This is a genomic window from Reichenbachiella carrageenanivorans, from assembly GCF_025639805.1.
Classification (GTDB): Bacteria; Bacteroidota; Bacteroidia; order Cytophagales; family Cyclobacteriaceae; genus Reichenbachiella; species Reichenbachiella carrageenanivorans.
The window spans coordinates 57672-519044 of sequence record NZ_CP106735.1; the positions used below are offsets into that span (position 1 = coordinate 57672).

At 42.0% G+C, this 461373-nt stretch carries 335 protein-coding genes, 3 tRNA genes and 3 pseudogenes (2 of these 341 running past the window's edge); 136 read left to right on the plus strand and 205 right to left on the minus strand.

Translation table 11 applies throughout. From position 1 onward, the window contains the following. Positions 1 to 41: the 3' portion of an ATP-binding protein gene (locus N7E81_RS00220; RefSeq protein ID WP_263051266.1), read on the plus strand. Its footprint begins 1762 nt before the window's first position; the window shows 41 of its 1803 coding nt (coding positions 1763-1803); its start codon lies beyond the left edge, outside the window; the stop codon is at positions 39 to 41. Between the two features lie 84 nt (positions 42 to 125). On the opposite strand, the gene N7E81_RS00225 is transcribed toward N7E81_RS00220, so the two are convergent. After that, positions 126 to 479, minus strand: a complete 354-nt coding sequence (locus tag N7E81_RS00225) for a T9SS type A sorting domain-containing protein (protein ID WP_263051267.1) — start codon at positions 477 to 479, stop codon at positions 126 to 128. A gap of 134 nt (positions 480 to 613) precedes the next feature. On the opposite strand from N7E81_RS00225, the gene N7E81_RS00230 reads away from it, so the two are divergent. From N7E81_RS00230 to N7E81_RS00255, 6 genes are all read left to right on the plus strand, one after another. Next, positions 614 to 1156, plus strand: a complete 543-nt coding sequence (locus N7E81_RS00230) for an RNA polymerase sigma factor (protein WP_263051268.1) — start codon at positions 614 to 616, stop codon at positions 1154 to 1156. 52 nt (positions 1157 to 1208) lie between these two features. After that, a complete protein-coding gene (locus N7E81_RS00235) occupies positions 1209 to 2129 on the plus strand; it encodes a FecR family protein (protein WP_263051269.1) in 921 nt (306 codons plus the stop codon). Between the two features lie 47 nt (positions 2130 to 2176). Then, positions 2177 to 4582, plus strand: coding sequence for a TonB-dependent receptor plug domain-containing protein (locus N7E81_RS00240; protein WP_263051270.1), 2406 nt, complete (start codon positions 2177 to 2179; stop codon positions 4580 to 4582). Between the two features lie 177 nt (positions 4583 to 4759). After that, positions 4760 to 6586: a tetratricopeptide repeat-containing sensor histidine kinase gene (locus N7E81_RS00245; RefSeq protein WP_263051271.1), complete on the plus strand. Its 1827-nt coding sequence runs from the start codon at positions 4760 to 4762 to the stop codon at positions 6584 to 6586. A gap of 15 nt (positions 6587 to 6601) precedes the next feature. Continuing rightward, positions 6602 to 7327, plus strand: a complete 726-nt coding sequence (locus N7E81_RS00250) for a LytR/AlgR family response regulator transcription factor (protein ID WP_263051272.1) — start codon at positions 6602 to 6604, stop codon at positions 7325 to 7327. A gap of 69 nt (positions 7328 to 7396) precedes the next feature. Further along, on the plus strand, positions 7397 to 9211 hold the full coding sequence (locus N7E81_RS00255) for an ATP-binding protein (protein WP_263051273.1): 1815 nt from the start codon (positions 7397 to 7399) through the stop codon (positions 9209 to 9211). A gap of 112 nt (positions 9212 to 9323) precedes the next feature. Here the strand turns inward: N7E81_RS00255 and N7E81_RS00260 are convergent, their stop codons facing one another. The 10 genes from N7E81_RS00260 to N7E81_RS00305 form a co-directional block, all read right to left on the minus strand. Next, positions 9324 to 11213, minus strand: coding sequence for an amidophosphoribosyltransferase (locus tag N7E81_RS00260; protein WP_263051274.1), 1890 nt, complete (start codon positions 11211 to 11213; stop codon positions 9324 to 9326). An 8-nt stretch (positions 11214 to 11221) separates the two neighbouring features. Then, a complete protein-coding gene (locus N7E81_RS00265; RefSeq protein WP_263051275.1) occupies positions 11222 to 12691 on the minus strand; it encodes an NADH-quinone oxidoreductase subunit N in 1470 nt (489 codons plus the stop codon). Beyond that, on the minus strand, positions 12688 to 14319 hold the full coding sequence (locus tag N7E81_RS00270; RefSeq protein WP_263051276.1) for a complex I subunit 4 family protein: 1632 nt from the start codon (positions 14317 to 14319) through the stop codon (positions 12688 to 12690). The genes N7E81_RS00265 and N7E81_RS00270 overlap by 4 nt, the downstream gene beginning before the upstream one ends. Before the next feature lie 11 nt (positions 14320 to 14330). Continuing rightward, a complete protein-coding gene (locus N7E81_RS00275; protein WP_263051277.1) occupies positions 14331 to 16274 on the minus strand; it encodes an NADH-quinone oxidoreductase subunit 5 family protein in 1944 nt (647 codons plus the stop codon). Continuing rightward, a complete protein-coding gene (gene nuoK, locus N7E81_RS00280; RefSeq protein ID WP_263051278.1) occupies positions 16274 to 16576 on the minus strand; it encodes an NADH-quinone oxidoreductase subunit NuoK in 303 nt (100 codons plus the stop codon). Before nuoK ends, N7E81_RS00275 begins: the two co-directional genes overlap by 1 nt. Next, positions 16563 to 17105, minus strand: coding sequence for an NADH-quinone oxidoreductase subunit J family protein (locus N7E81_RS00285; RefSeq protein ID WP_263051279.1), 543 nt, complete (start codon positions 17103 to 17105; stop codon positions 16563 to 16565). The genes nuoK and N7E81_RS00285 overlap by 14 nt, the downstream gene beginning before the upstream one ends. Beyond that, positions 17106 to 18323, minus strand: coding sequence for a 4Fe-4S binding protein (locus tag N7E81_RS00290; RefSeq protein WP_263051280.1), 1218 nt, complete (start codon positions 18321 to 18323; stop codon positions 17106 to 17108). 13 nt (positions 18324 to 18336) lie between these two features. Next, positions 18337 to 19377, minus strand: a complete 1041-nt coding sequence (nuoH, locus tag N7E81_RS00295; protein ID WP_263051281.1) for an NADH-quinone oxidoreductase subunit NuoH — start codon at positions 19375 to 19377, stop codon at positions 18337 to 18339. Positions 19378 to 19499: 122 nt separating this feature from the next. Further along, entirely contained in the window at positions 19500 to 20306 is an 807-nt protein-coding gene (gene murI / locus N7E81_RS00300; protein ID WP_263051282.1) for a glutamate racemase, read from the minus strand. Between the two features lie 78 nt (positions 20307 to 20384). Next, positions 20385 to 20849, minus strand: coding sequence for a hypothetical protein (locus tag N7E81_RS00305; protein WP_263051283.1), 465 nt, complete (start codon positions 20847 to 20849; stop codon positions 20385 to 20387). Between the two features lie 153 nt (positions 20850 to 21002). Between N7E81_RS00305 and N7E81_RS00310 the strand changes: the two genes are divergently transcribed. Next, positions 21003 to 21761 (plus strand): hypothetical protein, encoded by a 759-nt coding sequence (locus N7E81_RS00310; RefSeq protein WP_263051284.1) that lies wholly within the window; start codon positions 21003 to 21005, stop codon positions 21759 to 21761. On the opposite strand, the gene N7E81_RS00315 is transcribed toward N7E81_RS00310, so the two are convergent. After that, a complete protein-coding gene (locus tag N7E81_RS00315; protein WP_263051285.1) occupies positions 21725 to 22522 on the minus strand; it encodes a glycosyltransferase family A protein in 798 nt (265 codons plus the stop codon). The two genes, N7E81_RS00310 and N7E81_RS00315, sit on opposite strands and share 37 nt — an antisense overlap. 227 nt (positions 22523 to 22749) lie before the next feature. Between N7E81_RS00315 and N7E81_RS00320 the strand changes: the two genes are divergently transcribed. Continuing rightward, positions 22750 to 23247: a hypothetical protein gene (locus N7E81_RS00320; RefSeq protein ID WP_263051286.1), complete on the plus strand. Its 498-nt coding sequence runs from the start codon at positions 22750 to 22752 to the stop codon at positions 23245 to 23247. Then, positions 23234 to 24124, plus strand: coding sequence for a hypothetical protein (locus tag N7E81_RS00325; RefSeq protein ID WP_263051287.1), 891 nt, complete (start codon positions 23234 to 23236; stop codon positions 24122 to 24124). Before N7E81_RS00320 ends, N7E81_RS00325 begins: the two co-directional genes overlap by 14 nt. Here N7E81_RS00325 and N7E81_RS00330 read toward each other — a convergent pair whose 3' ends face one another. The 3 genes from N7E81_RS00330 to N7E81_RS00340 are packed head-to-tail and all read right to left on the minus strand — an operon-like array spanning position 24125 to position 27612. Next, positions 24125 to 25288, minus strand: coding sequence for a glycosyltransferase (locus N7E81_RS00330; RefSeq protein ID WP_263051288.1), 1164 nt, complete (start codon positions 25286 to 25288; stop codon positions 24125 to 24127). After that, a complete protein-coding gene (locus tag N7E81_RS00335; protein WP_263051289.1) occupies positions 25272 to 26906 on the minus strand; it encodes a cyclic peptide export ABC transporter in 1635 nt (544 codons plus the stop codon). Before N7E81_RS00335 ends, N7E81_RS00330 begins: the two co-directional genes overlap by 17 nt. 1 nt (position 26907) lies before the next feature. Beyond that, positions 26908 to 27612: a glycosyltransferase family 2 protein gene (locus tag N7E81_RS00340; RefSeq protein ID WP_263051290.1), complete on the minus strand. Its 705-nt coding sequence runs from the start codon at positions 27610 to 27612 to the stop codon at positions 26908 to 26910. 196 nt (positions 27613 to 27808) lie between these two features. Here N7E81_RS00340 and N7E81_RS00345 point away from each other — a divergent pair, with 196 nt between their 5' ends. Together N7E81_RS00345 and N7E81_RS00350 are read left to right on the plus strand one after the other, a co-directional pair. Next, on the plus strand, positions 27809 to 28786 hold the full coding sequence (locus N7E81_RS00345; RefSeq protein ID WP_263051291.1) for a glycosyltransferase family protein: 978 nt from the start codon (positions 27809 to 27811) through the stop codon (positions 28784 to 28786). Positions 28787 to 28870: 84 nt separating this feature from the next. After that, positions 28871 to 30082: a glycosyltransferase family 4 protein gene (locus N7E81_RS00350; RefSeq protein ID WP_263051292.1), complete on the plus strand. Its 1212-nt coding sequence runs from the start codon at positions 28871 to 28873 to the stop codon at positions 30080 to 30082. Between the two features lie 70 nt (positions 30083 to 30152). Here the strand turns inward: N7E81_RS00350 and tsf are convergent, their stop codons facing one another. The 11 genes from tsf to N7E81_RS00405 all read right to left on the minus strand — a co-directional run bounded on the left by tsf (position 30153) and on the right by N7E81_RS00405 (position 43015). Then, positions 30153 to 30986, minus strand: a complete 834-nt coding sequence (gene tsf / locus N7E81_RS00355) for a translation elongation factor Ts (RefSeq protein ID WP_263053107.1) — start codon at positions 30984 to 30986, stop codon at positions 30153 to 30155. A gap of 113 nt (positions 30987 to 31099) precedes the next feature. Beyond that, the gene (gene rpsB, locus N7E81_RS00360; RefSeq protein WP_263051293.1) at positions 31100 to 31867 is read right to left on the minus strand and encodes a 30S ribosomal protein S2; all 768 of its coding nucleotides are present in this window, start codon (positions 31865 to 31867) and stop codon (positions 31100 to 31102) included. A 33-nt stretch (positions 31868 to 31900) separates the two neighbouring features. Beyond that, positions 31901 to 32287, minus strand: a complete 387-nt coding sequence (gene rpsI, locus N7E81_RS00365) for a 30S ribosomal protein S9 (protein ID WP_263051294.1) — start codon at positions 32285 to 32287, stop codon at positions 31901 to 31903. Between the two features lie 6 nt (positions 32288 to 32293). Continuing rightward, complete coding sequence (rplM, locus tag N7E81_RS00370; RefSeq protein ID WP_263051295.1) at positions 32294 to 32737, minus strand: 50S ribosomal protein L13; 444 nt, start codon at positions 32735 to 32737, stop codon at positions 32294 to 32296. A gap of 213 nt (positions 32738 to 32950) precedes the next feature. Further along, positions 32951 to 34327, minus strand: a complete 1377-nt coding sequence (locus N7E81_RS00375; RefSeq protein ID WP_263051296.1) for a hypothetical protein — start codon at positions 34325 to 34327, stop codon at positions 32951 to 32953. A 36-nt stretch (positions 34328 to 34363) separates the two neighbouring features. Next, a complete protein-coding gene (locus N7E81_RS00380; protein WP_263051297.1) occupies positions 34364 to 35800 on the minus strand; it encodes a SusD/RagB family nutrient-binding outer membrane lipoprotein in 1437 nt (478 codons plus the stop codon). 12 nt (positions 35801 to 35812) lie between these two features. After that, complete coding sequence (locus N7E81_RS00385) at positions 35813 to 39073, minus strand: SusC/RagA family TonB-linked outer membrane protein (RefSeq protein ID WP_263051298.1); 3261 nt, start codon at positions 39071 to 39073, stop codon at positions 35813 to 35815. A 260-nt stretch (positions 39074 to 39333) separates the two neighbouring features. Then, on the minus strand, positions 39334 to 40059 hold the full coding sequence (locus tag N7E81_RS00390) for an RluA family pseudouridine synthase (RefSeq protein WP_263051299.1): 726 nt from the start codon (positions 40057 to 40059) through the stop codon (positions 39334 to 39336). 50 nt (positions 40060 to 40109) lie between these two features. Next, the gene (locus N7E81_RS00395; RefSeq protein ID WP_263051300.1) at positions 40110 to 41150 is read right to left on the minus strand and encodes a sensor histidine kinase; all 1041 of its coding nucleotides are present in this window, start codon (positions 41148 to 41150) and stop codon (positions 40110 to 40112) included. Between the two features lie 9 nt (positions 41151 to 41159). Continuing rightward, the gene (locus N7E81_RS00400; RefSeq protein ID WP_263051301.1) at positions 41160 to 41843 is read right to left on the minus strand and encodes a response regulator transcription factor; all 684 of its coding nucleotides are present in this window, start codon (positions 41841 to 41843) and stop codon (positions 41160 to 41162) included. A 143-nt stretch (positions 41844 to 41986) separates the two neighbouring features. Further along, the gene (locus N7E81_RS00405) at positions 41987 to 43015 is read right to left on the minus strand and encodes an aminopeptidase (protein ID WP_263051302.1); all 1029 of its coding nucleotides are present in this window, start codon (positions 43013 to 43015) and stop codon (positions 41987 to 41989) included. A gap of 244 nt (positions 43016 to 43259) precedes the next feature. Here N7E81_RS00405 and recA point away from each other — a divergent pair, with 244 nt between their 5' ends. Next, positions 43260 to 44285 (plus strand): recombinase RecA, encoded by a 1026-nt coding sequence (recA, locus tag N7E81_RS00410; RefSeq protein WP_263051303.1) that lies wholly within the window; start codon positions 43260 to 43262, stop codon positions 44283 to 44285. Between the two features lie 181 nt (positions 44286 to 44466). Beyond that, positions 44467 to 47085 (plus strand): valine--tRNA ligase, encoded by a 2619-nt coding sequence (locus N7E81_RS00415; protein ID WP_263051304.1) that lies wholly within the window; start codon positions 44467 to 44469, stop codon positions 47083 to 47085. Positions 47086 to 47110: 25 nt separating this feature from the next. Here N7E81_RS00415 and N7E81_RS00420 read toward each other — a convergent pair whose 3' ends face one another. From N7E81_RS00420 to porX, 3 genes are read right to left on the minus strand one after another with little or no spacing between them, the layout of a single operon-like run. Then, positions 47111 to 48337: an alanine dehydrogenase gene (locus N7E81_RS00420; protein WP_263051305.1), complete on the minus strand. Its 1227-nt coding sequence runs from the start codon at positions 48335 to 48337 to the stop codon at positions 47111 to 47113. Next, positions 48330 to 48752 carry a tRNA (adenosine(37)-N6)-threonylcarbamoyltransferase complex ATPase subunit type 1 TsaE gene (tsaE, locus tag N7E81_RS00425; protein WP_263051306.1) on the minus strand — a complete coding sequence of 141 codons (423 nt, stop codon included), beginning with the start codon at positions 48750 to 48752 and terminating at the stop codon, positions 48330 to 48332. The genes N7E81_RS00420 and tsaE overlap by 8 nt, the downstream gene beginning before the upstream one ends. 7 nt (positions 48753 to 48759) lie before the next feature. Continuing rightward, positions 48760 to 50319 carry a T9SS response regulator signal transducer PorX gene (gene porX, locus N7E81_RS00430; protein WP_263051307.1) on the minus strand — a complete coding sequence of 520 codons (1560 nt, stop codon included), beginning with the start codon at positions 50317 to 50319 and terminating at the stop codon, positions 48760 to 48762. 94 nt (positions 50320 to 50413) lie between these two features. Between porX and N7E81_RS00435 the strand changes: the two genes are divergently transcribed. From N7E81_RS00435 to N7E81_RS00465, 7 genes and pseudogenes are all read left to right on the plus strand, one after another. Next, positions 50414 to 51643 carry an HD domain-containing protein gene (locus tag N7E81_RS00435; RefSeq protein WP_263051308.1) on the plus strand — a complete coding sequence of 410 codons (1230 nt, stop codon included), beginning with the start codon at positions 50414 to 50416 and terminating at the stop codon, positions 51641 to 51643. 193 nt (positions 51644 to 51836) lie between these two features. Next, a pseudogene (fabZ, locus tag N7E81_RS00440) lies at positions 51837 to 52304 on the plus strand (3-hydroxyacyl-ACP dehydratase FabZ); the annotation flags it as partial. A gap of 155 nt (positions 52305 to 52459) precedes the next feature. Next, positions 52460 to 52927 (plus strand): hypothetical protein, encoded by a 468-nt coding sequence (locus N7E81_RS00445; protein WP_263051309.1) that lies wholly within the window; start codon positions 52460 to 52462, stop codon positions 52925 to 52927. A 108-nt stretch (positions 52928 to 53035) separates the two neighbouring features. After that, on the plus strand, positions 53036 to 53989 hold the full coding sequence (locus tag N7E81_RS00450) for an aldo/keto reductase (protein ID WP_263051310.1): 954 nt from the start codon (positions 53036 to 53038) through the stop codon (positions 53987 to 53989). A 178-nt stretch (positions 53990 to 54167) separates the two neighbouring features. Then, positions 54168 to 55289: a glycoside hydrolase family 18 protein gene (locus N7E81_RS00455; RefSeq protein WP_263051311.1), complete on the plus strand. Its 1122-nt coding sequence runs from the start codon at positions 54168 to 54170 to the stop codon at positions 55287 to 55289. Between the two features lie 235 nt (positions 55290 to 55524). Further along, entirely contained in the window at positions 55525 to 56337 is an 813-nt protein-coding gene (locus N7E81_RS00460; protein WP_263051312.1) for a hypothetical protein, read from the plus strand. 104 nt (positions 56338 to 56441) lie between these two features. Continuing rightward, positions 56442 to 59528, plus strand: a complete 3087-nt coding sequence (locus N7E81_RS00465; protein WP_263051313.1) for an ATP-binding cassette domain-containing protein — start codon at positions 56442 to 56444, stop codon at positions 59526 to 59528. Positions 59529 to 59532: 4 nt separating this feature from the next. Here N7E81_RS00465 and N7E81_RS00470 read toward each other — a convergent pair whose 3' ends face one another. After that, positions 59533 to 60075 carry a hypothetical protein gene (locus N7E81_RS00470; protein WP_263051314.1) on the minus strand — a complete coding sequence of 181 codons (543 nt, stop codon included), beginning with the start codon at positions 60073 to 60075 and terminating at the stop codon, positions 59533 to 59535. A 184-nt stretch (positions 60076 to 60259) separates the two neighbouring features. Between N7E81_RS00470 and N7E81_RS00475 the strand changes: the two genes are divergently transcribed. After that, positions 60260 to 60673 (plus strand): Dabb family protein, encoded by a 414-nt coding sequence (locus tag N7E81_RS00475; protein ID WP_263051315.1) that lies wholly within the window; start codon positions 60260 to 60262, stop codon positions 60671 to 60673. A gap of 1 nt (position 60674) precedes the next feature. Here the strand turns inward: N7E81_RS00475 and N7E81_RS00480 are convergent, their stop codons facing one another. From N7E81_RS00480 to N7E81_RS00500, 5 genes are all read right to left on the minus strand, one after another. Continuing rightward, complete coding sequence (locus tag N7E81_RS00480) at positions 60675 to 61730, minus strand: DUF4421 domain-containing protein (RefSeq protein WP_263051316.1); 1056 nt, start codon at positions 61728 to 61730, stop codon at positions 60675 to 60677. 65 nt (positions 61731 to 61795) lie between these two features. After that, complete coding sequence (locus N7E81_RS00485) at positions 61796 to 62173, minus strand: CoA-binding protein (protein ID WP_263051317.1); 378 nt, start codon at positions 62171 to 62173, stop codon at positions 61796 to 61798. Continuing rightward, positions 62166 to 63728 carry an NAD(P)/FAD-dependent oxidoreductase gene (locus N7E81_RS00490; protein WP_263051318.1) on the minus strand — a complete coding sequence of 521 codons (1563 nt, stop codon included), beginning with the start codon at positions 63726 to 63728 and terminating at the stop codon, positions 62166 to 62168. The genes N7E81_RS00485 and N7E81_RS00490 overlap by 8 nt, the downstream gene beginning before the upstream one ends. Before the next feature lie 9 nt (positions 63729 to 63737). Continuing rightward, the gene (locus N7E81_RS00495; protein ID WP_263051319.1) at positions 63738 to 65579 is read right to left on the minus strand and encodes a toxin-antitoxin system YwqK family antitoxin; all 1842 of its coding nucleotides are present in this window, start codon (positions 65577 to 65579) and stop codon (positions 63738 to 63740) included. Positions 65580 to 65589: 10 nt separating this feature from the next. Beyond that, positions 65590 to 66552, minus strand: coding sequence for a tryptophan 2,3-dioxygenase family protein (locus N7E81_RS00500; RefSeq protein ID WP_263051320.1), 963 nt, complete (start codon positions 66550 to 66552; stop codon positions 65590 to 65592). A 270-nt stretch (positions 66553 to 66822) separates the two neighbouring features. On the opposite strand from N7E81_RS00500, the gene N7E81_RS00505 reads away from it, so the two are divergent. Further along, the gene (locus N7E81_RS00505; protein ID WP_263051321.1) at positions 66823 to 68010 is read left to right on the plus strand and encodes an acyl-CoA dehydrogenase family protein; all 1188 of its coding nucleotides are present in this window, start codon (positions 66823 to 66825) and stop codon (positions 68008 to 68010) included. Here N7E81_RS00505 and N7E81_RS00510 read toward each other — a convergent pair whose 3' ends face one another. Then, positions 68011 to 68865 carry a DUF1571 domain-containing protein gene (locus N7E81_RS00510; protein ID WP_263051322.1) on the minus strand — a complete coding sequence of 285 codons (855 nt, stop codon included), beginning with the start codon at positions 68863 to 68865 and terminating at the stop codon, positions 68011 to 68013. It lies immediately after the preceding gene. 293 nt (positions 68866 to 69158) lie between these two features. After that, positions 69159 to 69695, minus strand: a complete 537-nt coding sequence (locus N7E81_RS00515; RefSeq protein WP_263051323.1) for a DUF2911 domain-containing protein — start codon at positions 69693 to 69695, stop codon at positions 69159 to 69161. Between the two features lie 186 nt (positions 69696 to 69881). Between N7E81_RS00515 and N7E81_RS00520 the strand changes: the two genes are divergently transcribed. From N7E81_RS00520 to N7E81_RS00530, 3 genes are read left to right on the plus strand one after another with little or no spacing between them, the layout of a single operon-like run. Then, complete coding sequence (locus tag N7E81_RS00520; protein ID WP_263051324.1) at positions 69882 to 70553, plus strand: DUF4290 domain-containing protein; 672 nt, start codon at positions 69882 to 69884, stop codon at positions 70551 to 70553. Further along, positions 70554 to 71858 carry a UDP-N-acetylglucosamine 1-carboxyvinyltransferase gene (gene murA / locus N7E81_RS00525; protein WP_263051325.1) on the plus strand — a complete coding sequence of 435 codons (1305 nt, stop codon included), beginning with the start codon at positions 70554 to 70556 and terminating at the stop codon, positions 71856 to 71858. A 26-nt stretch (positions 71859 to 71884) separates the two neighbouring features. After that, on the plus strand, positions 71885 to 72778 hold the full coding sequence (locus N7E81_RS00530) for an SdiA-regulated domain-containing protein (RefSeq protein WP_263051326.1): 894 nt from the start codon (positions 71885 to 71887) through the stop codon (positions 72776 to 72778). On the opposite strand, the gene N7E81_RS00535 is transcribed toward N7E81_RS00530, so the two are convergent. Beyond that, positions 72775 to 73626 carry a glycosyltransferase family 2 protein gene (locus N7E81_RS00535; protein ID WP_263051327.1) on the minus strand — a complete coding sequence of 284 codons (852 nt, stop codon included), beginning with the start codon at positions 73624 to 73626 and terminating at the stop codon, positions 72775 to 72777. The genes N7E81_RS00530 and N7E81_RS00535 overlap by 4 nt on opposite strands. Before the next feature lie 59 nt (positions 73627 to 73685). Between N7E81_RS00535 and N7E81_RS00540 the strand changes: the two genes are divergently transcribed. From N7E81_RS00540 to N7E81_RS00555, 4 genes are all read left to right on the plus strand, one after another. Continuing rightward, positions 73686 to 74834 carry a class I SAM-dependent methyltransferase gene (locus N7E81_RS00540; protein ID WP_263051328.1) on the plus strand — a complete coding sequence of 383 codons (1149 nt, stop codon included), beginning with the start codon at positions 73686 to 73688 and terminating at the stop codon, positions 74832 to 74834. Positions 74835 to 75010: 176 nt separating this feature from the next. Beyond that, a complete protein-coding gene (locus tag N7E81_RS00545) occupies positions 75011 to 76756 on the plus strand; it encodes a tetratricopeptide repeat-containing sensor histidine kinase (protein ID WP_263051329.1) in 1746 nt (581 codons plus the stop codon). Continuing rightward, on the plus strand, positions 76753 to 78672 hold the full coding sequence (locus tag N7E81_RS00550; RefSeq protein WP_263051330.1) for an ATP-binding protein: 1920 nt from the start codon (positions 76753 to 76755) through the stop codon (positions 78670 to 78672). Before N7E81_RS00545 ends, N7E81_RS00550 begins: the two co-directional genes overlap by 4 nt. Beyond that, a complete protein-coding gene (locus N7E81_RS00555) occupies positions 78672 to 79325 on the plus strand; it encodes a response regulator (protein ID WP_263051331.1) in 654 nt (217 codons plus the stop codon). Before N7E81_RS00550 ends, N7E81_RS00555 begins: the two co-directional genes overlap by 1 nt. Here the strand turns inward: N7E81_RS00555 and N7E81_RS00560 are convergent. Continuing rightward, a complete protein-coding gene (locus N7E81_RS00560; protein ID WP_263051332.1) occupies positions 79322 to 79882 on the minus strand; it encodes a DinB family protein in 561 nt (186 codons plus the stop codon). The genes N7E81_RS00555 and N7E81_RS00560 overlap by 4 nt on opposite strands. Before the next feature lie 82 nt (positions 79883 to 79964). Next, positions 79965 to 80549: a Crp/Fnr family transcriptional regulator gene (locus tag N7E81_RS00565; protein ID WP_263051333.1), complete on the minus strand. Its 585-nt coding sequence runs from the start codon at positions 80547 to 80549 to the stop codon at positions 79965 to 79967. A 124-nt stretch (positions 80550 to 80673) separates the two neighbouring features. Here N7E81_RS00565 and N7E81_RS00570 point away from each other — a divergent pair, with 124 nt between their 5' ends. The 3 genes from N7E81_RS00570 (at position 80674) to N7E81_RS00580 (ending at position 83900) form a co-directional block, all read left to right on the plus strand. Then, on the plus strand, positions 80674 to 80898 hold the full coding sequence (locus tag N7E81_RS00570; protein WP_263051334.1) for a response regulator transcription factor: 225 nt from the start codon (positions 80674 to 80676) through the stop codon (positions 80896 to 80898). Between the two features lie 335 nt (positions 80899 to 81233). Further along, on the plus strand, positions 81234 to 82910 hold the full coding sequence (locus tag N7E81_RS00575; RefSeq protein ID WP_263051335.1) for an alanine/glycine:cation symporter family protein: 1677 nt from the start codon (positions 81234 to 81236) through the stop codon (positions 82908 to 82910). Between the two features lie 63 nt (positions 82911 to 82973). Beyond that, positions 82974 to 83900, plus strand: coding sequence for an alpha/beta hydrolase (locus N7E81_RS00580; protein ID WP_263051336.1), 927 nt, complete (start codon positions 82974 to 82976; stop codon positions 83898 to 83900). 116 nt (positions 83901 to 84016) lie between these two features. On the opposite strand, the gene N7E81_RS00585 is transcribed toward N7E81_RS00580, so the two are convergent. The 4 genes from N7E81_RS00585 to N7E81_RS00600 form a co-directional block, all read right to left on the minus strand. Then, positions 84017 to 84478, minus strand: coding sequence for a hypothetical protein (locus tag N7E81_RS00585; RefSeq protein WP_263051337.1), 462 nt, complete (start codon positions 84476 to 84478; stop codon positions 84017 to 84019). 223 nt (positions 84479 to 84701) lie between these two features. After that, on the minus strand, positions 84702 to 85229 hold the full coding sequence (locus N7E81_RS00590; RefSeq protein WP_263051338.1) for a DUF4251 domain-containing protein: 528 nt from the start codon (positions 85227 to 85229) through the stop codon (positions 84702 to 84704). Between the two features lie 67 nt (positions 85230 to 85296). Further along, complete coding sequence (locus N7E81_RS00595) at positions 85297 to 86997, minus strand: SulP family inorganic anion transporter (RefSeq protein ID WP_263051339.1); 1701 nt, start codon at positions 86995 to 86997, stop codon at positions 85297 to 85299. A 69-nt stretch (positions 86998 to 87066) separates the two neighbouring features. Then, positions 87067 to 87699, minus strand: coding sequence for a Crp/Fnr family transcriptional regulator (locus N7E81_RS00600; RefSeq protein ID WP_263051340.1), 633 nt, complete (start codon positions 87697 to 87699; stop codon positions 87067 to 87069). Between the two features lie 99 nt (positions 87700 to 87798). Here N7E81_RS00600 and N7E81_RS00605 point away from each other — a divergent pair, with 99 nt between their 5' ends. The 9 genes from N7E81_RS00605 (at position 87799) to N7E81_RS00645 (ending at position 94790) form a co-directional block, all read left to right on the plus strand. Continuing rightward, on the plus strand, positions 87799 to 88344 hold the full coding sequence (locus tag N7E81_RS00605; protein WP_263051341.1) for a YceD family protein: 546 nt from the start codon (positions 87799 to 87801) through the stop codon (positions 88342 to 88344). Between the two features lie 12 nt (positions 88345 to 88356). Further along, entirely contained in the window at positions 88357 to 88548 is a 192-nt protein-coding gene (gene rpmF / locus N7E81_RS00610) for a 50S ribosomal protein L32 (RefSeq protein ID WP_263051342.1), read from the plus strand. Between the two features lie 194 nt (positions 88549 to 88742). Continuing rightward, positions 88743 to 89741 carry a beta-ketoacyl-ACP synthase III gene (locus N7E81_RS00615; protein WP_263051343.1) on the plus strand — a complete coding sequence of 333 codons (999 nt, stop codon included), beginning with the start codon at positions 88743 to 88745 and terminating at the stop codon, positions 89739 to 89741. A gap of 23 nt (positions 89742 to 89764) precedes the next feature. Beyond that, a complete protein-coding gene (efp, locus tag N7E81_RS00620) occupies positions 89765 to 90331 on the plus strand; it encodes an elongation factor P (protein WP_263051344.1) in 567 nt (188 codons plus the stop codon). Between the two features lie 180 nt (positions 90332 to 90511). Continuing rightward, positions 90512 to 91000 (plus strand): acetyl-CoA carboxylase biotin carboxyl carrier protein, encoded by a 489-nt coding sequence (gene accB / locus N7E81_RS00625; RefSeq protein WP_263051345.1) that lies wholly within the window; start codon positions 90512 to 90514, stop codon positions 90998 to 91000. Positions 91001 to 91028: 28 nt separating this feature from the next. Then, on the plus strand, positions 91029 to 92378 hold the full coding sequence (accC, locus tag N7E81_RS00630; RefSeq protein WP_263051346.1) for an acetyl-CoA carboxylase biotin carboxylase subunit: 1350 nt from the start codon (positions 91029 to 91031) through the stop codon (positions 92376 to 92378). 71 nt (positions 92379 to 92449) lie between these two features. Further along, the gene (locus N7E81_RS00635) at positions 92450 to 93130 is read left to right on the plus strand and encodes a DUF6089 family protein (RefSeq protein WP_263051347.1); all 681 of its coding nucleotides are present in this window, start codon (positions 92450 to 92452) and stop codon (positions 93128 to 93130) included. A 65-nt stretch (positions 93131 to 93195) separates the two neighbouring features. Then, positions 93196 to 93855 carry a PorT family protein gene (locus tag N7E81_RS00640; RefSeq protein ID WP_263051348.1) on the plus strand — a complete coding sequence of 220 codons (660 nt, stop codon included), beginning with the start codon at positions 93196 to 93198 and terminating at the stop codon, positions 93853 to 93855. Next, the gene (locus tag N7E81_RS00645) at positions 93852 to 94790 is read left to right on the plus strand and encodes a hypothetical protein (protein WP_263051349.1); all 939 of its coding nucleotides are present in this window, start codon (positions 93852 to 93854) and stop codon (positions 94788 to 94790) included. Before N7E81_RS00640 ends, N7E81_RS00645 begins: the two co-directional genes overlap by 4 nt. A 66-nt stretch (positions 94791 to 94856) precedes the next feature. Here N7E81_RS00645 and N7E81_RS00650 read toward each other — a convergent pair whose 3' ends face one another. The 8 genes from N7E81_RS00650 to N7E81_RS00685 form a co-directional block, all read right to left on the minus strand. Next, positions 94857 to 95669, minus strand: coding sequence for a DUF4412 domain-containing protein (locus N7E81_RS00650; protein ID WP_263051350.1), 813 nt, complete (start codon positions 95667 to 95669; stop codon positions 94857 to 94859). 13 nt (positions 95670 to 95682) lie between these two features. Then, on the minus strand, positions 95683 to 96483 hold the full coding sequence (locus tag N7E81_RS00655) for a hypothetical protein (protein ID WP_263051351.1): 801 nt from the start codon (positions 96481 to 96483) through the stop codon (positions 95683 to 95685). 7 nt (positions 96484 to 96490) lie between these two features. Further along, a complete protein-coding gene (locus N7E81_RS00660) occupies positions 96491 to 97531 on the minus strand; it encodes a hypothetical protein (RefSeq protein WP_263051352.1) in 1041 nt (346 codons plus the stop codon). 69 nt (positions 97532 to 97600) lie between these two features. Further along, positions 97601 to 98980, minus strand: a complete 1380-nt coding sequence (locus tag N7E81_RS00665) for a sensor histidine kinase (RefSeq protein ID WP_263051353.1) — start codon at positions 98978 to 98980, stop codon at positions 97601 to 97603. Beyond that, positions 98970 to 100349 (minus strand): sigma-54-dependent transcriptional regulator, encoded by a 1380-nt coding sequence (locus tag N7E81_RS00670; protein WP_263051354.1) that lies wholly within the window; start codon positions 100347 to 100349, stop codon positions 98970 to 98972. The genes N7E81_RS00665 and N7E81_RS00670 overlap by 11 nt, the downstream gene beginning before the upstream one ends. 210 nt (positions 100350 to 100559) lie before the next feature. Beyond that, positions 100560 to 100961 (minus strand): T9SS type A sorting domain-containing protein, encoded by a 402-nt coding sequence (locus N7E81_RS00675; protein ID WP_263051355.1) that lies wholly within the window; start codon positions 100959 to 100961, stop codon positions 100560 to 100562. A gap of 96 nt (positions 100962 to 101057) precedes the next feature. After that, the gene (gcvP, locus tag N7E81_RS00680) at positions 101058 to 103958 is read right to left on the minus strand and encodes an aminomethyl-transferring glycine dehydrogenase (protein ID WP_263051356.1); all 2901 of its coding nucleotides are present in this window, start codon (positions 103956 to 103958) and stop codon (positions 101058 to 101060) included. Positions 103959 to 104319: 361 nt separating this feature from the next. Then, positions 104320 to 105600, minus strand: coding sequence for a DEAD/DEAH box helicase (locus N7E81_RS00685; RefSeq protein WP_263051357.1), 1281 nt, complete (start codon positions 105598 to 105600; stop codon positions 104320 to 104322). A 112-nt stretch (positions 105601 to 105712) separates the two neighbouring features. On the opposite strand from N7E81_RS00685, the gene N7E81_RS00690 reads away from it, so the two are divergent. Together N7E81_RS00690 and N7E81_RS00695 are read left to right on the plus strand one after the other, a co-directional pair. Further along, positions 105713 to 107053 carry a dihydroorotase gene (locus N7E81_RS00690; protein WP_263051358.1) on the plus strand — a complete coding sequence of 447 codons (1341 nt, stop codon included), beginning with the start codon at positions 105713 to 105715 and terminating at the stop codon, positions 107051 to 107053. An 87-nt stretch (positions 107054 to 107140) separates the two neighbouring features. Further along, positions 107141 to 107216: transfer RNA gene (locus tag N7E81_RS00695), tRNA-His, on the plus strand. A 90-nt stretch (positions 107217 to 107306) separates the two neighbouring features. Here the strand turns inward: N7E81_RS00695 and cdd are convergent. Continuing rightward, positions 107307 to 107792, minus strand: a complete 486-nt coding sequence (cdd, locus tag N7E81_RS00700) for a cytidine deaminase (RefSeq protein ID WP_263051359.1) — start codon at positions 107790 to 107792, stop codon at positions 107307 to 107309. 170 nt (positions 107793 to 107962) lie between these two features. On the opposite strand from cdd, the gene N7E81_RS00705 reads away from it, so the two are divergent. Then, positions 107963 to 109291, plus strand: a complete 1329-nt coding sequence (locus N7E81_RS00705) for a saccharopine dehydrogenase family protein (RefSeq protein WP_263051360.1) — start codon at positions 107963 to 107965, stop codon at positions 109289 to 109291. A gap of 84 nt (positions 109292 to 109375) precedes the next feature. Further along, positions 109376 to 110089 carry a YebC/PmpR family DNA-binding transcriptional regulator gene (locus N7E81_RS00710; protein WP_263051361.1) on the plus strand — a complete coding sequence of 238 codons (714 nt, stop codon included), beginning with the start codon at positions 109376 to 109378 and terminating at the stop codon, positions 110087 to 110089. Positions 110090 to 110093: 4 nt separating this feature from the next. Here N7E81_RS00710 and N7E81_RS00715 read toward each other — a convergent pair whose 3' ends face one another. From N7E81_RS00715 to N7E81_RS00745, 7 genes are all read right to left on the minus strand, one after another. Further along, on the minus strand, positions 110094 to 111527 hold the full coding sequence (locus N7E81_RS00715) for a sensor histidine kinase (protein ID WP_263051362.1): 1434 nt from the start codon (positions 111525 to 111527) through the stop codon (positions 110094 to 110096). A gap of 119 nt (positions 111528 to 111646) precedes the next feature. Further along, the gene (locus tag N7E81_RS00720) at positions 111647 to 111967 is read right to left on the minus strand and encodes a DUF721 domain-containing protein (protein ID WP_263051363.1); all 321 of its coding nucleotides are present in this window, start codon (positions 111965 to 111967) and stop codon (positions 111647 to 111649) included. A gap of 2 nt (positions 111968 to 111969) precedes the next feature. Continuing rightward, positions 111970 to 112806 carry a zinc-dependent peptidase gene (locus N7E81_RS00725; protein WP_263051364.1) on the minus strand — a complete coding sequence of 279 codons (837 nt, stop codon included), beginning with the start codon at positions 112804 to 112806 and terminating at the stop codon, positions 111970 to 111972. Between the two features lie 18 nt (positions 112807 to 112824). After that, positions 112825 to 113466 (minus strand): alpha/beta hydrolase, encoded by a 642-nt coding sequence (locus N7E81_RS00730; RefSeq protein ID WP_263051365.1) that lies wholly within the window; start codon positions 113464 to 113466, stop codon positions 112825 to 112827. After that, positions 113463 to 114131 (minus strand): hypothetical protein, encoded by a 669-nt coding sequence (locus N7E81_RS00735; RefSeq protein WP_263051366.1) that lies wholly within the window; start codon positions 114129 to 114131, stop codon positions 113463 to 113465. The genes N7E81_RS00730 and N7E81_RS00735 overlap by 4 nt, the downstream gene beginning before the upstream one ends. A gap of 160 nt (positions 114132 to 114291) precedes the next feature. Then, positions 114292 to 115839 carry a glycine--tRNA ligase gene (locus N7E81_RS00740; RefSeq protein WP_263051367.1) on the minus strand — a complete coding sequence of 516 codons (1548 nt, stop codon included), beginning with the start codon at positions 115837 to 115839 and terminating at the stop codon, positions 114292 to 114294. 141 nt (positions 115840 to 115980) lie between these two features. Beyond that, positions 115981 to 116733 carry a pirin family protein gene (locus tag N7E81_RS00745; protein ID WP_263051368.1) on the minus strand — a complete coding sequence of 251 codons (753 nt, stop codon included), beginning with the start codon at positions 116731 to 116733 and terminating at the stop codon, positions 115981 to 115983. A gap of 142 nt (positions 116734 to 116875) precedes the next feature. On the opposite strand from N7E81_RS00745, the gene N7E81_RS00750 reads away from it, so the two are divergent. From N7E81_RS00750 to N7E81_RS00770, 5 genes are all read left to right on the plus strand, one after another. Further along, entirely contained in the window at positions 116876 to 117748 is an 873-nt protein-coding gene (locus N7E81_RS00750; RefSeq protein WP_263051369.1) for a diacylglycerol/lipid kinase family protein, read from the plus strand. Between the two features lie 62 nt (positions 117749 to 117810). Continuing rightward, on the plus strand, positions 117811 to 118593 hold the full coding sequence (locus N7E81_RS00755; protein ID WP_263051370.1) for a hypothetical protein: 783 nt from the start codon (positions 117811 to 117813) through the stop codon (positions 118591 to 118593). Positions 118594 to 118679: 86 nt separating this feature from the next. Beyond that, positions 118680 to 120458: a translational GTPase TypA gene (typA, locus tag N7E81_RS00760; RefSeq protein ID WP_263051371.1), complete on the plus strand. Its 1779-nt coding sequence runs from the start codon at positions 118680 to 118682 to the stop codon at positions 120456 to 120458. Positions 120459 to 120601: 143 nt separating this feature from the next. Beyond that, positions 120602 to 121267 (plus strand): hypothetical protein, encoded by a 666-nt coding sequence (locus N7E81_RS00765; RefSeq protein WP_263051372.1) that lies wholly within the window; start codon positions 120602 to 120604, stop codon positions 121265 to 121267. Positions 121268 to 121275: 8 nt separating this feature from the next. Continuing rightward, a complete protein-coding gene (locus tag N7E81_RS00770; protein ID WP_263051373.1) occupies positions 121276 to 122064 on the plus strand; it encodes a transporter substrate-binding domain-containing protein in 789 nt (262 codons plus the stop codon). A 58-nt stretch (positions 122065 to 122122) separates the two neighbouring features. Here N7E81_RS00770 and bshC read toward each other — a convergent pair whose 3' ends face one another. The 5 genes from bshC to N7E81_RS00795 all read right to left on the minus strand — a co-directional run bounded on the left by bshC (position 122123) and on the right by N7E81_RS00795 (position 128748). Further along, complete coding sequence (gene bshC, locus N7E81_RS00775; protein ID WP_263051374.1) at positions 122123 to 123676, minus strand: bacillithiol biosynthesis cysteine-adding enzyme BshC; 1554 nt, start codon at positions 123674 to 123676, stop codon at positions 122123 to 122125. A gap of 94 nt (positions 123677 to 123770) precedes the next feature. Then, the gene (gene rimO, locus N7E81_RS00780) at positions 123771 to 125084 is read right to left on the minus strand and encodes a 30S ribosomal protein S12 methylthiotransferase RimO (protein ID WP_263051375.1); all 1314 of its coding nucleotides are present in this window, start codon (positions 125082 to 125084) and stop codon (positions 123771 to 123773) included. A 146-nt stretch (positions 125085 to 125230) separates the two neighbouring features. Continuing rightward, a complete protein-coding gene (locus N7E81_RS00785) occupies positions 125231 to 126601 on the minus strand; it encodes a TolC family protein (protein WP_263051376.1) in 1371 nt (456 codons plus the stop codon). A 140-nt stretch (positions 126602 to 126741) separates the two neighbouring features. Next, on the minus strand, positions 126742 to 127455 hold the full coding sequence (locus tag N7E81_RS00790; RefSeq protein ID WP_263051377.1) for an ABC transporter ATP-binding protein: 714 nt from the start codon (positions 127453 to 127455) through the stop codon (positions 126742 to 126744). 42 nt (positions 127456 to 127497) lie between these two features. Beyond that, positions 127498 to 128748: an efflux RND transporter periplasmic adaptor subunit gene (locus tag N7E81_RS00795; RefSeq protein WP_263051378.1), complete on the minus strand. Its 1251-nt coding sequence runs from the start codon at positions 128746 to 128748 to the stop codon at positions 127498 to 127500. A gap of 618 nt (positions 128749 to 129366) precedes the next feature. On the opposite strand from N7E81_RS00795, the gene N7E81_RS00800 reads away from it, so the two are divergent. Genes N7E81_RS00800 through N7E81_RS00825 form a run of 6 tightly spaced genes read left to right on the plus strand, consistent with a single transcriptional unit; the run spans position 129367 to position 135599 of the window. Next, positions 129367 to 131349, plus strand: coding sequence for a BatA domain-containing protein (locus N7E81_RS00800; RefSeq protein ID WP_263051379.1), 1983 nt, complete (start codon positions 129367 to 129369; stop codon positions 131347 to 131349). Then, a complete protein-coding gene (locus N7E81_RS00805) occupies positions 131349 to 132611 on the plus strand; it encodes a dihydroorotase (protein WP_263051380.1) in 1263 nt (420 codons plus the stop codon). The genes N7E81_RS00800 and N7E81_RS00805 overlap by 1 nt, the downstream gene beginning before the upstream one ends. A 6-nt stretch (positions 132612 to 132617) precedes the next feature. Beyond that, positions 132618 to 133139 carry a DUF4199 domain-containing protein gene (locus tag N7E81_RS00810; RefSeq protein WP_263051381.1) on the plus strand — a complete coding sequence of 174 codons (522 nt, stop codon included), beginning with the start codon at positions 132618 to 132620 and terminating at the stop codon, positions 133137 to 133139. A gap of 58 nt (positions 133140 to 133197) precedes the next feature. Next, positions 133198 to 133737 carry a DUF4199 domain-containing protein gene (locus N7E81_RS00815; RefSeq protein WP_263051382.1) on the plus strand — a complete coding sequence of 180 codons (540 nt, stop codon included), beginning with the start codon at positions 133198 to 133200 and terminating at the stop codon, positions 133735 to 133737. 6 nt (positions 133738 to 133743) lie between these two features. Continuing rightward, entirely contained in the window at positions 133744 to 134715 is a 972-nt protein-coding gene (locus tag N7E81_RS00820; protein WP_263051383.1) for a glycosyltransferase family 2 protein, read from the plus strand. A 20-nt stretch (positions 134716 to 134735) separates the two neighbouring features. Further along, complete coding sequence (locus tag N7E81_RS00825) at positions 134736 to 135599, plus strand: M90 family metallopeptidase (protein WP_263051384.1); 864 nt, start codon at positions 134736 to 134738, stop codon at positions 135597 to 135599. Here the strand turns inward: N7E81_RS00825 and N7E81_RS00830 are convergent. Next, a complete protein-coding gene (locus tag N7E81_RS00830) occupies positions 135596 to 136363 on the minus strand; it encodes a class I SAM-dependent methyltransferase (protein ID WP_263051385.1) in 768 nt (255 codons plus the stop codon). The two genes, N7E81_RS00825 and N7E81_RS00830, sit on opposite strands and share 4 nt — an antisense overlap. A 57-nt stretch (positions 136364 to 136420) precedes the next feature. Further along, positions 136421 to 137068, minus strand: a complete 648-nt coding sequence (locus tag N7E81_RS00835; protein ID WP_263051386.1) for a hypothetical protein — start codon at positions 137066 to 137068, stop codon at positions 136421 to 136423. A 242-nt stretch (positions 137069 to 137310) separates the two neighbouring features. Here N7E81_RS00835 and N7E81_RS00840 point away from each other — a divergent pair, with 242 nt between their 5' ends. Next, positions 137311 to 139815, plus strand: coding sequence for a sodium-translocating pyrophosphatase (locus N7E81_RS00840; RefSeq protein ID WP_263051387.1), 2505 nt, complete (start codon positions 137311 to 137313; stop codon positions 139813 to 139815). Positions 139816 to 139871: 56 nt separating this feature from the next. Here N7E81_RS00840 and N7E81_RS00845 read toward each other — a convergent pair whose 3' ends face one another. From N7E81_RS00845 to N7E81_RS00860, 4 genes are all read right to left on the minus strand, one after another. Then, entirely contained in the window at positions 139872 to 141275 is a 1404-nt protein-coding gene (locus tag N7E81_RS00845; protein WP_263051388.1) for a PepSY domain-containing protein, read from the minus strand. A gap of 57 nt (positions 141276 to 141332) precedes the next feature. Further along, positions 141333 to 143636, minus strand: a complete 2304-nt coding sequence (locus tag N7E81_RS00850; protein WP_263051389.1) for a TonB-dependent receptor — start codon at positions 143634 to 143636, stop codon at positions 141333 to 141335. Positions 143637 to 143820: 184 nt separating this feature from the next. After that, complete coding sequence (locus N7E81_RS00855) at positions 143821 to 144210, minus strand: hypothetical protein (protein WP_263051390.1); 390 nt, start codon at positions 144208 to 144210, stop codon at positions 143821 to 143823. Between the two features lie 35 nt (positions 144211 to 144245). Continuing rightward, on the minus strand, positions 144246 to 144956 hold the full coding sequence (locus tag N7E81_RS00860; RefSeq protein WP_263051391.1) for a tRNA1(Val) (adenine(37)-N6)-methyltransferase: 711 nt from the start codon (positions 144954 to 144956) through the stop codon (positions 144246 to 144248). A 130-nt stretch (positions 144957 to 145086) separates the two neighbouring features. On the opposite strand from N7E81_RS00860, the gene N7E81_RS00865 reads away from it, so the two are divergent. From N7E81_RS00865 to hutI, 6 genes are all read left to right on the plus strand, one after another. After that, positions 145087 to 145422 carry an arsenosugar biosynthesis-associated peroxidase-like protein gene (locus tag N7E81_RS00865; protein ID WP_263051392.1) on the plus strand — a complete coding sequence of 112 codons (336 nt, stop codon included), beginning with the start codon at positions 145087 to 145089 and terminating at the stop codon, positions 145420 to 145422. 85 nt (positions 145423 to 145507) lie between these two features. Continuing rightward, positions 145508 to 146566 (plus strand): arsenosugar biosynthesis radical SAM (seleno)protein ArsS, encoded by a 1059-nt coding sequence (gene arsS / locus N7E81_RS00870; protein ID WP_263051393.1) that lies wholly within the window; start codon positions 145508 to 145510, stop codon positions 146564 to 146566. Between the two features lie 52 nt (positions 146567 to 146618). Continuing rightward, on the plus strand, positions 146619 to 147587 hold the full coding sequence (arsM, locus tag N7E81_RS00875) for an arsenosugar biosynthesis arsenite methyltransferase ArsM (RefSeq protein WP_263051394.1): 969 nt from the start codon (positions 146619 to 146621) through the stop codon (positions 147585 to 147587). Between the two features lie 96 nt (positions 147588 to 147683). Then, positions 147684 to 147971, plus strand: coding sequence for an Asp-tRNA(Asn)/Glu-tRNA(Gln) amidotransferase subunit GatC (gene gatC, locus N7E81_RS00880; protein WP_263051395.1), 288 nt, complete (start codon positions 147684 to 147686; stop codon positions 147969 to 147971). Between the two features lie 4 nt (positions 147972 to 147975). Then, the gene (locus N7E81_RS00885) at positions 147976 to 150666 is read left to right on the plus strand and encodes a tetratricopeptide repeat protein (RefSeq protein WP_263051396.1); all 2691 of its coding nucleotides are present in this window, start codon (positions 147976 to 147978) and stop codon (positions 150664 to 150666) included. Positions 150667 to 150686: 20 nt separating this feature from the next. Continuing rightward, positions 150687 to 151910, plus strand: coding sequence for an imidazolonepropionase (hutI, locus tag N7E81_RS00890; RefSeq protein ID WP_263051397.1), 1224 nt, complete (start codon positions 150687 to 150689; stop codon positions 151908 to 151910). A 13-nt stretch (positions 151911 to 151923) separates the two neighbouring features. Here the strand turns inward: hutI and N7E81_RS00895 are convergent, their stop codons facing one another. The 3 genes from N7E81_RS00895 to rpsT form a co-directional block, all read right to left on the minus strand. Continuing rightward, positions 151924 to 152514 (minus strand): DUF1684 domain-containing protein, encoded by a 591-nt coding sequence (locus N7E81_RS00895; protein ID WP_263051398.1) that lies wholly within the window; start codon positions 152512 to 152514, stop codon positions 151924 to 151926. Next, positions 152511 to 153209, minus strand: coding sequence for a RadC family protein (radC, locus tag N7E81_RS00900; protein ID WP_263051399.1), 699 nt, complete (start codon positions 153207 to 153209; stop codon positions 152511 to 152513). The genes N7E81_RS00895 and radC overlap by 4 nt, the downstream gene beginning before the upstream one ends. A gap of 122 nt (positions 153210 to 153331) precedes the next feature. Next, positions 153332 to 153583 carry a 30S ribosomal protein S20 gene (gene rpsT / locus N7E81_RS00905; RefSeq protein ID WP_263051400.1) on the minus strand — a complete coding sequence of 84 codons (252 nt, stop codon included), beginning with the start codon at positions 153581 to 153583 and terminating at the stop codon, positions 153332 to 153334. A gap of 376 nt (positions 153584 to 153959) precedes the next feature. On the opposite strand from rpsT, the gene N7E81_RS00910 reads away from it, so the two are divergent. Next, positions 153960 to 155072 (plus strand): serine hydrolase domain-containing protein, encoded by a 1113-nt coding sequence (locus N7E81_RS00910; RefSeq protein ID WP_263051401.1) that lies wholly within the window; start codon positions 153960 to 153962, stop codon positions 155070 to 155072. Between the two features lie 232 nt (positions 155073 to 155304). After that, positions 155305 to 156855 carry an OmpA family protein gene (locus N7E81_RS00915; RefSeq protein WP_263051402.1) on the plus strand — a complete coding sequence of 517 codons (1551 nt, stop codon included), beginning with the start codon at positions 155305 to 155307 and terminating at the stop codon, positions 156853 to 156855. Between the two features lie 244 nt (positions 156856 to 157099). Here N7E81_RS00915 and N7E81_RS00920 read toward each other — a convergent pair whose 3' ends face one another. Both N7E81_RS00920 and N7E81_RS00925 read right to left on the minus strand, forming a co-directional pair. Beyond that, positions 157100 to 157468 carry a SpoIIAA family protein gene (locus tag N7E81_RS00920; protein WP_263051403.1) on the minus strand — a complete coding sequence of 123 codons (369 nt, stop codon included), beginning with the start codon at positions 157466 to 157468 and terminating at the stop codon, positions 157100 to 157102. Between the two features lie 77 nt (positions 157469 to 157545). Further along, on the minus strand, positions 157546 to 158007 hold the full coding sequence (locus tag N7E81_RS00925; protein ID WP_263051404.1) for a hypothetical protein: 462 nt from the start codon (positions 158005 to 158007) through the stop codon (positions 157546 to 157548). 190 nt (positions 158008 to 158197) lie between these two features. Between N7E81_RS00925 and N7E81_RS00930 the strand changes: the two genes are divergently transcribed. Next, positions 158198 to 159265 (plus strand): VOC family protein, encoded by a 1068-nt coding sequence (locus N7E81_RS00930; protein WP_263051405.1) that lies wholly within the window; start codon positions 158198 to 158200, stop codon positions 159263 to 159265. Positions 159266 to 159274: 9 nt separating this feature from the next. Further along, a complete protein-coding gene (locus tag N7E81_RS00935) occupies positions 159275 to 159850 on the plus strand; it encodes a PhnA domain-containing protein (protein ID WP_263051406.1) in 576 nt (191 codons plus the stop codon). Here N7E81_RS00935 and N7E81_RS00940 read toward each other — a convergent pair whose 3' ends face one another. The 5 genes from N7E81_RS00940 to aspS all read right to left on the minus strand — a co-directional run bounded on the left by N7E81_RS00940 (position 159851) and on the right by aspS (position 164053). Beyond that, positions 159851 to 160243, minus strand: a complete 393-nt coding sequence (locus N7E81_RS00940) for an acyl-CoA thioesterase (protein WP_263051407.1) — start codon at positions 160241 to 160243, stop codon at positions 159851 to 159853. Between the two features lie 115 nt (positions 160244 to 160358). Beyond that, the gene (locus N7E81_RS00945; protein ID WP_263051408.1) at positions 160359 to 160754 is read right to left on the minus strand and encodes a DUF2721 domain-containing protein; all 396 of its coding nucleotides are present in this window, start codon (positions 160752 to 160754) and stop codon (positions 160359 to 160361) included. Positions 160755 to 160762: 8 nt separating this feature from the next. Further along, complete coding sequence (locus N7E81_RS00950) at positions 160763 to 161122, minus strand: response regulator (RefSeq protein WP_263051409.1); 360 nt, start codon at positions 161120 to 161122, stop codon at positions 160763 to 160765. Positions 161123 to 161196: 74 nt separating this feature from the next. Next, positions 161197 to 162294: a BamA/TamA family outer membrane protein gene (locus N7E81_RS00955; protein ID WP_263051410.1), complete on the minus strand. Its 1098-nt coding sequence runs from the start codon at positions 162292 to 162294 to the stop codon at positions 161197 to 161199. Positions 162295 to 162298: 4 nt separating this feature from the next. Continuing rightward, a complete protein-coding gene (gene aspS, locus N7E81_RS00960; protein ID WP_263051411.1) occupies positions 162299 to 164053 on the minus strand; it encodes an aspartate--tRNA ligase in 1755 nt (584 codons plus the stop codon). A gap of 168 nt (positions 164054 to 164221) precedes the next feature. Between aspS and N7E81_RS00965 the strand changes: the two genes are divergently transcribed. From N7E81_RS00965 to N7E81_RS00990, 6 genes are all read left to right on the plus strand, one after another. Continuing rightward, positions 164222 to 164722: a hypothetical protein gene (locus N7E81_RS00965; protein WP_263051412.1), complete on the plus strand. Its 501-nt coding sequence runs from the start codon at positions 164222 to 164224 to the stop codon at positions 164720 to 164722. Beyond that, positions 164719 to 165174 (plus strand): nucleoside deaminase, encoded by a 456-nt coding sequence (locus N7E81_RS00970; protein ID WP_263051413.1) that lies wholly within the window; start codon positions 164719 to 164721, stop codon positions 165172 to 165174. The genes N7E81_RS00965 and N7E81_RS00970 overlap by 4 nt, the downstream gene beginning before the upstream one ends. A 69-nt stretch (positions 165175 to 165243) precedes the next feature. Then, positions 165244 to 165759 carry a DinB family protein gene (locus tag N7E81_RS00975; RefSeq protein WP_263051414.1) on the plus strand — a complete coding sequence of 172 codons (516 nt, stop codon included), beginning with the start codon at positions 165244 to 165246 and terminating at the stop codon, positions 165757 to 165759. Between the two features lie 54 nt (positions 165760 to 165813). Further along, entirely contained in the window at positions 165814 to 166410 is a 597-nt protein-coding gene (locus N7E81_RS00980; protein WP_263051415.1) for a TetR/AcrR family transcriptional regulator, read from the plus strand. Between the two features lie 56 nt (positions 166411 to 166466). Further along, positions 166467 to 167345, plus strand: coding sequence for an alpha/beta hydrolase (locus tag N7E81_RS00985; protein WP_263051416.1), 879 nt, complete (start codon positions 166467 to 166469; stop codon positions 167343 to 167345). A gap of 149 nt (positions 167346 to 167494) precedes the next feature. Next, the gene (locus tag N7E81_RS00990) at positions 167495 to 169198 is read left to right on the plus strand and encodes a hypothetical protein (protein ID WP_263051417.1); all 1704 of its coding nucleotides are present in this window, start codon (positions 167495 to 167497) and stop codon (positions 169196 to 169198) included. A 21-nt stretch (positions 169199 to 169219) separates the two neighbouring features. On the opposite strand, the gene N7E81_RS00995 is transcribed toward N7E81_RS00990, so the two are convergent. Both N7E81_RS00995 and N7E81_RS01000 read right to left on the minus strand, forming a co-directional pair. Further along, positions 169220 to 170296, minus strand: coding sequence for a hypothetical protein (locus N7E81_RS00995; protein ID WP_263051418.1), 1077 nt, complete (start codon positions 170294 to 170296; stop codon positions 169220 to 169222). Between the two features lie 43 nt (positions 170297 to 170339). Continuing rightward, positions 170340 to 171308 (minus strand): zinc dependent phospholipase C family protein, encoded by a 969-nt coding sequence (locus N7E81_RS01000; protein ID WP_263051419.1) that lies wholly within the window; start codon positions 171306 to 171308, stop codon positions 170340 to 170342. 108 nt (positions 171309 to 171416) lie between these two features. On the opposite strand from N7E81_RS01000, the gene N7E81_RS01005 reads away from it, so the two are divergent. The 6 genes from N7E81_RS01005 to N7E81_RS01030 all read left to right on the plus strand — a co-directional run bounded on the left by N7E81_RS01005 (position 171417) and on the right by N7E81_RS01030 (position 180290). Then, positions 171417 to 172742, plus strand: a complete 1326-nt coding sequence (locus N7E81_RS01005) for a D-alanyl-D-alanine carboxypeptidase/D-alanyl-D-alanine-endopeptidase (RefSeq protein WP_263051420.1) — start codon at positions 171417 to 171419, stop codon at positions 172740 to 172742. A 131-nt stretch (positions 172743 to 172873) separates the two neighbouring features. After that, positions 172874 to 173347 carry a MarR family winged helix-turn-helix transcriptional regulator gene (locus N7E81_RS01010; RefSeq protein WP_263051421.1) on the plus strand — a complete coding sequence of 158 codons (474 nt, stop codon included), beginning with the start codon at positions 172874 to 172876 and terminating at the stop codon, positions 173345 to 173347. Between the two features lie 6 nt (positions 173348 to 173353). Then, positions 173354 to 174469 (plus strand): efflux RND transporter periplasmic adaptor subunit, encoded by a 1116-nt coding sequence (locus N7E81_RS01015; protein ID WP_263051422.1) that lies wholly within the window; start codon positions 173354 to 173356, stop codon positions 174467 to 174469. Between the two features lie 6 nt (positions 174470 to 174475). After that, positions 174476 to 177619: an efflux RND transporter permease subunit gene (locus tag N7E81_RS01020; protein WP_263051423.1), complete on the plus strand. Its 3144-nt coding sequence runs from the start codon at positions 174476 to 174478 to the stop codon at positions 177617 to 177619. Then, the gene (locus N7E81_RS01025) at positions 177609 to 178931 is read left to right on the plus strand and encodes a TolC family protein (protein ID WP_263051424.1); all 1323 of its coding nucleotides are present in this window, start codon (positions 177609 to 177611) and stop codon (positions 178929 to 178931) included. The genes N7E81_RS01020 and N7E81_RS01025 overlap by 11 nt, the downstream gene beginning before the upstream one ends. A gap of 147 nt (positions 178932 to 179078) precedes the next feature. Continuing rightward, positions 179079 to 180290 carry an MFS transporter gene (locus tag N7E81_RS01030; RefSeq protein ID WP_263051425.1) on the plus strand — a complete coding sequence of 404 codons (1212 nt, stop codon included), beginning with the start codon at positions 179079 to 179081 and terminating at the stop codon, positions 180288 to 180290. Between the two features lie 64 nt (positions 180291 to 180354). Here the strand turns inward: N7E81_RS01030 and N7E81_RS01035 are convergent, their stop codons facing one another. Both N7E81_RS01035 and N7E81_RS01040 read right to left on the minus strand, forming a co-directional pair. Next, positions 180355 to 181797 carry an aldehyde dehydrogenase gene (locus tag N7E81_RS01035; RefSeq protein WP_263051426.1) on the minus strand — a complete coding sequence of 481 codons (1443 nt, stop codon included), beginning with the start codon at positions 181795 to 181797 and terminating at the stop codon, positions 180355 to 180357. A 27-nt stretch (positions 181798 to 181824) separates the two neighbouring features. Beyond that, the gene (locus tag N7E81_RS01040) at positions 181825 to 182613 is read right to left on the minus strand and encodes an SDR family oxidoreductase (protein WP_263051427.1); all 789 of its coding nucleotides are present in this window, start codon (positions 182611 to 182613) and stop codon (positions 181825 to 181827) included. A gap of 99 nt (positions 182614 to 182712) precedes the next feature. Between N7E81_RS01040 and N7E81_RS01045 the strand changes: the two genes are divergently transcribed. Together N7E81_RS01045 and N7E81_RS01050 are read left to right on the plus strand one after the other, a co-directional pair. After that, positions 182713 to 183129, plus strand: a complete 417-nt coding sequence (locus tag N7E81_RS01045) for a hypothetical protein (protein ID WP_263051428.1) — start codon at positions 182713 to 182715, stop codon at positions 183127 to 183129. A gap of 76 nt (positions 183130 to 183205) precedes the next feature. Beyond that, a complete protein-coding gene (locus N7E81_RS01050; RefSeq protein WP_263051429.1) occupies positions 183206 to 183718 on the plus strand; it encodes a hypothetical protein in 513 nt (170 codons plus the stop codon). Position 183719: 1 nt separating this feature from the next. Here N7E81_RS01050 and N7E81_RS01055 read toward each other — a convergent pair whose 3' ends face one another. From N7E81_RS01055 to aroQ, 4 genes are all read right to left on the minus strand, one after another. Then, positions 183720 to 184493 (minus strand): AraC family transcriptional regulator, encoded by a 774-nt coding sequence (locus tag N7E81_RS01055; RefSeq protein ID WP_263051430.1) that lies wholly within the window; start codon positions 184491 to 184493, stop codon positions 183720 to 183722. Between the two features lie 131 nt (positions 184494 to 184624). Then, positions 184625 to 185098 carry a ribonuclease HI gene (gene rnhA / locus N7E81_RS01060; RefSeq protein ID WP_263051431.1) on the minus strand — a complete coding sequence of 158 codons (474 nt, stop codon included), beginning with the start codon at positions 185096 to 185098 and terminating at the stop codon, positions 184625 to 184627. A gap of 94 nt (positions 185099 to 185192) precedes the next feature. Continuing rightward, entirely contained in the window at positions 185193 to 185765 is a 573-nt protein-coding gene (locus N7E81_RS01065; RefSeq protein WP_263051432.1) for a MarC family protein, read from the minus strand. After that, a complete protein-coding gene (gene aroQ / locus N7E81_RS01070; RefSeq protein WP_263051433.1) occupies positions 185762 to 186187 on the minus strand; it encodes a type II 3-dehydroquinate dehydratase in 426 nt (141 codons plus the stop codon). The genes N7E81_RS01065 and aroQ overlap by 4 nt, the downstream gene beginning before the upstream one ends. Before the next feature lie 186 nt (positions 186188 to 186373). On the opposite strand from aroQ, the gene xerD reads away from it, so the two are divergent. Continuing rightward, positions 186374 to 187273, plus strand: a complete 900-nt coding sequence (xerD, locus tag N7E81_RS01075; RefSeq protein WP_263051434.1) for a site-specific tyrosine recombinase XerD — start codon at positions 186374 to 186376, stop codon at positions 187271 to 187273. Positions 187274 to 187448: 175 nt separating this feature from the next. Continuing rightward, on the plus strand, positions 187449 to 192557 hold the full coding sequence (locus N7E81_RS01080; protein WP_263051435.1) for a T9SS type A sorting domain-containing protein: 5109 nt from the start codon (positions 187449 to 187451) through the stop codon (positions 192555 to 192557). A 219-nt stretch (positions 192558 to 192776) separates the two neighbouring features. Here N7E81_RS01080 and N7E81_RS01085 read toward each other — a convergent pair whose 3' ends face one another. The 7 genes from N7E81_RS01085 to N7E81_RS01115 all read right to left on the minus strand — a co-directional run bounded on the left by N7E81_RS01085 (position 192777) and on the right by N7E81_RS01115 (position 214509). Further along, entirely contained in the window at positions 192777 to 195224 is a 2448-nt protein-coding gene (locus N7E81_RS01085) for an OmpA family protein (RefSeq protein WP_263051436.1), read from the minus strand. 12 nt (positions 195225 to 195236) lie between these two features. After that, a complete protein-coding gene (locus N7E81_RS01090; RefSeq protein WP_263051437.1) occupies positions 195237 to 196163 on the minus strand; it encodes a PorP/SprF family type IX secretion system membrane protein in 927 nt (308 codons plus the stop codon). A 224-nt stretch (positions 196164 to 196387) separates the two neighbouring features. Further along, positions 196388 to 205870 carry a choice-of-anchor L domain-containing protein gene (locus N7E81_RS01095; protein ID WP_263051438.1) on the minus strand — a complete coding sequence of 3161 codons (9483 nt, stop codon included), beginning with the start codon at positions 205868 to 205870 and terminating at the stop codon, positions 196388 to 196390. A gap of 160 nt (positions 205871 to 206030) precedes the next feature. Then, positions 206031 to 208859, minus strand: a complete 2829-nt coding sequence (locus tag N7E81_RS01100) for a PAS domain S-box protein (RefSeq protein WP_263051439.1) — start codon at positions 208857 to 208859, stop codon at positions 206031 to 206033. Positions 208860 to 208954: 95 nt separating this feature from the next. Then, positions 208955 to 209656 carry a LytR/AlgR family response regulator transcription factor gene (locus N7E81_RS01105; protein ID WP_263051440.1) on the minus strand — a complete coding sequence of 234 codons (702 nt, stop codon included), beginning with the start codon at positions 209654 to 209656 and terminating at the stop codon, positions 208955 to 208957. A 137-nt stretch (positions 209657 to 209793) separates the two neighbouring features. Beyond that, positions 209794 to 211158, minus strand: coding sequence for an ATP-binding protein (locus N7E81_RS01110; RefSeq protein ID WP_263051441.1), 1365 nt, complete (start codon positions 211156 to 211158; stop codon positions 209794 to 209796). Positions 211159 to 211290: 132 nt separating this feature from the next. Further along, on the minus strand, positions 211291 to 214509 hold the full coding sequence (locus N7E81_RS01115; protein ID WP_263051442.1) for a PAS domain-containing protein: 3219 nt from the start codon (positions 214507 to 214509) through the stop codon (positions 211291 to 211293). 230 nt (positions 214510 to 214739) lie between these two features. On the opposite strand from N7E81_RS01115, the pseudogene N7E81_RS19370 reads away from it, so the two are divergent. The 12 genes and pseudogenes from N7E81_RS19370 to N7E81_RS01175 form a co-directional block, all read left to right on the plus strand. Beyond that, positions 214740 to 214917 (plus strand): annotated as a pseudogene (locus tag N7E81_RS19370) (tyrosine-type recombinase/integrase); the annotation flags it as partial. A 166-nt stretch (positions 214918 to 215083) separates the two neighbouring features. Beyond that, on the plus strand, positions 215084 to 216640 hold the full coding sequence (locus N7E81_RS01125; protein WP_263051443.1) for a T9SS type A sorting domain-containing protein: 1557 nt from the start codon (positions 215084 to 215086) through the stop codon (positions 216638 to 216640). Positions 216641 to 217161: 521 nt separating this feature from the next. Continuing rightward, the gene (locus N7E81_RS01130; RefSeq protein ID WP_263051444.1) at positions 217162 to 222297 is read left to right on the plus strand and encodes a T9SS type A sorting domain-containing protein; all 5136 of its coding nucleotides are present in this window, start codon (positions 217162 to 217164) and stop codon (positions 222295 to 222297) included. 208 nt (positions 222298 to 222505) lie between these two features. Beyond that, positions 222506 to 224062, plus strand: coding sequence for a T9SS type A sorting domain-containing protein (locus N7E81_RS01135; protein WP_263051445.1), 1557 nt, complete (start codon positions 222506 to 222508; stop codon positions 224060 to 224062). Positions 224063 to 224322: 260 nt separating this feature from the next. Then, positions 224323 to 225351 (plus strand): quinone-dependent dihydroorotate dehydrogenase, encoded by a 1029-nt coding sequence (locus N7E81_RS01140; RefSeq protein WP_263051446.1) that lies wholly within the window; start codon positions 224323 to 224325, stop codon positions 225349 to 225351. A 67-nt stretch (positions 225352 to 225418) separates the two neighbouring features. Beyond that, positions 225419 to 227968, plus strand: a complete 2550-nt coding sequence (locus N7E81_RS01145; RefSeq protein ID WP_263051447.1) for an FtsK/SpoIIIE family DNA translocase — start codon at positions 225419 to 225421, stop codon at positions 227966 to 227968. An 81-nt stretch (positions 227969 to 228049) separates the two neighbouring features. Continuing rightward, entirely contained in the window at positions 228050 to 228688 is a 639-nt protein-coding gene (locus tag N7E81_RS01150) for a LolA family protein (RefSeq protein WP_263051448.1), read from the plus strand. Between the two features lie 93 nt (positions 228689 to 228781). Beyond that, positions 228782 to 229534: an NRDE family protein gene (locus N7E81_RS01155; RefSeq protein WP_263051449.1), complete on the plus strand. Its 753-nt coding sequence runs from the start codon at positions 228782 to 228784 to the stop codon at positions 229532 to 229534. A gap of 101 nt (positions 229535 to 229635) precedes the next feature. Next, positions 229636 to 231546 carry an outer membrane protein assembly factor BamB family protein gene (locus N7E81_RS01160; protein ID WP_263051450.1) on the plus strand — a complete coding sequence of 637 codons (1911 nt, stop codon included), beginning with the start codon at positions 229636 to 229638 and terminating at the stop codon, positions 231544 to 231546. Between the two features lie 136 nt (positions 231547 to 231682). Then, a complete protein-coding gene (locus N7E81_RS01165) occupies positions 231683 to 234883 on the plus strand; it encodes a caspase family protein (protein WP_263051451.1) in 3201 nt (1066 codons plus the stop codon). Positions 234884 to 234892: 9 nt separating this feature from the next. Then, positions 234893 to 235675 (plus strand): hypothetical protein, encoded by a 783-nt coding sequence (locus tag N7E81_RS01170; RefSeq protein ID WP_263051452.1) that lies wholly within the window; start codon positions 234893 to 234895, stop codon positions 235673 to 235675. Continuing rightward, on the plus strand, positions 235675 to 236847 hold the full coding sequence (locus tag N7E81_RS01175) for a CHASE2 domain-containing protein (protein ID WP_263051453.1): 1173 nt from the start codon (positions 235675 to 235677) through the stop codon (positions 236845 to 236847). The genes N7E81_RS01170 and N7E81_RS01175 overlap by 1 nt, the downstream gene beginning before the upstream one ends. Here N7E81_RS01175 and N7E81_RS01180 read toward each other — a convergent pair. Both N7E81_RS01180 and gdhA read right to left on the minus strand, forming a co-directional pair. Next, positions 236844 to 238472, minus strand: a complete 1629-nt coding sequence (locus tag N7E81_RS01180; protein ID WP_263051454.1) for a S41 family peptidase — start codon at positions 238470 to 238472, stop codon at positions 236844 to 236846. The genes N7E81_RS01175 and N7E81_RS01180 overlap by 4 nt on opposite strands. A 320-nt stretch (positions 238473 to 238792) precedes the next feature. After that, positions 238793 to 240136 (minus strand): NADP-specific glutamate dehydrogenase, encoded by a 1344-nt coding sequence (gdhA, locus tag N7E81_RS01185; RefSeq protein WP_263051455.1) that lies wholly within the window; start codon positions 240134 to 240136, stop codon positions 238793 to 238795. 233 nt (positions 240137 to 240369) lie between these two features. Between gdhA and N7E81_RS01190 the strand changes: the two genes are divergently transcribed. Further along, positions 240370 to 240543, plus strand: a complete 174-nt coding sequence (locus tag N7E81_RS01190; protein WP_263051456.1) for a hypothetical protein — start codon at positions 240370 to 240372, stop codon at positions 240541 to 240543. Between the two features lie 288 nt (positions 240544 to 240831). Then, a complete protein-coding gene (locus N7E81_RS01195; protein ID WP_263051457.1) occupies positions 240832 to 241017 on the plus strand; it encodes a hypothetical protein in 186 nt (61 codons plus the stop codon). On the opposite strand, the gene N7E81_RS01200 is transcribed toward N7E81_RS01195, so the two are convergent. Further along, positions 241014 to 242918, minus strand: a complete 1905-nt coding sequence (locus N7E81_RS01200) for a CASTOR/POLLUX-related putative ion channel (protein ID WP_263051458.1) — start codon at positions 242916 to 242918, stop codon at positions 241014 to 241016. The two genes, N7E81_RS01195 and N7E81_RS01200, sit on opposite strands and share 4 nt — an antisense overlap. 266 nt (positions 242919 to 243184) lie before the next feature. Here N7E81_RS01200 and N7E81_RS01205 point away from each other — a divergent pair, with 266 nt between their 5' ends. Next, positions 243185 to 243862: a hypothetical protein gene (locus tag N7E81_RS01205; protein ID WP_263051459.1), complete on the plus strand. Its 678-nt coding sequence runs from the start codon at positions 243185 to 243187 to the stop codon at positions 243860 to 243862. A 49-nt stretch (positions 243863 to 243911) separates the two neighbouring features. Here the strand turns inward: N7E81_RS01205 and N7E81_RS01210 are convergent, their stop codons facing one another. The 5 genes from N7E81_RS01210 to N7E81_RS01230 all read right to left on the minus strand — a co-directional run bounded on the left by N7E81_RS01210 (position 243912) and on the right by N7E81_RS01230 (position 253111). Beyond that, complete coding sequence (locus N7E81_RS01210) at positions 243912 to 246776, minus strand: TonB-dependent receptor (RefSeq protein ID WP_263051460.1); 2865 nt, start codon at positions 246774 to 246776, stop codon at positions 243912 to 243914. Positions 246777 to 247089: 313 nt separating this feature from the next. Continuing rightward, the gene (locus N7E81_RS01215; RefSeq protein ID WP_263051461.1) at positions 247090 to 248385 is read right to left on the minus strand and encodes a hypothetical protein; all 1296 of its coding nucleotides are present in this window, start codon (positions 248383 to 248385) and stop codon (positions 247090 to 247092) included. A 224-nt stretch (positions 248386 to 248609) separates the two neighbouring features. Next, positions 248610 to 249572 (minus strand): AAA family ATPase, encoded by a 963-nt coding sequence (locus N7E81_RS01220; RefSeq protein WP_263053108.1) that lies wholly within the window; start codon positions 249570 to 249572, stop codon positions 248610 to 248612. 141 nt (positions 249573 to 249713) lie between these two features. Continuing rightward, a complete protein-coding gene (locus tag N7E81_RS01225) occupies positions 249714 to 251183 on the minus strand; it encodes a DUF4301 family protein (protein WP_263051462.1) in 1470 nt (489 codons plus the stop codon). 101 nt (positions 251184 to 251284) lie between these two features. Then, the gene (locus tag N7E81_RS01230) at positions 251285 to 253111 is read right to left on the minus strand and encodes a glycosyltransferase (RefSeq protein WP_263051463.1); all 1827 of its coding nucleotides are present in this window, start codon (positions 253109 to 253111) and stop codon (positions 251285 to 251287) included. Between the two features lie 321 nt (positions 253112 to 253432). Between N7E81_RS01230 and N7E81_RS01235 the strand changes: the two genes are divergently transcribed. From N7E81_RS01235 to N7E81_RS01250, 4 genes are read left to right on the plus strand one after another with little or no spacing between them, the layout of a single operon-like run. After that, positions 253433 to 255874 (plus strand): glycoside hydrolase family 31 protein, encoded by a 2442-nt coding sequence (locus N7E81_RS01235; protein WP_263051464.1) that lies wholly within the window; start codon positions 253433 to 253435, stop codon positions 255872 to 255874. A gap of 11 nt (positions 255875 to 255885) precedes the next feature. Next, a complete protein-coding gene (locus N7E81_RS01240) occupies positions 255886 to 256194 on the plus strand; it encodes an isoamylase early set domain-containing protein (RefSeq protein WP_263051465.1) in 309 nt (102 codons plus the stop codon). Positions 256195 to 256237: 43 nt separating this feature from the next. Next, positions 256238 to 257431 carry a glycosyltransferase family 4 protein gene (locus N7E81_RS01245; protein WP_263051466.1) on the plus strand — a complete coding sequence of 398 codons (1194 nt, stop codon included), beginning with the start codon at positions 256238 to 256240 and terminating at the stop codon, positions 257429 to 257431. Next, positions 257428 to 258456 (plus strand): polysaccharide deacetylase family protein, encoded by a 1029-nt coding sequence (locus N7E81_RS01250; RefSeq protein WP_263051467.1) that lies wholly within the window; start codon positions 257428 to 257430, stop codon positions 258454 to 258456. Before N7E81_RS01245 ends, N7E81_RS01250 begins: the two co-directional genes overlap by 4 nt. Here the strand turns inward: N7E81_RS01250 and N7E81_RS01255 are convergent. From N7E81_RS01255 to N7E81_RS01305, 11 genes are all read right to left on the minus strand, one after another. Then, positions 258445 to 260460 (minus strand): alpha amylase C-terminal domain-containing protein, encoded by a 2016-nt coding sequence (locus N7E81_RS01255; RefSeq protein ID WP_263051468.1) that lies wholly within the window; start codon positions 260458 to 260460, stop codon positions 258445 to 258447. The genes N7E81_RS01250 and N7E81_RS01255 overlap by 12 nt on opposite strands. A gap of 127 nt (positions 260461 to 260587) precedes the next feature. After that, positions 260588 to 261538: a signal recognition particle-docking protein FtsY gene (ftsY, locus tag N7E81_RS01260; protein ID WP_263051469.1), complete on the minus strand. Its 951-nt coding sequence runs from the start codon at positions 261536 to 261538 to the stop codon at positions 260588 to 260590. A gap of 94 nt (positions 261539 to 261632) precedes the next feature. Next, on the minus strand, positions 261633 to 261785 hold the full coding sequence (locus tag N7E81_RS01265; RefSeq protein ID WP_263051470.1) for a DUF4295 domain-containing protein: 153 nt from the start codon (positions 261783 to 261785) through the stop codon (positions 261633 to 261635). A 2-nt stretch (positions 261786 to 261787) separates the two neighbouring features. After that, positions 261788 to 261970: a 50S ribosomal protein L33 gene (gene rpmG, locus N7E81_RS01270; protein WP_263051471.1), complete on the minus strand. Its 183-nt coding sequence runs from the start codon at positions 261968 to 261970 to the stop codon at positions 261788 to 261790. A gap of 12 nt (positions 261971 to 261982) precedes the next feature. After that, a complete protein-coding gene (gene rpmB / locus N7E81_RS01275; protein ID WP_263051472.1) occupies positions 261983 to 262222 on the minus strand; it encodes a 50S ribosomal protein L28 in 240 nt (79 codons plus the stop codon). 115 nt (positions 262223 to 262337) lie between these two features. Further along, positions 262338 to 262682, minus strand: coding sequence for a translation initiation factor (locus N7E81_RS01280; protein ID WP_263051473.1), 345 nt, complete (start codon positions 262680 to 262682; stop codon positions 262338 to 262340). A 107-nt stretch (positions 262683 to 262789) separates the two neighbouring features. Beyond that, the gene (locus N7E81_RS01285; RefSeq protein ID WP_263051474.1) at positions 262790 to 263188 is read right to left on the minus strand and encodes a hypothetical protein; all 399 of its coding nucleotides are present in this window, start codon (positions 263186 to 263188) and stop codon (positions 262790 to 262792) included. A gap of 171 nt (positions 263189 to 263359) precedes the next feature. Continuing rightward, positions 263360 to 264265, minus strand: a complete 906-nt coding sequence (locus tag N7E81_RS01290; protein ID WP_263051475.1) for a 1,4-dihydroxy-2-naphthoate polyprenyltransferase — start codon at positions 264263 to 264265, stop codon at positions 263360 to 263362. Positions 264266 to 264268: 3 nt separating this feature from the next. Continuing rightward, positions 264269 to 266062 (minus strand): arginine--tRNA ligase, encoded by a 1794-nt coding sequence (gene argS / locus N7E81_RS01295; protein ID WP_263051476.1) that lies wholly within the window; start codon positions 266060 to 266062, stop codon positions 264269 to 264271. Between the two features lie 6 nt (positions 266063 to 266068). Further along, complete coding sequence (gene ctlX, locus N7E81_RS01300; protein WP_263051477.1) at positions 266069 to 267010, minus strand: citrulline utilization hydrolase CtlX; 942 nt, start codon at positions 267008 to 267010, stop codon at positions 266069 to 266071. A 1-nt stretch (position 267011) separates the two neighbouring features. Beyond that, positions 267012 to 267929: a dimethylarginine dimethylaminohydrolase family protein gene (locus tag N7E81_RS01305; protein WP_263051478.1), complete on the minus strand. Its 918-nt coding sequence runs from the start codon at positions 267927 to 267929 to the stop codon at positions 267012 to 267014. A 125-nt stretch (positions 267930 to 268054) separates the two neighbouring features. Between N7E81_RS01305 and N7E81_RS01310 the strand changes: the two genes are divergently transcribed. The 5 genes from N7E81_RS01310 to pruA all read left to right on the plus strand — a co-directional run bounded on the left by N7E81_RS01310 (position 268055) and on the right by pruA (position 273729). Beyond that, entirely contained in the window at positions 268055 to 269446 is a 1392-nt protein-coding gene (locus tag N7E81_RS01310; RefSeq protein ID WP_263051479.1) for a type III PLP-dependent enzyme domain-containing protein, read from the plus strand. Positions 269447 to 269536: 90 nt separating this feature from the next. Beyond that, positions 269537 to 270265, plus strand: a complete 729-nt coding sequence (locus N7E81_RS01315; protein WP_263051480.1) for a polyprenol monophosphomannose synthase — start codon at positions 269537 to 269539, stop codon at positions 270263 to 270265. Positions 270266 to 270378: 113 nt separating this feature from the next. Beyond that, positions 270379 to 270822, plus strand: a complete 444-nt coding sequence (locus N7E81_RS01320) for a Dps family protein (RefSeq protein ID WP_263051481.1) — start codon at positions 270379 to 270381, stop codon at positions 270820 to 270822. A gap of 265 nt (positions 270823 to 271087) precedes the next feature. Continuing rightward, positions 271088 to 271849 (plus strand): SDR family NAD(P)-dependent oxidoreductase, encoded by a 762-nt coding sequence (locus N7E81_RS01325; protein WP_263051482.1) that lies wholly within the window; start codon positions 271088 to 271090, stop codon positions 271847 to 271849. Positions 271850 to 272097: 248 nt separating this feature from the next. Beyond that, positions 272098 to 273729, plus strand: a complete 1632-nt coding sequence (pruA, locus tag N7E81_RS01330; protein ID WP_263051483.1) for an L-glutamate gamma-semialdehyde dehydrogenase — start codon at positions 272098 to 272100, stop codon at positions 273727 to 273729. Between the two features lie 54 nt (positions 273730 to 273783). On the opposite strand, the gene N7E81_RS01335 is transcribed toward pruA, so the two are convergent. Genes N7E81_RS01335 through N7E81_RS01360 form a run of 6 tightly spaced genes read right to left on the minus strand, consistent with a single transcriptional unit; the run spans position 273784 to position 278077 of the window. Further along, positions 273784 to 274359: a non-canonical purine NTP diphosphatase gene (locus N7E81_RS01335; protein WP_263051484.1), complete on the minus strand. Its 576-nt coding sequence runs from the start codon at positions 274357 to 274359 to the stop codon at positions 273784 to 273786. 11 nt (positions 274360 to 274370) lie between these two features. After that, positions 274371 to 275150, minus strand: coding sequence for an FKBP-type peptidyl-prolyl cis-trans isomerase (locus N7E81_RS01340; RefSeq protein WP_263051485.1), 780 nt, complete (start codon positions 275148 to 275150; stop codon positions 274371 to 274373). 2 nt (positions 275151 to 275152) lie between these two features. Next, positions 275153 to 275647 carry an FKBP-type peptidyl-prolyl cis-trans isomerase gene (locus N7E81_RS01345; RefSeq protein ID WP_263051486.1) on the minus strand — a complete coding sequence of 165 codons (495 nt, stop codon included), beginning with the start codon at positions 275645 to 275647 and terminating at the stop codon, positions 275153 to 275155. Positions 275648 to 275653: 6 nt separating this feature from the next. Further along, entirely contained in the window at positions 275654 to 276148 is a 495-nt protein-coding gene (locus tag N7E81_RS01350; protein WP_263051487.1) for an FKBP-type peptidyl-prolyl cis-trans isomerase, read from the minus strand. Between the two features lie 8 nt (positions 276149 to 276156). Then, positions 276157 to 277074 carry an FKBP-type peptidyl-prolyl cis-trans isomerase gene (locus N7E81_RS01355; RefSeq protein WP_263051488.1) on the minus strand — a complete coding sequence of 306 codons (918 nt, stop codon included), beginning with the start codon at positions 277072 to 277074 and terminating at the stop codon, positions 276157 to 276159. Beyond that, positions 277064 to 278077 carry a DHH family phosphoesterase gene (locus N7E81_RS01360; RefSeq protein WP_263051489.1) on the minus strand — a complete coding sequence of 338 codons (1014 nt, stop codon included), beginning with the start codon at positions 278075 to 278077 and terminating at the stop codon, positions 277064 to 277066. The genes N7E81_RS01355 and N7E81_RS01360 overlap by 11 nt, the downstream gene beginning before the upstream one ends. A gap of 153 nt (positions 278078 to 278230) precedes the next feature. On the opposite strand from N7E81_RS01360, the gene N7E81_RS01365 reads away from it, so the two are divergent. Beyond that, positions 278231 to 278653 (plus strand): nucleoside-diphosphate kinase, encoded by a 423-nt coding sequence (locus tag N7E81_RS01365; protein WP_263051490.1) that lies wholly within the window; start codon positions 278231 to 278233, stop codon positions 278651 to 278653. 72 nt (positions 278654 to 278725) lie between these two features. On the opposite strand, the gene N7E81_RS01370 is transcribed toward N7E81_RS01365, so the two are convergent. From N7E81_RS01370 to rpmH, 7 genes are all read right to left on the minus strand, one after another. After that, positions 278726 to 279808, minus strand: coding sequence for a lysylphosphatidylglycerol synthase transmembrane domain-containing protein (locus tag N7E81_RS01370; protein WP_317624058.1), 1083 nt, complete (start codon positions 279806 to 279808; stop codon positions 278726 to 278728). Next, positions 279772 to 280521 carry a segregation and condensation protein A gene (locus N7E81_RS01375; RefSeq protein ID WP_263051491.1) on the minus strand — a complete coding sequence of 250 codons (750 nt, stop codon included), beginning with the start codon at positions 280519 to 280521 and terminating at the stop codon, positions 279772 to 279774. Before N7E81_RS01375 ends, N7E81_RS01370 begins: the two co-directional genes overlap by 37 nt. 61 nt (positions 280522 to 280582) lie before the next feature. Beyond that, the gene (locus N7E81_RS01380) at positions 280583 to 281098 is read right to left on the minus strand and encodes a DUF2480 family protein (protein ID WP_263051492.1); all 516 of its coding nucleotides are present in this window, start codon (positions 281096 to 281098) and stop codon (positions 280583 to 280585) included. Next, positions 281098 to 281775, minus strand: coding sequence for a tRNA (adenosine(37)-N6)-threonylcarbamoyltransferase complex dimerization subunit type 1 TsaB (gene tsaB / locus N7E81_RS01385; RefSeq protein WP_263051493.1), 678 nt, complete (start codon positions 281773 to 281775; stop codon positions 281098 to 281100). Before tsaB ends, N7E81_RS01380 begins: the two co-directional genes overlap by 1 nt. Positions 281776 to 281786: 11 nt before the next feature. After that, positions 281787 to 283433, minus strand: coding sequence for a S41 family peptidase (locus N7E81_RS01390; protein WP_263051494.1), 1647 nt, complete (start codon positions 283431 to 283433; stop codon positions 281787 to 281789). 27 nt (positions 283434 to 283460) lie between these two features. Further along, a complete protein-coding gene (rnpA, locus tag N7E81_RS01395) occupies positions 283461 to 283862 on the minus strand; it encodes a ribonuclease P protein component (protein WP_263051495.1) in 402 nt (133 codons plus the stop codon). A 28-nt stretch (positions 283863 to 283890) separates the two neighbouring features. Next, positions 283891 to 284049 carry a 50S ribosomal protein L34 gene (rpmH, locus tag N7E81_RS01400; RefSeq protein WP_263051496.1) on the minus strand — a complete coding sequence of 53 codons (159 nt, stop codon included), beginning with the start codon at positions 284047 to 284049 and terminating at the stop codon, positions 283891 to 283893. 210 nt (positions 284050 to 284259) lie between these two features. Here rpmH and N7E81_RS01405 point away from each other — a divergent pair, with 210 nt between their 5' ends. The 4 genes from N7E81_RS01405 (at position 284260) to N7E81_RS01420 (ending at position 289253) form a co-directional block, all read left to right on the plus strand. After that, positions 284260 to 285960: a M61 family metallopeptidase gene (locus N7E81_RS01405; protein ID WP_263051497.1), complete on the plus strand. Its 1701-nt coding sequence runs from the start codon at positions 284260 to 284262 to the stop codon at positions 285958 to 285960. A 75-nt stretch (positions 285961 to 286035) separates the two neighbouring features. Next, a complete protein-coding gene (locus tag N7E81_RS01410) occupies positions 286036 to 287811 on the plus strand; it encodes a chloride channel protein (protein ID WP_263051498.1) in 1776 nt (591 codons plus the stop codon). A 297-nt stretch (positions 287812 to 288108) separates the two neighbouring features. Then, positions 288109 to 288606: a TlpA disulfide reductase family protein gene (locus N7E81_RS01415; protein WP_263051499.1), complete on the plus strand. Its 498-nt coding sequence runs from the start codon at positions 288109 to 288111 to the stop codon at positions 288604 to 288606. Between the two features lie 8 nt (positions 288607 to 288614). Continuing rightward, on the plus strand, positions 288615 to 289253 hold the full coding sequence (locus N7E81_RS01420; RefSeq protein ID WP_263051500.1) for a thioredoxin family protein: 639 nt from the start codon (positions 288615 to 288617) through the stop codon (positions 289251 to 289253). On the opposite strand, the gene N7E81_RS01425 is transcribed toward N7E81_RS01420, so the two are convergent. Next, the gene (locus N7E81_RS01425) at positions 289250 to 290488 is read right to left on the minus strand and encodes a M16 family metallopeptidase (RefSeq protein ID WP_317624059.1); all 1239 of its coding nucleotides are present in this window, start codon (positions 290486 to 290488) and stop codon (positions 289250 to 289252) included. The two genes, N7E81_RS01420 and N7E81_RS01425, sit on opposite strands and share 4 nt — an antisense overlap. Positions 290489 to 290650: 162 nt before the next feature. On the opposite strand from N7E81_RS01425, the gene N7E81_RS01430 reads away from it, so the two are divergent. The 3 genes from N7E81_RS01430 (at position 290651) to ytxJ (ending at position 294355) form a co-directional block, all read left to right on the plus strand. Further along, positions 290651 to 292627 (plus strand): alpha-ketoacid dehydrogenase subunit alpha/beta, encoded by a 1977-nt coding sequence (locus N7E81_RS01430; protein WP_263051501.1) that lies wholly within the window; start codon positions 290651 to 290653, stop codon positions 292625 to 292627. Between the two features lie 178 nt (positions 292628 to 292805). Beyond that, the gene (locus N7E81_RS01435) at positions 292806 to 293999 is read left to right on the plus strand and encodes a hypothetical protein (protein ID WP_263051502.1); all 1194 of its coding nucleotides are present in this window, start codon (positions 292806 to 292808) and stop codon (positions 293997 to 293999) included. A gap of 2 nt (positions 294000 to 294001) precedes the next feature. Beyond that, positions 294002 to 294355, plus strand: coding sequence for a bacillithiol system redox-active protein YtxJ (ytxJ, locus tag N7E81_RS01440; protein ID WP_263051503.1), 354 nt, complete (start codon positions 294002 to 294004; stop codon positions 294353 to 294355). Between the two features lies 1 nt (position 294356). Here the strand turns inward: ytxJ and N7E81_RS01445 are convergent, their stop codons facing one another. The 3 genes from N7E81_RS01445 to N7E81_RS01455 are packed head-to-tail and all read right to left on the minus strand — an operon-like array spanning position 294357 to position 296627. Beyond that, the gene (locus N7E81_RS01445; RefSeq protein WP_263051504.1) at positions 294357 to 294944 is read right to left on the minus strand and encodes a hypothetical protein; all 588 of its coding nucleotides are present in this window, start codon (positions 294942 to 294944) and stop codon (positions 294357 to 294359) included. Then, the gene (locus tag N7E81_RS01450; RefSeq protein ID WP_263051505.1) at positions 294925 to 295410 is read right to left on the minus strand and encodes an RNA polymerase sigma factor; all 486 of its coding nucleotides are present in this window, start codon (positions 295408 to 295410) and stop codon (positions 294925 to 294927) included. The genes N7E81_RS01445 and N7E81_RS01450 overlap by 20 nt, the downstream gene beginning before the upstream one ends. 53 nt (positions 295411 to 295463) lie before the next feature. Next, complete coding sequence (locus N7E81_RS01455; RefSeq protein ID WP_263051506.1) at positions 295464 to 296627, minus strand: hypothetical protein; 1164 nt, start codon at positions 296625 to 296627, stop codon at positions 295464 to 295466. Positions 296628 to 296777: 150 nt separating this feature from the next. Here N7E81_RS01455 and N7E81_RS01460 point away from each other — a divergent pair. From N7E81_RS01460 to N7E81_RS01520, 13 genes are all read left to right on the plus strand, one after another. Then, a tRNA-Glu gene (locus tag N7E81_RS01460) sits at positions 296778 to 296849 on the plus strand. A 43-nt stretch (positions 296850 to 296892) separates the two neighbouring features. Beyond that, positions 296893 to 296964: transfer RNA gene (locus N7E81_RS01465), tRNA-Glu, on the plus strand. 164 nt (positions 296965 to 297128) lie between these two features. Then, complete coding sequence (locus N7E81_RS01470; protein WP_263051507.1) at positions 297129 to 298316, plus strand: site-specific integrase; 1188 nt, start codon at positions 297129 to 297131, stop codon at positions 298314 to 298316. Continuing rightward, the gene (locus N7E81_RS01475; RefSeq protein ID WP_263051508.1) at positions 298313 to 299218 is read left to right on the plus strand and encodes a hypothetical protein; all 906 of its coding nucleotides are present in this window, start codon (positions 298313 to 298315) and stop codon (positions 299216 to 299218) included. The genes N7E81_RS01470 and N7E81_RS01475 overlap by 4 nt, the downstream gene beginning before the upstream one ends. Positions 299219 to 299319: 101 nt before the next feature. After that, on the plus strand, positions 299320 to 299604 hold the full coding sequence (locus tag N7E81_RS01480; RefSeq protein WP_263051509.1) for a helix-turn-helix domain-containing protein: 285 nt from the start codon (positions 299320 to 299322) through the stop codon (positions 299602 to 299604). A 345-nt stretch (positions 299605 to 299949) separates the two neighbouring features. Next, on the plus strand, positions 299950 to 300552 hold the full coding sequence (locus tag N7E81_RS01485; protein WP_263051510.1) for a hypothetical protein: 603 nt from the start codon (positions 299950 to 299952) through the stop codon (positions 300550 to 300552). 117 nt (positions 300553 to 300669) lie between these two features. Beyond that, on the plus strand, positions 300670 to 301497 hold the full coding sequence (locus N7E81_RS01490) for a ParA family protein (protein ID WP_263051511.1): 828 nt from the start codon (positions 300670 to 300672) through the stop codon (positions 301495 to 301497). Between the two features lie 480 nt (positions 301498 to 301977). Then, entirely contained in the window at positions 301978 to 302322 is a 345-nt protein-coding gene (locus N7E81_RS01495) for a MobC family plasmid mobilization relaxosome protein (protein ID WP_263051512.1), read from the plus strand. Between the two features lie 38 nt (positions 302323 to 302360). After that, positions 302361 to 303233, plus strand: coding sequence for a relaxase/mobilization nuclease domain-containing protein (locus N7E81_RS01500; RefSeq protein WP_263051513.1), 873 nt, complete (start codon positions 302361 to 302363; stop codon positions 303231 to 303233). A 53-nt stretch (positions 303234 to 303286) separates the two neighbouring features. Then, positions 303287 to 304051, plus strand: a complete 765-nt coding sequence (locus tag N7E81_RS01505; protein WP_263051514.1) for a metallophosphoesterase — start codon at positions 303287 to 303289, stop codon at positions 304049 to 304051. A gap of 86 nt (positions 304052 to 304137) precedes the next feature. Beyond that, the gene (locus N7E81_RS01510; protein WP_263051515.1) at positions 304138 to 304776 is read left to right on the plus strand and encodes a metallophosphoesterase; all 639 of its coding nucleotides are present in this window, start codon (positions 304138 to 304140) and stop codon (positions 304774 to 304776) included. A 268-nt stretch (positions 304777 to 305044) separates the two neighbouring features. Continuing rightward, positions 305045 to 305251: a hypothetical protein gene (locus tag N7E81_RS01515; RefSeq protein ID WP_263051516.1), complete on the plus strand. Its 207-nt coding sequence runs from the start codon at positions 305045 to 305047 to the stop codon at positions 305249 to 305251. A 140-nt stretch (positions 305252 to 305391) separates the two neighbouring features. Beyond that, positions 305392 to 305526: a hypothetical protein gene (locus N7E81_RS01520; protein WP_263051517.1), complete on the plus strand. Its 135-nt coding sequence runs from the start codon at positions 305392 to 305394 to the stop codon at positions 305524 to 305526. 231 nt (positions 305527 to 305757) lie between these two features. Here the strand turns inward: N7E81_RS01520 and N7E81_RS01525 are convergent, their stop codons facing one another. Then, complete coding sequence (locus N7E81_RS01525) at positions 305758 to 306348, minus strand: hypothetical protein (RefSeq protein WP_263051518.1); 591 nt, start codon at positions 306346 to 306348, stop codon at positions 305758 to 305760. After that, on the minus strand, positions 306348 to 306890 hold the full coding sequence (locus N7E81_RS01530) for an OmpH family outer membrane protein (protein ID WP_263051519.1): 543 nt from the start codon (positions 306888 to 306890) through the stop codon (positions 306348 to 306350). Before N7E81_RS01530 ends, N7E81_RS01525 begins: the two co-directional genes overlap by 1 nt. Before the next feature lie 127 nt (positions 306891 to 307017). On the opposite strand from N7E81_RS01530, the gene N7E81_RS01535 reads away from it, so the two are divergent. Continuing rightward, a complete protein-coding gene (locus tag N7E81_RS01535) occupies positions 307018 to 308394 on the plus strand; it encodes a hypothetical protein (protein ID WP_263051520.1) in 1377 nt (458 codons plus the stop codon). 604 nt (positions 308395 to 308998) lie between these two features. On the opposite strand, the gene N7E81_RS01540 is transcribed toward N7E81_RS01535, so the two are convergent. From N7E81_RS01540 to N7E81_RS01560, 5 genes are all read right to left on the minus strand, one after another. Then, positions 308999 to 309226, minus strand: a complete 228-nt coding sequence (locus tag N7E81_RS01540; RefSeq protein ID WP_263051521.1) for a hypothetical protein — start codon at positions 309224 to 309226, stop codon at positions 308999 to 309001. A 4-nt stretch (positions 309227 to 309230) separates the two neighbouring features. Then, positions 309231 to 310106, minus strand: coding sequence for an RHS repeat-associated core domain-containing protein (locus tag N7E81_RS01545; RefSeq protein ID WP_263053111.1), 876 nt, complete (start codon positions 310104 to 310106; stop codon positions 309231 to 309233). 1770 nt (positions 310107 to 311876) lie between these two features. Next, positions 311877 to 312794: a tyrosine-type recombinase/integrase gene (locus N7E81_RS01550; RefSeq protein ID WP_263051522.1), complete on the minus strand. Its 918-nt coding sequence runs from the start codon at positions 312792 to 312794 to the stop codon at positions 311877 to 311879. Beyond that, positions 312784 to 313848: a tyrosine-type recombinase/integrase gene (locus N7E81_RS01555; RefSeq protein ID WP_263051523.1), complete on the minus strand. Its 1065-nt coding sequence runs from the start codon at positions 313846 to 313848 to the stop codon at positions 312784 to 312786. The genes N7E81_RS01550 and N7E81_RS01555 overlap by 11 nt, the downstream gene beginning before the upstream one ends. Before the next feature lie 60 nt (positions 313849 to 313908). Then, positions 313909 to 315447, minus strand: a complete 1539-nt coding sequence (locus N7E81_RS01560) for a hypothetical protein (RefSeq protein WP_263051524.1) — start codon at positions 315445 to 315447, stop codon at positions 313909 to 313911. 131 nt (positions 315448 to 315578) lie between these two features. On the opposite strand from N7E81_RS01560, the gene N7E81_RS01565 reads away from it, so the two are divergent. Then, positions 315579 to 315941, plus strand: coding sequence for a helix-turn-helix domain-containing protein (locus tag N7E81_RS01565; protein ID WP_263051525.1), 363 nt, complete (start codon positions 315579 to 315581; stop codon positions 315939 to 315941). Between the two features lie 28 nt (positions 315942 to 315969). Here the strand turns inward: N7E81_RS01565 and N7E81_RS01570 are convergent, their stop codons facing one another. The 7 genes from N7E81_RS01570 to N7E81_RS01600 form a co-directional block, all read right to left on the minus strand. Continuing rightward, positions 315970 to 316287 carry an HNH endonuclease signature motif containing protein gene (locus N7E81_RS01570; protein WP_263051526.1) on the minus strand — a complete coding sequence of 106 codons (318 nt, stop codon included), beginning with the start codon at positions 316285 to 316287 and terminating at the stop codon, positions 315970 to 315972. A gap of 216 nt (positions 316288 to 316503) precedes the next feature. Further along, positions 316504 to 316869, minus strand: coding sequence for a hypothetical protein (locus N7E81_RS01575; RefSeq protein ID WP_263051527.1), 366 nt, complete (start codon positions 316867 to 316869; stop codon positions 316504 to 316506). Positions 316870 to 317070: 201 nt separating this feature from the next. Further along, positions 317071 to 317394 carry a MafI family immunity protein gene (locus N7E81_RS01580; RefSeq protein WP_263051528.1) on the minus strand — a complete coding sequence of 108 codons (324 nt, stop codon included), beginning with the start codon at positions 317392 to 317394 and terminating at the stop codon, positions 317071 to 317073. Positions 317395 to 317402: 8 nt separating this feature from the next. Continuing rightward, entirely contained in the window at positions 317403 to 323849 is a 6447-nt protein-coding gene (locus N7E81_RS01585; protein ID WP_263051529.1) for an RHS repeat-associated core domain-containing protein, read from the minus strand. 12 nt (positions 323850 to 323861) lie between these two features. Next, entirely contained in the window at positions 323862 to 329486 is a 5625-nt protein-coding gene (locus tag N7E81_RS01590) for a hypothetical protein (RefSeq protein WP_263051530.1), read from the minus strand. Between the two features lie 262 nt (positions 329487 to 329748). After that, positions 329749 to 332268 (minus strand): DNRLRE domain-containing protein, encoded by a 2520-nt coding sequence (locus tag N7E81_RS01595; RefSeq protein WP_317624060.1) that lies wholly within the window; start codon positions 332266 to 332268, stop codon positions 329749 to 329751. Further along, positions 332249 to 332650 carry a hypothetical protein gene (locus tag N7E81_RS01600; RefSeq protein WP_263051531.1) on the minus strand — a complete coding sequence of 134 codons (402 nt, stop codon included), beginning with the start codon at positions 332648 to 332650 and terminating at the stop codon, positions 332249 to 332251. The genes N7E81_RS01595 and N7E81_RS01600 overlap by 20 nt, the downstream gene beginning before the upstream one ends. 735 nt (positions 332651 to 333385) lie before the next feature. Between N7E81_RS01600 and N7E81_RS01605 the strand changes: the two genes are divergently transcribed. After that, complete coding sequence (locus N7E81_RS01605; protein WP_263051532.1) at positions 333386 to 333823, plus strand: hypothetical protein; 438 nt, start codon at positions 333386 to 333388, stop codon at positions 333821 to 333823. 216 nt (positions 333824 to 334039) lie between these two features. Here N7E81_RS01605 and N7E81_RS01610 read toward each other — a convergent pair whose 3' ends face one another. The 24 genes and pseudogenes from N7E81_RS01610 to N7E81_RS01720 form a co-directional block, all read right to left on the minus strand. Continuing rightward, positions 334040 to 336745, minus strand: coding sequence for a galactose-binding domain-containing protein (locus N7E81_RS01610; protein WP_263051533.1), 2706 nt, complete (start codon positions 336743 to 336745; stop codon positions 334040 to 334042). Between the two features lie 95 nt (positions 336746 to 336840). Next, on the minus strand, positions 336841 to 340149 hold the full coding sequence (locus N7E81_RS01615) for a sulfatase-like hydrolase/transferase (RefSeq protein WP_263051534.1): 3309 nt from the start codon (positions 340147 to 340149) through the stop codon (positions 336841 to 336843). Between the two features lie 64 nt (positions 340150 to 340213). Next, entirely contained in the window at positions 340214 to 341728 is a 1515-nt protein-coding gene (locus tag N7E81_RS19435) for a galactose-binding domain-containing protein (RefSeq protein WP_407692720.1), read from the minus strand. 771 nt (positions 341729 to 342499) lie between these two features. After that, positions 342500 to 343081 (minus strand): annotated as a pseudogene (locus tag N7E81_RS19440) (alpha-L-fucosidase); the annotation flags it as partial. A gap of 535 nt (positions 343082 to 343616) precedes the next feature. Next, on the minus strand, positions 343617 to 346931 hold the full coding sequence (locus tag N7E81_RS01625; RefSeq protein ID WP_263051536.1) for a VCBS repeat-containing protein: 3315 nt from the start codon (positions 346929 to 346931) through the stop codon (positions 343617 to 343619). 4 nt (positions 346932 to 346935) lie between these two features. Continuing rightward, positions 346936 to 348447: an alpha-L-fucosidase gene (locus tag N7E81_RS01630; RefSeq protein ID WP_263051537.1), complete on the minus strand. Its 1512-nt coding sequence runs from the start codon at positions 348445 to 348447 to the stop codon at positions 346936 to 346938. A gap of 120 nt (positions 348448 to 348567) precedes the next feature. Further along, entirely contained in the window at positions 348568 to 350058 is a 1491-nt protein-coding gene (locus N7E81_RS01635) for a RagB/SusD family nutrient uptake outer membrane protein (protein ID WP_263051538.1), read from the minus strand. Positions 350059 to 350093: 35 nt separating this feature from the next. Beyond that, a complete protein-coding gene (locus N7E81_RS01640; RefSeq protein WP_263051539.1) occupies positions 350094 to 353453 on the minus strand; it encodes a SusC/RagA family TonB-linked outer membrane protein in 3360 nt (1119 codons plus the stop codon). Positions 353454 to 353640: 187 nt separating this feature from the next. Then, positions 353641 to 354693: a FecR family protein gene (locus N7E81_RS01645; RefSeq protein ID WP_263051540.1), complete on the minus strand. Its 1053-nt coding sequence runs from the start codon at positions 354691 to 354693 to the stop codon at positions 353641 to 353643. 62 nt (positions 354694 to 354755) lie between these two features. After that, positions 354756 to 355373: an RNA polymerase sigma factor gene (locus tag N7E81_RS01650; RefSeq protein ID WP_317624061.1), complete on the minus strand. Its 618-nt coding sequence runs from the start codon at positions 355371 to 355373 to the stop codon at positions 354756 to 354758. Between the two features lie 299 nt (positions 355374 to 355672). Continuing rightward, the gene (locus N7E81_RS01655; RefSeq protein WP_263051541.1) at positions 355673 to 358078 is read right to left on the minus strand and encodes a glycoside hydrolase family 95 protein; all 2406 of its coding nucleotides are present in this window, start codon (positions 358076 to 358078) and stop codon (positions 355673 to 355675) included. 66 nt (positions 358079 to 358144) lie between these two features. Next, positions 358145 to 359782, minus strand: a complete 1638-nt coding sequence (locus tag N7E81_RS01660) for a family 43 glycosylhydrolase (RefSeq protein ID WP_263051542.1) — start codon at positions 359780 to 359782, stop codon at positions 358145 to 358147. A 724-nt stretch (positions 359783 to 360506) separates the two neighbouring features. Further along, on the minus strand, positions 360507 to 361832 hold the full coding sequence (locus tag N7E81_RS01665) for a sugar porter family MFS transporter (protein WP_317624062.1): 1326 nt from the start codon (positions 361830 to 361832) through the stop codon (positions 360507 to 360509). Positions 361833 to 361913: 81 nt separating this feature from the next. Next, the gene (locus tag N7E81_RS01670; protein WP_263051543.1) at positions 361914 to 365951 is read right to left on the minus strand and encodes a hybrid sensor histidine kinase/response regulator; all 4038 of its coding nucleotides are present in this window, start codon (positions 365949 to 365951) and stop codon (positions 361914 to 361916) included. Between the two features lie 111 nt (positions 365952 to 366062). Further along, on the minus strand, positions 366063 to 367382 hold the full coding sequence (locus N7E81_RS01675) for an alpha-L-fucosidase (protein ID WP_263051544.1): 1320 nt from the start codon (positions 367380 to 367382) through the stop codon (positions 366063 to 366065). A gap of 2 nt (positions 367383 to 367384) precedes the next feature. Further along, positions 367385 to 369061 (minus strand): hypothetical protein, encoded by a 1677-nt coding sequence (locus N7E81_RS01680; protein ID WP_263051545.1) that lies wholly within the window; start codon positions 369059 to 369061, stop codon positions 367385 to 367387. A gap of 35 nt (positions 369062 to 369096) precedes the next feature. Next, the gene (locus N7E81_RS01685; RefSeq protein WP_263051546.1) at positions 369097 to 371445 is read right to left on the minus strand and encodes a GH92 family glycosyl hydrolase; all 2349 of its coding nucleotides are present in this window, start codon (positions 371443 to 371445) and stop codon (positions 369097 to 369099) included. 304 nt (positions 371446 to 371749) lie between these two features. Beyond that, positions 371750 to 373591 carry a RagB/SusD family nutrient uptake outer membrane protein gene (locus N7E81_RS01690; protein WP_263051547.1) on the minus strand — a complete coding sequence of 614 codons (1842 nt, stop codon included), beginning with the start codon at positions 373589 to 373591 and terminating at the stop codon, positions 371750 to 371752. Between the two features lie 32 nt (positions 373592 to 373623). Then, on the minus strand, positions 373624 to 376617 hold the full coding sequence (locus N7E81_RS01695; RefSeq protein ID WP_263051548.1) for a SusC/RagA family TonB-linked outer membrane protein: 2994 nt from the start codon (positions 376615 to 376617) through the stop codon (positions 373624 to 373626). 589 nt (positions 376618 to 377206) lie between these two features. Then, positions 377207 to 379435 carry a family 78 glycoside hydrolase catalytic domain gene (locus N7E81_RS01700; protein ID WP_263051549.1) on the minus strand — a complete coding sequence of 743 codons (2229 nt, stop codon included), beginning with the start codon at positions 379433 to 379435 and terminating at the stop codon, positions 377207 to 377209. Positions 379436 to 379468: 33 nt separating this feature from the next. Further along, positions 379469 to 380668: a Gfo/Idh/MocA family protein gene (locus N7E81_RS01705; RefSeq protein WP_263051550.1), complete on the minus strand. Its 1200-nt coding sequence runs from the start codon at positions 380666 to 380668 to the stop codon at positions 379469 to 379471. 76 nt (positions 380669 to 380744) lie between these two features. Further along, positions 380745 to 382091: a Gfo/Idh/MocA family protein gene (locus N7E81_RS01710; protein ID WP_263051551.1), complete on the minus strand. Its 1347-nt coding sequence runs from the start codon at positions 382089 to 382091 to the stop codon at positions 380745 to 380747. Between the two features lie 2 nt (positions 382092 to 382093). Continuing rightward, positions 382094 to 383488 (minus strand): 3-keto-disaccharide hydrolase, encoded by a 1395-nt coding sequence (locus tag N7E81_RS01715; RefSeq protein ID WP_263051552.1) that lies wholly within the window; start codon positions 383486 to 383488, stop codon positions 382094 to 382096. 167 nt (positions 383489 to 383655) lie between these two features. Beyond that, complete coding sequence (locus N7E81_RS01720; RefSeq protein ID WP_263051553.1) at positions 383656 to 386496, minus strand: heparinase II/III-family protein; 2841 nt, start codon at positions 386494 to 386496, stop codon at positions 383656 to 383658. A gap of 576 nt (positions 386497 to 387072) precedes the next feature. On the opposite strand from N7E81_RS01720, the gene N7E81_RS01725 reads away from it, so the two are divergent. Both N7E81_RS01725 and N7E81_RS01730 read left to right on the plus strand, forming a co-directional pair. Then, on the plus strand, positions 387073 to 388659 hold the full coding sequence (locus tag N7E81_RS01725) for an endo-1,4-beta-xylanase (protein ID WP_263051554.1): 1587 nt from the start codon (positions 387073 to 387075) through the stop codon (positions 388657 to 388659). After that, on the plus strand, positions 388656 to 390107 hold the full coding sequence (locus tag N7E81_RS01730; protein WP_263051555.1) for a sulfatase: 1452 nt from the start codon (positions 388656 to 388658) through the stop codon (positions 390105 to 390107). The genes N7E81_RS01725 and N7E81_RS01730 overlap by 4 nt, the downstream gene beginning before the upstream one ends. A 126-nt stretch (positions 390108 to 390233) precedes the next feature. On the opposite strand, the gene N7E81_RS01735 is transcribed toward N7E81_RS01730, so the two are convergent. The 16 genes from N7E81_RS01735 to N7E81_RS01810 form a co-directional block, all read right to left on the minus strand. Next, positions 390234 to 392411 (minus strand): sulfatase-like hydrolase/transferase, encoded by a 2178-nt coding sequence (locus N7E81_RS01735; RefSeq protein ID WP_263051556.1) that lies wholly within the window; start codon positions 392409 to 392411, stop codon positions 390234 to 390236. A gap of 4 nt (positions 392412 to 392415) precedes the next feature. Beyond that, positions 392416 to 394062 carry a sulfatase family protein gene (locus tag N7E81_RS01740; RefSeq protein ID WP_263051557.1) on the minus strand — a complete coding sequence of 549 codons (1647 nt, stop codon included), beginning with the start codon at positions 394060 to 394062 and terminating at the stop codon, positions 392416 to 392418. Further along, positions 394062 to 395609: a sulfatase gene (locus N7E81_RS01745; RefSeq protein ID WP_263051558.1), complete on the minus strand. Its 1548-nt coding sequence runs from the start codon at positions 395607 to 395609 to the stop codon at positions 394062 to 394064. Before N7E81_RS01745 ends, N7E81_RS01740 begins: the two co-directional genes overlap by 1 nt. Positions 395610 to 395620: 11 nt before the next feature. After that, positions 395621 to 399103 carry an endo-1,4-beta-xylanase gene (locus N7E81_RS01750; protein ID WP_263051559.1) on the minus strand — a complete coding sequence of 1161 codons (3483 nt, stop codon included), beginning with the start codon at positions 399101 to 399103 and terminating at the stop codon, positions 395621 to 395623. Between the two features lie 20 nt (positions 399104 to 399123). Then, a complete protein-coding gene (locus tag N7E81_RS01755) occupies positions 399124 to 400722 on the minus strand; it encodes a sulfatase family protein (RefSeq protein WP_263051560.1) in 1599 nt (532 codons plus the stop codon). A gap of 16 nt (positions 400723 to 400738) precedes the next feature. Further along, entirely contained in the window at positions 400739 to 403048 is a 2310-nt protein-coding gene (locus N7E81_RS01760; protein ID WP_263051561.1) for a glycoside hydrolase family 3 N-terminal domain-containing protein, read from the minus strand. Between the two features lie 165 nt (positions 403049 to 403213). Next, on the minus strand, positions 403214 to 404821 hold the full coding sequence (locus tag N7E81_RS01765; RefSeq protein ID WP_263051562.1) for a hypothetical protein: 1608 nt from the start codon (positions 404819 to 404821) through the stop codon (positions 403214 to 403216). Positions 404822 to 404825: 4 nt separating this feature from the next. Next, entirely contained in the window at positions 404826 to 406352 is a 1527-nt protein-coding gene (locus N7E81_RS01770; protein WP_263051563.1) for a RagB/SusD family nutrient uptake outer membrane protein, read from the minus strand. A 19-nt stretch (positions 406353 to 406371) separates the two neighbouring features. Continuing rightward, a complete protein-coding gene (locus N7E81_RS01775) occupies positions 406372 to 409512 on the minus strand; it encodes a SusC/RagA family TonB-linked outer membrane protein (RefSeq protein WP_263051564.1) in 3141 nt (1046 codons plus the stop codon). A 325-nt stretch (positions 409513 to 409837) separates the two neighbouring features. Beyond that, positions 409838 to 413707, minus strand: a complete 3870-nt coding sequence (locus N7E81_RS01780; RefSeq protein WP_263051565.1) for a hybrid sensor histidine kinase/response regulator transcription factor — start codon at positions 413705 to 413707, stop codon at positions 409838 to 409840. A gap of 256 nt (positions 413708 to 413963) precedes the next feature. Further along, on the minus strand, positions 413964 to 415946 hold the full coding sequence (locus tag N7E81_RS01785) for an FGGY family carbohydrate kinase (RefSeq protein ID WP_263051566.1): 1983 nt from the start codon (positions 415944 to 415946) through the stop codon (positions 413964 to 413966). 429 nt (positions 415947 to 416375) lie between these two features. Beyond that, positions 416376 to 419021: a pyruvate, phosphate dikinase gene (ppdK, locus tag N7E81_RS01790; protein WP_263051567.1), complete on the minus strand. Its 2646-nt coding sequence runs from the start codon at positions 419019 to 419021 to the stop codon at positions 416376 to 416378. A gap of 2 nt (positions 419022 to 419023) precedes the next feature. Then, positions 419024 to 419848 carry a pyruvate, water dikinase regulatory protein gene (locus tag N7E81_RS01795; protein ID WP_263051568.1) on the minus strand — a complete coding sequence of 275 codons (825 nt, stop codon included), beginning with the start codon at positions 419846 to 419848 and terminating at the stop codon, positions 419024 to 419026. A gap of 341 nt (positions 419849 to 420189) precedes the next feature. Further along, positions 420190 to 421992 (minus strand): arylsulfatase, encoded by a 1803-nt coding sequence (locus N7E81_RS01800; protein WP_263051569.1) that lies wholly within the window; start codon positions 421990 to 421992, stop codon positions 420190 to 420192. A gap of 302 nt (positions 421993 to 422294) precedes the next feature. Then, positions 422295 to 424679 (minus strand): glycosyl hydrolase family 95 catalytic domain-containing protein, encoded by a 2385-nt coding sequence (locus N7E81_RS01805; RefSeq protein ID WP_263051570.1) that lies wholly within the window; start codon positions 424677 to 424679, stop codon positions 422295 to 422297. A 72-nt stretch (positions 424680 to 424751) separates the two neighbouring features. Continuing rightward, the gene (locus N7E81_RS01810) at positions 424752 to 426065 is read right to left on the minus strand and encodes an L-fuconate dehydratase (RefSeq protein WP_263051571.1); all 1314 of its coding nucleotides are present in this window, start codon (positions 426063 to 426065) and stop codon (positions 424752 to 424754) included. A gap of 206 nt (positions 426066 to 426271) precedes the next feature. On the opposite strand from N7E81_RS01810, the gene N7E81_RS01815 reads away from it, so the two are divergent. Then, entirely contained in the window at positions 426272 to 427126 is an 855-nt protein-coding gene (locus tag N7E81_RS01815) for an AraC family transcriptional regulator (RefSeq protein ID WP_263051572.1), read from the plus strand. A 15-nt stretch (positions 427127 to 427141) separates the two neighbouring features. Here N7E81_RS01815 and N7E81_RS01820 read toward each other — a convergent pair whose 3' ends face one another. Both N7E81_RS01820 and N7E81_RS01825 read right to left on the minus strand, forming a co-directional pair. After that, the gene (locus N7E81_RS01820; protein WP_263051573.1) at positions 427142 to 429211 is read right to left on the minus strand and encodes a methyl-accepting chemotaxis protein; all 2070 of its coding nucleotides are present in this window, start codon (positions 429209 to 429211) and stop codon (positions 427142 to 427144) included. 145 nt (positions 429212 to 429356) lie between these two features. After that, the gene (locus N7E81_RS01825; RefSeq protein WP_263051574.1) at positions 429357 to 429806 is read right to left on the minus strand and encodes a response regulator; all 450 of its coding nucleotides are present in this window, start codon (positions 429804 to 429806) and stop codon (positions 429357 to 429359) included. Between the two features lie 267 nt (positions 429807 to 430073). On the opposite strand from N7E81_RS01825, the gene N7E81_RS01830 reads away from it, so the two are divergent. Continuing rightward, positions 430074 to 430991: an SGNH/GDSL hydrolase family protein gene (locus N7E81_RS01830; RefSeq protein WP_263051575.1), complete on the plus strand. Its 918-nt coding sequence runs from the start codon at positions 430074 to 430076 to the stop codon at positions 430989 to 430991. Between the two features lie 23 nt (positions 430992 to 431014). Here N7E81_RS01830 and N7E81_RS01835 read toward each other — a convergent pair whose 3' ends face one another. From N7E81_RS01835 to N7E81_RS01915, 17 genes are all read right to left on the minus strand, one after another. Then, positions 431015 to 435127: a hybrid sensor histidine kinase/response regulator transcription factor gene (locus N7E81_RS01835; RefSeq protein WP_263051576.1), complete on the minus strand. Its 4113-nt coding sequence runs from the start codon at positions 435125 to 435127 to the stop codon at positions 431015 to 431017. A gap of 51 nt (positions 435128 to 435178) precedes the next feature. Continuing rightward, on the minus strand, positions 435179 to 436570 hold the full coding sequence (locus N7E81_RS01840) for a sulfatase family protein (protein ID WP_263051577.1): 1392 nt from the start codon (positions 436568 to 436570) through the stop codon (positions 435179 to 435181). Between the two features lie 211 nt (positions 436571 to 436781). Continuing rightward, entirely contained in the window at positions 436782 to 440798 is a 4017-nt protein-coding gene (locus tag N7E81_RS01845; RefSeq protein ID WP_263051578.1) for a hypothetical protein, read from the minus strand. A 315-nt stretch (positions 440799 to 441113) separates the two neighbouring features. Then, a complete protein-coding gene (locus tag N7E81_RS01850; RefSeq protein WP_263051579.1) occupies positions 441114 to 442370 on the minus strand; it encodes an alpha/beta hydrolase family protein in 1257 nt (418 codons plus the stop codon). 10 nt (positions 442371 to 442380) lie between these two features. Continuing rightward, positions 442381 to 443706, minus strand: a complete 1326-nt coding sequence (locus N7E81_RS01855) for a hypothetical protein (protein ID WP_263051580.1) — start codon at positions 443704 to 443706, stop codon at positions 442381 to 442383. 11 nt (positions 443707 to 443717) lie between these two features. Beyond that, positions 443718 to 444992, minus strand: a complete 1275-nt coding sequence (locus tag N7E81_RS01860) for a putative glycoside hydrolase family 15 protein (RefSeq protein ID WP_263051581.1) — start codon at positions 444990 to 444992, stop codon at positions 443718 to 443720. Then, positions 444985 to 447399 (minus strand): hypothetical protein, encoded by a 2415-nt coding sequence (locus tag N7E81_RS01865; RefSeq protein WP_263051582.1) that lies wholly within the window; start codon positions 447397 to 447399, stop codon positions 444985 to 444987. Before N7E81_RS01865 ends, N7E81_RS01860 begins: the two co-directional genes overlap by 8 nt. A 28-nt stretch (positions 447400 to 447427) precedes the next feature. Further along, the gene (locus tag N7E81_RS01870) at positions 447428 to 449056 is read right to left on the minus strand and encodes an Ig-like domain-containing protein (RefSeq protein WP_263051583.1); all 1629 of its coding nucleotides are present in this window, start codon (positions 449054 to 449056) and stop codon (positions 447428 to 447430) included. Positions 449057 to 449078: 22 nt separating this feature from the next. After that, positions 449079 to 450896 (minus strand): alpha-L-fucosidase, encoded by a 1818-nt coding sequence (locus N7E81_RS01875; protein ID WP_263051584.1) that lies wholly within the window; start codon positions 450894 to 450896, stop codon positions 449079 to 449081. Between the two features lie 17 nt (positions 450897 to 450913). Further along, positions 450914 to 452554 carry a RagB/SusD family nutrient uptake outer membrane protein gene (locus N7E81_RS01880; RefSeq protein WP_263051585.1) on the minus strand — a complete coding sequence of 547 codons (1641 nt, stop codon included), beginning with the start codon at positions 452552 to 452554 and terminating at the stop codon, positions 450914 to 450916. Between the two features lie 11 nt (positions 452555 to 452565). Next, on the minus strand, positions 452566 to 455742 hold the full coding sequence (locus N7E81_RS01885; RefSeq protein ID WP_263051586.1) for a SusC/RagA family TonB-linked outer membrane protein: 3177 nt from the start codon (positions 455740 to 455742) through the stop codon (positions 452566 to 452568). Between the two features lie 194 nt (positions 455743 to 455936). Next, positions 455937 to 457394 carry a hypothetical protein gene (locus tag N7E81_RS01890; RefSeq protein WP_263051587.1) on the minus strand — a complete coding sequence of 486 codons (1458 nt, stop codon included), beginning with the start codon at positions 457392 to 457394 and terminating at the stop codon, positions 455937 to 455939. Then, positions 457337 to 458707: a sulfatase family protein gene (locus tag N7E81_RS01895; protein WP_263051588.1), complete on the minus strand. Its 1371-nt coding sequence runs from the start codon at positions 458705 to 458707 to the stop codon at positions 457337 to 457339. Before N7E81_RS01895 ends, N7E81_RS01890 begins: the two co-directional genes overlap by 58 nt. 16 nt (positions 458708 to 458723) lie before the next feature. Continuing rightward, positions 458724 to 459071, minus strand: a complete 348-nt coding sequence (locus N7E81_RS01900) for an L-rhamnose mutarotase (RefSeq protein WP_317624063.1) — start codon at positions 459069 to 459071, stop codon at positions 458724 to 458726. After that, positions 459068 to 460393, minus strand: a complete 1326-nt coding sequence (gene fucP, locus N7E81_RS01905) for an L-fucose:H+ symporter permease (protein WP_263051589.1) — start codon at positions 460391 to 460393, stop codon at positions 459068 to 459070. The genes N7E81_RS01900 and fucP overlap by 4 nt, the downstream gene beginning before the upstream one ends. Before the next feature lie 32 nt (positions 460394 to 460425). Further along, on the minus strand, positions 460426 to 461217 hold the full coding sequence (locus tag N7E81_RS01910; protein ID WP_263051590.1) for an SDR family oxidoreductase: 792 nt from the start codon (positions 461215 to 461217) through the stop codon (positions 460426 to 460428). An 11-nt stretch (positions 461218 to 461228) separates the two neighbouring features. Next, positions 461229 to 461373, minus strand: partial view of an amidohydrolase family protein gene (locus N7E81_RS01915; RefSeq protein WP_263051591.1) — the final stretch only. Its footprint extends 689 nt past the window's final position; only the last 145 of its 834 coding nucleotides appear in the window; the start codon falls outside the window, past its right edge; its stop codon occupies positions 461229 to 461231.

The following is a 461373-nucleotide window of genomic DNA, read 5'->3' on the forward strand; positions in this document are numbered from 1 at the left end:
CAGAAAAAGGCAGTACTTTTATTGTAAGCCTAGACTCGTAATACAAATGCACTACCAACTTCTAAAAAAGCAGACATAATAAGCCAAAGACTTCTTAAACATTGATTGGATTGGTTTTTATAATTCTATTGCACCACTATTTTTTTCATCACCTCTTTATTTCCTTGACGGAAAAAAACCATATACACTCCTTTTTGCCAATTGCCTACAAAAATGGATAACTGTGTAAACTTCTCTTGAATCTGATATACCATATGCCCAGAAAGATCGGTGATTCTGAGCTGAGAAATACTTCCATCGAACTGTTGCTGTTCTATATTGAGATAGGAAGAAGTCGGATTAGGATAAATCTCCAATAACGACACGGCTTGCATCTCGCTGACCTCATCTTTTGTTGGTGCGGCCTGTGCCCTTAGTCCACTAATAGACGCGATTGTCAAACCAAGTAAAAAAAAACACCTCATCTTTTTCATCATCATACTCATTCTGTTTCTCCTATGAAACGGGCAGATAGATCCGTACCCTACTCCACAAGGGCTCTTATCCAAAATTGTTCCAAAAATTAAGCGTCTACATTCTGAGTCTATTATTAGGTGCTTATATTTGAAGATTAATGCTTGACAAAACTATGAATCATATCTCTGTTTGCGAAGAACAGTCTTTTACACGCCTGCACCAAGCGCATGCTGCATCATTAAGGAATTTTCTTTTCTATCGGTTTGGTAGTTTAGAAAAAGCCAAAGATTGCGCACAAGAAGCCTTCATTCGACTGTGGAACAACTGCAGCAAAGTTTCCTTTGAGAAAGCTAAAAGTTTTTTATTTACCACAGCCAACCGAATTTTTCTCGACGATACCGCGCACCAAAAAGTCGTTTTGAAATTTGAGAAAAGAAGCGATATGAGTGAAGCGCAGTCAGAAACCAATCCTGAATTTCTATATCAAGTCGATGAATTCAAAAATCAATTGGAAACTGTTATTTCTGCTTTGCCAGAAAAACAACGCACAGTATTCCTGATGAGTAGGATCGACAAGATGAAAAATCAGGAGATAGCAGACCTCCTTGAAATTTCCGTAAAAACGGTGGAAAAACACATTACCTCATCTCTAAAATCGATCCGATCAGAACTAGACGAACTCAATCATTTCTCTATCTAAAGTAGGGAAATCACGACACTTCTCGTCTTACCAATAGAAAAACTAAAACGCCATGGACAACAAGCACATTGATAAGGATCAGATACTCGCCCAGTGGCTAAATGGTGAGTTGACTACCAAAGAGGCTAAAACTCACCTAGCCCCAGAAGAATTTTCAAAATATCAACAAATCATAAGCGAAGTAGGTCAGTGGGTACCTGCTCATGACCAACAGGTATTTGACCCTCAAGAGATTTTGAAATCCAAGAAAGAAGCCAAAGTCGTGCGCATGAGTATCTGGCAGTATGCCTCAATAGCCGCAGCCATACTATTGGCACTGTTTGTAGGACCTATACTCTATCAATCACTCACTACGGTTTCACACGAAACGGCTTTTGGCGAAATGAAAACCATCTCCTTGCCAGATGGCAGCTCTAGTATAATGCTAAGTGCCAATTCAAAAGTAAGCTGGAAAAAGAGCCACTGGCGTAAAGGAAAAAGACTACTTACACTCTCGGGCAAGGCCTATATAGACGTCCCTCAAAAAGGTGCTTTCGACGTAATAACCGAAGCAGGAACCGTATCGGTACTGGGTACACGCTTCGTAGTACATCAGATCGACGAAGTCCTACATGCACAGTGTTATGAAGGTCGTGTGCGAGCATCTAACCCCAAAGGCAAATCAATAGAAATCAGCCAAGGCGAATCGAGCTTGTTTTTCAATGGAAAATGGAGCCCAAAAGAATTGTTTGACTTAGATTTTCCAGAGTGGATCAAGGATCACATTTCATTTACCAATACACCAATAAAACTTGTACTAGACGAATTACACGCCAACTATGGACTTACGATCAAGGTCGGACAAGTAAACCTGGCAAGACGATTCACTGGATCTATTCCTAAAGACGATCTGGATCAATCGCTCAAGATCATATTCCCAACTCTAGGCATCGACTACCGATTGGAAGACAATACTCTATATTTGTCTGAATAAGCAGAGAAGAATTGAAGGTACGATACATATATTTAGCCACACTAATCATGTGTGTAGGGAGCAGTCTGTCATTTGCACAGTCCAAGGCTCCGTTTTTAGCTGCCATCCATCACTACGAAGAAAGTTTAGGAGTCAAATTTTCGTATGACCCAGCCATCATCTCTCTTATCTCACGTCAAGTAGATATTCCTGAAGACATCAACCAATTCATTGCACAAGTAGTGGAGGGATTGCCTTTAAACATTGATAAAATAAGCGAAGATTATTATACCATTTTGGTGGTTGAAAAAACATACACGCTCCGATTAATTGACTCACTCACACGTGCGACCATTCCGTTGCCTTTATTCTTTTTGATCAATGGACACCCTAGCTCCCTTCAAGCAGAAAATAACCAAGCAACGTTCAAATACAAGCCTATGCTCAATGATACACTGATCGCCTATGCTCCTGGTTATGTCAAACGCAAAATACCCGTTAGCCAATTGATAAACGAAAGAGCCCTTGCCATAGGACTTTTGACCCAAACGTACTTGCTGGAAGACGTGCTAATCGAAGATTACATCACTAAGGGCATCAATATGGATCCTTCCGATCACAGCATCACCATCGAAGTCAAAGACCTGCCACTCCTTCCTGGAGAAACAGACGGAGACATCTTTGCCAGTCTAGCAGCATTGCCTGGCATTTCTACTCCCGATGGCAGACCAGGTAATTTATTCATCCGGGGCAATACCATCGACCAATCGCTCATCCTTTTCGACAACATTCCCATGTATCACAGAGGGCATTACTTTGGCACTATATCTCCATACAATCAAAAAGTAGTGGACAACGTCGAAGTACATAGGAGTGGCTATCATCCCAGAATGGGTGGAAGAGTAGGTGGCGCCGTTTTTATCAACTCTGAAGAAGAGGTAAACAACCAATCGCGATATGGTGTAGGCATGAATACACTATACGCCATGGTATATGGAAAAACTCCATTAGCCAATAAAAAAGTAGGTTTGATCATAGGCGCACGGCATTCGTATCCCACCTCAGTAAGATCTCCCAAACTAAATGCCATTACCAAGTCTGTATTTGCTGCCACAGGGCTCATAGATGAAAATGGCAACATTACCTCTGACGTAGATGTTGTCTTTCAGGATTATCACGCCAAGTTGATCTTTAGACCAAATGAGAAACACAAAATATCCACTTCTGGAATTTACAGCCGTTCAGACCTATCTTATACCCTAGTAAAAGGTGTGGCTCAAAATCAAGACGAACACATAGATTTTGAAAACTACGGAGCCAATGCAGAGTGGCAATACAAACTAAACAACCGTTGGAACACTTCATTGATCCAAACGTTGGGCAACTTCACCTACTCCACACTATCGACTACCCCTTCAGGCAATTTTTTCGCCATCAATAAGATCAAAGATTACAATACACGACTAGAAATAGACAAAGTGGCACAGACCAATCATACCTTGCAGATAGGTGTTGACTACAAATGGCAACAAGCAGATTTGGGCTACAAAAATTTCTTCACTACAAGTCTAATTCACCTCAATAAATCCATAAGCGCACATACCCTTTCTCCCTTTGCCAATGTAGAGTGGTATTCGGCTAGAGCAAATCTCCAAATAGGCTTGAGGGGAAATTACTATAGCCCAACACAAGCCTTCTACTTTTCTCCCAGACTGTCTGCCAACTATATGGCTACACCATGGCTAAGTCTAAAAGCCTCTGCAGGCAGGTATCATCAGTTTATGAGTCAAGTAAAAAACCTAGAACTCGGATCAGGAGGATTCGATACTGAACTATGGATGCTGGCTGACTCCAACGATGTGCAAAGCATTTCTGGCTCGCAATTCATGACAGGTTTCATGGCAAACAATAACAATTGGCTAGTAGACGTAGAGGCCTACTACAAAACAGCCAACAATGTCACTTATTATGAAGACAGGCGGTTCAACCTAGTCAGTGATTATTTCACAGCAAACGACCTCCTATATGGTGTGGACACCTATCTAAAAAAAGCATTTCACAAACATACCTCTGTATGGGTAGGTTATTCTTTTAGCGATTCGAAAATCACACTAGACACCACCAGTCAAACCACCTATAAATCCAAATACATCCAACCCCACCAAGTGTATGTGGGTACAGCCTATCACAAAGACCGTTGGAAATTATCTGCCATATGGAAATACGGTTCTGGCCTAAATGCAAAATCTCTTGAAATAGCCTATGCCCAAGTCATATACGAACAAGCGCAAGCCAACCTCCCTCCAGGAGTTCCTGTGCAGCCCGACCCTTTTGTAGATGTCCCCGAGCGCTACCCCAACGTCCACTCGCTAGACGTGTCTGCCTCATATCGGATCCCACACACGCCCGAGCGCAAGTGGTCTGCTAGCTTTGGCCTATCCATCATCAATGTATTCGACCAAAAAACCTGGTAGACAAAGCCTTTAGAGGCAACCCTCCTCCACCCGAGTTTGTAGACCGTGACGCACTGGGCTTTGCACCCAATCTCATGGTAATGATCGAATGGTAGACCCTGCCCTCATATTTTGGTTTTCATTAATTTTTCCAACAAGAACCATGTAAATTACTGTTTCTTTTAGCTAGAGCTAACAATGACCAAGTTGCAGTATATTTTCACGGTTTTACTATTTCTCCTTACCTCTACCTATAGTTTCTCTACTTCTAACCTCAATGATCTAGACAGCCTTCGTCAGCAATTGAAAACAGAACAAAATGAGGATAAAATTTACGTCATACATGAAACATTGGCCTATACCTATATGCTCATTGGCACACATGACTCTAGCCTCCTTTATTACCAGAAATCACTCGACTACCATCGCGCACAAAAAAACAAAAAAAAAGAGGCCGACATACTGGTGAGCATAGGCGAAACCTACCGAAACAATGATGTACCTGACCGTGCCATGGATTTTTTTATCCAAGGCATAAAAATATATGAAGCATTGAACTTACATGGACAGGTAGCCTCCACATACAACAGCATGGCTGACCTAGTGATGCGGCAAAATGATTATACCAAAGCCAAAGAGTATATGGCGATGGTACAACAAATCCTCCATCATACTTCCTATCCGTCGGCACTAGCTCATTCATTTATGAATCAAGGCCGAATATTCAATAGTATGCTACAATTTGATAGTGCTGTATATTATCATCAAAAAGCAATTGATCTTTTCGACTCGCTAGGCATGTATCACGACAAAGGCAGAGCCATGCATAACCAAGCCAATTCATTGCGTGAGTTAAAAAGATTCGATGAAGCATTGGACATCTGCCAACAAGTGCTCCTAATACCCGAATTAAAAGCAAACATCAAAAGTCAGATTTTCACCATTCTTTTAATTGCCAATATATACATGGATACCGATCGGCCTAGACAAGCCATCAAATATGGTATCGAAGGGCTGGAATTGGCCAAAAAGTATGGTTTCTTGGATCGGGAAAGAGTAGCCTACAAGTACTTATCTCAAACATATGACAAAATGGGAGATTACAAAGCAGCCTTCAAATACCACCAACAATTCACGACTCTTATGGAAGCCATCTTTGACAAAGACAAATATGAGCAGGTCAATCGAATGAATGCACTATACGAATCCGAAAAAAAGGAGCAAACGATTGCTATACATGAAGCCAATCTGGAGGCCAGAGAAGCTACAATTGCCCTTCAGCAGAGTCGCCAAAGTCAGCTATACTTTGGAATTGGGTTTGCAATATTTATAGGTCTGGTATTAGCGATTAGCTATGTGGGGCAAACCAAAAGCAATAAACTACTCCATCAGCAGAAGCTAGAAATAGAAAAACAAAACAGCGAAAGAGAAACACTACTCAAAGAAATCCACCACCGTGTAAAAAACAACCTACAGGTCATCTCCAGTCTACTCAGCATGCAGTCTCGACAAATGGAAGATGGCGAAGCCAAAACAGCCGTAAGGGAAGGCCAAAGCCGAATCAAATCAATGTCGCTCATTCATCAAAAGCTATACAGTGAAGATAACCTATCACGCATCAATATGAAGGAATACATAGAAGACCTGAGTAGTTTTCTTTTCAAAAGCTATAAGCCTAGCAAATCTGTATCTCAACTCATAGAAGCGGATGAAGTGATGCTAGACGTTGACACAGCCGTACCATTAGGATTAATCATCAACGAACTAATTTCCAATGCCTTGAAATATGCTTTCGAGCCTGAACAAAAAGGGGAAATCAGCATTCGTTTGAATCATGAAGACAATGGGTATGTTTTACACATTGCCGATACAGGTAAAGGACTCCCTCAAAACTTCGATCAAAAGCAGAGTATGGGTATGAAGTTGGTGACCATTCTGGTAGATCAGATCGATGGCCTTATGAAAATAGATAACTCTCTTGGTACATTTTTCACCATAAAGTTCAAGGATAAACGAGCAGCTTAATCTATTTTAGAAGACATGATTAAAATTTTAATAGTAGAAGATGAATTGATTATCGCCCATCATATCAAAGATATTTTGGAATCCAATGATTATGAAGTAGTAGGCGTAGCCAAGTCATACGATGCTGGGTTAGAAAAACTCACCGAGTGCAAGCCTGACCTTGTTCTAATAGACATTCAAATCGACGGATCCAAAGATGGCGTAACCTTGGCCTCCACCATACGAAGCGATTTTCATATCCCATTTGTATTCATTTCTTCACATACGGATCGAGCCACGATAGACCGTGCAAAAGAATGCGAACCTTATGGTTTTTTGGTTAAGCCCTTTGAAGAGGATGATATATTAGTAGCCGTAGAAATCGCTCTAAGCAATTATGCTAAAGAACAAAACAACAATACCGATTCCGAGTTTAGCAACTTCACCATCAACGACAGTCTTTTCATCAGACAAAAAAATACGGCCATAAAAGTTGCTTACAACGACATCTACTATGCCAGTGCCGATTCCAATTACTGCACGATTTTCACCAAAGAAAAAAAATTTGTGATGCGATCTACGCTCAAAGAATTAGAAACCAAACTCAATGACAAACGCTTCTTTCGCTGCCACAAATCGCACCTCGTCAACCTCAACCACCTATCTGCCGTAAATACGGAATCTATCATTATCTATCAAGCCGAATTGCCTATTGGACGTGAACAACAGGTTTGGCTCATGAATCAGATCAACAAGATATAGACTGGGTCTCGTGTCTTTTTGTTAAATTAAAGGCCGATGTTAGACTAACTACTTCGCGTTTCATCCCATATGGTTCTACATAAAAAGCTCCTTCTGACTCTTCTAGCTACACTAAGTATTTTATGGTGTCAGGCTAGTGATTTGACATGGAAGCAAGCCCAGCAGAAAAAAAAAGGAACCATTGCCATCCAATACAAAGTAAATGCCCCTTTTCTACTTTCGACCGACGGTGTACTTGAAGGGCTCGAATACGAAATGATGGTTGGTTTTCAACGCTACCTATCCAAACAATATGGCATAGAGATCAATTATCACTGGATCGAATGGTCTACCCTCTCTGAAATTTTCGAACAAATACAAATTGAAGAAAGGGCGGGCGACATAGGACTAGATATCATATCTTGGACTGCCGACCGAGAGAAAAATGTAAAATTTTCCAAACCCTATTTCCCGGATTTTCAGGTGCTCATCACCCACCGATCAAACCCCAGCATCCTACACGAAAATGAATTCATCGTGCCATACAACGACTATACTGCCATTTCTGTACTAGGCACCACCTATGATCAAAACCTTAAAAAAATCCGAGAAACTGGCGCTCATTTTAATATTCGCTACATAGAGCAGAGCACACAAGTCATCGATGAGATCATCAATTCCCCGAAGACTTTTGGGTATAGCGACTTGACACGCTACCTACTCGCACTCAACAAAGACCTGCCCATTAAGCGGCTCAATGCCTATGCCATGAAAGGACATGGACTCGGCGTGATTTTCAACAAAGATTCGGACTGGGACATCCCTTTCAACGAATACCTAACAAGCCCAGACTTTGAACGTATCAAAAAAGGCAGTGTGCAGCGATACTTTGGTTCGGAATTCAACGAATTCATACGAAATCTATCCAATCATCAAGATGAAGAAATGGTACTCTTGATGCAGGAAAAAATGTTTATGGATGAAGAAATAGAACAAAGCAGAGCCGAGTCCGAACGTCAGGAACAAATCAAAAACCTACTCATTATCGTAGTGGCTTTTGCCTTACTCACCGCTTTCTTTTTATTCAATAGAAGTAAGATCAAATCCAATGCAAACAAAGTGCTCATGGCGCACAAGGATACAATTGAGCAAAAAAATGAATTGCTTAGCCTGAGAAATAAAGAGCTGACAGATATTAACGAAGAAAAAAATAGCTACATCCATATCTTGTCTCACGACCTAAGGGCACCGATCAACAACATCAACAGCCTCTCCAAATTACTACAAGATGCCCAGCTCAACCCAGAAGAAAGCAAACTACTCAACCACATTACGAGCGAATCCCAAAGACTCAGCGATATGGTCACTAGAATATTGGACATTGAGAAAATAGAATCGCAGCGCATAGACGAGTACCGCCCTGTAGACCTGACAGAATGCCTGCAAAAAATAGTTGACAACTTTCAAACTACAGCTTCCGACAAACACATTACGATACACAGCAGCTTATCCCCAAATACCTTCTTATTAGGCTTAGATGAATTTGTCTATCATGTCTTTGAAAACTTACTTTCAAATGCTATTAAATTTACTCCTCTTCACAAAAACATCTATCTAACTTCTGAAGTGCAGCAAAACCAACTATTGATCCACTTACGTGACGAAGGACCTGGTATATCTGAAGCAGATCAAGAAAAGATGTTCAAAAAATTTCAAACCTTGTCGGCCAAAGCTACTGGAGGAGAAAAGTCCAATGGCATTGGCCTGTCTATCGTTCACAAATATGTATCGTTACTCAATGGACAACTCACCTATCAGTCTACACTAGGAGAAGGTACCACTTTTACCGTTGCATTTGAGAGTGTTTCTCCTGAAGGGAAAAATTCAGTCCCAAAAAACAAATAATTCTAGAAACACATATTGAAACGCTCAAACAAAAAGAGGCTGCATCGAATGTAGATTCTTACGAACCAGACACTTGATGCAGCCTCTAAAATACTTTTAAGCGAACCTGCTATTAATAAGCTCTCACTGTCACACCTTTCATGAAGTTAACGAAAGCTTTGTTCACCACCCGGTTGCCTCCTACTGTAGGGAAGTTGCCTGTAAAATACCAGTCACCTCTGTGTTCTGGACAGGCTTTATGTAGATTCTCCACAGACTGGAAAATCACTTCTAAATCGGCCTTCATCCCCTTAGGTCGTACAATATCCGTGATTTTAGCAGACACCTGATCTGCCGTAAATGGCTGATACAGTTCCAACACATGGTTCGGTGCCGTAGGGTTATTAAATGACTCTTCGCACTTCGCCAATACCTCTTCAAGCAGATGAGATTTATTGTTTTCTTCGAGCAATTCCAACACAGCCCTAAAGGCTACAAAATCCTTCATCTTGCTCATATCTATCCCATAGCAATCAGGAAATCTGATTTGTGGTGCAGACGATACAATCACGATTTTCTTTGGTTCTAACTTATCCAGCAAAGTCAGAATACTCTTCTCTAGCGTTGTTCCTCTGACGATAGAATCGTCGATGATCACTAGGTTATCAATGCCTTTATTTACTACTTCATAAGTGGTATCGTAGACATTGGCTACGAGCTCGTCGCGAGAAGAATCATCAGCAATAAACGTCCGTAACTTGGCGTCTTTGATTACCATTTTTTCCACTCTTGGACGGAACGACAGCACATCTTCTATATCGCCAGCATGTGGCTTGCCATCTATGATGATTTCTTTCCTTTTCTTTACCAAATATTCATCCAGCCCACTCATCAGCCCCAAAAAGGCCGTCTCGGCAGAGTTTGGTATAAATGAGAATATGGTGTTTTTCAAATCGAAATTCACCGATTTCAACACTTTAGGCACGAGCAATTCGCCCAGTTTTTTCCTTTCTCTATAGATATCTGGATCAGAGCTTCTTGAAAAATAGATTCTTTCGAAACTACAAGATTTTTTGGGTAGCATTTCGATAAACTGCTCTTCACTAAACGACCCGTCTTGATTGATGATCAAAGCATGCCCTGGGGTGATTTCCTTGATTTCCTCATAAGCACAGTTGGTTGCTGTTTTGATCGCAGGCTTTTCTGAGGCCACAATCACCACCTCTTCATCTGCATAATAATAAGCTGGACGAATGCCCGCAGGGTCACGAGCCACAAACGAAGCACCATGTCCCAACATACCTGCCATAGCATATCCTCCATCAAAATCTTTACACGATTTTTTCAAGATATTAATCACTGACAGTTCTTCTTCTATCTTTTTAGTAATCTCCTGATTAGATAGCTGAAACTTATGTTTATTAAATATTTCTTGATTTTCCTCGTCAAGAAAATGACCGATCTTTTCCATTACGGTCACTGTATCTGTTTTTTCTTTTGGGTTTTGGCCTAAGCCAATGAGTATATCAAATAACTCTTCTACGTTAGTCATGTTGAAGTTACCTGCGACTACCAGGTTTCTACTTCTCCAATTGTTTTGCCTGAGAAAGGGGTGACAGCTTTCGAGGCTATTCTTGCCGTGAGTACCATATCTAAGATGCCCCAACCACACTTCGCCTGTAAAACCATAGTTTTTTTTGAGCCAAGCTTCATTGTTGAAATTTTCTTTACCACCCTCCTTGAGTGCTTTACCAAACTTCTTCCCGACCTTATCAAAGATCTTTTGGAGGGAATTAGCATCTATAGATCTATATCTACTGATATATCGGTAGCCTGGTTCAAGCCCAAGCTTGATATTGGCGATACCTGCCCCGTCCTGCCCCCTGTTTTGCATCTTTTTCATCAAGAGCAAAAGCTTGTTGGCACCGTAGAGGGGCGTGTTGTACTTGTCAATATAATATTGAAGGGGTTTTCTCAAACGGAGGTGGGCAATGCCGCACTCGTGTTTAATTGGGTCGCTCATATCACTGATTAAAGTGCAAAGTTAAACTGATTTAATACGTTCAGCAATAGGTCGGCTTTAAAGAATGATAATAATACTAGGAACACTACGATAGCTACAATAGTGCCATCTTTTGGGGAAAATTTAAATTCTTTTTCTGCATCCGAGGGATGCACCCATAGGTAATATGGGATTTTCAAATAATAAAACAAAGCAATGGCAGTATTGAGCAACCCTAGCCCAAACAACCAAATCAAATAAGTGTGGCCTTCGGTCTGATAATATTCCCACAAGGAAGAAAACATGACCAATTTGGCTGTAAATCCGCCAGTAGGTGGTAGACCCGCCAGGGCAATCATAATCACCACAGCAAATACCCCCATCCACGGAGACTTCCTACCCACCCCTGCTAGGTCTTTGATCGTGACAAATCCTTGCCTTTCGAAGAGCTCAATCAAGTAAAAAGCGCCAATGTTCATAAAGGCATAGACGATGGCATAGAGCAGCAAGGCTTGTATCCCAAAATCATTGCCCACGATGATACCAATGATGAGCATACCCGAATGAGCGATAGATGAATAAGCCATCATTCTTTTGGCATTGGTCTGGCTGAGTGCAGACAGGTTGCCTACAAGCATACTCACGATTGCCAGCCCTGAAAAGATCATTTTCCAATCGAAATCAAGTATCTCAAGCTGAGTGGTGAGTACAAACTGTGCCAAGAAAATAAGTACGGCTACTTTAGGCACGACAGAGATATAAGCCACCACTGGTGTAGGTCCAGCTTCATAAGCATCCGGCGTCCAGATGTGCATCGGTGCCAGTGAAAGCTTAAACCAAATGCCCACAAAAAACAAAAGCAAGGCAACAGTGAGCCAAGCTCCGGCATATGCGCCGCTCTCAATAAAAGCACCCAAGCCAGCCAAATCCAATGTACCAGTAAGCCCGTAGATCAGCGAAAGCCCATAAAGCATCAGTCCACTTGCCATCGCTCCAAATAGTAAATACTTGATTCCCGCTTCAAAGCCTTTTCGATCAAAGTTGAAATTGATCAATAGATACGAAGTAATAGAAACCAGTTCGAGCGACAAGTAAAACAGCAGGAGATTATTAACCTCTATGAGCAGCATAGCACCCAACAAGATCATAAAAATCAGGAAGTGATACTCCCCTCTTTTGAGCAGGTTTTCCCCTTTCGGAAAAAGCAAAACAAAGCCTGTGATGACGATAAAGAAGAGCTTGGCTAAACCAGTGACTTGTGACTGAACAAGCAATCCATCAAAATACGAACCAGGTGCAGTAGCAGTAGATACCGTCAAGGCGATCAAGCCCAGCAAAAAGAGACTGAATACCGTTTTCACTACCGTGCCTTTGTCCTCATATATCAACTGAAGTATGATCATCACAAAGCACCCTACGATCAGCGTGGCTTCTGGCAAAAGAATACCAAAATCATTGATGATCGTTTGTATTTGGTCGTTCAGCGAACCTAACCTCATCGTACAATGGCATTTATAAGTTCAAGATTTTGACTGCCTTGGATATGTACATAATCTACAAACCCCATCACAGTCTCGTTGGCTAGGTCTAATAGCAAGCCCGGAAAGATCCCAAAAACCAGTGCCATGATCACTAGTGGCACAATCATAATCCATTCTCGCGTGGTCAGGTCTGGCAACTGCCAGCTCTCGTCTCTTACCCAAAATTTTCCAAAAAACATGCGCTGGATCGTCCAGAGGAAATAGGCAGCTCCCAACACCAGTCCTAGCAGACCCAGTATCGGCATAAAAGTAGCTACGATCGAACCATTAACAGCGCCATCGAAAGCACCAATCAGGACTAAAAACTCTGCGATAAATCCCGAGAAGCCTGGCAAGCCTAGAGCGGCAAAGAATGAAATAATAACTGCTACCGAATACCAAGGCATTTTGGACGCTAGCCCGCTATAATTAGCGATCATCCGATCGCCTGTACGGTCATACAATACACCAGCCATCAAAAACAACAAAGCAGATATGATGCCGTGGCTAAACATCTGAAACAATGCGCCAGCATTTCCCTCCACGGTCAGCGAAGCCATGCCCAGCATCACAAATCCCATGTGAGAAACAGAGGAGTAGGCAATTAATCTTTTTAAATCCGACTGAGCCATGGCTACAAAAGCCGCATATACAATGGCTACCACACCTATTAATCCAATCCACCAACCATATTCAATGGCTCCATCAGGGAAGATGGTATAACCTATTCTGTAAAAACCATAACCTCCAATTTTCAACAAGATACCAGCCAGCACAACAGAGATAGGCGTAGGTGCCTCCACATGAGCATCGGGCAACCAAGTATGCACAGGCACTGCAGGAAGCTTGATAGCAAAACCTATAATCAACAATATAAAGGCCCAAGCACGGTAAGTCAACCCCATCAACCGTCCGTCGAAATCAATCGCAAGCAATGAACCTGAAAGGAAGTTATCTGGATTCATCATTTTCATAATATCAAATACATGAACACTTGACTCTGGATTTTGTACAACAGACAGACTCAACCCAATCATCACCATCAAGATCAGTAAAGAACCCACTAATGTGTATATGAAAAACTTGATTGATGCATATGCTCTTCGCTTGCCGCCCCATATTCCAATCAGGAAGTACATGGGCAAAAGCATAAACTCGAAAAATAAGTAGAACAAGAAAAAATCTAGCGCCACAAAACAGCCTATTACACTCGTGCTCAGCACCATGTAAAGCATGAAGTAGCCCTGTAAGTTTTTGGTAATATTCCATGAAGAAATGACCCCTATGAAAAGGACAATGGCAGACAGCAACACAAGCGCCAAGCTCAATCCGTCTACACCGATGTGATATTGTATAAGCAAACTCCCAAACGAGCCCAAATTGAGCTGAATCCAGTCTAGCTGCTGTACAAACTGCATGCTTTGTGCGCCATAGCCCGTCACTTTCGAATCGAATGAACAGACCAAAACTACGGATAGTACAGTCACTACACTGAGTGCCACGAGTGCCACCCATTTGTATAAATGAGCCTTTGACTGCGGAATGGCCAGCATCACCGCCACAGCGATGAGCGGAATAAAGACCAACCAAGAAAGTAAATGATCCATTACCATATTTATCAAGTCATTAATTCAAAAAAGTAAAAAATGAGCAGCACACCAAAAACCGCCCAAGCCAAATAATTTTGCACATTGCCGCCCTGCATGTGTCGAGTACGCTCCCCTGCAAAATTGGCTAGCCACGTGGCTAATTTCACACAACCATCCACGATGCTGCGATCGAACCAAGCGAGCAGATAGGCCAGTACCACTTGCAGCTCTGCTACGAGGTTGACCACACGATCTACCACTTTCTGATCCCACCAGTAGGCGGCTTGCGCCAATGTTTTAGAGCCTTTCACAATCGCTAAATCATAAAAAGCATCAATAAAAAAGTTTTGATTAGACAACTTATATGTCAATGTTTTAGTACCAGCTACTAAGCCTCCAAACATTCTCTTTTCTATATACAAGTATGAAAATCCTAATCCCGCCAGTGCCAATCCGACAGACAGCACAGGCACCACAATCGAATGACCTGCCACCTGGCCACTACTGAAAGTAGACAAAGCCGATACGAGCCAGCTACTACTTGGGTCGAATGGATTGGCTGAAAATACAAAGCCGATAGACAACAGTGCCAATATGAGCAAAGGCACTTTGACTACTACCGCTTCTGCATACGGCTCGGAAGTCGTCGTATCGCTATTGAAGAATACTTTGAAATACAAGCGAGCCATGTAGGCCGCAGTCATAAAGACCGACGCAAATCCAAATACCATCACAAAAGCAGGTAAGTGACTCGCGGCTGTCAGACCATTTAATATCATCTCTTTGGACAGAAATCCTGAGAACATGGGCAACCCAGCCAATGACAGCAAGCAAAGTGTAAAGACCAAAAAAGTCATAGGCAACACACTTTTGAGCCCACCCATATTCCGGATGTCCTGCGGGTCAAAACCTGTCTCGTGCCTAGTCTCATGATAATAATGAATAATGCTTCCCGAACAGAGAAACAAACCCGCCTTGAAAAACGCATGTGTAGTCAGGTGAATAAAGGCCGCCACAGGAAACCCCGCACCAATAGCCATAATCATATATCCCAACTGAGAGACCGTAGAAAAGGCCAAAATTTTCTTAATATCATTTTGCGCGAAAGCGGCAAAAGCACCCATGAAAGCGGTGATTCCTCCTATAACACCAATAACTGTCAGCACCTCTGGTGCCAGCAACGGAAAAACTCGCACCATCAAATACACGCCAGCAGCCACCATAGTAGCCGCATGTATGAGTGCCGAAACTGGCGTAGGCCCAGTCATGGCATCGGGCAACCAAGTCTGAAGTGGAAACTGTGCTGACTTGCCCACCGCGGCAAGAAACAGACCAATACCCATGGCAATCAAAAAGCCAGTAGGCATCCCCGAATTTACAGGATCATAGCCGATCAGTTCTTGGATATTTAATGTTTTGAAAAAAGCATACAGCACGAATATGCCAAGCAGAAAACCCACATCTCCCACCTTATTCATCAAGAAAGCCTTGAAGGAAGAGATAGGCGGAGCGGCCTTTTCGAACCAAAAACCAATGAGCATATAGGAACTAAACCCTACCAACTCCCAGAAAATAAAAGTCAACAGCAAATTAGACGATAGTACAATGCCATACATAGAAAAGGCAAAAAGCCCTAGCAAGGCAAAATAACGAGGCTGCGCATCGTCATGCTTCATATACTCGATAGAGAACAGCGCCACGAGCAGAGCCACAATAGCCACCACGATCGCCATGACTCCCGACAGCGCATCATAATACAGCCCAACTTGCAAGGTATGAAGCCCTAGATCCATCCAGTTCCAGTCTACTCCAGCACCAGCTGGTAGTTGAAACCAAGCCACTACTGCCGCTACCAATACCAAAGCAGAAAACACCACCAGTACCTGACCTGCCCATTTTTTAAGCAAAAAATAAGACACCAAGGCACTCAATAGTGGTGCAAACAGAATGATATATAACCAACTATTTCCCATCAGCCGTTGAGTTCATTGAGTTGATCGACATCAGAAACTCCTTGATGTCTAAAAATTTGATACACGATAGCCAACGCCACAGCAGATTCTGCCACAGCCACCACAATCACAAATAGCGTCATCATCTGGCCTGTCAGATTGGGGTCGTTTTGTGAGAAAGCTACCAAGTTGATATTGGCGGCATTGAGTACGAGCTCCACACCAGCGAGAATCATGATCACGCTACGCTTGACCAAAATGATCACCACGCCAATCACCAACAGGATTGCACTAAATATGATATAATGCTCAATCGGTATCATTTGCTCTTTTCTTTTTTAGGTTTAAACCAGATATATAAGCCGCGCCTATCAAAGCCATCAACAGTAAAACTGCCGTAATCTCCAGTGCCACTAGCTCTGTGGTCATCAGGTGAATACCAATCTGCTGTGTAACTGTAAACCCAGAAGCTTCCTGCTCACCAAAATCATGTAAAGGAAATCCACCTTCCTGCATCGGGTACAGGAGTATCCCGAGCAGAGCAAGTCCCAACAAACTGGCCAACAGTACTCCCCTATTCTGGGTCTCCAATCTTTGCCCGTCGATCCGGTGGGTGAGCATGATACCAAACATCATCAGAATGAGTACGCCTCCTATATAAATCATGATCTGCGTAACACCTACAAATTCAGCATTAGATATGATAAACACCCCAGCAATTCCTAAAAACACCAGTACAAGTAAGAATACCGCATGCACAATGTTTTTCGCAAACAAGATCCCTAGCGCTGAAAACACTGAGAACCCTGCTAGAATATAAAAGGCTACAATATTTAGATCTATTCCTTCCACTTAGTCTTTCTTTTTAGGTTTGATCTTGGGTCTGAATACTGGTTTGGCAGCCTTTGGCTTCTCTGACGCCTCGGGTACTACTTCTGACGTACCTTCTTCTGGTTTCAGATCCTGCTCATCAGCTTCCTTCTTTTTAATCTTTGGCCTGAAAACTGGCTTGGCAGCTTTCGGTTTGTCTGCTGTGGCCTCCGCATCAGGCTTTGCCTCTTCATCAGATGCCTTCTTTACTTTGGGTCTGAACACCGGTTTAGCGGCCTTTGGTTTATCGGCAGCTTCCAATGCTGATTCCTCTGTTTTAGCCGCAGGTTTTACTTTCGGTCTAAAGACTGGTTTGCTAGCCTCTGGCTTCTCTGTAGCATCCGACGCTGGCAAATCCACTGGTGCTTCATTAGTCGCTGGCTTTACCTTAGGTCTAAATATAGGCTTGGCAGCCTTCGGTTTTTCATCAATGGTATCGCCTTCAGCTTTTGGCGCTGCAGGTTTCACTTTAGGCTTGAATGCTGGCTTGGCTGGTTTTGCCTCGTCCGTAGTAGCGGCACCTGTAGCTGGCTTTACCATTTTCACCTTTGGTTTGAACGCTCCCGTTTTTGGTTTGGCCGCTACTTCATCCGAAGAAGAAGGTTGGCTTGGCGCTGCTTTGGCCGCGGCAGCCGCTGCTTTTGTCTTTTCTTTTTCAGCAGCATGTGCTTCAAACTCTGCTTTTTTCTCAGCGATCAATTCTGGGCTCATTTCTCCAAATTCGAAATTATGCTCCTTTAGATCAAATACACTAAAATCGTATTCCTTGGTCATGGTGAGACACTCCGTAGGACAAACCACAGTACAAAGACCACAGAAACAACATTTTGACATGTCGATATCGAACTTGGCTGGATATATTCTTTTAGAAGTACCGTCGGATGTTTTGCCGATTTCCTCCACGGCACGTACTGGTTCAATGTCTATACAGTTGACTGGGCACACTTTAGCACATTTGTCACAGACAATGCAGTCGTCTATTTCATTGTGCAATTGATAACGACCAGTATCCGGCACTGGCAATTGTTCAAATGGATATTGTAAAGTCACAATACCATCCTTCTGATCAAAGTACGTTTTGTCTTCCACACCCACAGGCTTGCGCGACTCTCTGGCTTGCCAAATATGACGCATCGTGATCTTCAACCCATAGAGCAGGGAGGATGTCGTCTTTATAATATTTTTAAAATATTGTTTCAAATCTTTCTTTCAGTTAGCCTATCCACAATTTCCAAATGCCACAAACAAACACCATCACCAAAGCGATCGGCGTCAAGTATTTCCAACTCAAAGACATCATCTGATCTACTCTCACGCGAGGATAAGTCCATCTCACCCACATTTGTACAAATACGAGCACCATGGCTTTAGATATCAGCCAAAAGATTCCAATAAAATCTGCCCATAAAGTTCCGTGTGTACCCGATGTCCAGTCGGCTAATTTAACTGCCCCTATGTTTGGCAGTGGGGTATTCCAACTTCCAAAAAAAAGAACGGAAGCCACTAATGATACCAAGAGCATCATACCATATTCGCCTAGCATGATGATTCCCCATCGAAAACCAGAATACTCGGTATGAAAGCCACCAATAAGTTCGGATTCGGATTCTGGAAGGTCGAAAGGTGTCCGATTGGATTCAGCCAAAGAAGCAATAAAAAAGATGATAAATACGACCCACAGCATGGGGTATTTAAACACATTCCAGGCGAGAAATCCTCCATAAGTATTTTCTGGATCTAGCAGCCCTTGCTGTACGGACATTTCCTGAAGGTTCAAGGTCTGAGTAAGCATGACCACACAAAGAATGGACAACCCCAGTGGTATCTCATACGAAACGATCTGAGCTACAGCTCTGAGTGCTCCAAAAAGTGAGAATTTACTATTCGACCCCCAGCCAGCCATCAGAATGCCAATGACATCCAATGAGACGACTGCCATCAGAAAGTACACACCTGTCTCCACTCCTGACCCTTCTATATCTGAGGTGAGCGGCAGCACGGCAAATCCTGAGAAAATAGCCAAAAATATAACCAAAGGGGCTAATACGAATAGTGGCTTATCTGCAGATTTTGTAATAATATCTTCTTTCTGAAGCATCTTGAGCCCATCGGCCAAAACCTGAAGAATACCATACTTCCCTACTACCATAGGACCCAATCTGTCTTGTATAAAAGCAGATACTTTTCGCTCCGCATAGACCGCTATGAGCAAAAAAAACAGCAAGAAGGGGAGATAGAATAAAAACGCTATCATCAGTGATTAAATAAAAAAGTAAGTTAAGTATTCTCTGAGGAATTTCCAGCCCATACGGTGGGGTCTGAAGAGTAGAAAAATTCGACTCAAAAACGGAGTCAGGTTAGCAACAACAACAACAATTACTCCCAGAGAGGGTACTTCTCAAGGTGAATTTCCTTGTTGAAGAAAAGGCGGGCTGCTTTTTCAAAAGCTGGGGTGTAATCTGATACGAGAAATTGATCATTACCTTTTGTTTTGTCGCTTAGTAAATTCAGGGCCTTTAATTGCTGTTTTAAGCTTTGAGCTACAATATTAGCAGAATCGACTAATTCTACCTTGCTTTTGTAGAATTCTTTTATGTCTTCTTTGATAATGGGGTAATGCGTGCAACCCAGAATCAAAGCATCGATAGCTGCCAATTTAGGATCACTCAGATAATTGGCTATGATCTCGTGGCTGACCGAATTGTTGATAAAGCCTTCTTCGATCATCGGCACCAGCAATGGCGTGGCCAATGCATGAAATTCAACGTCAATACCTTGGCTCTGAATCTTTGATTCAAACACCTTGGAGTTGACCGTCTGTAAGGTGCCGATCAGTCCTACTTTACGATGCGTTTCGCTTGTCTTGAGATGTTCGACTACAGGATCTATTACATTGATGACGTGTGCCTTGCTGCCCACATAGGCTTTGATCAGATCGAATGCAGCAGCTGAGGCAGAATTGCAGGCTATGAGAATCACCTTGCACCCTCTTGCGAGTAATATGTCTGTGATCTTAATTGAATACGCTTGGATGGTGGCCGCAGATTTGTCTCCATACGGCAAATGCGCACTATCACCAAAATAGACCATGTCTTCTCCTGGTAGCAAACGTTTGACTGCCTGAGCAACAGTAAGTCCCCCTACTCCACTATCAAATATACCAATGGGTGCGTTTTTGTCCAATGCTTGAATTGTTGAGTTGCAAATATGAAGGATAAATTTCTAGATGCAAACAACTTGTCCCAACATTGGCAACAGGATTTAAAGCACTTCTAGCGGATGCAACAAGGTGGCTTTCAACCCCAAGTCTGCAGCCTCTCCGTTGGAATCATTAGACACATAGTCGATGCTCTCCCCGTCTTGAAATATTTCATAAATGATTTGCCACTTGTTGCTGTTGCAATCTGTGCAAGCGGCATTGTGGGCTTCTACTTTGAGTGTGCTAAGGTCTGCATGCAATAAAGGATTAAGGTCTACAAGAATGTCTTTATTGGGATTCATCCCATATACCTCAGAGGTGTCATACACTAAAGAATCGTCTATATAGATCCGTGCAAAGTCATCCAATTTATAAAAAACAATACTATAGCCTTCTCGGACTGGTTGGACAATCTCTACTTCTGTATCTACAGAAATTGCTTTCTTTTTGGTTTCAGATTGGTTAGACCCACAAGATGTCATGACACACATGATACCTATTATCATTAGCTGTATTAAATTTTTCATCTATGTTATTATCAATAAAGCAGCAAAAGTAATGGTTTGACTCATGGATATGTTTACTCCTACATTAGGCTAATAATAAGTATTTGTTACGCTTTCCTTTGTTATAGTTTTCAATCCAATAAATGATTTTGTTTTGAGGCATCAAACAAGTCCTTGAAATTCTTGAACAACAAATACAACAACAGGTGGGTGCCATACCTATGGCCATGGACTAAACCTACTGGTGGTCGATACCATTCACTCAGTCAATGGATAATAAGCAGAAAATTCAGCATCCTATATCTCTTGATCATCTGGTTCATACTAGCTACCCTTGGGTTTGCTCCCAGGCGAAATTGTAATGAGGGCACCTGGCAAATGATGCTTCAGTGTGAATGGATGATGTGGATGGGGCAATTCAAAACCGATTTCTGGCACTTTCTGGCAACGGGTCTTACCACCGCTTGGTTTCACAACGACTTCGTTCATATCCTCTTTGTGACGATCTTTGGTTTCCTATTTCCTGTTCAGTCATTCGAGGCGCAGCATGGCACAAAGGCTACAGTGTTTATCTATTTTTTTACCTACTTGCTAATCGGCCTGTTTTTTGGCTCACTATTTAATGTGTTAGATCTGTATTGGCCAGACACACATTTTGTTTCTTATGGATTTGCGCGGGCTTGGATGGGCGGCTCTGTAGGTATTTTTGCACTGATTGGGGGATTGTCTTATTTCAGTTCAAAGAAGTGGTTTCTCTTTTCCTTAGTTTTTGTATTCGAAGTATTCAATCACTTTGTGTTGGGCAACAATGTACACATTTCATTTATTCACGTAATGTCAACTGGATTCGGTTGGGCACAGTGTGCGATTTGGGAATACATAAAAAAAAGTGGGGTTCATGGTAGCAAGTTGTACCGGTCAAAAATTTCGTAAATCATACGATCGTTATTTTTTCTATTTCCTCCCGTCCTGAATAAGGTAGCATCTCTAGTTTCTTCTATTTCCGAAAAGTCTTGATGCCCTTCGATACACTTCACTTTAGTATCAGTAATCATGGTCATAGCTTTAAACCAAATGTCATCATTGGTAGGTGCCATATTCATATAAATAGACTTATTAAAAAGCTCTTCGTGCAGTCTTTGGCTCGGGTACAACACGCCGTCTTTGCCAGTAGGGAAGATCATGAGACTTGGCCCCAGCTCACGCATATCCTCTATTTCATGTGTTCTAGTCCATTTTGAGTAAGGTTTGAGTTTCCTTTTACCTATTATCTTATTAAGCAAACTCTCCTCGTGACTAATAATTCTCCCTCGATAACATATAACACAATCTTGATTTTTTTGATATTCACCTATCAAACCTTGCAGCCAATTACTTGGGTAGAGCACGTCATCATCAGCCGTCACAATTAAGCAATGGTCTCGATTCATGAGCTTAGCTGTTGGAATCAGCTTTCGGTAAGGCCCAGTGTTTTTGGTCCAGTGAATTTCCAACCCTCGGCGTTCAAGACTTTTCAAGCTCTCCGGTATTTCTCGCACACCTTCATCGAGCAAATGTGGTTCTTCAGACAACCACAATAATACACGATCAGCTTTTACATCTTGATTTAAAATAGACTCAATGGCCTTGCTCACGTAATTGAGACGAGATTGTATAGAAGTAAGGCTGACAACAATAGGTATCTGGGTATTCAATAGAAAAGACTTAAGTGCTAATAATTAATTATCGGTGATTCGTTTTTTCGAATTCAACCTAACGGCTAATCTAACCTTCTCGTATATTCTATTTTTTATGCTGTCATTACCTATATGTTATAATCCGCCTTGAAGATCAAATTTGTGTTAATTATAGCCTGTAGTTCTATTATAAACCACTATACCAGTCCGCTACTAAATATATTTGACGCTAGACTGTAGATCAGATGTATAGAAAACAAGCGGGCAAAACGCTTCTTATCCTCTTCCTTATCAATGCTCTATTGGTATCGACTCACTTGGGTGAATTCTGGCCTTTTAGCATTTATCCTATGTTTTCGAAAGCTGGAAAACCATGGACGCGCGCACTGATACGGGACGTCTCCGACGTACCTGATTCCTTGATTTGGCAAACGTATACATACCCCGACCTTCCAGGAATTCCGGCTACTACACTGGATCTAGAGATCGACAATATCGACTATTCCAATTTTGTCTGCAAGACCAAAAACTGGCAAATACAGCGGGTAAATGCCCTTCGCTATATGATAGGTGAGCCGCATCTCAAAGGTCGCAAACTACTGGCCGTAAAAGTGAGCGGCAGACTCATGAGCCATGCTGGCGTAGAAACCCTTGCTCTCCCATTCATCTTGTTTGATGAACATGGCTATTCGCTAAACCCTACCTTAGATTCTTCTCAATATTTCACACATGAGACTCCTTGACAAAGTAGTGGTCAATTTGTTTGGCACAGGAGCTAAACTCACCACAGGACAACAGTTGTACTTCAAGTTTTTCGAAGCTTATGTTTGTTTTCATACTATTGATCTGGCATGGTCATGGGCTTTTTACACATTAAAGATCAAAGACATCGTTTTACCTCTAGGTATTGCTACACATTTAGACATCAGTTTTATGCACGGCAATAATCTTCCTCTTTTCCTAGCAGCTTCCTTGTCCCTTCTCTGTGTATTGGCCTTTTTCAGAATAGGCCCACGATGGCTATACTTAGCTGGATTTGCCCTATTGCACCTGCTTTTCACTGCTCGGTTTTGTTTGGGAGAAATCCCTCACAGTGCCAATTTTATCGGATTGAGTTTGTGCGCTCTTGGGGTAAGTGTGTATTTGTACGATGAAAATCGCTACCGCGCAGGTCTTACCATGGGACTCGTCTATTTTTTCGTAGGGTTTGGCTACACCACGGCCTCTATATCCAAACTGATTGCCACTGGTTTTCACTGGGCAGATGGCAGGCACCTTTGGCTGTGGATGAGCGAAAAAAGTGTAGATCACTTATCTAAATATGGAATGGCTGATTATAATCTACTCCAAGAACTCGCCTTTATGAGCATTCCCGTCGCTACAGTCATTCTTATCATTGGGATGGTTACGGAATTTTGCGGCTTCCTACTATGGTTCAAACGTACCAGGCCCTACATCACACTAGCTATTATCGGAATGCATATTGGCATTTTCCTCACTATGAATATTTGGTTTGGCAAGTTTATGTCCGAATTGATTTTAATTGGTTTTCCTTGGGGGCTTTGGCTAAACCGACTCAACTTGAGTCGTATTTCCCATTGGCCACTGCTCAATAAGTAATCAAGACTGATACAGACGAAGCTGCGTATCAAAGCAATTGTCCCAACTCAACTGAGCGGCATATTGTCTAGCCTTAAGCTTCATTATGTCCTTATTTAGGTCTTTGGCAAACGTCACAATTTTATCACACAAGCCTTCTGGAGTCAGGTTTTCCAATATATATCCAGCCCCAGACTTTTCGATATGCTCTTTAGCCGCACCATCATTAGCCGCAATAAGCGGTAGTCCTGCGCTCAGTGCCTCCACCAGCGACAATCCAAAAGTTTCCCATGCGCTGAGTGCAAATCCCAAATCGGCACTGGCATAATAGGTAGCCATTTGCTCCACTCCATCCACAAAACCCAAGTAATGCACATGGGTATAGTCCTGAGTTGCCTGCTTTACACGCATCAAATCAGGCCCCATGCCAGCCAAAACGAGTGCAGGAGCATGTGCCAACTGCTGACAAATCATCGGGTAGGCTGCAAGCAGCAAACTCAATCCTTTTTCATGACAAAACCTGTGCGGAAAGAAAAGCACCAGTCGCTCTGATTCTCCAGCTTTCAAATCACTGACCAACTGAGGGTCTCTTCTCTCTGGATGAAAGTTTATTTGATCCACACCTAGCGGCACAAAATGTACTCGCTGCATTCCGTGACGCTGCATTCTACGAATGATCAATTGGCTCGAAGCCAGTACACCCGACATGGTGTTATAATGATTACGGGCATGTCTCCATGCGATGGACTCACCCTTACTGGCCAGTCCAAACGGCCAGCCTCCCAAAAACCGACGCACATAAGTCACCGGAAAGTCAGCATGCCAAAACCCAAATACTTTAGCTTTCAGTGTATATTTCTTCACTATGGCATTTACCACCTTAGGCATAAAATATGGTGATCCCACTTCGATCACATCAGGGTCAAGTTTGACCAGCAAAGGAGCTAAAACAGACGCTCTAATTAAATATCTGTATTCCCAGTTGCCCATTACTTTAGGTACTTTGAGGTGCTCTACAAAAGTATTTTCACCCACTTGCTCCGTATAGGTTCGCTCGTCATGCATCACAAAAACGTACCTTATTTCAGGACGTTGCTTGTAATATTTAAGTTTCTCTAAGTGATACCTACGCACACCGCCTCCACTGGGACTCCAAAAATTATTGCAATCAACTAGACAAAACATCCTGCTTTGAATTGATGACGGCAAGTTCTCCCTCTACCATTTTGAGTACTCGATCTGCGTATGGAAAATACTTTTCGTCGTGAGAAATAGCTACAATCGTTTTACCCTTTTGCTGTAGCTCTGGCAATAGTTTGGTGTAAAATATTTCTTTAAAATAAGGATCTTGATTCGCAGCCCATTCATCAAAAATGTAGATCTCCTTGTCCTCCATAACGGACACCAGCATGGCTAATCGCTTGCGCTGGCCGTATGACAATCGGGTAGTGGAAATTTTCTTATCGACAATGCTCACCTTATGAGCAATTTCCAACTGCTCCAACAAGCCCTGCGCTTGCTCTTCCAATATTTGTTCATCTATATGATGTAAGTCGTCGAACAAATAATAATCTGTAAACACCCCTGCAAAATGTTTGCGATAGTGATCTAATTGATGAGAATGTATTTCTTGATTTTTCAATGTCAGCACACCAGTGGTGGCTTTATACAAGCCTGTCAGCAACTTAATAAAAGTGGTTTTACCGCTTCCATTGCCTCCTACGACATAGATAATTTCGCCCTGCATCACAGCCAGATCTAATGGCCCGATTGCAAAATGCTCTTCGTTGCCATAGCTAAAGCGAACCCCTGAAAGAGAGAATATAGGATCAGTAGCAGCATTCCAATCTGTAGTTGTGAGCAACACCTGATCGTTCGGTTCGTCTTCAAGCGATATGCCTATTTGCTCTATTTTATTCAATGAAACCTGCGTACGTTTGATGTGTTTGAGAAAACCACTCACAGTGGCTAAAGGTGCTACTGTAAAAAGTAAGACAAGCAAGTAATCTCCAAAAGACTCTTTGGTGATCCAATCCAAACCATCTATAACATAGATAAAACACCCAATCCCTAAAAAAAGTATAACCTCCACGATACGTGAAGACACGGCATAGAGCGTCTCCTCTCTGACCCTATACTTTTGTTCGTTTACACAATTGGGTTCTATGCTCGAATGAATATAATTTTCTCGATGCTCTTTATTGAGTTTGAGCTCCTTCATCCCCAGTACGATCCCTTCAAAATTCTTATGGATTTTATCCCATTCGTTTCTTGCCTGCTCACTGTATTTTTTCAAGAAAGGCAAAGCCAAATAATTGATCAAAAAACCAACAGTAAAAATTCCCAAACAACCAAGGGTGAGTACCCAAGACAAGTAAAAAAGATACACTAAACAACCCAGTGCCGTAGCTAACCCAGTGACTACAGGCGGCAATCTATTCATACTGGCTGATACAAAGTTGATATCTGCAGTCAATACTGGCAAGACCTGATCAAGTTTGCGCTCTGTTTTCTGAAAAGAAGCATTCAGTATTTTTTTTGACAACTCGATTCTCAAGTTGAAAACCATAGATTGCGTAAGCACGGATATAAAATAAGAGGAAAGCACCCCAAACACTCCGAAGCAAATGACCGCCACGAAAAATTGCAGGAAGAAAATTTGGACATCCACCAATCCCGAATCGATATACTGGTGTATGAGTCGAATCACAAAAGTGGAGCACACTCCCGACAGCACGCTTACTAAAAGTGCCCATACAAACACTCGAGGTGATGCTTTTTTTAATAAAATCAAAAACTTCATATCAATCGATTGCCCCCTCGTATCGTTCTAATTGTCCACCTGGAGATAGCTTATATACTTCCTCCAAACCATACAGCCCAGCGTTAGCCATCAAATGACCTAGCCTTATGTTCTTTTTGGATGCAGCCTTATTGGTCATTTTCATTTTTTTATACGACATCGTCGCTGGTGTATATTTTTCATTAGGAATGGCTCTGTTGTAATCGGAGTCTCTCCGGTGTACGAGCAAGGCACCTCTGGCCTTGGCACGTTCCATCAGGTCATTATCCTGATATCCCATCGGCAAAAAGGCTTCGTTGTACCCTCCAAGTAGCTTGAATAAATCTCGGGTAATAGCTATTCGCCCAAACGACCCATCTTCTTTTATTTTAGAAAACTGCCACAACACTATATTTTGTTCGGCTTCTCTAAATTGATCCAGTACAAAAGCCCCCCCTCTTAGCCCTGTGTAATTGTCGCAATCCAAATTGACCAACACGGCACCTGCCGCTACTTTATGACTGGTATTTTTGGCCACAGAAGCATTCCATTCGCTCAGCTGGGGGCAATGGAAGTATTTGAGATAGCCATCACTCAAAAATTCACCAAACTCTTTTAGCACCCATTGCTTCACTTGGTCACCTTCATCAAAATCCATCAAAACAAACTCAATAGAGTTGCGGTCTATTAAGTTATCGTTAAGGTTTTGAAGAAGCGTCATTTTCAAGGATTCCCACCTATTTTTATGGGTCAAACAAAACGACAACTTGCAGGTTAGCGAAGGGTCATAAATCAAAGGTGATTTGGGCAATAAACTTCTAGTACTGAATGAGAACACGCTTTTTGAAAATGAATTTTAAGTTTAGTCCGATGATCAAATGGTACCTGAGCACCACTCATCTTATCGAAAATAGGAGATACATATGATAATAGCATATTTCGTCCATGGTCGAGGAAGAGGCCACTCCTCTCGAGCGCTTTCTGTTATCAAAAAGCTAATATTAAGGAAATATACACTTAAGATATTCGCGGGGCGAGACGCCTATCCTGTCCTCAAAAATGAGGGGAATGTAAGCCTGATTCAGTCCATTTTCCCAGAGACCTCTCCCTTCGGTTTTATCAAAAGATTAATCCACGACTATCGGCTGCTACGGCAAATCAATCCTTCTGTAGTAATCTCCGATGGCGATGCCCCCTGTACCTGGGCGGCTAAATTTTTAGGTATTCCCGTACTCTCTATTGGTCATGCCTTGGTTTTTCCCTATTGCAATCACGCCATTCCTTTACCTCAGTGGGGATTACTAAAAGAAAGCCTCAAAGTGCGTATGACTTCCCAATGGGCAGATTTCAAATTCATCCTACACTTTTGTCCGCTTCCACTAAAAGATAAACAGTCTGTATTGGTCAGACCAGATCTTGATCATGACACCCAAGATGGGGCTACTTTGCCTTTTTTAGTTTCATATTTCAGAGACGGAAACGGTGAAAAAGTCTTGCGCATGTTGACAGCCGCTGGTTGCAGCATCAAAAATTTCGGGCATCCAGTTAACATTAACGGAGTACAAAACTTCAAAACAGATCAAAAGCATTTTAAGAAAATGTTACGTCAAGCGCAAGGTATAGTAAGCTCAGCAGGATCCAACACCATCTTCGAAGCCATGGCACTTAAGAAGCCTATGTTGCTTACTTATCTCGCCAATGAGTTTGAACAAAGTGCCAATGCGCAATATATAACCCATTTAGGGCTTGGTCAAGGAGCTTCGTTTGATACAATCAACAGCACGCACATTCAACAATTTGTTCACAATTTGGACAAAACAAAGGCGACTACATACCCAACCCACATTATGCCTTCATTGTCCAATGAAGTATTAAAGTACCTACAGGTAAATTTCAAGTAAAAAAAACATGCTTTTTTGATAATCTGATTTAGCCCTTGTTGCATTTTAAAAGATCGACTTTTACGATTCAGTACGAACTATGCAATGAGAAAAATAGCCATTTTTGCCGATGTCTTGGAGGAAAATTTTGACGGCGTCAGTATAACACTGCACAAGATACTCGCAGCTATTCCTTCAGATCAATTCAAAATACTAGTCATTACTGCTCATCCTCCAAAAGACCTCAGCCAATTTCCTCATCAAATACACCTATGTCCATACCTTAGTCTCCCTTTCCAAAAAGGCTATCGATTAGGACTACCCGACAGAAAAAAACTCAACATAGTATTAGCAGATTTTAAACCAGACTTGATACACTTCACTTCTCCTTCTTTGTTCGGGAGGTTTGCTATTCGCTATGCAAAAAAGCATAACCTGCCTGTGATGAACATTTACCACACACATTTTCCCGTGTATTTACAGTATTACATTGGAAAATTAGGCGATCTGCTTTTTGGCGGAATTATCAAACATGCCTTGATGTGGTTTTACCGCAATTCTGATCTCACACTGGCGCCCACTCGTACAATTAAGAAAGACCTTATCAAGCTTGGCATCTCCCATGAAGGGATAAAAGTATGGGGGAGATCGCTACAAGTGGGGGATTTCAGTCCAGACTTCAAAGATCCTGCGTTATTTGATGTCGTCATACCAAGAGGACACAAAAAAGTGTTATTTGTCAGCCGCCTAATCAAAGAGAAAGAAATGGCCATGCTCTACAAGGTCTATCGAAAATTGCGCAAGGCTGACAAGAATATAACCATGATCATCACCGGAGAAGGGCCAAAAAGAGAATGGCTAGAAAACAAAATGCCTAAGGCTGTTTTTACAGGCAAGAAAGTAGGTCTTGAACTCTCGAAAATATACGCTTCGTGTGATCTCTTCTTTTTCCCATCGGTATCCGAAACCTTCGGCAATGTAGTAATAGAAGCCATGGCTTCAGGCCTGCCTGTAGTAGCCGCTGATGCTGGAGGGCCATCAGAGCTGGTACGACACAAAAAAACAGGCTACTTAGTGAAGCCTGGCAAACCAAAGAAGTTTAGCAATAGAATAATAGAGATATTAGCTAACGAGACCATGCAACAAGAGATGGGACAAGAAGCCCAGACATATATTCAATCTCGAAGCATTGAAAGCCTTCACCATCAACTTTGGGCGATCTATCATGAAAGTATCCGCAAATATCAAGACGAAAAGGAAAAAGCAACAAGTCCTGAAGTGACCCTAGATCAATCTGCTATCGCCCTGACTAAATAAAATAATCAAGGCATAAAAAAAACCCATCCCAACAAGTGTTGAAATGGGTTTTTATTTGAATCGGAGTCAATTATCCGATGGTAATTCTTTTAAATTCAGCAACAGTCATGCCTTTGCTTACACTATCAAGGTACTGTGAAATATTCACTCCATTGTCTTTTACAAATGCTTGGCTCAACAAAGTGTTTTCTTTATAGAATTTATTCAATTTACCAAGAGCAATTTTTTCAAGCATTGCTTCTGGCTTGCCTTCTTGTCTGGCTTGATCTTTTCCAATTTCGATTTCTTTCTCCACTACCGTAGCATCTACACCGTCTTTATCTACAGCCACTGGGTTCATAGCTGCAATCTGCATACCTACGTCTTTACCAGCTTCTAAGACATCCGCACCATTGGTGTTTTTCAAAGAAACCAAAACGCCCAATTTGCTACCTGCATGGATATAAGGAACAACCGCTTCGCCTTCCATTACTTCGTAAGCTACAATGTCTAATTTCTCACCAATTTTACCTATTAACTCAGTGATTTTATCATCAAATGTCAAGTCACCGTCTGCTTTCAATGCTTTCAATGCAGCAGCATCAGCAGGCTTTTGAGTGAATGCAGCAGTTGCCAATTCTTCACCAAGTGAAACGAATGCATCGTTTTTAGCCACAAAGTCAGTTTCACAAGAGAATGCCACTAATACACCAACCGTATGGTCTTCGTTAGTTTTTACAATTACAATACCCTCGTTAGTTTCTCTATCAGCTCTAGATGCAGAAACTTTCTGACCTTTTTTTCTCAGAATTTCGATGGCTTTATCGAAATCACCTTCAGCCTCAACCAAGGCCTTTTTACAATCCATCATACCAGCTCCAGTCATCTGACGCAGCTTGTTTACATCTTGTGCAGTAATTGCCATTATTAATGTATTTATGTCTTTTAAAATCGATTTAAACAAAAATTGAACACCGTCCCGATATGCTTCGGGACAATGTTCAAATATATTATTTCAAGCCTTATAATTTAAGTGAATTATTCAGCTGCTTCTGCTTTTTCATCCACAGCTGCTTTTGCTGCTGCTTCTTCCTGATCTTTCTTCTCGTCTCTATCTTTCTTTCTCTCAGCAAGTGCTTCTTCCATTTCTTTACCGATATGACCGATGATCAATTGAATTGATTTGAATGCATCATCATTCGCAGGAATTGGGAAATCTACTTGGTTTGGATCAGAGTTAGTATCAACCATAGCGAATACAGGAATGTTCAATTTCTGTGCTTCTTTGATGGCGATGTGCTCTCTTTTGATATCTACTACGAAAAGTGCTGCAGGCAATCTTGTCAAATCAGCGATTCCTCCTAGGACTCTTTCTAATTTCACTTTTTCTCTGCTAATCATCAACTTTTCTCTTTTTGCAAGATTTTTGAAAGCGTCATCTTTCAACATCTTGTCCATAGAAGACATCTTCTTAAGAGATTTTCTAATTGTTGCAAAGTTGGTAAGCATACCACCCAACCATCTATCGGTTACGTAAGGCATTCTTAATCTCTTTGCTTCTTCAGTTACGATTTCACGTGCTTGCTTTTTTGTAGCAACGAACATTACTTTTCGTCCTGATTTCACTATCTGCTTGAGTGCATTTGATGCTTCTTCGAGGCATTCAAGCGATTTATGTAGATCGATAATATGGATACCGTTCTTCTCCATGAAGATAAACGGAGCCATACGTGGATCCCACTTTCTCGTCAAGTGTCCGAAATGAACACCAGCATCAAGTAAGTCTTTATGCTCTAATTTGGCCATTAAGTTTACTTATATATAAAAATAAAATATTGATTAACGCTTGCTGAACTGGAACGCTCTTCTTGCCTTTCTTCTACCTGGCTTCTTACGTTCTACCATTCTAGGGTCTCTAGTCATGAAACCTTCTTTCTTCAATGCTGGTCTGTGCTCAGGATTAATCTCTACCAATGCTCTTGAGATTGCTAGTCTGATTGCTTCTGCCTGACCTTTGTAGCCACCGCCACCAACATTCACTTTAAAATCAAAGTTACCATCTTCTTCCACGAGCACTAATGGCTGCTTCACGATAGTTTGATAGATTTCAAATGGGAAATATTCTTTCAACTCCCTGTTGTTGATTTTAATTTCACCTTTCCCAGGTGCCATAAACAATCTGGCTACAGATGTTTTTCTTCTTCCAATGGTGTTAGTTACTTCCATTCTAGATTATAATTTTATCTCTTTAGGGGTCTGAGCCTCATGCTTGTGCTCTGATCCTTCATATACGTACAAGTTGCCAAACAAAGCTCTCCCGAGTCTATTTTTAGGCAACATACCTCTTACGGCTCTTTCAACAAGAATAGTGGATGACTTAGCCAACACTTCATTCGGTGTCTGTGTTCTTTGGCCGCCTGGATATCCAGTATGCGAAATGTACTGCTTGTCAGTCCATTTTTTACCCGTCATCTTCACCTTATCGGAATTGATAACGATCACGTTATCTCCACAGTCGGTATTAGGTGTGTAGCCCGGCTTGTGCTTTCCTCTTATCATTTTGGCTACTTCACTAGCCAATCTTCCCAATACTTTTCCTTCAGCATCTACAACTACCCAGTTTTTACTGGCTGTTGCCTTGTTGGTCATCGCTGTTTTATAACTTATTGAATCCACTGTTTTTATCGATTTTTTCTAGTCAAAATCCTATGCCCCTCAAAAAGGGACACAAAAATAGAAGTTTATATTCTGAAAAGCAAAGGCTTATCTAGAAAAAGACTGAAATACAGCCTCATAAAGATCTAAATAGGTAAAATAAAAAAACCGAAAGAGATTACTCTTTCGGTTTTCCATATTATCGGTAGAGTACTAGACTCTATTTACTCTCAATTAATAGCCTGTAAACACGCCACTTGCGTCGTATGAGAAGCTACCAGTCGAGATGTCACTCGCATAGCCATACTTATCTACGGCTATCCAGTAAACATCGTACGTTGCTTCAGTAGTACTCATAAGTACTTTTACATTGTCTCCAGCCTTGACCAATTCTCCAGTAAAGTCATCGATCGATTCTGGTGCATCTTCGTCTTCGTCTAACAACTCATAGTAGTAACCTGCAACCCCTATTCCTACATCAGCAGAATTATCAGGTGTCAAAACAACCCATCGGTCTGAATCAACAGGCGTAGCCGAAAGTTCTGCTGCTGCTGAAGTTGGCACTGAAGGGCCTACTGCATCCACTGTCAGATTAGGAGGATTCCCAAGTGGTCCATTAATGTATGCATTACCCGCTAAATCTACCCAATCACCTTCAATAGAGACGAGTATAGTAGCAGCATCTGCAATACTATCGGATACAGTATAACTAGCAGACCAAGCCATCATATCTTCAGAAGTAAATTCAACAGAATCTTCAACTACTTTGTCTACACCATTTACTTTTCTTGTGTATTCAAAGTATATAAATATAGCTGTATCCGCTTCTGTTGCCATAGTAGGTCTCATTGCCTCATTGAACGACACAGAATAAGTGATATCCAAACCAGATGCAACAACATCTGCAACAGCATCACCTGGTGTTGCGATTGGCACTGTGTTATCCACCATTTGAAGTTTCACAAATACACTATCAGCTTCTTCGCCACTATAGTCATCATTCACTACTACTCCGTCGATTCTACCCTCAGGCTGACCGTCTCCAGCACCCCCTGTATATAATGCATAGTACTTCGTAGTAGAAGCTTTGTAAGCAGCAAGATCAGTCAAATCATCACCTGTAGATATAAAAGGAGCTTTCCCCTTATAAAATCCAGAAGTATCAGATGCGACAGCTCCATTGATCACAATATCTGGTGTAGCCGTCAAAGGCGCATCGAAAGTAAAAAACACGGTATCAACTCCTCCATTATTTACTGATCCAGATCCAAAATAAGAGGTAGTTACACCTACGCCTATTTTGGCAACTGAGATATCCACCCATCCATCATAGCTACCATTGCTAGCTGAAAGTTTTACATCTCCGAAAGAAGTAAAAGTCAATTTCACTGAATTTCCAGTAGAAGAAGCCATTGTTGCTGGGCCTTCTACTGTCCATTCTATGGTGTTGTTGGTATCTCCTACCGTGTAAGTCGCTGTATCCTCAGGGCTTACGCTCTGAGCTCCTACGATAAATAATCTCTTAAAATCACTAGACTCAAGAGATTCCTCACATGCTGATATTAAGCCTAAAGCCAACAGCATTAAGGATATATTAAGTATATTCTTCATATTAATTGCGATTATTTAGTTAATCAATAGGTTAAATTAGTTTAAATCCCAAAAGATTCGAGAATCACCATTATCTCCACCTAGCGCACTACTAGCCGCTGTATAATTAGTGGTGTTAATTAATGGTTCAGCAGTAGGGTAAACTAGTCTATGAGGATTTGGTGTCCCATCAGAAGCTGCTGGCAAAAGCTCAGGAAAGTTTAATCTTCTCGCTTCAGTCCATGCCTCGTGCCCTTGATTAAAAGCCGCAATATACTTCTGTCTTCCTATTTTCTCTTTATAAGTACCACTAGCAGAAGCATATGCCACACCTGAGCTAGCCAAATAGGCTGCTGCATCAGCAGCAGTAAATCCCCAAGATTCGAAAGACGCTTTCACCCCGTTATCATAATGAGTAGCTGCAGTACCTGAAATAAAACCTCTCTCCACAGCCTCCGCTAGCATAAATGATACCGCCGCATAATCCATGATCATACCTGGATAATCTGCTTCAACCAATGCTGGGTCAATATGAGTCAATAACGCATAAGCGTTTCCTTCGGCTCCATAAATACCACCCGTATAACCTGCAGCAATATTGTCGTCTAGATACGCGTCGATTCTAGGATCTGACAAACCTTCCAGCATGTCTATGAAGAATTTAGTAACTACAAAGTCAGAAGCTCTACTATCCACTACAAAGTAATCATAGATTGGGTTAGTATATGGCTGACCTGTGCTAAATGCATAAGATGCATTATCAGCATTAGATTCAAACACACCTCCTGCTACTGCTTCAGATACGATCGTCCCAGGGTTCATTGAAGCTACGTCTGCTACTCTCATTCCGATTTTCAATTTCAAAGAGTTACCAAACTTTTTCCAAAGCTCCATATCGCCACCATAAAGAATATCACCACTTGTGCTGAAACCAGCAGCAGTAACATCAATGTCTGCGATTGCAGCATTCAAACTATCCAAAATAGCACCATAGATATAGTCACCTGTATCATAGGTAGGTACTACATTATTTACATCTAATGCATCTGTATATGGTACACTTCCAAAATTGTCCACTAAGTACTGATAAGCGAATACTTCCATAATTCTGATTTGTGCCAATTTGTTTTTCTTTTCAGGCAACAAAGCATCTGAAACTTCTTCACTTGCTACTACTTCTTTAGCATCATTCAATTCATACAAACTTTCAGTATAAATATTATCCCAGTGACTACCTCCAATATCTCTATTGGTTGAGTTATAACTGGCCTCCTGAATATATGTAGTTTGAGTCAAGAAATTAGACCACATTCTATCCACATTGTGGTTGTAATCTATATTGACGAATTGCTTTACCAAATTATACTGACCATACGTAAAAAGAACTTCTGCTCCAACCTCTGAAGGGTTCTTAGGGTCAACATTCAATTCTGAGATGTCATCACATGAAAACATCCCGATTGCTATTCCTAATATTAATAATGTCTTTTTCATTTCTATCTAATTTTAGAATTGGAAGTTTACATTGAAACCGAATTCTCTTGTACTAGGCAATGCACCATTTTGGATGCCTTGTCTGTTACCAGAACTTGTATTGTACTCAGGATCTGAGTGAGGCAAGTTCTTGTGGATAATCCAAAGATTTCTACCGAATACACCTACAGATACTTTGCTGATAAATAAGTTATCTAGCATAGATGAAGGTAGGTTATAAGTAAGAGACATCTCTCTCAACTTCACATAAGACGCATCATACAATAAACCAGCATCTGCTAAAGAACCTCCTGTATCTCTAGATCCTCCATAAAATCCTTGAGGGTTAGTGTAAGTACCTGCAGCGGCTCTTACATCATTCGGAGAACCGTCTGCTTTCACTCCAGACAGAAGCATTCCTCCAGATGTATCATCTCCTGTCACAGGATCTCTGAGTGGGTTACCCAAGTCATTTAGACCTGCAGTTTCAGCATACAATCCAGTAGCCAAACCAAAGCCCATATCATAACTGATAATGTCTCCACCTTTTTGCATGTCAATCAAGAATCCAAAGCTCAACCCTTTGTAGCTGAAAGTGTTATTGATACCACCAGTCCAATCTGGTTGAATGTTACCAAGTATTTCATTGGTAGATTCAGTCATTAGGTATTTGCCATCTGATCCTACTACTCTTTGGCCATCTTGGTAAACGAAATCAGTACCAGTGATAGAACCATAGGCTTCTCCTTTTCTAGCATTGATCGCTGTAGACCAAGCAGAGAAGATCAATAAGTTTTCACCATCTTCATACAATGAAACAACTTTATTTCTGTTAGTTGCCCAGTTTGCATTGATTCTCCAAGAGAAATCACCTGTTCTAACAGGCTCAGCAAAAATGCTCAACTCAATCCCTTTATTTTCCATCTCACCAGCATTCACGTACTTATAGTTAAATCCAGAAGCTGAAGAAATTTGTACTGGTAGAATTTGATCAACAGTGTTTTTCTTATAAAGCGAAATGTCTGCGCCTACTCTATTGTCTAAGAACTTAAGTTCCAATCCTAATTCTAATTCGTCTGTTTTTTCTGGTTTCAAATCTGGATTGTTTGACGTATCAGCAATCAAATCATTTCCACCAACATAAAACATGGGTACACCATCCAATGGAGTTGCTGCCTGATATGTGTTAGCTACACTATAAGAAGGAGCATCACCACGTACACTTGCAAATCCTAATCTTACTTTACCAAAGCTCAAAGCAGGCACATCTACTAACTCACTGAATACGAAGCTACCTGACACAGATGGGTACAAGTATGTGTTATGATCAGACGGCAACGTAGAAGACTGATCTACACGAGCGGTTGCATCTAAGTACAGCATACCTTGGTAACCCAAAGATAACTGACCATAGTAACCATATTTCTTCACATGAATGTCTTGCTCAACAGGTGGCTCTAACGCACTTGCAGAGTTACTCAACGAATAAACACCTGGAATTACCAATCCACCATTTGTTTCGGCTCTAGAAGAAATAATTTTTCTATCCTTGATACTAAAACCAACAAGACCTCTTACAGAAAGCTTGTCAAAAGTTTTGTCGAATGACAACATAAAATCATTGTTGTATTCTTCGAAAGTACGTTGATATTTTTCATACTCCGCTTGATCCAAGCTACCAACAGCCATTCTCTCTTCTTGAAGATCTGAATAAGAGTCTACTCCGAATCTAGCCATTGCTTTCAACCAATCAGTGATCTGATAGTTTGCTTGGAATTTACCAAAGAACCTATTTCTCTTATCTGTCTCATAGTTTTCATTGAAAACAAAGAAAGGATTGTCAAAATAGTGAGGTCTTGTATCTCCAGTCCCATTAGGGTTCCATGTGATGTTTTTACCAGTAGACTCATATGCCTGCTCTTGCTGACGCATGTCTACGTTAGTACCAAACCATTGTCTCACACCCTGTACTACGTTTTTACCATCGTATCCAGTACCGTATCTACCTCTACCTTCTATCCTAGAATAAGTCGCCTTACCGTCGATAGATAGTTTGTCAGACAAATTCATTGTCGCGTTAAAATCAATGATGTTTTTTGTGATTTGGCTATTTGGTAAAATACCTGTACGATCATCATGAGTATACCCCAAACGTACTGTTCCTAATTCACTACCCCCTTGTAGGTTTACACTTGTGATATTAGCTACACCAGTCTGAAAAATATAATCAGCTCCATCTTTTGGGGCAACCCAAGGACTTGGCTGCTGATAAGTATCCAATTCTGGATAGAACGAATCCCATTGGTACACCATCAAATTAGGATCGTAAGCCGCTCCAAAAGAAGCATCTTCTCCTGCTGGCACAACTAATTCGTCTTTAACACCATCTCCATCTATATCTTCATCATAAAATCCACCAGTGGATCCGTAGTATGGACCATATCCTTGTCCGTACTCTGTTTGATATTTAGGAAATGTACTTCTGTCGATAGTAGAAAAAGTAGTAGAGTGGTTTACATTGACCCCTATACCGTTTTGCTTTCTCGAACCTTTTTTGGTTGTAATCATGATTACACCATTAGCTGCATCAGAACCATATAGTGCTGCTGCAGTAGCTCCTTTCAATACAGAAATAGACTCAATTGTCTCTGGATCGATGTCTGATGCTGCATTACCATAATCATAGCCTCCACCTCCTCTAGTTTGAGTAGATGTATTAAGATTAGAGTTACTGATAGGAATACCATCTACTACAAATAGTGCTTGGTTGTTTCCTGTGAAAGAGTTTGATCCTCTAATCACGGCATTTACAGAGCCTCCAATCGAGTTCGATTTTTTAATTTGAAGACCAGATACTCTACCTGACAATGAGCTAATGAAACTACCTTCTTTGGCAGTACTCACGTCAGATCCATCCACTTCCTGAACAGAGTATCCCAAAGAAGCTTTTTCTCTAGAAATACCCAAGGCAGTTACAACTACCTCATTCAATTGCTCTGCGTCTGGCTGCATGACTAGGTCAATTACGCTTCTGGCGCCAATCTCAACCTCTTGCGTAGCAAGCCCCACAAAAGAATAAACTAGAATTCCACCTTCTGAAGGAACTGATAACTTATAGTTACCATCCAAATCGGTAGTGGTACCGGTCGTTGTACCCTTAAGTACAACTGTCACGCCTGGCAGTGTGGAATCGTCTTCCGAAGACGACACTTTACCAGAAACCGTCCTGTCCTGAGCAGAGGCCTGTGCTACCAGCCCTGACACGAACAAGAAAATCAGTAATAGTTTTCTCATAATAAAATATGGTTTAGTTAAAAAATTAAAATAAAAAATCCTCTCACATAACTATGCTCGAAGTTGGTTTAATTCTTTATTTCAAAAAAAATGAATTGCCTGCATCGAAATTGCTAAAGTCTCAATACTGACAACTATAGTAAAGGCAATATTACTATTTTGATAACATTTATGAAACTTTATTACCAATATTTGAAGTCTCAAGGTGTTTGGCGACATTTCACAAAATGCATCTTATAGTAGATTATTTTTCGTTTTTCTTAATACTTATTGAACTTATTAAGTTTTTTCATAATTACTTCCATATCCTTTGGATAATCACACGATTTCGAAATAATATTTTTATTAACGTTTGTTAGTTTTATGCTATACGAATGAAGCGCTACTCGATCAAAAAGCGGTCGTTCTTCAAATTCCTCCTTCCTTTTAAACCCTTTTTTCATGCTTGACAGAAAAATAGGCTCTCCACCGTACAAACGATCACCACATATCGGAAAATTGAGATATGATAGATGCACGCGAATTTGATGGGTGCGACCTGTCAGTAGTTTGGCCTCTATCAGGGTATAGTCCTTGAAAAACTCTTTGGCTCTGAATATTGTAACGGCCTCTTTACCGTTTCGCTTGTCGCAAATCACTCGCCCCGAACCTGATGTCCGCAATGGCACATCTACTTGAATGACTTCATTCATGAATCTGCCTTTGACTAAAGCATGATATACTTTTTCTACTGTTCTTTCTTGAAACTGCATGGCTGCTGACTTGTAAGCCTCTTCATTTTTGGAGAGAAGTAAGGCCCCACTGGTCTCTTTATCTAGCCTGTGACAAACCTGATACTCACTATTGATTGCCCGAAATAGGCTCAGCACATTATCCCCATCGTTTCGATCTTCCAATGTAGATAAAAGTGAGGGTTTATTGATGATCGTATAATTTTCGTCGTCATAGACGATCATGTCATCTGCTTTCCATGCATTCTTCTTCATAATGCAAGGTACTGATGAATTTAAAAAAAGAAGGAATGAAGGTTAGAAATCTATTGTGACTGGTATCGCTCTAGCTCAAAGCTAAAAGAAGATCCTTCTCCGATATGACTCACGACTTTGACCTCGCTCATATGTGCTTCTACAATGTGCTTGACAATGGAAAGTCCTAACCCAGTACCTCCCTGTGCTTTTGACCTACTTTTATCCACGCGATAAAACCGTTCGAAGATGCGATTTAAGTGTTCGGCTGGGATCCCTATTCCACTATCCTTTACGGTAATATCCAATTTCTTACCCGTAGGCTCTAGTGTCACTACTACTTGCCCGTTTTCATCTGAGTACTTGATCGCATTGGAAACCAAATTAACAAACACCTGATGTATGCGCTGATTGTCTGCCAAGACCAATATTTTATCTTGCCCTCCACTTTCTAGTTTTAGCGTGATTCCTTTTTTTGCTGCCCTTTCTTCTAATTGATCAAATATTTCGTCTACCACCTCACAAATATTGGTAGGCTCCATGTGCATCGTAATATCTCCTGCCTCCATGTGAGATACGGTGAGTAGGTCTTGCACCAAGGCGTCCAGTCCATCTAGGTTCTTGGCTGCCTTTTTCAAGAATTTCATTCGAATAGACTTATCATCTATTGCTCCATCTAATAGTGTATGTACAAACCCCTGTGCTGCAAATATGGGCGTTTTCAACTCATGAGAGACATCTGCAAGAAACTGACGTCGAAACTTCGCCATCTGCTTGAGCTCCTCAATTTCGGATTGCTTGACATGGGCATAAGAATAGATTTCCTGTTGAATTTGATTGAGCGAACTATGACCATAGGTTCGTTTGGGCTTGATTGTGGCCAAATCGTTATTTCTGATTTTACCAAACATGTCATAGATGTTTCTCAACTCTTTAAAAAACAAAAATTCCAATACTACATTGATTAAAATATAGCCCGTACCGAAGCAAATAATGGGCACCAGCCACAAGACAAATGAGGGTAAATCCGGCACCAACAATAAACTGCCTGTAATGATCACTGCAATACTTGCAGCTAATACAAGTGCCAGTCCTTTAGAATTTAGCAACATTCAAGAAGATTAGTCGAGCTCAAATTTGTATCCCACGCCTTTGATAGTTGAAATATAGCCATCACCTATTTTTTCACGTACCTTTCTAATATGCACATCAACCGTCCTGGCTAATACAAATACATCTGTACCCCAAATATTGATCAAGAGGTCATCTCTACTAAACACCTTACCTGGATGCTGCGCCAAAAAGAACAATAATTCGAATTCCTTTTTCGGTAAGGTCAAATCACGATCCTTTTGTGTAACGACATAGCTCTGCCTATCTATCACCAAATCTCCTGCTACAATTTTCTCATCGACATCCACATCCTTTTTAGAACGCCTAAAAATGGCATTGATGCGACTCAACAGGGCTCGTGGTTTAATCGGCTTGGTGAGGTAATCATCCGCCCCACTATCGAAAGCTGCGATTTCTGAATATTCTTCTACTCGAGCTGTCAAAAACAACACGAAGGTATTCGAAAGTGACTTTACTTCACGCAGTTGCCTACAGGTCTCTACCCCGTCCTGACCAGGCATCATAATATCCAACAGAATCAAATCAGGTATAAATGTCTGAGCGATTTCCACGCCTTTTATCCCATTATCCGCCACTTGTACTTGATATCCTTCTTTCTCTAGATTGTATTTCAAGAGATCCAAAATATCTATTTCATCATCTACTACTAGGATTTTTTTATTCCCTGACATATTATTAGAAAGTGATTAACTTATAAATGTGAAGTTTAGATTAATAATTTCTTCCTGCAAATTTCCAAATATTAATTACTTAACACGGCTATCTGGCAAGACATAACAATTATTTAATACACGGGAAATATAATCAAAGCTCCTCAATTTTGCATTTTATAATAAGTGACAAAAGCAGCCAAATCGCCTTTAAAACTAGTCTCTAACTGCTTTTTGAAATTCTCTTTCTTCGAATCGTACCGTTCAAAAGCCATAAAAAAGGCGTTATTTGGCAAGACATCCTCAAATAGACCTTGGTATCGAACATTATCAAAAAACGGAATCGTATCCAAACGTGCCACCCAATTAGACAGGTAAACTTGTTTAGCTTGAGACTTTTCTTCTATTGACATCATATCATCAAACGAGGCATACAAGTGAGTCAATTCCGACACTCCATTCAAGCAATGACCAACAAAAAGCTGTGCATCATGCGCTGCTTCCACGTAGACCTGATACGCTTCACGATCCTTTCCGTACCGATCCACCAAAAAAAGCCTTGCTCCCTCCTCACCAATGAAAGACGCTAAATTTTCATTGAAAGTCAGAGAGTCTTTCAAGAAAATATTGGCATGGGTAATTTCATGGATAAACAATTCGGCTACACTCCCCTCGCTTCTTTTCAAATTCTTTGACAAGATAGGATCTGAAAACCAACCTAAAGTAGACCAAGCATTGACTGAGCGAATTCTTGTATCTAACCCTTTTGCTTCCAGCGCTTGCTGCTCTGACTGGGCACTAGCCAAATCAAAAAAACCTTTGTAAGACACGCTTCCCACAATAGGGAAACGCCACTCCACAGACCGAAGCTCATAAGGTTCACAAGCAGACAAGTTCCACAAAATATCCTTTCCTTGCTGGTCGTATAGTTTAGTATATAGCCCTGCCGACTCCAACCCCAATCGCTGCTCGGCAAATGCCTTGACCTCATCAACCAATAGAATTTTACCTTTGATCTCAGGGTCTACAGATTCATCTTCCAAGACCTCCACAATATCTCTCGCCTGCCATAATATCTCTACCTGCCCCCTACCCTGCATTATTAGATAAGCCAACAGTTCTCTCTCTACCCAAACCCAAAACACTATCAAACCAACAATGGCAATAACCCCCTTTTTGAACGCTCGTCTCATAATTCTCTATCTATTCGATAAAATCAAAAATACGTTCCTCATTCGCATAAGGGTACAATTACTGCGTTAATTTTACTCAGAAAGTATATTACTAATTTTTTTAGCAAAAACTACTAAACATCTCAACAACTCTTCTATATTTGCTAAAATTATTATACTCAATGTAACGGCAGGATTATATCAATAATCACAATTTTAAAATAACTTGCCCATCATTTAATAGAACCTGAAAAACCATCTCCTTATGAGCGACAATGCTGAAAAACTAAAAGCACTCCAGCTAACCATAGATAAACTAGAAAAATCATATGGCAAGGGTGCTGTGATGAAATTATCAGACGAAAGTGTGATCGACATCCCATCCATCCCTACAGGATCTGTAAGTCTTGATATCGCACTCGGTGTAGGCGGTATACCAAGAGGTCGAATTGTAGAAATCTACGGACCTGAGTCTTCTGGTAAAACCACACTTACCCTACACTGTATCGCTGAAGCGCAAAAACAAGGTGGCATGGCTGCATTTATCGATGCCGAACACGCTTTCGACAAAGGATATGCCGAAAAACTTGGTATCGACACAGAAAACCTACTCATCTCACAGCCAGACAATGGGGAGCAAGCCTTAGAGATTGCTGAGCATTTGATACGCTCAGGCGCCATAGACATTATTGTGATTGACTCCGTAGCAGCACTAGTACCTAAAGCTGAGCTCGAAGGAGAAATGGGCGATAGCAAAATGGGGCTCCAAGCGAGACTCATGAGTCAGGCATTAAGAAAATTAACAGGAGCCATCAACAAGACTGGCTGTACCTGTATATTCATCAACCAGCTTCGTGAAAAAATCGGTGTCATGTTTGGCAATCCAGAGACCACTACTGGTGGTAATGCGTTGAAATTCTACGCCTCTGTAAGGCTTGACATTAGAAGAATCGGACAGATCAAAGAAAGTGCGGACAATATTCTAGGCAACAGGACTCGTGTCAAAGTAGTAAAAAACAAAGTAGCCCCTCCATTCAAAGTAGTTGAATTCGACATCATGTATGGAGAAGGTATCTCCAAAGTAGGCGAGATCATTGACCTCGGCGTGGAGCTCGGCACCATCAACAAAGCAGGCTCTTGGTTCTCATACAAGGGAAATAAATTAGGTCAAGGTCGTGATTCGGTAAAAACCCTACTCCTAGACAACCCAGAGCTAATGGACGAAATGGAGCTAGGCATTCGCAACAAGATCAATGGTGTAGAAGAAGAGGAAGTCCCAGCAAAAGCATAATACAAAATTTATAAAGCGACCGAGAGGCCGTTTCAAATGACTAGTTCAACCAAGGACTTACCATTTGAAACGGTCTCTTTTTATTTGTCCCCTAAATTAAGACCTGATATTAGCACTTAAAAAAAGTGACCATGCGACGTTTTTTTATAATTTTGCCGTTCAATTTTTTTAATGACGAGCAATGTCCATTTCTACAAAATACAACCCAGCAGAAGTTGAAGGAAAAATCTACCAAGAATGGCTAGATAAAGGCTTTTTTCACTCAGAACCCAACCCTGACAAAGAGCCTTACACCATCCTAATCCCACCACCCAACGTAACTGGCGTGTTACACATGGGTCACATGCTCAACAACACCATTCAAGATGTACTGATACGAAAAGCTAGAATGGAAGGCAAAGAAGCCTGCTGGATCCCTGGCACAGACCATGCCTCTATAGCTACAGAAGCCAAAGTAGTAGGCATGCTACGAGAACAGGGAATCAAAAAATCTGATCTGACTAGAGAAGAATTTTTATCCCACGCTTGGGAATGGAAAGAAAAATATGGCGGTATCATCCTAAATCAACTACAAAGACTGGGAGCTTCTTGTGATTGGGACCGTACATTTTTCACGATGGACGAAAAAAACTCAGATGCCGTAGAAGAAGTATTTATCAGCTACTTCAAAAAAGGATTTATCTATAGAGATTATAAAATGGTGAACTGGGACCCTACTGCCCAAACCACAATATCCAACGAAGAGGTCATCTACCGCGATGTAGACGCGGCTCTTTATCACGTACAGTATGCCATCGAAGGAACTGACGAATTTGTAACAATTGCTACTACTCGTCCAGAAACCATCCTAGGCGACACTGCAATCTGCATCAACCCCAACGACGAACGATACACACACCTCAAAGGCAAAAAAGCCATTGTACCATTAGTCAATCGTGTAATCCCGATTATCGAAGACGAATATGTAGATATTGAATTCGGGACGGGATGCTTGAAAGTAACCCCTGCACACGACACCAATGACTACGATTTAGGTCAAAAACACAGCTTGGAAACCATCGACATTCTAAATGATGACGGTACACTCAATGAAAAAGCACAATTCTACATTGGGGAAACCCGAGAAAGTGCTCGCAAACAAATCACTAAAGAACTGAAGGCCTTGGGCTGTTTGGTGAAGACCGAAAACCTAAGACACAAGATCGGATTTTCAGAAAGAAATCCCGATACCGCCATAGAGCCTAAGCTCTCTTTGCAATGGTTTGTAGACATGCAAAAACTCGTTACTCCTGCTTTGGAGAACGTAATGAACGACAACATCGAGTTTTTTCCTGAAAAATTCAAAAACACCTACAAACATTGGCTCGAAAATATCAAAGACTGGCCAATCTCTAGACAACTCTGGTGGGGACAGCAGATTCCTGCCTACTACTATGGCAAAGACGGTGTAGCAGTAGGTCGCACACCTGAGCAAGCGCTAGAAATGGCTAAAAAAGATACGGGCAATGATCAAATGACATTAGCCGACTTGAAGCGCGACGAAGATGTGGTAGATACTTGGTTTAGTAGTGCACTGCTTCCAATCTCTGTCTTTGATGGATTTAGAAATCCTGACAACGAAGAATACAAATACTACTACCCTACTCAAGTGCTCGTAACTGGCTGGGACATTATCTTTTTCTGGGTAGCACGTATGATCATCTCAGGCTATGAGTTTGGTAAAGACAAACCATTTGAAAAGGTATATTTCACAGGAATGGTTCGCGATTTGCAAAGAAGAAAAATGTCCAAATCGCTAGGCAACTCTCCTGATGCTTTGGGACTTTTGGATCAGTATGGTGCAGATGGCGTACGTGTGGGCATGCTACTCAGCTCTGCTGCTGGCAACGACCTTTTGTTTGATGAAAAGCTTTGCGAACAAGGCAGAAACTTCTCCAACAAAATCTGGAATGCCTTTAGGCTAATCAAGTCTTGGGAGGTGAAAGACATCCCACAAAGTCCTACCGCTATAGTGGCAGCCCATTGGTTCGAAAATCGATTCAACGAAGCCCTAGAAGAAATCAACGATCTTTTTTCTAAATTCAGGCTTTCAGAAGCCCTAATGGCTACCTACAAACTGGTTTGGGACGACTTCTGCTCTTGGTATTTAGAGATGATCAAACCAGACTATCAGCAGCCGATTGATCAGGCTACTGTAGATCAAGCCAATGAATTTATAGAGCAACTCATGCGCGTATTGCATCCTTTCATGCCGTTTATCACAGAAGAGATCTGGAAAAACATCAAGGACAGAAGCAAGGATGATTATCTAATCGTAGCAGAATGGCCAACAGTAAAGGCTTTTGATAAAGCAGATTTGGCACATACTGCCGAGGTATTTGAGATTATTTCCAATATCAGAAATGTAAGGAACTCGGCTGGTATCTCTCCAAAAATCGCTTTGCAGTTGTTTATCAAATCTGGCGACAAAAATCCTTACAACAATCATGCAGTAGTGATTCAGAAATTGGCCAATGTAGACACCATTGAGACAACGAACGACAAGATTGAAAATGCAACAAGCTTCATCATCAACAGAAACGAGTTTTTCGTCCCGTTAGGCGAGCATGCCAATGCAGAAGACCAGAAAGAAGAAGCTGCTCAGGAAATCAAAAGACTGAAAGGCTTCATCATGGGCATCGACAAGAAACTCAGCAATGAGAAGTTTGTAAACAATGCTCCAGCTAAAGTAATCGAGATGGAAAGGAAGAAAAAGGCTGACGCTGAAGCTAAAATAGCCATACTAGAAGCACAGCTCTAAAAAGACAAAACAATACTCATGGCGGTTAAAAACGAGCCGCCATGAGTAGATTCAAATCTTTAAATCGAAGCTTGAATTTTTGCGACAAGTGATAGTTGGTCATGTACCCCTTGTAGGTATACACTCCTTTCATAAACCATTTATTTTCAAATATCATCTGATCCACTCCTCCACTATGCGCGATATTATTTAAAATAGGCGTGAAAATATTGCTAAGCACTTTAGTGGACGTACGCGGCACTTTCGAGGCAATATTGGGCACGCAATAATGTCGCACACCAAATTTTTCAAAGACAGGATTTTTTAGATTGGTAGGTCTTGAGGTCTCAAAACAGCCGCCCTCATCTATACTCACATCCATCACCACCGCACTGCTTTTCATGGCTTTCACCATGTCCTCACTTACTATTTTCTTGAGTACGCCTTTGTCGGCACGTACAGCACCAATCACTACATCGGCTTCCATGAGTGCTTTTTTGAGTGCTACCTGATCTATAGTGGAGGTAAATACAGGAGACGAAAGGATCTGCTTCAGCCTATGCAGCTTGTACAAATGACGATCAAACACCTTTACCGTTGCCCCTAACCCGAGAGACGTTCTGGCCGCATATTCGGCGACTGTGCCTGCTCCCAAAATCACCACATTGGTAGGAGGCACCCCAGTGATACCGCCCAAAATCACACCTATACCACCTTGTGTAGCAGTCAGATACTCAGCAGCAGTAGGTATCACCACTGCTCCCACGATCTCACTCATGGCACGTACGATAGGTAGCCCTCCTATTTGATCCTCAATAAATTCATACCCTATAGCAGTCGCTTTTTTGTCGTTGAGCATGGACAGACGCTGACCCAGGTCCTTATCGGCATGGATAGTAGAAATGATAGTCTTTCCCATGCTCATCATTTCAATCTCCTCTTTGGTAGGAAATTCTACTTTCAGAATCAAATCACTTTTAAACACCTCATTGGCACTGGTAGTGATATTTGCACCAGCATCGGTATATTCTTTGTCGAAGAAATTGGCGGTATCGCCAGTACCAGCCTCCATCAATACCCGGTGTCCTTGACTGGTCAGTGCACCTACGGCTTTGGGAGTGAGAGGCACTCTATTTTCGTATTTGGAATTTTCTTTAGGAATACCAATATTCAAAGATTGATTGGTGGAGCGAATAGCCGCCAACTTCTCTTGAGGATATAACTTAGACTCTTCTACCAGCGCGGATACGCTTCCCATCAAATGCTTATTCATGCTTGCTTAGGCTCACTATTCGATTCCTTTCTGCATCTAAGTTAATACTAATTTTTAGGTTTTTACTCGGTATGAGCGTGGGGATCTTCTCCGACCATTCGATAAAACAGGGGCGACCTGAATAGAAATACTCATCCGCGCCTATATCTACCGCTTCGACTTCACTTTCTATCCGATAAAAATCAAAATGATAAAAATCTTCCCCTTGTGCATCTGCATACACATTGACCAAAGCAAAAGTGGGAGAACTGGTCTCGTCTACTATGCCTAATTGTTTGCAAATAGCTTTGATCAAAGTGGTCTTGCCAGCCCCCATTTCTCCATCGAAAAGCCAAATGGTTTCGTTGCCAGCATATCGTATTATTTCTTGAGCCACCGCATCGATGTCACCCAAGTCTGCTAATGGTATTTGCACTGTTTTGTTAACTCTTTGGTGTCAAATGTATCAAAGGCACAATCATTTCTTCCATGGAGATACCTCCGTGCTGAAAGGTGTCTTTGTAATAATTGACAAAATGATTGTAATTATTTGGATAGACAAAGAAATCATCTTTCATTCCAAAAATATAGGAGCTTGATACATTTTCTTTTGGCAAATGTAGCTCCTCTGGATTTCTGCAAATAAACACACCACTGGTATCGTCTACATTGAGGTTTTTACCCACTTTGTAGCGAAGGTTTGTGTTTGTTTTTTTATCCCCTACGATCTTATAAGGTTTCTTCACCCGAATAGTACCATGATCCGTAGTGATCACCACTTTCACATCTTTTTGCGAAAGAATCTGAAGTAATTCTAATAGGGTAGAATGCTTGAACCAAGACAAGGTAAGCGAGCGATACGCCGACTCATCTGGTGCCAACTCTCGGATCATTTTGATATCCGTTCGTGCATGTGAGAGTACATCTATAAAGTTGTAAACAATCGCATTCAAATCATTGTTGAGCATATTATTCACATTGGCTACCAACTGCCTGCCCTGCTGCTTTTGCAGAATCTTGTGGTACGAAAAGCTAATATCATGATTGTTACGCTTCAAATTCCTACTCAAAAACTCTTCTTCCTGCATATTTTTGCCCTCTTCTCCATCTTCACTTATCCAGATGTCGCTATGCTTTTTAGCCATTTCGTCTGGCAGCATGCCGCTAAAAATAGAATTCCGAGAATAAGCGGTAGTTGTAGGCAAAGTTGCATAAAAAGGCACTTCCTTTTCCACGTTATAATATTCCGAAATGATCGGCTCCAATATCTCCCATTGATCGTATCTAAGGTTGTCAATCAAAAAGAAAAATACAGGCTTCTTTTCCTCTAACAGAGGAAAAACCTGCTCTCTCATGATCCGGTGTGATAACAACGGCTTCTCTGTGTTCGGGTCATTGAGCCAGCTGGCATAGTTAGAGGTGATAAATTGACAAAATTCTGAGTTGGCCTCGTCTTTTTGCATAGTAAGCACTTCGGCCATGGCACGCTCCTCGGTATCGTCTATTTCGAGTTCCCAATACACCATCTTCTTATATACATCTATCCATTCCTGAAAATCGAGATTTTCATTCACAGCCATACTGATGTTTCGAAAGTCCTGCTGGTAATTCATATTGGTCTTTTCCGTGACCAACCTTTTATTGTCCAGTATTTTCTTGACCGAAAGCAAAATTTGATTAGGGTTCAATGGCTTGATTAAGTAATCTGCGATTTTGGCTCCGATCGCCTCCTCCATGATTTGCTCTTCTTCACTTTTGGTAATCATCACCACTGGCACATTCGGATGGCTGGTTTTGATTTCTGCCAAGGTCTCCAACCCCGTCAGGCCAGGCATGTTCTCGTCGAGAAAGATCACATCGAAGACATTGCGACTCATTTCGTCCAAAGCATCAGAGCCACTATTGACAGGTGTCACGTTATAGCCTTTGTTATTCAAAAAAAGGATATGAGGTTTTAAAAGATCAATCTCATCATCAGCCCATAATATTTCATAATTTCGCATATTGTATATTTCTTTGAATAATTCGAATGTCTATTTGAAAGAAGTTTCAAAATAAGGGAAACCCTGCGCAACTACCTACTAATCGTATCTCAATTTGACGACTAACAGAAACAAAATCATCAACGATCCGGTCTATGGATTTATCACCATACCCAACGATCTGATTTTTGAAATCATCGAGCATCCCTACTTCCAACGCCTACGGCAGATCAAACAGCTCGGACTCACGGGACTCATTTACCCTGGTGCATTGCATACACGTTTTCATCACGCTATAGGTTCAATGTATTTGATGCAGCAAGCGTTGTATAGCTTGCGATCAAAAAGAGTAGAAATTTCCGATCAAGAATTTGAAGCTTGCCTGATTGCCATATTGCTACACGATATCGGACATGGGCCATTCTCTCATACACTAGAGTTTAACCTGCTCAACAACGTCACACACGAGAAAATTTCCGTACTGTTTTTTGAAAGGCTCAACCAGGAATTTAACGGTGCGCTGGACATGGCACTGCAAATATTCACCAACCAATACCACCGCAAGTTTTTTCACCAGCTCGTCTCTAGCCAGCTGGACATCGATCGGTTGGATTATCTAAAACGCGACAGTTATTTCACTGGCGTCTCAGAGGGACACATCGGCTCTGAACGTATCATCAACATGCTCAACGTAAAAGATGACGAAATAGTAGTCGAAGAAAAAGGAATCTATAGCATCGAAAACTTCCTGAGTGCCCGAAGGCTCATGTACTGGCAAGTGTATCTGCACAAAACCGCCGTAAGTGCAGAAGAAATGCTCATCAACCTGATCAAACGCGCCAAATACCTCACACAGCAAGGTCTACATATAGAAGCCACTCCTCCGTTGAAGATATTGCTTGAACGCAACATCGGGATAAAACATTTCAAAGAAGACCCAGAAGTACTAAACACCTTTGCGCTACTAGACGATAGTGACATTTGGGGATCTATGAAATTTTGGCGAACGCATGAAGACAAAGTATTGTCTGGTCTAAGCACCAAACTCATCGAGCGTAAGATTTTTAAAATCATCCTGGCCAGCGAAAAGCCATTAGAGGAATGGGTAGATACATTGAAAGACAAAGTTCAACATAGATTTCAACTTTCAAACGAGGAACTAGCTTTTTACACCAGCGCTGGTCAGATCAGCAACTCTGCCTACATATCCAGCGGACAAAAAATCAAAATACTCACAAAAAAAGGACTCGCACTAGACATCGTAAAAGCCACGGATTTACCAAACATTAAAGCCATGAGCAAGATTGTGACCAAGCACTTTTTCTGTTGGCCAGAGATGGATTGATCCCTACTGAAAAACTAACCTTACACTAAGCAGAAGACAACCTCTCGAATAGACAATCACTATTCGGCAAGCCAGCGGACTTCGAAATTTAGCCTGCACCTTCAATTCTTGTAGAAAATTCTACTAAATTGCCGACTTCAAATCAAATCAAATAATTGTTAATAATATTAGAATGGAAAAATCCGAATCAGTAGTTCCGGCATATGATCCAACGATGCCAGCGGCTTTTGACATCAATCAAATCACTAAAATATTACCTCATCGCTACCCTTTTCTTTTGATCGACAAGATCTTCTACAAAGACGACACCACGGTAGCAGGTATCAAAAACGTAACCTTCAACGAGCCCTTCTTTCAAGGACACTTTCCTGACAATCCCGTCATGCCAGGTGTATTACAGATAGAAGCGATGGCACAGATCGGTGGTATACTGGTACTCACTTCAGTACCAGACCCTGAAAACTACTGGGCATACTTCTTAGGTGTTGAAAAATTCAAATTCAGAAAAATGGTACTACCAGGCGACACACTAGAGATTCAGTGCGAGCTTCTAGCACCAATCAGAAGAGGTATTGCCAAAATGAAAGGAACTGCTAAAGTAGCAGGCAAAGTGGTCTGCCAAGGTGAAATGACTGCCACTATAGTAAGAAAAGACGCCTAAAACATCGTAAACCTAGATTTTTATTAAAAAAAGGAACTACTCATTCCAATTTTAAATTTTAATAGAATTTATAGAACGGTTATTTAGGTATAATATCTAAAAAGATATATTTTTGACAGATTAGGATTTTATAAATTTTAAAAAACACAACAACAATGAAACATTTTTCAAACATTTTAAAGTACTCACTGTTCCTATCACTCGTAGTAGCCATAGTGAGCTGTGGAGGTAGCGATGATGATCCAGCGCCAAGCCCAGACGAGCTTATAGCAATTGCTGAAGCTTTAACAAAAGGTGAAGCATCTTTCAAATCAGTATCAGAGCCTACAGATGCAACTGAGTTAGACTGGTCTAATTTGGTAGTAAAGTTCAATGGTGGCGTTGATGGTGGTACTTATACTACTACCGGATCTGCTAATGCGAACGTATGGCCAGCTAGTGGTACATGGACTTTCAAGGATGACACTGGTAAAACGCTTGTAAGAGATGGCTCAACAGACGTGACTGTAGCGGTGTCTGCTACTGAGTTGAATACTACATTTACGGTAGTACAGCCAGAAACTGCACGTACTAAAGTAGTTGGAGGTGAGTGGTCTTTCGCATTATCATTCCCTGCGGAATAATAGATTATAAAAATTCATACAAAACCTCTTGGGCTAGCTCAAGAGGTTTTTTTGTGTCTAGCCATTTTTTGGCCTTTTAAAAACTCGTAGCTTTAAAAAAAGAAAAACATGAAAACATACTCATTAAGCAACGGCGACCAGATGCCAGCTCTAGGCCTAGGCACTTGGAAATCCGAAACAGGCGAAGTATACAAAGCCATCCGTACCGCCATCTCCGTAGGCTATCGTCACTTTGACTGTGCCTATTTTTATCAAAACGAAGTGGAAATAGGCAGTGCCTTTAACGACGCCATCACAGCTGGAGATGTAAAACGCGAAGAACTCTGGATCACATCCAAACTCTGGAACACCCACCACAAACAAACTGATGTAAAAGAATGTCTGGACATTACGCTACAATCGCTACAATTAGACTACCTAGACCTGTACCTCATCCACTGGCCAGTGGCACACAAAAAAGAGGTCGCCTTTCCCCAAGACAGCAGTGGCCTGGTTAGTCTAAAAGACATCCCGCTCAGCGAAACATGGAAAGGCATGGAAGACGTGTTGGATGCAGGCCTAACTAAACACATCGGAGTAGCTAATTTTAGCATTAAAAAAATCAGTACCCTCAACGAAACAGCGAAGCACAAGATAGAAGTGAATCAAATAGAATTGCACCCGCTTTTGCAACAACAAGCACTGTTAGACTACTGCTCCAAGGAAAATATCATTCTGACCGCCTACTCTCCACTTGGCTCTAGAGACCGTGCAGCTCAACTAAAAGCGGCCAACGAACCCGATATGTTTGAGCTCCCAATCATCAAAGCACTCGCCGATAAACATAACTGTTCGCCAGCACAAATTCTGATCGCTTGGGCCATCAATCGTGATACAGTGGTGATACCCAAGTCTACCAACGAAGCCAGAATGAAACAAAATCTAGAAGCAGCAAAGCTACAACTGCCTGCCGAAGACATGCAGCAGATCAGCACGCTAGACAAGCATTATAGATATGTGACTGGTGCCTTTTTCGCACAACCAGGTTCAGACTACACCGTAGCCAACCTCTGGGACGAATAACTAATACTCGCGAACAGGACTTGTATAGCCTTGTTCGCGAGTATTACATTCCTGTGCGCTCAGAGACCTAAACCCTCCATTCAGCGAATAGCTTTTAAGTCTCCCCATATATAATTTACCTTTCGAAGGTAAAGGCATGATAAATCCCCTATTCATCTTTTTTAAAAAAAAATTATATATGAATACCTCAAAACACTTAACAATCCTCTTAGCCCTGTTTTGGGCAGCTTGTAGTCCCAAAGAAACCACTACTCAAGAAAGCAGTACTGCTGCATCCGACGAATCGCTCGACATCATCGCATACTATAGCGGCAATGGGGCCGATATATCCAAGTACCCCATTGAAAAACTAGATCAGATCATCTACAGCTTCCTACATTTGAAAGGCAATAAGCTTGCGATCGATAACGTCGAAGATAGTGTATTTCTCCTCCAAATCACTGCACTCAAAAAGCAATACCCAGACTTGAAAGTACTAGTCTCCCTTGGTGGCTGGGGTGGCTGCGAGACCTGCTCTCCCGTCTTTGAAACCGAAGAAAACCGTCAAGCTTTTGCAGTATCAGTAGTAGATATTCTCAAGACCTATGATGCTGACGGCATAGATCTAGACTGGGAGTATCCTGGGATAGAAGGCTTTCCTGGTCATGCCTACAAGCCAGAAGACAAGCAGAACTTTACGGCACTAGTCCGAGCAATCCGTACTGCCATGGGCAACGACTACGAATTAAGTTTTGCAGCTGGAGGGTTTAAAAAATTCCTAACAGAGTCCGTAGAATGGGACAAGGTAATGCCGCTACTTGATCGCGTCAACCTGATGTCATACGACTTGATCAACGGATACAGCACAGAGACTGGCCATCATACCGCGCTGTATGCTAATCCTAATCAGGAAGTATCCACAGATTTTGCAGTGCAGTATTTAGACGCCATCGGCGTGCCGCTCAGCAAAGTGGTCATTGGTGCCGCATTTTACGCTCGCATCTGGGAAAATGTACCAGCAGAAAATAAGGGACTGTATCAATCTGGCACTTTCCTCAAGGGCATTGGCTACCTTGATCTTGACAGCACACTTTCTGCTGACAACGGATTCGAAATATACTGGGACTCTACTACCCATGCTCCGTATGCATACAGCGAAACATTAAGACAGTTTGTGACCTACGACAACTCTCAATCGCTAGCGGCCAAGGTGCAATATGCCAAGAATAAAAAACTTGGTGGAATCATGTTTTGGGAATTGATGAACGATAAAAAAGAAGATGGACTGTTGGACGCTTTATACAAAGCCACTAACAAATAAATTATCACAACAGACAACAGCTGTGTCAAAGGATCAAAAACAGCCTCTAACAGCACCTTATTAGGCTTTTGATACCACTGTTTTCTACTTTACACGATATGGTGTAAATAATAGACATCAAAGCATGCTTATGTATTTGGATCAAGTCAATCAAAATAACCAATTGGCTTTATTTTTCTGATTCATTCTTTTAAATTGCCCCCTTTGTTAAGAGATACGATCAAAAATCTATTCCATGAAAAATATTCTAAATATCCTAAGTATTGTATTGCTAGCCGCTACAATGGTTGCCTGCAGTTCTGGTAAGAAATCTGAAGAAGCTGATAAGGCCACTTTGGAAAATGTAAAAGAAAAAGTAGAAAAAGAGTTTGAATACCCTATCCCTACTTCATTTGAAGTAACTGAATTACTACAAGATGCAGGTGCAGCCTTCGTTTGGAACATCACCAATCCTGTAGAAAATGTAGACAAGTACGAAACGCAAAGAGACAAAGCCTTGAATTTAGGGATTTATGGCGCAGACTTGAGTTATGCCTGTACCTACAACAGTCAAGAAGAAACCATGGAAATGCTAAAAGCTTCAAAAACATTGATAGATGGTTTGGAGATCCCTGGAGTATTCGATGACGAAATGGTAGCCAGAGTAGAAAAAAACTTGGATAACAAAGATTCATTGATCTTGATCGTCACGAAGTCTTTCTACAATACCTATACAGAACTAAACAAATCTGGACAAGACAAGATGTCGTTTTTAGTAGTTGCTGGTAGTTGGATTGAAGGCGTATATATCACTTGTCAGCTGGCCATCTCAAGTGATTACGACCCTAGAATGTTGAACATTGTAGCTGAACAAAAAAAATCAGCCAACAAATTGGCCGAATTTGCCACCAAATATGCGGACGATCCAGATATCGAGTCCGTTAGACCTTTGTTGGAATTTATGAAAATCATCTATGAAAGCATTGACCCTGCGACTGGGATAACAGAAGGCCAACTAAACGATATTTCAACCAACGTGGAAAGCACTAGGAACGAAATCATCGGCTAAGGTAGAATTTCGTAAAAAGGAATTAATTAAAAGGCATCCCGATACATGGGGATGCCTTTTTTTATATATTTATTTTCTAAACCAAAACGAAAAGACATACCTCTATGAGTGAATCGATTATCAACGCCCTGATGCGCTTGTTTGCCATTATTGAAAGTGTGAAGGACGAGGTAGTAGATTCAGGTCATATCATCGTAGAGCCCTACCTCGAAGCCCAGCTCAACCACGACCTGGCCGAGCAATACCTCAACCTATACCAAGACTATGTAGAGTTTTATCGCAGAGAAGCCTCTTCTTCTGAAGAAGAGCTAGAAAACGAAACAAAAAACATCATACAAGTCACCAAAATCTGTCAGCAGCTCAACAAAGAACTACTGCAGCATGAGCGAGTGATTGTATTTATACAATTGGTAGAGTTGATCAATACCGACAGCAAAGTTTCCGACAAGGAAAACGATTTTATGCAATTGGTGGCGCTCAACTTCAACCTACCCAAGCAAGAAATCAACGACATCACTTCCTTTATCCTTGATCCTGAAATTAAGGATTTGTCGAAAGCCAATGGCATGCTGATCGACAACAAAGTGACCGAATGGCCTGAGGAGATTGCTTGGATGATGAAGAAAAAGAAGGAGCCTGGCATCACGGATTTTCGTCACATACATGTAGAAAACCTATTCGGTCAGATCAAAGTGCTCTTTATACAAAGCATCAGTACTTTTGTAATCCAATACGATGGCCCACTAAACCTATACCTTGAAGGAAATAAGATCACCAAAAACAAGACTTATATCCTCAAATCTGGGTCGATCATCAAGGGCAGCACCATAGAACCTATCTATGAATCAGAAATTAGTAAGCGTTTTCTACTCGATCTAAAAAAAGTAAACCTCGTGCTACATAGCGACGAGATGCAGTTCCAATTCAAAAATAGTTCAAACGGCATCCAGCCTTTTAGCTTCTACGAAGAATCTGGACAACTCATAGGCATCATGGGAGGTAGCGGTACGGGCAAGTCTACATTGATCAACTTGCTCAATGGCAAGCTAGAACCCTCTGAGGGCAAGATTAAAATCAACGGGCACAGCATCCCTCGATGTGTGCACGCTGGGGTCATCGGCTATGTGCCACAAGACGACCTTTTGTTTGAAGAACTGACCGTATACCAAAACCTGTACTTCAATGCACGGCTGTCCTTCAGCGACTTCTCTAAGAAGCGCCTCGACATGGCCATCAACAAAGTACTCGAAGACCTAGACATTGACGAAATTCGAGACCTTGAAGTGGGCAATCCTCTCAACAAATTTATCAGTGGGGGACAACGCAAGCGCCTCAACATTGCCCTTGAGCTCCTCCGTGAGCCATCGGTACTCTTCGTAGACGAACCCACCTCTGGACTATCCTCCATGGACTCTGAGGTAGTTATGAATCTACTCAAAGAGCAAAGCAGAAAAGGCAAATTGGTCATAGCCATCATTCACCAACCGTCGTCGGCTATTTTCAAACTATTCGACAAGCTCTGGCTGCTCGACAAAGGAGGATATCCTATATACAATGGCAATCCCGTAGACGCAGTGGTGTATTTCAAAACCATGAATACACAAGTGAATGCAGCTGAGAGCGAATGCCGGGTATGTGGGAATGTAATTCCCGAACAAATCCTCCACATCATAGAAGCCAAGGAGATCAACGAAGCAGGTGAAGCCACTAAAAAAAGAAAAATATCACCCGCACAGTGGTACGATAAATACAAGGAAAACATAGAGCCGAAGATCAAAAAGATCAAGTACCAAACGGCCTTACCACCATCTAACTTCTTGATTCCCAACTTGGCTGAGCAGTCCAATATCTTCTTGCAGCGAATTTTGCTATCCAAAAAAACCAACCTGCAATATATCCTTCTCAACTTCTTTGAGCCTCCTCTTCTGGCCTTGATCCTGGGAATATTATCCAAATACTCTGTAGGACAAGAATACATCTTTAGTGAAAACAAAAACATCCCGGTCTTTCTTTTTATGACCGTGGTCGTGGCCTTATTTTTGGGACTGTCCGTCAGTGCCGAAGAAATATTCAAAGACAAAAAAGTATTGGAGCGAGAGTCATTTCTAAACTTGAGTAGATTCAGTTATATCAATTCTAAAATTTTCTACCTCTTCGGTCTATCGGCTGTACAAATGTTGTTTTTCGTGTGGTTTAGCAACTCCCTATTGGAGATTCAAGGGCTCACATTCAACTTTTGGTTGATCTTATTCTCCACCGCTTGTTTTGCCAATATGGTCGGCCTCAACATCTCTTCTGGTCTCAATTCCATCGTGACCATTTACATTTTGATTCCGCTGATTCTCGTGCCTCAGCTACTACTGGGTGGAGCCATGATCAAGTTTGACGAGCTCCATCACAATGTAGGAGACAAAAAACATGTCCCCCTGATCGGAGATGCAATGGTATCGAGATGGGCCTACGAAGCACTGGCCGTAGAGCTTTTTAGCAACAACAAGTATGAGAAGCATTTTTTCGACTATGACAAGCGCATGAGCGATGCCAGCTATAACTTTGCCTACCTCATTCCTAAAATCCAAACCAAGCTAAAGGTGGTTTATCTCAACATAAAAGCGAACAACGAGTCGCTAGCTTTGCAGCATGAAATAGCCATTTGCCGCAAGGAATTAGAAAAAATGCAAGCCAAAGACGGCAATACACAGTTTTATCATCTAAATAATCTGAGCACAGATCAATACGATTCGATTTCGCACTTCCAAACCATGGCTCAACTAAACCTGCTTCGCAAAAAATATAAAAACCTAAAAGACGAAGCTGTCGCCGAACGAGAATCTCATTATTATGAACTGGTAGAAAAAATAGGGAAAGACGGCTTGCTTGCTTTGAAAAATGCAAATCATAACAAAACACTCGAACATCTGCTAACCAATAGAGACGAAATAGAAAAAATCTACGAAGCCGATGATGAATTGATTCAAAAAAAGGACCCCATTTATATGACTCCTGATTCCAATTTAGGCAATGCGCATTTTTATGCACCTGTAAAGGTGCTAGGCAATATACATGTAGACACCTTCTATTTCAATATCATCATCATATGGCTGATGACTGCTTTTTTCTACATGACATTATATTACGATATGCTGCGTAAGTTTCTTGCATTCATCACGAATAAATTCACCCAGCACTAATTCATCATTTAGATTTCTTAAAAGCCTTGATAGAGGCATTGAGTTGATAATTGTTGCAGGGGCCGTAGCAGTCCGTGGTCAATTCATAGTAAGGCCGATTTTTGCTCTCGATGATTAGAAAATCTAAAAAATCCATCTCCTTGGCTAGCTCTGGAGAAATGGTTCCACTCACCACAATAGGTTCTGCATAATCTGGCTCAGAATAGTACTCTATGGTCTCAGTCTGCACAGTATGAATGAGCTTATTATTGACATCATAAAATTCTATTTCAAATTTAAGCTCGGCGCCCATTTCCTCTCCTTTCACATACATATCTCCTGTAAGAATATAGCTTCCCGTTTGCTTTACTGCTATTTCGGCATTAGCCATTTCCCAGTCTGTACCTTCTCCTTGTGGAAAAAGTATATTATTGTTGAACTTAAAGTATTTACAATCCGAAGGGGAACAATGTTCTTTTAGATTGTATCCATTATCGATTTTCTCTGTTTGACACACACCCGCATGGAGTATGAGCAAACTTGCACATAACGCTATCCATTTTCTCATTTCACATTGCCATTTGGTTGAAATTGAAAATTAAAAAACATCCCTCCCGATAAATATGATATTAGGCAGAAGACACCCTGCTTTTCATTCCCGTCCAAAGGCCTTACCTCGATATACTATTTTCAAATCGCAATGACTATCTTACTTAGATTTCAAAAACCTAGCAAGAACAAAACACTACGCGATGAAAACTACTCCTTATGCTTTGCTCATCCTATGTATGCTATTGGGCTGTGAATCAGTCAAAACCAAAGACATGATCAGTGGTCAGTTTGCACACACCGTGCTCATTTGGATGAAAAACCCAAATAGTGAATCCGACAAAAACAAGCTAAAAACAGGGTTAAATCAGCTTATCGAAGCGTCTGAATACATTCGTTCAGCTCACTTGGGCGTGCCTGCACTTACAGCTAGAGAGGTGGTGGACAATTCCTATTCGTACTGTTTCATTGTCACATTTGGGTCCAAAGAAGAGCAAGACAAGTATCAGGTAGAACCAGCTCACAAAAAATTCATGGCAGACTGCGAAAACCTCATGTCCAAAATATTGATCTATGACTCTATGAATGTACTGGAGGCTGGAGAAAATTTGAAATAAGCTATAGCCGATCAGTCAGAACTTTAGGAGCACCAAATCGCATCCCCACAAATACCTTCGCATTGCTCACTCCTCTGTAGAGATAGTCTTCATTATCGTTTCGCTGTCCATCACCCACAGCCACTGCAGATATACCAGTGAAAAATCGATCTGAATTATAACCAATCGCTGCCCGTGTAGCTACGTGCAGTGCAAATTCAGATTGACTATCCGCAGCTTGCCCGTTCAGTTCTGGCCTTTTTTCAATCTCTGGGCCTCCTCCTACGATAACACTCAACGAGAAAAACACTCGCTTACCTATCACAAAGGTATGCCCATAGCCCATAGCGAGTCCCATTTTGATAAATGCAGTTCCTCTAAAATCTACTGAGGTATCGAAAAAAAGCTCCGCCTCATCGATAATCAAACTTGAGTCAGCATCCATTCGGTAATAGCTAAAATATGGCCCTGCCAAAAACGACCCCGCGCTTTTGATTTGTCGTTCATTGTAATTAAAGGCTGCCCGGTACGAAAAATCGTCATGATTAAAAACATACAACAAACTGACGCCATAAGTTCTGGTTTTAATATCAGGCCGAATGGGATATATTCCTATATTGTACCCCGCTATATAATCCTGCGGGTTGGACATATAATACCCCTTGTACCGCTGCCATACAAGGTCGATCGCAAATTTTCGAGTGTACATACTCGACTGTATATCGAAGCTTTTCGTTTTTCCATATTGATCATCATCATGATTGACTCCTCGAAAATTAAACGCTAAGTCTAACCCAATAAACTTATAAGCAAACCCAAAACCAATATTAAAGTTTTCATTCGGGTGATATTCTAACTCATCCTCAGTCAGGTGGTTGACATGCGAAAAATCATTTGATTTGACAATCCCATAGAGTTTCAGGACCAACTGATCTGAGTAATCTATCACATAATCCTCATTCAATGGTTTGGTCTCAAAAAGCTTGTACTTTCTTCCTTTCTCTGGTTCTTCTTGCTCTTGTGCCTGAGCTATCATCGACATCGCCAAAAAAAGAAAGAGGACAAACAATCTAGACATGATTTTAAATTTAATACAGATGACTCTCTAAAAATAAAGACGGTCGGCGAACAATCCTAGCATAATCAATACTGACCAGTACCCAGCATGACTAATGTACAACCAAAAACAATCTCTATCCCTTCAGATTCAGCGGCTTTCGCCAATGTCATATTTTCGGTACCAGGGTTGAAAATGATACGTTTAGGGTGGAGACTCAAAACATACTCTTTCCATTCATCCAAACGAGCAGCGCCTATATACAAAGTCACTGTGTGTACATCATCAATGGGAGGTTTGGATTTTAGATCCAAAAAAGGTTCGCCAAAAAGTATCCCTTTTTTGATACTCACCAGTTTGAAAGGCTGATCATGTTTTTTGAGTTTTTCGGCTGCCAAATAAGCATACCTACTTGGATCTGAGGTAGCGCCTAGTACTACGGTCAATTTACTTTCTTCAGACATTAATGTATTGTTCTATCAGTTTTTCGGCGATTTTTTCTCCATCTATAGCGGCAGACATAATGCCTCCTGCATAGCCAGCGCCTTCTCCACAAGGAAACAACCGTTTGAGCTGAATATGTTCCCAAGTATCTGATTTTCTGGGCACATGTACTGGCGATGATGTACGACTCTCTACACCTACTACCACTGCCTCTGCTGTCACGTAGCCCTTAGATTTTTTTCCAAAGTCTTTAAAACCCAATACCAATCTACGATAGATATCCTCTGGCAGCACATCCGACAGTTGGGTAGCTACCAAGCCAGGCTGATACGAGCAATCGGGTAAATTCTGCGAAAGCTGATTGCCTATAAAATCTGACAAGCGCTGAGCCGGTGCTTTTTGCTGACCGCCAGTAGCTACACAGGCTTTCTTTTCTATCTCCGACTGAAACGCCAACGCAGCAAAATTACCATGCTTATGATATCCCTTCAAATCTTGATTTTCGATGGCCACTACGATGCCTGAGTTGGCAAATTTAGAGTCTCGCCTGGACGGGCTCATACCATTGACTACTACCTCACCAGGGGCAGTCGCAGAAGGCACGATAAATCCGCCTGGGCACATACAGAAGGAAAAGACCCCTCTTTGTACATCATTTAGTCGAGTCTGGGTAGTAAGCGCATAAGGTGCCGCTGGCAAATATTCGCCACGGCTGTCGCAATGATACTGAATGCTGTCGATCAGCGTCTGCGGATGCTCTACCCGAACCCCAAGCGCAAAAGGCTTAGACTCAATCGTAATCTTTTTCTTTTCTAACAGTTCGAAAATATCTCTAGCCGAATGGCCTGTAGCCAATATCACACCGACTCCTTCGTGTGTATCTCCATTGGCCAAGACGATGCCTTTGGCTTCACCTTTTTCAATCACAATATCAGTGACTCTACTATTGAAATAGATTTCGCCTCCTCTAGACAAAATAGTTTCTCGAATGTCAGCAATTACTTTAGGCAACTTATTTGTTCCGATGTGCGGATGGGTATCTTTCAAAATATCCTCACTGGCACCATGCACCACTAGCATTTCTAATATTCGTCGAACGTCTCCTCTTTTCTTTGATCGTGTATAAAGCTTTCCATCTGAATAGGTACCTGCTCCCCCTTCCCCAAAACAGTAGTTGGAATCTGGGTTCACGATGTGCTCTTTGTTGATTTTAGCCAAGTCCCGTCGTCGCTCCTTTACGTCTTTTCCTCGCTCAAAAAGGACGGGCTTAGCACCCAATTCTAAACAGCGTAAGGCAGCAAATAACCCTGCAGGCCCTGTACCTACGATCAACACCACTGGCCGATTACTCACATTGGTTTCAGGCTTCTGGTATGATACTGCCCATGGGTCTCCCTCTCCTTCATACAGCCCTATTTCTACATCTACGGACACCTTGCGTCCACGAGCATCTATCGATCTTTTGAGGAGTTTCCACTGAGCTCCACCATGAATCTTGGGTACCATAAACGCCTCCAAGCGTTGCTCATCAAGTGCTATTTCTGGCTTCAGCCTATATTTCAGAATTTTGTTCATTGGCGTTTTTTAACGGGACGAAGGTATCGGATTCTTAGTCTTTTTGAATCCTAGATAGCCAATATTTATCCCAAAGAAAGCAGGAATATAGGTACTCGTTTGATTCACATCTGTGAAATATGGATCATAAGTAGTCCCGCTATAATTTGGTGTATAGTTGCGCACACCTATACCCACGCCGATATACACATCGATTGTAAAACCTGCGTTGGCGGGGTCTTTGAGCCACCTATCACCTATAAAAAAACCATAATAATATCTATTTTCCTGAGCGGACGCGTCTCTAGTAGCCAGTGTACCGCCCTCACTCACATGAACCGAATGCTTGAGAAAATCCGCCCCAATCAGATGACCAAAATAAAACATGCCCAAAGTCTCGTCTTTGCTATAAAACTTCTGACGCACTTTTAAGCTCGACCCTGTGGTAAACAACTCGCCTGTAGCCACTTGGTCATGCTTTTCAAAAAATGGATCTCTATGATAAGTATAGATCAGCTCATACCCTTGCCGCTCTTGGAGGTAATACTCTACAGCCAACGGCATGTAGCCAAATAGCGAATAGAGCGGATTGCTCCCAAAAATCACCCCTTTGTATTCGTTGATCCTAGAGGTAAAGTATCTCGATTTTTTGTTTTTAAATTTATAATCGGGCTTGTCATATTCCTGACTATTGGCTTGCTGTACAAAGTCTTCACTTTTCATAAACACGGGATTGCTGTCTCCATATACTGGCAAATATGTCCCTGCTACTTCTCCATTTTTTTTATAAAGTGTCCATTCTCCTACTCGCTTGCCCTGCACGAGTTCTCCCTTCATTTTGATATCACCATTGAGGTAATAGCCTTCATAGGCTCCTCTACCTTGGTCGTCAAAAAAGGCAGTACCTTCTACATTGCCTTCCTCATCATAGTAGGTCCAATTACCCGTATTGACATCTCCCTTGAACTGCCCTGTCACCTTCAGGTTTCCACTGATATAATACTCTTTATATGCACCAGTGCCTTTGTCGAACTCACCGACTCCCTTGGTCTGACCCGATTCGTAAAACATCTTCCAATACCCGTCCTTGATTCCATTTTTTTGCAGCCCTTCTGCACTTTTGGCTCCGTCGGGATAGTAATAAATCCAGTTGCCCAAGGTTTGGCCTTTTTCATAACCTCCTTCTGCGGATACCTTCCCGTTTTTATAAAAATACTTCCAAGGACCTGTTTTTAAGCCCTGTTTAAAATATCCTTCGGCTTGCTTCTCCCCAGTTTCAAAATAATACACCCATAAGCTGTCACTCTTACCAGCCTTATTGAGCCCTTTCATTTTCAATTGACCCGACACGTAAAATTCCTGATAGATCCCACTCCCGTTTTTAAAGTTGGTCTGTGCCTTCAGTCCGCCACCTTCGTAGTAGTAGCGCCAGAGGCCTGCTTTCACTTCATGGTCGTACTGTCCCTTGCTTTTGAGGCTGCCAGCTTCATAATAATACGACCACTCGCCTCCTTTTTTACCATCCGACAGTATTCCTTCAGATCGTAGGTTTCCATTTTCAAAATAATCTGACCAAATACCCTCTGTTCGTCCTTCGAGAAAAGAACCTGTTTGTCTGATTTTCCCATTTTCGAAATAATAAACCCAATCACCCGTGGCTTTATTGTCGATATAATAACCCTCCGATTTTTTGATTCCTGAGAGGTAAAAAGAAGTATATGATCCATTGAGTTGATTAGAAATGGTATCTCCCACTGTAAACACTTCCTTCACCACGGTCTTTTCCTGATCGTAATACGTACGCACTGCTACACCCTGTGCCATCGCTGAACCACTGATGATTATGAAACCTATGTATAGAAATATCTTCAATCGAATGATGCTACTTTTTAAAAATGGTTTCTTCAACCCAATGTTTTCCCCAGTCGTCTTTTTCTTGCTGACTCCATAGCTGAGGAAAAAAGATAACCCGCTGAAATCTAGGAGGTAAATACTTTTGCCAATTGGTACCACCAGAGGCAGCGATCACTTCTGGGTCTCGCTGCAAGTACCTAACGGCCGACTTGTAATGTACCAAGCGCCACTGTACATTGGCCAATAAATCAAGTTTTTTCATAGCCGCTACAATGTCTCCTGCCATTTCACCAGAAGAGTAATTGATCTCATATTTTTTCCAGACATTGGCTTGCTCATATTGTACCGCCAAATGTAAAAATTCATCCGAATATTTCTGCTCGAATTGCTTGAGCGTCAAGGTTTTTTTACCTGTGGCCAATTCCGTAGCGCCTCTTTTCCAATAGAGATTGTCATACATCTGCTGGAAATTTCGCATATCCACTTCCGCTCTTTTAGATTCCTCAACCAAGTTTAGCAAATCTGTACATGAAATTTCAAACTTTCTAATTTGTGCCGACTGAAAACCACTGGCTGGCAAGAGCGACATGCGAAAATTGAGAAATTGCTTCTGATCCATACCGTCGATCATTACATCAAACGAATCTACCAGATGCAGCAAATAGCGATTGATCCTGTTTAGCCGCAAAAGAAACCGATCTGCATCTACGGCATCATCAAAAGCCAGCTGCTCGATCTCGTTGAGAATCAGCTTGAAATACAGCTCAGTGATTTGATGGTAAATGATGAAAATTTTCTCGTCTGGAAATTGCGTCTTGGGGTTTTGCAAACTAAGCAAAGTATCCAAGTGGATATAATCCCAGTAGGTTAGATAATCAGCATGCAATAGGCCATCCAAATAGGACGAAAGATCCTGTCCCATGGCTTCATATTTTTTCTCTAGCTGCTGGAGCTGATCCAGTATTTTACTATCAAATTTCGGGTTTATCATCGGGGTAATATTGTTGTTTAATATTGTAAATTTGGGTTTAATTTTAAACAACCTACTAAGATCAAAAGTAATTTTTGGACAAAAAAAGGGGAATCTTCACAATACCAAGACCCAATTCCGACACTTTTTCTCCCTGCCGAATCCATGCTATTTCTAATTGATCTAGAAGATATCTACAGATTAGCCCTTTCAAATTTCATTATTTGCCAAATGGGTCATATTTTGACCTACGAATGATTAACAAACAACTTTTAAACAACAGCCCATCTTATGAAATCCAACTTCACAGACGAATTCGAATCTCCAGATTTTTATCAAATCGATGATTTGCTGACCGAAGAGCACCAAATGATCCGAGGCTCAATACGAGATTTTGTAAAAAAAGAAATCACTCCCTACATAGAAGACTGGGCCGAAAGAAGCCATTTCGAATATCCGATCGTGAAGAAATTTGGAGAGATCGGCGCCTTTGGGCCAACCATCCCAACCCAATATGGTGGGGGTGGGCTTGACTACATTTCCTATGGATTGATCATGCAAGAAATCGAGCGTGGAGACTCTGGCATGCGCTCGACAGCCTCTGTACAAGGCTCGCTGGTGATGTACCCCATCTACAAGTTTGGCAACGAAGCCCAACGAATGAAATATCTACCTAAACTCGCCTCTGGCGAATGGCTAGGTTGCTTCGGCCTCACCGAGCCAGACCACGGCTCCAACCCCAGTGGCATGGTCACCCACTACAAAGACATGGGCGACCACTACCTACTAAACGGTGCCAAAATGTGGATTTCCAATGCACCCAAAGCGGACGTGGCCGTCGTCTGGGCTAAAAACGAAGAAGGCAGAATACACGGTCTGATCGTAGAGCGGGGCATGGAGGGTTTTTCTACACCCGAGACCCATGGCAAATGGTCGCTACGAGCCAGCACCACAGGTGAACTGGTCTTTGATAATGTGAAAGTGCCCAAAGAGAACCTACTGCCCAACAAAAGTGGCCTTGGTGCGCCGATGAAATGTCTAGACTCTGCCAGATACGGTATCGCATGGGGCGCCATAGGCGCGGCGATGGACTGCTACGACTCTGCTCGTAGATACTCCCTCGAACGCATCCAATTCGGCAAGCCCATCGGCTCATTCCAGCTCATCCAAAAAAAGCTGTCCGAGATGCTGACCGAGATCACCAAAGCACAACTACTCAACTGGAAACTCGGTAAAATGCTAGACGAAGGCAAAGCAACCACCCCGATGATCTCTATGGCCAAGCGCAATGCCGTAGCCACCGCACTAGACATAGCTCGCGAAGCACGACAGATTCATGGAGGCATGGGGATCACGGGAGAGTTTCCGATGATGCGACACATGATGAATCTCGAATCTGTGGTAACATACGAAGGCACACACGACATTCACTTACTCATCTTGGGGCATGAGATCACAGGCATTTCAGCGTTTAAATAATCAAAATCCATAGCCTTCGTAACCTTCCGTAAACTCAGTAGGGTCAAAAGTCGGGTTAATCACTACTTTGGAATATTCATACTGTTCGTATAGTCCTTTGTCGTCGATTACCTCCATCTTCAGCGGAATGTATACCTGAGCATCTATGATTAGATTCAGTTTGGGGGAATAATCGTTGGGGATCTGAATCACCTGACCCGATTTAACGTCTTCATAATCTTTGATTTTGGGGTTAGCTTCTAGTATCATGTGCGCACTGAGTTTTTTCTGTGCTGCTACATCTTCTATAGACTCACCAGGCTGAATAATATAATCTACTAGGCCAAAGTACGGGTTGATAAAAGTGATCGCATGACAGTTTTTTCCTTCGTGTATCACTAATCCAGTATAAGTCACCATCTCGTCAATTTGATCTTGATATTTGGCACACAAAAATTCTAATATGGAAACCACATGATCAAACCCTGATTGAAATATGGTATGATGCTGATTGTTGCGCATGATACCGTCTAATGGATCTAGTTTTAGATTAATCCAGGGAAAGCCATTGGGATTGATCAGTGCTTTGTCGTTGTTGGCACCACGCACATAGAGCACTTCCATGCCGTCGTTTGGAAAGGACTGTCGCAAATAGACACTATAGGGGCTTTTTTGCATTTTAGTAAATGAAACCTGCTTGAGAATTTCGCCTTCCACTCGCTCTTGCTTGGTGATCGTATAGGTAAGTGATTGGATACGATCCGAATATTCGAACATCAGCTTGGCTATTTCATAGCCAGAAGGCGTTGGAGACTGCCCATATACAGGAGAAATGAAAAAAAAGAAAAGAAGTGCACAGCAGCCAGTCCTTGTCATAAACTATAGTTTTTAAGAAATCTGGCTTGTTCCAAATTTTAAATCAGCGCACAAGCTATTGAATTATTGGCTAATTACCTCTAGGAGATTCACCAAAAACAAAGGGCTTCACGAATCGCAAAGCCCTTTGTTTTTTTAACTAATTAAACCATTTGAGGTGTAGAAGCGGCTCTTCCTACCTCGTGTATTATGAGTACATCTATAAGATGTTCAAAACCCGAAATTAGTTGCTTTCTAGCAGAAATTTTTAGATTTTTTAACAGTTTTTCCCTCCTCAACTTCCTCTTTCGATTTTATACTCCTTTTTTTATCGGCACTATCACTTTCGTAAAATCCCAAATCAAGGCCAGGTTCGCACCGTATGGCTGATCCGTCAAGCGAATGAGAAATTGCTGCACACAAGAATCCGACTGCTGTACAGGTACTGTTACTTTAGCTACATCCAGATTATAATCAGGCTCCCAATAGCCCCATTGCTCTGTTTCAGCATTGAGTACTACTTGCCATTCGCTTTCTCCAGGAATGGTATAGAGTCGGTATTTACCAGCAGGCACTTCACTAGTACCGAAATACACATCGTCAGAAAAGGTTATAACTGTCGGCTCATTAGCTCCCGTGCGCCAATATGTATCGTATGGCAATAGCTCACCGAAAATTTTACGGCCTTTTTTAAACGGTCTACAATAATCCACAGTCACTTGAAAATGCGTCGTAGACAATATAGCTGTAGCAGGTGGGCTGTGCTGGCGAGTAGTAGCAATCTGGTAGATCACTGTGAGCGCAAACAAAATCATGCCTGCTCCAACGACCCAAAGAATTTTTTTAATCATAATTCATGTGTGTAGTCTTAAAAAATGTCTTACTCCTATCGAGGAAGGTGAGTTGCGAAAGTAGGCGGATATCTACTGTATTTGATTAGATCGGTCATTTGTTAACTTAAAAATAAAACCAATGCCTACTTTATATTAATTAAAGGGTTAATTTTGGCGCTTGCACAAAGAAGCAAATCACATCTCATGATAGAATATAATACAATTAGAGAGCAGGTCACACTAAAAGAATACGGAAGAAACGTACAAGACCTAGTCGCTACTCTAAACACTATAGAAGACAAAGAAGAAAGATCACAAAAAGCAGCCGTGCTGGTGGAGCTTATGAAGCAAATCAACCCTGCTATGCAAAACACCCCTGAGGTAGAGCAAAAGCTTTGGGATGATCTTCACATCATTTCTCATTTTTCTTTAGACATCGATGGCCCTTTTCCTACGCCAAACAAAGAAATCCTAGACAAGAAGCCTGAAAAAATGGGCTATCTGACTAACGAAATTACTTTCAAGCATTTCGGTAGAAATATCGAACTACTCGTAGACAAAGCCATTACGCTAGAAGATGCTGAAGAGCAAGAAGCTGCGATCATCCACATTGGTAAACTGATGAAAACTTTCATTTACTCTTACAACAGAGACAGCATCGAAGATGAAGTGATCTATCAAAATATCCGTAAGCTGTCTAAAAATCAATTGGACATCGACATGAAAAAGGTGACCGCAGGCAACCTATTCGAACCGATCAGAAAAGAAAGACGCAACGACCGTGACAACAATAGTGGTATGGAGCGAAATGATCGTAACGATCGAAATAGAAACAACAGAAACAAAAGAACATCCAACCACAAAAGAAGAAGATAAATGGGTTCATTCCGGGTCGTTGGAGGACACTCCCTTAATGGCGAAATCACACCTCAGGGCGCCAAAAACGAATCGCTTCAAATACTATCAGCCGTACTTCTCACCAAAGAGGTCGTTACGATTCACAAAGTGCCCAACATCAGGGATGTGAATAAATTGATCGAATTGCTCCAAGAAATGGGCGTAAAAGTCCAAAAGCTAGGAGATGAATCTTATTCCTTTCAGGCAGACGAAGTAGATATTCATTTTCTGGAGACAGAAAAATATCAACAAATGGCTAGCTCCCTTCGTGGATCCATCATGATATTGGGGCCTATGCTCGCCAGATTCAAAAAAGGAAAAATCCCTCAACCAGGGGGAGATAAAATAGGAAGAAGAAGGCTCGACACCCACTTTATCGGTTTCCAAAAACTGGGAGCCAAATTCAAATACGACAAAAAGACCAGCTATTACAACATAGACGCCTCTCACCTCGAAGGCACATATATGCTGCTCGACGAAGCTTCTGTGACTGGTACAGCCAACATTCTAATGGCTGCTTCGCTAGCCAAAGGCACTACTACGATCTACAATGCGGCTTGTGAACCTTACATCCAGCAGCTTTGCAAAATGCTCAGCCGCATGGGGTCAAAAATCACTGGGATCGGATCTAACCTCTTAGTGATAGAGGGTGTGGAAGCACTCGGTGGCACCGAGCACACCATGCTTCCAGACATGATCGAAATTGGTAGTTTCATCGGACTGGCAGCTATGACACAGTCTGACCTAACCATCAAAAATGCTGGCGTAGAGCACTTGGGTATCATCCCAGACATGTTCAGAAGACTAGGAATCAAAATAAACATCAAAGGAGATGATATTCATATTCCTGCACAAGATCATTACGAAATAGAGACTTTCATAGATGGTTCGATCATGACCATCGCCGATGCCATTTGGCCAGGCTTCACACCTGACCTGCTAAGCATCGTCCTCGTTACTGCTACACAAGCCAAAGGCACGGTACTCATACATCAGAAGATGTTCGAAAGCCGTTTGTTTTTCGTGGACAAGCTAATCGATATGGGCGCACAGATCATACTTTGTGACCCGCATAGAGCAACAGTGATTGGACTAGACAAGGCGGTGCCACTGCGTGGCATTCAGATGACTTCTCCCGACATTAGAGCGGGTGTATCTCTACTGATAGCAGCTATGTCTGCCGAAGGCGAGAGTGTAATTCACAATGTAGAGCAAATCGATAGAGGATATCAGAATATTGATCAACGCTTAAATGCTATTGGAGCTATGATTGAAAGGGTTTAATAATATTAAATCTTCAGTAGCACGACATGAGAACATTAACCTTAAGCCTAGCCATACTGCTGAGCTGTCGTTGGTTTGCCGCGTCGCAAGACACTAGCGCATACCAAGAACTCTCATTTATTTCCATCCATCAGATGGCACCTATGGATTCGCTCAACTTCGATTTCAGCGGTATCGTGAGCAAGGGCGACTCTATTTTTATAGTTGCCGACAAGCCTTGGAATACATTCCTTTACTCCATCACTTTTAGTGAAAAAAAATGGATAGCTCACCCATACAGACAAATAAGTAGCACTGAAAAGTTAGACTTGGAAGCCGTTGATCATTGTAATGGCTTTTTTTATCTAGCGAATGAATTTAGAGGATCTATTTATCGTCTGCCCACATCTACAGCAGAGGTACAAACGCTACCTATCAATTTCAAAGAAAACAATTTAGCTCCTAGCACATGGAAAAATGCAGGATGGGAAGGCCTTACTATAGATTGTGAAAATCAGGTCATGTATCTCGTTAAAGAACGCCAACCCAGAAATATAGTAGTAGTGGACATGAATCGATGGGGAATACTAGACCAATTCGACATACCACAAACCGAAAGCAACGATTTTTCTGATGCCAAATATCTAAATGGACATTTGTACCTGCTAGAACGCAACGGCAACTACATCACCAAAGTAAATACAAAGACCAAGACTGTGGTAGAAAAATACCACTATCGACATATTGCGAGCCATCCCAATGGCAAGCTCTACGCACCCGAAAAATATGGCATGGCCGAAGCTCTCCTGCTCACTGACAATGAAATATGGATAGGCCTCGACAACAATGGGCTCGAAGTAACTGACCACGCCAAAGACACCTACCAACTAACAGGTCATACACCTGTAATCATTAAATTCAAAAGGCCTGCGGGATTTTAAAAATAGTACCTGAGATGTCTGAAAAATAATTTAGGCCTAGACAAGGCTTTCAATAAATAGACGGCACAACGTATATACCCTTGACGTAAACTTAGATATGCCATTTTGATCCAAAGCAAATTATTCACCTCAGCACTTGGCTGTACATAATTTGGCAACTGCTGATAAAAAGCCATTTTCGACTGATTAGTCTCCTGCTGAGACGCACTCGAAAGATGCAAGTGATAGCGGCTACCCACAAATTCCAACTTTTCGAATCTCAGTCCATTAGCCGCTAGTTGCAACCAGAATATCATATCCTCTCCATATCGCAACTCCTCCGAAAAACGAACATCCCCAATCGCCGATCGCCTCACAAGAAAGGTATGAATCTGGGGCGTATACAAAAAAATATGTTCGGCTGGCTGCACCCCCATGGGGTACAAATCCAAAGCAGCCGTTTGCTGTCGGTTGTACCGTAAGGTTTTGCTTGTCGATAAATGTGCCGCGATCACCTCCGACCGGCAAGAGACCACATCCCTGCCTCGAATAGCCTCCAGCGACTGCACTAGCATCCCAGGCAGCAATTCGTCATCATCATCCAAAAACAGCAGATAATCATTCTTTGCCATCGCTATGCCTTGGTTGCGGCAGGCGGATACACCAATATTTTTTTCATTCCGAACAAGCCTGATTCGATCATCCTGTGAAGCCACCTGTATTATTTCAGCTATATACTGCTGTTTTGAGGCGTCGTCTATGACTACAATCTCCAATACTACAAGTGGCTGTATCAGTACAGACTGCAATGCACTTTGCAGAGACGCAGGACGATTGCGAGTAGGGATAATGACAGATACTTTGCTCATAGCGTATGATTGTATCCTCAAAAAAAGACAAAAAATGGAGAACCTGTTACTTTTGCCACATGAATAGCATCGAGGAGTTTGTAGAAAAAATAAATGAAGTAGTAAATACTGGTCAGTTTGGCAAACTCACGCTAAGCAAACCCAGATACAAATCCAACGGGCTTCAAAACATCTTCGTCCGAACAGTGGAACTCAAAGGCCAACAAAAGCTATCGTTCAACTACCGGCACAAAACCAAAGATCTCACCAAAAACTTTGATCCTCCCGAAGGCTTCACAGAGATCAGTAGTCAACTCAAAGAAAAGTTTAAGCATGCCACGTTGCTCACCGAAGAGGCCACCTATCAGCTTATGATTAATAAAAAGGGCAAAGTCACCGTGACTACCTCCAAGCCCTTAGAAACCCAAGTAGCAGCTACGCATGACAAAGAAAAAATAAAAAGAGCACCACTCGACGCCCCCTATCTTCATCAGCTAGGCATTACCTCAGCAGATGGTGAACTCATCCCTAAAATGGCCGACAAATACCGCCAAATCAACAAATATCTGGAAATCATGGATCACCAGATAGAAGCCAACGTGCAAAAAAAAGAGCTTAGCTTAGTGGATATGGGCTCAGGCAAAGGCTACCTCACTTTTGCACTATATGATTTTCTTTGGAGAATCAAAGGATTGGATGTTGGGGTGACCGGCATCGAACTTCGTCAAGAGCTAGTGGACTTTTGCAATGAAAAAGCTAAAGTATGTGGCTTCGAAAAACTGCAATTTATCAATCAACGCATCGAAGACTATACAGCCAAGAAAATCGATATTCTGATTGCACTACATGCCTGCGATACCGCTACAGACGATGCCTTGGCCAAAGCCATTGGAGCGCAAGCCGACCTAATTGTATGCGCCCCGTGCTGCCACAAACAAGTACGCCAACAGGTAAAAGGAAAAACACAGGAGCACCCACTACTCAAATATGGTATCTTCCAAGAACGGCATTTTGAAATGGTGACAGACACCATCCGTGCTTTGATCCTAGAACAGCACGGCTATCAATCCAAAGTCTTTGAATTTGTATCGAACGAGCACACCCGTAAAAACATCATGCTCATAGGAGCCAAATCCAAACAAGCCAACAGTCAAGATGCCAGTGAGAAAATTTCCGCACTCAAAAAAGAATATCATATCGATTTTCAATACTTAGAACGATTGGTTTAATTTAGTAACAAAACCACTCAACCTTCAACCAGCAAATTCCAGCTTTTTAATATCAAACTTGAAAGGTCAGTACTGCTATGTTCGCTTTATTCTTTTTCAGAATATCTGAATCTAAACTATTCTGCATATTACTATTTTTTTGTACCCTTCTATACGCAAGTACAAACACTTACGGGTTGTCTAATGATTCTCTATTCGTCAAAGCCAGAACCTTAGACACAAAGCAATTTATATCTTTCGTTATAGACAACCACTACAAAATCTACAGCCTCAGTTTTGACAGTGCCATAGCTATGACGGCCGAAGCAAAACAACTCGCCCTTACCAACGGCTGGACAAGCCAAGCAGCCTATGCAAGTCTCTATCATGGCGTGGCGACCTACTTGCGTGGCGACTACAAGCAAGCCTTGCCCAGCTATCTATATGCCCTCCATGTTTTTGATTCACTCGAAAACCATAGAGGCATAGCACGGACGTGCAATGAAATGGCCGTTTTTTATCACAAACAAAAACAACTTGACGATGCCTATAATGCCCTAGACAAAGCCGAAACAGCCGCCAAATTGGCACATGACGAAGAAGCTCTAGGAACCACATACAGTCATCATATGTCGTTTCTTGTCCGCAGAGAAAAACACAAAGAAGCTTATCCTTACATGATGAAGGTTTTTGAAATCAGAAAACGAACACAAGACAGTGTAGGGCTGGGGTATATTTACCTCGACATCGCCAATTATAAATTAATCAATGACCAATTAGACGAATCGCTCGAACTAGTAAACAAGTCTACAGAGATCCGCAAACGAATAGGTGACAACCAAGGCGTTGCCGTCAATACCGTCATCAAAGGTGAGTTTTATTTCCAGACTGGAAATTTCAAAAAAGCCATTCCGTTTTTTGAAAAAGCCATCGCACTCGCTACGCCTATTGGCTATACGGACCTCATTCGGTTTGGGTACGACATGCTACAGCAGTCTTATGTCAAATTGGGCGACTACAAAAATGCCTACGAAAACCTACAAAAAAATCAAATTTTCAATGACAGTATTTATAATGTAGAAAAAAGCAAAGCCCTACTCTCCTTACAAACACAATATGAAACGGAGAAAAAAGAAAAGGAAATAGAATTGCTCTCTATCGAAAACCAACTCAAAGTCATAGAAGTAAAAAATGCAGACAATCGATTTTATGCTTCTCTTGGTGGTGCTACTATCCTGCTACTTATTGGCGTTTTAGCATTCAATCGATACAAGCAAAAACAGCAGATACTACTGACAGAAGAAAAAGCCATTAACCAAAGACTGGGTTTCAAGTCTCTCATAGAAGGAGAGGAAAAAGAACGCAAACGAATAGCCCAAGAACTACACGACGGGCTGGGGCAGCTATTATCCACCGCCCGACTCAATGTATCAGCGATGGAAGATCGTGTGGAGCAAATCGTAACCAAGCAATGGGAAAATTCCATCAAACTCATAGACGAAGCCGTAACAGAAGTTCGTCACATCTCGCACAATATGATGCCTAATGCTCTGATCTCTATTGGCTTCGAAGCTGCTGTAAGAGAACAAGCGCACATCATCAATGATGCTGGCCAAGTAAAAATACACACCCAACTACCCGAACAAAAAATTGATCTACCAGAAAGCGAAGCCATCGCACTCTATCGAGTCATCCAAGAAGTACTAAACAACGCCATCAAATATGCTAAAGCCAAAAACATCTGGCTCACTATCACAAATGACCGTGATCTCAAAGTAGTGATCAAAGACGATGGCATAGGCTTCGATACCTCCATGATCGCCTCCTCTACAGGCATCGGTTGGCGCAACATTCAATCTAGAATAGAAATATTGAATGGAGAACTACAGATTCATTCCGAAATAGGAAAAGGTGCTGAAGTAAACTTGAAAATAGCCATATGAATCCCCTATTCTACAGCCTACTCATCCTAGGAAGCTATTCCGTCCGTGCTTCCAACATTCCTGACCTACAATCGGTCATTCAAAACCTCGACCACCTAGAGCAAACAGCACTGGTAGACTCACTCAACCGAATCGCCAATAATCTCTACACCAAAGACACACAAAAATCTCGAACATTCGCGACAGCGGCTCTCCAACGGGCTCGTCGTGCAGACTACCCACTAGGCATAGCCGACTCCTACTGCTACATCGGGATCACCTACGACATAGAAGGCCAGCGGGATAGTTCTCGGCACTATTTCAATCAATTTAATGAGTTGAGCAAATCCATTGGCAACCAAAAAAGAACATGTAAATCGCTCAACAACCTAGGTATGTGGCATTGGAATGGAGGCATCTTTGACGAAGCACTAGCCTATTTTTTTCAAGCACTCCCAATAGCCGAGCAGTTGCAAGACGAAGAACTACAAGGCAATATTCTAAACAATATTGGACTCATCTATCAAGAACTCGACGAATACCAGCGGGCCATTCCCTTCCACATGAAAGCCTATAAGCTTAGACTAAAAAACAACCTAACCAGATACATTATTCACTCGTGCAACAATCTAGGTGTGTCTTATCGGATCAAAGGAGATTTTGACTCTTCGGCCTATTATTACAAAAAAGCACTCCTCATCTCCGACTCCACAGGAAACCAGCAAACCAAAGCCGACGCCCTTAATAACCTAGGCATGCTAGCCAAATCTTCTGGCGACATGGATCTGGCAATTGACTACAGTCTAAAAGCGCTAGAAGTCGGAAGAAGTGAATTCGAAAATTTTCACATATTCAATACCCTATGTGAGACCTACATCATTCAAAAAAAACCTAAAGAAGCGCTCCTGTATGGACTGAGAAGCAAACGAATCGTAAATAACAAAACTAAGTCTGGACATAAAAAATATGTATATGAAAACCTGGCCAATGCTTACATTCTCGAAGGCAACATCGACAGTGCTGCCTATTATTTTCGCCAGCTCGTTGCACTGAAAGACACCATCTTTTCGGAAGAATCCACACAGGCCTTCAACCAACTCCAAGTAAAATACGAAACAGAAAAGAAAGAAAAAGAAATCGAATTGCTCTCTGTCGAAAACCAACTCAAAGCAGCTGAAGTCCACAACGCCAACAACCGATTTTACGCTGCATTAGGAGGAACTACTTTGATATTACTGATCATCTATTTGTTTTTCAAGAAAACCAGACAAAAACAAAGAACCCAGTTGGCCGAAGAAAAAGCCATCAACCAAAGGCTAGGGTTCAAATCCTTGATCGAAGGAGAAGAAAAAGAACGCAAACGCATAGCCCAAGAACTACACGATGGGCTCGGCCAGCTACTATCCACAGCCCGCCTCAACGTGTCTGTTCTCGAAGATCAGATAACCGAATCTGTGACCAAACAATGGCAAAACTCACTCAAGCTTATAGACGATGCCGTAACAGAGGTACGAGAAATCTCTCACAATATGATGCCCAATGCCCTAGTGTCGATCGGCTTCGAAGCAGCTATAAAAGAACAAATACACATCATCAATGATGCTGGACAAGTGAGTATACATACCAATTGGCCTGAGCAAAAAATCAACTTGCCCGAAAGCGAAGCCATTGCGCTCTATCGCATCATTCAAGAAGTGCTAAACAATGCCATCAAATATGCAGAAGCAAAAAACATCTGGCTGGCTGTCACCCACACTGATTACCTCAAAATATCGATCAAAGACGATGGAAAAGGTTTTGACACTGCGCTAATCACCTCTTCCACTGGGATTGGCTGGCGCAATATTCAATCCCGAGTAGGTTTGCTCAATGGCGAACTAGATATCACATCTACCTTGGATGAAGGCTCAGAAATCATACTTAAATTAGCTATGTAATGGACAAAGAACTGTACAATATCCTCATTGTGGATGACCACCAGATGTTTATCGATGGTATCCAATCGCTACTCATTGGGCAAGACAAATACAAAATCTCTCACGAGGCCAACGATGGACAAACCGCTCTGGATTTGCTCAAAACTACCGAGGTAGATATACTGATTTCTGATCTCAGCATGCCTGGCATGTCTGGCGCAGAACTCGTAAACACCGTCAAACAAAAATATCCTTGTATCAAAGTGCTCGTACTTTCTATGCACAACAACCGCGAAACAGTAGGCGAGATACTCATGTCTGAAGCAGAAGGTTATATTCTGAAAAACACGGGCAAAAAAGAGCTACTCAATGCACTAGATCGAATCACAGAGGGGAGCACTTTCTACAGCAAAGAGGTGATGTCTATCATGAAAGATAAAGTGCAAAAACAGAAAAAAATTGAGAAAGAAACGCAGTGTCTTACCGAAAGAGAGCTCGAAATACTACAACTGATTGTTCAAGAGTTATCGAGCGAAGAAATCGCCGACCAACTCTTTATTAGTCGAAGAACGGTAGACACCCACCGCAAAAACATCTTGAAAAAGACACAAGCTAAAACCATTGTAGGCCTGATCAAATTTGCCTTTCGCAACGAATTGGTGATGCCTATCTAAACTGTTGCAACTACCTGTTCAAGTGCACGCTTTGCCTGAATCATGTGGCGCTGGTTATGCCCAATTAAAAACCGAAAAGCATCGCCCAATTTAAAAGTAACGATAGAACCTATAGCAGAAGTGATTTTTATTTTATTCAGATCCAACTTCTTGCTTTTTTCCAAAGCCGCTATAATCTCATCCTGATCTTCAATGAATTTGGAAAGCGTATCATAATGCACATCTATTTCTGGTTGGAATTTCTTCAGGGTCTTCATCGGTGATGGGATCGTACCATCAGCTCGTGGTTTGATACTTTTCACAAAGTAATCACCCATCCACCCAGGTTTAAAGGTTGATTCTTCAGATTCAGGAGCAATTTGTAATTTGCGATCAAACTGGGAGATATAGTGTGCATCTGCAATATTGAGATGTTCGATGCATTCTAGCACCGACCACTCCTGAGGTGAAGGTTTCTGTTTTAACTCCTTCTGGGACAAAGCAGCCAACCGTTCGGCTTCAGCTTTTACTTCTTGAGTATCTCTAATGAGCGATTCGATCAGATCAATTTTATTCATGACTTTGAGTTTATTAATGATATAGTAAAAGTAATCGGGTGTTGAAAAATAAAAATTGATCTATATCAAGAAAACTCTATTTTCACGATTTTTCCATACACTGCTTACGCATCCTACTAAAGGTCTCTGGGGTCATACCCAAATAGGAGGCCAGATGCTTTTGCGACACTAATTGAAAAATATGTGGGCTTTGCTGAAACAGCCGATCAAACCGCTCCTCTGCCGAAAAACTCCTCACTTCTACCTGTCTTTTACCAATACCTATCAAGACATTGGCATTGAATATTCTACCCCACCGCTCTACGGACTTGTATCGATCAAACATATCCATCAGGTCAGCATAGCTGATCCGAAGCAATGATGCATCTGTAGTTGCCTGAATGCTCCAGTCGGTAGGTTGCTGTGCCAAAAAGGAATCATACGCACCAGAAAAATCCCCCGTGTAGGTAAAACCAATACTGATATCTACGCCTTGGTTAATCATAAATGCACGCAACACCCCCTCATGCACAAAGTAAAAATAATGTTCGACTTGCCCTATTCGAATGATGTAATCCCCCTTTTTTACCGACAAAGGTTTCCATCGACAAGCAAAATCTTCCCATTCATGTTCAGTCAATTCTGACAAGCTATTCACCCGTTGTTTCAAATGTGTAAGTGCTCCCATTCCTATTCGTAAATCTAATTTTAAAATATGGAATGATCTGCCCTCTTCAAAATATCCCTACCAATACGGATTGATTCATGAACGCCATCTCTCTTTATTTGAACCTGTATCATAACCCATTGTGATGAATCTATCCGAAAGAGAAAAACAAGTATTAGAATTAATCGTCGAGGAGCTATCGTCTCAAGACATTGCCAAAAAATTAAAAATCAGCATTCGTACTGTAGATACACATCGAAAAAACATATCTAAAAAACTCCAAACCAAATCACTCATTGGACTGACCAAACATGCCATACGTGCAGGCATGGTAGCTGGTTTCCGATATTCCAACCGAAAACAGCCTTAATATACTTACTATTAGGTATTTACAAGTGGCTCAACATGCCCTATCCTTACATTAGCAAATTTCAATGAAGCATGAAAGCTCTAAAATTGATAACAGCATTACTTTTATATCTGATCACTATTACGTTGTTCGTTTGACGGCAGTCAAACCTTGGTGATAAGATAATGGGTATAGAGGCTCGTCTTTACAGACAAAGCTTATGAGAACCTCCCGACCACCCAGTCGGGAGGTATTATTTTGCCAATCATATAATAAACGATCAGGCAGTTTTATTCCTTACCAGTTTTTATATTTTTGTTGGTTACAACTATTCAAAAAAATATTAACCCCCATATATGCAGCAGCTCAACGACTTTTTACTTCTCATTGATAGTTTTATAGGAAGTGCCTTTTGGTTTCCCTATGCCTTGCTAGGTACAGGCCTCTTTTTCACGATCTACCTCAAGTTTCCACAAATCAGATACTTTGGTTTTGCCGTCAAAGTGGTGAAAGGCAAATTCGATAAGTCTGACGACGAAGGGGATACTTCACACTTCCAAGCCTTGGCCACTGCCCTATCTGGCACAGTAGGTACGGGCAACATCGCAGGAGTAGCTCTAGCGATACACATAGGAGGACCTGCGGCACTTTTCTGGATGCTGGTCACTGCGGCACTAGGTATGTGTACCAAATTCGTAGAAGTCACGCTTTCGCATAAATACAGAGAAAAAACCGCCGATGGCACCATGGCTGGTGGTCCGATGTACTTTATGAAGAACAAAATGAACATGAAATGGCTCGCAGCTGCATTTGCCATTGCTACTGTACTTTCTTCGTTTGGCACAGGGAGTTTACCACAGATCAATAGTATCTCCAATTCCTTGAATGCGACCTTTGGCATCGACCATATGATAACTGGAGGTGTACTGGCCGTTCTCTTGGCGATAGTCATCATAGGAGGAATCAAAAGAATAGCAGCGGTGACGGAAAAGCTAGTCCCAGGAATGGCACTAATCTACTTCATCGGCGCCTTTGCTGTGATCTTCTACAATTTGGGCAATATCGGTTCCTCATTCGTTTCTATCTTTTCAGATCTGTTTTCAGGGTCAGCTGCTTCTGGTGGGTTTATAGGCGCCTCGATCGCCTTTGCTTTCAATAGAGGAGTCAACCGCGGCTTGTTTTCCAACGAAGCAGGACAAGGTAGTGCACCTATCGCTCACGCCTCAGCCAAAGGACACGAACCAGTATCAGAAGGTATGGTAGCGATACTAGAGCCATTCATCGACACTATTATCATCTGTACGGTCACGGGTCTTGTATTACTTTCTTCTGGCGTATGGAATGAAAAGCATGTCAACGATTTTCAAGTCTCAGACATGAGTGTTTTGGTAGGTTCAGACTACTCAGATCAGTCCGAAGAAGGTGTAGCCAGACTCTATGGACATATCTCAGGTGAAGCCCCTTTGCCTGAGTTTTCTGGTGATTTGACGATAGCAGATGGTACCATTCAAAACGAAGTATCGATCATTCATGCACGCTCATTGGCTGAAGAAATCAAGGTTACCAAAGACGGACAGTCATTTACAGGCACGGTACATATTGCCAATGGGAAACCTAGTGACCTCAATGTCGCCTTTATAGGCAAATCATTGGTACATAGCGCACCACTGACTACCATTGCCTTCACACGAGGCTTCTTTGGAGACTGGGGTCAATACATCGTATCTATTGGTCTACTGCTCTTTGCTTTCAGTACGGCAATATCATGGTCTTACTACGGAGATAGAGCCATGACCTTTTTACTAGGCAGTGGCTCAGTCAAATACTACCGCATGGTATATGTTGTAGCTTTTTTCTTCGCTGCCTTTACCGACACCACCATTATTTGGACCTTGTCTGCTATTACCATAGCCGTAATGACTCTGCCCAACTTATTTGGATTGCTTTACTTGAGAAAAGACATGAAAGACACCCTAGACGAATTCTGGGTGAATTTCAAAAAAGAGTACCCAGACGAAAAAACCCCAGAGTAAAAATTTTAATTCCAAACCCTTCCAGCAGTCATGCTTGAAGGGTTTGTTTTTTAAAGCACAACCATGAGGTCTGCCTTTCTTTTATTATTTACACTTAGTCAATGTGCATACACACTTGCTCAAACCAAAGAGAGATATTACCTAGACGCTACTGACCATACAGCCAATTATTATGAAGTATTCTATGAGTCTAACACGACCATAGAACAAGTACTCGTCCTAATTCCTGGATTTGGAGAAACTCCTGAACGTGTAATACTACAAACAGACCTCCCCCTACTGACTGTAAAAAATGGCATTCTAACCATCATACCTGTTTTAGCCGATGGTGTTTTGTCACTAGGCGTAGACGAGCAAAGCCAAAAATCTCTACAAAGAATCATCGAACACGCCACATTAAAATATAATATAAAATCAACTCCACTGAGCATTGGAGGGTTTTCGATAGGTGGTAGTGCAGCGATTAAGTATGCAGAACAAGCCACCCAACAGGCAACTACACCTCAGCCAATAAAAGTCTTTGCCATCGACCCACCACTAGATTTCGAACGCTTCTACCAATCAGCAAAACGAAGAATAAGATTATCAAAAGACGGTGAAGCAAATAAAGAAGACCTATACATCACCCAACGGATAGAAGTCGCTTTTGGTGGGCCTCCTGAAACTGCTCTCACAAACTATCATCGAATCTCTCCCTACTCCTACTCAGACACTAGCCAGTCCAATATCAAACCCTTGATCCATACTGCGCTAAGGATATATACTGAACCAGATGTGCATTGGTGGATTTCAGAGCGAGGCAACGACTACAGTGGTATGAATGCATTAGATGCTTCGTGCATAATCAACGAACTCAACCGACTAGGCAACTCACAGGCAACATTGATCACCACACAAAACAAGGGATTTCGAAAGCCAGACAACCGCAAGCACCCGCATGCTTGGAGTATTGTAGACAACGAGGCATTGATTACTTGGTTGAAAAATTGACTCCTTTTAAAAAAATCGACCTTGCAGTCATTCCACAAGGTCAATCAAATTTGCTTCATTGCAATTACTTGCAAGTGTGCCGTCAAACACGAAGCTCGGATTCACTAAACCAGCTATTATCTTTTTGCAGTAACCTGATCCCAGGTAAAAGTATTTACTTCTACATATTCTTGGTCACTGATATGGTTCTCCATATCTTTTTCAACTACTATAAAACTGACTTCTTGTTGTTCATTTTCATACCCAAGCAGATAAAATTCCCAAATCTCTTGACCCAATGTAACCTTCAAGTCATAGGCAGACTGGACATTCAGACTATTGTCTGCATGTCTAATCAGGCGATCAGTATCAGCGGCTTCTAGCGGCACAGCTTTGCTCTGCCACAAGTCGCCAGCTTTATCAAAAGCCTCCACACTCACCGCTCCTCCATACTTGACATGATGCGGATGCTGAACAACAATAAATTGATCAAAGTCCTGCAACTGGGGTTCGCTTCTAAACTTACCCGTATAAAACTGCGCATCAGCAGGTGGGGCTACGGTGTAGATGAGTACAATTAAGGTGATTAAGGTTTTCATCGTGTGGTTATGCTTTGAGCGGTATCCATATTCTCAAAATGTCTTGCTGGCTACCTGATACAAATCAGCATAAATTCGTGCGTTAATTCCCATCGAATCGATGAATGGTCAGATATTTTCGATGAGAATTCAAGAGATATTAGAATAATCCAAAACAGTATTGATATATGACTTATTAAAGCTATATAATCAACTTATAATACCTTATCCACGCAAATACATATTACTCTTTAGACGACTCTATTTCTGTAATGGTTCCTTCGTAGGTGATGTTGTTTCGCTGAGAGCTCATGACCATGAGTATCGCAGTTTTATTCGCCTGAATCGTCATTTTACAACTGAGAAGTTCGCCATTTGATGACTTGGTATCAAATGAATAAAGGAGTCTGAATTTCTTTTCGTTGTATTCGATTTCTTCATTAGACAATGTGGCATCTTCGATATTGATACCAACATCTCCACCCATAGGAGCCACCTGAGCCACACCGAAGTATGGCAATTGCGCAGTAGCTTGATCACCTGTTTTTATGAACGAATTAGGGTTAGATTGGAGGTTTATTCTTCGCCCCTTTTGAGTAGTCGCCCACTCAGCTACAAATTTAAAATCCCCTTGCGCAAAAAACGTCTTCAATGCTACGAAAGCTTGGGCTTTTGCTTCCTTTTTAGCCTGTCTTTTTTCTGCCTTAGACTGCGCTTGCACGGTGCCTAATGCCACGAGTATAATGATTAATAAAACACCTATATTTTTCATGAGTATGATTTTAAATGAAAGATAAATGATTCCTCATTTGAATCAAATCTCATTCCAAAAGAGCCGCTTACTTCACATTGGTTTGATAGCTCAGCTTGGTTTTAGCATCATCAATCAAAATGGCATCCGCGATACAATCATGGATATGATCCAACCCTATTTTTTCTGACAAACCTGTCTTGAAAAACTTATCCCTCACAGGGCCTATGATACTCACCATATGAAATTCGATCTGGTGATCATGGAGGTGACGAATAATATCCTCCAACCCTTCTATACCACTCGAATCAGCATCTATCATGCTTTGCGCATCAAGCACAAATTTTTTCATGGTAGGCTTTTGCTTTACCATCATTTCAACTTTGGATTTCAACGAGCCTACATTAGCAAAAAACAAACGGGCATCAAACCGAAGTATGCCTATATGAGGATCATCCACGGCAGACTCAAATCGCTTTAGATTTCTAAAGTATGTACTATCTCCTACCCGACCTAACTCCGCCATGTGCGGTTTGGAGGTTTTGTATACCAATACCAACAAGGAAATCAAAATTCCAAACCCAATACCCCACTCTATTCCAAAAACCAACGTACCAAGAAACGAAGCCATTAGCATCACAAAATCATATCGATCAGTAATCCACAGACTCTTTGCTATCTTAAAATCAATCAAGCCTAGCACAGCTAGAAAAATAATAGCCCCGAGTACGGCATGCGGTAGGTATTGAAAAACAGGCATAAAAAACAACAGCGCTAGCACCACGATCAAGGAGGCAAAAATCGACGCCAGTCCCGTTTTGGCTCCAGCGGATTCGTTGACTGCCGACCGGCTAAAACTAGCCGTAGCAGGAAAAGTTCTAAAAAAAGACCCGATGATATTGGCCATCCCCAAACCAACCAATTCTTTGTTTGCATGAATTTCGTACTCTGCCTTGTGTTTAGACTGGAGTCGCTGTCCGATAGAATAGATCTCCACAAACCCCATCAAAGACAGCGTGAGCGCAAGTGGCAAAAATCTAGCCCATGGCAATCCCTCCAATACAGGCACAGAAAAATCCGGCAAGCCTCCAGGCAACTGCCCCACCAAGCTCACACCCATCTGCTCCATACCTAGTATATAAGACAATCCCATACCCACCACCACCACAAGCAAACTACTCGGCCACTTAGGCAGGAGTTTTTTTCCTCCAATCAAGAGAACCAAACTGCCAATAGCCATCAGCATAGTGGGCATATGTGTGAAGTGTAAATGAGTAACATAGTAAACAAACTCATCAAAAAGTCCATCTACACCCACAGGGGTAATCCCCAATAAATACTTGAATTGTTTGATAGAAATAATCACTGCTGCAGCGAATGTAAACCCAAGAATAACAGGCTTAGAAAGAAAATTGGCAATGAAGCCCAATCTCAAAAAACCCATACTAAGCTGCAATAGCCCAACAATCAAAGTCATCGCTACCGTGACCACTAGGTACTCATCCGTACCAATCGCTGCAAATGCACTCGCTCCCGCAATCAGAATCAATGAGTCCATCGCCACAGGCCCTACAGACACATGACGAGAAGTACCCATAATCGCATACACGATAGTAGGCACGATCGCCGTGTACAATCCATATATAGGCGGCAGTCCCGCTATCATGGCATAGGCCATGCCTTGTGGAATCAACATCACTCCTACAACCAACCCGGCAAACAAATCTTGCTTAAGCCAAGCCTTGGAATAGGATTTGAATACATTCAGGAGAGGAAATAGGTTATTCATTTACATCATCAGATTATTAATGGCAAATGTAATCGATTCGATTTGCACCGTGCGTAACCATTGTTACACTCACAATATTTCGATCTTATTACGATGTAATTCGATCTGTCCCTCCTGCTCTAGTTTTTTCAGTAGTCGAGAGACCACTACCCGCGAAGTATTGAGATCTTGGGCAATTTGCTGATGAGTCTTTCGAACCGAAAAATCTCCAGCACTTTGTTTACAATCCAACAGATAGTTCATCAGGCGCTCGTCCAATTTCATAAATGCCAAAGCGTCTACCGCATTGAGTATTTCTTCAAAGCGTTCATTGTACGACCCAAAAATAAACTGCCGCCATGTCGAATATTTCATCCACTCATCCATATACTGCATTGGAATCATGATTACCTCTGCATCTTCTTCTACCACAGCCTTGATTTCACTTTTTTTGTGACTCATACAGCAAGTCAGACTCATGGCACACGTGTCTCCTCCACCTAAAAAGTACAAAAAGAGCTCATTTCCTTTTTGATCTTCACGAATCACCTTAATCGTTCCAGACAGAACCAAAGGAATACTTTTGAGATAAGTCCCAAAATCAATCAAGACCTTTCCTGCCTTAAACTGCTTCAAATCAGCCTTTTGATTGATTTCATCTACTAAATCAGTTTGAAACCGCTGAGCAAAAAGCTCCAATTTTTCTTTTATATTATTTGACATCTCTAATCACTTCGTATTTCCTTTCAAATTTCCAGATAAGATTTTAATTATTAATAATATTAATCTAAATTTGCGCACTCATTTCCTATCTAAGGAAAAATGAAAGAAAACAGACAATACAGAATCGACATATACGGCCTCAAATTGGGGATTCACGAATTCGATTTTGAGTTTGATAGAAAGCTCTTTGAAAATATTGAAGACAGTGTGATTGAATCTGGCCATGGAAAATGCTCCGTGACCCTAGATAAAAAGGAAACGCTGATTTCAATGAATTTTAAAATCGAAGGGGTAATCGAATTGATTTGTGACAGAAGTCTTGAGCCATTTGACTACCCAATAGACATCGAAGAAAACTTAATCGTGAAATACGGTGAAGAATTGGACGATAGCAGAGATGACCTTTTGGTTATTTCTAATACGCAAGAGAGTATAAATGTAGAATCTAACATCTACGAATACCTCACGATAGCTGTCCCAATGAAAAGAATTCACCCTGACTTTCAAGACGAAGAAGACGACGATGAGAACGAAGTAGCGTTGGTATACACATCTGAAAATGCAGAGGCCGACGAAAAAGAAGATGATGATGCAATAGACCCTAGGTGGGCAGCACTCAAAAATATTAAGGATTTAAAGAATTAAAATAGAAGAACGATGGCACATCCTAAGCGTAAAATCTCCAAACAGAGAAGGGACAAGAGAAGAACGCATTACAAAGCAGAAGCTAAAAACTATGTAGTTTGCGCTACCACTGGTGAAGCACACTTGCCGCACAGAGCTTACTGGCACGAAGGCAAATTGTACTACAAAGGCAAAGTAGTGATTGAAAAAGAAGTATTAGCTTAATATTTCTTTTGAGCTTTTATAAAATATACAGAGTCTGCTTCTAAAGCAGACTTTCTGTGTTTATATGAGTTATGCATGCATACTATTTTGATGTGCATTTCTGGCTATCAAAAGCCAATTATTTCATTAAATTGCCAACGTTTTTTGGCTTTACGCCAATCAACAAGACCAGTTCAAAAGAATAAACATTTCAAATGACTAAAATAAGAGCAGCAATAACGGGTGTTCATGGCTATGTCCCTGATTATGTATTGACCAATCAGGAATTGGAAGGCATGGTAGAGACCAGCGATGAGTGGATCACCTCCCGAACAGGCATCAAAGAAAGAAGAATACTCAAAGGAGAGCACCAGGGCACATCAGTAATAGGTATAGAGTCTTGCAAGGCTCTACTAGAAAAGACTGGCACTGACCCCAAAGAGGTAGACCTAATCATCTGCGCTACCGTAACTCCAGACATGCCCTTCCCGGCTACTGCCAATCTCATCGCAGATGCCATCGGAGCGACAAACTCATTCAGCTACGACATGTCTGCGGCTTGCTCTGGGTTCTTATACGCACTCACTACTGGCTCTCAGTTTATTGAAACAGGCAAATACAAAAAAGTATTGGTCATAGGTGCCGACAAAATGTCGTCTATCATCAACTACAAGGATAGAACAACCTGTATCATCTTTGGTGATGGTGGTGGAGCAGTACTGCTAGAGCCTACTACAGAAGAATTTGGCGTAATGGACTCCATCCTAAAAGCCGATGGATCAGGCGCCCAATACCTGCAAATGCCAGGTGGAGGTAGCCGCATGCCAGCTACTGTAGAAACCGTGCAGGCCGACAAACACTACGCCATGCAAGAAGGTTCGGCCGTTTTCAAATTTGCCGTAACCAATATGGCAGATGTAGCAGCCGAAATCATGGAAAAAAACAACCTCACTGGCGACGATATCACATGGCTCGTGCCGCACCAAGCCAATAAAAGAATTATAGATGCTACTGCCCGTAGAATGGAAGTAGATGAAAACAAAGTAATGCTGAATATTGAAAAATATGGCAATACAACTAGTGGCACACTACCGCTTTGCCTCTGGGACTACGAAAAACAATTGAAAAAAGGTGACAACTTGATCCTTGCTGCTTTTGGCGGCGGATTCACCTGGGGCTCCATCTATTTAAAATGGGCCTACGATTCTAAATAAGACAACGTTAAAAAAATAAACAAATGGCTTCAACCGCTGACTTTAAAAATGGGATGTGTATCGAGTACAATCATGGATTGTACTTCATCATCGAATTTCAGCACGTAAAACCAGGCAAAGGACCTGCTTTCGTAAGAACCAAATTGAAAAATGTTAAAACGGGAAAAGTAATAGACAACACTTTCACGTCAGGACATAAAGTAACTACTGCTCGAATTGAAAGACGAAACTTTCAGTTTCTCTACAAAGACGACATGGGGTACAACTTCATGGACAATGATACTTACGAGCAAATCAACATGGAAGAGGAGCTCATTGACGCACCTCAATTCCTAAAAGATGGCGAGCAAGTGGAGGTTATTTTCCACGCTGAGCAAGAGATGATTCTAGGCTGCGAATTGCCCAACCATGTCACCATGGAAATCACTTACACTGAGCCTGGGCTCAAAGGAGACACCGCTACCAACGCTTCAAAACCTGCCACCACAGAAACTGGCGCCACTATACAGGTACCTCTTTTTGTAAACCAGGGAGACGTGGTAAAAGTAGAAAGTAAAACAGGAAACTATGTAGAAAGAGTAAAGAAGTAATTCTTACTCTTTTTTTATGGAGAACGTGTAATTTTTATATCAAACGTTTCTCTTTAATTTTGACCATTAAAACATTTTATGAGATCATTTATTCTCATAAACATCACTAACTAATTGATTTGATTTGGAGTTTGTAATGCAAGCGTCAAATCAGTTTAACAACGAATAAATACTTAGCAGATGAAGGTAAAAGAAATCAGAGATTTGATAGACTTCTTGTCAAGTTCAGGACTAGAAGAAGTTAATATAGAAACCGACGAGTTTAAGATCAAAATCAAACGAAGCAACGAAGCACAAGTAGTAGAGCGAGTAGTCGCTTCTGCACCAGCACCAGTTGCAGCTCCTGTAGCAGCCGCACCTGCTCCAGTCGCAGCGCCTGCCCCAGCAGCGCCTTCGGCACCAGTCGCAGATGCCGCTCCAGCAGGAAATTATATAGAGATCAAATCACCAATGATCGGTACATTCTACAGATCAGCTAACCCAGAGTCTCCAGCATTTGTCAATGTAGGCGACAAAGTTTCAGCTGGCGGAACCGTGTGTATCATAGAAGCCATGAAACTCTTCAACGAAATCGAATCTGAAGTATCAGGCACCATCGTAAAAGTATTGGTGGATGATTCTCAGCCAGTAGAATACGATCAGCCATTGTTCTTGGTTGACCCGTCTTAATTGAGTTTTAGAAATTAAAGACTAACACGTGTTTAAAAAAATATTAATAGCCAATAGAGGTGAGATTGCCCTTCGGGTAATCCGTACTTGTCGAGAGATGGGCATCAGTACTGTGGCCGTATACTCCACCGCAGACAAAGAAAGTTTGCATGTGAAATTTGCCGATGAGGCCGTTTGCATTGGCCCTGCCCCGAGCAAGGACTCTTATCTCAACATGAAAGCCATTATCTCGGCTGCTGAGATCACCAATGCAGATGCCATTCATCCAGGGTTCGGATTTCTGTCAGAAAATGCCGAGTTCTCTCAAATCTGTGAAGAGTACAACATCAAGTTTATCGGTGCCAGCGCAGAAATGATTAACCAAATGGGAGACAAGGCTAGCGCCAAGGACACCATGAAAAAAGCTGGTGTACCTACCATCCCTGGTTCTGAAGGACTCTTGTCATCTGTAGAAGAAGGCAAGAAAATAGCGAAAAAAATAAAGTACCCCGTAATCCTAAAGGCAACTGCCGGCGGTGGTGGACGAGGTATGAGAATCGTAAAAGAAGAGAGTGGGTTCCAAAAAGCATGGGATGATGCTCGTCAGGAATCTAAAGCTGCTTTCGGAAACGATGGCATGTATTTGGAGAAATACATCGAAGATCCACGTCATGTGGAAATTCAGATTGTAGGCGACAGCACAGGCAAAGCCTGTCATTTGTCCGAAAGAGACTGCTCTATCCAAAGAAGACATCAAAAACTGACAGAAGAAACACCATGTCCTGCAACGGTCATGAACGATAAACTTCGTAAGAAAATGGGAGAAGCTGCCATCAAAGGTGCCGAAGCCATCAAATACGAAGGTGCAGGTACAGTAGAGTTTTTGCTAGACAAGCACGGCGACTTCTATTTCATGGAAATGAATACTCGTATCCAAGTAGAACACCCGATCACGGAAGAGGTCACTGATTTTGATTTGATCAAAGAGCAAATCAAAGTAGCAGCTGGCATCAAGATTTCTGGCAAGAACTACTTCCCTCAGTTGCACGCCATAGAATGTAGAATCAATGCAGAAGATCCTTCGAAGGATTTCCGTCCTTCTCCAGGCAAAATCACGCATCTACATATGCCAGGTGGCCATGGTGTACGAGTGGATAGTCATGTATATGCTGGCTACACCATTCCTCCAAACTATGATTCGATGATCGCCAAACTAATCGTGTCGGCTCAGACTAGAGAAGAGGCTTTGGTGAGAATGAAAAGAGCACTGAGCGAATTTGTAATCGAAGGGATAAAAACTACAATCCCTTTTCATATCAAATTAATGGACGATGAAATATTCAAATCAGGTCAATTCACCACTTCCTTTATGGAAACTTTCGACTTGAGTGATTTGTAATTATTTAATTCGAAATACAATATTTACTTTAGTAACCACGCTATTCCAAATGGCGTGGTTATTTTTTTGACATGAAAAACCTCATTCCCTTTATTCTGATACTCCTCTGTGTATTTGACAATCAAAAGGCTTTCGCTCAAGATTCACTCAAACAAAAAACAAAGGAAATACATTTAGGCATTGGACCCGCCTCCTACAGCGGAGACTTAGGGAAAGCCTATGCAGGAAGTTCCTTACTATTCACCGCTGGGCTCAAATTCAACAATAACAAAAAGCTAAATGGAAATGTAAAAATCTCAATTGGCTCGGTGACCGGACAAGAACTAGACTATGCCACAACAGACGACTCTGGCGTACCTGCCACCCCAAACACTTTCTTCAAAAGCACTTTTATTGGGCTCAATTATGAAGCGCAATTCAACTTTATCAATAAAGAAAAAATCAAAGTTTACCTTTCTCAGGGTATAGGGCTTTTCAGATTTGACCCTAGAAATGAGGAAGACAACAGACTCTCTGACCTCCCAGATACGCGACCGGTCGGGGAAAGCTATCGCAACATAGTGATACAACTACCGACTCAACTCGGTGCTAAATACTACCTCCCCAATGATTTTGCTCTAGGTATTCAGGTCGGATTCATCAATCCTATTACTGATCACTTAGACAACCTAGCCATATGGGGCAATAAGAATGGCAATGACAATATTTTGTCTTTCCAATTTCAAATCCATGCTCCTCTATCTCCTAGATAAGTATATTTGCGGCCATGATTCATCGGATATTTAAAATATGTGTATTCGTCCTAGCTGCTGTTTTCATGAGCAGCTTTGCTCACGGACAAACCAATTTTGGCATATATGTAGGCTCTGTAACCAATAAATTTGAAGGAGACGATGTGTCTAAACTAACTGATCTTAGATTTAGCATCAAAAGCACGATAACCACTGGTGTCGTTATAGACATCCCTGTGGCATCCGACGTATATATCACAATCATACCAGGGTACAAAACCATTGCTGGAACAACCTACAAATCCAACCCCCTCTATGAAGTGCAGGTCAATTTAGGCCTATCCCCCACTGCCCCGAGATACAAAGATATTTCCGATATCAAACTGCAATATATCGCACTCCCTGTACTACTCAAGGTCATTTCTAACAATGAAAGGTGGCAATTCATGGCAGGTATAGAATCTGCTTGGAGCTTTAGCTCCAAGCTCACCGATTTAGAAATCGATAGCAAAATAGAAATCGGTCAACACATCCGAGACATCAATGTATCTGCCATTTTTGGATTTGGCTACAGGTTCAATCTATTAAAACAAAAATTTGCTTTCGACCTCATGTACACCCAAGGACTACTCAATGTATCTAGCGGCTATCAGCTAGATGTGGCTAGTGTACCCAGAGTAAAGACCACCACTGGTGAAAGTAGACTAACCTGGTATCTCCCTCTCAAATCAGCCAAAAAACAATGAAAAGCACATTCACTCTCCTATTCGTCTGTGTATTTACTACTATTGGCTACGCTCAAGCGCAAACCGAGCAAACGACCAAGGCACCAAGCCTGAATAGTCACAAATACGTCAATTTCGAATCCATGAAGTCTCCCTTCATCACAACCAACTTTTTCTTAGAATTAGGAATGGGAGAATCAGGCCTTTTTACAACACAAGGAGTGCCTGTAGGAGACACTACACGATTAAACTTGAGTGGAGAAATACTATTCGTAGAACTCAAGGGTGGCTATCAGCAACGCGTCAAAGACTGGATTTCATTTTTTGTGAATATCGACTACGCTGCCCGCCTGGGCAATAGTGTAGAAAGCTTATATGTAAGTGGAGTAAACACCATTCTTACAGTAGAACCTGGCATTGTTTTTAAAGCCTTGAAAACAGAAAAAACAGCTCTATCTGGCTATGTAAAACTGACCAATACCCAGTCTAGCATTGTAGACATCCAAGAGTATCTAAACGACCTAATTGTAGGAAAAAAATATGCCAGTATCACCAAAGACGTACCTGCTCTCAATGGAGGTGGCGGCATCGTTCTTTTACATGCCTTCAGTCCCAGTTTCGGTTTCAATTTTGATGGGCAATTAGTCTATGGTGAAACCCTAAAAAGAGACAACCCAAAATTTCAATACTACATTGGTTCTAATATTTCATTCAACCTTGATCACTTACTCAAAATACCTGTAAGCCTGATCGTAGGTGGCTATGCCAACACTCTCACTAATGCATTTTCTACGCAAGGCAGCCTCACCTCCACCTTTAGCATAAAAGTGGCTTACACGGGCTCTGATAACTTTACCATAGGAATAGAGACCTACCGAGGGCAAACCCCAATAGAAGACACCAACCAACGTGTTCAATTGAACGGATTTAGTTTTGTGTCTCGGTTTTATTTCTAATAAAAAAACAAAAAAGCAGCTCATATTGCTATGAGCTGCTTTGCTTTAGATCTTTCTATTTCGGGCTTATCGCCCCATGCTCTGCATGTTGATTTCTTTCTCTTTGTATCCAGCAGGTACTTTAAACTGATCTGCCGCAATTGATTTTTTCTCCAAAACCTCTACCAGATTTTCATTTTCAGGCGAGCCACCTTCGTATGAAATAGTTTTCACTGGAATACCATCTTTCAAAACTGGGCTACTATCGTCAAAATTAAGCTGAGCCATAGACCCACCTGTAGGCAATAAAGCAACTACCTCTTGTAAGTTTTCTTTGAAGTAGCTCATCATTTTCTTCATCACAGCAAAGTCGTCTGACTTCACCCCGAGTCCATCAAATGAAGCAATATTCATTTGAAGTGCTTTTTGTTCGCCATTCATACCGTCATACCCCACCGTTTTCCAAGTGCCTATTTTATCATTTTTACCATTCGCTTTGTAGCTCAACAAATCACCAGTCTGCGGATTCAGTATTTTATCAAACTTTTCCTTTTGTTCTGCTGGTATATTAGCGGCAAACTGCTTCATCATTTTAGCCATCATTTTGATCTGCTCTTGTAGCTGTTGCAATGTAGCTTTATCAAATTGATAATATTCCTTCTTATTATTATCGACAAAAGTGAATACCTCTGTTGTGCTATTAAATATAATAGAGCTATTATCTGCTCCTGAGTTTTTTACTAACATCTTATCAGCCGTGAGATAAATCTCCGAGGTCGCTACCTTTCCATTGTCGAGTGTTTTTGTTTTCGACAAAATAAATATACCGTCCTCTGCCCATACAGTCAGGGTCAAACACAGCATTAGTCCAATTAGGGATAGTTTTTTTAATGCAATCATTTTAAATAATTTTTTAGTCATTATAGTTCACAGGTTCAAACGAAGTAAAGGCCTTATCTGGCACATCACTCAGTATTTTTATTTCCGTTAGTTGTCTCGCACCTCCACGCCCACCAGACAACAGGATGTTTCCATATTTTTGGTAATCCTCCCAAGGGGTAATAAAATCTGGATTGGGGTGACTCGATTTTCTGAAAAATGCCCATTGAGTTATCAAATTACTTTCCTCATCTACCCAAATATGGTAGATATTGTCTGGTGTATCTCCCACATTATCGAAGGCCATCTGTAATACATACGACTCTTGACCAAGCGCTGTGGTGTCATTGCCAATGTAGTATAATGCCACGCCAGAGTCTTTCAACTTATAAGGCATCACCAGCCAGTAAGAATCATTGATCCAAATGCTCTTGGCCTTCTTCAAATAGCCTGCCAAAGAATCCGGGGCTGAGATTTCCTCCCCTTCTATTTGGGCTTTGCCATTCATACTATTGATATTGACCAACAAAATTTGATTTTTGTCTGGAATCTCAATTCTTACATCGCCAGTAAACTTATCCCACAATAGTGATCGCTTACCAAAGAAGTTCCAAGAAAGATATCTGGTTTCGTCCCAAGCTTTTCGTCCACCCATCGCAGTCATTACTTTATCAGCAATGATGATGGCCTCTGGATCAGAAGCTTCAAAATTGAAACCATCAGCAGGATGATTGATATCCTCAGACACTTCCATTTCCATAGCTACTAGCTCAGTTTTTTTAGCACCACAAGATGCTAAAACACCACATAAAAGAACGTATATTATATTTTTCATAAATAAATCAACCATTATACATGTCTGTTTTTTTGAAAACCATCCAAAGGCTCATTTTTACTATTTCTCCCATATTCTTACATTTCAAAAACTTAGGCTCATGATAAAAATCGGCTAAATCTGCCTTCAATGAGGCCACATGTCTAGGAAAAGAAATTGTATCATCTATCATCGCATTCAATAGATCTGCTACTCGATACCTAGCTACTCTCAGGCGATTAGCTATAAGCGACCTTTCCTCCTTCTGATACTGTCTCACGGACTCTGGCGTCATATACTTTAAACCCATATTGATCAGTGCATTGTTTTGCTTAAAATACTGAGGTAGATAAATATTTTTTCTCCCCTCATACGATTGTTGATCAAAATCTATGGCTTTGAGTCTATAGGAAATTTGCTCAAAATCAGGGATAATATTCACAACAAAGTTACTCGAATGCATATCCCCGAGGAGTCTCACAAAACACCGTTCGTTGAATTTGACGAACTCTTTGGCCAATCGAGTTTCGTTCAGATTTTTATCCTTGAGGTGAAATTTAATAAATTGATCGCCAGGGATTCCTGCAATGTGTTCTTCTATCAAAGTGTTTTTATGCACCACGTAGTTTATCCTATTTGGCGAAAGCAAATGCTCCAACTCTAAGCCGTAAATTCTAGAAGCATCTGCATTTTTGATATAGAAATAATCAAAGTTGTCATTGATCCGATTGACGATCCTGACTCTAAAAGGCTTGGTATTACCATATTGGCAAATATCTACTCGATCTACCATCAAGTGATCCATCACACTGATATCTCCGTCTGCTTTAATTTCTGAATAGATCTGTTTCAGGTCGTGATGTATGGTATTCATATCTGACTGTGCATAAAACACGGTCTCCCAAAGCGTATCAACGCCTTCGTTATCATACAGCGGAATAGAATTGTCATAGCGCAAGAGCGACTCATACTCCACAGGTACAGCAATAGTCCGCTTATACTTTTTCAAGTATGTTTTTAGCTTTTGGCTAATCGTAAAAGGAATTTTCTTTTTGCTAATGATGGCCATGACAGGGTATTCTCACCACTAATATAATTAGGTGACAGGCTTCCTGTACGGAATAAGCAGGAAATTATTCTATCGGGGAAAAGAGAGCATAAACTCCGTACCTTCATTCACTACAGAATGTACCGAGATGTTGCCATTATGCTTTCGCATAATTTGTTTGGATAGACTCAAGCCTATCCCTGATCCTGTTTTTTTAGTTGTGAAAAAAGGAATAAAAACCTTCTTAAGAGCCTCTTCATCTATACCTGTTCCATTGTCGGCAATTTTGACTACTACTCGGTCATCGCTGGCTATAGCTGCGCAGATCGTTATTTCCTTAAGTTTGTTCATCTCTTCGTTTTCGCCCATGGCTTGAATGGCATTTTTAAGCAGATTGATCAATACTTGCTCTACCTGTTCTTTATCCACCCTGATAATCAATTGTTCTGGCTCCACATTCAAATTGATCTTGATGTCATTTTGTTCGATATCAAACCGCAGCAAACTCAATATCGGCCTGATCAAATCACAAATCAAAACATCTTCCAACTGGGGTATAGGAATCCGAGTCAAGTTTCTGAAATCACTTACAAATTTGATGAGTCCTTCACTCCGCTTGTGTATGGTATGCAGCGCCATGTGAAAATCCGCCAAATCCTCTTTGGAGATATTCTCCACCTTAAAATCTTCACGATTGATCTGTGACTCCAGCTCCGACTCTATGGTTGCCGCGAGCGACGAAATAGGTGTGACCGAATTCATGATTTCGTGTGTCAATACACGAATCAAATTTTGCCAGGCATCCATCTCTTTCTCTTCTAGTTCGCTCTTGATGTTTTGTATCGAAATCAGCTTAAACTCTTCATCTCTCCGCATCAACTCAATAGCATAAATAGCCAACTGAATCTCCTCTCCTTTTTTCTCTATTTTCAGCAAATCACGTCCGCCCGTTTTCAGTTCTAACAAACTATTCACCAATTCATGACTCACGTTTTTGAGCTGCTTCACATTTTTGATCAAATCTATCCCTAGCAACGACTTGGCCGTAGCGTTGATGATCTGAATTTCACCTGTTTTATCAAATGTAATAATGCCAATACCTACATGCTGCACAATCGTACGCAAGTACTGATGCTGCGCCTCTTTCTCTGCCCTTATTTCACGAAATTTTTTGATCACCTGATTAAATTGCAGATAGAGGTCGTCCATCGACGTTCCTGTTTTTTTAGTCGTATAGGTGTGGGTGAAGTCATCATATTTGATAGAATCCAGAAACCCAGCCAACTCACGATTGGTCTTATCCAGATACTTGATCAGCACATAGATCTCGTACGCCAATAGCCCACTTACCAATACTTTGGTCAACGTATACGAACCTGAATAAAACAAATCGACCAATATGATACAGGTACAAAAAATCAAGAGTACCCGTACAATCAGGTTAACTTTGAAGTTGCTACTATAAGCCATGCTTTTCTAATCGGCGATAAAGTGAAGCACGAGTAAGTCCCAATTCTTTGGCTGCTTTTGATATGTTTCCTTCGTGTCTATCTATGGCTTTTTTGATCACATTCTTTTCGACTTCATCCAGATTAAAAATATCTGTCTGATCCGCCGATTGTCCTTCTGGTTTGTAATTCAAAAAGAAGAAATCATCTGGCGTCAGCGAAGTCTCATCGCTCATAATGACTGCTCGTTCTATAGCATGCTGCAGCTCACGAATATTGCCTGGCCAGTGGTATTTTTGAAGCTTTTTCAAAGCTGCTGCACCTATTTTCTTTCCACTCTTTCTGTATTTCGAACTATACGTTTTTACGAAATGTTCTGCCAGCAAAGGAATATCTTCCAACCGCTCTCGCAAAGCTGGAAGGCGAATTTCCACGGTATTGATTCGATACAATAAATCCTGTCTAAAGGCATTGTCCTCCACCATATCATAGATCGGCATGTTGGTAGCACAAATCAGTCTGATGTCTATATTAGCCGCCTTATTGGCACCTATCTTAGTCACCTGACGATTCTGAATGACGGTAAGTAGCTTCGACTGCAAGGGCATGCTTAGGTTTCCAATTTCATCAAGAAACAAGGTGCCTTTATTGGCTACTTCGAATCGGCCAGTACGATCTTCTTTTGCATCAGTAAAAGCCCCCCTCTTATGCCCAAACAACTCGCTTTCGAAAAGCGTCTCTGTAATCGCCCCCATATCCACGCCTACAAATACGTTGTCTCTTCGCAAGGATTGCATATGAATTGCACGTGAGATCAACTCCTTCCCTGTTCCATTTTCTCCAAGTATCAATACATTCGCATCGGTTTGTGCTACTTTTTCTATTACTTTAAAAACATCTTTGATGGCTTTGCTTTCGCCAATTATTTCTTTGAAAGGTTGGTTAATTTCTTCTTCGAGTTGCTTTTTAGCAGATTTAAGCTGATCGACTTCCTTGTACGATTTTTTCAGCTTCACTGCAGTGTTTAGCGTAGCCAAGAGTTTTTCATTTTGCCAAGGTTTCAACACAAAGTCGGTAGCTCCTTCTTTCAATGCTCGCACGGCCATTTCCACGTCACCAAATGCGGTAATGAGAATTACAACGGCTTTCGGGTCTCTCTCCAATATTTGCTCCAACCAGTAGAACCCCTCTTTACCACTCGTAATGTCCTTACTGAAATTCATATCCAACAAAATCACATCGTAGGTATCGTTATTCATCAAGAAAGGAATCTTCTTGGGATTCTTTTCGATAATAACATTTTTGGCATGTTTTTTCAGCAGCATCTTAGCTGCAAACAGCACATCCTCATCGTCGTCTATGATTAGTATATTTCCTAGTTCTTTGTCCACGGTTTTTATCTTTTATGAATTTCCCTTATTCAGAATATGTGCCAAACACACAAAAGTCTCTTGGCGCTATTTAAAACACATATTAGCAGCCATTCATTTTTAAAAACCGCTCCATAATGAACAAAAGACTGTATCAATATCGGACACAATATAATCAAAAAAATAGACTGAAAAAGCAAGTAATGAATACTCAGGGAGGCGCTAAAAGGATTAAAGATTGATCTTTTTGGTCAGGTTCTCTTTTCCTGATTTGACTTTGATCACAAAAATCTTAGACTTAATTTCATCAAACTGATATTCCAACTCTGAGTTTTTGGATTGTTTTACACTCTCTTTGAGAATCAGATTCCCAATGACATCGTAGATTTTAATATCCAAATAGTCTGAGGGTTGGTTGATAAATTTCACTTTAAAAGAATGATCATCCACCACAGACAGCTCGTAATCTAGTGGCTTGACCACCAACTTGTTATTATAATTCAGAGTGTTTTCTTCTGGGCGGGAAAATGTCAATGCTGACTTCTCTTCGGTAGGAATAACAGCTTCCTGTGCCACAAGCATAGAATAGCTAATTATAACTAAGGCGCTAAAGAGAAGTAAAGGTTTTTTCATCGGCTCATTTTAGAAAGATTAAGCCAAAACCTTGCCAAGCAAGGAAGTGACTTAATCTTTTAATGATATAACTTAAATGCCAGTTGCCCAAGCACTTTAAGCTTCTACCACTTCTTCAAATTCTTCTACTGGAATACAGCTGCAAAACAAGTTTCTATCGCCATAAGCATTGTCTACTCTACCTACAGATGGCCAAAATTTATTGGCTCTCAAATAGTCTAAAGGATAAACGGCCTCTGATCTAGAGTAACCATGATTCCAGTCATCCACCAATACAGAATCTGCTGTATGTGGCGCATTTTTCAATACGTTATCTACTGGATCCATGTTGCCACTAGCTACCGCTTCCACTTCTTCTCGGATTTGCAACAACGCATCACAGAATCGGTCCAGCTCTTCCTTTGTTTCACTTTCCGTAGGCTCGATCATAAGTGTACCTGCTACAGGAAATGACACAGTAGGCGCATGGAATCCATAATCCATCAATCGTTTAGCAATATCTTCTACCTCTATACCAAACGCCTTGAATGCACGACAATCCACAATCATCTCGTGAGCACAACGTCCATTTATTCCTGTATATAATATGGGAAACTTAGTTTCTAGTCTAGTTTTGATATAATTGGCATTTAGGATTGCCATTTTAGTGGCGTTGAGCAAACCATCTGCACCCATCATGGCGATATAACCATATGAGATCGGCAACACCCCTGCGCTGCCAAAAGGAGCTGCAGAGATGGCTGTAATAGCCTTACCATTATTTATATCCACCAACGGGCTTCCAGGCAAATACGGAGCTAAGTGCTTTGCCACACCAATTGGCCCAATACCTGGCCCTCCACCTCCATGAGGAATAGCAAATGTCTTATGCAAATTAAGATGACAAACATCTGCTCCTATATGCCCAGGGCTAGTTAGTCCCACCTGTGCATTCATGTTAGCCCCATCCATATACACTTGTCCGCCATGTTCGTGTATGATTTCACATATTTCGATCACACTCTCCTCAAATACACCATGCGTAGATGGGTAAGTAATCATTAGTGAAGACAAGGTATCTTTATATTGTTCTGCTTTGGCTTTTAAGTCCGCTACGTCGATGTTTCCTTTTTCATCGCATTTCACTATCACCACCTTGTTGCCAGCCATTACTGCACTGGCAGGGTTAGTACCATGAGCCGACGAAGGGATCAAAGTTACATCTCTGTGACCTTCACCTTTGTCTTCCAAATAGGCTTTGATCACCAACAATCCTGCATACTCTCCTTGCGCACCTGAGTTGGGTTGCAAAGAAGTAGTATAGAATCCTGTGATTTCTGACAACCACTCAGTAAGATTAGATATCATCACTCTATATCCATCCGTTTGATCTACAGGCGCAAAAGGGTGCATTTGTGCAAATTCAGGCCAAGTGATTGGAATCATTTCCGAAGTTGCATTCAGCTTCATAGTACATGATCCCAATGAAATCATCGAATGTGCCAGCGACAAATCTTTGTTTTCTAACCTCTTTAAGTATCTGAGCATTTCATGCTCAGACTGATACTTTTGGTATACTGGGTGTTCTAGGAATTTTGAAGTACGATCAAAATCTCCATTGAATGTGATTTTCACCTGGTTAGCCGCTTCGATCACAGCCGAACGATCAATGGTCTTTGCTCCAATTTTACTAAAAATAGCTACCACTTCTTCCAATTCGGTCACCGTATGTGTTTCGTCGAAAGCAATGCCTATAGCGTCTTCTGCGTAATAATTGAAATTTATTCCTTTTGCTTCCGATTCTTCTCTTATTTGCTGCTTGAGCGCATCGTCAGCTTTTATTTTTAAAGTATCAAAATACACTTCATTTTCCTGCACAAAGCCTATTTCGGTTAGATACTTACTAGCCAATTGCGCCAATCCATGAATTCTAGATGCAATTCTTTTCAAACCTTTAGGGCCATGATAGACGGCATAAGCACCAGCAATCACACCCAGCAACACCTGCGCTGTACAAATATTAGATGTCGCTTTTTCTCTTCTGATATGCTGTTCACGAGTTTGCAACGCCATACGATAAGCTTTGTTGCCATGGCTATCTTGTGACACACCAATAATTCTACCTGGTATTTGCCTTTTAAATTCGTCTTTGGTAGCGAAGAATCCTGCATGTGGCCCACCAAAACCCATCGGAACACCAAAACGCTGGGTAGTACCCACGACTACGTCCGCACCCATTTCTCCAGGAGGAGTCAACAGCACCATACTCATCAGATCCGTAGCTACTGTAATAAATACTTGATTGTCCTGTGCTGTAGCAAACAATGTCCGGTAATCCTCTACACTACCTTCAGCATTCGGATACTGCACCATCAGTCCATAGTATTCTGAAGATGAGATATCTACTTCCTCATATTTACCAATTTCCAACTCAATACCTAATGGCAGTGCTCTGGTTTTCAACACATCAAGTGTTTGGGGAAAAATACGTTCATCTACAAAATACTTTACAGATGTTTTCTTCTCTTTTTTTCTTAACGCAAACAGCATGGTCATGGCTTCTGCTGCTGCAGTTGCTTCGTCGAGCAACGACGCATTGGCGATCTCCATACCCGTCAGATCCGAAACCATCGTTTGAAAGTTCACGAGTGCTTCTAATCGTCCTTGTGCTATTTCGGCTTGATAGGGAGTATAAGCAGTATACCACCCTGGATTTTCCAATATATTTCTTTGAATTACTGCTGGTGTTACACAGTTGTAATACCCTAACCCTATAAATGATTTGAAAACTTTGTTCTTTGACGCAATCTCCTTGATGGATCTTACATAACTAAACTCATCCAATGCTTCTGGAATATTGAGCGCTTCTCTCTTTCTGATATTTTCAGGTACTGTTTGATCGATCAATTCATCTACAGTATCAACACCAACGGTGTCCAACATCTGTGAAATATCATCATTGGATGGCCCATTGTGTCTATGCTGAAAATGGGTGCGTTCGTTAAGATTTGCTATCATTTTGGATTCGGGGTTTACAGCTTTTCAAACAAATAATTTTCCCTTTGAAAATTTGCGCAAAGCTAATCTGAATTCACCAAAAAAATACGAACGTATTGCCTTAAAATGATACTTTATTGATAGAGAAATGTATTGTGAGGAAGCTGAAATTGAAGGGAGAGGAATCGATACTTGTGGGATTAGGTACCTTTGTACCTATTCCCCACAAGATCTTTTCAACCAGCTATGGAAAGAAAGACTTTATAATCCATCTTTCTGTAGCAATTATAACTGCTTTCTTTTTTCTGGTAAATTATATTCTATGAATCAAAATATTTTTTCGACGAATCTCTCAATTTCATAGACGAATGAAAAAAACAACTTATCTCCTCTTTTTTGTAACCTTGATATTCTTTCCTTTTTTATCATGAAAAGCGCCTTTGTAATCTGGATCTAGTTTCTTTTTACGATAATCTATTTCCCTTAATTGTTCTTGTTGCTCAATAAATGGCGTCTTTTCTACTTCTACTTCTACAGGGATGGATAGCTCTTTAATTTTTTTATCAATTAACTTCTCTATCTGCTTGATATGATAAGCCTCCGCTTGATTGGCAAATGTGATCGCTATACCTGTTTGCTCAGCCCGTCCCGTGCGACCTATCCGATGTACATAATCCTCATAAATCAGAGGCACATCAAAATTAATCACATGAGACACCATACTTACATCCAAACCACGTGCAGCCACATCTGTAGCTACCAACACTTTTATTTCGCCATTTTTAAAGGCATCGATGGAATTGAGCCTGGTATTCTGCGCCTTATTCCCATGGATTACTTTCACAGATTTAGTCACTTTGCGCTCGATATACTTGTAAATATTGTCCGCATTCGCCTTCGTCTTTACAAAAATGATGATTCTACTCATTTCCTCTTGCTCCAAGAGATAACCAAGCATGTTGATCTTCGTCTTAAAATTAGGCACAAAATACAAGGACTGTGCAATCGTATCTACGGTAGAGGACTGCGGAGTCACTTCGACCTTTTCGGGAAACTCTAAAAACTCAGCAGAAAGATTTTCTACAATAGCAGACATCGTTGCCGAAAACAAGAGATTCTGGCGTTTGACAGGGATAACCTCAAGTAACTGACGAATCTGTGGCATAAACCCCATGTCCATCATTTTATCTGCTTCATCAATCACCAGTGTTTTAATTTGCTTAGTACCAAAAGCCCCCTTACGATACAAATCCATCAGTCTACCTGGCGTCGCCACCAGTATATCTACACCCTCCTTCAGTTTTTCTTCTTGGACTTTCATACCCGTACCTCCGTATACTGCAGTATATCTCAAATCTACATAAGTCGTGTATTTCTTAATATTCTCATTGATCTGAATAGCCAACTCTCTAGTAGGTGCCAATATCAGCGCTCGTGGATCGTTACCTTGTGCATATTTCAGTTTCATTAGCAAGGGCAATACAAAAGCGGCCGTCTTACCCGTACCAGTCTGGGCTATGCCCATCACATCGTGGCCTGCCAGCACGAGTGGAATAGCCTTCTGCTGTATAGGAGTAGGTGAGAGATAGCCAGCGTCAGTAATTGCACTGAGCACCTGTTTATTAAACTTAAAATCTGAGAAATTTTTGATGTTATTCGCCATGGATAGCAATTAGATGCCGGAGCCAATTAATTTTGTATTGCAATTTATCAAGTTTCAAGCGAATCCTTGCGACAATTGCACAAATCAGATTTTTACTTAATCAAATCCTACGATGGCCAAGTACACACTCATCAAAAACGCCAAAATTGTAAACGAAGGCACCATGCTCGCGCATGACGTACTAATCAAAGATCAACGCATTGAAAAAATAGGCTATGACCTCTCTCACAGTACGGCAGAAATAGTAGATGCTAACGGCAAGTTTTTGCTTCCAGGCCTCATAGATGACCAAGTACACTTCAGAGAACCAGGCCTAACACATAAGGCAGACATTTTCACAGAAAGCAGAGCTGCAGTAGCTGGAGGTATCACTTCATTCATGGAAATGCCCAATACTGTACCTAATACGCTAACCCAAGAATTGCTTCAAGACAAATACGATATCGCTGCTCAATCTTCGTTAGCCAACTATTCATTTTTCATGGGGGCATCCAACGACAATATTGATGAAGTAATGAAAACCAATCGCCAAAATGTCTGCGGCATCAAAGTGTTTATGGGATCATCTACAGGCAATATGCTGGTAGACGACGAGAAAACACTAACTGAATTATTTTCTAGAGCAGAAATGATTATAGCTGCACATTGTGAAGACGAAGGAACCATCCGAAGAAACACCACACTATTCAAAGAACGCTACGAAGGCAAGATTCCATTCACAGCTCACCCGTTGATTCGAAGTGAAGAAGCTTGCTACCTATCGTCTTCGAAAGCCGTAGCCTTGGCCAAAGCCAACAACACCAAATTTCACGTCTTGCACATCTCTACAGGAAAAGAAACGGAGCTATTCGACAATGCTATCCCCCTCAAAGACAAACTGGTAACTTCCGAAGCCTGCATCCATCACATGTGGTTTTCAGACGAAGACTACCTCACCAAAGGCGGCCTGATCAAATGGAACCCTGCGGTAAAAACTGCTTTCGATAGAGACACCATCTTTCAGGCCATGTTGGACGACAAAATAGATGTGATTGCTACCGATCATGCACCACACACTGCCCAAGAAAAAAATAACGACTACTTGAACTGCCCATCGGGAGGGCCGCTGGTACAGCATGCCCTACCTGCTATGCTTGAGCACTACCTCAATGGAAAAATTTCAATCGAACGCGTAGTGGAAAAAATGTGTCACAACCCTGCCATTTTATTCGAAGTCAAAGACAGAGGTTATATTAGAGAAGGCTATTATGCAGACTTGGTACTAGTAGACACGGCAGATCTCTGGCGAGTAGAGAAAAACAATGTGCTTTCTAAATGTGGGTGGAGCCCATTCGAAGGTCAATCATTCCGAAGTAAAATCACTCATACTTTTGTGTCTGGACATATGGCTTATGCCAATGGTACATTCAATGAAGGTGCGAATGGAGATCGATTAACTTTTAATAGAAAATAAATTCAAGATTAGATTTGGAAATTTATAATACAAATTTCTACATTTGCACTCCTTTTTAAGGGGTCGACCATCAGGGTTGATTAAAATGGTGATTGTAGTTCAGTTGGTTAGAACGCCTGGTTGTGGTCCAGGAGGTCGCCGGTTCGAGTCCGGTCTTTCACCCAAAAAGCCTTACAGTAATGTGAGGCTTTTTTTGTGCCTTCGATTATCAAAAACCAACTTAAAAAGCCCTACTCTTTTCGAAGGTTATATTTCAACCCTTCAAACTTTTCGAGTCAAACCCAAAAGGCAATAAATCCCCTACTGTGGTCTTTAATATTTCATTGCTAGGACAGACAAATAGCAATTGAATTGGTTTGTCTTGTTTGCTTTCGTATTCCATCATGGCCTGCCGGCAATTACCACAGGAAGAGGCCATTACATAGTCCGCTGCATCTTTAGGCCTAGCTGCGATAGCAACCATTTTCACTTCTTTACGAGGGTGATTAGCCCCTGCACTGAAGATAGCTACACGCTCTGCACAAAGTCCTGAAGGGTAGGCTGCATTCTCTTGATTGCTACCCTTCACTACTGTATCATCCGCTAATAGCACAGCTGCTCCCACATAAAAATTAGAGTATGGCGCATAAGCCTGAGTCACAGCCTGCTGAGCCTCCAAAACCAGCGACTGCTCTACTATGCTCAGTTCATCAAAATCACACAAGTCGGCTTCAATATGCAGAGTCAATTTCTTAGCCATAACAGAAAATCTAGGTTTAAATACATTAAAGCAACAGGATCAATTTAATACTTATTTTTTTAATCAAATGTTTTGTTAGTAGCCCTGAAAATAGGATAATTTGCCCTTCTATAAAGTCGACCAACAACCTAAAAACAACACAAACACCCAAAAAAAACAATACACTTATCATGAAAAAAGTACTTGTACTTGGCGCAGGCAGATCGTCTTCTACGTTGATAGAGTTCCTACTAGATCATGCAGAAACAAACGACTGGCAAGTAGTAGTGGGAGACCTAGACGAATCACTCGCCAAAGAAAAAATAAATAAAAACCCGAGAGGGGAAGCTATAATTTTCGACATCTTCAATGAAGATCACAAACAAAAACTCAAATCAGATTTTGACTTGGTGATATCTATGATGCCAGCATCTTTTCATATACATGTAGCTAAAATCTGTGCTATTCATGGCATCAATATGCTGACCGCCTCCTACCTCACAGACGAAATCAAAGCACTCAACGACGAATTCAGGAAAAACAACGCTGGTCTAATTATGGAAATGGGTCTTGACCCAGGGATCGATCACATGTCGGCCATGAAAGTACTCGATCGTATCCGAGAAGCAGGACATAAACTTCGTGCCTTCGAGACTTTTACTGGTGGGCTATTGGCACCAAGCCATGACGACAACCCTTGGAAATACAAGTTTACGTGGAACCCTAGAAATGTAGTACTTGCTGGTCAAGGTTATACCAAATTTATCCAAGAAGGCAGATACAAATACATCCCATATCAAAAGCTATTCAGACGAACTGAGGTGATACATATCCCCGAATACGGCTACTTCGAAGGCTACGCTAACCGTGATTCGCTCAAATACCTAGATGCCTATAAACTACAGGGCATCAAAACTCTATATAGAGGCACCCTAAGACAACCTGGTTACTGCAAGGCTTGGGACGTTTTTGTACAACTGGGAGCTACCGACGACACCTACGAGCTACAAGATGTTGCCCACTTGACTCATAGACAATTCATCAACTCCTTTCTTTCATTCAACCCCGATGATTCCATTGAATTGAAATTAGCTCACTACCTGAAGCTGGATTTGGATTCAGAGGAAATGTACAAACTTAAATGGCTGGGCATGTTTGAAGAAGAGCTGATAGGACTAGACAAAGGAACTCCTGCCCAAATATTAGAACACATTCTAAAAAAGAAATGGACAATCCGACCAGATGAGAAAGACATGATTGTAATGTGGCACAAATTTGAATACTTCGAGGGAGAAGAATTAAAGCAAATTCAGTCTTACATGGCGATAGAAGGTCAAAATGCCGTACATACCGCCATGTCTAAAACAGTAGGGCTACCGCTAGCCGTCTCTGCTCAGTTGATCTTACAAGGCAAAATGAATCCTAAAGGGGTCCATATCCCCACGGATAGAGACATCTACGCTCCTGTACTCAGCGAATTAGAATCTCACGGCATCACGTTCAAAGAATGTGAGATGTAAAGGAGACAAAAAGTGATTACTCAAAGGCCTTGTTTTCGAATAAGGCCTTTTTATATATTTGCGGTCTGTAAATAAAATAATAAAATGGGAAGAGCATTTGAATTTAGAAAAGCACGGAAATTGAAACGCTGGGGCGCCATGTCCCGAACGTTCACCAGAATTGGAAAGGACATAGTAATCGCCGTAAAGGCAGGAGGACCTGATCCAGACACCAACTCCAGACTACGTGCCGTGATGCAAAATGCCAAGGCAGCCAACATGCCTAAGGACAACATTGAGCGCGCCATCAAAAGAGCGACCGACAAGGCTCTAGGCGACTACAAAGAAACTTTGTTTGAAGGCTATGCCCCACATGGTATTGCTGTATTGGTAGAAACAGCTACAGACAACAACAACCGTACGGTAGCCAACGTACGAAGCTATTTCAACAAGTGCGATGGAAACCTCGGCACCTCAGGATCTGTAGAATTCATGTTTGAGCACCAGTGCAACTTTCGTTTAAATAACGAAACTCTAGACCTAGATGCCGAAGAGCTCGAATTGGAACTGATCGACTTTGGAGCTGAAGAGGTATTCGATGATGAAGATGGCATGATGGTCTATGGAGGGTTCGCAAACTTTGGTGCGTTGCAGAAATACTTCGAGGAAAACAATATTGAAATTTTATCTTCTGGGTTTGAAAGAATCCCTACTACTACTAAAGAGCTAACCGAAGCGCAACAAGAAGATGTAAATAAACTACTAGAAAAGCTAGAAGAGGATGACGACGTTCAAAACGTCTTTCACACCATGGCTTAATGCATTAACAACTGGGGAAGGTAAACTCAAATGTACTGCCTTTGCCTTCCTCACTTGTTATTTTTAGTTCTCCCCCATTTAGTTTGATAAACTCCTTAGTAAGCACCAATCCAAAACCTGTTCCTTTCTCTTTTCTAGTACCCGAGGTAGAGGTCACCACATCTGAATTCATAATCGTCTCGATTTGTTGCTGCGACATCCCTACACCACTATCCTTTACCTGTATAATCACTTGATCTCCCTGCCGACTGGCACGAAAACAGATTTCTCCTCCTTCTTTTGTGAATTTAATGGCATTGTTAAACAAATTAGCCATGATACTGGTTACTGTCCTTTTATCTACCAAGACCATAACATCCTCCTCTATCTTGACCTTCACATATAGTTTTTTAAGTTCTGCATTGATAAGGTAAGGCTCTAAACTGGCCTCAACCAAATACTTAAGATCCTGCTGCTCTATATCCAAAAGAATATCTCCTCTCTGTGCCAGTGCCCAATTGAGTAAGTTATCGAGCAAACGATACACACTCGCAGAAGAGTCCGACAGCAAATGCAAGGCCTTACTTTGATCTTGTATATCTCCTTTTTGCTTTTTTAGCAACCTAGCCAATTGGTTGATATTGGAAATAGGTCCTCTCAAATCGTGCGCGATGATAGAAAAGAATTTATCTCTGGCCTCTAAAGCCTTTTTGAGTGCCAACTCAGAAGTTTTGAGCGCAGTGATATCTCTCGTGAAACAGGCTACTCCTACAATTTGCCCTTCTACACGCACAGGATTATAAGAAATCTCAGTATATACTGGTGTTTCCTCAAAATTGAATGTCTCTACTATTTCAAATTTTTCTCCTGCCAAGGTTCTATCATACCGCTCTTTCCAAGACAACTTATGCGGTTCAGGCAAGTAATTAATCAATACATCTCCCAACTGCAAGTCACTAGAAAAAACACGATCAAACCCCTTTTTAAAAGCCGCATTCATCGTAACCAATTCGTATCGATCGTTGACTGACCAGATACTATCTGTGGTGTTTTCGATTTGTGCGTTTAGGTTGGCCTCACTTTGTTTGAGTTTGATTTCCGATCGTTTGATCTGTGTAATATCCTTGGAACAACAAGCCACACTCCTGACTTCATTGTTTTCTATAATAGGACTGAATGTGATCTCTACATACTCTGCAATTCCTTTGATATGGAAATGATCTATTAGCGAGTACTTTTTTCCTGCCAAAGCCTTACGATAGCGCTTCTCCCAAGTAGAAAAAACGGGTTCTGGTACATTGTACAAAACATGCATCCCAATTTCCAACGAATGCCCAAAAGCCAAGAGATAATCCTGGCTCATATTATGATTCACATACGTGCAAATCAAATTTTGATCATAAGACCAGAGTCGATCATTGGTATGTTCGAGTTGTGCTATTAAGTCTTTTTGCTTCATTGACTTTATATTCTGTACAGAATATAAACATTTTTATTGTAGAATCTAAGTAGTTCAAACATTCACGTGAAGCACAAGAAAATATTAATAAGAAACGGGAATCGCCCGTTTACCCTACCTTATACAAACAATACATCTTTGACCACTGGCTTACCAAACTCAGCTTCTAGCAACTGAAGCACTTTGAATCTTGAATTGTTAAGTTCATGCTTGAGTGGTGCTGAGTTCATAGTCACAATAAGAATATTGTTCCGCACCTCCAACTTCGCTGTTCGATTGGCAACTGCCTTGCCCATGATCTTATTCCAAGTAGAAACGAGCGTAGTCTGGTCAAACTTCTTGGTGAGGTTATAAGATTTGAGCATGGCATCTATCACATCCTTGACCGTAGCAGTGTCTTGATTTCTAATACTAGCAGCATGTGGTTTTCTTTTAGCCATTCTCAAATAGAGTTTAACGGATCCTGCTTCAAAAGTAGCACTAAGATCGCATAGAGATTGGGCATGTGACTTTTAAATTTTTCGGGGCGTTCGAAAAAATTCTCCACCGCCACGGAGAAAAACTCCTCTGGGTCTGTACCAGCATATTCACGAAACAACCGACTCTTCCCATGGGCAATATTAATCATCTCTTGATCCGCCAATATTTGCCAACGCGCTAACAGATCTGGGTCTAGAAAATCATATTCTCCATTCCAGATTAGGTTTTCTAATCTCAGCGCATGTGCCATTTCGTGCAGCCCCACATTCCTACCATCTGACTGATCGAAATACCCTTCTACAAAAGCCTTCCAGGACAATACAATGGCTCTATATCGAGGGTTGACTTCCCCCTTATGATAGGTCTTGTTGATAGTAGAATAATAATTGTCAGGATAAATCAAAATCCGTTTGAAATGACTTAAGAAAACCTTAGGAAATCCAAAAGTGAGCTGCACTGCACAAGCCGAAATGAGCACTTTCATCTCTTCAGTAACCCCTGGCATTTGCCTGGGTATAAATTCTTTCACCACAATGAAAGATTTTACTTTTTGTTCAAATCGCTTTTGTTTATTAGCCGAAAGGCTATTGTAAAAAGGGAAGTGTTTTTTTAGTATCTCCTTTCTTTTGGAAGATAGCGGCTGAGAAAAACCTGGCACTCGAAACCCCATGTTGATACGCCCAGTTATGGCTGCTAAAACAATCACGGCCACACTCAAAAATGCCATCACTACTACATCCATAAAACTATTGGCGGGTGGGTCTGCTTGCAGCAGAAGAGCAAAGCTAGATTCGGTCATTCGACAAAAATATGATTTTTATTTAGACAATATTTCGTCGACAATGACTGAAATCTGCTGTGTGTTCTCCACTATAGCAAAATGCCCAGCACCGTTCACATCGATAGCTTCTACCCCTTTGGGAGCAGGCAATAGCCAGTCCTTAGTGGCTTGTATTCTTACAAGTTGAGCGGGTAGCCATTCGTTGTCCCAAGTAAGTACCTTGTCTATCGAAAGTTTGGTAAACAACCGATCCGACTTCTTGGCAATGGCTGTCACCATCTTTTTGCCCAATTCCGATTTGATTCTAAAGTACCAAATCAGCCATTGAGGGTTTGATCCAAACATAAATGTAGGCACTAGCTTATTTATACGTGTTTGGGCAATCAATCGAATCCAAAGAGGCAGTTCACTTCTTCTTGCAAGTGAGGTTACTAAAATGGTCTTTTCTGGCTGAATATATTTATTCATCTCTATGGCTAACATCCCTCCAAATGAAACACCTAGTAGAACAAACGGTTCTGAAGTGTCCACCTGATCACACAGTCGCTTGGCATAGGCATTCATGCTTTCCCACTTATAAGAAGCAATCCACTGCACACAGACTTTAGGGTGCTGAATAGTCAGCATATCAAATACACTGGCATCTGCTCCCAATCCACTCAAACAATAAACTTTCATCCTTTAGATATACGGATTTGTTGATCAATGATTTGACCATGGCACAGTTTTTTCCAAAATTTTTCGTTGAGATATTCTTCTTGAATGAAATGAGCCAATGCTTCAAAATCTGAAAGATCACCTGTGAGCATGGCTAGTGTTATTTTTTCTTTTATCGTTGTTTTAAAAGATTGAATATCTGGTGTAATCCAACCAGAACTATCTCCTGATATTTTGAATTTGCAATAATAATAGGCGCTTAAACCATGTTCGTTGATTTCAGGGATCATCAATACATATTCTCTATTCAAATTAAGAATAAGCTGATCCATATCCTTGCCTGCCAAGTCGTACAACACTAGTGATTTTAGCGTAATTTGGACATGAGCTGCTTTTAGTTGTTTCCAATGAACCAATAGTTTATGAGTATCTCCATCGGCCATACAATGCCGTACCAGATCAACAACAGATACTTTCGGATCGATTTGTTTGAATTGGACACAAGCGCTTAGAAATTCTTCTTCCAAATCGAAGAACTTGGTCAGTGCTTGCGCTTCCGCGAATGAAACCGACAGTCCACTACGCTTAGCCTGGCGCCAAGCCACAAAAATAGCCCCTAACGATGCTCCCAAAAGTGCCAACCCAAACAGTGCCGCTGCGGCCAACACAATAAAGAAAATATCCATTCAGAAAAGATAGAGAAGAATGGGTAAGTACCAAAACAAGTACAACAAAACACTTGCATGAGACGGACATTGACATATCAAGCATATAACAAAAAAAGCTGTTTCAAAAGCTACTAGAAGTGCTAGCTTTTAAAACAGCTTTTTTAAAATTTAAGGACGATTATAATGTTCTCAATAGCTTTTTCAAATCCACAGCGTTTTCGATCTCAGACACCACTTCGGTCACCGAGACCCTGCGTTGTTCCATGCTATCGCGCTCACGGATAGTAACCATACCATCTTCTAGCGTCTGGTGATCTACCGTAATGCAGTAAGGCGTACCAATAGCATCCTGACGTCTATACCTTCTACCGATTGCATCTTTCACATCCATTTGCACATTGACCGAATATTTCAATTCGTCCATGATTTCACGCGCCTTTTCTGGCAAGCCATCTTTATTGATCAATGGCAATACGGCTGCCTTCACAGGCGCCAACACAGGAGGAATACGTAGTACTACTCGGCTACTTCCATCCTCCAAAGTTTCTTCTGTATATGCACTAGACAATACTGCAAGAAACATTCGGTCTAACCCGATAGATGTTTCTACTACATATGGTACATATGATTTTTCTTCTTCAGAATCAAAAAACTGCAACTTTTTACCACTAAACTCTTCGTGTGCTTTCAGGTCAAAATCTGTACGAGAGTGAATGCCTTCCAATTCCTTGAATCCCATCGGGAAGTTGAACTCGATGTCGCAAGCCGCATTCGCATAATGCGCCAAATTCAAGTGATCATGAAATCGGTAATTGTCCTCTCCCAATCCTAACGACTTATGCCATTTGATTCGCTTATTTTTCCAGTTTTCATACCATTCCATTTCTGTGCCTGGCTTAATGAAAAACTGCATTTCCATCTGCTCAAATTCTCTCATTCTAAAAATGAACTGACGAGCGATAATTTCATTTCTAAAGGCCTTTCCTGTTTGAGCAATACCAAATGGCAATTTCATACGCCCAGTTTTCTGCACGTTGAGGTAGTTGACAAAGATCCCTTGGGCAGTCTCTGGTCTAAGATAGATTTTGCTGGCGCCTTCAGTCACTGCGCCAAGCTCTGTCGAAAACATGAGGTTGAACTGTTTTACCTCAGTCCAGTTTTTAGACCCGCTCACTGGATCTGCTATACCCAACTCCTCGATCAATAATTTAAGATCTTCGAAATTTTCTTCTTCGATGTCCTTTTTGAATCGAGCGTTGATCTCGTCTATTTTTTTCTGATTGTCGAGCACTCTGCCATTGGTAGACAGAAACTCTGCTTTGTTGAAGTCATCACCAAAACGCTTTTCGGCTTTGGCTACTTCTTTATCGATCTTGGCTTCAATCTTGGCTACATGCTCTTCGATCAATACATCGGCTCTGTATCTCTTTTTAGAATCTTTGTTATCGATCATCGGATCATTGAATGCATCCACATGACCTGAGGCCTTCCAAGTCGTAGGGTGCATGAAAATCGAGGCATCTATACCCACGATATTTTCATTCATTTGCACCATGGCTTTCCACCAGTAGTTGCGAATGTTTTGCTTCAGCTCTACACCGTACTGACCATAGTCGTAAGTGGCACTGAGGCCGTCGTATATTTCACTAGAAGGGAATACATAGCCGTACTCTTTGGAGTGCGCTATGATCTTTTTCAATAGATTCTGATCGTCATTTTTTGCCATAGCCGCAAAGATATACGAATCAGCGATTTAGCGAACGGTAGGGCAATCAAAGTTTAAAATAATGGTATTCTTGACTGATAAAAGATCATAAAAAAGACGTCTCATAAAACTAGTTATGAAACGCCCACTGTTTTTCGAATCCTAAATCTGCTGCCCTTCTACATAAGTACGATAAGGCACCTCCGCTGGTGAGCCTATCACAAATAGTCTACCCTGAGAGGTGAAATCTATTGACAAATGACTTTCTCCTTTGAGAAGCATAAAATCGTGAGGTGCTAACGCCCCTTGTGCTGACTTACCTTCACCTTCAAGCACATATACACTATATATCCTATCTGCATCCAATTCCAGTTCCCACATACCCGTGATGTTCGTAATGTCGGTGATTTCTATCCCTACGCTGTCAATCAGCATAGGGGAGCCTTCGCCGATGATGGTCTTGGCGGTACCGTTTACCAACTGCCTCACAGGAAAATCAGCAGATTTGACATCCGTATAAGAGGCTTCCTTTTTAAGTGCCTTGGCCAGGTCTGGATCGAACCAAATCTGAAAAAAATCCCCACCAGGCAATACTTTCTCTGCATGCGAAATACCATTACCTGCTCTGATTACTTGTGCATCACCTGTATCTAGTGGCAGCCATCGATCATACTTAGTATCATAATGCGACAACTGCCCTCCAATCACGTAAGACATAATTTCAAACCCCTGATGTGGGTGCGTATCTATCAAACCTCCCGTGTCAGACCAAGCATGCGCCCAATAAAACAAATTGGACAAGGACTGTACTCCACCCTTTTCGTGAGGAAAGCCAATGGGCTTATTTTCTCTTATTCTGCCAAAATCAAATGCTCCTTGAGCTTGATGATGTTTGCTTACTATCTCTACACTCATGATGACACAAACGTAATCATTTATATGTTGTTACATATATTGTAATTACGAATTATTTAATTTTAAATATCCTTGTTTTATTTTCCCTCTACTTATCATTGCATCTCAATCAGGTTTGTTCAAAAATACGCCATTCTAAAGCATGACCAAACAACGCATACGATTCGTCATTAATCCTATATCGGGCACAGGTCGCGTCATCAAGTGGAGTGCTCTCATTCAGCAATACCTAGACTCAAAACAGTTTGATTATGAGATAAAGTACACTTCCGCTCAAGGAGATGCTACTACCTTGGCCATAGAAGCAGCCAACCAAAATATCGACATCGTATGTGCGGTAGGCGGAGATGGCACCATCAACGAGGTGGCCCAAGGACTTGTAAATACTACTACTTCGCTAGCTATCCTTCCTCGCGGATCAGGCAATGGCCTCGCTCGGCATTTCACCATCCCCACCAAGCCAACTCAAGCGATCCTACAGTTGAACCAAGGCAAAGTTCATCACATGGATGCAGGTCTGATAAATGACAAACTTTTTCTGTGCGTAGCGGGCATTGGATTTGATGCGACAGTAGCTCATGCTTTCGATGCTTTCGGCAAACGAGGACTTTTGTCTTATGCATGGTTATCGTTGAAAGCATTTCTCTCCTACAAACCGTACACCTATAATATTCGCATGGACCAACAGTCGATCAGGACAAAGGCTTTCTTACTCACATTTGCTAATGCTTCTCAGTTTGGAAACAATGCGTATATCGCTCCTGAAGCACATACTAACGATGGCTTGCTAAACCTCACAGTGATCAAGCCGTTTCCGCTATGGGCAACATTAGGTTTGCTAATCAAAACTTTCAACAAGAAACTTCACCTATCCAAATATTGCGAGTCGTATACTTTCAACACACTGACTCTACAATCGGACAATCCTCAAACCCACATAGATGGCGAACCGCTACTACAAACCGAAGAACTCCAAGTTCAAGTCCAACCGAATTGCCTCAAAATTTTTTATTAATCAAATTTTTATCTGCTTTAGGATATATTTGTTGAGGACGCTAGTCGAAGTAAAGTGATGATATGAAAATTGATCTAAACGAGATTTGGGAATTTATGGCATTGGCTCCCGAGCCAAAAAATGCAAACCAAGGCCTCCAATGGATCTATGAACTTGTGGCTGGAGACATCACTATTGATCAACTCACTACAAAGGATATTCAAAACCTTCAAAAAGAAGAAAATTACGACACCGAACTCCTTCCTTCTATTTTCACTTTTCGTGAAATCCTCTGGCAACCCAATGTGTATACCCAACCAGCACTATGCATTCCTCAGCTCAATATTCTCAAAGTATTTTGCGAAGACTATGTAGAAGGAGTGAAAAAAGAGCAAAATGGCAATGTACTACCCTATTTCGATTTGCTCACAGGTCTTGCTTCATTTTGCAAAGAAGCACTAGAGCGGATAAAGGCCGAAAATGATGCTGGCGAAATACGTATCACTTCTATCTTGGGCGAACTTCGGAGAAAAGCATTCCCGATAGTGAAATTTTTCATTTTTCATCCGATGAATCGGAAGGACTATCAAATAGATGCCTTGAATCGGCTCAACTATGCTGTCAAAATCATGCTTACTCAATACAACAACAAATATTATGATTTGCGTGATCCTTATTGGAATGTAACCGCAGGCAACCCTTCGACTGAAAACAAAACGACCACCACAGAGTCAAAACCTCACAAATCCCATCCCACAAAAAGCATCGATACACAGGAAAAAAATATAACTCCCAATCTTTTCAAGAACAAAATAACTGCCCCTATCTTGGCTCAATCAGCAGATAGCGAATTAGAAGAACTCTAGTTACACTATATTAATGATGAATTAATAGCCTAAGGCCTGTTCTTCTCATTTATTAGACGTAATTTTGCGCTTTAATTTTAAGAAGGATGACAGAAATCAGAAACGTTGCTATCATAGCACACGTTGACCACGGCAAGACGACCTTGGTTGACAAGATCATTTATGCTGCTCAAGCAAATGACGCCAAAAGATCGCAGGACAATAACGAATTGATCCTAGATTCAAATGATCTTGAAAGAGAGCGTGGGATCACCATTCTTTCAAAGAATGTATCTGTAAACTACAAGGGTACAAAAATCAACATTATCGACACACCTGGTCACGCCGATTTTGGCGGTGAAGTAGAGCGCGTGTTGAGCATGGCTGATGGCGTAATTCTACTTGTAGATGCATTTGAAGGCGCTATGCCTCAAACTCGATTTGTACTAGGCAAGGCACTTGGTCTTGGCTTGAAGCCAATCGTGGTAGTCAACAAAGTAGATAAAGAAAACTGTCGTCCAGACGAAGTACACGAAGAAGTATTCGACTTAATGTTTAACCTAGAAGCTACCGAGGAGCAACTAGATTTCCAGACATTATATGGTTCTTCTAAAAATGGCTGGATGAGCCATGATTGGAAAAACAACACAGGCAGCATCAACCCTCTTCTAGACACAATCCTTGAGGCCATCCCTGCACCCGAAGCAAAAGAAGGTGTATTGAGAATGAAAATCACTTCTTTAGACTTTTCTTCTTTTACAGGGAGGATTGCCATTGGCAGAATCCACCAAGGCTCTATAGCAGTAGGTCAAAGCTTAGGTTTGACTAAGAAAGATGGCACTGTAAAACGTGTTAGAATCAAAGAATTACACATTTTCGAAGGCTTAGGCAAAAGAAGTGTACAACAAGTAGAATGTGGAGACATCTGCGCTGTAACAGGAATCGATGATTTCGAAATCGGCGATACCATCACCGATTTTGACAATCCAGAACCACTCGAAAGAGTAGGTGTGGATGAGCCTACAATGAACATGCTCTTCACCATCAACAACTCTCCTTTCTTTGGTAAAGAAGGAAAATTCGTGACTTCAAGACACCTGAGAGATCGATTGATGAAAGAAATCGAAAAGAACCTCGCGCTACGTGTAGAACCTACAGATAGTGAAGATAAATTCTTGGTCTATGGACGCGGTGTACTTCACTTGTCTGTCTTGATCGAAACGATGAGAAGAGAAGGCTACGAGCTTCAGGTAGGTCAGCCACAGGTAATATACAAGGATATCGACGGTCAGAAAAACGAACCTATCGAACACCTAGTTATCGACGTGCCAGAAGAAGTATCAGGAAAAGCCATTGAACTAGTAACTAAAAGAAAAGGTGAGCTAACCATCATGGAGCCTAAAGGAGACGTGCAGCATTTGGAGTTCAACATTCCTGCTAGAGGCTTGATCGGTTTGAGAAATCAGGTATTGACAGCTACTGCTGGAGAAGCTGTAATGACGCACAGATTCAGTGGATACGAGCCTTACAAAGGAGATATTCCTGAGCGATTAAATGGCTCTCTAGTTTCTATGGAAACAGGACCAGGTACTTCATACGCCATCGACAAACTCCAAGACAGAGGTATATTCTTCGTTTCTCCAGGAGACGAGTTGTATGTAGGTCAGGTAATTGGTGAACACTCTAGAGCCAATGACCTTGCGGTAAATATCCAAAAGGGTAAGCAATTGACCAACATGAGAAAATCAGGCACGGATGCAAGCATGAAAATTGCTCCTCCTAAAAAATTCTCTCTGGAAGAGGCTTTGGAATACATCAACAAGGATGAGTATGTGGAGGTAACTCCACTTTCTATCCGAATGAGAAAGATTGATTTCAAGGCTTAAAAACAAGCCAGAATTAAAACAAAAATTAAGGGCTGCTTTATAAAGCAGCCCTTTTTTATTTGCCCTAGCACATGAAAAAGTAGGGTATTCCCAATCAAATTGTTATTTTCGTTTCCTAACAATTTCGACAACCAAGTCCATACATGCGATCTTATTTGAAAACCACCTCCAAGAGTACAACCTTAGCGTTACTCATACTGACCCTCACTTTACAGACCTGCGCACCTAAATTCACTTCCTGGCAGAGTCCGAAATTTGAAACTCACGAGTTTAAAAAAGTCATTGTCATTGGCATGTTTGAACGACTCAACACCCGCATGACTTTTGAAGAAGAAATTGTAAAAGCCTTTGAATCCAGAGGATATGTAGCTGTACATGGCATGTCACTGATGCCCCCTAGCTACAAACCCTCATCAGAAGAAGAACTCGAGCGCATACTCAAAAAAGAAAATTTCGATCTGGTCATCATGGCTAGTGTGGCGGATCAGTCACAAGAAACGCAGTACCACCAAGGATCTACTTACTACGGCGGTTATTATGGTGGCTATGGCATGTACAATTACTACAATTATAACTACGGCTACAACATGTACTATGGCGGCTGGGCAGACCCTGGCTATTACACCAATAGTGTTGTCGACCTAATCGAAAGCAAAGCCTACGACCTTTCGGGCAAAACCCCAAAAGAGTTTGCCAACATATGGGTAGGACAAGCCAAAATCACAGAATCTTCAAACATGCGTAGTTCAGCTCGTATGTATGCCAAAATACTGATCAACGATCTTAAAAAGAGAAATATTATTAACTAGAAAAACCTATGAAGACCATAAAAATCTTATTTATTGCAGTCATTGTACTGGTATCGGGCAACCTGTCTGCCCAAGAAAGACTATCAGAAATAGTAGAACGCGGCACCTTGCGTGTAGGACTCACGGGCGCTCAACCTCCCTTTTCTATGAAAGCTAAAAATGATGAACTTATCGGATACGACGTAGATCTGGCCAACTTACTCGCCACTTCTATGGAGTTGACTCTGGAGCTAGTAGAGATGCCTTTCGGCGAATTGCTACCTAGCCTTGAAAGTGGGAATATTGATATGGTTATTTCTGGAATGACGATCACTCCTGCTAGAAATGTGAAGACTGCTTTTGTGGGACCATACTTGATTTCTGGGAAATCTATTCTAACCAAAGAAAAGGCTTTGTCTAACGCCACCAACGCCGCAGACATCAACAACAACATCAAAGTAGTAACATTGGCAGGCTCTACCAGTGAAAAATTCAGCAAAAAGCACCTTGACAATGTAAGTCTAGAACTCGTCTCCAACTATGACGAGGCAATTCAAAAAATCATCAATGATGAATCTGATGTAATGGTCGCCGACTACCCTACTTGTGCTTATGCTATGCTCAGGTATCCCAACCATGGCATGGTCATCCTTGATAGACCTTTGACTATCGAGCCTATCGGCATTGCCTTGCCCAACGATGCTCTATTCATCAACATGGTAGACAACTACATCGAATCGCTTGATGCCATGGGAGTATTGGCAGTAATGGAAGAAAAGTGGTTTGAAAACCCATACTGGTTGCTACAGCTGAAGTAAGCCACACAGTAATGAAATCGCAAAGCAGCAGCTCCTAACCGAGCTGCTTTTTTTATGCTTATCTGATAATATGCATCCTCAAATCAAAGGCATCTAGCGACGCTAATATCTCTTTGACAAAGTCTGGGTTGTTGATATAAAAATTGAGAAAATTGTCGTGGCGTTCCTGTAGTCCACCATCAGGAAACAACTTATCTTTGATCCCTTGAATCTGGTTGAGTGCTGTCTCGTGCTTTTGTTCCTCAGACTTTTTGAGCCGCTTGGCTATGTTCTCCAGTCCCTTGGCGGCCTTGGCATGCTCTGCCGCTATAAACCCCTTCAGCGAAGCATCTACTGTAGCTGCCTTTTCGGCCAATAGGTCATAGACTTTTTGTAAATCTTCTACTTCTCCATTGAGACTCATGGCCTTTTCACCATACTTGGCTAAATACTCACTTTTTAGATCTTCTCCAGCTTTAAACAAATCTTCATTCGTCCAGCCGAATTTATCTAACTTTTTCTGAGTAGCATTATTGATATACAGGGCGAAGTTTCGAGGTAGGAGAATTGGAAATGTAGTCTCGTAGTGCGCAAACACTTTGGGCAACTGCATCCAATAGATCATCTCAGCTGGGCCTCCCACGTAGGCCAGATTAGGCAATATGACTTCCTCGTACAGTGGTCGCATCACTACATTGGGACTAAATCGCTCAGGATGACGATCTACTTCCGCCAATATCTCCGTTTCTGTAAACTTTAGCGAAGTATTGTTGATCTCATACCCATCGTCAGATTTGACAATTCGCTCTCTACTCCCCTCTTGCAGATAGAAAAAATTGATCTCTCTTGAATATATCTGCGGCTTGTATCCTTCCGTTTCCAGCTCTTTATTAGTTGCCTCCACGAGGTCATTTGCCGTACTATGTAGCAAATCGTCTTTGATAACTGATACAAACTGTGCTTTGAGCTTGGCATGGTCCGCATCCACCACGATCACTCCTTCGTCACCAAAAAGCGCATTGACATAGTAGCGCGCAGCATCAGACAAATTGCCCTGCTTGCGATAAGCCTCCTCAAAAAGCTGAACTTGCTCTGGCATCGCCTCTAGCACCTCATCCAAACCATCCGTTTTGAATCTTCCAACAGCTCCTTTTTGCTCCGTTTTCCATTCGTGCTTTTTACCAAAGAGGTTGAAATACGAGATCTCGTCAAAATCATGATCTTCTGAAGCCATCCAATAGACAGGTACAAAATGGTAGTTGGGGTATTTTGCTTTAAGGGTCTTACAAGCATTCACCACAGTGGCAATCTTGTATATAAAATAGAGTGGACCAGTGAATATGTTGAGCTGATGCCCAGTAGTGATGGTGTAGGTCTGAGGATTGGCTAATTCGGTAATATTGGTACTCACAACTGTAGACTTGTCTAGTGACTGGTATTGCTCTTGCAACACCTCGGTCAATACTTTCCTTTTTTCATCAGACAATTGCTTTTTGCCGATTTGCTCCTCAAAACAACGAACCTCTGGCCGCAATCCATAAAAAGGCCTAAGTGCCTCATGGTCATCTAGGTAGTCTAAAAAGAAGTCTGAGAACGATTGTGTACTACGTAAGTCAATTTTTTCTACCGGCATGCTTTGTCAAAATTTTTCTAAAGATAAAAAAGTTGACAGGGTTTACGCAGCAACTTCAAATAAGATGCTGAATTGATTTAAAACCCTAAAAAATTTAACTGACTGGTTCTCCGTAAAGATCGAATGGTTCTGCTGAAGTAATTTTGATATTGGCAAAATCGCCAACACGCAGGTAGTGGTCCTTTGCACTAATCAAGACCTCGTTGTCCACTTCTGGAGAATCAAACTCGGTACGTCCCACAAAATACTCCCCATCTTTACGGTCGATCAAGGTCTTGTAGGTATTGCCAATTTTGGACTCGTTGATTTCTAGTGATATCCCTTCTTGTAGCTCCATCAATGTATCTACACGTTCGTTTTTCACTTCCTCGGGCACATCGTCGTTCATCGTACCTGCATGTGTATCTTCTTCGTGCGAGTAGGCAAATACGCCCAACCGGTCGAAGCGGCTCTCTGCCACAAAATCCATCAGCTCTTCGAAGTCCTCTTCGGTCTCTCCAGGGTGGCCTACGATCATGGTCGTACGAATGGCAATACCGGGCACCTCTGCTCTAATCTTCTCAATCAGTGCTGTGGTTTTCTTACGATCCGTACCTCTTCGCATCAATTTTAGCATTTTAGAAGAACCATGTTGAAGTGGAATATCCAAATAGCTACAGATGTTTTGCTTCTCAGCCATTACTTTCAAAATGTCTTCAGGAAATCCCGTAGGGAAAGCATAATGTAAACGAATCCAATCCAACCCTTCTACTTCAGAAAGCTTTTCAAGCAATTCCGCCAAATTTCTTTTTTTATAAATATCTAAACCGTAGTAAGTCGAATCTTGTGCAATAAGCAAAATCTCCTTGACCCCTTTTTTCACTAAACTTTTAGCTTCCAATACCAATTCTTCTATCGGGCGAGACACGTGCTTGCCTCGCATCAACGGGATCGCACAAAACGAACACGGACGATCACAACCTTCTGATATTTTCAAATACGCATAGTGCGAATCTGTGGTGATTTCTCTTTCTCCTACCAGTTCGTGCTTATAGTCTGCCTTAAACTTGGCTAATATTTTTTTGAGATCGGTAGTGCCAAAATACTCATCTACATCGGTGATTTCTTTGGCTAAGTCGTCCTTGTATCTGTGCGACAAGCAACCCGTCACGTAGAGTTTTTCAATGTGACCTTCTTGCTTAGCATCCACAAATTTGAGAATGGTATCAATAGACTCCTGTTTGGCATTTTCTATAAATCCACAAGTATTGACAATGACCGTAGTCGCATCATTTTTCTTTGACTCATGCACTGCATCTATGTCATTTCCTTTCAGCTGGGTGAGGATCACTTCCGAATCCACCAAATTTTTGGCGCATCCCAATGTCACTATATTCACCTTCTCCTTTTTTCTGCCTTTTGTCTTCAATGCCTTTGGATTTATTGAGGGGCAAAATTACGGGAAGTGTAGCAGAAACCCTAACAGGGTTTTGAACCCTTTTAGGGTTATGTTGTAAACAAAAAAACCACTCCCAATTGGGAGTGGTTTTGAGTTAGAGTTTTGAGTTTTCAACCTTATAATATACCTCTGTATACATCGAGGATTTTCTTTCTAAAGACTATACTATACTTGGCATTCACTAATTCAATTTCTGCCCGATTCTTATTATTCAAACTTTCTAGATAGGTATAAAAATCCGTATTTCCGTGTTCATATCTCGTCTTCACAAATTCAAATGACTGATTGAGTGCCACCAGGTTTTCTTCGGCAGCCGCATAGGTTTCTTGCGCAGATATTAAATCGAGATATACTCTCTGAATGGTGTTGGTCATATCCAATTCTACCTGTTTCAAATCCAGATTAGAATTCTCCATATTCAACCTTGCTACTTGTGTATTGTTTCTATTTCGAAAATTATTGAAAATAGGCACTGAAATACTCACTCCCACCATAGAGGTTGTCAGGTTTTTGTATTGATCGAAAATCGGGATCTCTCCTTCACTATTTACATTGTTCGAAGAATACTGCGTACCGTAGCTGCCATAGGCATTTATAGTTGGGTAGAGCTGAGCCTGTGTAGATTTAAAATTATAACTAGACGCTAAAGCGGATGCAGACGCTCGTTTTAACCCAGGAGAATAAGCGAGGCTAGCATCAAGGATTTCTGGGTATTTTTCTAAATCCATTAAGTGTTCGTCTTCTCCTATGTCGTAGGAGGCAATGTCCATATTGCTAGATACATCTACTTGCAACAATTGCAATAGTTGTAATAGATCAGTTTTTAAAAAATTTTCCAAATTCACCTTTCTCAAATTTTCATTGGCGAGTTGTGATTGAAAATTATACACCTGCTCTAGGTTACCAACGCCCACTTCTTGTCTCTTCTTTTCTCTGTCCAGTTGTTGCTCTAGCAATTTTACTCTGTCTACTGATATCTTAATATTCTCTTTGTCGAGGACTACTGCCAAGTAAGAACCCAAAACCGAAGATTTCACATCTTGCTTCTGTTCATCTATTCGAAATGTACTGGCGTTCAGTGATTGCACTGTGGATTTCTGATAATAAACATTGGACATCGCATTGAATAATTGAATGCCCGCATTCAGACTGGGTGTACTTCTTTTGAAACTACCTGTATAAAATTGACCTGAACTATTATCAAAGTTGGTTCCATCAAAATAGTTGTAATCAGCAGAAGCACTTAATGACGGAAGAAAGTTCATCAAGGCCTGCACTTGATTTGACTTTGCTATCAATGCATTGTTTTCTGCTCTCTTCAATTGAATATTGTTTTCCATTGCAATCCGAATACAGTCATCCAATGTGAAAATTGTTTTTTCAACGGGCTGCTGGGCTTGCACAGTATCTTGAGCTTGCATACCGAGCTGTAGCCCCATCATTGCAAACATCAAAAAGGCCATTCTATTCACCATTCGTTTCTTCATTTCAATTAAAATTTTCAAGTCGTTGCTTTATGCTCGGGGTGGTTGAGTTTTGTCCCTGAGGCCAAGGCGTAGCGATCCAGCCAGCATCCCGCACCTATCGGCATACTGACCATCGCATCGCACAATATTGATGTTGGGTTTTATACCAATGCCTTGTCTTTGGCATTCACATTTTCAGACACGATTTGCCCATCAAACAGGTGTATAACACGATCAGCATATTCGGCATCTACTGGCGAGTGCGTCACCATCACTACAGTGGTGCCTTGCTCGTTGAGGTCGCTGAGTAGAGTCATCACTTCTTGCCCGTTGGCCGAATCTAGGTTACCAGTAGGCTCATCCGCTAAGATCAGTTTAGGCTTGGCCACGACAGCTCTCGAAATAGCCACTCTCTGCTGCTGTCCTCCAGATAGCTGCTGGGGAAAGTGATTTCTTCTGTGCATGATCTTCATATGCTCCATTACCTCCTCCACTCTTTTTTTGCGCTCGGCAGCAGAGTACTTCAAGTAGATCAAAGGCAATTCTATGTTTTCGAATACGGTGAGTTCGTCGATCAAATTAAAGCTCTGAAATACAAACCCAATGTTCGCTTTTCTCAAGTCGGCTCTTTGCCTTTCGCTGTATTCAGATATTTCTTCGTCTCTAAAAAAGAAATCTCCTTCAGAAGGGTTGTCGAGCAGCCCAATGATGTTGAGCAAAGTAGATTTGCCACAGCCAGATGGCCCCATGATAGCGACGAATTCACCTTCATTTACGTTCATATTCACCCCTGCCAAGGCAGTTGTTTCAATCTCATCGGTATAGTAAAACTTCTTTAACCCTTCGGTTTTGAGTATCGTATTGGCGTTTTTCATTTCAATATTGTTTAGATATATGTTTTTAAGTTCTTTTATTAATTATTTGAATACCAGACGGTCTTTATCTTCGTAGCCATCGTAAGAAGAGACTACTACTTTTTCGCCAGGTTGCAAACCTTCTATCACTTCATAGAATCTTGGGTTTTGACGCCCAAGTCTGATATTTCTCCTCATTGCAAAATCGCCCGATTCATCCACCACAAAGACCCAATTGCCTCCAGTCGTTTGATAAAAGCTACCCCTAGGGATTTGTACTGCTTCTATGTTTTCGCTGAGCTGAAGCTTGATTTGTAGCGTTTGTCCTCTCCTGATATCCGTAGGGAGCTCGTTTTCGAATTTTAGATCTACTGAAAATAGTCCGTTGATTACTTCAGGATATATCTTATAAATTTTGAGTTTATGCGTTTCACCTGCAAAATCAAACGTTCCCTCTAGCCCTTCGTATATCCGAGCGATGTAGTGTTCGTCTATCGTTGCTCTTACTTTGAATGCATCTAGATCATCAATCTGACCGATATTTTGCCCAGCCATGATAGACTCTCCTATTTCTACATTGACTGAAGACAAACTGCCTGATATAGGGGCTTTGATGTACAGGTTGTCCAAATTTCCTTTGATCATTTTCAGGTTTTTCCTAGTCCGCTCTAAGGTTTCTGTGGTTTGCCTGATCTGAGCTTCGGTAGATTTAGTATCGAAAATCTGTGATTCTATTTCGATCTCCTTGGTAGAAACCAATCGGTCATAGGCTCTTTTCAAATTGAGATACTCTTGTTCTGAGATTACTTTATCGTCTCTGAGCTTTGCCCCTCTTTCATAAGCATCCTTTGCGGCATCTATATCATAGTTGAGCGTAGTCAACCTTCTTTTGAGTTCGAATTTATTTCGTTGAAGTGCCAGCTTAGTATTAGCCAGTTCGTTGACCAAACGGAAAGTTTGTGTTTCTTCTCGTACAAAATTCTGCACCAAGTTGTTATTTGCCAGCTTCAAAATGGTATCACCTTTGGACACCATCTCTCCTCCTTCTAAGTATTTCCGCTCCACATTACCTCCTTCTATTGCATCTAAGCGGATCGTTTTGATCGGCATCACATTACCGTCTACTGGTATAAACTCACGAAACTGGCCTTTTACCACTTCAGATACATTGATTTTGTCCGAAGACACGTTGAGCTTAGAGCCTTTGTCGGCAAAGATGAAATTGTAGAGTATAAAGGAGACAAAGAGTACACCAAATGAGATGGAAGAAATCTTCCCTATCGTCCATTTTTTCTTTTTAATCTTTTTATCCATTGGGTCATTATAATTTCAAGTTCGGTCAAGGCATGCCAAGAAAAATGCCACAATCATAGTCGACTGCATATCAAGCACTTACAATTTATAGACTGTCGGATAAATGACCAAACTTGTTCATGTATGAAACAACAGGTGTTCGAAATTGACCACTTATAATTTGTTTTTTACTCAGAAAAGAAATCACTCCTGTCCCTATATGGCTCTACATCCAACATGGTGGTGACTCTAGCAAAATGGGATGATCACAAAAATGTATACGGAATTTTCGACCGAAGGCGGACGCCTTCAAAAAAGGGCATAAAAAAAGGGTTCAAGACTCCTCCTGAACCCCAAGGTCAAAAACTCAAAATAAAAAGGACTAATCAAATCTTAATCCACAACAACAACACGAATATAAATACTCTAATCTTCAAATAAAAATACTCAGTTAAGTAATTGCCTCATTTTGAATTCTATAGCAAGAAATACTCTTAACCGAAGGAAAAAGCAGCTTTTTTACTGTCATTCACAAGAATATTTCAACTTTAACAACCAAAAAACGTCTATCATACAGAATTGATAATTGGCACACTAATATTCGAAAGTGCAGCAAAATTTGATTTAGATTTGTCCCCAATGAACTTCACTTATCCGATTTTTTTGTGGGGCCTCTCCGCCCTCGCTATTCCGATTATCGTTCACCTATTCAATTTCAGGAAAGCTAAAAAGGTAAGTTTTTCTAATGTTCGCTTTTTAGAAACCATTCAAAAAAAGAGTGCCTCCAATCTCAACCTGAGACATCTGCTCATCTTGCTTTGCAGGCTGCTGTTTATTGCATTTCTCGTACTCACTTTTGCCCAGCCATTCATTCCAGGCAAAGAAAATGGCCTACAAAACAGACAGGTCTCTATCTATCTAGACAACTCCCACAGCCTTTCTAACCTGACAATTAATGACATTAGTGGGTTTCATGAACTACTGGGCGTAGCCCAAAATATCGTAACGCTATACCCTCAAGAAACGCAGTTTAGCCTGACGACCAACGATTTTCAACCAGGCAGTGGAATCAGTCGGTCCCAAACCAAAACCCAGGAAAAACTCAGCGAAACCGAATACTCTACCCTCTCTCGAACTGGACAAGAGATATTCAACAAACTACTCGCTACCAATCCTAGCGAAACTAAAGACATTTTTTTACTGACTGACTTTCAACAATCTACTATTGGGAGCCTCGAAGCATTTACAGACTCTATCAACCAGTATCACATAGTCAGGGCAGTCATACCCGAACAACGCAACATTTATGTGGATACTGTGTTTTTAATCAATCCTTTTTTAGTCCCCAATCAGAAAAATGCCATTCGAGTACAGATTAGGAATCAAGGTTCTGCCATTAGTGACTTGCAAGTCAAATTCCATATCAATGACCGACAAAGTGCCACAACCAGCATTGATCTAGATGCCAATGCCAGTCAAAAAGTAACCTTCGAGTTGACAGGTAGTCTTAACGCCATCAACAAATGCTTGATTAGCTTCGAAGATTTTCCTGTCGCCTTCGACAATGATTATTATTTCACACTCAATCAGGCTGCCAAAATCAACATTGTAGAAATTTCGGACAAACCCAATAGCCCGATCAGCAAAGTGTATCGCAACAATGACCTATTTCATTTTAGCTCTTACCCTTCCTACAACATCTCCTATCCCACGCTCGAACAAGCAGATCTCGTGGTGATCAATGCCCTATCCAACATCGAACATGGACTGAGAGCACAAATAGAAAAACAATTGTCGCAAGGTAAATCTGTGCTATTTATACCCAAGGGAGGGGCAGCCAATAGTTACCAATTTGCTGGATTGACCATCACAAAAGATTCAGTCACTACCAAAACACCATTGGCTATTCCTGATCTGAAAAATCCATTTTTCAAACAGATGTTTGAAAACCTAAGCAGCGATACCCAAACACCAGACGTCTCTCTTATCTACCACTGGAATGGCATGGAAGTAAAACTCCTAAAAACTAAAACTGGACAAGCCTACCTCAGCCATCTGTTTCAAAAGGGAAATTTATATGTAATGGCTGGCCCACTGACCAAGGCCTATACCAATCTACATCAGCATGCACTGTTTGTACCAGTGATGCAGCGAATAGCAGAAATGAGTGGCACAAACAATCAAGCACTTGCCTTCAATGTAGACAAAACCAACATCACCCTAACCATAGACAGCCTTGCAAATGACCAATTGTATAAACTAAAAAAAGAAGACACCGAACTAATCCCTTCTCAACGCATAACCGCCAATGAATTGGTGCTGGATATGCCAAAGTATTTGTTGACTCCAGGTTATTATGACTTGATGCTAGGTGATCAACTGATAACCACCATTGCCTTCAATCATTCAAAAAAGGAGTCTGACCTGACGGTTTGGCCAACGAAAGAAATTCAAGCGCGATTCTCTGGAATCAAACATCTAAACATCTATGAACCTGATGACGCAGCCTCCTTTTCTAAAATAATGAAAGAAAAATATCACCAACGTGAATTATGGAAATATACCTTAATTTTGTCCCTGATATTTCTTTTTGCTGAAAGTGTGCTACTAAGATTTTTATAATGAATATATTCCTCAGAGACGCCAAAATCCTCGATCCCCACTCTCCACATCATAATAAAGTAGTTAATATTCATATCAAGGATGGACTAATCGTAGCCATCGACAAAAACGAACATCCAGCCGACACCATCATAGAAGCCAAAGGTATGCTCATATCTACTGGGTGGTTCGATATGAAGGCACACTTCAACGACCCTGGCACGGAACACAAAGAAGACCTAAGCAGTGGGGCAGCAGCGGCAGCATTCGGAGGATTCACAGGTGTGGCGATCATGCCAAACACCGAGCCAGTCATCCAGACCAAAGGAAGTGTAGAATACGTACGATCTAAGTCTAATACATTCCTGACGGACATCTACCCCATGGCTGCCGTCACTCTTGATACCAAAGGAGAAGACCTGACGGAAATGCTAGATCTACACGAAGCGGGTGCCATAGCCTTTACCGACGGCGACAAGCCCATCTGGCATACAGATATGATGTTAAAATCACTGATCTATCTACAAAAAATTGACGGCCTACTGATCAACCAACCAGAAGACCAACTCCTTACCCGTTTTGGCTCGATGAACGAAGGTGCCGTAAGCACAGTCCTAGGGCTCAAAGGTATGCCAACACTCGCCGAGCACTTGATGATCAAAAGAGATCTGGACTTACTTAAATATGCAGGTGGAAAAATTCATTTCTCTAACATCTCGACCAAGGAAAGTGTAAGCCTGATCAAAAAAGCCAAGAAAAAAGGGCTACAAGTCTCTTGCGATGTAAGTATCCATCACCTAATGCATATAGACGAAGACTTGATGGGCTACGATTCTAATTATAAAATCAACCCACCACTGCGTACAGACAAAGATAGACGAGCGCTTATCAAAGGACTAAAAGAAGACGTGATCGACGCCATCGTATCTGCACACACACCACAAGACGAAGAATCTAAAAAGTTGGAGTTTGACAGAGCAGAATTCGGGATCGCAGGACTACAAACGATGCTGCCCACCTTATTGCAATTAGGCAAAGAGCTAGATCCAAGCACATGGATAGAAAAACTTACCACTAGTCCAAGAATGATTCTAAAACTACCCACCTCTACCGTAGCAAAAAATCAAGTCGCCAACTTGACTCTCTTTGACCCTAAAGCTAAATGGACACTCAACGATCAATCCAATCAATCTAAATCAAGAAATAGCCCCTATTTCAATCAGTCTCTGACAGGCAAAGTAAAAGCCATATTCAACAATCTGAAATTTCAAATATTCGAATAATCTCGCATGAAACCATTATTTAAAGTTCCACTCAAGTTTGGACTTATTGGTGCTAGTATCAACATCGCCATGTATTTTGTACTGTACCTTACAGACTCCAATCCACTGATGGAAATGCGCGTATTCGACTTTTTCATCATCCCAATATTTATCTTTTTTGGCATTAAAGAATTCCGAGATATATTCAACCAACGCGTAATGGAGTTTTGGCAAGGCATGACCGTAGGCTTCTTTATTTATGGTACCATCGCACTCTTGTATTCTATTTTTTTATGGATCGCTCTAGAATTTTCTGATGGAGAAATTCTACAAGAATACATTACTGAAAGTCTGAATGTAATAAAAGAAAACAAAGACATACTAACGGAAGAAATGGGAATAGACAGCTATCAATCTTCCTTCGACGAAGTCAGTCAAACTACTGCTATAGATTTGGCTTTGGACAGCTTGTTCAAAAAAGCAGGCATTGGTTTTTTGCTAACTAGTGTCCTCTCCACCGTTTTGAAGAAACAACCAAAAAATAATTAAACCAAGCGAGCATATTTCGCTCAAGCATTATTTAATTTAACCTCAAACTATAACCAAAATGGAATCAAACGCTAGCATCGCAGCCATCAAAGGCGGACTCATTATCGGACTCATTGGAATCATTCTTTCCATGCTTACCTATGTAGTCGATCCAAGTATGATGGTCGATTGGAAGTTTTCTCTCATTTCTTTCGCCATCTCTCTTTTTCTATACGTTTACATTGGGAAAAAATACAGAAACGAAGAAATGGAAGGCTATATGACATTCGGAGATGCCTTCAAATTCACCTTCATCGCTGGTATCATAGGCACACTACTTACTGGCTTCTTTTCGATTGTATTGTTCAATGTGATCGACCCCGAATTGCCAGAAGTGCTGACCGAGCAAGTTTTGAAAAACACGGAATCCATGATGGAAAGCTTTGGTGCTCCTACTGAAGAAATGGACAAGGCACTAGAACAAATAGAAAAAGATATGGCTGGCAAATTTTCTGTAGGTGGTATCTTGCAGGGCAGTTGGGCTTGGCTATTAGCTGCAGCCTTTTATGCGCTCATTACTAGTGCCATTATCAAAAAGAAAAGGCCCGAATTCGAATAACATTAAATGACAGATTCCCTAGACATATCCGTAGTCGTACCGCTACTCAACGAAGAAGAATCTCTACCCGAACTCCAAGATTGGATCAGTCGGGTCATGGAAGAAAAAGGATTTCAGTATGAAATCCTTTTCATTGATGACGGCAGTACAGATCGCTCATGGGAAATCATCAGCCAATTGGCCGAAAAAAGCCCTCATGTAAAAGGCATCCGGTTCAACCGTAACTACGGCAAATCCGCCGCCCTCAATATCGGATTTAAAAATGCCAGCGGACAGGTAGTGATTACCATGGACGCCGATCTACAAGACAGTCCAGATGAAATCCCTGGACTATACGATCAAATCACCAAAGATGGGTTTGATTTAGTTTCAGGTTGGAAAAAGAAGCGCTACGATCCCATCATGAAAACCATCCCTTCGAAATTTTTCAACTTCGTAGCAAGGAAATTTTCAGGCATTAAGCTACATGACTTCAATTGTGGGCTAAAAGCCTACAAAAGAGATGTAATCAAAGCCATAGATGTTTATGGCGAAATGCATAGATACATTCCATTTTTAGCCAAAGGTCAAGGATTTGTAAAAATTGGCGAACGAGTAGTACAACACCAAGCCAGAAAATACGGCGAAACTAAATTTGGTTTAGAACGATTCATTTTCGGTTTTCTCGACCTACTTTCTATCAGTTTCGTCTCTAAATTCAAAAAAAGACCGATGCACTTCTTCGGATCATTTGGCACATTATCCTTCTTTATTGGAACTATCATTACTTTTTGGGTTATCGGTAGAAAAATCTACGAGATCCAAATGGGATTACCTGCTCGCGATGTAGTGGCTCAGCCTTTGTTCTTTTTAGCTCTCGTAGCCGTAATCATCGGTGTTCAACTATTTTTAGCAGGGTTTATCGGAGAGATGATGACACAAACCTCTACTAAAAAAAGCGACTATCTAGTGAGTCATAAAATAGGGCTGTCCAAATAAAAGAAAGCACTGATTTAATCATGCCTAGCTTTACCAGCAGACTATTCATCGGGATCATTGGCTTTATAGCCCTCATTGCTTTTGTGGGACTGATCCGCTCACAAATGGCTTGGCTAGGCTGGACGATTCCTCTGGCAGGCTTAAGTTGGTGGGTATGGAACAAGCAAAAACCTCGCAAAAAAGCATCCCTTTCCTTTGACCCAGTATGGCAATCCATTCTTCTACAGCTGGTACCTTTCTACGAAGCATTAGATGAGAAAGGCAGAGAAGCATACGACAAACAAGTGATCAATTTTTTCTCCACGATCAAAATTACCGCTGTGGATTTTGAAATGGACGATGAATGCCGACTACTAGTCGCCTCTAGCGCAATCATTCCATTCTGGGATCTGCCTGTGTGGAATTATGGAGAATTACAAGAGGTGATTGTATATTCCAATCATTTCAATGAAAACTATCAAGTAGGCGAAGACCAACACTTGCTCGGCATGGTGGGCAATGGTGGACACATGAATCACGTGATGCTACTCTCCAAACCAGCACTCTATCAAGGATTTGAAAACAAAACAAACAAAAACCATGTAGGTTTTCACGAATTTGCACACCTGCTAGACAAGTCGGATGGAGACGTGGACGGTATCCCCGAACTGTTTTTGCCCAAAGAACTGGTCAACCCATGGGCCAAACTCGTACACAGGGAAATTCGAAAAATCAGGGCGGGTAAGTCAGATATCAATCCATATGGGGCAACCTCCGACGCGGAGTTTTTTGCAGTAATTTCAGAGTATTATCACAAGCGCCCTAAATTGCTACAAACTAAGCATCCCGATCTATATAGCATGTTAGAATTGATCTATCACCCTAACGGACAAGACAAGCATTAGATTTTTTTACAGAGGTGAATCATTTCATCCTTAGGCAAGGCATATTTGACTTGCTCTTCAGTAGACAATGTACTCACGAAATCATCTTCCACTACCGTGAACCCTGCTTGACGCAAACGGTCTGGGTAATCTTTACCGTACAAACGTACGTGATCATCTTGGCCAAATAATTTTTCTCGCTCCTTAGGATCAGTAACGGTATCATCTTCAAAAGTCACCTCAGGTACAGGATGAAAAATTGGAATCTGAATGATAGCCCAGCCACCTGGTTTGAGCACTCGGTATATTTCCTTCATCGACTGTATATCGTCTGCTACGTGCTCCATCACATGATTGCAAAAAGCAACATCAAACCTATTGTCTTCGAATGGCATCTCATGTATGTCCATTTTCACCTTTGCTAATGGAGACTCCAGATCAGCCGTGATGTACTGATCTCTGTGAATTTTCTCAAATCGCTTGATAAAACACAGCTCTGGCGCAATGTGAAGGACTTCCTGACCAGGTTGAAAGAAGTTCGTTTTGCGCTGCAGGTATAGCCACATCAGGCGGTGCCGCTCCAATGCCAGACAATTGGGACATAGCGCATTGGCTCTAGCCACTCGTCCATAGGGCACAAACTTAGAAAACTGACTATCGCAAACTGGGCACGCTACTTGATTTCCGCGATAGAATACAGCTACCACTTTGAGTGCGATATGACTGAATAGTTGTAGATATTTTCGCGGAATATGGCGAACAACAAAACTGATGATTTTCTTCAAAGCATTTGAAATTAGACCGCAAATATAAGGGCGGTCCCGAACAAGAGAAGCGTTCGCTTAATTTTCTATCAATTCTTCTAATTCATGATTGATCAAATCGTAGTCAAACTTATAGGTATACTTAGTTGACTCCATCTTGTCTAAAATATGGCGCACATGAGCGATTACCTTTTCTTCTTTATGCTTCAATTCGTCGTCTTTCACATATTTCAGCGAAGCAATCATTTCCTGAAAAGTCGCATTCATAAAATGTAGGGCTTTGTAATTTTCGCCTTTATCTAAATTATGCTCAGACATAAGCATACAAGCATAAGCGATAGAATTCAGCGAATTAAAAAAGGCTCTATTCAAGTCTTCCTCTATCAAGTTATCACTTCTTATTTCTTTCTCAACCAATTCTAAATCTTCTACCGCTCGATCCATATGAGCTTCTGAAGCACTATCAGTGTATTGCTCAATCACTCTCATTTGCATCATGGCGTCTTCGAGTTCATTTACAGCCCCACGATAATCACCATTTACAATCAAATGACGTGCATTAGAGAGGCTTTTCATGGGAGCTAATGCTCGGTCAACAGTGAGCTCATCATGCAACATATTTACCAAGTGAAGTACCGCAATAGATCCTAGGATAAGCAGGATACTCGAGATCGCAGTGGTTTTCTTTTCGACAGGCATCTTTCTGAATTGTTCTTTAGTGTTCAATTAAGCCAGTAAAGTACGAAATAATCCTGAAAGCGTTCCTTATTCAATCTGATTTTGAATAGAATATTACCTACCTATTGAAAAAGTCCAGTTAATTGTAAAAGATGGCCAACCACAGCCTGACAGGCCTCCTTTAGCTACAATATTTTTTATTCTTATCTGATCGCTTATATTTGATACGGTTTAAATAGAGAGGGCAGATGGCCCTCTTTTTAATTTTTAATAATTTCTAGGAAAAAGATATGAGTAATTTGATTTACGTGCCAATCGCATTGGCCTGTCTAGGACTTGTATTCATGTTAATGAAAATGGCATGGGTGAAAAAACAAAGTCCTGGGAATGAGAAGATGCAAGAAATCTCCAAAAACATCAAAGAGGGTGCCTTGGCTTTCTTGAGTGCCGAATACAAACTATTAGCCATCTTCGTAGTAGCCGCTTCTATAGCATTATTCGGTATTTCTACTTTGGTAGCAACTACCAGCTGGATGATCGTCCCAGCCTTTATCATTGGTGCTATTTTTTCTGCTGCTGCTGGCAATATCGGCATGCGGATCGCCACTGAGGCCAACGCCCGAACTACAGAAGCAGCCAGAACCAGTCTCCCCAATGCCCTAAAAGTTTCGTTTGGCGGTGGTACTGTGATGGGATTAGGAGTAGCAGGCTTAGCCGTTTTAGGTCTAAGCTTGTTCTTTTTAGTTTTTGTCAAATCTTTTATGGGCAATGGCTCTTTCTACAACGACATGACCATGGTACTTGAAGCCCTAGCTGGCTTCTCTCTAGGAGCCGAATCTATCGCGCTTTTTGCTCGTGTAGGTGGCGGTATATATACCAAAGCCGCTGACGTAGGTGCTGATCTAGTAGGCAAAGTCGAAGCAGGTATCCCGGAAGACGACCCCAGAAACCCTGCAACCATCGCCGACAACGTAGGCGACAACGTAGGTGATGTCGCGGGTATGGGGGCTGACCTTTTCGGGTCTTACGTCGCCACCGTATTGGCCTCTATGGTACTAGGCAACTACATTATCAAAGACATGGCCGATGCTGGCCTAGTACTCGATACCTTTGGTGGCATGGGACCTATCTTGCTACCCATCATGATTGCAGGAGTGGGTATTGTTTCTTCGATCATAGGTACTTTTCTAATCAACATCAAAGACAATTCTGCTAAAGAAGCTGACGTTCAAAAAGCATTGAACACAGGAAATATTGCCTCTATCATCCTCACGGCTATCGCTGGCTGGTTCTTGATCGACTATATGCTCCCTGAGACTATTATAGGCATGAAATTTTTCGGAGAAGGCACCATGGACATCCCTAGCCGTCATGTATTCTATGCTACTTTGGTAGGGCTTGGGGTTGGGTACTTGATCTCTATGTTTACCGAATACTATACTGCCCTAGGCAAGAAGCCTGTGATGGACATCGTACAAAACTCATCTACAGGAGCTGCTACCAACATCATTGCTGGTTTGGCTACTGGTATGATCTCTACCTTCTCTTCAGTAATCCTTTTTGCAATCGCCATTTGGGGATCTTACGAATTGGCAGGATTCTACGGCGTGGCTATCGCTGCCTCTGCTATGATGGCAACTACTGCTATGCAGTTGGCCATCGACGCCTTTGGCCCTATCGCGGATAACGCTGGAGGCGTAGCCGAAATGAGCGAATGCCCTGCAGAAGTAAGAGAAAGAACTGACATTTTAGATTCAGTAGGTAATACTACTGCTGCTGTAGGTAAAGGTTTTGCAATTGCGTCTGCTGCCTTAACGGCACTAGCTTTGTTTGCCGCCTATGTCACCTTTACTGGTATCGATGGGATCAACATTTTCAAAGCGGACGTATTGGCGGCCTTGTTTATCGGCGGTATGATCCCAGTAGTATTTTCTGCTTTGGCCATGAAATCTGTAGGTAAAGCAGCCATGGAAATGGTAATGGAAGTAAGACGCCAGTTCAAAGAAATCCCTGGCATACTAGAAGGCACTGGCAAACCCGATTATGCCAGATGTGTAGAGATTTCTACTCAAGCAGCCTTGAAAGAAATGATGCTCCCAGGTGCCTTGACTATCATCACTCCGATCATTATCGGGTTTGTAATGGGACCTGAGGCACTGGGTGCCTATATGGCTGGTGTAGCAGTATCTGGTGTGATGTGGGCCATTTTCCAAAACAACGCAGGTGGTGCTTGGGACAATGCCAAAAAATCATTTGAAGCAGGGGTGATGATCAACGGAGAGATGACCTACAAAGGCTCTGAAGCACACAAAGCTGCCGTAACTGGTGATACTGTAGGTGATCCATTCAAAGATACTTCAGGGCCATCTATGAATATCCTGATCAAATTGACCTGTCTGGTAGGCTTAGTAATCGCTCCAATTTTGGGAGAAGTATATGGCACTGGTGGACACGGATCTGAAGTGAAAATGGAAATGATGGGATGTAAGCACGAAGGACCTTGTACGGCTGCTTGTCATACCAAAATGGACAAAAAAGAATGCAAAATTGGCTGTACGAAGGCATGCTGCGCAAGCAAAGGCGAAACGAAAACTTGTAAGCCTGGATGTACAAAAGCTTGTTGCGCTACAAAAGGTGCTAAGAAAGAAATAAAAATAATCATGTCTGGCGAAGAGACCAGTACTACAGCAATCGTAGAAACGAAATCAATAGTGGATGGAAAAGAAACGGTAAACGTAGATACACTATCAGGCTCAAAAACTGAAGTAGAAGCCCAACTGCAAGAATTAAAATAAGCTTTGATAAAAACTAAAAATAGCTCAGGGCTTAAACCTTGAGCTATTTTTTTGTCTCAATTTTTCTTGAGCAAAATCCAAAGTCCAGACATCGCAATCATCACTACGGCCAGTGAGGCCATGGACATGATGCCATCTCGTACTCCTTTCCCTAAGAAATTAAACATGTTGTACTTGTGCAGAAAAATGAAACTCAAGATTTCAGCTCTGTTCTTATCTCTCACAATCGCCCCTGGGATACCCGAACTAGGTTCCACAAAACACGTCAAGTGATCTGGCGTATCAAAAGCCACTTTCACCACAGGCAATCGTTTGTTGATGAAACCGTACTCATTATAAAACCGGGTAATCAACTCTGGCTCTGCCAGCAAAGGAAAATCCTGTCCAGCTATCTCAAAGGCACGCTGTGTCGCGTAAGCCAAGTCTCCGTTGACTAATGGCATCAATCGATCTACACTCAAATAAACAACCGATGTATTAGCTTGAGCCAAAACGATCCGATAGTACCACTTACCATTCAAGACTTTCAAAGACATTTGCCGAACGGCAGTCCCTGCTTGACGAATCGCAGACATAGGATTTGCCTCTAACTGTCCCACTCCGATAGTAGCCCATGCTGGCCCTTGCCCATTCAAATCATACGGCTCAAATTTTTGTAGCGAATGATACGCTCCGCTAAAAGAAAACATCAACAAAACAATAGACACCGCCACGGCTAATTTTCTATGTCTGCGGCGTGGTTTCATTCGTTCAGAAGTATTGGTAGTGGCATTTTTAGTACTGAAGAAAATAACGAGGCCTAGTACACCCGTCACAAAAACCAAAGAAGAAAACACCAATACGGCTACTTTTTTGGCATATGAATTTTCACCTAAAAAATCCCAATTATGAAACATAGAAAACACCCATAAAAAGCCTTTTCGGAGCCTATCATTGAGTGTACCCAACCTAGACGATCCCGTGTGTACATACACCTCCATACCATCCGCCCGATCAAATGCCACTCGATAAACTGGCAGCAGCCTGTTGATAATTTTATACTCTGCCGTATATTCATCTACTCGCTCGATCTCGACAATCCCTGCTGTCTGATCCCCTAAAAAGTATCGAGCCAACTGCTTGGCATAAAGCTGATCGCCATCGACTAGCTCACTACCATCTGCCCAACTATAGTATTGCCATTGGCCAGTAGCCGTTTGGATCTGGTAGTATGGCTGGCCATCTACTCTAACCAAGCGAAGGTCTTTTATTTCTGTCTTGTCTATAGGCAAATCTTGTAGATCGACAGCCGTAGCATCCGTTTCAAATGGCGCTTGTTTCAAAAACATTTCGGCAGGGGAAATCTTGAAGAAATGTCCCATCAATGGATGCATCAGCCCACTCAGACACCACATTAATACAGGCAATAAACACACGGCACTGAGCCATCGATGCCAGAGATATAATTGTTTTCTTTTCATAATTTTTTGAATGAACAAGATGGCTCGATAATGCTAACCATCTTGTTACAAGTTCTTTTATTTTTGAAATTTGTAGGCCAACCCTACATTGAAAGTACGTGGATCTCCTGGTTGATAATTAGTCCCCCAAGCAGACTTCGTTACATTAGTCGCATAGATTTTATCACCCACATTCATGATGTTGAGCCAAGTTTCAAAGCCTTTGAATTCATAACCGATACGAACATGAAAAATATCAAACCCTTCGTAAGTAGAAGTATTGGCGGCATCGGTATAGTATTCGTCCATATGCTGCCACTCTATGCCCACTCGCAAGCCTCTCACAAAAGACGGCCTGTAAGTGATCTCTCCATTGGCTATCCATGATGGCGCTGTAGCCATTTCATTGTTTGAAAAATCAACGCCTGACTCTACATAGTCTTTGAACTCATGCTGTGCGTTAGTTCCGCTCAACCGGATGTACAAATCACTGATCGGCTTGTAGTTGAACCCATACTCTACTCCTCGATGCACAGTCTCTCCAGCATTTTCATTGGCATAGTCTCCACTAGGCTGCTGCACGTTGATGATTTCATCTTTGCCATTGAGCTGGTACACTGCCACGTCTATCGATGCCTTATTATTGAGCAAAGCAAACCAGCCCCCCACTTCGTAATTGGTAAATACGGCTGGATCTAACGTAGGCACCTTTACGCCACGGTAAAGCTCGCTCACCTGTGGCGGCACAAACCCTTGGCTGAAGTTGGCATACATACCCGACCGTTGGCTAATCGAATAATTCAACCCAACCTTTGGCGTAAAAGCATTGAAGTGATTAGTTTCATCTGGAGCCCCTGAATAAGCATTAGATGGCAAGTGATTGTCGTACACATAAGTGAACCTATCGAATCGCACAGCAGCCGTCACATGCAGTTTGGCTACAGGATTCAATTCCAACTGCGCATAACCTGCATAGTTGATCAAATCCGTTTCATAGTTCGTCAACACTGAATCTGATGGAGTAAAACCGTCGTACACACCTGCATCTGTTTTGTGTACACTGATATAATTAGCTAAATAAGAACTTGGGCTATAATCCAAACTCGCCCCTGTGGTCATAGAAGAATTCCAGAAGTTCAACACTTCTTTGTGTTGTAAAATCAATCCATAACTGTTGAAGGAATTGTCATTGACTTCGGAGTGCGCTAGGTTTTCATCTCCACCAGGGTTAGCCCAAGGGGAATAATCGTCTTTGATTCTGTAAGAAGGATTTTGCTTCACAGAATTGCTACGATAGAAAAAAGTAGCGGACGATTTAGATCCTCTATCCCAATAATAATCTAGGGCACTTTTGTAACGCAACGCCTCCACATCTCGATCGGTAAAAGTCTGAAACGAAGAGTACTCCTGACCATAAAAACTAGCGCTATCCAAACTACCAGCAGCATCCGACCGATAGTTTACGTAAGTCATGCTATTGGACCACAGAGCCTTTTCGCTCAATTCTACTGTAGCTTTTAGCGTCAGCGCAAATTTCTCATAGTCGCTATGGTCTCTGTAGCCATCTACTCGCGTGGCGTAGTTGGTAGAGGCCACCACGCCTACTTTGCCATAAGTATCCGAAAACATCAAGTCTCCCCGTTTGTACCCAAGGTTATTGGCCTGCACAGAGGCTTTTGCTAACAATGTAGAAGTAGGGTTGAGCGTGATAAAATTAACTGCTCCCCCAATGGCTTCACTACCGTATAGCGAAGAAGCCGGCCCTCTGATTACCTCAATATTTTTGAACGAAGCCATATTCATTTCGATCAATGCATTATGATTGAACACACCTGTGGTACGAACAGGCACACCGTCTTCGAGATATAAAAACAAGCTTTTGTAGCTCAACGGCTGCCGAATTGCCATACTGTGCTGCTCATTACCCAAGTCCACCATGTATACCCCTGGTGTTTTGTTGAGTAGCTGATCTGTGCTAGTGGCTTTAGCTTCTTCGATTTGCTGAGCCGACAAACTAGAAATTGCCACTGGTGTTTCGGATCGCATTTGCGCATCTCTACTTGCTGAGATGACGACCTGATTGAGTTCTACGCTTGACTGAGCCAATTCGACCTGATCAAAATCAGCTGTTGCTTTCATTTGAAGAGTTTCATACCCCAGATAGGAAATAGAAATTTCCTGATCTATTGGTACTTGGAGCTGAAAAGCACCCATTAGATCGGTAATAGTACCTTTAGCTTCTCCTTTGATCACAATATTGACTCCTGGTATAGGTTCTTTAGTTTGCTTATCGACTATAATACCCGAGACGTTTTGCTGAGCTATCGATACAGACACACTTACACATAATATGGCTAGTGTAGCCTTTATTATTCTTTTCATTATAGAATATCGTATGATGCATGAATCCTTTATAGACGCATGCAGTTATGTTTATTTTAAATTTTAAACACCATGTTCGCCAAAATGTAGAGATGGCAAAGGTGGTTTGTGGCGATATTCAGATTGATAAAAATGTATTTTCCCGAAAAGGAAAATGATTCTGAATAGCCAAAAAGAAGTGATTTTAAGCAAATTTGGGCGGTGGAGAAGCCACATCGCCATATATAGAATAATAGGACTGAAAATAATACACCATTCCTCCTAGTAATAAGCCTTGACCCAACTGAGCAAAAGATGTATTGGTGTCTATCAGGATGTGCATCAATACTTCGTGACCCAATTTGACTTGCTGCATCGGGCGGTCTGCGGACGATTCTTCGTTCGCATATTTAGCCAACTGCTCTTCTAGGTTACAAATATCCTCGCATCGAGTGAAGCCCGCATCGAGTTTTTCAGTATCGAGACTAAGCACGGCATAATCCTTAGACAAAGCATACTCCACGTAAGGCACGAAAGGTTTCGCCCAGACAAGGGTGTATAATAGTAATAAAGATATAGCGATGATGCGGTTCATTCACGGCGAATTTAAAGCTTCCCTCAAAAAAACAGCTATAGTTTTAGGTAATAAGAAGCGAGCAGCTCATTAAATTTATCAGAATGCTTCCTCCCTTCTCTAATAAGAAGCTCCTCGGGCTCCAACGACTGAGACTGAGGAGAGACCAAAGAAATCACTCGAAATATGGCTGCACTGGGTTGGTTTCGAATGATGAGAGCAGGTTGACAAAAGAGTCCTATCTGCTCGGCAGCTTGCTTAAACTGCTGCGACTCCAACTCTGGGTACAGGATGTAAGCACAACCATCTGCGGATAAAAGGATCTTGAGGGCTTCGGCTAAAGAAGCCTTGCTAAAATCTAAAGAGTCGTGCTTGGCTAAATTTTTATTTTCGGTCTCAGCCTTCAGGCTGTTAGTAAAAAACGGAGGGTTGGACACAATCAGATCATAGCGATTATTATTGTTTTTGGCATAATCAAAGATATCCTGATGGATCACAGACACTCTATTTACCCACGGCGAAGCAGCTACATTTTGTGCAGCTTGCTGCGCTGCCTGTTCATCTAACTCCACGGCATCAATCTGCCCATCGATCCGCTGTGCCAGCATCAGAGCCAAAAGCCCCGTACCAGTACCAATATCCAAAATCCGGCTAGGCTTAGCAGCAGCCACCCAAGCCCCCAAGAGACATGCTTCTGTACTGACTTTCATAGCGCATAGTTCCTGATGGATGATGAATTGTTTAAACTGAAAATAGGAATTGGCCATACTGCTTTTTTTATCTTTCGAAATAAGATTACAAATTATCGGAATTATTTCCCTTCTCACATGGTTAATGGATTAGAAATTTTAAATTCAAGATTTAATATTCACTGATAGATTCAAACCCACCATTTCCATGGAAAAATCATACTACGATCCAAAGGATCTTAAGAAATTTGGCAACATCTCAGAGTTGCAACCCAAGTTGGGAAAAAAATTTTTCGACTACTACGGCGAAGTATTCAAAGAAGGCGCACTGACTCAGCGAGAAAAATCTTTGATCGCCCTAGCTGTATCTCATGCAGTACAGTGCCCCTACTGCATCGATGCCTATACTGCCGACTCGCTCGAAAAAGGCGCCGACGAAACCCAAATGATGGAAGCTATTCATGTAGCGGCAGCGATCAAAAGCGGCGCAGTACTCGTACATGGCGTACAGATGATGAATAAGATTGATGATTTGACCATGTAAACCAATCGTCATTGTACATAAGAAGGAGCTACAAGATCGACAGTCCAGCAAAAAGGTGATGATAAAAAAGAAATTCAATTGAAACATGATTAAGGAACGAAAGATATCCCTACAAGGCCAAGACCATAAACTGTCGCATACCGACAGACAGATAAGCATATTGGAAAATTTGGCCCAAGTCAGTTTTGCCGACCAGCTAGAAGGACTAGGCCAGTCTTCTTTCAAACCAACAGGGATTGATGTTTTTCAAGTGAATATGGGCAAAATGTGTAATCAGGTCTGCAAACATTGCCATGTAGATGCTGGCCCAGATCGCAAAGAAATCATGACGCGCGAGACCATGCAACTGTGCCTAGACGCGCTAGACCAATCCGATATCTCTACAGTAGACCTCACTGGTGGTGCCCCAGAGATGAACCCTGATTTTCGCTGGTTTGTAGAGGAGCTTTCCTCCCGAGGCAAACACATCATCGTTCGTTGCAATCTCACCATCATTCTGGCCAACAAGAAGTATCACGACTTACCGGAATTTTACAAAAAAAACAAGGTAGAAGTAGTGTCATCGCTGCCTCATTTCTCGGCTCGTCGCACAGACGCACAACGTGGCAACGGTGTGTTTGAGAAGTCCATCGAAGCATTAAAAATGCTGAATGCCGTGGGCTACGGTCTGCCAGATGCTGAGCTAAAACTCAATTTGGTTTATAATCCATCAGGAGCTTTTTTACCCGCCAACCAAGCAGGACTAGAGGCCGATTTTAAGCGAAAGCTAAAAGAAGGGTTCGGTATAGATTTTCATGAACTGTATGCCATCACAAACTTGCCCATCTCTAGATTTTTGGATTACCTAGTGGCCTCAGAAAACTATGAAGACTACATGCAAAAACTCATAGATGCCTTCAATCCTGCTGCAGTAGATGGAGTGATGTGTCGAAACACCATCTCAATCGGCTGGGACGGCTACCTATTCGATTGCGATTTCAACCAGATGCTCGACCTCAAAATCAATCATGGAGCACCTAGTCATATCCGTAACTTCAATACGGACTTATTGTCCTCAAGAGAAATCATACTCAACAATCACTGCTATGGCTGCACTGCTGGTGCTGGGTCTAGTTGTGGAGGAACGGTTGTTAATGAAGGCTAACAAGGAGGCTAACAAGCTAATCTTGATCTATTTTTAAAATTATTCCTGAATAATGAACTACCTAGAAACCACCAAAGACATATACAAAGCGGCAGCGTTAACTCCAGATGTAGGTCTCTGCTGCACTACCTCTCCAATCTGGCAACTGCCAGGGCTAAGCATGCCCAAAATCATGCAGGAAATGAACTACGGCTGTGGCACTACTGTGCACCCGAGGGATTTGGTAAACAACCCAAATATTCTATATGTAGGGGTAGGTGGAGGCATGGAGTTGTTGCAGTTTGCCTACTTCAGCAGAAAAAAATCTGGGGTCATCGGCGTAGATGTAGTAGACGAAATGCTAGAAGCCTCTCGCAAAAATTTCATACAAGCAGAAAAAGAGAATGACTGGTTTAGCAGCAGTTTTGTAGAACTCAAAAAAGGAGATGCACTTGATCTACCCGTAGCGGATGAGTCCATCGATGTGGCTGCGCAAAACTGCCTGTTCAACATATTCAAGGCTGAAGAACTCAAAAAAGCACTTCAGGAAATGTATCGGATACTAAAACCTCATGGGCGTCTGGTAATGTCTGATCCCATTTGCGATCAAGCCATGCCTGAGCACCTGAGAGAAGACGAAAAGCTACGTGCTTTATGCCTGAGCGGCTCTATTCCGATGAAAGATTATATCAAAATGCTCACCGATGTTGGTTTTGGCACTGTAGAAATTCGCGCCAAGCGCCCTTACCGAATTCTGTCGCAGAATCATTACGATGTACAAGAAAATATCATCATAGAAAGTCTGGAGGTCTGTGCCATCAAAGACCCCATGCCTCCCGACGGCCCCTGTGTATTTACTGGAAAAGCAGCTATTTACTATGGTACAGACGAATACTTTGATGACAAAAATGGACACGTACTCATGCAAAATCAGCCTTTAGCGGTGTGCGACAAAACTGCTGAGGCATTAGCAGGTTTGGGGCGCAACGATTTACATCTCACCTCCTCCACTTTCTTTTACGACGGCGGAGGATGCTGCTAATTTCGCGAGATATTCATCAATGGATACCTTTTTGTCATAAGCACAAGGCATCCAACTGGCATCTTTTGTTAAATTTGAGGCTTATTCGATAAGCACATGGCAATAGACAAAAATACCGTTCAAAAATTGGCTCAATTATCTCGACTAGAATTGAGCGAAAAAGAGCAAGAAAAACTAAGTACCGACTTAGGCGACATTCTAGATTGGGTAGAAAAATTAGAAGAAGTCAACACGGCTGATGTAGCACCTTTGGGCAATGTAAACGAAGAGCCTATTCATCTCAGAATCGACAAATCCGACAATTATTTCTCTGGTGAAGAAGCGCTTAAAAACGCCCCAGAAAGTGATCAAGGCCATTTCATCGTACCAAAGGTACTCAACTGATCTCATGAACAAATTCGCTTTCTGGAATGAGTGGGAAGCTCCTTTCCAACTCACTTTTAAATTGATTGCAGGACTTCTTTTGGCCACAATCGCCTCCTTTTTAATCATACATTGGGGAGGTTTGAGTCCTTTCTATTACTGGAAAATCACTGGCTATTTGGAAAATCTGAATTTTCCGATTTTCTCCAATCATTCTGCATTCATAGAAAGTACAGTAAGTATCGACTTGCCTCTGATCTTTCAGAAAGTTTTTGGAGGATCAAAAAGCCTCCCCTTGGGTTACACCTATGCTTACCTTATCGTCTTATATGTGAGCCTAGTCGGCTGTCTGTCCATTGCCACCTACTTAAAAAAATTCTGGTATTACCTGGCCATGGGGCTTTGGATATTACTCATTATGCTGAGTGGCATCGGCAAAATTGGCATTTTCGGGCTATACGACGAATCCCCTATCATTCTCATCACGTTGTTGTTTTTGCCCGCATCTTATTATTTCAATTCTATCAATGAAGAGGTAGGCCTAGGCTGGAGATTTTTGATTTTCTTAGGATTGCTAGCTGTCACTTTTGGATTGATTTATCTTGGAAGCTCATACCATGAACCCCTCCTATTTTTAGCTAGATTTTCGTACCTGCCAGCAGCACTGATCTGTGCCATTTTCATCCTTATCATCGGGCACGAGATCATTTACGGAATTCTTTCGCTTACGACACCTTATGTCAAGTCGTCTACCAACAACACCACCCATTTCATCCTATTGAGCCTAGTCTACTTACTCAACCTTATGGCCGTCTACCTGAAGCATATCGGGTATTTGGACTGGAACATCTACTACCTCAATTCATTTGCTGCCTTTACTGTTTCGGCTATTTTAGGCATATGGGGAATCAAATCACGCGAAGGTAGATACGGCAAAACCTTGCCTTTTTACCCCTATACTGGACTCCTCTACTTGGCCTTAGCCGTGATCACATTCGCCACCTTGGCGTATCAAGCACTACACGCAAATGACCCATTCATAGAGTCCATGCAGTTTCTAATCTTATATAGTCACATCGGGTTTGGGTTGATGTTTTTCCTTTACATTATTTTCAATTTTATCAACCAGCTGAAACAAAACCTACCCGTACATCAATTTGCCTATGTGGAGGATAATTTCCCATATATTTCTGCAAGACTGGCGGGAATGATCGTAGTAGCCGCCTTATTTTTTCGCGCCAACTACTCTAGTTTTTATTTGAGTGTAGCAGGCTATTACAATGGACTAGCGGATTTGAATTTAGCCCTCGGCAAAACAGACGCGGCCAATTATTACTACAAGGAAAGCACGGCACAAAGCCAGCTAAATCATCATGCCAATTTTCAATTGGCGCAAGCCGAAAAACGACCAGCCCACCAATTGGCCTACCTTAAAAATGCCACTAAAAAACAACCAACTCCCTATGTATATGCCTCGCTGGGCAAAGCATACGAAAATAGCAGTCAGTTTTTTGATGCCATTTTCACCTATCAGGAAGGGCTTCGCAAATTCCCTAAAAACTGGGCGCTGCAAAACAACCTAGCACTGCTATACAACAAAACCAATGTCGCGGATTCGGCTATCTATTATCTGAAAAATAGTACTCCAGGTAGTTGGGAACAAACCATTGTAAATACCAATCTCAAAGCGGTATCTGCCATGCATGGCTTGGCAGACGACAGCGACAACAAAGATTTGGAAAGGTTCGACCTGCAAAGCAATGCCCTTGCCAATCGCTTAGTAGCTGCAGACACTAGCCATCTGGCCTTTGTAACTCAACCGCAATCTCCTGTTCTAAATCTATTTACCTATAGCTATCTCAAAAATCTTGGGCTTTATTGCCATCAAAACAAGCTACTTCAATACCTTCAAATCATCGATCGCTATGAAAATATACCTGAGAATTCGTCGTTCAGAAAAGAACTGGATCTAATCAAGGCATTGAATCTCTATCAGGCAGGCAGAGTATCTGCTGCCATTGAGATCATTTATCAAATCAAAGAAGTGGAAGAAGAGGAAAGCGGCAAATGGAACACTCTACTAGGCAAATGGTCTCTAGAGCAAGGCGCCCCTCTACAAGCCTCTAAGTACCTAGAAGCAGCCAGGGAAGTTTATTACCCAAAGGCATCAGCAGATTTGGCACAAGCCTACTACCAACTCGGTGATCAGTCTCTTGCCTTGTTTTTGCTCAGCAAAGAGAGCCTCTCCAATGACTCGATCAATCCCACACAGGCTGCCGCATGGGGCAAACTCTTTGAGGCAATGCAGCAAAACAAAGCCTCGTGGAAAAGCTATTCTTTTGAAAGAGAAAAGCAGCTTTTGGCAACAGCCAAACAAACAACTACTAACAAAAGGATATATTATGAGCAACTAGGGATAGACAATCCCTACTACGAAGAAGGTGTAATTGCTGCTGCGAAGTATTTCCTAGAGGAAGAGAAAAATGAAGAACTGGCCTACCGCATATTGCATCAAGGTATCTCCATCAATGAATATTCAACCCCACTGATCAAAGCATATATCGATCACTGTCTACAAACAGGATTAATCGATTTTGCAGAAGACACATTGATTAAACTTTATGATATTTTGCCCAAAACCGAATATGAGGCTTACGAAATGGCATTCAAAACCCGAAAAGAAAATGCCCAGGCCCATTTAGACCATAACTGGTAGTACCCAAAAACAACATCCCCATGAAAAGACTGATAGGCCCCTTCAAAGAAATAATTACCATGAGCGAGGCGCCACTCAAAGGTGCACTAGCAGAAGATGCCCTCGGACTCATTAGCAAAGGCGGTATACTGATCGAAGATGATCTCATTGTCAAAGTAGGCGCATTCTCTGATCTGAAAAATGAAGCCAATAGCATAGATCGAATAAAGGGCGATCATGTACTAATGGCAGGACTGATCGACAGCCATACACATATTTGTTTTGGAGGGTCTCGGGCTGGCGATTATGCACAGCGTGTAGCTGGCAAAACCTATCAAGAGATCCTGAAAAATGGCGGGGGCATCCATGATTCGGTCAGCAAAACCAGAGCTGCCAGCGAAGAAGACCTTACTGATCTGGTAAAAGCAAGATCCAAGCGCCATTTAGAAGAAGGAGTCACAACAATCGAAGTAAAAAGTGGCTATGGCTTATCAGTAGCTGAAGAACTGAAAATGCTTCATGCCATCCAATCTGCTAACGAAAAAGTACCCGCAGACCTCATTTCCACTTGTTTGGCAGCACATGTCTGCCCTAAAGAATTCGACAATCATGAGACCTATTTAGAGCATATCGCAACCAAGCTCTTTCCTGAATTGAAAACGAAAAATCTAACAAATCGCATTGACATTTTCACCGAAGATGGTGCTTTTGACCCTATACTGTCTGCTAAATACTTAACTCAAGCCAAAGCTGATGGGTTTGACCTCACAGTACACGCAGATCAATTTACTCCTGGCGGCACAGCAGTTGCTATATCAGCAGGCGCTGTGAGCGCAGATCATCTCGAGGCTATTTCCGATGCCGACATAGCACTCCTCGCGGCATCAGAAACTGTAGCCACCGTACTGCCTGGCGCTTCGCTTGGACTGGGCATGCATTACTCCCCAGCCAGAAAGCTGCTAGATGCAGGCTGCTGTCTCGCCATAGCTACGGACTGGAACCCTGGCTCGGCCCCTATGGGAGACTTGCTCATCCAAACAGCACTTATCGGCTCAGCAGAAAAACTGTCTATTTCAGAATGTATTGCAAGCATTACTTTCCGTGCGGCTAAGGCACTAAATCTTTCAGATCGGGGGCGAATAAAGTTAGGCCAATTAGCAGACTTGATTGCCTTTCCAGTAAGCGATCATCGGGAGATTTTCTATCAACAGGGCAAAATAAAGCCTAATAAAATATGGAAACGCGGTGTACAGGTGGTAGGCTAACTACTCGTCAAAATCAATTATACAGCTTCTCACCTGCCTCTATCGCAATTGGCAACTGATTTTCTACTGGCGGCAAAGGACAAGAATAGGTAGCACTGTACTCACAATACGGATTGTATGCTAAATTAAAGTCAAGAGTGACTTTTTTAGCTTTGTCAGAAAAATTCAAATTGAGATAGCGACCACCACCATAGGTAGTCTCGTCACTGGTCAGATCTGTAAAAGCCAAAAACAAACCGTCCTCCTTTTCATCGCCCTTTAGCACAAGCAGTTGCTGTGGTTGATCTTCAATCACAAACTTCAAATACGCATATTGGATATACACACGGAGTTCTCCGGCGGATGTACCCAACGTCAACTCACTACCATTTGAGATAATTTCTACTGAGGCTAGCACCTTCAGTTTTTCATTGATTGGGTAGTAATTCAATCGAATCGTTGAGTCTGCCGAGGCAAAAGGGGAATCAGGTGATTCGTTCATAAACTGTGTCGTTTCCTCCCTATCCTTAGTAATAAACTCGTCATAGGTCATTGTGGGCTGCTTGGACTCGCAAGCCCAGCATAAACTTACTACAAGCAGTACTAATACGTTTTTTAATATCATGACATCATTGATTGCTCTGAAAAGCTAAAATAGCCCTGATCGGTGAAAATGATGTGATCCAAAACAGGAATATCCAAGGTCTGACCTGCAGCTTTCATTTTTTTGGTGAGGCGAATGTCTTGTTCGCTCGGCCTGAGATTTCCTGAGGGGTGATTATGCGCCAACACAATTTGACTTGCCAGTACTTCAAGTGCTTTTTTGAAGATCAATTTGGCATCCACGACAGTACCCGACACGCCACCTGCACTAATCATTTCGGCCCTTAATAACTGATTGGCTCGATTCAAGTAAATGACCCAAAACTGTTCATGATCCAAATCCATCAAGTGTGGTTTTAGAAAAAGATACGCATCGGAAGCAGCCTGAATTTTAGGCTTCTTGTCTGGCTCCATTTCCTTACGCCTACGCCCCAGTTCCAAGGCACTAATGATCGCAATGGCTTTGGCTTCACCAATACCATTGAATTTTTTCAAATCAGCTAAGGACAACTTTGCCAACTGATTAAGGTCATTGCCACTAGCTGCAAGAATCATCTTAGCTAGGTCTACGGCTGAAATACGGGGCGTACCCGAACCAATAAGAATAGCGATAAGTTCTGCTTCTGAAAGAGCCGCTTTGCCTTTGATAATTAATTTTTCTCTAGGCCTGTCTTCTTCCGCCCATTGTTTAATGGACAGATTATCTGAACTATACATAGAGATTCTTTTATATGCTTTTTCTAAAATAAGACAAAGCAATTAAAAAACAAGAAAGGTATAAACAAAAAAAGCTCCCTTGAAAAAGGGAGCATTCAGTATTTTATAAACTTAACTCTGACTTATAGAGAAGCTACTAACTTAGTCAATTTTGACTTTTGGTTAGCTGCGTTGTTTTTATGGATAATGTTGTTCTTAGCCAACTTATCAATCATGCCAACAACTTTTTTCAACAGCTCTTGCGCTTCAGCTTTGTCGCTAGACTCCTTCAATCTCTTGACGAAAGTTCTAGTCGTTTTATGCTGATACCTGTTTCTAAGCCTTTTAGCTTCGTTTGATCTAATTCTCTTTAAAGCCGATTTATGATTTGCCATTGTCTAAAATGTTATATTCTTTTTTTAGGACTGCAAATTTAGAGCTATTATACATAAATACAAACCCAATTAGCTAAATAAATTTTAAGCCCCTTATTAGTTTAATAAAGGCATTTTTTGCTGTAATTATGTCTTCAGAAATACTAGTTTATTAATTTTTTAAGTTCATTTATGAGCAAAATAAAACGAACAGTCCTATTAAGCTTCTTTTTCCTTGCTGCAATAGATGCCCTTCCCCAGGCATCGAAATCAGACACCCTGCGCTATACCACTCCATCACTTCTTCATATAGACTCCGCCCGTTTGTATGGAGGCATAGAGGCTATCATCCACCAAGCACTAGACTCTGGGGCATTCCCTGGTCTGCCAGATTTTATTGGCAAAAGATGGAGAAATCTTCTTCCACAAATCATACGGATATCATACCTACGACAGCCTACTACCCGTACGCAATTCAAACCTATACGATTTAGCATCTATCACCAAAATCACGGCAACAACGTTGGCTTTGATGAAACTAGAAGAAGACGGGCTGTTTGATTTGGATAAAACCATGGGTTACTATTTCCCTTTCTTAGCCAAGTCCAACAAATCCGATCTCACGATGCGCAAGATACTAGCTCATCAATCCAGACTGAAAAACTGGATCCCATACTATGCAGAATCCCAGCGCAGAAACGGAAAATACAAAAGAAAGACCATCTCCACAGATTCTTCCAGCCAATATCCGTATCATATACCTGGCTCAGACTTGTTTCTCCACAAGGATTTCAAAACTGACAAAATATATAAAATGATCAGAAAGTCAGATTTGTACGACGAAGAAGGATATGTATATTCTGGACTGGCTTTTTATCTATTTCCTGATTTAATCGAAAGATTGTCTGGAGTGAGTTTTGAAAAATTTCTTGTTGAAAATTTCTACAAGCCTATTCAAGCCACCTCTTTAGGCTTTGACCCACTCAGAAAATATACGTTAGATCAGATTATACCATCGGAAGTAGATACTTTTTTCAGGATGCATACCTTGCACGGCGTAGTCCACGACGAAGGTGCCGCTGTCATGCTAGGCATCTCTGGCAATGCAGGGCTTTTTAGTAATTCCTACGACCTAGCCAAAATCTACCAAATGCTACTTAATGGGGGCACATACAATGGAAAAAGATACCTAAATCAAGAGACCATAACAGAATTTACCCGATGCCAATATTGCGATCAAGACAACCGCAGAGGATTGGGATTTGACAAGCCGCTCATTGAATACGACAGTATAAAAACCACAGTAGCTAAACTCGCCAGCCCAAACAGCTATGGGCATTCTGGCTATACAGGGACATTAGTTTGGGCTGACCCAGATCATCAATTACTATTCATCTTCCTGGCTAACAGAGTTTATCCTAGCCGGACTAATAGAAAGATCTACACCTTGAATATAAGACCACGGATTCACGACTTGGTATATGGTTTGATGGAGGAGGAAAATGAATGAAAAAACCTCGGAGCAGGTAAGCCCGAGATTTTTTTCATTCCATGCACCTGATTGTATTCTTAGTCTATTGATACTATTAATTACAAGTATAATAACATTTTCACGTAAAAAAATATTATTAATTCAATTAATTATTATTTAAGTACTATTTAAAATAACAATTACTCAACTATACATCGATTGGAATTGCCCTTAGAGCATTGCAACTTTACCCTCTGAATTACACCACTGCATGAATATCAAATACACGTTTCTTTTAGCCTTCTTCATTAGCTGCAATTGCGCTTTCGCCCAAATTGAAGTATTCAGTGAGCAGATCTCGCTCGATTCGGTAGTCAATAGCACTGCAGACGAACTAAATATAGTACTCAGCCCTGACGGACAATTGCTCTACTTTACACGAAAAAACCATCCTGAAAATGCTGGGGGCACAAAAGACCAAGGAGATATATGGGTCAGCGAAAAAAATAGCGGAGGTCTATGGACGCCTGCTTATAACCTCAAGGCCGTAAACAACACCAAAAGAAATAGCATCATCGGATTTATGGATGCAGGACGAGCCATGGTCATTATCAACGACCAAGAATTTGCACTATCCTATTACAACAACGGAAAATGGTCTACACCTACTTCATTCAAAATCCCATATTTCAATTCGAAATCTGAGGAGCTCAGCGCAAGCATTTCTGCCGACGGCAAGCATTTCTTATTCGGCATGGAGTCCTTTGGCAATTACGGTGTAGAGGATATCTACATTGCTCGAATGAAAGCTGATGGCTCATGGACAAGTCCTAAAAATCTAGGCTCAACGATCAATACACAAAATCAGGAAATTACCCCTTATTTAGCCGCCGACAACAAAACACTATTTTTCGCCTCCAATGGCCACGATGGACAAGGCAGCTTTGACATCTTCATGTCGGTACGCCTCGACGACACTTGGCAGCAATGGAGTCCGCCAGTAAACCTGGGTTCACAAATCAACACGAAGGGCAGAGAACGCTCTTTTACATTTTTATTGGATGAGGAATATGCCTATCTATCTAGCACCCAAAATAGTGACGGCTACGGTGATTTAAAAAAAGTAAAAATCAAACCTGACATTACACCAGAAGAGGTATTGAAAGATACTATTGAAGTGATAGATGTAGTAGAAGCACAAAACATCATAGCCATTAGTGGCCAGGTATACGATAAAAAAACAGGTAAAAAACTGATAGGAGCAGAGGTCTTTGTCACCACAGAACCTACTGAAAAAACTTACCAAACACTCACCAACTCTAGCGGAGAATTTAACCTAACTATAAATGAAGGCAGTGAATACAAAATAAAAGTAAAAGCGTTTCGATACCTCTCTACCGAAGCAGTAGTCACCGATGCCACCCTACTAAACAATGAATCCCTCACCTACCGCCTTGAACCAGTGATCGAAGGCAATACAGTAACACTCGAACATGTGCTTTTTGAGCAAGGGACTCCCTCACTTATCCAAGGGTCGGAGAAAGAGCTGAATCTAGTGGTAGAAATGATGAAATACAATCCTGATATCACTATTTTTCTATCTGGTCATACGGACAACCAAGGCAAAGCTTCACTTAATTTAGAGCTCAGCGAAAAAAGAGTACAAACCGTCAGTGAATACCTGATTTCGAAAGGCGTAGACAAGAAAAGAATCTCAGGAAAAGGATATGGAGGAATGAAACCAATTGCCAGCAATGCCAACGCAGACACTCGCAAACTCAATCGCCGAGTAGAATTTACTGTGCACAAGCTGAAAAAATAGCAATAAAAAAAGCATCAGACACTAGTGCCTGATGCTTATGGTAAATTGAGGTTATTCGTTTTTGGTTGTTTCTCTCAAGGAAAAACACATGCTAGTTTCTCACCACCTCTACCGTCTATCACGGAAACTATGCATACATCCAAAGATATTTCTTTTCAGATAAATTACACTAATCATTAGCTTTTTATTTACCTCCTAACGATTAACTACTTAACTGATAAGAAAAACAGAGCACTACTACTCTTTATTCAGAAGGATTCTCTAGCAGCCACTGCTTAGCCTCTTCCAAGTTATCAAAAAGGCATGTATTTCTACCCGTTAATCTAATCACAGATTTGGCGATAAGCTTGGCTACAGAATTGAGACCTACTATGGCTGTAGCAGAGACATATGGGGCATTTTTTCTAGCAATATCCGTGGTACGGGCAATGACCACCTTATTGAAACGCATCTCAGTCATATCCACGAGCGACAGTACCGACTTCAAAGGATACTTTGAAATAACCTGCACTGCCTCTGACATCACTACTGGAGAGTCGTCCACACTTAAATGCGACAAATCAGTAAATACAATGGTTTTATTCTGCTCATTAAGAATCGAAACGCCTGACATATAGGTAAAAGGTTTGGTTTATCAATACTCATAAAGATAACACCCTTTTGACTACTTTGAAAACGCCACGAAATTCCTTACTTCGTACGAATGTATGTCTCCACGATGTAGCGATCTACACCTAAGGCTTTATTTTCTTCCACGCCTTGTTGAATCAGCGTATCTCCTTTTATCTCCAATTCGAATTTGAAGGTATGTCCTTCCCAAGCACGTGCCGTACAAAATTCTAGCTGTTCCGTGTAAGTCTGGCCATCTAATGTATAATTGCCCGCTCCTGCGGCAAAGTAAGCCAACGAATCTCGTCCTTTGTTCACGTCATGATTCACAAATGAAAAATGATAAGGGTTGATAATTTTAATCATTTTCCTGCCTGGCACGAAGGTATTGATCGTTTCCCCTCCTTCTGTGGTTTCAGCCGCAATCAATTCCCAACTACCTAATAGAGTAAGTGGGCTTACACCTTTTTTATGAGCAGACGGCTGACAACTCATCATCACCAAAACAAGCCACACTCCTATCCAACGTATATTCATAATCATAACTAATCATTTAAAATTGAAAAATGGATTTGGGGTTAGAAATAATAGTCCAATTAAGCTAACCAATCACAAAAGATAATGCAAAATTATGCGAAATAGCGCAGGAGATTGATTCAGATAGCCGTTCACTAACCAGAATTTTTAGCTAATTTGCTCACTCATTTTTTGTGAATTTTTAATGCTAAGTCGCATGGACGAAAAATTAATATACGGGATACAGCAAATCGGCGTAGGAGTAGACGATGCTGAAAAAGGATTTGAATGGTATGCCAAAACCTTAGGGGCGGATTTATGCATCTTTGACGATGCCAATGAGGCTACCTTTATGGCCAAATATATGGGGGGTCAGCCACGCGCCAAAAGAGCCATTTTAGCAATGAATGCTCAAGGAGGAAGTGGTTATGAGATCTGGCAACATACTGGACGTACGCCACTTACCATAGAAGAACCTGTGCAGCTCGGCGATCTAGGGATCAACATCGCTAAGATCAAATCACAAAACATCCAAGCCAGCTTCGATCGCCTCAAAAAATCGGGCGTAACGGTTTGCACAGAAATCCACGCCGAACCAGACGGATCTAAGGGTTTCTACATCAAAGACCCTTGGGACAATCTCTTGCATATCAAAGAATTTGATTCTTGGTTAAAAAAATCAAAATGTGATGTAGGTGGCATTTGCGGCGCTACGCTAGGCGTATCAGACATCGACAAGTCTATGAAATTATACAGTAGCATATTGGGCTACGACCAAGTGATCTATGACAAAACAGGCACCTTCGAAGACCTAAAAGGTCTCAACAACGGAGAGGGACAATTCAGAAGGATATTGCTTACGCATAAAAAAGATCGTACAGGCGGGTTTTCCCCTCTTTTGGGCGACGGCCAGATCGAGCTGATCCAAGCGCTAGATCGCACCCCAAAGAAGCTTTTTGAAGGTCGATTCTGGGGAGATGTAGGATTCATCCATCTCTGCTTCGATATACGCAACATGAACGCACTCGTAGCCGAATGCAAAGAGAAAAATTACCCCTTTCAAGTACTCAGTTCTGAGCATTTCGATATGGGCGATGCCAATGGCCACTGGGGCTACATCGAAGACAACGACGGTACTTTGGTAGAATTTGTGGAAACACATAAAGTACCCTTGATCAAAAAAATAAACTGGAGCATCAAGCTCAAAAACCGTGACCCACACAAGCCGCTCCCTGGGTTTATCCTCAAAGCCATGGCGATCACCAAAAGAAGAAAATTTGACTAACCAGTACCCATGAACATAGAAAAGGCACTCCAACAACGCAGCGAATCTACATGCGAGCTCTGTGCTTCGGCAGATGAACTATCGGTACTAGTGGTAGAACCAAAATCTGGCGACACTACCGAGGAGTGCGCCTATGTGTGCAACACCTGCCAATCGCAAATAGACCAATCTACTGAAACAGACCCCAATCACTGGCGCTGCCTCAACGACAGCATGTGGAACACCCACCCTGCCGTACAAGTACTTGCTTGGCGCATGCTTTCAAGGCTTAAAAGTGAAGGTTGGCCACAGGACTTGCTGGACATGCTTTATCTCGAAGAAGATACATTGGCTTGGGCCAAAGCTACTGGCGAAGGAGAAGAAGAAAGTGACAAAATCGTACACAAAGACAGCAATGGCGCCATACTAGCCGCTGGCGATAGCGTAGTGCTGATCAAAGACCTCAATGTAAAAGGCGCCAACTTTACCGCCAAACGGGGCACTGCCGTACGAAATATCACGCTCACACACGACAATGCCGAACATATAGAAGGCAAGGTCAACGGTCAGCACATTGTGATCCTGACCAAGTTTGTGAAGAAATAATTACGATTCCGCTAGTCGATCTTTTACATACTCCACCTTCGTTTTGCCATGTGGAGCTGGCCTACCATCTTCGCCAATATTCACGAGTACGATACGATCTACGGTAATGATTTTTTCATGCGTCATTTTATTTCGCACTTCGCAGTTGAGCTCTAGCGAAGTACGGCCAAACTTGACAGGCTCTATGCCGATCTCGACAATATCTCCTTGACGGGCTGAACTCAAAAAATTGATTTCCGACATAAATTTAGTCACTACCTTCTGGTTTTCTAACTGAATAGCCCCGTACAAAGCCGCTTCTTCATCGATCCAAGCCAACAACTTGCCGCCAAACAAAGTATGGTTAGGATTGAGATCTTCGGGTTTTACCCATTTTCTAGTGTGAAATTTCATAGTTATCTACATTATATATAGTAAAGTAACTTGTACTATCGCTATTTGGTTTTGCTACCCAAATAGAGTTTCTCAATACCTACATAGATAAAGATAAATTATCTGCGACTTAGGCTCACTCTCCCTCCATATCACTCAGCTCTAAGTTGAGTGCCCTAGTCGAAATTTGTATTTCTACAAGAGAATAGGATAATGAAATCAGAAGTGAGAGTAAACTCCCTCCAAAAAGATAATTGGCTAAGACAAATCCCTCTTGAAAGAGAGCAAACATACAGGCAACTGTAAGCAAAAAACTCAATACACCAAAGGCCTGCATACGCCTTACAAAATTAAGCCTTTTACGAAGGCTCTTAATTTGATTGACTAATAAATGTTTAGACTCGGAGGTTTGATACTTGGCATGAAGGTTTCTAATCAAAGTCGCCAACGCCAAAAAACGGTTGGTATAAGCCAGAAGTAACAGCGTAATCGCCGGAAACAAAAGAGCCGGTGTAGAAATCTCTAATTGCAAATTGTTTGTTATTTTTTTTCGATCAGGGCGATCAATTGATCTGCATCCCATGGTTTGCCCACGCTACCGTCGAAGCCAAAGTTCTTGATTGCATTTCGAATAATCTCGTCATTGACATATTCCGAAATGATAATTCTGATCATATCAGGATACATATTCCCTACCTTCTCCAGCAGTTCTACACCTGTCATCTCTGGCATACGGTGGTCTGAGATGATGACATCATACTTTCCCTCCTCCATCAACTTCAATCCTTCGTTTGCACTCTCCACTGTGGTCACGTCATACTTTCGTTTAAAAGCAATTCTGAAAACGTTTAGGTTAGCTGCTTCATCATCCACGTACAGCAATTTGATCTTATCTGCCATAATTATCTTTCTTTCTCTTTTTCCTTAACTGGTACTGCAAAATACAAAATTATTCGAACATATCGACCCCTAGATTAAAAGGCCTCTCGTACCGAAAGGTAAAAAGCATATTGTCCGTTATCAGTAAACCCTACATCCATTCGGAAATTGAGTTTTTCATCTTTCATGGCTCGGAACCTACCCCCTAATCCATAGACCAAACGAATATCTTCTGCTTGAAAATCGCTAAATGAATGGAATACCTCTCCTGCCCCTACAAAGAGGACCCCTCCAAATCTCCAGAAAAGTTCTTGTCGTGCTTCTACCTGCACATAGACTGCTTGCCTATCTCTATACAAATTACGATGCTCAAAACCTCTTAATCGGCCACCTCCGCCTATTTTATTGAGTTTATAAAAAGGAATATCATCACCAGAGCTCATATCCATTTTGACTTGAAAAGCCAACACACTTTTAGGGCCAAACAGTTTCATGTATTGTCGATAATCCACTACAAAATTGGTATAATTATACTCGCCCCCAAAGGCCTTTCCAAAGAGCGTAATACCTGCATTAATCAAGCGTCCGTGCGTAGGCCACAGCGTGCTATTTCTAGTATCATACCGCATACCAGGTCCGACGCCCATATTAAACCCACCTGCTACACCTACAGGCGCATCACTGGCCAACAATCCACTATCCACTATCCCTTCAATCTTATTGTATTGAAAATCGAAAAGTAATCCAGCAAAGATCTTAGGGTTGATGGGCTTGAAAAGACTACCTGCCAGTTGTATATACTTGTCCGTATAAACCTCCGACATCTCTGGGTCAGTCTCATTACCGATTCCATAATAATTATCAGGAAAATCAAAAATACGTGCTTGCATATTCAGATTCATCCCATTATTAAAAAACAGATCAAAATCAGACTTGATTGTCACCTGCTTATTGGTAGTGAAAATAATATAGGGAGTGATCGACGAAGGTCGGTGAAAACCATGTTTGGACGATGGTTTATTAAAAACAAAGAAGGCTACCGTACCAAAACTAAACTTAGTCTCGGGCGAGTAGCCTACCGCTGGATAAATAGCAAATTTGAGTGGTTTCACCTCCACAGAGTCCTGCTCCTGTGCCCATCCGCAAAGCGAAGAGCACATCAGCACAAGACAGCAAATTTGAGATATCCTCATGTAGTTATTCAGCAGGCAATAGATCCAGTCCCAATTCATCCAATTGCTCTCTAGCAATCGGAGAAGGCGACTCTATCATCACATCGCGCGCAGAAGTATTTTTAGGAAAAGCTATAAAATCTCTGATAGAGTCTGAGCCTCCAAACATAGAACATAATCTATCAAATCCAAAAGCAATCCCACCATGTGGAGGTGCTCCGTACTCAAAAGCATCCATCAAGAATCCAAATTGTGCTCTTGCTTCTTCATCAGAAAAGCCTAAGTGTTTGAACATCATGGCCTGCGTATCTCTGTCGTGTATTCTAATCGACCCTCCGCCAATTTCCACTCCATTGATTACTAAATCATACGCATTGGCATGTACTTTTCCTGGATCTGTATCCAACAAGGGAATCTCTTCTGGCTTAGGTGAAGTAAATGGATGGTGCATCGCATGATATCGCTCGCTATCCTCATCCCACTCTAGCAACGGAAAGTCCAATACCCAAAGAGGCTTGAAATTCATTGGATCTCTCAGCTCCAAGAGATCTCCCATGTGCAATCTAAGTTCACACATTTGTTTTCTTGTTGCATTGAGCTCGCCTGACAATACCAAAATCAAATCACCTGGCTTAGCACCAGCCTTATCAGCCCATGCTTTCAAATCTTCTTGCGAATAAAATTTATCTACAGACGATTTGAAAGTACCATCCGCATTACATTTTACATGCACCAATCCTTTGGCACCTACTTGTGGTCGCTTCACAAAGTCGGTCAATGCATCGAGTTGCTTACGTGTAAACTCTGCACAACCTTCGGCACAAATACCCACTACCAACTCAGCCTGATCAAACACATTGAATCCTTTGTTTTGCGCTACGTCGTTGAGCTCTACGAATGGCATGCCGAATCTTACGTCTGGCTTGTCCGATCCGTACAATCTCATGGCATCGTCGTACTGCATGTGTACAAACTCACCCACTTCTACGTTGAGTGCCTCTCTGAACAAATGTCGAGTCAACCCTTCGAAGGTATTGAGGATATCTTCTTGAGTCACAAACGACATTTCGCAGTCAATTTGTGTAAACTCTGGCTGACGATCGGCTCTTAGGTCTTCATCTCTAAAGCATTTCACAATTTGGAAATACCTATCAAAACCAGATACCATAAGTAATTGCTTAAAAGTCTGAGGTGACTGTGGCAAGGCATAAAATTCGCCTTTATTCACACGAGATGGCACCACAAAATCTCTAGCACCTTCTGGTGTAGACTTGATCAAAACAGGAGTTTCTACCTCCATAAACTCCTGAGCAGACAGATACGAACGCGTAGCTTGCAGCATCTTGTGACGCAGCATCAACTTTTCGCGCACTTCGTCTCTTCTCAAGTCGAGGTATCTATATTTCATTCGGAGCTCTTCACCTCCATCAGTATCGTTGTCTATAATGAATGGAGGAACTTTTGAAGGGTTCAATACCTCCAACTCGCTCACTTGTATTTCTATTTCTCCCGTAGGGATTTTATCATTTTTCGCATAGCGTTCTACTACTTGACCTGTAGCCTTGAGTACAAACTCACGACCTACAGACTTCGCTTTTTCCACTATTTCAGTGGCTGTTTTACCCTCTTCGAATATGAGCTGAGTCATGCCATATCGATCGCGCAAGTCGACCCAAACCATTCCTCCTTTGTCGCGTACTTTTTGCACCCATCCACAAAGTGTCACTTCTTTACCGGCGTCCGCCAACCTCAATTCGCCACAAGTCTGTGTTCTCAGCATAATAAATTGTATTATAAAAAATGAAGGCGCAAATTTAATCATTGTGTTGTTTTGGGCTTCATCACTAGGTAGTTTAATTTTGATTTTTCACTAGCTTTAAAAAATTCGTAAATCATGGGCGTTATTTTATTTCTCAGTTTAATATTTTCCAATTTTCAATCTGATAATTTGACGAAAGTCAATGTAACAGAGGAGATTAATATGATGATCCCTTCGGACTTTCGTCTGATGACCGACGACGAAATGGCCAGTCGCTACTTTACTACAAAAAAACCTGTGGCTATCTATACCGACCAAACCGTAATGGTAGACCTCGGCATTAACCAAAGCGCAACAGAGTGGATTGTGGATGACCTTGAAATCATGGTGAGTTTTCAAAAGTCCAATATCTATAATTTCTACGACGACATAGAAATGATAGACCAAGGGATCAAAGAGGTAGATGGTAAAAAAGCCGCTTATTTCGAATTTATTTCTACAGTGAAGCCTGAAGGCAAATCCTTTCGCTCACAAAGCCCTGTAAAAAAATACACCTATATCCAATACATGATCGTAGGCGAGCACTCTTGGGTATTCAATTTTTCTAGTCCTGTACAGTTGCAAAGTATCTGGCAACCTCAAGTAATCAATATTATGAATAGTGTAATATTTCTTAAAAAGAAGAAATGATACCAGGTCTACACAGCGATGAGGCCTTCATGAAAGAAGCTCTCAAACAAGCACAATACGCTTTTGATGAAAATGAAGTACCTGTAGGTGCTGTAGTCGTATGTGACAACAAAATTATATCTAGAGCCTACAACCAAGTGGAAAAGCTCAATGACGTGACTGCCCATGCTGAGGTGCTAGCCATTACTGCCGCAGAAAATTATCTGGGCACCAAATATCTGACAGGCTGCAAACTCTATGTAACACTAGAACCATGCACCATGTGTGCTGGTGCTACCTACTGGTCGCAACTCGATGCAGTGATCTATGGCGCTAGCGATCCTAAGCGTGGCTATACGGCACTCGCCCCAAAAGCCCTCCACCCAAAAGCAAAAGTCACTCACGGTGTATTAGCAGAAGCTTGCAGCCAGCTCGTGACAGACTTCTTTGCTCGCATGCGAAATAAGGGCTGATAAATCCAAGGAAAATTGTAACCACCGTGATACTTCTTACGATTAGGGAAGAAGTACAACCTTGAATATATGATTACAAGAACGAAGTGGTTTGACCGAACTTTCGAACCCATTGCAGACAACTCCCTCCTTTTCGACATTATAGAACGCCTCGAAGGCACCGGCCTACGCATCGAACATAAACTCCACAACAGCGGCAGTGCCTATTTCCAGTCGTCGACCAAGCACAAATGGTCGATCAAAAAGCAAATTGGTCATTTGGGAGACGTAGAACCTCTGTGGCTAGAACGAATCAAACAAATCAAAGCTGGAGAAACCAGCCTAAAAGCAGCAGACCCCACCAACCGAAAAACAGACGAAGCGGCGCATGATAACAAAAAAGTGAAAGACTTGATTTCGGAGTTTAGCAGGCTACGCAGTAAGCTTATCGCAGAATTGCGAGTCAGCACCGCCGACCAGCTCAACCATGCCGCCACACACCCTCGTACTGGTCATCAGATGAAACTAGTAGACTTGGCTTACTTCGTAGCAGAGCACGACGATCACCATCTGGCCACCATTCACGACATGTTGATTGGAGATTGATTTTTAATACCGATTGGTATATTTTAAATCTTATTTGATTATCATTGCTTCGCTATGTTGACAAAAGCCGAAAAAACAACACAATTCATTTTAGAAAAGGTAGGCCCTTATTTCAATAAACACGGCTACACAGGTACGAGTCTATCGGCCATCACGGAAGCTACAGGCCTCACCAAGGGTGCAATTTACGGCAACTTCAAAGACAAGGAAGACTTGGCTCTACAAGCCTTCAACTACAATATCCGAAGAGCCATGAGCATCTTGCGTGAACGAATGAGTATGGAAGCAGATGGTCTAACTAAGCTCAAAGAGATCACAAGGTTTTTCAGAAAATACTATGCCACCGAAAAACTTTACGGAGGCTGTCCAATGATCAATGTAGGTATCGACTCTCTCAATCACAACAACACCCTATATAAAAGAGTAGTCGAAGTGATGAATAAACTGATTCAAAATATTGCCGACATCATAGAACAAGCCAAACAAGAAGGTACTATAAAACCCAATATTGACTCGCTAAAATTTGCCAATAAAATCTATGCACAAATACAGGGGGGCATATTCATAACCAGCATGCTAAAGAATGAGAGCCACCTAACCGAACTGATGAACCACATCGATCATATGATTGATACAGAAATGATTAAATAAAAAAATTTACCCAAACATATACCGATTGGTATTTTTTATTACCAGACAGATAACTCATGAAAAAATTGATCCAGCTTTATTTCCGTTTCCTCTCCTCATTGTCACCTAAACTTGCAGCGAATCAAGCCTTCGAACTCTTTCAGAAACCACTGAATAAAAAAATTCGCAAAAAAGAACTTCCATTTTATGAGACAGCCAAGTCTTTCTCCCTCAAACACCAGCAAGAAGATATTCAATGCTATGAGCTGGGCGACCCCACCCATCCACTGGTACTGATGGTACATGGTTGGGAGTCTAATGCGGCTAGTCTTTCTGCTATCGCCACCCCATTGGCAGAGGCCGGTCATCACGTGATACTATTCAATTTGCCTGCTCACGGCTACTCCAAGCTCAAGAAAACCAACATTAAAAGATGTAAGGATGTTTTTTTAGCTGTTGTGGCTCACCTCCAGCCTAAAGGTCGTTTTTCGATAATATCACATTCCTTTGGCTCTGCAGTTACTTCATTTGCCCTATCTAAAAGCTCCTATGCCGTCGATCAGCTGATATTCTTAACAAGCCCCAATGAAATCACAAACATCTTTAAGGAATTTGCAAACTTCATAGGCTTAAGCCAAAAGTCATTTCATCACCTATGCCGCAAAGCAGAAGCTATCCTACACGAGCCACTAGATCACCTCAAAGTAGAGGGACTTGGCAACAAAATAGATTACCAAAATCTACTGATCATTCATGACAAGGATGACAAAATCATCCCTAAATCTAACGCCGAAGAAATAACCAAACAATGGGCTAACGCTGACTTGAAACTGATCGAAAAAACCGGTCACTATAAGATGCTCTGGAATGACCAAGTGATCGACCATATCGTCTGGAGTCTAACAAAGAACAAGGAAGAGCATTTGAAAAAAATGATCTATGCCACAGCTTTTTAACACATTAAAATAAACGGAATTTGGCTTTACATACCGGTCAAAAAATACTCACTATTGAGTATTTTTTGACCGCAAGATTTCAAATCAGACATAGAATTTTGCATACCGAATGCTACTTAATAACTTGTAGTAAAATAATCCTAATTATTATGTCTTTATCCACAATGAAAACTTTCATCACCAGCACACTCTTGTTCTTAGCAATCACTACAATACAAGCACAGCAGCAAGAATTCAATCAGCTATTTAATGAACTAGAAAGTGCCATTGGCTTAGTAGAAACCAGCAAATACAAATACGAACCTGAGTTACTATTCGAGCACACCAGTGTGATCAAATACAGCTATACCAAAACCAGTCTCAAAGGCACTGTAAACACGTACGCTTATGAGTTGAACATTGCAGATATAGACCCCTATACCGTTCGAGAAAGTACCGAAAAAGATCTGATCGTTGTAAATATCAAAATCAAAAACAGTCAGGATTTGATTAAAACTTTCGAAGATCAGGAAGTAAAATCCTATACCGAAGAGCTACAAATCGTAGCCGCCAACATAGACAATGCCCGAAAGATTCGAAGTATTATAGAAAAGGCCATTCCACTGGCCGAAAAAATCATGCTCAACAAACTGAGCCTTTCTAACTATGACGAAATGCTGACATGGCTTACCGCCAATGTCAAAGATGCCACATACGCCGACGAATCGTACGCACAAGCCATGCAACCAGACCCTACATATGCGGGCAAGGTGAATTTAAGCATCGTAGAAACTGGCAAATCGACTAAGCAGTCCGATTACTCATTCAATCTCGCAGACATCAATGTAAATACGGTGCGTTTCGATATCAGTGGATCTGAATTTGGATTAGAGTTTGAAACCAAGCGTAAACACAATTTGATCAAATACATTGAAGACGGTGAATCAAAGCCATTCATCAACGACCTCGTGATCAAAACCAATAATGTAGAAGAAGCCAGAGATTTACTAACTGTACTAACACTCATCATTCCCGAAGCGGAGAAGCAAGTAGAAGCCTCTTTCCCTGTATTTGGCAACCAAACTGAGACACTCAACGCCGTATCTAAAAACACCAAAGCACTGACCTACGGCAGCGATACCTACGAACAAACTTTCAACGCCGACTGTCTAGCTGAATATGTGATTACAGAAATATCTGAAAGCAAATCCGAAAAAACACAATACAACTTCAACTGGATCGACATCAACGACAAAGTGATCGACTACAAAATCAGCGGTTCTAAAATGTACATCGAACTCATCACCAATAAAAAACAGAAACTCATAAAAGTGCTGGAAGATGGTGAGCTAGAGCCTTACGACGAGACGTTTAAACTCTACTGTGAAGATGCTGAGAATGCAAGGCGTCTACAGTATACCATCAAACAAACGATCGAAAAATGCAGACAAAACTACCAAGCAGAGGTACCTAACGAAGGTTTAAAAGCCAAAATAGACTGGCTAACTGGCGCAGTAAAAGAGGTAAGAGAAGGAGACGAAACATATAGTCAAACGCTAACGCTTGTAGAAGATGACAACCTAGAGAAGTTCAAATTTACTAAACTGGAAATAGACGAAAAGGGCAGCACCGAATACATTTACGAACTCAACTTCGCCGATCTCAATGAGCGAAATATTGATTTTGATGTATCAAGCAGGTCTATTTCTGTGAAAATAGAAACTAATTTCAAAGAGAAGATCATCAAAAACTACAAAGACGGAGAAATTCAGAATTACGAAGATGAGCTCACCATCCATGCCAATAATATAGAAGAATCTAGAAATTTGATTAAAGCCTTGGTAGACATCGTGACGCTAACCAAAGGCAAGTAATAAACTATCTCGATGTTTGGCTTACAGACCGAAACGGTACTGTAGGCCAGTCATTAAGAATCGCTGCGAATCAGCCACACCGTACTCTCCACGGACGGCCCATGTTTTGTTGATTTGAAAATTGAAACCGAACTGAAACGTCCACGCCTGAATCATTTCCTTGTGGATAAAATAGTTGATATCAGTTGTAAATAGACCACTTTCATTTACTACAGTTTGTATCTTGCCCAATGCGGCATTTTGAGCTTCTAGCTTTATTCGATTAGGATTCGCTGGCCCCCAGCCCTCGTCTATAATAGTCTGCTCGTTAGCTGCTATTTTGTCATCTACCCTTTGATTAAAAATACCATCTGCCTCAGGAAACACTTGATCCAAGCCAATTTCCCCGTGGTTGCCTTTGTCTCCAATAAAATCTCTATACATGGCACCTATATACACCGCAATCAATCGGTCCTTCTTGGTTTTCGACAAGGCAAATCGGCGACCAACTCGAGTAGACAATGTGGCATAGGTCACCTGATCTTTCAATAATTCAGTATTTGTTCTTGAAAAATTAACATCCGAACTCATAAAATAATTGTCGAACCCATAAATGAGCGTGGCTCCTCCTCCATAAGCTATCGCGTCAAATTCGACTTTCGAGCTAAATTCTGGCATTTCCAAAATCACGTCTCCAGTAGCATCCGTCCATGTGGGCTTCAGGCTCACGCCTGTACTGCCTTCCACTTTTGAAAACAAACCATACACATTCAAAAAAGGTAAAATCCACGCATCACCCCTAAAATTGATCCCATTTGTAGTCGCAGTCACAGAGGTGAAATTCAAAGTTTCAGTATTGATAATCCCAGTTAAGTCCTGACCTGCTACTTGCAGCTCAAATTCTGTAATCTCCAAATCAATGAAAGCATTCACATAATGTGCACTCAAACCAAAAGGTAGCTGCATGAGATCGCCCATACCTCTCTCTATCACTTTGTCCGCCCAGATGGGCAATACATATGGATAAGCCGCCGTAGTCGTATCTTTCTCCAGCACTTGGGCAACAAGAGAGGAGGAAAGTAAAAACAGTAGTGAAGTGGTTAGTAGTATATGTTTCATTTGGCTATGTTTTTTTTGCGCAAAACTGCTCAATTATTTCAATTTAATTATGTTCCCTACTTTTAACTGTCCGTTTTTCCCATTCTTTTTTTTCTTCTTCAAGCTTTTTCTTCCCCTTTTCATCCAAGCCAAGTGCTTTGAGTTCATTCACATCTGGCTGACCAGCATCTACCCAGCAGGTAAACCAAATATCCCCAACCATCTTGATACTAGCTCTCATCCTGCGCTCTACCATGCCATCGAGCATTTGATCATAAGCATGTGAATATTTTTGAGAATAGACCTTGATCGTAGTGTTTCCTCGTTCCTCATACGAATATTTTTTACTCTCCGAAAATCGCTTTGACAACTCCTTTTCAAAAAGCAAAACAGAATCCATAGCCAAATGTGCCTCTGTAACTGCCGCCCAAGCCCGCTCCTGCACATTGGCTACATACTCGGCTTTGCCCACAAAAAAATCATAATCGTCGGCATACAACTCGGGCAACCTCGACTCCCAAAAGCCATGTATACCATATTGGCCTGTCAGCTGGCCATTGTAGTTTTCAGTAGTGTGAAGTGGCACATTGCTATCGCCAATATAATGACCGATATCTGCCGAGTAGCGTAGTATACGGTCCAGATCACGCGCCTCAAACGCCTTCGTCAACTGATATTTCATCAAAGTGATATGCCAAGGCACAATGCCATAGGCCTGCAACGTATCTTCGGTATACTTCTCTACGGCGTCGAACCAATTGTGCGGCACCACCTGCAATGCACTATCTCCATAAACATCTAGGTCGATATAATGTCTTGGTGCTTCCCCATCTACAGCATAGCGTCGCTGATCAGGGTTAATGGCATTCTCGGTGAGATAGACGATGTGCATTTTATAAAAACCAATCAACTCAGGAGGCATGGTGAAAACCGCCAAACGATTGATCCTACGATGTGCATAAAACCCCCAACGATAGGAAGACAAACCCAAACTAGCAAAGACTAATACGAAGAGAAGAAGGTTCTTTTTCAAGGGAGTATAGTGATTTTGTACATATATGAGCAACTAAAATAAAAAGACTTTCATAGTATAATTATTTACCGACCTATTAATTTTCAGTTTAGAAAGCAATACCCCTATATGAAGCTAATTCGTGCACTGACCTTTTTGATCATTACCTCCATTTTACTACCTGCCTGTGTAGGGTTCAAAACCAAAATCAGTCAAAATCAGCTCAAAAAAAGCCTCGAAAAATCAGCCACTTTCAATAGTCATCTCACAGGATTTGCGCTTTATGATCCCCTAGACAGCAACTTCCTCTACACTTGGAATGAAAACAAATACTTCACCCCAGCATCCAACACCAAATTACTCACCTTCTACGCAGGCCTTACGCTCCTGCGAGACTCTGTGCCTGCGCTGAAATACAAACTCAAAGGCGATTCTTTGTTTTTCACTGGTACAGGCGATCCCACTTTCTTACACCCCGACTTCGAAGATCAACCGATCTTTGAGATGCTAAAAGACACAACTCACAGCCTCCATTATGTGGAGTCGGTACTCGAAGATGAAAAATTCGCACCCGGCTGGTCTTGGGAAGACTACGAATACTATTTCCAACCTGAGCGATCAGCCTTTCCTATCTATGGCAATACGATCAGGTATGTCTACGATTCGATTCAAGACCAATTTCACGTAACGCCTTCCTTTTTCGCCGACTTTGCTGAAATACGGCCGATCGATTCCGAAAAAGTAGTACCTAATCGACTCAAGCGCACCAACATTTTTAGCTTTGCACCAGACTCTGGACGCAGCACATACAAAAACGCTGTTCCTTTCCTGACCTCTGACGAACTAACCGTAGCTCTGCTCGAAGACACACTTAAACGTAAAATACATTGGGTAGAGGATTTCGTATTTGATAGCTCAAAACTAGCATACAGCCGCCCAGTCAACCAGCTCTTTGCCTTCATGCTCAAACGCAGCGACAATCTGGCTGCAGAGCAAATCCTCTACCTCTGTGCTTCGGAAATGAGAATGCCACTAGCGGCAGATCCTATCCTTCGATTCACACAAAATGAAAACCTACGTATCAGTCCTTATCCCCCCATTTGGAAAGATGGCAGCGGCCTCTCCCGATACAATCTCATGACTCCCAAAACAATGATTGGAGTTTTAAACTATATATCCACGGAGATTCCTATTGATGAAATGAAGCAGCTACTAGCTGTAGGCGGTGTGGATGGCACTCTCAAAAACTGGTATAAGCCTCTAGACGAAGAAGCACCTTATGTATTTGCCAAAACTGGTACGCTAAGCAACATCCATAACCTGACAGGCGTCATCCGAACCAAATCTGGCCGAGACTTGTTCGTCAGCTTTATGAACAACAACTATCCTTCTAGTTCTAGGCCTGTCAAACTCGAAATGGAAAAAGTAATGCGGCTCATTTATGAGCGATTTTAGTCCACTTGACTAGGCTTTTACTAAAAGCTACACCATTGCTAAGTGTGCTGTTCATACGAACATGCAACCACTCAAATAAAATATTAATTGCATATACAACTAATTAAATCTTTCCTCGTAAACTTTGCGGCATGGAAGAAAATTCATTCTCAGAATTGGACAAAACAATACTGCCTTGGCTAGGCCGTACGATGAAAGCTTTAGATCACTTTCTAAATGACCAATTTGAATCCCATGGTCTCAATCTTACCAAAGCACAATTCGTTGTGCTCAAAGTTCTCTCCCATCAAAGTAGTATCGCCCAAAATAACCTTGCCTTTATTACCAACCGTGACAAAACTTCACTCACCAGACTAATAGACACCATGGAAAAGAAAGGGCTGGTGATAAGATCTTCCGATCCTAATGACAAAAGAATCAAGCTGGTAAGCATCACTACAGAGGGGAAATCAAGTGTAAAAACAGCAATCCCTATGCTCCATGAGACTATAAAAAAGATACAAACCGACATTGACCCAGCTGACCTACAGACGACAATCGAAGTATTTAAAAAAATAAGTAAGAATATAAATGCTGACGAGCTCACAGCTCCTATCAATCAATAAACTTTTATGAAAAGACAACTATCTATCGTAGCAGGTGTAGTGATCATCGTAGGGGGATTTTTCGGATCCCAAATGATCATGAATAGCAAAAAGGATCAGAGACCTCCGGCTCAAAAAACCTTAAGTACTGTATTTACCCAAAAGGTAAAAAACCAAAACATCAGTGTGAGTCTCATCGAAAATGGCAGACTAATAGCCAAAAGAAAAGCAGATCTGTATGCCGAAGTACAAGGGGTGATGGAACCTACAAGCAAAGCTTTTAAACCAGGTATCAAGTACAACAAAGGTGAAACACTCGTTAATATAAGAAGCAACGACGCTTATGTAAACTTGCTTGCGCAAAAAAGTGTTTTGCAAAATTTGGTCACCAGTATATTGCCTGACCTCAGATTAGACTACCCAGAGGCCTACTCCAAATGGAATGCTTATGTCTCCCATTTTGATATAGAAGCTCCTATAGCCAAGCTCCCTGAGACTTCGTCCGAAAAAGAGAAATATTTCATCACGGGTAAGAACATCTATACCACATACTACAACACCAAAAATCTGGAAATCCTGCAAGGCAAGTATAAAATCCGCGCACCATATACTGGTGTACTTACAGAAACTTTAGTAAACCCAGGGACAGTAATCCGCACAGGCCAAAAGCTGGGCGAATTTATCGACCCCTCGGTATATGAGTTAGAAGTGGCCATTAGTCAATCCATGCTGCCAGCACTATCTATAGGCAAAAAGGTAAAAGTAACTAACCCTAACGCTGGAGATAAAACATGGACAGGCAGAGTCTCTCGTATCAACGGTAAAGTAGACGCTACCACACAAACAGTACAAGTATACATCGAAGTAGCTAGTGATGACTTGAAGGAAGGCATCTACCTAGAAGCCGAAATCTCAGGTGAAGAAATCGCCAATGCTGTAGAGCTTGACAGAAAACTCCTCGTAGAAGGCGATAAAATATACACAGTAGAAGACAATAAACTCAAACTTCTCCCTGTAGACATCGCCCATAAGACAGACAAAACGGTCGTCGTTACCAACCTAAAGGATGGCACTGAGATCACCTCCAAAATCATCCCAGGTGCATTCGAAGGCATGGAAGTCAAAATCTCAACTCAAAATTAAATCTGAATGCAGAAGATAATAGATCACTTTATTAAGTATTCGGTAGCAGGTTGGGTGTTAGTCATCGCCTTTACCTTTCTGGGTACTGTTGGATTTCTCAATTTGAAATCCTCCTTTTTCCCATTGGTAGAAAGCCGTATTATCTCGGTCAACGTGACTTACCCTGGCGCCTCTCCCCAAGAAATGGAAGAAGGAATTGTACTCAAAATAGAAGACAACATCCGTGGGCTTGTAGGTATTGATAGATTCACCTCTACATCGTCCGAAAACTCAGCCTCTATAAGTATAGAAGTACTAAAAGGCTACGACATAGATGCCGTACTCGCTGATGTGAAAAATGCTGTAGACAGAATCCCCTCCTTTCCTGTAGGCATGGAGCCGGCGATTATTTCCAAGGGCATATTCATTACCGAAGCCGTAACTATGGCAATCAGTGGCACCAACATACCACTCACTGCCCTTAAAACCATTGCCAGAGATGTAGAAACAGACCTTAAAAATCTGGAAGGTATCTCTCAGGTCGAAGTGACTGGATATCCTGAAGAAGAAATTGAAATCGCTGTCAATGAAGACAAATTGCGAGCGTACAACCTTACTTTTCAGCAAGTGGCTAGTGCCGTTTCCTCTACCAACATTCTGGTAACAGGTGGAACAATCAAAACCGCTACAGAAGAATACCTGATCCGTGTAAGCAACCGCCGTTACCATGGCGACGAGCTAGATCACATCATTGTAAAAGCTACCTCTTCTGGAGAATTAGTTCGACTGATGGATGTAGCCGAAGTACGTGACAGATGGTCGGAAACTCCAGATCGATCTTACTACAACGGGGAAAGTTCCGTGAGAATACAGGTAAATGCCACCATCTCAGAAGACCTCATTGATGTAGCAGAAAAAACCAAGGCCTACATTGCCAAGTTCAACGAAGAACATGACAATGTACAAATCCACATTACTCGAGATTCGTCTATCACAATCATACAGCGTTCGGAACTACTACTTACTAACGGTGTACAAGGCATGCTACTTGTCCTGTTCTTTTTAGCCATTTTCTTAAAGCCAAGATTGGCTTTTTGGGTTGCCTTCGGGTTACCTATATCATTCTTTGGCATGTTTATGCTGGCTGGCTTTTTTGGTGTCACCATCAACGTACTATCGCTCTTCGGGATGATCATCGTAATCGGTATTTTGGTAGATGATGGTATCGTAATCGCAGAAAACATCTATCATCATTATGAAAAAGGGAAAAGCCCGATACAAGCGGCCAGAGAAGGCACAGCAGAAGTCATCCCTGCTATTTCTTCTGCCATCCTAACCACCCTCGTGGCATTCTCTACTTTCTTTTACCTCGAAGGAAGAATTGGAGAATTTTTCGGTGAAGTGTCTACCATTGTGATTCTCACATTAAGTGTATCTCTTATAGAAGCACTGATCATTCTACCTGCTCACGTGGCACATTCCAAAGCACTATCGAAAGATCAGAAATCATATATATTCAACCGTGTAGCCGATCGTTTCATGGCTTGGGTACGAGACAAAGTGTATGGGCCTATTCTCACCTTTTTCTTACAACACAGAGTACTGGGTTTCGCTATTCCCATTTTCTTGTTCTTACTCACCATTGGCTCTATCGGTGGTGGTATCATCCGTGTCACTTTCTTCCCTCAGATTGCCAGCGATAGGATTTCGGTTTCTTTGAAAATGCCACAAGGCACGCATGAATCGATTACGGACTCGATCATTGCACACATTGAAAACGTAGCATGGGAAGTAGGCAAAGAATTTGACAGCCAACAAGAAAAAGACGCCATCGAAAATATAGTGAGACGTATGGGGCCTGGCACCTCTACTGCCTCCCTCAATATCAATCTATTGGCGGGGGAAGATCGAAATTTCCCATCGCACGAAATGACTTCTGTTTTGCGAGATAGAGTAGGTCCTATACATGGTGCCGAAAGTGCAGTATTTGGCTCTGGTGGCAACTTTGGCGGAAAGCCAATTTCTCTGGCACTCCTCAGCGACAATATCGAGGAACTGAAAGGTGCCAAACAGATGATGAAAACTTACCTACAGTCCAATCCGCTCGTGAAGGATATTGAAGACAACGACCCTCAAGGGATCAAAGAAATCAAAATCACGCTAAAAGATGGTGCCTATGCTATGGGCTTCCGATTGAATGATGTGATCAGTCAGGTACGGTCAGGTTTTTTCGGCTTCCAAGCCCAAAGATTTCAAAGAAGAAGAGACGAAATCAAAGTCTGGGTACGATACGACAAAGAAGAACGCTCATCGATCAAAAATCTAGATGATATGAGAATCGTAAATGCCTCTGGCGATCGAGTACCACTAAGAGAGATCGTGAATTACGAAATAGCTAGAGGAGAAATCTCTATCAATCACTTGAATGGCAAACGAGAAATCAGAATAGAAGGAGATCTCAAAGACCCTAAAACAAGTGCAACAGACATCATGAACACGGTAAAAGCCGAAATGCTCCCAGAGCTCAAGGCAAAATATCCACATGTGACAGCAGAATTTGAAGGACAAAATAGAGAAGCCAATAAGACTACTGCTTCTGCCAATGCTGTTTTGCCCATCATCATCTTCTCCATCTTTGTGATCATTGCCTTTACATTTAGGTCGATCAGTCAGCCGTTTTTACTATTGCTCATGATCCCATTCAGTTTGATTGGAGTGGCATGGGGACACTGGATTCATGATTTCCCTATCAACATCCTCTCGTTCTTAGGTATCATCGCACTGATCGGTATCGTGGTGAATGACGGCTTGGTACTCATCGGCAAAATGAACGCCTATCTCAAAGAAGGCATGGCCTATGAAGAAGCATTGATTTCTGCTGGTAAGTCAAGATTTAGAGCTATTTTCCTAACCTCTATCACTACTGTGGCAGGACTTACTCCGTTGATTTTCGAAACCAGCCGACAGGCACAGTTTCTAATCCCCATGGCCATCGCTGTGGCATACGGCATCATACTGGCCACGGTACTGACCCTCATCATGCTCCCCATGATGCTATCCACTGGCAACACCATAAAGGTATATACCATCTGGCTATGGACAGGGACCAAGCCTACACCAGAAGAAGTAGAAAGAGCTGTAAAAGAATTAAAAGTTGAAAATGAAGATTAATAAGCTAATATATATAGCCACTGGATGGCTCTTGATCGGTACGCCGCTCCATGCGCAAGAGATGCTCACGAAGTCCGATGCCGTGTCGATCGCGCTCGAAAACAACTTCGATATTCGGGCGGCCAACAACGACTTGGAGATTTCTGAAAATAGCGCCAAGATCACCAACAGTGGGTACTTACCCAATGTCTCTGGGTCAGCTGGCACCAATTTTTCTCGAACCAATTCGGATCTGACACTTACCGATGGCTCTAGTACGACGATCAACGGAGCACCTTCATCAGACGCCAGTGCATCACTCAATCTCGACTACACGGTATTCGATGGATTTGGTAGAATGTACGATTATAAAAAGCTGAAGGAAAATTACAACCTGAGTGATCTTCAATCACGGGCTGTCATGGAAAACACATTGGTCAATCTATTTGTGTCTTACTACGAAATCGCGAGGCTTTCAGAAAATGAGCTTAACCAAAAGCAGACGCTAGACATATCGAGAGAGCGATGGCTCAGGGCCAAATACAGTTTCGAATTCGGTCAAAATAGCCAGCTTGACATCTTGAATGCCGAGGTAGATTACAATACGGACAGTATTAATTACCTGACTATAGTCCAACAATTGAAAAACGAAAAGCGGAATCTTAATCTACTCATGGGAAGGGATGTAAGCATTACTTTTGATGTCGACACCCTGATTATTTTTGAAGAAAATCTAGATTATGAAGTATTGAATGCTTTGGCTATGGAAAAAAATGCCACTCTCAATATAGAGCAAGGTTTACTGAGAAATTCTCATTACGACATCAAAGTAGCCAGTTCATCTATGATTCCAAAAATCGGCCTCAATTCATCTTATGGATGGAATAAGAACAAATTTGCCCCTGGCAACTTCTTGTCCGAAAGGCAATCGACCTCTCTCAACATAGGTGCTTCGCTGACATGGAATATTTTCGATGGTGGCTTATCCAATACCCGACGGCAAAATGCCAAACTGGCCGCCGAAAATCAGCTGATCAATGTAGAACGCACTGAGCTAGATCTGGAACGCCAGATGCAAAACGCATGGACCGTATACCAAACGGCACTCTTTGTACTACAAGCCGAAAAGAAAAACTTAGAAACCAATTATCGTAATTTCGACCGATCCAAAGAGCAATATGGTTTTGGACAGATTACTTCTATCGAGTTTCGACAGGCACAGTTCAACCTGCTTACTGCCAATCTGAACTACAACCAAGCCAAGTACAGCGCCAAAATCGCCGAATTGGTTTTGCTCCAGCTCAGTGGCACCATACTCGAGGCTCAATTTTAATCAGCTGTAAACAGGCATCCGTTTAAAAATCACATCATTTTCATCAAGGGTTAGTACTTCACCGTCTAACCCTTGATACTTGTGATTCGTCTCAAAAATTCAACCAAAAAACCCGTTGTTCGTTAGTCCCTTCGAACTACTTTACACATGAACAAAGGTCAACTCAACACCAGAATCATATTGTTTTCGTTATGGCTCTTGATGTTTGCGGCTAGTAGCCAATTTTTCATCATGTCGCCCATCCTATCTCAAATAGGTGAGCAACTACACATTCCTGAATCGCTCCGCGGCACCTTAATCACTGCCTATGCCATCACGTTAGGCATTATAGCACTGATCACAGGCCCCATCTCGGACCGGATAGGCCGGCGCAAGATTTTACTGATCGGAGCGGGTGCCATGGCTGTCTCCTTGCTCATGCACCAGTTAGCCATAGACTATTGGTCTATGCTAGGGCTTCGTATTTTGGCAGGTTTGGCTGGCGGAATACTCACAGGCTCCTGTGTCGCTTATATTGGCGACTATTTCCCCTGCGAAAAGAGAGGCTGGGCCAATGGCGTGATTGCCACGGGCAGTGCTGCTGGTCAAATATTGGGCATACCTGCAGGCACAGTACTCGCTGGAGAAATAGGTTTTTTTGCCCCTTTTCAGTTTTTTGGATTTGTAATGGTCTTTGCCTTTTTGCTCATCCTATGGAAACTCCCCCAACCCCAAGTATCCAACTCCAACTGCCCACTAAACCTAACCCACACTATCAAAAAATATTGGGAAATCCTTCATATCCCCTCTGTCAAAACCATTGCGATGGGATACTTGCTTATGTTTCTGAGCATCTCGTCTTTCATTGTCTATTTCCCCACTTGGCTAGAAAATTCCTTTCATGCCAATAGCTATAATATAGCCGTACTCTTTTTGATTGGAGGCTTGGCTACAGTATTCACTGGACCTATATCAGGGATGATATCTGACAAGACAGGCCGAAAACAAATCATCATATTCTCTAACCTCCTCTTGGTTATTATCATGCCCCTGAGTGTATTTCTTTTAAATATGAATCATGAGATGTATTACGCTGTGTTTTTTATCATTATGCTACTCATAGTAGCCCGCATGATACCTTTTCAAGCCTTGGCTTCGGAAGTAATCCAAGACAGTCAGAGAGGCAGAATGATGAGCATGACTATTTCTATTGGCCAACTCGGCATGGCCATGGGCTCGGGGCTATCAGGATTGATCTATACTCAGGTAGGATTTATCGGCAATGCTACTCTGGCAGCCATGGCCTCATTCCTGATGGCTTTTCTTATCCAAAAATTCATTCCCGAAAAGGGTCTGACAGTTCAAGGTGCTAAGGGATAAAATTCGCAAAAAAACAGTGTCTATTTAACCGCGAAACATAAGGGATTGAAAAGTTTCTTTCTACCTACAACTTGATACAAATATTCTGAGGTTCGGTAAAGAAACGTAAAGCCTCAAATCCTCCTTCCCTACCCATACCAGACTGTTTCATTCCCCCAAAAGGTGTGCGCAAGTCGCGCAGCAACCAGCAGTTGACCCATACTATGGCACTCTTGAGCTGGTGCGAAAACTTATGTGCACGTTTCAAATCCTGCGTCCATACTGTAGCTGCCAATCCATACGGGGTAGCATTAGCCATCTGCAACACTTCGTCTTCCGTATCGAAAGGCATCATAGTCACGACTGGTCCAAATATTTCTTCCTGGTTAGTACGGCAGTTGGCATGGAGCCCTTCTATGACAGTCGGGGCTATAAAATAACCCTCAGCACAATCCCCATCCACGATCACACGCTGCCCTCCTGCCAACACGGTACCACCCTCCTGCTGAGCCAACTGAATATAGCCCAGAACTTTATTCATGTGTGTCTCGGACACTACCGCTCCCATACGGGTTTGTTCGTCGAGCGGATCTCCCACTTTCATTTTTTGCACTTTGGAGACAAAAGCCATTTTGAATTTCTCATAGATCGGACGCTCTACAAATATGCGCGACCCACATAAACAAATCTGGCCTTGGTTGGCAAACGACGAACGCAATGTCGTCTTGAGCATTTCATCAAAGTCGCAGTCTGCAAAAATGATATTGGGATTTTTGCCCCCTAGCTCTAGTGACATCTTCTTGAACATAGGTGCAGCCGTAGTCGCTATCTTTTTCCCCGTCTCCGTGCCTCCAGTAAAAGAGATCACAGGTATGTCTTCATGTGCCACTATGGCCTGCCCCACCTTATGCCCAAAGCCATGTACGATATTGAGTACGCCTTTAGGCAACCCTGCATCGATACAGATTTTGGAAAGTAAATAGGCCGTCATAGGGGCTACTTCTGTAGGTTTGGCCACCACGGTATTGCCAGCCGCCAATGCGGGTGCGATCTTCCAGCTAAACAAATAGAGCGGTAAATTCCACGGGGAGATACACCCTGCTACCCCTATAGGGGTACGCTGTGTATAGTTTATAGCAAGGCCTTCCATGTAATGCGACTCTGAAGCAAAATGCTGGATGCCGCTGGCATAAAACCTAAAATTGGCGGAAGCCCTAGGGATATCTACATTCCTTGCCAGACTCAATGGCTTCCCATTATCTATAGACTCTGCTCTCGCCAGTATATCTATATTTTCATCAATCAAATCTGCAATTTTATCCAATAGGCGAGCTCGTGTTTCGATACCGCACGAAGACCAAGCCGAAAAAGCAGCCTTGGCTGCATCTACAGCTCGTTGCACATCTTTTTGATCGCTATCTGGTGTGAGCGCATAGACCTGCCCTGTAGCAGGATTCACATTGTCAAGGTAAGCGTCATCGATAGGAGCCACCAATTCTCCATCGATATAGTTATCTATTTTTTGCATGAGCTTGTTTTTGAGTTAATGCTACTATCAGATACAGCCTGTGCGGCCACCGTCTACTGGCAGACTTACGCCATTGATGTAGCCAGCAGCGGGAGAGGCTAAAAATGCAGCAGCAGCGGCGGTTTCTTCGGCCAAACCAAATCGCTGGGCTGGAGCCTCTTTTTTCATCGCTGTACTGACTTCTTCTTCAGTCTGCCCTGTCTTTTCGGCCTTGGCTTTGATGATACTCGCCAAACGGGCGGTATCCGTAAACCCAGGCAATACATTATTGACGGTAATACCATACTGTCCCAGCTCTATAGAAAGAGTTTTGGCCCAGCTGGCCACAGCACCACGTACGGTGTTGGATACTCCAAGGCCAGGTATAGGCATATATACCGAAGTAGAAATGATATTGATAATACGGCCAAAACTACTTGTTTTCATGCCTGGCACTAGGGCTTGCGCCAATAGGTGATTACATTCCAAATGCGCAGACATCGTATCCATAAATTTGAGATATGGCTCATCTATGATTTGACCACCTGCTGGGCCACCTGTATTGTTGACCAGTATCACTGGTGCTGGATTGATAGCGAGATACTCTGTAATTTTGCTTTGTAGCTCAGCTGGATTGCTAAAGTCGGCTTGAATATATTGATGGACTTGCTTGTGACTCGTATCGAGGCCTTCTTTCACTTCTTGTAGCTTGGCTATATTGCGTGCTACTAGTGTCACACTTGCACCCATTCGGGCTAGTTCTTCTGCTATAGCCTTGCCTATTCCTTGGGTACTTCCACAAACAAGTGCCGCTCTTCCTTCTAGGTTTAAGTTCATTTTATGGGATCATTTAGTTGATAGTAAATATAACGAATATGCTTTTTGGCTATTGAATAAAAATTACTTTTGTCCACGCAAAAACAAAGACCAAGATTAATGAATGCTCCTATAAAAATATCGATCATACATGCCATCATGGGACTACTCACGTTTGTGATCTTTTTGCAAACAGGATGGTTTATGAAAACTCAAGAAGTGAGTAATCTACCCGACGCCCAGCGGATGATCTATCGTGCAGGACATATCTATTTTCTATTTAGTGGTTTACTCAATTTGTCCATCGGTGTGCAACTCCAACTATCGGCAGTGCTCTGGAAAAAGAAAGTTCAATATATAGGTTCGATTCTACTACTGCTTTCTCCTATGATTTTCCTCTACGGTTTTTATCAAGAAGCCAACATTGGACAGATCAACAGAAGCATTACACGAATAGGTATCATCCTATCGCTAGCTGGCACGGCTTTTCATTCGCTTGTATTCTTATATGATGCTTGGCGCAAAAAAGAATCATAAGACCGATCATACATTAGATATCCCAGTCATTACATCTTTGTGTTTTTTTTGAACTCAAGTCATTTACATTTGCCACATGAGTAAGCAATTTTTCCTTTTCTTCATGGTCTCTCTATGGCCCATGACTACGTGGGGACAAGATCCATATGCGCAAGATGTAACTAGCGAGGATGCCATTGTCAATGCCGTCTACGAAACCATCTCAGGGCCTAAAGGCGAACGCAGAAATTGGGATCGTATGCGCTACCTGATGGCTCCAGGTGCCCGATTTATTCCTACTCGACCATCTACTGAAGGTAAACGCGTACCCTGCTTTCTTACTCTCGATGAGTTTATCGCCCAAGGAGATGAGTGGTTGATGGAAAATGGCTTTTTCGAAAGTGAAATTTCTCGTCGCTCAGAGACCTTTGGTCTGATCACTCATGTATGGAGCACGTATGCATCGCGTTGGATACCTGATGAGGAGCCTTTTGCCAGAGGGATCAACAGCTTGCAACTGATGAACGACGGCGAACGCTGGTGGATCATTAATTTGTATTGGGCTGCCGAAACGGAAGAAAACCCCTTGCCAAAAAAATACTTGAAGTAAATCAGTCTAAGATCAATTGGCTATTGCCAAACAACTCTGACGGTCTGAGACCAAATGATTCTTTGAAGGTCTTACTATAATGTGCACTATCAGAAAACCCCGACAAGTGTGCCAGTTCTGTGAGTGTTTTTACCGACTTTGCCTGATCGAATGAAGCTACCAAACGCTTCCACAGCTGCATTCTCCTATAAGACAAGCCTGTGTGCTCTTTAAATAAATGTTGAAACCTACTCTCGGACAAACACATTTCTTCTGCCATCTCTTCTAACGAGACTACCGATCGGGTGTGGCGATCTAGGTATTGTAACGTAGCCAATATTCGCTTATCTACTTCATGCTTAGCCGAGAGACATCGCACATTGTACTCCGCCATAGAATTGATACAGGCACTCAAGAAAGTTTTTTCATTGATCTCGTTTTTGAGTAAGTCCTGTGCAAACATCCGTAAATAACCAATCCATTCTTCGTCGTATTCCTCTACTGGCTGACTGGTCTGATGTTTATGCAAAAAATGGCCTACAGCACTAGCAGGATTGAAAAGTATAACGAGCACTTGCTGGTCTCTACTATCGAGCTGATGAGGTACTTGCGGGTGGACAACTACTGATTGAGCCACTCGCTTGCCTTCTTCGCTAGTCAATTCAAACGCATCGTTTACGGCTATGGTCAGCTGCAGGGCATAATGCTGGTGTTGCGCATTATCTTTTATTTTTCCTAAAAAGATACCAGTATCACCCGCCTTAAAAATTAGATTCTCTTTTTCGATCAATTCCAAAATCAGCTCAGTTATAAATTAGCGATAGCCTCGAATTTATTCACTTTTTTGTTTTCTCCAACAATCAACACTGAAACTTGGAGATTAAACAGACAATAGAGAGTCAAAGACAGGAATAGCAGTTTCTTTGACTAAAAATCATTAATCCCATTCTCAAAAGCCTGATCGGCAGGAAGGTTGGGTGCGGTAGCTGCTTCTACCGCCAGCTCGTCGCAGCGCTCATTTTCGGGGATTCCTGCGTGACCTTTCACCCACTTGAAGGTGACTTTATTGCGCTTGTAAGGTGGGATAAATCGCTCCCATAGGTCTCGATTTTTTTTGTCTTTAAAGCCTTTTTTTACCCAGCCCCAGAGCCAGCCTTTTTCCACAGCATCCACCACATATTTCGAATCAGAATAAACGAGTACTTCAGCATTAATCACCTTTAGAGCTTCTAATCCTTTGATAACAGCGAGCAACTCCATACGGTTGTTGGTGGTTTTCCGAAAACCCTCAGACAGTTCTTTTCTATGCCCCTTGGCCAAAAGCACAGTGCCATAGCCGCCAGGACCTGGATTGCCTCGTGATGAACCGTCGGTATAAATGATAATGCTGGGCTGAGTCATAGTTGAATGTTGGAAGTTCAAAGTTTAATATCAAAAATAGAAAATGACATTTTTTGAGTTGACAATGACGAACATTGAATCTGGGGGGTTGCTTTTATATCGCAATCCCGTTTTTAAATAATTTGATTGAAATGGCCAAAAGGATAATGCCGAATACCTTTCGAATAATATTGAATCCTGCATGACCGATTTTCCTTTCGAGCCAACTCGATGACTTGAGCACGACATAAATCAATATCAAATTGATCAAAATCCCTATCAGTATATTGGTCAGTTCAAATTCTGCACGAAGCGAAATCAAGGAAGTCATGGTGCCTGGCCCGGCAATCAATGGAAAAGCAATAGGCACGATGGAAGACGAGCTGGTTTCTTCTTCATCAGACTTGAACAACTCAATACCTAAAACCATTTCCATCCCGATCAAAAACATAATCAATGCTCCTGCTATGGCAAATGAACCTACATCGATACCAAGCAACCCAAGAATTTTGTCTCCTAAAAAGAGAAAAATAATCATGATAAAACCAGCCACAATAGTAGCCTTGCCACTATAGATCGTGCCTGATTTTTTTCTCAGGTTGATAATAATGGGGATACTTCCCAGAATATCTATCACTGAAAACAGAATCAATGATACTGATAATATTTGCGTAAAATCCATACTCATGACTTGTTGTTTAATAAATATCTAATCCCTTCTTTGTATCCATCTAGCCCTAGACCGATATAGTGAGCCACACACACAGGTGTAAGGTAACTGTGATGTCTAAAAGACTCTCGCTCCATCACGTTAGAAATGTGTACCTCTATCACAGGTGTGGTCACTCCTTTCACCGCATCGGCCAATGCTACAGAGGTATGGGTATAGCCTCCTGCATTGAATACGATTCCCTCGTAATCGAATCCTACTTCATGGATTTTGTCGATCAAAGCACCTTCATGGTTGCTCTGAAAATAGCTCAATACTACATCAGGAAAGTCAGTTTTCAACTCTTCGAAAAAGTCCTCGAACGTTTGCGTACCATAGATTTCAGGTTCACGCTTGCCGAGCAAATTAAGGTTTGGGCCGTTGAGAATAAGTATTTTCATAGTCTGAGATACAAGATAATTAGATTATGGAGACAAGACTTCTTCGATCGAACCCTGAAATTTAACACTAGGTTCATCCGTCTTTTATCTGCCTTCAAAATTAACCCTCCTCAACCGATAGTTTACCAAGCGATTGCAGAGTTTTCTAAAATAGTACATTTTTACTGAAAGGGAATTTTCACCACTATGTCTTGGAGCTTTTACATCAAACAATTCAAATCCTACCTGCAGTTGGAGCGCTCACTGGCTCCCAACTCCGTAGAAGCTTATGTCCAAGATGTTGTAAAGCTGGAGCAATTCCTAACTCTAAGTGGATCGGACATTGGTCCGCTAAAAGTGAAAGACTCTGACATCCGAGATCTCCTCGAATACATCCATGAACTAGGCATGTCGGCCTACTCACAGGCTCGCATCGTGTCAGGCATCAAATCTTTTTACAAATACTTAGTATTCGAAGGCGATATCGATAAAGATCCCTCCGAACTGATCGAAGCACCCAAACTGGGGCGTAAACTACCCGACACGCTCAATGTGCAAGAAATAGACACCCTGCTAGCAGCCATAGACATGAGTACTGCCGAAGGGCCTCGTAATCGTGCCATGCTAGAAACGCTCTACAGCTCTGGACTGCGGGTGTCTGAGTTAGTGAATCTACAACTCAACTGTGTGCTCGACGACATTGGTTTTTTACGTGTAATTGGCAAGGGCAACAAAGAACGTCTAGTCCCCATTGGCAGAGAAGCCTTGAAGCATCTCAATATATATGTAGATCATGTACGTTGTCACTTAGACATAAAAAAAGGACACGAGCATTTTGTGTTTTTAAATCGTAGAGGAGCACAACTGACCCGAGTAATGATTTTTACCATTATTAAAAACCTTGCGCTTAGAATAGGACTAAATAAAAAAATAAGTCCGCACACGTTTAGACATTCTTTTGCCACACACCTGATAGAAGGAGGTGCAGACCTACGAGCCGTACAAGAAATGCTGGGACATGAGTCTATCACCACTACAGAAATATACACCCATTTGGATCGTGATTATCTCACACAAATCATCAGAGATTTTCATCCTCGAAGCTAACCTGCTCACACCTCTTACCAAACAACCCCCTCTTATTCAATACATAGGCATCTCACACCCCTTTCTTCTCCTTTTTTTTTACTACTTTTAAGGAAGCATTATTGAGGAAATTTAATGAAAATAAGTATGAATAAGAATTCGTCAAACCGACTACACATAAATAAATCTACCTTTAATGAAAACTCAGCTAAGAAAAGTTACGCTCTTTGCGTTGATCTGCCTCCCCTTTTGGTCTAATGCTCAAACCAATCGATATGTAAATCCATCTGGAACCGACGCTAACCAATGTAATGACCCTCACAACCCCTGCCAGACCATCAATTATGCAATAGGTCAATCATCACTCGGGGATATTATCAATTTATCAGAAGGCACATTTGCCTCATGTAACATTAGCGAGCGTGTTACACTCAGCGGTAGAGGTGAAGCCACCATCATACAATCGATGGACATCACAGCTACAACTAATGGTACCAATGAAGTCGTGGTAGAAAATGTCCAAATGCTAGGAGGCGCCTCTCCTGGCATTGATATAGAGGCTTCTTTTGTAACCATTAAAAATGTATCTAGCAATGGGTATAGTAGAAACATTCATATCGACCATGCGACTACTGTCAGCAACATCCTAATTAATAACTGTAACCTGAACGGAGCGACAAGCACAGGATTGTTAGTAAATTTAACTAACGCAGGCAGTGCCGTTAACGGCCTAACGGTACTCAATACCACCATGGATAATTCTAGGTTTGGTTTTTATTCGCAAATGTCTAATGCTACCAATACTGACAATTACCTAGATAACGTAATCTTCAGGAATTGTACTTTCAATAACAACACAGACAAAGGGTTTTATATAGAGAACCTTAACAATGCCCTTTTTGAAAATATTTCTGTAATCAATAGTGGACTAAATCCCTTAAATGGATTTAATGCTGGGGTTGACATCAATCTCAAATGGCAAAACTATGAAGATATTGAAATTAGAAATTCTCGAATTATAGGCTGCGGCTCTTTAGGTCCCAACAACCCTGCTACCCCAATTGAAAATAGACGTGCTGCAGCACTCACTATTAAAGCAAGAACAGATGCAGGCTCATACAATTCCCCTGCCGCATCCCTCACCAATCTAACCTTAGATGGCGTGATCCTCGACGGGCTTGTGAGTGACCTGCGTTTTGGAGAGATGGGAAAAGCGGATAACAATGGTATAAATATGACTACAGTCACTGTTTCTCATTGTTCGTTTGCCAATGACGGAGCATTCACCGTCCTCAACGAAGAAAATAATGGAACCTTAACTCTAAGTCACAACTACTGGGGAGGCTCAGCAGTTGATTTTGAAAATTATGGATCAAGTGCCGCCACCTCTCAATCTGATGAACTGGCCAATGAAATAGTAGACGATGCCCACAACAGCTATGCAAGCATAAGTGCGGCACTGGCAGGTGCATCTTCAGGAGCAATCATTCAAAACATCCCTGCGGGCACTATAGCTGGTACGACTACCGTCAGTCAGCCACTCACACTGATATCTCCAGGTGCTGGCTACCTGAGTACAGACAGCAGAACCACTTTTGAGAACCTGAGTGTAAATGGTGGTGCCATGACCATGGGGAGTGACTTTGCCGTATCAGGCATTTTAAGCTTGACCAATTTGATCAACTTGGAAGATCAAAATCTCATGGTACAAGGTACAGTAACAGGTGCCAGTACTATTTTTGGAGGCAGCACAGCTGGTCTTGTTATAGAAGGGAATGGTGCGCTACCAGATCTCCACACCTCTTCGGGGTTTGAACGTGTCGTGATCGATCGTACATCAGGCGACATCACCTTAGCTAGCGAATTGTCTACCGAATGGATTTCTCTCAAAAACGGACTCGTGGATGCTACTGCTCACAACCTAACCTTCACTGGCAACACGGCCTTGTCAGGCAATGACAACTCCTATGTGGTCGGTAATTTTGTGCATGAAGTAGCTGGTATTACAGTTGATAATTTTTTATACTTCCCTGTGGGTGGCACCTACTACCGCCCAGTCAGCCTAGAAGGAGTAGACCAAGCATCCACTACCAGCTATGAGGGTTCATTTACCGAATCAGCTCCATCTGGCCTTGGAGGGCTGTCAGTAGCCCTTCCTCCTTTATTAGTCAAACTTCATCCAGATTTTTATTGGACAGTGACTCCTTCTACACCTGTCACTGCAGCAGACAAAATTTCACTTACATATAGCGCAGAGGATCTAATTTCTGACCCTGCCAATTTACGTATTGCCCAATTTCAAACTGCGGTTTGGGTGAATCTCGGCGGAGATGGAAATGCTCCAATAGCCACTCCTGCCTCGCTTCTTAATGTACTCACACTGGGTTTAGGACATTTTACGCTAGGAGACGAAACACTAGGCTCCAATTTCACCGCATTGACAGATGTATATGTAAGTACTATTGGTGACGATAGTAATGACGGCATTCTTATCTCTACTCCTAAAAGGACCTTGAGTGCAGCCTATTCACTAGTACAAGCTGGTGGCACGATAAACATCGCAAATGGCAGCTACTCCGATGACCTAAACATCAATAAGTCACTTACGCTCTCTGGCACTGGCACGCCTAATTTTGCCTCAGCCACCCTAAATGCAGACATTACCCTTTCGTTGGTGACAGCAGATAATGTAGAAGTAACATCTAATGGAATCATTCAAGATGGGATCGACCTACTGACACCCACTGGCACACTCACCGTATCAAGTGGAGCATTTACAGAAAGTCTCTCAATCGACAAATCTATGACCATGAATGGCGCCAATGTTGGCAGCCCTGGAGCTGACACCCGCACTGTAGAAACGGTCTTAGACCCTGGCGCAGCTAGCAACGCCATCACCGTCCTTGCCGACAATGTAACGATCGACGGATTTCAAATAGGAACTGACAACATTACGAGCAATGCGTCTATAGGCATAGCAAGCGATGGCTATACAGGCATCACACTCTCCAACAATCTTATCTATGCTAACCAAGCAGGTATTCAAGTAGAAAATGCCTCATCAGGCACCATCACGGTGAATGATAATAAAGTAAACATGCTAGGTCTTGAGAATGCACAAACAGCTACTACACCTAGTGCTGGCATATATCTCTATGGACTCAATGGCACTGTAAATGCAGAAGTCACAAACAACGACATCCAAAATACTTCTTTTGGCATATTCGTGCACGACTGTGAAAATGACGCAGACCCACTTCTTATAGACGGAGGTACAATCTCTGAAATAGTAAAAGGTGTAGAAATATCCAACGACGACAGAGCAGGGCACTTTGCACCTAGTACAGTAGTGGTTCAAAATCTAACCATAGAGAACTTTTCTCCTTTAGATACCGATGTAGCATACCCTGATGCACAAGCAGGCATCTATGCTTTCGCTAAAGGGGATGTAACTCCTGTAGTAACAGACGATATCACCTTGACCATGGATAACCTGGACATATCAGGCACGCAACATGCGGGATCAGATTATGCTGCCATTTATATGGCAGACTTTCAGCAATCAGCTCCATATGATGGATCAGACGATGACGAAGTTGGTATTACTGCCACACTGAGTAATAGTAATATTCATGACAATGAAAACCGGGCCGTCTATGTACGTGGTCACAATGCTCACTTGGACATCACGGGAACCACTTTCACCAATAATGGCTTCGACCCTAATGGCGGTGGCTATCACTTGAATGTACGAGCCTATGCCTCATGTACCGTCTCAGAATGCTACTTTACCAACCCTGCCAGCGGCTCTTTTGATGGCATGCACAAGCAGGATGCCAATTGCACACTAGAAGTCACCCATTCTAACTTTGATCAGAATGGCAATGGTCGCATCGCTGCTAGTGGCGGCATCGATTTGTCTGGCAATTATTTCAACACTGTAGATCCATCTGAAATCAACACATGGGTAAATGGCAATGATTTCACCCCTTTCTTAGCTGACGGCACAGATACTGACCTAAATATCGAAGGTTTTCAACCTAATCTATCTGGTTTTCATCTAACCACGCTGGGAGCTCAAACTGGAGGCTTAATCAGAAAACAAGAAGTACATGATTTTATTACTGAAGGAGGAACAATCTATGTAGATGGAGGAATATACACAGGAGCTCTTCAGGTGAGTAAAAATCTATTCCTAGAACTCACAAACTCCCCTTCCATAGCCAATCTCGAAGTAAATGGAACAGGAAAAACACTTACAGTCAATGGAGACCTAAACATCACAGGTGCCATTACCATGACAGATGGATTATTGAATGTAGCCACTGGAACTATGTTCCTTAGTAACACTGCCAGCGCCCCTATCGAAACTGCTACCAGTTATATCATAGGGCAAGTCTGTATGGATACTAGAACAATCAATACTGGAGCCATCGATTTTTTAGGGCTCAATTTAGCCGCTGGAGAAGATGTAGGCGATATCAAGATTATCCGACATACAGGACCAGACGCAGTGGTTACCACTCCCAATACCAATAGTTCGATCGCAGCAGTGTGGGACATCACTGTAACCAGCCAACCAGCCACGACAGGTAGAGATGTCACTTTCACTTGGGCTTCTGCCTTCGACAACTCCAAAGACACCGATGCCCTTTCTGTATTTAGAGACGGCGGATCTGGCTATGAGGAAGTGGCTGGGCCGTTTAGCGCAAGCGGAAGCAACCCTAGAGTATTATCTGTGAGCAGTATAAAAAGCTTTTCTTCTTATACAATGGCTGAAGATGCTGCTCCATTACCAGTTACACTCTTGTCTTTCGATGTGTATGAAAACAAAAACGACACTAAACTAAAATGGGTCACAGCCTCCGAAATCAATTCCAGCCACTTCGAGATAGAACAAAGCAAAAATGGCAAAGACTTTCAAAAGATTGGATATGTAGCTTCTCATCAAAACACTAACCAACAGAAGACATACACTTGGGTCGACCAAGCCAATTTTGAAAAAACATACTACCGGTTGAAAATGGTCGATCTAGATGGTTCATATGAATATTCAAAAACAGTTTCTACACTAGGTGTTTTGGCAAATCAGCTTACGCTATTTCCTAACCCTGTGTCTGATTTACTCACTGTCTCCACCTCTAACGAGGTCAAACAAATTGAGATCCTAGACAGCATGGGGCGTTCCATTTTAGAAAATTATAATCAAAAAACAATAGATGTAGGCACTCTCCTACCAGGGTTATATTTGATAAGAGTGAGTATGCCAAGCCAGATCATACTAGATCGGATTGTTGTAGAGTAGTTTCCTTTTCTAACAAAACAACAAACCCAAGCAATAAGTGGTTAAGTCACCACTTATTGCTTGGGTTATTTTTTGAATAGTTAAGCGCTTAATCCAAGGAGCTGAAACAAGGAAGCATATACTTCCTTGTCAGTCTCCTATCCCCTCTTCCAACACGTAAATCGTATGATCTACAGACGATTTACTTTTTCTAAATAAATCACTCTTCACTAAAACAAACTACTTTTTGGCAGACTGGACATCTTTGAAACCTGCTTTATCTTTAGCAATCAAAGATTCTCTCAACTCTTTATCAGTCATAGCCAACTCTTCTCTCTCCGCTATCGATAGATTGACCGATCGATAATCAGGAGATATCCAAAGAATGTATAATTCTTCTTCGGTCATTTTTTCTGGCAAAAAGCCTGTGACTTTAAATTCTGCACGCCTATTTTTTTGATGTTGTTCTTTAGAGCATTTCACGCCATTGCTACAGCCATTAAGTAGCCTCGACTCTCCATAGCCCCTACCCACCAATCGCTCCGCAGAAATACCATGAGCGGTCACATAGTCGGCAGATGATTTCGCTCTCTTGTCGGACAAATCTAAATTGTACCTATCTCCACCACGACTGTCAGTATGTGTACTCAACTCTACAATAATCGATGGGTTATCATTTAACTTCTGAGTAAACTTATCCAGCTCTAGCGCAGCATCTTCTCTAATATTCCATTTGGCTACGTCGAAATGTATATCATTTAACTCTATCGGTTTTCCTATCACTATTTCAGTCAGAGAACCATTATTAATGATTTCTCCAGATCGCTCAGAACCAGTAGTCAAGTCATTGGCAAAGGAGAGATATCTATATTTTTTCATAAGAAATGAATAAGTCGTATTGGGCTCTGCCAAAAAAGAATAGGCTCCATTGGCCTCTGTAGTCATCCCGAATACAGCTCCTGTATTTTCGTTTTTCACAATGACTTTCACCGCTCCCAATTCTTGATTGTTTTGCTCTCGATAGGTCACCCCTTTGATAACCAACAACTCCTTAGTAATTCTAAGCTCTATCACATCTCCTTCTGGTAAATCTGCTGGCGTAAAGGCCAAGAAGTCTCTTGAATATTTATCCTTGGTGCTCGAAACAGTATATGCACTGTTCCACTCATAAGGGAAGCTAAAAGTACCATCGGCACTTGTAACCAGTCTACCTAGCGTATCCCCCGCATCCGTAATGGCCAATACTTCAGCCCCTTCTAGCGGCAAACCCGTAATAAGATCGACCACTCGCCCAGGTTGAGCTTTTTTTCTGGTGTAATGAAACCCATATATATCATCCAGCCCTTTACCTCCTGGACGATTAGAGGAGAAATAACCCATTAGATCTGATCCGTCAGGTTTGATAGTCAGTCCAAAATCATCGCTTGCGGTATTCATCGGGTAGCCCATATTTTTGGGTTTAGCATTGAATTGATTCAAATCGACGTAAAAAATATCCAAACCACCCAATCCCATATGACCGTTGGATGCAAAATAAAAAATGCCTTCTTCATCTATAAAAGGAAACATCTCATCTCCTTCAGTATTGATACTGGCACCCATATTGACAGGCGCCTCCCATATGCTATCGGTTTGAGTAGATACGTACAGGTCTATACCTCCAAAACCGCCTTCACGATCTGAAGCAAAATAGAGTTTTTTCCCATCTGCGCTCACCGTTGGGTGCCCTGAGGACACGTTGGTATCATTAAACGACAGAGGAACGGGGGTAGCCCATTTTTCGTTTTTCAAGAGTTCTGAATAGAAAAGCTTAAGCTTTACGGCTCCTGTTTTGCTGGCTGACACCTTCGATCCTTGTACATGTATTTTGCTATTACTCACCCGGAGTTCGCCTTTTTCGTAGCTGTTTCTTGTAAAGATCACTTTAGTCCCCTGATCATAGAAAGCCACGGGGCCTTCGTGATAACTTGTTTTCAGACGCTTATCAAATTCTGTCACTTCGTTATTTGCATCTACTTCGAATAGATTGAGAAAATAGGACTGATCCCATTTATATTTAGGTTTTAAAAACTGGGTGACTTGTGCCGTTGCTCTTGACGACACAATCATCACCCCCCCCTTATAAAAAGTAGGACTAAAGTCATATCCCGCCGTATTGAAAGGGGCATTCCATATTTCGAAAAGCACCGAATCCCTACGAAAACTCAACTGTTTTTGGAGTCCCTCCAAACGTGCTTTTACTCTGTTGTCTTCTGGGTTGTTAGTTTCGAATTTTTCAAACCATACTTTGGCTTCTTCATATCTCGCCTGATGGATGAGCGTTTCGGCATATTGGATATAGTGCCTGTCATCATCGACCAATCCTTCCTCTGCAATCACGTCTCTATACCAATGCGCTGCACTGTCCAATTCATGTGTTTGAAAAAAACCATCAGCAATGGCTAATTTGAGTGTGTCATCAGTTGGTTTTTTGTTTAAAGCCTTTTTGTATACTTCAAGGCCTTTGGCGTAAGCAAAATTGCTATAATAATCCGCTGCACGTCTCTTGATTCGTTCGTAAGATTTTTGCTTCAGTGCCCCTATATCTTTCTTTTGACTGGCATGCAATGCCTCTGCAGTTGTCACAAAAAGCACAATTGAAAGAATGAGATAAACGAGTACGACGAGTATTTTTTTGATGTTGCTCATGACGGATAGGGTTTAAAAGTATCTTGGGGTTACGATTTTGTCGCTTTTCACATTAAATACATAATTGATCATGATCTCATGCGAACCGCTATTGACTCTACTCAGATCAGTAGTGGTTAGGAAATCATAAGAGTATCCCAACTGAAACTGTGGTGTCACTTGTATCTGAAATAATGCGTCGAAGCTATCCATCGAACGATAAGATAGACCAAGCCAAATCAGTTCTTTGATTAGAAAATTGGCATTGATATCTATTTCGAATGGTGCTCCTTGCACCCACTTAAATAATAGATTTGGTTTCAATTTCAGATTACGACTGAGGTCGAAAACATATCCAGCACTCATAAAATAGTGTCTGACTAGCTTGGCATCTGGATCCAGCGAACCTTCTCCTATTGAATTAAGTGAATTACTCACTAACTGGGGAATAGAAAAACCGAGATAAAATCGATCAGAATGCCACATCACACCTGCACCTGCATTAGGAGAAATATCGTTGATGTTTTGGTTTGCAAGATTTGGGTCATTATTTGTGTTTTCTGAATAGTCTACTTGATATTGATTGAAACTCAACTGTAGTCCAAATGACAATTTGCTCCTATTAGAAAAATTGATTCGATAGGCTGAACTAAAATAAGCACCAAACTGATCTGTTAGTCCAATTTCATCTCGAATAAGCACGGCACCCAAAGCAATCGATCGATACTTAATCGGGCTATGAATCGAAAAAGTCTGTGTCTTAGGTGCTCCTTCGAATCCTACCCACTGATTGCGTGCTAAAAAACTAGTACTAATCCCATCATGGATGCCAGCATAAGCAGGATTGATCGCCAGCTGGTTAAACATATACTGTGTAAACATGACCTGCTGCTGGGCTCTTAGTCCGAAATGAACTGACAAAAGGCTTATGGTGATTAATATGATTTTTATGTTTTTCATCTTCAGGTAGTTTTCTTCAAGTTTTGATTCCTTTAGAGGAATTTTTCAATATCCAATATTATGGCTTTCAGACCCCTCATATGGGTGGACTCGTTGAAGCTTCAAATTTTCTCGGTGAACTGCCTTTATTTATCCTAATTAACAATTGGGTATAAAAAAACCTGCTACCCGTCTCGTTTTACAAGATTTAGGCAGCAGGGTTTGAAAATAATTTTACGTACTTATTATTGTACTCTTACAAATCCTTTGAGCAGCTCTTGTCCACTCCCTAGGTCTACGATATAGAAATAAGTACCTACAGGCAAACTTCCGTTGGAACCTAGTATGCCAGAGCCATCAGCAGTACCAAAGAAGGCATTGCCATTGTTGTCATACCCTTTAGTTTCCCACACTTTATTCCCCCATCGGTTAAATATTTGAACTGTATTGCTTGGAAAGTCTTCGATATTATCGATCTGCAAACTATTGTACGGCGCAGGACTAGAAGACGAAATCACATTATTGAGTACTTTGGCTGGCAGTTCACATTGATCTGCATCTAGGTAATTAGGAATACCATCCTGATCACAATCATCGTTAGTCAAATCCCCATCACCATTTGTATCTTCAGCGAGCGAACTTAGATTATCTCCATCATCATCACTATCCAAAAAGTTCGGGATACCATCACCATCGATATCATCGTTGGTAGGGTCTCCATCTTGATCCAGGTCTTCGTCGATCGTGAACAAGCCATCCCCATCATCATCTTCATCTTTATAATCTGGCGTACCGTCTCCATCAGTATCGTCATTATCTAAATTTCCATCGTCATTTGCATCTTCGTCAATATCCACAACCCCATCTCCATCTGTATCTAAGGTATCAAAAGGGTTGATAGGCTGTGCCGCACATGCTGGAGTAGCTGGAGGATAGCTCACAGTCAAAGTATTTTCAGGATTCACTGAAATCCGAACGTTCATCCCGTTCCTAAGACCATCTTCGACCTGAACCCAAGTGCCATCTACAAAATCCCACCCTGGCCAATTGACCCCATTTCCATTAGAATCTACCTCAGCTCCTGGCCACAATAGCCTACCAGACATTGGCTGGTTAGTAAGTGTTTGTACGACGTTACCACTCGCATTCACCCATTCCACCAGAGCTGTCAATCCAGCTGGATCAAATCCAAGTGCAGTTACTTCATAGTCTACATATGGCACATCATTGATACATTGTTCTTCCATCGTTATGTCTAGAGACCTGTCTTCCAATACAGTAACTTTCGCAGAACCTACAGCTGTACCACCTCTTCCGTCAGAAATTTCATAGGCAACTACAATTTCCCCAATATAATCGACTGGAGGAGTCACTGTAATCGTTCCGTTTGAATTAATAATTACAGCACCTATATCTGAACTAGCACTAGTCACGATAAGAGGATCTATATCAGGATCAAAATCATTAGCAAGTATATCAATCGTTATTGCTTGATCTTCATTCGTAGACACCACATCCTCAACCGTCACCGGATTATTATTGGTATTAATTACTATTTCATCTGTTGAACCGTCTGTAGTTGTGTTGCCTGCTGCATCGGTGACCGTAGCCACTACCTGATAGATACTGCCATCGTCGAAGGTACCCAGGGTGCCCATCGCGGGTGTATCATTCGCAGTATCTACACTCCAGTTCCCTGAAGCATCTGGAGTTACATTGTAGGTAGCTCCGTTTACTTCTACTGTCATCGTTTCGCCAGCTGGCAAAGCGGAGCCTGTACCTGTGGTACCTGTGATTACAGGAGCAGTGTCATTTGAAGTCAATGTATTTACCGTTGGTGCCGTTGGCGCAGTTCGGTCAATAATCACTTCATCTGTTGAACCGTCTGTAGTCGTGTTGCCTGCTGCATCGGTGACCGTAGCCACTACCTGATAGGTGCTGCCATCGTCGAAGGTACCCAGGATGCCACTCGCTGGCGTGTCATTAGCTGTATCCACACTCCAGTTGCCTGAAGCATCTGGGACTACATTGTAAACTGCTCCGTTTACTTCTACGGTCATTGTTTCGCCAGCTGGCAAAGCTGTACCTGTACCTGTAGTACCAGTGATCACAGGATCGGTGTCGTTTGATGTTAATGTATTTACCGTTGGAGCCGTTGGGGCGGTTCGGTCAATAACCACTTCATCTGTTGAACCATCTGTAGTTGTGTTGCCTGCTGCATCGGTGACCGTGGCCACTACCTGATAGGTGCTGCCATCGTCGAAGGTACCCAGGGTGCCCATCGCGGGTGTATCATTCGCAGTATCTACACTCCAGTTCCCTGAAGCATCTGGAGTTACATTGTAGGTAGCTCCGTTTACTTCTACTGTCATCGTTTCGCCGGCTGGCAAAGCGGAGCCTGTGCCTGTAGTACCTGTGATTACAGGAGCAGTGTCATTTGAAGTCAATGTATTTCCCGTTGGTGCCGTTGGCGCAGTTCGGTCAATAATCACTTCATCTGTTGAACCATCTGTAGTCGTGTTGCCTGCTGCATCGGTGACCGTGGCCACTACCTGATAGGTGCTGCCATCGTCGAAGGTACCCAGGGTGCCCATCGCGGGTGTATCATTCGCAGTATCTACACTCCAGTTCCCTGAAGCATCTGGAGTTACATTGTAGGTAGCTCCGTTTACTTCTACTGTCATCGTTTCGCCAGCTGGCAAAGCGGAGCCTGTACCTGTGGTACCTGTGATTACAGGAGCAGTGTCATTTGAAGTCAATGTATTTACCGTTGGTGCCGTTGGCGCAGTTCGGTCAATAATCACTTCATCTGTTGAACCATCTGTAGTTGTGTTGCCTGCTGCATCGGTTACCGTGGCCACTACCTGATAGGTGCTGCCATCGTCGAAGGTACCCAGGATGCCACTCGCTGGCGTGTCATTAGCTGTATCCACACTCCAGTTGCCTGAAGCATCTGGGACTACATTGTAAACTGCTCCGTTTACTTCTACGGTCATTGTTTCGCCAGCTGGCAAAGCTGTACCTGTACCTGTAGTACCAGTGATCACAGGATCGGTATCGTTTGATGTCAATGTATTTACCGTTGGGGCAGTTGGGGCAGTTCTGTCTATGACTACTTCATCTGTTGAACCATCTGTAGTCGTGTTGCCTGCCGCATCGGTTACCGTGGCCACTACCTGATAGGTGCTGCCATCGTCGAAGGTACCCAGGGTGCCCATCGTGGGTGTATCATTCGCAGTATCTACACTCCAGTTCCCTGAAGCATCTGGAGTTACATTGTAGGTAGCTCCGTTTACTTCTACTGTCATCGTTTCGCCAGCTGGCAAAGCGGAGCCTGTACCTGTGGTACCTGTGATTACAGGAGCAGTGTCATTTGAAGTCAATGTATTTACCGTTGGTGCCGTTGGCGCAGTTCGGTCGATAATCACTTCATCTGTTGAACCGTCTGTAGTTGTGTTGCCTGCTGCATCGGTGACCGTAGCCACTACCTGATAGGTGCTGCCATCGTCGAAGGTACCCAGGGTGCCCATCGCGGGTGTATCATTCGCAGTATCTACACTCCAGTTCCCTGAAGCATCTGGAGTTACATTGTAGGTAGCTCCGTTTACTTCTACTGTCATCGTTTCGCCAGCTGGCAAAGCGGAGCCTGTACCTGTAGTACCTGTGATTACAGGAGCAGTGTCATTTGAAGTCAATGTATTTACCGTTGGTGCCGTTGGCGCAGTTCGGTCGATAATCACTTCATCTGTTGAACCGTCTGTAGTTGTGTTGCCTGCTGCATCGGTGACCGTAGCCACTACCTGATAGGTGCTGCCATCGTCGAAGGTACCCAGGGTGCCCATCGCGGGTGTATCATTCGCAGTATCTACACTCCAGTTCCCTGAAGCATCTGGAGTTACATTGTAGGTAGCTCCGTTTACTTCTACTGTCATCGTTTCGCCAGCTGGCAAAGCGGAGCCTGTACCTGTGGTACCTGTGATTACAGGAGCAGTGTCATTTGAAGTCAATGTATTTACCGTTGGTGCCGTTGGCGCAGTTCGGTCAATAACCACTTCATCTGTTGAACCATCTGTAGTCGTGTTGCCTGCTGCATCGGTGACCGTAGCCACTACCTGATAGGTGCTGCCATCGTCGAAGGTACCCAGGGTGCCCATCGCGGGTGTATCATTCGCAGTATCTACACTCCAGTTCCCTGAAGCATCTGGAGTTACATTGTAGGTAGCTCCGTTTACTTCTACTGTCATCGTTTCGCCAGCTGGCAAAGCGGAGCCTGTACCTGTGGTACCTGTGATTACAGGAGCAGTGTCATTTGAAGTCAATGTATTTACCGTTGGTGCCGTTGGCGCAGTTCGGTCAATAACCACTTCATCTGTTGAACCATCTGTAGTCGTGTTGCCTGCTGCATCGGTGACCGTAGCCACTACCTGATAGGTGCTGCCATCGTCGAAGGTACCCAGGGTGCCCATCGCGGGTGTATCATTCGCAGTATCTACACTCCAGTTCCCTGAAGCATCTGGAGTTACATTGTAGCTAGCTCCGTTTACTTCTACTGTCATCGTTTCGCCGGCTGGCAAAGCGGAGCCTGTACCTGTGGTACCTGTGATTACAGGAGCTACTGCTGCTGTTGTTTGACTAACTATAGTTGGAGCCGTTGGGGCGGTTCGGTCGATAGTTACTTCATTAGTAGAAGCATCTGACGCTGCATTACCTGCTACATCAGTGACTGTAGACACTACTTCATAGCTATTACCATCGTCGAAAGTACCAAGCGTACCAGTGATAACAGGAGCAGTATCCGTATTTATAGACCAATTTCCTGAAGCATCTGGAGTTACATTATAAGTTGCCCCATTTACGGTCACGGTCATATTTTCATCTCCAGGCAGACCTGCACCTGTACCTGTGGTGCCTGTAATAATTGGCTTAACTGCATTTGTCGTTTGGCTCACCACTGTAGGTGCTGCAGGACTTACTGTATCTATGGTTATCTCATTGGAGCTCACATCTATGCCTTCGTTGCCTGCGGCATCTTCTACAATAGCTACAACTTCGTAACTGTTACCATTCGAAAAGATTCCTAGAGATCCACTTGCAGGGCTATCGCTATCTGTGTCTACACTCCATTTTCCATTTGCACCTGGAACTACATTGTATGTCGCACCATTTATTGTCACAGTCATTGTTTCATCAGCATCTAATGCAGCACCTGTACCTGTAGTACCAGTGATTATTGGTTTTAGATTGTTGGTGATTTGACTCAGTACAGTTGGCGCCGTTGGGTTCAAGGGGACTACCGCTTGTATAGCTGCTGTATTGTTATTGTTTGCTACATCATTCGCTACTATAGCAGGCACGTCGATTGTTACATCGTCAGACATATCTGGTGTAATGTCCACCGTATAAGTACTTCCATCAATTACTTTAAAATTGGATGCAAATCCATTTCCTACGATCACATCTGAAAGCACAAAATTGGAGACATCCTCACTAAAACTAAGTGTTACTGTAAAAGCTGAAGCACTCACAATAACCGTAGGTTCGTCTTGAATATCTACAGTCGGTGGTGTCGTATCTATATTGAGTTCATCTGCCGTCATGTCTGAAACTTCACACCCTGACACACCAGCTGTGACCAAAACTTCGTTTGCACCATTTGTATTGGGAGTAAAAACTCCATTATCAGGAGTTACTGCCTCGGTATCGATACTCCAATTGCCACTTCCATCAGCAGACAAGTTGTAAGTAGCAGTTGCCACTTCTACAACCAACGCTACTCCAGCATCTGCACTTCCTGAAATGACAGGAGTTTCATCGTTGGTCACTAGGTGCTGAATAGTAGGCACAGATGGAAATCCTATCACGGAAACAGTAAAAGCCTCCGCTGAGCCTGCACAAGATGTAGCAGAATTTTCTACCGTAATGGTAGCCTGATAAGTATCTGGATCAGCTCCAGCGGGAATATCAATAACGATAGGGCTACTCGAAAGTGTTGCTCCCACCACATCTACAAAACCAAAAGCTTCGGCAGTACCATCAAAATCGATGCTATATGTATCGGGAGAATTGGTAGTCGCACTGAACTCCAGATCACCAGATGTAGTTCCTTCACAAACCACTGGGTTTTGCCCCAAGGTCATCGTAGGATTTGCGGGATCGCTTAATAAGATTGATGTCAATTGATTTGACGGACAATTTTTTAGTGTAACACTGATATTGGTATAGCTACCTGCTGAAAGATTTAAAATAGTCAAATTGCCACTGCCGTCAGATGCCAAAGTTTGAGACACCAAGCTACCCAAAGTATACTCCACTGTATAGCTCGTTGACACATCCAAACCAGTCAACTCAATGCTACCGTTTGTACCTCCACATGTAGTAGGATCGACCAAAGTACCTTGTGCGATAACAGGATTAGCTGGGTCCGACAATGTGGTAGATAAGGCATTGGAAACGCAACCACTATTCGTAACAATAATATCTGTATAAGCGCCTTCACTCAAGCCTGAAATGGTATAATCTCCCAAGCCATTGGCGGTGAAAGTTGATGTAGTAACAGGCGAACCATCCATTTGATAATCCAAATCATAGGTAGTATTTTCAGCCAAATTGCTGATTTCGATAGAACCATCTGTACCACCACAAGTAGTAGGTGCCATAACCATTCCTAATTCAATATCTGGTGGGTTCAATACAATACTTGGTATGGTATTCGACTGACAGCTATTACTTGTTTGGATTACACTTATATTGGTATAAGTACCCGCACCTAGGTTGTCTATTTGAATAGCTCCAGTCACATCTGCAATCAACGGAGATACAGAGTTGACCAACGAACCATCTTTGGTATATTGATAATCATAATTATTCGATGGAACTAAACCACTCAAACGGATATGCCCATCCATCGAAGAACATGATGCTGGTGCTTGCTCTGTATCATATATAATCGTAGGGGCCAGAGGTTCGCTCAAACTATAAGGCCCTTCTAGCACATTGGATGTACAACTAGATGAAGTCACAGAAATATCTGCATAGCTACCTGCCGATAGGCTGTTGATAGTCAATACCCCACTAGAAGCGGCAATGGTACGGCTCACAGGAGTTCCGTCTTTTTCATAATCAACAGTGTAAGAAGTATCTCCTGACAGTCCATTCAATCGGATATACCCATCAGTTCCTCCACATGTGGTAGGATTAAATGAAAGTTGATGAGCGATCGTTGCTGGTGTTGGCTCGCTCAGTACCACTGGCCCTACAAGGGTGTTGGATGGACATGAAGGCAAATCTGCATAAATATCCGTGTATGTACCATCGTTGAGTCCTGTGATAGTAACCTCTCCACTTGCATTTGAACTCAAATTAGTGGAAACATCCACATTGTCCTTTTTGTATCTGATGGTATATGGCTGACTAATCCCCAAACCGTCAATCATGATAGAGCCGTCTGTCAAATCACATCCACTTGGATCTTGGGAAGAAACCAAGGCAATGGTATTAGTAGGATTACAAGCGATAAGCACTCCCGCTGATGGATTGCTTTCGCAAAACGCAATATCAGGATTGTCCATTGTAACAGTCGCAATACCATTGGCATATAGCACAGGCGAAGGAAGATCTAAATCCTCAATGACCCAATTGCCAATAGCAGCCAATGCCCCTTGAGGAACTGACGCTACCGCTCCAGGGATTTTTACTCCATCGATATACAGTTGAATCACATAGGCCGAAGTCGTTGAGACCAATACCTCTCCTTCTAGTGTGGCATCTCCTGCTACTGGGCTAGAGGTGATTTTCAATGAATTGGTAGGGTCTGGTGTTTTCGTGCGTATTTGTACGCCTGCAGAAAAATCTCCTTCTGGCTCACTCAAATCTACATTTTCTGCCGTAGCAAATACCCACTGATTAGCATTGATAGAAAGCCCTTCAGCAGTCCACGATCCAGGAGAAAATACAACTTGGCTCGGCACGACTTCACTTTTAGTTCCTGTCTCGGTATTGGCCACATATATTCTTATGGTAAGGTTTGTAGTACTTTCGGTGGTAGACCCACTCACTTCCGACACAGTACCAGCAGCTTCTACACAAAAATCATCCGTAATCACTGGCGCATCCGATGGAGGAGCCAACACTTCTAAATTTACTTCGTCCGATATCAAATCGGTACAAGCATATGAGGTGCTCGCAATACTGACACGGTAATCGTAACCATTGTACCCTAGCGGTATGTTCGTAATGGATAAACTGCTAGTGGTAGCACCTGCATAACCTGGAGCCGAACCTCCATTAGTAATAGTACTCCATACTGAACCATTAAACTCTTCCCATTGGTAAACCAAGTCATCGCCTGTAGCTGTGACTGAAAAAGATGCATCTTCATCTCGCATGATGCTTTCTGCTACAGGTTGTGTGGTGATGTTGCCAGCTATACCTGCAGTAGTCACATAGCTGTTGGTACCGGAGTATCCTCCTTGCCCGTCTACTCTACCCTCGGCATCTGATGTCACTGGCGAACTACCCAATAGACCGTCGTTGTCAGCATCTGCAAAACCTGCTTCTACCACATCATCACAACCATCGTTGTCACTGTCCAGGTCTAGATGATTAGGCACTCCATCGCCATCCGTGTCATACACATCTGGATATCCATTATTATCACTATCAGTATAAACGGTCGTAGACCCATCACTTACGCCGTTGTTGTCCAAAACATCTCTCCAGTTTTCAAGACCATCTCCATCTTCATCTCCATTGGGCTCATTGCCTCCTGCTTCTACTATGTCATCTATTCCATCATTGTCATCATCCAAATCAGCGATATCATCAAGCCCATCATTGTCTGAATTGGTTTTGTATCCTACCACTTGGTTGATAATGATTCCTGAATCATAAGAGCCATCACCAACATCGGCCAAAGCTATCTTGAAAGTATAAGTCGTATTAGGTGTCAGGTTTTCTATACGCCCATTGAGGAGTGTGGTCATTCCGTTGAATTCGATGAACAATGGACCAGGTGTACCTTCATTGTTGTCTATAAAATAATTGGATTTAGTCAAATCAGCAGACGTACCATCTTGGGCACCCCCACATACACCACCATTCACAGAATTAACAGCGACGACATTGCCAGACTCTGGAACAAGTGCAATGTTTTGCGTGCCACTTATACCTGGTCCTGAAACGAAAAAACCAAAGGCATCATTAAATCGAGAGCACACATAGTCTGGGTATTCCTCTGACCCAAATTGATATGAAATGATAATAGCATCTACATCCGCTCCTGTAGTGATTTCAAACTGAAAAATAGCAGCATCATAAATGCCGGTAGAATTGATAGCCACCAAGTCTGGATCACTATAAGTATTGCCTGTGTTCTCTGACGAGCCAGCGGCATCGTTGGAAGAGAGGGCTGTAGTGACACTTCCTGTCGATAAGATGATCCCCGAATCTACACTTAGCCCAGCACCATTTATCCCATCAGAGAAAGTACCATACTGAGCACCAGCATCACCAGGATTTGGAAACGTCCCATTGGCAAGTGTAACACCCGTTCCTTCTATGCGGCCCATCAGTGCACTGGCCCCTGCGCTCCCATTGTCTATGGTAGCTTGTGCCATCACGTTGAGTCTGAGACCAGCGTAAAGCAGAAACAAGCAAAATGACCATTTAGCCATAAATGCTTTCTTGATATTTTTCGAATGATTTTCGTAGGTAGATTTGTGAGTTTTCATAGTCTTTTTATTTTATGAATACTCAATATTAAAATAGGACACTCCCTTATATGGGAGGACTCGTTGAAAGGCGAAGATTACTCGGTGAGCTAAAACACTCGCTTGCTCGAAAGAAATAATGTATTTTCTCTAAGTAAAAGCAGTATAACTCTTTAATACGTTAATGTTCCGAGGACAAGATATCTCTGAGTGTGGCAATAATTGTTTCGTTTGACTTGGTCGCTTCTTGAATGATAGCCTCTTTGGATTTGCCTTGATCTAACAAGGCCTGATGAGCATCATTGATTACGCTATCCAAACCATGGTATCCTAAGACCTCATTGCTTGTTTTGATGCCATTACAGGCTTCTTGCAGTAGCTTTTCATTAGACTCCGTCATTGCAAGAAGGTATTTGTTGATAAAACCTTCGTACTGATCGAGATAGTGAGCGGTCAATTCTTTTTTAAATTCTACGTCTCCTTCAGACAATTCGTGAAGACGAAGATGTATCGGATTGTCTTCGATAATAGCCGTACGCTTGAGTACTTTACCTAGGTTCTTTAGAATTTTTTTATAGAGCTCTTCAGGGCTAAATGGCTTAGTAATATAATCCGTCATTCCTAGTTCCTTCACTTTTTTGCGCACGTCGAGCAGTGCCGATGCTGTGAGTGCAATGATGGGCAGGTGCTGGGCATAGGTGGTAGATAGCTTCCTGATTGCCTGAGTCGCTTGATAACCGTCCATTTCAGGCATTTGTAAATCCATCAATATGAGATCATAACGTTCGGTCTTGGATCGTTCCAAGGCCAAGCGTCCATTCTCTACAAAATCCATCTTCATGCCCCATTTCTGCAGAAATTTTTCTAGCACAATTTGGTTGGCTCGATTGTCTTCTGCGACAAGCAAATGTATGTTTCTATGCGCTACATTTTCGAAAACAAGCAGGTTGTTTTTGATCTCTCCGTCTACATCTGAGGCATTGCCGATAGGCAAATGAATATCGAAATAAAATATCGAACCATATCCCAATTCGCTATCTAAGTGGATTTCACTACCCATCAGTAGTAAAAGTTTTTTGGTAATGGCCAAGCCTAAACCCGTCCCTCCAAATTTTCTAGTCGTATCGTCGCTAGCTTGTGCGAAATTTTCAAAAATCAACGATTGGTTGTCTGGTTCAATACCTATTCCTGTATCGTGTATTTCAAAATGGACTTGCGCCATTCCTTCCTTTTTTTCTCCCAAAGTGACATCTATCTTGATGAAGCCTTCTTCAGTAAATTTAATGGCATTGCTCAACAGATTGCTGATGATCTGAGTGACCCGAATAGGATCACCTACAAATATGTTTGGCAATTGCTCATCATACTGCAGCACCAATTCCAGTCCCTTTTTATTCACCTCTGGCATTACCGATTGTTTGAGGTTCATTAGTATTTCACTCAGGTCAAAATCTACTTTTTCAATATCGACTTTACCTGATTCAATCTTATTGTAATCCAATATATCATTGATGAGTGACAACAAGTTTTCTCCAGAAAATTTCAAAAGATTCAAATGATCCAGGTGCTTTTGCTCTAGCTCTTCCATAAGCAACAGGTTGGTTACACCTAGGATCGCATTTAGTGGCGTCCTGATCTCATGACTCATCGTTGACAAGAAGTTTTCTTTAGCTTTAGCTGATTCTATAGCTTCCAGTTTAGCTTTTTCAGCCAGTTTCATCGCTACTTGGATGGCATCGTCGTATTTTCTTCTTTTAGAAATATCACGTGTAGACGACTGCAAGGAGATCACTTCATTGTTTTCATTCAAAATAGGTTTGTAATAAAGCTCTACCCACACGTAGGTACCATCCTTCTTTCTCAACCTCGACTCTACCCCCGTAAAACTTTGATTATCAATTGATTTGCTATGCACTTCAGTTTTGAACTTGTCTAGCAAATCTGGATGTATCAAATCATAAAGACTCACGCCAATCAGTTCTTCTGGCTCATAGCCGAGCAAATCTTTGACAGACGATGACAGATAACTATATCTACCATCTGGCTCATGCAAGCAGATCATATCTGTGGAATGCTCAGATAGCAATCTATACATCGCTTCACTTTTTTCCATTCGATCTCTGGCCTCGACTAGTTCTTGAATATTTCTAGCCACTCCAAAAGTGCGGACTCCGAGAGCGCCATCAAACTCTATTTCTACCGTCTGCCCTACCCAAACGGGCCCATTTTCTCCCTTCATCTTAAACTCCAAATAGGAAGACCTTATTTTATTTTTGAGTGTATGGACATAGTAGTTAGACACTCGTTTAGCATCAGACTCGTGTACCAAGTTTGAAAAATGCATTTTCAATAATTGCTCTTCTGAAAAGCCAGACATTCGAACAAGCACAGGGTTTACATAGATAAACATACCCTTCGGGTCTAGCTCATAGACCATATCACCGATTCGCTCTAGTCGGTTTCTAAAGGTCTGCTCCGTTTGAGACTGAGCCAACTTGGTTTCTTCAAGAATTCGGTTAGATTTTTTTAATTCAAGAAGAGCAGTCACCTGTCTGGACAAAGCCCATAGTGCTTCTTTCTGACCTTTCGTTAATTTTTTTGGCTGGTGATCTATGACACAAAGAGTACCTAGCGCATAACCACTAGTAGTCACCAATGGAGCCCCTGCATAAAATCGCACATGAGGATCTCCTATGGCAAGAGGATTGTCATGAAACCGCTCATCTTCAAAAGCATCTGGCACTTCTAGCAAATCCTGTGACGAATGAATCGCATGGGCACAATAGGCGAGCTCTCTTGGCGTCTCTGTTGCCTCCAGTCCATGGCGGGATTTGAACCACTGCCTGTCCTTATCTATCAAACTCACCAATGAAATAGGCGAATCGCAAATCTGTGCTGCGATTTTTGTAATGTCATCAAAGCTCTGCTCGATAGCCGTATCTAGGATATGGTACGAATAGAGTTCGACAAGTCTTTCCTTCTCATTGGCAGGATTTTTAGGAGCGATCATAAGGTCTTAGTGTTAAACTAAATGATGGTACGATCGAGCAGATCATATCTTTCGATAGTTTATGAATTACGTTTCACAAACATCCTATCTGGACATCAAAGCAATTGGATTTTCGTCAATAATTCAGGCTTATATTTGGCACTTACAGGCACTATTGAATCGCCAATAAGTAGGCTATTTTGATCAATGTTGTCAATTTTATTGATCTGTACTAGATACGAGCGATGTACACGCATAAACAAATCTTTGGGCAGTCTCTCTTCTATGCTGCTCAACTTGTAATATACCACATGAGTCTTGTCCGTAGTATGCACTTTTATATAATCACCATAGCCCTCTACGTACAATATCGATTCGAAATGCACCTTGGTCAGTAGAAAATCTATTTTCATAAAAACAGCATCTCCACCTGTTATTTTTTCTTCCTTCTGGGTCAGATTGTCTTTGGCCTTAGTCACCGCTTTCATAAAGCGTGTGTAGCTTTCTATGGGTTTTACTAGATAATCTGTAACATCAAATTTGAATGCCTCTACCGCATATTTTTCTTGAGAAGTCACCAGTATGATTTCTGGTTTTTTATTCAATGATTTGATAATATCCAAACCACTGACTTCTGGCATTTGTACATCGAGAAACACAATGTCTGGCTCTAATTCTATGATTGCATTGGTGCCCTCCATCGCACTTTGATAGGAGCCAAGCAACGTTAGAAACCCTGTTTGCTCTATAAGAGATGTAATAATTTTTAGCGCGATGAACTCGTCATCGATAGCAATACAAGTTATTTTCTTTGACATAATACTATTAGGTTAGTGGTTTTGTTTTTTTGTACTCGATACATGATACTCCTTTTAAAAGGTACAAAAATCTATGCTCATAATTAATTGACTTCCTTAGTATTTTAAAATTGGTTTGACCAACCCTTCTAATTTACCTATGTATAGATACTTTTTAGTTCTTCTATTTTGGCACTCGCCTCACGAACAAACAACTCCAAATTCATATTGAGATAGGTGTCATTTTTATTGATTGCCGCCTCTTCTATCTCAAATATTTTGGAAATAAACTGCTTCTGTTCTAAGTTTTCAAAATTGGGTTTCACCTTGTGCGAAGTACGAGCTAGAGCATCAAAATCTCGAGCTTCGTACTGTTTCATCATCTTTTCTAGTTCGAAAGGAACCACATCTAGCACTCCTTCTATAATGTCTCGAACCATTTCATCGTCTTGGTTAGTTATCTGATACAGATATGGAAAATGTGCTTTAGTAATTTCCTTCACCTCTGATTTCGATTTTTTATCAGCAGATGTTTTGAGCATCTTTATTTCTTCTACAGGGCAAGTGATCACCAACGCACCCTTTTCTGCTCTAAGATCGAATGAGCCACTTACTTCTAGGTATTTTTGAGCCATTCGCTGTTGCGCATCGGGCAAGAGATTGGATTTGAATGTAAGCCTGATTGATCTTGTAGGTGTATCGTAAGCAAAAATGACTCGCACATGACCATCGGGGCGACTTTCATTGATAATACTGATCAAACGAACAATCCCCGTATAAAGCTTATGCTTATTGCCTATCACGATGGATGATTCAAATTCCTTTTCAAACACCAAGTGCACATCAGTTTCGCCAAGGAAAGTATCCTCTACTGCTGCAATGATTTGATCGATTTTGAATGGTGTGTTCGTTTCCTTGAGTTCATTAGCTGTTAGTTGGTTGACAGCGTGCTCTAGGTAGCTGGTGATGATACCACAGCTCAATTGATATCTTTTTTTGGTCTCCGCCTCCAAATGCTCACTGATCGATTTAGACAAAAATTTCAGCCCTGCGATCGGCGTTTTTATTTCATGATGTAGTTTGTTATATATGGCTTGGTTGATGATTTTTTCTTGCTCCAGTTCTCTGATTGTTTGACGTAAGTCTTGATTCTCTTTTACTACTCCTTTTTCACCCAATTCTCTTTCAATTATTTCTTTGTACAACTGCGTATGATCCTGAATGAACCAATGATAATGATACTGCCCTTCTACAGCCACTTTTTCTATGCGATAGTCGCAAATATGATCGCTACTAAAAAAGGAATCGGTGACACAGAAAAAATTAAGCACTTCTCCTACCTGCAAGTCTAGGATTTGAATTTTATTACTATTCAGAAAATGGCTTTTTTTAAAAATAGTCCCTTCAAAATCAGAGAGGTCTTCTAACGTATGGCATGAATCAAGAAAACGACCATTTTGATTTAAAACTACTAATTGTGCCGTCTTATCGAGAAGTTCTGACTTGTATTGAATGTATTTCATGCTCCCTATTCTATGCTGCTTTTATATCCCTTAAGCCCACAAGTTATTCATTGAATTTGCTCTTCTTTTTTTTACTCGATCAAAGTATTCAGTTTAGGGTCGACTATACGTATTTCCACGGTGAAGGCTCAATTAGCTCAAAGCTGTTTTAATGGCCTTCAGATCTTTTATAATCTCCAAACAAGCCGTTTTCACACCTTCAAACATTTTTCTATCCGTTACTTTTGAGGGTTTGAGTATGTCTAGTTTACTAAAAAAATCATCCATGCTTACAATATCCAATGCCTCATTGCTTACTCTTATCTTCTCACAGGCTACTTTCAATTGATCCATATCACCCAGCGCCTGTGCTTCTGAAAACTGAATTCTGAAGGTTTTATAGTTATCCAAATAGTGATCTGTGACTTCATTGACAAAGGCAAGATCCCCATCTGTATAGTTCATTATTTTTTGAAAAATAGCAGTTTCAGGCAAACCTGCTGTTTTTTTCACTCTCACCGCACCATGGTATTTAACGATCTTTTTATAGAGTTCTTCTGGGCTGAAAGGTTTGGTGATAAAATCAGTCATACCGAGTTCTTTCACTTTCTTCCGTACGTCTAGCATTGCCGAAGCTGTAAGTGCAATAATGGGGACCTGTTTGGCATATTCGGGTGCTCCACTTCGAATACTCTGCGTTGCTTGATAGCCGTCCATTTCAGGCATTTGCAGATCCATCAGTATCATATCATAAGCTTCAGATTCTGCTTTTTCTACGGCCTCTTTACCATTCTCCACAAAGTCCATTTTGATGCCCCACTTGTCTAAAAATTTTTCTAATACGATCTGATTGGCTCGGTTGTCTTCGGCTACTAGCACTTTGATATTTCTATCTGCTACATTGGCAAATGTCGTTTCTTTGACCTTACTCTTCGCTGGTTTGGGTTCATTGTTGCCTATAGGCAAAACCACATCAAATGAGAAAACCGACCCAAATCCCAAATCGCTATCGAGTCGAATCTCACTACCCATAAATTCCAATAACTTCTTCGTGATGGCCAATCCCAGTCCTGTGCCTCCAAACTTTCTGGTCGTATCTCCACTGGCTTGAGAAAAATTCTCAAAAATCATCGATTGATTGGACTTTTCGATCCCAATCCCAGTATCGTGTATCTCGAAATGAATAGTGGCTTGTTCGGCCTCTTGCGAAACTAACGAGACGCCCAATTTGATAAACCCTTCTTCGGTAAATTTAATGGCATTGCTCAGCAGGTTGTTGATGATTTGCGACACTCTTACAGAATCCCCAACAAATACATGTGGTAATGCTTCGTCATACCTAAGTATCAAATCAAGCCCTTTTTCTTTCACTTTAGGTGCCTGCGTTTGTTTAATGCGAGTCAACAGTTTTTTAAGATCAAAATCGATCTGTTCAAACTCTATCTTACCAGCGTCTATCTTATTATAGTCTAGAATGTCATTGATGAGTGCAAGCAGATTTTCACCAGAAAATTTCAATAAACCTAAATGCTCCAGATGCTCCGCTTTCATCTCTTCAGAAAGCAACAGGTTGGTCACGCCTAGTATGGCATTGAGCGGCGTTCTGATTTCATGGCTCATCGTAGACAGGAAGTTTTCTTTGGCTTTTGCCGAAGCGATGGCCTCCTGCTTGGCTACTTCGGCCAATGCTGAAGTTTGCCGAAGTGCTTCTTTATAATTTTTGTCTGCAGTAATGTCCCAGTTAGTACCTACCATCCGAAGCGGTTGTCCATTGTCGTCACGCTCTACCAAAGCCAGCGCTCGAATATGGTGTACAGATAGATCTGGCCAAACGATCCTAAACTCAGTATCAAATTTTTTCTCCCCAGATAGGGCTGCAGCTACTTCCTGATCTACTCTTTCTAAATCCTCTGGATGAACACCGTTGCGCCAGATCTGATACTCCCCAGAAAAACTTTCTTTAGTAATCCCATATAGCGAGTACATGGTATTATCCCAGTTTAATGTTTCATGGAACACATCGAATTCCCAAATGCCAATTTTAGCCGCTTGTGTAGCCAATTTCAAACGGCTAGAAACGCTCTTCAATGCAATTTCGGCTTCCTTTCTTTGAGTGATATTTTCTATCTGAGATACAAAATGAAGTGGGCGTCCTGCCCCATCTCGCACCAAAGATACGCTCAATAGTGCCCAGACTAAATGACCGTCTTTGTGGAAATATCTCTTTTCCATCTGGTAGCCATCTATTTCTCCTGCTATGAGTTGCTGTACCTGACGCATATCTCTCTCCAAATCCTCTGGATGGGTAATATCCTGAAAAGTCATCTTTTCCAATTCGCCTTTAGGATAGCCGATAATCTCGCTCAGTTTTTTATTGATACTCAGCCATTTTCCAGAGGTCGAAACCAGTGCCATCCCAATGGCAGAAAATTCGAAAGCACTCCTGAATTGCTCCTGTGTTTGCCTTAGGCTTTCCTGAATTTTATCTCTGCGATTAAGTACCCTAATCAAAAACCAAGTAGTAATCAGCAAAGCCACAATAATGCACCCTATGAGTATGGATATACCAAGCTCTGTACTCATGGCTGTATTGGATTCCATAAGTATTCGCAAATAACCAAACAACACAGGAATAATGATGATCAATGGAATGAGTCTCTTAGCCACACGGCCTCCAGAGTAGGGACTGTTTATCACTTTCATAAACCCACTATTCGAATTGATAAAAAGCAAACCCACTGATATCAGAATAAATCCTATCGCTGTATAAAATGACATCGGTAGAAAGGCCAAAATCCCCCTAAACTCCCCTACACGGTATAAATAGCCAATCACCGAAAAAAAACCCACTACAAATACAGTAGCCGCTAGCCAATTCGCTACCTGTATGGCACGCTCTTTAGCCGATAGCACCAAAGCCATAGCGAATAATAGAAACCCGAGCACTGTATTGGGTGCCATACTATTCAGCTTTCCTTTCTCCATATCCACCATGAGCTGCTCTGTACAGATCACATGATCTATTTGAAATTCTGATTGAGTAATTAGGTTCACCACCTTTATCAAACATATGATGAACAATAGGAGTACTACCATCTTCACCACACCGTTGAACAGATCAAATTTTCCTTTTTTCAAAAGTCCAATAATCCCACCCCCAGATAAAACAAAGCAAATTGCTGTCATGGGATTGACAGCTACGAGACCAGAGGTTGGCCGTTTGAGTACTTCTACATCCAACACCCAACCTAGCAGGATCATAACTCCTGCCATTACGACGAAAAGGGCAATTAATAGCGACAGATTTGAATAACTATAATAATCATTCTTGCCTTCGTCGGAATCCAACAACTCATTTTTGGTTAAAATCATATAAACTACAAATTAGGTTTCGGTTTCCTAAATATAACAGGAAAATGAAGAGTCCTAGTAATGAATGACTTGATAATTGCACTGATATCACGGATTCAATGACTTAAATAAGTTCCGTATTACATCACGGGAAATTTGTGATTTTAAACTGAGGATAACACAACTGAATTACAGGATTTTTTTGCCAGCATCCATAGCCTGCCAATCAAAATCAGGTCTAATCTAATAAAATCAGTCCGCATACTTTCCGTCATTCGTTCGCCACACACTTGATCGAGGGGGTCTGCTGATCTGCGCGCGGTACAGGAGATGCTCGGCCATGAATCCATCACGACGACAGAGATTTACACCCACCTGGATCGAGATTACCTGCGGCAAATAATCCGTGATTTTCATCCGATGAGCTAGACTCATTGATCTAATGATTTGCTAATCCAAAGAATATCATTCTGCGCCAAACCAAAATCGTTTAGCGATAATGAATTAGCTTACCAATATTTCGTGCAAAATGCATTATTTTATTACTTTTAATAAAGATACCGTTATATTCTATTATCTCCAGCTATATCCAACCATGAACCCGACCATTAAAAACATAGTTTTGCTTTTCGCATGTTTTCTTCCATTTATTGTAAAAGGTCAACCGGAAGATTATTATCTGGCACCTGCTCCTACTGGCGATGACAGCAATGATTGTCTTCTCTCAGGAGACCCTTGTGCTACATTGGATCATATCATGACGCTTGTAGCAGACAACGACAATATCTACGTAGAAGGAGGGGTATATATGGGCTCTCCTACAATTGATCACACAATAAAGCTAATCGACATTAGTGGTAAATCTACATTTGGTATAGTTACACTAAATGCCAATATAAACTTTACCATTGGGCTAATGGAAGCCGAGGTGGTACAAGTCAATCCCGGCGGCTCAATACAAGACGCTGTAGACCTATGCCCCCCCTCAGGAGCAGGGTATATAGAAGTTCGAACTGGGGTCTACAATGAATCGGTGACTTTTAACAAGGACCTATCCTTTACTTCAATCAGTGATCCAATTACTATTACAAACATTGAAATGGATAACGGCGCTACACTGACTACCGACGCGAATATGACGATCTCAGGCAATGTCACTTTAACTAATGGCATTATAAATACACAGTCTACTCTTTATTTGGGTACTGGTGCATCAGATATAGTCGAAACGAACTCTAACTATGTGACAGGTAAAGTCACTATGCTCACACGTCCGGTAGGAACCGGCTCCATTGACTTCCTAGGTGCCAATGTTACAAATTCGTCGAATATTGGTGACGTTACTATTACAAGAACTACTGGCTCTGCCGCCGTGGTAGATGGAAACCCGGCTAATTCAATTGCTGTGGTTTGGGATATTACTTCCACCGGCACACCATCTGCCACCAGCCTAGAACTCCATTGGGTTTCTCCATTTGACAATGGGCTGACATTGAACCCCATGGATATATACCGCAAGACAGGTTCAAATTGGGATGCAAATAATGACCCCGCTGATGCAAGTGGCAGGACTATCAATTTCCTGAATATAGATGCCTTTGGCTCCTTTACGGTGTCAGAAGATGGCTCCTCCCTCCCAGTAGAACTATTAGCATTCGATGCTACCGACTATTTAAATCATGTATTTCTCCAATGGCAAACGGCCTCAGAAATCAACCATGACTATTTTGAGATTCAAAGAAGCAGGGATGGAGAAAATTTTGAAGCCATCGGACGTCTCAGTTCGCATCACAACAGTTACGAAATCCAGACATACGACTGGAAAGACTACAGCCCATCGCCAAGTAGCACGTCCTACTACCGACTCAAAATGGTGGATTTCGATGGTTCGTTTGAATACTCCAAGACAATCGCAGTAACCCATAACGCTGGTTCCTCGATCACCCTGTATCCAAATCCTGCAAAGGAATCGATCAGCATCACCGCTGATGCGGAAATCGAGCGCATAGAGATCTTCAATACTTCGGGTCAGCAGTTGCGCGCTGATTTACATGACCATACAATCGATCTTTCAGGAATAGCCCCCGGCATCTACGCACTCGCCATCGTTTCTAGTGGTGGAGTCAGCGTGAAGAAATTCATTAAGGAATAATATCACAAAATTTAGGCGGTGCTGGTTGACAAGCACCGCCAACCAAGCGCACTTCTTAGCTTGAGACTTCTCTGGTGCCCTCCTCCGTCGGTTACCTTTCGAAGTGACGTTATTATTTTTTGGACATCGTAGACCCAACCGTCCCTTCGAGCCCAAAAGCATATATAAATCAGGTATCTAGAAACCTAAATGAAGCACCCTGAGAAAAACCATAGGCGAGAAGTCTCAAACTATTTCCAGGCGATCAAAATCATCGCGTGCTCCACTCTCAAATGCCGTGCAGTCATGCATAGCTTGAGACTTCTCAGGTACCCACCTTCGCCGATTGCCTTTCGAAGTGACGTTTTCCTTTCCGAAAACCATCAACCAATCAAGAAAGCCTTAAATTCTTCATTAAACCTTCTTTTATACTAACTTTAAATTTCACGATATTTACACAATACATGATAAGCCCTGCATGCATTAAATTTAATATGAGTATCACCTGAGGATAAAAACCTCCGGCCTAAAACACCTATCTTATGTCCAGCAAACCCTTATTCACTCACTTTATTTCGATCATACTATTAATTATAGGAATCACACCTATTACGCTAGCCCAAACCGTCCATCGCTATGTAGAAGTAGGTGGGGTTACTTCAGGAGATTGTGAAAACCCAAACTCCCCTTGTACACTGGATCATGCCATTTTCTCAGCTAATGAAGGTGATGTGCTTATCTTGGGCGAGGGTACTTTTCCAGATGACGAAATCGACATAGGCGTTACCCTCAGGGGACTGGGTCCAGATCTCACGATTCTAAACAACCTCCTCATCTCTGCAGATAATGTAACGATAGAAAATGTACAAGTCACGGGAGGCACTTCCCCCGGTATAGATATTCGGGCGTCCAATTTCACCCTGCGTCATGCGGCCGTCAATGGCTATGCTCGAAACATAGAAGTCGCAACACTCTCACTGACCGACATTACAGTGGATAATTGCAACCTCAATGATGCCACCAACACTGCTTTTTGGGTAAATAATACGGGAAGCATCGATGGGCTCACCATCACCAATACCACCATGGACAATGCCTCCTATGGTCTCTATCTACAAAATGATAATGGCTCCAACAATGCCGTCACCAACGTAACGATCCGCAACTCGACCTTCAACAACAATACAAGAAAGGGCATGTACATAGAAAAGCTGAACAATGCCCTTTTTGAAAACATCTCTGTAGTAAACAGTGGCACGGACGCCACTTACGCATGGAATGCGGGGATCGACATCAATTTAAAATCAGACACTTATACCGATATCACGATCCGCAATTCATACATATCTGGATGTGGGAGTCTAGGCCCCAACAATGCTGGAACTAGTGAAGCACGAAGACCCGTTGGTATGACTATCAAAGCGCGTACCGATGCGCCTTCATACAATGCAGTCCCCGCTTCATTATCCAATGTCACACTGGACGGCGTTTACATTGATGGATTGGTCAACGACTTAAGGTTTGGAGAAGTTGACAAGACTGACAACAACGGGGTTGACATGAGTACCGTCACCCTCCAGCACTGTGTATTTGACCAGGCGTCAGGTGGATATGAATTGATCAATGAAGAAAATAATGGTACCCTGACCGCTGATCACAATCACTGGCAAGGAGCAGCCACACCAAACACTGCTACTTTTAGCACAGCCTCGATCGACATAGACAATGGTCTCGTGCTGACCAATCCGATAGTTGATGAAAACCATATCACTTATGCCACACTTACCGACGCGATAGCAGGCACTGGCAACACCATCCAACATATATTGGCCGGCACTGTCTCAGGTACCACTACAGTCACTAGGGCTTTGACACTTAGCTTTCCAGGCGCAGGCTATTTGGACAGCGACAGCCGAGTCACTTTCGAAAACCTAACGGTGAATGGCGGAAACTTGACCCTTGCAGGAGATGTGGCTATTTCAGGTTCACTAGATCTGACCAACAACCTGCTCGTCGGAGATTATAACATGGTATTGGAGGGTACTCAGACTGGTTCAGGTAGCATCACCGCTAACGATGCGGGAGGCCTAGTACTAGTAGGCAGCGGCGATGTGACTACTCTGCGTACATCAGGTACATTTGATCGCGTAGTGGTCAATCGCGCGGGAGCAGACATTACTTTGACTGCAGATATGCAAACCGAACATCTGGCACTCGAGCAGGGCTACATCGATGCGAGTGCATTCGATATGGTAATGACAGGTACACCGATCCATGGCAGCAACGACTCCTACGTCAAAGGTACTTTTTCGTTAGTCGTCGCGGGAGCTAATGTTAACAACCAATTGATCTTTCCAATAGGACAAACTACCTACAAACAACTCCTGATGAAAGGTGTAAATCAAGTAGTAAGTGAAACCTATGATGGAATTTTCAACGAAAGTGACCCAGATGCAGCACCGACGTTTGCCGGAACAGACCCGCTCGATGCACTGGCCAACAATGCAGAATGGGTGATCACGCCATCTAGCCCTGCCGATGTCAGCAACGTGAGCAGAGTGGCACTCACCTATGACCATCGTGAGCAAGTATCTGACCCAACCAATCTCCGTGTGGCACATCTACAAGGTGCCGACTGGGTCAATCTAGGCGGCAGCGGCACCTCACCTATACTTACTCCAGGTACTAACCACCCCAACCCCATTACGGCAGGCATCGCCTCTTATCACTTTACTCTGGGTAATGAGGGTGGTACGAATTTCACTTCCTCAGATAACGTCTATGTAGATGGTACAGCCACAGATGATACGGGTGCTGGTACCATGGGTGATCCGAAAAAAACGGTAGCGGCAGGGTATGCCATGGTGGCCGATGGCACAGGTACACTGCGCATCGCCACTGGCACGTACGCAGAATCCCTCACCGTCCACAAAGACATCGACATCATCGGTACAGGCAGTCCGGTATTGGATGAAATCACTTTAGAGGTAACAGGAAACACCTACACAGGTATCACCGCAGATGTGGTGAACGTATCCTCTCCTGCCACCATACAAGAAGCCATCGACCTCTCAGCCGACGCTGGCACAGTAAACGTATCCAGCGGTGTGTTTGCTGAAAATCTCGATATCAACAAAAACCTTACATTAAATGGAGCAAATGCTGGTATATCTGGAAACGGTACACGAGGCAACGAAACCATCGTCGACCCAGCCTCCAATGATGACGTGATGACAGTTGGTAACTTTAACGTGACGATTGATGGATTTCAGATAGGTACTAATGCCTTATCATCCAATGCACTTACAGGTATAACCTATTCATCTTTGGCTGGCGTTTCCTGCACAGTACAAAACAATGTTATCTATGCCAACAGCTCAGGTATATCTATTTACAATACCATTGGAACTACCATTAACGTTTCGGATAATCTGGTGAATATGCTTGCTCTGGAAGACCCTGTCAATGCAACCAACCCCAGTATAGGTGTTTTAGGCCATACATTTCTAAATTCAAATGTGAGTTTTTCAAACAATAATATCAGCGGTGCCTCTTATGGTTATCTGGTCTATTATGCAGACAATTCAAGTGATCCACTATTAATCGACGGAGGTGAAATCACCGAGTGTACCAAAGGTATAGAAGTAGACAATACAGATAGGTCTACGTTGTTTGCACCAGCTTATGTTACCGTGCAGAACGTCACCATCAGCGATTTTGATGGGCCAGATGCTGATTTGGCACAGCCCGACACGCAAGCAGGGATTTACGTGTTTGCCAAAGGCAGTTCTTCGGCCAGTACTATTGATGATGTCACCATTATCATTGACAATGTAGACATCTCTGGTGTGGGCAACTCACAGACTGACTACTCCGCTATATACATGGCTGATTTTCAAGAAAACACAGGGCCTGGTGGATGGGACGGTACCGATGACGATGATATAGGCATCACTGCGACCATGACCAACAGCCATATCCACGACAACCTAAACCGTGGGGTGTATGTCCGTGGACGAAATGCGACCCTAGACATTACACAAAGCAACATCAGTGAAAATGGAGCAGACCCAGCCAGTGGCACGGGCGGACATAATATAGCCGCGAGAGCTTACGGTCAATGCACAGTCACCAACAGCTACTTTACCAGCCCAGGTACGCAAATAGGTGGTATTTTTGATGGTTTTCATTTAGAAGATGCCAATAGCTCCATCAGCATTTCCCTTTCATCATTCAATGAAAACGGCAATGGCACTATCTCCGACGGAGGCGGGATCGATCTTTCATTCAATTACTTCAACTCTATAGATGAGAACGAAATAGCATTATGGGTGGGTGTAGACGACGACTTCACCCCATACTTTGCCAGCGGCACGGATACAGATCTGGTTACCGAAGGCTTTCAACCTGACCTAAGTAGCCTATATATCACCACACTCGGAAGCCAAACCATGGGCACATCAAGAAAACAAGAAGCACATGATCTGATAGATGAAGGAGGTACACTGAATGTAAACGATGGAGATTATACAGGCAGTCTCATATCTATTACCAAAAACTTAACGGTAATCTTGACAGGTACACCTGAGATAGATGACCTCACAGTCACAGGCAACAAAACCCTGACTATTCAAGGTGATCTACTCGTTCATGGCGATATTACACTGACCAATTCCTTTATTGACATTCAATCTGGTGCCATGTCTCTCGGCACATTGGCTGGAGACATTACAGAAAGTAGCACAGCTTACATCACAGGTACCGTGACTATGCAACCCGAAGTATATTCAACAGGCCCAATCATCAATAATCTGGGGGTCAGCCTGTTTACTACTTCATCACTTGGCGAAGTTTCAATAACCCGCACAACGGGACCCAATGCAGTCGTAACGGGCTTGCCTGACAACTCTATCGCCGCTGTGTGGGAGATCACCTCAACCACCGCACCAATAGGGGTTACAAACATCGAATTTAGCTGGTTCTCAGCATTCGACAACGGCTACACCAACACGCAACTACAGAGTATGGGTATTTTCAGAGACCCTGGCTCAGGCTGGGTACAAATCGGAGGGTCCAATGACCTAAGCGGTTCTGACCCTAGGACTTTTAGCATAACTGGTTTAGATGATCTAGGCATGTGGACTTTTGCATCTGACGGCGCCGCCCTTCCTGTAGAGCTAGTTTCTTTCAAGGCCAAAAACGAATTAGATCATGTATTACTCAATTGGCAAACGGCCTCAGAAATCAACCATGACTATTTTGAGATTCAAAGAAGCAGGGATAGAGAAAATTTCGAAGCCCTGGAAAAAGTCAGTTCTCACCACAACTCCACTACGCTACAAAACTATGAGAAGAAAGACTATAAGCCCCTATCGGGAAAATCGTACTATAGATTGAAAATGGTGGATTTCGATGGCCACACCGAGTACTCGCCCATCGTTTCGGTAAGCTTTTCCAATCAATCTTTGGTCTTGTTTCCTAATCCGACTTCCAAAACCTTGAATATTCAATCAGACATTCAAGCCAGTAGCGTCGAAGCTTACAACACCAGCGGAAAAAGAACCCATCTGGCCATTCAAAACCAACAAATTGATGTTTCTTCCCTACAGCCTGGTATCTATATTTTGAAAATAATTTCAAATGTGGGAGTAACTCAATCCAAATTTATTAAAGAGTAATTACCAATCAGAGTCACCTGACAAGGGATTCTAAGCGGCTCAGTGGTTGGACGAATGCTACTACTCATTGCTGTCGCAACGAGTAGTAGAAAAAACAGAAGCCTTATCCCTTTTATTAAAATTCAAAGATTAGATTTTAATTATTTAATTTTAATCTTGTGACTTTATCCCAGAATTAATTTACTTGTATTTACCTAAAGTCTCCATCATGACTACATTGCTAAAAAAGGCTGCGCTTCTTTTTATTTTATTTGTTCCATTGACTTTAAAAGGTACGGACTACTATCTAACAACTGGAGGCTCTAACGCTAATGATTGTTTGTTTGGAAATCCTTGTGCCACTTTATCATATATCATTGGTATCGCCAGTAACAACGATAAAATTTATATTGAAGGTGGTGATTACCCTGAAGCTCCTCTAACTATTAATAAAGAGGTTGACTTGATTCATAGTGGAGGTCCAGATGCTACTTTTGGCGTAGTCACCTTAAATGCAGATATCACCCTTACAGTTGGTCTAATCACTGCCGGATTGGTATATGTGCAATCTACAGGAAGTATACAAGATGGTATTGACCTAGCATCATCAAGCATTATATATCTATATTCAGGTACTTATAATGAAGACCTGTCAATCACCAAAAACATATCACTTTCAAATGGAGGTGGTAGTAATGCAGATGTTACGGTCAACAATATATCCGTCAATGGTTTTACCCTAGGTTTTGACCTTGAAAGACTAACAGTAACCGGATCTGTAACACTTACCAATGGAATAATAGTAGTGGATCCAAACAGTAATGGCCTATTCCTAAGCAATACAGCATCAGACATCACAGAAACTTCCACGGCGTATGTCGAAGGCACTGTGACTATGGAACAGCGTGCCGTTGGTACTGGCACTTTCTCTTTTTTAGGAGTGGCAAATGCAGGAGGGAATGATTTGGGAAATGTAACTATCAGCAGGACCACCGGATCGAATGGTAGAGTGACTGGAGTTGTCAGTATGGATGAATCCATTGATTGTACCTGGCAAATCATTTCCGACAACCCACCCTCAATTCAAGTTCTTACCTTTCTATGGTTCTCCAATTGGGACAACGGAATTGCCAACCAGGCGGTCTTCAATGATAGTGGTAGTGGATGGACTGAAATAGCCGACATTACAGATAGTAATACTGACCCCAGATTCATTTCCACGTCTGGAATTAACGCTTTTGGCGAGTTTACAATAGCTGCAACTGGTGATGCCCTCCCCGTAGAACTCACCTCCTTCAAAGCCAGTAATCAACTAGATCATACTTTGCTGCAATGGCAAACGGCTTCAGAAATCAATCACGATTATTTCGAAATCCAGAGAAGTGAAGACGGAGAAAAATTCGAGGCAATGGGTCGTATGAGTTCACATCATAATTCTTCCTCTATGAATAACTACGAGTGGAAAGATTACCAACCTTTAGTGGGGAAATCCTATTATCGACTAAAAATGGTAGATTTTGATGGCTATACGGAATACTCGCCTACTGTTTCGGCAAGCTTATCAAATTCGCCTTTGGTTTTGCACCCTAACCCTACTTCACAATTTTTGAATATATCTTCAGCTATTGATGTCGCCAGCGTGGCCATTTACAATACCAGTGGCCAACAATATAATTTGGCAGTAAAAAACCGACAGATTGATGTATCAACTTTACTTCCTGATATTTATATACTAAAAATAGTATTGAATGAAGAGGTTATTCAGACGAAGTTTATTAAAAACTAGCACGTCATTACCCGATACAACGGCAGGGAGCAGTCGGATAATCTACCAGAAAAACCTCTGCGCTATTCGAGAAGTTTGCCTCACGAATCAGATTGCCCAGCGTGAAGCTGGGCAATAGTTATCCCACCTTCACGCCAATCAGAATTATCTAACAAGGAATACTGATTGTTTAGAGTGGAGTAGTCAAGAGTTTTTTTTTAAAGCTTCCCGTTTTCGCCATCAACCATTCCTACTACATTTGCAGCTTATTGATTTCAACTATGTACAAACTGCTCATCCGTCCTTTTTTATTCCTGTTTCAGCCAGAAAACGCCCATCACCTCACCTTTTTTATGATGAGGGTGATCAACACGCTTCCTTTGGGTCGTTTTCTGTTTTCATTGGCATATAGCCAAAAGAATAAGGGACAAGCTACGGAACTGTTTGGGTTAAAATTCCCTAACAAAGTAGGACTAGCAGCTGGCTTAGACAAGAACGCCGAAGCCATTGACATGTTTGCTGCGATGGGATTTGGATTTGTAGAAATCGGAACGGTCACACCTAAACCTCAACCTGGCAACCCTCAACCAAGGCTATTTAGACTAAAAAAAGATCAAGCACTAATCAACCGAATGGGATTCAACAACGACGGCGTGGATGTCATTAAAAAAAGATTAGCCAAAAGAAAATCTAACATCCTCGTGGGCGGCAATATTGGAAAAAACAAGATTACGCCTAATGAAGAAGCCGTCACGGACTATATTATTTGTTTCAATGAGCTCTTCGACGTAGTAGACTATTTTGTGGTCAATGTAAGCTCGCCCAACACCCCTGGACTTCGAGAGTTACAAGAGAAAAAGCCACTATCCAACATCCTCAACACCCTAATGACGGAGAACAAAAAACGTCCAACGACCAAGCCAATTCTCTTGAAAATAGCACCAGACTTGACCGAAGAGCAACTGATAGACATCATAGAAATTGTAAACGAAACCAAAATAGATGGTGTGATCGCTACCAATACCACCATCGACCGATCAGGCTTAAAGACCTCATCTACCGAAGTGGAAACCATAGGTGCAGGCGGTCTGAGTGGCAAACCTGTACAAGCCAAATCCACCGAGGTGATCCGTTTTCTTCAAGAAAAGTCGAATGGCGCATTCCCAATCATCGGAGTGGGAGGAATAAACTCAGGCAAATCAGCGTTAGAGAAAATGAATGCAGGAGCCAGTTTGGTACAAGTGTATAGTGGATTTATTTATGAAGGGCCTGCACTGATCTCTGCAATCAACAAATCCCTGTCTAAATAACTGATCCATTGCGCAGGGGTTAATATTTGTACCCATTTTGATTAATTTACATTTCAAATCCACATCAATGGCCAAGAATACTTTCAGGAATACTACCAAAGAGAAAAGACAGTTTAAGTTGCCCACTATTTCAATCGGCTTTTTGAGCGACAGACGTTTTCAATTATCACTCGGCTTTCTTACACTTATCTCTAGCTTGTTCCTGCTTACTGCTTTTATCTCCTACCTGTTCACAGGGCAAGCAGATCAAAGCCTCATGGGCAATATTGCTGACACTGGGCTAAAGGCTTCTGGTCAGGAGGCCGAAAACTGGCTAGGGTTATTTGGTGCCTTTACGGCCCATTACTTTATCTATCAGTTTTTTGGCATTGCTTCCTTTTTGATCCCTCCATTTTTTTTCTTGATTGGGTATAAAATTGTTTTTGACCGCGAGATACTTCCCATTTCCAAATCTTTTTGGTTTACCTTATTCTTTCTTCTCTGGGTAAGCATTTTCATTGGCTATTTCATGATCAACTCTGAGCGTATCAACATCTGGGGATTCCTCGGTGGTGCCACAGGTTTCGAATTAGCCATCTTACTAGACAGTCTTATGGGCTGGGGTACTCTCCTGTTTTTACTATTTGCCTTAGCTGTATTCTCTGTATACTTCTTCAATATCACTCAAATGGTAGGTCTAGGGGGATTACCGTCTTTAGACAGCCGATTGGATCAAATAGCCAATGAAGAAGTAGAGGCAAGTGAAGGATCGGATGAAACAGCAGAGGGAGAGCAAATGGAAAGAATATTCAAAAAACCTAAAGAAGAGGGCGACGATTCTGAAACCATAGCTGCAGTAGTAGAAGCAATCAAAGAAGAAGTAGAAAAAGAAGAAGCCCAAGCCCAATCGCAAGCAGCCGAAGATGTAGAAGAATGGACGGTAGACATCAAAAAACCAACCTCAAAAAAACAAGACAAACCCGAACTGGTACTGAATGTAGAAGAGCCTGCAGCTCCATTGGTAGAAAACAAAATAGTAACCCCAATAGAAGCAACAGATGATGATCTCGCACTTCAAGTAGAAAAACCCGCCAACAAAGAGCAAGTAACTACGCAACTAGAAAACTATGACCCCACCCTAGATCTAGCTAAGTATGTCTACCCCACTCCAGACCTACTCATCGACTATCCCGAAAAAAATGTACAGGTATCCAAAGAAGAGCTAGAACAGAACAAAGACAATATTGTAGCTACACTGATCAACTTCAAAATTGGTATTTCTAGTATCAAGGCGACCATAGGCCCTACCGTTACCCTATATGAAATCGTTCCCGAAGCTGGGGTGAAAATATCCAAGATCAAAAATCTGGAAGATGACATTGCGCTCAGTTTGGCTGCGCTAGGCATCAGGATCATTGCGCCTATTCCTGGCAAAGGTACTATTGGTATAGAAGTACCAAATAAGAACCGTGAGATGGTGGATGTAAAATCGATCCTAACCACCGACAAGTTTATGAAGAGCACCTATGAGCTGCCCATTGTACTTGGAAAAACCATATCCAACGAAGTCTTTGTGACCGACTTAGCAAAAATGCCTCACCTGCTCATGGCAGGAGCTACAGGGCAAGGTAAATCTGTAGGACTGAATATCCTTTTGACCTCTTTGATTTACAAAAAACATCCGTCGCAATTAAAATTTGTACTGGTAGATCCTAAAAAAGTTGAATTGACCTTATTCAATAAAATCGAGAAGCACTTCCTAGCCATGCTACCAGGCACCGACGAAGCAATTATTACCGATACCAAAAAGGTGATTCATACACTCAATTCGCTCTGTATAGAAATGGACAATCGCTACGACATGCTGAAAAATGCAGGCTGTAGAAATCTAAAAGAATACAATAAGAAATTTGTAGAGCGTAAGCTGAACCCTAACAAAGGGCATAAGTTCTTGCCCTACATCGTCTTGGTCATCGACGAGTTGGCCGATTTGATGATGACTGCAGGCAAGGAAGTGGAAACACCAATTGCCCGATTGGCTCAGCTAGCTCGTGCGATTGGTATTCACTTGGTAGTAGCTACTCAGCGCCCATCTGTAAACGTTATTACAGGTGTAATCAAAGCCAACTTCCCCGCAAGACTTTCTTTTAGAGTAACCTCAAAGATTGACTCTCGCACGATTCTCGATGCTGGTGGTGCAGAACAACTCGTAGGCATGGGAGACATGCTCCTATCACTCGGCTCTGACATCATTCGACTACAGTGTGGATTTGTAGATACACCAGAAGTAGATCGTATCTGTGAGTTTGTAGGTGATCAGCAAGGTTATGATTCAGCCTATTTACTGCCTGAATTTGTAGGCGAAGACGGAGAAAGTGGTGGCCTTGGTGAAGCTGACCTCAAAGACAGAGATGTACTTTTCGAAGATGCAGCAAGATTGATCGTAATGCACCAGCAAGGCAGTACATCGTTGGTACAGAGAAAACTAAAGCTTGGCTACAACAGAGCAGGAAGATTGATAGACCAGCTCGAAGCTGCTGGTATAGTAGGATCATTCGAAGGCAGTAAGGCACGTGAAGTCTTGGTACCCGACGAACAATCACTAGAACTTATCCTCAACGAACTCAACGGTCTTTAACGAAATAAATTAACTAATTATATTTGGCATGAAATGTGCAAATTGCCCACCCGTATTCAACCATTAATAAAATAAAAGCTTATGAAGTCAATTCAATTCCTATTTATACTCAGCATCGCAGTACTCTCCCAAGCCATCGCTCAAAAAGACCCTGCAGCCAAAGAAATACTAGACGCCATGAGCGCAAAATATCAGAAAATACCTGCCTTTAGAGCAGAGTTTTCTTATACCATGGAGGACGAAGGAGATGAAATAGACGAAGGGTTTAGAGGCACCATACTCGTAAAAGGAAATAAGTATATGCTCATCATGGACGAGCAGCAAGTGACTTTCGACGGTACTAGTATCTACACTTACTTGAAAGAAGAAAATGAAATGACCATCGCGTCATACGATCCTGAAGAAGAAGAAATTTCACTTTCAAACATCTTCAACATCTACAAGACTGGCTTCAAATACGTGTACACCGAGTCTAGAAACAATGGCTCCATAGACGTGATCGACTTGGTTCCTGAAGATCGTGAAAAGGATTATTTCAAAATAAGAATGGAAATTTCTACTACCGACCAATCACTCAAAAGCTTCAAAGTATTTGACAAGTCTGGCAGCAGATACCTCTATAAGGTCTTGAGCTTCAAAGAAGATGCAAGCATCACCGACCAAACATTTGCCTACGACAAATCTAAATATGTAGGCACCGAGGTGATCGATTTTAGGTAATCATTACACTCAAAGAAATGACCACAAAAGAGGCTGTATCAAAACAATTAGGACTTTTGAAACAGCCTTTTTTTATGTTTAAATAAAAAACACATGTGTCTCATTCTCTTTGCTTGGAAAAAACATCCCAAATATAACTTAGTACTCTCTGCTAATAGAGATGAATTTTACAACCGTCCTACGCAGCCAGCTCAGGTCTGGCCAGCACACCCTTCGCTGATCGCAGGCAAAGACCTAACGGCAGGAGGCACTTGGATGGGCATTACTCAGTCAGGGCGATTTGCCGCACTCACTAACTATCGCGATCCCAAACACATCAACCCCCAAGCTCCCAGTCGCGGATCGCTCACCAAAGATTTCCTCATAACCAACAGCGAGCCAGAAGAGTACTTGCATAAAATCAAATCTTCTAACATCCCATACAATGGTTTCAATTTGCTTGTGGGCGATCAGGATAACTTGTGGTATTACAACAACATAAACCACGAAATAATATCGCTACCCTCAGGTATCTATGGACTTAGCAACGCCCTACTCAATGAGCCTTGGCCAAAAGTAAAAGTTGGAAAAGAACGCTTAGGTCACATACTATCTAATGAAAATCTATCAACAAAAGATCTCTTGACCTTAGTGCAAGACCAAACCATCGCCCCAGATCACCTGCTACCTCAAACGGGGATACCCATCGAATGGGAACGTGCCTTATCTGCAATGTATATTACCACTCCTGACTATGGTACCCGGTGCTCTACGGCGCTGATAAAAGACAAAACACAGACACACTTTTCCGAGCACTCCCACGCTCATCTAGGACAAAAAGAAGATCAAGTAGACTTTATCCTTTAATCCCTATTACAAAAAGCATCAATATACCTAACGATACGGATTGAAGCCCCTTCTGTACGGTTCTAATTTTATTCCAAAAACAATCAAAACTTGGAACTATTATGAAAACCTACAGTCTGAAATATGGAATTTTACTCTTCGGTCTGCTTCTCATTAGCGGAGTCTCTAGAGCACAAGATGCCTTATGGCAACTTGATTTTGACAAAGAAATTGCTTGGAACAAAATCACCGAATCGGGCATCCTCCTCATCGGCACCAACGACTTCAAATTGCACGGAGTAGACTCTCGCGATGGCAACAAACTATGGAGCAACGACATTCTGAACTCAGCAAAAAATGTAAAAGGAGACGATGGTAAAAAAATAGATGCAGCAGTAGCCTTTGAGCGTTTTGTAAGCATCTTAGAAGACCCAGAATATCCCGAGGTTTCCGATTTTATTGAAATCAAGTACTCAGATGCCACAGGCATGTATAAAAACTACGCCATTATCAATATGCAAAATGGCAAAGAGGTGATGAGCCCTGAAATAGCAGAAATGCCAATCACCAAATGGCTAGGCAAAGAAATGCCTACTTTCAACTACAATGCGACGGGCTACATTCCAGAGTTGCGCATGGTCATAATATCTGCTGCATGGCAAGACTATATGCAAAAAGGGAAACCTTGGCTTCAAATCACAAAAATGGTAGAGCTACCCAGTGCCAAAGTAATCTGGGAAGACACAAACATCTCATGTGAAAACTTTCCATTTGTGTTGGAAAACGGCGACATCATCATGCCTGGCAAAACCAGAATTGCCAGAATCAATGCTAAAACTGGAAAAGTGATCTGGGACTACAACACAGAACACAAAAATCAAACTTTTGAGAGCTTCGACCTCAGTCTGGATTTGTCTACGGGATACTTCTTCGAAAAGAAAAAAAACAGTGGTGCCCTGTCTGCTGTAGATATGAAATCTGGGAAGAAACTTTGGGAACAAGAAATGAAACTCAAAGAAGTACCTGCTATGTCCGCTATGGGATATGGCGTAGTAGTCAACGACGGGTCTAATTTCGAACTCTACGACCTCAACTCTGGTACTAAAAAATGGAGAGTAAAGAAAGTAGACGGTACTGTCATCGACCTCGGAGATCACGGCATCGCAGTTACCCAAAAGACCAAAAGGCTGGTACTACTTGATAAAAATACAGGTGATGTAATCTGGGATGAAAAAATAAATGGTATCAACATCGATCAAATCATTGCCAATGGCATCATGTATTCAGACATCAAAGGAAGACTGGGACTGATCCAATATGACGGCACAAAAACTTGGGACAAAAAAGGAATGCTGGAAGTACCTAGCGTACGGTACAGACCTGAAATGGGCACCGAGCTGATGTACATAGATGGAGACTTGTATGAAGTGGATCTGTTCTCTGGCGACTACAAAGTACTCGTCCCCAAACTGGACAAACAGTTTGAAGGAGACGAAGTGCCAGAGCGTATCGAATTGGTAGATGGCGGATATCTAGTAAGCTCTAGTCAGAATATGATCATGCTAGAAACTGACGGATCGATTCGCTGGAAAGAATACTGGGAAGCACCTGGCATGAGTCTGGCAGCCAAAATTGCCCTAAGAGTATCCCAAGCCGCTATGATAGCCATGGCAGCAGGTACAGCTATGGAATCTGCTCAGCATCGCAGTGCCTATGGTGGAGAAACATACTACAGCAAAATGTACGCTCAGCAATCTGAAGATTTTTCTAAAGCCGCGGGTATGCTTGCTGATGAGGCCAAGAAACTATTTACCGCCTCCATCTCTAGGGGTAGTATCCGAATGGTACTTTCCAGAGTAGGCGCAGGAGGACAAGCTAAAAGTGCTGGTATCGTAAAAGTAGATAAAAATACAGGCGAAGAACTAGCCACACTACTATTGGGCGACAAAGAGCCTATTTACGACTACGACCCTTTGTCTGGACAAGTGTTTTTCAAAGCCGACAAAAAACAAATCATTAGCTATAGCTTATAAATACAAATCCATAGCGGAGACTGTCCTGGCTTAGGCTGGGGCAGTCATTTTCAGACCTAAGGATCTGGGTTTCAAACGCTAGTAGAAAAGAGTGAACCTGAAGCGATCTCTTTAATGAAAGATAAAACTCCCTGACATGCAACGCTCAATCTTATTCATACTGACTTTCTTTATTTGCACGCTTTCATTAGCGCAAAATAACAACCAACTCATCGTCCGACAAGGCCACACAGCCGCAATCAACAGTTTGAAATACGCTCCCGATGGCAGTGCCGTATACTCAGCAAGCGACGACAAATCCATCAAAATGTGGGACGTAAAAACTGGAGTAGACATCAATACCTTCAATGCCCACACCTCTCCTATCCAATGTATGGAAATATCAAACGACGGTCGACTCCTCGTATCTGGTGACCTAGAAGGAAAGCTCCTTATCTGGGATGCCAAAACAGGGGAAAATAAACTCACCATTCAGGCACATGAAGGCAGTGTAAATACCGTGAAATTCACCAAAGACCAACAATATCTCGTCTCTGGTGGCGATGACAATATGCTCAAAGTCTGGAATCTAAAAGGAGATACACTCAAAACCATCAAAGGTTTCAATGCCGCCATCAAAGCAATTGGCATTTCACCAGACGGTACTCGTCTCATCTCTGGAGGGTATAAAAACAATGGTGTAGAGCTGCTACTGGTGGATCTGCAGAAAGGCAAAATCATAGACGACGTACTCAACCATTGGAAAGGATCCGCCGCTGCTCAGGCTTACGCCAAAACGATCATGACACCCATAGCCTTAGCTATGAACCTAGCCAAAGGCAATGTAGGTAAAGGCATGGCCACTTTCTACATTATGAACTATAGCAACATCGAGTTTACCAACGATGGCAGCAAAGTACTGATTTCGCAAAACACCTTTTTACCATTGGCTGCAGCCAAAGACGAATCCGACGACACCATCGGAAATTCCATCATTTCCATCATAGAGTTGTCTGAAGACAAAAATCAATTCACTGAAGTGATGAAACCCATTCGGTGGCAATCCAGTCACCCCAGAGCCGTCGCACTATTTAATCAAGATCAAACCAAGGTCATCGTAAATGAAAAATTTAGCATGGTAGTGTATGATATTGAAAATGCCGATTTCCCAGAACCAGGCAACAAAGAAGCTACCCAATATGTCCCTCCTGTGGTCAAAGAAATCAAAGGCACAGGACTTGGCCTCAATTCACTCGCCATGTCGCCAGACTACAGAACAGTCGTCTCCGCCGATGATGATCGGAAAATCAAATTGTGGGATTATAATTCAGGAAGAAAAATCAGAGATCTCGAAGGCTTCGTGCAGCCAGCCTTGGCTGTAGATGTACTCCCAGATGGCCAACACATCATGGTGGGTTCGCTAGACCGTAATCTTACCGTATGGGACATCACCACAGGTCAGCTAGTACGCACTTTTGATCGCTCTTCAGATGTGTGTAGCATAGACATCGCAGAAGATGGCAAATCATTTTTAACGGCCTCGGTAAATACCGAATTTTTCAAAATGTGGAACTTCACCACAGGCAGACAACTCCGTTCTTTTCTTGAAAGCAAAAAACAAACCGTCTGGGTAAAATATGCTCCCGACGATAACGACGAAGTCTATGCTGCCACTGCCGATGGCGAAGTGAAAATTTGGTCTATCAGTGAATCTAAAGCCAAGAAAAAACTCAAAGTAGACTATGAAACTTTAGAAGACAAATACCAAAACCAAGACTATACCGTAAGTTGGGATGATTATACCCTGAAGGTAAAAAAAGGCCAAACAGACTACTTTTCTGAAACACAAAGTGGTAGACTCACCGATGCAGTCTTCAGCAAAGACGGCAAATACCTTATCAGCACCAACGAAAATGGGGAAATAGCGATGTATGAGCTCGCTGGTAAAAAACGTACCGCAACCATGGCACTCATCGGCAACAATGATTTCATCACCTACACACCCGATTTGTACTACACTTCATCCAAAGCCGCTGCCAATGCTATTGCTTTCAAGTCTGACAACAAAATACTGCCATTCGAACAATTGGAACTCAAGTACAACCGCCCAGATCTAGTAGCTAGTAGAATCGGCTATGCCCCCAGCAAACTCATCGACTCCTACAAAGCAGCTTATGACCGACGATTAAAACGATTAGGCTATTCCGAAACCGACCTAGGCAACACTTTCGACTTGCCAGAAGTAAAAATAGACTATGACAACCTCCCCCTAGAAACCAATCAAAAAACACTTACCATAAAAGTAGTGGCTACAGACAAAAACTATCCGATCCAACAACTACAGGTATATGCTAACGACGTACCTGTCTTTGGCTCGAAAGGCATGGCGGTCTCACCAGCTCACCAGATCAGCCAAACCTTGTCATTCGAACTAGGCAACGGACTAAACGAAATCAAAATCACAGCAACCAACACCAAAGGGCAGGAGGCAATCCCAGAAAAGTTTGACATTCAATACACCGCAGAATGGGACAAGCCCGACCTATATATCGTCAGCATAGGAGTATCTGAGTACCAGCAAGCAGACTACAATCTAGCCTTTGCAGCCAAAGATGCCCAAGATATCGTCCAGACTTTGTCTGGCTCTAGTGCCTACGAAAAAGTGTACACCAAACTACTCATAAACGCTAATGCCACCGATGCTAATATAATGGCTGTTCGTTCCTTTGTAGCCCAAGCTAAGGTGGATGACATTGTTGCAATCTTCATAGCAGGCCACGGTGTACTTGACCAAAGTTACAACTATTACTTTGCCACCAACAATATCGATTTCAACAATCCAGCAAGTGGAGGACTGTCTTATGGACAAATAGAAACTTTGATAGATGGTATCCCTTGTCGCAACAAAATATTGCTTATGGACACTTGCCACTCTGGTGAGCTCGATGACGAGGATGTACAAACCGTAACTGCCTCTGCCAAAAAAAGTGGCGGTGTGTCTTTCCGGTCGGCTAGAGGATTTGTAAAACTCAAGGAAAACAGCTTTGGGCTACAAAACACATTAGAGCTCTCAAAATCATTATTTGGCGACCTGAGAAAAGGCACTGGTGCCACAGTCATTTCAGCAGCAGGGGGAACAGAGTTTGCTGCCGAAGGCCTAAACTCTGCCAATGGGCTGTTTACAGCCAGCTTTATAGAAGGCATCACCACCAGACGTGCCGACACCGATCGAAACAGAAGCTATACCATCTCCGAAATGCGCAAATGGGTAGGCGATCAGGTTACTAAAAAAAGCAAAGGCAATCAAGTACCTACTTCGCGTGAAGAAAATGTGAAAAACGATTTTAGAATTTACTAATAAAAAAACATGAGACTCATCATCATACTCTTGATACTGGCCTTCCAATCTGCACAGGCCCAGCAGTATACTATCATCCACGTGATAGGCAAAATATACGACAATCAAACTCAGACTTACCTAAAGTCTGGTACTAAACTCACTGATGACTCCAAATTGAAATTTGAGACACCACATGCACGTGCGGCTGCCCTGAGTAATACTCGTGGCAGATACGTCATTCAGCACCAAACCACCCAGGCAGAGCGTAGCGATCTGGCCTACACACTCTCCACAGTACTGGCGCCTGCCAGAGGCAAAATGAGCACACGATCAGGCAGTATAAACAATCAGATGGATTTTGTGAAAAAATTCGGAGAAGGGCCATTAGCTATCGTTGGAGGCCGATTGGCAACAGCCATCTCTCCCACTGCATACCCTACAGACGACACGCATTTTTTCTATGCCAGTTTCCTTTTCAATAACGAAGCCATCAATAAAAAACTGGACGTCATCGACAACCAATTGGTCTTTGACATCAAGTCGTTTTACACTATAGATGGCATAACCATAGACCCTAAACAAACCTCCGAAACTACCCTATACTACTATGATAGTAACAAAGAAGAGTCTATAGCCATCACTTCACTGGACTTTGAAGTGGTGAGCGATGACGAGCTAAGCCACATCGCAAAAGCGATGGGGGAGCTAAACAATACAGAACAGGTCAATGCCATTCGAGAGATCGTCACCGCGCTGTATGGTGCATGCCAAGCGGATCAAATCAAGGCAGCTATCCAGAATCTGAATTGATGACTAAAAAGAAATTGTTTCTCTGGCTGGGGATCATAGTTCATGCTTTAGTCATGATCTTTCTTACTTTTTACTTGATGAGTCTACCTTGGTTGGCTGGCGATGAAAAACTCCTCATCTGGAGCACCTCAGCCCTAAAGTTCGCCAACAGAGAAATTCCTCCTTCTGAAAAATACGCACTGATCAATACATCATATGATTTACAATTGATCGATCGACTCGACGATTTTGGTTTCCCTATTGGGCAACGAGTGATTACTGACCGTGAAAAATTAACGTGGCTCCTAGACATTATTTCGCAAAGCCAAACCCCACCAAAATACATTATTCTCGATGTTCATTTTTTAGATACTACAGACTTCGACTCTGCACTAGACTCTGTTTTGCAGCGCTTCGATCAATTGATTATCTCTTATCATTTGGGAGACGATGGCTACTTAGAATATCCTGTTTTTCAAAATACAAACAAAGGCTTGTCTGACTATGTCATAGGCAGTGTTTTCGATGGTGTATACAAATATCAGCTCATACATCACGACTCGCTCAAGCTCACGCCTTTAAAAGTGCACGAACAACTCTCTGGAAAATCAGCTACACAATGGGGACCTTGGGTGAAGATAGGTGAACAATGGACACCAAATAATTTCATTATGAATTACCGCCTACTGCAAAAAGACATTGAAGATATTGAAATAGGATTTAACCCTGTGAGTATGGGTGAGCTATTGTTCTTAGAAAATCAAGACATACAAGATTATGTGGCGGGAAAAATAGTTGTAATCGGTGACTTTTTCGAAAACGACATGCATGAAACGCTATTCGAGATCACTGCAGGCCCCTTGATTCTACTCAATGCCTTGCTGACCATTCAGGCAGGCGACACCTATATAAACTTCTGGTTTTTCGCACTTCTATTCGCCGCCTATACTTACCTAAGCTATATGGTCTTCGTAGAAGGCGATTATATGGAAAAAATGATTACCCGACATTTTGGTACTGTGAAAATCGCAGATTATTTAGCTGGATTCATGAGCTATCTCTTGCTACTCACCCTACTTTCATGCCTCACATTTTTCGTATTCAACATCCATCTAAACGTATTCTTTTTGGCCATTGCCTTTTATCTGATGGATAAAGTGGTTGGCTTCATTTACACGCAAGTGAAAAATTAATTGGCACGAGCCATAATAGTCTCTGCCTGATCAAAGAGCTGAATCGCTTGGCTATAAATCTCGTTGGATTGGTTATAGATCGGATAAAACCCATCGTTGTTCCAGATGCCACGAGCGATCTGAGCTTTCAGATAGAGCTTAATCAGATCTTTTGAGTGTTCAAACTGAGCCTGCTCGTATGGCAAGCCACTCTCCTCTGCAACTTTTATTAGTGATTGCAACATTGCTTCGCTTACTTGGAATTTTGCAAAATATTGATCGAAACCATCCGCTTCTAATTTGGCTCTGTTATCATCTGAATAGGTCAAGGAATACTCACGGATAGCATTGGTAGTAAACAACTTATTGAGGTAGCTAGAGTTGCCAGCGGTGTCTATCGGGATAAAATAATCTGGCATAATACCACCACCACCATAGACTGTTCTGCCTTTCAATGTAGTGTATTTGAGTGAATCATTCTGATGAATGCTGTCCGCATTATACATCTCGCCAGATGTGTATCGGTTGTAAATATCACTGTAATAATCATCTTTACCTCCTTCGTAGGATCGCTGAATGGATCTACCACTTGGCGTGTAATATCTTGAAATAGTCAGTCTCAATTCAGATCCATCAGACAAGTCAATCGGCATTTGCACCAACCCTTTGCCAAACGACCTTCTGCCTACCACAAGACCTCGATCATTGTCTTGAATAGCACCTGACACTATCTCTGAGGCTGAGGCACTACCCTCATCGATCAGCACAATCAAAGGCCGGTCTTCGAACAAGCCTACCCTTCCTGCTCTGTGTTCCTGATTATATCTAAACTCTTTGCCCTTGGTAAACACGATCATTTCGTCTCCTGGGATAAACTCATCTGCCATCTGAATGGCCATATTCATATACCCTCCAGGGTTGCCTGTAAGGTCCAGCACTAGTTTTTTCAATCCTTCTTCATCCAATTTGGCCAATGCCATTTTAAACTCCTCGTAAGTGGTAGCCGTAAAACGATTTACTTTGATATAGCCGATCTCATCGTCTATCATATAGGAGGCATCCACCGAAAACTGTGGGATTTTATCTCGGGTAATCTCAAAATCAAGTAGCTCCTTATTGTTTTTTCTCAGAATAGAAACCGTCACATGTGTACCTTTGGGTCCTCTGAGTCTATCTAGCACACCACGAGTCTTGATACCAATACCAGCTACATTTTCATCATCCACTTTGATGATCTTGTCGCCTGTGAGCAAACCCACTCGCTCAGATGGCCCTCCACTTAAAGGGGCTACCACATATATCGTATCTCTAAAAATATTGTACTCTATACCAATACCATCAAAATTGCCTTCCAGCTGTGCACGGCTATACTCTTGCTCTTCAGCTGGGATGTAGGCTGTGTGTGGGTCCAACTCTTCGAGCATATCCTCGATGGCTTTTTCTACCAAGTCGTCTGTCTTGACTTCGTCGACATAATTACGATCTATGTAATTCAGAATTTCACGAAATTTTTGAAGAGACTGGGCAAGATCAGAACTACTCTTGGTCGAAGTCGTCATGTTGGCACCTATAAAGATACCAGCTGCGATAGCCATAGCGATAAAAAGAGGTAATCTGATTTGCGATTTGGTATTCTGAATTTTCATAGACCTGGGAATAAAGGTAATAGCCCTATTACGAAGAGCGTATCATTAAGATACTCAAATTGGGTCTTAATTCACCAAACGGGAATGGGGAGAAAAATGTAGGTATAGATGCAAAAGAAAAAGACTGGCTTACCAAGTATCCCAGTCTTTTTCGTGATTACTAACTTTTTCGTTTGGCAGAACAAATGGGCAAACCATAGCCGCAACGAACAAAACGATAATCAATCCTAACATTGCCATATCCGAACGTGATTTAATTGAGGGTCAAAGATAATCCGTTCTATTTATACCGCAAATAGGAGACGTATTAATATCAGAAATTATACATGACCTTGCGCAAGCATGGCATCTGCCACTTTCACATAGCCAGCTATGTTAGCTCCTTTCACATAATCCACATAAGTGTCATCTACTCGCCCATATTTCTCACAGTTTTCGTGAATCGAAATCATAATTTCTTTGAGCTTACTATCCACTTCCTCTCTAGTCCATGGAATACGGATGCTATTTTGCGTCATTTCCAAACCAGAGGTAGCCACCCCACCAGCATTGGATGCTTTGCCTGGTGTAAACATGACTCGCTTTTCTCTGATCAAATGAATGGCTTCTTCTGTAGTAGGCATGTTGGCGCCTTCAAACACACCGATACAGCCATTGTCTATCAGCATTCGCACGTCTTCTACAGGCAGCTCATTCTGAGTAGCACACGGGAAAGCCAAATCCACCTTGGCATGCCATGGCGTAATGCCTTTATTGAAAATAGCTTCTTTATACACCTCCGCATATTCACTGATACGCCCTCTTCTTTCATTTTTCAATGCTTTGATGAAAGCTAGCTTTTCTTCATCGATTCCATCGGGATCGTATATATGGCCCTCTGAATCTGAAACAGTCACTGGCTTAGCGCCCAAGTGCAGCAGTTTCTCAATGGTATACTGAGCGACATTACCACTGCCCGATACAGCACAGATTTTTCCTGTGATCCCCTGCCCGTGCGCTTTCAATACTTCATTGGCAAAATAGACCACTCCATAGCCTGTAGCCTCGGTCCGAATCAAGCTCCCACCATACGCTAATCCCTTACCAGTTAATACACCTGCAAATTCGTTACGTAATCTTTTATATTGGCCAAACATATAGCCTATCTCTCTGCCACCCACACCAATGTCGCCCGCAGGTACGTCGGTAAATCCTCCAATATGCTTTGCCAACTCCGTCATAAAACTCTGACAAAAACGCATCACCTCTGCATCGGATTTGCCCTTAGGATCGAAGTCACTTCCTCCTTTGCCCCCACCCATCGACAGCGTAGTCAGGCTATTTTTAAATACTTGCTCAAAAGCCAAAAACTTGAGTATACTCAAATTGACTGTAGGATGAAATCTTAAACCACCTTTGTACGGGCCTATGGCCGAGTTCATCTGTACCCTAAAAGCACGATTGATTCTGAATGTGCCTTTATCATCTACCCATGGTACCCGAAAGATAACGACACGCTCAGGTTCACACATTCGCTCTAGGATATTAGCTTCTTTGTACTTGGGGTGATTTTCATTGAAAGGAATAATAACTTCGGCCACTTCTCGAACAGCCTGTATAAATTCAGATTCTCCAGAATTTTTAGCCGCTATACTTTCTACGAAGGCCTCTATTGTCTGAGTCATTGGGTTTGACATAGGATTAAATTTTAGATTGAAAACCTTAATTAATATGAGCAAATCCGAAAAAATATGCCCTAGTACCTACTTATATTTTACTCTAATATTAAAGAATATAACGATCCAATTCGAAAACAGGCACGGGTATTAATCATTAATTAAAATAATGATAATCGAGCAGAATAGCCTAAGAAAAATAGAATTCGTTCCTTTGATTAAGCACCAAAACATAGAAAAACATGAACACGTACCCCACCACACCCGATTTGCTCAATTCACTGAGGACGCTCAAACAAGAAGATCAAATAGATCTACTGGACTACATCAAAAACAGATATTCTCATTCTTCAATAGTGACGGAGAGGTATCGGAAAAATGCACTATTACAAATAAAGAAAGCACTGAAACGCTAAACTTGAGATCCAAACATGTCCTCAACGTTTTATGGATATTGCTATTAAGGCTGGAATAAGACCAAAGTTGACCGTAAGCCCCCAACTAATTCAGGGGAGACTTATCACTCATTAAAACTAGATATATGTCTGATTTTGAGTAAGTCGCTCATTTCCAATAGCCTCATAAATGCGCATCTCACCTATTTTTCAATTTAGGTAAATGGCGTATTTATTTCATTGATTATTGGCCCTACTTTTGGGATATCTATTTTATTCAGCAATGAGTTCACTAAAACTTTACTAGAAATGGATCAATTAGCCACCGTCTTGGAAATCATGCAAAATGTGAAGAGCCTCGACACCGATCAGAAAAACAATGTGATGCAGTATGTAAAGCAAATGTCTTTACAAAACCAGCAAACAGAAGATTCTTATAGAAAAAGAGCCATCAGCGAAATTCGCTCAGCTCTCCAGCAACAATCAGCTTTTTAATCTTCCGATAGAACAATAATTTCGTCCTTGTCGGTCAATTCGATCATGTCCGATTTCTTAGGGTTGACCACCACGCCGTATGCCGAATTAGGATCTTTGCTCTTGGCAAGAATTCTATAGCCTATGGCTACCTCATTCTTGCGTGCAGCAGACTCCAGAATCGTATAGAAGTTAACAGCTTTGCCTGTAGTGATATATTCTGTGGCAGGCTTAATGTATATCTCAGATCCATCGGCATCGAATAGGTCTTCGAATACTCTCATCAAGAATTTATTTTCTGACACCTGTGTCATCAATAAACTGAGTAGCTTATCACTTACGATAAAGTCATCCGCACTAGTGATATCTGCCAATAATCTGTTTTTCATATCAATCATCTCACTGACGAGATTCAAATGCTTTTCTGTACGCTCAGCAATACTTCTGATGTGCAATAGTGTGATCAACGTCTGCGCATCAGCCTCTTGCACTGGGAAGTGCTGTTCGTAGCAAAGTAAGATGATATAATCGTAGTTAGGGATCTCTAGCTTCTCTAGTGTTTCTCTGTCGGTAGTTTCTGCTCGTTTGAATTCTACAGTCAGGTTATTCAATGATGGTTTGAGACGCTGAATAACGGTTACAGGATCTTCAAATTTAGACACTACTTTCACGGTAGACCCATAAGGGGCATAGTGATCCAACTCCCTGATGATATTCTTCGCACGGTCGTTCCAACCGATAATTAATATTTGTTCTTCTTTGGTTTCTTCTTCTACTCGGCCAGTCAATCGTCCCTCCTCGATTTCGTAATCAACTATACCTGATGGCACCAAGGTATCATCATCTTCGGTAATACCTATGATTTGATCACCTTCATTGAATACCGTATCCATTGGAGGATTAATGGCGACTGTACCGTCGGCAAACTGTAGTCCCATAATAGCAGAATCTTCATAAGCGAAGATGATTTCTCTAAAGGTCCTACCCACAAGAGAAGGCTCTTCTACGAAATAGATTTCATCACCATCATAGTCCATCAACTCGATATACACCACACTCAATCCAGACTGACGGCTGGTCTGCACCATGATTCTAGAAATAAAATCATCGGACAAAATCAACTCGACTTCGTCCTGACCTACCATCTTGGCTACTTCGTAGTTTTTGCTGTCTTGAATCTCAGCAGTGATATGGTAAGGTTCTTTTCTTCTGTTTGGGTTGGTTACGATCGCTACGATCGTCTTAATAATTTGAGAATCAGAATTTTCGTTGTCTTTATCCAGAATAATAATGGACTTAGAGCTAAATGGGTTGGCAATGTAGATATCATCTACATCGATCGGGCTACCTGTCCTACAGATTACTCTGGTATTAGAAGTGTCGCCTACTTTAAGACGGATTTCGTCTTCCATCTCTACTTTATCTCGCTCTGCCAAGATCACAATCACACCTTCTTTCAGGTTTTCATTTGCTTCTATCAGCTCAGAAATAATCGTAAAAATCTTTGAGGACCATCCCAAAATCAGGGTATGATCTCTTTCAATAACGAAGGATCTCCCCTTTCTCAAATCTTCCAGTTTGGTCAAGATACCGTTGGATACCAAACCAATCAATGTAGATAGTACAACTACACCGACCAATGTAACGGCCAACAAATACACTCTCAAAGACCATCCTCCAGTAGTATTCCCTAAAGTACCTGGGTCCAACATGTGAATCATGTTTTGCCACAAAGATTCGGGATAGCCAATACTCTCTCCTGCCTCTACTTCAAACCCAGTTAAAACTAGAATGATGGCAAGAATAACTACAAGAATTAAAGTCAAAACCCCTAGACCGCCGATTAGCGTCATGGTTCCTTTTGATACGTAATTATCAAATTGGTATTTGGCCTTAGCAAGAAAGGAAGAGCTGTTATTCATTTATTCAGGTCGTAGCTAAATTAAATCGTATTCATTTCGAATAGTGGCCGAAAGTGCAATCCATGTAAGATATGTTTTTCCAGCTTATATGGGCAAAAATAATCCAATAATGGAAAAACAACCGTTTTATGATAATTATATCTGTGCTTTACTTCGCGCAAATTTGAGTGCACCTACGTATTGGCCATATTATTGATTGTTTCAAATATTTTTAACTTCGTATGCGAATGACCTCCAAGACACTACACCCCATTTCAATTCCTAAAATGAAAAAAAAACTCTTCCTCCTCTTTTTTAGCATTGTTATAATCTATGGAGGAAATCTACCTGCATCGGCTCAAACATACTCTCTTGCCATCAGCCCACAGTCGTTTACTATAGATGGACAGAGTTTTAGTGGCTACAGCACTACCTTTGTACAACCCTTCGAAGTGATAAACAAGGAATGGTGGCGATACGTAAAGTCACGAACGGTCATATTCAACAAAAAAACTCATCTAGAACTTACCGTGCCTGCGCAAGGCAAAGAAGCCAATGAGCCTTTAAAATTTGTATCCCAACTCTATGAGGGAAAAAAGCACAAACAAACCGTACTAAGAATGGCGTTGATTACTGATGGTGTAGCTACTGATCAGGTTGCTGACTTGAAGAAACAAGCTCAGTACCTAATGAAAGACTTTAAGGTGAACTACTTCACTGAAGTGGTACAAGAAAAAATATTGGAGAAAGAATCTGACGCTAAAGATATCAGTATGGAAATGGACAAGTACTTGCTCGAAAACAGCAAAATAAAAACTCGAATGGAAAAGAAACCAGAAGAGAAAAACACACTATCCCAAACACTAAGAAGCAATACCAACAAGATCGAAAAACTTCAATCCCAACTACAAGCCAACCAAAAACAACTGGCTCAGCTCAAAAAAGAGCTTACACTGATCAAATGAAAAAGGCAGCCCTCTGGCTGCCTTAATACTCTTGATTAATTATTAAGCCTTAAAAAGTATAAGTATATTTTAATTGAAACAATCTACCTGGCTTGTAGAGAGAGAAAATCTGCTCTTTATTGCCAAATTTGTATACTTGCTCCCTTTCTTGATTCAGTAAGTTTTTAGCCGAGAAGCTAATTTGTGACTTAGCCAATTCTCCAAAATCTTTAGACAATTTAAAATTCAAGCTTTGAAATGGCTTAGTGTACACGTCTGGTACATTTGAGGTTCCAATGAAGGTAATGGTTTCTCCTTGCACATTGTAAGAAAGGTTAGCCGAAATGCCCAATGGATTGTTGTCATAGTTCATGTATCCATTAACTACATATGGAGACTGACCACTCATTTCTCTATACTGAGACACCCCATCACTGCTACCAGTATAAGCTACTTCACTATCGTACTCAGACTGACCGTCTTCCGCTACTATTACTGTCTTTCTGTTCACTTTAGATACGACAAAAGACATATTGCCGCCTATAGACAGGTTCTCAAGTACTGGGCTAATCATCCCCAAATTCTTCCTTACTTCGAATTCCGTTCCATATACAGATGCTTCTCCTACATTTCTAGGCTTCAACTGACCTGGGCTGTTAGGGAAGAAAACCAAAGCGATATGATCTGTGAAATCTTTGTAAAAGAATGAAACAGACACCATTTCGCTAGCGGTAAAGAAGAACTCCCATCTCAAATCATAGTTCAAAATTTCAGCCTGTTTGATGTCTAAGTTCCCTGAGAATCTTGTTCTAGTGATCGGATCCTCAATAAAGGCTGAAGACTTTTCTTTAAAAGATGGTCTGGCCAAAGTTTTATTAAAAGAGCCTCTAAGGTTCATATCATCTCTCAAAGCATAAACCAAACCCACAGAAGGCAAAAGGTTAGTTTCGTTGAGTGTTCTTTCATCATCTAACACTTCGCTTGAATTATCTTCATTCAACCTCACTCCGCTGTAGTACATCTGCACGTTTTCCATTCTTACACCGTAGATCGACTTCAACTTAGGTGTTATCTGCATTTCATTCATCAAATAGCCTGCGAATATGGATTGTCTACCCTCATAGTTGTTGTAGTTATTGCTATTGTCTTGGATGTACAAACCGTTAGGGTTAGTAGAAGAGTACAAGTTGTCTTCTTCTAACAACCAGTTAGGATCGTTGTACTCTACAGCGAAAACTGACAGTGGCTCATACGCATACTGGTACACGCTAAAATCTCTATTTCTATAGGTCATCATACCACCTGCTTTCAACTTGTTGTTATCGTTCAGGTTGTAAGTCAAATCCATTTTGAAACTTTCACTCACTTCGTTCAGTTCTCTCCAAAATCTATTCATGGACCCTCCATTACTAAAACTATAGTTTCCACCATCTTCGTTGATTCGGGTATCTCTATAGTCGGGATCACTAACCTTGGAAAACAACAATGCGTTTGACCACTCTATTTTCAATTTATCAAAATTGTGCTTACCATATATGATATTATTAGTCATTGTACGCTGTGTGTAAGCCAATATATCATTGCTAATGTTTGTTGGATTATTGAGTGTAGAGAAATTCATTTCTCTGTCTAGCGCAGTAGAAACTCCGTTTTGCGTATGCAAAAGACTCGTTCCAATGGTGTGATTGTCTGTCTTGGCGGCCAGCGTAGCCAAACCACTCCACAGCACACTGTTGGTAGCCAAATCGCCAACTGCACTAAAATCTCTCACCAAGGCAACCTCACTAGTGGTTCTGTCTTTTTCGTATCTTTTTCGCTCATACCCTTCGTAAAAGGTATTGGTGCTTTTATAGCTCAAAATAGCATTATAACCCCAAGTCACTTTATCGCCTTGAATTTGATTTCTGTGCAATACAGAAAGTCCAGTATTCATAAAATTTCTTTCACGACTTACGCCCAATGTAGGATCAAACTTTCTTGTGGTCTCTGCCACAAAATCGTTTGGTGCTGTAGGAATCTCCGTTCCTTTTGCGATAGGCATCTCTCGTTGTCCGTTGTCCCAGCCTAAGAAATCGGTAGCTGATCCATCATATGTCACATTATTAGACTTAAAGTGCATGTCAGGACTATACCCCATACTTAGAGAAACAGAAGTTGTTTTTTCTTCGGGAAAAGCTTTGGTCTGAATATCTACCAAACCACCTGCAAAATCTCCATTAAGATTGGGGCTGAAAGTCTTATACACCACTACATTTTCTAAGATCGCAGTTGGGAAAATATCAATCTGTACGTCGTTTCTGTCTGGATCTAGCCCTGGGATAACCATCCCGTTCATTGATGTTTTAGTGTATCTATCGCCCAATCCACGGACGTATACATATTTACCTCCTTGAACAGTCACTCCTGTGACTCTATTCATGGCAGTAGACAAGTTGCTATCACCTACTTTTTTGAATGCTGCAGAAGAGATCCCATCTACAGTGTTAGCTGATTTTCTTTGCATAGACATCAGTGCGACTTCATTGTCTCTGATTTGCTCAGCCGTAACAACAACAGCCTCTAACTGCTGTACATCTTCTGATAGCGTTACGTTAATGTTGGTCACTTCACCTGCAACTACTTGCACCCCTTCGATCGTCTGTGGCTGATAAGACACAAACTGAATGATGATGTCATGCGTACCTGCATCGAGAGACAAAGAGAAGTTTCCGTCAAAATCAGCAACAGACCCTTGGGTTGTGCCTAGCTTGGTGACAGTCGCACCAAAGAGCCCTTCGCCGTTAGATCCGTCAATGACTTGTCCTCTTAAAAATCCTTGTTGCGCCAGTGACATACTCGCCGCGCTTACAATTAATCCTAGTGTTAATAATATCTTGTTCATTTTCTGATATCCTAATTTTGATGCAAAACTAGACCCCTCATGTTCCTTGATCATTTTTCGAATTTTAACAAATGTTTAAAAATGAAAGCGTTATTCATGGGTTGATAACATTTAGATAATACACAAAAACCCACTCACTTACTAGAATCAAAAAAATAGCTTTTAAAGCATTCAGTGTTGCTTAATCGTTATTTAACGATAGTAATATTAAGTTAACTTAAACACTACTCGATGAGCGGTATAGACAAAAATTATTAGTAGAATTTAATGTGTTAATTGGTAGCAAAACAAAAAGGCCCTGACCATACAGCCAGAGCCCTTATATTCAGAAAATGAATCTTAAATTTCTTTCCTGTGATACTTCGATTTATTCTTCGTCGAAGCTTCCAGTGTATACTACAAATTCAGAAGCTTTCACTTTAGTAAACACTAGAGATCCATCAGCTACGTTTTTAGCAGCGTCTTCAGTCTCAGTATATGCTTCACCTTCTACATACTCTTCAGTATCGTAAGAAGCAGACAACTTCACTTTGTAACCAGTCATATCAACGTTAGTCAACGTGCCTTTAGCTTTAGATTTAAAATCTGCTTCCATTTTAGCGTCAGATCCTACTGCATGAATTGTTCCGTTTGTCAATGTGAAAGACTTGTCAAGTGCTCCTTCTCTTCCATCAATTTCTAGACATTTGTCAGAGTTTTTGTCTGTATATACTGCGAAGTTTTTAACCTCACCTGCGTAAGACTGATCGATATCGATACCGTCATCACCAACTGCATAAACCAAAAGGTTAGTTACGTTTACAGTTCCTCCGAAGAATTCAACTCCGTCATCTTCGTTGCCATACACTTCGATGTTTTCGATAGTAGTACCTGTACCTACTCCACCCAGCGTCAAGCCGTTGATTTCGCTACCTTCAGCGATTTCAGCTCCACCATGTCTGATAGACACATACTTGATAGACCCAGAGTTATCAGCAGCATCATCTCCACCGTACTGTCCGTTGGTATCACTCGCATCTACACCTTCGATTTGTGGATTCTCAGTTTTAGCACTCACAGGAGCTTTACCCAAGATTACCAATCCACCCCATTTTCCTTTTGAATCTTGATTCAATGTCGTTCCTTTGAACTGACCTGGCTCGATGTCGTCATCAGTAGAAGTCATGATAATAGGCTCAGTTGCAGTACCTTCAGCTATCAATTTAGCCCCTCTAGCGACCATTAATACAGCTGCTTTAGCGCCTGACAAAGAAGCATCGCCTTTGATTACTGTACCAGCTTCGATAGTCAATGTAGCACCATCTACTACTGTTACTCTAGTTTTCAAAACGTATACATTGTCTTTAGTCCAATCTGTATCAGTTGAAATATTGGCATCAACCTCCACCTCAGGAGCAGCATCTACCGCTACTCTTGAAGCAGTTTGGTCTGCATTGTCCATCAAAGTCCAATCATCAAATACAGTCTCGTCAGTGGCGCCAGTGGCAGAATCATCAGATGATGCCTTAGCATCTACGGCAGCTTGAGTAGTCTCTACTGCTTCAGTTTGCAATTCTTCAGTTGTTTTTGCAGGAACTGCAGGATCATCCTTATCGTCGTCGTCACATGAAACCATCAATCCCATTGTAGTGAACACAAATAATAGTGCTAATAACTTTTTCATTTTTTTTCTTTTAAGTATTCTGATATTAAGTTTTTTCAAAATTTGTACTGCAAAACTGCGCAAGACATGTTACCTCGGGCACAAGAGGCAGTTACCTTTCTGTTAAAAGAAGTAGTGATTGTGTTATTGAAATTTTATCAATGTTAAGAGAATGTGACGTACGGTAAAACAAAAAAGCAGCTCCATGACTGAAGCTGCTCTTTCTGCTGTTTTATGCTGTTTTTTTACTTCACCATACTGATGTTTACTTTGCTCAATATTGCTTGGATAATGTCGTGTGTGGTAATACCATCCGCTTCGGCTTCGTAGTTCAAAATGATTCTATGATTAAGTACATCTGGCGCTACTTCTTTGATATCTTCTGGTAACACGAAATCACGTCCTTCTAAGAAAGCAATTGCTTTAGCTGCCAAATTCAGGTTGATCGAGGCTCTTGGTGATGCGCCAAATTGAATATAGTTCGCTTCTTCTTTCAAACCATATGCCGCAGGGTCGCGAGTAGCAAAAATCAGTTCTATAATGTATCTCTCTAACGATTCCGATAGATTCACTTGATTGATTTCACCGCGAATCGCAAAGATGTCTTCTTTGGTCAAAATTGTATTGACTTCATTATCAAATGTCATATTAGACATGCGACGCATGATTTCCAGTTCCTCATCTTTAGATGGGTAACCAACATGCACTTTCATCATGAATCTATCCACTTGCGCTTCTGGTAGAGGGTACGTTCCTTCCTGATCTACGGGGTTTTGTGTAGCCAATACCAAGAACGGGCGATCTAATTGGAAGGTGGTTTCGCCAATCGTAACTTGCTTTTCCTGCATCGACTCTAGCAGGGCAGATTGCACCTTCGCTGGAGATCGGTTGACCTCATCGGCCAAGATCAAGTTGGCAAAAATTGGCCCTTTCTTCACTTCAAAGTTGGACGCTTTCTGATTGTATATCATCGTACCCAGCAAGTCGGCAGGCAATAGGTCTGGCGTAAACTGGATTCTCTTAAAATCTAAGTGAAGCACATTGGCCAATGTATTTACCGTCAAAGTCTTCGCCAATCCCGGCACCCCTTCGAGTAAAATATGCCCTTGAGTAAATAAACCAACCATGAGTCGATTGATCATATACTTCTGCCCGACCACTATTTTATTTACTTCAGTATAAATCTGCTTGATCTTTTCCTGATGTATTTTTTTACTCTCTACGCTTGTAGTTGCTTCCATATTCGAGGATTATTCGTTTCTAACCAAACAAAACTAAAGCAACTTGGGTAAGTTTTAAAACCACAATAGGTATAACGCTCCCAAGTCGCTGTTAAAAATTGTTAAGCACTATTGATGTGTTGGCTTGAGTAAGTCATTCACCGTTTTCACTGGATTGAATGTCGTGATGGGGACTTCTACAAATAATGTGACCCAGTCCGCCATGGCACCATTCCATAAGCCTGGCAATTCCATGGCCTTCACTGCTTTGCCTCCTCTCGACTTCTGAGTAATAAATCCCGTTTTATTATTTCGATATTGTATCAAATCAAATTTTCGTCCTTTAAAATCCTTGACCCCACAGACCAAATCCACGGGATTGAAGTGGGAAGATTTTTTTAGAATAGCTGCTTGTGCCTCATTAGTCAAGTCTATTTGTGCGGTCTCTGCTATTTGCAAGGAAGTTCCCTCGCCTTCTTTCACCCAAAACGGCCCTCCACCGGGCTCTCCCGTATTGACTACCATCCCACAAACCCGCACGGGACGATTCAGGTATTTGGCTAATGCTGCCGAACTGGACAATGCTAAACTAATACCATACTTTGCTTTTAATATCTCTTGGGCTTCAGTCGTACAGTCTTCTCCCTGCGCTATACGCCCAAGCCAACCAAAGGAATCTTGCTGAAATGCAATCAACATACTTGCTAGTGCCTTTTTATAAGTAATTGTATCTGCCTTCAAGTGATCTGGCACCACATTATCAATATTCTTCACAAAAACGACATCCGCTTCGAGGTCATTCAAATTGGCCAATAAAGCACCATGACCCGCTGGTCTAAACAGCAACTTGCCATCTTCTAAAAACGGTTCGTTCTTTAAGTCTACCGCAAGTGTGTCTGTCGATGATTTCTGTTGTGAAAAAGAAACCTGATATTTCACCTCAAAAGCCTGCTCATACCTCCCCACTACTGATGCGAGTTTTAGTTCAAATTTTTTCTGATGCTCTGGTGATACGGTAAAATGCAAATGCGCCACGCCGTCTGTGCCTAGCGCATACTTTGCCCCTTCTATCAGGTGTTCTTCTAATGGTGTTTTTGCCCCATTTTCGGTTTTATGAAAAGCCAGCAATCCCTTAGGCAGACTGCCATAGCCCAAACCATCCTCTTCTAATAGCACTCGAACAATAGGCTGATAATCTTGCGCTGCCAACAGCTCATCCATCTTCAACCCTTGTTGTTTCAACGCTTCGACCAACTCCGTATAAAAAGCAAAATCTTGAATACCAGCAATAAATTGCTCCGTCCCAGCATTCAATTTACCTTCGGCAAGGTATTCAAACAGGTCTTTGAACATGCGTGTAGCCGCACCAGAAGCAGGCACAAATTTCAACAAGCTTTTATTTACCGTAGCTTTTTCGTAGCCTTCTACATAGGCCGCTGTCTCTTGCTCCGACAGCTGCACAATCCCATCTCCAATGGTGGCTGGCCTATCGAGATCGAGAAACGGAAAGCCCGTCTTGAAATCAGCGACTTGCTGCTTTACAATTTCAATATGACTTCCTCTCGATTGGATATCATCCTCTTGTTCTTTTGAAAACATTAACATTTAGTTTTTGGTTGTACTACTTTAATTAAATCATCTCTGAGGCACGCCCTAATAAATAAAAGAAATTATTTGGAACACCTCATTTATGAAAAGGGTTAAATGGAAAACTGAGCAATGGCCATTTCATAGGCTTTGTTATAGTGTTTAATCAAGTTTTTCCAGTCAAATTCTTCAGACAAATCTTCGGCTTTATTTCTACTTTGTATCCTGTTTTTTGAAGTGGAAGTCACAAACTGCAGCATTTTTCGGGCTAGCTGATCTGCTGACGAATGAAAATCTTTGTTTTCACGTTCGATCAAATACATCCCATGTGCTTCATTTCCTTTTTTGATGTGCTTCACATAATTGCCAAATCCAGATAAGTCCGAAGTAACCGCCGACACACCACGTGCCAAACACTCTACTGGCGTGTACCCCCAGGGCTCATAGTAGCTTGGGAAAATCCCTAGATGGCACCCCCGTACAAACTGCCCATAATCCATCCCAAAAAGCGGATTGGTAGACGTAATAAAATCTGGGTGATATACCACTTTCACCTTATCTGATTCATAATTCAGCAGATTGGCATTTCTCAAAAAATTAAGAATAGGGTCTTGCCCATCATGATACAAATTGTGAGTAACCACACTTGGCAATCGATCAGATTTCCATGACTGGATTGTCCTCCTGTATCTGAGTTTCCAATAATCATCCACCATTTCATTGAGATCTGGCAACCTATGTTTCTCATTGGTGGCTGCAGCCATAAACAAGCGCTGCTTGAGCTGCTCCATGATGGCATCGCAGTTGTGATCGATCTCTTCCATGATAGCACGTGAGGTCAACACATCCTGATTGATACTCATATAAGGCTGCTTGGTCACAAAAAACATCACCACTGTTTTATCAATGCCTTGTTCTTTCATCAGGTGGTTCAAACGAGCCAAGGCCTCTAAAGTCAAATCATACCCTTTGTTTTTATATTCAAAACGACCTGAAGTGAAAAAATATAGCGTGTTGCTCAGATCGAATGAATAGGACTGAAAAAAATGCCCCATGATAAAGTGTTCGATTTGCTCTTTATACCTGTGATGTAGATTTTGCACTTCGTGCAAAACAGAAAACCGTTCAATATTAAGACCATTGGGCAATATGGCATCTGGGTTTCTACCAAGAAGATGCACACACTCTTGGGCTGTCACCTCACTCACTGTAGTGAATACCTTCGCCCCATGAGCGCAAGCTCGCTCTAATTTGGCTGTAGGCTCTATGTTGAATTTTTTAGCCTCCGATTCCCAATTTAAAAATGGAAGATGATCATAAAAAAAAGGATCATTCATTGCCAAATATCTCCCCAGCAAAGTAGCATGTGTCGTAAACACTGTCTGAATCGGGATTTGTTCTTTTCTCAAATCAGGAATAGCCGTGCCTGCCATCCACTCATGAAAATGAGCCACTACATCCATGTCTTGCTCTAGACAGAGTTTGGCATATCGCGATAAAAACTCTTTAACCATAAAACCAAAAGCCAATACCTGATCCATCAGAGGATCATGCTGGTCAAATGAGATATGATGATCTTTCCAATAACAATACTTGATCTCTCCCAACTGATGCATCACACTGTTAGGATTAAACAAAACGGTGGTTGGTCTGCCCGACACGAGCCAAGATCCTACTTTTACATCCCAGCCCATTCCTTGTAACTCTCGAACTACCCCAACTACTGGCGAATCGAGTGTCAAGTCTTCTTCAAAATCAGAGCTGACATTTGGGTTTACATTTGGGCCTAGTAGCACATAGTTTTCTCCCCAGCCCTTTTTCATCGTCGGAACTTTTGAACGTATCACGGTGTATATTCCTCCTACCTGATTGCAGACCTCCCATGCCACTTCCACTAAACTGGCCTTGCTACTTATCGTTTGTTTTGCCTTCTTTCCCATATGCCATCATATATGCTAATGAACAACTATTCAGAAATTGAGCTGCGACAGACCAATTGAATTTGTTATTCACAAAAAAATCAAATTGTAAATTATCTAAAATATCTGGGTAAATATTGAAAATAAAGTCATCATTCCGCAATCCTGTTAAAAAGCATACCACCAAACAATAGATTTATTGCCAATGCTACCTAAATTACAAACGAGAATGGTGACAAAACCATTTCGAGTTGCTTGATACATTATTTTAGTATTATATCTCGCTTGATGGATCGATGTCCCCCTCAAAATACATTAAATTTCTCCATGATAAAATAAGAAATGGATAATCTTAAAGAAGAAATACAAAAAGAAGAGAACTCAGATTTCTCTGGTAATTATATAGAAAAATTTCAAGACAAGAATGCGGAAGAATTTTTCGCTGGCAGTCTAGTGTCTTGGGAAAAGCAAGAGAATTCTTTTTTGTTTCACGGAGAAAAGGCCTCTTTACAAATCACGGTAGTCTCTCCCGACATACTCAAATTCAGACACGGCAACGAAGGCTACTTCGACGATGATTTTTCGTATGCTATAGACCCCAGTTTCAGCGCTGATCAAACAGACTACAAGTTTGAAGACCTGAAGACTACATTTGTAATCAAAACAAACGTACTCAAGTGCTATATCAGCAAGACCAACTTGGCGACAAAAATCACCACTTTAGAAGGCACAAGCGTACTTGAAGACGAAAAAGGCTATCATTGGCAAGATCACAAGCACTATGGAGGCACTATAAATATTTGCACGAAAGTACTGCATGCTGGTGAGAAGTTTTACGGACTGGGAGACAAAACAGGCAGACTCAACCTGATCGGCACCAAACGCGAACTCTGGGGTACCGATTGCTATGGGTATGGCAACGAAACCGACCCTGTTTACAAAAACATCCCTTTTTATATGGGCCAACACAGCCAAATCGGCTATGGTATATTCATGGACAATACTTTTCGAAGTTTTTTTGATTTTGGCAAAGAGCGCACTACCGTTTGCAGCTTTTGGGCACAAGGAGGAGAAATGAGATATTACTATATCCATGGACCAAAACTGATAGATGTAGCCAGAAAATATGCACTACTCACTGGCCGACCACAGCTCCCCCCAAAATGGGCACTGGGCTACCATCAGAGCAAGTGGAGCTACTATCCAGAATCTGTAGTGAGAAAACTAGGAGAAGAATTCAGAAGTCGAAAAATCCCATGCGATGTGATTCACCTCGACATCGATTACATGGATGGTTTTAGGTGTTTTACTTGGGACAACAAGAAATTTCCAGACCCCGCTAAAATGATAGCTGATCTAAAAGAGCAGGGGTTTAAAACTGTCGTAATCATCGACCCCGGAATCAAAATCGACAAAAACTACGACGTCTATAAGCAAGGCATAGCAGGTCAGCATTTCTGCCAAAGAATGGATGGCGACCTACTCAAAGCCAGCGTATGGCCAGGACTTTGTCATTTCCCTGACTTTACCAAAGCAGCTACCCGTGAGTGGTGGACTACACTCTTCGAAGGCCTGATGAACGATGGCGTAGATGGTGTATGGAATGATATGAACGAGCCTGCGACTTTCGAAGACGGTACCTTCCCCAACGATGTGCGGCACGACTTCGACGGACACCCAGGCAGCCACAGAAAAGGACACAATGTATATGGATCGCTCATGGCACAGGCCACTTGTGCAGGACAAAAGAAATATATGGAAGGCAAACGACCTTTCACAATCTCCAGATCCGCCTATGCAGGCGTACAACGTCATGCATCCGTATGGACTGGCGACAATATGGCTACTTGGGAGCACCTCAAACTAGCCAATATTCAATGCCAAAGACTAGCAGCCTCAGGGGTCTCCTTCGCAGGATCAGATGTAGGAGGGTTTATCGGGTCGCCTGATGGTGAACTTTATACCCGATGGATTCAGATGGCCGTTTTTCATCCGTTTTTCAGAACACACTCCTCAGGCGACCATGGAGACAAAGAACCTTGGAAATTTGATCAACAGTACGTAAACATTGTCCGACAGTTTATCGAAATGCGATACGAATGGCTGCCGTATATCTACTCTGTCTTCTATGTGCACACCCATACAGGCACGCCTATGATCCGTTCGCTTCATCTCGAAGGACATATAGATCCAGAGACTTTCTTTAGAGAAGAAGAATTTTTCTTGGGGCATCATGTGATGATCTGCCCAGTATCTGAGCCTGGCAAAAGCACACGCAGGATGTACCTGACCGCAGGCCAATGGTACAACTACTGGACAGATCAATTGATAGACGGAGGTTTAGAAATCACAGTAGACACGCCACTCCATCAGATTCCAATCTTCGTACGCCAGGGCGCCATCATACCAAAGCAACCTAAAATGCAGTACGTAGATGAATTTGTTTTTGATGAATTGACGCTTGAATGTTACAAACCATTTGAATTGACGCACTCTACCGTCTACGAAGACAGTGGAGATGGCTATGATTACCTTAGTACCGAGGGGCATGTACTCAAGTCGTTCGATTCGGACTTTGTGCTTGACACTTGGATCATCACACAAAGTGCAGAAGGCTCTTATGAATCTACCTATCAATCGTACGCCCTGCGCCTACACGGGTTGCATCAGCTCCCTGCACAGCTATTGGTAGACAACGAAGATCATTTGGCACAAGCCAAATATGAAAATGGAGTGGTTATACTTTACGTAAAAAAGGATTTTAAAAAAATAGAAATCAAATAAATCATCTAACCATGAGCATTAAAAAGCAATTTCTAAAATCAAAAGAAGCCTGCAAAGTCACTTGGATCATAGACAAGAACACAGCTGGCGCGGCTAAAAAAATCACCCTCGTGGGTGATTTTAATGGATGGAATGAGCATAAGGCCGCATTTAGCGCCTTGAAAAACGGCACATTCAAATACGTAACTGAACTACCCAAAAACAATAGTTATCAGTTTCGGTACTTGGTGGATAATCAGCATTGGATGAATGAGGCAGAAGCCGACGGCTTTGTAGACAATCTTGTCTCAGGAGAACAAAACTGTATCATCAGCCTGTAATAGGACAAAACAACCATAACCTCAAAACCTTACTCCTAAATTTATGAACACGAAACTACTGATTCTCGGCCCAGGGGCCCCTAGCCGTGAAACTAGCGGACTCGGCAAAGCCACGGCTCATCTAGTAACCGAGCTGTCAAAAAAAAATGATTTGACTCTGGTTGAGCCCAGGCAACTGGGTGAACTGGCTACTCATACCAATGCGCAGCGCAACACTACTGCTTTTTCCGACCTTAGCATCCTCCAAGAACTGGCCACAGTAAGTATAGAAGCTCAGCTATCGGCCTATCACTATCAGGAAATATCACACACCAAAACAATGGAGAAAGTGGAAAGTAAAAAGCTTCATAATCAGCTTACTGCTTTCACCGAAGAACTGGTATTAGCTGGAAAGAAAATAGATTTCGATCTACTATATGCTCACGACTGGATTACTTTCAAAGCGGCGCTAGAGCTCAAGGAAAAATTCGGAAAGCCTCTTCTGTTGCATGTACATTCTCTAGACTATGATAGAAATTTCGGGAAAGAAAAATCATGGATTTTTGACTTAGAAAAAAAAGCCATGGAAACAGCAGAAGCAGTGATTGCCATCAGTGCGTATTCTAAAAAAATAATGATCGAGCAATACGGAATCTATGCAGATAAGATTCACGTGATCTATCACGGGCATTCGCATCAGAAACGCACTAAAATCAACAATCCTTTTACTGAAAAGGTTGTGCTTTTCGTAGGTAGACTCTCTGGGCAAAAAGGTCCGATGCAATTCCTTAAAATTGCCGAAAAGGTATATGAGAAATATCCTGACAGTAGGTTTGTGATGGCTGGTGACGGTGACCTCTACAAAAAACTAATTGTAGCTGGTGCTGGTAGCGAAATTGCAGGTCGGTTTCATATTACTGGACACTTAGATCAAACAGAGCTTCAAAAACTCTACGCCATTGCCAATGTATATTGCATGCCGTCGTTTTCAGAGCCCTTTGGCCTTACGGCTTTGGAAGCCGCAGAGGCCAAAGTACCTTTGGTACTATCCAAAAACTGTGGTGCTGCCGAGCTGCTCACCGAAGCTAAGCTGGCCACTCCTGGAGATTCAGATGATTTTGCTGACGCTATTTTGGAAATTTTAGAAAACCCAACCATTGCCGAAGCACAAGTAAAAGCAAATAAAAAAAGTATCGAAAAATTGAATTGGGGACAGTCTGCGGATGAAGTATTAGCTGTGGCTGAATCTATCTTATGAACAAATCATTATCCATCACTCTCATCTTTGACTGGGCTCGACCACTCGTCAATTTCTCTCTTTTCGACATTGGATCGAAAAGAGGCTACTATGCAGCAGACGAAGCACAACAATTCCGTGCTTGGTATCAGCAATATGCCTATCCTGCATTAACACAAATAACGGAGAATACCACACCCGTTTCTCTATATTGCTCTGGTACCTTCATAGACATGCTATCGGCCTTCGATGCAGCAATGGTTAAAACATTGAAAACCGCAATAAAAAAAGGTCATATAGAATTGCTCGGCGGTACCTATCATCACAGTCTCTCTTCACTATATGACCGCGCCCATTTCCAAAGGGAAGTCCATTGGCACAAACAACTGATTCAGAAAAAATTAGGAACATCGCCCAGTCGTTTTTTTAATACATCTAATATCTATTACAACGACTTGGCTCCCATCCTGCAAGAGTTAGGCTACAACTCTTCATTCACAGGGGCTATTGACTGGTATCTAAGCGAGCATAAATCAGAGCGGATATTTAGTGCAAAGTCTGAAACCTCTTTCGACTTACTTTTGATCACCTCAGACCAAGGTCAATCTTTATTTCAAAACGATGAAATACAACACCACTTTTTGCAATTAGCGCCTGATGAACTGATGGCAATAGGTGGATGGTCTGAGCTCATTCGTAAAACAAAAAACAAAGCCACAATTTACTCCCTCAAAACACAAATTGACCAAGTAGAAAAAAAGCCAATATATAATGTCCGCCAACCAATCAGCGGCACATATGACTATCGCCCACTTGATAGCCTCAACACCCACCCACTACAGATCAGCTGGCTCAAACAACTAAATGAACTATCTACAGCTATGGCTGTACAAAGTGAAGAGATTCAAAAACTATGGTCTGGATTGTCTGCCGCCAATATATTGGAAAAACTGAATCCTAATGCGGGGCACGAAGACACCAGCTACAATACTTATCAGACGTTGATTAATATATTTAGCAATTTACAATTCAGACTACGGCAATAACCGCAGAACAATCGCCGACCGGCAAGGTGTGTAGATAGACAATTGATCCCCATGCTCATACGATGCAGACTGATAAACCATGGAATCATCGATACGATCATGCCCACCAAACGCACTGCTATCTGTGCTCAACACGACCTGATACTGCCCTGCAACAGGTAAGTGAAACTTATAATCAGCAATTGAGCGATCTGGATGAAAGTTAAAAAAGAAGATCAGATGGTTGCGTTCAAAGATGATCACATGATTATCCTCGTCCATATTGAGTGGCTTGGCCTGCATAGCTCCTAGGATATCATTCTTTTTTAGCAAATCGATCATGGCTTGATCAAAACCCTGTAGCCATTGGTATTTCAGATCAGGGTGATCTGCCAACGACCACTGCCTGCGAGCATACTTATAGCTCCATCCGTTTCCTTCTCGTGGAAAATCCACCCACTCAGGATGCCCAAACTCATTACCAATAAAATTCAAATAACCTTCTCCACCCAAACTAGAGGTAAGCAATCGGATCATTTTGAGTAGCGCCATCCCTCGGTCGATCACCAAGTGATCATCTGCCTTCTGCATGTGCCAATACATATCCTTATCCATCAGCCAAAATGCCAAGGTTTTATCACCTACAAGTGCCTGATCGTGAGATTCAGCGTAAGCAATGGTTTTCTCCTTGTATCGCCGATTGGCCATTACATCCCAAATGGCATTCACACTCCAGCTCTCGTCTGGCGTATGCTTGAGCAACTTGATCCAATAATCTGGCAATCCCATACCTAACCGATAATCGAACCCGATACCGCCTTCGCTCACTGGCCTGCACATGCCTGGCATACCACTCATGTCCTCCGCAATTGATAGCGCCTCTGGTTTGATTTGATGAATCAATTCGTTAGCCAACTGCAAAAAACAAATGGCATCCCAGTCCACTCCTTCCTTGAAGTACTTGTCATAATGATCGAAAGCCACACCTTCTCCATGATGGTGGTAAAGCATAGAAGTAACTCCATCGAATCTAAATCCATCTAGATGAAACTCCTCCATCCAATAACGGATATTGGATAATAAGAATTGTAACACTTCCATTCGACCATAGTCGAATAACTTCGAATCCCAGCCGGTATGATAGCCACGGCCACCTTTATGAAAATACTGATTGTCTGATCCGTCAAAATCATTAAGACCTTCGGCGATATTTTTAACAGCATGCGAATAGACTGCATCCATAATTACGGCAATTCCCATCTGATGCGCCTGATCGACCATGTACCGGAGATCATCAGCAGAGCCAAACCGGGAGGATGGCGCAAAAAAATTGGAGACATGATAGCCAAATGAGCCGTAGTATGGATGTTCCTGGATAGCCATCACTTGGATACAATTGTACCCAAGACGAGCAATTCTTGGCAGTACCTCATCCGCAAATTCACGATAGGTGCCTATCCCCTCTTTTTCCTGTGCCATACCTACATGGCATTCATAGATCACTGGAGCGAACCCAAGAGAAAGTTGAAATTTTTTATCCTTCCATTTATACTTAGATACACCCAATACTTGAGCACTAAAATCATAAGATTGTGGATCTTGAACGGCACGAAAAGAATAAGCAGGTAACCGATCTCTATCGATCAAGCCATTTTGCACCTTTACCTTTACCAGGCCACCAGGTACTAATGGAAATTCAGTATCATCCGACATGAATACCCCCCACACCCCATGTTCATCTTGTGTCATGGGGTGATGCTCGGCATGCCATCCATTGAACTCGCCAATCAAAGACAAAGCATCAGCAGCAGGTGCCCATTCTCTGTACCACCAGCCTTTTAGCTTTTTATCGTAATTGAACCCAAAATAATGGTGTCCATCAGCAAAATCGTAAAGTGAACCAGCAGTAGATCGGATGGTTTGGAGGCGTTGCTCAAAATAAGCCATCCGCTGAGCGATATCTGGCTGATAAGGGGCTAACCAAGGATCGTCTGCAATCAATTGAATATCTTCCGAATTAGGCATATCGAGGTATTTAAACTGTACTCAATATAACTAGCCTAATGGAGATAAATCTTGCTGAAGGAAAGAAATGAAAAATTATTAATAGACTATCATCAGTCTTGACTCAGAATTGAAGGACTTATAGAAATCAGTTGAAAAAAGAATCTACAAATTCATTTTTATTGAAGACCTGAAGATCCTCAATCCCTTCACCTACACCTATATATTTGACAGGTATTTTAAATTGATCCGATATACCAATAACGACCCCACCCTTAGCCGTTCCATCGAGTTTGGTGATTGCCAGCGAAGACACATCAGTGGCTTTGGTAAATTCTTGTGCTTGCATAAAGGCATTTTGCCCCGTACTACCATCGAGTACCAACATGATTTCATGTGGCGCATCTGGCACGAATTTCTGAATTACTCTTTTGATTTTGGTCAACTCATTCATCAAATTGACCTTGGTATGCAACCGTCCTGCGGTATCAATGATCACAATATCAGCTTTTTGTTCTATGGCATATTTCACTGCATCATAGGCAACAGCCGACGGGTCGGTATTCATGCCATGTGCCACCACTGGTACCCCCACACGCTCTCCCCAAAGCTTGAGCTGATCTACCGCTGCAGCTCTAAAGGTATCTGCTGCTCCGAGCACTACAGACTTACCTCTTTTATGAAATTGAGCAGCTAGCTTGCCAATGGTCGTAGTTTTTCCAACGCCATTCACTCCTACCACCAAAAGCACATAAGGTTTCTTGTCGATTGGCAATTCAAAATCAACTTGATCTCCAGAATTATTCTCCTCAAGTAAGCCCGCTATTTCTTCACGAAGAATCACATTGAGTTCTGCCGCATTGAGATACTTATCTTTAGCTACACGCTCTTCGATCCTTTCGATGATTCTAACAGTAGTATCTACCCCCACATCCGAAGTGATCAAGACCTCTTCCAACTCGTCTAGAAGCTCATCGTCGACAGTAGATTTGCCGGCAACTGCTTTTCCAAGCTTCGAAAAGAAATTTTCTTTCGATTTTTCTAGCCCTTTATCTAGGCTCTCTTTCTTTTCTTTAGAAAAAATATTGAATAATCCCATAATCAGTTGGTGGTAGGGTCAAAAATAGAAAAAGTCTCCTATCCCGATAACAATCGGGATCAGGAGACTTTCAAATATATCTTAAAAGGCTGAATTACTTTGCAGCCAGTACTTCTTTTACTTTGTCTTCAGTGACAATTTCTTCTCTGAATGAATATGCTCCTGATTTAGTTTTTACTGCCTTAATCACTTTAGCATACTTTACGCCATCCTTGTCTTTTAGGGTTGCAACTACCTTCTTAGCCATGGTTATTTAATTTCTTTGTGAACAGTATATTTCTTAAGAATTGGATTGAACTTTCTCAATTCCATTCTGTCAGGAGTATTTTTCCTGTTTTTAGTCGTAATGTATCTAGAAGTACCTGGCTGACCTGTCGTCTTGTGCTCGGTGCATTCTAATATTACCTGAACTCTATTACCTTTCTTAGCCATCGTTCTAAATCATTATAGTGAAAGGGTTCCCTTTGCTTTAGCTTTCTTCAACGTAGCAGCCAAACCATTCTTATTGATGGTTTTCAACGCAGTTGATGAAACTTTCAAAGTAATCCATCTATCTTCTTCAGGAAGATAAAATCTCTTCTTGAATAGATTTGGATAAAACCTTCTTTTGGTTTTGTTATTAGCATGAGAAACGTTGTTCCCTACTTGTGGTCTCTTACCTGTTATTTGACAAACTTTCGACATTTTTCTAGTCTTTTAGCGATCCTTAAAAAATCGGAGTGCAAATATAGAGAAAACTTTAGCATATGTAAAAGCTCTCTATAAAATAAATGGTTTTTATTTAAGATTTGAGCTGAAATTAAATCTTCCTTGCCTGATATCCTTCTTTCAACAGGATATCAACCACCTTATCACGCAAATCTCCTTGGATAATAATTTCTCGGTCTTTTACATTCCCACCTACCCCACATTTGGTTTTGAGCATTTTGCCCAACTCTTTGAGGTCGCCAGTCATGCCCGTAAAGCCTGTGACAAGAGTCACCTGCTTTCCTTTACGATTTTTCTTATCCAACTCTACTCTTAATTTTTGATCTTTTGGTGCCAAGGTTTCTTCTTCAAATTCTCCATCTTCAGTATAGTCAAAGCTATCGTCTGTAGAATAAACAACCCCTATACGATTTTTAAAATTTCCTTTCTTCGACATAACACCAAAATTTCATGCAAAGTAAACAAGACTTGATCTGGTATCAAAAAAAGAGGTCGCATCCTTCTGACGCAACCTCTTGATATAAACGTAAATTTTAACTAGAATCAGTATTTCAATTCCCAAATCTTATTTTGATAATACGACACGTCTGCACCTTGATCATTCTGACGCATCAGCTCGGAGCATTGAGAATAATAGTCTAGCGCCTGAGCTGGCAAATCATTCTTAGCGTAATAGTCCCCCATGAGCTCTAGGTTGCTTACATCCTTTTTGATGGAGATGGATTTTTCTAACCATATTTTAGCAGTGCCTAAGTCTTTGTTTTTTCTAAGCAGGACTTTGGCTTGCTTTGCCAACAACTGCCAGTCGTCTGGCGCTCCATTTTCTACAGCCGCCTTGGCTTTTTCAACTGATTTATTATCAGACGAACTGGCAAATAAAGAAGTGGATAACATCAGACCGAATACTAAGGTCAATAGAGAGATATTTTTGATCTTGTTCATAACAGTATTTTTTAAGTTTTTGACATTAGACCAGAGACCAACAACATGCCAATAACTCAACTTACTGAAAATGAGATGATTGAATATTAAACCAAATAATATTTGTCAAAAAATCGGACAGTACCTGTACAATTCTGAACTGAATAACCCAGTCACACGACTTACGTAGGGTTACAAAATCAAGCCCACACCGAATAATATCACAAAAAACAAGGTAGTCAAAGCCAACTGTTTGAGGAACGGGTCTAGGTTCTTGGCCTGTCTTTTGGTTTTCACTGCCCACCCATTTCGAATGATCAAAGGAAACGACAGCACAAACAAAAAAGACATCCAATCGGAGTGATATGAAAAAGCAAAAATCAAACTAGAGAGCATCGCTAGACCAAGTAGACAAAAATGGTACTTCACAGCCTTGTCCCTCCCGATACGCACAGGAATTGAGATCTTACCTGCTTGCTCATCAGATTCTATATCTCTGATGTTGTTCACATTGAGTACACCTGTAGCCAACAGCCCACAGCTAATCGCTGGCAACATCACTGCCCAATCAAACTGGTGAGTCTGTAAAAAATACGACCCAAATACACCAACCACACCAAAGAATATAAAAACGGAAATATCACCCAGCCCTCGATAACCATAGGGATTGCTGCCTGCCGTATAGGTGATCGCCGCATAGATGGCCGCTACGCCCACCAGCAAAAAAATCAATACCCAAAGCCAATGATCAGCAAAAGCAACACCTAACAAAAACAATCCAGACACAAGAGACAAAACAGCAAAAATGATCATTGCTATTTTCATTTGTGCTTTGGATATAACCCCTGTCTGCACCGCTCTACTTGGCCCTTGTCTATCGACACTATCTGCACCATGTACAGAATCGCCGTAGTCATTGGCTAGGTTGGACAGGATTTGCAGGAAAACGGTAGTAGACACAGCCAGCCCTAAAATGCACCAATCGAACATCCCCTTCCATTGCGCCAAAAAATTGCCCATCAATATACTGGACAGAGCAAGCGGAAGCGTCCTTAACCTGAAGGCCTCTAGCCAATGTTTGATTTTGGAATCACCCATGAATTACATTCGATCTGGTACATGGATGCCCAACAGCGACATGCCGTATTTAATGTTTTTAGCAACCTGAGCGGATAACGCTACACGAGAAGCCGTGATCTCTGCCGCCTGCTCACCAAAGATGGCAAACTCTGCATAGAACTTGTTGTACTCCTTGGCCAAGTCATAGACATACTGTGCGATCACAGAGGGCAGATACTCTTCTGCTGCCATTTTAACTTTATTTGGCAGCTCAGACAAGAGATAAATCAGTTCGTTTTCGGTCTGGCTCAGTTCCACTCCTGACGGAATACTTAATGTCTCCGTTTCGATAGCTAGTTCCTTTGCTCTACGAATAATCGCCGAAATTCTCGCATGCGTGTATTGGATAAAAGGCCCTGTGTTGCCATGAAATTCAATCGACTCCTGCGGGTCGAATAACATGCGCTTCTTGGGATCCACCTTGAGCAAGAAATACTTCAGAGCACCAAGTCCAATGGTATCGTACAACTCATTGGCCTGTACATCAGTAAATCCGTCGATTTTACCCAGTTCTTTGGTATGGTGCGCTGCCGTAGCGATCATCTCACCCATAAGGTCGTCGGCATCTACTACAGTCCCTTCGCGGGATTTCATTTTGCCAGAAGGTAAATCCACCATGCCGTAAGATAGATGATAGCACTCCTCCGCCCATTTATACCCTAATTTTTTCAAAATCAAGAAAAGCACTTTAAAATGATAATCCTGCTCATTGCCCACAGTATAGACCTGCTTGATAAGGCCAGGGTATTCTTTAAACCTTTGGATAGCTGTCCCGATGTCCTGAGTCATATAGACCGCCGTCCCATCCGAGCGTTGTACGATCTTTTGATCCAGTCCTTCTTCGGTCAGGTCTACCCATACAGAACCGTCGTCTTTGGCAAAAAAATGTCCTGCTTTCAATCCTTCAGCTACTTGCTCCTTACCCAGCAGGTAGGTATTCGATTCATAATATAATTTATCAAAGGTCACCCCCATTTGCTCATAAGTAGCATCGAACCCCTTGTATACCCAACCGTTCATCTGCTCCCAGAGGGCGTAGGTATCTGGCTCTTTGGCCTCCCATTTTCTAAGTAGTTCTTGTGCTTCGAGCAACAGCGGCGCTTGCTTCTCTGCTTCTTCTTGCGACTGACCTGCTGCAACTAACTCACTAATCTCTGCTTTGTACGCTTTATCAAACTCAACATAATATTTACCTACGAGTTTATCCCCTTTTAGTCCCGAAGTCTCTGGAGTCTCGCCATTTCCAAATCTCTGCCAAGCCACCATCGACTTGCAGATATGAATACCACGGTCGTTGATAATCTGAACTTTGACTACGTCATAGCCAAAGGCATCGTAGATTTTGGATACGGAGTAACCTAAAAAAATATTTCTCAAGTGTCCCAGATGCAAGGGTTTGTTGGTATTGGGCGAGGAGTATTCCACCATCACCGTTTCACCCTTCCGGGGAAAACTACCAAAATTGGACTTCTGAGCTATTTCATTGAATAGATTAGCCCATAGTGCAGTAGATAGCTCTATATTAAGAAATCCCTTGACCACATTGTATCCCGCTACCACATCGCAATTGTCCCTCAAGTAGCTCCCTAGTTCCTCGCCAGTTTCCACTGGATTTTTCTTTGAAATTTTACCGTAAGGAAAGGTCACAAAGGTATAAGTGCCTTCAAATTCTTTCCTGGTAGGCTGCAAGCCTAACTCCGAGGCGGCTACTTCGTGATCGTACAGGGATTTGAGACCTGCTGCTATTCCTTGCTGTAGTTGTGATACAATGTCCATTCTTTTTTATTTCTTGGGCAGAAACACTTCTGCCATCATACATCTGGCGCTACCGCCTCCCAATGCCTCGATAGTATCGAGCGAACTGAAAATGATGTCTTTATTATAGTTTAAAATCTTTCCTTTTTGTTCTTCGGTCAATGATCCATAGGCTGCCTCAGACATCACCATCAATCGGTCGCCTGACTTGTTTTCTACTTGAAGCATATTGCCTGCAAAGTGCTCTTTTTGACTTTCTGTAATCTCTATGATCTCCTTGCCAGAATTCTGCAGCGAATCTACTACCATTTTTCTTTCTATAACATCGTCTATCGTATCCAAGCAGATCACGGCAAACTCATCCCCAAGTCCCATCATCACATTGGTATGATAGATCGGCAGCCGTTTTCCGCCCACAGTTTGATTAGCGATGAAGGCTACTACCCTATAATTGAAGGCGCTTTCAAAATCTTTGATCACGTCGGGATGTGTGCGCTCCGAAACTGCTGCATAGGCGATTCGATTGCCCCTATCCAATATCAGACTGCCTGTTCCTTCCAGATATTTACCAAACTCCTCGGCTCCAGACAAGTCGATGATATTGGTGATATTATACCCACTCTCTGGAAACTGACTGATAATATCCTCCCTACGCTCAAACCGTCGATTTTCTGCATACATAGGGTATAGACCGATCACGCCATCGTCGTGAAACGAGATCCAGTTGTTAGGAAAAATGGAATCTGGCGTACTTGGCTCTGGTGTATCATTGACTACGATTACTTCCACACCTTTGGCTCTTAGCTTTGCTACAAAACCATCAAACTCAGCCAAGGCACGTTCTTGCACATTTTCTGGCGTAACGTCTTCTAGCGCCTTTTGGTAGTAATTGTTGACAGCAGTCTGCTCATTGAGCCTGAACTGTACTGGGCGAACCATCATAATGGTAGAAGTAGTATTTATTCCCATATCAGTAAGCCCTTTCGAGCGGTAAAGTAGAACATCTCAACAAGCCTTCCATTTTAGCGGTTTCGTTATAGGGCACACGCTCCACAACAAACCCTCTGCGTTCCAATTCGTCATTCAGACGAGTAAAATGTTGCTCACTGATGATTACCTCAGGTGAAATCGAAAACACATTCGAGTTCATGTGATACATTTCTTCTTTGGTGATTTCGATACAGTTTTCCTCCCCAAAATGACTCACCACTAGGTGATAGTCTTTTTCATTTTTGAACCCGCCTTTGTATATGATACATTGGTCATTACCTATAGGTTGAAAACAGCAATCCAAATGCAAAGCATTTTCCTTAGGCTCATCGTCAGACTTTTTTAGCTCAAAAGCATAAAATTCACAATTGGGAAATTGGTCTCTTAGAAACTCTACACCCGCATGATTGGTTCTGCTTACCTTATATGCATGGTAGTCTTCGTCTTCTGAGTAGCCGATATACAGCTTTTCTTTCCAGGGCATCACATCTCCACCTTCGGCATAGGCACCAGGAGGCATGCGTAGCACTTGATCTGAAGGGATTTGCTCCAAAATATAGTTTATGCCATCTCTTTCGCTTGCACGATCATCTATGATATTAGGTACTATGAATTTGTCTCCAATCACAAAACCGATATCTCTAGCAAATACCTGATTGGTATCGGGCAAGACTGCAGGGCGATACACCTTCACACCATGCTTGGTCAGTACCTTTGCTACAGCATCCATTTCTTTCACTATATCCTCTTCTATTGGAAAAGTACCATCGAGTATGTGTTCCCTAGATTTGGGATCATAGGCCTCACTGATATCTGGCACGCCTCCGAAACTCTCCCCTGTACCCAGCACTACAGATCTGAGTGGAGCGGTCTCGTCTTTTATTAAAATATTTATCATCAATTTTTGGATTTTTGGGAGGGCAAATTTAATAGGAATTTTAGCAATTACGATGATGCGTATTAAACATAAATTTGTTGATATTTGTTGGTTTACCAAGAGCAAAAAAACACGACAGTGATTCGATGAAAAAGTATTATGACTTAATTGATCAAACCTTTTATTTTCCTACAGCAGAATTTGAGGTTAAAAACAAAAATCTCTCATTCAACGGTGTAGACCTAATGGAGGTAATAAAGGAACACGGAACGCCTCTAAAGCTGACCTACCTTCCTAAAATCTCCGAAAAGATCCAATCGGCAAAACAGATTTTTGCTCAAGCGATTCAGAAGAAGAAATACAATGGCTCGTACACGTACTGCTATTGTACCAAATCGAATCACTTTTCTTTCGTAATGGAAGAAGCCCTTAAGAATGATATTCATATCGAAACATCATCGGCATATGACATCAACATTGTAGAAACGCTTTTCGAAAAAGGGCTCATCACAAAAGACACCTACATCATCTGTAATGGCTACAAGCGACCACACTATCTTGAAAAAATCGCTAGTCTCCTCAATGCAGGCTTTAAAAATTGCCTCCCCATATTAGACAATTTGATGGAGCTCGACTACTACGATGAGCACGTAAAGCAACCGTTCAAAATGGGCATGCGACTGGCGGCAGACGAAGAACCTAATTTTGAGTTTTACACCTCTCGCTTGGGCATTCGCTATAGTGATGTGATCGATTATTATCAAAACCGCATCAAGAGCAACTCGAAAGGTCAGCTGAAGATGCTTCACTATTTCATCAACACAGGCATCAAAGATACTTCGTACTACTGGAGTGAACTGAGCAGGTTTATATACAAGTATGCCGAACTCAAAAAAATATGTCCTGAACTAGAAGCAGTAGACATCGGCGGGGGATTTCCTATTAAAAACTCTTTACACTTTGAGTACGACTACCAGTACATGGCCGAGCAGATCGTGGAAAACATCCAATGGATATGTAAAAAGAACGGAGTCGAAGACCCTAATATCTTTACCGAATTCGGCAGTTTTACCGTAGCTGAAAGCGGGGCGACTATATACTCGGTACTGGATCAGAAACTACAAAATGACAAAGAACTTTGGTATATGATGGATGGCTCGTTCATCACACATATGCCAGACGTATGGGGGATCAATTCCAAGTTTATCATGCTCCCACTCAATCTTTGGGACAACCATTATCATCGAGTCAACATTGGAGGTTTGACCTGCGACAGCATGGACTATTATGATTCAGAGGCACACATCGGAGAAGTGTTTTTGCCTGTGATAGAAAAAGAGCAAACCTTATATTTCGGGTTTTTCCATACTGGTGCGTATCAAGAATCGCTAGGCGGCTATGGTGGTATCCAGCATTGTCTGATCCCAGCACCAAAACATATTCTGATCGACAGAGATAAAAATGGAGAGGTAGTCACGAAAGTATTTGCCGAAGAACAATCGAGTGAACAAATGATGAAGATATTGGGTTATAAATAAGTGCTATGTCAATTGGGCAGAGAATTTGACTTGCGTTAGACATTAGCATATTTTTCTCATAGTTTCGTAAAAATTAAACATTAGCAGCATTTGAACAAAAGTCTAGTCATCATCCCCACTTTCAATGAAAAAGAAAACATTGAAGACATCATTCGAGCAGTTTTTAATTTAAAAGCTGATTTCGACATATTGGTAGTGGACGACAATTCACCTGATGGCACTGCGACTATTGTAAAAAACCTACAGTCCGAATTCGGCCAACTCCACATGCTAGAGCGAGCTGGCAAAGAAGGCTTGGGCACAGCATACATTACAGGTTTCCAGTATGCATTGGATAAGGGTTATGAGTTCATTTTCGAAATGGATGCTGATTTTTCTCACAACCCTGAAGACCTCATAAAACTCAGGGCTGCTTGTGCTCATGGCGCAGATCTATCCATCGGATCACGCTATATCTCAGGCGTAAATGTGGTCAATTGGCCCATGGATCGCGTACTTATGTCCTATTGCGCCAGCAAATACGTGCAGTTCATCACAGGCATCCCGATCAAAGACACCACGGCAGGATTTAAATGCTATACTCGAAAGGTACTAGAAACGATAGGCCCAGACAACGTTCATTTTGTGGGTTATGCCTTTCAAATTGAAATGAAATTTTTGGCATGGAAATATGGATTCCACATAGAAGAAGTGCCAATCATTTTCACAGACCGCACCAAAGGACTTTCTAAAATGTCTCGTGGCATCTTCAAAGAAGCTGTGTTTGGTGTGATTCAGATGAAAATAAAAAGCCTTTTCAAAAAATATATACCTGCCTGATTGAGGCATCAATAATCTTTATCTTTTCATTGCGATAAGTGATGCCATACTTTAACTTTCAGTATAGTATTTGCCCTTCTTTGCATATATCAGAATCATAAAATCAAATAACCATGAAAGAAAATAAAGTCATAGTCGAAAAATTGAATGAACTCCTTGCTGATTTTCAGATTTACTATCAAAATCTCAGAGGCTTTCATTGGAATATACAAGGGAAAGAATTTTTTGAGCTCCATGTCAAGTTCGAAGAACTGTACACAGACGCTGCCATGAAGGTGGACGAAATAGCCGAAAGAATCCTAACCATAGGAGGCACTCCGCTTCATAGCTTTGAAGACTACCTAGCCACAGCACAAATCAAACCAGTGAAAAATGTTCATGACGGTGTAACCTCTGTAAAAACAGTAGTAGCTAATCTAGAGCAAATCGTAGCTAAAGAAAAAGAGATGAAAGATTTGGCCGGAGAAGCCAATGATGGAGGCACTGAAGATCAGATGTCTGCCTTGATCGAAGAACAAGAAAAAACACTTTGGATGTACAAAGCCTGGTTGAAATAAAATCTCGTCTTTCCAAGAAACAGAAAAGCAAACCCCATAAGGTTTGCTTTTCTGTTTTCTAAATAAAAACATTAGTCAGATAATGATTTCGAATATCTCTATCTAAATGTAAAAAACTGACCCTAAAGCCAAAAAGGCTATCAGCATATATCAATTCCCTTAAAAAGGGACAATAAGAAATTTCAGTTTCCTTAATATTGTTGAGAATCTAATTTTTATTTACTCCACTGCGCATTAATTTAACCCTCACAAGAAACAGCACGAAATGTACATCAACTTATCAGGATTGAATATACTAGTGACCGGTGCCAGCAAAGGAATCGGCAAATCGATTGCATCCAAGCTTGCCGAAGCTGGAGCCACAGTAGCCGTACACTACAACAAAAACATGAGGGAAGCAGAAAATCTCGCACACGTGCTAGGCAACGAATCCCGAGCTTTTCAAGCCGATCTTTCTAAAAAAGACGAAGCGGCCAATCTATTTGATCGTGTGATCCTAGAAATGGGAAGCATAGAAATCCTAGTAAACAATGCTGGAATAGCCAAAGCAGCTGACATAGGAAGCAAAGAGGCTGATTGGATCAAAGCATGGAATGAAACCATGCAAGTCAATTTGAATTCGGCTGGAATTCTTTGTAAAAAAGTAATCGAACACTTCCTAAAAAGAAATAGCGCAGGGCGCATCATCAACATTACCTCTAGAGCAGCCTATCGCGGCGACACTGCGGAGTACATGGCCTATGCCGCCTCAAAGGCCGGACTCGTATCCCTAACCCAAACCATAGCGAGAGCATATGGAAAAAATGGTATTAAAGCCTTCAACATAGCTCCTGGATTTGTGAGGACTGACATGGCCAAAGAAGCCATGGAAAAGTACGGAACAGACCATGCGACTGCTGACATTTCGCTAGAGCGAATGACCGAACCAAAAGACATCGCCCCTATGGTCACCTTTTTGGCAAGTGGCATGGCTGACCATGCCACAGGCAGTACCATAGACATGAATGCAGCCAGCTACATCCATTAATCTGGCCCAATTACCACAAATAAGAATAAGAGAAACAAGAGCATAAAAACATAAAAAAGCAAATCTGTTCTGAAGTATGTTCGATACTTCATATAAAATTCTTTTAACTTATTCATTCTGCAATGTTTTAACCCAACTTCCTCAATACCTGAGTTTTCGGCTAAAATAATATGTATTTATCCAACACCCATTATAAGGGTCTTTCTTACCTTTGTGAAAAATGATTTAACATTAAAAAAAACAACAATATGCCCAAAGGAATATACGCTGTACCTGTTCCTGAAAACGAACCGGTACTTTCATACGCCCCAGGAAGCCCAGAAAAAGCCGAACTGAAAGCCGAACTAAAGGCCATGAGAGGCAAAAAAATAGATGTGCCTATGTATATCGGGAGTGAATTAGTCACTACTGAAAACAAAAAAAGAATGGCTCCCCCACATGATCACAAGCACACCTTGGGTCACTTCAACTATGGAGATGCCTCTCATGTAGAGCAAGCGATCAACGCAGCCATGGGTGCCAAACAAGCATGGGCTGAACTGTCGTGGGAGCACCGGGCAAGTATCTTTTTGAAAGCCGCCGACTTAGTCGCTGGCCCATATCGCGCCAAAATCAACGCTTCGACCATGCTGGCTCAATCCAAAAATCCGTTTCAAGCGGAAATCGATGCTGCATGTGAATATATCGACTTTCTGAAGTTCAATGTAGACTTTATGACGCAGATCTATGCCGAACAGCCAGAGTCTGCACCAGGCATGTGGAACCGACTAGAACACCGACCACTAGAAGGCTTTGTATTTGCACTTACACCGTTCAATTTTACCTCGATCGCTGGCAACTTGCCCGCAGCACCTGCTATGATGGGCAACACCGTCGTGTGGAAACCAGCCGAATCACAAGTATATTCCGCACAGATTTTAATGGAAATTTTCAGAGAAGCTGGCGTACCTGATGGTGTCATCAACATGGTCTATGTAGATGGACCTGTAGCTGGAGAAGTCGTATTTAATCATAAAGACTTTGGTGGGCTGCACTTTACTGGCAGCACAGGTGTATTCCAACACCTGTGGAAAACCATTGGTGAAAACATAAGCAAATACAAGTCGTACCCAAGGATCGTTGGAGAGACAGGCGGCAAAGATTTTATCATTGCGCACAAATCAGCTGACGCTAAAGCATTGGCCACAGCCATCACCAGAGGTGCTTTCGAATTTCAGGGACAAAAATGTAGTGCAGCATCAAGAGCCTATATCCCTGACAACATCTGGAAAGAGGTCAAAGATTATATCATAGAAGATCACAAGAGCATCAAAATGGGCTCTCCAGAAGATTTCACCAATTTCTTTAATGCAGTAATCGACGAAAAGGCTTTCGATAAAATTTCGAAATACATAGACGCTGCGAAGGAAAGCAACATGGCAGAAATCATAGCGGGTGGAAATTATGATAAATCGGAAGGATACTTTATCCAACCGACAATCATCGTGGCTAAAGACCCTATGTTTACAACCATGTGCGAAGAAATATTCGGGCCTGTGATCACAATCTATGTGTACCAAGCTGAGCGATTCGAAGAAGCATTGGAGCTAGTAGACAGCACCTCTCCTTATGCATTGACTGGAGCTATCTTCTCTCAAGACAGGTATGCGATCGAACTAGCGACTAAGAAACTAGTGAACGCAGCGGGTAATTTCTACATCAATGACAAGCCAACAGGTGCAGTAGTAGGGCAGCAGCCTTTCGGTGGATCAAGAGCATCTGGCACCAACGATAAAGCAGGTTCAATGCTCAATCTGCTGAGATGGGTATCACCAAGAACGATCAAGGAAACATTCAACCCTCCGAAGGATTACAGATATCCTTTTATGGAAGAAAAATAAGGTTTCTGAAAACAAATAGGATAGACTGTACCTTTGATCAGGTACGGTCTTTTTTTATGTGCGATTTTTAAGGAATTTCTCCAGTTTGGCTACTGCTCTTCCTCTATGAGAAATAGCATTTTTATCTGCAGCAGACATTTCTGCAAATGTCTTGTCATATCCTTCAGGTATAAATATAGGATCGTATCCAAAACCCTCCTGGCCTCGAAGCTCTGTTATAATACGCCCATTTACTATACCTTCAAATTGGTGAGTTTCCCCCTCAAGGATCAAGGTAATGACTGTTCTGAATCGTGCAGATCTATCCGAATGCCCTGCTAGGTTTTTCAACAACAACTCCATATTGGCTCCGTTGTCACGTCCCTCTCCTGCATAGCGAGCAGAATACACCCCTGGTGCGCCTCCTAAGGCCTCTACCTCTAACCCTGTATCGTCAGCAAAACAAGAAATTTGATATTGACTAGTTACAAAGTCTGCCTTGATTTTAGAATTTTCGTCGAGTGTAGTTCCCGTCTCTGGAATCTCCTCTACGCATCCAATATCCGTCAATCCAATGATTTCGAAATCAGTCAAAATTTGATTAATCTCCTTGAGCTTATTCTGATTATGAGTAGCAAAACAAATTTTCACAACTATGTGGGCTATGGGCGGAGATTGACTAAAGTCACATCAAATATGACCACACTATTAGCAGGTACAGCACCGCTACCAGCAGACCCAAAGGCAAACTGAGAAGGGCTCATGATCAATACATTTGAATTGAGCATCATATCGGACTGAGCGTCTTTAAGTGCCCACCTCAGGCCAAATGGCCAACTAAAATTAAGCCCTGTTCCGTTCTCTGAAAAGTTAACCGTTTGAGGTGCGTACAGTGTGTTTTCTTGATATAAAGTATAGTCTAGTGGCTCTTTAGTGTTTGACAAATTGATCAGTGTAGTTTCTATCGCCATGTCCTTATTTACTACAGTATCTTGAGGCACAGACCCAATGTAAAGCGTATCGCTATTAAACGACTGAGCAGTACCGCTACCCGCTTCTGCATTCCATCTTTCTACCCAAGCCAAACTATCTTCTTCGATAGCTACAGCAGAGTTAGAAGTACTGTAGATTTGATTGTCGTCAAATTTATATACCATGTGCAATGACATGATGTCGTTAAGTTCTGGTATTCTAGTGACTGACGCAGGGTTGGTAAGGACGTATTTGATGCCATATCCAGCATCTACCACCTGACTTTCGTCAATATTATTATCTTCTATATATTGTGCAATCACAATACTGTCCGTAATGGCTTGTGCCAATGAATCGGCTTTATATTCATCGTATGCAGATGTATCTTCTACGGGGGTCTCACAAGAAACCATTATCAGCATAGCCACAGCCACGCCCCCAAGAAATACCGTATTCATTCTCCTCATCATTCCTATTTTTTATCAAAATCTACCAGCTTCACATTAAATTTCAAATCTTCATTTGAGCTAATGGAACCTCCTCCGTCTTTTCCATACCCCAAATATGATGGGATAAAAAATGTAGCCTTACCACCTTTTTTCAACAGGGCAATTCCTTCGTCCCAGCCTTGAATCACTTGCCCCTCTCCAAGAGTAAAGCTAAGCGGATATCCTCGGTCGTATGAAGAATCAAATTTACCATCATTTAGATGGTACCCTGTATAATGCACACTCACTACGTCTCCTTTTTCTGGAGTATCTCCTGTTCCTTCTTCCTCGATATAATAGACCAAACCTGAATTTGTTGTCTTATAGCCTGGGTATTCATCCCCATACAATTCAAGGTATTCCTCCATACTGATATATGGAGAAGGGTCTCCATTATCATCTTTACATCCCACAAGTACCCATGCACTCAATACGAGCAATCTGAATATTCCACCCAACATTTGTAATACCTCTTTCATAATCTTTTAATCTATCCCTATTAAATGAATATCGAATTTTAAGTCTTCCAGAGGTCCTATTGTACCATAGCCATATACACCATAAGCCAACTGATAGGGAATATAAAGTGTCCCTTTTCCTCCTTTTTTGAATAGCGCAATTCCTTCGTCCCAGCCTGGGATCACTTGGCCTTCACCTAAAAGAAAGGAAAAAGCTTCATTTCTATCATAAGACGAATCGAATTTGGCATCATCCTCTAGATGATACCCCGTATAGTGAACGGTAACGGTTTGGCTTTTGGTAGGAAAATCACCAGTTCCAGGATCATTTATAACATAAACAATCCCAGAACTGGTAGTTTTATAATCAGTAATCTTATTTGTCTCCAAATATTTTGCGATCGTTACCCGGGTAGAGTCTAGTGCTACAAGGTCATATTCAGAACCTATTTCTGGTTCATTGTCACACGAAGCAAAAGCCAACCCAATATAGATCAGGCATATAATTACCGATAGTTTCATTCTGTTTTTTACTGAAAATCAACCAATTCTACATCAAACTTGAGAATAGAATTAGCAGGAATGCTACCTGCCGCTCTCTCTCCATAAGCTAATGTACTTGGGATGTAAAGCGTTGCCTTAGCTCCTTTGTTTAACAAAGCGATACCTTCATCCCAACCCATGATTACTCTTCCTTGTCCTAAGACAAATCCAAATGGAGAACCTCTGTCGTACGACGAATCAAACTTAGTGCCATCTAGTAGTGTACCATTATAATGTACAGACACTTGATTACCAGCTTGTGCATTTTCTCCTTCTCCTTCTTCAGTGATCACATATCTCAACCCAGATTCAGTAGTCTGTGCAGTGATTCCATTATCAGCCAAATACTGATCGATGATTTCACCATCCTTTTTAATTACTTCGGCTGCATCTTCAATCATTTTAGCTTGTGCTGCTACTCTTTCTTCTTGGGCTTTAGCCTGAGCTTTTTCGTATTCTTCTTTTTGGAAGGCTTGAAATTCTTCAGTAGTCATCATAGAAACGATCTTAGCATAAAAAGTCACATTGCTAGCCGTATCCAAACTATCTGGCACAGCAGTTTTGAAAGTATTTTCATACAAATCCTTAGCTGACACTTCAAAAGTAGCACTGTCTCCTACTTTCATGATCTCCAATGCTTCATACATGGTACCACTCGTAGCCCACACTTCTTTGATGTATTGGATTGGCACAGGCCCACCAGCTTTAGCAGAACTCCACTGTTCGTTGCCCTTATCGTTTAGGTATTTCATGTTCAGTTGCAGAATGGTACTATCCTTGAGTTCAGGGCCGTCACCTTTTTCTACAATGTTTACTATGATACCCGATTTTGTAGTTCTGTTTTCACTGCATGCAATGCTAAGAACTGAAATAGCCAATACGGCTAATAGCGCGTTATACTTCATAATTTAATTCCTTGGTCTGTTTTAATACTAAATCTCTAAATAGGTTGATGGTGTCTTCCAGACTATCTGTAGTGGCACCGCCAGCAGCGTTTTTGTGTCCGCCGCCATTAAAATACTTTCTTGCTAACTCATTCACAGGAATGTCTCCAAATGAACGAAATGAAATTTTCACTTGATCTTCATACTCAATAAAAATGGCCGATACATGAATATCTTCTACTGCCAAACCATAATTCACCAAACCTTCGGCATCTCCTGTTTGATATTTGAATCTCTCCTTATCGGCTAAGGTGAGGTAAAAATAGGCTACGTGGCTGCCTTCTATGATTTCCAACCGTTCATTCAAAACAAAGCCAAGCAGCCTCATTCTATCCAGCGAGTTGTCATCATATACTTTGTGGCTTACCTTAGCCACATCAGCACCTAACTCCATTAGACTAGCTACTATATTGTGTACATGAGGTGTAGTGCAGGGCAGCTTAAAATTACCTGTATCTGTCATCAGCCCAGCATACAAAGCTTCCGCCATGCCTTTGGTAAGCTTTTCAGCATCTCCCATCATCTCTATCAGGTCATATACTAGTTCGGCAGTAGCTGCGGCTTCCGTACTCCACAACACATACTTAGCAAATGTCTCTGGATTTAAATGGTGATCGATCAATACCTTTTCAGCGTCGGAGTCTGCTACAAGCTTACCTAAGTTTCCAATTCGCTTGAGGCTAGAGAAATCCAGACAAAATATTAGGTCTGCATTTTCCACTAGGTATTCGGCCTTTTCTTCATTTCCCTCAAAAATGAGCACATCATCATTACCTTCCATCCAGTTCAAAAACTTAGGATAGTCCGTAGGGGTAATGACACAAACCTGATGGCCTTGTTTCAATAAATACCCCGCAAGTCCCAGAGAAGACCCTAATGCATCTGCATCAGGCTTGATGTGGGTGGTGATCACAATTCGCTTTGGAAGCTCCAATAACGCTTTAAATGCTGCTAAGTTTTGCATCGATGATGTAAAAAGAAGTTGCAAAAGTGGTGAAATTTATTCGAAATGCAAAAGCGCTGAGAAACTACAGATTATGATTCACAATGAATTCTTTTGATCGTCGAATATTAGCCCTAATTTTGCGGGATTTTCAGAACAAATAAGACTTAGATAATGGCTAATAACAGAACATTTACCATGATCAAACCAGATGCCTTCAAAGACGGTCATACTGGAGCGATTACAAAAATGATAGAAGATGCAGGCTTCTCAATCAAAGCAATGAAGTTGACACAACTGACCTCTGAGACTGCTGGGGAATTTTATGCAGTACACCGCGAGCGGCCTTTCTACAATGATCTATGTGCATACATGTCTTCGGGACCTATCGTAGCCATGATTCTCGAAAAAGACAATGCCGTAGAAGATTTTAGAAAATTGATCGGAGCAACTAACCCTGCAGATGCAGCCGAAGGAACGATTAGAAAAATATTTGCTAGGTCTTTAGAGTCCAACGCCGTACACGGTTCTGACTCAGACGAAAATGCCGCCATCGAAGGCTCATTTTACTTCTCTGATTTAGAAAAAATCAAGTAGTCAATAAAAAACTACTACACCATTGGGGAGGCTGTTTTACCACATCAATCAAGCTGGTGAAACAGCCTCTTTCTATTTTTTGAAAAATTTGCTACGTACCCAGCGTGGCAAAAAGATGGCACCCAAAAGCAGGTAAGGGTAGTAAGACATAAGCCTCCAGAAGATACTAGACACAAAAGTATAACTCCCTAGATACTCGTTGAAAAACTGATTGAAGAAGAACTCTGCTGTGCCCGAGCTCCCTGGTGTAGGAGAAATGAGCATCACGATCCACATGATAATCTGACGGCTAAAAATAACCATATGCTCTGGTACTGTAATCTCCGCATAGGCAGACACCAGACTATTAAGCATGAGGTACCGAGCCGTCCAAATGAATACTGTAGCCAGACAGATTTTCACCCAATAGCTGGCCATTTTCCCTTTGATTTCGCTAGAAGCGATCATGATTTCATCGCCATACTGATTGGCTTTTACCCTCCATTTCCTTAGAAACTTAAGCGCAGTTACTTTCAGCAAAAACCACTTGAATGCTCTAGGTTTCACAAACAGACCATACGACATCACCAAAGTATAAGTAGCGATTAAGCTATAGCTTAAAAAGAAAAAGAACTGGAGACTACCTCCAATCTGCACATCAAAGGTATGGATAGATGGGAAAATCACTCCTTGTGTCAATAGCATCACCACAGGTGCCGCCACTACAAAAAATAAATTATCCAATATAGCTGTCAGCATCACATAGGCCAGTGATTTACCAAAATTAATCCCTTCGTAAGTCAGAATAAAAACAGCTACTGCAGTACCTCCCACCACCGATGGAGTAACTGCTGAGGCAAACTCCCATAGGATAATCACCACGATACTGCTCTTCCATGTCAGCTCCTGATTAGTCAGGGTACGAATGCGGTAAGCATAACCTGCATCTCGCGCCAACAGCACTAAAAAGGCCACAAACACTGACGACCACTTCGCATCGAAGATCAAACTCAGGTTGTCCGCTGTAATATTATCATCGAAATAAAACAACAGGAATACGATTCCCAACCCAAATAAAATGGGCACCCATACATTGTTAGGATTTAGAACTTTGAAGGCACTCTTCTTACTGATATCCATCAATCGGCCGCTACGGTCTCCGTTTTTTCTATCCAAAAATTATTGAACCCCTCGCCTATTGTGATCTGAACCAATTGCATTTGCAGCAATTCTAGAATGGCGAGGAAATTGAAAATCACAGCGATTTTTTCAGGCTTTTGTGCCATCACCTCCGTGAATGCCATCCTTGGGCTGCTTTCCAAAGTGGCTAATATATGCTCCTTCTGACCTGATATGGTATAAGGATACTGAACTACCTTATGCTCCACCTTGTTTTGCTCCGACTCATATCGGTGCAATACCTTTTGGTAAACCTTCAAGATTTTGAACAAGTCTAAGTTCTGAAGTTCGGCTTCCACATTGCTCACCTCCGACAAGGCTCGAATTTCTTTAGCTAGGTTACCTCTTTTTTCTCGATCTAGCCGATTAGACTCTAACGCTACTAGTTCAGCAATCACTGACTTGTATCGCTTGTATTCAAGCAAGTGACGTACTAATTCTTCTCTTGGGTCTATCTCATTACCCTCCTCATCCAGTACTGGACGTGGGAGCAACAGCTTCGCCTTGATCCGCATGAGCGTAGAGGCTACAAGGATAAATTCGCTAGCCACTTCCACATTCATCTTTTCGAGATGCTTGATATAATCGAGAAAGTCGTTGGTGATTTTAGAAATCGGAATGTCATAGATATCCAGTTCGTCTCTTTGTATAAAAAAGAGCAACAGGTCGAATGGACCTTCGAACAACGGTAGCTTGACTTCAAATTTCAACAGCAATACATTTAGTCAGTTTCAAAGGTATCATGATTACTTGATTTGAAAAAACTTGTGCTTACTTTGATTTGGGCTTTTTATAGATTGGTACAGCGCTACAGGCTTCGCCGTACATAAGGCTCGACACCACAGGACTCAACAGCCTTGTAATCTCTACGTAAGCGTACGCTGGCACAGGAAATTTTCCACAACCTTTGATGATTACTTTTTGGTCTTCAAATTCCTGAAGGTCTATTTTGGCCAAAGCCTTCTGAAAAAGGTGATTTTCCAAATGCGACAGATCTCCAAACGCAAAATCCTTGGCATATGGCTCTAGCGCAGAAGCCAAAAGCATGTAGGCCCAAGTAGGCACAATAGCATCTACACTACAGTGTACCGCTACATTTTTATTTTTATACTCTTCCCAGTTGTGATCTTTTACAAAGGCTCTAAAATCTTTTTCTCTGAGTACCAACTCATTGTACAATTGATCTTTGATATCTATCTGCACCCTCGGAGACTGATCGTAATACTTCTCTAAATCGAAGTTGATCAATACACTATTCGCTACCTTATTTATTATTTCTCCTTCCATTATTTGAATGATGATGCGGTTCTAAATTCTTTTAAATAAAACGGCTCAAAACTCACAACGTTTTCAAAAGCCTGCACTTTAAACTTAGCATGTGCTAAAAGTGCCACTTCATCTGCCGAAGGCACAATATCGTCTACAAAAGAAGCATTCGGATGCGTGATTACCTCCTTAGACTTGCCAGAACCATCGCCAAAAAACAGCACACGTTGGCTAGCCAGCACATCTTCATAGGCATACTCTTTTAGTATGACTGGAGCTGTAGGAAGCACGACCTCAAATCTGTCATTGTAAAGCGCCGCATAAACCTCCATCCTACGTGCATCAAGCATTGGGCAGTAGAGCCCCTGATCCGAAGATCGGCGATAAAGCTGGTAAGCCATGGCCTCCAGCGTATTGATGGCTATCAAAGGAATATCTAAGGCCAAACAAAGACCCTTTGCAGCAGATACACCAATACGTAAACCAGTGTAAGAACCAGGCCCTTCGGCCACTGCCACAGCAGACAAATCTGTCATTTGACAACCCGCATTGGTCATCATCTGCTCGATCATGACATGGAGCAGTGTCGAATGAGATTTTTCTATCGAATACAATTGCGACCCAATAAGTTTGCCCTCTTGGAGCAATGCAACTGAGCCACTACTAGATGAGGTATCAATACCGAGTATTAAAGACACTGCAGTAGAATTTATTGATTTAAAATTTTAGAATAAGCTTTGGAATCCGCCAATAGTTGAGCAGCCTGTATGACTGTTGGGTCATGATCCAAGCTGGCCTCCATCATTCCCGTATGAAAATAATATCGGCTAATAATCTCTTCCTCAAGCATGAATTTGATATCATCTTTGAAGGTTTCAAGGTAGTTTTCTTTAAGTGTACCTACCTTTATTTTCAATTTTTCTATGGCTGGTTTCATTCCATCATAGTACTTTTCCTTTTTGGCCATTTTCTCCAAGGCAACTATGGCATCATCCATCTGCGAGGACAGATTGAATTCTTTTCCATCGACCCAAGTCACAAAATCCGAATATTCCTCATCCGACAAATTGAAGGCTCTTGGTGCTGAGATCTCAGGGTGTACAAAGGCATACTCAGTGGCATAGTCAAAAATTAAATTTTGACTCACCATATTATAAAGGAGATTAGAAAATTTCCGTGGTTCTACTGACAAATCAGGTTCTATTCCTCCCCCATCATATACCGTCCTGCCTTTACTCGTCTTAAAAGCCACTTTAAGAGAGTCTGGTATTTCTCCTACACTACCATCTTCGTTACGATGAGAATAATCAATAGCCTGAATACATCTACCACTTGGGATATAATATTTAGCTGTGGTTATTTTCAACTGAGAGTTGTACGGTAATGGCCGTGTAGCCTGTACCAGTCCCTTTCCAAAGGTACGTGTACCGACAAGTATACCTCGATCGTAGTCCTGCACCACTCCTGACACGATCTCCGCAGCCGAAGCTGTAGATCTACTGGTTAGTACTGCTAATGGGATGTCATTATCTGCGGTAGGGTATGGTGTTGAATAAGTTTTATTCCATGACGCCATTTTCCCTTTGGTGCTCACGACTTCCTTGCCTTGCTCCACAAACACATTAGCCACTTTGACTGCTTCGTCTAACAAACCTCCAGGATTGTCTCGTAGGTCCAGAATTATTTTGGTTGCTCCTGCGCTTTTTAAGCTATCTAGTGCATTTTTCACTTCACTACCTGCATCTGTGGTGAAATCACTCAGTTTAATAAAACCAGTAGTCTCATCATACATGCCATAATACATCACATTGTCAATGGTGATTTTAGAGCGAGTCAAGGAGACATCAAACGGTTTTTCGATTCCATAGCGCTTGATCGTTAATTCGATATCAGATCCTGGCTGTCCTTTGAGCAGTTCGCTGATCTCTATGGACGATTTCCCTTCAAGATTCTGATTATCTATTTTTAAGATTTCATCTCCAATCTTCAAACCAGCTGAATGTGCTGGATAGCCCACGTAGGGCATGATCACAGTGTTGGCATTACGTCTCTTTCCTACAATAGCGCCAATGCCTCCATATTCACCAGTGGTAGCGGTACGGTAATCCTCAATATCAGCTTCAGAAATATAAGCTGCATAGGGATCGAGCGACTTGAGCATAGCATCTATTCCATCTCCGATGAGTTCTTCACTAGACAATTCATCCACATAATGTGTATTGAGCTCTCTATAAAGAGTCGCGAAAATGTTGATATTTTTCGATATCTCGAAACTATGATCGCCACTAAGCCAAGTGAATGAAAACAAGCCTACCAACAACACTATTCCAACTACCCCAATTACTACTCTCTTCATATCAAATGAATTTTATCAAACCTGTGTTTACTTGTCCAATTTGGCTTTTAAACGACTGATTGAATCGACAAGTTTAGATGCCACAAAACTATATGGATGGATTTCCTTCGCAGTGTAAATATAGGCAATCACCAGAAATTTACCTTCGGGCAAGACATCACTCAACAGGTATTTGTGCAGCCGATAGGACTCTCGCATTAATCGCTTGATACGATTGCGATCTACAGCTCTTTTAAAGTTTCTCTTGGACACGCTAATCATCAATTGGTGACAGCTCGCCTGCTCGTCCGCTAGAAGAAACCGTACGGAGAAGGGATAAAAATAAAAAGATGCTCCTTTGGCAAAAAGAGCATCAATTATTTTTTTACTACTCAATCTTTCCGATTTCGGAAAGGAGCAATTTCTATATGTTTGATTTTTTCCTTCCATCAAGAAGGAATAAAGCTAACCAAGATTCTTATTTCTTGTGCTTTCTTTCGTCAGAAACCGTCAGTTTTTTTCTGCCTTTGGCTCTTCTTCTTTTTAGTACAGCTCTTCCTGATGCGTCTTCCATTCTGGCTTTAAAACCGTGCTTATTTCTTCTTTTTCGCTGAGAAGGTTGAAATGTTCTTTTCATCTTTTATAGTATTTTTTATCTCTAGATTTCCAAATGCCCCTAACTACTATCCTGACGCAGCTTGAAAAAATGGAGTGCAAAAATAGAGAGCTTTTCGATAATAACAAAGTCTGAATCAGATAGTTTGACCAATATCAGATAATAATACTTCTCTAGGTTGACATATCAGATCCATTTCTTCAATATTTGCGCAAAGTAAACCCAATAACTATGATTACCTGTCGCCTTTCATTTCCGAATCCTCTCACTCACCTGCTACATATTGATTTGAAATTCCAAATCAATACACAAGCTTCCCTCGATTTAATACTGCCTGCTTGGAGGCCTGGCAGATATGAATTGGCCTCTTTTGTGGAAAATATTCAACGTTTTTCGGTCATGGATGAAAACGGCTCTTCACTGAAATGGCATAAAACTCGCCCAAACATATGGAGAGTAGCTACTAATCAAACAAAGGAAATAACGGTAAGCTATCAATACTATGCCAATAAAATGGATGCAGGAAATTCCGTTTTAGATGATCATCAGATCTATATCAACTTCATCAATTGCATATTCTACACACACCTACATCAAACAGAAGAAATCAATTTGGTCATAGACATTCCAGCAAACTACAAAGTAAGCTGTAGCTTGCCGAACCCTACACTTGGAGTATATCAAGCAGCAAACTACCAACAATTGGTGGATGCACCACTACTTGCCAGTCCAGATCTAAAGACCCTCAATTATGAAGCAGGAGGATGCCTATTTACCATTGCTATTCTAGGCGCATGTCCACTCACTGACGATGAAATCATTACTGACTTCAAAAAATTTAGCGAAAGCCAGATCACAGCCATGGGAAGTGCTCCTACCCAGCAATATGATTTCATCATTCAATCCTTAGACTATCCGCATTACCATGGCGTAGAGCACCAAAACGCTACCGTACTCGTACTCGGTCCTAATGACGAATCGCAACACGCTGCCTATTATGAAAAATTGATGGGTGTGGCGTCTCACGAATTATTTCATGCATGGAATGTAACCAGAATTCGCCCTACGGAACTATCCCCATATCAGTTTGATATTGAAACCATGACCGATACAGGGTTTGTAACTGAAGGATTTACCACTTACTATGGTGATCTATTCCTCAAACAATCAGGTGTATTTACACAAGATGAATATTTCAAAGAAATAAACACCCTACTGAAAAGACATTTTGAAAACTATGGCCGATTCGAAAGCACCTTGATTCAATCTAGCCAGAATCTATGGGTAGATGGCTACAAGAATATATTTCCATCAAAAAAAGTATCCATCTATGTCAAGGGGGCCTTGTGCGCGCTAATTTTGGATTTAACGATACGAAAAAACACCAAACATGAGGCGCATTTGATCGAGGTAATCAAAAGGCTATACGCCAATCACACCTACAACAAAGGCGGGTATAGCCAAGCGGACGTTTATCGAATTTTGCAGGAAGTGGGAGGCCAAGATTTGCAGTCGTTGCTCGCTTCCTTATATGAAAGCACAACCTCTCTGGAACCACTCTTACAAAAGGCACTGGATTTCGTAGGATGCACGCTCATCAGCCAACCTCACCCCATAACACTGACTAGCAAATTCGGAATCAGGTGTCAAGGAGCTGCGATCAGCGAAATAGCTCCAGGCAGTAGCGCAGAAGAAAAATTGTCCGTAGGTGATGAAATATTGAGATGGAATGGAGAAGCATTCCACTCAGAAAAGGCCAACGTACTCGTTTCCAACTTTGTACGCATAAAAAGGGGCGCTCGCCTGCTTGATATTAACCTAGAACCAAATGACAAAAGCTATTTCAGCTCCTACGAAATCGCCATAAAGACTCAAGCATCTGACGAACAACTAAAAAATTTATCCCTTTGGCTATCAAATAATCAAAAATAAATTTTGGCTCGCAGCCTAAAGCCGTACATTTGCTCATGCTTTTCTATGTGGTGAAAATAATATCTGCTTCCTGAAATGAAATTGAACGCGTTGCTCGTCAAGTTTTTGGTATGGCGAATAAAGTTTGTCAGCAACAATAATTTCGCCCTAATACTGAGTGGAATTGTTGGGCTCATAGCTGGCTTAGCTGCCGTGACACTCAAAGAGTCTGTTCACCTGATACAAGCAGTGCTAAAAAAATACATCTACACCTCAGGTTTTGACTTTTTATACTTGTTCTATCCTATCGTTGGTATTGTAATCACCATGATATTTGCCAAGTATATCCTCAAAGAAAAACTCGGCCATGGCATTACCCAAATACTCTATGTCATTTCCAAACGATCCAGTATTGTAAAAGGGTCCATGATGTACTCTCGAATGTTCACCAGTGCCATCACTGTTGGGTTCGGTGGATCAGTAGGGCTAGAGGCTCCTATCGTAGTCACAGGATCAGCCATAGGATCTAACCTTGCCCAGCTCACCCATCTAAATTACAAAAAGCGTACGCTTTTAATTGCTTGTGGTGCGTCAGGTGCTATTTCAGCAATCTTTAATTCCCCCATAGCAGGTGTGATCTTTGCCATCGAAGTCATTTTGACCGATGTCACAATTAATAAATTTATCCCAATACTACTATCTTCTGTAACAGGGTCTCTGGTTTCCCTTTCGCTATTGGGCGACGATCTTTTATTTTCTTTTAAACTTAAAGACCCATTCCTCGCAGAGCATGTACACTATTACATCCTATTGGGAGTAACGTGTGGGATTGTGTCCGTACACTTTACGCGCCTCACGTATCTTATCGAAAGCATCATAAAAAAAGTAACAAACGATTGGAGTCGAGCACTGGTAGGAGGAATCGGTGTGGCCTTGATTGTCTTAACTTTCCCTCCAATCTACGGAGAGGGATACGACACAATCAAACAGCTCCTCAATGGTAATGAAGATTATATATTTAACAATAATCTCATTTATCACGGCACTGACAAATCACTCATCATCATCTTGCTGCTATTCGCCATTCTAGTAGTCAAACCTGTCGCTTCTGCACTGACGATTGGTGCTGGAGGTAGTGGAGGAATATTTGCACCATCCCTATTTATGGGTGGTATCGGTGGGTATTTATTTGCCCGTACAATCAACTTCATACTTCCTATCACGATCAGTACAAGTAATTTTACTCTCGTAGGAATGTGCGGCGTAATGAGCGGTGTACTACATGCGCCACTAACAGCTATCTTTTTAATTGCAGAAATAACAGGTGGTTATGAACTGTTTGTACCGCTAATGCTCGTCAGTGCGATCTCATTTATCACGATCAATTATTTTGAAAAGTACTCTCTCTACACCAAGAGCCTCATAGAAAAAGGAGACCTTATCCAATACAACAAAGACCGTCAAGTACTGAGTCTGATGAAAGTAGATAAGATCATAGAGTCTGACCTACTCACTATCAAGTACGATGCTAAGCTAGAAGATATGATCAAGCTTATCAAAAAATCGAAGCGCAACATATTTCCTGTCCTCAACTACGACGGAGGCCTTGAAGGCATCATCACCCTCGACGACATCAGAGAAAAGATGTTTGACGAAGAAGCTCGTAAGAAAATAGTAGTAAAAGAAGTGATGCAACTCCCTCCTGCCGAAGTGCATCCTGACGACTCCATGCAAACCGTCATGAACAAATTTGAAGTAACTCAAGCATGGAACCTCCCCGTGATAGACGAAGGGAAATATATCGGATTTTTATCTAAATCAAGGATCTTCAGCGCCTACAGAAAGCAGCTCATCAATCAGGACAAAGAGTAAATACGTCCTATTTTAATACTTTGCACTATTCACGGATCTAATGCAGCCTCAAGGCCGTCCTGACCAACCTTTTCCACATCACACCTAACAGAACATATACATAACCACCTATTTTCCAATTGATTACACCCAATCAATTAAACATTGTGGATAACTTTTGATTTTGTGGATAACTTTACCAAATTCTTACAATAGTACTATTTTGCGAATTTTATATTTTATAAAATATCAAAGAGTAAGCATCTATTTCTGAGTACATTAGGTTATTTTTATAGTTCACCGATGTTAAATACCTATATGAAACACTTGACTCGTAGACTCCTTTTTTTCTTGCTTTTTACTTTTGTATTTCTGGATTTTTCCAATGCGCAAAGCGTAGAGGTAATCAAATATCCAGATTTGGCAAAACTTATCTCAACACCTTCTGAAAAAAACAAAGTAATTAATTTTTGGGCTACTTGGTGCCGCCCCTGCATCAAAGAACTCCCCCAATTCCTAGATTTATACGAAAAGTACAATTCAGAAAACCTAGAATTGAGTCTGATCAGTTTTGATTTTGTAGAAGATCTAGATAGCAAACTCATTCCATTTCTTACAAAAAGAAACATAAAGGCCAATGTCTATCTACTAGACGAAACTGACTACAACTCTTTTATAGACAAAGTAGATCCCGCTTGGAGTGGTGCGATACCCGCTACTCTAATGATGACTAGCAAAAACACTAAAAGAATATTTATAGAAAAAGAATTCACAGAAAACGAATTAGAAAAAGTCTATCTCAATTTTATTAAATAACTTATAAGATGAAGAAAAATACACTTTTAACTCTCCGACTAATCGCCATAGCCACCGTGCTCCTTGCCACTAGTCTCAATAACCTTCTTGCACAAGCTAATACTGGCTATAAGGTAGGCGACACCGCCACTGACTTCAAACTAAAGAATGTGGACGGGCAAATGATTTCTATGGCTAACTATAAAGACGCCAAAGGCTTTATAGTGATATTCACCTGCAACACCTGCCCATTTTCCAAAATGTACGAAGAACGCATCAATGAACTCAATCAGAAATATGCTTCCAAAGGATATCCTGTATTGGCAATCAACCCTAACGACGTAACGAAACAGCCCGATGACTCTTTTGATGCAATGATTGCAAGAGCGAAAGACAAAAACTTCTCTTTCCCTTATCTATACGACGAAAGCCAAGCCATCGCCACAGCCTACGGAGCTACACGCACACCCCATGTATACATAGTGAGTAAAAAAGCACAGAAACTGATCGTATCCTATATCGGAGCCATCGACAACAACCACAAGGATGCCGATGCTGCCTCACAAAAATATGTGGAAGAGGCAGTGAACAGCCTCCTTGCCGGAAAAGCAGTAAAAACAAACTTCACCAAAGCGATAGGGTGCACCATCAAATGGAAAGAAGCCTAAGCTTCCTTTCTCTTATAATATAATGTTGAGCAATTGATTTTGCTCAACATTTTTTTTGCCTCTGCCAGCAATTCTTCCTCCGTCACAGCATTGATAGCTAGTGTTTCTTTATTCACCAATTCTGTATCCCCAAGAAGTGTATAATAAGCCAAACTCATGGCACGATTGAGTAGCTCTACTTCTGAAAATACATGCGACGATTCTGCCTGCATTTTTACTTTATCAAGCTCTTCTGGCTCTAGGCCTTCTTTGAGCAATCGATCTATTTCTTCGTCGACAATACGGTCTACTTCTTCAAAGGTCACCCCTTCTTTGAGCTTACCAGATATCACCAAAAGACCAGCCTCAACCGAACCCGTAATACTGGCTCCTATAGAGTTGAGTAAATTATACCTCTTGACCAAGGCCGTGTATAACCTAGATGACTTGCCTCTACCCAATATATCACTGAGTAAATCTATTGCATGATACCTCTCGTCTAAACGATCAGGCATGTGATATGCTCGATAAAAAGCATCCATAGGCACATTACCTACCACCGTCTGCTCTCGGCACTCTTCTTGAGCTGGCTCCTGTGGCAAGTCTCTACGATAGTCTGCTCCACTAGCAATCGGGGCAAACCATTTTTCACACAGTTGCCTCACTTGCCCCACCGTCACATCGCCCGCCACTACTAGAATCGCATTATTAGGAATATAAAATTTATTAAAAAAGCTCTTTACATCCTCCATGGTTGCATCCTCGATATGTGAAATCTCTTTACCTATGGTATTCCACCGATATGGATGCACCTTATATGCCATAGGCTTCATATTCAACCAAGCATCGCCATAAGGCTGATCCAAGTAGCGCTGCTTAAACTCCTCGATCACCACTTTTCGCTGTACCTCTAGCGATTGTGGATCGAATGCCAAACTCAACATACGATCAGACTCCAGCCAAAAAGCTGTTTCCAGATTATTAGAAGGTATTGAAATATAATAATTGGTATAATCAGGCGTAGTGAAAGCATTGTTTTCGCCACCCACTTTCTGCAAAGGTTCGTCATAAGAAGGGATATGAATAGAACCACCAAACATCAAATGCTCGAACAAATGAGCAAAGCCCGTCTTGTTTTCATCTTCATCTCTAGACCCTACATCGTACAACACGTTTAGCACGGCCACTTTCGTGGAATGATCTTCATGCACCACTACCTGCAGCCCATTATCAAGTGTAAATTTCTCGTATTTCATAATTTTCCTTCTGGTGGTAAAAATAGGATGCAATCCTTTTAATCTTCACGATATTGATAGATTAGATAAAATTTCTACCAGATACATTCCCCAAGCCTTTCAAACGATTAGATTTGTGATTGACAGAGCCTAAAATCCACCTTACAACCCAATGCTTGTCTGATGAAATTTGACCGAAAGCAACTCACCGACACCCAACTGATTTCCTTTTACAAATCTCTATTACTTCCTCGGCTCATCGAAGAAAAAATGCTCATTCTACTCAGGCAAGGTAAAATCAGCAAGTGGTTTTCTGGCATGGGGCAAGAAGCTATATCTGTAGGCGCTGCCTTGGCAATGGAACCCGACGAGTATATCCTACCCATGCACAGAAATCTGGGAATATTCACGGCACGCAACATTCCACTGCACAGATTATTTGCTCAGTTTCAAGGCAAGGCTAGTGGCTTCACCAAAGGCCGAGACCGATCCTTTCATTTTGGATCGAAAGCTCACCATCTAGTCGGAATGATTTCTCATTTAGGTCCTCAACTCGGCATTGCCGATGGGATTGCATTGGCTCACAAGCTAAGAAAAAACAAGAAATCTACACTGGTATTTACTGGTGACGGAGGAGCTAGCGAAGGCGATTTTCATGAAGCTCTCAATGTGGCTTCTGTATGGCAGTTGCCCGTAATATTCGTGGTAGAAAACAACTGCTGGGGTCTATCCACACCCAGTGCTCAACAATTTAATTTCGATTCTTTCACTCTCAAAGGGCCTGGTTATGGCATGAAAACCAAACAAGTAGATGGCAACAATCTACTGGAAGTGTACCACGCCATTTCAGAGATTTCGGAAGCCATCAAAACAAACAACGAACCCTATTTAATCGAATGCATGACCTTCCGGATGAGAGGGCATGAAGAAGCAAGCGGTACTAAATATTACCCCGAAGGGATACAAGACCAATGGGCCAAACTAGACCCCGTGGACAATTTCAAACAATATCTTATAAAAGAGCATATCCTTACGGCAACTTTAAAAAACGAAATTACTAATGCGCTGCAATCAGAGATAGACCTCGGCCTAAAATCAGCCAACGACGAAGGAAGTATTGCTACATCTACCAGCAACGAGATCAACGACCTGTATGCCTCTCACCGGCAAAAGATTACTCTCCCTAAAACGAAAAACAAAACAAACAAACGATTCATCGATGCCATCTCTGATGGTTTGCGCCAAAGCATGCAAAAACACCCAGAAATGATACTCATGGGTCAAGACATTGGCAAATACGGAGGGGTTTTCAAAATTACCGACGGGTTTGTAGATCAGTTTGGCGAGGCACGTGTCCGCAACACTCCACTATGTGAATCTGCCATTTTAGGCAGTGCACTGGGGCTTTCTATCCAAGGCATAAAAAGCATGGTAGAAATGCAGTTTGCAGATTTTGTGACCTGTGGTTTCAATCAAATCGTAAATAATCTCGCCAAAATTCACTGGCGCTGGGGACAAAATGCCGACGTAGTGATTCGCATGCCTACTGGCGCAGGCGTAGCGGCAGGCCCTTTTCATTCACAGTCCAATGAAGCTTGGTTCTTTCACACCCCAGGCTTAAAAATTGTCTACCCTTCTAACCCGTACGATGCCAAAGGCTTATTAAACGCAGCCATAGAAGACCCCAATCCATACCTGTATTTCGAACACAAAGCGCTATACCGTGCAATATCTGAAGAAATACCCGATGACTATTATACCGTAGAAATAGGAAAAGCTCAGCTTACCCAGTCTGGCAACGATTTGTCTATTATCACCTACGGCATGGGGGTGCACTGGGCGAAAGAGATAGTCACCGAGCTTGATATATCTGCTGATGTACTGGATTTGCGCACCTTGCTCCCGTGGGACAAAGAGGCTGTAACTACCACCGTAAAAAAGACCAACAAAGTAATCGTACTACATGAAGACAGCCTAACAGGTGGGATTGGAGCTGAGCTAGCGGCATGGATCAGCGAGCATCTATTTCAAGACTTAGATGCACCAGTCATGCGTGAAGGCAGTTTGGATACTCCCGTACCATTTGCACCAAGTTTAGAACAAAATTTTCTACCCAAAGACCGATTTAAAGCTAAGATTCAATCCTTATTTCACTATTAAAATTAATCTTCTTGATTCTTTTGAACTTTAAGAAAGTTGAGGTGAATTTCTGTCAACAAAACCCGTACTTTGTAACCACTTATATTGAGTTCAATATATTTATTAACTTCCCGTTTATATTGCGTAGAGAGGATATATGTTAAACAAGCGGCTGTGTGTTTTTTTAGTGTTATTGGGTGTGATTTTAGCCTCCAGCCAGATGTCCTATGCGCAATTGCTGACCGACAGAAACAAGCTCAAAACCGCGAAGCGAGAGTCTGGATTTCTACAATTCAAGAAAAAATCGAAGGTTAAAAAACCAAGTGGCAAGCACAAAACCATAGCCGCAAGAAAAACTAGATCCACTACCCCAGCCACCAAGGCAGGTGGCAAGCAAAAGGTGAATCCTAAGTTTTCCGTAACCACCGCTGGCCAAGCCAGAAACAGAAAAATTAGCCCCAGATATTCTCAAAACAACGCTGGACAAGTAAAGGGCAAAAAGGTTAGCCCTCGATTTTCCCAAAACAATGCTGGGCAAGTCAAAGGGAAGAAAGTAAATCCTAGATATACACAGAGCAACGCAGGACAAAGCGATAATAAAAAAATAGTTCCGCGGTTTTCAATAATAAATGCTGGACAGGTAGATGGAAAGAAAATTGCCCCGAGATTTAGCCCACCAAGCACGAGCCATCTGAAAGGTAAAAAAATAAGCCCTCGATATACACAATCTCATGCAGGACAAAGTGGAGTAAAAAAAATAAGCCCAAGGTTTTCTGTTATGACAGCTGGACAAGTGAAAAGCAAAAAAATAAATCCAAGATTTACACAAACCAATGCTGGACAAGTCAAAGGAAAAGCCATAAACCCAAGGTATTCTGAATGGAAGCAAGCTGGCAAAGTAGTGATCGTCAAGCCAAGGTTTACCACACCACCTACCTACTCCCGTACTAAACCTGCTGGCAATAGAGAAAAAGGATTTCTACCAGGGTTTAACCTCTACAGAAAGCCAGCCAAGCACAAACCTGGGCCAGGATCTCAGTATGCAGGGGCAACTAAAGAAAAGGTGCAAAAGCCAAATCATGCTGGCGAGCACAACAAAAACATCAAGAGCTATAAGAAATACAAGAACAAGTCCATGATGTTTTCTCCCAATTCGCAAGTATCCAATTTCGAATTGAAAACTAAAAAAATGCGAAAGAAGAGAGATATGCACCCAAGTGCCAACTATCTATCTGCCAAATACTACAAGAGCCGTACGGTACGAAATACCAAAAGAAAATTTAATGTGATGTGGGTGCGCATGTACGGGAACAAAACCCAACCTGATGCTGTTAAGAAAAAAACTAAGAAAGCGAAGTTCGACAAGGACGAAATTGAAATTTGGAATAACTAATTATGAACTGGAATCATTTAACAGCGAAAGATCAAATTGATCAAATCAAATTATCATCGGCAGACAAACCTGTGATGTTATTTAAACACAGCACCAGATGCAGCGTCAGTGGTATGGCCGAAAACAGACTAGAGCGTGCATGGAACGCAAAAGAAATGGCTTCCATGGATATCTACCATTTAGATTTGATAAAGCATAGAGACATCTCCGACTACATTGCGGTCACTTTCGACGTCCCCCATGAATCCCCTCAGGTATTGATCATCTCAGATGGTAAATGCATCTATCACAACTCGCACATGGGCATTGCCTATCACGAAATAAAGAGAGTATTTGAGAGCCTGACTACTGTATAAGTCAGGCCTCTTCGCTTTCTAGCGAATCGATCATTTGAGCCAGTTTTTTAGCTTTTTTTCCATACATCAGATGGATGAAATAAAATGAAAAAGGCACCGCCAAACCCAATCCTGCACCAAGAGATAAAAGCAGACGGCTAGAGCCCAGTTCTACATTATAAAATCCATTCGCATGGATAGATATAACTAGTAAGCAGGCCAAAACAGAGATCCCAAATACAGCTATTTTTAAATGCCTAATAAACTGCCTGATCTGTGCCTGTACGTTGTATAGGTAAGCCAACACCGTACTGTCTATTTGTTCACTTTTCAGATTATCAATCAATTTTTTATAATACAGATAGAACACCACATCGAGAACCAAAACGCTACCACCACCTAACCACTCTCTAGCCACCAACAACCGCACACCGACTATCGTCAGCACAATCAGATTGATCCAAATCTCCCAGGTAAGCGCACGAACAAATCTCCGTACAAGACTGTGCGATCCCCTACTGATCATGCCCTCTATCTTAGACAAAGAGAAGGCACTTTCATCTACCACACCACTCCCCTTCCAAATGTCTTTAATATCCAAATCTTTCATCGATGATCTTTTTTAGCTGTGTCTTTACTCTATTCACCTTAGCTCCTACATTGGTCACGGTGATACCCAATATCTCCGCCATTTCTTTATAGCTTTTCTCTTCCAAATAGAGAAGAATAATCGCTCGATCTGACTCCCTCAACAACTTAATTGCCTTGTATAGTTCCTGAATACGCTCCTCTTGTAGGGCACTATCCTCATCGACTACATCGGGAATCTCCCTATTCTCTGTAGGTATCGTCCTTTTTTTGCTACGCAATTGAGACAAGCACACATTGAGACATACTCTATAGGTCCATGTGGACAGCTTAGAGGCTCCTCTAAAAGAGTCAAACGACCGCCAAAGCTGTACGATACACTCTTGATAATAGTCGTTGAAATCATCCGTACTATCTGTATATATTCGGCAGACCTTCGCAATGATGCGATGATTATTATCTAAAAATCCTTGAAAGTCTGACTTCATATGCGACTGATTTCTAGCGGGTAGGTTGGCAAGACACTGAATTTATTACAATTCTATTTTATTGGCATTCGCTCAAACGGCTTATTTCTATCGAACAAATAACGGTAGGTGTGATGTGTCTTTCCAATCTCTCCTCCCACTTGCTTCACTACCAAGATCATTTTTCGATTGAAATCCCCAATCCAGTTCATCTCTAATATTGGGTACCTTCTATAGTCTTTTTGCACCATCTGAGCAGTAGCCATTACCAAAGCACCATCTAGTCCCTTGCCCTGATGCGCTGGCGCCACTCCAAATACCAATCCAAGCATTTTCTTGTTGGTCTTGCGCCACTTGTGCCAGACAAATTTTAGCTTGCCGATCATATCCAGTTTGCCATTCACATGTTTAAAGATCTGGTTAACCTCTGGTAGGTTAAGGTAAAAGGCCACTGGATTTCCCTTGAAATAAGCAAACCAAATGATCTTCTCGTCGATGATCGGCTTCATTTGCTTCATGATCGCCCGCGATTGTTCCTTAGACATTTCGGCCACACCGTCGTGATTGGCCCAAGCCACGTTATAGACTTGTCGAAAATCTTCGGTGTACTTTTCTAACCTGTTAAGCTTTAAATGCTCAAAGCTATAATTTGGATCTTGATTCAAAATTTCTGCCTTCTGCATGATCCTAGGATGAAAAGGATCGAAAGTGTTTCGTATGAATGTGAATTGCTTGAAATAAACCTGAAAGCCATAGTTTTCAAACAACGCTTGATAGTACGGAAATTGATAATTACATTGATAATTTGGCTCGATATCAAAACCATCTACTAGCAAGCCCCACCATTTGTCCCTGTCGCCAAAATTGATTGGTCCATCCATGGCCTCCATTCCCTCGGCTTCCAGCCACTTTTTAGCGGCATCAAAAAGCATATTAGCTGCTTCTTGATTGTCTATACACTCAAAAAAACCCGTTCCACCAGTGGGTTGATCATTGTCTTTGTTTTTTGTTTTGTCATTGACAAACGCCGCAATGCGCCCAATAGTCTTTCCGTCCTGCTTCAACAACCAACGTGTGCATTTACCAAAGCTAAATGTCTTGTTTTGTTTTGGGTCAAACACAGCATACACGTCTTTATCCAAGGGACGAATCCAGTTTTTCTCTCCACGATACAAGTCGACCACCATCTCCACAAAGTCCTGCTGGTCACGTTTGGTTTTTACCTCTATCAATTTCATGCCCTAAACTTAGTCAGACCTTTGCCTTTTTGGCAATATTTAGCTGGTGTAGAAAAAAAATAATGAATACTTTGAAAAAAATCTCACCTTTTTATACCAAGCCTTTGGAAAAGATAAAAAGCAGTTTACTTTTGCAGACCATTACAAAATGGTCCGTTCGTCTAGGGGTTAGGACGCCAGGTTTTCATCCTGGTAACAGGGGTTCGATTCCCCTACGGACTACGAAAGATTTCGGCGTTAGTCATTCTTTTTTAAAACAAGTAATGGTCCGTTCGTCTAGGGGTTAGGACGCCAGGTTTTCATCCTGGTAACAGGGGTTCGATTCCCCTACGGACTACATATAGCAAATACCAAAAGGGATAAATAGGTGAATAATAGCCGTTTATCCCTTTTTTATTTAATTTCCCGCTCCTATTGGTTCACAGTAATTCATACTATTTGTTTTACACTTTGTTGTACCAATCGTGTTTTACCCTCTGTTTTACCTAAACAAAATATAGCGTGGGAGTCACTTTTCAGCCCGTATTTAACCGTAAAAAGACAAAGAACAAATCAGGACTTTATTCGATTCATGTCAGAGTAACTATTGATAGGAAAACAGAATACATTAACCCTGACCTTCCGAAAATTTCATCTCAGTACTGGTCCGGCCGTCAAAACAAATGGGTCAAGGAATCGCATCCCAATTCATATGAGATAAATAGTCTTCTTCAACGCAAATTAGGAGAACTCGACGACTACATTCTTCAAACAAAGCTAAAAAGGCGTAGCATTTCGTTTGACACAATTAAAAGTCATTTTTTTAGACAGGGCGACAGCACTCTCTTTAATGACTTTATTAAAGAATACCTTAAAAACATGAAAGGATTATCTTTAAACACTATCAAGGTCTATCAAACATTCGAAAAACATCTGAACAATTATAACTCAAGAATAAAATTTTCAGAACTAAATGAAGAAGTCCTCTTCGGGTTCAAAAATTACCTTCAACATGAATTGAATCATAATGGAGGTACCACAAAAAAATATTTCGATAAGTTTAAGGTGATATGTAAAGAAGCTGTCCGTAGAGGGTATGTTGATGTAAACCATAATCCTTTCTTCTTTACGGACTTAAAATTTAAGATAGAAAAGCCAAAAAGAACCTACTTAGAAGTGGACGAGATCAAAGCATTGATTGATTTAAAATTCACATCTCCAAAACTTGAAATGCACAGAGATCATTTTTTATTCATGATATTTTCAGGGCTCTATTACAAAGACTTAAAAAATTTGAAAAAGTCAGATCTTAGAAGAAAAAGCAAAAAAGCCTATATTTCTGGAAACAGAATTAAAAATGACAACTCCTTCCTTATTCCAATATACAAATTCAAGATGGCCTTAGAGTTAATCGAAAAATACGAAGATCCGAGTAGCCACTTGGTCTTTCCTAATACAATTAGCGATCAGAAATTCAATGAGCACTTAAAAGACTTTGCCTCCCAGGCAGAAATAAAAAAGGTTATTACGAATAAAGTCGCAAGGCATACAAATGTACAGTTATGGATTGGTGCAGGTGTTGAGCGACAATTTGTTTCCAAAATGGTTGGACACTCGGAAGAAGCGACCACACAACATTACTATGATATGTCAATACATAACATTGATTCAAAAATTTCTAATATTGACTTCAAAAGCGCTGGACTATGAAAAAAGAAGGCAAAATTTCGGTAGTTCATCACCTAATAAAAAGTGTTAGCAAGAAAAACTCTTCACCTCAATTCACTATTAACATGAGAGTGATGGCAAATCAGAGAACCGCAAATTTTAAAAGTAAAATATATGAAACGCTGGGGCCAATTACAGTTACTGAATCATCATTACTGGAAAAAATAAAAAAGCAAAAGGAATTAACCTTAATCGAAAAGAAAATTGAAGAATACCTAAACTTTGAGAAAGAGTATATAACATCGATCCTTTATAGCATTGACGTTTTGAACAATCCATACTTCGAGATTAAAAAAGTTCGAAATATAAAACCGTATGATGCCACTCATTCATATTTCCATTTGGCGCATACGATTTGCGACAACATTTTATTTAATTTATTTAAGGAGAAAAGCTTAATTGAATTAACAAATTTGTTTTCGTGGCATAATGGTAGAGACCTAAATAATACAATTCACTATCTAACAATTATGGTTAACCATCTCGATAGTGCCATCATTAGTGGAATCTATAAAGACTATAAAAAAATCGAATTTGAACTGTTGAAAGAACTTTCTGAACATAACATGCAAGCCAACTATATGAATGACTTGCCAAATTGGATTTCCCCTGAGGGTTATCAATACTCGCTGAGTCTGATAGGATTGCTAAATTCAAAATATTCAAATTACCTCTTATCCTTTATTAAGGATTGTGAAATTCCTAACATCAGCACCCTGCTGAAGACTCTTATTGCCCGAGATATCAATAAATATCTTCGAAAAACTTGTTCAGAAAAACTAATCTCCGACCCATCATTGTTCAATGAAATTTCAAAACGGACATATTTCCAATTACTCGAACTTGACGAACAAATTGATTCTTATCCATATGTAAATGATTAGAACAAATAAAATCTATTAAATTTAATATTTTAATAGATTTTTATATATTTGTCTATGAATAAACAGGAATACCTCACACAGTATTCGAATAACTAAAACTTATGGATGGTAATAATCAGGTGAGTCAATTCGTAATGGTGCCAAAGTCAGTCTTTGAGTATTTGCAAAAATCAGTGGAGACGATTCTAGAAAGAGTGGAAAACTCTAATCGAGGTTCATCTGGTCAAGATGAATACATTACCGCTCAGGAGTTTATGGATCGAGCTAAAATTTGCAGAGCCACTTTTGATGAAAAAAGGGCCAATAACGAAATCAAGGTAATTAAAAGAGGAAGAAAACTTTACCTTACTTCTGATAGCGTCAGAAAATATATAGAAGGAAAATAAAAAATGCAGCTCCGGCAAGAGCTGCATTTTTAAGAAAACACTATGGCTTCCTTATCTTCAAGTCAAAGATAGCCATAGTTATATGTTTAACCAAAATACAAGATAACTATGATCGACACAAACACCTCTTAGGCCTTTCGCCTGACTCCTACACTCAATTACAATAATTCCGGACATAGAATTAATTCAATTTCTTTAATCAATAACGTCATGTTCAATAAAATGACATAGGATTTCTATGCCCAATTTTCACTGCGAAAACATAAACGTTTTCCGTTTATATGAAGCTTGCTTCAAATGCGTTTTCGACAGTTTTTCTTTTAAAACGTTAAGCTTTACGACCAAATGAATACTACATATACAAGTCTTCCATGGGATCCAGAAGGAAGTACCTATCAACAAGAAATAAGCCTTGAAAATGGAAAATCCTATCCAGGATATAGCAGAAGACTGGGCAAGGAAGAGCCGAGAGACAAACGAGTGCTACTCCAGAACATGATACTTAGAATGTATGATGTTGGATATCTCAACGAGCAGAACCCAAATCGTACTAATGCCATCCAAATCGTCTACTCCTGGAAAAACAAGCTTGGAAAATTCGTTCATGCGTTCACTTTATATCAAGACTGCTATGAGTGGAATCCCGACCATTATAGAGATTACCTAGATGCATTTCTGTCTGAATTCTATAGGCTCAAGAGAATCGGAGAAAACCCTTATGAGAAGTTGTATGAAAACAAAAAGACTAGAATGGCCGACCCATTAAGCCTTTCACCTCCTAGGTTTTTCAATAAGCCCAATCTCAGGAACTATTGCGTTAGGCTCATCAAAAGTAATATCCGAGAATTTGGAGAAGTACTTGACTTCTATAGAAAATATAGCCAGACACATTTTGATGGTTTTGGAGATGAAGATCAATCCTTTTTTGATAACATAAAATTCGGCTAAAACAAATGTTGTCAACTGCTATCAATGAAAACATAGGTAGCAGGTGATAACATTAATACAATATGATAACCGAGTTATCAGAGCTAACATAAGTATCACAGAAAACATTCTAAACATATGTCAACAATAATATCAATCGCCAACGAAAAAGGCGGCGTTGCTAAAACCACAAGTACAGGCTCAATTGGAAGTATCCTATCAAGGCTTAATTATAAAGTTTTACTCATTGATTTGGACCCCCAAGCCGACCTAACCATTTCACTTGATGTGCAAGCAGAAGATCGAAACATATTTGATTGTCTATTTCATCATAAGATGATAATTGCCAATAAGGTCAATGAAAATCTAATTTTAGTAGGTGGAGATCCGCGATTAACACCCATTGATTTTATGGATTCGGTCAAAAAGGACAAAGAGTTTCAATTTGAAAACCCACGTTTAATCCTGAAATCACTACTCAATCAGGTGTCAGATAAGGCAGACTTTATTCTGATGGATTGTCCTCCGAATAGGGAGATAATCACTCAGAATGCGCTTGCAGCGAGCGATTACGTATTAATTCCCTCTGAGGCTCATAACTTCTCTGTGAATGGCATCAATAATATCATTGAATACTTAGATGCCTTTGTTTCTGCAAAACTAAATCCTGATCTAAAGCTATTGGGGCTTTTCGTAACCAGATACCGTCAGAATACAGCTATACACTCAGACATGGTTGAATGGTTCGAAAACAACTACCCTGATGAACTGTTTAAAACCAAAATCAACGAGAATATAACCATTCAGGAAGCCACCCAGATGGGTCGAGAGCTATCAATACATGACGATATCAAAAGATCGTCTCAATTGGTAAAGAAAAGCTCTCCATTCAAAGGCTTAGCTGACTATCGAGAATTAGTAGATGAAATTTTAAACCGCATAGATCATGAGTCGCGAAAAGTTTAAGGCGCAAGCAAAAAGACCACGAGGAAATTCTGACATCGACCTGTTCTCAACTGCACCAAAGAAGCCAATCGAGAACAGATTTGATTCGGAAGAAGGTAAGCCTACTCCAGTTTCAGAGACTAGAAAAAATTTCCTAATTAGAAATCTTAATACTGAAACTATAGAGTTAATCAAGAATTTGACCTGAACTGAAAACTGTAACAATGAAGAGTCCAGCTATGGTCAAATTATTGAAAAGGCTATTGAGGTTTTGGTTCAGCAATATGAAACTGAAATCATGGAACGGCCCGAATTTATAAAAAAACAAGAACAGGCAAAGGGCCGAAAAAGCTGAACAAAAACACAATACCCAGCTCCTCCAGAGAAAGGTCCCTCGACCGATCTCTGAAAGAGAGCGAGCAATGTAAATGTAATACGAAACTCTCGTTTCCTATTAAAATTTACAGCTCGCTTTTTCTACACTCTGTTTGAAAAAGAAATATGCCAAGACCACGAATTGACAAAGACAACCTAAGATCTAAAGTTCTCACTTTTAGATGCACATTGGTTGATGCCAAAGACATCAAGTTGTATTGTAAATCCCATAAGATAGGTCTGCTAGACCTAGTCTTTCTTGGCATGAAAAGGGCTAAACCAAAGCAGGTTTCCTACCCCATTTTAAAGGGCATTAAGACGGAATTGTATCGCATCGGAAACAACCTGAATCAATTGAGCAAAGCTCTAAATTCAGGAAACAAAACTGCTCGAATCTTGGCTTCTGCCAGAATAAAAGAACTACAAGAATTGCGTGATCAATTGAACCAGATAAATGAACAAATCAAATGATAGCAAAAGTGAAAGTAGGGACAAATTTTACGAAACTCATGAGGTATCTGGTTCACAACAGGGATCATAAGAATATTGGTGACAACATGGGTGATCTACTTGTTGACCAACAATTAGACGCCTTAAAATGCGTAGCAGACCAAAACAGAAGACTAAAGAACAGAGTGTTTCATGGGAGTTTGAGTCTGCCTCCTGGAGAGAGTCTTACCGAAATACAATGGAAAGATTGCGCCCATCAATTTATGACTGATATGGGTTTTTCAAATGCGCCTTATGCTATCATTCGCCATTTTGACAAGGAGTACGAACATATACATCTCTGTGGCTCAAGAGTCGACTATGACGGTAAGACCATTTCGGATTCTCGTTCCTATGCCAGGGCAATGGAATCTGTTAGAAAATTAGAAAAGCTATACGGGCTTCAGGAGGTATTGGAACATGAGACCAAATCTAAGTCGAATAAGAAATCTACCAAAGAAATCCATGCAGAGCGCAGAGGCTATAAGTTGATCAAGACAAAAATAAAGGAGGCCATAGATGCCGCCATTTCAAAGTCAAGAGGTGTAAATAGAAAAGAATTCAATCTGAACTTCGCCAAGACTTTTAGGCAAACAGGCATTGAAATTCAAGTCCACAAACATAAGAATGGAGAGGTATACGGCATGTCATTTGAATCAAACGGAATACCGTTCAAATCCTCGAAGCTCGGTAAAAACTACCAATACACCCAACTCAACAAACGGCTTGATTTGGCTTTTCAAATGCAGCTCCGACATGCAATAAATGAAAAGCAAAAAAACTCCATCAATGAAATTGATCATGCTAAAGGAGTCAATCAGACTAGTCAATCAAAAGAAATCGGAAAAACCAATTCGCCTGACACAAATAAAAACCGTGGAATCAGTATGTAAAACATTCAATCCCAATCGGGCGATTGGGGAAAAAATACTACATTATAATAATTATGAAAATCCAATACGCCTCAGACCTACATTTAGAATTTGATGACAACTATCAATTTCTACTAGAGAATAAACTAAAGCCAGTTGCCCCTTATCTGATCCTTGCTGGTGATATTGATATCATTTCGAACGGGACAGTAACACGACTGGACTTCTTTAAGTATCTATCTGAGAACTGGAAGGAAGTTTATATCATCCCTGGTAATCACGAATTCTATAAAAAAGGGAATGTTGCAGCTTCTTTCAGTCTGGAACTTACAATTCATCCGAATGTCAGGTATCTCAATCACCAAGTCATAACTATAGAGGGTGTAGATCTTATATTCTCAACACTTTGGTCGCGAACCAATACTTCATTGATCAAAAGCATGATTAGCGATTTTAACCAATGTAAATATGATGATGGACCGTTTAAATATAAGCAGCATGATGAACTGCACGCAAGGGCTGTTAGGTGGCTCAATCACCAGCTGTCTCTGGACAAAGAACGACCTCGAATAGTGGTGTCACATTTTGTTCCTTGTCAGCAAGCTAATGGCTATCCGCAAAACGATGGCGATTACAAACAATCTATCATGAATAGATATTTTGTAGCTGATTTAGAAAACCGAATCAGAGATTGGGATATCGACTATTGGATATACGGCCACAATCATTGGGATAAGGATATTGATGCACTTGGAGTGAAGTTCAGGTCAAATCAACTGGGTTATGTTTTCACAGCAGAGCACAATGGTTTTGATATTGAAAAAGTAATTGAAATATGAAATTCCAATACGCCTCAGACCTTCATCAGGAGTTCCTGAGAACAGAGCTTATTTGCAAATGAAGCCACTGGTTCCAGTGGCTTCATTTGCAAGAGAAAGAATTGGATGCCTTCTTGGATTATTTGTCAGACCAATGGGAACAGGTCTTCATAGTGCCCGGCAATCACGAGTCCTATCTTTTTGGTAATATGGCCGAGATATTTGAGATGGAGATAAAGGTAAGGCCTAATGTTACTTACCTCAATCATAAGAAAATTGTAATTGATGGAGTTGAAATTCTGTTTTCAACGCTATGGAGTCATTGCAATGAGGAAAAGATTGAAAAAGTAATTCGTGATTTTCTTAATTGTTCATATGATTACGGAGATTATAAATACACTCATCACAACAAGTTGCATGATCGAGCTGTTGCTTGGCTAAACCGTGAATTATCTACTCCAAGTCAATGCCCAAGAATTGTGGTTTCCCACTTCGTACCGAGTAGGCAGGTAGATAAATCATTGAAACCATTCAATGATCATACGTCTATGATGCGAGATTATTATGTGGCTGATTTGGATCAATTTCTTCCAACTTGGAATGTGGATTATTGGATCTATGGTCACAATCATTGTAACCACAATATTGAAATTGAAGGAGTCAAATTTGTATCAAATATGCTAGCTTACGTGAAGCACGGAGAGCATGAGCGGTTTAATCATTCAGCTAATCTGGATTTGTCTTAAATGTTGAGATTGATAATAGATCAACCTCAAGAATAGAAATCTCAGCCTCTACATCAGGATCTTTCAAGAGATAACATGTAAAGGTGCCAAGGATTCCACAAATGTACTTGATCACCCATAAGCCTTGCCTTCTCATCTTTGGATCATGTGGCCTGATAATATTGCCTGGTCGGACTGAATGCATGTAACTTGTGGTTTTTCTAAATGTAACTAATCAGCTTTAATAGTCATATAATAAATGAGTGTGATTAGTTGAAATCTCCATGAAATGCTAAAGGAGTATTCCACTGAACAAATCGAAAAATTCAATCGCATCAAAAAGCAGCTTGACGACTACAACAAAGTGCTCTCAGAAAAACGAGAAGCTTTGATTCCTAATATTTCAGAAGAAGATCGGATGGCATGTGGTGTTTACTTTGGCGAAAAATTGGCCGAAACAACAAAAGAGCTAAATATACTAGTGAGAGGTAAATAGACAAATTTATGCCCGAGACCCAAACCTCGGGCAAATCCTAGTTCCGCAGCACTGGGCGGTAATGATTGCTCATTGCAGTAAATCTAGCTATATTTAAACTAACCCTAAGTCATTACTTAACAAACATAATTGTGGTCTAAATGAATAGATCAACCACGAAATACAAAAGCCGTATACCCACTGCCAAAATCATCAACTCTATTACCTGGAAACTGGCCATTCTGACTGTTGCTGAAATTTTTCTAAATATTCTCGTATTTCTGTGGGTCAACTAACCTATAAACAATTGGTAAATTGATCATGCAAGGTCTAATGTTATCAATCAGTTAATAATACCTCTGGCGAGCGTTTAGCTTAGTGCGAAGCAAGCCAAGCTCTGCTAGTCATACGACCACTAAAACCCAAAATAAACAGAGCATCCGCTCGATCATAAATAAACCAAGTCAATATCACACTTATGGGAATATCTTAGGTTGATTGCATGTATCATGAGAAACAATATTACACTAATTGACGCTTAACTTCGGTACATTTTGGATATCCTCAATCTCAAATCTGAACTGTTGATTGCCACTCCCCATACCAAACTCTGAAAGATTGAACGATACCCAATCGGATTGAAGCAATTTTTCATTGTTGAATACAAACATAACTGTGGCAGAATTGCTCATTCCGTACATTCGAGGGTAGATAAAATCTGCTACTGGGATCGTGTCTGATGCTGAAGTTGTCAAGTTGGTGAATTGATCCATCCTAAAAGCCAATGTTTGTAGGTTTTCACTAAACCGCTCATAAGAGCCCGACTGGTATAATGCGTTTTTTTCGTTGCTCGACAAATCCAATATAAAATAGGCATATGAGTCATACTTTTCATAGTACTTCGAATAGGCTATCGAATCATTTTTCCCATCGAGTTCTTGTGCCACCAGCATTCCCGTGGGCTTATAATAGACCTGTAAGTCTAACCCATTCACTTCCTTTTTTTTTATCAACCCATTGTCTGGGTTCAAAATGAACTGCCCCATTTCCTTTTCCGATAAATGAGTCGGGGCATTGCAAGCCATTAATAGCGTTAGCCCAATTAAATATCTTCTCATTACATTTTTTGATATTGCTCATTGAGCAAGTTCAGCACCTCATCAGTAATGTTGATTGCTTGGTCTGCATAAATAATATTCCCCGCTGAGGTTGCTCCAAAAATGACTTGATAATTGTGTTCCTTGCCATAGTTAATCATAAAGGCATTGATTGTTGTTAGCACTTTTTCCGTCATCTGCTGGTCTTCCTGCGCCGATTTATCACGCATGGCTGCTTGATAATCTTGGAGCTGTCTTTGCTTCGTCCTGATCAGCTCTTTGTTGAGTTCCTTTTCCTTTGCAGTCATGCTCTGACTTTCTTTCTCATAATCCATGATAGCAGTCTGCACTTCTTTCATCAAAGTATCAACATTGGCCTGCCAAACAGTAGCCTTTTGCTGATATGCAGACCTAGCATCCTGCATTCCTTTGTACCCATTCAAGAGCTGATTAGAATCTATATAGACGACCTTCTGGCTTGTACTGAAGTGTAGATATAGGACGATGAAAAACAGCACAGTCAGTCCGCCCAGCCATGCGACAACGATTTTATTATTAGACATTAAATTGGTTGTTTAGATAAGGTGCAATTATAACCAATCAGACAGAAAATTGCTTAACTTTTCTCTCTAAGCATCCATGCATTTTTACTTATATTTGACGGATTAAAATCTACTTAACTTGGTTCGGATGCGTTTAATCCTTGCGTTCATCTTCTATATATCATCTTGTGCTTTGTGGGGTCAGACACCCGTGCTAAGACCAAGGCCAATCACCATAGATTTGGCCAACCCTGATGCTGGGTTGGACAACTTGTCGAAAGAAGAAAAGAAAAAATGGAAGGAGATTCAAAAAGAAAAAAAGAAAGAACTCAAACTCCAAAGCAAGTATTACGACTACAAATTAGACAGTGCTCAATTAGCCCAGTATCAAAAACACCAACAACTGAAACAGCCGAGCAAAGAGGAGCTGACAAACTTAGCCAAAAGCCAAATCGTATCCCCCCAACTGCCGATAGATCTGCCCGATTCTGTTGATATCAGTCAGCTCAACGATTCGTCCTACTTCGAAAACCTCAGCCCAGAGGTGAAAAAAAAGATACTGGATGAGCTCGCACTTTACACCTCATCTTATACGCAACTTTCGCCAGATTCACTTCTTCAGCTCAAGCAGCTACTGTTTGACTCTTTGGGAAATTCTAATGACTCTGCTGCTAGCTATGCCCAAGAGCAAAAAAAACAAATGATCCAAATGGCATCAAGCAGTACATTGGAAACACAGGCACAAAACCAAATGTCTAACTACGGCCCCACTGCTGAACTAGCTACCTATCAGCACGAAGAGGACATGATGTTTGATTCCTATGAGGAGATGATCGCCTCTGACAAATATCAGAACCTTATGGCCAGCATGCCTGGCAAAAAAAAGGAGATCGAGAGCACCCTAAAAGATCCAAACCTTAACCCAGAAGACTTACCAATAGCAGGAAGTGTTTTTTCGGGTCACGAAAAACAGCTGGCTAATGCCATGAGCACCCAAGAAGTCATTAGAAAAAAACCTAGCTTCAAAGAACTCCTGCAGACTTTCTTTGATCAGGACATGGCAGGTGTGCAACAGGAATCAATGATACAACGATTCTCTTTGACAGGTCAAATTCAATTGAGCAACTACGATCCCTTATTCATAGACTACTCACCAAGTATCGCCTATGCTGTCACAGGCAAAATACGAATTGGAACTGGCGTGACAGGTCGCATCAAAATAGGTGAGGGAAAAGACGAGGAAAAAAAGCTCTTTGGATACCGCGGTTTTATGGAGTACGACATCTTTAAAAACATCTATCTGCACGGCGAGTACGAACGCACAGGCATGATGGTCATCGACCCTATCTCTGATGTAGAATCACGAAACTGGACCGATCGATGGATGCTGGGCTTGGGTACTGATATAAAAATGCCAGGCATACTCAAGGGTACCTTGCTGATCTTGTACAACTTCGATGACGACCTAGCCAATTCGCCTAACCCTAGGAGGTTTCAGGTGAGATATGGTGTAAAACTTAATTAAGCACTGATACAAAATGTCTTGTCCTACAATAGCTGCACTGCCTTCATCCCCCCTGATCGTAGCGTCCGCTAAGACGTCATCTAGCGCGATTTTGCAAAGCGTGACCAATCTAAGTGAGCATTTGTAATGCGATCACGCTCGATTGCGATTGTACCTTTATGGCATTTAGAATGCCCATAAGCTAAAGTAAATCAATATTAAATAAGACACTACCCCAAATCATTTACGACTTAGAAGGATCAAGCCCTTGGACTTCTTCAACGCAAGACAATTGCTGCCTAGTGCCTTACTCATAAGGTTTGTAGAACGTATAGCACAAGCTACAAGCTTGCGCCAGCGGGGGGTAACTCAGATCAGACGGACATGAACACAAGATAGAAGCTACCTAAGCGTATTACAAATACGTTTGAGATTAGCACGCTTTGCAAAAGCGCGCCAGTGGGTTTTCCCTTAATATTTTCTTTTTGATTCATATATCTCGTTAAAAATACACACCAAAAACAATTTACTCACTCCTACAAAATGAAAAAGCCCACTCCTGACAGGAACGGGCTTTGATACTTTCAATAGTCTTGTCACTCACGGCACGTGAGCGCCAGAGGGATTATCTTATCTTGGTGACAACATTAATATTATTAACATTTTGTGTTTCACATAAAATAGAATGCCCTACATCTAGAGAATCTAATTCTCTCCTAGATATGGGACTATTCAATCCCATTTTCTTATACTCACTTTCAGTTAAAATATAATAGTCATTTGTACCATCTCCCAATTTAAATAACCACTCTTCATCGTTAGTAAAACTGACATCCTTTACTTTTAATCTCATACCATTATTTAATTACTCTTTGGACATTATTAAGACTTGGAATAAAATATTGGGTACGGCCACCTATCCATGGAAATTGCATAGCAGCGCGTCCTTTGTAAATAGTACTCCCTGCGGGTATATTCCAATGTGCCACTTTTGACATTCCATTCCAACCCGGACGTAAGGCCAAACCCATTCTATCCACAAGCTTTAAACCAGTAATAGAAGACGGGTTGGTCATATACCTTCCTTTAGCAAAAGCATTCACATTATCATAATATCGACTAAGAGTGATAGATTCATCTAGAACTACCTTTTGGTACTTTCCTGCACTAAAAGTACGCGCAATATCATCAGAAAGCCCTACCCCTTTAACAGCTCTAATTGCTTTAAATGCTCTAAACCCATAAACCAGCCCAGCACCAGCTAACTCTCCTCCAATTGCAAAGGCTGTTTCCTTCATCACAGCAGCTCTTGCTTCCATGCCAAAATTTTGAACAGCACTTATGGCATTAAACGAAGGCTCAAAGCTCATATTTGCTACATCAAATTTATGATTGGCCCATCCTGCACCTCCCACATTCGCAACAGAAATAGCTCCTGCTTGGTCACCATAAGCCCTTGCATTCATTTCACTTGGACTTATACCTTCACGACCATCAGGGTCAACAGTCATTAAAGGGTTATTCCCCATTGCCGCATAAGGACTAAAGTATTGACGAGCGGGGTCTGGATTTAAGAACCTAGCAATTGTTGCATCATACTCCCTAGCCTCAAAATGATTAAACCCCGTCTCTTCATCCTCTTCCGCAAACTGCCCCTGATAACCAAACCTGTAATCCTTCTCTTGAGGATTTCTCCACTGGCTCGCGACCGAGCCAAAGGGATAGTAGTCTATCCATTTTTTTAATCACGGTCGCACTTTTTTCCTAACACTTTCAAGTATTAGAAAAAATTTTGCCTAGCTCATGGCACTCAATACTTCAACATTTTTTTTATAGGCCATCTGCCTTGGTTGTGAAGTTAATAATTTTCACAGATCACCCGTCACGGCTTTTTGATTTTAGGGCATTAATAATTCCTGTAAAGGGAATGTTCGGAAGAACTTTCTGGAAAAACTTTCCAATAAGATCAACTCTATCTTTTGGGATAATGGTTAGGATAAGTGTCATTAAGGTCATCCAGGCCAAGACACAAACAACTATAAGAGCTATATATTCCATAATTTCTTTGTTTTATCGTAAAGGGTCTGTGACACCCAAAAGAGCCTCAGCTTTCTTTAGTTTTTAAAAATAATTTGAGCCTTATCCATATCAGAGGACAAAAAAAATCATCAATTCAACTCATAGGATTTCACAGGTGCTAAAGGACTGATTTTTATTCGATGACGAAAGGACAACCAACATTCTCGACTAAAAAACAATCCCTAACACGCCTAAAAGCACATAATGTGCATTAAACAAATCATTCAGTTTTTCATTTACATTTTTTCATTTTCAACAAAATCTTGTCTTTTCAATGAATACCGTCTTATGACAGAGTAATATCATTTCCATAAAATCATTCTCTGTAACAATAACATTGAAGGTATTACAGAGGTTAATACTACTGAGGGAATTGGGTACAATAAGGAGAGATAAAGCGTGATAAGATGCGATAAGGACTAATAATGTCCGTTTTTTTGAACAGTAAAAGACATTGACTGAACTTGACTATTTGCAGTATCTCGATTGGCTTTTGCTTTTCAAAAAAATGATCCAACCGAACAACTAAAGGCTTTTTTATGCAGAGTGTTGATTGAGGGCGGAAGGTTGAGATTTCGTTTGTTTTGATATAGATAGTTCCAGAAAAGTCAAAATACAAACACAATTTTACGGTTACCAGACTTTTCTGCGAGCCGCCTGCGAGCGGAACCAGCAGCCAGCCAGAAAAAGGCCGTTAGGCCGACTGGCTGTGAGTGCCGCCTTTTTCGGCGGGACGGTCTGGTGGTGACACGCAGGCTCGCATAAAATGGGTAGCGGGTGGATGCGTTGCTACTGAACGCAATGGAGCTTTGCGTAATGGAGAGAAGCTGCAAAAGCAGACACAAGAGCTACCGTGAAGACTGACCGAGGAGTGCAAGAACTGTGACAGACTCGAAGCGAAGCGGAGACCCGAAGGGCTGATAGTGGGCTGATCCCGATTTTTATCGGGAGAAGCTTGCTATCAGGTCTGGCGCTGTTCTTTGCCGACGACAGAAGGATGAACACCTTATTTCCTAAGAATGTTTCGGACTTCTATTACCGTTTCTCCAGCGACTAAAAGGAGACTGGCAGCAAATGTTTCGGCCTTAGATTATCTATTTGTCATACAAACCCCCTCTGGCTACTCACATTTTTCACTATTCACTTTCCGCCAAAACTTCAAAAAAAATCAAAAGACTCGGGTCGCACCGGGACGCTCTGTCACGAGAGGAGTGCTCCCTTCGGGTTAGGGGTCGGCTCACAGCGATGAGTGCGGTGAATACTGCGGAGTATCGTGGAACATTGATGGTTTTGGGGAACGCCAGTTGACGACAGTCGGAGCGAAGCGGATAGTGGTGGGTGCTTGCGGTGGGAACGGTAGAGGGGTATATCGGTGGTACGGTGGTTGGTAGTGGGTTGGTGTTTTGTGGTAGTATATGTTTTTTTTAGTTGAGTGGATGGAACTTGTTAATATCTTCTTTCAGGTCTTCTAAGTCACTTTGTTTGTACTTTTCTGTGCTGCTTACGAACCTGTGGCCTGCCATGTATTGGGCTTGTCTTAGATTGTAATTATTCAACCATTTCACAATTACACTGGCTCTGATTTGTTGTAGATCTTCTATCCTTCCATTCTGATCTTTCAACGTCTTGGTTAGTTTTCGGATGGCGTGGTACAGGCTCGGACTCTTGCCCGAACTGATAAATAACTGCTCTGATTGTTTCTGTGTGATGGCTAATATTTCCGCTCTGGTTTTGAGTAAATATTCTTGCATTTCAAGTATCTGAACAGCTTCTAATTTCAACTCTCTTTCGTTGCTTCTTCTGTTCCTGGGGACATAAATCATTCCTTCTCTCAGCTTAATATCCTCTGGTTTTAGATCAATTAATTCTGTGGAGTTGATCCCCTGATAAATCAATAGTCCCAACATTACTTTATGCATCTGGAAGCTGGGCTGTCTTAGTTGCTTGGTGGTTGCGTTATCTCTTGGATTGAACTGAGGTTCGTTGGTGATAAACTTGTGGTAAACAGCTTCTAGCTCGATGGGCTTTAAGATGTCGTAAACCATTCTTCTTTTGATGCCCTTGATTTGGATTTTCTGCGCTGGATGGTGACTGATTATTTCTGCTTGCAATAAGTGATTGTAATAATGTTTGATGCTTCCCATGTACAAGCTCACTGTTCGTTTACTTGTCCCTCTTTTATTCAACTGCTGCGTGTAAGCCAATAAATCCTGATAAGTGATCTGCTCTATTTCCAATCCTTCTTCTACTGCCCATTGATGCAAGTTTTCTACATTCCTGACGTGTCCTTTGATGGTTGTACGACTGTAACCATTCGATTGTAAATACTCTTTAAACTTCATCCTCGTGCAGTTGTATGGTTTCGTAAGCTGGGATATTGTCGTAGCGTTGTTCCTTCTCTATTTCCATTTCAGCAATGTGGGTATATATCTGGGTTGACTCTAAACTGCTATGCCCTAAAAACTTGCTAATATTTTCCAGACTCATGCCTGCTTGCAGTAGATGTGTGGCGATGCTATGACGCAGTGTGTGGAGTACTATTTCCTTTTCTATCAGCTCTGGTTGATTGGTGTTGACTTGCAATAGTTTGAGTCTCAGTAACAGGCTTTGCCCTCCCATCCTTCTGCGTTTGTAGCTGATAAAAAACGCTCCTTCTCTTTTGTCACTGATCAAGCTTGAGCGATGATCATAGATGTATTCTTGCAAGTGTTTCTGATTGGCTTGATTAAATGGAACGTATCTTTCTTTGTATCCCTTCCCTCTCTTGACATGCAGTAACTGCCTGTCAAAATTAATGTCTCCAATGTCCAGATGATAGCCTTCATTTCTCCTGAGCCCACAACCATAAAAGATCGTCAACATGGCTCTGTCCCTGCTTTGGATGGCTTCCATTTTTTCATCACTGAGTCGTTTGCTGTGATACAAAGTGGTATCATAAGTCACCTGATATAATTGTCTGATTTCATCTACACTCAACACTGGAATAGATTTCAACTGCTCTTCTTCCCATCTAATGCCAACAATCGGGATATCTAGTCTTCCTACTTGTCTGAGATAGTCTGTAAACTTATTCAGAGCTTGCAAGTGCTTGTTTAGATAACTACTGCTTAATGCACCTGATCTTCTCTGGTTGCTTCTTTCTTTGAGCTGGTCATAATATTGTTTGATATGTTTATGAGCTAGTTGGTTAATGGTGGTTATTCTTTGTTTTTCCAGATAATACAAAAACTCTCGTACATGGTGGGGTAAGTTGTAAACAGTGCTCGAAGCATAACCAAGGATGTCCAACCACTCGCCGAAGCTCTTTTCTAGGTATCTAAAAGAGGTATTATCTAGGTTTAGTTTTTTCACTTGGGTATCTGTTTTTGGATTTTGTGAGCCAATGAGATAACTCATTGATATTCAATATTGGTTGCAGCTCAAAAGGCTACTGAGCCGCTAGTGAGCTGCAAGCTGCTAGGCGGCTTTCTTTTTTTGTAGTTTCTCTACTATCTGGTCTAGTACTGCACCTATCCTTGATTTCAACTGCTCGTATTCTTCATAGCTCACTATTTCGTAATGATAGCCCTTGTTTTTCAGGCCTGTGGATTTCAGATATCCTGACTCCTTGAGTTGAAGATTATATCGCTTGATTGTACTTAGTGGGGTTCTAAACGCCAGACTAATTTGACTATTGGTAAAAGTCTTCTGACCCTTCTTTTCTTTCAGCCACGTTTTTAGTGTCTCAAAATAACTACGACATGCTCCCGTTAGATCATCTGATTTCCTCAACAAAATTTCCTTCATTAGTATATTGGCTTCATGGATATCTTCTAATGTTGTCTCGATATATTCCTCTCCTGTTTCTTTGTCGTATTGCTTCTCACGCTGCATCTGATAATAAAAAGTCACTGCTTCTATGAAGGCCAAGTAATGCGCATTTGTTCTTCTGGGTTTAAATACTTCTGTTGGTATCTTGAGCTTTTGCGCATAGGGATTTCGGATAGTGACAGGCTGCAATACTCTTTGCATGTCTTGGAACTGTTCTATCATTTGCTGCTCTGCCATACGATCTACTTTGCCTGCTGCTACAGCCCTTTGATGATCCATGATCTTTTCGTCTTGTTCTCTGCTTTCATCGATGTAGATCAAAAAAGATCGATTGGCATTGTCTTCGTAAAGGCTTTCTTTGGTGGTACACCCTGACACGCAAACAGGACCTTCTACCGTCAGTGTAACAGTTTTGGTTTCGCCTTTCGTATTTTTGATTACTACCGTCTTTGTGATTTTCTTCTTGGATTTGATTTCTCTTAAAGGGTAAAGCACTTCTTCTGCTCCGTCTAAGTCTTCTATCAATATGAGTTTATTTCTGAGCTGGTGCTGACCAAAGTAATAAAAGGCGTTTCCTGATAGTGTGGTGATTTCCAGTTTGTCTTCGTCGGGTACTAATGCCCCTACTCTTTCTTGTAAGTGTGTTTTTCCTACGCCACTACTACCTAGGCTGATGATATGCAGCGGATTACTCATTTTCCTTGACAGGAAGATTAAGAACATTAATAAGCGGTTGTTTTCTTCTCCAATAATTCCACACTTGCCTAAGTCTTCGTTTGTCCTTTTCATCAAGTTTGGGCTGGACAGATAGAGCTTGTATTTCTTGATTTCTTCTGGACTGAGCATTTTTCTTTGCTCTGGCTGTTCTCGTTCTTTTTCCCTGATTTCTAGCCTGTAAGTTTCTAGTAGATTGGTCAGCTCATGCAAAGCTCCTGCTATGACACTTGTGCCTATTTCTAGTTTCTCTGCAATCAATCGGACAAACTTCTCTACCTGGGTGCTGTTGTACAGATCGAGGTTGTGCCTGACGGGTGGGATCACTGTTTCTGCTACTGCTGTTTTTAGTGTCACTCGCATTCTATCCAGATAATCTGTCCTGATCCCGCCTAGTACATGGATGTCTAGCACAGTGTATTGGAAGGTGATGTTTTCTGGATTGGTGGTGTCTAGGTTTAGATTATCCATTTTTAAAAACTTTTGGAGTTTACTGTCTATAAAACAAACTTACATTAATGGATATATTTATCCTATACATTTCGACTCATTTTGATACTTAAATCATAAAACACTAATTTTATGGACATAAAGATCAAAATATGGATATTGGAGAGCGTATAAAAAAGATAAGAGAAGCCAGAGGGCTTTCACAAAAGGAAGTGTCTGCTACGCTAAATATGGATCAATCGCAGTATTCTAAGATTGAAAAGGGCAAAACTGATCCTACAACTACCACGCTCGATAAAATCACTAAAGCTATGGGCGTGTCTCTTGCCGAACTATTCATTTCTAATGATCCGCTCGAAGAAGTAAATTCTATTGATAAGTCCACTATGGAAAAACTTCAACTACTCGAAGAACTGGAAGAGGACGAAAAACAATCCGTTTTTAAAATTATCGATGGACTCGTCTCTAAAAAGAAGCTGAAGGACACACTAAGCAGTGCCCTCAAAACGGCATAAAAAAGCCCGGATATACCGGGCTAATCTTTTAAGCGGCTTTCACTTTACAGCTCCACCCTGGGTAATCATCACTTTTATGACGATTATTTTCCCATTGCAGGGGTTGGAGATTACTAAGCGCATCTGAGCCTCCTTTTGATACTGGTACTACATGATCAATCTCCCAACCAAATTTCGAGTTGGTGTTCCCATACTCGGAACGTTGCATCAATGCACCACAAGTATCTTTTCTAACATAAGAAGGGTCGTAACCTGTTACAACTCTTCCTTTTTCCCATACAGCCTGTACTGTAGCTGCATCAAAGTTTGCACCACCTCTAGAAGTGCTTCTTACTCTGTAAGACATAATTACTAATATTTAAATATTTATAATATGTCTCCTTACCCCGGCTCAAACGACTTATAAAAAAAGTCTTTATATTTGATCAAAATTGAATATCCGACAAAGAAGCAATGCTTCTTATAGACTACCACATCTAATGGACATTCACTAAACCCCCGGGATAAGGCGACAACCAATTCTGGGGTTTTTTATTACCTTTTATTTCGTTCTACTATATGCTTACTTCCGTCTGACCAGCTTATAGTATTTCATTCCTTCATTTTCTTCATTTACTATGTCGTAGATAATTCTACCATCTCTATAATCTACACCCATCTCATCAAGTATATGTTTAATTCTTATAAAGTAGTATTGACCTGCTTTACTTACCTTAAACAATTCTTTATCATCTCCCTCACTCCCTACTAAGTATAGATTCTTATCTTCTTCATCAGCTGTATTCACCGCTACTTTAAATCTACTATCAGTTGATAAACTAAGTACTTTTGCTGCTCCTGATGAAAAACCAAGCTTTCCGCTCTTATGAACAGTTGCCTTTACTACACCAGTAGCACTCTGAGGTGACTTAAATTCTAATTTCAACATATACAAATATAACCATTTACCAAGTACTTCCCTTACTCATTCCTATAAGTTTTCCACAATACCTTAACATTCCCTTAACAATTTCCTATACATTTCACATATTCCTTTAAAAATGTGAAGTGATTTATGTTTACCAACCGCTAAAAACAAAAAATCCCAACCGTAATACACGATTGGGATTTCATTCTACACCTAGTGGGGTTATTTGCTGACCTCTATATTTTTTAATATTTCAGCCAATTTATCCTTTACGGGCTTGGGAACAATATTCTCCTCACGTATAAGCTCTTGCATAAAAGAATATCCACTTTCCGAAATATCCATTTTTTGAGCCATCTTATCAATTAGATCATAAAGTTCCTTATCAATTTCAATTTCGTACTCATATAACTGAGTAATAATCGTATCAAAAGCAAGACCATACTCTCTATTATCAAGTAGGTCTTGGGCATTATCTAAATCCGATACACCTAACCCCAAAGTCCTAGCAGTATCAATCAAAGTTGAAATTAACTTTTTTAACATATTCATTTCTATCTTAATGGAAATGCTGTGATTACCTCATTACCAGTATTAATTACTCTTAGCCTTAACCCATCATAAACACCATCGGTTACATATCTAACAGGCTGTCCGCTTCTTGTAAACCTTTCGCCAGCCCTACCAGTTTGTTGAACCCATGGATTACTCGTCACAACTTCAGAAACTGCATGCATAATTTTTTTATGACTCCATGTTGCTGGAAACATTGTTTTCTTTCCTCTAATTCCGTTTGAAAAACTCTTCAAACTTCCAAACCAAGCATGTCCACCACCTGTCGCATCTCCAGCGATAATGTGAGCAGTTCGTGACTTACTTGCTAAGTTGACGTATCGTGCAGCTCGAAAACCTTTTGAAATAGAGGAAATAAGACCAATAGCAGCTACTTCACTGACAATTGCCATAGAAGCCTCTTCCATAATTAAAGATCTGGCTTCCATACCAAAATCCTTAACCATATCTAAGGCATTTAAAGAAGGCTCATACTCCATATGGGCCATTGTATATTGACGGATTGCAGAACCCATTCCTCCAACATTAGCCACCGAAAAAGCACTAGCTTGATCTCCATATGCAGCAGCATTTAATTCACTTGGACTCTTACTTGTTTCTCCATTTGGATCAATTAAACCAAGTGGGTTGTTACCCATTGCTACATAAGGACTAGGATATTGTCTGGCCGGATCAGGGATCATCCATCTCCCAATGATTGGATCGTACTCTCTAGATTCAAAGTGATTGAACCCAGTCTCCTTGTCTTCTTCAGCAAACTGCCCCTGATAACCAAACCTGTAATCCTTCTCTTGAGGATTTCTCCACTGGCTCGCGACCGAGCCAAAAGGATAGTAGTCGGTCATCTCTGAAATATCGAAGCCTAGTATGCTTACGGTGATATCGTCGAAGTTGACCTGTGCCTCCTGCGTCTCATTGGCCACATAGATGTAAATATAACCATCCTCGGGCATTTCTATCTCTTGGCTGATCGTCTCTGCAGTGCTGGCGTGGCCTGCTGCTGCATCACTTACCATCGCATGGGCATCGGCTGGCGTGATGTCGTTGAAGTCCTTGTCGAAGACCAAACACTGGATGTAGGCCTTGGGTACGCCCGCAGGTGGTGCCGCCAAAAAGCCTGCAGCAGAGGCCACGGCGCTGTTGAGCCCGTCGAAGACTTGCTGGCTCTCTCCTCCTGTGCTCACTCCATAGGCTCCAGCGATCAGGCCAAACATATCGCTGGCTAGTCCTGTGCTAGAGAAACCATCGTCATACATGGCATTCACGCTAAACGCAATCTTGTCCCCTTTATTCACCGCTCTGGACATCGCAGGGCCTACTATGCCGTTCACTCCATCCAAACGAACCGAGTGGCTTTCGTTGCCATTGATATTGGTGGTGTTGAACATCATGTCTTGCTGCTTGTAGGTATTGAGGTTTTCGAATACTGCCGACTCTGTCATCTGGTATTCGTCTTCTAGCGTGGCTACCTCAAAAAACTTGAGCTTGGAGACCACAGCGCGCACATTGCCCAGATGATCGGTGAGTTCGTAGTTGTATTTGTGCTTCTGTACATCGCGGAAGGACGTTCCGATCTTGCCTGACCCGTAGATCGGGAGCTCGGATAGCTCAAGGCCTGTATTTTTGGTTTCATAGATCGCGATGATATTGCCGGAGGCATCGCGGACGTACCAGGTCTCTTTTGTCTGATCCTCTACGGTTACTTTTTTAAGTACACGGAAACCACGATCGTCGTATTGATAAGAGGCGAGTGCATTCTCTTTATTGTTTTTGTCTGCTTCACTTCCATATATACCCATTACTTTGCCTGTCACATCATAGTCGAAGTACTGATCGCCATAGTCTCCTCTACCGATGGCTGCAGTCATCTGCCCGATTTCGTTGTACTGGTAATCTGCATAGATTTCGCTTCCATCCTTCACTTTATCCAATTGATTGTTATTGTCTCTAAAGGGGTGCTCGGTTCCCTCATTTTCATAAGCATAAGTATAATTCAGGTCATCAGCCACAGTTCCTTCTTCATCGTATCGCTTCAAAGATTGGATGTTGCCATTGGCATCGTATCCGATTCCATTGTCCGCGCCTGTCACTTTGTAAGCCGAGGCATCTGCTGTGGAAGCGGTGTATACTGCTTCTTTTAGTTGATTTTTGAAGTCATAGGCATATTCGTACTGCTGTGCATCGATGGCCATTGGTACCACCTCAGTGACCATTTCACCTTCTATTTGTGCCGTCGGATTCAACTGCGCATCTAGCCCATAGCCATTGGTGTCGAATCCAGGGAGGAATTCGATGCTGTTTTGTGCCTCAACAATCGCATCAGCTGTCAGTGGAGCATCCAGTGATTCCTCAAGGTGGTCTACCAGACCCGTTACGATCACTTCTTCTTTCACACTTTCTTCTGATCCTTCTCGCCCCCAGGTGATTCCTCTGATATTGCCTCCATATTGATCATTGGGTTTATCATCTACTGCGGCCGTATAATCACCATCAAAATAGTCAATTTCCATCCCGAAAGCATCGTGGAAGAATTCATTCGAACCATCTTCTCCAGGATCATTATTATTATTTGGGTTGTTGATCGCCTTGAGCCAGCCTTGTACGGTATAGATATAATCCAATCCTTGCAGGTCTTCTGCTAGTTCGACCCTTTTGAGTGGGCCGTGCAGGTAATAGTGATAGGTCGCATGTAGATACTTGTACGGATCGTCTTCTCCAGCTTGAGAGGTATATACTTTGGTGAGCTGCTGATTTTTGTTGTACTCGTAGTGGTGGTAGAAGCTTTCGCCAACAAGGTGTTTTTGATAGGCTACCTCTTCGACATTTCCAAAATAGTCGTATTGGTAATCGATAGTAAAATACCGACCATTGGCACCCATGTTTTTGTAATACATCACGACGAAAGTCACCTGACCAAACTCGTCGTAGCTGTACCAGGTAGTTACGTCATTGTTTTTCGTATAGGATACTGCTCCTTCGAGAAAGTCCTGTGTGTAGTTTTGTGCATAGGCCGATGCAGCGGTGGCATTGTCTAACCCTCCTGGGTGTATATAGACCTCACCATAGTACGCATCGAACCAAGATTTCATATAATCAGTCAGGTCATTATTTGTTCCACCCTTCCATACTAAATCTGGATCAGCTACATCATAATAGGTCTCTACCCAGTCTACCCGTTCAGTATCATTGATATATCCACTCATTCCCTTAGTTTCCAAAATAGTCGGATTATTTTTCGACCCGAAGGTATCCGTCCCTTTGTACTGACCAGACTCAACAGGCCTGCCGGAAGCATCATAGCAGGTATAAGAATAGCTGCTACCCCGTTGCTTCTGATTTTCTGAAAAGCGAATACTGCCATCCTTTCGGTACAAGTATTTAGTAATGCCTGCGTCTGGTTCGCTCATTTCTATGAGGTGACCTTGGAAATCGTAGCTATAAAATGTGGTGTAGGTCAAAGCGGTTCTAGTCGCAGGCACACCATCTGTCATGATTTTCTCTACTCCTAATGGAGCCATGCTTGCTGCCAGTCGCCCGGCATTGTCGTAGAAGTTGTAGCTGTATTCGGTGTAACGTGAATTGTATGCGACTCGCTCCACTCCTTTTATACTATAAATTCCCTTAGGTAAGGATATTTTATTGTTCGCCAATGAATAGGACTGAGGAGTTTCATCCAAGATTTTGTTGTGAACACTCAATGACTCTGGGTTGGTTAAAGTTATTTCAGTATCAAGTTCTTCTCCAGTCACCGCGTCAATTACTCTTGGAATATGGATCTCTAAGGGCATGCGCTGATCGTCTTCATCCACATCAGACTCAAAATGAACGACATGACTCGCAGCAGATTCAACAATAGCAGTGGCTATTGTGCCAGATTCGGCCTGATAGCTCACCACTTCTTTCTGATCAGGATCGATAGATACTTGCTTGTACACTTTGTCTAATATGGGCACACTTTCTAGCCCAAGTATAACTTTCCGTAGTGCATTGTAATTTGGTAATTCTTCATTTTTATCACCCACGGGCAAGGTCTTGGAGACACTCTCTCTACCAGAGCCCATGTGCAAAGCATCTCCTGGTGCTGCGGATCGTTTCACTTCTCCTGATCCGTCTTCGTAGAAGTCGGTACGGGTATAGGGAAAATTGGTCTGTGGCACGTTGTCTTCGAGGGTATTGTTGGCACTGTAGTACCAGCCTAGTGTGCCAGGGGTAGTGCTGGCTACTGGTTCTGGTGAGTTTTTTCTTGCACCGTCGAAGTGGATCGTCGTGTATTTTTCCTGACTAGATGGTTCTGTAATCAACTTTAATTTGTACCCAAATCCATCCATGTCCCAATCGCCATAAGGAGTGGTAATAGGTGCCATCAAAGAGTTTCCAACAACTCTTTGATACACGTCATATAGCGATTCACTCGCCATCACTAGGTCTTCTTCTGGCTTGAATACTTGGGACTGCAATGCCTTTCCCATCTGATCGTAGTAGACTCTTTGAGCTGATGCTACTACTTGCGCACCACTCTCATTTAATTCAGGACTATAACTCGTTACTGTAGTATAATTAAAACGTTTATCACAATACACATCCTTATCGACAGTGATAATACCAAAATCGTCACTATATCTTGAACACAAACCTAAAGGCAAATATTTATACTTATAAATATAATCCTCATCACTTGGAAGAAGATCTAAATTCAATGTGCTCGTAGTACCATCCGATATCTCCTGATTATTGGCATCGAAAAAAACAATAGCTTGACCTTTCACTTTAATGGGCTCAATCACTACATCTTCACCAACACATGAAAAATAATTTATATCTAAAGGGGGTATCCCTTTAACGGGATCAAAAACATCATCAAGATTAATCACGGAGGAATATTGCCTATATGTACTTTCACACCATTTAGTACCACTAACCTGATATTCGATTCTATTATCCACTAGCAACATCTCTCTTTCCTCTGGGGTGAATGTAAATGAACTACCAATACTAATTGTATTTCCTCCAGAAATCCAATATTCGGAATCAGGTCGAATACTCATATTTTCATATGTCCCATTTAGCACCCAGTCCTCATCCTTACATATTGGATGATTTAGCATATCAATATCAACTATTGGCTCTGGTATTTCTCTCATAGAAGCTTCCAGCGTGTTCGTTTTTACACTATACGTACAACTTGGATTTTTCCACTCTGCATATAACTGATCCCCTTCGTAGTATTGATTATGCCCAGCGGGCGCTACATAAATGGTATTGAGGCCGGAATCATTCGAGACTTCAACAAAATACCCATTGGTAGTTACATCGGATTTTCTATACCAATGAATATTTTCAAAATCATACTGATAACCATCTCCATGTTGACTATAGATACTGGTAATCTGCAATTCAGGTGCATTGATTCCAGGGCACAGGTTTTCTAAGGAGCCACCTAATGTGAAATTGGTCAAAGTAGGTATAAATTCCAACTGAATCGAATTGCTCGTCACCTTTCCCGAGGTTATACAATTCCTTCTTGAAGTCATTTCAACAGAAACTACGTCATTTTTCTGAAGTGTAGTGCTAGACCAACTAGAGTTTATTCCACTTTGGACTGTTGAGTTATTTACTTTCCAGTCATACGTGGGTGATATCCCCCCGTGGCTGCTATTATCAACAAAAAAAGACACTTGTTCTCCTTCGCAAACCACAAGTTTATCCGATACAATAGAAACAGAAGGCGTTTCTATACTTAATACTGAAGTTGGCAACATGTTCTTCGTAAAAGTTGCAGTCACCGGAGATGAGCCAGTCATACAGCTTCCCAAGGTTCCATAAATTGTTAAAGACAATATGCTGTTACTTTTAAATTTTGTTGTGCTAAAATTTTGATTGGTGTATGTTTCATCTAATTCCCCAGGGGTATATAGATTCCAATAATAATGACTAGCATTCAAATTTGTATTGGACGTAAAGGAGAGAAGATTCCCTTCACATATTGGGCCTCCCGTATAGTTAAATCCGATATTTACATAGGCTTGAGCAACTTGATTTTTAGTAATCACTTGAGTATCAGTCAGCCAATAATCAGCATAACCTGGTCTTTTCAATTTCACACGATAACTCCCTTCTCCATATTCGCTAGGCCCCGAATCACCGATAGCTCCATCATTGAAATAAAGCGTAAAGGCGTAAGTCATATCAGCAGCACTAGTGTTTTTCACCGAGATTGGAGAAGATAAATTACTTGTACGATACAACTCAAATGTCAGGTTACTTGGAATGTCGCTTGGGTCATATTGATAAATCAAATACAATGAGCGCCCTTGAGAGGTAGCACAGTAGTTGCCACCTCCAAAAAAAAGAAAGTAAGACTGGTTGTATTGTGAAAACGCACTGCCTGAAAATAATACGATAAAAAAGACTGTCAGAAAATTCTTCATGATGAAATACCTTTATTTTTTAGCGGATACACTATAGGCAATATCATACTGACTCACCTTCTTACGACCATACTTGAACGACTCTCGGTAGGTAGACGATAGCCTCCCCATATCATCATATTCATACTCGGTATACAAATTGTTGTTGTCCAGCACAAAAGTCAATTCATCATAACTATTGTAGACATAAGCAGTCATGGGGGCATCGATAGGGTGGACACGGAAGTCGTCGAAGTAAGCAGTGCTTCCTCCAACCTCACACCAGATTTTAAGCTGATCCCCTGGACTCTGTGAAGGAACATGCGCCGATAATAAATACCAGTTACCCGCTTGCCTAACCTTTGGGGTTAGTATTTGCTCTTCGCCTTCATTTACTCTGTATTTGATCAATCCATCATTCTGAGTTGACCAAACACTTACTTTGGTGTTTCTTGATTGGGTGAGCGAAGCTTCAAAGCGGAATACCTTAGAGCCCGGACTGGCTGAAAGGCTCATTTCCCCTGTATGAACGTTCTCGTCATCGTCATCACTTGCTGTGTATAATGTTGCATCTCCCTGAGATACAGTACCACCAAAGTAGCCATTTACTACCTCGTCTTCTGCTCCCGAATACGCAAATTCACTATAAGATGCATTGGCTACGATGGCCAAGACCTTCTCTTGCTTGCTATCCATCTTGGTGGCAGCAAAGTTGCCGTTTACATCTGTGGCTTCCAAGGCATGAGAGTAGCGATCGTATAGCGTGATTTCGGAGGTTTTTTGCCATAATTCGTTGTCACGACTGTCATCGGTATTCCACGAGTAAAACGGAGGATGATCTTCGCTTGTATAGGCTATAAGACCCTCATTAGCAATTTTCAAATTGCTCTGTCCTGCTGTATAATTGAACCCCTTATGCTTTCGCCATGAATCAGAGCTTAACAACTTGGCTATGCCTGTATGATTATCATTAGACTCAAAATCTATTCCATCCAAATCAAGAATCTCAAACCCCAATAAATTATCACTCCAATCTCCTAATTCAAGATTATATATATTTCCTCCTGTATTAAACTCCAGTATTTGTCCATTAAAACAGAAACCTTTATCTGCTTTTAATACGGGTGTATATGTTTGTTCACTAGAATTATACTGGTTAACTATTGAAGCCGCTTTAGAATTAGCAGTAATGTTCTTTACTTGATTGGCCCAAGTCTGAATACTAGCAGAAACCAATGCTTCTTTAGTAAGATCACTCTCACTTGACACTTTATATGTGTAGTTCGCGGCTTCCTGCGTGAGCATGTTTTTGCCTCTGTGGATGGCTAAGCCCATACCCCCTACACCTCCATACTTTCGGTAGGCAGGAATAATCTCAGACAAAAAAACATTCCCATATCCATCATTCGTTAATGTTTTTGTAACAGCACCAGAATAAAAATCAAACCCCAAGTTAGATGTACGAGTAGTAACTCCTGTTTTATAATTAATGCTGGTTTGACCTGTCTGAATTAATGGATATCTTTCCTTTTTAGATATAACACCCAATAAATGGTAAGGGTGAACATCTCGATTCTGGTATGATCCAACATCAACGTCATAATCTCTCACCTCTATAGTATAATCTTCCTGTCTGACATACCTAGCATCCACATAGGATTCTTGTATCATCCCTTGACTACTAAATTGACTTTCTATCTTATCAGACAACGTTTTATATGGATTTATAGATCCTCCTTTCCCATCACCAACAATCACATCTCTATTATCAAATAGTGTTGTATATGTATCGGATAAATAATGATTAATAGTTTTAGCCATTAAAGGATCGTTTGATTTTTCATTATCCCCATCGGTGTTTTCATATCGCGATATCGATTTGAGTGTGCCCACCTGTGCCGTTAAATCACTAATAGTTATTCTTCGTTGCCTCACCTTGTCAGTCCATGAGATAGGATCATGATATAACCTTTCAAGAGTAACATCTTCATCTGGGAATGGTTGATAATCAAAATCTACCATGTAATCTTCAAAGGTCTGGAATTCGTATGTGGAATAAGTCGGCGCAAAACTTTCTTTCCCTTCTCCATTAGTAAAAGACTCATGAACGGTTACCCTACCATACATAACCCCTGGGGCTGGAATTTCCCTTGAGTTGGTCAACAGGAAATCGAAATTTTTATAAACAGCTTTTTTAAACTCCTTTTCAGCATTCTCATAAACATCCATATGTCCACTTGCGGCATTTTTCAGTGCCAATAATTTGGTTAAATCTATAACACCAAGATCAGTTGGCTCAAATGAAGTAACACCTTTCTCATATTGGTAATTAGTATTACTTTTTATGTTTTTTACCCGGTCCAAAATCGAAATTTTCTTTGTGCGAAGCCCGCCGCCCAATGTACTTGTATTGTTACTAGTAAATATATTTCCTTGAACAATCTCATTTTTTTCATACTCATATATTCCCATAAATACTGTTTCAGTCGAATTATAGTTATTACAATTAGCCACATCTGTATATAACTCTAAGAGTCTTTCACCTTCACCTGATAATAGTTCAAATAGTTCTTCGTTGTTTATTTCGAGATGATCATTGTAAACAGAAAGTATGTTGGAATTTTCTATCAAATAATTATTAACCTCAAATACATCTTTCACCCAAGTATACATTATACATTCCGTAGGATATAAAGGCTTTGAATACTCCTTGTTTTTCATTAAAAAAGTAACATTTAATGACAACTCCTCTAATAAATCTTTGTAATTTGAGATATCTTCGTATATAAAAATTTTCAATATGTTAGGATCAGAACCCAATTCAATTTTATCGACCGTTAATAAACTTTGATTATATAGTTCAGGCTTTATGTATTCATCATGTTCATACTCAACCCTAACCTCATTTCCATAACTTGTTTTTATAGAACATAAGCTCCATGAATCAACACTTTCACTAGATATCTTAGATGTGAATCTTGCTAAATTTTCATTCTTACCATGCTCATAATAGTTCGATTTATACATCCCCCAGATATCATGAGCTTCCCCATCATATGGTGGGTTTTTAGTTTGCTTCCAGCTTACCTGCACTTGATCTGCAAACTGATTCCGTCCGAGTATTTTTAGTTTGAGCTTAATGCCTAAATCATCCTGAATAAGGGCATAATAATTAACTGCTCCTTCAGATAACTTAATAATATCGCCTTTTTGCAACCCTGATTGAGTTTCCATTAAATAAGAAGTAGCTCCTTCTCTTTCGATCTTACCTTGTCCATAGATAGGTTCCTCCAACTCATAATTAAACTTAACCGGAGGAATAAGATCCGCCCCGCCCTTACCTTTGAAGGAAATATGTTGCAAAGTTAGTTTGCCTTGTAAAGGAATCGTAACTGGTGAGCTATTGATCAGGCTTGTTGGATAACTATTAATAGTTTCGGGGCAGAGTGCGCCTTCGTCGGGCTTATTGGTGTTGCCGATAGCAATGACCCTAATGGCCTTTTTCCCAACAGCGTCTGTCAAATCATATGCATCCAATACATTGTCAGGTAAATGTTGCTTAACCACCCGCTCACCCGTTATGCTATTAGATACTAAGGACCAGTCGTAAGTCATTTGTTGCCCCAGTTGACTACCAACGGTTTTGTCCAAACCAAAAAGGTCTTCATTTTTAAACAGATAAACCTCCTTCAATTTCAAACTACTAACCGGCAATGAACGGGTATCTATAGATATAGCATCATTATCAAAAGTCCTAGGGGATATTTTTGTGTTTATAATTTTAGGTTTATAACTCCCCTCTTTCTCATCGTCTGTAGTAGGTGTGCCATACTTGTTTTTGAAATGTCTAATTGCACTTTTAGCATCGTCACGGATGTCTTTCACAAAAACAGCCGTGTGTGTTTTGGTCTTGATCTGATCCAAATAATATACTTCTTTGATACCTGTGGAAAAGTTTTCAAAGTTTGTGTCTAAATCTTTGTGGGTTCCTAAATCAGGATTTCTCCATACATAGTCTTCCGTCCACTTACCGTAGTCAAACTCCACCCAATACCCCCAATCTTCTTCATCAAACTCCCCTATTACCCCTCTATCAACGAAATCTGGCCCAGTAATACCTGTCAACAACCAAGTATAAGCATACTCCTTAGGCTTTATAATCTCATTAAAAGTAGTAACTCCTGTGATTTTTTCTGAATATTGATATTCTTCTGAAGCATATACTGGTAAAGAGAAATGATATTTTACCCCAGATTCATTAGTGACCACATATGCTCCTATTTGGTGATTACTTGTTCCATTTCTATTAAACCCTGAACTATTGGTATCGATAAACCCAACACTTTTTAGACGAGCGTTATTAAACTTTATTTCATAATTTGTAAAATATTCAATGTTTTTTGACCCAGCCAGTTTCCCGTCAATCATCCCTGCCAGCTCACCGTCACCCGTCACTTCTGAAGCCGCATCATTAAAATCAAAATTCAACAAATCTGAACCGTTTGTAAAACTAGGGGGATCAAACAAAAAACGATTTGAAAAATCACCTATAAACCTAAAACCCAGTTGATTAGAATGTACGCCGTTCGAGTAATGAATGGTATTATATCTATCATCATCTTTTGAGTTTTGGCGGTGTAAATACCCTTTGAAAATATAGGGTTGGATATTACCCGAAATGCCTTGAGCATTAATGCTATAATGATCATAGCTTGGGAAGGATCCTCCTAGTACCTTATCTGGATCAGGGTTGTCAACGATTCCACCACTTTCACTTGGATCAAGCAAGGAGTATGTATCATAGGCCTTGTCATCATAATAATGCCAATCAGTTCGTTCATATGTAGGGTAGTACAAAGACCCATTCGTTGCTGTATTTTCTATCTCATCAATCCAGTAACGCTGATTTCTGAACCCTAAATGCAAAAAAGGAATTGGTAACGTAAAGCTAATTCCAGATGTGCTGATTTTTCCTGTTTTACTATTCCCAACATTTGATGCTCCAACCACAGAAAGCGAAGCGGCTCCACCAGACCCAGAGGAAATAGAAGCACCCATCATATTAGACGATCCCTTACCTTTTCCATAATCATAGCTCACCCCCACACCAGAATAACCCGACACGGATTTGAAATTTGTAGAAATACCTACACTTCCAGACAATTGCATACCTGTAGACTCTGTTTTACCCGTGCCTACACTAAGACCTGCGCTTGCATATGGGTTTCCCCATGGGTCAACACCAACTCGTCCTCCTGCACTAAGTGGGCTGTCTTTTTGTCCAAGCGAAACCCCAAAGCCTACGAAACCGCCAACTCCAAAACCTTGATAAGTATCATGCCCCACGGCAAGGCCTACTGTAGCACCACCAACCCCTGCAATCCCTAAAGTATACCCAACTTCGACACTAGTTCTTTCCCCTCCTTCCCAAAAGAATCTATTTGTATTTGTTACGTCCTTATGATCATCAGCGAAGCCATTCACCGTCCTATTAATCGCCCCGGGGTTCAAAGTCCAGCCTAACCCTACCCACGAAGCTTCCTCTCCAGGCATGATGCCCGCGTGATAAGAAAGAGACAAGGGGTAGCCTCCGGATGGCCCAGGCACTTCTAGCAAAGGAATGTTGTAAGTAAAATCTCCCGTCTGTAGGTTCACCATATCCGTGGTATCTATCGGCTCGAAGCTGGTGGCTTCGGGAGCCGTAGGCCCAGAGGTGAGGGCATAAGATACCGTTGGCAAAAAAGTCGAAAACAGGAAATTGATCAGCAAAAAAGCGGATACGACTCGGATGTATTTTCTAAGGGTGTGCATAAGGCTAATTTTTGACTTTACTTTTTTTAATCTTTGGACTCATTATTAATCGTGACAATACAACATCAATAAGCTTCTAGCTTTCGATTCGAAGACTTCTTTGCTTTTTCTATTCATCCCCTAAAACCTTCAGATGACCTCCTTGCAATACCACTTTACTCTTTTCAGATCCTGGAAAATCTCCTTCTACTACTTTTAAATAGTCTCGTAATTCAAGATATCCTCCATCACTTATAAGTAATTGCCCCTTCTTACCTGTTATCCCTTGTTCTACTTTCAATGATTGGCAATAAACAGTATTTGAAATTGTGACGGTATTACCTACGATTCTAACCTTATCATTTACCCCAGGAGCTACCCCATCAGGCCATATACTAGCATCCTCCCAATTACCATCTGCCAATGAGTATACGGGGCATACTGTGTTATACTCAGAGGCGGGGTCGATTGAGCCGACTGCATTTTCAATGTTTAACTCTTGATCTTCATAAATAGTAAGGCACAACAACAAATCATGGCCTGTGGCATTCAAAGAAGTCAGATTAGGTAGCATTGAAATATCTAATTTAATTAACTGATTGTCAGAACAATCCAATCCGGTCAAAAATGAATTGGAAGCAAGGTTCAATTCCTGCAACTGATTATGACTGCATGAAAAAGAAAGCAAACTGGTCAACCCACTTAAATCAATCTCTGTGAATTGATTATCATCAACATCAATTGTGGTAAGGCTAATATTATTAGATAGATCTAGCGTTGCCAGTTGATTGCCTGCTAGGTTTAAATCCTCCAATAAGGTGTTGGCCGTTAAATCCAATGCCGCTAATTGGTTAAAAGAAGCATTCAGAGAAGTTAAGGAAGTGAATTCCTGAATGCCTTCCATATTGGCAATATTCTTATTTGACACATCCAGCGTCGTTAATTCTTTTACTACATGCTTATACACCAAACCATCATGAACATTGTCGTAACCCAAGTCAATCAGCGCCTGCTCGAAGTTTTCGTCAAAAATAGCAACCACCTCTTGTGTAGTAATTGAAACATCATCAATAGCTATATCTCCAGCATAGCCATCTCCAGTAGTTCCATGATACCGAATAAGTACAGTCGTATTTTTATAGCTCGTTAGGTCTAAGTACTTTTCATGCCAGGCATCTCCTTGATCGCCTGATATCGACCATATGGTCGTCCAACTATTTCCGTAATTAGTGGAAACATCTACTTTCAGAGTTCCCATATTGGCACCATACATATGATAATGAAAAATAAAAAATGGATGAGAGATATTTGATAGATTCAAAACAGGACTTTCATAGATCCCAACCTTGCTCGGATAGTTAGGGCTCGATGCTTCGAGATATACATATCTACTCCCTTCATAAGCACTCGATGGACCTGTGTTTTCTGATGGAGTACTCCCTGATCTATCTTGCCAACTAATACTTTGACCTCCTACATTATGCCAATATTCATGATTTTCAAAGGTATAGGAATAACTCTCCTGTGGTGAGCTTATAACTTCAATAGCATCAATTGCAATATAACTCATATCTCCTGAGCCTGCAGTTCCTATAAATGAGAGGGTAACTATTCCATGCCCAAGGAAATTTACATCAAGATCTACCTCTACTGATTTCCAACTATTTCCCTGGTCTCCTTCTATACTCCACATAGAAAATGGCTCACCTTCTTCATTTGTCAAAACTAGCTCTAAAGAGCCTATATCAGCACCATACATGTGATAGGAAAATTTCAACTTAGGACTTGAATAAAGACTGAGATTATATTCCGGTGAAATTAGTTCTCCTGTCTGATTCCCATCAGGTGCTTCCATATAGCAGTACTTACTACCTTCAGGAGCAACCATAGGGCCTGTAGCTCCTGAAACCCACTCCACTTGATTACTCGCTGGATTCCACCAAGTGGCTGGTGTAGATTCAAAATTTTCAGCATACGGAAAAGCAGCTTCTAGTATTGGGTCAGAATAAGTAATGCTTACTACAGGGGCATAACTCGTATGCTCAGAAGAACCATAGTTTCTTGCACAATAAGTAGTTTCATTTACCATTTTCATCATGAATCCAAAATTGGTAGTAGGGTTATTTACAAAGTCTTGAACCAAACCTGTGATATTGATAACTCTAGTCTCATATTGTGAGGTTGACTCTGGCACAAACACTCTACCAGAGGTTGTGGTAGAAGGCTGATTATTCCACGTTACCGATGTTTCTCCCCAAGCCGAAGTGATCTTCTCTAAATAAACCTCATTACTACTCGTATAAGACGAATTATGAGCATATACATAAGTCCAAGAAGGGTCTGTCCTAAAAGTAATTGTAGCGTTAGTGATGACACTCCCTTCAGGAACTGCACTACAATCGATTCTCATCAAACTCCGAAAATAATCACTCCCCCCCTCCGCAGTCCAAGTTGCGGCTTTAAACACTAAGCTACTACCATAATTACTCGTTGGCTTTGTTGATCTCAAATAAGTATCATCGATTGCTGATGTGCCACTAATTGTAATAGTAGTTTGTGCATTCCCTTCTAAAGAGATGAAAACGAGGCAACATACAATTACCAAAACACTTTGCACATAACGGTATGACTTACAGATCCAATTCATCATCCTCAAATTTTCTTTTTTGGTTTTTATATGCTTCTTGACGGGCTTTTCCTAATTCTTCTCGCAAACTAAGAAAAGTATCAAACTGATCCTCATCTAAAATTGATGCCAACTCAACTTTTGTTTTATTATTAATCAACTTTAAACGATCCTGTTTTTGATCTTTCGCAACCTCCTTATTGCTCTTTAGTTTTTTTATAGCCTTGCTTCTCTTGATTAAAACCTGTTCTACACGTTCCTTCTGAGTGGCAGAAAGGCTTAATTCAACACTTAACTTTTCTAACATCGCCTGTCTTTTATCCAAAATCTCAACTGAGGTGCTATCAGACGAAGCGAAGAGTTGAATAGGTAAAATGAGTAAGAATAAAATTGCTAGTATTTTCATATGTGACAGTATAAATTGTTTCGCCTTATACACTATATAAAAACCAACCCTTAAGACTTCAAAACAATTCATCACCTTGCGATAGCAAGGAATATGATTGAAAAACATGAAAATTTACCGAAATGATCAACAGGCATGGAGACTATGGCAGAACACCCAGACACCTATGGCTCTCCTTTTTCAAGAGTCGGAAATCTTACTTCTTACTTAAGTATATAGAGTCTTAAAAGAATGTAATAAGCATAGAAAGTATAGTTGGTCGTTTGTTTTGGTTGATATTATGAGTTCTCATCTTTCATTTAAAAAAATGGCAATCACAATAATATCAATAAAGTAATCACTATCCAAATTGGTTGAAAAATAACCAGTTCAATCACCATTAATCTTATGAGTCAGTCTGTAAAGTTGGGAGGATCTTACTATTAATCTTCTTTGTCTAAAAAAATAGCATTGGGAAAAGAGTTATCGAGTTTGTTGTTGTTTGGGGGTATGTTGGATTATTTCGAAGTGGTTTCCATGAAGCTAAAAGAGAAACAATATTTCATTTATTCTAGAAGAAAAGAATATTACTCCCGAGCAGTTTAAAGAGGATAAATTTTAATGATTCCCTGAAATTGACAATATAAAAATTTGCAAGAAGTAATTGTATCATATTAGGTTAGTTTTTAAAGATTTTAAATTAAAAATTGTCTCCTCTCCGTTCTGAGAGACAATTTTTAATTTAAAATCTTCATTATGAAATATCCTAAATTGAACGAACCAGGATTTTTTTACATCCTAAACATCAATGGCTTTACTAAATTTGGCATTACTCAGAATTTTAAAAACAGAATGAAAAGTTACGCCTTAGAATATGAGAAAAGCCAAAGACCATTCAATGCTGCAATTCACTATGTTGAAGAATATGAAAAGTTTTGGCAACTAGAATTTGTAGAAACCATGTTAAGACGAAAACTTAACCCTTGGGTTTCTTCTGGCTATGAAACGATCAGGCATGACATTCCGACTCAAAAAGTGATTGACTGTTACAAGAGACTTAAATCCTTTTTAGTTGAATATAACAGCTTCGAACATATCAAAGAATACTATCCTATTGGAAGGCTACGGTTCAAATTATATAAACTCTACTTCATAGAAATTCAAAAGAAGTTAGATGCCATTGAATTTATATAAAATTATTATCTCGTTGCTCATTAAAAGCAGCCATTTGATTTACTAAATGTTTTACCTTACAATTCTATTTATTTGATTATTAATAAGATATGTAGTCCCCTACGGACTACAAAAAAAGCCACTCAGTTGAGTGGCTTTTTTTGTATCTCACTATTCGCCCTGAAATAATTTGACATCATTGTCACTTTTTTAGGACGAGAGTTGGTCTTCATTTGATCAATTTTTAATGACTTTCATTGTTTCAATCGTTTGGCTCCCGTTTAGCATTAAAACGTAAACGCCTTTATCAAATTTTTCTAAATCCAACTTTATCTCTGTCGCCTTAGTATCAATCACATCACTCAACACCACTCTCCCATTTATGTTGTACAATGCATAGTTGCCATATTCAGCCTTTTCTAATTTAATAGTCATCCGTCCTTCTACCGGATTTGGATAAACTTGAAAATTATTCCCTGAATCCTCAGCGATGATTGGTTGCTCTGCAGTACCTGATAACCTAGCACCAGCGCTTGTCCCAAACACTTGAACCTCAGCTAAAGAGAGTGCTTCGGTATAATTGAGCTGAACCCTGATAATCTGGCCTTGAACATTGCCAGCATTAGTTGAAGCTGTTGGATATTCAGTGAAGTCTTGAGAAAATGTGGTTACACCGCTACTATTGATTACAGATACTGTGTAATCTGAAAGCCTGCTTGCAGTATTACCTGTTCTACCAAATATATTAATGTCTCCAATGCTGTATTCTGCGCCAAGATCTACCTCCCACCAGGGATTGCTTGAATTTGCTGTATGGGTTACAGATCCACCTCCCCAGGCTCCGTTTGTGTTATCATCAATGGCACGAGAAGCCACGCCATTATAATCTGTAGATGATTGCGTAGCTGTGCCGTTAAGGGCAAGGTTAGAACTTCCTCCTGATGTTACTGTTATAGCAGTCGCATCGGTATGACCACCATCTTGGGTGGTTGCAGTAATCGTTGCTGATCCTACACCCTGTGCACTTACCAATCCATTTGAATTTACTGTAGCAACTGAACCGTTACTTGTACTCCATGTTACATTTTGGTTGGTTGCATTTGATGGGATAACTGTTGCACTGAGTTGCTGGGTGCCACCTACAGTTATTGAAGCGCTACTTGGTGATACGCTAACGCCAGTAACTGATACTGACGAATCATCGCCTTCAAACACCTGTACTTCAGCCAATGACAAGGCAAGATCTGATGTATTTAGTTGGATCCTGATCACCTGCCCCATTACATTACCTGCATTGATAATACTCGTTGGGTATTCAGTTAAATCTTGAGAAAAGACCGTTGCATCGGCGGCATTAATCACAGATACTGTGTAGTCTGATAGCCTTGCCGCACAGCATGCATCCGTCCTGCCATATATATTGATATCACCAATGCTATATTCAGACCCCAAGTCTACCTCCCACCATGGGTTTACTTCATTACCAGTAGTATGAGTAACAGAACCATTGTTATAATTACCATCTGTACTGCCATCTATTGCACGGGAAGCCAGTCCACCCCAGCCTGTTGATGATTGTGTCGCGATTTTACCCAGAGCTATGTTATCATCATTCGGAGGAGGAGTTCCGCCAACTGTTAGTTTAATTACTGTGTTAATCAAATCCCATGAATCTCCTGAGCTAAGCGTCAAACTAACCTGGCTCGAAGTCTGAACAAGGCTAACAGCATTACCAGTAAGCAAGTTGACCGCAGAAGAAAATTCTTTACCGTCATCTGGCGCAGAAATAGTTAATGTACTTCCTGAAGGTGGCTTAAGTATGTGGAGATATTCATAGTTACCATCTGCTGATTGAGTAGCAGCTCCCCATTCCAGTTCATTGATCCGTGTTCCGTGCGGTGACAGGTATGATGTGCTTGGGTGTGTGCCTTTGATCGACTCACCCACTGCTCTAACCATGGCTCCCAGATCGCTCATACGAGTCATTAAATCGCCGTTCCACATTTGACCACCTGGGTATGGACCAAACGACCATGAGGTCCCTCCACCTTCTTCGCATGTTGCTGCTTGCATAATGGTGTACTTATACATCTCTACTGCACTATGACCATACGTTCCAGGCACTGACCACCAATACTGGTCAGTCACATTAGCAACGGATTTATCTAACCCAGGCCAGGTTTCGGCATCATTAGCATTGATATCACCAAATCCCTCTTTAGAATTGAACAAATGAGGTCTTCTTATTTCAGCGGCGCCAAAATCCGTCACTTCGTTAGCTTCATTAATCGATATCATGGCACAATTCGGGAGTCTAGATAAGACGGTCTCCCTCAAGCGGGCTTTGTCGGTTTCCACCTTGCGGCTGCCGCTATCAAACCACATCCCACTAATCTTCGTACCATAGCGGTCTATCATTTCAGCATAGACATCATTAATGAAGTTATTAAAGGTGACATTGTTTGTACCATCATAGCCAACATCATCCTTATCTTCATCGCTGAAGTTTTTCGCTTCGTTTGGCTGAGTATACAAAATGATTTGAATACCCTTTGCAATTAGACCATCCATTACTTCACCAATTAAATCGCGCTGAGAACAGTGACCTGGACCTACCCATTCATCCATTTTCTGACTTGGGTATAGAGGAAACATCCCTCCATGCCATGCTGTGAAGATGACATACTCCGGACCAATTTCGTCCATAGCGTCCACGAATTGATCCACATCGAAAGCATCGGCCACCTCATCTACGCTTTGTGGATAAGAGCCATCTTGATATTGTGTAATCGGAAATCCACTATCTGCTCCAGGTACGTTACCCCAGCCATAATGTACAAATACTCCAAATTTCTGAGACACCCAGGGAATCTCCTGCGAAAAAGTTTCCGAAAAACTTATTAAAGAAATAAGAATTGATAGAATAATAAATTTAGTTTTCATAACGAGTTAATTGATAAGTTGATTTAATTAATATCATTTAAGTTTTAGGTTCTAAATAAGGACCAGTTGTTGCTGACCCCTATTTATTAAGCAGTTTATTTTTTGATTACTTTTCTGATTTGTGATGTAGACTCTCCCGTCACTTTAATGAGGTAGATTCCTTTTTTGAAATCATTTAGGTCAACAGTCGCAGCGCCATTAGAAATGTGGCCAGTCATAACCACTTGCCCTGAAGTATTTAGAACATGGTAATGCGCATGCTCTCCTTTTTCCAATTTAATATTCAACTGTCCCTCTACCGGATTTGGATAGATATTAAACACGGAGGCACTTACTTCACTTAACACGTCTGAACCTCCTACTCTAGCACCACTTGTACATCCTGATACAGCAGCATCTGGCCCAGTTACTTCCATATAATCAATATTGCCCAACCCTGAGGCAGAGGTGGCTTCAAGCCTTACGGTTTTAACACCAGCACCTAGCGTTACGGTGGTTGATACGGTAATCCAAGAAGACCAACTTCCTGAAGCACTTGATAAAACATTATTCGCAACGGTAGCTCCACTTACAAGAAGGTCTCCTGGTCGGCTATTCGTGCTCGCATATCTCCAGCTAAAAGTGTAATCACCAGCCGCGCCACTAATTTCCCAATTAACTCCATTGCCAAGCACATTGCTGGTGTTGGCAAATCCATCGCCTGTGTAGCCAGCGTTATTACTATGAACACCACCTTCCACTGAACAAAATCCTGTTTCGTTTTCCTGAATGGTAATGGTGTTGATGGCTGGGTTTGAGCCTACGCTGCCATATACCTCAACCTCAGCTATGTTTAGTGCCCATGATAAGTTTGATGTGATCCGGACATATCTGCCCGTTATCCCACCCACATTAAATGTTGAAGACGGGTTTGGATAGCTGGTTACAGCGTTGGAATACACTACGTTGCTGCTATTATCACTAACCGTAATTGTAAAATCTGTCAACCGATCAATACAGCAAGCATCCGTTCGGTTATATATCACGATATCTTCGATGCTTGCTTCTACGCCAAGGTCTACCTCCCACCACGGGTTGGCTTCGGCAGCGGTGTGAGTGACCGAACCACCTGTATACTTTCCATTGGTATTTCCATCGATCGCACGAGAAGCATCACCGCCATAATCTATTGAAGATTGTGAAGCCGTCCCAGACAATGCCAGGTTGTCTCCCGCGGACTCATTTGTAACCGTAACTGAACAATTATCAGTAAACGAACCATCATTTGTCGTTGCTGAAATTGTAGCGGAACCCACGCCAATCGCCGTAACCAATCCACTTGAACTAACCGTAGCCACTGATGTGTTACTACTGCTCCAGCTTACCGATTGATCAGTTGCATTGGACGGACTCACTGTGGCTGTTAGTTGTTGTGAATTTCCTACGGCTAATGATGTACTTGAAGGTGCAAGACTAACCCCAGTCACAGCAACGCCTGAACTTTCACTCTCATAAACCTCCACTTCTGCCAAGGTTAATGCCCATGATAAGTTTGATGTAATCCGGACATATCTGCCCGTAACCCCTCCAACTACAAATCTTGAGGACGGATTAGGATAGCCGGTTACAGCTCTGGTATGAACTACATTGTTACTATTATCACTAATTGTAATAGTAAAATCCGATAGCCTATCTACGCAACAAGCATCCGATCGATTATAAATTACTATATTATCAATATCTGCTTCTTCACCAAGATCTACTTGCCACCATGGATTGTCTTCAGCATTCGTGTGAGTGACCGATCCTTGGTTGTATGTGCCATTTGTATTGCCATCAATGGCACGTGAAGCATCACCACCATAATCTGTTGAAGATTGAGATGCTGTACCATTCAATGCCACATTAACAGTGCCTTCATAGATGAAATCAATTTGTGTCCATACAAAACCAATTGGATCATTTTCCTGAATAGCTCCAGGAGTACTTCGTCCCTCTAAAATATATTTGATGAGCAACTCTTTTAATTCTGCGACTTTGGCTACCTCTGTTGCCTCGAGGTTGTTTGTTTCGCTCGGATCATCATTTAAATTATAGAGTTGAATCGCCGGCAACCCATCTGTTTGAGCTGATGTTGGATAACTCCATCCTCCAGAACCGGGACACATAATTAATTTCCAATCACCCTTTTGGATAGCAAATTCACCATCAATAGAATGTGTAACTGCCGCCTCTCTTGAGTAAGCACCCGGGTTATTTTCGAACAAGGGCATCATGCTATAACTATCTTCCCCTTCATCATCTAACAAATTATACCCTACTATATCCGCACATGTAGCCATTAGATCAGCGGTAGAAATAAGTTCATCAGACACTTGACCCGCTTGTATTTTATCTGGCCATTTAGCTATAAAAGGCACTCTGTGACCACCTTCATAAATATCCGACTTCATGCCTCGGAATATGCCACTAGGGTCATGTCCCTGACCAGCCAATTGGGCAAAACCTGCTTTGGGTGAACAACCATTATCCGCAGTAAAAATTATCAGGGTATTGTCCTCAATTCCGGATGCTTCCACTTGGTCTAATAGTCTACCTATGTAGTCATCGACCATGATTACAAAATCAGGGTACAAATTGTTAAGTCCACTTACCCCTAGGAATTCCTCGGTGGGCAAAATGGGCGTATGGGGTGATGGCAATGGTAGATACAAGAAAAACGGTTCGTCTCCATTGGCATTTTCTGCAACGTAGTTTATAGCCAGATTAATAAAGTTGGGAGTCACTTCTTCGTGCACAAAATCATCGGCAGTCAGACCGTTTCTCCAGGATCCCTGGCCTGATCCCTGGGTATATTTTGTGGGTATACTTGTAGGCATTCCGTTTTCAACATATACATAAGGCGCCATATCCAAAGACCCACAATGACCAAAGGCATGATCAAACCCCAAATCGTTTGGCCCATTGGTTAGGGGCTGCGAAAAATCTATTGCTCCACCTGACATGGCCCAATCCCATCCTAAATGCCACTTCCCGATAAAGGCTGTTGAATACCCATTATCCTGTAACATAGATGCAACGGTTTGTCTGTCATTTGGAATAAGAGATTCGGATTCACCGTCTAAAACACTTTCTTTTAATTCAGTCCGCCAATTGTATCGCCCTGTTAAGATGCTATATCTTGTGGGGGTGCATACAGATGAGGTCGTATGCGCATTGGTAAACATCATGCCTTCTGTTGCAAGGCCATCGATATTGGGCGTATTTATCTTACCATTTTCGTAATAGGCTGAAATGTCACCATAGCCCAGATCATCGGTTAAAATGTAAATAATATTAGGTTGATCCTGTGAAAAACTCGTCAAACTTAGTGTCACACAAAATATTATGAGACTTAAGATATTTCCATATTTTCTAGCGTTCATAATTTCTAAGGTTAGTTTTAAAAAATAAGGACCAGCTACTGCTGATCCCTATTTATTAAGCAGTTTACTTTTTGATAACTTTTCTGATTTGTGATGTAGAATCTCCCGTCACTTTAATGAGGTAGATTCCTTTTTTGAAATCATTTAGATCAACGGTAGCAGCGCCATTAGAAATGTGGCCAGTCATAACCACTTGCCCTGAAGTATTTAGCACATGGTAATGCGCATGCTCTCCTTTTTCTAATTTAATATTCAACTGTCCCTCTACCGGATTTGGATAAATATTAAACACGGAGGCACTTACTTCACTTAACACGTCTGAACCTCCTACTCTCGCACCACTTGAGCATCCTGAAACTGCAGCATCTGGCCCTGTCACTTCCATGTAATCGATATTGCCCAACCCTGAGGCAGAGGTGGCTTCAAGCCTTACGGTTTTAACACCAGCACCTAGCGTTACGGTGGTTGATACGGTAATCCAAGAAGACCAACTTCCTGAAGCACTTGATAAAACATTATTCGCAACGGTAGCTCCACTTACAAGAAGGTCTCCTGGTCGGCTATTCGTGCTCGCATATCTCCAGCTAAAAGTGTAATCACCAGCCGCGCCACTAATTTCCCAATTAACTCCATTGCCAAGCACATTGCTGGTATTAGCAAATCCATCACCGGTGTAGCCAGCGTTATTGCTATGAACTCCACCTTCCACTGAACAAAATCCTGTTTCGTTTTCCTGGATAGTAATAGTATTTATGACTGGGCTTGAACCACCGCCTTCATAGACCTGAACTTCGGCTAAAGACAAGGCAACATCAGTAGTATTTGATTGAATCCTGATCACTTGACCTATGGCATCACCGGCATTGGTGGTAGCTTCTGGATATGTAGTGAAGTTTTCCGTGTAGGTAGTCACGCCATTACCGTCGATTACGGATAGTGTGTAATCTGAAAGTCTACCAGCACAGCACTCATCTGTTCTTCCGAAAATGTTGATATCACCAATGCTGTATTCTGATCCAAGGTCCACTTCCCACCAAGGATTGGCTTCTGGGGAAGTGTGCGTGACAGAGCCGTCTTCCCATACACCATTGGTGTCGTTATCGATCGCTCGAGAGGCAGCGCCAGCGTAAGCCGTTGAAGATTGTGTGGCTGTGCCTGACAATGCCAAGTTTGACTCCACAATTTCTCCTTCGTACACCTCCACTTCAGCTAATGATAGTGGATTGGTGTCGTCTAGTTTTACCTGTATGATTTGGCCTACAGCATTACCACCATCAACAATAATAGATGGGTCTGGGTAGGAGGTGAAAGATTGTGAAAATGTTGCATTTCTATTACCGTCCATTACGGTAACGGTAAAATTGCTTAACCTATTATTGTAAGGAACATCGGTTCTGTTGTAGATGACAATGTCTCCAATAATATGCTCCGATCCCAAATCAACTTCCCACCAGGGCTCGACCTCGTTCACTGTATGGGTGACCGAACCTTCTGACCATGCACCATCGGTAGTGCCGTCTATAGCCCGTGAGGCAACCCCGCCATAATCGGTTGAAGATTGGCTAGCAGTACCATTCAAAGCCAGGTTGCCACCACCTATAGTAATGCCACTGTAGGTTAATTTTATTACTGCATCTATTGCGTGCCAAGTATCACCTGCGGCTAAGGTTATATTTATCTCGTTGGATGTCTGAGAGAAGCTGCAAGCGTTGCCAGTGCGCAAGTTGACCGCAGAAGTGTATTGTCTACCGTCGTCTGGTGCTGCAATGGTCAATGTATTACCAACAGGCGCTTTCAATACATGAAGATATTCAAAGTCACCATCGGCTGAACGGGTGGCTATTCCCCATTCCAAACTGTTGATCGTTGTACCTTCAGGAGATGGCCAAGAGTTGCTGGGCACTGTGTTTTTAATAGATTCTCCCACTTCATCAATTTGGTTTCCCAAATCGACCATGGCATCTTTCAAACCGGGGTTGTAGGATACCGGAATACCTGGATAAGGCCCATAAGCCCAAGCTACTCCACCGCCTTCTTCGTTGACTCCAGCTTGTAGTACGGTGTACTTAAACATCATCGTACCGTCATAGCGGATACTTCCTGGTTCGGCAGCCCAACTTCTATCCATCACAAAAGAAACAGACCTCTCATAACCAGGCCAGGTATCCTCGTCACTATTAGAAACGATATACCCATCTCTAGGGAAAGTAACTGAAGGTACTTTGGTCTCAAGGGCGCCAAAATCTGCGGACTCATTGGCAAAGCCATTGGCAATCAAGACGGCATTAGGCAGTATGGCTCTGATCGTATTGCCTATGCGCTCCGTATCTGTACAACCATAGGACAACCCTTTATCAAACCAAAAACCTTTGACTTGTGACTTATAACGGTCTGTCAATTCAGCAATCAACTCATTCAGAAAGTCGTTGTAGGTTTCTGTTTGCGTGTTTCTATCAATATAGCCTACCGCTGCTTGTTCAGCAGGAGAAAAGTTATGTGCTTCTGAAGGTTGGATATACCAATAGACGTCAAGCCCTATAGCGTCGCAAGCGTCTAGCAATTCCTGCAAGACATCTCGCTGAGAACAATGTCCTGTACCCAACCAACTATCCATCACATCACTTGGGTATAATGGGTGTTGCCAACAATGCCATGCTGTGAATATAAGATACTCTGGATTCATGTCTTCAAGGTCATCCACGAAGCCTTGCACATCAAAGTTATTGGCAGTCTCATCTACGTTTTGTGGGTAAGTCCAATCTGGATATGGCGAAATCGGACATCCGTACTGACTTGCAGCTGTGCCACCCCAGCCATAGTGCACAAATATGCCATAGCTTTTTTGGCCATAATCATGTTGTTGTGCTTTCGATTGAATCATCAATCCTGCTACTAAAAAGAGCGTTAAAAATGCGGTTAGTTTTGTTTTCATATCGTTTTAGTTTAGTTGAAAAAAATATTTAGAGTTAAATAGTTACATGCATAACCTTTGGTTATTGATTTGTTTTGTCGGCATTAATCTGCCTGCCGAAAGTGAATAGAATTATCCTCAATAGATTTCATAATTTCTATTTCAAAATATTTGAATACACACACTTCTCCTGATATATCCCGGCGATCACCCATGAGAGTAGCGGATATACTTTTGATATTATTGGCCTATCAAGCCATTAAAAGAATGACTTTATAATACCAAATTGACTCCAAGAAATGGTGTGTCAGCAGTTGTCGACGCCGTGTTGTTGTATTGATTGGAAGTAGAGAATACCTTCCAGATCTGAGAAGATTTATGGTTGCAATAGGTACCGTTTTAACCAACCTCTCATTTTTAGTTTTGACAATTTAGACCTGCGTCTTGGTCTGATTAGAATTCTTTGAAGAACACTTAAATTCTTGCCTTGAAATTTTTCTATAGCTGCTGAACTATATTTAGTTATTAAGATTCATTGTTTCTATCGTTTAAATGATCACTTGTTTTGAGTTTTGATCAATTTAAGTGGCCCATTATTACTAGCCACCAGAATCCCTATGCCATCAACTAGTTGAATCTCGCTGAGTGCTTTTACGTCATATGGAAGGTTGATCCCACTGACAGCCATAGGTATTGCGGAAAATTCGGCATCGGCAGTGCCTTCGAGCATCACTCCGATACCCGCATCGTTTCTTGTCGTCTCTATTTCGGAAGCGTAGAGATTTCCTGCCATCACAAGGTCTGTAAGACCATCCCCATTATAGTCTCCAGAGACAAACCCATTGACGGAAGATATTTGGGCCTCATTCGGTAATGCCTTGATGACAAACTGGCCGTCTCCCAAATTCTCAATGTAGCTTGAGGCAAATGTTTTGGCTTGATAATGAAGCGAGTTTTCCAAGCCTTTAGTCGTGTATATATCTTTCAGGGAAGCAATGGCGAATTCATCATAAGATTTGAATTTTTTCTTGATCGCAGGAATTTGCTCCGAAGAACATTGCCTCCCTCTCACTGGATATTGGATGCCTTCTTGATAGTAGCCCAATACAATGTCCTGTTTTCCATTGGCATCGTAGTCGGACAAATAAACATCGAACGATTCTTCCTTCGACGCCTTGTACTTATAATTCAGACCCAAATTGCCTGCCACGTAGTCCATATCTCCATCTTGGTCAAAATCAAATGGATGTATGCTAAACCACCAGCCTACGGTTTCATCGAAGCCATATGCACTGGTCACGTTTTCGAACGAGCTACCCGTATTTTCATAAAATGAAATGGGCATCCACTCACCTACCACCATCAAATCGATCAATTGATCATTATTGAAATCGGTCCAGACGGCAGATGTTACCAAACCAGCAGACGACAGTTCTGGCGCCATGTGCTCGGTAACGTCTTTGAATATCACCTGACTCTCCGTGCTTTCGTTGAGTAACAAATAACTTTTGGCAGGTTTAGGATAAAGCCTTGGTAACAATCTTCCGCCAACAAATAGATCCAGATCCCCATCCTGATCGAAATCGAAAGGCACCACACATGATCCACTTGTGGTCAGCATAGGCAAGGCCTTTTCATCTTTTACCATTTGCCCGGTGCCATCATTAATATAGAGTCTGTCTTGATAAAGGGCATCCGAATCGTCAAATTCACTTCCTCCACTGACCACATAAAGGTCATCATCGCCGTCGTTGTCTGCATCGAAAAATACGGCACCTATATCTTCTTGCAATGCGTCCGCCTCCCATGGCTGAGATTCTGATTTTTCAAAGGTGCCATCAGATTTCTGGATATATGCTGTCCCTGCAAATGTGGACGCACCACCTACAAAAAAGTCTTGCAGGCCATCGCCATTAATATCCCCTACAGCCAATCCAGGCCCCATATTTGACATTTTATGTGGCAACAAGGTTTCGAATTGAAAATCATCGAACTCATTTTCCTGATGTTGAAAATCTATACCTGACGCTTTAGTAAAATCCTGAAATATTGTTTCCGTTTTAGGGCTCGATTCTGCAGGCACTAGGCTGTCTTTGTAAAACAAAACAATTCTTTGATTGGCCTTCACACCTTTGACGGTCTGTGATTTGCCATCTGGCCATGTGACGGATACTTTGTCGATTTTTTCTACGTCGCCCAGACCAAAATGCACCAAAGGTTCGCTCGATGATTGGAAGCCTCTAGTCAGGGTGAGCTCTTGATACTGAATGCTGTCTCCAATTTCTATTTGAATCTTTGACCCCAGACCAAATTTATTTTTCGCGTTTCCTGAAAGGCTAATCTGAATGTAGTTGTTTTGATTTTGCTCTCTACTTAGATTTTTGTGAATGGTAGCCACAGAATCAATATTGGACACGACCAAATCGAGATCTCCATCATTGTCCAAGTCTGCCACTGCTGAGCCGTTAGAATAACCGAAAAAATCCAAGCCCCATGCTTGAGAAGCATTGGAAAAAGAAAGGTCATGCTTATTTTGAAAGACATAATTGCTGATTTTCTCTGAGGGCATAGCAGCCACTAGTTCTAGCGCTCTTTGACTGAGATCCGCAGACCAGGTGTTTTTTATCTTGGCGAAATAATCCTTATTGTTGATATCTCTGCGGGTACCATTGGTGATGAATACATCCTTCCACCCATCGTTGTCCAGATCAGCAATCAGTGGTGACCAGCTCCAGTCTGTCAAAGCCATCCCGGCCAACCGGGCAATGTCGCTAAAGACTGGCAATCCATCTTTGCCGATGCCATTATTGAGCTGAACTGCATTTTGCATGTATTGATAGTGCAAATCCGAGTTTACACTTTCCCAAAACAAAGGAGGGTTCATACTGGCCATATTGGCTTTACTTCGTCTGTTATCTTTTGGTGTCATGTCCAATTGGATCAAGTCCAATAACCCATCATTGTTGATATCTCCTGCATCCGTACCCATCCCGTAGAGTGCAGTATGGTTTGTCACTTCGCGAGACCGTTCTGAAAAAGTGCCGTCTGCATTGTTGAAATAAAAATAATCGGGAGAATGAAAATCGTTAGAAACGTATAGGTCTGGCCAGCCATTTTGATCAAAATCACCCACAGACACATTCAAGGACAAACCATAAGACATAAGTCCAGCGGCTTCAGTAATATCTGTAAAAGAATTACCGTCATTCCGATAAAATCTATCCGTGTCTTTGGCTGTCACTTGCTCCATCAGGTATCTGTACTTTGCTGGACGTGTGTCAAAAGGAGTTGGCGGATAGTTAGCCACATAAAGATCCAAGTCGTTGTCATGATCGAAATCAAAAAAAACTGCTTGGGTCGTATGCCCTTGATCAGCTACGCCCCATTGTTCAGCACTTTCGGTGAAGGTTAAATCTCCATTGTTCAGATATAAAAGATTTGACGTTGGGTTGAATTTCCCTGAAACTGAAACATAAATATCAAGAAACCCATCACCATTTACATCTGCCATGGTGGTACCCGTAACCCATCTTTGATCTCCTGATAGCCCGGCTTTTTCGGTAATGTCCTCAAATTGAAAATCTCCCTTGTTCAGGTAAAGTTTGTTCTCCACCTGGTTTCCAGTAAAATAAATATCGACCAAACCGTCATTATTTATATCGCCTGTAGATACCCCACCACCCATATAGATGTATGGGAATGTGAAATAATTAAGGGAGTCATTTTCAGTGAGCTGATTGCGAAACTCTATACCAGTGTGAGCAGAGGACAATTGAGTAAAGAGCGTTTGCTCCGTCCTTTGCTTTTCGTTTATTGGACTGCATGATACAATAAAAAGCATTCCTAAAATGGCATGAGTTATTCTTCGCATACGTCTATTGGTTGATAAGATTTACTTTAAAAACTATGGCGTGATCCTTTTGGTAATTTTCTGGAGGTGTAATGGTCAGTCCCTGCTCGTTGAAGTTCCACTCTGGGGCATTTCCTGCATGACCGATCATCTCTATTGACCTTACGTTTTCCTTGCTCAAAGCATCTGTTTGAGTCACTTGAATGGCAGCATCTGGATTGTTTAGACAAATGACATACAGTGCGTCTGCCTTTCTTGTAAATCGAAGATTGTCATAGCCATGGGTACTCCATGCGCTTGTTCCATAGATGGCCTCTCCATATTTAGACAACCATTCTCCTATGCCTCGCAATCGTTGCTCTTGAAGCTCCGTGATCGTTCCATCAGGCTTAGGACCAATATCTAAAAGGAAATTTCCATTTTTGCTCACCACATCGATCAATGTTTCCACTAGCTGATCAACAGTCTTGTATTTGGAGGCATCCTCCTCGGTTCTATCATACCCGTAGGAGTGCGCCATTCCACCGCTGCTTTGCCACTTGATTTCACTGATTTCATCTAATCTTAGATAATCTTTTTCACTGACGCCTATGCCTTCTGGGTAATTAAATCGTTTCCATTTTTTGTTGTTGAAATAAACCTTTTTACCCCAGGTATTGGCCATGTTCATGTAGTCTGCGATCATTTCCTTGTGATAGGTGTTGATAAATAGATCCACCGCCTTTTCTTCTGGAAATAAGCTGTTGGCGGGAGAATCATCAATCCACATAAAATCGGGTTGATACTTGGTGCAGATTTCGAGAAATCTGGCCTTATAATCTTTCATGAAATCCTCCGTCAATCCGAAAGGGCCATAAAGCAAAGCACTCTCAGGGTCGTTGGCAATTTCCACTTTGATTTCATCAAATGGCTCGGCAACAGCCTTGTAGGTATTCATGGCATCAGTATAAAAACTCCAGTGCCTTTCTCTGTGATAAGAACATCCGAATTTCATATCCTTACTTCTGACAGCCTCCCCTAGCAACCCTATAAAATCGAACCCAGGTCCTTTGTTTACCGAGTTCCAGGGCGTGAGTTCACTGTCATACATGGCAAAGCCATCATGATGCTCGGCAGTAGGGATAACATATCTGGCTCCAGAAGCCTTTAAAATATCTGCCCACTGATTCGCATCAAAATTCTCTCCTTTAAACTTTGGGATAAACTCCTTATACCCATGATCAGCAATTGGTCCATAGGTTTTTTCGTGATAGGCTCTATATGAACTATCACAATACATTCTTGTAGAATACCATTCGGAGTATGTCTTTTCATCACTCCAACCCGGAACCGCATACGGACCCCAGTGAATAAAAATTCCAAATTTTGCTTGATCGAACCACTCTGGAACTGGTGCTTTTCGGAGAGACTCCCAGTCATAAGTATAGGTATTACTTTCCGGTGAAGGTTTTGAATTCTCTTCTTTCTTCGATTGATCACCACACGCCAGCATGGCTAGCATACAGCAAACAACTATTCCTTTTTCAATAAATTTCATGAGGCTAATTCTTGGATACTTATAATTATTATTTGGTTTTGCAAAACCTAACTGACATTTGAATGTTTGTTAGAAAAAGGGAGCAGGATTCAATCATCCTCCTCCCCTTATTAATAATTATTAATTGTATCCTGGATTTTGATTTCCAGCCAAAGCGGTATTTACATCCATTTCCGCTTGTGGAATGGGCATTAAATTGTGCTTGGGTGCTTCAAATCCAACCGCTGCTAAAACAGTTGCGGCTTCTCCTGTTCTCACTAGGTCGAAAAATCGTTCTCCCTCCATGGCCAACTCTATTCTTCTTTCCTGTAGAATCAAAGATCTCAGGGCAGCTTGATTATTGCCTGCCACCAATGTAAGGCCTGCTCTATCTCTGACCATATTCAAATAGGTTTCTGCTTCTGCTTCTTTACCTCCTTGCTCATTGAGCGCTTCAGCCAATAGCAACAAAATATCTGCATAACGTAATACATGTAAATTGACAGGAGAATCAATAACCGATGATCCATTGATACCATCGCCAATAACATATTTCTTGCATCTATAACCTGTTTCCGATTGCGCTTCATAAGGAATGCCATTGACAACGTCTCCATCTCTAAACACAGTTGCTGACAGTCTTGGGTCCTCTCCTCCTAATGCCGTGGTCTCATAAGCATCAATTAAATCCTGAGTAGGCACGTTGAAGCCCCAACCGTCATACCCTGCACCCTGAGGTCCAGAAGTTGTATTTAAAGCAGATCCATTTCCATCTGCAGGTGTAGCCCAAGGCAACACTGAAACGCCAGATGCAAATTGAATCTCAAACACTGACTCAACGGAATTTTCATTGGTACCATCAAATAGTGATCTATAATCTGGCACAAGGTCATACACCGCGTCTGCACCGGTCGTAAGTTTTTTCAGTGCTGTCTCGGCTCCTGCCCATTTCTCTTGATATACCAATGCCTTGCCCAGCAATCCATTGGCAGCTCCACGAGTAGCTCTTCCTACGTCGGCAGCACCATACGATACCGGTAGATCTGCCGCTGCTTCAGTTAAGTCTTTTTCGATAAAAGCCCATGTTTCTGCTGTCGTAGACCTTGGCACATTTTGTTCGTCTATTCCCAACTGTCTGTCGATCAGAGGCACACCACCAAAGGCAACAACTAGGTTAAAATAATTTAAAGCTCTAAGGAATTTTGCTTCTGCAATTATTCTGGCTTTCAAAGTTGCATCCATGTCTATATCAGGCACATTATCAAGCACGATATTGGCTCTAAAAACACCTACATATATGGCTTGCCATCTATTTTTGAATGCCACATTATCAGGGAAAATTGAAAATGAATTGATAAGATCAAACTGAGCTTGATCACTCGCTCCAAATCCACCTTTCACAGCATCATCCGATGCAATATTCCCAAGGTATTGGAAACGATTAGAATAATACTCCCAAAATTGAAAAGGATCATAAGCTGCATTAACTGCTTGCAGCGCATGTTCATCTGTTTGGAAGAATACATCAGTAGTAAATTGATCTAATGGAGTTCTGTCCAAATAATCGTCTGAGCAGCCTCCAAAAATAATTAAGGCTACAATAGTTATATGTTTTAGTATGTTTTTCATCATTGTGTTTTTTTTGAAACCATCTAATAATGATCGTTTTAGAAACTCAAGTTCATTCCAACTAAGAAAGTCTTAGGTTGAGGATAAGCGCCACGATCGATACCTGAGTTTAAATTGTTCTGATTAAAAGCACCGATTTCCGGATCGTGTCCAATATCGTAACTGGTAAGCAGCCAAACGTTTTGTGCTGATACATAAAATCTGGCTCTACTCATGCCCCATTTACTTATCAACTCCTGCGGTAAAGAATATCCTAATTGAATATTTTTCAGTCTTAAGTAAGAGCCATCATGGATGTATCTATCTGAGATTCGAGTATTATTGTTCGCACTAGAGGCATCTGCTTTTGGCACTGTATTACTAGAACCGTCGCCATCCCAGCTATTCACAACATATGCATACTTATTGTCATTAGTAGTCATGTTTTCATTTCTCCTTTGAACCGTATTATAGATTTCATTTCCTTTAACACCCTGTATAAGGATATTAAAATCGAAATTTTTGTACGACATCTGACCACTTACCCCATAATAAAAATCCGGAATTGGACTGCCAATAAAAGTTCTATCATTGTCATCAATCACATTATCATTATTCAAATCTTTGAATCGAATATCTCCGGGTGCTGCACCATCTTGCGTAGCATGACTATTTATCTCTCCTTGGTTTTGGAAAATTCCATCTGTAACGTATCCATAAAACGAACCAATTGACTGACCTAAATCAAATCGAGTTTCGAAATCTACATTACTGTTAATAATAGCAGATCCAGTACCCAAACTCGTTACTTCATTCTTTACAGTCGTAATGTTTCCAGCGATTCCCCACTGAAAGGGGCCTTCACGATTTTCATAACCCATTTCTAGTTCAAATCCTGAATTTCTAACTTCTCCAGTGTTTACAATAGGATTACCTGGGGCAGAAGTTCCGAATTCAGAAAATCCTGAAAGAGACAATCCGGCTGACAACGGCAGTACCTGCTCAAGCAAAATATCGCTCGTAACTTTATCGTAGTAATCAACAACAATATTGACTTTGTTGTTAAATAAGCCCATATCAAGCCCAATATCCATTTGGGTAGTCGTTTCCCAACTAATATCCGAGTTTGCAACGTTAGGGATAAATATACCTGATGCTACACTTCCACTAGTACCTAGAATATATGATCCATTGGTGGCCAGCACTGGAAGGTACGAATACAACGGAATCTCCTGATTTCCAGATTGTCCCCAACTTGCTCGTAGTTTCAAATCAGAGATCGTACTGCTACCTGATAGGAATGATTCTTCAGAAATACGCCATCCTGCAGACACGGCAGGGAATATACCATATTGATTCCCTTCAGCAAATCTTGAAGATCCATCAGCACGTATACTTGCCGAAAACAAGTACTTGCTATCAAAATTGTAATTAATACGACCGAAATAAGATCTTAGTGCCCATTCTGATGCACTACCATTTGCCTGATCTCCTGTAGTTAAAGCATCCAGATAAATCAAATCATTCACAGGAGAATTAGTCTTACTACCTGTATGTGTTTCCATTTTGGATCCCTGCTGACTAAAGCCAGCCAAAACATTAATGTAGTGCAACTCATTGATCGTTTTAGCATACGTAAAAGTATTTTCAAAAAGGCCAATCAATTCATTGCTATCAAATCGAGTAGCGCTAGCTGTGCCATTAGTACTATTCCCATTAGCATAGGTTGGTACAAAGGTGTTGGATGCTGCATTAAGAAAGTCTGCTGCTACGTTCAACTTATATTTTAGCCCTTTAATAATCTCCCATTCTAAAAACATACTGCCTAAAAAACGATTCTTAAAAAACTGGTTTGTTCTTTCTTCAGCAATCGCCAAAGGGTTGTTTCTAACATAACCATATGGAGAAGGATCAGTCGAACCTGCATAACTACCATCTGGATTATAAACCGGGTTAGTCGGGTGAGACCCTAAAGCTACTGCAACCACTCCTTCAGTACTTTGATCAGAAAAAACGACGTTCTCCTCAATTCTACTTACCGTAATGTTATTGCCGAATTTCACCTTATCGGATAATTTATGCTTAGAGTTGAACCGGAATGAATACCTGTCCATATCTGAGTTTTCGATAATACCCTCTTGGCTATAATACCCACCTGAAACAAAATATTGTGACACATCGGAGCCTCCAGACAAGCTAACCTGCACATTGCTGATCATAGCATTTCTAAAAATAGCATCTTGCCAATCCGTTCCTTCTCCCAATGAAGCTGGGTTACTATATCTCGGCAACTGAGCTGCACCACCGTTTGTCACAAAACTTTCGTTCATGAACGTTGCATATTCTTCAGCATTCATCACATCCACTTTCTTTCGGATAGATTGAACACCCGTATATGCATCCAAGTTTACTTTTAATTTCCCACTAGAGCCACTTTTGGTAGTGATGAGTACTACACCGTTGGCAGATCTCGATCCATATATTGAAGCGGATGCTCCATCCTTCAATACTTCAATTGACTCTATGTCTCCAGGGTTGATCGTATTAAGCACGTTAGTACTTTGTCCAAATTCAATTGAACTTCTACCGCTGTTACTATTAAAAACTGGGATACCATCTATCACGTATAACGGTTCACTATTGCCCGGCGTACCAACGCCTCTAATTCTTACCGAAACATTTCCTCCTGGTGCTCCAGAATTTTGCAAAATATGAACACCTCCAGCGCGTCCGCCAATGGCCTGATCTAAACCTGTAACTGAAGTTTTCATTAACTCCTTTGCCTTCAATGAAGTAATGGAACCAGTCAACTCTCGTTTATCCTGCTCTCCATAGCCAATCACAACAACATCTTCTAGGGTCTCAATATCTTCCATTAAAGTGATGTTAACTGTACTTCTTCCCCCAACTGCGACCTCCTGAGTAATAAAACCAATCGACGAAATCACTAGAACTGCATCGTCAGAGATACTCAGAGAAAAGTTCCCTTCAACATCAGAGGTTGTGCCTTGACCTGTGCCTTTCACCAATATAGTGACACCAGGAAGACCCATCCCGTCTTGATCGGTGACTTTTCCAGTAATGTCGGCAGGCAATTCTACTATAACTCTGGTCCGTGTGCGGTCTTCTGAACTATTCAGTTGACCAACAGAAATAGTTGCATCAATTTGGCGGAATTTAACATTGGCCTGTTCAGATATTTCAAGTAGAATTTGTTCGACTGTAGCTCCATTTGACCGAATATTAACCGGCTTATCCAGGTCTACTTTTTCCTTGCTGAATACGAAAGTGAAATCTGTCTTTTCCTCGATTTGACTCAAGGCCTCAGACAACGTCGTATTGTTTAGTTCAATATCAATTTGAACTTCTTTGACGCTCTTTATTTGTGCAGCGCCCTCTTCAGCTAGTAGTGTTGTCATGCTCACACACATCACTAGCAAAACGTAAAATGATAATTTACTCAAAACTATCAGGTTTTGTAAAATTTTGCTTTTCATAAAATAGTTTAATTATAGTTTAATCGTTAGTTGATCCATACATCATATTCCTGATAATTTTTTGGCGATAGGAAATGATGCTGGCTTATAGGGTTTATTTCATAGGCAATTATTTAAATTTTAAGGTTACGGCTTGTCCTTCGATGACATAGTCAAAATCGAGAGAATGCCCGATATTATTCAATACATGATCCAGTGACTGGTTCTTAAATTTACCACTAAGACTCAACCGCTTCTGTTTCTCGGTATCAGAACATGTGATATCAACTGCATACCATCTGTTTAATGTTATTATAACTTCATCAAGAGGTGTTTCATCAAAGGATAGGATGCTCTGCCGCCACATAGCCAACTCTTCAACTGATTTCGTGCTATGTTCAAACGCTCCAGTTGCTGGTTTGTAAACTACTGATTCATCAGGTTTTAAAATCAATTTATCATCTGATACCATTGATTTTACCTCTACACTGCCTTCTACCAAAGCCACATGCACGTCCTTAGTGAAGGAATTGACGTTAAATGATGTACCGAGTGCAGTTGTAGATACCGACCTAGATATCACAGTAAATGGTCGATCTACATCTTTGGCCACTTCAAAATACGCTTCGCCATTCAGGAGAATCTCTCTTTTTTCGTTGGTAAACCCCTTCACATATTTGATTTCACTTTCTGCGTTAAGGTGCACTATACTCCCATCCGACAAGTGGATTTTTGACTTTTGACCAGAGGGATTTCTTTTTACAATAACGACATCTTTTTCGGCTGTTGCTACTGTCTTCACCTTTATGTCAGAATAAATCCAATACCCTCCTATAAGTAATCCAGCCACAACAGCAGCATACCGAATGAACTGACTAATGAATAAACGATTCTTCTTGACCTTCCACGTAGCATAACTTTGCTCATCATCAACGGGATCTAAGGCATCTACCTCAGTAATAATTCTATCCCAGAGTTTTGGCTTGTTTTCTTCTCGTGTCCATTCAGCAGGGAGCTGATTTGACTTGATCATTTGTCTAGCTAACTCTAGCTCCTTCTTGGTGTAGGAATTGTACTCTGCAATTAACTCGAATGGCAATTGGGCATCAAACCCCAGATCGACAATACGCTGCCTAAAATCAGGGTCTAATAATAATTTTTGTATGTGCTCTAAATTTTTCAATAACTCTTCTTTGATACTAAGAGTCAGAAATAGAAAAATCTCATACCCTAAATAGATTTTTTTCAAATAAAAATGCAAAATACTGTTAATAGGCCAGCGTTCTTCTTGAGATTCCGGATGGCTCTTGACAATAAATTATAGGCCGTCCCTATAGAAATATTCATTATTTCGGCTATTTCTGCACCTTCAAAATTTTGAAAGAACTTCAAATAAATGATTTCCATTTGTTTCTGAGGGAGATTATCAACGAGCACCTTAAGCTCATCTCCACCAAACTCATTTTGATTTTCTATTGTGTTTTCAGGAATATGATTGAGGTGTTCGTCTGAAGTAAGGTTTCTGGTCTTTTGCGCATACTTGATCAAATTATTCCTTAGCGACTTTAACAGGTAGACTCGCATATTAGATTTAATCTCTATTGAAGTTCTGTTTTTCCAGATATACAAAAAAAGATCTTGAATATGATCTTCCACAACTTCTAGGATTGGAACAATTTTGAAACCGACATTCAACAACAGATTATAATTACTATCATAAATGCTCTCAAGTGCCTTTTTATTTCCTTCTCTACATGAGTGCCAAACAAGCCTGTCTGATACTTTTTCTCCCTTCTTTATCGACTGGAAATCTGGTGATATGCTGTAATTATTCTTCAATGAAAACAAAGCGCACTTTCTCAAATATATAAAAAAACTCCTTCAGATACTATTAATACGATTACATCCGTTCTACATAATCATTAGAATACTGTAATTTTGCCCATGATTATAGTTAATCGTTAATTGATCCAAGTTGAGGGCAAGGTATTTGGCGATACTCGTTCTCAATTGCTTGGAACACAAGATGCCGGAGTAGATACTATTCCGGCTTTGTTGTTTCTTGTAGGTGTTCAGATTGATTCTAAGCATCACATCCAGCCACAGTCTCATGTTTAGAGACTTCCCTAGTTGAAAATCGTGATTCGCGAACCCCAAATTTGTCATTTTAATGATATCGTCTGACCAGGATCAAGCGCTATTTCTCGTTCCTGATTCTTATATTTCACAGTAGTTCTTCCTCCCTTTTTAGCCTTTATTTCAGCATTCACCAATTGACCTTCATTCCATTCCATAGCAATTTCAAAACCACCACGGGCACGCAATCCACTCACCGATCCCTCACTCCATGCATCTGGCAAGGCAGGCAGTAAATGAATATTGCCTTCGTGAGATTGCAACAACATTTCTACCACGCCGGCAGCACCTCCAAAATTGCCATCGATCTGAAACGGAGGGTGCGCATCTAAGAGGTTAGGATAAGTACCTCCTCCATTGTTGTAATTGGTATCTGAAACCGAAGGTTCTACATAATGCAGCAAAGTCCGATACATTTTGTAGGCATGATTTCCGTCTTGCAATCTTGCCCAAAGGTTGATCCTCCATCCTTTTGACCAGCCGGTTGATTCGTCCCCTTTGATCTCTAGTGTTTTTTTAGACGCGGCAGCCAATTCAGGGGTATTATTAAGCGAAATATGATATCCTGGGTATAGGCCAAATAGATGCGACTGGTGACGGTGCTGAGGGTCAGCATCTTCCCAATCGTGATACCATTCTTGTAAATTTCCCTTTTCACCTATCTGGTAGGGATGCATTTTCGTCAACGCCTCCTCCAATTCAGCCCTAAAATTTGCATCAATATCCAATATTTCTGAGGCTTTGATCAATTGCATGAAGCTTTCTCGAATCATGGCCAAGTCAGCCGTTGCTCCGTACAACGTATATCCCTTATATCCTCCATTGGTCAAATAGGTGTTTTCTGGCGAAGTGGATGGCGATGTAATCAGATTGCCTTGGCTGTCTTCTATCATCCAGTTTAAACAAAACTCTGCTGACCCTTTCATTAAAGGGTACGCTACATTCTTCAGGAAATCTTTGTCTTGTGTAAACTGAAAATGCTCCCATAGATGCGTCACCAGCCAGGCCCCACTCATGTTCCAGTTGGCCCATTGCGGACTTCCATTTCCAAAATCACCCACAGGATTACTCATGGCCCATATATCTGAAGAATGGCAGGCGGCCCAACCTTTATCTACGCCATAGAATGTTTTCGCGGTTACCGCACCTGTCTTTGAGAGATTGTCGATATAGCTGAGTAACGGCATATGAAACTCAGAAAGATTAGCTGTTTCGGCCAACCAATAGTTTTCTTCCAGATTAATATTCATGGTATAATTGCTACACCACGGCGGCTGTATTTGTAGATTCCAAATGCCTTGCAAGGTAGCTGGAACGCCTTTGGTTCGAGAGCTGGAAATCAACAAGTAACGACCATACTGAAAGTACAATACTTCCAAGTTTTTATCCTCTGCACCTTGGTAGTACCTCCTGAGGCGTTCGTCTGTAGGCAGGTAAGGTGCGGTAGTTTTGCCCAGATTCAGTTGCACTCGGTCAAAAAATGGTTGATAATCGGCCAAGTGCTTTTCCTTAATCAGATCAAAACCCTTGTTGAAAGCGGAAAAAAGTTGATAATCAGCTAAGGTCTCATTGTCCACCCCTTCTTTGGCCGGATCTTTATCGAAGCCATTAAAACTTGTCGCTATGGAAATATAAAGCGTAGCTTCAGAGGCTCCGTGTACCACCAGCGAACTATCTGTATAGGTCAAATTTCCACCTTCATTTTCTGCTTTCACGTAAGTGGAAAAGCGTGTGCCTCGGTTCGCATCGAAGCGTACAGGGTCTACCACATATTTCTGGACATTGTGCGCGACATAATACGGTGCATACCCATCGGCTTTTAGCACTTCATTTTCTATGGTCGTATGGTATTTCAACAGACTGTTGAATTTTATACTAAAATGAAGTGCTGCTTTCTTATCAGCCGTCAGCTTCACTACCATGATTCGATCGGGATGAGAAACCAAGTATTCACGAGAATAATTCACACCGCCCACCTGATACGTGGCCTTGGAAATAGCTTTGCTGATATCCAATTCGCGGTAGTAATTTTCTACTTCTCCCTCATGTTCAAAATTGATCATGAGCATCCCCAAAGGCGCGTATGACTCTGTAAATTTTCCTTGAACGTTGCGGTTTAGTTGGTCTGCCAGTGCATAATCTTCATTTTTCAAAGCTTCTCTTACCTGCGGGATAAAAGTATGGGCGTCTGGATTCATATTTGGGTTTACAGGTTCGCCCGACCAGAGGGTAGCATCATTCAGATGAATCTGATCTGAGGCTACCCCACCAAAAACCGAAGCACCCAGTTTGCCATTGCCAAGCACCAAGCTCTCTTCAAAACAAGTTGCCGCTTCATCATACCAGAGTACGGTAGTTGATTGTGCTACGGCAGTTTGCACAACGACCATACAACCTATAAATAAGCGAAAAAGATTTTTTAGTCTGCTCATTGTAGCGCTGTTAAAAACACGCCCCAATCTTGTTTATTCATTATTGTCCTGATTAAAATATTCATGCTACTTGGCTTTGAGGACTACATGATCCCAGTAACCCACACCGTCGAAATCTGATGAGGTAGTACACCGCAATGGCACCATGGAAGATTCGCCACTGTTGAACGTACCTTTGAACTCCACCCATTCACCAGCTCGTGTCTTGGCGTCAAGCTCAAATCGACAAGTTTCATCAAACGCTCCCTTTGTATCAAATATGACCTGGCCGCGAGTGCCCTTATCGATTTTTACAAGTACGTTCAGCTCATAATCAGTATTCGGTAAAACCTCCACTTGCTGAACGACCTCACTAGGACTTCCTTTGCCGCTATATTGAAGTGAATAGTAGCCTTTAGCCGTAGGGTCCAACTGACTCGTACACTGTACAGTTTGGCTTCTCCAATACTTCACCAGTTTTTGTGTTGAGACTTCAAAAGAGGGATTTTTCACCAAGTTTTCTGTATTCGATTTAGAAATCCTGAGAGACGAAATCACATCCGAGCATCCTATGGGAATCAAATCAATCCTGTCTTCCTCAAATTGCCAGGATTTACCCTTGAAGTTATCTTGCTCAAAACATTCAACCACGTAGCCTTCTGGGATTTGAATCGAAGACACTGCATTTGGCTCAATCCCATTTTCTCGCAATTTTGCTTCATTATATTCTCCCTCTGGTAAGGCACCAAACATTTTATTGAAGTTGATGTCGTTGTGGAACGTGGGCAGATCTACTCCTAAGGTCTTCTGTACCATTTGTATAGTACCATCTTCATTAAAGTAGATCGGGTCGAAACATATAGAACGGTTGGTCTCTATACCCCCGGACAATTCTCCATTATGATAAAAAATATACCACTGCCCTTTAAATTCGACTACAGAACCATGCATGGTAATAATACTGTTGTGAGTCATGATCGAGCCTTTGGGTTCCCATGGCCCCAGCGGATGGTCACTCATCGAATATTGCATCTCATTATACGGTCGCTTATGATCAGGATATATCATGTAGTATTTTCCTTCGCGCTTGAAAACAAAGGGGCCTTCGCGGTGCTCATCAACGCCCTGCTGATGCACCATCTCGCCTTCAATCTCCATCATGTTTTCTTTCAGCTTAGCCGCAAAACACTTGGCATCCACCACGGCGTATAGGTAGGTTTGGCCATCATCATCAATAAAAATATTTGGGTCGCAATATGTCAGTCCCCCTTTCACGATACCTTGCAATTCAAATCCTGACGCTGGCTTTTTACTGGTGGCTAAACCCAGCTCCCATTCCATCTCTTTATTCTTATGAGGAAAATAAAAATAGTATGTTCCATCTTTGTAGACACAGTCTGGCGCCCACATAAATCCACCTTTTTCGGTTCCCCAATCTACATCTCTCGAATGAAGAAATTCGCCATGATCTTGCCAGGTAATCATGTCGTCTGTTGAGAAAATATGATAGCCGTCCATGGTTTCATACCACTCAGAAGAAGGGGCAACATCTGTAGAAGGGTAGACATATAGACGCCCATCTTCCCATACTCGGGCAGTTGCATCGGCGGTAAATAGGTGACTTACAAATGGGTTGGATCGACGCTTTTGAGCGTTAGTTTTTGATCCAAATGAAACAAGTAAGATCAAAGTAAACAGTGAAAATAGTTTTTGTAAGTTTTTCATTTTAGTATCTGATTATTAATAAAATTAGGTTAGTTGTTAGCTTATGATTTCGATGATCGCTTTTGGTTTATTCTGGCCTTGGGTCTTGAAAGTGTCAGCGCAAAGAAGAGCGTCACGGTCCTATCAGTTTATGTAAGCCATTGATATGATCGTTTTTCTCTCACCTTTCATTAACTCTTATGGCAAATGAGATAAACCCTAGATCAACAATATCCTGCCTGAAATCAGGGTCTAACAATAAATATTCGCGTGTATTCCAAATTCCCTAACAACTCCTATTTGATACTAAGAGTCAGAAATTGAAAAATCTAACACCCTACATCCATATCGTTCTGAACATTTCTCTAAAGTTTTATGCCTTTCTGAATGAGATTTGCTATGTACAGGCGTACAATTCGCCTTTATGAAATGGGGAAACATGTCACGATCACTCAATTGGCAAAAGAATTGGAGCTATTTTCTGCTAGCCAGTTTTCTTAAAGAAAACCCAACAAAACGGCATACAAAACATCTAAATTGATTTGCTAAATGTTTTATCTTTTGATAATAAACCTCTGAAAAAAATATTTGAATAGTCTCCTACGGACTACAAAAAAGGAAGCTCAAAAGGCTTCCTTTTTGTGTACACCCATCCGTATCATGAATCAATGAAAATGGGGATCAGTCTGTAAAGTTGGGGGCATTCCGTATTTCAGGTTTCAATGGGGCACCTGACTTAAATAAATCATTGATCTGACAGCTGAGCTTCTAATTCTTCCAAAGTTTTTCCTTTCGTTTCTGGCATGTAAAACAAAGCGAATATCAACTGCAACACCATCATAAAAGCAAAAAATGCAAATATGGGCCATGGGCTTACCTTGAAATAATCGATGACTACGGGCCCCAATAATGTGATGAGCGCGGCAAATACCCAGTGTGTACCTGTACCGAATGCCTGTCCATAGGCTCTTATGTTGTTAGGGAATATTTCTGCGATAAACACCCAAATCACAGCACCCTGACCGATGGCATGAGAGGCTATGAATACCAAAATAGAACATAACAACACCACCGACCCCAACTCGAAATAAAATGAAATGGCGATCATGCATAGACTAGCTATATAACCTATGGATCCTAGTACGATGAGTTGCTTTCTCCCGGCTTTATCTATCAACACCATACCGAGCATGGTGAAGACCAGATTGATGCCCCCGATCGCTATGGAGTTATAAAGAGATTCTCGAGATGCCAAGCCTGCGATTTCTAAAATTTCTGGCGCATAGTAAAGCACGAAATTGATACCCGACAGCTGATTGAAAAATGCGATCAAAAAGGCAAGAATCAGCGGTGTCTTGTATTTCATCAAGAAGGACTTCTTCACTTCACTTTCAGGCTCAGGGGTATTGATTTGCTCGATTTCCTCGTCAATATTAGTAACACCAATCTTGGTGAATACTTCTCTAGCCGCTTTCAAATCCTTTTTCACCAAAACTAACCATCTTGGACTTTTGGGTATAGAAAATACAAATACGGCATAAATAGCCGCTGGAATAGCCTCCACGCCAAGCATCCATCTCCAATCATTTGCTCCATCAAAGCCTTTCAATAGGTAATTGGAAATAAAAGCTACCAAAATCCCAAGCACTAAATTGAACTGGTATAGCGCTACCAATTTACCCCTATTTTGCGCAGTAGAAATTTCAGAAATATAGGTGGGTGCGGCTACCGTAGAGGCTCCTACTCCTAGCCCTCCGATAAACCTAAAGAATGAAAAGCTATAAGGATCTGGTGCCAATCCTGACCCTAGAGCCGAAACAAAATAGAGAACACCAACCCATATTAAGGTGTTTTTTCTGCCGATGGATTGACAAGGAATCCCTCCCATCAAAGAACCGACAACAGTCCCCCAAAGCGCCATGGACATGATGAAAGTACCATGAAACCAAGGTGTGGTATTCCATGCCTCTTTTATTGGGAGATTAGCTCCCGATATTACCACTGTGTCGAACCCAAAAAGGAATCCGGCCATCGCTACGACGATGGAATAATAAAGTATATTTTTTTGCATCTTGATCATTCTATTTATAAAAAATGGACTCTTGTGTATGTAAGTCTGGAATTATAATCTGGCCATCCAGGACTAAATACATTACTTAATTAATTCGCTCGGGGAATAGCCAAATTGCTTTTTAAATCGCCGACTAAAGTAAAGAGGGTCATTAAACCCAACCGTATTGGCTACTTCGGATACATTATAGTTTTTACTTTTCAATAGGAATGCCGCTTTTTTCAACCGTATGGTTCTAATGAATTCATTGGGAGACATGTCTGTGAGTTCGGTGATTTTCCTGTACAACTTGGATGAACTAAGTGCTAATTCCGAGCATAAAAAGGCAGGGGTCAAATTGGCATCCCCCAGATTTGCTTCTATGATTTCTTTTATTTTTGAGATCAGATCGATATCTAGCTGTGAATGTGCCAGACTGATCACATCACTTTCTGTTTCATCAGAAAACTGCTGTTTGAGATCAAGACGAATTTTAATGATATTATCTATTCTTGATTTCAACAAGGAAGGGTCAAAGGGTTTCACTAAATAACCATCCACTCCGATTTTATACCCTTTTATTTTATTCTCATTTTCACCTAAAGCCGTAAGCAAAACCACAGCTGTATGACTGATTTTCTCGTCGCTTTTTAGTGCCTCTACAAATTCAAACCCATCCATCACAGGCATCATGACATCTACCACACAGATCACTGGTTTCACTTTGCGACATAGCTCTAAGCCCTCTTTTCCATTTTCGGCACCATATACTTTATAGTGCCCCGAAAGAAACTCCATGACATAATTTCGAAGTTCGGCATTGTCATCTATGACCAGCACCGTTGACTTCACATCTGTGTTGGATTTAGGAGCAATTTCTGTACCCCGTGCGTTTAATGTCTTGGTGACCGTTAAACTAACTGCTTCCTGCTTTTCGACGATAAAACTTGAAATCTCCTCGGTACCGAATGCATCTTTTGAGATGGGCAACTCTACCATAAATATGCTACCAGAATTAGTTGTACTCCTTACCGATATATGGCCTTTATGAATATCTACTAGCGACTTTACCAGCGACAAGCCAATGCCTGTCCCCGTTGTGCTTTCCTTACTGTTGTTGGCTTGGTAAAACCTAGAAAATATTTTTTCCTGGCTCTCTTCAGGTATACCAATACCATCATCGCTTACTTCAATTAGCAGTGTTTTAGAGTCATTTTCTTTTACACCTACAAACAAATCCACATGACCATGGCTGCTAGTGAACTTTAGCGCATTAGAAAGTAAATTGTACAATATTTTGTTGTACTTATCTACATCGATCCAGCAGATGATCGATTCGTCTTCGACATTAAAATTGAAGTTTATATTTTTTGACTGAGCCAGTTCTATGAATGAATAAAAAATATCATTGGTGTTTGGCAAGATGTCTACTTGTGAAACCTTCAACTTGATCTCTCCTGCTTCGGCTCTTCTGAAATCAAGAATTTGATTGACCAACCTCAACAACCTATTGGTACTGTGACTGATGAGACTGGCTTTGTTTTTGGTGAAATCATTGCTGTTTTCGTGTTCCAAAATTTGCTTTACTGGCCCTAGTATAAGCGATAGCGGTGTCCTTAGTTCATGAGAAATATTAGTGAAGAACCTGAGCTTTTCATTGTTGAGTTTTTCGTCACGCTCTCTTTGGACTTTTTCCGTAAGCAACTCTTGCTTGAGCCTGATTCTTTCTTTGACTTGCCTTCTAGCGAAATAAACGATTAAGCCCAAGAGAACAAATATCAATGCAATCCCTTTGTTGCTTGCCCAAAAAGGTGGCAATATCTTGATATTGTAGGAAGAGACTTCACTCCATTTGCCATCGCTATTTCTGGAGCGAATTTTAAACTTATAATTGCCAGAAAGTAAATTGGTATACTGAACCGTTCTTGAGTTGCTGCCAGTTTCTATCCAACCGCGATCGAATCCCTCTAGCATATATTCGAATGTATTGAGTCGCTGATTGGTAAATGATACATTTGAGAATTGAATAGAGAAGTTTCGATTATTATAGTTTAAGCTTACGTTCCTAGAGTAGTTGAGATCTTTTAAAAGAGGAACTTGCCCGTTTAGTTCCAGCCCTGGCAAAACCAGTTTATTATTTACTTTAAATTCGGTTATTATGGGCTTAGAAGACCATTCATTCTCCTTGATGCTCAAAGGGGAGAAATAAATCACGCCATTTTTCCCTCCTAAATAAATCTTTGAATTATTGAAATTGTAAAACCCACTGGAACTAAATATATCTAACCGGTTTCCACTATTGACGTGGTAGATATTGGCCAGCTTATTTTCAACATCATATCTGGAAATATTATTGTTGTTCATGTTGAGCCACAAATAACCATTAGCGTCTTCCACAATATCTGTTACCCATTTACCATTCAATTCCTTGGGTTCTGACACGGGATTAAACACCCCTACTTCTGGATCAAAAACACCCAAACCCTCTCTAGTGGCAGCCCAAACTAATCCACGGGAATCAACGATAATATCACTCACATTGTCATGAGGAAGACCTGTGTTTGATTGGATATTTTCGTTAAAATGAGAAGACTCCCTTGAATCTAAATTATACCTGACCACACCCGTTTCGGTGGCAAACCATAGGTTTTTACCCTCATCAATCGTCACCTTCTTGACATCTATACCAGGAAGTAAATGTACTGAAGACTTAAAGGTGTGCTTGTCGAGTAGCAAAGCCCCTTCTCCAAAAGTGCAAACCACCAGTTGATCTTCTAGTTCTAGAAAACTAAAAACTGGTGAGTTTTTAAATCCTACATCTAATATTTTTGATCGCTTTTGGAGATGATTATAAGCTAGTATTTTCCCATTCCAAAGACCACAATAAAAGTTGACCCCGTCGTAAGAATAAATACTGGCTATATCATAGTTTTCATTGAATAAAGGCACAAAATCCCCATGATCTGAAATAAAAAGTCCGTTGTGTCTGGTAGCTACGATGATTTCATTTTTACTGGTCTTTGAAAACCCTCTAATTCTAGGTGCTTGATTGTCTATATACTTGGATATGTCTTTATTGATTTTAAATTGATTTTCGTAGGGGTCATACTTATCTAGCCCCTCTTCCGTCCCGATCCACAAGACGCCCGACGGATCAAAATAAAGCGCCGAGATCAAATTGTCTACCAAAGATTTGTCTTCAGACAATATCGAATAATACCATTGAAAATCTCCCTTGGATATACCTTCCAGGTTATCACAAACTAACAAACCACCGAGCGTACCCACCCAATATTTACCATCGGGAGCTTGTGCCACACAAGAAAAATAGGGTCCCAACTTGTCCCTTACTTCATTATCCGAAATATATAAATTCACGAAATCATTGTGAACTTTATCATGTTTATAAAGACCTTCTCGTGTCCCTGCAAAAACATCCCCTTTATCATCCTCATATACAAAATATAAATAAGGGTTTGTTGCGGTGGATCCTGGTATCGACAAGGTGAAGTATTCGATTTCTGAGATGATTCCTGTGCTTCCAAGTCTGATTTTAGCTACTCCGCCCGTTTCATATGCTCCTACCCAAATGTTTCCTTTTGAATCTTCATAAATCGCCTTGACGTAGTTAAACCCTTCTAGCGGAACTTTGGTAAACGTATTTTTATCAGGCTCAAACAAATAAAGACCAGCATCCTTGGTGCCTACCCAGACACGATTAAATTTATCCAGATAGACTGATCTTATTTCCTCGTCTGGTAAGCTATTAGGGTCTTTACTATCTGAAAGGTAAGTGGTGAATACATGCGTATCGATTTGTAAATGAGATAAGCCTTCGCGCGTTCCTATCCACAAACTGTTTGCTGTACTATCTAGCGATAAGGCCGTAATGTCATCGTCGTGTATGGTATTATTTCCTTGATCATAACTCAAGTAGTTTTGAAATTGGAATCCATCAAAACGGTTGAGTCCATGAAAAGTGCCCAACCAGAGAAAGCCTTGGTTGTCTTGAACAATATGTCTGATAGAATTATGAGATAGTCCATCCTTATCATTGTAGTGCTCAAATTTTATACTCTGAGACTCAGCGTACAAAAATGAAACGGTCAATAAAATGGATATGACTAAATGTTTTTTCATCTACATGCTTTCTTTAAACCCAGTAATCTAGCGGTTTCTTTATGGTATCGGAAATGGCTCAAGATGCCGATATACGCTTTACACATAAATTTAGTCTTCATTCAATTTAGATTATTTTTCCTCGTCCACAAACTCCACATTTGTCAGCTTCACCACTATAGGATTTGGCCAGATTTTGTTGTTATACACCCGCTGTGCTCTAGTAATCGACAATTGTAAATTGCCGTTTTCCTGGACTGTAAATTTTGACTTAGGATTGTTTTTTGGCGAATACTCTACCACTAAATCATTTTGCCCCAACACAGATATTTCAGTCTTCTTTGTCGGTTTTATACTTTCAGTAAAAAACAATCGTCTCTTTCCTTTGAACCATTCGGGTTGGTTGGTGATAAATACATAAGCGGTGTTTTCATCTTTGGCTTTGGTAAACCACAGATCACCTTCTCTGATTACACTTGGCACTGTTCTTACATTCTTTACAGCTTCGTTATTGATAAACATCCAAAGTGCCATTTCGCGTAAGCGCTCTTCTTGTTCGATGGGAATTTCTCCGTTGGGTTTAGGTCCTACGTTCATTAAAAAATTGCCTCCCTTGGCTCGTATTTCTATTAGTTTGTTGATTAATTCACCACCGTCTTTGTACTCCTCATTGGTAGGTTTGTATGCCCACTGCGTCCCCATGGTCATGCAGGTCTCCCATGGCCCAGGCATGGGCGCATCAGGAATTTTTTGCTCTGGCGTATTCATTTCCCCTCTGGTGATTACAATATCTGGATACTTTTCATGGACATATTGTACAAGGTTGCCATTAGAAAAGGCATCAAAAAATGCGATATCGATTTTGCCATAATTGGTGAATAGTTCATCCACCTGATCTTTGGCATATTCAAATAATTCTTCATTTTTTGTCACCTGAGTCATCGGCCCTTTCCTTGAGATCAGATGCCCCTGTTTGTATATAAAACTAAAATCTTCTGGAGAGAAATACAGCCCCACTTTCAGCCCATGTTTCCTTAAAGACTTCACCAACATGCCCGTGATGTCTTTGCCGTAAGGCGTATTCATGATGTTGAAATCTGTGGTTTCTGTATCCCACATACAAAACCCGTTATGATGCTTGGCGGTGAACACCACATACTCTGCGCCAGTAAGTTTAAACAACCTGGCCCATTCGTCTGGGTCAAATTTGTTGGGATAAAAAGTTTTTGGCAGGTCGTTCATGTAGCGCTGTACATAATCGTCCGAAGCCCCCACCATAGAATGACTGATCACACTACCTAGCTGCGAATCCACACTCCAATGAACAAATATCCCAAAACCCATGTCCATAAACTGTTCGTTTAATTCTGGCTTATTTTTTAGTTGACTAAAAACTGAGATGCTTATGAAGCTCAGTAATACTGCTAATAGGTATTTTTTGTATTCGATCATATTTAATCCACGTTATTAAACTTCCCTTCTATCAATGGCCAGGAATCAAAATCTCTATCCAGAGATTGTCCATCCTCAGACTTCATCACCCATTGATTTTTTTCGGCTTTTACGTCGTACTTCAGCCATGAGCCGTCAGGAAATTTGAATTGACCAGCTAACAGCTCAGCATTAGGATTGCTTTTCAAAACTTCTTCGAAAATAACAGAAGGGTCTACATCCTCAAACACGACCAATATGCCAAGGTCATTTTCGGAGAAAACCACGATCGATATATTATGAGCTCCTGTATAACAAGACCAATTTCCCGATTTGGCTACTGCCTGCATATCCTTGGGAATGGACACAGGGCCTGCGGCACAGGCGAATTTTTTATATACGCCAGTATTGTTCCACTGCATAAAATCATCGCCAGGGCCTGAGAGATGAAATACTTCTGAAAGGTGGTCAGTGCGGTCGTCCAGAAATAGACAAATAGGTCTGGCTACGATTTGTGACTTTTTGCCCCTGTTTACTCCTCCTGCACTTATCATAAAATGCTTTCCTGCACTGCTGATCTCTGGTGAGCCCTCAGGCCCATGACCCTGGCGTACAAAATACCCCTCCTGCTTCTCGAACAGCATTTCAACAAACCGATCAGACGGACGGTACGGCATCACAGCTCCCATCAAAGCATGTCGGCCTGCTGCTCCTATATTTTTATCATAATTTTTAATGTCTGAATAGCTCAACCATGATTTGATAAACCCGGAATGATAGTCGGTAGTAAGTTCTTGGATGCTGGCCTTTTCGTATCTCCTGCGCATCGGAGGGAAATGCTTCAAATTGAAACTACTCAGGGCATAACTCCAGTTGATATAATCAAGCACATCTCGAGCCGTTTTGCTCACTTTTTCAGCGGCGAATGCTTCGAGGTTGAGCAAGGCAGTAATCGTGTATCCTATATAAGGAATGGAGTTGAACTCGTACAGGCCGTTAGTTTTCATTTCATTCATTAAGGATAAAAGCTTTTCTTCCATGCCATTTTGCACGTTGTCGTAATAGCTGTCTGAATTTCCGTGCTGTCTGATCCATCTGTTTTTCAAGTATCTCGAACCTTCAGTCATCAGCATGTGGTTTTCGGTTTCGAAGACTAACCCTAGGGTTTTAGGTGCCGTATAGCTGAATTTACCACCATCCTCAGACAATAAAACATTCAATAGGTGTTTTTTGGTATCTGGGTAAATGACATCAGGTTGGTCTCCAAATTTCCAAAATATTGTCGTCAGGATGGTGAGTGGAAAATCATAGTCTCCCTTTGGGTTCATAAACCATGACGAACCGCAATTTCCCCAAACGGTCATTTTTTGTAAAATTTCATTGACCCCTGACACATTTTGCTTCAGCATCAACCTAGCCAAAAGAATCCGAGTGGTAGCCCCCTTTCTCCATAGCATCTCTTCGGTAATTGGCATATCGGCAAAGACCTGGTAGATGCTATCGGCAAATGCAGACTCTTTTTCCCATTCGAGGGTTCTGTGATACGGGACGGCGACATTCCCCGGAGCCATTTCAAAATCACGGTATTTTATCACACCAAAACTCTGTGATTTAAGCTGCTTATTATTGAATACAATCAATAAAAGCAATATGCCAATTGGCATCACGAGTAGGTACTTTATTGTTTTTTTAGCTGGCATAAACCCTATTTAGTAGCTCAGGTTTGAGTGAAGAGTTATTTAATTTGAGCCTTTTCAACCTCAAAGCTCATTTTAGGATTGTTAGACATTTGAAGTGTCAGCTTTCCTCCTGCTGTGATTTGACTATGACGAATCTCATACCCCTGAAGTGGTTGATCATTTAGCATCACGGAATCCACATATAAATTTTCTTCGCTGTTGTCTATGGACGCTATGCTAAACGTAGCATTGGAATAATATTCTGGGTTCAGTGTTATACTGATTTTATCAAAAACAGGACTACCTATTTGATACACTGGATCATCGTCTACACCTCCGTTCATTTGAAACAGACCCATTTTCATTAATACCGCCAGACTCCCCATTAGCCCTTGGTCTTCGTCTCCATTATACCCGGTAGAAGGAGACAAGCCACTGAATGTTTTTTCGACCACCATGCGAGCCCAGTACTGAGTCAGGTCTGGTCTGCCTAACTTATTGAAAATATAGGCTGTCTGAATAGATGGCTGATTGCCATAATTAATAGGAATTTTTCTATACTCTGGGTGTTCTTCTACGTCGTGAGAAGTACCTGCCGTAAAGCCCATTTTATTAGCTTCATCAAATTGTTTGTTTAGCTTTTCTACTGCTTCCTCATTGCCTCCCATGAGTGTGGCCAATCCTGGCAAATCATGAGGGACAAACCAGGTAGCCTGTGCACTGTTGGCCTCCACAAAACCCACTCTATGCTGATAGGGATCGAAGTTTTCATACCACTCGCCTTTTACATTTTTAGGACGCATCCACCCTGTACTTTGATCATAGACGTTCTTGAAGTTTTCGGAGCGTTTCATGAAATAATTATAATCGTTCCGATGCCCCAGCTTCTTGGCCAATTGTGCAAGTGTCCAATCTTGATAAGCATATTCCATTGTCAGGCCTGCTCCTTCTTGATGACCGCCAAACTCCCCTTCGGGTATCGGATATGGGACATAACCATTTTCTACATAGTATTTGAAGCCCCCTCCGTAACTGGTGCTGTGCTCATAACCGGCCTTTTCCATGATGCCACCCACCATATGGTTCTTTTTCAAGGCTTGATATATACTTTCTAGATCCTCTGTGATCAAACCCTCCTGAATAGCACTCACGATAAATGGCGTACTAGATGAACCCGTCATTACATAAGTGTAATTTCCTCCAGAAGGCCCTCTAGGAATCAAACCTCCATCTTTTTGATATTGCAAAAGCGAATGAACAAATTCCTCTTTGATTTCTGGATACACAAGTCCCCAGAGTGTGTTGATGGTCCACTGAGCTCCCCAAAATGAATCGGAATTGTAATGATTGAATTTCGGTTTTCCGCTGTCATCGAGGGGCAATTGGCCTACTCTAAATTCGTCCCCTGTATTGTCAGGGTATGCTCCATTTGCATCACTGATGATTCTCCTGCCCTGCAGGGCATGCCATAGATCTGTGTAAAATCTTCTTCGATCAGTTTCTGTGCCTCCTTCTACTTTGATTCTACCCAACAAACCATTCCATTCTTTTTGGGATTGAAATACGACTTCTTCAAAATCCCAATGAGGTATTTCTTCTTGAAGGTTATGATTCGCATTTTCAACAGAAGTGTATGATATACCTACTTTCATGAGGACTTCACTATGGTTTGGGTTGGTGAGGTTTACCAAATAGTTTCCAGTTTTCTTATCTTGATCTATAGATACTATATCTGTACTTAAGGTTACTTTGAAAAAAACGGTGACTGGCTTGGGTCTTCTATGCGTAGGCTTCATCACTACTTTACCTGAAAGCTCTCTATTAGTGTTTTTTGTCAACTCTCCGTCAAAATTTTCGCACGGACCCAGCATGGTATTGAGATTAAATAAAATGGCAGGATTCGAACCTTTTGGAAAAGTATATTGATGAAATCCGACACGCGTTGAACTGGTTAATTCTGATTTAATCTGATACCTATCAAGTTCTACATAATGGTATCCTGGTGATATTTTTTCGGTTTGATGGTTGAATTTCGAATAAAAGTCCTCGTAGATAGTCTTTTGGTTGGCTGCTGAAATAGTGACTGGCATCACCGATACACCAGACATTTGCCAAGCATGAATATGGCTAAACCCTTTTACTGTATCTGTTTTATACCGGTACCCACTCCCCCATGCGCCGTCAATTTCTGTATCTGGGCTGAGGTTTGTCATGCCAAATGGCCTGCTTGCTGACGAAAAGAAAAACCATCGGGAATTCTCCGTATCGAGCATCGGATACACCTGATCAGATACAGATGTAGAAGAAGAAAAACTATCCTTCGTTATTGCTTTCTCAATACAGGAAGCGAATAGCCCTAAAATCAAGCAGACAAATAACCGAACATATAACTTATTATTATTCATATTAATAAAATAGATACTACAGCAGAATTAAAATTTTACAGTAATTGAATGGTCAAAGCAGGTGTGTAAAAAGACAGGCAATATTCAACCTGCCTTTTTATACAACACTCAAAACCTATTACTAATTATTCTGTCAACAATGTTTTGATATCCCGAGTAAACATGACCTTAACCAACTGGTCAAGTGTTTGCTTGTAGTTGATTCTAAAAGTCATTGAATCAAATACGTGTACATCTTTTAAGGTGAATTTTTATGAAGGGAGGAACAATCCCCTTCATAAAAATTCAATTATGCGTTCAAATATTAGTACCCGTCATTTTGAGAAATTGAAGGAGATGATCTATCAATCTCTTTCTGAGGAATTGGACGCAAATAGTGACCGTTAGACAACTGGCCCAATGCTGCTGTCCAAGGGTTCATTAATGACGTACGCTCAACCAGTTTTTCAGTTCTTTTCAAATCAAACCATCGGCTATATTCACCCAGCAATTCTCTTGCGCGCTCATCCAAGATCATGTCAATATCCAAGTTTCCATTTGCTCGGTAAGACACCTCAGCTAGAGAAGCCAAGTTGGCTGGCTCTTGTGCTCGCATCGGATCACTTCCTGCATTCACTCCAAGCGCTCTGTCAACTATCGTATTGTAGTAGGCCTCAGCACCACCCAGATCGCCGTTTGATGCTCCCTTCAGTATTGCTTCAGCTGCGATCAAATAAGCTTCGGCAGAACGGAAAAGTGCCAAATCAAATGTGCCTTGCGCTTCATCATATGGGAGACCTGGCTCGAAAAACTTCCACATCAATGGGGTTTGATCCTCCAAATGATAAGGGGTAGACGGATTGATAGCTATTTCATCCAAATTCAGCACTGCGTAAGGTTTGCTACCTCCTACATCCATGCCTTTCTCAGCATTAGTTACAGGATTGTTCCATGGAGGAAAATACAACACAGTATCGCCAGTCGTAATATTGATTGTAGTACCAGGGTCATCAAGGTCTGGCACAAAATCATCCACATCGCTCAGCGCATACATGGCTTCTAAGAAGTTGTGATGATATCTGGTATCCATTTGCGGATCGAACAATCTATAAGTAGCAGGGGTAACGATATAACGAAACCTAGTACCATAAGCATTATAATGGGTTGTTCTTCCTAAAGAACCTGGAATGCTTTGCGTTTCTCCACCGAAAATAGAGTGGTAATCATTGCCTATCTGATACTCACTAGGCTCGTCATTGTCACTGCCGTTTGTCAAAATATTGTCGCTGTATTGTACGGCAAAAACAATTTCAGCACTTTTATCATTCTGACTAGGGAAAGTTTCCTCCAGTGGATTTTCCGCGTGAAGCGGGAATAAATTGCTATAATTTGACTCCAACGGATAATCTGCTATGATCAAATCTGCATATTCAACCGCCTTATTGAAATCAGCTGAAGTTCCTCCCAGTGAATTGTCGAAATTCCATCCTCTGGTCAAATGAACTCTGGCCAAAAGAAACTGTGCAGCACCTTTTGTGGCCCTACCATAATCTGTATTGCCTTTAGTAGGCAATATTGCAGCTGCTTCTTCCAAGTCCATAATAATTTGATCATAAACCTGTGCCGCAGGCACTTTGGTTACTTCCCTAGTTGCAGTAGTTACCTCTTCTAAAGGCATTGGGATATCACCCCACTGTTGCACGGCGTAGAAATAAGAAAGTGCTCTTAGGAATTTGGCCTCCCCCACTCTAATGGCTAAAAGGTTTGCATCCATTTCTTCAACACCGTCCTTTCTGGAGATCGCCGTGTTGGTTCTGGCAATTTGACTATAAAGCAAATCCCACAGATTAGCAGCCGCATCTACATTAGGAGTAAAACGAGTATCGTAAGCGTTTAATTCACTACCCTGATTTCCGCTTCCCGCTTCATCCCAAGATTGTTTTGTGAACAAATCAGTACCCAGCAATACTAAATCACGCTCTTTGTGTATCTCTCTAAGCTTAGTATAGTTTGAGCGGACAAGGTCTTCGAACCCTTGCTCTGTGACATAATAATTATCTGTGGTCTGATAAGAAACCGAATTCTCATCTAAAAAATCCTCGCAACTGGTACTGAACAAAGTCAGAAGTACCAGTGCTATTATATATTGTCTATTAATTGTTTTCATTTTATAAAATTTTGCTGTTGGAAATAAACCGACTAGAATGAGAAATTTAAACCGAACAAATAGGTCGCTGAAGGAATACCATCATTGTAAGTACTGGAGTTAAATTCCGGATCCATCCCATCAAAATCGTGGAAAACAAAAGGATTGGTTACCTGCGCATATAGCCTGAAGTTGCTAAAACCATATTTCTCTAACACTGTACGTGGTAGCGTATAACCAAACGTAATGTCAGAGATTCTTAAAAAACTAGCATTCTGATAGAAAATGGCTGATCTGTGCGGGTTTGACGTAATACCTGGTCCATAATATTCATTGGTAGGATTGTTTACAGTCCAGTAATCAAGGTTCAAAGCATTGTATCTCCCAACGCCTACTTCCCCCATGGTTCCTGATAGCATACTATTTCTATACATAGCTCCCTGGCTGGTATAGATCAGGAAAGAAAGGTCGAAATTGCCATAGGTCAACTTATTTGTTATACCCATCGTCCAATCAGGCTGTTCTGAGCCAAGGATTGTCCTGTCGTCTATACCTTCATTAGAAGATATCATACCATCATTGTTTTGATCCACTACTTTTACTGAGCCGGGCACTTGGTCATATTCCATAGCGGCAGCAGCTTCATCCAATTGCCAAATCCCATTAAATTCATAATCATAATGAGCATTTAATGGCTGTCCTACAAAAAGACCTGTAGCAATGTCTTGCTGTATTCCATCAGTACCGATAGAGAGTACTTCATTCACATTTTTAGCGAAGTTGATACTTGTGGTCCATTTAAATTTATTATTGACAATATTCACCGTATTCAACGTCAGCTCAACGCCCCTATTAGCTACTTCACCTACGTTGGTGGCCACACTACTAAAACCTGAAGAGGTTGGGATTTGTACATTGTAAATCAAATCAACTGTTTTACGATTATACACCTCTAAAACAGTACTAATTCTGTTATTAACTAATCCCATTTCCAAACCGATATTGAGTTCCTTACTTTTCTCCCATCTCAGGTCTTTGTCCGCCAAGTTTTCTGGAGCAAACCCGTAAGCATCTGCGCCATCAAAATCATAGGGTGTATTGATCAATCTCGCCTGTGTACTGTAAGGATCCACCGAACTATTACCTACTAATCCATAGCTCACTCTCAACTTCATATCAGATATGGCATCGATATTTTTGATGAATTTTTCTTCTCCCAGTCTCCACGCCACTGCTGCTGATGGGAAAAAATCCCATCTATTCTCCTCACTCAATTGTGAAGCACCATCCCATCGGCTGGTAAGCGTTAGTACATATTTATTTTTAAATCCATAAATGACCCTTCCCATATATGAAAGCAGGGATCTTTCTGTCAGTTTTGTGTTTAATTCTGCTGGTCTGGCAGTACCGTAAGCATACCATAAGGAGTTGTATGGAATCTCATCTACATAGCTGTCCATTTCTTCGTTTCGTTCGAGGAAACTACTTTGCACGCCTGTAATTGTGAAATCATGATCTCCGACTTCCTTCTTATAGGTGATGATGTTATCCAATGTATAATTGGATATATCATCTGTCTGACGAAAAGACCTCGGCAATAGCGTAGTCTTTCTATCCTTAGTCATCGTTCCTCTGAACTGCCCCCATCTTGAATTGTCAACGCTTGCAGAGATCACAGACTTGATGGATAATCCTTCTAGAGGAGTGAGCTCTAAATAAGCATTCCCAAAGAAGGTATTCGACCTAGTTTCATCCTGAAAATTGTAGGGATCCATTTCGATGAGAGGATTCAAAACTTGCTTATCATTGATGCCCATCCATGAAGCATAACCACGCCAATCAAGATCTTGATTTTCATCAGGGTTGAGAATATCATCGTAATAGACAACACCTGTAGGTCGTGCTCTGTAAGCACTTCTCAAACCTTCATTAGAGGCCACTTCTTGTTTTGAAAAACTATAATTCGCTGTAAAGCCTACTTTCAAGAAATTAGTCACTTTACTGTCCATACTACCTTTGATGTTGTAGCGCTGGAATTGTGTGTTTTCCAAATTTCCTCCTTCGTTCAAATATCCAGCTGAAAAATGATAGTTGGTATTATCACTTCCTCCTCCTACTGAAACAGAATGATTGGTTTGCATGGCTGGCCCAGATATTTCATCCAGCCAATCCGTACTCTTGCCAGAATTAATCAAGTCAAGCTCTGTAGAAGTATATGGTCTAGGGTTAAAGTCAGGATTGTTGAGTACTGCATCAGTCACACTAGCCTTGTAGAATTGCTGAGCATTCATCATATCTGGCAAGTGAGCAGGTGTTTTCACTCCTACATAGCCGCTGTAACTTACTATTGGTTTGCCTTTAGCACCTCTTTTGGTAGAAATAATGATTACTCCATTAGCTCCTCTGGAACCGTATATGGCAGTGGATGAAGCATCCTTCAATATCTCCATAGACTCAATATCTGAGGGATTGAGCGCATTCATGTCTCCGCCCATCACACCATCAATGACTACAAGCGGTTCGTTGCTGTAATCTATTGAGCTCAAGCCTCGAATGTTAATGTTGTACCCAGCTCCTGGCCTACTGCTCTGCTTAGAAACAATTACCCCTGCAGCCTGGCCTTGAATTGCCTTGGCCGCTTGAACTGGGTTAGCCCTTACAATATCCTCTGTTTCCACAGAGCCAATGGCACCCGTTACATCTTTCTTTTCAACCTGACCGTATCCAATAACCACGATTTCCTCCATTGAGGTAATGTCAGAAGTCATGGCCATATCGATCACTGATCGTGATCCCACGGTGACTTCTTCGGTATCAAACCCAACAAAACTAAACACCAATACAGCAGTTTGATCTGGCACTTGAAGTGAGTAGTTTCCATCAACGTCTGTTACTACACCAACTGTAGTCCCCTTTATCAGGATGCTTGCCCCTGGCAAAGGCACATTTTCATCGTCTGTCACCACACCAGATATTTGGGTCTGCGCCCAAGAAGCACTCGTGTAGCCTAACAATAAGACAATCAATAAGAGTTTAAGTTTTTTCATAAATTTTTCGTTTTGTTTTTAAATCATATCAGCCCCATGCAAGAACTGATATTCGAAATAGCATAATTAAATGCTCCTTGAAATGGATATTTTATCCATAAACATGGATTCTCATTTTTTCTTTGGATATAGCCCACACCAAATAAGGCAAAAACACTCCTACAAACGATTTATTTAAAGATTTAACGTCTTCCACAATAATTCTTCAACATTGAACCTTTTATGAGAAGTATCCATATTCACGATCAAAAAATCCATACTATCGAGATTAGATTTTTGATATTATTAGACACTCTCTTGAGTATAACCTTCAAAATGAATCCTTGACCTTAATTCAAGCGATTGATAGATTTCATTTGGAGAGTAAATAAACACATAATGATCCTTATCTATTTTCTTAATAGACGAGGCTTCGAAAACCGAGGAATTGGCAACCCTCTATGGATCTAATGTTTGATGCTATGCGTTTCTGTCAGGTTTTTGAGTTGTTGGACCAATGATCGTACGCATATACGATGTTAATTTGGTCATAGGCTTATGATATTTCAAATCGGTAAATGTCTGTCCAATTACTTCGACCTACTTCCAGTTAGTACACTTTCAAATTGTGTTTCCCAGCAGGCAGTGGTATAATGTTTTGATAATCGTTGAGTATTTCGCCATTTAAAATCACTTTAGAAATGGCTTGCCCACCCAAGTCGAATTCGCCTATCATATTAGCCGGAATTTCGATCACAAAGTGTTTTGTTTCGTCCGATTGCAACTGATAATCCGCTTTAACAGCTCCTCTAATTGTGGGCACTTTAATAGAACTGGAGGTTAAAGTCTCCAATTGCGGTCGGATGGAAACCGTGTCGTACCCTGGCGATTTTGGCCGAATGCCCCAGAGTTGTCTTGGAATGATGTTGGCCGGGGTGGCTCCCCAGGCGTGGTTCCAATCTGCATTGGGTTTGTATTTCATATCCCAGGCTTCTAGCGTCATGGTCGAACCCATTTTGATCATATTATACCAACTTCGGTCGTGGGTAGCTGTCATTAAATCCATTGCATATTCCCATTCATTGGCCTTATACAAACCCTCTAGCAAATATTGAGAGCCATATACACTACAGGCCATGCCTCTGGTTTTGATGAAGTCGACGACTGACTTTATGCTTTCTATCGGAACTATATCAAAAGCCATAGCCATCATATTGGCATGCAGCGAGGAGTGGCTAGTTCCTTCCCCATCTATATAGACGCCTGTAGTAGGATCAAGTAATTTATCATTGATCGTTTGTTTTACTTTTAACGCCAGCTGGCTCAGCTCCTCTGCCTCCTTTTGTCTGTTTAGTATGCTGGCAAATTCCGCCATAATCTCCAAGTTTCTATGATAGAAACAGTTCACAACTGTATTGATAGGCATCATGACGAAACCATCGCGCTCGCCTTCTGCCGTAGCCAACTTCCAGCCAGTATCTTTCTGCGCTGGCGGCCAGTCTACGATATCCTTTAGTTTGTCTTTGGGGTTGGTGAAGCCAAGCTTCTTCATGAACTCAGGTGTGGCCTTGGCCGAACTAATCAACCCATCTTCGCGACGCAGCTCCATCAAAGTCTTGTGCTTCAGCTCATCGTAGTATTTCTCAATCAATTCCGTATTGCCAGTGTACATATAGTCGGCATGAAACATCAACGCTACATGAAGCTGCCACTCGGTCGGCCAAGTGGGGTTTTCCATAAAGTATTCGATCGTCTGTCTCGCAATGGCGTATTCTCGATCTGTCGTATAATGGCTCAGCTGGTTCAGGTACGCATCTGCCTCATAAGGAATACGCTCCCGATCGCCATCTACATACAATCCGGCAAAAGTGGTGGCCTTGATCGAGTACTTGCATAATTCCCAAACGGCATTCAACAAAGTGTCGGAGCTGGTGAAGTAGCTGGCATCATTCTCCCAATAACCATGATAAAAAAGCTGCGTAAAGTCTTCGGCCTCCAAATCGCCCTCAGTGCCTTCTATTGCCACATATCTGAAAGGCATCAGCACTGGAAATGAATCTGGCAACTGCACTGCCCGTGGCTTGGTATTTTTCTTGTCTGGCCGAATCTCCAATAAATATTGTGATTGTTCAGGGTTCACAGCGACTTCTACCTTTTGATGGCGAATGGTGCGTTGTGGGTCTCGGTTTATTTTACCGTCCAGCAGTTGCTCACCGATATGAACGGTGAGTGTGTCAGCTTTTTTCGCTTGATAATTAAAAACTAAAGTTGCGAAAGCCGCTTTTCCAAAATCGATAAAATAGGAGTCCTCACCGATTTGCTGAAAGATAATTGGTTTGATTCTGTCTATCTGAAAAGTATTGGCACTTGTAATAAAACCATTAGCTTCTCCTGTTTTAAAGCTTTGATGTTTTGAGAAAGGCATCTCTACCTCGTTTGCATCCCAAATTTTTACTTTCCAAAAATACGTTCCGCTCAGGTTCAATGGTTTTCCTTCATACTCCACATCAATGGATTGGTTGCCATATACTTTTCCTGAATCCCAAAGGTCTCCTGTTTCTTTTTGAATCAAACCTTGGGTGGACGCAACTATAATTTGATAGGCCGTTTGCTTAGTCGCTGAATTAGGGACTTCCCAGGCGAATTCAGGCTTATCATCTATGATTAATAAACCCTCAGGGTGCCTAATATATTCCACACTTAAAGAGAGGGGACTCAATGCATCTTCACTTCCTGAGACGCTAGAATTTTCGACTTCCTTGCAAGCAAAAGCAATAACAAAAAGGGCGAGCAGTACTATTAATCTAGCCTGTTCGCAAGATTTAAATATGGATTTCATATCAGGAGTTTGCTAATATTTAGAAGCTATTTTTTAGAATAACTTATTGAATGAAGGATCCCATTCTACAATTTTTTGATCATACATAGCATCCAGCCCCATTTGTACGCAGATGGCTGCCTTGGCACCAGTAGCCAAATTAGACACAGGGGAGTCATTGTTTACGATGCTGTTTTTAAAATCGATCAAGGCTTGCTTGCTTGGCTCTATGTGCTCCACTTTGATTGGGATACCTTTGCCTTCATCCCACGAAACGGTGGCTCCAGACACACCATCCAAGTCCCCTATTTTTTTATTGAATTTGCCCTCAGGGTAAAACCAAGCTTTTGCATAGCCTAGTATGATGGTTCCTTTGTCTCCCAAGACTTTGATCTGATAGTCATCTTTGGAGTTAGCCGTCAAGCAAGTGAATTTTGCTTTTACGCCATCTGGATAATCATAGATCAAATGAATGTTGTCATAGGTTTCTCTGCCATCTTTCCAGTAGTCTACGCTACCAAAACCTGCCACTTTATTGGGTGTAGCGTCCAGTACCCAGTTGGCAAAATCTAATTGATGTGAACACAGCTCCGCCACCAAGCCGCCAGAATACTCTCGGTACATTCGCCAATTGATTATTCTCTCTAACTCAGGTGATGGTACCGAGCGTCTCCAATTGCCGTTTCTATTCCATTGGCATTCGAAAGCTTGTATTTTGCCCACTTTGCCGTTTTTGATCAAGTCCACCACGTGGGTGTACAATCTGGAACTGTGGTACTGATGACCGGTCTGGAATATTTTATTTGAGTTGTTTACTTTGTCGACTAGGCTTTTGATTCCTTCATAGCCTTTGGCCATGGTTTTTTCGCAATACACATGCTTGCCAGCATCTATGGCATCCATCGCAATAGATGCATGCGTACTAAAAGGGGTAGATATCAATACGGCATCGACATTTTTGTCATCCAACAACTTTCTGTAGTCGCTATATCCCTTGGCCTTTTGCCCTTCCACTTTGCTCAGCCCTTCGTCTAACCGAAAAGGAAGAATATCAGCACAGGCCACTACATTGAAGTTTTCAATGCTATTGATATTGGGTATGAGGCCTCTGCCTCTACTACCTGTCCCTATCACACCAATATTTACTTTGCTATTGGCGCCGCCCATTCCTATTATATTGGCAGCGGCGTATGTAGATGTAGCTAATCCTGCTGTTGCTAAGCTACCTTTTATTACGAAATCCCTTCTTTTCATCTATCCCCTTTTGAAACAATAAAATCACCCTTGATAAAAATTACCAAAGGTGATCAATTTAAACAATTCTTGATTCTTATACTGACTTAATTTCCCAACCTGGCTCGTAGGTTCTTGACCACAGCTTCATGGCATCTCTATTGAAAATATGTCCTGTATTTTCATCTACTTCGTAAGCAGCATCAATACGATAACCAATGTTTGCATAGTGCGTCAACATTTGGCTAATAGCCCCTTCATCAATTGGAGAAGTGACTTCTGCTTTGCCACGAATGGTATCAAAGAAATTGTTGGTATGAAGTGTAGAAAGATCTCCTCCACCTCCAAGGGCTGTTCCTGCTTCGTCTCCAGCAAAGAGGTTTTCTTTGATCAATTCCCCTTTGAGGTCATACAGTTTGTAGCCTCCACGATCCACAAATACCGAGCCTTTAGAACCATAAATGATGGTTCCTCTACCCGCACCATATTTATAGTATCCATTTCTGCTTTGCCCGTCCCATTTGATCGTCTTATCTCCAGAAAATTTGAATGTGGCTTCCATGGTATCGTACATTTCCCAACCATCGTCTTTGTACTGATATTTGCCAGCATTTACCTCTACGCGTTCAGGGTATTTCACTTGTAGTGCCCAGCGTGCAATATCCAATTCGTGCGTAGCATTGTTACCCGTTTCGGCTGTCCCGTATTCCCAGCCATACCAGTGCCAGTTATAGTTCCAGGTATCATCGGTGTACTCTCTGCGTGGTGCTGGCCCCTGAAACAATTCCCAATCCAAGCCTGCAGGTGGGTTGGCCTTTGTTTGGTGCGGAACGGCACCTCTTCTGCTGGTATAGAATGCAACAGCATGATATACATCGCCTATGATTCCATCATGGATATCTTTGATGATCTCCTGTGATTGAGGAGAAGATCGCTGCTGGTTGCCCATCTGAACTACCTTTCCATATTTTTTCTGATAGTCTACCAACAATTCACCTTCTCTTGGGTTGTGGCTACATGGTTTTTCTAGATATACATGCTTGTCTGCCGCCATAGCCATACACGCAGCTGGCGCATGCCAGTGATCGGGTGTCGCCATGAAAATGGCATCTATTTTTTTATCATTAATAATGTTTCTAATGTCATTTTCGAGCTTCGGCTTGCCAGTGATCTTACCTGCAATTTTGATAGCGGCATTATCTCTTTGGCTTTTCATCACATCACAGAGATAAACCAAGTCTATATTGTTCTTGGGGTTGGCTATGGCGTCGATATAAGCTCCATATCTTCTTCCCAAACCCTGAATCGCGACTTGGATACGGTCATTCGCCCCAACAATTCTTGAATAATTTTTTGCACTCATGGCATTTAACTGGCTGGTAATGGCCATACCAGCGGCACCTGCCGCAGCTTTTTTAATGAAATTTCTTCTCTCGTTTTTCATAATTATTTGTCTGTGCTGTTATCAATTGGACGGATTTTTATGTTTTTGAATGAGACAAGATCTCCATGATCTTGCAGCAAGATTTGGCCTCTGTCTAGCTCTCCAAAATCCTTCCATTTCACATATTTACTTTCTGATACCAATTTTCGGTATTCAGGGCTTTTTCTTTCGTATTCCAATACCTTCACCCCGTTCAACCAGTGTTCCACATGGTTGTTGATTGATTTGATATGTGCCGTGTTCCATTCTCCAATTGGCTTGATTGGTTTATTCACATCCGCTTGAATCAGATCGTATAAAGACGATACTGTTCTGCTTCCTTCGTGATTACCCAATTTAGCATCTGGGTGTAGATCGTCATCCAAAATTTGGTATTCTAATCCGATAGACGAACCAGGCCCTTTGTTGATCTCGGTATCTACATAATATTTGATTCCGCTATTTGCACCAGGGGTCAATTTAAAATCCACCTTAATTTCAAAATCACTAAACAATTCATCGGTGACAATATCACCACCGGCTCTAGACTCTGCGCCGCCAGAGGATAGCACGGACAGTATGCCATCTTCCATTACCCATCCTTTTTCAGGAAATTTATCAAGTTTGGCTCCTCTCCAGCCATTCGATGTTTTACCATCCCATAGCATTTTCCATCCTTTTTTGGCTTCGTCGATAGTCAAATTGTTTTGGGTAACGATTGGCTTCAAGGGAGAAGCAGTAGCATACTTGTCCAAATTTTCTGTAACAATTCGTACGTTTTTCCACCTAATGTTTGTGCCTTCTTTTTGATCACCTTTGATACTATGCACTTGCAGGGCGATAAACCCTGTAGCCGTTTTATCATCTATTAGATATGAAGCAGGCACACCATTGATCCATGTTTTGATGGTGTCTGCTATGGCTTCTATTCTGTAGTGATTCCATTCATTTTGCTTAAATGCTTTTTGCGCTTCAGGATTGTCCGTCATGGGGTTTAGCCATCCTCTTCTTGCCTCGTCATATATCCCTGCGCTCCACGCTCTTTCTGAAGGATCTATTTCCACTTGGTATCCATGCACCCTGCCATTGAGGTAGTGATCGAAACTATTACTTCTGATTTGGATACCCGAATTCATAGATGGATCAACCTTGTATTCCAACTCCAATATAAAATCGCCATACAATTGGTCTGATCTCAAGAAAGTATTGGGCGTGTTTTTTACTGTGGCCCCTACAATAGCTCCATTCTCCACTTTGTATGTAGCTTCTCCTCCTATTTTAGACCACCCATTCAATGTCTCTCCATCAAACAAATCAACCCAGGGCGTTTGATCTTTTTTCTCGTTTGCACAAGCAAATAAACTTGTCGCAACTAAAAATGCTGATACTATTTTTAGTGTTTTAGTTTTTGTAGTCATATAAAAATGAATTTGTTTTTGTATTCGTAATATCTTTCAAAACTAGCCTGATACCTATTTTTGTATATGGATTTTTCACTCAAAAACATGGTCACCTAGCCAACTTTCACCTCTTCATGCCATCAATAGCCGCATTACTAAGCGTTTTTATCCTTACTTATGTTTTTTTATTTTGAATGTTTTAAAACAATGATCGCTTTTTGAAAGGCCTTTTCCAACCGAAAATCTATTCGATCTGGATCATTTCTATTTTTCATTCCTTGGCGTGTTTCGATGAGTTTTCCATCTTCATATATTTGGATAGATTCGGGATTATATCGCTTAGGCACCCCAATCAAAACAGCATTGTTGTTTTGAATTTCAAATCCACTTTCATTTCTCTGGATGGATAAATTAAGGGCTTCTCTAACACTGAGTATTTCCCAACCTTTATTGGAATACTGGGTGGCTCCCGCAACAAAAATGAAATCCATCTCACTGTCCGTTTCGCGCATGATGCTGAGTAATCCTTTCTGATAAAATTCCGCTGTTTTTACCATATCATTCTCCGAAGTAGTGACCACTATGTGATCTTTTGTCTCTTTGTGGTCGTGCGTAACCTGAATAATTTGTGCAGACTTATTTTTACTACCCTCAAAAAATGTAACATCTGAAATCACCTGTTGGCTCTCTTCCAAAAACGGATTAAATACTGCAACAAATGGATCATGCCAAGCCTCTGCATTATTCCTAATGACCAACGTCGGAATCTTTTCATTGAGTATATCAGCCGTTGCAGATTCCTTACTTAGCGCTTTGGCTTTTGGCCCGTTTACTGAAAAATATATTCGATTTTCTCCCCCCTTCATCCATACCTTCATCAGACTAGTGGGGTTTCCGACGTGTTCTAATTTAAATTGAGCATTTAGCGACTGGGACGTAGAAACGGATTTTTCATCAGTGAAATAATCATATGCGGGTATAAAATTGGGCGCTTTTAATTTAGTAGAAGTGGTCATTGAAAGTCGCTCATCGTTCTCATCCAAAAAACTCAAAGATTGACCCAAGCCATGAAAAAAATAATCGTGCTGCTGGTTTTCTGCATTCGGCCTTTCGGATCGGAACACATCGAGCACATAAGCTTTACCAGATGTACCATTTATGATGGCTGTCAATCGTTGTTGATTAGCCAGAGTGGTAGGTTCAACAAATGAAACTTTAGAAAAAGTAATCTGATCGAAAATATTCTTACGGTCTTCCGATTCTGGAAAACAATTGTCTAGACTGAAAGGTTGACTCACGCGCATGGTACGACTATCTGAGATGCCATCTACTACGACAGTATTGTGTGCTGGATAGCGGGCGTAGTACTGGCGATGATCTTGATGCCAGTAACTCGGGCCTGGCCCCATGTCGGGAGCCAATACATAGTTATTAGCAAACAATTCTATACCTATACCATTGGCATGAGCATGATTCCCGAATGCACCAAACGTAGAGACCATTGTCGCATCTGTGCCCGTTCCCATTCGCTGAGCAAACCAGCTCACATTGGGTGCATAAAATGTGGGAGAGGTTAAATGAGCAATAAGCTCACCCGCATCGGTCTCACTGGTTTCCACCAATTCGTCTACATAAAAGAACAATTCGAACAACCCTCTACCGCGATCACTGGTATCCAAGAGGCCTTGATATAAGGCAGTAATTTCTTTTTCCTTTTCTCTTTTGCCGTACTTTCTGTAGTTGGCTATCAGGTATTCAAAACTCGCCGAAGGCAAAGATTTATGCCCCGAATCACCAAAAGCCACTATTCGCCCATTGGGGAATAAATACTGAAAGGTGGCCAATGTTGCTTTTTCTATAACTGGAAAATTTTCTAATTCATTGTCATTAGTTGCATTGTCGAGCACAGTCAGGATATTGAGAAGTGTCTCCGTAACGTGCATAGAGTAAGCAGCCGATTCTGGCCAAATGCCCGTTTGCTGGTCGTAGTTTAAAATCGCTTCCTTTAATGCGATTTGCCTGTCGGTACTCACGCTAAAGGTATGGTCGAGGTAATACTGCTGCCCTTTGCCATTGTCAAAATATTCGTTGCTATCTAGAGCCAAACCAATATAAGTCAGGAACCTGGCTTGGAAGAAATTCCAGTTGTTGTCCGGGATTCCGTTTTTGATAATCTGGTCACCCCATTTCTGAAAAACAGCTGTAGAAATACCTCGATCGTGCCCACTTTTCTCAAGGTATTCATACATGAAATCATAAATGAGTGAAAGTGAGACTACAATTTGTTCATGGATCACTTCGAAGGTAGCCAATCCTGAAACCTGTTGCTGCCTAGTATTATCCAGATCTACTGGAGGCTCTCGGTAATACATTCCTTTCATATAGGTATCGTACACTGGCAGCACAAACTCCGCATATTTATCATCTCCCGTAAACCAATACAAAAAAGCCGCATCTTCGGCAATGGTCATGATTTGCCTATTAATTCCTTCAATAATATGTCCTGATTTTGAAGGATGCACCCATTCCATTTCTTTAGTTTCCTTCTTTTTCAGATACATACCTCGCTCATCGTCTAAGTAAGGCTGAATTTCTTCTATCGAAGGCCTTATATAATCCGTTGCCCAATCACGGGTACCTGAATAACGAACAGTAGGTACTGGCGCTTCTCCCTCGGAGTGCGAAAAATCGCCACCATGCAAAAATACTTTACTGTGCTTCGTTTTCCAGTTCATTTGCAAGCGCGACACCAGCCAGTTTGGGTCAGACTTACACAGCTCAATGTACCCATCAACTTTTTCTTTCTTCTTCTCTATTATTTCTACCTTCCATGCTACCTTTTTTACAGCTCTGGCGAAATCTTTTGCCTTCACATTATTAACATAAATTCTGGGATGATTCTCTTTAGATCCAGTTTGGTTTGATTGAGCACAAAGCCCTATGGCTATCAGCAGACAAATGCTCAGCAAGCCATAAGATTTCACACGCTTACTTATTTCAATCCCTACCTTATACTTAATTATCATATCTATTTTCGTTTTTTCAATCTGTCTTGTCTGTTTTTTTCAGTCTAAAAAGCACTTCCTTGAAGGAATGATTTGCATAAATGATTGGAAAATCTATTCCCCCTTTCTTTCAGACGATGAGCAGCCTAAAGAAGTCGTATGGATAGGGTCTTTAGACAACTAACGGTCAGTAAAGTCCAATATACTGGTTCTCATCTTAAACCATTAATTGTTCTAAAGGCGTTTAAACAATCATAAAACCAAAAATATATCCCTTCACCGATATCTTCCCTAGCCTTGCAAAAGCCATCCATATAATAGATGACTTTATCCATATTCCCAATGATAGTTAATTAGGTTCTCTCTTACATTAACCCCCTTGATTGAAAATTGGCAATTTGAACTGAATTACTGATAAAACAGCTAGCTTCATTTTTCTATAGGCTCCGGAGGTTCAAACGATATACTATATCATCCTTTTATTTAAAAAAAACTTCTCTACCAACGGATATCCAACTTCAAAAAACAGCTTTCAAACCTACTCAAGAATCCATCTTAATACATTTGAATCAAATAAAACCTGATAACTGACATTCGATGATTAGAACAACCTGTTTTTTGATACTGATCCTTTGTGGTTTCTCCAGCATGTCTCAAACCGAAATACCAACGGGCCGACGGCTACGCGAGATTGCCGAAGATCGATTTGTGTATGATCGCATTTATATCGGCGGCGCCACACATGGCAAACTCTTTGGCACAGCCTCTATGGAAATCCTCAATCGAGAGTTTAGCTACATCACCCCTGCCAATGATTTCAAACAAACCTATATCCATGCCGAGCCTGGCGAGTGGAGATGGGAGCTCCCCGACCAATGGGTAGACAGCGCCAAACTCAACAACCAACTCATCAGAATGCACTCGCCGATAAGTCCACAAGCATCCAAATGGGCCAAGGACGACTCGCGAACCGCAGCCGAGCTCAAAACCAACATGACCGAGTACATGACCGAGCTCTGCAAGCACTACAACGACAAACCCGAAATCGAATGGATGGATGTGGTAAACGAAACGGTAGAGCGCGACGGCAACTGGTTTGGCCCCAAGCCGGGCACAGACCTGTGGGAAAACCCATGGCCGCTGATCGGATATGACCAAACTACAGACGGACTAAACCCGCCCTCGTATATCCGTATGGCATTCGAAATAGCCAATACCCATGCCCCAGACATCAAACTGATCTACAACCAACAGGGCGACATGGAAGATGCCATGTGGAACAAAACCAAGGCAACCGTGCTCCACCTCAGATCGCTAGGCTTACGGGTCGACGGCATTGGCTGGCAAGCCCATCTCGAAACCGACTTTTTGGAAATCCCCAACGTGATCGCCAAACTAGAAGCTCTGATCGATTGGGCGCATGCCAATGACTTGGAATTTCATGTCACAGAAAATGACGTAGACATCAAAAATGGCGACGACGAGGACAAGCAAGCCGAAATATTTGAAATTATAGTGAAAACGGTACTAGCCAAAGCAACCAGTGGCGTGGTGACATGGAACGCCTGGATGGTGCGAGACAGCGATGGCAAAGGAGCCGATGGTCTACCAGCAATGTTCGATGCCGATGGCAAACCAAAACCTGCCTACTATGCAGTGCAGCAAGTGCTCGAAGACGTAGTGATAGACGCCCAGCTCACCACACAAGTATCGGGGCAAGGCAGCCTAAACGATGTGGCCGGCACCTACCTACTCAACACAGAGCTCACCCTCACAGCCACTCCCGCCGATGGCTATGCCTTTTGGAAATGGGAGGGCACCGAGTCCGACACCGAAAATCCGAAAACCATCACGCTCACCCAAGACTATGACCTCACGGCTCGCTTTTTGAAAGAAGACGATCCAAAGTTGATATTAGGCATGGATGTAATAGCAACCAATGACCTATGGGTGTACCCTAATCCAGTAACAGATGGGCAGCTGACCGTAGAAATAAAAACAGATACATCTAGCCCCGTGACCTTATCTCTTTTTAATTTTTCTGGAAAATTATTGCAATCCAATGCCTATACCCAGCCACAACCCTACCGATTTGAACTAGATTCCTCTTGGGACAGTGGCATCTATCTACTTAGAATCAGTTTTGATAATCAGACCGTGAACAAAAAAATAGTAATTCGATGAAAACAAATACGACAAACCCTATAATAAAAAGGCGTACTGGCCTATTGGTGCTGAGCCTATTGATACTCCTAGGCGCTCCCCTACAAGCCCAAAATAAGCAGAAACCCAATATAGTTTTCTTCCTAGTAGACGACATGGGGTGGAATGATGTGAGCTATGCGCAAAGCCAATTTTATGAAACGCCCAACATTGACAAAGCCTCAAAAGAAGGCGTGGTCTTTTCGCAAGCCTATGCGGCACATCCACGATGCGTGCCTTCTAGATATGCGATGGTCACGGGTAGATATCCTGCGAGAGTCAACAGCCCCGGCCCTGGTGAAGGAGACTTGACCGATGATACCATGACCCTTGCAGAACCCTTCAAAGCCGCTGGGTATGCTACCTTCTTTGCAGGCAAGTGGCACCTCGCCTCGGCCGAATCCTATCCCAATACCCAAGGTTTCGATTATAATTTTGGTGGTGGCCATGCGGGTGCTCCCAAGTCCTACTTCCAGCCATACAATGTACAAAAGTCGGGAAAAGGCAACGGCAAAGAACGAAACATTAAAAACCTAGGAGACGCCCCTGTAGGCTATTATCTCACCGATCACCTCACCGACAAGACCGTCACATTCATCAGAGAGCACAAGGACGAGCCATTCTTGGTCTACCTCTCACACTACGGCGTACACACGCCATTCGAAAGCAAGGATGAAAAAACCAAGGCTTACCGAAAGAAGGCCAGATCACTCTATGGTGATGCAGAAGTGGAGGAATTTGCCTTGACTCCCACGACCGGAGAAACCAAACTGCGTCAAGACAACGCCGTATATGCTGGCATGATCGAAAGCATGGACGAGAGCTTTGGGCGCGTGATGGGCCTGCTCGAAGAGCTCGACCTCAAAGACAACACTATTGTGGTCTTTACCTCCGATCATGGTGGTCTATCCAACCGTGGCAATGGCCGAAAGGTAGCCACGTCCAACCTTCCGCTGAAGGCTGGAAAAGGACATAACTACGAAGGAGGAGTCCGAGTCCCGATGTTTGTGAGCTGGCCGAGTCAGATCCAGCCAGGTAGCTCCTCTACTGTGATCACTGGCACGGACTATTTCCCTACGCTGCTGGAGCTTTCTGGCTTGCCATTAGAGAACAAGGCGCATATAGACGGTGTGAGTTTTGCTCCCTCACTTACTCAAAATAAACTTCAAAACACGGATAGACCCGTTTTTTGGCACTCGCCGCTACCACGACCCAAAAGCACTGGCGACCTCACCAATACTGCTGTAAGATTGGGTGATTACAAACTTTTGGATTTTTATCAAGACGGTCGCATCGAGCTGTACAACATCGCCAAGGATCAAGAAGAATCAAACAATCTGGCAGACAGTATGCCTGAAAAAAGAGATGAACTCATGACGCTAGTCAATGACTGGAGAAAAGAAGTAAATGCCTACATGGGCAAAAAATAAAAGTCATACTTCGCTACAACGACAAAGGCTGTCCTCTGGGACAGCCTTTGTTTTTTTTCATTAAACCTTCATTAGAACTTCGTGATGAGCAGTTAAAAAGCAATCTTCCAGAAAACTTTTGTGCTATTATTCCACAACCACTTTCGTAGCAAAACGGACTTCCCCCGCTTGGATTCGGAGTAGATAGAACCCCTTCACCAAGCCATTTACCGTCAAGGATTGAGTCGCATAGTATCGCCTTTCGTACACGACTTTACCGCTCATATTTACAAGCTGTAGGTCGATAGTATCTGCGAAGTCGGGCAAATCGATGTGGAGCAAGCCCCCACGCACAGGCACGGGATATACGGACAGGTCACGTTCGATAGCCATGCCCAATATTTCATCTGATTTCACCTCTACTTCCACACACGCCGAGATGGCCGTGCAGCCACCGTTGGAAATTTCTACGGCATAGCTACCCGATACTGCGGGGGCATACGAGGATGAAGATTCGAGGGCAATATACGCGTCATTTACACAGTCCCACCATTGGTACTCATACCCTGTCAAAGTGGTGCTCAACCGACCTTCGTCTAGCGCAATATCAACGGTCTCGTCGATAGTAGTGGCCACGGTCAAGTCAATCGTCAAGACGCTATCCATACCATTTTTGGCTGTCAGGGTATTGGTATAGATACCCGACTGGCCATAGACCGACCCGTCTGGAGACGTATAAGATGCTTCGCAAGTGCCCACCTCCACAAAGCCACTAAGGGTCGGCTGGGCGATATTTCTTCTTTTGAATTCCAATTCGAATTGATCGACGATGGCGTCGTAGGCCTCGTCTCCAATCAGGTTGTTGGATTCCGTGGGGTCTGCCACTAAGTCGTACAGTTGGTAGCCCACAGCGGTACCATGTCGCTCCCCATTTTCATAATCCATCTGCACCCATTTAGTGTATCGGTATTGCTTGCTGCGCAGGGTGTAGCCCATGTGTGGCATACCGCCAGCGTTTCTATGAAACTGTGACAGGGCAGCCTCCCGCACCTCATACGTCGGGTCATCCAGTATCTTCACCAGCGACCTTCCTTGCAGCGATTTCGACACTTCCAATCCCGCCAATTCGCTCAGCGTTGGATAAATATCCACCAACTCCACAGGAGATTCCGAAGTGCTACCGCCCGTTCCGTGATCGGGATCATAGATGATCATCGGAGATCGCACGGCCTGCTCTAGATTAGAATGCTTTCCCCATAGGTTGTGGTCACCCAAGTGCCAGCCATGATCGCCCCAAAACACGATCGTAGTAGTGGAGGTGAGGCCTAAATCATCCAACTTATCGAGCACTTTGCCTACCTGGGCATCCGCATACGACACACTTGCCATGTAGCCATGTATCAGCTTTTTTTGTTCGTCTTCATTGAGATCTCGATCGCTAAACAGCGGCACATCCGAATAGCTGTTGGTCATCTCGCCGTTGTTGCGCCAAGCTAGGCCTGGCACGCTGGCTTCTTGTGTCTGATCCGGTGCCAGCACGATTTCGTCGCGGTCATACAGCTCCCAGTATTTTTGAGGAGCCACAAAGGGCAAATGCGGTTTTGAAAACCCCGCCGCCAGAAGGAAAGGGGTATTGGCTTGAGCCAAAGTTTCCAATTTTTCTACGATGTAGGCTGCAGTAGCGCCATCCTTGTAGGCATTGTCGGGCACATCCAAGCACTCGGTGGTGGGCTTGGCAAATGGGAACAGCTTGATCGCCTCATTCTTGTCTTTACTACTGGTCAGGCCATGATCTGTCAGGTACTGCTCATAGTCTGCATCGTCTTGCGGCACTCGGCTGTCTTGATAGCCCGCATAGCCATCTCCCAGCGTGGCATCGTAATACGCTTTGTCTACGGCGTGCAAATAGGGCTGCGACCACGACGGCGCATCGTACTGATCGTCTACCGAACGAGGGTCGTACAGCTTGCCCGCACCAGTAGTGGTATAGCCATTGTTTTTGAAATACTGCGGCAGTGTGACCACATCGGGTTTTTTGTCCCGAATCAGCGTACTCAAATCCCAGACTTCGGTGGCGTCTGGGTAGAGGCCAGTGAGCAAACTGGCACGCGAAGGCGCACATACTGCCTGCTGGCATGAGGTATTCAGAAACGTGGTGCCCATCGCGGCCAAGCGGTCGATATTGGGCGTGTGCATTTGATCATATCCATAACTGGAAAGCAAGGGTTTCAGGTCATCGATGGCGATCATCAGCACGTTTTTTTGCTGCCCGTGTACCAGACCACCAAAAAAGCAAAAGAGTATAACTAGCCTTTTTTTCATCATTCGTTTAGTTATTCACTATCAAGATTTCGCTGTCCTTGTAGCCGATGCGATTGGCAAGGGCATAGAGGTATTGTCCTTTTTTGAGTGGGACGGGCGTGGTATAGAGCTGCCAGCCAGCATCGAGGTCAGGGGCAATACTTTCGTCTGATATGGTATAGGCTAGCGATACGCCTTCGCCTACGGCTTTAAGAGTGGCTACACTTTTCTTCACTTTAGCGATAGGCTGCGCCGTCTGTGGCTGCTTTCCTTCGGGCCACATGTTCAAAAACATTTCCTTTTCGGGAATGGCTCCTTGGTCGTTGACCTCCGCTAGCCACGTATCCATGGCTAGGCTCAGCGCTTGGATTTCTGCGGTGTAACTGGGATCATCTATCAGATTATTTAGACTGCTGGGATCTGCTCGGCGGAGATAAAACTCCTCGTCGGTTTTTGTTTTTCTAAACCAATAATTCTGATCCGAATTCAACTGATCTGATTCACTCATGGCGAGTAGCTCATTCATCATCGGTATTTTTTTTCTGTAGGAATTGTCCTTGTAGGCGGGCAGTTCAGGATGGTAGTTTCTCACATAGACGTAATCCTTGCTGATCACCGTCCTCACCCGATCGCTAAACTCATCGAAGCGATCGCCCGACCCGAACACATACGGCCGAGGCGACACAGCATCATTGCCCAAGAAGTCTTCGCCCTGCAAATAGGCTGGCGCTTCCACTCCCGCCAGAGCCAAAACAGTAGGTGCCAAATCCACAAAGGAGATCATGTCGTTATTATATGTCTGCTGGAGCCTATCGGGTATACGCACCATCATGGGCACCCGCAGCCCCGACTCATAGTGCAGTCTTTTGCCTCTAGGCAAAGGCCCACCATGGTCGCTAAAAAAGAAAATGATGGTGTTGTCCAATAGCCCTGCGTCTTCGAGTTCTTTCAGTTTTTCTCCTACTTCGGCATCCATCAGTTCGATGTTGGAATAGTTTCTGGCTACGTCGTTTCGGATGGTCTCCGTATCCGGAAAATAAGGAGGCAAAGACACGGCAGCAGGATCGGCGGTCAGCGGTTTGTCTTTGTTTTTCCAAAGGAAAGATTCGTGGCTCACATTGATATTGAATACAGAAAAGAATGGCTGACCTTCTTTTCTATGCTTCCAATGCGCCTGGTTGCTGTTTTCATCCCAGGCGGTGACGGGTGCGGCAAACTGATAATCGGTTTTGGCGTTGTTGGTACAGAAGTAGCCAGCTGTTCTCAAGTATTCGGTGAAGCACTTTACCTCCGCCGGAATCACTGCCGAATAAAGCGGAATCGAATCACCATTGATGTCCACGGCATTGGACGGCGAACTGTAATCTCTGCTGCCCCAGCCGGCCATGTCATGACCGGTTCGCATGTTTTGCGTACCGATAGCGATCGGATACATGCCCGTGATGATCGACGACCGCGCGGGCGCACACACGCCCACCGTGGCAAATGCCTCGTTGAAAATCATGCTCTCCGTAGCCAAACGATCCAAATTTGGGGTTTGTGCTGTAGAATCTCCGTACATCGACAGCGTCGGGCTGATGTCTTCGCAGGTCACCCATAGGATATTGGGCTGCTGCGCCCAAGTGCTAGTAGTCGCCAGCGCACTCATAATCCAAACCGATACTAAACGGAGCATTATTGTTCGTTTGACTCCCATATCGTAGTTCTTAGTTCCGTTTGCATAGTGGCCAATACAGCCTGCTTGCTTGCTTCATTTACCCAGTTTTTGGTTTCCAATGGGTCTTCTTGGTAGTCGTACAGTTCTCTAGCCACGACCTTAGTTTCGTCGTATGATGTGCGATTGTCAAAATCTCCTTCATACCATTCCACATAGCGGTAACGGTCGTTTCTGATGGCATAGCCCATCCGCTCTCCTCTCGGGTATTGGCTGATCGCAAATGACTTGACGGCCGTCTTTTCGCCCGACACGATCGGCACGAGGCTTTGGCCTTGCAGGTGGTTGGGCGCTTGCAGACCGCTCAACTCACAGATCGTAGGAAACACATCTACAAGCTCCACCGGACTATCATTTTCTTTGAAAAAGGTATAGTCTGGCGACTTCACCATGAGCGGCGTACGGGTGGCCTGCTCAAAATTGGAGTGCTTGTTCCACAGGCCATGATCGCCCAAATGCCATCCATGATCGCCTATCAACACAACAGTTGTCGTTTTATCCAGACCAGAAGATTTTAAGTATTCCATCAACAAACCAACCTGTGCATCTACATAAGATACACTGGCATAGTAGCCATGGATCAATTCTCTCTGTTTGTCAGGAATGACGGCTCCATTTTCATCCAAACTTTTTTTGATGTCGGAGTAGTTTTTCAGCTCCCCAAACGTGTGGTAGGCAAAGGCCGGCGACCCTTCGGCATGGGCTTGAAAACTGGCCAACTGGATCTGATCCCGATCATAGAGATCCCAGTATTTTTTGGGCGCTACAAAGGGCAAGTGAGGTTTGTGAAATCCCACGGCAATAAAAAATGGTTTCTTCCCTTTTTGAAACATCTCCATCGTAGCGATACTCTTGGTCACCAATGCCCCATCGGCATAAGCGTCGTCTGGCACGTCTATACATTCAGTGGATGGATTAATCCCTCGTTTTTTAAATGCTTGATTAACGGCTAGCCAGACTTTATCGCTGGTAGGGTCACCAGGAAAATCATTCTTCATCTCCTGATATACTTTTTGAATCTCTGGGCTTTGGTATTTGAAATTGGCTGGAATTTCATATCCTTCTGCATAGTCCAAATCAATGTCTTCGACAAACGGAAGACTCCATGATCGAGGGTCATTTTTTTTCGCCCCGTGGAGCACCTTGCCCATCCCGATGGTCTCATAGCCGTTTTGTTTGAAGTATTGGGGCATGGTCAATATGTCGGGGTTCATGTCTCGCATGTTGGTTTTCAGATCCCACACTCTGGTGTAATCTGGCCGCATGCCAGTCATAAAACTGACTCGCGAAGGCGCACAAACCGCCTGCTGACAATGCGCATTGGTAAACGCCACACTCTCGGCCGTAAACGCATCCAAATTCGGAGTAATCATTTGGCTCTCGCCATAACTATGGATGAGTGGTTTCAAATCATCTATGATGATAAAAAGCACATTTTTGTCTTGCGCCATAGCGCCGAAATGGCACAAGAGCCATAGGCCAATCCATCCTGCTGTGATCCGTTTCATTGTTCGTTTTTTTAGTTAGCTGATTCGTAAATTTCTACGGTATCTATCAGGACTAGCCCCTCGCCTTCGGCGTTCCATCGATTGATGACCAACTCGGCTGAGGTGGCCTTGGTGCCAGTAGTGAATGACAGCACGGCTGTTTGGTAATTGCCATTGCCTTTGACTCTGGTTACGGCTTGCTCTCCACCAAAATCGCTCACTTTCACAACCGACTTCATCCCATTGGGTGATTTCAAGGCTGCTTCTATGGTGTAGGTGGTGCCTGGCTTCAAATTTTCCAACGTTTTTTTAATACCACTTTTGTCGACCGAGAGCGCTACGCAGGATTGCCCTTCGGCTGCTCCTTCGTTTTTTAACTGGGGTTTGGTGTCGCCAAACTGCCCCCATGTTTTTTCAAAATCTCCCTTTTCAAACCCGTCACTAAACACTACGTTTTTCGACGCTGCTTTTACTATCGGCTGAGGGTTTTGTAGGGTCTCGCATATCGCGAAATATGCCGGCTTGGGCTGCCCCTCCTCGTCGAACATAAACATATACTTGTCGGCATGCTTGCCCACGCCATCCACGATGCCCCAAGTGTTGTAGGTCACTACGCCAGTGCTACGTTTGGCAAGCAAGACATTCAGAATATTGGCATAAGCTTCTCCCTGCTTTTGCAGCGCGGCAACGGTCTGTTTTCCATCCCAGATTTTGTAGTCGATTTCGGTCACATGAAAATCCAAATCATTGGCATGAGCCCAGTCGATCAGACCCGATAGATAATCGAGCTCTTGCTTATCTATGCCTAGCGGCTGATCGCTTCGCAAATGTGCTTGCCACCCCAGGCCATCTACTCGCAGCCCTTTGGCTCGTAGGTAACCTATGGTTTCTTTGACGCGCTCCCACATAACTGGCTCCATGCTCCCGTGCTGGTTGTACACCAAACTGATGTCGGGCGCATACTTATTGGCGATCTCGAAAGCTTGGGTGATGTAGCTTGGCGTCTGGTTCTTGTCGTCGTCTGCACCAATAATCGTCCAAGGGTTTTCCCACTCATCTACACCGGGTTTTGGGCTAAACCAAGAACCGTCTCTATCCACCGTTTCGTTGACTACGTCCATCCATTTCACATTGGGGTGGCCGTTGAACCGCTTGCACTCTTCGGTCAAATATTCGGTCATTATTTTTTCAAGTTCCTTCGGCGTGCGGTTGTCTGCCTTTGCCCATTTGGATGCTTGTGGGCTGATAGGGCCATGGAGCCTCACGGTCAGATCATTGGCCTGAGCCATGGCCAATACAGCATCTATTCCTTCCCAGTCCCATTCGTTGGGCGCTGGGTGTACACGGCTCTGCTTGGCGCAATTTTCGGGCACCGTGTAGTTGAACTGGCTCACTAAGATATCTTGTACCTGGGTGTTGAGTTGGGCGGTATTGATCGTAGCTCCGATGTAAAAAGTATCGTTGCTGCCGTCCTTTAGCACGGTTTTCAGTGCAGGCCCTTCGATGCTGTTTTTACTTTTTTTTTCTATGATACTCACCTCGTCAAACCACGACTTACCCTTGCCATCACCATATTTTTGCAAAGTGATCTTGACTGACGTATCGGCTGCCCCGGTGACAAACGACGTGGTGATTTGACCATAGTCGGCGTCTTTGTATTTTTCTTTGATGTCCTCTCCTCCATAGTCGGACAGCTTGATGACCACGGTTTCCTTATTTTGTGTTTTCGCGACCAGCGAAACCTCATACGCCGTGTTTGGCTTTAGTCCGTCGATCACTTGATTGGCGCCTCCCTTTGAGCCGGTGAGTTGCAGGCTGGCTTGTCCGGCGTATGCCTCGGTTTTCACGGCCTCCACTTCGCACTTCCCAAAAGCTCTCCAAGCCTCCATGCCATTTTCAAACCCAGCGTTCAGCACCAAATTGGCACTACCAACGGCAGCAGGAGCCACCACACCTACTTTGGGGGTTTGCTTGAGCATTTTTTTGAAAGCCTTTTTCTCGGCTTCCAAATTGGATAAAAATCCATCGAGTTGCCCTTGCAGTTCATCTGCTAGTGCCTTCTGAGATGCCACCACATTTTGCGTTTCGAGGGGGTCTTTTTTGTAATCGTATAGCTCCTTGGCCAGTATATTAGTCGGGCTCGAAGTATCGGCGTCTTTGTACCAGACCACATATCTGTATCTGTCGTTGCGCAAAGCATAGCCCATATTTTTGGCACGTGGGTACTGGCTCACCGCGAATGGCTTGACTTGTTTTTCTTCTCCATCGAGGATCGGTTTTAGGCTCGCTCCTTGCAAATAGGTAGGCACGGCCACTCCCGTCAGGTCGCAAAGCGTAGGAAAAATATCTACGAACTCCGTAGGTGAATCATTGATCTCTCCTTGCGCCATCGCTGACCCAGCGAATATCAGAGGCGATCTAGTAGCCTGCTCAAAGTTGGAGTGCTTGTTCCACATGCCGTGATCGCCCAAGTGCCAGCCGTGGTCTCCCCAGAGTACAATGGCCGTTTGCTGCGTCAGATTTTGGGCATCGAGCGCGTCGAGTACTTTGCCGATCTGAGCATCTATGTAGGAGATACAGGCGTAGTAGCCGTGGATCAGTTCTCGCTGTTTGTCTTCGTTTACCAATCCATTTTTGCCGTAGGCATCGGGGATGTCGGTGTAGGACTGGAGTTCGCCGCTGTTGTGATAAGACAAGTCTATTGTGCCTGAAGCGTGCTTCTGAAATTTGGCCAACGGCATGTCTTCGCGCTTGTACATGTCCCAATATTTCTGAGGAGCTACGAAAGGCAAGTGTGGTTTTTTGAACCCGACACAAAGCAAAAATCGCTTGTCTCCTGCTGCTAGTTTTTTCAACTGGCTGATGGCTTCTACGGCCACCATTCCGTCGAAGTAGCCTTCGTCTGCAATGTCTAGTGCCTCCGTGGCGGGTTTGTTTCCATTGCGTACGTAGGCGTTTAGTTTTCCACCAGATAGGCCTTTGGCCTCGCCTTCTTTTCTCAACTCATCAAATTTGGCTTTGTTTTCAGGAGACTGATAGTGCCCTTCTGGTACGCCATATATGGGGTCGTCCACGTCGGGCATCAAGTAAGGCACAGACCAGGACACTTCGTCGAGGCCTGCATCTACACTTCTTGGGTCGAATATTTTGCCAATGCCTACTATTTCAAAACCTTGGTTTTTGAAATATTGCGGCAAGGTTACGATGTTGGGATTTTTGTCTCGGATCAACGTTTTGAGATCCCAAATCTCGGTCACGTCGGGTCGCATGCCTGTGAGCAAACTAGCTCTCGACGGCCCGCATACTGCTTGCTGGCATTGGTTGTTGGTGAAGGTGACCCCTCTAGCCGCTAAGCGATCGATATTGGGCGTGATGGCCATCTGGTCGCCATATACGCTGAGCAGTGGCTTCAAATCATCTACTGCGATAAAAAGGACATTTTGATCTTGGGCCGTGGCCAAACCAGTAATGGCCAGGCTCAAAATCATAAAATAAACCAACTTCGTAATCTTCATCTTTTTAGGGTTTTCGTAGTTTAGTGACTTCCTGATATTTGACCAAAGTCTGCATCAGTGATGGCTCTGAATTCGTTGAGTGAACCATTGTCTTTGTACAGCTCTTGACTCTTTTTAAGATCCTCTTTCATCTTGGCAATGATGTCGGCGTAGGCTGGGTCATCGATTGCATTGTTCATTTCGTCGGGATCCTTTTCTAGGTCATAAAATTCCCATTGGTCCACATTGTAATAAAAATGGATGAGCTTGTATCGCTCACCACGCAAGCCATAGTGTGGCTGCACATGGTGCCAAAACGGAAATTCATAATAATGATAATACATAGAAGTAGGCCAGTCTTTTGGCTTCTTGCCCATGGTATTGGCAACGAAACTTCTGCCTTGCACATCAGCGGGGATTTCTAGTCCTGCAAAATCCAAGATCGTCGGCGCAAAATCTACGTTGGTGATCATGTCGTTGTTTTCTTGGTGCTTTTTGATAGCGGCTGGATAGCGCAGTACGAAAGGCATTCTCAACGAAGGTTCGTACATAAATCGCTTGTCGAAAAACCCATGGTCGCCCAAGTAAAATCCCTGATCGGAGGTGTACACCACGATGGTATTTTCAGCTAGTCCCTGCTCATCCAAATAGTCGAGCACTCGACCAATACCATCGTCTACAGATTTGACACAAGCCAAATAGTCTTTGATGTATCGCTGATATTTCCATTTGCGTGCTTGCTCCACGGTCATGGTATCGCTTGGCATCCAGCCTTCGCCCATGCCTCTGCGGTTGCCCCATCCGAGCCATTTGCCTTGCTCCTTCTGAGTCAATCCCTCGGGAGGAGTCAGTTTCATGTCTTTTCTATTGAAGAAATCCATGGTCATGTCGGTGTCTCCAGCAGTGAGTTCGCGGCCTTGGTAGTCGTCGTAGAAGGTGGCTGGGTATGGCATTTCTACGCTGTCGTACAAGTGCTCGTATTTTTTCTCTGGGTACCAGTTTCTATGCGGTGCCTTGTACTGTAGCATCAGCAAAAATGGCTGATCGTTCTCTTTTTCCTTCTCCAACCAATCCAGTGCGTAGTTGGTCGTGAGTGTGGTGGCGTATCCTTCTTCTTTTACTTTAGTTCCGTTGTCGTTGTAGATCGGGTTGTAGTAAAAGCCCTGCTGGCCTGGATTGTCGTGATACTTGAAATAGTCGAAACCTACGGGCTCTGTGCCCAAGTGCCACTTGCCTACGAGTGCCGTTTTGTACCCGTTGGTTTGCATGGCTCGTGGAAACGTCCACTGCGTAGAGTCGAATTTGCCTCCACTTTCGTTTTTGTAGTAGCCGTTTTCGTGGCTGTATTTGCCAGTAAGGATGGCTGCACGACTCGGCCCACAGATGGCATTGGTGCAAAACACGTTGTTGAACTTGATGCCCTCGTTGGCTATTCTATCAATATTGGGGGTCTGCAAATAATCGTCGTATATACCACCATATGCACTGATGGCATGGGTGGCATGGTCGTCGCTCATGATGTATATGATATTCGGACGTTTCTTTTTGCTGGCAGTCGTGCTGTCGCAACTCACCACCGTAGCTGCCATAGTCGCTATCAGCACTACACCAATCCACATTTTTATGTTTGTCTTGTTCATCTCTACTGTATTCTAATTATTGATCAATTGATTTGGATTGGGTGAGTTCCAGCTTGGCCGAAAGCAAGTCTTTGTCTGCCGACGACGTACCTACCATAATTTGGAAAGTCCCTTTCTCTACTCCATACTTCATGTCGATGTCGTAGAAAGCGAGGTCTTTGGCTTGGAGTTCGAATACGATTTGCTTCGACTCCTTAGGCGCAAGCGACACTCTCTGGTAGCCTTTCAATTCTTTGACTGGTCGGGTGACCGACGACACCTCGTCTCGGATATACAGCTGGGCGATTTCGTCGCCTGGCAGAGACCCCGTGTTGGTGATGGTGACCGACACCTGCACTGAGGTGTCGGGCGCTATGCTGCTGGCACTCAACTGTAGTTGGTCGTATGCGAACTGCGTGTAGCTGAGACCGTATCCAAAATGCCACAAAGGCTTGGAGGGTGCATCTATGTATTTGTGAAAAAACACAGATGGCTTTTTGTTGTACACCATGGGCACTTGCCCTACGTGGTAGGGAAAGGTCATGGTGAGTTTGCCCGATGGATTTACATCGCCTTTTACAATTTCGGCTATGGCTTGTCCACCAAAAGAACCCGGCTCCCAAGCCTCAATAATAGCAGGGATATTTTCTTTGATCCAGGGTTCTGATAGCGGACGTCCATTCACTAAAACTATAACTATGTTCTTGTTGATTTTATACAATCGTTTAACCAATTCGAGCTGATTGCCCATCAGGTTGATGGTAGAGCGCCCTACATTTTCTCCGCAGTTTTTTTCATCCTTTTCGTACCTGAGTGAGTTGGACCCTACAGCTACTACGATGGCATCGTAGCCCTTGGCTTTTGCAACTGCTGCCTCCAAGGCAGCGGCGTCTGGATTTCTCAGGCTCTCACCGCTATTTACATAATCTACTTGCGCGTCGGTAAATACCTGCTGGAATCCTTCGTAGATGGTAGTGAGCTTGTCTTCTGGCTGTGGCAATGCCCAGTCGCCCATCAGTCGGTGATTGTGGGCGTTTGGACCGGTCACCAATATTTTCTTTTGTGACGTGAATGGCAATAGGCCGTCGTTTTTTAATAGCACGATAGATTTGCGAGCTGCCTCTATGCTCAGTGCCTGATGCTCCTCGGAGAAAAGCTCTTTTGCCGCGCTACCCTCGTCTACAAATGGATCTTCGAACAAGCCCAACATAAATTTGGCTTTGAGGATTTTGCGACAAGACTCGTTGATTTTGTTTTCGTCGATGGCGCCACTTCTTACTAGTTCGGCCAGAGGCGTCAGGAAGTTGGGACCATGCATGTGCATATCCATGCCAGCATCTACCGACAGTCGGATGGCGTCCTTGGCATTTGCTGCTACGTGGTGCAGTTTTTCGATGCGTTCGATATCCATCCAGTCGCTCACCACGAATCCGTCGTAGCCCCACTCGTCTCTTAGGATGTCGGTGAGTAGCATTTTGTTGCTGTGGCAGGGGATGCCGTTGAGCTCGTTGTGCGCGGCCATGAAGGTGAACACATTTGCGTCGACTTGTGCCTTGTAGGGCGGCAACCAAATTTCTCTAAGCTGCCTCATGGAAGCGTCCATCGGCGAGGCGTTGGTCCCATTATAAGGTTCGCTACCCGCGATAAAATGTTTGGCGCAAGCCAGTACATTGTCCTCACCAAAATCTCCCTGATAGCCATTGGTGAAAGCCAATCCCATCTGAGTGACCATGTATGGGTCTTCGCCAAAAGTCTCTCCGCATCGGCCCCATCTAGGGTCTCTGGCTACGTCTACATTGGGAGAAAAGGTCCAGTGCATACCTGTGGCACGAACTTCCTTGGCGGTGGCTTTGGCTACTTGATACAACAACTCATTGTCCCAAGAAGAAGACAATCCTAGCTGCGTAGGGAAAACCGTGCTCCCTTCGATCATGGCATGGCCATGGATGGCATCGATACCGATGAGTAGTGGGATTTTGAGTCTGGTTTCTTTGGCCAGGCGCTGCAAGTCGTTGGCCTCTTTGGCGTCTTTCACATGAAGAAAAGAACCTATTTCGCCAGACGAAACCAAAGCCCTCAAGGAGTCTGAACTCATGCCTGGGTAAAGTCCCCATTGGTCGTTGTGGATGAGCTCTTCGCCTTTGATTCGCTTCTTGGATTCTTCGATATGCAGCGGCGCCACATACTGACACATTTGACCTATTTTTTCTTCCAAGGTCATCTGCGACATGAGGCTTTCTACTCTAGCTTCTACTGGGGCCGTGGCGTCTGTATATTGTACCTGCGGTGTGGTCTGACAAGACATGACCAAACTGCCGACGATGAGGGTATGTATGATGTTCTTCACGTGATTGATATTTTGATTAAAGTAAAAAGATGAGCAAGGAGAGCAAGGTGGATACCAGTGCCAGAATCGCAAAATACTCTAGCACAGCATACCTCTTTTTTCCTTTTTTGAAAGACTCCATTTGCTCTCTTTTCACTTTCGTAATGATTTATTTATTAAAATAATTTATTCTTCGATGGCAGTATAGGCACTTGTGCCTCGTGCAGTTACATAATCGATCAACCATTGACCATTTTTATCAATAGCAGTACTTGCAGCGTCGGGTATTATTCTCCAATGCATATATATTGTACTTCCTGACACTCCAGTCAAATCGATCTCTCTCGTATAGTCGGTTGTACTTGGAGATGTCGCCCATTCACTATCATTGGCCGCCATCAATGTAGACCACTCAGTAGGTACAAATGCACCACTAAGGTCAGACTCTCCATAGTAGAACATACGATCGTACGAGGTGAAAAAGTCTCCGTTTGAGCCACCATTAGTTTGACCTGTATATTCACCGAATGTAACTTCTACATACTTGTAACCTGTCACGTCCAGCACCCTAGTCAGACTTACATCACAAGTTTCAAAGTCGGGTCTAAATACCCGAATACCATCTAACCCTGACACACCATTTTTCTTCACCCAAGAAGAACCTGCCCCATTATTAATTCCATTCCAAACACCAGGATATGCCACTTCAGGCAAGGCGGTATCATTCAGGCCGTCATTCAACTGATCATTGACTACTTCTGTCCATACTACTTCCACAGTCAAATCAAACTGATCTGCAAACTCTGCTTCTACCCCAGCGCCGTTGGTCACTTTCACACCTAGAGAATACTCCCCTTCTGGCAGGTCGGCGTCTGCTGCGATGATCACTTCACCATTGACTCCAAAGCTGAACTCCGATGTCGATGCAGACAATGCTGCAGGCAGGATCAGTTCGTATCCTCCGCCGGCGTCCATGCCTTCCAATACTGGCTGGCTGGTGGTGTATGCCGTCCAAGGCGACAGTTTTACATTAGTAAGCGCTGTCGTTCCATCTTGTTGGAAATAGGCCAGTGTAGGTGCGTCGCCCACATTAATGGTCACCAAGTTTTCCTCTTGCTGCAGTCCCAAATTGGTAGTGACCAATACGGACAGTACCACGGTCTTTTCTGTGATGATGCCTGTTTTTGAGATTTCACCCGTATTCGCATTGATGGCAATCCCCTGTGGGCCATCTACAAGCTGATAAGTCACCGTGGTGAGGTCGCCACCCGAAGTGTCTGTGTACGAAACCGTAGCGATCGTACCTAGCTCAAGTGCGCCTACATCCACTGTGCTGTGGTCTACAGTCACATCGATCGGCACAGCGAGTATGTCCATGGTCACGATATTGTCTAGTACCACTACGCCCGTGGCTGTGGTCACTCCTATACTCACTACGTATGATCCAGCGGACAATTCACCAGCATTGATATAAGACACTACGCCCGTCTTACTGTCTATTTCAAACTTAGCTTTTTGATACGTACTGTTCAAAGGTGCCTTGATGGTGTCTAGCACCAGACTGTAGCTACTCTCTATATCGATCACAGGCTCGTCGGTAGATATAGCATCTAGGAATGGATATGACGTGACGTCTTCGTACGTCACTACGCTGTCTCCTGCTACTATTACGGTAGGCTCATACCTTTCATATTCTTCGAATGTATTTTCACAAGAAGCCAAAAATGTAAGGACTCCGATGATAAAAAGAATGCTGTAAAAGGGGTTGTCTAGTATTTTCTTTTGCTTTCTCATCTTCTTAGTTGATTTCTTGGTTCGTGTTTATTTCATGCGCTGGCAATGGCAGGTACATGATTATATCTTCGTTGTCTTCCAAAGTCACATCTACGACAGGGTCAAACTTAGGCCCGTTGTTGTGCGCGTCGATGACGTGATCATAGAAGTACTGGTAGCCTCTTCGGCGATTGTTGAACCAGTCGTGGCCTTCGCCTACCAGCTCAAAACGGTATTCATTCATAATGGCCTCTCGAAAACTGTCTTTCCCGCTGCTATAGCCTACCTGTGGCGTGAGCCCCACTCTAGCCAATACTTCGGTGACGTAGCCCAACTGCTCTCCATTTTGAAGTTCGTTGGATATCTCGGAGAGCATCAGCAGCAGATCGGCATATCGATAGATGATAAAATTCTGATTGCTGAGGTCGGTGACGTTAGCGGTATCTTTTTCGTAGTACTTATACAGGTATGGAAATCCACTGTTGAATTTCTTGCGAGCTGTATTGTCTGGGTAGTTGGCTACTGTATTGCCGTACCCACCCGAATTGGGATTTCTATTTACATAAGATCCCTTGTACGTTTCTGCTATTCTAGGGTCTGAGGCATAGGTAGCAGCGTGCAAATCATAGACTTCTGCGTTTATCTTCATTCTGCCCCACGATGGCCCTGCAATGGCATTGGAAGCGGTGAATAACTTCACGAAGTTTGAAGAATTGATTTTATTGAACTGTAGTTCAAAAATAGACTCTTCTGTATTGCCCCCCTCGGATTCCCAAAGTTCGGCAAAGTCGCCCACCAGTTCGTACTGTCCATAGACCTGTATCGCATGGTCGTAGGCCAACTGCCAATAATCCAGCGTGGTGTCCTGCAATTCGGCAGGAGCCGTAGCCAATACCATGTAGACCTTGGCCAGCAGCATGTGAGCGGCAAATGCTTTAGGATAGCCTAAGCCAGCTGCGCCATTCATCATCGAAGCGGCCAGTTCGGCATCTGCTATGATCTGGTCATATCCCTCACTAGCCGACGACAAAGAGAGATGAATGTCCTGATCTGTAGCAGGCGTGAGTCTCAAAGGCACCTCGCCCCAGAGTCTGACCAAGTTGAAATAATTGTAGGCTCTCAAGAAATAGGCTTGTCCCAATGCATCTTTGACCATCAGCCTGTCGCTTTCGCTGAAAGCTGCGGTGTCGATAGCCTGTATCATGTCATTGGCTCTGCTCACCGCGGCGTAAGTCGTTCTCCACAGACCTTCTAGATGTGTAGAGCTGTTCAAAGGACGCAGTGAACAAAGGTTAACATTGTCTGAGCTGGTGGCCTCGCCTCCTTTGCCCGACACAAAAAATCCTGAGTTTCCTCCAGTCACATAATGGAAGTCATTGCCCATATAGTTGAATGCTGTCAGCCCCTGATAGGTGCCGTCCAGTGCCGTCTGTACACCTTCTACTGTAGCGTATACACTTTCATTGTTTGGAAATGGTGGTTCTTCATCTAAACTACAAGCAGTCACTAGTATGCTCAGACTAAGTACGATTATATTTTTAAAATTTTTCATTGCTTTGGATTTAGATAGATTAGAAACTCAAATTAAGACCGAGGATAAATACTCGGGCATTTGGGTAGTTGACCCAATCCACTCCCATGATTCCGCTGGTATTCTGATAGCTGGTAATCACTGGATCATAGCCGCTATAATTAGTAAGCGTAAGTAAGTTCTGTGCGGAGAAATAAATGTGACAGGAGTTCAACACCTTCTCTACAGGCAAGTCGTAGCCCAGAGTCACATTGTTGATTCGCAGGTAGCTGCCATCTTCTATGATTCGATCCGAAATGGCACCCGCGTTGTTTTCGCCGATGTATCCTACGCGTGGGAAGGTATTGCTCGGCAAGTCTGGCCTCCAAGCTTCGTGATAGGCTACTGGCATGATGTTTCTACTGGTACCTTCGGCAATGCCCAATCGGAGCAAGTTGCCGTTGGCGATTTCATTACCATAGACACCGTTGGCCTGTACATTCAATGAAAATCGTTTGTATTCTACCGAAAGGTTAGCCCCAAAAATAAAATCTGGATTGGGGTTGCCGATGATCACTCGATCATTACCATCTACTACTCCATCGCCGTTCTGGTCTATTCTTTTGATATCGCCCGGCTGTGCGCCATCCAAGATATCTGTATCGCCTGTCTGATAGATACCGTCTGTTTGCCATCCATAAAACAAGCCTACCTGCTCCCCTTCTAGAAAGATATTGGCAGGCGCCTTGAAATAAGTGCCCGACGAGACATTGCTCCCTAAGTAATAGGATCTCTGCTGCTCCGACCCTTCGATGAAGATCGGTGCATCTGGAATACCTAGCTCTTGCAGTTCGGTTCTGTTGAAGGCGATGTTGCCACCCACAGAGACAAACCAATCGTTTTTGTCGATTGCTTTTGCGTTCAGGCTCACTTCCAAGCCTTTGTTTAGAATGGTGCCTCTATTGGTGAGCATCTGCTCATAACCTGCACTGGTTGGTATTTCCATTTGCTGCAAGAGGTCTGTCGTAGTCTTTGAATAGGCGTCTACTGTCGCCGTCAATCTATTGTCGAACACGCCGAAATCTACACCTACATTGAGCTGAGTCGTGGTTTCCCAAGTCAGATCAGGGTTGGCAATATTGGCTGGCACAAAACCTACCTTGTCTCCATTACCAGCATCTGAGTAGTAGATTCTGTTGTAGTTGCTCAAGGTTTGATAAGGACTGATTCCTTGATTACCGATACGCCCCCAACCTGCTCTAAATTTCAATTCGTCTACTAAACCCAATGATTCGATAAACGACTCATCAGAGGCTCTCCATGCTACTGAAAAAGAAGGGAAGTACCCGTACTTATGCCCGTTGGCAAATTTGGAAGATCCATCTGCGCGAAACGATGCGGTCAAAATATATTTGTCCATCAGGGTGTAATTGACTCTACCTAGATAAGACAGCAGGTTTTCTGCCGCAGGCAAAGTAGACAATGGCCTAGAGACAAAGGCTGCGTACTGAGCACCATTCACGGTAAATTCGGTGGTGGCAAAATTTTGCGCCTCGTACAGCGTATTCATGATCTGACGTCCTTCGTAAGTAAACCCTACCGTAGAGTTGATGCGGTGGATTTTGTTGAAAGTCGTGTTGTACATGAGCAGGTTGTTGAGCGTATAAGACTTCGAGTCTAAACTAGAGATAGAAAGTACCCCGTTGCTCTGTGAACCTGGGAAGGTAGTGAGTCCGTAAAACTTCTTTCTCTCTTTGTTTCGAATGTCACCGCCAGCTCTCAATTGGTACTTGAGCCCTTTGATGGGGAGCTTGTAGGTAAGGCCCACAGAACCAATAAAACGTCCTTCTTCTGAGTAGTCTTCGTAATCATTCAACCAAGAATAAGGGTTAGACAATTCTAGTTCATTTCCGAAATCGTCAATTTCGCTGTCTACGATTGGGGAGTAGTCTACCACGTTGTTGATAAATCCTCTGCTACCGCCAGACTTACTGCCGTTTTGTGCAAAGTTGCCTTGACTATAGTATGCCGAAAATCGAGCATCTACACTCAACTTTTCCGTAAGACTGCTGTTGAGGTTGATACGGAAATCTCCACTTTGAATGTGTGAAGCGTCTACGATACCAGATTGGTCGTTGTACCCACCAGAGATATAGTAAGATCCGTCATCGCCAAACCCTCCACTCAAGGCCACCCCAGCATTGTAGCTGATGCCATATTCATAAATTTCGTCTTGCCAGTTGATCTGCTGGAAAGCCTCGTCGCCTACGACTGGGCCATTGGCAGTGTAACTGATCGGGTAGACATTGCCATTGTTGATTTGAAAAACAGGCTCGTTTCCAGACCTGATCGCTTCTTCATTTCTATACATGGCGTAATCTGTACCGTTCAGCACATCTATTTTCTTGCTGATTTGCGCCAAGCTGCTCGTCACATATGCGTTGATTCTGGTTTGGCCAGGCTCTCCTTGCTTGGTGGTGATCAAGACCACGCCATTGGCTCCTCTCGAACCATAGATAGCCGTGGCAGAAGCATCCTTTAGTACTTCTATGCTTTCGATGTCTCGTGGGTTGATCCCGTTCAGGCCATTTTGATTTTCTTGGAGTGAGTTGCCATCCGTGCTGGCATCCATAGCGTCTTCTCCAGCCGATGAGATAATGACTCCATCTACCACATAGAGCGGCTCGTTGTTGCCACGAAGGCTATTCGTACCTCGGATTTTTACGCTGATACCCATGCCAGGATTGCCACTCGTACCAGAGACCTGCACCCCTGCCGCACGTCCGCGAAGCAAGTTGTCTACCGTAGAATATTGTCTGGCCACATTCTCTTCTACTTTCACAGAGGAGATGGACCCGGTCACGTCACTCTTTCTCATGGTGCCGTAGCCTACCACTACTATTTCGTCTAGCTCGACAAAATCGGGTGTCAGTACAATATCCAGTTTAGATTTTCCGGCAACGGAAATTTCTTGTTTCAAATAGCCCAAAAAAGAAACTACTAGCGTAGCATCATCTGGTGTCGTCAGCGTAAACCTTCCGTCTATATCAGTGACCACACCTTCTTTGGTGCCGCTAATAATGATACTAGCTCCTGGAATAGTTTCCCCTTCATTATCCACTACTGTTCCCGACACGCTGTGCTGAGCATAGCCCAAGTGCGTAAGGAACAGTAGGATCGTTATAAAGTAAGTTTGTTTCATATCGTAGTCTTCGTCATGTTTGTGTGTTGTATCAATTATTCAATACCGAAGTTGATAAATCCATTTCTATAGAAGGTTTGATTCCTGTTTCAAAAGGTTGGAATTCCGTTAAACAGTCGATTATTGGCAATAAAACAACTTTTTCACTCTATAAGATAACGATTTATAAGGAGTAAAGGGGGCTGGTGGATCGAAAAAGGCAACGGAATGGAAGGTTGCTCACGGAGGAGAACAGGCTGTTTTTTTGAGCGTAGTACGAAGCGCAGAAATGCTAAGAGCATTATGCTGCAGTGCTTACGCTGGGGGAGACAAGCCGACGCCTATGTCAGTGGCTCCCTTTCTTGTCGGCCACGAAGGCAGATGGACTTTGGTCGTAGTATTTTTTGAATAGGGTACTGAAATATTTGGCATCTGAAAAGCCAGTGCTGTAGGCTACTTCGCTGATGTTGTTCATGGGATTAAGGAGCAATTTTCTAGCGCGCTTCAATCGAATGGTTCTGATAAACTCCGCTGGTGACATATCTACCAAAGCTTTCAATTTATGGTAAAGGGAAGTTCTGCTCATCCCTATGGCATGGCAAATATGATTTACAGATAATTCTGGATCACTGATATTGTCTTCTATCATGCTTGTGATTTCATCGAGAAACTTCTGATCTAATTCATTTGATATATCTTGAAAGGTTTCTTCTTCTTCGCTGGCTACGAATCGATCTTTGATCGCAGCACGAGTTTTGAGCAGATTTCGGATTTTGGAAGACAAAATTTCAAACTCAAAAGGCTTAACAATGTAGTCATCGGCACCACTTTCGAATCCCTGTTGAACATGGTCTTTGGACTCCTGACCTGTGAGCAGTATGAACGGAATGTGACTAGTGGCTACGTTGGACTTGATGTTCATACACAGCTGGCGGCCGTTCATTTTGGGCATGACTACATCGCTGATGATCATGTCTGGCGGGCTGGCGTGTACGATTTTCATGGCCTCCTCGCCATTGGACGCAGTGAGCACATGGTATTCTGATTCGAATTTTGATTTTTGATAATTGCGAAGCGCCTCGTCGTCTTCTACCATCAGGATCGACAACTTGGAGTTGTCTCGCGACTCAATCTCTAGCTCTTGTTCGGCTGGCATCATCGGGTGATCTTCTAGCTCCAATGGCGCATCTGCCAGCTCGAACATGGGCATGGTGATCAGAAACTCCGAACCGCTCTGATCTGACCTCACTAGCCTGACCGAGCCATTCATAGTCCTGGCCAAATCACTGGCCAGCACCAAACCTACACCGCTCCCTGAGCTACCCGATGATCTGGCATTTTGGGTTCGGTAAAACAGAGTAAATATCCGCTTTTGGTCTTCCTTGGATATGCCAATGCCATTGTCGGCCACGGACAGTGTCCAGTTTTTATTGGAGACTTTTAGTGCCAATGCAACCTGCCCGCCTTCACGGGTGTATTTGATGGCATTTGAAATGATATTGCTTACGATCTTATCTAGAATTTTGTCGTCGCTATTTACCATTGCCTCGGGCTGGGCGTGTTCAAACTTGAGATCAATATTCTTTTTATCTGCCAGCACTTTGAAGGCGTATCGTTTGGTGTTGATAAATGCCACCAGATCCAGAGGTGCTATTTGTAGGCTGTCTCTGCGCACATTGATCCTCCTAAAGTCCAAAAACTGCATCATTTGCTTGTGCAGCTTTTCGGCGCTATCCAGTGCCACCTGTAGACTTTCCTTCATGGCGTCGTCCGTCTTTGCGTTGCTCAGCAGATCGGTGAGTGGAGCACGAATGAGTGTGAGTGGTGTTTTGATTTCGTGTGCCATTTCGATAAGAAAGTGTAGTCGCTCTTCTGCATTTTTGGATTCCATACGTAGCCTGTTGAAATAGAGCAACAGCATCACCAACGAAAGGATGAAAACGAAGTACACCATATAGGCCCAAGGAGTTTTCCAAAACGGTTGACTGATCGTGAGACTGAGTCTACTTTCGTCTCCAATCTGATGACCTAGACCATCTGTCATTTTCAAACGAAAAGTATAATGGCCAGGGTCGAGGTTGGTATAGGTGGCACGCTCCTGTCCTTCTCCCACGATCCAATCTTTGTCGAACCCGTCTAATCTCCAAACAAACTGCCCCTGCGCTGCGTGCATAAAATCTATACTTACAAAACCAAGAGAAAAGGAATTTTGGTCATAGGCCAATGACATCTGCTCTATTTCATTCAAGGGTTTCTGGAGTACAGTATGGGCTCCAGCCAAAATACGTTCATGATTCAGAAAGAAATCGGTAAGTACAATTTTCTTTTCGATTTGGGTAGGTGTAATGGTTTTCGGGTCGAATGTGATGACTCCCTTATTCGTGCCAAAATACAACTGACCATCACTATCTAGAAAAGCAGCATTTCGATTGAAATCGGTAGAAATCAGTCCATCCGACTCATAAAAATTCACCACCTTTTGGTGGGCTATTTTGCTGATCCCATTAGGCGTAGCCACCCACACATTGTTTTCAGTATCGGCCAATAGGTCCAAGACGGTATTAGAAGCCATGCCGGATGACGTATCATACTGTTCGAGAATATTTCCTTGGACATCAATCTTGCATACGCCATGATCGATGGTACCTACCCATAGTGCCCGCTCCTCATCTACCAAAACCGAAACACAAACCATCTTTGAGAGTGGACTGCCCTTCTTCTCCTTTCCTATCCATGTCACCTCCTTGTAGGCCAAGTCCAACAGGGCAATACCATCTCGGTTGGTTATGATGGCTTTTTGATCCGAATACATCTCCATATCTGAGGGCTCACGGATTTCATAACTATCAATTTCTCCGGAAGGAGGGTATGAGAAAAGCGAAGAATTGATCGTGCCCACGAGCAGTTCGCCATGCGGATGAAAAAATACACGCTTCACCTTCGAAGGATCTCCGAGCCGCGTGAGACTCGACGACAAGCGAAAACCGCTAGCAGTAGGCGAAAATTGAGACAGGGCATATACATAAGAAGCCACCCAAAGATTGTCCTGACTATCTACTGTCTGCGAGAGTACCACGGCGCTTTTGGACAATTCTTCGTTCGTGTCCAGCCTCAGATGCTCCCAAGTATTTTGTGTCTTATTCCAAATGCTGATCCCTTTGTCTGTACCAAAACTGATGTAGCCAGACATAGGCTCCACGATAGAAAAGACCACGTCGTTGCTGAGGGAATTGCTCTCTCCTCGTACGTGTCTGATATCATAGAACTTTTGCCTCTGAGGATTGTAAATATTGACTCCCCCGCGATAAGTAGACACAAAAACGACCCCTTGGGCATTGATCTGAATATCGTAAACAGCATTAGAGCTAAGCGAGTGCTGCTGATCATCTTGATAGGTCGCCGTAGCCAAAACTTCATGCTTGAATGCATCGAAAAGGATGATGCCACCTCCGTCTGTCCCTATAAAAAACTGTCCGCCTCCAAAATCTTTGATCGATCGTATAGAAATATCTATCTCACGCTCCAGCCCAACGGGTGTGAGTTGATCATGACGCAGATCATAGCTATACAATCCAGCGCTTTCTGTACCTACCCAAAGCTGATGATCAGCCGATTGTAGATAAAGTGATTCTATTCTTTGCTGGTCTAGCGTCCATTGGCTCTTTGGTACTTTGGCTTTCAAATTTGAAAGGAATTTCAACTCCGAATTCAAAACAAATATACCTCCTCTACCTCCTATATAGTAGGTGTGATCGTCCGATTGGATGATTGAAGACACCACCTTGCTGACGTCTGGCAGCTGCATGATGGATTGATCCTTTGGTAAGTAGACCGATACGCCGTTGAACGAACCTATGAGAAAACGATCAGCATGATCGATATAGAATTCGGTAATGTAGATATTGGTAGCTCCAGGTGGTAGCACTTGATCGTAGTACTGAAATTGATCTTGGCCTTGATCATAATAGAAAAGCAATCCGTTATTTGAAATCAACCAAACAGTACCCGCTCCATCCATACCGAGAAATAAGGACACAAACGAACGCTTACGGATGTCTTCTATGTTTTGTAGCTCGTAGGTCTTGAGTGATCTGCCGTCGTATCGGGCTATGCCGTTGTCGGTAGCCATCCATACAAAGCCCTCTTGGTCTTCCAAGGTCATAAAGACTTTGTTGCTCGGCAGGCCTTCTTCTATGCCTAGATATTTAAAGTCCATTTTCTGCGCTTGGCTTGGACAACTAACACAGAGTACAAATACCATACAAAGCACTTGCATGGCAACACATGACATCCTATGTTTCAAAATGTTAATAATGGACAAATCGTTAGTTCTTGATTTGAGTAAATCTAGCCGAAATCTTTTTTTCACAATAATTAGAAGATGAACTTCGCTATTGATTTAGTCAAAAATCAAATCACTCTTCACTTGAGAACTACTAAAAAGTGCTTCTTTCCTTTCGGCATAGGTTGAATTAAAGCCGATCTAGAAATTTATCTAGGTCGAATTCTTTTTCTGCACTCAGCTTTTTGCGTAGTCTATAGCGTCTAGTTTCCACTCCTCGCACAGATAGGTTGAGCTGGCTGGCTATATCTTTAGTTGTTAATTTCATTTTTAATAGCATACATAGCTTGGCCTCTGCTACTGTCAGATTGGGGAAATCTGATTTCAGTTTTTTGAAAAAATCAGAATGCAACAAATTGAATTGATCTTCGAACCTGTCCCAGTCTTTATTACCTGTAGATTGTCCCGCTATTTTATCAACCAGTTTCTGCATGGTTATCTTGGATTGAGCACTATTCAAATCCCCAAGAGCGTCTGCTAGTGTTTGTTGGATTTCCTTTAAAAACTCATCCTTGTTGTGCATCTGCATAGCTACACTGGCGAGTTCTTTGTTTTTGTCCTCCAGGTGTTTTTTGAGCTCGTCGTTTTTGGCTCGAAGTTCTTCTGGCCTGTTGCTTTTCGACGGCATTTCATAAAGTGTCTTATCCAAACAAGACGCCCAATAGTGATACGCTTGGTGGCACATGGCCTGATTGAGTCGTGGCTCGTGTATCATACGCGTTTCGATGTTGTACAACGCTTCTTCGATATTGGCATATATGCCTACCCCAACTCCAGAAGCTTGAGCAGCTCCTACGGCACCTGTAGTATCTACAACCTCAATATGACAGTCCAATAAAGTGGCCATAGTCATGGCAAATACTTCAGACTGAAACATGTTATCGTTGCTCACACGCATAATATCTACAGCCAATCCCATTTCTTTGAGCAGGTTTACCCCATGCACAAATGAAAAAGCGACTCCTTCTAATGCCGACCTATACAAGTGGGCTCGTGTGTGTCGGTTAAATTCCAAATTGAGAATATGGGCATTCACGTTTTTGTCCATGAGCACACGCTCTGCGCCATTGCCGAAAGGCAAAATACAGAGACCATCTGAGCCCACAGGTACTGTCCCTGCCATACGCTCCATGTCCTCATATTGTCTTCCTCCAAGAGCAATCTGATTCTTCATCCATCCGTACTGAATCCCTGCACCATTGAGGCAGAGCAATACTCCTATCCGGTCATAATTATTTTCATAATTTACATGCGTGAAAGAATTTACTCTTGATTTTGTGTCATACAGCGGTCGATCTACGATTCCATAGACTACACCCGACGTGCCACTGGTAGCTGCTATCTCTCCAGGATTGAGCACATTGAGCGAAAGTGCATTGTTGGGCTGATCGCCTGCTCGGTACGCCACAGGAATACCTGCAACCAAACCAGCCTGACTAGCAGCGCTTTCTTGAACTTCTCCCTGTATGTCGAAATTGCCCACAATCTCAGGGAGCAATTCTTCGGACAAACCATAATAATTTAATACTTCTATGGCCACCTTTTTTTTCTTATAATTCCAAAGTATGGCCTCAGACAATCCACCAATAGTTGTATTGATTTCTCCTGTCAGCCGCATGGCGATATAATCACCAGGCAACATCATTTTATAAATCTTATCATAAACCTCTGGTTCGTTGTCTTTGATCCATTTGAGTTTGGATGCGGTGAAGTTGCCTGGAGAATTAAGGTAATTTTCCAAGCAATGCTGTTCGCCAAGTGCTTTGAAAGCCTGCTGACCTATAGGCACCGCTCGGCTGTCACACCAAATGATTGATGGCCTCAATACTTGTTTGTTTTTATCAATGAGTACCAAACCATGCATCTGATAACTGATACCGATGCCTTTGATCTCTCTTGGATCGACGCTGCATTTGGCTAGGAGTTTTTGAGTGGCCATACATACATTTTGCCACCACAGTTCTGGCTGCTGCTCCGCCCATCCGCTCTGGCGAGCGATGATATCCATGGACGATTCTGGGTATTGCACCACCGCCACTGTCTTGTTGGATCGCGCGTCTACCAATGCGGTCTTAATCGAAGAACTCCCTATGTCATATCCTAATAAATACATCACATTACAGATTAGTTACGCCAAATATACGTCAATATGCCAACCATGCCGATTAACAGGCGAGATATTGACGTATTGTAAAAAATTAATCTATGACAAAATTGAATAATCATTTGATAAACCGATCATTAACTACTTCAAATATACCTTTGGTAAAAAAACAAAAGAGCGACTCCTTAAGAGCCGCTCTTAATACACTCATCCCAAAATATTTGCTTTTAATTGCCTTGAGCGGACAGGTAGCTACATACAGTTGTCAAACGTATATTGTGACAAATCCGACACTACCCAGACTCTTTTAAAGAGTGAAAGTGGCTTTGGGTATCTGTTTTGAGTTGATATGATCTATGGAGAGTATCGCACAGACTTGTTGTCCGTTTAGTCAGTGTTCTCGCAAATCGAATGTCGACATTAGATTTTCCATACAAATTAGTTGTGCTCCGTCTGGTCTTCTTCAACTACTGCATAACTGATAGCTGCCTGAGCTGCTGCCAATCGTGCTTTTGGAATTCTATAAGGAGAGCAAGAAACATAATCTATTCCAAGGCTATTGAAAAATGTGAGTGATTCACTATCACCTGCCTGCTCACCACAAACACCAATTTTCAACGCTGTTTTTTTTGTCTTGGCCTTAGTGATGGCTATTTTCATAAGTTCACCCACCCCAGCTTGATCTATCTTCTGAAATGGATCTTCGTCCAATATTTTTTGCATTTTGTATTTTGCAATAAATGTTCCAGAATCATCGCGACTATAACCCAAGGTCATCTGCGTTAGGTCATTCGTGCCAAATGAAAAATAATCGGCATGCTCGGCAATTTTATCGGCCACCAAACAAGCCCGTGGCACTTCTATCATCGTACCTATTTTCACTTCTCCAAGTTCATCGTCTACATCCAAGGCTAGCTTGATAACTTCTACCATGCTTCTTAGTTTCGACAATTCTATTTCATTCCCGACTAGCGGTATCATGATTTCGGGACTAGGAACAAAACCCTCTTCTCTCGTCACCTCAAGTGCCGCATCAATAATAGCTCTCGCTTGCATTTCATAAATTTCTGGATAAATCAACCCCAACCTACATCCCCTCATTCCCATCATTGGATTCACCTCGGTCAACTGTTCGGTGATCTTTTCGATCCGATCGTAAGTGACATTGAGATCCTTCGCCAATTTCATTATTTCGCCTTTCTCTTTAGGAATAAATTCATGTAATGGAGGATCGAGCAATCTAATATTGACAGGCTGCTGCTTGAGCGTCTTGAAAATGAGTTTAAAATCCTCCTTTTGATAAGGGTACAGCTTATTCAACGCGATCTTTCGTCCTTCTTCATTTTGAGATAGAATCATTTCTCTCATATCGGTGATTCTATCGCCGGCAAAAAACATATGCTCTGTTCGGCACAACCCGATACCTTTTGCTCCAAATGCTATGGCCTTTTTCGCATCCTGTGGTGTGTCTGCATTGGCCAATACATGGACATCACTCACCTCATCTGCCCATGCCATGATCGTCGCAAATTCATCACTCAGATTAGCCGAAGAAGTTTCTACTTGGCCTAGGTACACCTTGCCCGTCGTCCCGTCTATAGAAAGATAATCTCCTTCACACAATTCATGTTCCCCTATTTTCAAGAGTCGCTTTTCTTCATCTATCTGCAAATCGATACAACCCGACACACAGCACTTGCCCATGCCACGCGCGACCACCGCAGCGTGACTGGTCATGCCTCCGCGGGCAGTCAATACACCATTGGACGAGAGCATCCCTTTGATATCTTCTGGAGAGGTTTCTATTCTCACTAGGATAACTTTCTCTCCTTTTTCACAAGCTTCTTCAGCTGCTTGTGTATCAAAACAAATTTGACCAGTAGCCGCCCCTGGGCTAGCTGGCAAACCCACGGTCAGTTCTTTCGCTGAAGCTAATTTCTCTGGGTGAAACTCTGGATGAAGCAACTGATCTACTTGAGCTAAGTCAAAGTTTTTCAACACATCCTCTTTGCTTATAATGCCTTTGTTCACAAAATCAACAGCAATCTTCGTTGCCGCTGAGGCCGACCGCTTTCCATTACGAGTTTGTAACAAATAAAATTTCCCGTTTTCGATAGTAAATTCTATGTCTTGCATATCTCTATAGTGATCTTCGAGTAGCCTAGAAGCCTTGCACAATTCATCGTATACCGACTGATTGACACTCGCCAGTTCATCTATAGGGTTGGGGGTTCGAATGCCTGCCACCACATCTTCGCCTTGGGCATTCATTAGAAATTCACCAAAGAGCCTATCTTCTCCTGTAGATGGATTTCTAGTGAAGACAACGCCCGTTCCTGAGGCATCTCCCATATTGCCAAACACCATCATTTGTATGTTTATAGCGGTGCCTACACTACTGGGTATATTATTGATCTGGCGGTATATTTTAGCACGCTCATTATTCCAAGATTTGAATACAGCTTCGATCGCCGCATACAGTTGTTTTTTGGGAGATTGCTCAAACTCTTTACCTGTTCCTTGCTGCACTACATTTTTATACTCCTTTATAAGCTCAATCAAATGATCTTCTGTCAGCTCTTGATCGTTATCTATGTTGTTTTTCTCCTTGACCTCCTCCAAAATAGACTCGAATTGATACATCGGTAGGTCTAAGACAACATTGCTATACATCTGAATAAACCTCCTATAACAATCCAGTGCAAAACGCTTAGAATTTGTACTTTTCGCCAAGCTCATTATATTCTCGTCATTGAGTCCGAGATTGAGTATGGTGTCCATCATCCCTGGCATAGAAAATACAGAACCAGACCGAACAGAAACCAGTAGGCATGGATCTCCCCCAAACTGTTTTTCCGTCTGATTTTCTAATTGAATCACAGCCTTTTCTATTTGTGCTTTGATTTCAGAATTAACAGTATTGCCATCATGAAAATACTGATTACAAGCTTCCGTAGTAATGGTAAAACCAGAAGGGACGGGCAAACCAATTTTCATCATTTCTGCCAAATTAGCCCCTTTGCCTCCCAAAAGTGCTTTTATCTTTATATCCCCTTCGATAAATGAGTAAACGTAATTTGTCATAGCTACTTACTATTAGTGTGTTTTATGTGTTTCAGTATTATTTCGGCGGTTTCTTCTACAGCCTTGTTTGTGACATCAATTACCGGACATCCAATTTTTTTCATCACCTTGTCCGCCAGTTCTAGTTCATGAATGATATTGTTGAGATCAGAATATTGCGTATCACTGGCTACGCCCATCGTATTATTTCTTTCGGCTCTCACTTGATTCAGGCGACTAGGATCTATGGTCAACCCAATGATTTTTTTTATTGGCACTTGAAACAGGTGCTTAGGTATACTAGACATAGAAACCAGCGGAATATTGACCACCAAAAAATTGAGGTAAGCGAGGTATATACTCAATGGTGTTTTTGAGGTTCTTGAAACACCAATCAATACAATATCCGCCTTTTCTAACGAAGACTGACTTTTACCATCATCATTGTTGATCGCAAATTCGATAGCATGTATTTTTCGAAAGTAGTTTTGATCCAGCTCCATCGAATGAGTAGGCTGATAAACTGGCGACGCACTCAAGGCTTGGCCAAAAGCCTCAACATAAGGCGACAGGGCATTGAGACACTGGATTCTCAATCGTAAGCCTGCCATCACAAAGGCATCTCTTACTTCCTCCAGTGGTGTACAAAACACCACTACGGCGGGTTCGTTCAACTTGGCCTGCTCCACTACTTCTACCGCTTCTTTAGGACTTTTGACATTCGGTACTTTTATTACTTCACATTCGCAATCTGGAAATTGCCATGCCGCTGATCGAGCGAATGATTCCAAAGCCAAAAAACTCATGGAGCCAGGAGTAATGAAGATATTCAACCGAGTCGTTTGCATTGAATGAATGAATTAAGACTAGCAAAGATCAAATGAAGGAGCCTCTGAGGCTACATCTTAATCGGCATATACATGTTCATTTTTTGCAAAAAAACAACCTATGTAACATATAATGCAAATAACAGACTTATAAATGTAAAAAAATGACAAATCAAACAGATCAAAGACACTATACGCCCGCAGTCAAAAAACTAGAGATAGAAGTGAAAGCAAACCATACTAAAGAAGAGCGGTGACCGAAGACAAAAACACAAAAAAGAGCTAGCTACAGATAAAACACATCTACAACTATGCTCTTTTTTTTAACCTATAAGGCTCTCTTTTTACGAATAAATCAATGACTATTCATCCATTTTTCTAACGTAGACATAAAATGCGTTGCACGACGTGCCATCCTCCATATCAAAATAGGCTAACAACTCGGTCTCGCCAAGTGCTACATCAGCTGTCATTGTCGCAGATTGGCTGTCATTGTTTAGTGTAGTTTCGTATTGAGCATCCCCAATTTTGAGATATGCTTTCTGAAACCTCATCGCCTCACCAGCAATTCTTTTGTCTGTATAAGCAGTGGCTGGCACGGTATCATAGACGGCTGTGCCTAGTGCCAACCCACTTTCTTCAGGCCATCTCATCAGATCAAACTGATACTTACCATCTGCGACAAAATTCACCGTAAACTTGGCTGGTTCCATCGGAGCCCCTTTTCTAATCAGCGACTGATTCCACGGAGGATATTTGTCGATCGCCCGAGCATCATGACAGGTAATCACATCTAATGAATCCTGTCCTAGCTCGATCACCGAAAACTTGGTTTCCTTGATCACATCTTCCCACCAAGTTTCATAAAAAGCATTCATCGCCAGTACTCGATCCGAAAACTGATCTGCCAAATTGTTTTCTTGCCCAGGGTCTTCGGATACATTGTAGAGCTCTACCCCATTGATCAATCTCCAATCCCCTTCCATTACACAACTATTTTTGCCTTTGACTGGCCAAGGTACACGCTGGGTATCTGTCACCAAATACCGATCTGAGAGGTCACTTTTACCCAATAGATAATCACTGATATCTGTTCCATCTAGGGTTTTCAACGAATTGAATTCCTGGCCTGTAAGTGTGGTAAGCGTGGGCAACAAATCTACATGAGCAGTGAGTGCTGTAAGCTTTTTTCCACCTGTGAGCCCTCCATTGGGCCATTTGATAATAAATGGCACACGATGACCTCCATCGTATTCACTGCTTTTTGTTCCACGCATTCCTGCATTGTAGCCGTAGTACTTTCCAGTTTTTTTGTCTTGCTTGTATCCTCTGGCGGTTCCATTGTCCGTAGTGAAAATCAAGATCGTATTGTCAGCAATACCCAGATCATTCAGTTGTTTCGTCAACCTTGCGAAGTTGTCGTCTATGTTAGTGATCATACCATAAAATCGCTTTTGCATCTCCGTGATTGCCGTCTCGTCTTTGTATTGCTCGTAATAAGCCTTCGGCACATTGTATGGCCCATGTGGTGCATTCAAACTGAGGTAGCAGAAAAATGGCTCTTCCTTTTTGTTTTCAATGAATTTCATCGCTTCATCAAACCATACATCGGTACAATAGCCAATCTGCTTTTCGGGCACGCCGTTTCTGAAGTACGTATCATCAAAATAGTCGTTGTTCCAATAGTCTGGCGTCTGACCTACTCCTCCACCTCCGTGATAAAAGGCCTCTTCAAATCCCCGATCGTGCGGTCGAAAAGGATGATTGTCTCCCAAATGCCATTTGCCAAACATGCCAGTAGCGTATCCATTTTCTTTAAATACATCTGCCATCGTTACTTCCCCTTTGTTGAGCATAGATGCCCCCATGATGGTATGCCATACCCCATTTCGGTTGCAATTTCGCCCAGTCATAAAACCAGCACGAGTAGGTGCACATGTCGTGCCTACATGATAATTGGTGAGACTAACCGACTCCGAAGCAAACTTGTCTATGGCTGGTGTTTGGATAATAGAATTGCCAGTATGTCCTAAGTCTCCATACCCCTGATCGTCGGTGATCACAATGATCACATTGGGTTTGTCGTCTACGGCAGACGCTGGCTTATCTGCGCATGCTGAAGCAAAAACGAACATGGCCAGATATGAATTTAAAAAGTATTTCATCGTTAAATAAGTTTTTTCTCTTTGGGGAATTGTAATTCCACTCAAAAATGGCGCATCGCAAGTATAAATTCTACTTTGATTTTGATAAATCCGAATCCATTTTTTGCCCTGCCAGGTGATGTTTTGGCTTCTAGCCAAATAATGCATCAATAGCCTCTAGCAGCCTATGTTTTACGCAAGGATATTTTCTCTCATACACATCTATAAATGATCACTTCCATGTTTTGAATTAGCTTCTCCAACTGCTGCCCAAAGCAGACTAATAATCAAGCATATATAAAGTATTAGGCCCTAGTTTTTCGTTATTCCTTTGGCGATTTTTTATAAAACTGATGTCCTGGCAACCTTGCCGTTTTCTCGCTGAATCCAAATAAATTTTTGTCATGATCGTCAAGTGGAATTGCTCGAATGGTCAAATCGGCATCCCTAAGTGTGGTGGATGAAAATACAACGGTTTCACCAATTTTCAGGTCGACACTAAAAGCTCCTGAATCATCGATCAGCACCTTGTCCGAATCCATCACACGTATTCCATCTATGTAAATATTGGGTGACTCTAGATCCGTTTTTACGACACAAGGTGAGCCCTCAAGGCTTTCTACAGCTACGAACTGTGTGCTTCCATTTTTTCTTCTTGCACTTACCAAGAAAGCTCCTTGAGTTCTCAGTTGATGAAAGGTCGCATCTCCCCATCGCGCTGGTGTACCTGGAAAAACCTTAATAACACCTCCCATGCTTTGAAGCAACATATCATGAACACAAGTAGCAAAAGACAAAGGACTTTCGATTACTGGATTTCCTTCTGCATACATGGTAGTGGTCGATACATTCTCATGCTTAATTAAGAAGTCGAGATAATAATAAGCCTTGTCTGCATCTCCGAGTGCTGCATACATAGAGGCGGCTCCTGTGGCCGTATATCCCGTGACTGGCATCGTTTCTAATCTTGCATGGGTATTGACCGTTATATCTAGCCAATGATCGAGCGTAGTTCGAACCAAGAGGCTGTCCTCTTCTGCTGTAAGCACTGCCAATGGGTAAAACGCCAACAAGTGTGAATAATGGCGATGCCGTTTTTCAAACGCAATGTCTTTCCCTATCCTCAATCCATGTTCATCTAACTGAAACCCAACTAGGTGAGTCATGATGTTTTTCCATTCTCCTGCGAGTGGATCGTTTAGATCAAACTCGTCATTGAGATCAAGCAGCGTTTGACAGCTCCACCTCATGAGGGCAAGCGTAAAATTGATATCCTGACCATGGCCATTTGGATATTCTGGCGACCAGCTGTTTTTGACATGAATTTTACCATCAGTCTCGTCTACAGGGTTTTCTTCTAAATAATTGAGATAACTATTTACTGCTTTTTTCAACAGCGGAAACAACTTGTCTCTCATGCGCTCGCGATCTCCAGCATATTGACAATGCAACCAATAATCATGTAAAATCCATACCAGCATGTCTGGGACTTTCCCTCCATTATAGGCTATGAAATCCTGCGGAAGGAGTGCCGCTACAGCTGCACTATTTCCCCAGCGGTCAGGCACGTTGTCTTCTAGGTTTTTTGCATACTTATCTATTGAGTTGACCAGCGATTCGCCAACCGATAATCGGTTGGCCGTCAGGTATGTCCAATATTGCAATTCCACATTCAAATCACCCCACACCATCGGCCAAAAGGTATCGTGATACCAAGGTCCCATCAGATCCATTATAGGACCGTTGCCTCTGGTGGCAGATGCAAATTTGTACATCTGAATCCAATAAAATGCTTCTTTCTCTGCGTCGTTAATCGTTAAAAAGCTGAGTGGATAATACTCATGCCACCATTGTGTATGTGCCGCCTCAAAGGTGCCGTTATCAAGTAGTGCCTTTGCCTTTTGTAAATTCTGTTTTACAACTTGCTTACTATTGTGCGCTGGAAAACTATGGTGAACACTAGCCAACAAGCGTTGAGTCCCAGCTTCCTCTCCACTCACCTCCCAACCAGTGGTCGTTTCTCCTCTGTTTTTATAGAGCATCTGTAGGCAAAAACGCTGACCATTCTCTTCAGTGATGGTAGCAGGAGGAGGCATTGGCATAGGATCGTTGCGCATCTTATCCCAGTTAGGGCTTTTAGGGCCACCTCCAGCTTGCAAACTTTTCCACACTGGAGGAATGGGGGCATCTGGATGCCACGTGATTTTCACCAATTCCCCTCCACTGGCTATTGTTTCGAATGAGATGACATCGATATCACTATGCGAATAACCCTTGATCTGATAAGATCCTTCTAAGGTTTCGATTACTCCCGTCAATTGTGCATCCCATAAACTCAAGCGTAAATCTACACCCGTAATATTGCCTTTCGACTCTAGTTTGAAATGCCCCAAGGGCAAACGACTCCGATAGATCCAAAGCATTTGATTTTCCTTAGGTGCCTCTCGGTGATCGTAATAATCGTGCCTCCCCAGATAGATGGACATGGTGTTTTTTCCTTCACTCTCCATCCTATAGAAGAGAAATCCCACATTTCCATTTCCAGTATAAGGAGCCACTTCCCATCGATGTGGAATCACATCCCAACGCATATCGTGCTGAGATAAAAATGCTTCATAATCCACCTCCAATCTCACCGATGAAATTGGTTCTTTACAAAAAGAGCAAAAGACAAATAATATGAATAAGTATTTAGTATTGTTCATCATGCTTTTTTGATTCAACATCCAATTAAATCACAATTACTTGAATTTGCAGGATCAAACTTGATTGAGATATGATTACCCAACAGCAGACTCTGTCATCCACATTTTACCATACGGATAAGTATAATCATAAAAGGTTTCCTTTTTCATCGTGATACTATACCCTGGCAACATGGGAGGCATATATGCTCCGTTTTTGATCACCACAGGGTCAAGAAAATGCTCGTGCAAATGATCGACATATTCAATGATTCGCTCTTCTAAAGAACCACTAATGACTATATAATCAATCATGGATAGATGTTGTACATACTCGCATAAACCTACACCACCTGCATGAGGGCATACTGGAATGTCGAACTTGGCAGCCATCAACAAAATAGCAAGTATCTCATTGACTCCGCCTACTCGACAACTATCGATCTGACAAATCCCTATGGCTCCCGCTTGCATCAATTGTTTAAAGACTACTCTATTTTGACAGTGTTCGCCAGTTGCTACTTTGATAGGAGCTACGGCTTTGGCTATCGTAGCATGGCCTAAAACATCATCTGGGCTCGTAGGCTCTTCTATCCAGTAAGGGTTGAATTGCGCCAGCTTTTCCATATTAGCAATGGCTTCACCCACATCCCATTTTTGATTAGCATCCATCATCAGTCTCAGGTCTGGACCTATTTCTTCTCTGATAATAGCAGCTCTCCTCATGTCGTCATTGAGGTCTGATCCTACCTTTATCTTCATGTTGGAAAACCCTTGGGCTTTGGCTTCACGACAAAGACGTCTCATTTTATCATCTGAGTAGCCTAACCAACCAGCCGAGGTGGTATAGGCTGGATAACCTGTGCTTTTTAACTTTTCGATTCTTTCTGCCTTGGTCGACTCCTTGGCTTTCAGTATAGCTAATGCCTCTTCTGGTGTAATCGCATCCGTGATGTACGTAAAGTCCACGCATTTGACGAGCGCTTCAGGACTCATATCAGCAATAAGCTGCCACAGTGGCTTGCCTTCTACTTTGGCATAGAGGTCCCAAACAGCATTCACAATGGCTCCTGTGGCGAGGTGAATGACTCCCTTTTCTGGGCCTACCCACCTTAGCTGGCTATCGCCTGTGATCATTTTCCAGAAGGCACCCATATCGCTAGTAAATGACGCCAAGGTCTTTCCTTTCACCAGATAAGACAGTGCCTCTATGGCAGCCACGCACAATTCGTTGCCACGGCCGATAGTAAAGGTCAGTCCATGTCCTTCTAGCCCATCAACATGATCTGTTTTTAATATGACATAAGCTGCAGAGTAATCTGGATCAGGATTCATGGCATCTGATCCATCGAGAGATTTGCTAGTAGGAAAACGTAGGTCTATTACTTCAATGTCAATTATTTTTATCACAATCTATAGTTTTCGTTTATGTATACTTTTTTTGAGAGTAATTTGCATTACTCGCTTAGTAATCAAGCGCTCAATGTATTTTTGATAACTTTGCATCATTAGAATAGTACAAAATTGCACTTTAGTGCATTCTTGTACTACTGGAAATTTGATACTTGTGCGTACTTTTTTTGCCTTAGTTTATTGCCTCATTCATTTCACCGTCTATGAACCCTGAATACCTCAACAGAAGTGTTACCTCAAACCATTCTGTTTCTATCACTCACCTGCGGGACAAGCATTTCATCAAGCGATTTCATTATCACGAACAAATAGAAATTGTAGCCATTGTAAAAAGTACTGGAACTCGTTTTGTCGGGGACAATATTGCTGAGTTCAAGACTGGCGAGATCGTGGTGATAGGAAAAGATTTGCCTCATATGTGGCAGAACTCGAATGCCTATTTTGAAGCGGGCAATGACAAGATAGCCGAAGCTGTCACCATACACTTGGGGTTGAATTTTCTAGAAAACAACCTGACGGATCTCCCTGAAAACAACGGAATCAAAAGTTTGATTAACAAGTCTGTCAGGGGACTTTTGTTTAAAAATGATGCCAGAACTTTCTATAAAATATTGACATTAAACGAAGAAAAGGGGTATGCCAAATTCTTGAAAGTATTAGAAATACTGAATGATCTAGGTACTCAAACCAACTATGAATACATAGCCAGCGATGGCTTTATGGAGCGAATATCTGACTCGCAAGAAACCCGATCTTATCAGGTGCATCAGTTCATCATGAATAATTTTAAAAAAGAAATCAGCCTCAATCAAGTAGCAGAAGTTGCTCACATGAATCCTTCTGCATTTAGTAGGTATTTCAAAAAAACGCAAGGAAAAACCTTAGTGCAATACATCAATGACATTAAAATCGGATTTGCCTGCAAGCTGCTCATGAATGAAAACAAAAGCATCCTAGAGGTATGCTACGAATCTGGTTTTAAAAACGCTTCTAATTTCAACAAGCAGTTTCGAAAAAAGCACCACTTATCACCGAAAGAATATAGAGCAAAGTTGTAAGAAATAAGCCAGCAGTTATGATGCTGCTACCTTCTGTAAAGCAAGCAATTGCTGAGTTTCTGTCACGTCTCTAGATATCCCAAAAGTGCCGACAATTTCATGATTTAGATCGCGAAGTGGCAATTTGGTTGTCGAATAAAACTTAACTGCTCCTTTTCCATCGTCCGACTTTTCTATCAAGTTGATAATAGGCTCTCCCGTTTTGATGATTTTCTGCTCATCTTCATAGGATTGGGTTGCACTATCTCCTACAAAATCGATGTCTGTTTTGCCCAGCAAATCCTCTGGACTGCCTACCCCGAAGACTTCGGCATGCGACTTACTATTTCGGACAAATCGGCTTTGTAGGTCTTTGAAATAGATCACATCAGGCATATTGTTGAGCAAAGCATCCAATAGATATTTCTCCTTTTCATAGGCTTCTTTCATTTTGAAAATGGCGGTATTGGTACTGGCATTAGACGAGAGTTTGACCATGCTCAACCCTTCTTTTAGCTCAATAGCTATTCCGTCTAGGCTTATGGCTTTCTCATTGTACCCGCCCATGCCAGCGGACAGCTCGGAAGCCGAAGCCGCTATCTCTGCCGCACCTGATGCCGTTTGTTCTGCTATCACCACCACACTTTCCGTATTAGTCACTACTTCCTTGATCTGTGCGATCTGCCCCACTACGGCGGCTAAGATCTCCTCCGAATAGATAAAAGCATCATTAGATGAAGTAAACATTTCCTGAAAAACAACTGCAGCTTGATGCGTATCTGTTTTGCCACCTTTGATAGATTCTATCATCGTATCAATCACATTCGCTGCCGATCTGGTATCCTTTTGCACACCCGCGACCAATGCCTCTATTTCTCTTGCAGACTTTCTAGAGTTTTCGGCCAGCACTCTGATCTCCTCTGCCACTACCGAAAAACCCCTACCAGCATCTCCCGCCTGAGCAGCTTCTATAGCAGCATTGAGTGCAAGCAGGTTGGTTTGCGCTGCTATCTCCGTGATTACTTTAAGCACTCTTTCGATTTGTACAGAGCGATCTATCAACACGTTGATAGAGTGTGTCGTAGACTCTGACATCTCTGTGATCTGTTCCATACGCTCTCCAAGCTGTCTTACCACTTCGATTCCTTCCTTGCTTCGGCTTACGCCTGATTTTGCTGTCTCATTCACATTCTCTGCCTTCTGGCCAACGTCTTTGGAGGCTTCTAGGATTTGATCGATCAGCTCGGAGGCTTGATCTACTTTGAATACCTGATTTCGGGCACCTTCACTCATCTCTGCTATCGCTGAAGCGATCTCTTCTGTGCTGACATTCATTTCTAAACTCGTGGTCTTCATTTCTCCCGACGATTCTTCTATGATCTTCGAATGTTTTGAGACTTGCCCTAAAAGTCCATCTATATTATCTAGTGCTAGATTCAGATTGTTCACCATGCGCAGTATATCTCCTTTGGCTTCTAGCTCATATCTAAGCGTCAAATCTCCCGACGACATGGCATGAATGATTCTATTGAATTCCTTTAGGGGGTTGATCAATGAGCCTAGCAACGAGTTGATCCCAATAGTTAAATCCAAAAACACGCCTTTCTTATTGACTGTACTGATTTCAACACTGAGTTGGCCGCTACTTACAGCCTGATCGATCACCTCATTGGTTTCTGAAATAAAGGCATTGAAATTGTCTTGCAATTCGCTCAATGACTTGAGCGTACCCTCCTCTTCGTCGTGTAGCAACGCTGCATAGGTCAGATCTCCTTCACCCAATTTTTGCGCAAGCATTTCTATATGCCGAGTATGGTTTCGGTTCGGAATCTGCTTTGCTATCTGAGAAAAATCTGATGGCATATTGATCAATTCTTCCAAAGATTTTTCACTAAACTGATCACTCAATATCGATTTTATACCTGAAAAAGGATCTGCAAATTGCACTTTAAAATCGACGATCACTACCCCAAAATTGATCAGTCCTATTCCCAAATACAAACAACAACTCCATATGCCCAACCCTGCGCCTAGTGCGTACCCAAATGAGCCAATACTCACAATCAATACACATAGATCTACTACCAACCTTTTAATCAAACTCAAATACCGATTTGAATAAAACATTAAATAAATTACGCTCGTCATTAATACTGTCAATAACAGCATAAAGGGTGTTTCCATTCCTATATTTTTTTGATAAAAAGATTCCTTAGCGGAATAAAGTCAGACACAAATCTTAAGCAGGATATTAGACTTGAGCATTAGAGGACTCTATCATAATTTCGGGATGAAAGGACAGGTTGTAATTTTCGATCACAGTATCCAATACCCTAGTATTGAGCGGTTTGTTTAGGTATAGGCTCACTTCTCCTCTTGCATCAAACTGCACACGATTTTCCTGGCTTATAGAACTCGTAAGCATATTAATCATTGTGTTCTGACCCTGTGATGATATCTTCGAGCCCAACTGATCTAGAATTTGCCAGCCACTCAATAGCGGCATCTCTACATCAAGAAAAATGAGTTTTGGCCAGTCGTCGCTAGATAGTTGACCCAAATAATCTAACGCCTCTTGAGGCAGTTCAAATCGTAAAATTTCAAAATCTCTCGAATATATATGTATGGTAGCTTCAGAAAGCAAGCCTGAGATAGGATCATCATCTACAATTAGAATCTTGATTTTCTTATTATTATCCATAGCTGTAAGTTTTTGTATCTATTACAGAAGTCTATCATTCGGTTCTAATTCGACAATTAAAACATGCATGCCTTCCGAAATATTGGCTGAAGTGACTGGTTAGGTTTCTAAATAAATCATTCAATTACATATATATGTATATATGTAAACAAAATCACAAGCGTATTAGGATTGTTACTGTGCACAGGTGTGAAATTTACCCATAGAAAGGGGGAGATCCGTTAACTTTGCTCTTCCAATAAGAGGAAAAACTGATTTAAATTAACTATGAGAATTTCATTATTTTTTGTATGTCTCTTATCATTTATCTACTCTAATGCTCAGCACCTACCAGTCTCAAGTAAAAATAATTTTCGCATTGTCTTTTTAGGCAATAGCATTACCTACGCTGGCTATTTCACTGCAGAAATAGAAACCTATTACCGATTAAAATATCCTGCCAACAAAATAGAATTCATCAACCTAGGTCTACCCAGCGAAACCGTCTCTGGTCTATCCGAAGAAGGGCACGCTCAGGGCAATTTTCCACGACCATTTTTATTTGATCGTTTTGAACGTACAATAAACCAAACTCGACCAGACCTCATTATTTCTTGCTATGGGATGAACGACGGCATCTATCTTCCGCTAGATACGGTTAGATTTAAACGCTTTCAAGCAGGCATACAAAAACTACAACAGGAGGCTGACCGTCGCAGTATAGAACTGGTTCATTTGACACCACCCATATACGATCCGATAAAAGGTGAGGCATATGCGCATGTATTGGATGTCTATACCAAATGGCTTTTGAGCCAAAGAAAACTAAACTGGAAGGTGATAGATATCCACAATCCCATGAAGCAGGAATTGCACACCAGACGTAATCAAGACCCTACGTTTATCTTTGCCCAAGATGGTATCCATCCGGACGAATTTGGGCACTGGATTATAGCCAAAAATATATTGATCGGACTGGGTGAGATTGCGATAGAGTCTAGTGTTAGTTTTGAAGATTTTTATCAGACTTATCCCAATGGAGAGAAAATCCAGCTTCTTATTAGAAACAAGCAGAGTCTCTTAAAGGATGCATGGCTGTGCGGCATTGGACATCAGCGACCCAACATGAAGCAGGGACTGCCGCTAAAAGAGGCTATAACCCAAACCGATTTGATGCAGAATCAAATTCTAGAACTAGTGGAGTAGCAGCAATCAAACAGATCTCAGTTCTAATTATTTTCCGATGGTTTGGCATATTTCTTTTTATACTCGGCAGGTGTTAGGTTAAACTGTTTTTTAAAGCTTTTAGTAAAGTACGACTGACTGCTAATTCCCACAGAATACATAATCTCCGAAGCAGATAGATTTTCATCATTTTTTAAATAATGAGCCGCTTTTTTCAATCTAAACTCCCTCAAATAGGCATTGGCATTGTTGCCCGTCAGTGCCTTGAATTTTCTATAAAATTGGATATACGACATCCCCGTTTCACTGGCTAATTCATCTACACCAAAAGTGTCGTCTTTGTACTTTTCCTCCACGATGTCTTTGATTTTTGTCATGAAGATTTCATCCTTGGTCACCACTCTTTCCTCTTCAGGTTTCATCAAGAGATGTTGTTTGATTTGGATGGCGTCTCGCTCTCTTTTTTCAAGAATATTCTTGACCTGCAATTCCAACATATAAGGAGAAAATGGCTTGGCCACAAAAGCATCTGCTCCAGCCTCAAATGCTGCCTTTCTACTATCAAAATCATTGAGCGCAGTGAGAAAAACCTGAGGGATGTGGTTGATGTGCGAATCGTCCCTCAGTGATTTGCTCAGTCCAAAACCATCCAACTTGGGCATCATGATGTCTATGATCGCTAAATCAGGAATAAACCGCTTCGCCATTTCCAATCCTTCTTCACCATTTTCTGCTTCTATCACTACATATTCATCCTCAAACAACTGAGATATCAAGGCTCTAATCTCCTTGTTGTCTTCTACTAGCAGGATCATTTTTTGATCAACCAGCAACTCTCCACCTTCTACCTTGGGACCTTCTGGGGTTGTGCTAATATTTGGTGTTCCATCCGTCAGCTTTGATTTTGCGATGTCCTTGGGTAGAAAAACCGTGAAAGTGGTTCCCTTGCCTTCGGTACTTCTGACCTTCACATTTCCTTTATGGAGTTCGGTGAGCTCTTTGACCAAAAAAAGTCCAATCCCACTGCTTCCAAATATGGTTTCTTCTTGATCACCCTTGAAAAACCGGTCAAAAATAAATTCAATCTGATCGGCACTGATACCGTTACCCGAATCCTCTATGACCAGCGCAATATGATCCTTATGATCCTCCAGTAGCATATCTACTTTGCCTCCATCAGAAGTGTATTTGAAGGCATTGGATAATAAATTGAACAGGATACGCTCTATCGCGGCTTTGTCAAACGACAGTATAATTTCCTTATTTGGCAAGATGACGTTATAGTTAATCTTCATCTCCTGCGCATAGTCATTGAATGCATCAGCTGTTTTGCCTACTATATCTACGATGTCCGACTCTCCTAGCGTGAGCTTAAACTGTCCATGTCCAATCCGGCGAAAATCGATAAGCGAATTGGTAAGATTTAACAATCGCTGTCCGTTTTTATTGATATTATTCACCAAAGGCTTCAGTGCATCGTCCAAACGTGCATCATGTAAGAGACGCTCTAATGGACTGAGGATTAAAGTCAGTGGTGTTCTGATTTCATGACTAATATTTGTGAAAAATTTAAGCTTAGCTTCGTTGATTTCGGCCTGATGCAGTTTGTCTTTTTGCTCAAAAGCCACTCTTCTTTGTAGAAGTAAAACACGCTCAAAATACAAGAAAATCAAATAGCCCATACCTAGCAGTAGCAATCCATAGCACAAATACGCCCACAAAGTCCTATACCACGGAGGGGTAATCATGATTTTCAATTGTGTAGTTGATAGTGATTCGAGGCCATCGCCATTGAATGCACGAAGCTCAAACAAATAGGTACCTGGACTGAGCTGAGAATATGAAGCAGATGCATTTTCATGATTGGCATATACCCATTCTCTATCCACTCCTCGCAATCTGTAGGCAAATGTATTGCTCTTGACCGATGAAAAATGCATAGCTGAAAAAGCCAGCGAAATCTGATTCAAGCGATAAGGTAACACTATGCTTTCCATTTTATAAATGGGCTTATCAAGCACTTGCCATCCATTAATCATTTCTTGGGAATGAACAGGGTTGTTTAGTACAGATAGCTCGGTAATGATCGGCAGTGGCGGCACTGGGTTTCTCACAACCTGACTAGGGTTAAATAAAGTCAGACCATTCAAGCCACCAAAAACCACCCAACCATCAGCAGTAAAAATACTGGCTTCTTTTCTGAAATTATTAGAAGAGAGCCCATCCTTCATACTAAAGTTTTCGAATTTTTCCTCGTCAGGATAAAACCTAGAGATACCTCCGTCTGTACTCAACCAGAGCGTCCCATCGCGATCTTCTTCGATTCGGTAAACGACATTACTAGACAAGCCTCCTTCCTTTTTAGTATATCGCTTGAACCCTAAGACTTCTCCCGCTTCGGACAACTGCACCAAATGTAAACCTCCTCCATAAGTGCCTATCCAAAACCTACCCCGAGCATCTTCATGCATACTAAATACCTGATTGCTCCCAAGTGATTGGGAAGATGGTTGAGTGGATTTGAAATGTCTTATATCTAGTACATTATCATTTTTCATCAATCGGAACAGACCATTTCTAGTACCTATCCACATATCTCCACGAAACTTATAGATCACATCTACTATTTCATTGTCTAATAGGTGCGTAATCGAATCGGACGGTTGAATGAGTCCGGTCAAAATATCATCTTTATTAATATTCACCCTTTGCACACCATCCAACGTACCCACCCAAAGGGTCTGTCCTTCCAAATAAAGACATCTGACAAATTGACCCCTGAGTCTGATATTCAATTGGTGGGTCGAAGGTAAACTCACTTTTTGGTCGGTTCGGGTATCATATACAACGACACCATTGGTACCTCCGAGGAGCATATAATTACCCAAAGCCAGCATACAATTGTAGCTATGTTCTTTATCGAAAGATTTAAAACGGACACCTTCGCCTTTCGAAACTTCTAATGATTCTTCAGTAACGCTTAGCCCGTTATTGTAAGTACCACTCCATAGCCTTCCTGCGGCATCTACTGCCAACCCCGTGATGAGGTTGTCGGCTAAACTCGTGGAATCAAAATATTTGGATGAAATATTGATGAACTTTTTGCGATAAGGATCCATTTTACTGAGTCCTCCATGCGCAGTGGCTACCCACAGTATATCTGTATGATCGATAATGAGGTCATTGACCTGATTGCTACCCAGGCTTTTGGTATCTTCTGAACTATACTGGTATTGACTAAATATTCTACTTTTTACTTCATACTTCAACAGTCCCTTGTCTTGCGTCCCTATCCAAATTCTATCATTCGAAGCATGGATTATTTTCGAAACATTGCAGGGTTCAGGAAAGCTGAAAGGACCCTTTTTGATATCAAAAGAATAAGTATCTTCATTCAATTCGATCTCCGTCAGGTCTTGATTACTTGCTATCCAGATGGATTGCTTATCGATGATTTCTATATCCTCTACATGACTAAAGCCGATATCTTGCCAGTTGCTCTTGGCCATGATTTTCACCCTACTGTTCTCCGCTATATCAAGTGCATATAGATAGTTGGAGCCTACTACCAGCCACCGATTGCCCACCAGTCGTTTGATTGTACTAAACTGTTCGTTATTTGAGAAATTGGTACCCAAGTCGAGATATCCAAATCTCATGATTTCATAAAAACTGGCATCTTCCTGTCTTTTTGAATAAAAAATCTCATGGATACCGTGATTACTCAATATCAACAAGTGACCTTTAGATACCTCTTGTACTTGTCTAATTCTTATCCCTGCAGGCAATGTCTTATTGAAAGAATGGAGCGTATAAAATCGATTTTCATTCCTATTGTATAGTGCAATACCATGATCTAGCGTAAGCCAAATATTTTCGTTGGAATCTTCTAACAGCGAGTAGATTCGACCACTAGGAAGTGACAATGAATCGCTCGGTTCGTACTGATACTCTTTGTACGAATCACCGTCATATTTGATAAGTCCATTGGGCGTCCCTAGCCATATAAAGCCTGAACGATCTTGAATAAGACACAAAATACTATTTTGATTCAATCCTTGTGCATTGCTAATCCGCTCAAATACCACCTCGTGCTGTGCACTCGAGGAAAACACCAGGCTAATATTGATCAACCATATGACGGCAAGTATTCTCAATTTCGTATCGGTCTTTTATTTAATTTCTATCCCAAATTATATAAATGTGTGTTAAGAACTGGGCAATGTCTTCTTCCAATTTTCCCAAAGGTCATTCATCACCTGAGCTTTTTCGGGATTTTCGTTCGCCACGTCATTCTTTTCGAGTGGATCTTGGATCAAGTCATACAATTCGATTCTTTTCCCCTCGTTGTCTGCTAGCATCTTCCATTTCCCATCTATCACGGCACGACTCGCCCATCGTTCGGTCAGATTCCATCGGCTAGATACCACTGGATACTTCCACTCCCAAAAAAGAGGCTTCGTTCTATTAAATTTCTGATTATCGAAAATAGAGGCAAAACTCTCCCCATCGGCATCGTAATCTGTCGGCAGTTTTGATACCCCTGCTAACTCCAAGAATGTAGGGAGGATATCTACTCCAGACAAAATACTGGTACTATCTACGGCACCCGCTGTCACATGTCCTGGCCAGCGCACAATGAAGGGTACATTGATGCCACCTTCGAATATATCCACTTTACGCCCTTTTCTACCTGCTGTTTTTCCCACGGTCAAAGCAGGCAGTACATGAGCGGGACCATTGTCACTGCTAAATATGATAATCGTTTCTTTTCCTATACCCAAAGCTTCTACAGCTGCCATTAATCTTCCTACATGAAAGTCCGCATCGGTGAGCACAGCATAGTACGTTTCCTTATCGGGATCTACCCCCTGATAGAGCGCTCTTTGTTCGTCCGACGGCCACAAGGGTGTATGTGGGTCTTTCAACCAAAGGTTGACAAAAAAAGGTTGACCTGATTTGTTTCTTTCTAGGAAATCTATGGTCTCATCAACTACAATCCGACTAGAACTCTGAACCCAGAGCGTATCATCGTCCATGTATCTAGTAGTGGGCCAGTGCTGGTCCCCTTTCCAAGTAGGCCCATTGCCATTCCATACCCGTGTTTCGTCATAGCCATATACTTTGGGTTCGGGTGCTGTAGGGTCTCCATGCGGCAAACCTCCTCCTCCTAGATGCCACTTCCCAAAATGAGCTGTTTTGTATCCTGCTTGCTGCATCAGCTGTGGCAAATAATAATCCAATGTATCTGGCAACCAATTGGGCATTCCTCGTTTCTGGTTCACCTCGTTACCTGCAAAGTGACCATGGATGCGATGCCTTGCTGGAAATTGCCCTGTAATGATAGATGACCGACTAGGCGAACATACGCCACTTGTCACGTGAAATTTAGTGTACTTGGTACCCTGAGCAGTTAATTTGTCAAGGTTAGGCGTTTTTACTTCTGGGTGACCATTGCTCCCCAAATCTCCATACCCCCAGTCATCGGCAAATACAAAAATAATATTGGGCTGTTCTGCTTCCTTATTGGGTTCTGTGTACTGACATGCACCAAAAAAAAACGACACTAAAACGACAAACAATACATTAAACTTAACCATGATAGATAATTATAATATTTACGATCATTTGTTATATAAAAAAGGCTGTCTTCCAAAGCGCAAATTAGATGAAGTACTCTATAAGCTCATTTGTATGAGCTATAATTGAGATTTTAGAATGGCCAAGCAAAAGTCTTCTCAACCTGCTCCTTCGATTTACTTTAAAAGACAGCCTTTTTTATTCCTAAACAATCAACTTTAGTTCCTCTATTTATTCTCTAATGAATACTTTTTTACTGACTATACTATTGTTCAGTGCATTGTGATATCGAATGATCGCAACACCTGAATAATTCAAATTAATCTCATTATGCGAACCACTAATTTTCTTACTAATTAGCATTTTTCCTGTCAGGCTAATTACTTCCACCAAACCCGATGCCTTTGATTCCATGTTGGCAATGATCAACTGACCATTACTCACATACATATTCGGCTCACCCAATCCTCCTACAGAGAGAACGCTTTTCAAAATAAAATTCACCTTATAAATCTGTATAGATCCGTTCTGCGCCGTGACTGACACCAAGGTGGTACCCGACAAGCCAGCTGCTACACTTACCTCTACGGTAGCCCATGCGTTAGTAGCCGTAGCTGCTACTACTGGCACTAAAGTGGTACCTATTGGCAGCTCTACATCATAACTCAAGGTAGTTGGCAAAAACCCTTCGACAGTGGTTCCGTCCACTGTCAAATCGCTGAGTGAAAAGTCTGCAGAAACAGCACCCAAAGTAAAACTGAGTGTATAAGTGCGTTTAGCACCGTCCTGCGCCGTAACCTCCACTGTAGTGATACCAGGCAAAGCACTTGCAGGCGTGATAAGCACCGTAGCTGCTCCGTCATTGGCGGTAGCTGTGACTACGGGTACGTCTGCACGCAAGGGTAATACCACATCATAATTCAAGGTTTCGGTTTCGAATCCAAAAACTGTAGTTCCATCTACTTGCAAATTGCTCAAAGTTGCATCTGAAGGTGCTGCGCCCAAGGTGAAACTCACGCTGTATCTGCGAACAGAGCCATCCTGTGCTGTAACAGCCACGATAGTGGTGCCTGGCAAGGTGCCTGCTGCTGTGATCTCCAATGTAGCATTGTCATCATTTTCTGTAGCAGTGACTGTAGGCACAGCAGTAGTCCCAAACGACAATTCCACATCATAATTCAAGGTTTCGGCAGAAAAACCAGTGACCGTATTCCCGCCTACTTGCAAATCGCTCAAAGTTGCATCTGTCGAAGCCGCTTCCAGTACAAAATTTACACTATAGGTTTTAATAGACCCATCGCCAGCAGTCACTTGTACAGTGGAAGTACCTGGCAAAACGCTTGTTTCATTTATTGAAATAGAAGCACTTTCGTTAGCTTGGGTCGCTGTGACCGTAGGTACTATCGTAGTGCCAAACGGCAAATCGATATCATATGACAAGGTGGTAGGGAAAAAACCCTCAACCAACGTCCCATCTACTTTCAAGTCGCTAAGTGTCGCATCAGAATTTCCCGCTGCCAAGGTAAAAACAACCTGATATGTTTTGGAGGAGCCGTCTTGTGCCGTCACTACTACCGTGGTAGTACCTGGCAACTCACTGGCTGCTGTAATCACCAAAGTAGCAAATTCGTTGTTTTTGGTTGCAGTAACCGATGGTACGACCATAGTACCAAACGGCAACTCAACAGGATAGCTCAGTGTTTCTGCAGCAAAGCTATCTATTGTACTCCCTTCTACCTGCAAGTCGGAAAGAGTGGCATCTGTGGCTACTTCGGTCAACGTGAAATTTATGCTGTAGCTCTGCTCAGATCCATCTTCGGCAGTCACTACTACAGCCGTAGTACCAGGCAAAGATACCGCCGCATTGACAACCACAGTGGCTCCCGAATGCGTACTGGTACCAGCTACTGTAGGCACTATTGAAGTACCAAATGGTAGCTCTACATCGTATGCCAAGGTAGTGGCAGAAAAATCTTCTACAGTAGTGTCGTCTACTTGCAAATCGGAAAGCGTAGCATCTGAACTTTGCTGCGGTGGCCCTTGAATGGCATCCAGATAATAAGAGGATTCGATCAGGCTTCCTTGATTAAACATAAGTATGGTTTGATCATACAGGTTGCCTGCTATAGGAGTGCCCACGAGTGTGGTAAGGTCAACTGAGATCTCGTTCCAAGTATTGGCAGTCAAAATCACGTCTGCTGTAGTCAATTGATTGGCTGTGCCACTGATGGATTTTCTCATAACAAGTGTGATTTTTGGCATCGTACCAATCAAGCACTCAGGGTAAACCCTCATCTTGATAGTTCCAGAAGACACATCTATATTGTCATGATCGAGCTGAAGGTATCTGAATTCATCCAAATCGTCTCTAGTTACTTTCAAGACATTTGGACTACTATTGCCCATAACGGACGGTGTAGCTACGTTGGTACTGACAGTAACGCCTACTGGTACGGTCGTCACATTAAACTCATTTGAGCTATGGTCAAAGTACCACTCATTGCCTACCTCCAAATCGGCGACCTCATCCGCCAGATAAACAGGTGGCACCGAAGTAATAAAATCATCAACATAAAGTGGCTCAATCGTAACTGCAGTATTGATTGGTAAAATATACATGGCATCATAACCCCCAGCATCTATCACTGCCTGTACACTTCCATGAGTATCTACAGTGCCCTTCAGTGTCTGCCAAGACCCACCTGTTTTAGAAGTAGTTAAAATAATATCTTTTGTAGTGGATGATCCTACCGACTTATTGAATATCCTCATGATGATCCGTCCAGACCCACTGTTTATCGTACCATTCGATACTACATAGTATCTGATAGACCAGTCAAAAACCTGATCTACTTGAAGCGTCTGTGGCAGGTTGAAATATGCCCCAGCATTATTTGCTGAACCTACTATTTCTGTCACATTCGGATTTTCGGTATCACTAGCGTCAGGATTAGATACATAATTCACTACAGTATTAGGACTGTTAAAGTAATTCACCATCTGCCGGCATTGATCTATATCCTGAAAGGCATATCCAATAGAAGACACATATCCAGTGGGTTGAAAGCAAGACACTTTGGTATCGCTGGCCTCTCCCAAACCATCACCATCAGCATCGGCATACCATATGGAGGTCGCTACTGGCGAAGTCTGTGGGTCCACGCTGAATTGTATATCATCAAAGTAGATTGGCTCTGGACTGCTCGCTCCCTGAGAAGGGAAAAAAGATATTCGGTCAAATGGACCTGCACCAAGAGCATCAGTAATAGCCTCAGAGAAAGTATCCCATTGCCCTCCTGTCTTAGACACTCCTCCTCTTTGATATTTGTTATTAACATCTGCGCTGTTGAACAATCTAACTGTAAGTGATCCATTCGTACTAGATGCGTGGTCGCTGTAATATCTAAAGCTCAAATTGTCTCCTGGATTCACAGATGTAGGTAGCTCAAAAACTACTTGCTCATTTATTACCAAGGGTACGGCGTCAGAACCTACTTGTATCACGTTGGGATTATGAACATCTGCAACGACTGGATTTGCCGTATAGGAAACACCTCCATCGGCATAAGTGGAAGTGGCCTCTACTGGCAACATATAGCAAAGGTCTAAATCGAAATAGGTATAAAAATCGCAAGACGAGCTGTAATTAGGGTCTACACTAATCTTGAAATCATCGATATATATGGGATCCAACCCATCAGCCACCACTGGCTCTGTGGTACCAAAACTAGGATAAATAGATACTCGGTCGAACGGACCAATACCAGTACCAATGTCGTTAATGACTCCGGATACACCTTGCCAAACTCCCCCTGTTTTATCAAAGAAAAACTGTCTGTAGTTGGCTGTTTCTGTACCGCTACTGTTAAAAAACCTCACCAGCACAGCCCCTTTACCAGTCCCATTAGTTCCTGCGCTTTCAGCATAAATTTTCAAACTAAACGTTTCTTCGTTTGCTGGGTCTATCGCATTTGGCAAAATCAATGCTGGATGGTGATTGCCACTACTAAAAGGCTCTAAAATAGTGACCGTAGGATTGCTCGGATCTGAAACCGTAGAGGGGTTGGGCATAGCTCCAAACCGACTGGCTCCATTCCAGTACTGATTGGTAGCTCCTGGAGAGCTAAATGCAAGATCGACCTCCATGGTCTCTAAACACATGCTGGCATCGATATAAGTATATTCTGTTTGCGCAAAAGATATCGAGCCCGTCGACAAAATAATGAATAAGAGTAAAAGCTTTTTCATATAACACTGTTGAGATTAATCGTATCCAAAAGATGTTGTGATTGCATCTTTTGGATACTGTAATAACTCATCATTGAACTACACGCAATTTGTATTACGTGCCTTCGTTTTTGAATAGTAATGCGTGTATCATGCCTGAATTACAGCGCTTATTAATTGATTCAATTTGATGACTGGAGGAACTTCCTCCATTTACAATAGTACAAGATCATCATTCACTTAATACTCTCAATAATTTCATTTCTTTGCTCATTTGTAACAAGCATTTGAAACAGAAAAAACACGATTCAATAGGATTAAGGGGATATTTCAACGTTACTTACCCAAGAATAATACTTCTGAGGTAGATGCTAATCCCTGATCATCTGTGAGGGTGAGATAGCCTGCTTGCAGTTGGTTAGGAAGGTCTATCACCAGGTCAGTAGCAAGGAGAATATCTCGCTCTTCCCACTTCTTGTCTGGCCACTTATTACTCGCATCTCTAGTGAAATAAAATTTGGCATGAGCAGCCTTGCTCAATCGCTTGGGATCGATAGAGATCGTAAGGCTAAGTCCATCGCCGCTCATGGTCAAGTTGCCCAGACCAAAGTCTGGACTCTCTCCATTAATTACTTCTTTGGCAAAGGCATAACTCTCCATGCGGCTCCAGCCTGGTCCATGCCCATGCTTCATGTTCAGGGCAATGATGGCATGTCCATTTTGGGCAGCATTAGCTGACCGTACTACTATAGGAGGAGGAAAATGAGCATCGTTGGTTCCTGATATAAATAGCATTGGTGCTACAGCCTGTGACAAATAGATAGAAGGCTCATAGTTGGTCTCTACATTCTGCAAGTACGCGCCACCAGTGGCCAGAGCTTTGCCCATATGGCCATCGGATTCTGGTAAAAAACCACACCCATAAATAGGAACAGCAAATTTAACTCGATCATCAATACCAGCGACCACACTGGTCAGGATACCTCCCCAGCTCACACCTACTACACCGATTTGATCGGCATTGACCTCTTCAAAATCAGCCATCAGCGAGTGTGCCAATAGTACTTGAGACACAGCATGATAAAACCATTGGTTTGACACGTCCTCTTTCCAGTCGTGAAAAACACCTACACGCTGAGGACCTGAGGTAGCAAACAGATCTCGTTCGTTGTGAGGTTTGGCAGACGGAATGTGTCCCTCCAGATCCATGGCAATGGCAGCAAACCCTTGGTTGTTCCAACGTTTGATCCACTGCACAAACGCTGTACCTCCACCACCATGCACGAGTACTACAGCAGGCCATCCCCCTTCAGGAGCTTCTCCTGCTGGAGCCGAATAATAGGCGTAAACTTCCGTTTCCTGGCCTTTGTACGGTAGTGCTTTGTAAAACAGACTCTTGTAGCCTACTGTAGCTGCTATTTCTGTTTCTCTAAACTCTGGTGCTTTTTTTAATTGGGTTACGTCCCAAGGCCCTGTATTCCATTTCGGCGAACGCTCTCCTTCTGACTTAGCAGCGATCATAGGCTGCATAACTCCACTTACTAGTACTACAGCAGCTAGCAGGCTTCTATAAGACAATTTCAATATGCTCATTCTCCTGACTTTATTTGATAATCGGAGGACCTTGCAGCCCTTTCAAATAGTATTTCACACCTTCGGCTACATTGTCTATATCTGGAGATGCAAAGAATAAGGTCAAACTATTGTAATCGTCTTCTGGGATTTGCATTCTAGAAAAATCAAACGTTACTTCTTGCCATTGATCATAAGCAGTGATCGTTGCGATCTTGACCAATTGTGTTTTTACATCTCCGTCTTTTCTAAGCACAAGCGAAACACGATTTTCTGGCAAAGCCTTACCTGAGTTAGACACTAGAATATTCAATGAAAATTTCTTATTTTGTTTTATTTCAATCCTTCCATTGAGATCAAACTCCATCCCTGCAAATCTGCCACTTTGCCTCGTAAACATACCTACCTTAGCTCCTGATACTATAGGATCTTGAACATTTTTGGAATAAGTACCCACATATACTTTGGATGTGGAGACTACACCTTGACCGAGAGCGAAATCAAAATAGTTGTCCAATTTGGGTTCCACGGTATTGACTACGGACATTTCTCTGAATGGCAGTAGTGATTTTCCATTGGAGTCTAAGACTTCACCTTTGGTGAAAGCCAAATAAATAATCTCTCCCATTCCTACAGGCTCATCGAGTTCTAAAGCGATGTTTCTATCAGAAACCTCCACATCTTTGACACCTACTTTTCTGGCGCCATTCACTATGGCTACAAAGGATGTTTTTTTAGAAACGGATTTGATATCACCAGAAGATTTTACCACAAGGTTGATTTTAGTTCCGTCTTTGCTGGTTTCCGCAACTACCACTACATTATTCGTTTCTACCTTTGGCCCATTCACACTTTTCAGGTAGTATTTGGTGCCCGTGGCTTTCAGGTCGGAATCATTGAATCCAAAAAACAAGGAGACCTCATTGTAGGCGGCATTCGGCTCCAAACTACTAAAATCGAAAGTATAGGTTACCCATTCATCGTATTGGGCAATGGGCTTCACCAGCGCCAATTGCGTAGAGCCTTCTCCATCCTGTCTCAGGATAAATGCAATTTTGTGATTCGCAATAGGAGCTTCTGGCTTTTGAGCATAAATAGTAGCTGTAAAAATACCTTTTGCTAAATCGAGAGTGCCTGGAAGCTGCAAATTCAAAAATGAAAACCTACCTTCCTCCTTATCGAATTCCAAGCATTTTTTTACCCCAGCTATGTTAGCTACTTCCCTTGTTTTACCTAGAAAGGGAGTCAAAACCCCTATTCCATCTCCTTCTCCATAGTAGGAGGCCAAATCTTGTGCAGATAAGATATTTCCAGATAGAAGTATCACTACCAAAGTATTTATTATTTGTATCTTCATCGCTTTATTAATTAATCGTTTAACCATTTTATTGATGCAGTCATTGCATTTAAATCTGCCGTAACTTCTGCATTTTCAAATGACCGGCTCAAAGTCCAGTTATTTGTTTTAAAATCCCCAAGTGGCTTGCCTGGAGACTTGTTAAGTATTTCATAATCTACACCCCATCCATTTTCCCATTGGTATCCCCATGTATAACCAAAATAGGCTCCTTCATGGGCTCCTAATAAAAATAGTGCTAGATTGAATTCTATTCTGTCTTTAGCGGTTTGGATCTTCCATTCCTCAGATTCAGCCATCTCTGTTTCGTCTAGCCACGAGAACCCTGGCCAAGCTTTGACCAATACCATTTTTCCTAATTTCCCTGCGGCTTGTATAGCCTCTATGTCTCGCAAAATAGCTTCCTTGCTCGTACTGTTGAAATAGGCAAAGTGCTCCATCATAGCAGCATCATGAGCAGGCAAAAATTCCATGCCCTGTGTGTAATCTGTACTGTTATGCGATCTCAATCCATTGTAAATCAATAATTGGTCAGGCCCTAACTCAGCTCGGGTTTCGGCAATGAGTAGCTCTAGCCCAGCATTGATAGCATCGTACTTTTCTTGTCCCCATAAGGCAATATTGCTGGACAGAGACACCTGACCATAGGCATCCATAAAAATACCATCACAAAAACCGTTAATGGTGGCATCTTTGGCTACGCTAATCCACCAATCGCGTACTGCTGGGTTTGACAAATCGTATCGTTTGATCGTGGTGCCTGCTTTATAATCTATCTCACCATTGACATCGTACAGCCACCACTCAGGATGATTATCATATTCTTCCATGAGTTCGTAAAAATCATATTGCAATACCGTATTCCAATAATAGATAACCTTGACCTCTGGATTGGCCGCCTTAAGTGCTATTGTTTCTCTCTGAATAGCCTCAAATACATCATAATCATCTCGCCCGTGTGCCTTCTCCAATACCACCAAATCTGTGTGGTCTGCTACAAAGTCCACTTCCTCCTCAGTCAGCATTTGTCCTTTCCAAAAATGAAAAAACACTGGAATACCATCATCCCAACTGTAGTCAATGGGAAGATCTATGACTACCTCTTCGGAAGTATTGTCCTCATGTTCATTGGTCTCTTCTTCTTGATCCTCGCCTCCAGACTCCATGTCATCTATTTCACTAGAAGCACAAGCTTGAAATAGAAACATCAATAACATCGCTATCTGAAGCATTTTCATCGCTTCTATTCGATTGACAAGCTTTGGTATGATTTTCTTTTTATTCATGGCTGTTAGTTAATTTATCAACTGGTACTGAATAAGTGATCTCCCATGTTTTGCTTTCGGGACGATAATCTACCTGATAATAATCCTTTCCATACTTTTCTTGCTCAGACACGATGTCTTCTATTTTTTTGCCATTCACAACAATGTCGGCTGTGCGGTAATCCTTCAATCCAGAAAAGGTAATGGGTACGTAGGCTAAGCCAGATTTCAAATCGATCGAAGCCGTAGACCCGTTTTCTACCTCTATGACCAACGGATACTGGCGTGAGACTTTCCCTTGATCGACAGTCACTTTTACCTGATTTTGCACAGCTTCTCTAAAGACTGGACGCCATGTATCTGCATTTCCGTCACCTTGTAAAAACTTAGAAAAAGCTTCGTTAGGGCCGTAGTAGCTATTGGCCTCTTGTGGCAATATGACAATGACCAAGGTGGCTTCGATATAGTCTCCTGGGTAAAGCACGTCAACTTCTTGAGACAAGGCTAGTTCGGTGAGTGAACCTTGTACACCCCTAGATGTAGAGGCATACTCCGAAAAATGTGGAGCTACTTTTTCCCCTTTAGCCTTGGCATCCCATGATCTCACTATCAGTCCCTTATTGGCCCAAGCAGCCCATTCTTTAGGGCTGGTATTCACTGCTTGGTGCATGCTCACCCACGGGATATTACCCTCCAGTTTCACTCCAGATTTGGCATAAGTACCGTTGCCCCATGTGGCTTCCCATTCTTCAACCAACCCATTTTCATTGCCGATAGCAAATTGTTTTTCTTTGGAGTAGCTATAGGTGTCAGTACCCAATTGCATCACCACCAATTTGTCAAACTTCAAGGTGTCTTTTACTTGAAATTTGACCTTGTATACACCTCGCAAGTAATCGTCTGTTCGGAAGATCTGACTGGTAAGCTGGTAGTCGCCTGCCCCATCAGGGGTCTGGCCTGAATAGATGACCTCTGTGAGATTGGGGCAATTTCTAAGGTGAACAGTCTTGATTGCACGCATGGCCTGGCGCTTTCCGTCTTTGGAAAAAATACGCATAAAATCTGCTCCTCCAACATTTGGCGTCCAGCTCCACTTTACTGGTCTCGCTATTTCTGGATTTTGTGAGGCAATCATCAAAGGACGTACGTCTGTAATCATCGAACTGGCCTGTCCGCCATCAGGTTCGTAGCAGATGTTTTCACCAAAAGCTCCGATCGCACTCTCTTCCCATAGTTGCTTATTTCCACGGCCGCCTTTCTCCCAACCTACGAGAGATAGCTGCGCATGTGATGCTGCAGGCAATGTCCCCCAAAAAGCCTTGACCACAACCAGCTCCAGTTCCAATTCTGAATGAGCTGGAATCTGCAATTGTGTATATCCACGCACCCAAGGGCCGCTAAATTTTCTTTCGCTTTGGTGCCAATTCTTAGATATTTGTACGGGTAGTCCAGTTGGATTTCCTGCCTTGTCTCGAATGATCATAGAAATGCCTGGCAAACCTCGTACCTGTGTCTTTTTGCTAAATACCAATTGTGCCAGTTGCGACTCGTTCCCTTCGTTTTTGATTTTGAATGTTACAGTTTCGATACCTTCTATATCTGCATCACTAATCATTTCCACATGAGTCGCTCCTGTGAGTTCGTCGCTAAATACCTCTAGTTTTTTGGAAAGCTTTGCATCTTTGGCCTCGATAGACCAATGCTTCTTGCTAGTGAAGTTTGCCGTCTGAATGACCAACGAAGCCTCTTTATTAGACCCTTGAACCTGTAGACTCTTTTTCCATTTCAAATCACCTACTGTTCGCGCTTCCCAAATCAAGTTAGACTTAGTATCTAATGCCTGCAAAGACTTTTGGGTCGACACATAAGTTTGGTCAGCCTGATTTGGGAGAAATTCTATACCCAACACTGCTTCTTCTTCATCGAAACCTACAGACTCCAACTTGAAAGCCAACCGGTCTGGCCACGAGCTCACCTCTAGTGCCAATTTCATTAATGGTGCTTCCATGGGAAGTTTTATGTCGGTGATGTATCGTCTTTGATAATATTTACCACTTTCTATGAGTTCACAATTCCTCAGATCTGATGGCCCCATGATTACATCGTATCGCTTGCCCTTATACTCGACATAGAACTTGATTAGGTCTTGAGCTGGAAAAGGGGCTATGTACGAACTAGCTGCCGTCAGGTGTGACTCGGAGTTAGTACGAGTTTGAAACTGCGTGAGGCGTAGTTTTTTAAAATCAAACGCGGCAAAATGATTGTTTGTTTCCAGATGAAACTCGCTTGATTCAAACAATGGCGAAGGATAATACATGAATGTATAATCTTTCGTTCCTTCCCACAGCTCGGTGGGCAACTGCGCCTTTGCTAATCCCGAGACTAGCAAAGCAAACGCACAAACCATCAAATATCTTCCCTTCTTCATTCTTTTTATTTCGATCACAAAATCATCACTACTGTAGAAAGGGACCTCTCAGATTGTCGATATAGTATACCATACCTGTGGCATCTAAATCTGTGTCTGGTTGTCCGAAAAACATATACACTCTTTTATAATCTGTCTGAGGTACTACATTTGAGAAATCGATTTCATATTCCACCCATTTCCCATAGTTGGCAATATCTACATCTACAAACAGACTGACTTGGCCTGCACCTAAGCCATTCTCATTTCTTAGAATAATTGTGAATCGGTTGTTCGTCACTATTTTGCCTGGATCCTCTACTAAAGCCCAAAACTTAAAATCACCGTAATTGTCTATGTCGATGAGATCTGGCAGTAAAAAGTTCATGAACGAAAATGTCCCCTCTGCTTTCACAAATTTCCCCACAGTAGCATTTGTATTGATTCCTGTCACATTTGGATTGCTCACCACTGTATGCGTACCTACCGACACGACATCCAAGGTGGCCAAATTACTCACGGCTACATATTCATAATAGGTCTCTGTAAACTTCACGACCACTTCGATTGTGTCGATAAATCCTCCATTCTCCGAAGTCACCGTTACGATGGCTGTTCCCTCGCCTACGGCTGTGATCAACCCTGATGCTGAGACGGAAACTACTGAATTATCGTCTACCGACCAGTTCACGTTCTGATTAGACGCATCTACTGGCATCAGTTCGGCACTGAGCTGTAAGGATTCGCCTACGGCTCTAAATTCCACATTTGTCTGATCGGGCATTATCTTAACACCCGTCACCAATATAGGAGCTGAAACATCAACATTCATTGAATTGGATGTGAACGAACCATTAGATACTGAGATGGTAGTGACTCCGATAGCTTCCGCCTTAACCACGCCATGTTCGTCTATGGTCACCACATTTTCATTGGCCGAAGTCCATACCCAAGTCGTGTCATTCGCATTATCGGGTGTATAGCTGATCTCAACACTAGTCTCATTTCCTTCTTTTAGGTATAAAGTGGAAGGAGATATAATCAGAGAAGTGAGTTTGACCAGCGGATGTACAGTCACACTTGCAGATGCTGTGATGTCGTCATTGTTGTAGTTTTTCACTGTAGCCACAATCTGAGTCTCCCCTACGGACACTCCTGTGATCGTACCATCTTCAGCTACAGTAGCTATCGATGGGTCTTCCGAACTCCATGCGACCAAACCTAAGCTATCTACCGCTGCGGGTAGTGTGTTTGCGGCTATTTTTCCTTGTTTGCCACTTGCTATATCGATCACTTGGGGGCTTACCGAGATGCTCTCTACATAGATGTCTTGATCGGTGACCACTACATAGGAGGAGTCTATCCAGTCCAGATGGACTGATTTGGCATAAACAACGGCTAGCCCGTTTTTCTTAGCGATTACTTTTCCGTCAGCCCCTAGCTCTACAAACTCCTTTGAGGATTCTGACAGAGACCATTCAACCTCTTCGCTGATGCCATTTGGCAAGCTATATGCTTCGAATTGTATGGTGTCATCTACAGCCATAGTCACGGGTGTTTGCCATGGGCTGATGCTAATAGATCGATCGTCCGATTGAACAGACTCGTCTGTGTAGCACCCATTGAAGATCACCATACAGAACACTAGGCCAAGGGTAGTTTTAATCATGTTTTTCATATCATTTGTATTAGTGTTGAGCTCACATTTCTACTGGATTCAGTATCACTTTCGATAACTTGATCCATCCCGTTTCATCTTTGTCATTCAAAGAAATACTCACAGTATGTTTGCCAGATTCATCAAATTTTATCACCCCTATTTTTCTGGTTTTAAAAACGGTCATTCTTCTGGTTTCATCCTGACCCACTACTCGGTCTATATTTCCACTGAAGGTTGGTACAAAGTGATAATTAACATCATCGATTGATAAACGTCCTTCTTGCAAGTCAGATGACTGATCGCAGGCATAATTGATTTCTATAGTATATAGTCCTGGCTTCGGCACTTGAATCGTCCATTGTGCCTGACTTCCTTTTTCTTTCCAGTTGGTCAGGGTGGCTACGGAGTGCCAATCACCAAAAATCTCCATCCAACGCTCCTCGCCCTGTTCTGCCCCAGAAACGACTGCTTCATGTGGGTACAAAATATTCGATACCCCAGAAGATAGCATTTTGTCTTTCTGGAAAGTGAGTCCGTCGTTTTCGTGTTCCAGCACAATCACAGAAGCAATGGCTTCGTGTTTGGCTATGGGTACCATCAAACAAGAGGCTCTGGTCAATTGCTTAAATTCTACAGGTTCATCGTTATCGAGAAAATAAGCCTTGCTGACTCCTCCAGTGATCGAAGGCAACCAAACGCGACCATCGTCTGGCCATTCTTTGATGAAAATATAGGTTTTGTCCTTGGATCGAGTAGCTCCAAGCCCACTCTGACCACCTATGTCTACTGGCACAGTTTGATAAATGGCTTCTTCATGGTTTTTGATCCAATCGCCTGCATTTCTCAGAATCTCTGACGACATCTCAGGAACGGTACCCTGACCAGTAGGGCCTATATTGAACATATAGTTTCCTCCTTTGGTGATGACGTTGATCAATCTATGGACGATCTCTTCGGGGGTCTTCCAGTTGATATCCAATTTGCTATACGCCCAGGTGTTGTTGTGGGTATCTGGTGTCTCCCAGAGACCACCCAAAGGCTTATTTGGAATCTGATTGTCACCCATTGAGACAAAGTCACCCAACCCTTGTCCTATTCGGCTGTTGATAAGGCAATTGGGCTGGTATTTTTCTACCATATCCTTGATCTGAAGAACCTGAGATTCTTTAATTGGTCCTGGCGTATCGAAAAATATACAACCAATTTCACCATAGTTAGTTAGCAGCTCCTTGATTTGCGGTAGCGCCTTCTTTTTCAAATATTTATCGAAATCAGCCTCTTCCCAATTATAGTCCCAAGTATTTCCGTATCCATTTTTCTCTGTCCAATCCTGCGTTTGCGAATAATAGAACCCAAATTTCAACCCTTTGGCACGAGCCGCTTCGGCTAGTTCTTTCACGATGTCCCTTTTGAATGGCGTTGCATCCATCACGTCGAAATCGCTCGCTTTAGTATCGAAGAGGGCAAATCCGTCGTGATGCTTGGCAGTGATCACCAAATATTTCATACCTGCATCTACTGCTAGCTGCGCTATTGCATCTGCGTCGAAATCGACAGGGTTGAATTGAGCAGACATTTTTTTATACTCAACTGTGGGAATTTGTGCTCGCTTCATGATCCACTCATTGATCCCAAAATAATGCTCGCCCTGCCACTCACCAGCCAAGTCAGAGTATAGTCCCCAATGTATAAACATAGCAAACTTGGCCTGTTGATACCATTTGTAATCTTTCTTGAGGTAGTTGGCTTCTTTCACATTTCTTTCTCCCCATAATTCATCCATGCCCTTCTCACTTTTATTCTGAGCCGTGGCCAAGCCTCCTGCCAATAGGAGTACAATTGTGATATATCTTTTCATTATCAGTTTCATATTAATTAGTATCCATCATTTTGAACCCAAGATTTATTCAGCGTCATTTCGTCTACGGGTATTGGCCATAGATGCTCATGCGCTGGGTAGGTCGTTACAGGAGCGTTGACCAGTATGTCGTTGATTACAGTAGCTCCGAGATAGTCTGGGTTATCTGAAGAACTGTAATAAACGTCACGAGTATTCGACTCTTCTAGGAGTCGGTTGGTTCGAATCAAATCAAACTTTCTTTTGCATTCGGCATGTAATTCCACCCTTCTTTCTTGCCAGACTACTTTCTTGAATCCTTCGTAATCCAAACCCAGAGGAAGATCTCCCAGGCCTGCTCTATTTCTTAACCTATTGATTTGTGCATAGGCTTGTGCCGTAGGCGCACCATTGACTTCGTTGACTGCCTCAGCGTATATCAGCAAGGCATCGGCCACTCTGTACAAGACAATGTTGTTTTCTCCATCGTTGTCTATCACACCATCATTACCATTATAGATGGCTGGATCTGCCCATTTTCTAAATACTGGATTGGTATATCCTGTACTACCATCTGCCATGGTAGTTTTTGAGAGTAGTCCCCACTCTTTTCTTTCATCACCTGCTTCGAATGTTCTGAAAAAGTCAGGCGTTGGGATATAAAACCCACGTTTTCCTCCACTGAGTGGCGATGAGTTTACTTCTGGCGAATTTCCCCAAAACAAGTTCTGACGAGCCATCAACACTTCACTCACCAAATACAAACCTTCTCCTTCTGCACCAATCCCCATTCCGGCAAGGTTTCCAAACTCAACTAATGATTCTGAAGAAAAAGCTTCGAGCCATGGGCGAGCATAAGCTGGCTCAGTGCCAATAAAGGATGTGTGAATATCGAATCCATCAGGATTTTGAATGACTTCCCATGCCGCATCTTGTGCTAGCTCATAGTATTTGGCATCTCCTTGTACCATCTGTCCTTGGGAGGTTCTCCTCCACCCAGCTCTGGTCAGGTAGACTTCGGCCAGCACCACTTTGGCCGACCATTTAGTCATTCGGCCGATATCATCTCCTGTATAAGAACCAGGAAGAAGATCTGCGGCTTCGATCAAATCAGGAATAATCACTTGTTCATATACCTCTTCTACAGACTGTCTTTCGGCTACTTTGATAGCGGTAAGGCTATTGACAGACTCTAAAAAAATAGGCTGATCTCCCCACATACGAACCAAATGGTAGTAATAAAGTGCTCGCATAAACAAGGCTTCTCCAATGATTGGAGCTTTCTCCTCTTCTGATATCTCAGTTATAGCACTAATCAAATCGATCGCATTATTGGCATCGGCTACTCCTTGCCACAGGGGTCCCCATACACCTGTATACATAAACTGCTCGGTAGCAGTCAAAGTGTGAGTCACATAGGGAGCCACCACAGTAGAATATAATTCTTGAGGAGCCATATTGTCGGTGCCAATTTCCCAAAGCGGCATCCATCGCGCATAAAGTTTGGTCCCTTCCGTCCAATTTTCATATGCTGCAAATACTAGTTTTTCGGCTCCTTCTACTGTGTGTGGAATATCGTCTACTGTAAGTAAATTTTTAGGGTTTTCCTCAAGAAAATCCTGACATCCTACCGAAATGGCTAAACACAAAAGCAGTGTAATTTTTGAAAATACTTTCATAATTGATTTCTTTAAAAATTGAGGTTAAGTCCAAAAGTGTATGTGCGTGGCAGTGGATAAACACCGTAATCATGCCCCATAGACAAGGCGTTTGAACCAGTAAGCGACACGTCAGGATTGTACCCCTTATAACTAGTCCAAGTATATACATCGCTCATCGACACGTACACTCGGCCACTTGTAGCCCCGTTTTTCGTTCGAAATTTGTATCCCAAAGAGATGTTTTTCAATCGTATATAAGATGCATCTTCGATCACACGATCACTGAAAGGCATATTGTTGAAATTGTTTTGTACGAAAGGCAAAGGTTGTGTGTCGCTCGGCGATTCTGGTGTCCAGCGAGCATCGTACAAACTTTGTGGTGTGCCTGTATTGCCTTCTAGGAAGGACAGCCTCCAATAGGTCAAATTGGCCATATCTCGACCATGCTCTCCATAGAAGAAAAAACTAAAGTCAAATTTTTTGTACGTCACGGTATTGTTCAAAGACCAAACAAAATCTGGCTGTGCTCTTCCTATAATCCCTCTGTCGTCATTGGTTAATTTCCCATCTCCATCTATGTCTTTGTATTTTACCTGACCAGGATATTTAGCTGTATTTTTATCGCTTTCTTTCCATGGTGTATAAGAAGGCAGTGTACCGTTTAGACCAGCTCTATCTGCATTAAACTTGACAGCAGATTCTTCTAAGGAGAGTCCTTGAAATTCAGCAAAATCTTCGTATTGATAAATACCATCTGAATAATATCCCCAGAATGCCCCCAGCTCTTCATCTACTAGCAAGCGCTGTGTAGGTCCTGTAACCCACGGGTTTTGGTAACCCGCACGAAGCGAGTCCGTCAGCAAACTAGTCACCACTGTTTTGCCTACAGACATATTGAGTGAGGATTTCCAAGAGAAATTTTGACTTTCTATGTTTACCGTATTCAACTGCACCTCTACACCCTTGTTTTGAATCGATCCCACATTCAACAGGCCCGATGTAAATCCAGTGATGGCTGGTACTGAGGTAGACAACAACAAGTCGTCGGTGTTTTTGATATAAGCATCGACTGTCAATGTAATTAGGGAGGTGAAAACACCTAAATCTAAACCTACATTTAGTTCTGATGTTCTTTCCCATCTCAATTCATCGTTGGTGAAATTGGCCGCTCTGAATACAGACTGTTGCACTTCATTTTGACCCAAGATCACAGATTCGGTGGTGTAGCTCTGCAGCGACTGGCCCGATTGCGTAGCTGGATTTCCTGTAGTACCATACCCAACACGCAGTTTCAACAAGTTGATAGCTGAAACGTCGAAAAAGTCTTCTTTGTCTATTTTCCAACCTACAGAACCTGCAGGGAAAAATCCCCATTTATTACCTTCCGAAAATTGAGACGCTCCATCCATTCTAAAACTAGCCGTCAGAAAATACTTCCCTTTATAGTTGAGCGATGTTCTAGCTGTTCCGGACATTAATCTTTTTCTATCCCATTCGGAAATAGAAGGCAACTGATCCAAACCTGAACCTAGATCATAATACAATGTAGCATCCGTAGGAAAATCGGCAGCCTCCGACTGCACCCAATCGACTGTGGTCTCTCTCATAGAGAATACCAATAGGTTTTGGATACTGAGTCCCCCCACATTGGTATTGTATCTGAGAAAGTTATCGATATTCCATAGCTCATAGTTCAAGGCTCTGCTTCGTGCCCATCCCCCATTGTATCCTAGGGTGTTGATCGTTCGATCTCTATAGGAGTTGAACGTTCGTGATTGAGAGGTAAACCCGACACGACTCTCTACAGACAATTTTTTTGTGATACTATAAGAGGCATTCACATTTCCAATAATCGTCTTACTGGAATAATCCATAATATTACCATAGATATAATCCAATGGAGTGTTTTGTAATTCTACAAGATCGTCGTTGGTCAAGACATTGCCACCGTCTGCCGACATCGTAGGCTGCGTACGAAGGGTATGAAAAACAACTCCACCCTGCCCTGTCGTTCGAGAATCAAAACCTGTCGATGTATTAGCGACTTGAGACTTACTAGAAATCACAGCTAAATTGGTACCTATACTCAGTTTATCACTTACTTCGCCATTGATATTGGCACGAAGGGATAACCGATCGTAGCCCGTCTGTGGAACGATACCATCAGACTTGTAGTAATTCAAAGAAGTAAAATACCTGAGTTCCTTGCTTCCTCCTGACAGCGAAATATCATTATTCAAAGTATATCCTGTTTTGTAAACTTCTTTCTGCCAGTCCGTAGATTCGATTTCTCCAGCCATTGCCGCACTAGCTAATGAATCCTCGAGATTCTGACCTGCCTCCTGTCTGAGTAGCAAAAAATCATTGGCATCAATCATATTCATGAATCGATCCTTTGGGAGATCGTGTATAGAAGTAGTAGATGAGACGCTCAGCTTGGGCGTACCTACTTTTCCTTGTTTGGTAGTAATCAAAATGACACCATTGGACCCCAATGCTCCATAGATAGCCGTTGAGGATGCGTCTTTTAGGATTTGAACAGATTCGATATCAGCGGGATTCAAATCTGCAATAGCACTTAGCCTAGCGCCTCCTTCCTCTTCGAATCCATCTATGCTCGTATTGTCTAAAGGGACTCCATCGACCACATATAACGGTTGGGTATTGCCACCAATGGAATTGATTCCTCTAATTCTGACGGTAGAAGACGCCCCTGGCTGCCCGCTATTGGAGGTCACTGTCATACCAGCTACCTGTCCCTGAAGCGCGTTTTCTACTGAGGCCTTTGTTTCATTTTCTATTGCATCATGGCTTACACTCGAGATCGCTCCAGTGAGTGCTCCTTTTTTCTGAGAACCATAACCAATTACAACAACCTCGTCGAGGTTGTTCGCATCTTCCATCAAGGTGACATCTATGGTAGACTGCCCGTTGACAGCTACCTCTTGGGTACGATACCCGATAAACCTAAATACGAGAATATCATCTTGAGCCACTTCGATTGAATAGGCTCCGTCCAAATTAGAGACCGTCCCTACGGTAGTGTTCTTCACTAATATACTTGCCCCTGGCAAGGCTCCATCCGTACTTCCTACGGTACCAGATACTGTAATGCTTTGTCCTTTTGTAGTAAATGCTAGCAGAATAAATATGGCCAGTACTAGCAGACATTGAGCATACATGCGTTCATGTATTGTTTTTGTCATTGTATCATTTTTTAAAAAAATATAGTGAATTGAATAACGATAACATGCTATCAAGACTCAAACTCTAAGTCTAAAGTAGGCCAGACTTTACTGAATCTATTAGTCTAACTTTTCAAATGTTTGCTCAATTCTTACAAGATACTTAAACAACTTATTATCAATACATTACTATTAAAAACAGCATCCTTTATTTCTTAATTCACAGATTGGTTTAGCCCTTTGTTAGAAAATCCTAAGAGTTTTAAACTTTTAGTCTTACCATCAAATGGCTTACTTGAGTAGTAATTGGGATTGGAAGTGATCTGTCCTTTGCCTTCTTTAGATTGGATATAGAAAACAGGCATAGCCCCCTGAACTGGCTGGCTATAAAGAGTGATCACAGCCTTCGAGTCTGTAGATACCCTGACTTGCCCATCGACTATAACATAGCTCAATTTTTTTATATCGGATTCCTTTCTCTTGCCTGGCTGAGGAGTTGAATAAGCAGATAGGTTATACCTATCAGTCTTTTCTTTGATTTCATCAACTGAATTTCCAACTACAAAGAAGTAACGAAAAGTCATAGACTTGCCTGAGGTCAGGCTATTTCCCACTCGTTTGATAATCGAAAACACGTGGTAGTCACGGTTTTTTACCGAGCCAGCTGTACCGTACCTCATAATGTCTGGCAGACGACTCTCATCTACAGGATATACGAGACCCAATGCAGGCGCATCGCCTGCGGCATCGGATGAAAAAGCAACCCAACCTCCTGTATCTCTAGTTTTGATAGACTTGCCCTCTCCAAATTGCGCTTGAACCATCTCAAAGCCTTGTTTTGGATTGGATATAAACAAGTGCTGAAGGGATGATTCTCTGACTCCTCCCCAAGGCACATTCAGGTGGTTGAGTGTATCACTTCCAAAATTGTATAACATACAATCCACTTGGATGATACCATCTCCTTTGTTGGTGTACCGAGTATAATACAAGAGTCGCGAGGTATACCCCGTCCGCTCGTTGTCGTCGGTATGTGCTTGCAACCCCCAGTTGATGGTTGTGTATTGTTCTTTTTCGGCATCATAGTAAGCAGCCAACTGTGGAGAGTAAAAAGGGTGTGTTTGCTCTGGTGTTTTTAAATAAACTCCCGCTTGATGGATAAAATACTTTCTACCACTTTTGGCGTCGTTTAGTTGATTGTCGGTCGCTACCATTTGCCAAACGTCGTCTACCCAAGGCGCATAGGCAGGCCCTCCCCCATTTTTAGCAAGCTTTGATTCGCCATTTCTCCACTGAGGCGGGACAGACTCTCCAAAACTACCTCTGAAAGAATAAACCTGACCTCCTTTCCCTATTCTCATCTGATAAGATGAACTCGCATTCTTCTTACTGTCAAATTTTAGTTGAGCATCAAAGACTAAACTATCTGAAAAGTAATCAGAAACGAACCATTCTGAGTCTGTTGGAGTATAAGTCTTAGAAAACTGAAAATCACCCTTGCTTGCCCCAGGGTATCCAAGCTCAAACACATCGGTCAGCTTATCATCGTATAACGATAGCTCTTGTGCCCATACTTGGGCGCCTAATGCTAAGAGGACTACAGTAAGAATAATACTCATCGACTTATAGAAAAGCATGCTGAATTGGGTGCTGTGGGTAGTTCTTTTTTCCATTTTTTTAGTTCTTTTAAAAGCTCATTTGTAATTTCAGGAAACTCACCTGATATATCATTTTCTTCCGCCCAATCCTCTTCTATATTGTAGAGTTCCGATTTGCTCATTTCTTCGTTTATCATCAGTTTCCAAGGTCCTTTTCTGATTCCTAAATGTGGCCATAAATAGGGTTGGGTATGATTGCCCAACCACTCCCAATAGATCGTCTTCGTCCTAGATGTGGGCGTGCCTTTCAATACTCCCAAGATACTTTCTCCATCAGGTTCGTACTTTTTAGGCATTTTAGCATTTGTCAATTCCACAAATGTCGGCAGCAGATCCACAGCGGTGATTACGCTCGTGGTATCCTTAGTGCCTGGCTCTATTACACCTGGCCACCGAGCGATAAATGGGACTCTGACCCCACCAGCAAACAAGGATCTTTTATTGCCTTTCAGTCCGCCCGTTTCACCTACGGAGTAATAAGTACCAAAACCCTTGTCTCCATGTTTTTTTCTATTCACACCACCAGTACTTTCTGGTCCATTGTCCGAAGAGAATATCACCAAGGTTTTTTCATCTAGCGACAGCTCTTTGAGCAAATCAAATACTTGACCCACTCCATAATCAGCTTCTGCAATCACGGCTGCATATATCTGCTGCTGCTCATTCAAATGCTCAAATTGCTGTAAATACTCTTGCTTAGGAAAATGTGGCGTGTGAGGCTCATGCAACCAAAGGTTGACAAAAAAGGGCTTATCTGCATTTTCTCTAATGAAATCAAGCGCTTTTGGAATGGTCTGATCCGTGGCAATGGCTTCGCCAGGGCCATTAAATCCTGCATATTCATCGTAGCCATAAGCCGCAGGTAGAGGAGCCCCAGCAATGCCTCTGTTGGTCAAATGCCACTTGCCAAAATGACCCGTTCGGTATCCAGCTTCTTGTATCATGCGAGGCAGCATCGGTATATTCGGATCTAACCAATCTGGCATACCAGACTGCACATTGTGACTGATGTCTGCGAAATGCCTGTGAATGCTATTCCTTGCAGGAAATTGGCCTGTCACCACTGCTGCTCTGCTCGGAGAGCACACGGGATGGTTCACCGTAAAATTGTTCAATTCGAGTCCCTCGTCCATCATTTGGTCAAGGTTGGGTGTTTTGCAAAAAGTACTGCCGTGATTACCTATATCTCCATACCCCCAGTCGTCTGAGAAAATGAAAATAATATTAGGCGAATCGGTGGCCTTCTTTTGTCCCTGGGTGACGTTGATCTGAGCCAGACAAAATAGCCAAATCAACGTGATACAGCAGAGGTGTAGTTTATTCAGCATATTCTTAATTACTTTTTTAATTTTTCAAACCGAAAATCTGATCCATCGGCACCCATTTCTGCCCTTCCTTTGCCCAAGGCAACGGTAGTTGAAACTGATCCATGAGTGTTTCCCACTCTTGGACTTTTGGGTTTTCAGCATCCGCCTTGGCTTTTTGTGTTGAATCAAAGGACGCACTGACTTCCATAATCATAAAAAGCCTATTACCCGTGCAGAAGATTTGCATATCTGTAATACCTGCCGATTTTATGCTTTCCAATATTTCGGGCCATACACCTCCTTGCGCATGGTATGCTTTATACTTTTCTATCAGTACGGGATCATTTTTCAGATCCAGCGCCAAGCAATACCTTTGAATACTCATATCTTGTTCTCTCTGTTTGACAAAAATCCATACACCGCTACTACCACTAAACAAACCAGCGGTACAATAAAGGCAAAAGCGATCTCTGGAATAAATCCTAATACACGAACATCTGCCAAGTCTGGCCCTCCCATATCGAGCAAACTTCCAAATAGAATAGGACCAAACGAACCACCTACAATGGCCATCACTAGTCCAGCTGAACCAATTTTAGCCTCGTCACCCATGTCTTTGAGCGCAATGCCGTAGATTGTAGGAAACATGATGGACATAAACATGGAAGTGAGCACCAAAGCATATAGTCCCAAGACACCTTGTACCAATATCAATACTGCTAGGCAGCTTGCTCCTGCCACGCCGAATAGCATCAGCAATTGGGCGGGTACAACATTCTTCATCAAGGCAGTGCCTATCCATCGGCCAGACAAAAACATAATCATCGCGGCCATGTTGAACCAAGTAGCGGTGAGCTGCTGATCCGCTGCTAGTGAAGCATTGAGAAAATCAACATACTGATAGATGTAGGTCCAGCACATGATCTGTGCACCCACATAAAACATCTGAGCCACCACACCTAAGACATATCTTTTATTAGAAATAAGCTTTTGAAAAGATTCTTTCAGACCCATTTTTTGTTGTTCGGCAGTAGCTGGTATTTTTATAAAAACGACCGTGATCAGAATAACCAAAACCAATATACCGAGTCCGATATAAGGCAAACTGATGATGTTTAGATCATTTTCTCTGATGGCGGCCATCTCCTCCGAAGAGAGCGCGCTATAGGCTGCTTGAGAATAATCGTTGGAGCGAAGCGACCCGATCACTAATACTTGTGCCATCAGCATACCCGTCAGTGAACCTACAGGATTGAAGGCCTGAGCCAGGTTCAATCTTCGCGTAGCGGTCTCGGGATGGCCTAGTGCCAACACCAAGGGATTGGAAGTAGTTTCTAAAAATGCCAGTCCACAAGTAATCACCCACAAGGAGATCAGGTAAAAATTGAAACTAGCAAGCTGAGCTGCTGGATAAAACAAAAAGGCACCCATCACATATAGGGCTAGCCCCAAGAGAATACCCGATTTATAACTGAACTTCCGAATAAACAGCGCCGCAGGCATGGCCATGAAAAAATAGCCAAAATAAAAAGCAAACTGCACCAACGAGGCTTGTGTGTGCGACAACTCAGGCATCACTTTTTTGAAAGCAGACACCATCGGGTTGGTCAGATCATTGGCAATACCCCACAGTGCAAATAGTGACGTAATGATGATAAATGGCACCAATAGCTCCTTAGCTACAACGGGTATGTTTTTGTTAGTCATGCGCATGCTGTTTTAGTTGTTGTTATTTGTTTTTAGCTGGACAAGAGTGCCCGATCCAAGTGCGTATAGCCCCCATCAGCAAAAATGTGCTGTCCAGTGGTATGAGAGGCTCTGTTGGAGATGGTGAATAGTACCTGATCTGCCAATTCTTGAGGAGTTGTCATTCTGTTTTCCAATGGAATCTTGGCTTTGATACCTTCCATAATTTCCTCACCATTCTCCATGGTTTTGATCCATTTGTCATAGGATGGCGTCCAACATTCTGCGATGATCAAACAATTGACTCTGATACCATATTTGATCAAATCTACAGCCCACTCTCGCGTCAGAGACAATACGCCTCCTTTGGCTGCGGCATACCCAGAAGTATTGCCTTGGCCTGTATAAGCTACTTTTGATCCTACATTTAGGATATTTCCTTTGGTCTCTTTTAGATATGGAAGCGCGTATTTGGCTACTAGGAAATAACTCACTACGTTCAACTTAAGGGATTGGATAAACTCCTCGGCGGTAGCATCTAGCCCTACGCCGTCATTCACTCCCACGTTATTGATCACTACATCTATACGCCCGTATTTTTGTACTACTTTTTGTACTGCTTTCTCTATTTGATCAACGTCTGTAACGTCTGTTTTTACAAACAGACCATCTACGCCATTTGCCTGAATTTCTTCGATATAACCATAGCCACGATCATTGTGATCAATGACTGCCGGTATCGCACCTTCCTTCACTAAAGACTGAAGAATTGTTTCTCCTATACTTCCCTTTAAGCCTGCAGCTCCTGTGATCAATACGATCTTATCTTTTAATTCTAAATCCATTCCTTTTGCCTTTAGTCAATGCCATAAAATTCCATTGCATTGAGTCCAAAAAATTTTCCCTTTTCTGTCTTACTATATTTATTAAAATATCGATCAACGATACCTCTCACCTCACTATACTCTGCCGCAAGAAGGCATACTGGCCAATCAGAACCA

What these genes read in the sequence shown, in the direction of transcription:
- N7E81_RS00665 (WP_263051353.1), bottom strand. Translation starts at nt 98,980, where the DNA reads ATGGCTTATAGTAGCAACTTCAAAGTTAACCTGATTGTACGGGTACTC.
- N7E81_RS00685 (WP_263051357.1), bottom strand. Translation starts at nt 105,600, where the DNA reads ATGGCGAATAACATCAAAAATTTCTCAGATTTTAAGTTTAATAAACAG.
- N7E81_RS01065 (WP_263051432.1), bottom strand. Translation starts at nt 185,765, where the DNA reads ATGAGTATGGATTTTACGCAAATATTATCAGTATCATTGATTCTGTTT.
- N7E81_RS00455 (WP_263051311.1), top strand. Translation starts at nt 54,168, where the DNA reads ATGAATACCTCAAAACACTTAACAATCCTCTTAGCCCTGTTTTGGGCA.
- N7E81_RS00990 (WP_263051417.1), top strand. Translation starts at nt 167,495, where the DNA reads ATGTCTTTATCCACAATGAAAACTTTCATCACCAGCACACTCTTGTTC.
- N7E81_RS00480 (WP_263051316.1), bottom strand. Translation starts at nt 61,730, where the DNA reads ATGTCTAGATTGTTTGTCCTCTTTCTTTTTTTGGCGATGTCGATGATA.
- N7E81_RS01560 (WP_263051524.1), bottom strand. Translation starts at nt 315,447, where the DNA reads ATGGATAATCTAAACCTAGACACCACCAATCCAGAAAACATCACCTTC.
- N7E81_RS00740 (WP_263051367.1), bottom strand. Translation starts at nt 115,839, where the DNA reads ATGGCAAAAAATGACGATCAGAATCTATTGAAAAAGATCATAGCGCAC.
- N7E81_RS00380 (WP_263051297.1), bottom strand. Translation starts at nt 35,800, where the DNA reads ATGAAAAAGACATTATTAATATTAGGAATAGCAATCGGGATGTTTTCA.
- N7E81_RS00475 (WP_263051315.1), top strand. Translation starts at nt 60,260, where the DNA reads ATGAAAACTACTCCTTATGCTTTGCTCATCCTATGTATGCTATTGGGC.
- N7E81_RS00230 (WP_263051268.1), top strand. Translation starts at nt 614, where the DNA reads ATGCTTGACAAAACTATGAATCATATCTCTGTTTGCGAAGAACAGTCT.
- N7E81_RS00925 (WP_263051404.1), bottom strand. Translation starts at nt 158,007, where the DNA reads ATGATTATGAATATACGTTGGATAGGAGTGTGGCTTGTTTTGGTGATG.
- N7E81_RS00265 (WP_263051275.1), bottom strand. Translation starts at nt 12,691, where the DNA reads ATGAGGTTAGGTTCGCTGAACGACCAAATACAAACGATCATCAATGAT.
- xerD (WP_263051434.1), top strand. Translation starts at nt 186,374, where the DNA reads ATGTCTTGGAGCTTTTACATCAAACAATTCAAATCCTACCTGCAGTTG.
- N7E81_RS00920 (WP_263051403.1), bottom strand. Translation starts at nt 157,468, where the DNA reads ATGTCAGGCGTTTCGATTCTTAATGAGCAGAATAAAACCATTGTATTT.
- N7E81_RS01215 (WP_263051461.1), bottom strand. Translation starts at nt 248,385, where the DNA reads ATGAAAAAGTTATTAGCACTATTATTTGTGTTCACTACAATGGGATTG.
- N7E81_RS01425 (WP_317624059.1), bottom strand. Translation starts at nt 290,488, where the DNA reads ATGAAATACGAGAAATTTACACTTGATAATGGGCTGCAGGTAGTGGTG.
- murA (WP_263051325.1), top strand. Translation starts at nt 70,554, where the DNA reads ATGGGTTCATTCCGGGTCGTTGGAGGACACTCCCTTAATGGCGAAATC.
- N7E81_RS01850 (WP_263051579.1), bottom strand. Translation starts at nt 442,370, where the DNA reads ATGAGCATATTGAAATTGTCTTATAGAAGCCTGCTAGCTGCTGTAGTA.
- N7E81_RS01500 (WP_263051513.1), top strand. Translation starts at nt 302,361, where the DNA reads ATGAGGTATCTGGTTCACAACAGGGATCATAAGAATATTGGTGACAAC.
- N7E81_RS01625 (WP_263051536.1), bottom strand. Translation starts at nt 346,931, where the DNA reads ATGCGAAGAATAACTCATGCCATTTTAGGAATGCTTTTTATTGTATCA.
- arsS (WP_263051393.1), top strand. Translation starts at nt 145,508, where the DNA reads ATGATTAAGGAACGAAAGATATCCCTACAAGGCCAAGACCATAAACTG.
- N7E81_RS00800 (WP_263051379.1), top strand. Translation starts at nt 129,367, where the DNA reads ATGAACTTCACTTATCCGATTTTTTTGTGGGGCCTCTCCGCCCTCGCT.
- N7E81_RS00325 (WP_263051287.1), top strand. Translation starts at nt 23,234, where the DNA reads ATGAGACTCCTTGACAAAGTAGTGGTCAATTTGTTTGGCACAGGAGCT.
- N7E81_RS01160 (WP_263051450.1), top strand. Translation starts at nt 229,636, where the DNA reads ATGAAAACCTACAGTCTGAAATATGGAATTTTACTCTTCGGTCTGCTT.
- ppdK (WP_263051567.1), bottom strand. Translation starts at nt 419,021, where the DNA reads ATGACAAATTACGTTTACTCATTTATCGAAGGGGATATAAAGATAAAA.
- N7E81_RS00450 (WP_263051310.1), top strand. Translation starts at nt 53,036, where the DNA reads ATGAAAACATACTCATTAAGCAACGGCGACCAGATGCCAGCTCTAGGC.
- argS (WP_263051476.1), bottom strand. Translation starts at nt 266,062, where the DNA reads ATGGACATTGTATCACAACTACAGCAAGGAATAGCAGCAGGTCTCAAA.
- N7E81_RS01255 (WP_263051468.1), bottom strand. Translation starts at nt 260,460, where the DNA reads ATGCCTAATTCGGAAGATATTCAATTGATTGCAGACGATCCTTGGTTA.
- N7E81_RS01165 (WP_263051451.1), top strand. Translation starts at nt 231,683, where the DNA reads ATGCAACGCTCAATCTTATTCATACTGACTTTCTTTATTTGCACGCTT.
- N7E81_RS01310 (WP_263051479.1), top strand. Translation starts at nt 268,055, where the DNA reads ATGAAAAAGTATTATGACTTAATTGATCAAACCTTTTATTTTCCTACA.
- N7E81_RS00730 (WP_263051365.1), bottom strand. Translation starts at nt 113,466, where the DNA reads ATGAAAGTTTATTGTTTGAGTGGATTGGGAGCAGATGCCAGTGTATTT.
- N7E81_RS01845 (WP_263051578.1), bottom strand. Translation starts at nt 440,798, where the DNA reads ATGAAAAAGCTTTTACTCTTATTCATTATTTTGTCGACGGGCTCGATA.
- N7E81_RS00635 (WP_263051347.1), top strand. Translation starts at nt 92,450, where the DNA reads ATGAAAAACCTCATTCCCTTTATTCTGATACTCCTCTGTGTATTTGAC.
- N7E81_RS01900 (WP_317624063.1), bottom strand. Translation starts at nt 459,071, where the DNA reads ATGAGTATTCAAAGGTATTGCTTGGCGCTGGATCTGAAAAATGATCCC.
- N7E81_RS00335 (WP_263051289.1), bottom strand. Translation starts at nt 26,906, where the DNA reads ATGAAGTTTTTGATTTTATTAAAAAAAGCATCACCTCGAGTGTTTGTA.
- N7E81_RS00350 (WP_263051292.1), top strand. Translation starts at nt 28,871, where the DNA reads ATGAGAAAAATAGCCATTTTTGCCGATGTCTTGGAGGAAAATTTTGAC.
- N7E81_RS01825 (WP_263051574.1), bottom strand. Translation starts at nt 429,806, where the DNA reads ATGGATAATAATAAGAAAATCAAGATTCTAATTGTAGATGATGATCCT.
- N7E81_RS01170 (WP_263051452.1), top strand. Translation starts at nt 234,893, where the DNA reads ATGAGACTCATCATCATACTCTTGATACTGGCCTTCCAATCTGCACAG.
- N7E81_RS00235 (WP_263051269.1), top strand. Translation starts at nt 1,209, where the DNA reads ATGGACAACAAGCACATTGATAAGGATCAGATACTCGCCCAGTGGCTA.
- N7E81_RS00790 (WP_263051377.1), bottom strand. Translation starts at nt 127,455, where the DNA reads ATGAAAAACGCCAATACGATACTCAAAACCGAAGGGTTAAAGAAGTTT.
- N7E81_RS00655 (WP_263051351.1), bottom strand. Translation starts at nt 96,483, where the DNA reads ATGAAAAATATAATATACGTTCTTTTATGTGGTGTTTTAGCATCTTGT.
- N7E81_RS00485 (WP_263051317.1), bottom strand. Translation starts at nt 62,173, where the DNA reads ATGTCTGAAGAAAGTAAATTGACCGTAGTACTAGGCGCTACCTCAGAT.
- N7E81_RS01490 (WP_263051511.1), top strand. Translation starts at nt 300,670, where the DNA reads ATGTCAACAATAATATCAATCGCCAACGAAAAAGGCGGCGTTGCTAAA.
- N7E81_RS01080 (WP_263051435.1), top strand. Translation starts at nt 187,449, where the DNA reads ATGAAAACTCAGCTAAGAAAAGTTACGCTCTTTGCGTTGATCTGCCTC.
- N7E81_RS00575 (WP_263051335.1), top strand. Translation starts at nt 81,234, where the DNA reads ATGCAGCAGCTCAACGACTTTTTACTTCTCATTGATAGTTTTATAGGA.
- N7E81_RS00240 (WP_263051270.1), top strand. Translation starts at nt 2,177, where the DNA reads ATGTGTGTAGGGAGCAGTCTGTCATTTGCACAGTCCAAGGCTCCGTTT.
- N7E81_RS00640 (WP_263051348.1), top strand. Translation starts at nt 93,196, where the DNA reads ATGAGCAGCTTTGCTCACGGACAAACCAATTTTGGCATATATGTAGGC.
- N7E81_RS00320 (WP_263051286.1), top strand. Translation starts at nt 22,750, where the DNA reads ATGTATAGAAAACAAGCGGGCAAAACGCTTCTTATCCTCTTCCTTATC.
- N7E81_RS00645 (WP_263051349.1), top strand. Translation starts at nt 93,852, where the DNA reads ATGAAAAGCACATTCACTCTCCTATTCGTCTGTGTATTTACTACTATT.
- N7E81_RS01235 (WP_263051464.1), top strand. Translation starts at nt 253,433, where the DNA reads ATGGATAATCTTAAAGAAGAAATACAAAAAGAAGAGAACTCAGATTTC.
- N7E81_RS01685 (WP_263051546.1), bottom strand. Translation starts at nt 371,445, where the DNA reads ATGAATAATAATAAGTTATATGTTCGGTTATTTGTCTGCTTGATTTTA.
- N7E81_RS00930 (WP_263051405.1), top strand. Translation starts at nt 158,198, where the DNA reads ATGGACGAAAAATTAATATACGGGATACAGCAAATCGGCGTAGGAGTA.
- N7E81_RS01475 (WP_263051508.1), top strand. Translation starts at nt 298,313, where the DNA reads ATGAAAAAAGAAGGCAAAATTTCGGTAGTTCATCACCTAATAAAAAGT.
- N7E81_RS01890 (WP_263051587.1), bottom strand. Translation starts at nt 457,394, where the DNA reads ATGGAAAAAAGAACTACCCACAGCACCCAATTCAGCATGCTTTTCTAT.
- N7E81_RS00690 (WP_263051358.1), top strand. Translation starts at nt 105,713, where the DNA reads ATGGCCAAGTACACACTCATCAAAAACGCCAAAATTGTAAACGAAGGC.
- N7E81_RS01130 (WP_263051444.1), top strand. Translation starts at nt 217,162, where the DNA reads ATGTCCAGCAAACCCTTATTCACTCACTTTATTTCGATCATACTATTA.
- N7E81_RS01590 (WP_263051530.1), bottom strand. Translation starts at nt 329,486, where the DNA reads ATGGTGAACCTACAGACGGGAGATTTTACTTACAACATTCCTTTGCTA.
- N7E81_RS00815 (WP_263051382.1), top strand. Translation starts at nt 133,198, where the DNA reads ATGGAATCAAACGCTAGCATCGCAGCCATCAAAGGCGGACTCATTATC.
- N7E81_RS01190 (WP_263051456.1), top strand. Translation starts at nt 240,370, where the DNA reads ATGAACACGTACCCCACCACACCCGATTTGCTCAATTCACTGAGGACG.
- N7E81_RS00865 (WP_263051392.1), top strand. Translation starts at nt 145,087, where the DNA reads ATGGAAAAATCATACTACGATCCAAAGGATCTTAAGAAATTTGGCAAC.
- N7E81_RS01140 (WP_263051446.1), top strand. Translation starts at nt 224,323, where the DNA reads ATGTACAAACTGCTCATCCGTCCTTTTTTATTCCTGTTTCAGCCAGAA.
- N7E81_RS01320 (WP_263051481.1), top strand. Translation starts at nt 270,379, where the DNA reads ATGAAAGAAAATAAAGTCATAGTCGAAAAATTGAATGAACTCCTTGCT.
- N7E81_RS01795 (WP_263051568.1), bottom strand. Translation starts at nt 419,848, where the DNA reads ATGCAAACGACTCGGTTGAATATCTTCATTACTCCTGGCTCCATGAGT.
- N7E81_RS01730 (WP_263051555.1), top strand. Translation starts at nt 388,656, where the DNA reads ATGAAAACAAATACGACAAACCCTATAATAAAAAGGCGTACTGGCCTA.
- N7E81_RS01150 (WP_263051448.1), top strand. Translation starts at nt 228,050, where the DNA reads ATGAAGTCAATTCAATTCCTATTTATACTCAGCATCGCAGTACTCTCC.
- N7E81_RS01780 (WP_263051565.1), bottom strand. Translation starts at nt 413,707, where the DNA reads ATGGACTTTAAATATCTAGGCATAGAAGAAGGCCTGCCGAGCAACAAA.
- N7E81_RS01605 (WP_263051532.1), top strand. Translation starts at nt 333,386, where the DNA reads ATGAAATATCCTAAATTGAACGAACCAGGATTTTTTTACATCCTAAAC.
- N7E81_RS00270 (WP_263051276.1), bottom strand. Translation starts at nt 14,319, where the DNA reads ATGGATCATTTACTTTCTTGGTTGGTCTTTATTCCGCTCATCGCTGTG.
- N7E81_RS00885 (WP_263051396.1), top strand. Translation starts at nt 147,976, where the DNA reads ATGAACAAATTCGCTTTCTGGAATGAGTGGGAAGCTCCTTTCCAACTC.
- rpmF (WP_263051342.1), top strand. Translation starts at nt 88,357, where the DNA reads ATGGCACATCCTAAGCGTAAAATCTCCAAACAGAGAAGGGACAAGAGA.
- N7E81_RS01110 (WP_263051441.1), bottom strand. Translation starts at nt 211,158, where the DNA reads ATGAAATACATTCAATACAAGTCAGAACTTCTCGATAAGACGGCACAA.
- N7E81_RS00555 (WP_263051331.1), top strand. Translation starts at nt 78,672, where the DNA reads ATGGACAAAGAACTGTACAATATCCTCATTGTGGATGACCACCAGATG.
- N7E81_RS01515 (WP_263051516.1), top strand. Translation starts at nt 305,045, where the DNA reads ATGCTAAAGGAGTATTCCACTGAACAAATCGAAAAATTCAATCGCATC.
- N7E81_RS01380 (WP_263051492.1), bottom strand. Translation starts at nt 281,098, where the DNA reads ATGGAAGGAGAAATAATAAATAAGGTAGCGAATAGTGTATTGATCAAC.
- N7E81_RS00605 (WP_263051341.1), top strand. Translation starts at nt 87,799, where the DNA reads ATGAAAGAAAACAGACAATACAGAATCGACATATACGGCCTCAAATTG.
- N7E81_RS01305 (WP_263051478.1), bottom strand. Translation starts at nt 267,929, where the DNA reads ATGATAAATATTTTAATAAAAGACGAGACCGCTCCACTCAGATCTGTA.
- N7E81_RS00650 (WP_263051350.1), bottom strand. Translation starts at nt 95,669, where the DNA reads ATGATTGCATTAAAAAAACTATCCCTAATTGGACTAATGCTGTGTTTG.
- N7E81_RS00415 (WP_263051304.1), top strand. Translation starts at nt 44,467, where the DNA reads ATGTCCATTTCTACAAAATACAACCCAGCAGAAGTTGAAGGAAAAATC.
- N7E81_RS00550 (WP_263051330.1), top strand. Translation starts at nt 76,753, where the DNA reads ATGAATCCCCTATTCTACAGCCTACTCATCCTAGGAAGCTATTCCGTC.
- cdd (WP_263051359.1), bottom strand. Translation starts at nt 107,792, where the DNA reads ATGGCTAAGAAATTGACTCTGCATATTGAAGCCGACTTGTGTGATTTT.
- N7E81_RS01230 (WP_263051463.1), bottom strand. Translation starts at nt 253,111, where the DNA reads ATGGGAAAGAAGGCAAAACAAACGATAAGTAGCAAGGCCAGTTTAGTG.
- N7E81_RS01660 (WP_263051542.1), bottom strand. Translation starts at nt 359,782, where the DNA reads ATGAAAAACTTACAAAAACTATTTTCACTGTTTACTTTGATCTTACTT.
- N7E81_RS01205 (WP_263051459.1), top strand. Translation starts at nt 243,185, where the DNA reads ATGAAAAAAAAACTCTTCCTCCTCTTTTTTAGCATTGTTATAATCTAT.
- N7E81_RS01880 (WP_263051585.1), bottom strand. Translation starts at nt 452,554, where the DNA reads ATGAAAGTATTTTCAAAAATTACACTGCTTTTGTGTTTAGCCATTTCG.
- N7E81_RS01430 (WP_263051501.1), top strand. Translation starts at nt 290,651, where the DNA reads ATGAAATTTGACCGAAAGCAACTCACCGACACCCAACTGATTTCCTTT.
- N7E81_RS00515 (WP_263051323.1), bottom strand. Translation starts at nt 69,695, where the DNA reads ATGATTAAAAAAATTCTTTGGGTCGTTGGAGCAGGCATGATTTTGTTT.
- N7E81_RS01695 (WP_263051548.1), bottom strand. Translation starts at nt 376,617, where the DNA reads ATGAAAAAACTTAAACTCTTATTGATTGTCTTATTGTTAGGCTACACG.
- pruA (WP_263051483.1), top strand. Translation starts at nt 272,098, where the DNA reads ATGCCCAAAGGAATATACGCTGTACCTGTTCCTGAAAACGAACCGGTA.
- N7E81_RS01135 (WP_263051445.1), top strand. Translation starts at nt 222,506, where the DNA reads ATGACTACATTGCTAAAAAAGGCTGCGCTTCTTTTTATTTTATTTGTT.
- aroQ (WP_263051433.1), bottom strand. Translation starts at nt 186,187, where the DNA reads ATGAAAATACTTATTCTCAACGGCCCAAACCTTAATTTGCTCGGCAAG.
- N7E81_RS01840 (WP_263051577.1), bottom strand. Translation starts at nt 436,570, where the DNA reads ATGGTTAAGTTTAATGTATTGTTTGTCGTTTTAGTGTCGTTTTTTTTT.
- N7E81_RS01580 (WP_263051528.1), bottom strand. Translation starts at nt 317,394, where the DNA reads ATGTTAAAAAAGTTAATTTCAACTTTGATTGATACTGCTAGGACTTTG.
- N7E81_RS00710 (WP_263051361.1), top strand. Translation starts at nt 109,376, where the DNA reads ATGGGAAGAGCATTTGAATTTAGAAAAGCACGGAAATTGAAACGCTGG.
- N7E81_RS01090 (WP_263051437.1), bottom strand. Translation starts at nt 196,163, where the DNA reads ATGAAAAACATAAAAATCATATTAATCACCATAAGCCTTTTGTCAGTT.
- N7E81_RS01715 (WP_263051552.1), bottom strand. Translation starts at nt 383,488, where the DNA reads ATGACTACAAAAACTAAAACACTAAAAATAGTATCAGCATTTTTAGTT.
- N7E81_RS01180 (WP_263051454.1), bottom strand. Translation starts at nt 238,472, where the DNA reads ATGAAAATTCAGAATACCAAATCGCAAATCAGATTACCTCTTTTTATC.
- N7E81_RS00580 (WP_263051336.1), top strand. Translation starts at nt 82,974, where the DNA reads ATGAGGTCTGCCTTTCTTTTATTATTTACACTTAGTCAATGTGCATAC.
- N7E81_RS00895 (WP_263051398.1), bottom strand. Translation starts at nt 152,514, where the DNA reads ATGATATTAAAAAACGTATTAGTACTGCTTGTAGTAAGTTTATGCTGG.
- N7E81_RS01520 (WP_263051517.1), top strand. Translation starts at nt 305,392, where the DNA reads ATGAATAGATCAACCACGAAATACAAAAGCCGTATACCCACTGCCAAA.
- N7E81_RS01085 (WP_263051436.1), bottom strand. Translation starts at nt 195,224, where the DNA reads ATGAGCAACATCAAAAAAATACTCGTCGTACTCGTTTATCTCATTCTT.
- nuoH (WP_263051281.1), bottom strand. Translation starts at nt 19,377, where the DNA reads ATGATAGCGTTTTTATTCTATCTCCCCTTCTTGCTGTTTTTTTTGCTC.
- N7E81_RS00995 (WP_263051418.1), bottom strand. Translation starts at nt 170,296, where the DNA reads ATGAAACATATACTACTAACCACTTCACTACTGTTTTTACTTTCCTCC.
- N7E81_RS01020 (WP_263051423.1), top strand. Translation starts at nt 174,476, where the DNA reads ATGCAGAAGATAATAGATCACTTTATTAAGTATTCGGTAGCAGGTTGG.
- N7E81_RS00255 (WP_263051273.1), top strand. Translation starts at nt 7,397, where the DNA reads ATGGTTCTACATAAAAAGCTCCTTCTGACTCTTCTAGCTACACTAAGT.
- N7E81_RS00445 (WP_263051309.1), top strand. Translation starts at nt 52,460, where the DNA reads ATGAAACATTTTTCAAACATTTTAAAGTACTCACTGTTCCTATCACTC.
- N7E81_RS01410 (WP_263051498.1), top strand. Translation starts at nt 286,036, where the DNA reads ATGAAATTGAACGCGTTGCTCGTCAAGTTTTTGGTATGGCGAATAAAG.
- N7E81_RS01615 (WP_263051534.1), bottom strand. Translation starts at nt 340,149, where the DNA reads ATGAACGCTAGAAAATATGGAAATATCTTAAGTCTCATAATATTTTGT.
- N7E81_RS00755 (WP_263051370.1), top strand. Translation starts at nt 117,811, where the DNA reads ATGAAAATTGATCTAAACGAGATTTGGGAATTTATGGCATTGGCTCCC.
- N7E81_RS01445 (WP_263051504.1), bottom strand. Translation starts at nt 294,944, where the DNA reads ATGAAAGATTTGGATATTAAAGACATTTGGAAGGGGAGTGGTGTGGTA.
- N7E81_RS00745 (WP_263051368.1), bottom strand. Translation starts at nt 116,733, where the DNA reads ATGAGTGTAGAGATAGTAAGCAAACATCATCAAGCTCAAGGAGCATTT.
- N7E81_RS00985 (WP_263051416.1), top strand. Translation starts at nt 166,467, where the DNA reads ATGAAAAAATTGATCCAGCTTTATTTCCGTTTCCTCTCCTCATTGTCA.
- N7E81_RS00675 (WP_263051355.1), bottom strand. Translation starts at nt 100,961, where the DNA reads ATGAAAAAACCTTTACTTCTCTTTAGCGCCTTAGTTATAATTAGCTAT.
- N7E81_RS01290 (WP_263051475.1), bottom strand. Translation starts at nt 264,265, where the DNA reads ATGGGTGATTCCAAAATCAAACATTGGCTAGAGGCCTTCAGGTTAAGG.
- N7E81_RS01095 (WP_263051438.1), bottom strand. Translation starts at nt 205,870, where the DNA reads ATGAAAACTCACAAATCTACCTACGAAAATCATTCGAAAAATATCAAG.
- N7E81_RS01635 (WP_263051538.1), bottom strand. Translation starts at nt 350,058, where the DNA reads ATGATGAAAAACATACTAAAACATATAACTATTGTAGCCTTAATTATT.
- N7E81_RS01565 (WP_263051525.1), top strand. Translation starts at nt 315,579, where the DNA reads ATGGATATTGGAGAGCGTATAAAAAAGATAAGAGAAGCCAGAGGGCTT.
- N7E81_RS01540 (WP_263051521.1), bottom strand. Translation starts at nt 309,226, where the DNA reads ATGAGATTAAAAGTAAAGGATGTCAGTTTTACTAACGATGAAGAGTGG.
- N7E81_RS01575 (WP_263051527.1), bottom strand. Translation starts at nt 316,869, where the DNA reads ATGTTGAAATTAGAATTTAAGTCACCTCAGAGTGCTACTGGTGTAGTA.
- N7E81_RS01115 (WP_263051442.1), bottom strand. Translation starts at nt 214,509, where the DNA reads ATGATTTTAACCAAAAATGAGTTGTTGGATTCCGACGAAGGCAAGAAT.
- N7E81_RS00460 (WP_263051312.1), top strand. Translation starts at nt 55,525, where the DNA reads ATGAAAAATATTCTAAATATCCTAAGTATTGTATTGCTAGCCGCTACA.
- radC (WP_263051399.1), bottom strand. Translation starts at nt 153,209, where the DNA reads ATGTATAGTTCAGATAATCTGTCCATTAAACAATGGGCGGAAGAAGAC.
- N7E81_RS00375 (WP_263051296.1), bottom strand. Translation starts at nt 34,327, where the DNA reads ATGAAGAATATACTTAATATATCCTTAATGCTGTTGGCTTTAGGCTTA.
- ctlX (WP_263051477.1), bottom strand. Translation starts at nt 267,010, where the DNA reads ATGGGAATAAATACTACTTCTACCATTATGATGGTTCGCCCAGTACAG.
- aspS (WP_263051411.1), bottom strand. Translation starts at nt 164,053, where the DNA reads ATGCTGAGAACACAGACTTGTGGCGAATTGAGGTTGGCGGACGCCGGT.
- N7E81_RS01025 (WP_263051424.1), top strand. Translation starts at nt 177,609, where the DNA reads ATGAAGATTAATAAGCTAATATATATAGCCACTGGATGGCTCTTGATC.
- N7E81_RS01870 (WP_263051583.1), bottom strand. Translation starts at nt 449,056, where the DNA reads ATGAAAAACATGATTAAAACTACCCTTGGCCTAGTGTTCTGTATGGTG.
- N7E81_RS01670 (WP_263051543.1), bottom strand. Translation starts at nt 365,951, where the DNA reads ATGAAAAAACATTTAGTCATATCCATTTTATTGACCGTTTCATTTTTG.
- N7E81_RS01855 (WP_263051580.1), bottom strand. Translation starts at nt 443,706, where the DNA reads ATGAAGATACAAATAATAAATACTTTGGTAGTGATACTTCTATCTGGA.
- N7E81_RS01455 (WP_263051506.1), bottom strand. Translation starts at nt 296,627, where the DNA reads ATGAAATTGATAGAGGTAAAAACCAAACGTGACCAGCAGGACTTTGTG.
- N7E81_RS00935 (WP_263051406.1), top strand. Translation starts at nt 159,275, where the DNA reads ATGAACATAGAAAAGGCACTCCAACAACGCAGCGAATCTACATGCGAG.
- N7E81_RS01340 (WP_263051485.1), bottom strand. Translation starts at nt 275,150, where the DNA reads ATGATGAGGAGAATGAATACGGTATTTCTTGGGGGCGTGGCTGTGGCT.
- N7E81_RS00560 (WP_263051332.1), bottom strand. Translation starts at nt 79,882, where the DNA reads ATGAATAAAATTGATCTGATCGAATCGCTCATTAGAGATACTCAAGAA.
- N7E81_RS01175 (WP_263051453.1), top strand. Translation starts at nt 235,675, where the DNA reads ATGACTAAAAAGAAATTGTTTCTCTGGCTGGGGATCATAGTTCATGCT.
- N7E81_RS01525 (WP_263051518.1), bottom strand. Translation starts at nt 306,348, where the DNA reads ATGAGAAGATATTTAATTGGGCTAACGCTATTAATGGCTTGCAATGCC.
- N7E81_RS00345 (WP_263051291.1), top strand. Translation starts at nt 27,809, where the DNA reads ATGATAATAGCATATTTCGTCCATGGTCGAGGAAGAGGCCACTCCTCT.
- N7E81_RS00490 (WP_263051318.1), bottom strand. Translation starts at nt 63,728, where the DNA reads ATGAACAAAATTCTGAAATATAGGCTGAAGCCAGAAATAGCACTTGAT.
- N7E81_RS00820 (WP_263051383.1), top strand. Translation starts at nt 133,744, where the DNA reads ATGACAGATTCCCTAGACATATCCGTAGTCGTACCGCTACTCAACGAA.
- N7E81_RS00615 (WP_263051343.1), top strand. Translation starts at nt 88,743, where the DNA reads ATGACTAAAATAAGAGCAGCAATAACGGGTGTTCATGGCTATGTCCCT.
- N7E81_RS01390 (WP_263051494.1), bottom strand. Translation starts at nt 283,433, where the DNA reads ATGAAGAGAGTAGTAATTGGGGTAGTTGGAATAGTGTTGTTGGTAGGC.
- N7E81_RS00840 (WP_263051387.1), top strand. Translation starts at nt 137,311, where the DNA reads ATGAGTAATTTGATTTACGTGCCAATCGCATTGGCCTGTCTAGGACTT.
- N7E81_RS01105 (WP_263051440.1), bottom strand. Translation starts at nt 209,656, where the DNA reads ATGTCAAAGAAAATAACTTGTATTGCTATCGATGACGAGTTCATCGCG.
- gdhA (WP_263051455.1), bottom strand. Translation starts at nt 240,136, where the DNA reads ATGACTCAGACAATAGAGGCCTTCGTAGAAAGTATAGCGGCTAAAAAT.
- N7E81_RS01405 (WP_263051497.1), top strand. Translation starts at nt 284,260, where the DNA reads ATGATTACCTGTCGCCTTTCATTTCCGAATCCTCTCACTCACCTGCTA.
- N7E81_RS00330 (WP_263051288.1), bottom strand. Translation starts at nt 25,288, where the DNA reads ATGTTTTGTCTAGTTGATTGCAATAATTTTTGGAGTCCCAGTGGAGGC.
- hutI (WP_263051397.1), top strand. Translation starts at nt 150,687, where the DNA reads ATGAAAAGACTGATAGGCCCCTTCAAAGAAATAATTACCATGAGCGAG.
- rpsB (WP_263051293.1), bottom strand. Translation starts at nt 31,867, where the DNA reads ATGGCCAAATTAGAGCATAAAGACTTACTTGATGCTGGTGTTCATTTC.
- N7E81_RS01775 (WP_263051564.1), bottom strand. Translation starts at nt 409,512, where the DNA reads ATGAAACAAACTTACTTTATAACGATCCTACTGTTCCTTACGCACTTG.
- N7E81_RS00845 (WP_263051388.1), bottom strand. Translation starts at nt 141,275, where the DNA reads ATGAAAAGAAAACAATTATATCTCTGGCATCGATGGCTCAGTGCCGTG.
- N7E81_RS01785 (WP_263051566.1), bottom strand. Translation starts at nt 415,946, where the DNA reads ATGTATTTATTAGGATATGACATAGGGAGTTCTTCGATTAAGACCGCA.
- N7E81_RS00915 (WP_263051402.1), top strand. Translation starts at nt 155,305, where the DNA reads ATGAATATCAAATACACGTTTCTTTTAGCCTTCTTCATTAGCTGCAAT.
- N7E81_RS00720 (WP_263051363.1), bottom strand. Translation starts at nt 111,967, where the DNA reads ATGGCTAAAAGAAAACCACATGCTGCTAGTATTAGAAATCAAGACACT.
- N7E81_RS01210 (WP_263051460.1), bottom strand. Translation starts at nt 246,776, where the DNA reads ATGATCAAGGAACATGAGGGGTCTAGTTTTGCATCAAAATTAGGATAT.
- N7E81_RS01355 (WP_263051488.1), bottom strand. Translation starts at nt 277,074, where the DNA reads ATGAAGTATAACGCGCTATTAGCCGTATTGGCTATTTCAGTTCTTAGC.
- N7E81_RS01285 (WP_263051474.1), bottom strand. Translation starts at nt 263,188, where the DNA reads ATGAACAAGATCAAAAATATCTCTCTATTGACCTTAGTATTCGGTCTG.
- N7E81_RS01585 (WP_263051529.1), bottom strand. Translation starts at nt 323,849, where the DNA reads ATGAAGAATTTTCTGACAGTCTTTTTTATCGTATTATTTTCAGGCAGT.
- N7E81_RS01100 (WP_263051439.1), bottom strand. Translation starts at nt 208,859, where the DNA reads ATGATCGCTCCTAAAAATCCTGCCAATGAGAAGGAAAGACTTGTCGAA.
- N7E81_RS01690 (WP_263051547.1), bottom strand. Translation starts at nt 373,591, where the DNA reads ATGAAAACAATTAATAGACAATATATAATAGCACTGGTACTTCTGACT.
- N7E81_RS01245 (WP_263051466.1), top strand. Translation starts at nt 256,238, where the DNA reads ATGAACACGAAACTACTGATTCTCGGCCCAGGGGCCCCTAGCCGTGAA.
- N7E81_RS01485 (WP_263051510.1), top strand. Translation starts at nt 299,950, where the DNA reads ATGAATACTACATATACAAGTCTTCCATGGGATCCAGAAGGAAGTACC.
- N7E81_RS01505 (WP_263051514.1), top strand. Translation starts at nt 303,287, where the DNA reads ATGAAAATCCAATACGCCTCAGACCTACATTTAGAATTTGATGACAAC.
- N7E81_RS01155 (WP_263051449.1), top strand. Translation starts at nt 228,782, where the DNA reads ATGTGTCTCATTCTCTTTGCTTGGAAAAAACATCCCAAATATAACTTA.
- N7E81_RS01050 (WP_263051429.1), top strand. Translation starts at nt 183,206, where the DNA reads ATGAGTAAGCAATTTTTCCTTTTCTTCATGGTCTCTCTATGGCCCATG.
- N7E81_RS00530 (WP_263051326.1), top strand. Translation starts at nt 71,885, where the DNA reads ATGAGAACATTAACCTTAAGCCTAGCCATACTGCTGAGCTGTCGTTGG.
- N7E81_RS01480 (WP_263051509.1), top strand. Translation starts at nt 299,320, where the DNA reads ATGGATGGTAATAATCAGGTGAGTCAATTCGTAATGGTGCCAAAGTCA.
- N7E81_RS00795 (WP_263051378.1), bottom strand. Translation starts at nt 128,748, where the DNA reads ATGGATAAAAAGATTAAAAAGAAAAAATGGACGATAGGGAAGATTTCT.
- N7E81_RS01495 (WP_263051512.1), top strand. Translation starts at nt 301,978, where the DNA reads ATGCCAAGACCACGAATTGACAAAGACAACCTAAGATCTAAAGTTCTC.
- N7E81_RS01265 (WP_263051470.1), bottom strand. Translation starts at nt 261,785, where the DNA reads ATGGCTAAGAAGGTAGTTGCAACCCTAAAAGACAAGGATGGCGTAAAG.
- N7E81_RS01030 (WP_263051425.1), top strand. Translation starts at nt 179,079, where the DNA reads ATGAACAAAGGTCAACTCAACACCAGAATCATATTGTTTTCGTTATGG.
- N7E81_RS00955 (WP_263051410.1), bottom strand. Translation starts at nt 162,294, where the DNA reads ATGAGGATATCTCAAATTTGCTGTCTTGTGCTGATGTGCTCTTCGCTT.
- N7E81_RS01360 (WP_263051489.1), bottom strand. Translation starts at nt 278,077, where the DNA reads ATGCAAAACTTAGCAGCATTTAAAGCGTTATTGGAGCTTCCAAAGCGA.
- N7E81_RS00570 (WP_263051334.1), top strand. Translation starts at nt 80,674, where the DNA reads ATGAATCTATCCGAAAGAGAAAAACAAGTATTAGAATTAATCGTCGAG.
- N7E81_RS01345 (WP_263051486.1), bottom strand. Translation starts at nt 275,647, where the DNA reads ATGAAAGAGGTATTACAAATGTTGGGTGGAATATTCAGATTGCTCGTA.
- gcvP (WP_263051356.1), bottom strand. Translation starts at nt 103,958, where the DNA reads ATGATAGCAAATCTTAACGAACGCACCCATTTTCAGCATAGACACAAT.
- N7E81_RS00470 (WP_263051314.1), bottom strand. Translation starts at nt 60,075, where the DNA reads ATGAGAAAATGGATAGCGTTATGTGCAAGTTTGCTCATACTCCATGCG.
- N7E81_RS00810 (WP_263051381.1), top strand. Translation starts at nt 132,618, where the DNA reads ATGAAACCATTATTTAAAGTTCCACTCAAGTTTGGACTTATTGGTGCT.
- N7E81_RS01240 (WP_263051465.1), top strand. Translation starts at nt 255,886, where the DNA reads ATGAGCATTAAAAAGCAATTTCTAAAATCAAAAGAAGCCTGCAAAGTC.
- rpsI (WP_263051294.1), bottom strand. Translation starts at nt 32,287, where the DNA reads ATGGAAGTAACTAACACCATTGGAAGAAGAAAAACATCTGTAGCCAGA.
- N7E81_RS00245 (WP_263051271.1), top strand. Translation starts at nt 4,760, where the DNA reads ATGACCAAGTTGCAGTATATTTTCACGGTTTTACTATTTCTCCTTACC.
- N7E81_RS01420 (WP_263051500.1), top strand. Translation starts at nt 288,615, where the DNA reads ATGAAGAAAAATACACTTTTAACTCTCCGACTAATCGCCATAGCCACC.
- N7E81_RS01450 (WP_263051505.1), bottom strand. Translation starts at nt 295,410, where the DNA reads ATGAAGTCAGACTTTCAAGGATTTTTAGATAATAATCATCGCATCATT.
- rpmG (WP_263051471.1), bottom strand. Translation starts at nt 261,970, where the DNA reads ATGGCTAAGAAAGGTAATAGAGTTCAGGTAATATTAGAATGCACCGAG.
- N7E81_RS00600 (WP_263051340.1), bottom strand. Translation starts at nt 87,699, where the DNA reads ATGTCAAATAATATAAAAGAAAAATTGGAGCTTTTTGCTCAGCGGTTT.
- N7E81_RS00405 (WP_263051302.1), bottom strand. Translation starts at nt 43,015, where the DNA reads ATGAGACGAGCGTTCAAAAAGGGGGTTATTGCCATTGTTGGTTTGATA.
- N7E81_RS01910 (WP_263051590.1), bottom strand. Translation starts at nt 461,217, where the DNA reads ATGGATTTAGAATTAAAAGATAAGATCGTATTGATCACAGGAGCTGCA.
- arsM (WP_263051394.1), top strand. Translation starts at nt 146,619, where the DNA reads ATGAACTACCTAGAAACCACCAAAGACATATACAAAGCGGCAGCGTTA.
- N7E81_RS00705 (WP_263051360.1), top strand. Translation starts at nt 107,963, where the DNA reads ATGAAAAAAGTACTTGTACTTGGCGCAGGCAGATCGTCTTCTACGTTG.
- N7E81_RS01595 (WP_317624060.1), bottom strand. Translation starts at nt 332,268, where the DNA reads ATGATGAATTGGATCTGTAAGTCATACCGTTATGTGCAAAGTGTTTTG.
- N7E81_RS01365 (WP_263051490.1), top strand. Translation starts at nt 278,231, where the DNA reads ATGGCTAATAACAGAACATTTACCATGATCAAACCAGATGCCTTCAAA.
- N7E81_RS00735 (WP_263051366.1), bottom strand. Translation starts at nt 114,131, where the DNA reads ATGGATATTTTCTTTATTGTGTTGGCCGCAGCGGCACTGTTTGGGTTG.
- N7E81_RS00950 (WP_263051409.1), bottom strand. Translation starts at nt 161,122, where the DNA reads ATGGCAGATAAGATCAAATTGCTGTACGTGGATGATGAAGCAGCTAAC.
- N7E81_RS00595 (WP_263051339.1), bottom strand. Translation starts at nt 86,997, where the DNA reads ATGAATAACCTATTTCCTCTCCTGAATGTATTCAAATCCTATTCCAAG.
- N7E81_RS00250 (WP_263051272.1), top strand. Translation starts at nt 6,602, where the DNA reads ATGATTAAAATTTTAATAGTAGAAGATGAATTGATTATCGCCCATCAT.
- N7E81_RS01415 (WP_263051499.1), top strand. Translation starts at nt 288,109, where the DNA reads ATGAAACACTTGACTCGTAGACTCCTTTTTTTCTTGCTTTTTACTTTT.
- N7E81_RS00850 (WP_263051389.1), bottom strand. Translation starts at nt 143,636, where the DNA reads ATGAAAAGAATAATAAAGGCTACACTAGCCATATTATGTGTAAGTGTG.
- N7E81_RS01755 (WP_263051560.1), bottom strand. Translation starts at nt 400,722, where the DNA reads ATGAACAAGACAAACATAAAAATGTGGATTGGTGTAGTGCTGATAGCG.
- N7E81_RS01865 (WP_263051582.1), bottom strand. Translation starts at nt 447,399, where the DNA reads ATGAAGAAGGGAAGATATTTGATGGTTTGTGCGTTTGCTTTGCTAGTC.
- N7E81_RS01200 (WP_263051458.1), bottom strand. Translation starts at nt 242,918, where the DNA reads ATGAATAACAGCTCTTCCTTTCTTGCTAAGGCCAAATACCAATTTGAT.
- N7E81_RS00275 (WP_263051277.1), bottom strand. Translation starts at nt 16,274, where the DNA reads ATGGGAAATAGTTGGTTATATATCATTCTGTTTGCACCACTATTGAGT.
- N7E81_RS01665 (WP_317624062.1), bottom strand. Translation starts at nt 361,832, where the DNA reads ATGCAAAAAAATATACTTTATTATTCCATCGTCGTAGCGATGGCCGGA.
- N7E81_RS01250 (WP_263051467.1), top strand. Translation starts at nt 257,428, where the DNA reads ATGAACAAATCATTATCCATCACTCTCATCTTTGACTGGGCTCGACCA.
- N7E81_RS01280 (WP_263051473.1), bottom strand. Translation starts at nt 262,682, where the DNA reads ATGTCGAAGAAAGGAAATTTTAAAAATCGTATAGGGGTTGTTTATTCT.
- tsf (WP_263053107.1), bottom strand. Translation starts at nt 30,986, where the DNA reads ATGGCAATTACTGCACAAGATGTAAACAAGCTGCGTCAGATGACTGGA.
- N7E81_RS01630 (WP_263051537.1), bottom strand. Translation starts at nt 348,447, where the DNA reads ATGAAATTTATTGAAAAAGGAATAGTTGTTTGCTGTATGCTAGCCATG.
- N7E81_RS01765 (WP_263051562.1), bottom strand. Translation starts at nt 404,821, where the DNA reads ATGAGAAAGCAAAAGAAAATACTAGACAACCCCTTTTACAGCATTCTT.
- N7E81_RS01885 (WP_263051586.1), bottom strand. Translation starts at nt 455,742, where the DNA reads ATGACAAAAACAATACATGAACGCATGTATGCTCAATGTCTGCTAGTA.
- rnhA (WP_263051431.1), bottom strand. Translation starts at nt 185,098, where the DNA reads ATGACTCAGCCCAGCATTATCATTTATACCGACGGTTCATCACGAGGC.
- N7E81_RS01675 (WP_263051544.1), bottom strand. Translation starts at nt 367,382, where the DNA reads ATGATCGAATACAAAAAATACCTATTAGCAGTATTACTGAGCTTCATA.
- N7E81_RS01045 (WP_263051428.1), top strand. Translation starts at nt 182,713, where the DNA reads ATGAATGCTCCTATAAAAATATCGATCATACATGCCATCATGGGACTA.
- N7E81_RS01800 (WP_263051569.1), bottom strand. Translation starts at nt 421,992, where the DNA reads ATGAAATACTTTTTAAATTCATATCTGGCCATGTTCGTTTTTGCTTCA.
- N7E81_RS00860 (WP_263051391.1), bottom strand. Translation starts at nt 144,956, where the DNA reads ATGGCCAATTCCTATTTTCAGTTTAAACAATTCATCATCCATCAGGAA.
- efp (WP_263051344.1), top strand. Translation starts at nt 89,765, where the DNA reads ATGGCTTCAACCGCTGACTTTAAAAATGGGATGTGTATCGAGTACAAT.
- N7E81_RS00510 (WP_263051322.1), bottom strand. Translation starts at nt 68,865, where the DNA reads ATGACAAGGACTGGCTGCTGTGCACTTCTTTTCTTTTTTTTCATTTCT.
- N7E81_RS01035 (WP_263051426.1), bottom strand. Translation starts at nt 181,797, where the DNA reads ATGCAAAAAATAGATAACTATATCGATGGAGAATTGGTGGCTCCTATC.
- N7E81_RS01805 (WP_263051570.1), bottom strand. Translation starts at nt 424,679, where the DNA reads ATGATGAACAATACTAAATACTTATTCATATTATTTGTCTTTTGCTCT.
- N7E81_RS00725 (WP_263051364.1), bottom strand. Translation starts at nt 112,806, where the DNA reads ATGACCGAATCTAGCTTTGCTCTTCTGCTGCAAGCAGACCCACCCGCC.
- N7E81_RS01655 (WP_263051541.1), bottom strand. Translation starts at nt 358,078, where the DNA reads ATGAGCAGACTAAAAAATCTTTTTCGCTTATTTATAGGTTGTATGGTC.
- N7E81_RS00975 (WP_263051414.1), top strand. Translation starts at nt 165,244, where the DNA reads ATGATTACAAGAACGAAGTGGTTTGACCGAACTTTCGAACCCATTGCA.
- recA (WP_263051303.1), top strand. Translation starts at nt 43,260, where the DNA reads ATGAGCGACAATGCTGAAAAACTAAAAGCACTCCAGCTAACCATAGAT.
- N7E81_RS01640 (WP_263051539.1), bottom strand. Translation starts at nt 353,453, where the DNA reads ATGACAACACTACTAGCTGAAGAGGGCGCTGCACAAATAAAGAGCGTC.
- N7E81_RS01535 (WP_263051520.1), top strand. Translation starts at nt 307,018, where the DNA reads ATGCGTTTAATCCTTGCGTTCATCTTCTATATATCATCTTGTGCTTTG.
- N7E81_RS01145 (WP_263051447.1), top strand. Translation starts at nt 225,419, where the DNA reads ATGGCCAAGAATACTTTCAGGAATACTACCAAAGAGAAAAGACAGTTT.
- N7E81_RS01720 (WP_263051553.1), bottom strand. Translation starts at nt 386,496, where the DNA reads ATGATAATTAAGTATAAGGTAGGGATTGAAATAAGTAAGCGTGTGAAA.
- bshC (WP_263051374.1), bottom strand. Translation starts at nt 123,676, where the DNA reads ATGCCGGTAGAAAAAATTGACTTACGTAGTACACAATCGTTCTCAGAC.
- N7E81_RS01875 (WP_263051584.1), bottom strand. Translation starts at nt 450,896, where the DNA reads ATGAAAAGATATATCACAATTGTACTCCTATTGGCAGGAGGCTTGGCC.
- porX (WP_263051307.1), bottom strand. Translation starts at nt 50,319, where the DNA reads ATGCGAAATTATGAAATATTATGGGCTGATGATGAGATTGATCTTTTA.
- ftsY (WP_263051469.1), bottom strand. Translation starts at nt 261,538, where the DNA reads ATGGGATTATTCAATATTTTTTCTAAAGAAAAGAAAGAGAGCCTAGAT.
- N7E81_RS00390 (WP_263051299.1), bottom strand. Translation starts at nt 40,059, where the DNA reads ATGAAGAAGAATGCATGGAAAGCAGATGACATGATCGTCTATGACGAC.
- N7E81_RS00785 (WP_263051376.1), bottom strand. Translation starts at nt 126,601, where the DNA reads ATGAAGAAACGAATGGTGAATAGAATGGCCTTTTTGATGTTTGCAATG.
- N7E81_RS01705 (WP_263051550.1), bottom strand. Translation starts at nt 380,668, where the DNA reads ATGAAAAGAAGGGATTTCGTAATAAAAGGTAGCTTAGCAACAGCAGGA.
- rnpA (WP_263051495.1), bottom strand. Translation starts at nt 283,862, where the DNA reads ATGGAAGGAAAAAATCAAACATATAGAAATTGCTCCTTTCCGAAATCG.
- N7E81_RS01750 (WP_263051559.1), bottom strand. Translation starts at nt 399,103, where the DNA reads ATGAAGATTACGAAGTTGGTTTATTTTATGATTTTGAGCCTGGCCATT.
- N7E81_RS00715 (WP_263051362.1), bottom strand. Translation starts at nt 111,527, where the DNA reads ATGAAGCAAAAAGACTTAATAGCACAACTCGAACATACCAATGATCGA.
- N7E81_RS01815 (WP_263051572.1), top strand. Translation starts at nt 426,272, where the DNA reads ATGAACCCTGAATACCTCAACAGAAGTGTTACCTCAAACCATTCTGTT.
- fucP (WP_263051589.1), bottom strand. Translation starts at nt 460,393, where the DNA reads ATGACTAACAAAAACATACCCGTTGTAGCTAAGGAGCTATTGGTGCCA.
- N7E81_RS01700 (WP_263051549.1), bottom strand. Translation starts at nt 379,435, where the DNA reads ATGAAATCCATATTTAAATCTTGCGAACAGGCTAGATTAATAGTACTG.
- N7E81_RS01530 (WP_263051519.1), bottom strand. Translation starts at nt 306,890, where the DNA reads ATGTCTAATAATAAAATCGTTGTCGCATGGCTGGGCGGACTGACTGTG.
- N7E81_RS00400 (WP_263051301.1), bottom strand. Translation starts at nt 41,843, where the DNA reads ATGTCAGGGAATAAAAAAATCCTAGTAGTAGATGATGAAATAGATATT.
- ytxJ (WP_263051503.1), top strand. Translation starts at nt 294,002, where the DNA reads ATGAACTGGAATCATTTAACAGCGAAAGATCAAATTGATCAAATCAAA.
- N7E81_RS00385 (WP_263051298.1), bottom strand. Translation starts at nt 39,073, where the DNA reads ATGAGAAAACTATTACTGATTTTCTTGTTCGTGTCAGGGCTGGTAGCA.
- N7E81_RS00225 (WP_263051267.1), bottom strand. Translation starts at nt 479, where the DNA reads ATGATGATGAAAAAGATGAGGTGTTTTTTTTTACTTGGTTTGACAATC.
- N7E81_RS00970 (WP_263051413.1), top strand. Translation starts at nt 164,719, where the DNA reads ATGATACCAGGTCTACACAGCGATGAGGCCTTCATGAAAGAAGCTCTC.
- N7E81_RS00940 (WP_263051407.1), bottom strand. Translation starts at nt 160,243, where the DNA reads ATGAAATTTCACACTAGAAAATGGGTAAAACCCGAAGATCTCAATCCT.
- N7E81_RS00825 (WP_263051384.1), top strand. Translation starts at nt 134,736, where the DNA reads ATGCCTAGCTTTACCAGCAGACTATTCATCGGGATCATTGGCTTTATA.
- N7E81_RS00420 (WP_263051305.1), bottom strand. Translation starts at nt 48,337, where the DNA reads ATGAATAAGCATTTGATGGGAAGCGTATCCGCGCTGGTAGAAGAGTCT.
- N7E81_RS00565 (WP_263051333.1), bottom strand. Translation starts at nt 80,549, where the DNA reads ATGGGAGCACTTACACATTTGAAACAACGGGTGAATAGCTTGTCAGAA.
- N7E81_RS01555 (WP_263051523.1), bottom strand. Translation starts at nt 313,848, where the DNA reads ATGAGTTATCTCATTGGCTCACAAAATCCAAAAACAGATACCCAAGTG.
- gatC (WP_263051395.1), top strand. Translation starts at nt 147,684, where the DNA reads ATGGCAATAGACAAAAATACCGTTCAAAAATTGGCTCAATTATCTCGA.
- nuoK (WP_263051278.1), bottom strand. Translation starts at nt 16,576, where the DNA reads ATGATACCGATTGAGCATTATATCATATTTAGTGCAATCCTGTTGGTG.
- N7E81_RS01125 (WP_263051443.1), top strand. Translation starts at nt 215,084, where the DNA reads ATGAACCCGACCATTAAAAACATAGTTTTGCTTTTCGCATGTTTTCTT.
- N7E81_RS00395 (WP_263051300.1), bottom strand. Translation starts at nt 41,150, where the DNA reads ATGTTGCTAAATTCTAAAGGACTGGCACTTGTATTAGCTGCAAGTATT.
- N7E81_RS01325 (WP_263051482.1), top strand. Translation starts at nt 271,088, where the DNA reads ATGTACATCAACTTATCAGGATTGAATATACTAGTGACCGGTGCCAGC.
- N7E81_RS00505 (WP_263051321.1), top strand. Translation starts at nt 66,823, where the DNA reads ATGAAATCCAACTTCACAGACGAATTCGAATCTCCAGATTTTTATCAA.
- N7E81_RS01680 (WP_263051545.1), bottom strand. Translation starts at nt 369,061, where the DNA reads ATGCCAGCTAAAAAAACAATAAAGTACCTACTCGTGATGCCAATTGGC.
- N7E81_RS01770 (WP_263051563.1), bottom strand. Translation starts at nt 406,352, where the DNA reads ATGAAAAATTTTAAAAATATAATCGTACTTAGTCTGAGCATACTAGTG.
- rpsT (WP_263051400.1), bottom strand. Translation starts at nt 153,583, where the DNA reads ATGGCAAATCATAAATCGGCTTTAAAGAGAATTAGATCAAACGAAGCT.
- N7E81_RS01895 (WP_263051588.1), bottom strand. Translation starts at nt 458,707, where the DNA reads ATGCTGAATAAACTACACCTCTGCTGTATCACGTTGATTTGGCTATTT.
- N7E81_RS00660 (WP_263051352.1), bottom strand. Translation starts at nt 97,531, where the DNA reads ATGGCCATCATTAGCAAAAAGAAAATTCCTTTTACGATTAGCCAAAAG.
- N7E81_RS01735 (WP_263051556.1), bottom strand. Translation starts at nt 392,411, where the DNA reads ATGATGAAAAAAAGGCTAGTTATACTCTTTTGCTTTTTTGGTGGTCTG.
- N7E81_RS00260 (WP_263051274.1), bottom strand. Translation starts at nt 11,213, where the DNA reads ATGAGCGACCCAATTAAACACGAGTGCGGCATTGCCCACCTCCGTTTG.
- N7E81_RS00770 (WP_263051373.1), top strand. Translation starts at nt 121,276, where the DNA reads ATGAAGACCATAAAAATCTTATTTATTGCAGTCATTGTACTGGTATCG.
- N7E81_RS00535 (WP_263051327.1), bottom strand. Translation starts at nt 73,626, where the DNA reads ATGAGCAAAGTATCTGTCATTATCCCTACTCGCAATCGTCCTGCGTCT.
- N7E81_RS00465 (WP_263051313.1), top strand. Translation starts at nt 56,442, where the DNA reads ATGAGTGAATCGATTATCAACGCCCTGATGCGCTTGTTTGCCATTATT.
- N7E81_RS01740 (WP_263051557.1), bottom strand. Translation starts at nt 394,062, where the DNA reads ATGCTCCGTTTAGTATCGGTTTGGATTATGAGTGCGCTGGCGACTACT.
- N7E81_RS00500 (WP_263051320.1), bottom strand. Translation starts at nt 66,552, where the DNA reads ATGATAAACCCGAAATTTGATAGTAAAATACTGGATCAGCTCCAGCAG.
- N7E81_RS01745 (WP_263051558.1), bottom strand. Translation starts at nt 395,609, where the DNA reads ATGAAACGGATCACAGCAGGATGGATTGGCCTATGGCTCTTGTGCCAT.
- typA (WP_263051371.1), top strand. Translation starts at nt 118,680, where the DNA reads ATGACAGAAATCAGAAACGTTGCTATCATAGCACACGTTGACCACGGC.
- N7E81_RS00590 (WP_263051338.1), bottom strand. Translation starts at nt 85,229, where the DNA reads ATGAAAAATATAGGTGTTTTATTAATCATTATACTCGTGGCATTAGGC.
- N7E81_RS01550 (WP_263051522.1), bottom strand. Translation starts at nt 312,794, where the DNA reads ATGAAGTTTAAAGAGTATTTACAATCGAATGGTTACAGTCGTACAACC.
- N7E81_RS01600 (WP_263051531.1), bottom strand. Translation starts at nt 332,650, where the DNA reads ATGAAAATACTAGCAATTTTATTCTTACTCATTTTACCTATTCAACTC.
- N7E81_RS01725 (WP_263051554.1), top strand. Translation starts at nt 387,073, where the DNA reads ATGATTAGAACAACCTGTTTTTTGATACTGATCCTTTGTGGTTTCTCC.
- N7E81_RS01195 (WP_263051457.1), top strand. Translation starts at nt 240,832, where the DNA reads ATGGATCAATTAGCCACCGTCTTGGAAATCATGCAAAATGTGAAGAGC.
- N7E81_RS01830 (WP_263051575.1), top strand. Translation starts at nt 430,074, where the DNA reads ATGAGAATTTCATTATTTTTTGTATGTCTCTTATCATTTATCTACTCT.
- N7E81_RS01570 (WP_263051526.1), bottom strand. Translation starts at nt 316,287, where the DNA reads ATGTCTTACAGAGTAAGAAGCACTTCTAGAGGTGGTGCAAACTTTGAT.
- N7E81_RS00765 (WP_263051372.1), top strand. Translation starts at nt 120,602, where the DNA reads ATGCGATCTTATTTGAAAACCACCTCCAAGAGTACAACCTTAGCGTTA.
- N7E81_RS00540 (WP_263051328.1), top strand. Translation starts at nt 73,686, where the DNA reads ATGAATAGCATCGAGGAGTTTGTAGAAAAAATAAATGAAGTAGTAAAT.
- N7E81_RS00805 (WP_263051380.1), top strand. Translation starts at nt 131,349, where the DNA reads ATGAATATATTCCTCAGAGACGCCAAAATCCTCGATCCCCACTCTCCA.
- N7E81_RS01860 (WP_263051581.1), bottom strand. Translation starts at nt 444,992, where the DNA reads ATGAATAAAAAGAAAATCATACCAAAGCTTGTCAATCGAATAGAAGCG.
- N7E81_RS00750 (WP_263051369.1), top strand. Translation starts at nt 116,876, where the DNA reads ATGACCAAACAACGCATACGATTCGTCATTAATCCTATATCGGGCACA.
- N7E81_RS01610 (WP_263051533.1), bottom strand. Translation starts at nt 336,745, where the DNA reads ATGAAAACTAAATTTATTATTCTATCAATTCTTATTTCTTTAATAAGT.
- rpmB (WP_263051472.1), bottom strand. Translation starts at nt 262,222, where the DNA reads ATGTCGAAAGTTTGTCAAATAACAGGTAAGAGACCACAAGTAGGGAAC.
- N7E81_RS01710 (WP_263051551.1), bottom strand. Translation starts at nt 382,091, where the DNA reads ATGAAAAACGAGAGAAGAAATTTCATTAAAAAAGCTGCGGCAGGTGCC.
- N7E81_RS00585 (WP_263051337.1), bottom strand. Translation starts at nt 84,478, where the DNA reads ATGAAAACCTTAATCACCTTAATTGTACTCATCTACACCGTAGCCCCA.
- N7E81_RS01040 (WP_263051427.1), bottom strand. Translation starts at nt 182,613, where the DNA reads ATGAACTTAAACCTAGAAGGAAGAGCGGCACTTGTTTGTGGAAGTACC.
- accB (WP_263051345.1), top strand. Translation starts at nt 90,512, where the DNA reads ATGAAGGTAAAAGAAATCAGAGATTTGATAGACTTCTTGTCAAGTTCA.
- N7E81_RS01350 (WP_263051487.1), bottom strand. Translation starts at nt 276,148, where the DNA reads ATGAAACTATCGGTAATTATATGCCTGATCTATATTGGGTTGGCTTTT.
- N7E81_RS01015 (WP_263051422.1), top strand. Translation starts at nt 173,354, where the DNA reads ATGAAAAGACAACTATCTATCGTAGCAGGTGTAGTGATCATCGTAGGG.
- N7E81_RS00305 (WP_263051283.1), bottom strand. Translation starts at nt 20,849, where the DNA reads ATGAAAAATTTAATACAGCTAATGATAATAGGTATCATGTGTGTCATG.
- N7E81_RS00855 (WP_263051390.1), bottom strand. Translation starts at nt 144,210, where the DNA reads ATGAACCGCATCATCGCTATATCTTTATTACTATTATACACCCTTGTC.
- rpmH (WP_263051496.1), bottom strand. Translation starts at nt 284,049, where the DNA reads ATGAAAAGAACATTTCAACCTTCTCAGCGAAAAAGAAGAAATAAGCAC.
- N7E81_RS01010 (WP_263051421.1), top strand. Translation starts at nt 172,874, where the DNA reads ATGGAAGAAAATTCATTCTCAGAATTGGACAAAACAATACTGCCTTGG.
- N7E81_RS00980 (WP_263051415.1), top strand. Translation starts at nt 165,814, where the DNA reads ATGTTGACAAAAGCCGAAAAAACAACACAATTCATTTTAGAAAAGGTA.
- N7E81_RS01225 (WP_263051462.1), bottom strand. Translation starts at nt 251,183, where the DNA reads ATGTTTTCAAAAGAACAAGAGGATGATATCCAATCGAGAGGAAGTCAT.
- N7E81_RS01005 (WP_263051420.1), top strand. Translation starts at nt 171,417, where the DNA reads ATGAAGCTAATTCGTGCACTGACCTTTTTGATCATTACCTCCATTTTA.
- N7E81_RS00520 (WP_263051324.1), top strand. Translation starts at nt 69,882, where the DNA reads ATGATAGAATATAATACAATTAGAGAGCAGGTCACACTAAAAGAATAC.